The following is a 352,451-nucleotide window of genomic DNA, read 5'->3' as shown; positions in this document are numbered from 1 at the left end:
TCGACACACCCCACCCAACGCCACACCACCGGTCCGGGACACGCCCGGACCGGTCACATCATACGAATCAACGACCCGCGAAGTCCGGGCCTAGACGACACGGGTCGCTCCCGCGAAAGGCATTTCGCTGACCGGGGCGATACGGACCGGGGCTCCCGGGCGCGGAGCGTGGATCATCTGGCCGCCGCCGATGTAGAGCCCGACGTGGGTGACCCCGGGGTAGAAGAACACCAGGTCGCCCGGGGCGAGTTCGGAACGGGACACGCGTCGGCCCGCGTTGATCTGGGTGTACGTCGTGCGGGGAAGGGACACGCCGGCGTCCCGCCAGGCGGCCTGGGTGAGGCCGGAGCAGTCGAAGGAGGAGGGGCCGGTGGCGCCCCAGACGTACGGCTTGCCGAGTGCCCCGTACGCGAAGGCGACGGCCTGTGCCGCGCGGGCGTTGGGGGCGGCCACGGAGCCGCGGGGGACGCCCCGGCCGGCCCGGACGGCACTGCCGCCGTGCGCGGCGTCGGCCGAGCGCTCGTAGGCGGCCCGCTGGTCGGCGGTGAGGGTGGCCAGGAGTTTCCTGGCGTCGGCGAGCTTGGCGCGGACCGCGTCCTTGTGCTCCTTCAGCTCGGCCCGGCGGGAGGTGAGGACCGCGAGCTCGTCCTGGGCCCGGGCGCGCAGCTGGGCGATGCCGCTGATCTGCCGGCGTACGCCGTTGACCGCGCCGGCCTGGCGGTCACCGGCCCGGTCCTCGTAGGAGGCGCGCTCCAGATACTCGTCGGGGTCGGAGGAGAGGGCCAGCCGGACGGCGGGGTCGATGCCCGCGCTGCGGTACTGGGCGGTGGCGTACGAGCCGAGGGCGTCGCGGGCGGTGTTGAGGCGCTCGGTCCTGCGGGCGGCCTCGTCGCGCAGGGTGTCGAGGGACTTCTCGGAGGCGGCCGCCTTCTCCTTCGCGCCGTTGTACTTCTCGGTCGCCACCTCGGCATCGTGGTACAGCCGGTCGACCTTGGCCTCGACCTGGGCCGGGGTGAGCTGGGGGTCGGCCTGGGCGGCGCCTTCGAGGGCGGTCGCGGTCGCCGCCCCCGCCAGGGCGAGGGTGGCTGCGGTGCGGGCAGCAGGCCCGTTGAACAGGCGCTGCTTGGGCTTGCGGTGAGCGGCTTTCCGATCGGCGGCCACGGGGGTGGTGCGTCCTTCCGTTCGACTGCCCGCCGGGGGGTGCCGGCCGGCCCGCCGAGGTCCGCCGGCGGGCTGTCACAGGGGGAGCGGCCCGCCGCCGGAATCCTGGCGGGGCGACCGGGGCACCGCCCGGTACGGGGGCGGTGGTGCAGAGCCGGTCACCTGGGAGGACGCTAAACCCGGCACACGCGGAAGAGGTGTAATGACAGTTATTGCCCTCATGTGCTGTTTCGTTTCCCTTGAATGACCGGAAAAATCAACCGGAGTCCGACAATTCACTCAGGCCCGTGGTGCACTCATCCGTAAGTCGTACCTGGCCGGGGAGTGGTGGTACGGCCGTGGTTAGGCTGCGGCCATGGACGTACTCATCAATGTCTTCGTGGCCCTGCACATCATCGGGATCGCCTGCCTGCTGGGCGGCTTCCTGACCCAGATGAAGGCCATGGGGGCGGGCACGGCACGGTTCGTCCCGGCCATGCTGCACGGTGCGCTGACCATGCTCGTCACGGGTGTCGCGCTGGTCGGGCTCAACCAGGCCGACGACCAGAGCGTGAACAACGTCAAGATCGGCATCAAGCTGCTGGTCCTGATCGTGATCCTGGCGCTCGTCTATGTGAAGCGGGACGAGGAGAAGGCGGGCAAGGGTGCGTTCGCCGCGGTCGGCGGGCTGACGGTCGCCAACATCTTCATCGCCACGCTCTGGACCTGAGCGGGCGGGTGCGACGAGCAGGGGGGCGGCCCGTCGGCCGCCCCCTTCTTCGCGTCCTGGGTCAGGCCGGGCGCACGCTGCCGTAGATCGGCATGTAGTAGATCGACTCCTCGCGGACGTTCGCACCCGGCTTCGGCGCGTGGATCATCATGCCGTCGCCCTTGTAGATGCCGACGTGGCTGATGTCGTCGTAGAAGAAGACCAGGTCCCCCGGCTGCAGATCCGCCGTGGCCACCCGGGTGCCGACCTCGACCTGGTCCCAGGTGGTACGCGGCAGATCGACGCCCGCGTCCTTCCAGGCGGCCTGGGTGAGCCCGGAGCAGTCGTACGAGGACGGCCCCGTCGCGCCCCAGACGTAGGGCTTGCCGATCTGGGCGGCGGCGAAGGCCAGGACCTTCTCGGCCTTCGTGGCATAGCCGCTGTCGGAGCCCGTGCCACCGGTCTCGGTGCCCGTGCCGGGCTCCTCCCGCGCGGCCTCGTCCTTGGCGGCCTGCTCGGCCTCCTCCTTCGCGGCGGCCTGTTGCCGGGCCAGTTCCTCGGCCTTGCGCTCGGCCTCGGCCTCCTTCTTGCGCTCCAGCTCCGCGAGCCGCGCCTTCTCCTCGGCGGTCAGCTTCGACAGCAGTGAGCGTGCCTCGGTGAGCTTCGTCTGCACCTGCTGCTTGCTGGTGCGCAGCGTGGCCTGCGACTCGGTGAGCGTCTCCAGGCTCTTCGTCGCCTCGACGCGCTTCGCCGCAGCTTCCTTCTGCTGCGTACGGAAGTCCGCGACCGCCTTCTGCTGCCGGCTGGTCATCCGGGCCATCAGCTGGTCCTGGTCGAAGTACGACTGCGGGTCGTCCGCGAGGAAGAACGTCGCGGTCGGGGCGATCGAGCCGCTGCGGTACTGCGCGGCCGCGTAGTTGCCCAGCTCCCGGCGCGTCTCGTTGAGCTTGTCGGCCCGCTTCGCCGCGGCCTCCAGCAGGCCGTCGACCTCGGAGCGCTGCTCGGCCGACGCGGTCTTCGCCTCGTTGTACTGCTGTGTCGCGGTGCCGGCCTGCCGGTAGAGGTCGTCGACCTTCTTCTGCACTTCCTCGATGCTGGGCTTGGGCTCGGCGGGGGCGGCCGTCGCGCTCTGCGTGGAGAGCAGGGTGACGGAGGCGAGCGCCGCCGTCGTCAGTCCGACGGCGGGGGTGGTACGCACCCGGGTGCGGGGTTTGCGATGCGACGCCAAGGCCAACATCTCCTTCCGTGGACCGCCTGCCCGGTTAGCGATGGGGGTCCCCCCAGGCCGTTCAGGCACTGGGGGAGGGTTCGGGCGGAACGGAAGGCTGCCCTACGGTCCGGTGGAGACGGACCGATTCACCCCGGTGCTGCGTGTGGGTCCCCGGCTCCGGGCCCCTTCGAGGGATACGGATTCGGCGGGGGTGCCCGTGCGGCGCGGTTCGCCTCAAGGGGGTACGGGGCACCCGTCGGAGCACGCTAGCCAACTCGTGGTGCCCCTGTGAAGGTTGATGTTCGATATGCCCGATACATTTTCGTGACCTTTTCCGGGCGGCGGTCCGCGCGACCCGAACGGCACCCGGATTCTCACGCACCGTGGGGGATCAGTCTCGTTACGCGCACGGTCCCGGATCCTTGTCGCCGATGCGGCCCGGGCTGTCGGTGCGGCCGCCTAGACTCGTCAAGCGATGAGCAGCCTCTTTGACGACAGTTTCCTGACCGGCCTCCAGCAAGCGGAGGAAGGCCCCCCGCCGCCCCCTGAGGAGCACGCACCCGACGCGGTGCCGGAGGGTCTCTTCGAGGACGTCTTCGACGTGCCTCCGCCGCCGCGTGACGCCTATTACCGCGACGGTGCCCCGCGCCCCGTCATCGACTCCGCCGCGCTGCTCGACGGGCTGAACACCGAGCAGCGCGCCGCCGTCGTGCACGCCGGGTCCCCGCTGCTCATCGTCGCCGGGGCCGGCTCGGGCAAGACCAGGGTGCTCACCCACCGGATCGCCCATCTCCTGGCCGAGCGCGGAGTGCACCCGGGGCAGATCCTCGCGATCACGTTCACCAACAAGGCCGCGGGCGAGATGAAGGAGCGCGTCGAGGACCTCGTCGGCCCGCGCGCCAACGCCATGTGGGTCATGACGTTCCACAGCGCCTGCGTGCGGATCCTGCGCCGCGAGTCGAAGCGCCTGGGGTTCACCTCGTCGTTCTCGATCTACGACGCCGCCGACTCCAAGCGGCTGATGGCCCTGGTCTGCCGCGATCTGGATCTCGACCCGAAGCGCTACCCGCCGAAGTCGTTCACGGCGAAGGTCTCGAACCTGAAGAACGAGCTGATCGACGAGGAGACGTTCGCGGGCCAGGCCGCCGACGGATTCGAGAAGACGCTGGCCCAGGCCTACGCGCTCTACCAGGCACGGCTCCGTCAGGCCAACGCGCTGGACTTCGACGACATCATCATGACGACGGTCCACCTGCTCCAGGCGTTCCCCGACGTCGCCGAGCACTACCGCCGCCGCTTCCGGCACGTCATGGTCGACGAGTACCAGGACACCAACCACGCGCAGTACACCCTCGTGCGCGAGCTGGTGGGTCCGTCCGGCGAGGCCGACGCCCCGGGCGAGCTGTGCGTCGTCGGTGACGCGGACCAGTCGATCTACGCCTTCCGTGGCGCGACCATCCGCAACATCCTCCAGTTCGAGGAGGACTATCCGGACGCGACCACGATCATGCTGGAGCAGAACTACCGTTCCACGCAGACGATCCTCTCCGCGGCCAACGCCGTCATCGAGCGCAACGCGAGCCGTCGCCCCAAGAACCTCTGGACGAACGCGGGCGCCGGCGCCCGGATCGCGGGCTATGTCGCGGACACCGAGCACGACGAGGCGCAGTTCGTCGCCGACGAGATCGACCGGCTGACGGACGCAGGGGACGCGAAGGCCGGCGATGTCGCCGTCTTCTACCGCACGAACGCCCAGTCCCGTGTCTTCGAAGAGATCTTCATCCGCGTCGGACTGCCCTACAAGGTCGTCGGCGGAGTGCGCTTCTATGAGCGTAAGGAGGTCAGGGACGTCCTGGCCTACCTCCGGGTCCTCTCCAACCCCGAGGACACCGTCCCGCTGCGCCGCATCCTCAACGTGCCCAAGCGGGGCATCGGTGACCGGGCCGAGGCGATGATCGACGCCCTGTCGATGCGCGAGAAGATCTCCTTCCCGCAGGCGCTGCGCCGTGTCGACGAGGCGTACGGCATGGCGGCACGCTCGGCCAACGCGGTGAAGCGCTTCAACACGCTCATGGAGGAGCTCCGCACGATCGTGGAGTCCGGTGCGGGACCGGCCGTCGTGCTGGAGGCGGTCATGGAGCGGACCGGCTACCTCGCCGAGCTCCAGGCCTCCACCGACCCGCAGGACGAGACCCGTATCGAGAACCTCCAGGAGCTCGCCGCCGTGGCGCTCGAATTCGAGCAGGAGCGCGCGGAGGAGGAGGGCTCGGGGACGCTCGCCGAGTTCCTGGAGAAGGTCGCGCTCGTCGCCGACGCCGACCAGATCCCCGACGAGGACGAGGACGGCTCCGGTGTCGTCACGCTGATGACGCTGCACACCGCCAAGGGCCTCGAATTCCCGGTGGTGTTCCTGACGGGCATGGAGGACGGCGTCTTCCCGCACATGCGCGCGCTGGGACAGGTCAAGGAGCTGGAGGAGGAGCGCCGGCTCGCCTATGTGGGCATCACGCGTGCTCGCGAGCGCCTGTATCTGACCCGGGCGGCGATGCGGAGTGCGTGGGGCCAGCCCTCGTACAACCCGCCGTCGCGGTTCCTGGAGGAGATCCCGGACCAGCACCTGGACTGGAAGCGCAAGGGGCCGATGGCCGCTCCGGCGGGACCGACGTCCGGCATCACGTCGTCGCTGTCCTCGGCGCGCTCGAAGTCGGGTCCTTCGGGATTCGCGACCCGGCGCACCTCGGAGAAGCCGGTGGTCACCCTGGTGGCCGGGGACCGTGTCACGCACGACCAGTTCGGGCTGGGCACGGTGACGGCGGTCGAGGGGTTCGGCGACCAGGCGAAGGCGACGGTCGACTTCGGCGACGAGCGGCCCAAGAAGCTGCTGCTGCGCTACGCGCCGGTCGAGAAGCTCTGACCCGGTCCGACCGGCACATGGGCGGCGGCGACGCCGTCCCCCCTGTGCCGGTCGGTGCCGGCCGGTCTCAGTTCGGGCTGACGCCGTGGCTGCGGAGCCATGGCGTGGGGTCGATCGCCGAGCCGCCACCGGGCCGTACCTCGAAGTGCAGGTGCGGGCCGGTGGAGTTGCCGGAGTTCCCCGAGTAGGCGATGACGTCGCCGGCCTTGACCGAACCGGAGCGGATCTTGGTCGTGCTGAGGTGGCAGTACCACGTCTCGGTGCCGTCGGCCGCGGTGACGATGGCCATGTTCCCGTAGGCGCTGTTCCACTGGGTGCGGACGGTGCCGTCCGTCGCCGCCATCACGGGGGTGCCGTAGGCCACGGGGAAGTCGATGCCCGTGTGCATGGACATCCAGTTCACACCGGCCTGGCCGTAGGAGGCGCTGAGTCCGTGCTGTGCCACGGGCAGGACGAACTTGGGACGCTCGGCCTCGATGCGCGCGGCCTCCGCGTCGCGCCTCCTCTTGTCGGCGGCCTGACGCTCCTTCAGGTCGATGCGCTCCTGGGTACGGCTGGCGCGGTCGGCGAAGTTCTCGGCGTCGGCGCTGAGGTTGGCGAGCTGGGTGTCCAGCTTGTTGTTCGCCACGGCGGGCTTGACCGTCTCGGCCGCCGCCATGGACGTGGTGTCGTCCTTAGTCTCCTCGCCTCCGCCGACGCCGCTCACCGAGGCGGCGGCGATGCCCGCGACGCTCATGACGCAGGCGGAGGGGACGGCGACGGTGAGGAGAGCGGAACGCTTCGCGGGGGTGCGGCGCCGGCCCCGGCCGCCGCCGCGCGGGGCGGCGGAACGGCTCGCCGGGCGCGGCACGGAGGCGGATTCCGCGGGGGTGTCGGCGACGTCCCGCAGCGGCTCGGCTTCGTCGGCCTCGGGGAACTCGTCGTGCACGGCTGCGTACGTGTCCGTCGGCGTGTGCTCCGACGCGGCGGTTCCGGGGTCTTCAGCGGTTCCGGCGTGGTCGTGGTAGCCGGGGGAGTCGTGGAGGTCGTGGGAGCCGATGCCGTCGTGGGACGCGAACTCGGCTGTTTCGTACGCCTCGTAGGCCGCCGGCTGGTGTTCGTACGCGGCATGCGAAGTCTGTTCGGGTGCGTACGCGGCGTTCTCGGGCGTGGCGCCGGAGTTCCAGGCGGTGGCGTCGTACGTGCCGGTGTCGGCGGCTGCGTAGCCTTCGTGGCCCATGGACCCGAAGGCGGGAGCGGCGTAGGCGCCGGTCGTGTAGGCCGTGGTGTCGAACGTGGTGGTGGGGAAGGCGCCGGTGTCGCCCGTCGCCCACTGGTCGGCCTGGCCGGTGTGGTTCCACCCCGCGGTGTCCCACTGACCCGTCGCGTCCGGGGCCGGGGCGGCGGCCTGGGCCGGGATTCCGGACTCGGGAATCCAGGTGGCGGCCGTGTCGTAGCCCTGGGAAACCTGCGGATGGGCCTGGGCGGCGCCATAGGCGTCGTACGGGACCTGCTGATGTGCGCCGGTGTCCCACTGGCCGCTGTCGTAGCCGCCGTAGCCGCCGTCGTAGGCCGGGGCGTAACCGCCGCCGTACGTCGTCTCGGGGCTGCTGTGGTCCTGACCGGGCAGGGAACCGAAGAGCGGGTCGGTGTCGAAGCTGCCGGTGGGGTTGTCGTATCCGGCATACCCGGCGTGGGGGTGCTGGTCGTTCACCAACTTCTCTCTCGCCTCGGCAGCAGAACCTGTTCCGGGGTCCGGTGGGGGGATCCCAGGGTGAGCAGTGGCCGCGACTGTACCCGGCAGTAGACGAGGACGACAATCTTCGGCGGCCTTCAGCCCTTCAGGAAACGGGCAATCGGCCGCCTTTCGGTGGACCGAGGAGGCAGGCTTGGCTCTATGTTCGAAATGCGTTCTATTTGAGAGGGGGTGTGCGGTGACGCGGAGGCGATTCCGAGGCCGGAATCGGGTCGGCGATCAGGCGACCGAGGCGGATCCCTGCATGCTGATGGACGCGCCGTCGGACTCGAGCGCCTGACGGATCGCGGACGCGACCGCGGGGTGCACCGGAAGGGCGAGGTGGCCGATACCGGTGACGCGCACATTCACCGCGTCCAGGTCGGGGTGGTCGACACAGGCCGTCTCGACCGGGACCATCACCCGGTCCAGCTCGCTCCAGAAGCTGATGAACCGTGTCCGGCAGCCCGGAGCGGGGCGGCGCAGCTCCTCGATCGGACCGGATCCGCTGCGCATCTGGCGGACGATCGGGTGGGCGCCTGCCAGCGGGGCGGCGGCGGTGCCGCCGTGCGGCGTGCCGAGGGTGATGAGGGTGCGCACCCGGCGGTCCCCGCCGAGCCGCTGCACGTAGTACCGCGCGATCAGGCCGCCGAGGCTGTGGCCGACGATGTCGATCTCACGGTGCCCGGTGCGGGCGCAGATCTCCTCCACGTGGCGGTCGAGCAGCTCGGCCGCCGTGCGGATGTCGCACGTCAGGGGCGAGTAGTTGAGCGACTCCAGATGGTGCCAGCCGTGCCGGGCCAAGGAGCGGCGGAGCAGGACGAAGACGGAGCGGTTGTCGATGAAGCCGTGCAGGAGGACGACGGGCCGGCGGTCGTCCGCCGTGCTCGGCAGTGCGGCGGTCGTCTCCGCCGAAGGGGTGATCCGGCCGGGGCCTGCGTCGGGGCGGGTGCCGGTGTCGGTGCCGGGCGGGGGCGCGGGGTCGCGGCGCTCCGGGGTGAGGCCGGACGGGTAGATGAGTACGTGCCCGACGAGGATCACCAGCTCCAGCGCGGTGGCTCTGATCAGCGTGGACGACAGCCAGGCGGGGCGCGGGCAGGATATGCGCGGCAGTAGGGGTAGGAAAGGCGGGATTCTCATGACCGACCTCCTGCACCGGCATGCGGGGGAGGCGGCTCCCTGCCCCGTACGCCCTCACGGGGGTCGCTGCAGAGGCGATACCGGCAGCCCTGACGCGGCCGGGGGCCGTACCACCGTGCCGTGCGGCTGACGGCGCGGTGACACGGCGACCTCGTTGCGGCTCCCTGGCGGCGTTCCCCGCGCGGCCGGTGGCCGCCCGGTGCTGGGAACGACGCCGGCGAACATGTCCCATGTGTGATTTCCCCCTCCCGGTCCACCGTGAAACGACGCCGTACGGGATGCTGTGGATAACGTTCGTTCACATCACCGGCCCTCCGGGCACGGGAGACGCATGTGGAGGCATTCATGGGTGTGACCGGTCCGATCCGTGTGGTGGTGGCCAAGCCGGGCCTCGACGGCCATGACCGTGGGGCCAAGGTGATCGCGCGGGCGCTGCGCGACGCGGGCATGGAGGTCATCTACACGGGGCTCCATCAGACTCCTGAGCAGATCGTGGACACGGCGATCCAGGAGGACGCCGACGCCATCGGTCTCTCGATCCTCTCCGGTGCGCACAACACGCTCTTCGCCAAGGTCATAGAGCTGTTGAAGGAGCGCGACGCGCAGGACATCAAGGTGTTCGGCGGCGGCATCATCCCCGAGGCGGACATCGCTCCGCTGAAGGAGCGGGGCGTAGCGGAGATCTTCACCCCGGGTGCGACGACGGCCTCGATCGTCGACTGGGTGAACGCGCACGTCCGCCAGGCTGCGGAGGCCTGAACCCGCCCGGGTCCTGAGCCCGCCCCCGGTCCTGGTCCCACCCGGGTCCTGGTCCCGCCCCGGTCCTGGGCCCTGCCTCCTCCTCCGGTCGGTCCGGCACGGTCCGGGGCGCATCCCTGGGCCGGCCCTGGGTCAGCCCGGGGGCATTCCGGGGCGGCCCGTGCGGTCCGTGCCGTCCTCGGCCAGCTCCGCGTCCATGGCCGCGCGCAGACGCAGGGTGGAGACAAGGCGCTGGAACGCCTCCGACCAGTAGCCACCCGCACCCGGTGAAGCGCCTTCCGGCTCGTCCGGTGTGGTGGTGAGCACGGCGAGCCGGTCCGCCTCGGCGGGGTTCAGGCAGCGCTCGGCGAGGCCCATCACCCCGCTGAAACTCCAGGGGTAGCTCCCCGCGTCCCGGGCGATGTCCAGCGCGTCGACCACCGACCGGCCGAGCGGCCCGTCCCAGGGCACGGAGCAGACGCCGAGCAGCTGGAAGGCCTCGGACAGGCCGTGCGCGGCTATGAAGTCGGCGACCCAGAGCGCCCGTTCGGCGGGAGGCAGGGTGCCGAGGAGCTTCGACCGCTCCGCCAGCGACGCCGTCCCGGGGCCGTTCGCCGGCGGCGTGGAGGGCGCGCCGAGCAGTGCCCGCGCCCAGTCGGGATCCCGCTGCCGCACCGCGGCCCGGCACCAGGAGGCGTGCAGCTCCCCGGCCCAGCCGTCGGCGACCGGCAGCGTCACGAGCTCCTGGGCCGTCCGTCCGCCGAACCTCTCCCGCCAGGCGCCGAGTGGCGTCGCCTCCACCAACTGGCCGAGCCACCACGACCGTTCACCGCGCCCCGAGGGCGGTGACGGCACCACACCGTCGCGCTGCATCGCGGCGTCGCACTCGTGCGGCGCCTCCACGGCGATGGATACGGCACCCCCCGTACGGTCGGGGTTCACGCAGGACGTGGCACGGGCCGCCATCCGCCGGGCGAGCGCCGAACCGGGCAGCGCCGACAGCAGTTCGGCGGCCGTGGAGCGGACGTTGCGGCTCCGGTCCGCCAGGGCCTCCTCCAGGAACGCCTCGTCGGCCCCGGAGAGGCCGGACCGCAGGGAATCGAGGAACATCAGCCGGTCCTCGGCCCGCTCCGTGGACCACGTGGTGGCCAGCAGTGTCCGGGCCGCGTCGGGATCCTGTCCCCGCACGGCCCCGAGCAGTGCGACCCGCTCGGCGAAGAGGCCCTCCTCCCAGAGCCGGCGCACGGCCTTCGGATCCGCTGTTTCCGGCCGCTGGGCGCCGCGTGTGGAGGTGCGCAGCGCGAACCTCCACTCAGGATTCAGCGAGGCCAGCCAGAGCCCGCGCGGCCCGGCGAAGGCCAGTACGTGCGGACGCAGGTCCGTACGCGCTCTCGCCGCGTCCAGCAGTGCGGGCAGCAGCTCCGCCGGGGCCCGGTAGCCGTGGGCGCCGGCGGAGGACAGCCACTGGGGAAGGAGCTCGGTGAGATCGGGAGCCGCCCCCCGGCGGCCGCCGCTGGGAGGTGCCGAGCGGTCGGCGAGCAACTGCGCGAGCCGGCGACGGGCGGCGGCCGGCAGCGGCGGCCGGGGATCGGCGGGCGCGGGCTCGGGCAGGCCGGTCCCGGTGGCAGGCCGCAGAGCCGCCCGGCGCCGGACCGTGTGCACCGCCGCCATGTCGAGCAGTGCCGCAGGGCCGACTGCGACGCCGCCTTCCGCCCGGAGCGGGCGCCGGTCGGTGCCGAGCAGCGCCGAGGTGACGAGGTCGCCCCACGGGGCGCTCACGGGTGCGCCGGGGGTCGTGGCGGTGGTGGGCATCAGGTCCCTTCCGTTGGTCCGGGAAACGCGGGCCGGAAATGCGGTGGGCCGGGAACGAGGTGGGCCGGGAAGGCGATGGGTCGAGGACGCGGTGGGCCGAGAGGGCGCGGTCGAGCGGGACGGTCAAGGGTTTCAGACGAGCGCCACGGCTGTGCTCGCCCCGACGCCGTCGGGGGCTTCGGGGCACCAGGCCGCGAGCGGGTCGAAACCCCGGTGCCCGCACTCGCCGAACACCGTCAGGGGGCCGCCGCCGGAGAGCGCGACGAGCTTCCACAGGCCTGGCCTGGACAGCGCCGAGGGTGCGACCGGCAGGGCGGAGCCGTCCGCCGCGCCGACCACACACCAGCCGTCCCCGGACGGCGCGGGTATGACATCGCGCAGCGTGACCGGCCAGGCGTCGAGCCAGGGGTCGTCCCGCAGCGCGTGGCCGTACGCGGCGAGGGCGTCGGCCGTCGTACCGCCGGGCGGGGGTGCGGTCGTGACGGCAGGCTCGCCGAACCGCGCTCCCAGCTCGGCCCGCAGTCTCCCGCCGCCCGGATACGTCGTCACTTCGGCGTCGAGCACCGTGCCCACCGGCAGCGCCCGGGCGGGGGCCCGTCCAGGGGCCCCGTAGGACAGCAGCAGCGCGATGCGCCCCGACGCCCTGCCGTGCAGCCAGATGCGGCGGGTGACGATCCGGCCCTCCGGTATGTCGTACTGGGCGAGGACCGACCAGTGGTCGCGGACGGCCGGCCCCTCGGCGGTACCCGTCAGCCCCACCCTCGTACGAACGGTCGCCGCCAGTGGTCCGGGCAGCCGGTCGAGTCCGAGCCAGGCCGAGTCCAGCAGATGCAGAAGCGCGCACTCCTCGAGCAGCCGGGCCGGCCAGCCGGACCCCGATGCCGGAACCGACTCCAATTCCCGCACCCGACCCGCGAGTCCTGGTGCCTGCGCGTCGACCATGCGGGCCGCGGTCTCTTCCCACAGGCCGTAATCCGGCCGGTCCGTCGCCGCGAGCCCGCCCCGCAGCAGATCCGTGAGCCGCTGGTCCAGCTCCTGCGCGCCACCCGTGATGCGAGCGGCCCTCCGATCGGCGCGACGGGCCGCCGCACGTGACGGACCGTCAGGAACAGGCTCACGCACCTGCTCCGTCGTCCGGCGCTCCACCGGGCCGGTCGAGCGCCAGGGTTCTCCCCCGTGAGATAGCACCATGGAACCGACGGTAGAGCGCGCCACTGACAATCAGCTCCGACCTGCTCTTCCGCATGCTCCGCAGCGCCTCGACCACTCGGCTTCCGCGCGCTCCTCGTACGAAGTCACCGGCCCGGGCGCGGCGTCGACGCGATCCGGTTCCACGGCGGTGCGGACGCCTGCACCCTCACCCACAAGGGCGAGGTCGCCGCGGAGGTGAAGGGAGAGGCGCTCCTCACGAGTGGAGGACGCGTCGCGGTCCCGCCCGGCACGGGCTGATCCCGCGCCCGCTCCAAGACCGGTCCCGGCCGTGTGCCGGGACCGGTTGTCAGTGGCATGGTGCACGGTGGAAACCGCATCGGATCGACCGATCCGGAGGGGGATCCATGACCGTGTCCGTACAGACCGACGCAGCCGGCGGCGAAGCTCTGAGGCCGCACGCCGAGCATGCTTTCGCCGACGAGCTCAAGGCGCTCGCCGCCGCCGACGACCGTCCCAGGCCCGCCCGTTGGAAGCTCTCGCCGTGGGCCGTATCCACCTATCTGCTCGGCGGGACACTCCCGGACGGCACGCTGATCACACCGAAGTACGTCGGCCCGCGCCGTCTCGTCGAAGTCGCCGTGACCACGCTGGCCACCGACCGGGCCCTGCTGCTCCTCGGCGTTCCGGGGACGGCCAAGACCTGGGTGTCCGAGCATCTCGCCGCGGCCGTCAGCGGGGACTCGACCCTGCTCGTCCAGGGCACCGCGGGCACCCCTGAGGAAGCCGTCCGCTACGGGTGGAACTACGCACAGCTGCTGGCCCACGGACCGAGCCGTGAGGCGCTGGTGCCGAGCCCTGTCATGCGGGCCATGGCCGAGGGCATGACCGCCCGGGTCGAGGAGCTCACCCGCATACCCGCCGATGTGCAGGACGCGCTCATCACGATCCTGTCGGAGAAGACGCTGCCCGTCCCCGAGCTGGGACAAGAGGTCCAGGCCGTCCGGGGGTTCAACCTCGTCGCCACGGCGAACGACCGCGACCGCGGGGTCAACGAGCTCTCCAGCGCCCTGCGCCGCCGGTTCAACACCGTCGTGCTGCCGCTGCCCGCGACACCCGAGGCCGAGGTGGACATCGTGTCCCGGCGCGTGGCCCAGATCGGACGCTCGCTCGACCTGCCCCCGGCGCCCGACGGCATGGCCGAGATCCGGCGTGTCGTCACGGTCTTCCGCGAACTGCGCGACGGCGTCACCACGGACGGCCGTACCAAGCTCAAGTCGCCGTCCGGGACGCTCTCCACGGCCGAGGCCATCTCCGTCGTCACCGGAGGCCTCGCGCTCGCGGCCCACTTCGGGGACGGGGTCCTGCGCCCGGGGGACGTGGCGGCCGGCATCCTCGGGGCCGTCGTCCGCGATCCCACGGCCGACCGCGTGGTCTGGCAGGAATACGTGGAGACCGTCGTCCGGGAGCGGGACGGCTGGAAGGACTTCTACCGCGCCTCCCGCGAGGCCGCCGAATGAGACCCCACGCCGGGGGGACCGCCCCAGCCCCCGGGGCGCCGCTGCTGCTGGGGGTGCGCCACCACGGCCCGGGTTCCGCGCGCGCGGTCCTGGCCGCCCTGGATTCCGCCCGGCCGAGTGCCGTGCTCGTCGAAGGACCGCCCGAGGGCGACGCCCTGCTGCCGCTCGCCGCGCACCGCCGGATGCGTCCGCCGGTCGCGCTCCTCGCCCACGCCGTGGACGATCCGGGGCGCGCCGCGTTCTGGCCGCTGGCGGACTTCTCGCCCGAGTGGGTGGCGATCCGCTGGGCGGCGAGGCACGGAATTCCCGTGCGCTTCGTGGACCTGCCCGCCGCGCACTCCCTGGCCCTGGCGGAACAGCGGGAGGGCGAACCGGAGGAGGCGAGCCCCGGCATCGACCCGATCGGCGTCCTCGCCGGGGCCGCCGGTTACGACGACCCCGAGCGCTGGTGGGAGGACGTCGTCGAGCACCGCTCCGCGGACGGGCGGCCCGCCGACCCGCAGGCCCCGTTCGCCGCGCTCGCCGAGGCGATGACGGCGCTCCGTGAGGTGTACGGGGACGGGGGACACCCGCTGGACGCCGTCCGGGAGGCCTGCATGCGCCTCCAGCTGCGCGCCGCCCGCAAGGAGTTCGGCGACGGCGTCGCCGTGGTCTGCGGTGCGTGGCACGTGCCCGCGCTCACCGCGAGGACGACGGTCGCCGCCGACCGGGCGCTCCTCAAGGGAATGCCCAAGGTCAAGGCGGAGCTGACCTGGGTCCCCTGGACCCACCGCCGGCTCGCCCGGCACAGCGGATACGGCGCGGGGATCGAGTCGCCCGGCTGGTACGGGCATCTCTTCGGCGCCCCCGACCGGCCCGTCGAGCGCTGGATGACGAAGGTCGCCGGACTGCTGCGCGACACGGACAGGGCGGTGTCCTCCGCGGACGTCATCGAGACCGTCCGGCTCGCCGGGACACTGGCAGCCCTGCGCGGCCGCCCGGCCGTCGGCCTCGCCGAAGCCACCGACGCGGTCAGAGCCGTCATGTGCGAGGGCTCCGATGTGCCGCTCGCCCTCGTGCGGGACCGGCTCGTCGTCGGCCAGGTCCTCGGCGAGGTCCCTGACACCGCCCCCGCCGTCCCGCTCCAGCGCGACCTGGACAGACAGCAGCGCACGCTGAGGCTGAGGCCCGAGGCGGAGCAGCGCGAGCTGGAGCTCGATCTGCGCAAGGACACCGACGCGGCCCGCAGCAGACTGCTGCACCGGCTGCGGCTCCTCGGAGTGGACTGGGGTGAACCCGCCGCCGGCCGGGGCAGCACGGGGACGTTCCGGGAGAGCTGGCGGCTGCACTGGGAGCCCGAACTCTTCGTCCGGATCGCCGAGGCCGGCGTGTGGGGCACCACCGTGCTCGGCGCCGCGACCGCCAAGGCCGAGTCGGACGCGGTATCGGCGTCGTCGCTCGCCGGGGTCACCGCGCTCGCCGAGCAGTGTCTGCTGGCCGGACTGCCCGAGGCCCTGCCCGTCGTGATGAGGGCCCTCGCCGACCGGGCCGCCCTCGACGCGGACGTCGGCCACCTCGCCGACGCCTTGCCCGCCCTGGCCCGCTCCCTGCGGTACGGGGACGTACGGTCCACCGGCACAGCGGCCCTGGGGGAGGTGGCCGTGGGCCTCGCCGAGCGTGTCTGTGTGGGCCTGCCGCCCGCCTGTACCGGCCTCGACGCGGCCGCGGCCGCGGAGGCGCACCGCCGGGTGGACGGCGTGCACAGCGTGATCGGGCTGCTCGCCGACGCCGTAGGAGCGGTCGGTCTGCCGGAGCGCTGGGCCGGCGTCCTGCGCAAGCTGTCCGCCAGGGACGCGGTCGCCGGTGTGATCCGGGGCCGCGCCACGCGCCTCCTCCTGGACGACGGGCGGCTGACCGGAGGCGACGCCGCGCGCCTGATGGGACTGGCCCTCTCGCCCGGCACCGCTCCGGCCGAAGCGGCGGCCTGGATCGAGGGCTTCGTCGGCGGAGCGGCGGGCGGAGGACTGCTCCTCGTCCACGACGACCGGCTCCTCGGGCTCGTCGACACCTGGCTGACGGGCATACCGGCCGGCACGTTCACCGCCGTACTGCCGCTGCTGCGCCGCACGTTCTCGGCTTATGAGCCGGGCGTTCGGCGCACCTTGGGCGAGCTCGTCCGCCGCGGACCGGACGTCGGCGGGGAGGACGGCGGGGGCGTGCCCGCCGTGCCGGGCTTCGGCGAAGGACTCGACGAGGAGCGCGCGGAGGCGGTGGTGCCGGTGCTTCGGCTGCTGCTAGGCGTCGACGTCCCGGCAGAGGCGAGCAGATGAGCACGGGCCGGGCGGACACGGAGAAGGAGGAAGCGGCGATGGACTCGACTCCTGCCGGGGACGAGCGGCTGCGGCGCTGGCGCATGGTGCTCGGTGCGGACAGCGCCGAGAGCACGGGACACGCGCTCGCCGGACGCGACACGGCGATGGACGGAGCGCTGACCGCGCTGTACGGCGGCCCGAAGAAGCCGGGCGGGCGGGGCGGAGCCGAGCGTTCCGCGGGGCTCGGGGCGTCCGCCCCGTCCGTAGCCCGCTGGCTCGGCGACATCCGGACGTACTTCCCGGCCTCCGTCGTCCAGGTCATGCAGCGCGACGCGATCGACCGCCTCGGGCTCTCCGCCCTGCTGATGGAGCCGGAGATGCTGGAGGCCGTCGAACCCGACGTCCACCTGGTCGGCACCCTGCTCTCGCTCGGCAAGGCCATGCCGGAGACGACGAAGGAGACGGCCCGTGCCGTCGTACGCAAGGTCGTCGAGGACCTGGAGCGCCGACTGGCCACCCGTACCAGGGCCACGCTCACCGGCGCCCTGGACCGCTCGGCCAGGACCGGCCGGCCGCGCCATGGCGACATCGACTGGGACCGCACGATCCGGGCCAACCTGAAGAACTACGTGCCCCTTCCCGGGCCGGACGGCGCGGGCACGGTGATCCCCGAGCGCCTCATCGGTTACGGGCGCACCGACCGGTCGGTGAAGAAGGACGTCATCCTCTGCGTCGACCAGTCGGGCTCCATGGCCGCCTCCGTCGTCCACGCCTCGGTCTTCGGTGCGGTGCTCGCCTCGATGCGGACCCTGGCGACCCGGCTCGTGGTGTTCGACACGGCTGTCGTCGACCTCACCGATCAGCTCGACGACCCGGTCGACGTCCTGTTCGGCACGCAGCTCGGCGGCGGCACGGACATCAATCGCGCGCTCGCCTACTGCCAGTCGAGGATCACCCGTCCGGCGGACACCGTCGTCGTGCTCATCAGCGATCTCCACGAGGGGGGGATCCGCGACGAGATGGTCGAGCGGGCGGCCGCGATGAAGGCGTCCGGTGTGCAGTTCGTCACTCTGCTGGCCCTCTCCGACGAGGGCACACCCTCCTACGACCGGGAGCACGCGGCCGCGCTGGGAGCACTCGGCTCCCCGGCCTTCGCCTGCACTCCGGACCTGTTCCCCGAGATCATGGCGGCGGCGATCGAGAAGAGGCCCCTGCCGATACCGGATGCCGACCGGTGACCGGAGGGGCCCTCGCCGGGCCCCGAGGCCGTCCGGCCTGCCCCTCGGAGGTGCCGTTATGTCCTGCGTACCCCGGCTACCAGCACGATCTGTGACCGGTATCACCGCCCTGGTGTGATCTGTGATTTAGGGTCCTGTGCGGCGCGGGGATAACCTGCCGGATGGACATGCCGCGTACCCGGTCACCGTGTGCGCCTCCCTAGTGACCGCGCAGTCACGTTGCCCTCGCGGCACGCCCACGCAGAAAACCAACCGCGAGACCACTAAAAGGGACGGACGCGCGTGGACCTGTTCGAGTACCAGGCGAGGGACCTCTTCGCCAAGCACGGTGTACCGGTGCTGGCCGGTGAAGTCATTGACACGCCTGAGGCAGCCCGCGAGGCGACCGAGCGGCTGGGCGGCAAGTCCGTCGTCAAGGCGCAGGTGAAGGTCGGTGGCCGAGGCAAGGCCGGCGGCGTGAAGCTGGCGGCGACCCCGGACGAGGCCGTCGCTCGCGCGACGGACATCCTCGGGATGGACATCAAGGGCCACACGGTCCACAAGGTGATGATCGCCGAGCTGTCTCCGGAGATCGAGGCGGAGTACTACGTCTCGTACCTCCTCGACCGCACCAACCGCACCTTCCTGGCCATGGCCTCGGTGCAGGGCGGCATGGACATCGAGGAGGTCGCGGAGAAGACTCCCGAGGCCCTCGCGAAGGTCCCGGTCAACGCCGTCGACGGCGTTGACATCGAGAAGGCCCGCGAGATCGTGGCCCAGGCGAAGTTCCCGGCCGAGGTGGCCGAGGGTGTCGCCGAGGCCATGGTGACCCTGTGGGACACCTTCGTCGCCGAGGACGCGCTCCTCGTCGAGGTCAACCCGCTGGTGAAGACCAAGGACGGCCGCATCCTGGCCCTGGACGGCAAGGTCTCGCTCGACGAGAACGCCGACTTCCGCCAGCCCGGCCACGAGGCCCTCGAGGACAAGGCCGCGGCCAACCCGCTCGAGGCTGCCGCGAAGGCCAAGAACCTCAACTACGTCAAGCTCGAGGGCGAGGTCGGCATCATCGGTAACGGTGCCGGTCTGGTCATGTCGACCCTGGACGTCGTCGCGTACGCCGGTGAGAACCACGGCAACGTGAAGCCCGCCAACTTCCTCGACATCGGTGGCGGCGCCTCCGCAGAGGTCATGGCGAACGGCCTCGAGATCATCCTCGGCGACTCGGACGTCAAGTCCGTCTTCGTCAACGTCTTCGGTGGCATCACCGCCTGCGACGAGGTAGCCAACGGCATCGTGCAGGCTCTGGCGCTGCTCGAGTCCAAGGGCGAGAAGGTCGAGAAGCCGCTGGTCGTGCGCCTCGACGGCAACAACGCGGAGCTGGGTCGCAAGATCCTCTCCGATGCCAACCACCCGCTCGTGCAGCGTGTGGACACCATGGACGGCGCGGCCGACAAGGCCGCCGAGCTCGCCGCGGCTGCGAAGTAAGGGACGAGGGACTCCAACACCATGGCTATCTTCCTCACCAAGGACAGCAAGGTCATCGTCCAGGGGATGACCGGCGCCACGGGCATGAAGCACACCAAGCTCATGCTGGCTGACGGCACCGACATCGTCGGCGGCGTGAACCCGCGCAAGGCCGGCACGTCCGTCGACTTCGACGGCACCGAGGTTCCGGTCTTCGGTTCCGTCAAGGAAGCGATGGAGAAGACGGGCGCCGACGTGTCCGTTCTCTTCGTGCCGCCGGCCTTCGCGAAGGCCGCCGTCGTCGAGGCGATCGACGCCGAGATCCCGCTGGCCGTCGTGATCACCGAGGGCATCGCCGTCCACGACTCCGCCGCCTTCTGGGCGTACGCCGGATCGAAGGGCAACAAGACCCGGATCATCGGCCCGAACTGCCCGGGTCTGATCACCCCCGGCCAGTCCAACGCCGGCATCATCCCGGGCGACATCACCAAGCCCGGCCGCATCGGTCTCGTGTCCAAGTCCGGCACGCTGACCTACCAGATGATGTACGAGCTCCGTGACATCGGCTTCTCGTCCGCCGTCGGCATCGGTGGCGACCCGGTCATCGGTACGACGCACATCGACGCCCTCGCGGCGTTCGAGGCGGACCCGGAGACGGACCTCATCGTGATGATCGGCGAGATCGGTGGCGACGCCGAGGAGCGTGCCGCCGACTACATCGCGAAGAACGTCACGAAGCCGGTCGTCGGCTACGTCGCGGGCTTCACGGCCCCGGAGGGCAAGACCATGGGCCACGCCGGCGCCATCGTCTCCGGTTCCTCCGGCACCGCCGCGGCCAAGAAGGAGGCCCTCGAGGCCGCAGGCGTGAAGGTCGGCAAGACGCCGACCGAGACCGCCAAGCTGGCGCGCGAGATCCTCGGCGGCTGACCGCCTGCCGCATCTCCGCCTCACTGCGGAAACGGCGCGGGCCCGCACCCCTTCGGCGAGGGGGTGCGGGCCCGCGCCGTTTCCGTCCCGGCCGGGAACGCGTCAGGGAATGCGGGGAACCAGGCGCTCCGGGCCGTGCATGAGCTCGCCCCGCAGGGACTTCTGCAGATTCAGGTCCTGCGGCGTCAGCCTTTCCGGCCCGCCCCGTGAAGGGACGCCGTCGACGCGTTCGGGGGGCGCCAGCGGCTGCTCGTACTGGGTGGGCGCCGTGTGCAGCGTGAAGGCGGTCGTGCCGATGAGCAGCGCCCCGAAGCAGAGCGCCGCCTTGGTCCAGAGTTCCGCGAGGCGCTCGCCGCCCGCGCGGACGGCGGGGGCGGGTGGCGGTGCGGGCACCTCTTCCAGGAGGGCGAGTTCGCTGAGCCGCTCGTGGAGCAGCGCGGGCCGGCCGTCGGGTTCCACGGGCTCGGGCAGCCGCTCGGCGACGGCGGCTCGCGCGTTCAGCAGCCTGCTCGCCGCGGCCGGAGTGCTCGCTTCCGTCTCGGCGGCGGTCTCCGGCAGCCCCAGCCCCACACCGTCGTGGAGCAGCAGCGTGCGACGGTACGAGGGCGGAAGGCCGAGCAGCGCCTCGAGCAGCGCTCCCCGCGCCGGGTCCTTCGGCGGCGCGTCGGCCCGGCGGTGGGAGCGGCGCAGCCGGTGCCAGGGCGACATCGCGTACTCGTACGAGACCGCCCGCACCCAGCCTGCCGGGTCGCGGTCCCTGGCCACTTCGGGCCAGCGCTGCCAGGCGGTCCGGAAGGCGTGTTCGACGGCTTCCAGGGCGAACTTCCGGCGGCCTGTCAGCAGGTACATCTGACGGGTGAGGCCAGGAGCGGTGCGGCCGTACAGGACGTCGTAGGCCTCCTCGGCCGTGAGGTACACCCGGGGCTGCGGGACGACGACGGGCTCGGCAGGGGCGGGCTCGGCCGGTGGCGCCTCCTCGGCCGGTGCGTACGGGGCCGGCGCGTCCCCGCCCGGCGCCGGAGCGTCCGGAGCGGGGGCGTCAGGGGCGGGGGCGTCCTGGGCACGCGCTTCAGGCGCGGGGTGCTGCTCGGCGCAGCCGATCAGCCTGGCGTAGGCCGCGCGGCGGCGGCCCCGCGGGCTGGTGCGCCCTGTCTCCCACGCGCGGACGGTGGCGGGTGTGACGCCCACGGCCGTCGCGACCTGTTCCTCACTCAGTGCCCTGGCCTCGCGCAGCCTGCGGCGCTCCTTGGGGGAAGGCAACGAGGCGGCGGGTGCCGGGCCGGTGCTGTTCCGCGTCATGCCGGACCCCCGTTCCCGAGGGCAAGGGCACTGCACTGGGTGAAAAAGTACATAAACGTATATTGGGCGACACAGCGGCCGTTCGCCCGTTACACGGAATAGGCGCGTGTCGTTGGCAGCATGGCCGCGTGACCCAAGTGACGGAACGCAGCCCGATGTTGCCGGCCGAGCGGAGCAGGTCCACCGCCCTGGCCTCCGCCTTCGTGCGCGGGGCGCTCGCTGCGGGCCTCGGGCTCGGCTCCCTGGCGGTCCTGGTCATGCTGTTGTGGATCAGTTCTCCGTACCCCGACAGCGGGCCCGGCGGGGCCCTCCACGTGGCGACCGGGCTCTGGCTGCTCGCCCACGGCGCCGAGCTCGTCAGAGCCGACACCGTCGGAGGGCATCCCGCGCCCGTGGCGACGGTCCCGCTGTTGCTCGTCGTGCTGCCGGTGTGGCTGGTGCACCGGTCCGCCCGGTCCTCGGCGGAGACCGACGGGAAGGGATCGGACGGACACTCGGCGATCGGTGCCTTCTGTGCGGTGAGCGCCGGATACCTGCTGGTGGTGCTGGCCGCGGCGGCGTACGCGCGCGACGGCGGGCTGTCCGTCGACCGGGCCTCGATCGCCTTCCCCGTCACCGTCGTGGTGACCGCCGCGGCCGCCGCGGGAGTGTGGGCGGCACGTGGGCGCCCGCTGACTCCGCTGCTGGTCCGGGCGCCGCTGAGGCTGCAGGAAGCGGCCGCCCGCTCGGGGTTCCGGTCCGGGGCCGGTGTGGCCCTGAGGTCGGCCGCCGCCGGTGTGCTCATGCTGATCGGCGGCGGTGCGCTGCTGGTCGCGGTGGCGCTGGTGTGGCATGCGGGGGCGGCCAGGGAGTCGTTCCTGGGTCTGTCGGGCGACTGGGCCGGCCGGATCTCCGTGCTCCTGCTGGCGACAGCGCTCGTGCCGAACGCGGCGATGTGGGGTGCCGCCTACGGCCTCGGACCGGGCTTCGCCGTCGGTACGGCGTCCCTGGCCACCCCGTTGGCCTTCACCGGGCCTCCCGCACTGCCGGACTTCCCCCTGCTGGCCGCGGTGCCGTCCCACGGCCCAGGAACGGCGGCGAACTGGGCGGCGGTCGCGGTGCCGGTCGCGGCCGGCCTGGCCGTCGCCCGGTTCGTCGCGCGGGGGGCTGCCCCGGTGCGTGGCGAGCGCGGGGAGGCGTGGGGGCAGGGTCGGACGGCGCTGGTGGCAGGGCTGGCGGCCATGGGCTGCGGTGCCGGCGCGGCGGTACTGGCGGCGGCGTCGGGAGGCCCGCTGGGGACCGGGGCGCTGGCGGAGTTCGGCCCCGTGTGGTGGCTGGTGGGCCCGGCCGCTCTCGCGTGGACGACGGTGATCGGCGTACCGGTGGCGTTGCTGCTCAGGGCGTGGCGGCTGAGGGAACACCGGTGGGGGTGGCGGTGGGACGCGCTGAAGGCGGAACCGGTGAAGGCGGAACCGGGACAACAGCCGGACCGGGGAACGGACGAGGAGCCCGGGGGAGCGGGCGAGGACGCGGAGCCGTACGACTTCCTGTCGGCCGGGACGTGGCACGAGGACGGGGCGAGGGAGGCGCGGTGGGCCGCGCTCAAGAAGAACTCGGGCGGGCTGATGGCGGACTTCCCGGCGGAAGCGCCGGCCCTGGCCTTGACGTCGGCGGAAGCCCCGGCCCCGGCCCCGGCGGAGGCACCCCCGGTACCGGACCCGGCCCCCGCGCCGCCCCCCGCGCCTACGTCGCCGCCCGCATCGGCCCCCGCCGCCGATGCCCCCGCCCCCGCAGATGCCCCCGCGCCCGGGACCGATACGCCGGCCGGCCGGGTTCCGGGCGCCCAGGGGCACCCGGAACCCGGCCGGGAGGATGCTTCGTAACGAGCGTTCCGGTGCGGGTGGGCGGTGCTCGGTGCTACTTCTTCACGCCGAAGAAGGGCTCCAGCGGGTCGGGCAGCTTGGCATTGCAGGAGAGGGCGCCGGTCTTGGTCAGCGCGTCGTTCACACAGGTGTAGTAGTCGCGGTAGACCAGCTGGACCGTGTAGCCGGTGGCCACGATCGCCAGGGCCAGCAACGCCGTCACCAGGCCGCTGACGGCCGCCGTGGTCTGCTGCCGGCTGCTGCTCCGTGCGGCGCCGGGGACGACTCCGGGCGCGGCGCCCGGCAGCGGGGGTGTGGCAGGCCGGTCCGCACCGCCCGTGCCGGGTGCCGCGGCCGACCCGGTGCCCGCGGCACCGGCCGCCTGGGGCTTCCGCGGCCCACCGCGCAGGGCGCTGATCGACCAGTACACGGCGAGGGCGCCGAGCAGCATCGCGATCTCGGGGAAGTCGAAGAGGGCGAAGAAGAACGCCCACATGCCGCCCAGCACCGCGTAGCGTGCGCGCCGCTGCGTGGGGTCGGTCGGATCCCAGCGCGGCCCGCCGGGATTGCCCTCGGGCCCACCGCCCTGGCCGCTCGGCCCCCCGGGGCGGCCGCCGAATCCGCCGCCTTGGCGGCCCGGCTGCTTGTCGCTCCACTGGCTGCCCCAGACCGGACGGTTGTCGGAGGGGCCTTCGCCGCTGTCACCGTTCCCGCCGTTGCCGTGGTTCCCGGGCGCGTGGGAGGGGTGGCGGGGCTGCCAGGGCTGGTCGGGCCGGTCCTCGGGCGGTGCCGCGAACGGATTGTCGTCGGACGACCCGGACGACCCGGAGGAGGAGCCCGACGAGGACCCGGAGGGCCCCGGTCCCGACGGGGATCCCGAGCCCGCCGAGGAGTCCGGCGATGAGGACTGGCGTTCCCGCATCAGCGTGGATGCCCGCTCGGGCAGCGGGTGGCCAAGGGCGGTGCGGAGGCGGTCCGGCATGTGGTGAACGTCTTCCCCATCTCGTCATTTCCGCCCGGGGGCGGTTCCCTGTCCCCTGACGCTACCTCCCGGTCACGCCCCCGTCCCGTGGGGGCCGCCGGGTGTGCCGGTATCGTTGCTGACGGTCGGACCGTTCGTAGAGTTCCCCGTATCGCGGGACGAGCTTCTTTCGTACGACCATACAAACGCACCTCCTGCACATCGCGTACCGCTGCACCACGCGAGAAAGGGCCCTGCCGTGGCCTCCCCGCCCCCCTCCGCCGCTCCGGCCCGTGTGGTCGTGCTCGTCTCCGGCTCAGGCACGAACCTCCAGGCGCTCCTCGACGCGATCGGTGACGACCCGGAGGGCTACGGCGCCCGGATCGTCGCGGTCGGCGCGGACCGCTACGGCACCGTCGGCCTCGAGCGTGCCGAGCGCGCCGGGCTTCCCACCTTCGTGTGCAAGCTCGGCGAGTACGCGGACCGTGACGCGTGGGACACGGCCCTGACCGCGGCCGTGGCGGAACACCGCCCGGACCTCGTCGTGTCCGCGGGATTCATGAAGATCGTGGGCAAGGGCTTCCTGGCCGAGTACGGCGGCCGGGTCGTCAACACCCACCCCGCCCTGCTCCCCAGCTTTCCCGGTGCCCACGGCGTCCGCGACGCGCTCGCGTACGGCGTCAAGGTCACCGGGTGCACCGTCCACTTCGTCGACGACGGCGTCGACACCGGTCCGATCATCGCGCAGGGCGTGGTCGAGGTGACCGAAGAGGAAACGGTGGAGGGCGAAGCCGCCCTCCACGAACGCATCAAGGAAGTCGAGCGCAAGCTGCTCGTCGAGGCCGTGGGGCGGCTCGCCCGTGACGGCTATCGCATTGAGGGACGAAAGGTTCATCTCGGTCATGTCGGTGAATAAGCCCATCCGCCGCGCCCTGGTCAGTGTCTACGACAAGACGGGGCTCGAAGACCTCGCCCGCGGTCTGCACGAGGCGGGTGTCGAGCTGGTGTCCACCGGCTCCACCGCCGGGAAGATCGCAGCCGCCGGCGTACCGGTCACCAAGGTCGAGGAGCTCACCGGCTTCCCCGAGTGCCTCGACGGCCGCGTCAAGACGCTGCACCCCCGCGTGCACGCCGGCATCCTCGCGGACCTGCGCCTGGACGCCCACCGCGAGCAGCTCGCCGAGCTCGGCGTGGAGCCGTTCGACCTCGTGGTCGTCAACCTGTACCCGTTCACGGAGACCGTCGAGTCCGGCGCGTCCGACGACGAGTGCGTGGAGCAGATCGACATCGGCGGGCCGTCGATGGTCCGCGCCGCTGCCAAGAACCACCCCTCCGTGGCGGTCGTGACCAGCCCGGAGCGCTACGCCGACGTCCTCGCGGCGGTCACGGCGGGCGGCTTCGACCTGACCGCCCGCAAGCGGCTCGCCGCCGAGGCCTTCCGGCACACCGCCGCCTACGACGTGGCCGTCGCCTCCTGGTTCGCGGCCGACTACGCGGCCTCCGGCGACTCGGGCCTCCCCGAGTTCCTCGGGGACACCTTCACGCGCAAGAACGTCCTGCGCTACGGCGAGAACCCGCACCAGTCCGCCGCGCTCTACACCGACGGCGCGGGCGGCCTCGCCGAGGCCGAGCAGCTGCACGGCAAGGAGATGTCCTACAACAACTACACGGACACCGACGCCGCCCGCCGCGCCGCCTACGACCACGCCGAGCCGTGCGTCGCGATCATCAAGCACGCCAACCCGTGCGGCATCGCGATCGCCGACGACGTCGCGACGGCGCACCGCAACGCCCACGCCTGTGACCCGCTGTCCGCGTTCGGCGGCGTCATCGCCGTCAACCGGCCGGTGACCGTCGAGATGGCCGAACAGGTCGCCGAGATCTTCACCGAGGTCATCGTCGCCCCGGCGTACGAGGACGGCGCCGTCGAGGTGCTCGCCCGTAAGAAGAACATCCGGGTGCTGCGCTGCCCCGACGCCCCGGCCTCCGCGTTCGAGGTCAAGCCGATCGACGGCGGTGCGCTCCTCCAGGTCACCGACCGGCTCCAGGCCGAGGGCGACGACCCGGCCAACTGGACCCTGGCCACCGGCGAGGCGCTCTCCGCCGACGAGCTCAGGGAGCTCGCCTTCGCGTGGAAGGCCTGCCGGGCCGTCAAGTCCAACGCGATCCTGCTCGCCAAGGACGGCGCCTCGGTCGGCGTCGGCATGGGACAGGTCAACCGTGTCGACTCCGCGAAGCTCGCGGTCGAGCGGGCGGGCGAGGAGCGGGCCCGCGTCGCGTACGCCGCGTCCGACGCCTTCTTCCCCTTCCCCGACGGCCTGGAGATCCTGACCGCCGCCGGCATCAAGGCCGTCGCCCAGCCGGGCGGCTCGGTCCGTGACGAGCTCGTCGTCGAGGCCGCGAAGAAGGCGGGTGTGACCATGTACTTCACGGGCACGCGCCACTTCTTCCACTGACGACGCCCGCAGTGACACGCCGCAGGCCGTACCCCTCCCGGGTGCGGCCTGCGCTGCGTCCCGGCGTACGGAGATCAGTCGTCCCTCTGTTCTAATGAATGGCCTTGTCGGGCCGTGTCGGGTGGGTCCGGTGCGACCGGCAACGACCAGTGAGGGACTCCGTTGCGGGGGCATCGTGCTTGACCTGAACCAGAGCGGGACCGACGTGCCCGGGGAGCAGGCCCCGGAGGCCGTCGCGCGTGCGCCGCACCCGGCGCCGCTGCGGCCGTACCTGATCGCCGCCGTGGTCCTGTGCGCGCTCTACTTCCTCTACGGGTACCTGCGGTACAGACACTTCCAGTCGCCCTCCTGGGACCTGGGCATCTTCGAGCAGGAGGTGCGCGCGTACGCCGGGTTCGACGCCCCCGTCGTCGACATCAAGGGGCCGGGTTATCTGATACTCGGCGACCACTTCAGTCCCGTGGTGGCTCTCCTCGCCCCGCTCTACTGGATCTGGCCGTCGGCCCTCGCCCTGCTGTTCGCCCAGGCCGCCCTGTTCGCCGCCTCCGCGGTCGTCGTCGGGCGCACCGCCCAGCAGATCCTGGGCGGCCGCACCGGCCTCTGCGTCACCGTCGCGTACGGGCTGTCCTGGGGGCTCCAGGAAGCGGTGAAGGCCGACTTCCACGAGATTGCCCTCGCCGTCCCGCTGCTGGCCCTGGTCTGCCGGGCCCTGCTCATGGAGCGGTGGCGGGCCGCCGTCCTGTGGTCGCTGCCGCTGGTCCTGGTCAAGGAGGACCTCGGCGTCACCGTCGCCGTCGTCGGCGTGCTCCTGGCCCTGTACGGGCGGCGGCTCCAGGGCTTCCTGCTGGCGGCCTTCGGCGTGGCCGCGTTCGCGCTGACCGTACTGGTGCTCATACCGGCGGCCAGCAGCGCGGGGACGTACGACTACTGGAAGAAGATCGAGGAGAACGGCGGGCAGCAGGTCTCCCTGCTCGACTCCGTCCTCGGCGTGTTCGACTCCTCCGTCAAGCTGGAGATGCTGGTCTTCCTGGTCGGCATCACCGCCTTCATGGCGCTCCGCTCGCCCCTGATCCTGCTCGTCCTGCCGACGATCGGCTGGCGTCTGCTCTCCCAGGACTCCAACCACTGGGGCATGGTCTGGCACTACAGCGCCATCCTGATGCCGGTGGTCTTCCTGGCCATGGCCGACGGCATCCGCCGCAGCCGGGACTCGGAACGGCCCTGGCTCGTCTCGTACGCGAACGTCGCCGTCCCCGTGGCCGCGGCGATCGCCGTCGCCCTCACCCAGCACCTTCCGCTTCGCGAACTGCTGCGCCCGGAGACGTATCGCGCCGACGCCCGCACCCACGCGGCCGAAGCGGCACTGGAGGCCATTCCCGTGGGGGCGCGGGTCGAGACGGACATCACGCTGATGGCGCACCTGACCGCGGACCGCACGGTCTACTGGGTCGGCGGGGCGCCCGGCACCGCCCCCGACGTGGTCGCGATCAACCTGGACTTCGGCTGGTCACGGCCGATCGACGACCCGGTGAAGTACGCCGAACAGCTCCACCCGGAGGCGCGCTACCGGATCACCCGGGAGGCCGGCTCCTTCGTCGTCATGCAGCGGACCACACCGGCACCCGGAAACGGCTGAAGGCCGTACACCCGCCGGTGAGCGGGTGTCACGGCCTTCACGCCCGCGTACGCGGGGACATTCAGTGCTGCTGGCGGTTGAACCAGGCGCCGCCGTCGGACTTCGCCACGAAGACGACGACCAGGATGGCGAGGACCGTGTGGACGAGGCCCATCACGACGAAGGGGTAGATGCCGAGGATCGCGGTGATCACGCCGAACACGATGGCGGTGACGCGGATTCCGCTGCCCCCCTTGCCGAACTTGGCACCGAGGACGACGGCGAGGACGCCCCACAGCACGGCGAAGACGGCGATGCCCCACAGCGCGTTGCCCGAGTAGTCGGCGAGCTGCTGGAACTGCACGTCCTCCTGCAGCGTCGCGTCGTTCTTGGCCGCGTTCACGGCTGCGGCGGCGAGGGCGACGAAGATCGTGCCGATGACCTGGAGGCCGGCGATCACGAAGAGCATGACGCGCGCGGCCTTCACACCGCCGGGCATCTCGGTCGGCCCGCCGGGGAAGCCGTAACCGCCCTGGACCGGGGGTGCCTGCGGGTAGCCGTAGCCCTGCTGGGGAACACCCTGGGGGGCCTGCTGCGGGTAGCCGTAGCCCGGCTGCCCGCCCGGCTGCCCACCCTGCTGCTGGCCGTAGGGGTTGTTGGGGTCGCCGAAGCTCATCGCTGAATTCCTCCGTTGGGAAGTGCTGGGGACGACGCGGCCCAGGCGGAGGAAACATGTGCAATCTGAACGGTGGTCCCCCCGACACTGTCCGCGGTTATGCGGGCTTTATCGTCGTCGTGACATCCGCTTTTTGTCCAGCCGAATACAGAATGTGTTGTGCAAGTGCAATCTCGTGTCCACGTGGCGGGCCCGGATTGGTATGCGGGCGGGGTCATCCGGGAGGATGGGTGTCATGACTGCCCAGATTCTCGATGGCAAGGCCACCGCAGCTGCGATCAAGTCCGATCTGACCGTCCGCGTGGCGGCCCTCAAGGCACAGGGCGTCACACCCGGCCTGGGAACCCTGCTCGTCGGCGACGACCCGGGCAGCCGGTGGTACGTGAACGGCAAGCACCGTGACTGTGCCCAGGTCGGCATGGGCTCCATCCAGCGCGAACTCCCCGACACCGCCACCCAGGAGGAGATCGAGGAGGTCGTACGGGAGCTCAACGCCAACCCGGAGTGCACGGGTTACATCGTGCAGCTCCCCCTCCCCAAGGGGATCGACACCAACCGCATCCTGGAGCTGATGGACCCGGCGAAGGACGCGGACGGGCTGCACCCGATGAACCTGGGCAAGCTCGTGCTGAACGAGAGCGGCCCGCTGCCCTGCACCCCGCAGGGCGTCGTCACCCTGCTCCGCCGCCACGGCGTGGAGATCAACGGCGCCCATGTGGTCGTCGTCGGGCGGGGCGTCACCATCGGCCGCCCCCTCCCGCTGCTGCTGACGCGCAGGTCCGAGAACGCGACCGTCACCCAGTGCCACACCGGCACGCGTGACCTCTCGGCGCACCTCAGGCAGGCCGACATCATCGTCGCCGCCGCCGGTGTGCCCCACCTGATCAAGCCCGAGGACGTGAAGCCGGGCGCGGCCGTGCTGGACGTCGGCGTCAGCCGGGACGAGAACGGCAAGATCGTCGGCGACGTCCACCCGGGTGTGGCCGAGGTGGCCGCGTGGGTCGCCCCGAACCCGGGCGGTGTCGGCCCCATGACCAGGGCCCAGCTGCTCGTCAACGTGGTCGAGGCGGCCGAGCGCGCTGCCGCCGAGGCCTCCGCCGTATCCGCCGGCTGACCCGGACCGACCGGAGGAACGTCATGGGCGCTGGTACGAGTCCGGCTGACGGCACGCACACGGACCGTCGGCACGAGGACGGTACGCACGCGAAGGGGCCGGCCGAGGAGGCAGGGACGCCCGAGGAAGCCGGGGCACCCGTCACCGTCAGGACGGACGGGGCGGACGAGGTGGACGGAGCGGCCGAGGCGGCCGGGGGCAGTGGCTCGACCGGGGAGCCCTCGCGTCGCTTCTCGCTGACCCGTGACACCGCGCGTCCTGAGGGAGGCGGCCGGGCGGCCCCGGGGGACGCGCCCGCCCCCGCCCGGCAGTGGCCGCTGCTCACGGTGCTCTGCACGGCCGGACTCGGCCTGCTGATCGTGGGCACCGATCCCTTCGACCAGGCGTTCAGGATCGGCGTGATGCTGATGGGCATCGCGCTGCTCGCCGGGGCGGTGCTGCGCTGGGTGGTCCCCTCCGTCGGCATGCTGGCCGTGCGGTCGCGGTTCACCGATCTGGTCACGTACGCCCTGATGGGCGCGCTGATCGTGCTGCTCGCCATGATGGCGCAGCCCTCACCCTGGCTGAACGTGCCCTTCCTGCAGGACGTGATCCGCTTCACCGTCCGTTGAGAGGTGTCCGTCCCCTCCCCCGAGAAGGGACGGACACCGGACAGGGCGCCGGTGCAAGAAGCGCCGGAATGCGGTGACTTGAGCGGCCCTGCCCTGTCCCGGAACAAGCGTCGTGGACGTGGGGTGCCGGGTTCAAGGGGCGCCTGGTGCCCGTGGCACGGAGGTGACCCTTCCGCCATCGTGTGATCGTCACGCAACGGCGCGGTACGCGCTACGGCGCGCAACGGAGCACCCGCTCATACCGAATGCACCCGTGCGCCCCTTTGTCCGGAACTGGCATCCTGGATCCGTGCATCCTTCTGGGTAGTTCGGAGCGCGGACCAACCGCTCCGACAGCAGGGTGAAGGACCCGGCGCCGGGGGACGGGGGCGCGCCGGGAACGTTCGGGGGAATCGATCGGGGGAAGCAATGCCTCGTTGGAAGGCGTTACCGGAAGAACTCGACCCGGAATTGCGGGAGTTCGCGGGCCAACTGCGCAGACTGGTGGACCGCAGCGGGCTGAGCCTGGCCGCGGTCGCCGACCGCACGGGCTACAGCAAGACGTCGTGGGAGCGTTATCTCAACGGCAGGCTGCTCGCGCCCAAGGGCGCGATCGTCGCGCTGGCCGAGGCGACGGGCACTCAGCAGCACCATCTGACGACCATGTGGGAACTGGCCGAACGGGCCTGGAGCCGCTCCGAGATGCGCCACGACATGACGATGGAGGCCATCAGGATCTCCCAGGCGCGTGCGGCGCTCGGCGAGGCGGGTGTGGCCGCGGCCCCCGTGACGAGCAGGCGTGCGGGGCACCCGGGCGGCGGCACGGGAGTCTCCACCGCTGCGGGGCCGGAGGGAGAAGGGCGCGACGTCGGCCGTCCGCTGTCCGTACCCGCCCAGCGCGGCACGGCCCCTCCCATCCCGCGGCAGCCGCAACCGGGGGCAGCGCCGGACTCCGGCGGAGACGGACACCGCACGGGCGGCGGCGGTCGTGGAGGGCGTCCGGAGGGCGGCCGCCGCAGGGCGACGCTGTTCCTCGCGGGTCTCGTGGGGGCGCTCCTGCTGATGGCCGGGGCCGTGCTGCTCACCGATCCGGGCGGGGACGACGGCGCCGCTGTCGTGGCGACACCGTCCGCCGAGCCCGGCACCAGCGCGCCCCGGTTGCCCGCCGGCGTCGGATGCAGCGGCGCGGACTGCACCGGGGAGGACCCGGAAGCCATGGGCTGCGGCGGGCAGTTCGCCGGCACGGTCGCCCGGGCGACCGTCGGCGTCGGCCTCGTCGAGGTCCGTTACAGCGAGACCTGCGGAGCCGCCTGGGCCCGTATCACCCAGGCGTCCTCGGGGGACACCGTGCGGATCACCGCCGGCTCCTCGGCGCAGGCCGGCACGGTGGAAGCTGATGCCGACGCGTACACCCCGATGGTCGCCGTGAAGAAGGCCTCCGACGCCGAGGCCTGCGCGACCCTCGCCTCCGGGGCCACCGGGTGCACCACGCCGGAGTGACGTGAGGGGCCGCTGCGCTGCGTGACCGGCTGTGTGCGGCCCCACAGGGGGGCGGGCGGCCCCGGCGGCGAGGGTCGGATAGCCTGACCGCTGGATATCTCTTCACGTCAAGATTCAGAGATGTCCAGCACCAGGGGCAGGGACCCCTCACCGCCAGCTGTCTAACGGAGATCGCCATGACCCGCACTCCCGTGAATGTCACCGTGACCGGCGCAGCCGGCCAGATCGGCTACGCGCTGCTCTTCCGCATCGCCTCCGGCCACCTGCTCGGCCCGGATGTGCCGGTCAACCTGCGACTCCTCGAGATCCCGCAGGGCCTGAAGGCCGCCGAGGGCACCGCCATGGAGCTCGACGACTGCGCCTTCCCGCTGCTGCGCGGCATCGAGATCACGGACGACGCCAACGTCGGCTTCGCCGGCGCGAACGTCGCCCTCCTGGTCGGCGCCCGCCCGCGTACGAAGGGCATGGAGCGCGGCGACCTGCTGGCCGCCAACGGCGGCATCTTCAAGCCGCAGGGCAAGGCCATCAACGACAACGCCGCGGACGACATCAAGGTCCTCGTCGTCGGCAACCCGGCCAACACCAACGCCCTCATCGCGCAGGCCGCCGCCCCGGACGTACCGGCCGAGCGCTTCACCGCGATGACCCGTCTGGACCACAACCGCGCGATCTCGCAGCTGGCCGCCAAGACCGGTGCCGCCGTCTCCGACATCAAGCGGCTGACGATCTGGGGCAACCACTCGGCGACCCAGTACCCGGACATCTTCCACGCGGAGATCGCCGGCAAGAACGCCGCCGAGGTCGTCAACGACGAGGCATGGCTGGCCGACACCTTCATCCCGACCGTCGCCAAGCGCGGCGCCGCGATCATCGAGGCCCGTGGCGCGTCCTCGGCCGCCTCGGCCGCCAACGCCGCCATCGACCACGTGCACACCTGGGTCAACGGCACCGCCGCGGGCGACTGGACCTCGATGGGCATCCCGTCGGACGGCTCCTACGGCGTCCCCGAGGGCATCATCTCCTCCTTCCCGGTCACCACGAAGGACGGAAAGTACGAGATCGTCCAGGGCCTGGACATCAACGAGTTCTCCCGTGCGCGCATCGACGCGTCGGTGCGGGAGCTCTCCGAGGAGCGCGACGCGGTCCGCGAGCTCGGCCTGATCTGACCGGAGTCCGGCCACGGCCGGACCCGGAACCGTATGAGGGCGCCCCCGGCAGCAGCAGCCGGGGGCGCCCTCATGCGTGCGTTCAGCGGCCGCGCAGCCGGTCGGCGAGCTCGCGCACGGCGTCCGCCGCCCTGCGTTGCAGCTGGGGGCCGAAGGTGATCCGCGTCGCGCCCAGCTCGCCGAGCCGGCGGGTGGTGGACGGGCCGTCGGGCGCCCCGACGGCGTTAAGCGGGACCGGGACCGCGGCGGCCAGACGGGGGAGGACATCCTCCGGGGCCATGATCGGATAGACGCAGTCCGCACCGGCTTCGGCGTAGAGCCGGGCGCGGGCGATCGTGTCCCCGACCACGTCCGTGGCGGCCGGGTCCCCGTGGATGTACGTGTCGACGCGGGCATTGACGAAGAGGTGCCCGCCTGCCGCGGCGCGCACCTCCGCGAGCCGGTCGGCCTGCCGCCGGGGGTCGACGAGGGCACCCTCGGCGGAGTCCTCCAGGTTGCAGCCGACCGCTCCGGCTTCCAGGAGGCGGTCGACGAGCTCGCGGGGAGCCAGACCGTAGCCGCCCTCGATGTCCGCCGACACGGGAACGGACACCGCTCGGGCGATCCGGTTCACTGCCGCGAACATCTCGGCGGCGGGCGTCCGTCCGTCGGCGTGACCGAGCGAGGCGGCGACACCGGCACTCGGTGTGGCCAGGGCGGGGAATCCGGCCTCCTCGAACACCCGGGCGCTGGCGGCGTCCCACGGGCCGGGCAGGACCAGGGGATCGCCCGGAGTGCGGCCGTGGTGCAGGGCGCGGAAGACGGAGGCGTGCTCGTTCATCAAGGCTCCGGGGCGGGAGGGGAGTGTGTGGGGCGGGGCAGGCGGTCCGGCAGGCGGCGGGCGAGGGGCCCCCTCGCCCCGGCCGCGCGGACCCGGCGGATCAGTGCGTGATGTCGCCGGGTGTGTAGTGCCCCGGGGGCAGCCGGAAGGTCACACCGAAGCGGTTCCAGGCGTTGATCGTCGTGATCGCGGCGACCAGATGGGCCAGCTCGGCCTCCTCGAAGTGCTCAGCGGCCTCCGCGTAGACCTCGTCCGGCACGAAACCGTCGGTCAGGACCGTCACCGCCTCCGTCAGCCGGATCGCCGCCAGCTCCTTCTCCGTGTAGAAGTGCTGCGACTCCTCCCAGGCGCTGAGCTGCACGATCCGCTCGACGGACTCGCCCGCCGCCAGGGCGTCCTTCGCGTGCATGTCCAGGCAGAAGGCGCAGTGGTTGAGCTGCGAGGCGCGGATCTTCACCAGTTCGAGCAGCGTCGGGTCGAGCCCCTTACGGGCCGCGACGTCCAGCCGGACCATGGCCTTGTAGACGTCGGGAGCGAGCTGGGCCCACTGCAGGCGGGCCGGGTGCTCAGGGGCGTTGTCGGTGGTCACGGGGTGATGTGTGTGCGTGGTCATGGATACGAAGCTACTGGCCGGATGGCGCACCGGTATGGTCCATTTCCATGACGGATCCCTGGGCCGCTTTCGGTGCCGACCTGCACATCGAACCGGTCGGCGCGGGCCTGCGCAGCGGGCTGATGAACGCCCTGCGGGAGGCCGTGCGCACCGGCCGGCTGGCGGCCGGCACCCGGCTGCCCTCCTCCCGGACCCTCGCCGCGGACCTCGGGATCGCCCGTAACACCGTCGCCGACGCCTATGCCGAGCTCGTGGCGGAGGGCTGGCTCACCGCACGGCAGGGATCGGGGACCAGGGTCGCGCAGCGGGCCACCGTGCCGGTACCGGCCGTCCGGGGGGCCAGGGGCCGGCAGGTGCGCCGGCGGCCCGCCCACAATCTGATGCCCGGGTCACCGGACCTCTCGTCCTTCCCGCGCGCCGAATGGCTCAAGGCCGCCAGGCGCGCCCTCACCGCCGCTCCCGACGTGGCCTTCGGCTACGACGATCCGCGGGGCCGCGTCGAGCTGCGGACGGTCCTGGCGGACTACCTGGCGCGGGCACGCGGGGTGTACGCGGACCCGGAACGCATCGTGATCTGCTCCGGGTTCGTCCACGGGCTCAGGCTGATGGGGAAAGTGCTGCGGCGCCACGGGGTGCGGGGGGCGGCCGTCGAGTCGTACGGCCTGGACATCCACTGGAATCTCCTGGCCGAGGCGGGACTGCGCACGCCGTGCCTCCCGGTGGACGGGCTCGGAGCCAGGACCGGGGAGCTGGGCGCGACACCGGGTGTGGGCGCGGTGCTGCTGACTCCCGCCCATCAGTTCCCCACGGGCGTCCCGCTCCATCCCGACCGGAGGGCCGCGGCGGTCGACTGGGCGCGGTCCTCGGGCGGACTGATCCTGGAGGACGACTACGACGGCGAATTCCGCTACGACCGCCAGCCGGTGGGGGCGCTCCAGGGGCTCGATCCGGACCGGGTCGCCTATGTGGGCACGGCCAGCAAGTCGCTGGCACCCGGGCTGCGACTGGCCTGGATGGTGCTGCCGGAAGGCCTGGTGGAGGAGGTGTGCGAGGCGAAGGGCGGCTTCGACTGGATGTCCGGGGTGCTGGACCAGCTGACCCTCGCGGAGTTCATCGCGTCAGGGGCGTACGACCGGCACGTGCGGGCCATGCGGCTGCGCTACCGGCGCCGCCGCGACCAGCTGGTCGAGGTGCTCGCCGGGCGGGCGCCGGACTTCCGGGTGAGCGGCATCGCGGCGGGCCTGCACGCCGTGCTCGAACTCCCCGAGGGGACCGAGCAGTCGGTCGTCCAGGCGGCCACCTGGCAGGGGCTCGCTCTGGAGCGGCTCTCTCGCTTCCGGCACCAGGACGCGGAGCCGGGCCGCGACGGGCTGGTCATCGGCTACGGCACGCCGTCGGAGAGCGGCTGGGCCGGGGCGCTGGACGCGCTGTGCCGGGTGCTTCCGTAGCGGGGGATGCCGGGATATGCGGAACAGCCAGGAGGTACCGGGTTTCAGCCAAGGGTGCCGTGCATCTAATCTGACTGGCAGTTGGCGGGTGGGCGGACACCGGCCGTGGGTACGACGGGGGAGAACAGAACATGGTCAGGCGCAAGCTGAGGTCGAGCACCGTGGTGCTCGGCGGCATGGGATTGCTCGCGGCCACGCTCACCGCGTGCGGTTCGGAACCGGACGAGCGGTGCGTCGATCCGGTGACCCAGGAGATCCTGCCGGAGTACGAGTGCGAAGACGGCACCGGCGCCGGGAAGTTCTACTACGGCGGCAGCAAGCACAACAACCGGGTCTCCGGCGGCAGTTTCGACAAGTCCGCGGTCGAGAGCGGCGGCTTCGGCTCCTCCGGCTCCAGCGGCGGCTGAGACCTCCATGGAACGCCGCACCACGGAACCGCGTCCCGGCTGGCAGGAGACCGTCGAGGAACAGGGGCTGATCTACCCCCTGACCCGCCACCCGGACGGTTCCCTGCGCCCGTACTGGGACGAGAGCGCCTACTACGTCTTCTCGCTGCCCGAGGTCGAGGCGCTGGAAGAGGTCGTGGAGGAGCTCCACACGATGTGCCTGGCCGCCGCCGCGCACATCGTCGAACGCGACCGCTTCGCCGATCTCGGCATCACCGACCCCCGGCTGGCGCGCCTGATCGCCGAGTCCTGGCGGCGCCGTGCCGAACTTCCGTCCCTGTACGGCAGGTTCGACCTGCGGTACGACGGGACCGGTCCGGCCAAGATGCTGGAGTACAACGCGGACACCCCCACCTCGCTGGTGGAGGCGGCCAGTCCTCAGTGGTTCTGGATGGAGGAGCGCTTCCCCGGGGCCGACCAGTGGAACTCCCTGCACGAGCGACTCGTCGACGCGTGGAAGCGGCAGGCCCCGCTGCTGCCGCCGGGCCCCCTGCACTTCGCCCACTCCGACGGCGACGAGCTGGGCGAGGACCTGATGACGGTGGCGTATCTGCGGGAGACCGCCCAGCAGGCCGGCATCGACACCGAGGCGCTCTCCGTCGAACGGATCGGCTGGGACCATCTGTCCCGCCGCTTCGTCGACGAGCGGCTCCGCTTCATCCGCAGCTGCTTCAAGCTGTACCCGTGGGAATGGCTGGCGACGGACCGCTTCGGCCCGTATGTGCTGGACACCCTCGACAACGGCGGAGGCACCGGCAGCACCTGCTGGATCGAACCCGCCTGGAAGATGCTCCTCTCCAACAAGGCGCTGCTGGCCATCCTCTGGGAGCTCTTTCCCGGCCACCCCAACCTCCTCCCCGCCTATCTCGACGGCCCCCGCGAGCTGGCCGGGCCCGACGGAGCGGGTTACGTCGCCAAGCCGCTGCTCGGCCGTGAGGGCGCCGGGGTCACCGTCCACGAACCGGGCAGCGCACCGGTGCGGCGGGACGAGCCGTGCTGCTACCAGGAGCTGGCCCTCCTGCCCGACTTCGCGGGCAACCGTGTGGTGCTCGGCGCCTGGGTGGTCGGAGACGAGTCCGCCGGGCTCGGCATCAGGGAATCGGCGGGGCTGATCACGGACGAGTACGCCCGCTTCCTGCCCCACGTCATCCTCTGAGCCGGTGACCGGCGCCTCCCGCTGAACCGGGTCTCAGCGGGCCAGTACGCCGCGGAGCTGGTCCAGGCCCCAGTCCAGGTCCTCCTTGCTGATCACCAGGGGCGGGGCGATCCGGATCGTGGAGCCATGGGTGTCCTTGACCAGCACCCCGCGCTCCATCAGTTTCTCCGAGATCTCCCGGCCCGTGCCGAGAGCCGGGGAGATGTCGACGCCGGCCCACAGACCCCGGCCCCGCACGGCCTGCACCGCTCCGCCGCCCGTCAGCAGCCCCAGCTCGTGGTGGAGATGGTCGCCCAGCTCCGCGGCGCGCTGCTGGAACTCACCGGTCCGCAGCATCGCGATCACCTCCAGGGCGACCGCGCAGGCCAGCGGGTTCCCGCCGAACGTGGATCCGTGCTCGCCCGGCCTGTAGACCCCGAGGACCGCGGCCGAGGACACGACGGCCGAGACGGGCACGACCCCACCGCCCAGCGCCTTGCCCAGCACATACATGTCGGGCACGACGCCCTCGTGCTCACACGCGAAGGTCCGGCCCGTCCGGCCCAGACCCGACTGGATCTCGTCCGCGATGAACAGCACGTTCCGTTCCCGGGTCATCTCCCGCACCCCGGCGAGGTAGCCCGGCGGCGGAACCAGCACCCCGGCCTCGCCCTGGATCGGCTCCATCAGCACCGCGACGGTGTTCTCCGTCATCGCCGCGGCGAGCGCGGTGAGATCCCCGTACGGCACGATCTCGAACCCCGGCGTGTACGGACCGAAGTCGGCCCGTGCCTCATGGTCCGTGGAGAAGCTGACGATCGTGGTCGTCCTGCCGTGGAAGTTGTCGGCGGCGACGATGATCTTCGCCATGCCGTCGGGGACGCCCTTGACGCGGTAGCCCCACTTGCGGGCCGTCTTCACCGCCGTCTCCACGGCCTCCGCCCCGGTGTTCATGGGGAGGACCATCTCCATGCCGCAGAGCTCGGCGAGCCGCGTACAGAACTCGGCGAACCGGTCGTGGTGGAAGGCGCGCGAGGTCAGGGTCACCCGGTCGAGCTGAGCCTTGGCCGCGTCGATCAGACGCCGGTTGCCGTGTCCGAAGTTGAGCGCCGAGTAACCGGCGAGCATGTCGAGGTAACGGCGTCCCTCGACATCGGTCATCCAGGCGCCGTCCGCCGAGGCGATGACGACCGGCAGCGGGTGGTAGGTGTGCGCGCTGTGCGCCTCGGCGGAGGCGATGGCGGTTTCCGTGGTCGACACGGGGTCTCCGTTCGTCGTGCGGCGTGGGCGGGGGTGGTGCCCACTGTCTATCGTCGGTCGGATCCCGGACGGGGAAACCTCCCCCGCGCGGCGCGCCTGACGCCGGACACCGCTGACCCGTCCCGCGCCCTGGCATCTTTCCCGCACCGGTTGCCGGAGATCGGTTCGGCACCTGAGACAATGTGTTCATGGCCTCTGACCGACCCCGCGTGCTCTCCGGAATCCAGCCCACCGCAGGCTCGTTCCACCTCGGCAACTACCTCGGCGCGGTCCGCCAGTGGGTGGCGCTGCAGGAGTCCCACGACGCCTTCTACATGGTGGTGGACCTGCACGCGATCACCGTGCCGCAGGACCCGAAGGAGCTCCGGGCCAACACCCGGCTCGCGGTCGCCCAGTTGCTGGCGGCCGGGCTCGACCCGGAGCGGTGCACACTCTTCGTCCAGAGTCATGTCCCCGAGCACGCCCAGCTCGGCTGGGTCATGAACTGCCTCACCGGTTTCGGCGAGGCGTCCCGCATGACGCAGTTCAAGGACAAGTCCGCGAGGCAGGGTGCGGACCGGGCGACCGTGGGTCTCTTCACGTACCCGGTCCTCCAGGTCGCCGACATCCTGCTGTACCAGGCCGACCAGGTTCCGGTCGGTGAGGACCAGCGCCAGCACATCGAGCTGACCCGGGACCTCGCCGAGCGGTTCAACGGCCGCTTCGGCCGGACGTTCACCATGCCGGCGCCGTACATCCTCAAGGAGACGGGGAAGATCTTCGACCTGCAGGATCCGGCGATCAAGATGAGCAAGTCGGCGTCGACGCCGAAGGGCCTCATCAATCTCCTCGACGACCCGAAGGTCACCGCCAAGAAGGTCAGGAGCGCGGTGACCGACACGGACACCGTGATCCGCTACGACGTGGAGAAGAAGCCCGGCGTCAGCAACCTGCTGAGCATCTACTCCACCCTCACCGGCACCACCGTCCAGGATCTTGAGCAGAAGTTCGAGGGCAAGGGGTACGGCGCGCTCAAGACCGAGCTCGCCGAGGTCATGGTGGAGTTCGTCACTCCGTTCCGGACCCGGACCCAGGAATACCTGGACGACCCCGAGACCCTGGACGCCCTGCTGGCCAAGGGAGCGGAGAAGGCCAGGGGCGTCGCGGCCGAGACGCTCGCACAGACGTACGATCGAATGGGTCTGCTGCCGGCGAAGCACTGAGTCCAAGGACCCTGGCGAGATCACGGCCGGAAGGGCCACACTGGCGTCGGTACGACCGAAGAGCGACCTTCGACGATTTTCGACGATTGAGGAGAACGATGTGGGGACCGTAACGCTTGGCGTTTCGATCGCGGTCCCGGAGCCGTACGGCAGCCTGCTCCAGGAGCGGCGCGCGAGCTTCGGGGACCCTGCCGCGTACGGCATCCCCACCCACGTCACCCTTCTTCCGCCGACGGAGGCCGAGGCGGCCGACCTGCCGGCGATCGAGGCCCACCTCGCCCAGATCGCCACGGCCGGGCGTCCCTTCCCCATGCGGCTGTCGGGTACGGGCACCTTCCGCCCGCTGTCGCCGGTCGTGTTCGTCCAGGTCGTCGAGGGGGCCTCGGCCTGCTCCTGGCTCCAGAAGCGGGTCCGGGAGGCCTCCGGGCCCCTGGTGCGCGAGCTGCTGTTCCCGTACCACCCGCATGTGACCGTGGCGCACGGCATCGCGGAGGAGGCCATGGACCGCGCGTACGAGGAGCTCTCGTCGTACGAGGCGGCCTGGACCTGCGGTTCCTTCGCACTGTACGAACAGGGCACGGACGGCGTCTGGCGCAAGATCAACGAGTTCCCGTTCGGAGCCGGCGGCGCCGGGCCCGTCGTACCGGCCCAGGGCGGCAGCTCCATGGGCCAGCCGTCCCTGCGTCCCTGAGCCCCACGCCGGGCCGGGAGCGGGCCGCTACCGCACCGGCAGCCGCCGGAACAGCGGACGCGGCACGTGCCGCAGGGCCGACATCACCACCCGCAGCGCCCCGGGCACCCACACCGTTTCCGAGCGCCGCCGCAGCCCCGCCACGATCGCGTCCGCGACCGCCCCCGGGGTGGTGGCGAGCGGTGCCTCCTCGCGTCCTGCCGTCATCCGTGACCGTACGAAGCCGGGGCGTACGACCATCACGTGCACCCCGGTCCCCTGCAGGGCGTCGCCGAGCCCCTGTGCGAAGACGTCCAGGCCCGCCTTGCTGGAGCCGTAGATGAAGTCGGCGCGCCGGGCACGTTCGCCGGCGACCGAGGAGAGCACCACCAGCGAACCGTGGCCCTGCGCCTGGAGCGCGCCGGCGCACACCAGCCCCGCGGAGACCGCTCCCGTGTAGTTGGTCTGCGCGACCCGGACCGCGGCGAGCGGCTCCTCCTCGTCCCGCGCCTGGTCGCCCAGGACGCCGAAGGCCAGCAGCACCATGTCGATGTCCCCCTCGGTGAAGAGCTTCCCGAGCACCTCCGCGTGGGAGGCGGAGTCGAGCGCGTCGAAGGCGACGGTGCGGACATCGGCGCCCAGCTCGCGCAGGCCGGCCGCGGCGTGCTCCAGGGCGGAGGAGGGCCGTCCGGCCAGCAGGACGGTCCGGGTGCGGCGGGCGATCAGCCGCCGCGCGGTGGCCAGGCCGATCTCCGAGGTGCCGCCGAGGACGAGCAGGGACTGCGGGGCACCGAAGGCGTCCTTCACGGGATAACTCCTAGCGGGGATGGCCGACAGACAGGGTCGTGACCGTATCGCCCGAGAAAACCCAATTGCGGGATTTGTTACAGGACTCACCGAAATGGGTGATTGGTGGCGTGGGAGGCCCCAGGCACCGGTTTTCTGCGCCCGGAAGGGTACGCGTACGTCATGGACTGGCTGAAGAAACTTCCCGTCATCGGGCCGCTCGCCGCACGACTGATGGAGACCCACGCCTGGCGCACCTACGAGACGCTGGACCGGGTCCACTGGACCAGGCTCGCCGCGGCGATCACCTTCCTCAGCTTCCTGGCGCTCTTCCCGCTGATCGCGGTCGGCGCGGCGATCAGCGCCGCGCTGCTCTCCCCCCAGCAAGTCGACACGATCAAGGAGAAGCTCGCCGACCAGGTTCCCGGCATCTCGGACCAGCTCGGCATCGACAACCTCGTGGCCCACGCGGGCACGGTGGGAGTCGTGGCCGGTGCGCTGCTGCTCTTCACCGGCATCGGCTGGATCGGCTCGATGCGGGACTGTCTGCGCGCCGTGTGGGAGAAGGACGACGTGGACGAGGGGAACCCGGTCGTCCGCAAGCTCAAGGACGCCGGTCTGCTGTTCGGCCTCGGCGGAGCGGTGCTGGTGACGCTCGCCGTGTCCACCGTCGCCTCCACGGCCATCGGCTGGACGGTCGACCGCCTGGGCATCCCCGAGAACGGCGTGGGAGGGGTGCTGCTCCAGGTGGCCGCCGTGGTCGTGGCGGTCTTCGCCGACTTCCTGATCCTGCTCTACCTGCTGACCCTGCTGCCCGGGGTGGAGCCGCCGCGCCGGCGGCTGATGGTGGCCGGTCTGGTCGGCGCGGTCGGCTTCGAACTGCTCAAGCTGCTGCTCGGCAGCTATATGCGGGACGTCGCGTCGAAGAGCATGTACGGCGCCTTCGGGGTGCCCATCGCGCTCCTCCTCTGGATCAACTTCAGCGCGAAGCTGCTGCTGGTCTGCGCCGCCTGGACCGCGACGCCGAGCAGGAAGAACGTGACGGGCCCAGCGGACGGGGAGGGCGAGGACGTCAGCGACGGGGAGGGCGAGGACGTCAGCGACGGGGGAGACGACGCACCAGGTCGGGCAGCGGCAAGCGCCGGTTGACCAGGAACACCCCGGCCGCCAGGACCAGCAGCACCCCGCCGACGACCGACAGCGCGGTCCAGACCCCGGTGGAGCCGGCCGGGGCGGCGGTGGCCGCCGCGGCCGCGTGCTTCTTCTTCTCGGCCTTGTCCGCGCCCGCCGCGGGTTCGGTGCCCTTCGCGGTCACGGCGGACTTCGGCGGTACCAGCTCGCCGACCGGGGTCACCTTGCCACTGGCGGAGAAACCCCAGTCGAGCAGGTGGGCGGCCTCCTTGTAGACGGCGTGGCTCTCCTCGGACGAGGGGTTCATGACCGTCACCAGCAGCACCTTCCCGTCGCGTTCGGCGATTCCGGTGAAGGTGTTGCCCGCGTGGGTGGTGTAGCCGTTCTTGACGCCGGCGATGCCCTGGTACGGATCCACCCCGATGTCCCCGGTGATCAGTCGGTTGGTGTTCCGGATCTCGAAGCTCTCCCGCTTCTTGCCCTTCTTCTGCTCGCCGGGGAACGTCGCCGTGGCCGTCGCCGCGTACTCGCGGAAGTCGGCCTTCTGCATCCCGCTCCGGGCGAACAGCGTCAGGTCGTACGCGCTGGAGACCTGCTTCGGGGAGTCGTAGCCGTCGGGTGAGACGACCGTCGTGTCCAGGGCCTGGAGCTCCTCGGCGTGACGCTGCATCGCCGCGACCGTCGCGGGCACGCCGCCGTACATCTCGGACAGCACATGCACCGCGTCGTTGCCGGACTGCAGGAACACACCGAGCCACAGGTCGTGGACCGTGTAGATGTGGTCCTCCTTGACGCCCACCAGGCTGCTGCCCTCACCGACGCCGGAGAGTTCCTCCTCGGTCACCCGATGGGTCAGGGTCTTCGGCTGCAGGGCGGGAAGCACCGTGTCGGCGAAGAGCATCTTCAGGGTGGAGGCGGGTGCCAGCCGCCAGTGCGCGTTGTGGGACGCGAGCACCTGGCCGTTCTCCGCGTCGGCGACGATCCACGACCGTGCGCTGAGTTCCTTCGGCAGGACCGGGGCGCCCGGCCCCAGGGCGACCTGGGTGCCCACCACGCCCAGCCGCTCGCCGCCCACGGTCGACATCGGACCGGTCGGCTTCGGCTGATTGTCGTCGGTCTTGTCCTTGTCGGCCGCCCCCGCGGGACTGACGACACATACGGACAGCAACGCAGCAGAGAGGACCGTCATCACGGTCTTTTTCAAGGCAGGCACGATCGGAAACGTACAGGGAGTTGCCGAGGATGGGGACCCGGATGGGCTGACCCGCCGGGCATACCGCCGGGACAGCCCACCCCGGGCGTTCGCGCGGGAGCGCGACGGCGATACTGAACCCATGAAGCTCAGCCGCCCCGTTTCCTGGTTCCTGCTCGTCTTCGGAGCGTGGAGCTGGGTCATCTGGGTCACCTTTGTCAAGAATCTCTGGAAGGACGGCAGCGGGCTCGCGTTCGACGACGCGGGCGACCCGACTGCGTACTTCTGGGTCCATCTGCTGCTCGCCATCACCTCGTTTCTTCTGGGGACGGCTGTAGGGGTGATCGGGTTCCGTGGTGTCAGGGCTTTGCGTCGCGAAGGAAGATGACGTGCCGGGCGCGGGTCGCCGTCCGGACAGGATCGTTTCAGCGGGGGAGCGTACGTGGTTGTGGTCTTCGTACTCGTGGCGGTCGCGGTTTTCGCGCTGCTGGCAGGAGTACACCGATATGTGTGGCGCCGGCTGATCGGTGACACGACGGAGAAGGGCAGCCTCGCGCGCCGCGTGGGCACCGTCGCGGCCTTCGTGCTGCCGCTGCTGTCCGTCGGGGCCTTCATGTCCAGCCGGGCCGGGTTCCCCTTCTGGCTGCAGCAGGTGCTGGCCTGGCCGGGCTACATGTGGCTGGCCGCCCTGCTCTACCTGACGCTCGCTCTGCTGGTGGGAGAGGCCGTACGCCCCCTGCTGCGCCGGCTGCTCGCCCGCCGGGCCCGGGTGGACGGGCGCGCGCCCGCGGACCAGGCCGCCGTCACCACCGTGGCGGCCGCCGAGCCCGACTCCGTGCCGGACGGCGGCGGCAGCACCCGTACGGACGTCGCGCCGCGCACCGAGACCCCCGCCCCGTCCGTCGCCGACCCCTCGCGGCGGCTGTTCGTCGCCCGCACCGTCGGCGGAGCCGCCGCCCTCGCCGGGCTCGGCACCGTCGGCTACGGCACCTACGGGGTGCTGCGCGGCCCCCGGACCAAGCGGATCACCGTCCCGCTCGCCGGACTGCCGCGCTCCGCCCACGGCTTCCGGATCGCGGTGGTCAGCGACATCCACCTCGGCCCCATCCTGGGCCGCGCCCACACCCGGCGGATCGTCGACGCGATCAACGCCACCAACTCCGACCTGGTCGCCGTCGTCGGGGACCTCGTCGACGGATCCGTCGCCGATCTCGGGTCCGCGGCCGAGCCGCTCGCCGGGCTCGAGGCCCGCCACGGCAGCTACTTCGTCACCGGTAACCACGAGTACTTCTCCGGCGCCGCCGAGTGGGTCGACCACGTACGGGAGCTGGGTCTGCACCCGCTGGAGAACGCCCGCGTCGAGATCGCCGGCTTCGACCTCGCCGGAGTCAACGACGTCGCGGGTGAGAGCGAGGGCCAGGGCCCCGACTTCGCCCGCGCGCTCGGCGACCGGGACCGCAGCCGCGCCTCCGTCCTCCTCGCGCACCAGCCCGTCGTCATCGACGAGGCCGTCGAGTACGGCGTCGGCCTCCAGCTCTCCGGTCACACGCACGGGGGCCAGCTCTGGCCCGGGAACCTGCTGGCGGAGCTGGCCAACCCGACCGTCGCCGGATACGAACGCTACGGCGACACCCAGCTGTACGTCTCGCGGGGTGCGGGAGCCTGGGGGCCGCCCGTGCGCGTCGGCGCGCCCTCCGACATCACGGTGGTGGAGCTCGCTTCCCCGCAGGCCTGACCCCGCAGCCTGTGAGCGCCTGACCTGGTCTTCCGTAGGTGGATACGGCACGCTCCGCACGGACGACCAGGTCGACGGCTCGGGCCCGTACCCCCTGAAGTCGTCCGTGTGTCCGGCGGCTGTGGGAACTCAGCTGGCTCCGACGTCCCGCGCACCCCGCGCGGGCGCCCCGGGCATGAACTCCACCAGCACGTCGTGGACCTGCCGCACGAGGGGGCGCAGTACCCGGAAGCGGGAGAGCGCGATCGCCCGGGCGGCGATCGGCGCGGTGCGCTCGACGAGCCGACGGCTGCGTTCCGTGCCATCGGACCGGTCGTAGACCCAGAACAGCACGAGGCCCATCTGCATCAGCCACATCAACTGCGGCAGCAGTACGGCCAGTTCAGGGTCGGCCTTGGCCGAGGAGCCGGACAGGCAGCGTTCGTGCACCGAGATGACCGCCTCGCGGGCCGCGGCCGAATCCTGGGAGAAGGGGGAGAGCGGGCTGTCCGGGTCCGCGGCGTTCTTGAAGAACTGCGCGGCGAAGCGGTGGTACGGCCCGGCCACGTCCAGCCAGCTGAGCAGCACGCCCCGGATGCGTACGGTCAGATCCCGGTCCCCGGCCAGGACGGGCTGCACCGCCACCTCGTGCTCCGCGGCGAGCCGGTCGTAGAAGCCCTGGACCAGGTGTTCCTTCGACGAGAAGTAGTAGTAGGCGTTCCCGACGGAGACACCTGCCTCCTGGGCGACGGCCCGCATCGTCGTCCGGTCGTAACCGCGCTCCTCGAAGAGGCGGAGCGCGGTCTCCAGGATCAGGGTGCGGGTCTGCTCGCTCTTCGGCGCCTTGGGCTCTTTCTCCTGCTTCACCACGGTCCCCAGGCTAACCGGGAGATCACTCTCCGCCGGATCCGGGCGGCCGGCCCGGTCTCAGGCGCTCAGCGAACGCGCGGTGTTGACCTGGGACATGACCCACTGGAAGGTCTCGGGCCCCGTCGCCGGAATCATCGTCGCGTGGTGCCGTCCACCGCTGGTGACCGTGATCTGCACGAAGCCGGTCGTGCGCTTCTCCTTCATCAGGAGGAAGAGCAGGCCGATGAGGCAGAACAGCGCGAAGACGATCGCCAGCACGATGCCCACGGTGGGGATCTTCTCCTCCGTGCGCGACATGTCGGTCGCCGTCCACACCGCGCCCTTGAGCGGGAGGGTGCCGGACGGGGTCACGATGCCGTCGTTCATCACCGTGATGTCACCGAGCGAGAGCATCGGCACTCCGCCGCCGCCCTGCTGCACCGGCAGGTTGAAGCCGGGCTCCGTCGGCTGTCCGGGGCTCGGATAGCCGTACCCGGGGCCGGGCTGCGCAGCGGACTCGGGGAGCGGCTGCGGATAGCCGTACGCGGGAGTGGCGCCCGGCGCCGGGTAACCGTAGCCCTGGCCGTCCGGCATCGTGGGCGGGTTGCCCGGCGGCTGGGGCGGGCCCCACTTGTATGAGTCGTCCGCGTACGGATTCGGATCGCTCATGACGTTCCCCGTTCTCCATCAAGCCATCTGCTCCCGTGCTGTGCTGCTCCGGGAGAGGTGAGCCGGTCACCGGCTCCGCACGACCGTACCGTCCCGGCCCGTGCGATGCACCAAGAGGCCCCGCTTCCCGCACGGTTCGTGTGCGGAACGGGGCCTCTTGGCAACGCGTGGGTCAGAAGCGGCGGGTGATGAGCGCGCGCTTCACTTCCTGGATCGCCTTGGTGACCTCGATGCCACGCGGGCAGGCGTCCGTGCAGTTGAACGTCGTGCGGCAACGCCACACACCGTCACGGTCGTTGAGGATCTCCAGCCGCTGCTCGCCGGCGTCGTCACGCGAGTCGAAGATGAAGCGGTGCGCGTTGACGATGGCCGCCGGGCCGAAGTACTGGCCGTCGTTCCAGAACACCGGGCACGAGGACGTGCACGCGGCGCACAGGATGCACTTGGTGGTGTCGTCGAAGCGCTCACGGTCCTCGGGGGACTGCAGGCGCTCGCGGGTCGGCTCGTTCCCCTTGGTGATGAGGAAGGGCATGACGTCGCGGTAGGCCTGGAAGAACGGGTCCATGTCGACCACGAGGTCCTTGAGGACCGTGAGGCCCTTGATGGCCTCGACCGTGATCGGCTTCTCCGGGTTGATGTCCTTGATCAGCGTCTTGCAGGCGAGCCTGTTCTTGCCGTTGATCCGCATCGCGTCGGAGCCGCAGATGCCGTGCGCGCAGGAACGGCGGAAGGTCAGAGTGCCGTCCTGCTCCCACTTGATCTTGTGAAGGGCGTCGAGTACACGCTCCTTCGGGTCGATCGAGATCTGGAAGTCCTGCCACTGGACCTCGTCGGACACCTCCGGGTTGAAGCGGCGGATCCGGAACGTGGCCGTGATGTACGGGGTGTCGGCGAAGCCGGCCTCGGCCTTGTCGGTCTTTTCCAGGGTCGGGGTAGCCATCAGTACTTACGCTCCATCGGCTGGTAGCGGGTCGTCACGACCGGCTTGTAGTCGAGCCGGATCGACTCGGTGCCGTCGTCCGCGACCTCGCGGTACGCCATGGTGTGGCGCATGAAATTGACGTCGTCGCGGTTCGGGAAGTCCTCGCGGTAGTGACCACCGCGGGACTCCTTGCGGGCCAGCGCGGAGGTCGCCATGACCTCGGCCAGGTCGAGCAGGTTGCCCAGCTCGACGGCCTCCAGCAGGTCGGTGTTGAACCGCTTGCCCTTGTCCTGGATGGACACGTCGAGGTACCGCTTGCGCAGCTCGGCGATCTTGTCGACGGCCGTCTTGATCGTCTGCTCGGTGCGGAACACCATCACGTTGGCGTCCATGCACTCCTGCAGCTCCAGGCGCAGCTCGGAGACGCGCTCGGTGCCGGTGGAGTTACGCAGCCGCTCGACCTGGTCGACGACCAGCTGGGCCGGGTTCTCCGGAAGCTCGACGAAGTCGTTCTTCGTGGAGTACTCGGCGGCGGCGATGCCGGAGCGGCGTCCGAAGACGTTGATGTCGAGCAGCGAGTTGGTGCCCAGGCGGTTGGCGCCGTGCACGGAGACACAGGCGACCTCGCCGGCGGCGTACAGGCCCGGGACGACGGTGGTGTTGTCGGCCAGCACCTCGCCCTCGACGTTGGTCGGGATGCCGCCCATGGCGTAGTGCGCGGTCGGCTGGATCGGGATCGGGTCCGTGTAGGGCTCGATGCCGAGGTACGTACGCGCGAACTCGGTGATGTCCGGCAGCTTGGCGTCCAGCTGCTCCGGCGGGAGGTGCGTGAGGTCGAGGTAGACGTGGTCGCCCTCGGGGCCGCAGCCGCGGCCCTCACGGATCTCGGTGTAGATGGAGCGGGACACGACGTCACGGGACGCGAGGTCCTTCATGACCGGCGCGTACTTCTCCATGAAGCGCTCACCGTCCTTGTTGCGGAGGATGCCGCCCTCACCACGGGCGCCCTCCGTCAGCAGGATGCCCATGCGCCAGATGCCCGTCGGGTGGAACTGGAAGAACTCCATGTCCTCCAGCGGCAGACCCCGGCGGTAGCAGGCGGCCTGGCCGTCACCGGTCAGGGTGTGCGCGTTCGACGTCACCTTGAAGAACTTGCCGGTGCCGCCCGAGGCGTAGATGACCGACTTCGCCTGGAAGACGTGGATCTCGCCGGTGGCCAGCTCGTAGGCGACGACGCCGGCGGACTTCTTGACGCCGTCCTCCTCGACGACCAGCTGGTCCAGGACGTAGAACTCGTTGAAGAACTCCACGCCCTCCTTGACGCAGTTCTGGTAGAGCGTCTGGAGGATCATGTGGCCGGTGCGGTCGCCCGAGTAGCAGGCGCGACGGACCGGGGCCTCACCGTGGCCACGGGTGTGACCGCCGAAGCGGCGCTGGTCGATCTTGCCCTCGGGCGTACGGCCGAACGGCAGGCCCATCTTCTCGAGGTCGAGGACCGCGTCGATGGCCTCCTTCGCCAGGATCTCGGCGGCGTCCTGGTCGACCAGGTAGTCGCCGCCCTTGATCGTGTCGAAGGTGTGCCACTCCCAGTTGTCCTCCTCCACGTTGGCGAGCGCGGCGGCCATGCCGCCCTGCGCGGCGCCCGTGTGGGAGCGGGTGGGGTAGAGCTTCGTCAGCACGGCGGTGCGGCTGCGCTTCGTCGACTCGATGGCCGCGCGCATACCGGCGCCGCCGGCGCCGACGATGACGGTGTCGTACTTGTGGATCTGCATGGTTTTCCTCTGGTCCCTCTGTCCCGGCGCCTAGCGGATGTTCGGGTCGAAGGTGAAGATCACCAGCGTGCCCAGCAGGACGGTGAACACCGTGGCGGTGTACAGGAGCATCTTCAGCCAGAAGCGGGTGTTGTCCCGTTCGGCGTAGTCGTTGATGACCGTACGGAGGCCGTTGGCGCCGTGGAGCATGGCGAGCCACAGCATCGTCAGGTCCCAGACCTGCCAGAACGGCGAGGCCCAGCGGCCGGCCACGAACGCGAAGCCGATCTTGGACACGCCGCCGTCCAGCACCAGCTGGATCAGCAGGTGGCCGAGGACGAGGACGACCAGCACGATGCCCGACAGGCGCATGAAGAGCCAGGCGTACATCTCGAAGTTGGTGCGCGAACCCTTGGGGGTGTTGCCCGTGCGCTTGCGCGGGGGCTCGATCACCGGGGCCGGGTTGTCGACGTCGAACAGGCTTACGCCCTCGACGTCACCGATCGCGGAAGAAGGTGTCTCGGTGGACATCGGCCTCAGCTCCCGAAGACTTCACGTACGGCGTGTCCGAGGACGGGGTACAGGGCCCCGACCATCAGCACGATCCAGATACCCAGAACGGTCCAGAGCATCTGCTTCTGGTAGCGCGGGCCCTTGGCCCAGAAGTCCACGGCGACGATCCGGAGACCGTTCAGCGCGTGGAAGAGGATTGCGGCCACCAGGCCGTACTCGAGCAGTGCGACGAGCGGGGTCTTGTAGGTGGCCACGACATCGTCGTACGCCTCAGGGGAGACACGCACGAGGGCGGTGTCCAGGACGTGTACGAACAGGAAGAAGAAAATGAGGACACCGGTGACTCGATGAGCCACCCAGGACCACATGCCTTCCCGGCCGCGGTACAGCGTTCCAGCCGGCACGGAAGAACCCTCCGGGAGCGGGGATTGGGGTCGGCCGGCTTGACTGTCGGTCTGACCCGGCCGGGTACGGTCCACCGGCCCTGGCCATCGTAGCGACGCTTTGTCGGTTCCATGGCGGCGGGGCCTCCGGTGTGATCAAAGCGGCAGCCAAACAGGCACGGACGGGCTACCGGGGGTCATATGCCACCGGGGGGAGCGGGCCGGGGGCCAGGCTCGCCTCCGTCACCAGCTCGATGATGCGGCCCCGGGCGAGTCGCCGCATCTCCTCCGCGGTCAGGGAGCGCTCCTCGTCCGGTTCGTGAGCCAGCCGGGTACGGATGGCGGCCAGCACCTGGTCGACGTGCTGGGAGGGGCGCAGGCCGTCGAGGCAGATCACGAAGGCGTGGCCGAACCGGCTCTCGTACGCGGCGTGCGCGGCGCGTAGCGCCAGATGGGCGGCCCGGGGCGCGTCGTGGTGCAGGCAGGGGGCGCTCTCCGAGGCGAGCGCCTCGGAGAGATCGGCGGGCGCGAGGTCGTACCCCGCCTCGTCGGAGGCGGCGAGCAGCGTGTCCAGGTCCGGATAGGGGCGGTGGGCGGCCATCCGCTGCGCCCAGCGGCTGCTGCCGCAGCACTCCAGCAGGGCCGCTTCCGCCAGGTCCCGGGGCCAGGCGTTGAAGCGGGCGAGCCCGCTCGAGTGGGCATGTCGGCGGGTACTCACGGACACTGGTTCCGGTACGGGGGCCTCCACCGGGGCCTCCCGAAGGGCCGGGGCGGAACCCCGGTTCTGGACGGGAACGGCCGTCCGCCCCGCCTGCTGCGGTGGTTTCGGCAGGTCGGCATGGGACTCGCTGGACCTGGACAGCGGGACTCCTCGAATGAATGACTTCTGTGACCCTGGAGAGGGGTCGGAGAGCGACGAGGTTGCGCGGGGTGGGAGTGAAGACTGTTTCCTGTACCCGTCACGCTAGCGATGCTGAGCGTCACGCAACCCAAGGGCGTGAGAAATTCACCTGGACGGGAGAGTTTCGGAACGCTTGATGGACGAAATAGCGGGGGAAATGCCCGACTTTCTCACTCTCTTTGCATGGTTTATCCCCCGATCCGGAGGTTTCTGACCGATGTCGCCTTCACGTGCACCCCTGGTGGCCGGAGCCGCTGTCGCGGTGGCAGCAGCCGTCACCCTGACCGTCGTCGTCTGGCCCGAGGGCTCCGGCCCCGGCGCCGGGAACGGCGCGTCCGCGTCGTCCCGCACCTCCGCCGCACCGTCGCCCACCCGGAGCTACCCGCTCTCCACGACGCCGCGGACGATACCCGCGGTCCGGGAGCACACCGCCGCGCGCGGGCCTGGCTGGAAGCCGGCCAAGGACAGTGCGGTCGTCGCGGCCGACCCAGAGCTCGCCGACGAGGCGAAGCTGCTCGCCGAGGAGCTGAAGATCGGCTACCGGGGCGAGAAGTCCGCCCGTTCCGGCGACGTCGAGCTGGCGCTCACGGCCTCGGGCAAGGGCGGCCCGGAGTCGTACACCCTGAAGACCGAGGACAACCGGGTCACGATCAGCGGTCCCGGGGAGGCGGGCGTCTTCTACGGCACCCGCACCCTCAAGCAGTCGCTGAACACCGACAGCACCGTGCCCGAGGGCGTGGTGCGCGACACCCCCGACCGGCCGCAGCGCGGGCTCAACCTCGACATCGCGCGCAAGCACTACTCCGCGGACTGGATCGAGGCCCGGCTGCGCGAGATGGCCGACCTCAAGCTCAACCAGCTCGGCCTCCACTTCTCCGACGACCAGGCCTTCCGGATCGAGTCCGATTCGCACCCCGAGGTGGTCGCCGAGGAGCACCTCACCAAGGCGGAGGTCCGCCGGATCGTGAACCTCGCCCGGAGCCTCCACATCACGGTCGTCGGCGAGATCGACTCGCCCGGACACCTCGGGGCGGTTCTGAAGGCGCACCCCGATCTGCAACTGCGCAACACCCAGGGCACCGCCCGCCAGGGGGCCATCGACATCTCAAAGGCCGAATCGGCCGAGATCGTCGACGACCTGCTCCGCGAGTACGCCGAGCTCTTCCCCGGCCGCTGGTTCCACGTCGGCGCCGACGAGTACCAGGCGCTGACGGTCAGCGACCCGGCCGCCTCCTACCCGCAGCTCGCCGCCGCCGCCCGCGAGAAGCACGGCGACGGTGCCACCGTCCAGGACCTCACGGAGGGCTGGCTGAACGACCGGGCGGCGGTGCTCCGCGAGGCGGAGAAGATCCCCAAGGCCTGGAACGACGGCTTCTTCAGCGGCGGCACGGTCACCGCGGCCGAGGACATCGAGGTCGAGTACTGGACCGGCAAGGAGATCGGCGCCCGGCCGCCCCAGGAGTACCTCGCCGAGGGCCGCAAGGTGATCAACCTCAACGACGAGTTCCTCTACTACGTGCTCGGCGAGCCCAACGACTTCACGTATCCGACGGGCGAGCGGATCTACGAGCAGTGGACCCCGCTGGTCCTGCGCGGTACCGAGCCGGTGGCCGCGCGCTACTCGAAGCAGATCCTGGGCGGCCGGTTCGCGGTCTGGGGCGACTTCCCGAACGCGCAGACGCAGGCGCAGGTGGCGGAAGGGATCCGGATGCCGCTGAACGCGGTCTCCCAGAAGCTGTGGGACCCGCAGGAGCCGAAGCTGACCTGGGCGCAGTTCGAAGAACTCGCGGACGAGGTCCGCTGAGGTCCGGGCACTCCCCGGGCTCCATGTGCCGCGCGCCCTGGGGAGGGGCGCGCGGCACATGCGCTTCGTTGACCCGTTTTCGCGCTTCCCCGTGGTGCCGGGCGGGAAGAATGACAGCCGGGTGCCACGGGGGGAGCATGAGGTGGGTTTCTGGGGCTGCTATCTGGTGGGCCGCAGCGGTGAGCCGCTCATCGGCCACCCGGCGTTGCGGGACGCGCGCGACCGGCTGACGCTGCGGGAGTACCGCGCGGACGGCTGGCAGGTCTGGTCCCATCCCACGGAGCCCTCGCTGGGCAGCATGACCGCGCTGGCCGACGCCGCGCGGGCGCCGGTCCTTCTCGGCTTCGTCATGGACGGTGCCTGCGTGGCCGTCGAGGCCTCGGCGCCGTACAGCGGATCCTGGTACGCCTGCCTCGGCAGGACACCGATGGCCGCGCTTCTCGACCGGGACGGCACCGCGCTCGAGGACCTTTTCCTGCCACCCGAGGACGCGGCGGCCCGGGCGGTCGAGTGGGCGGCCGAATCCGGCCGGGGAGTCCTCGAAGGGCCCCTGCTCGAACTGCTGCGTATCGAGCGGCCCGAGCAGTCCGCGGAGGTGCTTTTCTTCGCTTTTCTGGACCGTCTGGGCGTCGAGAGCCTGTCGGACTGACGCTTTGCTGTGATGCCCCGTGTCGGACGAGTGACGCTTTTCAGCCATCTGGCGCAGTACGCGGTGACGGGAGTGGTGTGCTCCCGGGGACCGAGGGCCGGACGGGCCGATGGGGGCGATGTCGATGAGTCTGCTGGAGCTGATCGCCGGTGCCGACGAGCGGGGTCTGGCGGCGAGCGGGGTCGCCTGTCTGGACCGCTGCCTTCCGTCGCCGGCGGACGGGAGCGAGCCGGAGCCGCTGCGCTCGCTCTGGGCGGGCTGTGAGAGCGGCGCGGAATGGGCCGCCCGGCTCGACGCCGTACACGCGGCGCTGGAAGGCCCCGCAGCGGGCGACGCCACGGCGGCGCGCGTCCGGGTGCTGTTCGGCGAGGCCCCCCGGGACTTCGCCGTCGGACCGCTGCGCGCGTGGGCGGACGCCTGCTCGCTCCTCGCGCTGGAGATCCACCGGGAGTTCGACTTCCCCGCCGGTGACGGCACGGTGGCGTCCCTGCGCCATCTGGCCGACGGCGCCGGCGGTGCCACCGGCAGTGGTCCGCTCGTCACGGGAGAACTCCGCCGCCAGGCCGAGATCCTGGAGAGCCTCGCCGAGACCGCCGGACCGGCGGGCGGCGGTACGGGCCTGCGCCGGATCCTGGATCTGTCGACCGAGGGCCGTCGGGTACTGCGCGCGGTGATGTCCCGCCGCGCTCGCGGCCGTGGCCGGCCCGGTGACGCGTCCCCGGAGTGAGGTCCGAAGGTGCGCCGCGAGGGGGAGGGGACAACGACCGGGGCCGCCACCACCTGGGTGTTCCCGCCTGTTCCTGGCCGCTGTCGGTCATGCGCGGTCACGTGTCCGACCGCTGAGGAGAAGACCGACGGGCCTTGATCCCGACCACGCCCTCGTCGGCGCCGCCGACCTCGAGCGCGCCCCGCCGGCCACGCGCTGGTCATCCGAGGGGCCCGGTGCCCGCGTTCTGCCTGGGCGGACGGGGAAAGGGGACGACGGCCGGGGCCGCCACCCCCCACAGGAGAGGCCCCGGCCGTCTTCCACAGGGCCGCAGAGCGACCCCGTACTCATCTCAGCGCCACGGGTGCGTTTTCTGTCACACCGCCCTGGGTCAGGAGACAGTTGCGGGTTGTACAAGTCATGGACGGGACACCGTCCGACCACGTAGCGTGCTGAGTCGCGCAGGGTGGCGCAGTAGTGGTGACCAGCTACGATTCGAATCAGCAGGGCGGGTTGAGGAAGTGCTGGGGGACGACGCGGAGCTGACCGCCGCGGTGCTCGCGGCACAGGACGGGGACGAAGACGCCTTCCGGACTGTGTACCGCGCCGTGCACCCACGGCTGTTGGGCTACATACGGACGCTGGTCGGCGACTCGGACGCCGAGGACGTGGCGTCCGAGTCCTGGCTGCAGATAGCGCGTGACCTCGGCCGGTTCAGCGGCGACGCCGACCGGTTCCGCGGCTGGGCCGCGCGGATAGCGCGCAACCGCTCGCTCGATCACATACGGATGCGGGGAAGGCGCCCCGCTGTCGGCGGTGACGAGAGTGAACTGGCGAGCGAGGCCGCCGAGTCCGACACCGCGAGCGAGGCGCTGGAGTCGCTGGCCACCGGACGCGCCATGTCCCTCATCGCGCAGCTGCCGCAGGACCAGGCCGAGGCGGTCGTGCTCCGCGTGGTGATGGGTCTCGACGCGAAGAGCGCGGCCCGGACGCTGGGCAAGCGGCCCGGCGCGGTGCGCACCGCCGCGCACCGCGGACTGAAGCGGCTGGCGGAGCTGGTCGGCGCGGACCCCGGCTCGGAGGACGAAATTCCGGCGGCGGGCGCGGAACTCGGCGCCGTACCCTCGCAACGCCCTGGCCGTCAGGGTGCGGTGGCGCCCGCCGGTGTGACGCATTCGCGTCCGTGGACGCAGAAGGACATGTGATGGCCGACGAGCAGCAGGAGTGGCTTGACGCGGACGCGGCGGAGAAGTTGCTCCGTGGCGAGTCCGTCGAGCCCGTCGACGATCACGCGAGAACCGAGGCCCGGCAGCTGGAGGCCGCGGTGCTCGCCCTGCGGACCCCGGGCCCGGCCGATGGCGAACTGCCCGGCGAGGCCGCCGTGCTGGCCGCCTTCCGCGAGGCGTCCCTGGCCGGGAAACGGGCCGGCGCTGTGCGTCCCGCCGGGCTCGCGGGGCAGCAGGACGCGCTGCGCACCGTACGGATGGGGAAGGCGCCCAAGGCCACGCTCCGGCGTCCGCGCTGGACCCGTCCGGTGCGCTACGGCCTTGCCGTCTCGCTCGCCGGGTGCGCGCTCGGCGGGGTGGCGGTCGCCGGGGGCACGGGCATGCTTCCCGCACCGTTCGGCGGCCAGGGCTCGCCGGTTCCGGCGACGTCCGTCTCCGCGGCCGCGTCGCCCGAGGAACTGGGCGTCGAGGTGCCCGATGGCAGTGAACCCTCGCCCCTGCCCCCCGCCGTGCCCGGTGAGCCCAGCCCGCCGGCGGCCGCGGACGAGCCGGACGCCGGGACGGCCGGGAGCGACGGGCGGACCGGGCAGGACGGCGGCGCGACGGAGCGCGAGGACGAGGCCCCGGACAGCGTCACCGGTGGCACCGACGCCACCGGTGACGCCGAGAACGGTTCGGACGGACGCGAGGTGCCCGGACGGCCCCCGGCCGAGGTGTACAAGAAGTCGGTCAAGGCCTGCCGCGACTACCGTGCGGACGCCCTGAGCCGGCCGGACGAGCGACGGCTCCTCGAACTGGCGGACGGGGAAGCCAATCTGGACCGCTTCTGTGACCAGCTCCTGGGTACGGACGACCGTGACGGCGGTGGCGCGGAGGACGGCAAGAGCGGCGACAGCGACAAGGACACGGGCGGGAGCGGCGGCGCGGAAAGCGGTGCGGACAACGACGGGGACGGCGAGAGCTCTCTCCCCGCGGTCTCCTTGCGTACGCCTTCCGCTCTCCCCTCGGCAACGCGCTGACCTGCTGGAACACGTCAGCTGTAACGTTCTCCGGCACTCCGACGCAGTAGTGAGTGCCGACTGGTCATCGGCCGCGCGAAAGAGCCGGGGTTCCCCCCGTACCTTCGGCTCAGCGCATCCGGCGCGGGCGGGACACGTTCCCCCGGTCCCGCCCGCGCCCCTGACCCGCTCGCACGTCTACCAGTGGACGACGACCTTGTCGCCGTTCCGCACCTGGGCGTAGAGCGACGCGATCTTCCCCTCGTCCCGTACGTTCACACAGCCGTGCGAGGCGCCGTTGTAGCCGCGGGCCGCGAAGTCCGAGGAGTAGTGCACCGCTTGGCCGCCGCTGAAGAACATGGCGTACGGCATGGGGGAGTCGTAGAGCGTAGAGACGTGGTGGCGGGACTTCCAGTACACCGAGAAGACGCCGTCACGGGTGGGCGTGTACTGCGAGCCGAACCGCACGTCCATCGACGAGACGACCTTGCCGTCGATCATCCAGGACAGCGAGCGGCTGTTCTTGCTGATGCACAGGACCCGGCCCGTCATGCAGCGGGCGTCGGGTTTCGCGGCCGTCGGCTCGGCGGCCGGCGGGTCGAGTTCCTTCGCCGTCGGCTGCCGCGTCATCGCGAGCAGCCGCTCCCAGGTCACCGTGTCGGTCCTCCCCGTGCGGGAGAGGCCCCGCTTGCCCTGGAAGGACTGGACGGACGCGACGGTCGTGGTGCCGTAGTAGCCGGTGGGGCTGCGGCCGAAGTGGCCGATCTGGCGCAGCCTGGCCTGGAGCTCCCGTACCCGCTTGCCGCGGTCGCCGACGGACATCAGGGTGCTGGGCTCCGGAGAGGGCCGTGCGCTCGGCGTCCGTGGGGGAGTGGCCGAGGGGCTCGGCGATCCGCTGCCCGGCTTGGCGTCGTCCGTGGGGCGCGGGGATATGGGGCGTGGCGACGCGGGGGGCGGGGAGGTCTTCGCGGGGAGTGCGGAGGCTTCCGCCGCCCCCACCTTCTCGACCTCGCAGCCCGCCGTCAGCGTGGCCAGCGCGAGTACGCCGACGGCTGCCACGGCCGCCGTGCGTACTCTGCGCGCGTACCTGTTCGTCCGTGTGCGTCTCATGCTCTTCCCTCCGGCTCGCCCGTCGCGGGCCGTGCCCGGCCCGTTGTGCGTGACCCGTGGCGCGGCGCGGATGTCTCATGAGACGAATTCCCGTCCCGCACGGTTGCCGAATCCTGCGCGTGAGGGGAAGTGTGCGTCCGGACCTCGTGGTAGTGCTGTGAGGAAGGTCCCGGCACAGGGCTCCCGCAGGCCGTGGCGCCGCCGCCGGAGTCCGTCGCGAGGCGTGTTACCGATGAATGGCTTGAGCGGGAGGCACAGCAGATGACGCGTGAGTCCGAGTCGGGACTGCCCATCGAGCCGGTGTACGGGCCGGAGGCGCTCGACGGCTGGCGGGCCGAGGAGAAGCTGGGCGCCCCGGGTGCCTTCCCCTTCACACGCGGTGTCTACCCCACCATGTACACGGGCCGGCCGTGGACGATGCGCCAGTACGCGGGATTCGGCACGGCCACCGAGTCCAACGCCCGCTACAAGCAGCTGATCGCCAACGGCACGACGGGCCTGTCCGTCGCGTTCGACCTGCCCACCCAGATGGGATACGACTCGGACGCCCCGATCGCCTCCGGTGAGGTCGGCAAGGTCGGCGTGGCGATCGACTCGATCGACGACATGCGCGTCCTCTTCAGCGGGATCCCGCTGGACGAGGTCTCCACCTCGATGACGATCAACGCCCCTGCGGCGCTCCTCCTCCTTCTCTACCAACTGGTCGCCGAGGAGCAGGGAGTACCGGCCGGCCGGCTGACGGGCACGATCCAGAACGACGTGCTCAAGGAGTACATCGCCCGGGGCACGTACATCTTCCCGCCGAAGCCCTCGCTGCGGCTGACCGCCGACATCTTCGAGTACTGCAAGGCCGAGATCCCGAAGTGGAACACGATCTCGATCTCCGGCTACCACATGGCGGAGGCGGGTGCCTCGCCCGCGCAGGAGATCGCCTTCACCCTCGCGGACGGCATCGAGTACGTCCGCACCGCCGTCGCGGCCGGCATGGAGGTGGACGACTTCGCGCCGCGGCTCTCCTTCTTCTTCGTCGCCCGTACGACGATCCTCGAGGAGGTCGCCAAATTCCGTGCCGCGCGCCGCATCTGGGCGCGGGTGATGCGGGAGGAGTTCGGAGCGAAGAACCCCAAGTCCCTGATGCTGCGCTTCCACACCCAGACCGCCGGCGTGCAGCTCACGGCCCAGCAGCCCGAGGTCAACCTGGTCCGGGTCGCCGTGCAGGGCCTGGGCGCGGTCCTCGGCGGCACGCAGTCGCTGCACACCAACTCCTACGACGAGGCCATCGCCCTGCCGACGGACAAGTCCGCCCGCCTCGCCCTGCGCACCCAGCAGGTCCTCGCGTACGAGACCGATGTGACGGCGACGGTGGACCCCTTCGCCGGGTCGTACGTCATGGAGAAGATGACCGACGACGTCGAAGCGGCGGCGCTGGAACTGATGCTCAAGGTCGAGGAGATGGGCGGCGCGGTCGACGCCATCGAACGCGGCTTCCAGAAGAGCGAGATCGAGCGCAGCGCCTACCGCGTCGCGCAGGAGACGGACAGCGGTGAGCGCGTCGTCGTCGGCGTCAACCGCTACCGCCTCGACGAGGAGGAGCCGTACGAGCCGCTGCGCGTCGACCCGGCGATCGAGGCCCAGCAGGCGGCCCGCCTGGCGAAGCTCCGCGCCGAACGTGACCAGGGAGCGGTGGACGCGGCGCTGGCCGAGCTGAAGAGGGCGGCGGGGAGTGACGCGGGCACAGCCAACGTGCTCCACCCGATGAAGGACGCGCTCAGGGCGCGGGCCACGGTGGGTGAGGTCTGCGACGCGCTGCGGGAGGTCTGGGGCGCGTACGTCCCGACCGACGCGTTCTGAGGGGCCGCCCCCCCAGGGGTGATGTCCAGCCGGCCGTGGGCCGTCTGCTGGACGGCGACGAGGACTGATCCGCGGCGAGGACCGCCCGTGACCAGGACTGATCCGCCGCATTCCGGAACGACCGGACGGAGTGTCGCACCCGCGTGCGACACTCCGTTCATGCTGGGTGTGACCGATCTTCCGACCTATCTCGCCGGCCTGGTGCTGATCATTCTGCTGCCGGGGCCGAACTCGCTGTACGTGCTCTCCGTCGCCGCCAGACGCGGGGTGCGCACCGGCTATGTGGCCGCCGCCGGGGTGTGGACGGGGGACACGATCCTGATGACGCTGTCCGCGCTGGGCGCGGCCTCCCTGTTGCAGACGACGCCCCTGCTCTTCAGCGTCGTCAAGTTCGCCGGCGCGGGATATCTGACCTGGATGGCGATCGGGATGATGCGGACGGCCCTGTCGATGTGGCGCGAGCGGCACCAGCGGATGGCCGGTCTGGCGGACGAGGGCGGGGCGCCCGCGACAGAGGCGGAGCGGCCCTACCGTCGTGCGCTCGTGGTCAGCCTGCTCAATCCCAAGCTGATCCTGTTCCTCATCTCCTTCTTCGTGCAGTTCGTCGATCCGGGTTATGCCTATCCGGGGCTCTCCTTCCTGCTGCTGGGCACGCTGCTGCAGATCGGCAGCTTCCTGTACCTCTCGGCGCTGATATTCGGCGGCACCCGCCTGGCCGCCGCCTTCCGCCGCCGTAAGCGGCTGTCGGCGGGGGCCACGTCGGCGGCGGGTGTGCTGTTCCTCGGGTTCGCGGCGAAGCTGTCGTTCAGCAGCGTGTGAGCGTGGCGGTGGTCAGTGGTGCCAGGCCTTGCCGCCCACGTTGTGGATCATCCGCTGGAGGACCTTGAGTGCGGCGACGAACTCCTCGTCGGGGATCCCGGCGTGGATCTCCGCGCTCGCCCTGCTGACCCGTTCGAAGGCCTTGGCACGCAGCGCGTGTCCTTCGGCGGTGAGTCGCAGGCGCGTGGTGGGGTCCTCCGTGACCAGGCCCTGGGCGATCAGGGTGTCGATCTCGGGCTCCAGTGAGTCGCCGACGTTCAGATAACCCCGGAGCATCGCGACCACTTCGGCGCGCGGACGGCCCCGTTCGTCCGCTTCGGTGAGCTGGTTGAGGACCCACCAGGGGGGCTGGGTGAGTCCGTGTTCGGCCAGTGCGGCCCGGATGTGGGTCACGGTCGCCTCGTGGGCGGCCCAGCTCCAGTAGCCGATGGGCTGCCGTGCCAGTCCCGCGTCGTCATGTGAGTAGTCCATGCCCTGGACCGTAGGACCTCAGTCAAGGTTGAGGTCAAGGCCTGTCTGTGGTGTCCATGGGGCGGCTCCCCGGCGGAGGTCACCCCGGCGACGCCCAGAGTTCACCGTTCGTCGGGCCGGTGGACACCCGCTCCTTCACCCGTGTCACTAGCGTGTGCGGACCATGATCGAAGGTGAGGGCCCGCGTGCCGAAACTGTCCGTTGTCGTTCCGTTCCACAATGTCGGCGCCTTCGCCGACACGACGCTGGGCAGTCTTGCCCGTAACGCGGGCCCGGACATCGAGTTCCTGCTGATCGACGACTGCTCCACGGACGACACCCCGGCCGTCATCGACCGCTGGGCGGACAGACTCCCGCACGCCGAGGTCATCCGGCACGAGAAGAACGTGGGCATCGCGTCCGCCCGCAACAGCGGCATCGACGCGGCCCGCGGCGACTTCGTCACCTTCCTCGACGGCGACGACTGGTACGCCCCGGGCCACCTGGGCCGGCTGCTGCACGCCGCCGCCGAGCTGGACTGCGACTTCGCCCGCACCGACCATGTCCAGGCCACGGGCACCAGCCGCGTCGTACGCCGCGCGCCCGCCCGGCTCCGTGACACCGTGCTGGACCCGCGCGAGGGCATCGCGGCCCCCGAATGGGAGACGATGGTCGACTACCCCTTCGTATGGGCGGGCGTCTATCACCGGCGGCTCTTCGAGGACGGCGGCCACCGCTTCAACGAGCGGCTGCGCACCGCCGAGGACCGGCTGTGGATCTGGCAGCTGCACCTGCGGGCCCGCAGCTACGCGGCGCTGAACCTGTACGGCATCTTCTACCGGCGCGGTGTCACCACGTCCCTGACGCAGATCAAGGACTCCCGCCAGCTGGACTTCTTCCCCGCCTACGACACGCTGCTCGACGAGATCCGCGAGGACCCGGACGCGGAGCTCCTCCTCCCCAAGGCGGTCCGCACCTACTGCGCGATGATCGCCTTCCACAACGAGAAGGCGGACGCGTACGAACCCGCCACGTTCCGGCGTCTGCGCCACGAGTCGGCCGCCGCGCTGCACCGCATGCCGCAGCAGGTCCTCGACCACACCCTGACGATGATGGACACCAGGCGCAGCACTGTGCTCAACCGCCTGCGTGACAAGCAGAAGGCCGCCTGACCCATGCCCACGCGCACCCAGATCTTCCAGGTCTCGACCCTGTACGGGGCGGCCACGCTCGCGGCGGCGCTGGACGCCGGCCAGTTCGGGCCCGGGCAGGACAGCCATCGCGTCCTGCTCGTCTCCAACAACGCGGCGATCCCCGAAACCGCCCTCCGGCTGGAGGAGATGCGTGGCTACGGTGACATCGCCGCCCGCTTCGACTCCGTCGTCGACTGGAACGACGCCATCAGCCCGCACCACCCGAGCGGCTGGGGCCCGCGCGCCGAGGAGACCGAGCTCTGGCAGCGCGCCTTCCGCCTCGCCTGGGGCATCGCTCCCGACGCGCCCGTCGACCTCGCCGTCGAATCCATCCAGGTCAACCCGGCCCGCGCGCTGGCCGCGATCTTCTCCGAGAGCGCCGTGCACGTCTACGCGGACGGCCTGATGAGCTACGGCCCGACCCGCAACAAGGTGCCGCGTTCCATCGCCTGCCGCGTCCAGCGGGTGCTCCACCTGGATCTCGTACCGGGACTGCGCCCGCTCCTCCTCGCCGAGTCCGGCGTCGAGCCCGAGCTCGTCCCGAACGACGCCTTCCGCAAGGTCCTCGGCGAGATCGCCGCAGCGGCGGAAGGCGACCGCCGGCTCACGGAGGCCGAGGCCGAGGCGCCCACCGCCGTGCTTCTGGGCCAGTACCTCGCGGCCCTGAACATCCTCACGGCCGAGGAGGAGGAGGACCTGCACCTGCGCATGCTGCGCGGCGCGGCACGGGCCGGCCACACCTCCATCCTCTTCAAGCCCCACCCCACCGCTCCGGCCCGCTACTCCAGGGCGCTCGACGACGCGGCCGCCGCACTGGGGGTGCGGCTGACCACGCTGGACAGCCCGCTGCTCGCCGAGACCCTCTACGAGCGGTGCGCGCCCACGCTCGTCGTCGGCTGCTTCTCGACCGCGATGTTCACGGCCGCCGCGTACTACGGCATTCCCGTCGCCCGCGTCGGCACCCGTCTCGTCCTCGACCGCATCACCCCGTACGAGAACAGCAACCGCATCCCGCTGACGATCGTCGACCACCTCGTGCCCGACCTCGACGAGCAGGCCGGCGAGCCCGTGCCCGAACTCCCGTCCGTGGCACCGGAATCCCTCGCGCCGCTGGTCCGGACGGTCGGCTACTGCATGCAGTCCGGGCTCCACCCGACGCTCCGTGCCGAGGCCGAGTCCTGGCTGCGGGTCCATCTCGACACCAGTACGCAGTACTACTTCAAGCGGCGTCGCCTGCAGAAGCTCACCCTGCCCGGCGGCGGGCCGCGCGGAGCGGCGATCCGGCTGCGCCGCACGGTACGGCGTACCCGCAGCAGCCTGGGCCTCTGATCCCGGGCCGGGGCGTGTCCCCCGGCCCGGCCACTGATGACAGAACGGCGGAACGAGCATGGGCCAGACCTTCACGGGGCTGCTCAAGGCGGTACGGGCGAGAACCGGGCAGGGCGGTACGGCGCGGCCGGAGCCCGCGGCCGCCCTGCGCCTGTGCGGCGACTACCTCGCGGGCCTCGCCGCGGGCGGTCCCATGAACGACGCCCGGCAGACCCGGCTGGTCTCCGCCATCGGTGGCCTCACCGCCGCCTGCGGTACCGACGGGGACGACCTGTTCGACGCCCTGCTCCGCACCGGGCAGCGCGCCCTGGAGGCCGACGGCGAGGCGGAGACCCGCCTCGCCCTGGACATCGCCGTCGAGGCCACCGGACTGCGGGCCAGGTCCAAGGGCGCGTGGCGGCTGCGCGGCAGCGCGTCGGACGCGCTGGGCCGCCGCGACGAGGCGGTGGACGCGTACGAACGGCATCTGGCGCTCCAGCAGAACCCGGCGTCGGCCGAGGACGTCGTGCGCCGGATCGCCACCCTGAAGGACCTCCGCGCCTGTCTGGACGAGGCCGCCGGAATGCTCCCCGGCGACGACGGCGCCGCCCTGCGGGCGCTGCACGACGCGCCCGCAGGGCAGGCGCGTACCGCCTTCGCCGACGTGGTACGCCGGCGGACCGCCGAGGGCGGCGGCACGGCCGACCCGGCCGTCCGCCGGCTCACCGCCCTGTACGCCGCCTACCGCCGGCTGCTGGACCGGGACAGGATGGCCGACCCCCTGCTCGGCGGCGTTGAGCCGCTCGGGGTCACCGGACTGCGCCGCCTGGTCGCCGGCCGCTCCGTCTGCCTGGTCGCCGGCGCGGCCCGGATCGCCGACGAGGAGAAGATCCCCGGCAGCCCGCTCGGCAAGCTGATCGACGGATACGACCTGGTGGTGCGCTGCGACACCCTTCCGGCCGCCGCCCGGCGCACCGACCTGCACGCGGTCACCCTGCGGGGGGACACCCCGTGGACGGGCCCGGCCTGGGACCGCCGGGCGGGCACCCGGCTGGTCTTCGGCGACCCGCTCCCGCAGTGGCGCCGCTCGCTGCGCGCCCGCCTGGTCGCCGGCGCGCAGGACCACATCGGGGACGCCACGCTGCGGCGTCCCCTGGACGATCCCGCGCTGCTCGGCGAGGGCGACTGGGGCCCTCGGACCGGCACCGCGTTCACCGTGCTCCGGCTCCTGGACTTCCTGGACGCGGCCGACCGCCTGGACCTCATCGGCTTCGGACTCCCCGGGCAGCTGCCGCCGCGCGAGCGGGAGTGGGTCACGGCCCGCGCGACACACCAGGACGAGACCGAGATGAGGACCGCGCTGCGATGAACAGCCCCGCCGAGCCCACCGACGGCAGACGCGCCGAGCCCGCCGCGCCCGGACCGTCCGCCGCGCCCGACCGGCCCGACGCCGACGACCGGCGCGCCGTCACCGGCAAGCGCCGGATCGCCTTCGCCGCGTACGCCGACGAGGACCGGATGCCCGGACTCCTGGTGCTGCTGCGCAGCCTCGCGCTGGCGGACCCGGCCGTCTGCGAGGACTTCCTCCTCCTGCACCCCGGGCTGCCCGACTCCGCGTTCGACGCCGCCCGCCGGCTGCACCCGCGCATCGTCCCGCGTGCCGCGGGGAGCCGTCTCGACGTCTTCCGGGCGGCCGGCTACGACACCGTGATCGCCCTCGGTCCCGGCATGGTCGTGCTCGGCTCCCTCCTGCCGCTGCTGACCCTCCGCACCGGAGTGGCCGCCGTGCCGCAGCCGGGCCCCGGCGGCGAACGGACCGTGCGGGACGACGGGCTGCTGGTGATCCAGCGCCAGGACGTGACGGACGCCGTGCTGGACGCGCTGGCCGAAGGCGGTGAGGACACGGTGGACCGCGCGCTGACGGCGGCCGGACTCCTCGAACCCCTCGGCTCCCGCTACGACTTCCCGGCCGACCGGCTGTACGACGACACCGCCGTGCCCGAGAGCACCGTCGTCCTGCACTTCGGCGAGGACCGCACGCCCTCCGCCCCGGCGCGCGCGGCGCGTGAGCGCTACGAACTGGACGACGAGGCGTTCCGCGCCGCCTATCGCGTCCTGCCGGGCCCCAAGCACCCCGAACTGCTCCTGCACTGCGCCCTGCCGTTCCCCGAAGGGGGGCGTGCGCCGGTGGACCTGGTCCGCCAGGTCGCCGAGGTGCACCGGCAGCAGGGCCGCTACGAGGAGGCCGTCGCCCTGCTGAGCGCAGCCGTGGCCGACCGGCCCGACCTGCCGCGCTGCCACGAGACGCTGGGCATCAGTCTGATGGCCCTGTCCCGCTACGAGGAGGCCGAGGCGCACCTCCTCCTGGCCACCGTGTCCCCGGACTTCGCCGCCCGCGCCTACGGCCAGCTCGCACGGCTCGCCTGGCTGCTGGGCCGGAACGAAGACGCGCACGCCTATGCCCGAGAAGGGCTCGACGCCGACCCGGCCGACGGCAACTGCCATGCCTGGTACGTCCGTACGCGCCCCGCCGCAGTCACCGCCCGGGACGCCGGCCCGGCGTCGGCGGCCGAACAGCTCGCCCACGTCGCCCTGTTCGCCGACGGCCAGGAGAACGCGGGCGACAAGGTGCTCCCCGAAGCCGTGCGGATGTGCTTCGGCCCCGACACCGGGCCCGGCCGCTGGCACGAGCGGTCCGTGCACCTGCTGGTCGACGAGCCCGCCCTGGAGGAGCTGAACGCCCGGCGCGGCATCGTCGTCGGTGGTGGCGGGCTCTTCCTCCCGGACACCGCGCCCAACAGCAACAGCGGCTGGCAGTGGAACATCCCCGACGACGTCCTGGACCGGATCACCGCGCCGCTCGCCGTCTTCGCGGTCGGCTACAACGTCTTCGACGGCCAGCGCTACCGCCGGGAGCGCTTCGCGGCGAGTCTGCGCGCCCTGGTCGGGAAGTCGGCCTTCTTCGGGCTGCGCAACCAGGGTTCCGTGGACCGGGTCAGGGAACTCCTGCCGGAGGAGCTGCGGGACCGGGTGCGCTACCAGCCCTGCCCCACGACCGTGGCCCGCCATCTCGACCCCGGACCGGACGACGGTGCGGGCCGGGACGACACCGTGCTGGTCAACTGCGCGTACGACCGCGCCGGTCTGCGCTTCGGCCACGACTACGGCCACTTCCTGGCCGAGACGGCAACCGCCGTACGTGCCATCGGCGAGCGCGCGGAGGTCCGTTACGCGGCCCACATGCCGGCCGACGAGAAGTTCGTCCACGACCTGCGCAGGGAACACGGCATCGCCCTCCCGGTGGAACCGCTGTACCTGTTCTCCAACGACCGCATCCGCGAGCTCTACCGGCGCACGCGCCTGGTGATCGGCATGCGCGGCCACGCGGGAATGATCCCCTTCGGCTGCGGCACACCGATCATCAGCCTGGTCTCGCACCCCAAGCTCGCCTACTTCCTCTCCGACCTGGACCGCCCCGACTGGGGAGTGTCCGTCCACGACCGGTCGCTGGGCGCCCGCCTCGCCGAGCGGGCGGCGGCCGTGCTGGACGACCACGGGGCAGCCGTGGCCGACGTACACGGCCGGCAGGAGCACCTGTGGTCGGTCACCCGCGCCAACCTCGCCGAGCTCCGGGACCTCTTCGGGCTGCCGGACCCGTTCCCCGAGGGCCCGCGTGTCCCCGGCCCCCGTGCCGCCGAGCCGGCACGGAGCCTTCACCTGCCGGACACCCGGACGAAGTGACTGTTCACCTGGGCGGAGTTCACCCGGAGCCCGCGCGTTCATAGCCTTCGTTGACCATGCCTTCCTCTGTCTCCCCGGCCGGCGCACCTGTCACCGCGCAGTCCCCGCAGCCCGCCCCCGAAGCCCGCCCGCGCCGCGAACACCGGTACGACATCGATCTGATCCGGCTGCTCTGCTCCGTCGGCGTGATCCTCTGCCACACGGGCTCCGCGTTCGTGAACACGGCGGGCCGCGAGGCCGCGAACGGTCCCGGCACCTACTGGGCGGGCCTGGTGGCGGACTCGGCAGGCCGCTTCGCCGTACCGCTGTTCTTCGCGATCGCCGGATGGGTCGTCCTCGTCGGCGCCCCGGTCCGGGACGGCCGGCAGCTGTGGCAGCGGATCGTACGGATCCTGGTGCCGCTCGCCGTGTGGACCCTGCTCTACGTGGCCTGGGGCCGGCTGCGCGACACCAACGACGCCCCGGCCACCGAGCTGGCGTTCGACGCGCTGTTCGCCTCGGTGCGCCCTGCCTACCACCTCTGGTACCTGTACGCCTACATCCCCGTGATCATGCTCCTGGCCTTCGCCGCCCTGGTGAAGTCGGGCAAGCGTCCGTGGGGCCTCGGTGTCGCCCTGCTCGCCCTGGGGGCCGCTCCGTCCCTGTTCGGCGATCTCGCCCGGGTCACGGACCTGGAACTGCCGCGCTTCGGCTGGGGCTTCGGTCCGTACCAGCTGATCTACGCGGTCCTCGGCGCCCTCGTCCTCGCGCTGCCCGCCGGTACGTTCGGCGGGCGGAGCCTGTGGTGGCTGCTCCCGGCGGGCGCGTTCCTGGCCGCGATCATCGCGTACCAGCACGAGGTGCACTACGCGATCCCGTACGCGAGCGTCCTGGTGGCCCTGTTCAGTGCCGGTGTGCTGCTCTCCCTGCACCGGCTGCGCGTCCCGGAGCGCCTGCGCCCGGCCCTGACCCGCCTGGCGGGCGCGTCGTTCGGCGCGTACATGATCCATGTGCTGGTGCTGGGCGTCCTCACAGACGTACTGGTCGACGCCGACCTCACCCTGCCGGTGGCGGCGGTCCTGGCCCTCGCCGTCACCGCCGCCACGACAGCCCTCTCCTTCGGGGCGGCCATGCTGTGGACCCGCCTCGGCCTGACGCGACTGCTGGGCTGAGCCCGGGGCCCGGCCCTCGGGCCCGGCCCCGGCGGTCAGCGGCGCTTGAGGGCGCGGGCGCGGCGTGCGATCCGGCGCAGGGTGGCGTTGCGGCGGACGAAGGCGAGGCGCGCGGGGACCACGCCGGGGAGGGCCAGTGAGCCCAGGCGGCGGCGCTTGAAGTAGCGCCAGGTCCGGGTGTTCAGGTGCGCGGAGAGATAGCGCTCGGCGGCCGGGCGGAAGTCCGGCCGGACGCGCGGCTGCATCGCGAAGGCGACGGCGGGCAACAGTCCGTCGAGGGCCTCCGCCACGGTGGCCTCGGTCAACGGGGACTGATCCGACACGGCGGCGGGTTCGGCCAGGTCGGGCAGCAGGGCGTCGACGATCGTGGCCGGGATCCTCGCCGGGTTCTCGTACGGGGTGAGGCGCTCCAGGAGGGTTCCGGTCCCGGTCCTGGCCACCGGCAGGCCGTAGTACGCGGCGGCGGTGAGCAGCGCCGTCGAGGAGCAGCCGACGACGAGCGCGGGGCGCAGCCGTTCGTAGAGGACCTCGGCCGGGACCGGGGCGCCGGACAGGCCGGAGTGCGGCAGCGTCAGTTCGACGCCGAGGCGTGCGGCCTCCGCCCGCAGGGCCGGGGTGACGGGCGCGGGCCCGTCGGGGTGGGGCTGGAGCACCAGGTGGGTGTGACCGAGGGCGGCCGTGCCGCGGACCATCCGCAGGTGGAGCTCCGCCTCCTCGGCGGCGGGCAGCGTGCCCGCCTCGGGGAGAAGCAGGAGCGCGGCCCCCTCGGGTACGTCGAACTCCGGTGAGGCGTCCGCCAGTTCGGCGTAGACCTTCAGCAGGGCCGGGGTGGGCAGCGGGTGGGGTACGGCGTCGAACTCACCCAGCAGCAGCGGCTTCAGGCCGGGGAGCAGGTCCGGGTGGAGCAGCCGCCGTACCCGGGTGCCGATCAGGGGCGGGATCTTGCCGCCGGTCGGGCCGTAGCCGGTCAGGCCCACCGTGTACACGGTCACCGGTCCGCCGGTGAAGATCTGGACCACCGCCTGGGCGGGGGCGGCGTGCGGGGACTCCAGCGCCAGCTCGACCTCCTCGTCCCCCAGGTCCCACGCGCGCCGCAGGTGGCGTTCCCACAGGGGCACGTCGTCGGCGCGGGGAGTCCAGGCGCTCGGGTGCAGGGGGAAGACGGCGTCGTTCCACGAGCGCACCTCGTCGAAGCGGGTGCGCAGCCGTCCGAAACCGGGCATCGCGTCGATCGGGACCGTGGCCTCGGGGATCGCCGTGTCGTCGCTGAGCAGCAGGATGCGGCGGGCGGGTCCCTCCGCGCGGCCGGAGCCCTCGAAGCAGCCGGCGTCGAGTGCCGCCGCGAGCACGGCCGTGCCGTGGAGGCTGGAGGCGACGAAGATCTGGGTGGTCACGCGGCAGCCGCTCCCTCGGTGGTGGCGGACCGGCGGCGCAGCTTGCGCAGCAGGGTCGCCCGTTCGGTGTCCATGGAGTCCAGGACGTCGTCGAGTACACGCCGGGGCATGTTTCCGAGAGCCGTCGCAGCGAGTGCTTTCAGGGTGCGGGCCACGTCCGGTTCGAATTTCCCGATCGCTCCGACGTGATGGGAGATGACGGCGCAGTAGGTCCGTACCGCTTTCGGCATCAGTGTGTCCGCGTCGCGGTCCGCCGCGGTCTCGGACAGCACCTGGTCGTAAGCCCGGATGAAATCCAGCTGGCGTTCGTCGCCGATCTGGGTGAGGGAGGACGCGACACCCCTCCGGTAGAAATGCCCCAGCGTTCCCAGGACCGCGAAGGATTCCGCCTCCCGGTGCAGCCGCCAGATCCACGGCCGGTCCTCGGCGGTGCGCAGCCCGTCGGTGAAATGCAGCAGACCCCGGTCCAGCAGGCTGCGGTGGTAGAGCCCCGCCCAGGCGAACGCGTAGTCGACGGACGTCGTCCGGTCGGCGGGCAGGATCGCGTCCCGGGGGTCGCTCACCACCCCGCGCAGGCCGTGCGGGACGCGGCGCACCGTACGGGAGGTGCCGGTGACCTGGACATGGTCCGTGCGCACGAACGCGCAGCTCAGGGCCTCGGTCCGGGCCAGCAGACGGGCGTAGTGGCCGGGGGCGAGCCAGTCGTCTCCGTCCAGGAAGGCGATGTACTCGCCGCGGGCCGCGTCCAGACCGGTGTTGCGGGCCGTGGCCAGACCGGAGTTGCGTTCGTGTCTGCGCACGACCACCCCCTCGATGCCGTCCTCGGCCCGGCGCAGGAGATCCGGTGTCCCGTCGGTCGAACAGTCGTCGACGAGGATGAACTCGAAGTCCTCGCGGGTATTGGCCCGCAGGCTTCTGAGCGTGTCGGGGGCGTATGCCTGGACGTTGTAGAACGGCACGATGACGGAGAGCTTAACCACCCGCATCACGCTAGGGGTGGCCCCGGCCTTTGCTTTGACCCCTGTCCGTACGGAAAGTGAACGACACGCGGCAGGAAAGTGAACCGGGCCGTTTTCCGGGCTGTTTCATCTGTTCGGCGGCCCGAATCCCCAACCGTCGACCGGCTGTTAACCATCTGTTGCCACCACGTTGGGCCACGGATCGAAATGGCTTCCTAGCTTTTACGACGTGCCCCCCCGTACCGATGACACGGCCGCTCAGGCCGATACCCCAGCAGCCGACCGCGCGGCCCTCCGCATAGCCGTGCTCGCCGACTCCGACACCCGCTGGAAATGGGGTGCGCTCACCGCGCGCCGCCTCTCCACGGCCCCGGAGGCCGGCGCGACGGAGCGCCCCGTCGAGATCAGCGGACTGCTGCTACGCGGCCGGGCCACCCCGACGCCCCGCCAGCTCGCCGAGGTCGGCGAGGTCGGGATCGACGCCGGCCGGGTGCGCGAGGTGACGGCCGTCGAGTTCCTGCACACGGTGCGGGACGAGGCGTACGACGTCGTGGTCCTCGCCCTCGTCGGCGGCGCGGTCCAGGCGATGCTGCACGGCCTGGCCGCACTGGACCTGCCCCGCAGGCCCGTCGTCGTCACGGGCTATGTCGGCGTCGTCTACGAGAAGCTCGCCGACGGGCTCCTGCTGCGCCACGGCGCGGACATCGTCCTCGCCAACTCCCGCCACGACGGGGAGCGCTTCCGCGCGGTGTACGAAGGGGTCGGCGCCGACGCGTCGTCCGTCACGGAGGCCGCCCTGCCGTTCCTCGGCGGGGAGCCGCACCGGGAGCAGGAAGGCCGCGACACCGTCGTGTTCGCCGCCCAGCCCTCCGTACCGGCATCCCGCGCCGACCGCACGTACCTGCTGCGCCGGCTCGTCGAGCACGCCCGGCTGCACCCCGGCCGCGAGGTGCTGCTGAAGCTGCGCTCCAAGCCGGGTGAGCACACCACACACATCGAGGAGCTGCCCTACCAGCGGCTCGCCGAGCGGATCCCCGGCGGCCTGCCGCCCAACTTCAGCCTCGTGTACGGGCACATGGGTGAGGTCCTGGACCGCACCGACCTGCTGGTCACCGTGTCCTCGACCGCCGCGCTGGAGTCCCTGCACCGGCGGATCCCGACCGCGATCCTCTCCGACCTCGGCGTGCGCGAGGCCCTCGGCAACCACCACTTCATCGGATCGGGACTGATCACGTCCTGGGACCACCTCGACGGCGGCCTCCGCCCCGAGCCCGACGAGGAATGGCTCGCGGGCCAGGGCGTCGCCGCCGACGGCACCTACGGGGCGGCCTACGACACCGCCCGCGCCCGGGTCGCGGCCCTGCTCGACGCCGGGCCGCTCCCCGGCCTCGCCCCCTACTACACCCCCGCCACCGCGCCCGGATACCTCCCCGGCATCCTCGCCCGCTACCACCTGGGCCCCGACGGCCACCCCCTGCCGGGCGCCGTCACGCCCAAGGAGACGGGCCGGGTCCGGGGCGTGGTCCGCGAAACCGTACGCAACGCGGCACGCGGTGCCTACCGCCACGGCGTCCAGCGGGTCGCCCCCGTGATCCGGCGGATGGGCGAGCTGTGACCACCGATTCAGGAGCAACCATGACCCCGCCCCCCACCGTCCTCGCAGTGATCCCCGCCCGCGGCGGATCCAAGGGCGTGCCCGCGAAGAACCTCGCCCGCGTCGGCGGCGTACCGCTGGTCGCCCGAGCCGTCCGCGCCTGCCTCTCCTCGCCCGAGGTCACGGACGTCGTCGTCACCACCGACGACCCGGCCATCTCCGCCGCGGCCAGGGCCGCGGCGGAGGCACTGGGGGAGGAGGCCAGGCTGCACTGCGTGCAGCGTCCCGCCGCCATCGCCGGTGACACGGCGACCAGCGAGGACGCGGTCCTGCACGCCCTGCACACCTACGAGACGACCTCGCACGGCCGCAAGGCCGACGTGGTGCTCCTGGTCCAGTGCACGAGCCCCTTCATCACCCGCGAGGACATCGACGGCGTCGCCGCCGCGGTCACCCGCGAAGGCGCCGACACCGCGGTCACGGTGGCCCCCTTCCACGGCTTCGTGTGGCGTGACGGCAGCCCGGTCGAGGACGACACCTACGGCGTCAACCACGACAAGGCCGTACGCCCCCGCCGCCAGGACCGGCCCCAGGACTACCTGGAGACCGGCGCCGCGTACGCCATGGACGTCGAGGGCTTCCGCACCCACCGCCACCGCTTCTTCGGCCACACCGCGCTCGTCCCCACCGACCCCGCCCGGGTGCTGGAGATCGACGACCCGCACGACCTGGCCCGCGCCCGTGCGCTCGCGCCGCTCCTGGACCCCTCGCCGCTGCCCACCCTGGCGGACATCGACGCCGTGGTCCTCGACTTCGACGGCACGCAGACCGACGACCGCGTCCTCATCGACTCCGACGGCCGCGAGATCGTCTCCGTGCACCGCGGGGACGGCCTCGGTATCGCCGCCCTGCGCCGGGCCGGCGTACCGCTCCTGATCCTCTCCACGGAACAGAACCCGGTCGTCGCCGCCCGCGCCCGCAAGCTCCAGGTCCCGGTCCTGCACGGCATCGACCGCAAGGACCTGGCACTCAAGCAGTGGTGCGAGGAGCACTCCGTCGCTCCCGACCGCGTGCTCTACGTCGGCAACGACGTCAACGACCTGGCCTGCTTCGGCCTGGCGGGCTGGCCCGTCGCCGTGGCGAGCGCCCACGACTCGGTGCGCGCCGCCGCGCGCGCCGTGACCGCACAGCCCGGCGGCTCCGGCGCCATCCGCGAGATCGCGACCTGGCTCCTGGGCCCCACCCTCTCCACCGAAACCACCAGCACCCCCACCAAGTAACGTCCCCACCACGTAAGGAAGCACCACCATGAGCACCTCCCGTCTGCGCACGTTCGGCACCCGCACCGCCGGCCCCGGCCACCCCGTCTACATCACCGGTGAGATCGGCATCAACCACAACGGTGACCTCGACAACGCCCTCGCCCTGATCGACGCGGCCGCCGAAGCCGGCTGCGACGCGGTCAAGTTCCAGAAGCGCACCCCGGAGATCTGCACCCCGCGCGACCAGTGGGACATCGAGCGCGACACCCCCTGGGGCCGGATGACGTACATCGACTACCGCCACCGCGTCGAGTTCGGCGAGGCCGAGTACACCGCCATCTCGGAGCACTGCGCCAAGCGCGGCATCGACTGGTTCGCCTCCCCGTGGGACACCGAGGCCGTCGCCTTCCTCGAGAAGTTCGACGTCCCCGCGCACAAGGTCGCCTCCGCCTCCCTCACCGACGACGAGCTGCTCCGCTCGCTGCGCGCCACCGGCCGCACCGTCATCCTCTCCACCGGCATGTCGACGCCGAAGCAGATCCGGCACGCGGTCGAGGTCCTCGGCAGCGACAACATCCTGCTCTGCCACGCCACCTCGACGTACCCGGCGAAGGCCGAGGAGCTCAACCTGCGGGTCATCAACACCCTGCAGCAGGAGTACCCGAACGTCCCGATCGGCTACAGCGGCCACGAGACCGGCCTGCAGACGACCCTCGCCGCCGTCGCGCTGGGCGCCGCGTTCGTCGAGCGCCACATCACCCTGGACCGCGCCATGTGGGGCTCCGACCAGGCCGCCTCCGTCGAGCCGCAGGGCCTCACGCGCCTCGTCCGTGACATCCGCACCATCGAGGAGTCCCTCGGTGACGGCGTCAAGAAGGTGTACGAGTCGGAGCTCGGCCCGATGAAGAAGCTCCGCCGGGTCGCGGGCGTCGTCGCCGAGACCGAGAACGCGCCGGCCGCCGAGCCGGTCACGGTCTGACGGGCCGACCGGTGAACCTCGCCTTCGTCGAGAGCCCGGTCCAGCTCCTGAACGTCCTGGAGTGGACCCACACCCGGGGAGGACCCGACACCACGGTCGTCATCCTCCCCCCGGTCGACCCGATGTCGCGCGGACAGCTGCGCAGGATGGCGGAGCTGGCCCGCGACGAGGGCATCACCGTCCGCTGGCAGGAGGCGCGCGGGGACACCGGCGCGCCTCTGAAGGCCTTGCGGGCGCTGACCGGCCTGATCCGCAAGGCCGACCGCATCGTCATCGGGGACCCGTTCTCCCGGTACGTGCAACTGCTCCTCAGCCTGGTCCGCGCCCGCCGGATCACGGTGGTCGACGACGGCACCGCCACCATGGAGTTCGTCGCCCAGCTGGCCCGGGGTGAGCGCCTGGTGCGCTGGCACCGCCGGGGGAGCGGGGGCCCGCGCGAGCTGCTCCTGGCTCCGGTCAGCTCCGCGGCCCGCCGCAGCTTCACCCCGTCGGCGACCCGCACGGTCGAGGTGTTCACCGCCATGCCGGTGGAGGCCCCCGAGGGCGTCGACGTCACGGCGAACACCTTCGCCTGGACCCGGGAGCGCTTCGGCCCGCCCCTGATCACCAAGGGGGCCGACCTGGTCGGCACCTCCCTGGTGGAGACGGGCGTGGTCGACCCGGTCCCGTACGAGGAGGCGGTCACCACCCTGGCCCGCGCCCACGGCGCGACCCGCTACTTCGCCCACCGCCGCGAGTCCGCGGACAAGCTCCACGCCCTGGAATCCGCCACCGGCCTGGAGATCGTTCGCCCCGACCTTCCCCTGGAACTCATCGCCCGCAGGGGCCCCATCGGCCACACGGTCCTGAGCTTCCCGTCCACGGTGGTCCACACCCTCCCGCTGGCCCTGGTGGGCACGGGCGTGAAGGTCGCCGTGTGCGACATAGCGCCGGAGTGGCTCCGCGACACGGCCTCCCCGCGCGCCCAGGGCTTCCTGAGCGGAGTCACGGAGACGGCCAAGGACGTGCAGCGGCTGGCCCCGTGGCGGGCCACGGCGGTCGCGGAGGGCTGAGCCGACGGGCGTCGGGGCCCTCACACGGGGTCGGCGCCCCGGCCGTCCGGCACGGCCTGCTGCGGGTGGCCGCCGTCCAGCAGCAGATCGCGCAACGTCAGCGCCGCCGCCAACGGGGCGGCGGGCAGCGCGATGTGCAGGGCCCGGCGCAGCGCGGGGTCGGTGAGCCGGACGAGCACGAGTCCGTCCGGCACCGCCCAGGCGGCCAGCGAGGGGATCAGCGCGACCCCGAGCCCTGCCGCCACGTACCCGAACTTCCCCGTCCACTCCCCGATCCGGACGACCTTCCTGGGGGCGAAGCCCGCCCGCGCGCAGGCGTCGGCGAGCATCGTGGGGCGGTCCCCGTACGCGTCCTGCAACCAGGCCTCGTCGCGCAGTTCGCACAGATCGATCACGTCGGCACGGGCCAGACGGTGATCGCGTGGGAGGGCGACCAGCAGTTCGTCCTCGCAGAGCGGCGTCGTGGTGACCCCGTCGGCGGAGGGCAGTCCGGACGGGTAGTCGCTGACCACGGCCAGGTCCAGCGCCCCGTCAGCCAGCCGTGTCGTCAGCATGGCGCTGCGGCCCTCGACCGCGATGACCTCGACATCGGGCCTGGCCTTCCGGAACTTCCGCAGGGCGGCGGGCATCAGCGAGACGTTGGCGGTGGAGAACGCCCCTACGCGCAGCAGCCCACCGTGTCCCGTGTGCAGCACGGTCAGTTCCTGCTCGGCACGTGCCAGGCGGTCGAGGACGTCCACGGCGTGGCGGTACAGGGCGCGGCCCGCCGGGTTCAGCCGTACGCCTCTCGGAAGCCTCTCGAAGAGCGGCCCGCCCGCCTCCTGCTCCAGCGACGCGATGCGCCGGGAGACCGCCGACTGCGTGTAGTTGAGGCCGGCCGCCGCCTTGGTGAAGGACCCTGTCCCGGCCACCGCCACCAGCAGCCGCAGCGCATCGATCTCGAACACAAGCCACACCTCTCCTTCGTCCGACCCATTCTCCTGACGCATGGTTTCCATGCAATCCAGTCGCTGGTGGAATGTATCGCCTCGCCCTAGCGTCGTCGTCGGGGCGGCCGTGCACGGGCCGCCCCGACCACTCCGGGGGGCTGATCCCCCATGCCGTACGAGGGGGAAGTGCGATGCTACGAAGTCGAGTTGCGGCGATCCGGGCAGGCGGCCGGGTCACGAGGAGCCTGCGGTGAGCCGGCCCGGACGCGTCCGCGCCCTGTGGTCCGTGGTCGCCGCCGCAGTGCTGCTCACGGGCTGTACGGGAGCCGGCTCCGAGGCGGCCCCGCCCGACGCCACGCAGGCCACGCAACCAACCCGGACGCCGACCCCGACCTCGACTTCGACCCCGACCCCGACCGTCTCGCCCACACCGAGCACGGCCGCCGAGATCGCCGAGGCCGTCGACCACTGGTACGAGTACGGCGGCGGTACGGCGATGACCAGTCTGATCGGCGAGACCGTGAGGGCCGAGGCCCGTCGTCCCACCGAAGACCTGAGCATCGTGACCGTGGACTTCGAGGACCTCCTCGAAGCCGTGCGCACCGCCCGCGTGTTCGGCTCCATCCCCGATCCCAAAACCCAGAAAGCCTGGTCGGCAGCGCTCGACCACCTGGAGAGGGGGGCCGGCGACGTACTCGGTTCGGTCCCCGAGAACTCCATGATCCAGTCGCCCCAGGAGGCCGGGCAGGCGGCGTACGGGTGGAACATGTTCGACAAGGGCGTCAAGAGCCTCAAGACGGCCGAGGCGCGACTCGACGACGCCTTCGGCCTGAAGCCGGAGTCGGACCCGTGGCTAGGACGGCAGGGAGAAGCCCTCAGGCGGTGAGCCCTCGACGAACAGCATCCCCACCCGAGCCTTGCCCTCGCGTATCTCCCGGGCGCGCCGGTACTCGGGGGAGTCGTACCACTCCCGGATCCGGTCCATGCCGGGAAACATGATGACCATGAACCGGGAGGAGTCCCAGGTGCCTTCGACCGGCTGGGGCGTGGAGCCTGCTACCAGGTACTGGCCGCCGTGGCTGAGGACGGACTTCTGGGCCACGGCCGCGTAGGCCAGGCCGGCCTCCTCGTCGAGCACATCGACATTGACGATGACGTACGCGGGCATGAGACTCCTCGGTTCTCGGCCAGGGCGGCCAGGGCGGACACAGTGTCTGCCATACGGACATCTTGCCGCCGGACACCTCGCCGCGCACGAACTCCCCCACTCCGCTTCGTCCTTGGACCGAATGCGAGCCCTCTCCCGACCAGCGTGCCCACCTCTCAGCGACCGGCCGCGCCGCGCCTGGTGGGGTCGATGCGGACGCGCTCCGTGGCCGGCGCGGCCTCGATGTCGTGGAGCTGTGCGGTGATCGTGCCGCGCAGCTCGTCGTAGTCCTCGAAGCGGTAGTCGTTGTACAGGGTGTAGCCCGTCCACATCAGGTTGGCGCACACCCGCGCCGGCACCCGGCCGGTACGCGCGCCCATGCCGACCAGCGCCACCGACTCGATGCTCCCCGGCGCCTTCCTGTTCTGCTGATGGATCGCCTGGAAGGCGGCGGCGCAGGCCAGGGCCACGTTCAGGGTCTCGCTGACGTTCTGCGAGGACCCCTCCATGGTCGGGGTCGGTATGAGGAACTTCGGGTTGACCGCTCCGGACGGGACGCACACCGCGCTGCCCACGGGGAGGTTCCCCGCGAACCCGTCGCGGATCGCCCGCTGCACGCGCAGCTGGATGCCGGCGCCGAGGTGTCGCTTGATGGCGGCGTCGGCGCCACCGTCCATCCGGCCGCGTGAGTTGGTCGGGTTGACCCAGGCGTCGACCTTCTCGTCGAGGATCGACCCCTGGCGGATCTCGATCTCCGGGGTGTCGGCGAACGCGGCCCGCCAGGCCTCCACGACATCGGCGTTGAGGTCGGCCAGAACCACCCGGACAGGTGGCGACTGCATGCGGTTCGCGGACATCGTTCGCTCCGATCAAGAGGTGTTCTCCCACTGATCAGGACGCTACAACCCGCCACTGACAGCGCACCCACGACCGGAAGCCGGGCACACCTCCGCTGTCAGTAGCGACGGCTATAACTCCTCGTATGCGGGACCACGGTGCGTACGGCGCCGGACCGCGCCGACGACTTCGAACCCAGCCCGGACCGACCCCGCGGAGCGCCTCCACCATGAGCGATGTCACCACCCCGTCCCAGCCCGACCCGAACGACCCGCTGGCCCTCGCCGACCTGTTCGACGGCGGCGGCGAACCGTGGCTCCCCCTGCTGAAGCCGGTCATCGAATCGCACGCGGATGCCGCCGAGTTCATCGGCCCGGGCCGGGGGCCGGGAGTCGTACCGGTGCGTGAGCTGACCTTCCAGGCGCTCAAGCCGAATCCCCCGCACAAGTGGAAGGTCGTCGTCTTCGGCCAGAACCCTTACCCGAGGCCGGAGAGCGCCACCGGCATCGCGATGTTCGACAACACCTTCCACGACTGGAAGGACAGCCAGTTCGGCCGGGTCGTCAGCATCCGCTGCATCATCAAGGCAGCGGCGATGTGGAAGTACGGCATACCGAAGAAGACCCCGATCGCCGATGTACGCGCGCTGTTGAAGGAGAAGGACGCCGTCCAGCCGCCGGAGTGGTTCCAGGCGATGCTCACGCAGGGGGTACTGCTGCTGAACGCGGCACTCACCGCCAGCAGCGACGGTGCGATGGCCACCGACCAGCACACCAGGTTCTGGCGCCCGGCCGTCGAGCGGATCGTCGAGGAGATCCTCAAGGCCAAACAGAACGCCGAGCCGGAGGACCGCTACGTCGTCTTCGCCTGGTGGGGCGCTCACGCACGCAGTCTGAAGAACGTCGTCCTCCGGCTCCAGAAGAAGTATCCGGACGTCGAGGTCCGGCACATCGACCACCCCAACCCCGCCGCGCAGGGCGACATCTTCTGCGAGGGCGAGCACTTCGGGACGGTCAACGCCGCACTCGACTCGCTGGGCGCCGACGAGATCGACTGGCTGCCGAGCAAGGGGTGGAACGCGGTCGGGGAGGGGCCGGACGGGGCGGGCGACGGTGTCGCGGAACGCATGGGGGCGTTCATCGCGTCGACCATGGAGCTGCATCAGCTGTATCTGGACCGGCTCGCGGGCGTCAAGGACGAAGGGCTCGTCCTGCCCGCGATCACCGGTGTCTTCGACACCCCGCTCCTGGACTTCCCGGAGGCCGTCGGTCCGGTCGCATCCTTGCTGGCCGGCATCGACCGGCACGTCCAGCAGTCGCACGAATTCGGGAAGAGGCGTGCCGACGAGGCAGCCGGCGAGCTGTCCGCCGACGCGATTGCCGCCCTCTACCTCTACACCTGCGAGTCCGCGTTCTACCGGGAGATCAACGCCGTCCTGCGCTCCCCGGACCGCGCGAAGGTCGTCCCGTACCTCCCCTACCTACGACTGTTGTTCTCGGCGGTCTCACAGCTCCCCGCGCACACGCGGCCGTTGTGGCGCGGAGTGTCACTGGACCTGCGTGCGCAGTACCCACTCGGCCGGACGGTGACCTGGTGGGGGGTGTCCTCCTGCACGTCCGAGGTCGGCGTGGCGCGGTCCTTCCTCGGCAGCCGTGGCAAGCGGACACTCTTCGAGGTGACCCCCGCCAGGGCGGTGGGCATCCGACGTTTCTCCGCCTTCACGGGCGAGGAGGAGTTCATCCTCACGCCGGGCACGCAGCTGAAGGTGACGGCGGTGAAGGCCGAACGCGGCGGCCTGTGCACCGTGAAGCTGACGGAGTTGGAGGAGCAGAGCCTGGTGTCCTGAACAGCGCCGACGGGTAATCCCCTCGCCTGGACAGGCCGACGAGCCGGCTTGCCGATGTCCGGCATCGCTGACGGCGGCACGCACGCCGTCAGCCGAGGCTCATGCCACGCATGTGCGTGGCGTACACCGCCCCACGCCCATTCTCTCGGGACACTGCCCATGGTCGGTCGCCGAGCTTGCGCGGCGAGGTTCGTGCGGTCGGTCGGCCCGGGCCTCGCCCGGCAGAAGGACAGGGCATGGTCACACGCAGAGGATTCATCGACGGAATGTCGGCGGCCGGTGCCGCGACGCTCTTCGGTATCACCCCACCGGCCGCCGCCACGTCGATTGCGGGGGCGACGGCGGCGGACGCCGAGCTGAAGGCCCGCGACGCGATGCGCGCCGCCAACGTCGGTATGCGGTCGAGCTATGCCGCACTCAAGTCCGCACTGATCAGCCGCTTGAGTCCCGTGATCGTCGTCCAGAACGATGCCACGGGCGGCAGGTTCACCCTGATCCATCAGGGCGGCGAACGGGAATCCGTCAGCCCGGTGCCCGAGCTGTTCGAGCTGGCGAAGTCGATCAGTCATGTACCTCAGGGGATCTTCTCGATCATCGCCGCCTACGTGGGCGACACGGTGCCCAATGTTCCCAACGCCGACCGCATCGACCCCCACGACCTGGACATGGTCGCGTTCGAGGGGCCCCGGGCGGAGGGCTGGATCAGCCCACTCCGGAGCTACGCTGCCACGCTCAGGACTGCGCGTCGGCAGCTCGGAAAAGCCGATCTGCCGCAGGAGTTGGAAGCCTCCTGCGGAAAGATCCTCGACGAAGCGCTCACGTTCATCGGTGATTCCGTGATGAACGGGATGTTCGACATGGCGTCGTTCCAGGAGTTCTCGGGCAGGACGTACCCCAGCATCCGCGTGAACATGAAGTTCGCGGCTGCGGCGCAGATCTCCGGTGTGGAAGGTCTCATGCGCGAGTGGCGGGTCAAGATCGGCGAGGAGGCGTGGAAGGACCTGTATGCGGTCGTGCTCTCGATCTGGACGACGTCCGAGCTCAATCAGGCGTCGATCATCATCAGACGATGCATGAATCCGGCGAAGGCCGCCACGCACCTGATCGACCTGCCGACCGTCGAAGTGCCTCGGGACCCGGTCTTCGTCGCTCTGGACAACCTCGCCCGCATCGTTCAGGACAATGTCTCAGCAGAGATGGTCTTCCCCACCGATCCGGTGGTCGCGGACGCCTTCAAGGGCAAGGAGGACTTGCTCTCCGTCGAAATTCTGCATCAGACCGGGTCCGGCTGTCCGGTTCGGGAGGGGAAGGTCTGAAGCTGACCGTCCGAGGCTATCGCCCGGCATACGCGTACACCTCGGCGACAGCCGCACGTGCCGGTCCCGAGTCCCGGCCCCCGGCCCCGAGTCCCGGCCCCCGAGTCTCGATATCCGAGCGCCGGGACCGGGCGGTTCACTCGTCCGGGGGTACGTGGACGGGCGCGAGCCCGACGCTTGAGCTTCGGGATCCGGGGGTCGGGATTCGAGGGCCGGGACCCGAGACGTGTAGTCGTCCGGTAGGGAAAAGAAGGGTGGAAAGAGAACCTCCCCACCCTCCCGGACCCGTCACGGCCAGCAAGTATGACTAATCGTGACCAGCTTGCGGCGCAACGTCACGAATGCTTACGGTGCCCACAACTGAACGACCCCGACGTGGTGTTGGTAGCACCGTGCCGGGGTCTCACCCCAAGATCGAACGGACCCGATCTCGTGGCTATCCAGCACATTAACTCCGCCCTGCGCGCCCCCGCACCCCCCTCCCGCCCGTACGCGAAGGCCAACCCGGGCTACGGCAAGCGCTCCGCGCCGGACCAACGCCCGCCCCGGGCCGATGACTTCGCCCTGCTGCCGGAGCGCGAGCGGTACGTCGCCGGATACGTCGACCACCTGCCCGACGGTGCGGCCATGGACATCAAGTCCCTGGCCAAGTCCCTGCCGCTGTACGGGCAGATGGCCGTGGGCAGCGCGCTGAGGGCCCTGGGCGTGGCCGGACACCTGCGCCACGTGCGGTGCCCCGCAGACGCCGGGGGCGGCCAGATCCGCTGGATCACCCGCACCTACTGGTCCCGTACCGCCCGCGACAACGAGTGGTGGGCCACGTTCCTCGGCGCCGCCCCCGCGGCCCCGTCCGGCCCCGCGGCCACGTCCGCCCCCGCCGCCACGTCCGCCCCCGCCGTACCGCAGCAGCGGACCCACGAGCCCGAACCGGCACCCGCGCCGGAGCCGACGCCGCAGGAGGCCCCTGGCGACGCACCCTCGCCCGCCTACCTCGCCCTCGCCCAGCTCGGCCGGACCGACGCCCGCCTCGCGCTCTCCGCCGCCGACTGTTCTGCGCTGGAGGAGGCTGCTGCTGCCTGGCTCGCGCGGGGGGTGAATGCCGAGTACCTGGTCCAGGCACTCACTGCGGGGCTCCCGCCGGCCGTCGACTCGCCGGTCGGGTTCCTCAGGCGTCGGCTCCGCGACAAGCTCCCACCCCTGCTGCCCGAGGCCCCCGCCCCGGCCGCGCCGGGGGCGCCCGAGCGCCGCCCCATGGTCGAGTGCACGGAGTGCGGCGCACCCGGCCGCCCCGAGGCGCTCCCCGACGGCCTCTGCCGCTCCTGCCGCACCGTCGCCCCGGCCGACACCACGACCGCTCCCGAGCCGCCCGCCGAGCGGGACGTGGCGGCGTACGTCGGAGGCCTGCGTGAGCTGCTGAGGCAGCCATGACTGCCGGGACGCGGAGGCGCACCCATGCCAGACTTGACCGCATGACCGCGGCACACGATTACGAGCACCTGCACCACTTGATGGACCGGCTCAGCCCTCGACAGGTGAAGCGTCTGCGATTGATCATCACGCAGGATGACGAGCTCTCCGAGGTCGATCAGCAAATTCCGTCAGCTGCTGGTGAGGGTGGTGCTGAGACGAAGGGCGAGATGGCGGGGGACGTGCTTCCGGACGGCCTCCGAGCGCTGTTCGGCAGCATCAGCGCTCCCGCTGACTACGCGGAGCGTCACGATGACTACATCCGTGCGCGCATGGAGCGAGACGAGGGCACCGCCGAGTGACCGCGACGGTTCTCGATACCGGGCCGTTGCTGGCTGCGTTCAATTCCAACGACAAGCACCACGAGCGGTGCGTCGAATTCCTCACCGGGCTGCGGGGGCGGAAGCTGCTGCCCAGCACGGTCCTTGCCGAGGTGAGCCGGAGTCTTGAGCGCTGGCCACGTGTCGAGGCGGCCTTCATCGAGCAGGTGGTCCAGGGCACGTTCGAGCTGGTGCAGCTCACGAACGATGACTTGCGCCGCATGAGTGCGCTGATCATCCAGTACGCGGACTTCCCGCTCGGAGCTGTCGACGCCTCGGTCATCGCCGTTGCGGAGCGTTTTCGTACCGACAGGGTCGCAACGATCGACCGACGGCACTTCACCGACGTGAAGCCGCATCACGCAGGTGCACTGCACGTGCTGCCCTGAGCCGGGCGCGGTGCCCATCGAGCTTCCTTGAGTACGGCGGCGGAGCATACCCATCTCAACCCCTCCCCACACGCCGCAACACCGACTTTGGTTCCCCTGAGCGGCTGAACTTTTGTCGATCAGTGGTTAGTTGTGGGTATCAGGGGCCTACCCTTGACTAGGTGAACCAGTTGAAGTCCCGTGCGCCCCACGCCGAGGCCGTCCTGCCCGGCGCCCTGCCCGACGACCTGCGTGCCGAGCTCATCGCGTTCCGCCGTGATCTGCACATGCACCCTGAGCTCGGCAACCAGGAGTTCCGCACCACCGCGGCGATCAAGGCCAGGCTCGAGAAGGCCGGCCTGGAGCCGCAGGTGCTGCCCGGCGGCACGGGCCTCGTCTGTGACGTGGGGGAGTGGGACGGCGTGACGCCGATGCTGGCGTTCCGGGGCGACATCGACGCGCTGCCGATCCCGGACACCAAGGCGGGGGTCTCCTACCGGTCCACCGTGCCCGACCGCGCGCACGCCTGCGGGCACGACGTCCACACGAGCTGCGTCCTGGGAGCCGGCCTCGTGCTCAGCGAGCTCGACCGGCAGGGGCTGCTGCCGCGCCCGGTGCGGCTGCTGTTCCAGCCCGCCGAGGAGGTGCTGCCCGGCGGCGCCACCGACGTGGTCGCGGCCGGTGTGCTGGCAGGGGTGGGGCGGATCATCGGGGTGCACTGCGACCCCAAGGTGGACGTGGGCAGGATCGGGCTCCGGATCGGGCCGATCACCTCGGCCTGCGACCGCGTGGAGATCTCGCTCGACGGCCCCGGCGGGCACACCGCCAGGCCGCACCTCACCACCGATCTGGTCACCGCCGCGGCCCGGGTGGCCACCGACGTACCCGCGCTGCTCGCCCGGCGCGTCGACGCGCGGGCCGGCCTCGCGCTCACCTGGGGACGGCTGCAGACCGGGCACGCGCCGAACGTCATCCCGCAGCACGCCGAGCTGTCCGGGACGGTTCGCTGCCTCGATCTGGAGAGCTGGCGGCAGGCACCGGACCTGGTGCACGCGGCGATCGACGAGGTGGCCGGAATGCACCGGGCCAAGACGGTGGTCGACTACATCCGTGGCGTGCCGCCCGTGGTGAACGAGGCCGAGACGATCGGTCTGCTCGACGCCGCGATGACCATTCGCCGCGGATCGTATGCGATCGAGGACACCGAACAGAGTCTGGGCGGCGAGGACTTCTCCTGGTACCTGGAGAAGATCCCCGGTGCCATGGCGAGGCTCGGGGTGCGGACACCGGGCGACACGCGTGGCCTGGACCTGCACCGGGGCAACTTCGACGTGGACGAGGAGGCGATCACCGTGGGGGTGGAGCTGTTCACCGCCGCCGCGTTGCTGGACGCCTGACGTGGGATGTCAGCGGTGCGGACCCCTCCGGATGGCATCGTGTTCCCTGCTGGTAACGGCTTGTAACCGGACAGGACACCTCCTGTTCGCGACGATCCGATAACGGCTTCCGTACAGGTCCTTACCTGACATCTACGCGCGTTACGATCGCGGCGAAACCAGCGCCGGAAGAGGCGCTTCGGTCAGGTTTGAAGGAGCCTTCCCTTGCGCCGGATCACCAGGATTGCCACCGTGGGCGTCATGTCCGCGGCACTCGCGCTGAGCGTCACGGCGTGTGGCGAGTCGTCCTCCTCGTCGAGCAGTAGTTCCGACTCCAAGGCCGAGAAGTCGGCCATCGCCTACGACATCGGTGGCCGCGGCGACCAGTCGTTCAACGACGCCGCCTACGCGGGTCTGGCCCGGGCCGAGAAGGACCTCGGCGTCAAGGGCACCGAGGCCGAGCCGTCGGACGGCGAGGCGGACGCCGACAAGGTGCAGCGCCTCACCGCGCTGGCCCGCGCCGGCAACAACCCGGTGATCGGCGTCGGCTTCGCCTACGCCCCCGCCATCGAGAAGGTCGCGCCGAAGTTCCCGAAGGTCACCTTCGGCATCATCGACGACGCCTCCGTGACCGGCGAGAACATCGCCAACATCGTCTTCAACGAGGAGCAGGGCTCCTACCTCGCGGGTGTCGCCGCGGCCAAGGTCACCAAGACCAAGACGGTCGGCTTCATCGGTGGTGTCGAGACCCCGCTGATCAAGAAGTTCCAGGCGGGCTTCGAGCAGGGCGTCAAGGAGACCGACCCCTCGGTCAAGGTCGTGCCCCAGTACCTGACGCAGCCGCCGAACTTCGACGGCTTCTCCAAGCCCGACCTCGGCAAGGCCGCCGCCCAGGGGCAGCTCGACAAGGGTGCCGACGTGGTCTACTCGGCGGCCGGTCTCGCCGGTTCGGGCGCGATCGAGGCCGTCTCCAAGGCCGGCAAGTGGAACATCGGCGTCGACTCCGACCAGTACAAGCAGGAGGGCCTCGCCGCCTACAAGGCGTCGATCCTGACCTCGGTCACCAAGGACGTCGAGGACTCCGTCTTCAACCTGATCAAGTCCGTCCAGGACGGCAAGCCGCAGTCCGGTGAGGTGCGCTACGGCCTCGACAAGGACGGCGTCGGCCTGTCCTCGTCCAACCCGGCCTTCACCGAGATGACCGAGGTCATCGCCGCCGTGGACAAGGCGAAGAAGGAAATCATCGACGGCAAGATCACCGTCAAGTCCGCCCCGTAACGATCCCGGTCGTCACGCTGGTTTCCCGTGGGCCCGGAGCGCGCGCAGTCGCCGCTCCGGGCCCGTGGGGTGCCCGTCGAGGAAGTTGTGCCCTTCGCAGTGCCCTGCTCGCACAGGCCCGGAACCCCGCGTCCGGACCGTGCCGTGCGCCTACGCTTCACGATTCGGCAGCACTACGCGTGTAGACAGCCCTCAGGCGCGATAACTTCACCCCGCCCCCTGCCCCTGTGCCCCCGCTCCTGTCCGGCCAAGGAGAGTGCGTCATCAACGCGTCCAGCAGTCCCCCTGCCGTAGAACTGCACGGCATCACCAAGCGTTTCCCCGGAGTCGTGGCCAACCACGACATCGGCATCACCGTACGCAAGGGAACGGTCCACGCCCTCGTCGGTGAGAACGGCGCCGGGAAGTCCACCCTGATGAAGATCCTCTACGGCATGCAGAAGCCGGACGAGGGCACCATCGCCGTGGACGGCGAGCAGGTCTCGTTCGGCAACCCCGGTGACGCCATCGCGCGCGGAATCGGCATGGTCCACCAGCACTTCATGCTCGCCGACAACTTCACCGTCCTGGAGAACGTCGTCCTCGGCGGCGAGAAGCTGCACGGCATCGGCTCCGCGGCGCGCAAGAAGATCAGGGAGATCTCCGACGCCTACGGTCTGGGGGTCAGGCCCGACGCACTCGTCGAGGACCTCGGCGTCGCCGACCGTCAGCGCGTGGAGATCCTCAAGGTCCTCTACCGCGGCGCCCGCATCCTCATCCTGGACGAGCCGACCGCCGTACTGGTCCCGCAGGAGGTCGACGCGCTCTTCGCGAACCTCCGCGAGCTCAAGGCCGAGGGCCTCACCGTCATCTTCATCTCGCACAAGCTCGGCGAAGTCCTCTCCGTCGCCGACGAGATCACGGTGATCCGGCGCGGGACCACGGTGGGCACCGCCGACCCCGCGCAGACCACCACCAAGCAGCTCGCCGAGCTGATGGTCGGCAGCGAACTCCCCTCGCCGGAGACGCGCGAGTCGACGGTGACCGACGTGCCCATGCTGCGCGTCGAAGGGCTCAGCCTCAGCGTGACGGACCCGGACGGGGCCGTGCGCGACGTCCTGTCCGACGTGGACTTCACGATCCACAAGGGTGAGGTCCTGGGCATCGCGGGCGTCGAGGGGAACGGGCAGACCGAGCTGATCGAGACGCTCGTCGGCATGCGGAACCCGGACGGCGGAGTCATCACGCTGGACGCCGACGACATCACGCGCACCCCCACGCGCAAGAGGCGTGAGGGCGGCATCGGCTACATCCCCGAGGACCGCCACCGCCACGGGGTGCTGCTGGACTCCCCGCTCTGGGAGAACCGCATCCTCGGCCACGTCACGGAGAAGCCCAACAGCAAGGGCTGGCTGCTCGACCCGAAGGCCGCGCGCGCCGACACCGAGCGGATCGTGCGTGAGTACGACGTGCGCACCCCGGGCATCGAGGTCACCGCGGCCTCCCTCTCCGGCGGCAACCAGCAGAAGCTGATCGTCGGCCGCGAGATGAGCCACCACCCGAAGCTCCTGATCGCCGCCCACCCCACCCGAGGTGTGGACGTCGGCGCGCAGGCGCAGATCTGGGACCAGATCCGGGAGGCACGCCGCGAAGGGCTGGCCGTCCTGCTGATCTCCGCGGACCTGGACGAGCTCATCGGGCTCTCCGACACCCTGCGCGTCATGTTCCGCGGGCAGCTGGTCGCCGACGCCGACCCCGCCACCATCACACCCGAGGAACTGGGCTCGGCCATGACCGGTGCCGCCGCCGGTCACCTCGAAGCAGCCCCGGAGGACGAGGCCTGATGAGGAAATTCGACAAGGACCGGCTGATCCTGGGCTTCGCCGGCCCGGTGCTCGCCCTGGTCGTGGCCTTCGTGCTCAGCACCCTGGTGCTGCTCGTCTCCGACCGCGACCCCTTCGAGCTGTACCGCCTGCTGTTCGAGCAGGTGTCGTACAGCGACGTACAGGTCCTGATCATCAACCAGGCCGGGACGTACTACCTCGCCGCCCTCGCGGTCGCGGTCGGCTTCCGTATGAACCTCTTCAACATCGGCGTCGACGGGCAGTACCGCCTCGCGGCGATGATGGCCGCCCTCGTCGGCGCCAGCGTCAGCCTCCCCGGGCCGCTCCAGATCGCACTGATCGTCATCGTGGCCATGCTCGTCGGCGCCTTCTGGGCGGGCATCGCCGGCATCCTCAAGACCACGCGGGGCGTGAGCGAGGTCGTCTCGACGATCATGCTCAACTCCATCTCGACCTCGCTGATCGCCTGGCTGATCCTGCCGAAGAACTTCGGTGAGCAGGCGGCGGGTTCCAACAACCTGACGACGGGCGACATCCCGGAGGCAGGCTGGTTCCCCGGGCTGCCCCTGAGCCCCGAAGCCGGTGAGATCTACGGCTTCACCTTCGTCGCCGTCGGCTGCGGCCTCGTCTACTGGCTCGTGCTGAACCGCACCCGGTTCGGTTTCGACCTGCGCGCCACCGGCGCCAGCGAGAGCGCCGCCCAGGCGTCCGGTGTGGACGCCAAGAAGATGATCCTGACGTCGATGCTGATCTCCGGCGCGGTCGCCGGTCTCGTCGGGATGCCGACGCTGCTGGGAGACACCCACACCTACAGCCTCGACTTCCCCGTCGGTCTCGGCTTCACCGGCATCACCATCGCCCTGCTCGGCCGCAACCACCCGGTGGGCATCGCGCTCAGCGCCCTGCTGATCGCGTTCCTGGACAAGGCGTCGTCGCCCCTCGACCAGTTCGGCTTCGAGAAGGAGATCGCCACGATCATGCAGGGCCTGATCGTGATCTCGGTCGTCGTCAGCTACGAGCTCGTCCGGCGCTACGGGACCCGCCGCCAGCAGCAGAAGGTCGGCGAGGAACTCGCCGCCGGCCACGCCCTCACCACCGAGAAGGAGGCGGCCCTGTGAGCACCAGCAAAGTCTCCGCCGCACGCGTAGCCGCCCCGAAGGGCGGCGGACGGCGCAAGCTGTCCCTGCCCGTCGTCCTCCTGATCATCGCCGGTGCGCTCGCCCTCGTCTCGCTGGTGCGCCTCATCAGCGGTGCGGACGACGTGACCTCCGTGGGCCAGGTGAGCGGCGCCCTCGAACTCGCCGTCCCGATCGGTCTGGCGGGCCTCGGCGGACTCTGGGCCGAGCGGGCCGGCGTCGTCAACATCGGCCTCGAAGGCATGATGATCCTCGGCACGTGGTTCGGTGCCTGGGCCGGTTTCCAGTGGGGCCCGTGGATGGGCGTCCTCTTCGGCATCATCGGCGGCGCGCTCGGCGGACTGCTCCACGCCGTCATCACCGTCACCTTCGGCGTGAACCACATCGTCTCCGGTGTGGCCATCAACATCCTCGCCGTCGGCGTCACCCGCTACCTCTCCAACTTCACCTTCGCCGACGAGCCCGGCGGCTCCTCCAAGCAGTCCCCGCGCCTCGACGAGATCGACAAGATCACCGTGCCGGGTCTTTCGGACTGGATGCAGGACCTGCAACAACACCACTGGTTCTTCGTCTCCGACCTCGCCGGCATCGTCGGAGGCCTGGTCACAGGGCTGTCGCTGCTCACGGTCGTCGCCCTGCTGCTCATCCCCGTCACCTGGTTCGTGCTGTGGCGCACGGCCTTCGGCCTGCGGCTCCGCTCCTGCGGTGAGAGCCCGGTGGCGGCCGAGACCCTCGGCGTGAACGTCTACAAGTACAAGTACATCGCCGTGACGATCTCGGGCGGTCTGGCAGGACTCGGCGGTGCCTTCCTCGCCATCGTCGCCACCAGCATCTACCAGGAGGGCCAGACCGGCGGTCGCGGCTACATCGGCCTCGCCGCGATGATCTTCGGCAACTGGATGCCGGGCGGCATGGCACTCGGCGCCGGGCTCTTCGGCTTCACCGACAGCCTCAAGCTCCGCGGCGGTGCCGAGAACGTCCACGCCATGCTGCTGCTCCTGGCGATCCTCCTGGTGATCGTCGTGTTCTGGCAGCTGTACCGGAAGAAGTACGTGAGCGCGGTGATCTCGGCGGTCATCTCCGGTGTGCTGTTCACCTGGTACGGCCTCACGGACCAGGTGCCGAGCCAGTTCGTGGACGCCGCGCCGTACGTCACGACGCTGCTGGTCCTCGCCCTGTCCGCCCAGCGGTTGCGCATGCCCAAGGCGGACGGCGTGCCGTACCGCAAGGGTGAGGGCAAGTGACGACCCCACAGCCCGTCGACTGGGACGTGCTGCGCGAGGCCGCCCGGGACGCGATGTCCCGGGCGTACGCCCCGTATTCGGGCTACCCGGTCGGTGTGGCGGCCCTCGTCGACGACGGCCGCATGATCACCGGATGCAACGTCGAGAACGCCTCCTACGGCATCGGCCTGTGCGCCGAGTGCGGGCTGGTCTCGCAACTGGCCGCCACGGGCGGCGGCCGGCTGACCCACTTCACCTGTGTGGACGGCACGGGCGCGGTGCTCGTGCCGTGCGGGCGGTGCCGTCAGCTGCTTTACGAGTTCGGCGGTCCCGGCCTCGTCCTGGAGACGCCGGACGGCTTCCGTACGCTCGACGAGATGCTGCCGCAGGCCTTCGGGCCGCAGCACCTGGGGTAGCCCTTCCGCCGCGCCGTCCCCTCCGGAGGGGACGGCGCGGCGGAACGTTCACCCTCTATGCGCGTAGAGTCAACGGGACTCTCGCCTACCCATCCGGCCGGAAGGACTCCCCGCCCATGGACGCCATCTCCGTCATCCGCACCAAGCGGGACCGGGGCGAGCTCAGCCCCGAGCAGATCGACTGGGTCATCGACGCGTACACCCGCGGCGAGGTCGCCGACGAGCAGATGTCCGCGCTGGCCATGGCTATCCTGCTGAACGGCATGAACCGCACCGAGATCGCCCGCTGGACCGCCGCGATGATCGCCTCCGGCGAGCGGATGGACTTCGGGGCGCTCTCCCGCCCCACCACCGACAAGCACTCCACCGGCGGCGTCGGCGACAAGATCACCCTGCCGCTCGCCCCGCTGGTCGCCGCCTGCGGCGCGGCTGTGCCGCAGCTCAGCGGCCGGGGGCTCGGCCACACCGGCGGGACCCTCGACAAGCTGGAGTCGATCCCCGGCTGGCGCGCCCACCTCTCCAACGCCGAGATGCTGGACGTCCTGGACACCACCGGCGCGGTGATCTGCGCGGCCGGCGACGGGCTCGCCCCCGCCGACAAGAAGCTGTACGCGCTGCGCGACGTCACCGGCACCGTCGAGGCCATCCCGCTGATCGCCAGCTCGATCATGTCCAAGAAGATCGCCGAGGGCACCGGGGCGCTCGTCCTGGACGTCAAGGTCGGCACCGGCGCCTTCATGAAGACGATCGAGGACGCCCGCGAACTGGCCTCCACCATGGTCGCGCTGGGCACCGACAGCGGCGTACGCACCGTCGCGCTGCTCACCGACATGGCGACCCCGCTGGGCCTGACGGCGGGCAACGCCCTGGAGGTACGCGAGTCCGTCGAGGTCCTCGCAGGCGGCGGCCCCCGCGACGTGATCGACCTGACCCTCGCCCTCGCCCGCGAGATGCTCGACGCCGCCGGGCTCAAGGACGCCGACCCGGAGAAGGCCCTGGCCGACGGCTCCGCCATGGACGTCTGGCGCCGCATGATCTCCGCCCAAGGAGGCGACCCGGATGCCGAGCTCCCCGTCGCCCGCGAGCAGCACGTGATCAGCGCCCCGTCCTCGGGCGTGCTGACCCGTCTCGACGCCTACGACGTCGGCGTCGCCGCCTGGCGCCTCGGCGCGGGCCGCGCGCGCAAGGAGGACCCGGTGCAGGCCGGCGCGGGCGTCGAGCTGCACGCCAAGCCGGGCGACACGGTCACCGAGGGCCAGCCGTTGCTGACCCTGCACACGGACACCCCCGAGAAGTTCGCGTACGCGCTGAAGGCCCTGCCCGGCTCGTACGACATCGCGCCGGCCGGTACGCCCTTCACCGCCACGCCGGTGGTGCGGGAACGTATCGCCTGACCTGTGGCTTTCCCTTTCGGGTGAACGGGACTGGTGGACCGCCACTGGTCCCGTTCGGCATGCTGTTATCGGTGACGCACCGATAAGAGGAGACCGCCATGAGCGCACTCACTGTCGATCCCGGGCCGGGCCACGGTCAGGACTGGGACGACCTCGTCCGGATCTGGGAGGAGACGGACGCACCCGAGGGCTGCAAGGTGGAGATCATCGAGGGGATCGTCACCGTGTCGCCACCGCCGTCCAAGGACCACAACACAACCGCAGCCTTGCTCCAGCGCAGGTTGTACACCGTCATCCCGGAGGACTGGGAGATCTACCAGACCCTGGGCGTCTCCGTGCCCGGGCGGGCCGGACTGTACATCCCCGATCTTGTCGTCCTGGCGCGCGCGGTGGCATCCGGCCCCGGGAACCGTGTCCCCGCTGAGGAGGTCCGCCTCGTCGTCGAGATCACCTCACCGGCCAACGCCAACCACGACCGCATCGGCAAGGCGCACGGCTACGCGAAGGCCGGCGTCGAGCTGTTCCTGCTGCTCGATCCCTGGCACACCGGTCGCCCGACCGCGACCCTGTACGGAGAGCCGAGCGACGGCACCTACCGCGTCCTGGAAGCGGTCGAGTACGGCGAGACACTGACGCTGCCGAAGCCCTTCGGGCTGGATCTGGACACGGGGATCTTCCCGGTCAGCTGAGCCCGCCTCGCCGGGCAGCGATGAGTTCCGGGCATCCCGCCGGTCTCTGTGGTGTGGATGCCATGACACCGAACGCCCTCGTCGTCACCGGCCGGATCACCCGCGCCGAGGTGCCGGCACTCTGCGCCGAGCTGGAGGCGCTGCTCAGCGGCCCCTCGGCGGCCGTGGTGGACTGCGACATGGGCGGTGTCGTGCACCCGGACCTGGCCCTGGTCGAGGCGGTCGCCCGGCTGGGGCTCGTCGCACGCCGGGCCGGAGGCGTCGAGCTGCGACTGCGCAACGTCCCGCCCGGATTCGGGGAGCTGCTCGACCTGGTCGGGCTGGCCGATGTGCCGGCTCACGTCCGGTGGGGTCCGGAGTGAGCCACGCTCAGCGGGCCGTCCCACCCTCATGACACGGCGTCGTCGTCCAAGTGGTCGGGGAGCCCGAACAGCGGGAACCAGCGCGGGGTGTCCAGGAAGCAGTGCATCCCGGTGATGACCCCGTCCGAGATGTCGATGACCTGCACCGCCCATGGCACGAAGCCCGGCCCGTCCGGATTCGGCTTGTAGTGGGCGAAGGCCGGGGTGCCGTTGGCCTCCGTCGCCACCAGGCGGGAACCGGCGCAGCTCGCCCCGATGCTGAGCATGAAGCCGGTGATGTCGTCGTGTCCCCGCAGCCAGAGGTCGAACGGCGGCATGGTCATCACGGCGTCCTCGTGGAGCAGCGCCGTCAGCGCCGCCATGTCGTACCCCTCGAACGCCGCCACATAGCGGTCCAGCAGCTTGCGCTGCTCCTCGTCGAGCGGATTCGCGGTGTCCGGTGCCGCGTTGTCCGTGTCCGACAGTGTGGCCCGGGCCCGCTGGAGGGCGCTGTTGACCGAGGCGACCGACGTGTCGAGCAGCTCGGCGACCTCGCTCGCCTTCCACGCCAGGACTTCGCGCAGGATCAGCACCGCACGCTGTTTCGGCGGCAGGTGCTGGAGCGCGGCGACGAACGCGAGGCGCACCGACTCCTTGGCCACGGCGGCCTCCGCCGGGTCGGCCACCGAGGGCAGGATGCGTCCGTCGGGCATCGGCTCCAGCCAGGTGTTCTCCGGGAGGGGGTTCAGCGCGGCCTGGGCCAGCGGTGTCGGGCCGGTGAGGTCCACCGGCCTGGCGCGCTTGTTGCCCGCGTTCAGCATGTCGAGGCAGACGTTCGTCGCGATGCGGTACAGCCAGGAGCGCAGGGAGGAACGGCCCTCGAACTTGTCGAAGTTGCGCCAGGCGCGCACCAGCGTGTCCTGGACCGCGTCCTCCGCCTCGAAGGCGGAGCCGAGCATCCGGTAGCAGTAACCGGTCAGTTCGACCCGGTGTCCCTCCAACCGGCTGTCGATCTCCGCTGTCGCCGCCTGATCACTCATCGCTTCACCCCTGTTGCACTGTGACACCGCTCACTCGGCACTCCGGAAGCTACCGCAGGGCACTGACAACAGGGGCCGGAAGCGCGGAAGCCGCTGCTCAGGTGCCGGGCTTGCGTCCGTACACGAAGACGTCGTCGCCGTTCTTCAACAGATTCCAGTATGACTTCGCGTCCGCCGGGCGCATGTTGACGCAGCCCGCCGATCCCGGGTTGTTGTACATGGACTTGGTGACCGAGTGGAACGCCTGCCCGCCGTCGAAGAACTGGGCATACGGCATGCGCACGTCGTACAGCGTCGACCAGTGGTCGATGTTGCGCCAGTAGATCTTCGTGGCGCCGGTCCGCGTCTCGTCGCCGTTGCGGCCCGTACGCACGGGCACCGGGCCGAACTTCAGCTTGGTGCCGTCCTGGATCCAGCTCAGCTGCCTGGTCAGGTCCACGCAGGCGATGCGGCCCTTGTTCGTGGGGCACTTCTTCGCCTTGTTCGGGGTCTTCCCGGCCGCCTTCTGGGCGGTGATCGTCTTCATCGTGCGCCAGGTGACCGGCCCCGCGTACCCGATGTTCGGCGTGATGCCCTTCGCGGTCTGGAAGGAGCGGATCGCCTTGCAGTCGGCCGCCGACTGCTTCCCGTCGGCCGTCCGCTTCAGCCACTTCTCGACCTGCTTCTGGTACGGCCCCTTCGAAGCCGTGCAGGACGCCGCCTCGGCCGCCGTCCCGGTGCCCAGGACCAGGGCCGGAGCGGCCACCAGACCGGCGACGGACAGGACGGCTCCGCGCCGCACTCCCGCGCCGCGTATCTTCCCCATGGTTCTCATGTACGCCTGCTCCCCTTCGCGTTCGCCCGCGGTATGACTCCGCTTGTTGGACACGCGTCGGGGAGCAGCGGTTGTGCGGTGGCGGGTCTCAGTTGTGCACGGCTGCCGGGGACGCGGCGCGGAGCCGCTCGGTCCGGGCCGCCCGGGTCCCGAACAGGGTGATCGACAGGACGCCGAGGACCGCCAGGACGCCCAGCGCGACCGTGCCGGACCAGCCGCCGGCGTGGAAGGCGACGGCGCCGAGCGTGCCGCCGACGCTGGAGCCCAGGTAGTACGCGGTCTGGTAGAGCGCCGACGCCTGGGCGCGGCCCGTGGTGGCCGTACGGCTCACCGAGGACGAGGCGACCGCGTGTCCGGCGAAGAAGCCGGCCGTGATGAGGACGAGGCCGCCCAGGACGGCTGCCAGCTGGTCCGCCAGGGAGAGCAGCAGACCGGCGGCCGTCGTGGACACGGCGAGGTAGAGCGCACCCCGGCGGCCCAGCCTTCCGACCAGTCGGCCCGCGGCGGCCGAGGAGAGCGTGCCGACGAGGTAGACCAGGAAGACCGAGCCGACGATGCCCTGGGGGAGGCTGAAGGGCTCCTCGACGAGCCGGTAGCCGATCACGGTGTAGACCGCGCCGAACACCGTCATGAACAGGGCGCCGATCGCGTACAGCCTGCGCAGCAGCGGGTTGGAGAGGTGACCGGTGACGGTCTTCGCCAGGGCCTTCGGGTTGAGCGAGGCGGGGCTGAAGTGCCGTGCCTTGGGGATCATGAAGTGGAAGACCACCGCGCAGGCCACGGCGAGCAGCCCGATCGCGCCGAGCGCCATCCGCCAGCCCCAGAGCTGGGCGACCCAGCCGGCCAGGATGCGGCCGCTCATGCCGCCGATGCTGTTGCCCGCCACGAACAGTCCGATCGCGGCCACCAGGGCCTTGGGCCGCACCTCCTCGGCCAGGTAGGCCATCGCGGAGGCGGGCAGTCCGGCCAGTGCCGCGCCCTGGATCGCGCGCAGCGCGATCAGCCAGCCGAGCGACGGGGCGAAGGGGATGAGCAGCCCGATCACCACGGCGACCGACAGGGATGCCGTCATCATCTGGCGCCGCCCGAAGCGCTCCGAGAGCGCGCTCAGCGGCAGGACGCACAACGCCAGTGCACCGGTCGCCGCGGAGACCGTCCAGCTCGCCTGCCCGGCCGTCGCGCCGAAGGACGCGGAGACGGCGGGCAGCAGGGCCTGGGTGGAGTAGAGGAGGGCGAAGGTCGCGATCCCCGCCGCGAAGAGCGCGAAACTCATCCGGCGGTAGCCGGGACCACCAGGGGTGAGGCGGTCCGGGACGGTCGGGGAGGCGACGGCGGCGGATGACGGAGCGGCGGCGTCCAGCACGATGGTGGACGCCCCGGTACTGGCAGGAGGCATACGGCGAACGTAGACCGCCCGGTTTCATGCGTCCAATGCATGAAACAGCGATAATCGTTCCCATGGTGCATCAATACAGCTCACAGTCCCGGCTGTCACCGAGCAGTTACGAAGAAGACATCCGAGCCGTACTCGCGCCACGCCTCGCGTACTTCGAGGCGGTCGCCCGCCACGAGCACGTCACCCGTGCCGCGCACGAGCTCGGCGTCCCGCAGTCGACGCTGTCGCGGGCCATGGTGAGGCTGGAACAGGACCTGGGTGTCGCCCTGTTCGCCCGCCGGGGCCGGACCGTCTCGCTCACCCCCGCGGGCCGCACCTTCCTCGGCTCGGCCGAACGCGCGCTGGCGGAGGTGGAGAAGGCCGCCGACTCGGTACGCGCCGACGCCGACCCCACGGCGGGCAAGGTCGCCTTCGGCTTCCTGCACACCATGGGTTCCGAGACCGTACCCGCCCTGATCCGCGCCTTCCGGGTCGACCACCCCCGGGTCCGCTTCCAGCTCGTCCAGAACTACGGCGAGGCGATGATCGAGCGCCTGCGGGCGGGCGGCCTCGACCTCTGCCTCACCTCGCCCGTCCCCGACGCCCCGGATCTCGTCGCCACGCGCCTGGACGAGCAGCGGCTGCGCCTGGTCGTCCCCGACGACCACCGGCTGGCGGGGCGCCGGCGCATCCGGCTCGCCGAGGCCGCCGACGAAACGTTCGTCACCCTCGAACCCGGTTACGGGCTGCGGCGGATCACGGACGACCTGTGTGCCGAGGCGGGCTTCACCCCGCGGGTCGCCTTCGAGGGCGAGGAGGCGGAGACGCTGCGCGGCCTGGTCGCTGCCGGGCTCGGGGTGGCGCTGCTGCCGCCGCCCGCCGTCGCCCGGCCCGGCGTGGTCGAGCTTTCGGTGACGGCGCCGCGCGCGGCCCGCGAGATCGGGGTCGCCTGGCTGGACGGTCACCCCGACACGCCGCCGGTGGCCGCGTTCAAACGCTTCCTGCTGTCGCGCCGGGGGAGCCTGCTGCCGGACTGAGGCCGGCACGCGGCCCTCAGTGCCTCAGCGACCGCCCGAACCCCGCCGCGAGCGGCATCCGCAGCCCCAGCGGCGGGGGCGCGGCGAACGCGTCGGCGACCGGGCGCGCGTACGACCGGGCGAACAGCGAACCCCGTATGAAGTCCGAGGCCAGCGCCACCACTTCGGACCGGTGCTCGCGCAGTGCGTGCCCGTCCGAGTGGACCTCGAAACGGCAGGTGTCCCGGTTGGCCTTCTTGGCCCGCTCGGCCAGCCGGTAGGAGAGCTCCGGGTCGGTCCGCGCGTCGTTCGTGCCGTGCACGATCAGGACCCGGCGCCCCGCCAGGTGTTTCACCGGTTCGGGTTCCGGCTCCGCGCCCTCGGGGAGCCAGGGCGCCATCGCCAGTACGGAGTTGACGGCGGCGTGCCCGGCGCCGCGCAGGGCCGCCCGGCCGCCCATGCCGTGCCCGACGAGGCACACGGGGATGTCGCCGTAGCGGCGTTGGACCTCGTCGGCCGCCCAGTGGGCGTCGTCCGCCGGATCCGCGCCGGCGTTCCAGCCCCGGGTCCGGTAGCGCACGACGTGCACCGCGAGCCCCTCACCCTGGCCCGCGCGGGCCAGGGTCCGGGCGAACGGCAGCTGCGCCGCGTACGAAAAAGCGGAAGGACGGCGTCGGGAATCGGTCTCGCCGTCCGGGAGCAGCAGGACCACGCCGCTGACCTCGGGTGCTGCTCCGGCCGTGAGGACGGCCCGTCCCAGCCTCGCGGCAGGCAGGGGAAGTGCGCGCTGTGCCATGACAGAACAGTGTCAGAAGGGGAGGTGTATTCCACCTGGCTTCGCGGTCACTGTTACGCATCGGCGCCAGCGCTCTACGCGCGTAGGCGTTAGAGTGCCCGAATGACGAGCCAGACCCTCGATGTCCCCGGTCCCGACCAGATCCGCCGTGCGCCCAAGGTGCTGCTCCACGATCACCTCGACGGCGGGCTGCGCCCCGGCACGATCGTCGATCTGGCGCGCGCGCAGGGCTCCCACGGCCCCGGGGGCATGGGAGGCGCTCTCATCGACGCCTTGCCGGAGACCGAGCCCGACAAGCTCGGCATCTGGTTCCGTGAGGCGGCCGACTCCGGTTCGCTGGAGCGCTACCTGGAGACGTTCGCCCACACCTGCGCCGTCATGCAGACCCGTGAGGCGCTGGTCCGGGTGGCCGCGGAGTGCGCCGAGGACCTGGCCGAGGACGGTGTCGTCTACGCGGAGGTGCGGTACGCGCCCGAGCAGCACCTCACCGGCGGTCTGTCCCTCGAAGAGGTCGTCGAGGCGGTCAACGAGGGTTTCCGTGAGGGTGAGCGCCGGGCCCGCGCGAACGGCCACCGCATCCGCGTCGGTGCCCTCCTCACCGCGATGCGGCACGCCGCCCGCGCACTGGAGATCGCCGAGCTTGCCAACCGCTACCGCGATATGGGCGTGGTGGGCTTCGACATCGCGGGCGCGGAGGCGGGCTACCCGCCCACCCGCCATCTGGACGCGTTCGAGTACCTCAAGCGCGAGAACAACCACTTCACCATCCACGCGGGCGAGGCCTTCGGCCTGCCGTCGATCTGGCAGGCCCTGCAGTGGTGCGGCGCGGACCGGCTCGGCCACGGCGTCCGCATCATCGACGACATCGAGGTCGCCGAGGACGGCACTGTGACGCTGGGGCGTCTCGCCTCCTACGTGCGCGACAAGCGGATCCCGTTGGAGCTCTGCCCGACCTCCAACCTCCAGACCGGCGCCGCGGCCTCGTACGCCGAGCACCCCATCGGGCTGCTGCGGAGGCTTCATTTCCGCGCCACGGTGAATACGGACAACCGCCTGATGGGCGGGACGAGCATGAGTCAGGAATTCGAGCGACTGACCGAGACATTCGGATACACGCTCGACGACATGCAGTGGTTCACAGTCAATGCGATGAAATCAGCGTTCATTCCTTTCGATGAACGACTGGCCATGATCAACGACGTGGTGAAGCCCGGGTACGCGGAACTGAAGTCGGAATGGCTCTTCCGTCAGACGGCCGTGACCAGTGGTTCTTCCTCCCCGGCAGGCTGATCGTACGTAGTGATGAACGGCCGGGAGCACTGTTTCCCGGCCGTTTTTCGTGTCCCGGCGTGTTTGCGGGAGGGGTGCGGGGCTGGCTACGTTTCAGAGCCGCTCACATTCCCTTCCCCAAGGATGAATTTCACATGAAGCAGTCTGCTGTCAGGATCCTCGGTGTCGCCGCTCTCGGCGCCGCTTTCGCCGCCGCCGGCGCGGGCAGTGCCTCCGCCGTCTCCGTGCCCGTCGACGCCCTGGCCGGCACCCTGCCCGCCGGTGTCGCGCTCGACTCCGCCGTCGACGCGCTGCCCGCCGCGCAGAAGGCGGCCGGCGGAGTGCTCGACCAGCAGCAGCGCGGCGGCAGCGACCTCTCGGCGCCCGGCACCAACCTGCTCGGCGGCATGCCCGCCGGCGGCCTGACCGGCTCCCTGCCGCTCGCCGGCTGAATCACCGCACACGCATGTGGTCCTGATGGTCACCAGGCCGTCGCGGCCGGGCTCTTCTCCGACGGCAGCAGCATCCACAGCGCCAGGTAGAGCAGGAACTGAGGGCCGGGGAGCAGACACGACACGAGGAAGATGACGCGCATCGTGCCTGCGGAGGTGCCGAAGCGCCGTGCCAGCGCTGCGCACACCCCACCGATCATGCGTCCCTCACGGGGGCGGACAAGTGCGGCCATGGTGGGCTCCTTCGCGAACCGTTGCGGGAAGCAGCTCCGTCGTGCTCCCGGTACCTCCATAGTGGCTCCGCGAAGGGGTACAAAGCATCGCTCTACGGTGCGATACCGACCCTGGTAATCGTCGGGGTCGACCCCTGAGAGGCCGGGTAGGCCTCGCCCCGGGCCAGGCGGACCCCGTTCCCGATCCGGGACAGGTCACCGGCCCCCGCCCGGTTGCCCCGGCGCAGCCGGGACCGTGACAGCGGGACGACCAGCAGATGGGCCAGCGCCACGCCCGAGGTGTTCAGCAGCAGCGAGTCGACGTCGACGACCTGGCCCGGCACCCCCGTCTGCGCCAGCTCGATGGCCATCGAGATCAGCGCCCCGGCCGCGACCGTACGGGCCAGCGAGGCCCAGGGGGAGACCAGCAGCCTGCCGCCGGCCATCGGCATCAGTATGCCCAGGGGTGCCAGGAGCAGCAGGCCCGCACCGATACGGCGCACCGCCTCGGCCGGGCCCAGGGCCAGATCCGCCCTGATCCCGGCGAACGGCTGGAAGTTCGCGGCCGTCACCCAGGGCACGTCCAGCGGGCGCAGCGTCAGCCAGCCGACGAACAGAAGATGCGCGAGCAGGAGGACTACCCCCGCCGCGCGGAAGCGGATGACGGCCTGGCCGTCCGAACTGTGACGCACGTGCACCAAGACGCCACGACCGGCAGGATCGGTTCCGCCTGGTGCGGGGAAGGCCCTGTGACGAGCGGCACGGGCCCGGGGACCGGCCCCTCAGGACAGCTCGACCGCGCCCAGTGTGGGCACCTCGCCGGGCCGGCTCTTCGTCTCCGTCGTACACAGATAGCCCCGCGGGGCGTAATTCCCCGGCCCGCCGAGCAGCACCGAAGCCCCGGAGCCGATCGACTCGCTCTCCGCGTACGAGCACACCACCTGCGCGAGCGCCTCCGCCGGCAGGTCGTCCGGCTGCTCGCTGAGGCGCAGCGTGCCCTCCGGGTCGCCCTTCCGGGCGTCGGCGACCCTCAGCGCCACCGGTACGTCGGTGGAGATGCCGGCGCGCCGCTCGTCGGCGTCAGGTTCCCGCTGCAGCTCGTTCAGGAGTGCCTGCGCGGTCCGGAGGGCGTCGAACCGCGACTCGTCGACCTCGACCGTGCGTTCCACCGTCACCAGCTGCGAGGCGCAGACCAGATAGATCCGCACGGAGACGCTCTCCGCCGGCGCGGTCGCCCCGGCCGACGCGGTCCGGCACGGCATCCGCGACGGCGCCGCCCCGGCGTCGACCGGCACCGAGGTGCTGCGGATGCCGCAGCCCGACGCCAGCGCCGCACAGGCCGCCACTGCGGCCAGCACGGCGACGGCCCGGCCGGGGCGCCGCAGCCGGAGCCCGCACCCGTACGCCCGCTCGCTGCGCTTCACTTCGCGTCGCCCTTCTCGTTCCGGTCCGGGTCGTCGTCGTCCGGGGCGCCGGTCAGTGCCTCCGCGTCGCGCGGGAGCCGCAGCACGAACACCGCGCCCTCGCCGTCCGGGAGGTTCGAGGCCGTGATGTCGCCGCCGTGGATGTGCGCGTTCTCCACCGCGATGGACAGGCCGAGTCCGCTGCCTTCGGAGCGCGGGCGGGAGGCACTCGCCTTGTAGAAGCGGTCGAACACATGGGGCAGAACCTCTTCGGGGATGCCCGGACCGTGGTCGCGCACCTCGATGACCAACTCGTCCTCGTCGGTCCGTACGGACACCCGCACCGGTGATCCGCCGTGCTTGAGGGCGTTGCCGATGAGATTCGCCAGGATCACGTCGAGCCGGCGCGGATCCAGTCGCACCATGATGCCGCGCTCCGCGTCCAGGTCGACCGCGTCCAGCCAGGCACGGGCGTCGATGCAGGCGGTCACCTGGTCGGCGACATCGACCGTGTCCAGGACGAGGCGGGCCGTACCGGCGTCGAAGCGGGTGACTTCCATGAGGTTCTCGACCAGGTCGTTCAGCCGCCGGGTCTCGCTCACCACCAGGTGCACGGCCGGGGCGATCATCGGGTCCAGGTTGTCCGCCTCGTCCTCCAGCACCTCGGCGACCGCCGTGATCGCGGTCAGCGGGGTGCGCAGTTCGTGCGACATGTCGGCGACGAACCGGCGGCTGGACTCCTCCCGCGCGCTCATGTCCGCGACCTTCTTCTCCAAGGAGATCGCGGCCTTGTTGAACGTGCGGGAGAGATCGGCGAGTTCATCGGTGCCGGAGACCACGAGACGGGTGTCGAGCTTGCCCTCGCCGAGCTTGCGGGCCGCGTCGCCGAGCCGCTGCACCGGGCGCAGCACGGTCGTCGCCGCGGCCTGGGCGAGGAGGGCCGAACCCACGAGGGCCAGCGCGGTGGCGATCCCCAGGGACCACGCCAGCGAATTGAGGTCCTCGCGCTCCTGGTCGAGCGACTGCAGCATGTATCCGGCGGGCCCACCACCGATGATCTTCGTCCCGGCCACCAGGTGGGGGGTGTTGCCCCGGGTCGTCCGCTGCCAGAACAGGTGGTACTCAAAGGTGTTGGTCGACGTCAGCGGCTGCTTCTTGTTCACCTGCTTCTGCAGCGAGGCGGGCACGTCGGCCTTGGTGAAGGAGTCGAGGTCGGAGGAACCGGTGACCGGTTTGCCATCCTTGGTCCCGATCAGCAGCACGTGATAGCCGGGGCCGCTGCTGGCCATCTGCTCGGCGGCGTCCCGCAGTTCGTCCGCCGTCGGCTGCAACGGCAACGAGGCCGCCCGGTTCTGCATCTGGCGGCGGAAGTCGCCGAGCGCCGTGTCCTGCGTACGCGTCAGGACGGCCTCACGGTTGAGCCAGTACGCGATGCCCGACGCGGACACCGCCGCCGTCAGGGCCACCAGCGCGAACACGATCAGAAGCCGCAGTCGCAGGCTGGTCCAGCGAAGACCCGCGAGTATGGAGCGCTTCGCGGAATCGCTCACTGAGGCGTGTCCAGTCTGTAGCCCACACCACGCACGGTACGGATCAGGGTCGGCGAGGACGGCACGTCCTCCACCTTCGCCCGGAGCCGCTGCACGCAGGCGTCCACCAGCCGTGAGTCACCGAGGTAGTCGTGCTCCCAGACGAGGCGCAGCAACTGCTGCCGGGACAGGGCCTGTCCCGGCCGGCGGCTCAGTTCGAGCAGGAGCCGCAGCTCGGTCGGCGTGAGCTGCAGGTCCTCCCCGTTCTTCGTGACGGTCATCGCCGAACGGTCGATGACGACACTCCCGAACGTCGCCGAGTCGGTGGACTCCCTCTCCCCGCGGCGCAGGACCGCGCGGATACGGGCGTCGAGCACCCGGCCCTGTACGGGTTTCACGACGTAGTCGTCCGCGCCGGACTCCAGTCCCACCACGACGTCGATGTCGTCGCTGCGCGCGGTCAGCAGAATGATCGGCAGCTGGTCGGTGCGGCGGATGCGGCGGCAGACCTCGAAACCGTCGATCCCGGGCAGCATCACATCCAGCACGACCAGGTCAGGCCGCTGCTCCCTCAGCAGCTCCAGGCCGTCCTCTCCCGTCGCCGCGGTGGCCACACGGTGGCCCTGGCGTGACAGGGAGAGTTCGAGGGCCGTGCGGATGGCGTCATCGTCCTCGATCAGCAACAGGAAAGGCACGGGGGCCATTCTGGCCCATGGTTGTGCCACGTTTCGACAAACCCCCCGACTTGATCCGCCGACTTGGTCCCCGACATGCACTGTGACAGGCCTGTGACAGTCGAGGGACAGGGTCATGAAACTGCCCCGGCAAGCTCGTTGTCACACGGAACGACCGGACTCCACCGATGGGGGGCGCCAGATGAACGCACTGCACAGCACCACCTCAAGCGCAGTTGTCACGCGCCTTCACGACGTCGGGCGGAGTCAGGAGAAGTCCGGCGCCGGGGTACGGGGGTGCGTTCGTGGCGCCGGGCGTCAGCACGCGTCGCACCTGACGATGGTTGACGCGTCCACGGGGGAAAACGGGGGAAGCGCGTACGGGGAGGCCTCGGGGGAGCGGAAGCCCCTGGAGCGGGCGGAGGACGCCGAAGCGGTGTTCACCGCCTACGTCAAGGAGCGCCGTGCCTCCCTGTACGCAACCGCCTATCACCTGACCGGCGACCGGTTCGAGGCCGAGGACCTGCTGCAGAGTGCCCTCTTCTCGACGTACCGGGCGTGGGACAGGATCAGCGACAAGGCGGCGGTCGGCGGATACCTCCGCCGCACCATGACCAACCTGCACATCAGCGCGTGGCGCAGGCGCAAGCTCAACGAATACCCGACCGAGGAGCTGCCGGAGACGGTGGGCGACACGGACGCGATGCGGGGCACGGAACTGCGGGCGGTGCTCTGGCAGGCGCTCGCGCGGCTGCCGGAACTCCAGCGCACGATGCTGGTGCTCCGCTACTACGAGGGCCGCACGGACCCCGAGATCGCGTCCATCCTCGACATCAGTGTCGGCACGGTGAAGTCGAGCATCTGGCGGTCCCTCCGCCGGCTGCGCGAGGACGAGGTCCTCAGCTTCGGCCGTGACGAGGAGGAGTCCTTCGGCGAGCTGGTGGCCTGAGGGGCGGGCCCTCCGTCTCGGGGGAGACGGGGGCCACGGGGGAAGTACCGGGGGCACGGGGGAGCGGTAGAAGACGGGGGCCGAGGGGACTCGGGGGAACAACGGGGGAGAACGGCCCGTCGCTTCGGGGGAGGCGCGGGTTCACGGGGGAGAACACAGCGGGGTCGTGCGGGCCGGGGGGTCCTGCACGGCCCCGCTGCCCGTGTGCCCGGGGGCGACACATCAGGCCTTGCTAGCCTGGGCTTCTCACTCGGAGTGCGGGTGACGAAGCCCCCGTCTCGGGACGCATACTTCGCTCCCTTCATGGAGGCCGCCGCCAAGACCTTCGGCTGCGACACGGTCACAAGCTGAGGGTGTGTTCGGCTATTTCACCGACGAGAGTGCCGTCCCCGGACTCGGGCTCCAGGGCCCGCCGCCGTCCCCCATCCGGCGCTGGATGACCGCTATGGCAGGGAGATGACCTGCGCCGGTCTGGGTTCGGCGGTGGAGGCCGTCACTGCGGAAAAGGTTCCGGGAGAGCATTCTCCGGGGCAGGCGCAGGCGATGAAGGACGTGCTCCTCGCGGTGGCAGCCAGTCTCGACGAAACCGAAGGCGAGCTGGATGCCGGACTGAGGCTGCCCCTGGCGGAGGCGCTCGCGGAGTACGGAGCCGACCTGCGGCAGAGCATGGGACTGACGCCTGTCGCATACGTGAGGTATGGACTGCCGTCCCAGCCGACGTGGGATCCCGCCGGCTACGCCGCGATTCGGGACGCGATGACGCGGCAGGCAGCCGAGGGGCTCGCGGCGATCGAACCGGACAGCACCGGGGAGATGCTGAGCTCGTTCCCCGCACACAGTGCGTGGACCCTGGGCAACCTCGACGGTGTGGCCGTCCGGGCGCTGAGAGGTTTCCGGGAAGGTGACGGCCGCTGCCAAGGCCTTCGGCTGCGTGGCCCCCACCGGCTGAGCGGAGCGGGTGCCCGGTCCTACTCCGTGACCGGGGCCCCCACGCTCGCCCGGCGGCAGCGTCCCGCCGCCGCGGCGGCCAGGCGGCCCAGGGCCTCCTGTTTGGCGCAGGGGTACGCGCCCAGCGCCGTCTGGCGGGCCACGATGCGCCGTTCGGCGCGCATCAGGCGCCAGCCGCGCCGGAGCAGGAACGGCACCGACTTCCGGCCCTCCCGCAGGTCCCGCACCAGGCGCCGGCGGAACGTCGTCGACGGCCGGCCGCGCAGGCACAGCGCGTCCGCGAGCAGGCCCAGCTCCTGGCAGCGCTCCACGATGTCCGCCGCGAAGATGCCCTCGGCGACGAAGAGGGGCGTGCGTTCGATGTCGAGCGTCTCGCGGCCCGACCGCGAGCTCGTGGATATGTCGTACAAGGGAACGGACGTACGCCCGGTGCGGCACAGCTCCGCTACGGCCGCGACCGCGCCGTCCGCGTCCCAGGACAGCGCCGAGTCCCAGTCGATGTCCGCGCTGCCGGTGACCCGCGGCAGGGTCGGATCGTTTCCCTCTTTGTAGAAGTCGTCCAGGCGTAGCACCGGGAGGCCGCTGCGGGCCGCGAGGGACGACTTGCCGGAGCCGGACGGACCGGCGAGGAGCACGACGCGCGTGGGGATCGGTTGGGAACTCACAGAACAGAAGTGTGAGGCATTGACCCGCGTAGGGGACCCCCCGGAGGTCCTGTTGGTATCGAGCATCACACCTCAACTACTCTGCGCACACGGACGATTACCCGACACATCCCGATCAGGTGGGAAAAAATGGCACGTCATGCACTGTCCAAGCCCCGGAAACGCGCTCTGCTGCGTGCCGGTCTGACTCTCACCGCGCTGGGCGCGGCGCTCGGTGCGGGAGGTGCGGCCGCCCAGGCCGCGCCGCTGCCCGTCCCGCCCGCGACCGGCGCGGACAGCACCCTGGGGGCGGTCGGCGACGCGGCGGCGCCCGCGCTGACCAGCGCGCTCGGTTACGGCCTCGTGGGGGCCGTCAAGCCCGCCACGGACCTCCAGCTCGACCCGCTGGCCGGGACGGGCGTGGACCCGCTGGACAACGCGGTGGGCACCCAGGTCGCCGACTTCAAGCCCGTGACCACGGCGCTGGTCACCGACCCGCTGACCAGCGGCGCGGCGCTCGGCGACCTGCCCGTGGCCGGTGAGGCGACCGGCCTCGTCACCGGCTGACCGTCGTACGCGCGCGGGTGGGGCCGCCCGGAAGGCGGCCCCACCCGGTGTGCCGGAGGTCAGTACGAGGAGCCGGAGGCCCCCAGCGCACCCGTGGGGTGCCAGACCGTCTTGGTCTCCAGGAAGGCCGTCAGGCGGTGCGTGCCGGGATCGGCCGGCCAGTCCACGTCGTCCACAGCCTGTGGGCGGAGGACCCGCTTCAGGTTGTCCGCCGCCGCGATCTCCAGTTCCTTGGCCAGAGCGGCGTCGGCTCCCGTGAGGTCGATGGCGTTGACGTCCTGGTGGGACGCCAGCGGGGCGGCGAGCTCCGCCGTCTTCCCCGACAGGATGTTCACCACACCGCCGGGCAGGTCGGAGGTCGCCAGGACCTCGCCCAGTGAGAGCGCGGGGAGCGGCGCGTCGGCCGAGGCGATGACGACCGCCGTGTTGCCCGTGGCGATCACCGGGGCGACCACCGAGACGAGGCCCAGGAACGACGACTCCTGAGGAGCCAGAACCGCGACCACACCGGTCGGTTCCGGGGTGGACAGGTTGAAGAACGGGCCCGCGACCGGATTCGCCCCGCCCACGACCTGGCCGATCTTGTCCGTCCAGCCCGCGTACCAGACCCAGCGGTCGACCGCCGCGTCGACGACGGCGGCCGCCTTGGACTTCGACAGCCCCTCGGCGTCCGCCACCTCGCGGACGAACTGCTCCCTGCGGCCCTCCAGCATCTCGGCGGCGCGGTAGAGGACCTGCCCGCGGTTGTACGCCGTCGCCCCCGACCAGCCGCCGAACGCCTTGCGCGCGGCCACGACCGCGTCCCGCGCGTCCTTGCGGGAGGACTGCGGGGCGTTCGCCAGCCACCTGCCCTTGCCCGCCGCGGCAGTGGCTGATTTCTTCGCCGTCACCTCGTACACCCGGCCGCTCTCGGAGCGGGGGAACTTGCCCCCGACGTACAGCTTGTAGGTCTTGAAGACGCTCAGTCGCCCGTCAGACATCGAGGTAGGCCTCCAGACCGTGACGGCCGCCCTCGCGGCCGTGGCCCGACTCCTTGTATCCGCCGAACGGCGAGGTCGGGTCGAACTTGTTGAACGTGTTGGCCCACACCACGCCGGCGCGGAGCTTGTTCGCCACCGCGAGGATGCGGGAGCCCTTCTCCGTCCAGATGCCCGCCGAGAGGCCGTACTGGCTGTTGTTGGCCTTCGCGACCGCCTCGTCCGGCGTACGGAAGGTCAGCACCGACAGCACCGGACCGAAGATCTCGTCGCGGGCGACGGTGTGCGCCTGGGTGACACCGGTGAAGAGCGTCGGCGCGAACCAGTAACCGGCGGAGGGCAGTTCGCAGGGCGCCGACCAGCGCTCGGCGCCCTCGGCCTCGCCCGTCCCGACGAGCGCGCTGATCCGGGAGAGCTGCTCCGCGGAGTTGATCGCGCCGATGTCGGTGTTCTTGTCCAGCGGATCGCCGAGCCGGAGCGTGGACAGCCGGCGCTTGAGGGCGTGCAGCACCTCGTCGTGCACGGACTCCTGTACGAGGAGCCGCGAGCCCGCGCAGCAGACCTGGCCCTGGTTGAAGAAGATGCCGGTGACGATGCCCTCGACGGCCTGGTCGACGGGGGCGTCGTCGAAGACGATGTTGGCGCCCTTGCCGCCCAGTTCGAGCGTGGCCTTCTTGTCCGTACCGGCGATCTGCCGGGCGATGGCCTTGCCGACGGCGGTGGAGCCGGTGAAGGCGACCTTGTTCACGTCCGGGTGCTCGACCAGGGCCGAGCCCGCGTCGCCGTACCCCGTGAGGATGTTGACGACGCCCTTGGGGAGCCCGGCCTGGCGGCAGATGTCGGCGAAGAACAGCGCGGACAGCGGAGTGGTCTCGGCCGGCTTCAGCACGACCGTGTTGCCGGTGGCGAGCGCCGGGGCGATCTTCCAGGCCAGCATCAGCAGCGGGAAGTTCCACGGGATGATCTGACCGGCCACGCCCAGCGGACGCGGGTTCGCCCCGTAGCCCGCGTGGTCGAGCTTGTCGGCCCAGCCCGCGTAGTAGAAGAAGTGCGCGGCGACCAGGGGGAGGTCCGCGTCGCGGGTCTCCCGGATCGGCTTGCCGTTGTCCAGGGTCTCCAGGACGGCCAGCTCGCGCGAGCGCTCCTGGATGATCCGGGCGATACGGAACAGGTACGTGGCGCGCTCGGAGCCGGGCAGCGCCGACCACTTCTCGAAGGCCCTGCGAGCCGCCTTCACGGCGCGGTCCACGTCCTCGGCGCCCGCGCGCGCGACCTCGGAGAGCACCTCCTCGGTGGACGGGCTGACCGTCTTGAAGACCTTGCCGTCGGCCGCCTCGGCGAACTCGCCGTCGATGAACAGGCCGTACGAGGGGGCGATGTCGACGACGGAGCGGGACTCCGGAGCCGGTGCGTAGTCGAATGCGGATGCCATGGCGTATCAGTCCACCGTCACGTAATCGGGGCCGGAGTAACGGCCGGTGCTGAGCTTCTGGCGCTGCATCAGCAGGTCGTTCAGCAGGCTGGAGGCGCCGAAGCGGAACCAGTGGTTGTCCAGCCAGTCCTCGCCTGCGGTCTCGTTCACCAGGACGAGGAACTTGATCGCGTCCTTGGTCGTGCGGATGCCGCCCGCGGGCTTCACGCCGACCTGTACACCCGTCTGCTCACGGAAGTCGCGCACGGCCTCCAGCATCAGCAGGGTGTTCGCCGGGGTGGCGTTGGTGGCGACCTTGCCCGTCGAGGTCTTGATGAAGTCCGCGCCCGCCAGCATCCCGAGCCAGGAGGCCCGCCGGATGTTGTCGTACGTGGACAGCTCGCCGGTCTCGAAGATCACCTTGAGCCGTGCGGAGCCGCACTCGGCCTTCACGGCGGTGATCTCCTCGTAGACCTTGAGGTAGTGGCCGGAGAGGAAGGCGCCGCGGTCGATCACCATGTCGATCTCGTCGGCCCCGGCCGCCACGGCGTCGCGGACGTCCGCGAGCTTGACGTCCAGCGCGGCACGTCCGGCGGGGAAGGCCGTCGCGACGGACGCGACCTTCACCTCGGAGCCGGCCAGCGCGGCGACGGCGGTCGCCGCCATGTCGGGGTAGACGCAGACGGCCGCGGTGCGCGGGGTCGTGCGGTCGGTGGGGTCGGGGTGGACCGCCTTGGCGGCGAGAGCCCGGACCTTGCCCGGGGTGTCCGCGCCTTCCAGCGTCGTCAGGTCGATCATCGAGATGGCGAGATCGATGGCGTACGCCTTGGCGGTCGTCTTGATCGAACGGGTACCGAGGGAGGCGGCGCGCGCTTCGAGGCCGACGGTGTCGACGCCGGGCAGCCCGTGCAGGAAGCGGCGCAGCGCACTGTCGGACGCCGTCGCGTCGGAGAATGCGGGAGCAGAGGTGGGCATGGTCACCACATGAGCATATCTACGCGCGTAGCGACCTGTACAGGGCCCCTCTCCGTCCCGGGTCTTCCACGGGCCGGGCGAGGGGGGCCCTCGTCCCGGGCGCCGCTTCAGGCAGAATCGAGACATGACGAGCCCCACACCCCCCGCCGAGCCCGCCCACGCCGACCGGACCTTCCGGTCGGGCGCCGGGCTGGTCGGCGGCGTTCTGCTGATCCTGCTGGTCGGCTGGATCGGCGGCGACGCGGTGGTCCGGGGCGCCGGCTGGGTGCCGTGGCTGGCGCTGGCCTCGCTGCTGACGGTGATCCCGCTGATCGTGGCGTTCACGCTGCGGCCGGCCGTGTTCGCCGACGAGGAACGCATCCGGATCCGCAACCCGTTCCGCACGGTCGTGCTGCCCTGGACGGACGTCTCCACCGTGCGCGCCGCGTACTCGAGCGAGATCTTCACCCACAGCGGTGCGAAGTACCAGCTGTGGGCGGTCCCCGTCTCGCTGCGCGAGCGCAAGCGCGCGGCCAGGAAGGCCACCCGGCAGGCCACCGACGACCCGTACGGCCGGACCTCCGCGAGCGCCGACGTCCGCGACACCCAGGCCCGCGCGGCTGCCGCCGACCGGACGGTGGAGGACCTGCGGGAGCTCGCCGAGCGTGCCGGTCACCGCGAGGAACAGGGCACGACCACCGCGTCGGTGCGCTGGGCCTACGAGGTGATCGCCCCTGCCGTGGTCGGTGCGGTGCTGCTCGTGGTGCTGCTGGCGATCGGCTGAGTCTCCGGATCCGCTGTTCCGCCATGGCGTCGGGGCGGGTGACGGAAACGCGCGGTTGTGCGGGGGCGCGCTCAGCCGGTGCGCGGCGTCGTCAGATTCCCGCGGCCTCCGCCAGGTCCCGCTTGATGCCCGCCAGCAGTTCCGCGCCCTTCGCACGCGCCTCGGGGAGCCCGGCCGCGTCGGCTACCGGGACCACGACCTCCAGGTAGCACTTCAGCTTGGGCTCGGTGCCGCTCGGGCGGACGATCACCCGGGCGCCCGTCAGGTGGTAGCGCAGGCCGTCGGTGGGCGGCAGGGAGTCCGTGCCCTGGGACAGGTCCTCGGCCGAGGTGACGGGGAGGCCCGCCAGGGCGGTCGGGGGGGTCTCGCGCAGGCGCCGCATGGCGTCCGCGATGACCGTCAGGTCCTCGACCCGGACCGACAGCTGGTCCGTGGCGTGCAGGCCGTGTTCGAGCGCGAGGTCGTCGAGCAGGTCGAGGAGGGTGCGGCCCTTCTCCTTAAGTACGGAGGCGAGTTCGGCGATCAGCAGCGCGGCCGTGATGCCGTCCTTGTCGCGCACCCCTTCCGGGTCCACGCAGTAGCCCAGCGCCTCCTCGTACCCGTAGCGCAGGCCGTCGACGCGGGCGATCCACTTGAAGCCCGTCAGCGTCTCCTCGTAGCCGAGGCCCGCCTTGCCCGCGATCCGGCCCAGCAGGGACGACGACACGATCGACTCGGCGAACACGCCGCTGACGCCCCGGTTCACCAGGTGCGCGGCGAGCAGCGCGCCGACCTCGTCGCCGCGCAGCATCCGCCAGCCGCCCTCGGCCGAGGGGTCCGGCACCGCGACGGCGCAGCGGTCGGCGTCCGGGTCGTTGGCGATGACGATGTCCGGGCGGGCCCGGCGCGCGGTCGCGAACGCGAGATCCATGGCGCCGGGCTCTTCCGGGTTGGGGAAGGCGACGGTGGGGAACGCGGGGTCGGGGTCCGCCTGTTCGGTCACCAGCACGGGCTCGGGGAAGCCGGCCCGGGCGAAGGCGGCCGTCAGGACGGAGGTGCCGACGCCGTGCATCGCGGTGTAGACGGTCCGGGCGGTGCGCGGCGAACCGGCGCCGAGGACGGCGTCCGTACGCGCGAGATAGGAGGCCAGGACCTCGTCGCCGAGGGTCTCCCAGCCCGACTCCGGGCGCGGTACGCCGTCGAGCGGGCCGACCGCCGCGATCGCCGCGGCGATCTGCGCGTCGGCCGGGGGCACGATCTGCGAGCCGTCGCCGAGGTAGACCTTGTAGCCGTTGTCGCGCGGCGGGTTGTGGCTGGCCGTGACCTCCACGCCGGCGACGGCCCCCAGGTGCCGTATGGCGTACGCGAGGACGGGGGTCGGCAGCGGGCGGGGGAGCACGGCCGCGCGCAGGCCCGCTCCGGTCATCACGGCCGCGGTGTCGCGGGCGAAGTCGGCGGACCTGTAGCGGGCGTCGTAGCCGATGACGACGAGGCCGCCGCTCTGCCCCTCCGCCTTCAGGTACGCCGCGAGTCCGGCGGCGGCGCGGATGACGACGGAGCGGTTCATCCGCATCGGTCCGGCGCCGATCTCCCCGCGCAGGCCCGCCGTGCCGAACTGGAGCGTGCCCGCGAAGCGGTCGGCGAGCGCGGCGAGGTCACCGGCGTCGATGAGTCCGGCGAGCTCCGCGCGGGTCTCGGGGTCCGGGTCCTCGGCGAGCCAGGCCCTGGCCTGCGTGATGAGGTCCTGCTGCACGGTGTCCGCCTTTCTGCGGGTGCGGGTGCGGGTGCGGGTGCGGGTGCGGGTGGGGGCCGGGACGGGGCCGCTGTGCGGGGCTGCCGGGGGCTCTGCCCCCGGACCCCCGGCGCCTCGAACGCCGGCGGGGCTTGATGTGGCCGGTCAGTGCCTCAAGGACCGGCCAGGCTGATCACGCCGGGCCGGTGCCGCTCAGATCCGGTCCAGGACCCGCGCCAGCAGCGCGCCCATCCGGGTCGCCGAGTCGCGGCCGGCCTGGAGGACCTCCTCGTGGTTGAGGGGTTCGCCGCTCAGTCCCGCCGCGAGGTTCGTGACCAGGGAGATGCCCAGCACCTCCGCGCCCGCCTCCCGTGCCGCGATGGCCTCCAGGACGGTGGACATGCCGACCAGGTCACCGCCCATGACGCGGACCATGTTGATCTCGGCCGGGGTCTCGTAGTGCGGGCCCGGGAACTGCACGTACACGCCCTCTTCGAGCGTCCCGTCGATCTCCTTGCAGAGCGCGCGCAGGCGGGGCGAGTACAGGTCGGTCAGGTCGATGAAGTTCGCGCCCACGATCGGCGACGTCGCCGTGAGGTTGATGTGGTCGCTGATGAGGACCGGCTGGCCGGGGCGCATGCCCTCGCGCAGACCTCCGCAGCCGTTCGTCAGGATGACGGTCCCGCAGCCCGCCGCGACGGCCGTACGGACGCCGTGCGCGACGGCGGCGACGCCGCGGCCCTCGTAGTGGTGCGTGCGGCCCAGGAAGACCAGGGCGCGCTTCTCGCCGATCCGGTACGAGCGAACCGTGCCGCCGTGGCCCTCCACGGCCGGGGCCGGGAATCCGGGCAGTGCGGTGACCGGGAACTCGGCTTCCGGGACGCCGAGCGCATCGCCGGCGGGGGCCCACCCGGAGCCCATCACGAGAGCGACGTCGTGGGTCTCGGCGCCGGTCAGCTCGCGCAGGCGGGCGGCGGCGTCGGCGGCGGCGGCGTGCGGGTCGCCCTGGATCTGGTCCGGAATAACAGATGCGTTCACGCGGATGAGGGTAACCGCTGAATCCCTACGCGCGTAGATGTGACCCCGGAGAGTCTGGCCGGTCGTGTTCGTACCTTCATACAAAAGGGGCCCCGGGGCCCCTTGCTCAGCAAGGGTGCTTGCGGAGGTTCATCACGTAGTCGTGCGGCGCGCCCGCGGACTCGGCGGCGTCCGCCACCTCGCCCAGGTAGCGGGCCGAGGGCAGCCCGCCCTCGTAGCCGTTGAGGACGTACATCCAGGCCGGTTCCTCGCCGTCCAGCGTGTGCACCCGCACCCGCATGCGCCGGTAGATGTCGAGGCCGACACCCTCCCAGCGGTCCATGGAGTCCTCGTCCATCGGCGCCAGGTCGTACAGCGCGACGAACACCTGCGAACGGGGCGCCTCCACCACCGTGGCCAGCGCGCCCTCCCAGCCCATCTGCTCCCCGCCGAACGTCAGCCGCCAGCCGTTGAGCCAGCCCGTGCTGCGCAGCGGGGAGTGCGGTGCGCGGCGCGTCATCAGCCGCGCGTCGAGGTTGCCGGCGTACGCGGCGTAGAGCGACATGGGGTCGAGGGTACGGGAGGCGGCGGGGAGCGTGGCGGTTCCGGCGAGGAAAGACCCCGGTCGAGGGGGGTGCGCGGAGGGGTGGAGGTCCCGCCCCGGCCAGGGGCGTTCCCGTATGGAGGGCCCCGGGGCGAAGCAGCTTGGCGCGTGCGGGACAATGAATTACGTACTGCATACGCCGGGGCGATCCCCCGGACCCCCGGCCGGGGCGGCAGACGGCCGTGGGATGACACCACGCGAGGCGGACATTTCGTGACCCGGATCGTGATCATCGGCGGCGGCCCCGGCGGCTACGAGGCGGCACTGGTCGGCGCCCAGCTCGGCGCGGAGGTGACCGTCGTCGACTGCGACGGCCTCGGCGGCGCGTCGGTCCTCACCGACTGCGTGCCCTCCAAGACCTTGATCGCGACGGCCGAGGTGATGACCACCTTCGACTCCTCCTACGAGGAACTCGGCATCATCGTCGCCGACGACACCCCGCACGTGGAGCAGGCCGCCAGGGTGGTCGGGGTCGATCTCGGCAAGGTCAACCGACGGGTCAAGCGCCTCGCGCTCGCCCAGTCCCACGACATCACCGCCTCCGTCACCCGCGCGGGTGCCAGGGTCATGCGCGGCCGTGGCCGGCTGGACGGCCTCCAGGCCGCCGACGGGTCCCGCCAGGTCGTGGTGACCGCTGCCGACGGCACCGAGGAGCGGCTCACCGCCGACGCGGTGCTGATCGCGACCGGCGGCCACCCCCGGGAGATCCCGGACGCGCAGCCCGACGGTGAGCGCATCCTCAACTGGACCCAGGTCTACGACCTGGACGAGCTCCCCGAGGAGCTCATCGTGGTCGGCTCCGGCGTCACCGGCGCCGAGTTCGCCGGCGCCTACCAGGCGCTCGGCTCGCGCGTGACCCTCGTCTCCTCCCGTGACCGGGTGCTCCCTGGCGAGGACCCGGACGCCGCCGCCGTCCTGGAGGACGTCTTCCGGCGCCGCGGCATGAACGTCATGGCCCGTTCCCGGGCCCAGTCCGCCAAGCGCGTCGGCGACCGTGTCGAGGTCACGCTGGCCGACGGCCGCGTCATCTCCGGCACGCACTGTCTGATGGCGGTCGGCGCGATCCCCAACACCGCGGGCATGGGCCTGGAGGAGTCCGGGGTGCAGCTCAAGGACTCCGGGCACATCCGGACCGACCGGGTCTCCCGCACCAGCGCCCCCGGCGTGTACGCGGCCGGTGACGTCACCGGGATCTTCGCCCTGGCCTCGGTCGCGGCGATGCAGGGCCGGATCGCCATGTACCACTTCCTCGGCGACGCGGTGGCTCCGCTGAACCTGAAGACGGTCTCCGCGAACGTCTTCACCGACCCCGAGATCGCCACCGTGGGTTACAGCCAGGCCGACGTCGACTCCGGCAAGATCGACGCCCGTGTCGTGAAGCTGCCGTTGCTGCGCAACCCGCGCGCCAAGATGCAGGGCATCCGGGACGGCTTCGTCAAGATCCTCTGCCGGCCCGGTACGGGCATCGTGGTCGGCGGCTGTGTCGTCGCGCCGCGGGCCAGCGAGCTGATCCACCCGATCTCGCTCGCCGTCGACAACAACCTGACGGTGGAGCAGATCGCCAAGGCGTTCACCGTGTACCCGTCGCTGTCCGGCTCGATCGCCGAAGTGGCCCGGCAGTTGCACACCCGTAAGAGCGCGGGCGAGGCGTAGTACCGACGGTTCGTCACGACGGCGGGGCCCCTATATCACCAAGGGGCCCCGCCTGTGTACAACTTCTGCTATTCGGCGCAAACTGCTGAAAAGCAACCTACGGTCAGGTTACTGTCAGTTTCGTGTTCGCTGCAGAACGTCGTCAATTGATCCTCGAAATGGTGCGCGCCAACGGGGCGGTATCGCTCCGTGAGCTCGCCCGCGTCGTCCAGACCTCCGAAGTGACCGTACGGCGGGACGTGCGGGCCCTGGAGGCAGAAGGACTCCTCGACCGTCGGCACGGCGGTGCGGTCTTGCCGGGCGGTTTTACGCGGGAGTCCGGCTTTCCGCAGAAATCCCATCGCTCCACCGCGGAGAAAACGGCCATCGCCGATCTGGCGGCCGGTCTGGTCGGTGAGGGCGAGGCCATCGTGGTCGGCGCCGGAACGACCACGCAGGAGCTGGCCCGCCGGCTCGCGCGGGTGCCGGGCCTGACCGTGGTCACCAACTCGCTGCTGGTCGCCCAGGCGTTGGCCCATGCCAACCGCGTGGAAGTGGTGATGACGGGCGGCACCCTGCGCGGGAGTAACTACGCGCTGGTCGGCAGCGGTGCCGAGCAGTCCCTCCAGGGGCTGCGGGTGAGCCGGGCCTTCCTCTCCGGCAGCGGGCTGACCGCGGAGCGCGGTCTGTCCACGTCCAACATGCTCTCGGCGAGCGTGGACCGCGCACTGGTGCAGGCCGCGGCCGAGGTGGTGGTCCTGGCGGACCACACGAAGCTCGGCTCCGACACCATGTTCCAGACGGTGCCGACGGAGTTGATCACCCGTCTGGTGACGGACGTTCCGCCGGCCCACGACGAGCGTGCCGCCACGGAGCTGCAGGCCCTGGCCGACCAGGGCGTGGAGATCACGGTGGCGGGGCCCGATGCGGACTCCGCGGCCGGTGACGGCCTGCCGCCCGGGCGGCAGGCCCGGCAGGAGTTGCCGCTGCCGGGCCAACGCCGTACCCAGGGCGGCCACGGCGGGCCGGGAGGACTCGGCCCGCAGCTGCGGAGCGCCGCCGCGCTGGCGGAGGGGCCGGTGGGACGGGTCGCGGATCTACGTCGCCGGTAAGGGGGCCCGGCGGCGGCCGCCGGGCGGGGTCAGGAAAGGCGCCCTCAGCCGGCGGAAGGGCCCGACGGCGTATGGCCGGCCGGGTCGGCCTTCAGGCCGCGGAGTGTCAGTCGCAGCAGGCGGTCGGCCAGGGCGGGGTCGGCCGGGGTCTGCTCCGCGGCCAGCGCGATCGCGTTCGTCAGCTGCAGCAGGTCGTCGATCGACACATCCGCCCGCACCGAGCCGCTCGACTGCGCGCGCGTCAGTAGCCGCGCCCCGGCCTGACGCAGCGGCACATGGCAGGACGTCAGTGCCGAAGTCTCGTCCCCCGAAGCCGACATGAGTGCTTGTGCCAGACCGCGGTACTCACCCGCATGAGTGACGATCGCACCCAGCCACTCCACCAGCGCGCTGCACGGCTGGTCGTCCTGCGCCAGTTCGCGGGAGCGGGCGAGCAGGGCGGTCAGGGCTTCCTGGAACACCGCGTTCATCAGGGCCTGGCGGTTCGGGAAGTGCCGGTAGAGCGTGCCGATGCCGACGCCCGCCCGCCGGGCGATGTCCTCCAGAGAGGCGTCCGTGCCCTGCGCGGCGAAGGACGTACGGGCCTCGCTCAGCAGCCGGTCGTAGTTGCGGCGCGCGTCGGCGCGCATCGGCCGGGCCGGTGTCGGTGCCGTGCTCATCGCCATCGCCCTGTCCTCCTGGTGTCCGCTCCGCGTCCCAAGGATGCCACTGGGGGCCCGGCAGGTGCCGGGCCCCCAGTGCGGGAAGAACGCGGACTCAGTCCTTGATCTCGCAGATCGCGGCGCCGGACGACACCGAGGTGCCGACCTCCGCGGCCAGGCCCTTGACGGTGCCGGAGCGGTGGGCGTTGAGCGGCTGTTCCATCTTCATGGCTTCGAGGACGACGACGAGGTCGCCTTCCTTGACCTCCTGGCCCTCCTCGACCGCGATCTTGACGATCGTGCCCTGCATGGGGGAGGCGAGGGTGTCGCCGGAGGCGGCGGAGCCGGTCTTCTTCACCGCGCGGCGCTTGGGCTTCGCACCGGCCGCCAGGCCCGTACGCGCCAGGCTCATGCCGAGCGAGGAGGGCAGCGAGACCTCCAGGCGCTTGCCGCCGACCTCGACGACGACGGTCTCGCGGCCGGACTCCTCGTCCGCCTCCGCGTCCGCGGGCGCGGCGAACGGCTTGATCTCGTTGACGAACTCCGTCTCGATCCACCGGGTGTGGACCCGGAACGGGTCCGCGGTGAACGCCGGGTCGGCCACGACCGCACGGTGGAACGGGATGGCGGTCGCCATGCCCTCCACCTGGAACTCCGCCAGCGCGCGCCCGGCGCGCTGCAGCGCCTGCTCACGGGTCGCACCGGTCACGATCAGCTTGGCCAGCAGCGAGTCCCACGCCGGACCGATGACACTGCCGGACTCGACACCCGCGTCCAGACGGACGCCGGGGCCGGTCGGCGGGGCGAACAGGGTGACGGTGCCGGGGGCGGGCAGGAAGCCACGGCCCGGGTCCTCACCGTTGATCCGGAACTCGAAGGAGTGCCCGCGCACGGCAGGGTCGCCGTAGCCGAGCTCCTCGCCGTCGGCGATGCGGAACATCTCGCGGACGAGGTCGATACCGGTGACCTCCTCGGTGACCGGGTGCTCGACCTGGAGACGGGTGTTGACCTCCAGGAAGGAGATCGTGCCGTCCACACCGACGAGGAACTCGACCGTGCCGGCGCCGACGTAGCCGGCTTCCTTCAGGATCGCCTTCGACGCGGCGTACAGCTCCGCGTTCTGCGCCTCGGACAGGAAGGGGGCCGGAGCCTCCTCGACCAGCTTCTGATGGCGGCGCTGGAGCGAGCAGTCACGGGTGGACACGACCACGACGTTGCCGTGGGAGTCGGCCAGGCACTGGGTCTCCACGTGCCGCGGCTTGTCCAGGTAGCGCTCCACGAAGCACTCGCCCCGGCCGAACGCCGCCACGGCCTCACGGACCGCCGAGTCGTACAGCTCGGGGATCTCCTCCAGCGTGCGGGCCACCTTGAGTCCGCGCCCGCCACCGCCGAAGGCCGCCTTGATCGCGATCGGCAGGCCGTTCTTCTCGGCGAACTCCACGACCTCGGCCGACCCCGACACCGGGTCCGGTGTGCCGGCCACCAGCGGGGCACCCGCGCGCTGCGCGATGTGCCGGGCCGCGACCTTGTCGCCGAGGTCCCGGATCGCCTGCGGCGGCGGCCCGATCCACGTCAGACCCGCGTCGAGCACGGCCTGGGCGAACTCCGCGTTCTCCGACAGGAAGCCGTAACCGGGGTGGATCGCGTCCGCTCCCGAATCCTTCGCGGCCTGGAGCACCTTGGCCATGTCCAGATAACTGGCGGCCGGAGTGTCACCGCCCAGAGCGAACGCCTCGTCGGCCGCGCGCACATGCAGGGCATCCCGGTCCGGATCGGCGTAGACGGCTACGCTCCCGATTCCGGCATCCCGGCAAGCCCGAGCAACACGGACAGCGATTTCGCCACGGTTGGCGATGAGCACCTTGCGCACGATGACTCCCTCCTTGAGAACAAGCTGAGTTTAGGGACTACCGACACGGCCGTACGACCCGTCCCCAATAGTGAACTTGCCCACACGGAGTGTGATCCGAGGCTTACTCGAGTCGCGAAATCCCTTGTCGCACCACGGTACGCCGGGATCCTCCACCGCACAGTAGCCACGAAGTGTGGCCCAAGTCTCTGTTCGGACGGTCAACGCCGCGCGGCGTTTCTTTGTGGAGTCCCTACGAACGGCCGAGGGAATCTTTGCCGCGCCGCGCGTAACGGATCCGTTCGTACGCCACCCCTTGTCCGAACCATTACTGGTTAGTAGGGTCCGCGCTACTCGCACGTACTACAGGTAACAGGGGGTGGCGCCGTGGTGCGCAGACCAGTGGCCTTCGTGACCGCGATCGTTCTGTTCGTGGAGGCCGTGGGCATCGTCATCGTCAACGGTGTCCTCGCGACCGTCGCCGGAAACCAGAGCATGTCCCTGGCCGGGATGGATCCGGACGCCATGGTCACCGGTACCTGGGTGATGGGCGGGGTCTCCGGTGTCCTGCTGGTGCTCTGCGGGCTGATCCCGCTGCTGGCCGGGATACGCGACCGGGCCCCGGGCCGCTTCGCCAGGATCGCCCTCATCGCGTGCGCGGTCGTCCACGGGGTGCTGGGCGCGTTCGCGGTGGGGCTGATCGGCTGGGCGGCCTTCGCGTTCCTGATGGTCGTCCTGGCCCTGATCGTGCTGACCCTGGTGGCGTACGACCGGCGTGAACCGGAAGCGGGGAAGGCCGGCGCCGAGCAGGCTCCGGCGCCGGTGTGACGGCGCCGCTCAGACCCACAAGTCGGTGACGGAGACGCCCAGTTCGCCGAGCAGCCGGCGCAGCAGCGGCAGTGAGAGCCCGATGACGTTGCCGTGACTGCCCTCGATCGACTCGACGAACGGCGCCGAGCGGCCGTCCAGGGTGAACGCCCCGGCGACGTGCAGCGGCTCACCCGAGGCGACGTAGGCCGCCACCTCGGCGTCCGTCGGCTCGCCGAACGTGACGACGGTGGACGCGGTCGCCGACGCCGTGCGGCCGGTGGCCGTGTCGATGACGCTGTGCCCCGTCTGCAGGACGCCCGACCGTCCGCGCATGGACTTCCAGCGGGAGGTGGCCTCCTCGCTGTCGGCGGGCTTGCCGAGCGCCTCGCCGTCCAGTTCCAGCACCGAGTCGCAGCCGATGACGAGCGCGCCCGCGGCCTCGGGGCGGGCGGCCACCGCGGCGGCCTTCGCCTCGGCCAGGACGAGCGCCAGCTCACCCGGGGTCGGAGCGGTGAGCGCGTCCTCGTCCACACCGCTGACGATCACCTCGGGGGCGAAACCCGCCTGGCGCAGGAGACCGAGGCGGGCGGGGGAGGCGGAGGCGAGCACGAGGCGGCGCTGAGCAGTCATACCGCCCATCGTAGGGCGGGGCGGGACGCGGAAACCCTCAGCGGGTGCCCAGCACGAACATCGCCACGACCATGGCCAGCGCGAGCAGCAGCCCCGCGCGACGCATCATGTCCTGGGCGTCGCGCAGTTCCTTCGGCGGCTTGTTCTCGGGGTCGGACCACAGCATGGTTCCGATGGTGCTCCGGCCACGGCCGCGGCGCCTGAGTACGCGTACTCAAGCGCCGCTCGACGGGTCCTCAGGAGGGCCAGTACGTCCGCGCCCACGATCGGGGCCCCGGCCGCAGCGCGCCCCGGCGGGCGATCCTGCCCGGGTCCGACCACTCCTCGCGCGGCAGCGGAGCACCGGACGGCACGGTGGCCACCGCCGCCGCGCGCGCCCGGACCACCGCGAGGGCGGCGGCCAGCTCCTCCGGGGTCGGATTGCCCCGTACGACCTTGATCATGGTGACTCCCGGTGGTTAGAGGGGGATGTTGCCGTGCTTCTTCGGCGGCAGAGACTCGCGCTTCGTACGGAGCTGGCGCAGGCCCTTCACGAGGTGGGCCCGGGTGTCGGCCGGCATGATCACCGCGTCGACGTAGCCGCGCTCGGCCGCGACGTACGGGTTGAGGAGGGCGTCCTCGTAGTCGGCCATCAGCTCGGCGCGGATGGCGTCCTGGTCCTCCGCGGCGGCGATCGTGCGGCGGTGCAGGATGTTGACCGCGCCCTGCGCGCCCATCACCGCGATCTGCGCGGTCGGCCAGGCCAGATTCAGGTCGGCGCCCAGGTGCTTGGACCCCATGACGTCGTACGCGCCGCCGAACGCCTTGCGGGTGATGACCGTGATCAGCGGGACGGTCGCCTCCGCGTACGCGTAGATCAGCTTGGCACCGCGCCGGATGATGCCGCCGTACTCCTGGTCGACGCCCGGCAGGAAGCCGGGGACGTCGACGAAGGTGAGGACCGGCACGTTGAACGCGTCGCACGTGCGGACGAAGCGCGCGGCCTTCTCGCTCGCGTTGATGTCCAGACAGCCGGCGAACTGCATCGGCTGGTTGGCGACGATGCCGACCGGGTAGCCCTCGACGCGTCCGAAGCCGGTGAGGATGTTCGGCGCGAACAGCGCCTGCGTCTCCAGGAACTCACCGTCGTCGAGCACGTGCTCGATCGCGGTGTGCATGTCGTACGGCTGGTTCGCCGAGTCCGGGATGAGGGTGTCGAGCTCGCGGTCCTCGTCCGTGGTCTCCAGGTCCGCCTCCTCCGGGAAGGCCGGCGCCTCCGAGAGGTTGTTCGACGGGAGGTAGGACAGCAGGGACTTGACGTACTCGATGGCGTCCTTCTCGTCACCCGCCATGTGGTGGGCCACGCCGGACGTGGTGTTGTGCGTGCGGGCGCCGCCCAGTTCCTCGAAGCCGACGTCCTCACCGGTGACCGTCTTGATGACGTCCGGGCCGGTGATGAACATGTGCGAGGTCTGGTCGACCATGACCGTGAAGTCGGTGATCGCGGGGGAGTAGACCGCGCCGCCCGCGCACGGTCCGACGATCAGGGAGATCTGCGGGACGACACCCGAGGCGTGCACGTTGCGGCGGAAGATCTCGGCGAACAGCCCGAGGGCGGCCACCCCCTCCTGGATGCGCGCGCCGCCGCCGTCGTTGATGCCGATCACCGGGCAGCCGGTCTTCATCGCGAAGTCCATGACCTTGACGATCTTCTCGCCGTAGACCTCGCCGAGCGAGCCGCCGAAGATCGTGAAGTCCTGCGAGTACACGCAGACGGGACGGCCGTCGACCGTGCCGTAACCGGTGACGACGCCGTCCCCGTAGGGGCGGTTCTTCTCGATCCCGAAATTGGTGGACCGGTGCCGTGCGAACTCGTCGAGCTCCACGAAAGAACCTTCGTCGAGCAGGAGACCGACCCGCTCCCGGGCGGTCAGCTTGCCCTTCGCGTGCTGCTTCTCGACGGCACGTGCGGAACCTGCGTGTGTGGCCTCTTCGATACGGCGCTGCAGGTCCGCGATCTTGCCCGCGGTGGTGTGGATATCGCTCTGCGGCTCGGACATCGGGTGGCGGCTCCCTGCCTGATCACGGGGATGGCTGGTGTGTCCAGCAGAAGTGCTGGACCCTGCGTGCTCGACGGCTACCTGCTCGTCGGCCTGGAGGTCGCGCGGTCCGCGCGACCTCTTGGCTACTGACCCGTAGCGTATCGGCGCGGATACGGTTCGGCAGTGCGTCGTTTGCCACACCTAATGTGGGTTGCATGACACCTCCTGATGCGCCGCACAACCGCTGGTCGGACCTCGACAGACCGCCCCTGAACGTCGCGGCGCTCCGCCGCGGGCTGCTGAAGCCCGACGGGCTGTGGACCTCGTTCGACGTCGTCGAGGCGACCGGCTCCACCAATTCCGACCTCGCGGCACAGGCCGCCGCCGGCGGTCTGGCCGAAGGCGCGGTGCTGGTCGCCGAGGAGCAGACCGCCGGCCGGGGACGCCTCGACCGGACCTGGACGGCGCCGCCCCGCTCGGGCCTCTTCCTCTCGGTGTACCTGGTCCCCGGCGACGTACCCGTCGAACGCTGGGGCTGGCTGCCGCTGCTGACCGGTGTCGCGGCCGCGACGGGCCTCGCGCAGTCGGCGGGCGTCGACATGGCACTGAAATGGCCCAACGACCTCCTGGTGACGATCGGCGGCACGGAGCGCAAGACCGGCGGGATCCTCGCCGAGCGGGCCGGGGACGGCGTCGTCATCGGTATCGGCCTCAACGTGTCGTTGCGCGCGGCCGAGCTGCCCGCACCGCACGCGGGTTCGCTGTCGCTCGCCGGAGCGGTCTCCACCGACCGCGAGACCTTGCTCCGGGCCGTCCTGCGTTCACTGGAGCAGTGGTACACGCAATGGCGCGACGCGAACGGTGACGCCGCCGACAGTGGGCTCCAGGCGGCCTACGCGGCGGGCTGCGCCACACTCGACCGGACGGTGCGGGCCGAGCTGCCGGGCGACCGGTCCGTCGTCGGCGAGGCCGTCGCGATCGACGGCGACGGACGGCTCGTGCTGGCCACGGGCGACGGGCTCCAGGAGCCCGTCTCGGCCGGGGACATCGTCCACCTGCGCGGGGAGGAAGGCGGCCTCGTCTGATCCCGGCGGCCCCGCACCTACGGGTGATGTCACGTACGCGCGGGACGCCGGATCAGGAGAGAACCACGCCACCAGGACGTGAGCCAGGGCACACCTGCCGTATCGTTGAGGCGATCCAGCGACAGATCGGCAGGGCAGTGCGCAGGGAACGGGCAGGAGGCGGCCGGTGACCGTCGACGACACGAACTCCGACGACGGCGCGGAGCCCTCGTCGGGACCGTCCGTCCACTCGACACCGCATCACGAGGTCGACCACACGGCCGAACCGACGGACGACCCGCTCGCCATCCGGCTGGAGGCCCTGATCCTGGGGGCCGACCGCCGCTACACGCCGTTCCAGGCGGCCAGGACGGCCGGGGTCTCCATGGACCTGGCGTCCCGTTTCTGGCGGGCGATGGGCTTCGCCGACATCGGGCAGGCCAAGGCGCTCACCGAGGCCGACGTGCTGGCGCTGCGCCGGCTCGCCGGTCTGGTGGAGGCCGGACTGCTCAGCGAGCCGATGGCGATCCAGGTGGCCCGGTCGACCGGGCAGACCACCGCCCGGCTGGCGGAGTGGCAGATCGACTCCTTCCTGGAGGGCCTGACCGAGCCTCCCGAGCCGGGCATGACCCGGACCGAGGTCACCTATCCGCTGGTCGAGCTGCTCCTTCCCGAGCTGCAGGAATTCCTGGTCTACGTGTGGCGGCGCCAGCTCGCCGCCGCCACGGGCCGGGTCGTGCAGACCGGGGACGACGAGGAGATGGTCGACCGTCGCCTGGCCGTGGGCTTCGCCGACCTCGTCGGCTTCACCCGGCTGACCCGCCGGCTGGAGGAGGAGAAGCTCGGCGAGCTGGTCGAGGCCTTCGAGACGACCTCGGCCGACCTGGTCGCCGCGCACGGCGGACGGCTCATCAAGACCCTGGGCGACGAGGTCCTCTTCGCCGCGGACGACGCGGGTACGGCGGGCGAGATAGCGCTCCGGCTGGTCGAGGCGATGGCCCAGGACACGACGATGCCCGCGCTGCGGGTCGGCATCGCGTTCGGCACGGTCACCACGCGCATGGGTGACGTGTTCGGTACGACGGTGAATCTGGCCAGTCGGCTCACGTCGATAGCGCCCAAGGACGCGGTGCTGGTCGACGGCGCGTTCGCCGCGGAGCTGATCAGGAACGGCGACGCCCCCGCCTCCGAGGCCGAGGAGACCGCTGCGGCGGCCGAGCGGGCCCGGCTGGCGGAGAAGGAGGGCCACCGCCCGGACGCGGAGCCACCGCGGCCGACGTACCGCTTCGGGCTGCAGCCGATGTGGCAGCGGCCGGTGCGGGGGCTGGGCGTGGTGGAACCGTGGCTGCTGGCCCGGCGCGGCAAGGCGTCGACCTGACACGTGCGGGGAGGCCGGGCAGGCGTCGTCGAGCCCGCCCGGCGACCCCTGGGCGGGCGCCCGGAGCAGGCCCGCGAAACCGCCCGGTACAACCCTCCGCTCCGGGCGAGGGCGCGTGCTAGATGATGATCGGGTTCGCCTGCACGACGCACCCTGATCCGATCACCACGAGCGTCTCCACCGGTACGGTGTCGAGGATCTTGCCGAAAACGGCGACCGAGTCGGTGCAGTACAGCTGGGTCCGAGCGGTTTCGCCGGCCCGGAGCACGACCGGGCCGTCATGGGGGTAGGAGTGGACGTCGGAGTACGGGTCGGTCCGCACCGCCTTGTCGCAGCCGATGCCGAGGCCGGTGGGAAGCGCCCCCAGCCCTAACCGGGCCGCCAGTTCCTCGATCCTTTCGACGGGATAGCCGAGCGGGGGGTTCTTGAGATCGACCGTGCCCAGCGAGCAGGCCCGTGCCGGGGTGTTCCCAGGGGCGGCCTGGGCCGGTGAGGCCAAGGCGACGGTGGCCAGGACGACGGAGGCGAGAGCGAGAGTCCTCTTCATGTTCCAGATGGTCGCCCCGCACGCGGCCGACAGGTGCGGTCTTCAATCCTTGAGCGCGAAACCTCCGCATTTTCCCGGCGGGGAGGGGAACAGGCCCCGCCGGGCGGGCCTCCGCCTAGGATCCCGGTAACGCTCGTTAACCGGAGGGGTGCAGTCATGGGTGTCACGTCGGAGCAGAGGTTCGGGGATTTCGTCGTCGTACGGCGGCACGAGGGTCAGGATCACGTCGCCGAGCTGGTGCTCGACCGGCCCGAGGCCATGAACGCCGTGAGCACCGCGATGGCGCGCGCCATCGCGGAGGCCTGTGCCGCGCTCGGCGCCGATCAGGGGGTGCGGGCGACCGTGCTCACCTCCAGTCATGAGCGGGCCTTCTGCGTGGGCGCGGACCTCAAGGAGCGGAACTCCTTCACCGACGCCGAGCTCGTACGGCAGCGGCCCACGGCGAGGGCCGCGTACACCGGCGTGCTGGAGCTGCCGATGCCGGTCGTCGCCGCCGTGCACGGCTACGCCCTCGGTGGCGGCTTCGAGCTCGCCCTGGCCTGTGACGTGATCGTGGCCGACCGCACCGCCGTGGTCGGCCTTCCCGAGGTGTCCGTCGGCGTCATCCCGGGCGGCGGCGGTACGCAGCTGCTGCCCCGCCGGGTCGGCGCGGCGCGCGCCGCCGAGCTGGTCTTCAGCGCACGGCGGGTGGAGGCGGCCGAGGCGCGCGAGCTGGGCCTGGTCGACGAGCTGGTCGAGGCGGGCCGGGACCGTGCGGAGGCGCTGGCCCTCGGTGCCCGGATCGCGGCGAACTCGCCGGTGGGGCTCCGGGCCGCCAAGCGGGCGCTGCGGCTGGGGCAGGGGCTGGACCTGCGGGCCGGGCTCGAGGTGGAGGACGCCGCCTGGCGGTCCGTGGCCTTCTCCGGGGACCGGGCCGAGGGCGTCGCCGCGTTCAACGAGAAGCGGAAGCCCAGCTGGCCCGGCGAGTAGGGCCGGCCCGGCCACCCGAAGATCATCAGCGCCGCCAACTGATCACATCGCCGTAAACCTCCCTAAACTGGGGTGATGGGCGGTGATGATGCACGGCTGCGCGCTGTGGTGGGACTGGCACAGACGATGGCGGCGGCCTACACGCCGCGAGAGTCCTGGCGCGCCGCGGCGGTGGGTGCGTGCGAGGCGCTGGGAGGCAGCTTCGCCGCCCTCTCCGTGTGGGAGCGGGAGCAGGGCAGGCTCCGTGTGCTGGTGAACGCGGGGGAGCGGGCCGAAGGGGAGGAGGAGTTCCCCGAGGCCGAGGCCTATCCCGTGCACCAGTTCCCGGAGATCACCGAGTTCCTGCACGAGCGCTGGGCGGGCGGCGGTGAGCCCGATGCCTGGGTGGAGACCGCCGACGGCGCACCGGCCGCCGGTGCGCCGGCCCGGGGCGCCCGTCCGTACTGTCACCAGCGGGTCGCGGCGCTGCGCAGGCGTGGGCGGGGCTGCTGTGTGGTGGCGCCGATCGTGCTGCACGGGCGGGCCTGGGGGGAGCTGTATGTGGCCCGTCCGGCGGGTGCTCCGGTGTTCGACCGGGACGACGCGGACTTCGCGACCGTGCTGGCGGCCGTCGTCGCGGCGGGTATCGCGCAGACCGAGCGCCTGGAGGAGGTCCGCAAGCTGGCCTTCACCGATCCGCTGACCGGCCTCGCGAACCGCAGGGCCGTCGACCTGCGCCTCGACGAGGCGCTGGACCGGCACCGCGCGGAGGGTGCCGTGGTCAGCCTGGTCGTCTGCGACGTGAACGGGCTCAAGGTGGTCAACGACACGCATGGCCACGCGGTCGGCGATCGCCTGCTGGAACGTTTCGGCTCCGTGCTCTCGCTCTGCGGCGCGATGCTCCCCGGCGCGCTGTCCGCACGCCTGGGCGGGGACGAGTTCTGTCTGCTCGCCGTGGGTCCCCCGGCGGACGACGTGGTCCGGGTGTCCGAGGAGCTCTGCGCGCGGGCCGTCGCCCTGGAGCTCGGCGACGGGGTCGCCTGCGGGGTCGCGTCCACGGGTGACGACATCGGCCCGGTCCCGTCCGCCCGTCGGCTCTTCCGGCTGGCGGACGCCGCCCAGTACCAGGCGAAGGCCGCCCACTCCAGGAGGCCGGTGGTCGCCGGGCGCGACGGTGAGGTGATCCGGCTCGCGGACTCCCCGCCCAAGTCCCCCCACGACCGCCGCAGGCTGCGCGGCAATCAGCCCGGGTGAGGGCGTAAGGGGTCCACCGCGCGACCACTCGTGACACGAGGGCTTTCAGTCCGTACGCTTCTGAATATGGATATGCATACAGTCGTGGTGGGGACGTCCGGGACCACCGCCGAGGACGTCGTCGCCGTGGCCCGCCAGGGCGCCCGGGTCGAGCTCTCCGCAGCCGCCGTCGAGGCGCTCGCCGCCGCCCGGGAGATCGTCGACGCCCTCGCCGCCAAGCCCGAGCCGGTCTACGGCGTCTCCACCGGCTTCGGTGCTCTCGCCAGCCGGCACATCAGCCCGGATCTCAGGGCGCAGCTGCAGCGCAACATCGTCCGCTCGCACGCGGCGGGCATGGGCCCCCACGTCGAACGCGAGGTCGTCCGCGCGCTGATGTTCCTCCGGCTGAAGACGCTCGCCTCCGGCCACACCGGCGTACGCCCGGAAGTCGCGCAGACCATGGCCGACGTGCTCAACGCGGGCATCACCCCCGTCGTCCACGAATACGGCTCGCTCGGCTGCTCCGGCGACCTCGCCCCGCTCTCGCACTGCGCCCTGACCCTGATGGGCGAGGGCGAGGCGGAGGGCCCCGACGGCACCGTGCGGCCGGCCGGTGAGCTCCTCGCGGCGCACGGCATCACCCCCGTCGAACTGCGCGAGAAGGAGGGCCTCGCCCTCCTCAACGGCACCGACGGCATGCTCGGGATGCTCGTCATGGCCCTGGCGGACCTGAAGAACCTCTACACCAGCGCGGACATCACGGCGGCGCTCTCCCTGGAGGCGCTCCTCGGCACGGACCGGGTCCTCGCCCCGGAGCTGCACGCCATCCGCCCGCACCCCGGCCAGGGCATCTCCGCCGACAACATGCTGCGGGTGCTCGCCGGGTCGGGTCTCACGGGCCACCATCAGGACGACGCGCCACGGGTCCAGGACGCCTACTCCGTACGCTGCGCACCGCAGGTCAACGGCGCCGGACGCGACACCCTCGCGCACGGGCGGCTCGTCGCGGACCGCGAGCTGGCCTCGGCCGTCGACAACCCGGTCGTGCTTCCGGACGGCAGGGTCGAGTCCAACGGCAACTTCCACGGTGCCCCCGTGGCGTACGTCCTGGACTTCCTGGCGATCGTCGCCGCCGACCTCGGCTCGATCACCGAGCGCCGCACGGACCGGCTGCTGGACAAGAACCGCTCGCACGGGCTGCCGCCGTTCCTCGCCGACGACGCCGGGGTCGACTCGGGGCTGATGATCGCCCAGTACACGCAGGCCGCCCTGGTCAGCGAGCTGAAGCGGCTCGCGGTCCCGGCGTCCGTCGACTCGATCCCGTCCTCCGCGATGCAGGAGGACCACGTCTCCATGGGCTGGTCGGCCGCGCGGAAGCTGCGCACCGCCGTCACCGGCCTCGCGCGGATCGTGGCCGTCGAGCTGTACGCCGCCACGCGTGCCGTCGAGCTGCGTGCCGCCGAGGGGCTGACCCCCGCGCCCGCCTCGCAGGCCGTCATCGGGGCGCTGCGGGCCGCTGGTGTCGAAGGGCCCGGCCCCGACCGCTACCTCTCCCCGGACCTGGCCGCCGCCGACGCCTTCGTGCGGGAGGGGAAGCTGGTCGCGGCCGTGGAGGCGGTGACCGGCCCGCTGGCCTGAGCCCGTACGCGAAGGGCTGCCGCACCCGTACGGGTGCGGCAGCCCTTCACCTGCCTCAGATGCCGGTGACCGGCATCCCGCCCCGGCGCACCGAGTACACGACGAACCCCGCGCCGACGCACAGCGAGACCGCGCCGCCGATCAGGTACGGAGTCGTGTCGAGGCCCGCCCCTGTGTCGGCGAGCGTGTCGTCGGAGGTGAACTCCCCCGTGACGGAGGCCTGTCGGGCCTCGGTGGAGGAACCGGCGGACGAGCCGGTGGAACCACTCTGCGGGCCTGTTCCGTCGGTCGCTTTCGCGGAGGGAACGAACCAGAGAGCGCAGAGCAGGGTGCCTGCCGCTGTGGTGGTCAGCAGCGTGCGACGAGCGATGGACACAGAATCGATCCCCTTGCGACAGCCATCAGTTAGCCCCGTGGGCCGATGCTAAGCAAAGCAGCGGGTCGGAGGAAACTCGCACCTCCTCAGGGCCTTACGCTCCGGCGTATGAGCACTTCGCAGACACCCTCATTTGTTCGGCTTCGCGTGGAGATGGTGCTGGAGATCAGCGACGCGGACGCCCTGACCGGAACGGCGCTGGAGAGCATCGCCGCCGACTTCACCGCCGGCGGAGTCTCCGCCGATGGGTCCGCCGAGGAACGTACGCATGCCGAGGAGACGGTCAGGGAAGACGCAGCGGAGGCCCTCGCCTCGCTGATCGACCCTTTCGATCTGGTCAGCCAGGTGCCCGGGGTCGAGCTCGCCCAGGCCTCCTGGAGCAGCGAGTCGATCGACTACGACCCGGACGCCGAGGACTGGGCCGCCGGAGAGGACGGGGACGAGGCGTACTACGGGATCGAGGACAATGAGACGGACGACGAGGAAGGCGGCGCGCACACGGAACGCTGACGCCCACGGGGCACTCCTCACAGGTGGCGGGAACCGCCGTGGTCAGGGGTGCGTCGATGAGTGGTGTTCCCCACATCTTCGGTGGATGTGGAACGGAAGACCCGGTCACGGTGTTCTTGGAACATTGACGGGGGATCGCCGTCGGGCGACCCTGTCCGGGGATCTTGGGGAATCGGCAACGATGGAGAAGCGTGTGATGACGGACAGCAAGCGGCGCAGGGGCCTCATGACCGCGTCCGCACTGCTCGGCGGCGTACTGGTGCTTTCCGCCTGTAGCGACGACGGCGGATCGGGCAGCGCGAGTTCCGACAGCTCGAAGACGTCACAGGCGCAGGTGGACGAAGCGGCCGCCAAGGATGCCTCCGAGGCGCAGATAACGATCGCGCCGAAGAACGGCGCGACCGACGCGAGCATCAACAACGCGGCGATGGTCACCGTCGCCAAGGGCAAGCTGACCGAGGTCACCATGACCACCGCGGGGGGTGACGCCGTCGAGGGCGCCCTCGCGGGCGACGGCTCCAGCTGGAAGCCGAGCGGGCAGCTCGAGCGTTCGACGACGTACAAGATCAGTGCGACCGCGACGGACTCCAAGGACCGTGAGGCGCACGCCAACAGCTCCTTCACGACCGTCTCGCCGGAGAACAGCTTCATCGGCAACTTCACCCCCGAGGACGGTTCCACCGTCGGCGTGGGCATGCCGGTCTCGATCAACTTCAACAAGGAGATCACGAACCGGAAGGTCGTCCAGGACGGCATCACGGTGACGTCGAGCAGCGGTCAGGAAGTCGTCGGCCACTGGTTCAACAGCAAGCGCCTGGACCTGCGCCCCGAGGACTACTGGCAGGGCGGCTCCACCGTCACGCTGAAGCTGGCGCTGGACGGCGTCGAGGGCGCCGACGGCGTCGTGGGCGTGCAGCAGAAGACGGTCACCTTCAAGGTCGGCCGTAACCAGGTCTCCACCGTGGACGCCAAGGCGCACACCATGACCGTCACCCAGGACGGCAAGACGATCAAGACCATCCCGATCTCCGCCGGTTCGTCGGACAACCCGACGTACAACGGCCAGATGGTGATCTCCGAGAAGTTCAAGGAGACCCGCATGGACGGTTCGACGGTCGGCTTCACGGACGACGACGGCAAGGGTGAGTACGACATCAAGGACGTGCCGCACGCCATGCGGCTGTCCACGTCGGGCACCTTCATCCACGGCAACTACTGGGGTGCCAAGTCGATCTTCGGCAGCGCCAACACCAGCCACGGCTGCGTCGGCCTGTCCGACACCAAGGGCGCCGACGACCCGGGTACGGCCGGTGCCTGGTTCTACAACAACTCCATGCTCGGCGACGTGGTCATCGTCAAGAACTCCCCGGACAAGACCATCGCGGCGGACAACGGCCTCAACGGCTGGAACATGAACTGGTCGGAGTGGACGGCGGGCTCCGCCGCCTGACACCCTGACCTCGCTCTTTCCCCTCCGAAGGCGGCGGCATCCGGATTCTTCCGGGCGCCGCCGCCTTCGGCGTAGGGCCGCCGGCAGCGTTCTCATCCCGCCCTCATCGGAGACTTGACTCCTCATCACGCCCGCTCCATGTCTTCGCGCCATGTTCTTCCATGGCGTAGGCGGCGTCGACGACCGCGCTCGTCCCCTCAGGCCTCGGTGCGAAGACCCGCCCGCGAACGCGCGGCGGAAGCCCTGGAGCAGCGCGTCGCGATCGCCCGGGCGCTGGTGAAGCGGCCGAAGGTGCTGCTCGCCGACGAACCGACCGGCACCCTCGACGGCGCGAGCCTCACAGCCGCCCTCCTCCGGCTGTGAGGTTCGCCACCCGCGCGGCCCCGCGACGTGGGCGTCGCGCGGCCCGCCGTCCTGGCCGGAGCGGGTGTAAGGGGATGGAAGCCCTCATACCGGGCGAGCAATTGTGCTCGCTCCGTGGATGTCGCCCGGGCCGGGCCGGGCAGCGCTGCGAGACTTGCCGGGTGCAACGGCCCCCACGGGCCGGTGGCGCCTCCGGGGACAGGGAGCGCCGACGCGCACGATCCCACCCACGGAAGGTCTTGATCAGATGCCGGTCAGCTCCGACTCCCTCACCCCGCGCACCGCCGAGAACCGCGTCATCGAGCCGCTCTACGCGGAGATCCTGCGGCGCAACCAGGGCGAGGGCGAGTTCCACCAGGCGGTGCGCGAGGTCCTCGAAACCCTGGGCCCCGTGCTGGCGCAGCGCCCGGAGTTCGTCGACGCCCGCATCATCGAGCGCATCTGCGAGCCCGAGCGCCAGCTCATCTTCCGCGTGCCGTGGTCGGACGACGCCGGTGACATCCACGTCAACCGTGGCTTCCGCGTCGAATTCTCCAGCTCGCTCGGCCCGTACAAGGGCGGACTGCGCTTCCACCCCTCGGTCAACCTCGGCATCGTGAAGTTCCTCGGCTTCGAGCAGATCTTCAAGAACGCCCTCACCGGCATGCCGATCGGCGGCGGCAAGGGCGGGGCGGACTTCGACCCCAAGGGCCGCTCGGACGCCGAAGTCATGCGCTTCTGCCAGTCGTTCATGACCGAACTCCACCGCCACCTGGGTGAGTACACCGATGTCCCCGCCGGTGACATCGGCGTCGGCGGCCGGGAGATCGGCTACCTCTTCGGCCAGTACAAGCGGATCACCAACCGCTACGAGTCCGGTGTCCTCACCGGAAAGGGCCTCGGCTGGGGAGGCGCCCAGGCGCGCACCGAGGCGACCGGCTACGGGTGCGTCCTGTTCACCGCCGAAATGCTGCGCGTGCGCGGCGAGTCCCTCGACGGCCAGCGCGTCGCGGTGTCCGGCTCCGGCAACGTGGCCATCTACGCCATCGAGAAGGCCCAGCAGCTCGGCGCGACCGTCGTGACCTGTTCCGACTCGGGCGGCTACGTCGTGGACGAGAAGGGCATCGACCTCGAACTGCTCAAGGAGATCAAGGAGACGGGCCGCGGCCGGATCTCCGAGTACGCCGAGCGGCGCGGCGAGACGGTGCGGTACGTCGAAGGAACGGGCGTCTGGAACGTCCCCGTCGACGTGGCACTGCCCTGCGCCACCCAGAACGAACTCCACGAGACCGACGCCCTCGCCCTCGTACGCAACGGGGTGAAGGCGGTCGCCGAGGGCGCCAACATGCCCACCACCCCCGACGCCGTCCAGATCCTCCAGAAGGCGGGCGTCGCCTTCGCCCCCGGCAAGGCGGCCAACGCGGGCGGAGTGGCCACCAGCGCCCTGGAGATGCAGCAGAACGCCTCGCGCGACTCCTGGACCTTCGCCCACACGGAGGAGCGGCTGGCGCAGATCATGCGTCACATCCACGACTCCTGCCACACCACGGCCGAGAAGTACGGCAGCCCCGGCAACTACGTGGTGGGCGCGAACATCGCGGGCTTCGAGCTGGTCGCGGACGCGATGCTGGCGCAGGGCCTGATCTGACCGTGAGGCTCGGGGCGGGAGCCCCGGGGGCTTCGTCGGGCGTCCACTACCGCTGCACGCTCGACCCGGCGGCGGACGTCCCTGCGCGCTGCTGGCGCAGTACGCCGGCCCGCAGGGCAACATCGGCGGCTGACGGCCCCTCGCGGCAACGCCGTTCTGCCGTCAGCAGATCCGCCCGGCGCGGAAGGCTTTCCCCTCCCGCGCCGGGCACACCGCTCCTAGGCTGGGACGATGAGCAGCCACGCGCCGAACCGTGCCCGCGTCATCCCCCTGCGCCCCGCTCCTCCCGCCAAGGAGCCCCTCTGGCGGGACGTCGTCGGGGACGTCCTGCGCCGCGAGCGCCTCGCCCAGGAGCGGACGCTCAAGGACGTGGCCGAGGACGCCCGGATCTCCGTGCCGTACCTCTCCGAGGTCGAACGTGGCCGCAAGGAGGCCTCGTCCGAGGTCCTCGCCGCGGCGGCCCGCTCGCTCGGTCTCGGGCTGGCCGACGTGCTGTCCCTGGCCCAGCGGGACCTCGCCAGGCACAGCAGCCGGACCGCACCCGCCCGGCCCTCCATGGGCGAGGTGCGGCTGGCCGCCTGAGCCGCCGGGACAGCTCTCAGGCCCCGGCCCAGTACGCGGCCCGCACCTCCCCCTCCGCGAAGTCACGGCGCGGCAGACTCAGCCCGAGGGACTCCTCCAAGGCGTGGAAGTACAGCTCGAACGTGTTGGTCAGTTCGGGGTGGTCCAGCTCGGCACGGCGCAGGGCCCGGTTGACGAAGTCCAGCTCGCCGCCCCGGAGGAAGGGGGCGCGGCCGCGTTCGTACCAGATCAGCTCCACCGCGTTCATGTCGTCGGCGACGGGGCGGCCGTCCCGCATGTAGTCGAAGGTGTAGATGGCCTTCGCGGAGGTGGCGGTCAGCCACACGTTCTCCTTGATCCCGAGCGCCGCGTACGCCTCCTTGTCGGCGAAGGCCCCCGGAGGCGTGTCATGGTGCAGCAGGTAGGTCCACCCGCCCGCCTCACCGAAGCAGCAGCTCTTCCACTGCCGGTCCCGGTGGGCCCGGCCGTTGTCCACGGCCTCCAGGTCCTTCAGACGGGTACCGGCGGCGACCTGCGCGGGATCGGCCCCGTAGAGCAGGGCCAGCCGCTCGGCGTCGATGGTCCGCCCGGGCGCCGCGCGGTAGAAGGAAAGCGTCGTGTACGGGGCCTGGTCACGCCAGGACCCGGCTATCCAGGCGAGCCCCTCCAGCGGATCGCGCCCGCACGCCTCGACCGTCGAGGACGGCACGGTGCACGGCCGGCACGGTCCCTACCGTGAAGTCTTCGCCACCCGCGACCTCGAACGGGTGCTGTACCTGGTCGCCGAGGCCGCGATGCGGGAGCACGGAGGCAGCCTCGGGGAGGTCGCCGACATGCTGGGCCGGATCGATCCGGCGTGGGGCCGGCGGTTCAGCGGGGGCGGCCTGGACGACCCGGGGCCGAGCAGCAGGAACAGGCCGCCGTCCCCCGTCTCCTCGGCGCGCCAGACCCACTCCTCCAGCTCGTCCTCCGAGAGCGTCACGGGCGGCAGCCCGACCCCGTCGAGCAGGGCATGCCGCGCGGCCGTCCGCAGCCAGGCGTCCGCGAGGATCTGCTGGGTGATCTCCATGGCGCCAATATAGAAGCGGGCTCTGACAACAGGCCGCCGACCGGTCAACCCAACTGGGCCGGTTCGTCCGGATCGCTTCCGCCGGCCGAGGTTGTGGTCGATGATGTCTGTGTGACTCACCGCATAAGCGCTCTGATCTCGGCCTTCGGCGTCGTTGCCGGCGTGGTGCTGCTCGTTCTTGCCGTTCGTGAGTACCGCTCGGGGGCGTCGGTCCTCTGGTTCGTGGCTGGAGTCGTGATCTTCCTCAGCGCTGCCTACACGCTTTTTTTGCGGGACGCGCGGCGGCTCCGCACCGGGCCTTCCACCTGAGAGCGGGCCGTTCCAACCGGTACCTCTCAGTCGATGCAGAATTCGTCGGCCTCGATGTCCAGCATCGGGATGCACGAATCATTGCCGTCGTACGACGTTCGTACGTGTACTGCGCCGAGCGGGACCAGTCGTGCGCATTCGGCTTCAAGTGCGGCGAGTCGTTCTTCACCCACGAGTCCGGTGCCGACCCGCACGTCACGATGCAGCCGGTTCTCGGCGGCCTTTCGCGCAGTCGAAGGTGACCTGGAACTTCCTGATCGACGACATCGGTCCACCGTAGTGGCGCGTGCTGCTCACCGAGGTCCGTTGCGGGCCCCGGTGCGGCAGGCGACAACGAACGAGCCCACGCCCCGAAGGGCGCGAGCTCGTCGGACGGTTACTCCGCCGTGGTCGGTGCCGGGGCGATGCCCGTCGGGCAGGCGCGGCCCCAGTTCGTCTCCGAGGGGGACTCCAGCGTGGCGCCCGTGCCGCCGATGCCGCAGTAGCCGTCGGGGTTCTTGTCGAGGTACTGCTGGTGGTATCCCTCGGCGGGCCAGAAGGTGCGGCCCTCCGCCGGGAGGATCTCCGTGGTGATCGTGCCGAAACCGGCCCCCGTCAGGACCTGCTGGTACGCCGCGCGGGACGCCTCCGCGGCCTCCGCCTGCTCAGGGGAGTGGGGGTAGAGCGCCGAGCGGTACTGCGTACCCACGTCGTTGCCCTGGCGGAATCCCTGGGTCGGGTTGTGGGACTCCCAGAAGAGCTTCAGGAGATCCGCGTAGCTCACGACCGCCGGGTCGAAGACGACGCGGACCGCCTCCGTGTGGCCGGTCAGGCCCGAGCAGGCCTCCTCGTACGACGGGTTCTCGGTGTAGCCGCCCTGGTAGCCGACGAGCGTCGTCCAGACGCCCTCCGTCTGCCAGAACTTGCGCTCGGCGCCCCAGAAGCAGCCCAGCGCGAAGTCGGCGACCTCCAGGCCCTGCGGGTACGGGCCGGTCAGCGGGTTGCCGAGGACCGTGTGGCGGGACGGCACCGTGAACTCGGGGGTGGGGCGACCGCGCAGGGCCTCCTCCGGGGTGGGGAGCTGCGGGGTGCGGTGGGTCAGGAACATGCGGGGGCTCCTCCGGGGGTCGGGGTTCGCTCCGTACAACGCCGCGGGGGCGCCGTGGATTCCGGGGTCTCAGGCTGCGGGCGCCGGGGGATCGCGACGCTCGTCCCCGTCACGGTCCCCGCAGGCCGGGTGCTCGTAGGAGGCCATGTACGCGGCGGTCTTCCTGCGCGCCCGCAGCCAGAACCAGACGGCGAGGGCTATCAGGATCAGCGGGATCAGTCGTGCCATGGGGTGTGCCGGTCCAATCCGGAAGGGGGCGGGCGTGCCGGGTCAGTGGAGCAGCGTCGCGGGGCTGCCGCCGTTCGCCTCGTATCCCGCGACGGCCAGCGCCCGGTACACCGTGTACTCGGCGGCCGGGTCCGGGTTCTGGGTCCAGGGCAGCGCGCCCACGTGGCCGTCGATGTGGACGAGCTGCCGCATCGCCTCCGACCAGCGCTCCGTACGGACGAGGAAGAGGATCAGCAGGTGCCGGACGTGGGCGAGCATCGGGTCGTCCGCGCGTGCCGCGTGCACCGCGAACATCGCGCCCTCGACCGCCTTCGTCACGACGACGCCCTGGTAGAAGCCCTGCACCAGATTGACCTCGGGCAGATGCTCGTACACCGCGAACAACGGCAGTGCGGCGAGCAGCGAGCCCTGCGGGGCGCGGGCGGCGGCCGTCGTCGCGAAGCGTTCGGCCTCCTCGCGGGAGCCGTGCCACTTCTCGCACCAGAAGTGCAGGGCCGCGATGTGCGCGCCCATGTGCGCGGGGGCACGGTCGATGATCTTCGCCCAGAGCTGGTCGAACTCCTCGTGGGAGTAACCCAGTCCACGGGCGACGGCCAGCTCCACGATGTACGGGACGGGGTCGCCCGGAGCCAGCAGGGCCGCCTCGCCGCAGACCGTACGGGCCTCCTCCAGGATGATCCGGAAGTCGTCGGTGCCCACGGTTCCGGTGCGCCACGCCTGCTGCACCAGGAACTCCGCGTGCACCGCCGCCGCGCCCGCGTCCTTCGAGGCCTCGGCCCGCCACTCCCTCAGCCACGCCCCGCCGGCACCGGGCCGCTGGGCCAGCTCCAGGGACGCCGCACCGGCGAACGCCTGCACCCGCTGCCAGCGGAGCTCGCTCTCCTTCGGCGTACCCGCGAGCAGCTGGGACGCGGCCCGCCAGCTCTGGGTGCCCTGGACGACATCGAGGACGTCGAGGAGGTCCTGGTCGGGTCCGGGCATCCTGACATCCAGCTCTTCCTGGCGCGCGAAGCCGTAGGTGTCCGGGTCGGCGGCGTCGGGCGAACCGGGCGCGACCTGGCGGATACCGCCACGGCGCCGCAGCATGATCGGGCCGACGACGGCGACGAGCATGCACAGGGCGAGCAGGAACCACAGAATCTCCATGCGGTCCATTGTCCCCGGACGGACAACCGGGCGGCGAGTGGCCCGTAACTTCCCTTCCGACGAACTACGCTCGGGCCCCATGAACGACCAGCACAGCTTCGAGACCCTTGCGATCCACGCCGGCAACACGGCGGATCCCCTCACCGGCGCCGTGGTCCCGCCGATCTACCAGGTGTCCACCTACAAGCAGGACGGTGTCGGCGGACTACGCGGCGGCTACGAGTACAGCCGCAGCGCCAACCCCACCCGCACCGCACTGGAGGAGAACCTGGCGGCACTGGAGGGCGGCCGCCGCGGGCTCGCCTTCGCGTCGGGCCTCGCCGCCGAGGACTGCCTCCTGCGTACGCTGCTGACGCCCGGGGACCACGTGGTCATCCCGAACGACGCCTACGGCGGCACGTTCCGGCTGTTCGCGAAGGTCGCCTCGCGCTGGGGCGTGGAGTTCTCGGTCGCCGACACCTCGGACGTGAGCGCGGTGCGCGCCGCGCTCACCCCGCGCACCAAGGCGATCTGGGTGGAGACGCCGTCGAACCCGCTCCTCGGCATCACCGACCTCGCGGCCGTCGCAGGAGTGGCCCGTCAGGCGGGCGTGCGGCTCGTCGTCGACAACACCTTCGCCAGCCCTTATCTGCAGCAGCCGCTCTCGCTCGGCGCCGACGTCGTGGTCCACTCGACCACCAAGTACATGGGCGGCCACTCGGACGTCGTCGGCGGCGCACTCGTCGTCAGCGACCCGGAGCTGGCCGAGGAACTGGCGTACCACCAGAACGCGATGGGCGCGGTGGCCGGGCCGTTCGACGCGTGGCTGGTGCTGCGTGGCATCAAGACCCTCGCGGTCCGCATGGACCGCCACGACGAGAACGCCACGAAGGTCGCCGACCTGCTGACCCGGCACCCCAAGGTGACCAAGGTCCTCTACCCGGGGCTGCCGGACCACCCGGGCCACGAGGTCGCCGCCAAGCAGATGAAGGCGTTCGGCGGGATGGTGTCGTTCCGGGTCGCCGGCGGTGAGGAGGCGGCGGTCGAGGTCTGCAACCGCGCGAAGCTCTTCACACTCGGGGAATCGCTCGGCGGCGTCGAGTCGCTCCTGGAGCACCCGGGCCGTATGACGCACGCCTCCGCGGCGGGCTCCCCGCTGGAGGTACCGGCCGACCTCGTCCGACTGTCCGTCGGCATCGAGAACGCCGACGACCTGCTGGCCGACCTGACGCAGGCGCTCGGCTGACAGCCGGGACCGGAACCGTCCGGCGGCCGGGGACGATCCCGGCCGCCGGACGGCGCGTACCAAGGGTCAGACGGCGGCCTTCTCGTCCTCCAGTGAGGCCCGGACCTGCTCGCGCAGTTCCGGACTGTCCGTGTGCTCATGCACCGAGACGGCGTGCTCGGTGGCGGCGCGGACGACTTCCTCCTCCTCACCGGAAATGGTGAGCGAGCAGTTCGAGACACTCGGATACTTACGGCAGTCGGCGATTTTCCGTGCCATGACAGCCTCCTCGACTCGAGGGTGCATGCCCTTCCAGGGTAGGTCCGGCCGACCGGATCCACCCGGCGGGAAGCCCGGTCAGTCCTCCTGCGCCGGCTGGTTCGCCACCTGCCGGGCGGCCAGCGAGCCGTTGAACCGCGTCAGCAGGGCGCAGAACGTGTCGCGCTCCTCCTCGGTCCACCCGTCGGTCACCTGGGACATCAGCTCACGCCGGGAGGCGCGGACCTCCTCCAGGCGGGCCTGGCCGCGCGGTGACAGCTGCAGGACGACGGCGCGCCCGTCCTCCGGGTGCGAGGTGCGCTTGACGAGGCCGGTGTCGACGAGCGGCGCGACCTGCCTGGTCACGGTCGAGGAGTCGATCCCCATGCCCGCGGCCAGCGCCTTGACGCCCATGGGGCCTTCCACGTCGAGCCGGTTGAGCAGCAGATAGGCCGCCCGGTCCATCGAGTTGCGGACCTGACCGACCCCGCCGAGGCGGGTCTGCTCGGCACGGCGGGCGAAGACGGCCACCTGGTGCTGGAGAGAGTCGAGCAAGTGGTCCGTTCCCGGATGTCCGGGGGCCGCGCCCCCGGAAGGAGACGCAGCAGTCGTCATGTCCTGAGGGGGCATGGCCGGGGGCTCTCTTCGTGCGGTGTCGGATGGGTGGGGGCCAGAGTACGCGGCCACGGGGCACCGTGTACCAGCGCTGAACAAACCTGTGGACACCACCGCGGGCCGCCATGAGACGCGACGGCCCCGACCGCTCCGAGCTGCAAGACTTGCTGTCATGACCCTCAGTACGTCAGGCCCCTTTCCTCCGCTGATCCTCGACGACGTCCGAGGAGCGCAGAAGATGCTGTCCGGGGTCGCCAGAACCACCGGGATGGAGGGCAGCCGGCATCTCGGTTCCCTCGTCGGTGCGCCGGTCCATTTCAAGTGCGAGAACCTCCAGCGCACCGGGTCGTTCAAACTGCGCGGCGCGTACGTGCGGATCGCCGGCCTCAGCCCCGTCGAACGGGCGGCCGGAGTGGTGGCCGCGAGTGCCGGAAACCATGCGCAGGGTGTCGCACTCGCCTCTTCGCTGCTCGGCGTACGTTCCACGGTCTTCATGCCGGTCGGCGCGCCCCTGCCGAAGGTCGCCGCGACCCGGGAGTACGGGGCCGAGGTCCGGCTGCACGGCCATGTGGTGGACGAGACGCTCGCCGCCGCCCAGGAGTACGCCGAGGAGACCGGCGCCGTCTTCATCCACCCCTTCGACCACCCGGACATCATCGCGGGCCAGGGCACCGTGGGGCTGGAGATCCTCGAACAGTGCCCGGAGGTCCGCACGATCGTCGTCGGCATCGGCGGGGGCGGTCTCGCCGCGGGGATCGCGGTGGCGGTGAAAGCGCTGCGCCCCGACGTCAGGATCGTCGGCGTCCAGGCGGCGGGCGCGGCCGCCTTCCCGCCCTCGTTGGCCGCGGGGCACCCCGTGGCGCTCGACTCCGTGCAGACCATGGCCGACGGGATCAAGGTCGGCCGACCCGGCGATCTCACGTTCTCGCTGGTCCAGGAACTGGTGGACGAGGTCCGTACGGTCTCCGAGGACGAGCTCTCCAGCGCGCTGCTGCTGTGCCTGGAGCGGGCCAAGATGGTCGTCGAGCCGGCCGGGGCGAGCCCGGTCGCGGCGCTGCTGAGCGATCCGAAGTCGTTCCGTGGGCCCGTTGTCGCCGTGCTGTCCGGCGGCAATGTGGACCCTCTGCTGATGCAGCGCATCCTGACGCACGGCATGGTCGCGGCGGGCCGCTACCTGAGCCTGCGGCTGCGGCTCACCGACCGGCCGGGAGCGCTGGCCGCGCTGCTCGCCACGCTGACCGTCGCCGACGCCAACGTGCTCGACATCAGCCACGTACGGACCGATCCGCGGCTCGGACTCACCGAGGCCGAAGTGGAACTCCACCTGGAGACCAAGGGGCCGGAGCACTGCGAGGACGTCGCCACGGCCCTGCGGGACGCGGGCTACCTGGTGCGCCTCTGAGCGTCGGCATCCCCTGGTAATCCTGTTGCCGATCGCGATGTATCGCGTTACCTTGCAGCGCCGAACAGCCCGGCGTTACCGGCGTCCGGGGGGTGGGAACCCTACGATCCGCTCAGGAATCCACGCGAAAGCAACTGGGGGAGTTCCGTATGCCGGGCGCCATTTACGCCGAAGGTCTGGTGAAGACCTTCGGCGACGTACGAGCACTGGACGGCGTCGATCTCGACGTGCCCGAAGGCACCGTCCTCGGTCTGCTGGGGCCCAACGGCGCCGGCAAGACGACAGCCGTACGGGTTCTGACCACCCTGCTGCGGCCCGACAGCGGGCGGGCCGTCGTGGCGGGCATCGACGTGCTGAAGCATCCCGACGAGGTACGCCGCTCGATCGGCCTCTCCGGCCAGTTCGCGGCCGTCGACGAATACCTCACGGGCCGCGAGAACCTCCAGATGGTCGGGCAGCTCTACCAGATGAGCTCACGTGACGCGAAGAAGCGGGCGGGCGAGCTCCTGGAGAGGTTCAACCTCGCCGACGCGGCCGACCGCACCGCGAAGACCTACTCCGGGGGCATGCGCCGCCGCCTCGACCTGGCGGCCGCGCTCGTCGTCTCCCCGCCGGTGATGTTCATGGACGAGCCCACCACGGGGCTCGACCCGCGCAACCGGCAGCAGCTGTGGGAGGTCATCCAGGACCTCGTCGCGGGCGGTACGACGCTGCTGCTGACCACGCAGTACCTGGAGGAGGCCGACCACCTCGCCCACGACATCTGCGTCATCGACCACGGCAAGGTCATCGCCCGCGGCACCTCCGACCAGCTCAAGGCCCGTACCGGCGGCGAACGCGTCGAGGTCGTCGTCCACCAGCCCGACCAGATCGACCCCGCCCGCTCGGTGCTCGCCACGTACGGCAAGGGGGAGATCTCCGTCGCCCGACACACCCGCAAGCTGACCGTCCCGGTCACCGGCGGGGCCAAGCTGCTCGCCGAGGTCATCCGCGACCTCGACACCCACGGCGTGGAGATCGACGACATCGGCCTGCGCCGCCCCACCCTCGACGACGTCTTCATCTCGCTCACCGGACATGCGGCCGAGCGGGCGAACGGCGAGGGCAACGGACCGACCGAGGCCGCAGAGGGCCGGAAGGAGGACGGAAAGTGACCGCCACCACGGACACCCCGCAGCTCGTCCCGATCAGGCGGCGGAGCGGTATCGCCCAGTCCGTCACCGACTCGCTGATCGTCGCCAAGCGCAACCTGATCCGTATGGCCCGGATCCCGGAGATGGTCATCTTCGGTCTGGTCCAGCCGATCATGTTCGTCGTGCTGTTCACCTACGTCTTCGGCGGCTCCATCAAGGTCGGCGGCTCCATCTCGCCGCAGGCCTACCGCGAGTTCCTCATGGCGGGCATCTTCGCGCAGACCGTCACCTTCGCTACCGCGGGCGCCGGCGCGGGCATCGCCGACGACATGCACAAGGGGCTCATCGACCGGTTCAGGTCGCTCCCCATGGCCCGGGGCGCCGTCCTCACCGGACGTACGCTCGCCGACCTCGTACAGACCGCGCTCACGCTCGTCGTACTCGCGGTCGTCGCGCTCCTCGTCGGCTGGCGGGTCCACGAGAACATCGGAAAGGTGCTGCTCGGCTTCCTGCTGCTCCTCCTGCTCGGGTACGCCTTCTCCTGGATCGGCGCCCTGATCGGACTCGTCGTGCGCACGCCCGAAGCGGCCACGTCCGGCGGGCTGATCTGGCTCTTCCCGCTGACGTTCATCTCGAACGCCTTCGTGGACGCCAACCAGATGCCGACGTTCCTGCGCCACATCGCGGAGTGGAACCCGTTCAGCGCCACCGTGCAGGCCTGCCGTGAGCTGTTCGGCAACCTGCCGCCGGGCTTCGTGACCCCGGACGCCTGGCCGATGCGGCACCCGATCCTGGCCTCGGTGATCTGGTCGGTGCTGATCCTCGTCGTCTTCCGCACGCTGGCGGTCCGCAAGTACCGCCAGGCGGCGGGGTGAGGGCGGCCTCCGCTGACGGTGACTCATGACCGCCGAGCCCCCGACAGGCTTGTCCTGAAGGGGGCTTGTGCGTTTCCTGAAGGCTTACTCTGACTGAGAGAGGTGGTGTCGCATGTCCGACGAACTCGCAGACAATCTACGGAAATACCGCCGCGCTGCGGGGCTGAGTCAGGAGCAGCTCGCGCATCGCGGCGGCATGTCGGTCGGGCCGATCCGGAAGATCGAGCAGGGCCATGGTGGCGTCCGGATGGAGACCCTCCATACGCTCGCGCGCGTCCTCGAAGTGAAGACCTCGGACCTCATGGCGGCCGGCCCTCCGCAGCCGGTCAAGCACGACGACCCGAACAGGCAGAACCTGCGTGAGCTGCGCATCGCGCTCACGCCCGCGCTCACCCTCGGCCCTGCTACCGCCCCGGCAGGCGACGAACCGGACCTGCGCCGCCTGAGCCGCATGACGTACGACAACTCCGTCCTGTATTTCGGCGACACCTACCAGAGCATCGCTGCGGATCTACCTGCGCTCATCAACGCGGCGAACGATGCCGTGGCCTACTACGACTCTGGCGACGAGCGCGTGAACGCCCTGGTGGAACGCTCGCGGGCCTTGAACCTGGTCGGGCGGTACCTGACGCAGATCCGCCAGTTCGACCTCGCCCACGTGGCCGCCAGGGGTGCCATCGAGGACGCCAAAGCGGCCGGCAACAACCTCGTGGCAGCCTCCGGGGTCGGCGGGATGTGCTGGCTGCTCGTACGGACCGAGCGGTTCGACGAGGCCGAGGACATCGCGGTCGCGACGATGGACATCGTCGAGCCGAAGATCATGGGCGCCACCCCGGACGAGTACTCCACATGGGGTGGCCTGGCGATGGAAGGGGCGGCTGCGGCAGCACGGAACAACCGCCCGAAGGAAGCCAAGGCCTTGCGTAAGGCGGCCGGTACCGCCGCGAAGGCAGTGGGCAAGACGCACAAGAACCTGCTGCGCCACTGGTCGATGTTCGGTCCCGTCACGGCTGCCATGAAGGAGCTCGAGGACTACATGATCGAGGGCGACGCGCGGTCAGTGATCCGGAAGTCCAGGCAGGAGCCCACCCTTCAAGAGGAGCACTGGAAGCAGCTCGGCGGACCGAGCACCAACGACGGCAACCGCTACCGTCTCGACCTCGCTCGCGCCTTTGTGCGGACCGGCGACGCCACGGCTGCGATGGAGGAGCTGTCACACCTCGACGACATCGCGCCCCAGTGGTTCCGGCATCAGTCGTCCGCCGCGATCACCTTCGAGGAGATCACCAAGAAGCGCCGGACCCTCACGACAGAGATGCGTGAGGTAGGCGCCCACCTGGGCGTATTCACCTAAGTACACACTGGCGATGCACTTCTGACGAGTAGTCATCAGAAGTGCATCGTTGCGTGTGTGGCTCACCGCGATCACTCCCCGTAGCTTCGTGGTCATGGCGAGCAACCATCAAGCAGATCCCCGCATCAAGATCGGCTCGGTCATACGGGACACGGAGTCGGGACAGATCGGCATCGTGCGGCGCGCTCCCGACGGGACGTTCCGCCTGCACGCAATCTCCGGTGACAAGCGCTGGGAGGTCGACCCTGTCTCCCTGGTGGAGCTGACCTCGGTGGAGGCGCTCAGCGCTCGCGTGGCGGTCGCCAACTTCTGGTCCAGGAACCGGGTGTGACGCCCGTCCGTGCCGTCGTCCGGCACATCTCATGGACCCTCGCCCCGGACCGGGAGCCGGACGCCGAGCCGGTGACGTACACACTCCGGTGCGTCGTCTGCTCCGAGGAGTCGGAACGCTTCGAGGACTGGGGGAAGCCGCAGGAGTGGGCGCTCACGCACTCGGGACAGAACCCCTCCCACCACACCTACCGCGAGAACATCACCCGCCCCTGGCGTACGTGGATGAACGCCGAGCCGACGGCCCGCTCGTGACGGGGTTCTCCGAAGGCCCGTCGGCCCCGCTCACCCCGCGCCCGCGCAGGCCTCCGCCTCCGCCAGGTAGCGCGCCACCGGGCCCAGGGTCAGCATTCCGCTCGCGGCGCCCGCGTGTTCCGTGCGGGCATCGCGCAGGGCGGCAGCGGCGCGTGCGGCGATCGCGGGTTCGCCGAGGCGTGCGGCGGCGCGGGCGGTCAGGGACCACAGTGCCTCCTGCATGTGGTCGGGCGGTGGTCCGGGCACGGTGGCGAGGGCGGCGCGGGCCTCCTCGGCCCGGTCCTGGGCCAGCAGGACGAGAGGGCGCGTCCACGGGCGGTACGGGCCCCAGTCGAGGTGTGGGTCGGTGGGCGCGGGCCGATCGTGCAGCAGGCGCAGCCCCAGGAGGGCGAGGGGGAAGAGGCCTCGGTGCAGCCCCGGCATTCCGGCCGTCCGGAGGGCGTCCTCGGCCGTGCGGTAGTGCGCGGCGGCCGTGGCGGCGGTCGGCCCGCCGGGCTCGGTGCTGCGGGCGGCCGCGACCCGGGCCCGGAACCAACCGGTGAGGACGAGGACGAGAGGCGCTTCGGTGGTGGCGGCGAGCTGCTCGGCCGCCTCCGCGTGTGCGGCTGCGGCGTCGAGGTCGCCGAGTGCGGAGGCGGACTGCAGGCGGACGAGGCGGCCCAGTACGGCGAAGTTCGGCAGCCCGTGCCGGGTGGCCAGACCGAGGATCTCGGCGCCGATCCCGTCCCGTACCGTCGCGAGCCCGGGGCGGGCGAAGGACTGAAGGAACACCCCGTCGAGGGCGAACGCCAGCAGGGCGGGATCGCCCAGGTCCCGTGCCAGCGCCTCGGCCTGCCGTGCCGCCTGCCGGGCGCGGGCCAGCTCGGTTCCGGACACATCGGCGCTGCGGCTCTCGACGGCGACCGTGGCCAGGAGACGGGCCATCAGGTCGGCCGGAACGTCGGGGCCAAGCGCGGTGAGCGTGCGCTCGGCGGTCGCGACGACGGCGCGGGACTGCTCGGGGTCGTCGGCCCGGCTCCAGAGGGCGGGCACGTCGTAGGCGCCGATGATCCGGGCGGTCAGGGAGAGGTCTCCGGTGCGTTCCGCCGCCCGGACGGCGGCGAGGCGGTCGCGCCGCGAGTGGACGAGGGCGTCGCCGCCCGCCAGAGCGAGAGTGCGGGCCAGGTCCACGGTGGTGCGCGGGCCGAGCCGGACGCCAGGACCGGTCCACGCGGTACGTGTTCCCTCGGCGGGCACGTGTCCGTTGAGGATGTCCGTCTCCAGGCGCCGGAGGCCGGCACCGGGATCGAGCCCCAGTTGGTCGACGAGCATCGCGCGGGCGCGGCGGAGGGTGGCCAGCGCGTCGGCTCGGCGGCCCGCGCGGTGGAGCGCGCGGGCGAGCAGTCCCCAGGCCGGCTCGCGCCACGGGTGCTCGGTGACGTGGGCGCCCAGCTCGGCGACGAGGCCGGCCCCTTCGCCGGAGTCGAGGAGGATACGGGCGCGCAGTTCCACCCCCTCAAGCCGCAGCTCCTCCAGCCGGGTCCGCTCGCGCCGCGCCCATGCGGAGCCGGTCACATCGGCGTACGCGGGGCCGCGCCAGGAGGCGAGTTCCGTGCCGAGGCCGGTCACCGCGTCGGGGTGGTGCCGGGCGCGGGCCAGGGTGTCCTGGAACCGGTGGACGTCCACGTCCTCGCGCGGCAGGCGCAGCGCGTAGCCGGGGCCTTCGGTGACGAGTACACGTGGCGGATCGCGGGGCGGCCGGTCGGGTTCGAGGGCGCGGCGCAGCGCGGCGACGAACGTGCGCAGAGCGCCCACGGCGCGGCCCGGCGGATCGGTCCACAGGTCGTCGACGAGGGTGTCGGTGGTGACCATCCGTCCCTCGGCGGCCACGAGCCGGGCGAGTACCTCGCGATGCCGGGGCCCGCCCAGGCCGACCGGGCCTCCGTCGTCGTGGAAGGCCCGCACGGCGCCGAGTACGTCGATTCGCATGCCTCCATCCTCCGTGCCGGGGGACGGCCGAGCCGCACCGTACTGATCGGCTGCTGATCGACGTCGCCCAGGCTGACCGGGTCAGCCCCCCGACCCGCCCCCGACCCGCAAGGACGGCCCCTCATGACGCTCACCCTCCCCGGTTTCGATCACCTCCGGCTGCCCGGTGCGGACGGTGTGGAGCTGGCTGCCGCCGTCGGCGGCAGCGGCAGCCCGGTGGTGCTGCTGCACGGCTTCCCCCAGACCCACCTGATGTGGCGGCACGTCGCCGAGCGGCTCGCCGGCGCGCACACGGTGATCTGCCCCGACCTGCGGGGCTACGGCGCCAGCGACAGGCCGGCCGCCACCGGGCCCGAGGTCTACGCCAAGCGCACCATGGCCGCCGACGTCGTCGCCCTGGCGGCGGCGCTCGGCCACGAGCGTTTCGCCCTCGTCGGCCACGACCGGGGCGCCCTGGTCGCCTTCCGCGCCGGGCTTGACCACCCCGAGACCCTCACGCACCTGGGCATCCTCGACGTCGTGCCGACGCTCGACATGTGGAACGTCCTGCACGGCGTCCCGGCGGCGGTCGGCTACCACCTGTTCCTCATGGCGCAGCCGCCGGGTCTGCCGGAGGAGATGATCGCCCACAGCGCGGACGCGTTCTTCGGCTCGTTCCTCGACGCCTGGGCCGCCGACCCGGCCGCCATGCCGCAGGAGGTGCGTGCCGAGTACCTGCGGGCGAGCGCCGCGGCGGTGACGTCGATCGTCGCGGACTACCGGGCCTCGGCGGGCATCGACGTCACGCACGACCAGGCGGATCTGGACGCCGGTTCGCAGCTTGCCATGCCCGTGACGGTCGTCCAGCAGGACTGGGGCGCGCGACTGGGCTACGACGCCGCCGGGGTGTGGAAGGCGTGGGCGCCGGACCTGGACCACCGGCTGACCCGGGCGGGGCACTTCATGGCCGAGGAGGCTCCCGACGAGATCACGTCGGCGATCCAGGACCTGCTGGCCCGCTGAGCCGTCCACCGCCGGGCACGACGGAGCCCCGGCCGCGCGGGCGGCCGGGGCTCCGTGAGGTGTGGGGGAGGGTCAGCCCTGGTAGGGCTTCGCCGAGACGATCTTCACCGTGGCCTTCTTGCCGTTCGGCAGCTCGTACTCCGCGTCCTCGCCCATCCGCTTGCCGTTCACGCCCGTGCCGAGCGGGGACTGCGGGGAGTAGGTCTCGATGTCGGTGCTCGCGTACTCGCGGGAGGCGAGCAGGAAGGTGACCGTGTCGTCCGGGTCGCCGTCGAAGGCGATCGTCACGACCATGCCGGGCTCGACCACGCCGTCGTCGGCGGGGGCTTCGCCGACCTTCGCGTGCTCCAGGAGCTGGGTCAGCTGACGGACCCGGAGCTCCATCTTGCCCTGCTCCTCCTTGGCCGCGTGGTACCCGCCGTTCTCGCGGAGGTCACCCTCCTCGCGGGCCGCCGCGATCTTGACGGAGATCTCCGTGCGCGCGGGACCAGACAGGTACTCCAGCTCTGCCTTCAGCTGGTTGTACGCCTCCGGCGTGAGCCAGGTGACGTTATCGCTGGTCTGGGTCACAGGGTGCTCCTCGTCGGTGCTGGGAATACAAAGCAACGCCCTACCCCAAGCATGCGCTGCCACGGGTGGGCGAAACAACGAGCCTAACAATTTCACGCGAAAAGGGGGAGAAGGTAAAAGAACACATGCGTATCCGCGCAGGTCAGCCCGGGAACGTGGGCATCAGGGGGGCGCGCGCCCTCCGGAGCGGTCAGCTTCCCGCGGTGCACCCCTTGAGCTCCACCGCCGTCGCCCTGGCGGTGGTGCGCAGGGAGACGACCTCGTCGATCCGGTCGGAGCGCTCGTCGAAGCGGAAGTCCGCCCGCCCGACCTCTCCGCCGTCCTCGCTCAGGGCGCGGAGCGTGCAGTGCCCGGCGACGTCCCGGTCCTTGCGGACCTCGAGGTGGGCCTCGGCGCGGCTGTCCGACACGATCTTGGACTTGATGAGCTCGGCGCTGACGTCCTGGCCGGCCACGTAGTCGTAACCGAACCAGCCGATCATGGCGAGGAAGGCCACGCCCAGCACGGAGCCGGTGATCTTCAGCTTGCGGTCCGCACGCTGATCCTGCGACCGGCCGTAGCGCCCTTCGGGCAAGGCCTCGCGAACCGCTGCCATGATCGTTCCTCCCGTACCGGGGATCGCGGAATTTTCCACCCCCCGGTTCAGTCACTATAGAAGCCGACCACTGCGACGAATCACTGAGGACCGAGTCTTGACCGAGCAGCTGCGACTGATGGCCGTTCACGCCCACCCCGACGACGAGTCGAGCAAGGGCGCGGCCACCATGGCCAAGTACGTGTCCGAGGGGGTGGACGTCCTGGTCGTCACCTGCACGGGGGGCGAGCGGGGATCCATCCTCAATCCGAAGCTCCAGGGGGACGCGTACATCGAGGCGAACATCCACGAGGTGCGCAAGAAGGAGATGGACGAGGCCCGGGAGATCCTGGGCGTCAAGCAGGAGTGGCTCGGCTTCGTCGACTCGGGTCTGCCCGAGGGTGACCCGCTGCCTCCGCTGCCCGAGGGCTGCTTCGCGCTGGAGGACGACGGGACGGCGGCGGGGCGCCTCGTCGCGAAGATCCGCGCGTTCCGGCCGCAGGTGATCACCACGTACGACGAGAACGGCGGATACCCGCACCCCGACCACATCAAGACCCACACGATCTCGATGATCGCGTTCGAGGGCGCGGCGGACACCGAGAGGTTCCCCGAGGCGGAGTTCGGCCCGGCCTGGCAGCCGCAGAAGCTCTACTACAACCAGGGCTTCAACAAGCCGCGCACGGTCGCCCTGCACGAGGCGCTCCTCGCCCGTGGGCTGGAGTCCCCGTACGGCGACTGGCTGGAGCGCTGGAAGGAGTTCGAGCGCGCCGAGCGCACGCTGACCACGCACATCCCGTGCGACGACTTCTTCGAGATCCGTGACAAGGCGCTGATCGCGCACGCCACGCAGATCGATCCGGACGGCGGCTGGTTCCGCGTGCCGATGGACGTCCAGCGGGAGGTCTGGCCGACCGAGGAGTACGAGCTCGCCAAGTCGCTGGTCGCCACATCCCTCCCCGAGAGCGACCTCTTCGCGGGCATCCGCGACAATGCCTGATATGTACGCGACCCAGGCACTGACGCAGCTCGTTCCGCTCGCCGCCGACGAGCTCGACAAGAACAAGGTGACCCCCGGCGTTCTCGGCTTCCTCGTCTTCGCGGCGCTCGCCGTCGGGGTGTGGTTCCTGATGAAGTCGATGAACCGCCACATGGGCAAGGTCGACTTCGAGGAGGCCCCCGATCCGGCCGCGGAGCCCGCGGGCACCGACGGGAAGGCGGCGGCGGCCACCTCCGGTACGGGGACGAAGGCGACCGCCTCGGGCAAGGGCTGACGACGGCGGGGCAGGGCAGCCGGCCCGCCCCGCCACGGCCCCGCTCAGGGCCGTACGCCCACCGGCACCCCCATCACCTCGCGGGCGTGCCGGGACGGCGTCAGGCCGAGGCGCCAGGCCTGCCAGCCGTCGTCCAGGTCCACGCCACGGTTCAGGGCGACCCGGAACGCCTCCGCGCAGTCCTCCAGCTTGGCGTCCCGCAGCGGGTGCGCGGCCTCCAGCAGGTCCGCGATCTCCTGCTGGGCCACCGCCGTGCCCACCTCGCTGCCGCCCGGTGAGGCGTACGGCAGCAGCGTGCACCGCAGGAACGCCGCCCAGTCGCCGCCCCGGACGTCGCCGTACGAGGCGAACAGGGTGACGGCCTCGCCGCAGAGCTCCAGCGCCTGCGCCGCGCGGTTGTTCCCGCCGTCGATCAGGGCCAGCTCCAGGCAGGTCCATGCCTCGCCGTGGGCCACCCCGATCCGCCGGAAGTCGGCCCGGGCGTCCACCAGGAGCTGCCGGGCGAAACCGGAGTTGCGCAGGTTGCCCGTCTGCGCGGCCCGCTGGTCGCGGGTGACGCGCCCCGAGTGGTGGCGGGCGCAGGCCAGGCCGTACACGTCCCGCATCCGGGAGAACATCGTGCGGGACCGCTCCAGTTCCCGTACGGCCTGGTCGGTGTCGCCGTCCTCCTCCAGCGCCTGCCCCAGGTAGTACCGGGTCCAGGCCTCGCCCCGGGCGTCCTCGTTGGCCCGGTGCCGGGCGAGGGCGCCGCGCAGGTCCTCCACCGCAGGAGAGGGATCCCCGTCCATCAGCCGGGCGCGGGCCAGCTGGGTCAGGGCCCAGGCTTCCCCGCGCTCGTCCCGGGTGCGGCCGTACAGCTCCAGTGCGGTGGACAGCTCCTCCTCGGCCCGGGCGACCTCGCCGAGGCGCAGGCAGACCTGGCCGAGCTGGAAGTGGGACCAGGCCTCGCCGTGCAGGGACTCGCCCTCGCGGTGCAGGGCCAGCGCGGTGTCCAGCAGGGTCAGGGCCTCGGACAGATTGGCCCGGTCGCGTTCGACGGCGGCCAGGGCGTGCAGGGACCAGGCCCGGTCCTCGGCCTGCTCCGGCGAGGCCTGCAGGGCGATCGCCTCCCGCAGACGGGCCGAGGCCTCGGTCAGGTTGCCCTGGTGGTGCAGGGTGATGCCGAGTGAGCAGAGCGCGAGGGCGGCGCCCGCGTCGTTCTGCGCCTCGCGGTAGAGGCCGACGACCGAGGACAGCGTGGTGCGGGCCTTGTCGAGCTCGCCGAGCTGCCGGGCCGCGATGCCCGTGCGCCACTGGACCGACCGCTCCAGGAGCCCCTGGTCGACGGCCTGGGTCAGCTCGCTGATCTCACCGAGCCGGTAGAGGTCGCCGCGCAGCAGGCAGTAGTCGCACAGGGCGCCCAGCAGATGGAGCACCGCCCCCTGGTCGACGCCCTCCGCGTGCCGCAGCGCCGAGGTGATGAAGCTCGACTCGTCGTCCAGCCAGCGCAGGGCGGCGTCCAGCGAGCTGAAGCCGTGCGAGCCGAACTGCCCGGCGCGGGTGGACATCTTGCCGTCCACCATGCGGATCACCGCGTCGGCGAGCTCCGCGTAGTTCTGGATGAGGCGTTCCTGCGCGGCCGTACGGTCCGCCGCCGGTTCCTCGTCGAGCAGCCGGGCCAGCGCGAAGTCCCGTACGAGGTCGTGCAGCCGGTAGCGCGCGCCCCGCACGTGCACGAGGAGCCCGGCCCGGGCCAGGGACTCCAGCAGGCGGTCGGCCTCCTGCTCGTCGGAGGACAGCAGCGACGCCGCCGCGGCCGCCCCGAGGCTGGCGCGGCCGGCCAGGGCGAGCCGCCGCAGCAGCCGCCTGGCCGGTTCGGACTGGTCGGTGTAGCGCAGCCACAGGGCCCGCTCGACGGGTGCGACCGGACCGTACGCCCCGAGGGCCTCCGCGAGTTCCGCCCGGGTGCGGGCACCGAGGGCGGAGCCGACGACGCGCAGGGCGAGCGGCAGTCCGCCGCACAGCTCGATGACGGAGTCGGTCGACGGGTAGTCGTACGGGCCGGCCTCCAGGGGGGCCTCTCCCGCTCGCGCGGAGTCGAGAGCGTGCGGCACCTGCGCCGCCTCGCGCAGCAGCTCCTCGGCGCCCGCCGCGTCCAGGCCGCCGACGGGCAGGTGGTGCACCCGCGCGGGGAGGTCGGCGGGCAGTTCGAGGGGCTCGCGGGAGGTGACGAGGACCAGGCTGTCGGAGCGCTCGGGCAGGAGGGTGCGGATCTGGGCGGCGTCGGTGGCGTCGTCCAGGACGATCGTGACGGGGGTGCCCGTGAGGTGCTGGTGGTAGACCTCGCTCAGGCGCCGTACATGCTGCTCGGCGGAGGACCTCTCGCGGAAGAGCAGCTGGTCGCGCGGTGCGCCCAGCCGGTTGAGGAGGTGCAGCAGGGCGTCCCGGGTCGGCAGCGGGGTCTCGCCGGAGACATCGCCCCGCAGATCGACCACGCATGCCCCGCGGAACTGGTCCTTGAGCGCGTGCGCGGCCCGGACGGCGAGTGTGGTGCGCCCGGAGCCCGGGGCGCCGTGCAGGACGACGACGGTCGGCCTGGTCTCGGTCGCGGCGCGGGCGGCGTGCACCCACTGGGCGATCTGCGCCAGTTCGGCGCGACGGCCCGCGAACGGGCCCTCCACGGCGGGCAGATGGCCGAAGGACTGATCGAGGACCGATCGGGTGCGGGCGGCCGCGCTGCGGTCACCGCCGCGCAGCTGCGCCACCACGGACGTGCTCGCCTTCTTCGGCGGCCGGGCGGATGCCGTCAGCATCCGCTGCTGGTCGAGGAACGGGCGGATGCCCCGTACCTCCAGCGCCGTCAGCCACTCCAGCCGCAGTTGTTCGGGGCCGCCGGGCTGGTTCCGTTCGCCCGCCCTGCGATGCGCGGCGGGCCAGTGCGAAGCGGTCACCCTGGCCACCGTCGCGGTCGTCCCCGCGACGGCGACGACCGCGCCCGCCCCCAGGGCGAGACCGGTCGCGGTGCCGAGGGCCAGATCCGCGCCGAAGGCCGCGGCGGCGGCAACTCCCGTCACCAGCAGAGGTGTTCCGAGTGTCGCTCTGCTGAACCGCGCCGACAGCGGCTGCTGACCGGCCCCGGCGGCGTCCAACGCCTGCGTGTAGGCGGCGTATTCGTCGGCCGCGCCGGCCGCCATGGAGTCGAGGGCGCCCCGCGCACGCGCCAGCAGTGTGCCGGAGTCCGTCCGGCCTCCCGTTCGCCGTGCCTCTTCCTCCACGGCACGTACCAACAGCCGTTCGGCTTCCGTCCGATGGCTGTCCCGCATCCCCATGCGTCCCCCTCGTTCCCGGCCCGGACCGGGTGGTGCCCGGATCCGCGGTGTGGACCGTCCAGTGTCCTTGGTCCGGCGTCCCGGCGACAGGGAGTCTGCGAGACTGCCCGCCGACAGGACGCACGGATGCGGAGCACTGACCATGACCGATCGCGGTAACGAGGGCTGGACGCGCGGGGACGGAGCTCCGGGCCGGCACCGGTCGACCGGTGCCGGGGACGAGCGGACCGACGCGCTGCTGACGGCCGCGATACGCGACTACGGCGACGGCGGGGCGATCGCCGAGCTCCACCGCCGTCACGCGCCCGCGGCGCTGTTGTACGCCCGGACCTGCTGCCGCGACCCGCACACCGCCGAGGACCTCGCCTCGGAGGCGTTCGCCCGCACGGTGCGGGCGGTGCGTGACGGCAAGGGGCCGGTCGACGGATGGCGGCCCCATCTGCTGGCCGTCGTGCGCCACACCGCCGCGGACTGGGCCGACCGCTCCCGCCGGGTCGATCTCGCTCCCGGGTTCGGTGCCTGGCTGGACGCCGCCGCGCGGCGCGAGCAGGCCGGTCCGACGAGCGGCGAGCAGCAGGTGCTCCGCGAGGAGGAGGGCGGCACCGTGGCGGAGGCCTTCCGGTCGCTGCCCGAGCGGTGGCGTGCCGTCCTGTGGCACGCGGTGGTCGAGGAGGAACCCGAGGCGGAGGTGGGGGTCCTGCTGGGCCTCACGGCCGGCGGAGTGGCCTCGCTGACCGCCCGCGCCCGGGAAGGGCTCAAGGAGGCCTATCTCGCCGCCCACGCGGGCCAGGGCACCGCCGACGAGGAGTGCCGTCGGTGCAGCGGCCGGCTCGCGGCAGCGGTACGGCGGTCCCGTCCGCGCCCGGACGCCGGTCTGCACCGGCATCTGGAGCGGTGCGGCCGGTGCCGCAGGGCGGTCCGGGAGCTGACCGATCTCAACCAGCGACCGCGTACGGTGCTCCCCGTGCCGGTGCTGTTGTTCGGGGGCCCGGCCTATCTGGAGGCCCGCGCGGCGGCGGCCGGCGTGACGGCGGCGAACCGACGTCCGGGGAGGCCGTGGGCGGCGTGGGTGGGGTGGCGGGCACGGTCGAGGTGAAGGACGGTGCGCCGGACACCGGCGCGGGCTGCGGCGCCGTCCCGTCCGTCCGCCCGTTCTCCTCGTGGCAGACGGACGGGACTTGATGGGATGCGCAAGGATTGGGTCATGGCCAACCGACTTGCGCAGACCACCTCCCCGTACCTTCTCCAGCACGCCGACAATCCCGTCGACTGGTGGCCGTGGTCGCCCGAGGCGTTCGAGGAGGCCCGCTGGCGCGGCGTTCCGGTGCTGCTCAGCGTCGGGTACGCCAGCTGCCACTGGTGCCATGTGATGGCCCACGAATCCTTCGAGGACGCGACCGTCGCCGGCTACCTCAACGCGCACTTCGTGCCCGTGAAGGTCGACCGCGAGGAGCGCCCCGACGTCGACGCCGTGTACATGGAGGCCGTCCAGGCCGCGACCGGCCAGGGCGGCTGGCCGATGACCGTCTTCCTCACCGCCGACGCCGAGCCGTTCTACTTCGGCACCTACTTCCCGCCCGAGGCCCGCCACGGCATGCCCTCCTTCCAGCAGGTCCTCGAAGGGGTCGTCGCCGCCTGGAACGACCGGCGCGAGGAGGTCGCCGAGGTGGCCGAACGCATCGTCCGTGACCTCGCGAGCCGCTCCCTGGCCACCGGGGAGGGGGGCCTGCCGGGCGAGCCGGAGCTGGCGCAGGCCCTGCTGCGGCTGACCCGCGACTACGACGAGAAGCACGGCGGTTTCGGCGGCGCGCCCAAGTTCCCGCCGTCCATGGTCGTCGAGTTCCTGCTGCGCCACCACGCCCGTACGGGTGCCGAGGGCGCCCTGCAGATGGCCGCCGACAGCTGCGCCGCCATGGCGCGCGGCGGGATCTACGACCAGCTCGGCGGTGGCTTCGCCCGCTACTCGGTCGACCGCGAGTGGGTCGTCCCGCACTTCGAGAAGATGCTCTACGACAACGCGCTGCTGTGCCGCGTGTACGCCCACCTGTGGCGGGCCACCGGCTCGGACCTGGCCCGCCGGGTGGCCCTGGAGACGGCCGACTTCATGGTGCGCGAGCTGCGGACCGCCGAGGGCGGTTTCGCCTCCGCCCTGGACGCCGACAGCGAGGACGCGGAGGGGCGCCACGTCGAGGGCGCGTTCTACGTGTGGACGCCCGCGCAGCTGCGCGAGGTGCTGGGCGAGGAGGACGCCGCCTTCGCCGCCGGGTACTTCGGGGTGACCGAGGAGGGCACCTTCGAGGAGGGCTCCTCCGTGCTGCGGCTCGTACGGACCGGGGAGACGGACGACGCCGACGCGGCGCGGGTCGCGGATGTACGCGCCCGGCTGCTCGCGGCCCGCGAGCTGCGGGCGCGCCCCGAGCGCGACGACAAGATCGTGGCCGCCTGGAACGGCCTGGCGATCGCCGCGCTCGCCGAGACCGGGGCGTACTTCGGCCGCCCGGACCTCGTCGAGCGGGCGACCGAGGCCGCCGACCTGCTGGTACGGGTGCACATGGGCGACGTCGCCAGGCTGTGCCGCACGTCGAAGGACGGCCGCGCCGGGGACAACGCCGGGGTCCTGGAGGACTACGGCGATGTCGCCGAGGGCTTCCTCGCGCTCGCCTCGGTCACCGGCGAGGGCACCTGGCTGGAATTCGCGGGCTTCCTGTTGGACATCGTGCTGGAGCACTTCACCGGCGAGGGCGGGCAGCTGTACGACACGGCCGACGACGCGGAGCAGCTGATCCGCCGCCCCCAGGACCCCACCGACAGCGCCACCCCGGCGGGCTGGACGGCAGCCGCGGGCGCGCTGCTCTCCTACGCCGCGCACACCGGCTCCGAGGCGCACCGTACGGCGGCCGAGGGCGCCCTGGGGATCGTCGGGGCGCTCGGCCCGAAGGCGCCCCGGTTCATCGGCTGGGGGCTGGCGGTCGCCGAGGCGCTGCTGGACGGCCCGCGCGAGGTCGCGGTGGCCGGGCCGGTCGGCGGGGAGCTGCACCGGACGGCGCTGCTGGGGCGGGCGCCCGGCGCGGTCGTCGCGGCGGGCGAGGGGCCGGACGCGGGCACCGAGTTCCCGCTGCTGGTGGACCGGCCGCCGGTGGGCGGCGAGCCGGCCGCGTACGTCTGCCGGCACTTCGTGTGCGACGCGCCGACGACGGACACGGGGGAGCTGGCGGCGAAGCTGGGCGGCTGACCCGGGGAAACGGGCCCGGTCGTGGTGGCCGGGCCCGTTCACTCACCACCTGTCGGTGTGCTCACTGCTGGTAGGCCACCAGGGAGATGCCGATGTAGTGCGCGATGAACGCCGCCAGGGTCAGTGAGTGGAAGACCTCGTGGAAGCCGAACCAGCGCGGCGACGGGTCGGGACGCTTGAGGCCGTAGATGACGCCTCCCGCGCTGTAGAGCAGCCCGCCGACGACGACGAGGACCAGCACCGCGATGCCGCCGGTGCGCATGAAGTCCGGCAGGAAGAACACCGCCGCCCAGCCCATGGCGATGTAGCACGGGGTGTAGAGCCAGCGCGGGGCGCCGACCCAGAAGACGCGGAAGGCGATACCGGCCGCCGCGGCACCCCAGATCGCCCACAGGAGTGGACGGCTCGTGGACTCGGGCAGCAGCAGAAGGGCCAGCGGCGTGTAGGTGCCCGCGATGATCAGGAAGATGTTCGCGTGGTCCAGCCTGCGCAGCACCGCCTCGCCGCGCGGGCCCCACGTACCGCGGTGGTACACCGCGCTCACACCGAACAGCAGACAGGCGCTGAGGATGTAGACGGCGCAGGCGACCCGGGCGCGCGTGCTGTCGGCCAGGGCTATCAGGGTGATGCCGGCGATGACCACCGCGGGGAACATTCCGGCGTGCAGCCAGCCACGCATCCGTGGTTTGACCGGGACGGGGTCGGTGAGTTCGACGGGTCCGGACGCGGCGGCGGCAGAAGTCATGTCCGCATGCTACCTACGCTTCCGTAGGTAACCGATCCGAGTGGCGATGCTCACGTGTGCGGTCCTCTGGACATATGGGCGCGATGGTCGGATGATCAAATGAGTGCGGTCGGCACCGGATGAGCGCCAGGGGATTTCGAAGGGGTCAGCATCCGGGTCGCAGCCCCCACGGGGCCTGACAACACACCCTCTCTCCAAGGAGCGATCGTGGCGCGAGACATCGCGGCTCCCCTCACTGTTCCCACTCGGCACCAGGAGCTCGTCTCCTGGGTGGACGAGATCGCCGCCCTCACCCAGCCGGACCGGGTGGTCTGGTGCGACGGCTCCGAGGCCGAGTACGAGCGCCTGTGCGAGGAGCTCGTCGCCAAGGGCACCTTCACGAAACTCGACCCGGTCAAGCGCCCGAACTCGTACTACGCCGCGTCCGACCCGAGCGATGTCGCGCGCGTCGAGACCCGGACGTTCATCTGCTCCGGGAAGGAGGAGGACGCCGGTCCGACGAACCACTGGAAGGACCCCGCCGAGATGCGGGAGGTCTTCGTGGGGGAGCGGGGTGTCTTCCGCGGCTCCATGCGCGGCCGCACGATGTACGTCGTCCCCTTCTGCATGGGCCCCGTCGGCTCACCGCTCTCCGCGATCGGCGTCGAGATCACCGACTCCGCGTACGTCGCCGTCTCGATGCGCACGATGACGCGCATGGGCAAGGAGGTCCTGGACGAGCTCGGCACCGACGGCTTCTTCGTCAAGGCCGTCCACACCCTCGGCGCGCCCCTGGCCGAAGGTGAGCAGGACGTCCCCTGGCCGTGCAACTCCACCAAGTACATCTCGCACTTCCCCGAGGACCGCGAGATCTGGTCCTACGGCTCCGGATACGGCGGCAACGCCCTGCTCGGCAAGAAGTGCTACGCGCTGCGCATCGCCTCCGTCATGGCCCGCGACGAGGGCTGGCTCGCCGAGCACATGCTGATCCTGAAGCTCACGCCGCCGCGCGGGGAGGCGGAGGCCCCCACCTACATCGCCGCCGCGTTCCCCAGCGCCTGCGGCAAGACCAACCTCGCCATGCTGGAGCCCACGATCCCCGGCTGGACCGTCGAGACCATCGGTGACGACATCGCCTGGATGCGGTTCGGCGAGGACGGCCGGCTGTACGCGATCAACCCCGAGGCCGGCTTCTTCGGCGTCGCGCCCGGCACCGGCGAGCACACCAACGCCAACGCCATGAAGACCATGTGGGGCAACTCCGTCTTCACCAACGTCGCGCTCACCGACGACGGCGACGTGTGGTGGGAGGGCATGACCGAGGAGCCCCCCGCGCACCTCACGGACTGGAAGGGCAACGACTGGACCCCCGAGTCCGGCACGCCCGCCGCCCACCCCAACGCCCGCTTCACCGTCCCGGCCGGCCAGTGCCCGATCATCGCGCCCGAGTGGGAGGACCCGAAGGGCGTGCCGATCTCGGCCATCCTCTTCGGCGGCCGCCGCGCCTCCGCGGTCCCGCTGGTCACCGAGTCGTTCACCTGGCAGCACGGCGTCTTCCTCGGGGCCAACGTGGCCTCCGAGAAGACCGCCGCCGCCGAGGGCAAGGTCGGCGAGCTGCGCCGCGACCCGTTCGCCATGCTGCCGTTCTGCGGCTACAACATGGGCGACTACATGAAGCACTGGGTCACGGTGGGCAACGACAAGCCCGACGCGTCCAAGCTGCCGAAGATCTACTACGTGAACTGGTTCCGCAAGAACGACGCGGGCAGGTTCGTGTGGCCCGGCTTCGGTGAGAACAGCCGCGTCCTCAAGTGGATCGTCGAGCGGCTGGAGGGCCGGGCCGAGGGTGTCGAGACCCCGATCGGCATCCTGCCGGCCAAGGGCTCCCTGGACACCGAGGGGCTGGATCTCTCCGAGTCCGACCTCGACTTCCTGCTCGACGTCGACAAGGAGATCTGGCGCGAGGAGGCCTCGCTGATCCCCGAGCACCTCAACACCTTCGGTGACCACACACCGAAGGAACTGTGGGACGAGTACCACGCGCTGGTCCGGCGTCTGGGCTGACCCGTTCTCGATCCCCGCGGCCGGGTCCCTCGGCATCTGTCCTGACCTGTGGAGTCGGCGGCCCGCCGCGGCACGGCACCCGGAGCCCCCTCACGGCTCCGGGTGCCGCCCCGTTCCGGGGGCGCGGGACTCCACGGCCATCGACGGGAACGCCGGGACGGGCAGCTCGGCCACGTCGTCCGCGTGGGCCGCCGGCGCCGCGAGCACGGTCGGGCGCGGGCGATCCGGCAGGTGTGTGGCACCCGGTCCACGCGTCTTCGCGACCCGTGGACCGGGGCCGTCAGGGGGCGCCGACCAGCGCGGTCCGCGCGGTGGCGTCCGACAGGGCCGCGGCGTGCGCGTCCATGGCCTCGGCCGCGAGGATCGCCACGGCGGTGTCGGCGCGGGACGCGGCCACCACGAGGGCCCGGCCCGCGAGGGCGTGGGCGCGGCGGCGCAGCGCGGCCGGGGACGCCTCGCTCCGTCCGGCGTGCCGGGCGGGCGGCGCGGTGCGGAGCCGGGCGATCTGCCCGGCGATGCGGTCACCGTCCGAGGCCAGCCCCAGCTCGTCGGTGACGGCGAGGAGGGCGGCGAGGTGCCCGGCGAGCTGGATGTCCAGCTCCTCCTCGCGGGTGCGGTGCGGGAAGTCGGCGTCGCCGGCCGGTGTGTGGACCGATTTCGTGCGGATCGGCTCGTACATGGGTGGCCTCCTGGTGTCGCAGTAAGACCATCTTATCTTGGATTCAGTCTAAAGTTGTGCGGGGTCCGGGAGCCCTTGGCGCGCCCGGGCCGGCTGCGCCCGCTCAGGGCTGGCTGTAGCCGTCCAGGAAGTTCCCGATGCGCGTCACCGCGTCGGTCAGATCCTTGGCGGGCGGCAGCGTGACCACCCGGAAGTGATCGGGCTCCGGCCAGTTGAAGCCCGTGCCGTGCACCACCATGATCTTCTCGGCCCGCAGCAGGTCGAGGACCATCTGCCGGTCGTCCTTGATCTTGAAGACCTTGGGGTCCAGCCGTGGGAAGAGATACAGCGCCCCCTTCGGCTTCACGCAGGTCACCCCGGGGATCTGCGTCAGCAGGTCGTACGCCACGTCCCGCTGCTCCAGGATCCGGCCGCCCGGCAGCACCAGATCGTTGATCGACTGCCGCCCGCCGAGCGCGGTGGCCACCGCGTGCTGCGCGGGCATGTTGGCGCACAGACGCATGTTGGCCAGGATCGTCAGGCCCTCGATGTACGAGGAGGCGTGCGCCTTCGGGCCGCAGACCGCCATCCAGCCGGAGCGGTATCCCGCGATCCGGTAGTTCTTGGAGAGCCCGTTGAAGGTGAGCACCATCAGATCCGGGGCGACGGCGGCGGTGGGCGTGTGCGTCGCGCCGTCGTAGAGGATCCGGTCGTAGATCTCGTCGGAGCAGACGACCAGGTTGTGGCGCCGGGCGATCTCCGTCAGCCCGCGCAGCATCTCGTCGTCGTAGACCGCGCCGGTCGGGTTGTTCGGGTTGATGATCACCATCGCCTTGGTGCGGTCGGTGATCTTCCGCTCGATGTCGGCGAGGTCGGGCATCCAGTCGGCCTGCTCGTCGCACCGGTAGTGCACGGCCGTACCGCCGGCCAGCGAGACCGAGGCCGTCCACAGCGGATAGTCAGGAGCCGGGACGAGCACCTCGTCACCGTCGTCGAGCAGCGCCTGCATCGACATCTGGATCAGCTCGGACACGCCGTTGCCCAGGTAGACGTCCTCGACGTCGAGGTCGACGCCCTTGGTCTGGTAGTGCTGCATCACCGCCCGGCGCGCGGACAGCAGGCCCTTCGCGTCGCCGTAGCCGTGCGCGCCCGAGAGGTTGCGCAGGATGTCCTCGAGGATCTCCGGCGGGCACTCGAACCCGAACGCCGCGGGGTTGCCCGTGTTGAGCTTGAGGATGCGGTGACCTGCGGCTTCGAGCCGCATCGCTTCCTCCAGCACGGGGCCGCGGATTTCGTAACAGACGCCGGAGAGCTTCGTGGACTGGATGACCTGCATGTCTGCGAGCTTACGACCGTGTTTCGAGCGGTGCTCCCGGATTCCGGCCCGGTTACTCCCTGTGGGGGTGTGCGCCGGGGCGCCGGGTCTTCCATCGGCATGCCGCCCCGGCCGCCGGACCGTGGGAACGGCCGGTCGGGGCCGCGTCACGGCTTGGAATGCGGGCGTGCGGCCCGGGGCCGGGTGAGATGCGCCACGCGGGGCCGGCGGCCCCCGGGCGCACCCCGTGCCCCCTCCGGCCTCAGCCGGGCAGAACGGTCCCCTCGGGCAGCCGTACGCCGAAGTCCTCGGCCAGCACCCGCAGCACCTCGGCGGGGCCGCTCAGCTCCCGCTCCTGGACCGTGCCGTCGTCGGCGGTCTCCACCAGCGTCCGCCCGGACAGGGCCCGGTGCAGGCCCGGCAGGGTGCGCTGGGCGTACAGCGCCTGCCGGAACGGCGAGCGGGGGTTCGTCGCGATGTGCCAGTTGATGACGTCGTAGTCCGGGGCCTCGAACGGCTCCAGGGTGAATTCGTACTGCGGCTCCCAGTAGCCGCCCTTGTCCGTCTGCAGCTCCCACATCTCCAGCGGCCCGTCGTGCGGGGCGTGCACCAGCCGGTGGCGGCGCGGGGTGTCGAGCAGTTCGGTGTCCACCACGAGCGGGATCGGCTCCAGCAGTGCCCCGTGCGCGCCGAAGCCGACGTCCGCCAGCCAGGAGACGGGCTCCCCCTCCCCGGCACCCGCTGCGGCACCCTCGACGTGTACCTGCATGAGCATGTGCGTACGGGGCCGGATGTCACCGGGGGCGGCTCCCAGGACCACCCGCGCGGTCAGCAGCGTCACCCGGAAGCCCAGCTGGGTCAGGGCGGCCGCGAGGAGGGTGTTGTGCTCGTAGCAGTACCCGCCGCGCTCACCACGGACGAGCTTTCTCTCCAGGTCCGGGAGCGCGAGGGACGGGGCGCTGCCGAGGAGGGGCTCCAGATTCTCGAACGGAATACCCAGCATGTGGGCGCGGTGCACGGACCGCAGCACCTCCACGGTGGGGCGGCGGTCCGTGCTCCCCGCCCATCCGATGCGGGCGAAGTAGGCGTCGAGATCGAGTGTCATACACCGACACTACGCAGACACCTCGGAGGTTTCTCAAGTCCGGTGACGGCACAGGAGATACGGGGAACGCGGCCCTCGTGTGTCATGCGGCCGGCCCGCGTGTCACGCGGCGAGCGCCGCCCCCCGCTCCGCCGACACGACCGAGCCGCCCTGGACGACGCCCACCACATGGGCGGGGTCCGCCAGGAAGCCGATGTCCGTCAGCGGGTCGCCCCGCAGCACCACCAGGTCGGCGCGCGCGCCCGGCTCCAGGGTTCCGATCTCGCCCCGCATGCCGAGGAGTTCGGCGGCGGTGGAGGTGGCCGCGCGGATCACGTCGATCGGCTGCTGCACCTCGGCGCGGATACGGAACTCCTCGTTCTGGTGGCGGTGCATCCCGCCCAGGAGGTCGCTCCCGTACACGGTCCTGACTCCTCCCCGTACGGCCCTCTCCAGCGCCGCGAGGCCCTGTCCCAGCACCTCGTCCACCTTGCGGTGGCTGTCGGCGGGCAGCCCGAATTCGGGCCCCTCCTTCTTCAGCGCCCAGTAGGTCACCAGCGTCGGCACGAGGAACGCGTCGTACTCGGCGAACAGCCGTACGCTCTCGTCGTCCAGCAGGTTCCCGTGCTCGATCGAGCGGATACCGGCCCGCAGGGCCCGGTTGACCGCCCGCGCGGTGTAGGCGTGCGCGGCGACGTAACGGTTCGCGGCCTCGGCCTCCTCGACCACGGCGCGCAGCTCGTCCATGGAGTACTGGGTGGAGTCGATGCGGTCGGTGGGCGAGGCCACGCCCCCGGAGGCCATCACCTTGAGGTGGTGGGCGCCCTTGCGGAGCTCGTCGCGCGCCGCCGCCCGCACCGCGTCCACGCCGTCGGCCACCCTGCCGAGCCCCGCGCAGCAGGGGTGGTCGTCGCTGACCCGCGTGCCGCGGCCACGGCTGTCCCCGTGCCCGCCGGTCTGGCTGAGGGCGCGGCCGCAGAACATCAGCCGGGGCCCGCGCAGCAGCCCTTCCTCCTGGGCGTCGCACAGGCCGTAGTCGGCGCCGGAGGCGTCCCGCACGGTGGTGAATCCGCGGTCGAGCATCCCGCTCATGATCCGGGCGCTGTGGGCGGCGACGTAGCTGGGCGAGGAGGACGGCAGCGCGCCCAGATCGGCCGTGGAGGCCGTCACGTGGACATGGGCGTCTATCAGGCCCGGCAGGACGTGGGCGCCGGCCAGGTCGACGGTCCTGACGTCGTCGGGGGCGCTCAGCGCGGTGCCGGTCTCGACGATGCGCCCCTCGGCGCACCGAAGGTCGGCCTCCTGGTAGTCGCCGGTGGCCACGTCGAGCAGTCGGGCGTTGCGCAGCAGCAGGGACAAGGGGGGTCTCCTCGGTGAATCAGGTGGACGGGGGTGCGGGCGCGGGCACCGGCGTCAGTGGCCGGTGCTGTCCGCCCGCGCGGTGAAGGCGCGCAGGTCCGGCACCGCCCGGGACGCGAGGGCGCTCAGGGCCCGGACGGAGCCCTCGTCGTAACTGCCTTCGGTGTCCAGGACGTTGAGCATGCCCAGCGTGCGGCCGTCGTCCACGACGGGGACGTTGACCACCGCGCCGCAGCCGAGGTCGTCGATGGTCCGGTGGTCGGCGAAGACCTCGCGTACGGCGGCGCGGTCGGCTCCCAGGTAGGGCAGCTGCCGCGTGACGCACTGCTCCAGCCAGCCGCCGGACACCTCGACGGACTTCTCACCGCCGACCGGGTACGGGCCGGGGTGGCTGCTGTGGACGCGGTGCAGGACGCGGCGCTCGGGCAGCCAGGCGAGGACGGTGAAGAGGCGGACGCCCACCGTCGTGCGGATCTCCTGCTCCAGCGCGGGGAGCAGGCCGGTCGTGGACGTGTCGCTCATCGGGAGGTCACCTCGGTCGTGGTGGATGCGGAAGGGGGGCCGGACCGCGCCGGTGCGGGTTCGGTGAGCTCCTCCAGGGAGCGTCCGGCCGTGCGCACGCCGAACAGCACCGTGCAGATCACTCCGACCGCGAGCACGGCCGTGGTCAGACCGAACACACCGGCGAAGCCGAAGCTGGCGGAGGACACCCCGATGATCACCGGGGCGAGGATGGAGCCGACGCGGCCGAAGGCGCTGGACAGGCCCGTCCCGCTGGCCCTGATCCAGGTCGGGAAGACCTCGGGGGTGTAGGAGTAGACGCCCGCGTAGGTGCCGTTGAGGAAGAAGGAGAGCACCGCCCCCGCCAGGGTGATCGACACGGGGGTCGTGGTCTGGCTGAGCCAGAAGGCGCTGAGGGCCGAGCCGGTGAGATAGAGGGCGATCACGTTCTTGCGGTCGAGCCGCTCCGACAGCCAGGCCGCCGAGAAGTACCCGGGGATCTGCGCCAGATAGATGATGATCGAGAACTCGAAGCTCTTGGTGACGGTGATGCCGCGCTGGATCAGCAGGGTCGGGATCCAGGAGAAGAAGCCGTAGTACGAGAACGTGATCACGAACCAGATCAGCCAGGTGATCGCGGTGCGGCGGGCCATCCGGCCGGTCCAGAGGTACTTCAGCGCGGCGAACAGGCCGAGCGCCGGCCGGGACGGCGCGATCGCGGCCGCCGCCGTCGCGGGGTCCTGCGCCGGGACGGGAGGCAGCGGCTCACCGATGGCCTTCTCGACCTTGCGTTCGAGGTCGGAGACGACCCGTTCAGCAGCCGCGAGGTCTCCCCGGGCGATCAGATAGCGCGGTGATTCGGGCAGGGAACGCCGCCACCAGAGCAGCATCACCACGGGCAGGGCGGTGATCACCTGGGCGACCCGCCAGCCCTCGGGGACGGTCGGGACGACGAAGCGGCCGATGAGCGCGGCGGCGACGAAACCGAAGGAGAAGAACCCGGCGAGCGCCCCGACGAACCAGCCCCGGCGCGCGGCCGGCACGAACTCCGAGAGGAACGGGGCGATGATGGCGCTCTCCGCACCGGCCCCCGCCCCGGCCAGGATCCGGGCGCCGAGGAAGAGTTCGTAGGTGGGCGCGAAGGCGGCCACCAGGGAGAAGAAGGCGTAGAAGGCGAGCGCCCACATCATCACCTTGCGGCGGCCGATGCGGTCCCCCAGCAGTCCGGCGGCCACGGCCCCGAAGAGGAAGCCGAACGGCGAGGCGGAGCCGATGAGCCCGAGCGCGCCGTTGCTGAGGTCCCAGGCCTCCTGCGCGCTGGGCATCAGGAAGGCGACGACGGCCGAGTCCATCCCGTCGAACGTGTAGCCGAGGCCACCGATCAGGAGCAAGGCGTAATGGGGTTTGCTCAACGGCAACCGGTCGAGTCGGGCCAACAGCGTCATGCCGCACCTCCAAGTCTTCGAGTTGGAGGCAACGTAGTATGCAGAATCAAAAACCTGCAATGGTTGTTGCAGATTTTTCTGATCGTTACACCGGTAGCCTGGGCCGGAAACACGTCGGAGACCCGCCTCGCGGGGGCCGTGGCAACAGAGGGAGACCCCAGTGGCGGCAGCAGGACCCGACGCCGACATGGATGCCGAAGGCAACCACGGCCCCGAAGGTGAGCGGCTCGCCCACGACGCCGGTGACAGCTTCGAGGAGTGGCTGCGCGGCCGGCTCCCCGCCCGCGGCCTGCGCAGCAAGGGCACCGCCGTTCTGGACGTCCTCCTCACCCAGCCGCGACGCGCCTCGTTCGCCTCGACCGCCGAGCTGGCGTCCCTGGCCGGGGTGAACATCGCCACCGTCACGCGCACCGCCCAGGCTCTCGGCTTCGCCGGCTGGCCCGCACTTCAGCAGGGGCTGAGGGCACGCTACCTGTCCGCCCTCAGCGCCCCCGACGTCGCCGCCGAGCACCATGCGACGGACGGCGTGGCGGACGCGTCGCTGCGCCGCGACCTCGACAGTGTCGCCCTGCTCACCCGGCGCCTCGACGGCGGCGCCATACGCCGGGTCGCCGAAGCGGTGGCGGCCGCCCGGCACACGGTCGTGGTCGCCGACGGCAGTTACGCGGCGACCGGGATCGCCTTCGCGCACAACGCCCGGCTGGCCGGCTACCGCGTCACCGCGATCACCGGGGGTGACGCCCAACTCGCCAACGTCATCTCCGACATGACGGACGAGGACGCGCTCGTCGCCATCAGTTTCTGGCGGCTCTACGCGAGCACGGTCCTGGCGGCCGGGGAGGCGCACCACCGGGGCGCCAAGGTCTTCGCCCTCACGGACGCGGCGAGCCCGGCGCTCACCGAGGCGGCGGACGAGGTCGTTCTCGTGCCGGCCGAAGGCGTGTCCTTCTTCCCCTCGCTCACGGCCGGCACCGCGGTGGTGCAGGCCGTCGTCGCGGAGCTCGCCGCCATCGATCCCGAGCGGACCCGCCGTGCCATCGAGGCCGCCGAGGCCCAGTGGGACCGCTTCGGTCTGCTGCACCGCCGCCCCCGGCCGCGCAACGGGGCCCCGGAGCGTTAGGCGCGCGCCGGCCGGGCGGTCGGCGGCGTCTCGGCTTGATTTCGCCCCTTGTGGGGCCTCTCTTCGTACGCAAGCATGCACATGTCAAAAACCGGAGGAACTCCGGTCGCAGACGTATACGGAGGGGACCCCCCACATGAAGAAGCCTCTCATCGGCGCCCTTTTCGCCGCCCTGTTCCTCGGCGCGGGCATCGCGCCCGCGACCGCGGCCACCGGCCAGGACACCGCCGAGGTCCGGGTGAAGGCGGTCGGCCTCGCCGGGACGGTCGCGCTCAGCAACTGTTCCGGCTCCGTCGTCAGGGCGCCGTCCTCGCTGCCCGGCGACCCGGCCCTCGTGCTGTCCAACGGGCACTGCCTGGAAGCGGGTTTCCCCGATCCGGGTGAGGTCGTGCTCGACCGGGCCTCGACCCGGAGCTTCACCCTGCTGAACGCCGCGGGCAGCGGTGTCGGCACCCTGCGCGCCGAGAAGGTCGCGTACGGGACCATGACGGACACGGACGTCTCGCTCTACCAGCTCACCAGCACGTACGCCCAGATCGAGGGCGGCTACGGCATCGAGGCGCTGGAACTCGACGCCGGACGCCCGGCGCAGGGCACCGCGATCACGGTCGCCTCGGGCTACTGGAAGCGCACCTACAGCTGTGACATCGACGGGTTCGCCTACCGGCTGAAGGAAGGCGCCTGGACGTGGAAGGACTCGGTCCGTTACACCTCCGCGTGCCGGACCGTCGGCGGCACGTCCGGGTCCCCCGTGATCGACGACGCGACCGGCAAGGTGGTCGCCGTCAACAACACCGGTAACGAGGACGGGCAGCGGTGCACGGACAACAACCCGTGCGAGGTCGACGAGAACGGCACCGTCACCGTCCGCGCGGGCATCAACTACGCCCAGCAGACCTACGGCATCGTGCCGTGCATCGGCAGCGGCAACCGGATCGACCTCGACCGGGCCGGCTGCGCGCTGCCCAAACCGTGACCCGGGACGCCGCCCCCGAGCCCTGCAGGATCCTGCCCGGCGGTCGGCAGGATCCTGCCTCGCGCAGCCGCCCCTCGCCCGTGTCCCGGCTGAGTGTCAGGCCCCGCAGCCGTGGCGATTCCCCTGCGCCGAGGGCCGTGACCGGAACCATGACGGCCCCGCCGGTCTGTGCCGTCGAGGTCTCCTCCGGTCTGCGGGCCGCCGCCGCACGGGCGTCTTCCGGTGCGGCCCCGGCAGGATCCGGCCGTCCTCAGCCCCCGGCGGCGCGGCCCGTGCCCCGTACCGCCCGGCCCGCCAGGACGGAGGTCCGCGTGCCGTCCTCGATGACGAAGCGGCCGTCGATCAGGACGTGCGGGACGCCCACCGGGAGGGTGCGTGGCTCGTCGAAGGTCGAGCCGGCCGCCACGGTGGCCGGGTCGAAGAGGACCAGGTCGGCGCGGTAGCCCTCGCGGACGTATCCACGGTCGGGCAGGCGCAGACGGGCGGCCGGACGGGAGGTGAGGTGGGCGACGCACTCCTCCAGCGAGAGGATGCCCAGCTCCCGGACGTACCGGCCGAGGTACTGGGGGAACGTGCCGTACGCGCGGGGGTGGGGCTTGTCGCCCTGGAGGATGCCGTCGCTGCCGCCGGTGTGCACCCGGTGGCGCATGATCTGCCGCACGTTCTCCTCGTGGCCGACGTGCTGGAGGATCGTGGTGCCCAGCCGGTCCTCGGTGAGCAGCCGACGGGCCGTCACCCAGGGCTCCTCGCCGCGCAGCCGGGCGGACTCGGCCACCGTACGGCCGACGTAGCCGGACAGGTCCGGGGAGCCGACGCCGGAGATCTCGATGGTGCCCCACTCGATCGGGACGCCGTGGCAGCCGTCGGAGCCCAGGACCTCCAGGTGGTGGCGGATCCGCTCCGACGTCGCCTCGTCCGCGAGCCGGGTCAGGATCGACTCGGGTCCGCCCTCGCTCGACCAGCTGGGCAGCATCGCGACGAGGGTCGTGCAGCCGGGGGTGTACGGATAGGTGTCGAGCGAGATGTCCGCGCCGGCCGCGAGGGCGTCGTCCAGGAGGGCGAGGAGGTCGGGGGCCTTGCCCTTGTTCACGCCGAAGTTCATGGTGGCGTGCGCGAGATGGAGGGCGCAGCCGGCGTCGCGGGTGAGCTGGACCATCTCCTCGTAGGCGTCGAGTGCCCCCGCGCCGTACGAGCGGTGATGCGGGCAGTAGTAGCCGTCGTGCGCCGCCACCACCCGGCACAGTTCGGTGAGTTCGGCGTCCTTCGCGTACATCCCGGGGGTGTACGTCAGGCCGGAGGACATCCCGACGGCGCCCTCGGCCATGCCCTGGGCGACGAGCTCCTTCATGCGGTCCAGCTCGGTGTCGGTGGCGGGGCGGTCGTCCCAGCCGACGGCGAGCATCCGGACCGTGCCCTGCGGGATGAGGTAGGCGGCGTTGACGGCGATGCCCTGGCCGCCGAAGTTGCGGTCGAGGCGGTCCAGGTAGCCGCCGACGGTGCGCCAGTCGAAGTCGATGTCGCTGCCGTCGCCGTTCCAGCCGGCGATGGACCGGCGGACCTCGGCGAGGGTGCGGTCGTCGGCGGGGGCGTACGACAGGCCGTCCTGGCCGAGGACTTCCAGGGTGACGCCCTGGGCGGCCTTCGCGCTGTGGTCGGGATCGCGCAGCAGCGCGAGGTCGCTGTGCGCGTGCATGTCGATGAAGCCCGGTGAGAGCGCGAGGCCGTCGGCGTCCAGGGTGCGGGCGGCGTCGGGGCGGGGGCCGTCGCCCTCCGTGCGGATCTCGGTGATCCGGCCGTCCGTGATGCCTACGTCGGCGCGGTAGGAGGGGGCGCCGGTGCCGTCGACGACGGATGCGTTGCGAATGACCAGGTCCATGTGTGGCTCGCCTTTCAGGGGCGGGGAACGGAGCCCGTAGGGATCAGAAGAAGGTGCGGAGGTAGTCGGTGACGGTGCCGTCCGCCTCCACGAGCGGGATCAGCTGCCACTTGTCGAAGGAGGTGCAGGGGTGCGAGAGCCCCATGCCGATCCAGTCGCCGACCTCCAGCTCGGCGCCCGCTTCCGTACGTACCCAGCCGTGCTGGTCGGACAGCCCGCTGACGGTGATGCCGGTGGCCGGACGCACCGAGCCGTCGCGCGCGGAGCGGACGACCTGCGCCTCGGGGAGGTCCAGGTCGTAGGCGGCGTCGCGCTTCCCGGCGTTGACGAAGGCCTGCTCGGGGGTGGGGCGGGAGACGACCTGGGCCCAGAGACGGAAGGCCGGCTGCAGCGCGCCCTCCTCGGGGATCCGGTTGAAGGGGGTGAGGTGGCGGTAGTGGCCGTCGTCGTGGCTGACGTACGCGCCGGAGCGCAGCAGCTTGAGGACCGGCCGGCTCAGCGCGGGGATCTCGGCGAAGACATCGGCGACCGCGTCGAACCACGCGCTGCCGCCCGCGCTGACCAGGATCTCCTCGTCGTCGGCCAGCGCCGTGAAGCGGCCGGCCGCGTCGAGGTCCGTGGCCAGCGCGACGAGCCGGCGCAGCCACTCCCGGACCCGCGCGGGGGAGGCGTCCGGCACCTCGCCCTCGTAACCGGCGACGCCCACCAGACGCAGGGTGGACGCGGCGGCCACGGCGTCGGCGACCGCCGCGCAGTCGGCCTCGGTGCGGGCGCCGGTGCGGGCGCCCGCACCGGCGCCCAGCTCCACCACGACGTCGACGGGGCGCACGGCACCCGCCGCCCGCAGGGCCTCGTCCATCAGCTCGACGCCGCGCACGGAGTCCACGTAACAGGCGAACGTGAAGTCCGGGTCGGCGTCCAGCTCGCCGGCCAGCCAGCGCAGCGCCACCGCGTCGACCAGCTCGTTGGCCAGGAAGATCCGCCGGATGCCGTAGGCGCGGTACACCCGGGCCTGGTGGGGGACGGCCGCGGTGATGCCCCAGGCGCCGTACTCCAGCTGACGGGCGAAGAGCTGCGGGGACATCGACGTCTTGCCGTGCGGTGCGAACGCCAGGCCGTGCCGCTCCGCGTACGTCTCCAGCAGAGCGAGGTTCACCTCGACCGACTCGGCGGACAGGGCCAGCACCGGGGTGGTGAAGCCGCCCGTGAAGAGGTTGCGGCGCTCGGCCGCCAGCGCGCCCACGGTCAGCCCCTCCGCGTCGGGTGGTAGCGCCTTGAAGCGGTGGTCGACCCGCTCGCCGGCGAGTGCCGTCACGGACTGTTCGGGGGACTGCTCGGCGGCCAAGGGGGTCTCCTCGGAGTACGTAGTCGTTGCATTCTCTGCAACAGGCGTTGCGTATATCGCTCAAGGCTGTCTAACATCCGAGCCGATGCCGGGTCAATGGTGAGCACCGGCGCCCACGGCCGACCATGAGGAGCCCAGAGTGTCCGGATCCGCAGCCAGGACAGCCACCGCGGACGTCGTCTGCCTCGGCGAGTCCATGGTGACGTTCCTGCCCTCGCAGCCGGGCCGCCTCGCCGACGTCCCCTCCTTCGGCCGCGGCATCGGCGGCGCCGAGTCCAACGTCGCCTGCGCGCTCGCCGCCGCGGGCCACCGTGCGAAATGGGTCGGGCGGGTCGGCGCCGACGGCTTCGGCGACCACCTCGTCGACGCGATCGCGGCGTACGGGGTCGACACCTCCGCCGTACGCCGCGACCCGGCCCGCCCCACCGGCATCTACTTCCGCACGGCGGCGGACCGGGCCACCGACACCCACGAGGTGGCGTACTACCGGGCCGGATCCGCGGCATCCGCGATGTCTCCGCGCAACGTCCCGTACGAGGACCTCCTCGCCTCCCGTGTCCTGCACCTCTCCGGCATCACCGCCGCGCTCTCCGCCGACTGCCTGGCACTCCTCCACGACCTCACCGCCCCCCGCGACGGCCGCCCGCTGATCTCCTTCGACGTCAACCACCGCCCCGGCCTGTGGCGCGACGCCGAGGCCGGCCCGGAGGTCCTGCTCGCCCTCGCCCGTCGCTGCGACCTCGTCTTCGTCGGCGAGGACGAGGCGGAGGAGGCCTGGGGCGTCCACGGCGCCGAAGCGATCCGCGCGGCCCTGCCGGAGCCGGACGTCCTGGTCGTCAAGCGGGGCGCGGAAGGCGTCACGGTCTTCTCGCGCACCGGTGGCGCGGCGGAGGACACCGTCACCACCGTCCCCTCCCTCCACGTCGATGTCGTCGCCGCCGTCGGAGCGGGTGACGCCTTCGCCGCCGGCTTCCTCTCCGCCACCCTGCGCGACCTGCCCGTACGCGACCGCGTCCGGCACGGCCACCTCATGGCCGCCGCCGTCCTCACCGTCCCCGGCGACCTCACCGGCCCCCCGTCCCGCGCCCACGCCGACCGGCTGGCCGCCCTGGACGACGACGCCTGGGGCACACTTCGTCTCGGCCCCGGCTGGACAGCCGCCACCGGGGCGAACGAGGAGGTACGCGTCACATGAGCCAGACCGTCGACCGCGCGCTGAGCATCCTGCCGCTGCTCGCCCGGGGCCCCGCCGACCTCGGCCAGGTCGCCGAACGGCTCGGTGTCCACAAGTCCACGGCGCTGCGCCTGCTCCGTACCCTCCACGAGCACGGGCTCGTCTACCGCCAGGACGACCAGCGCTACCGCCTCGGCGCCCGGCTCTTCGCGCTCGCGCAGGAAGCCGTCGAGAACCTCGACGTGCGCGAGATCGCCCACAGCCACCTCGTCGCGCTCAACGAGCAGTGCGGGCACACCGTCCACCTCGCGGTGTACGAGGAGAACGAGGTCCTCTACATCGACAAGGTCGAGAGCCGCTACCCCGTCCGGATGTACTCACGGATCGGCAAACCCGTCGCGATCACCGTCGCCGCGGTCGCCAAGCTGCTCCTCGCCGACCTCACCGAGCCCGAGCGGCGCGCGATCGCCGAACGGCTCGACTACCCCATGTACACGTCCCGTTCGACCCCGAACGCCGGCGCCTTCCTCAAGGAACTCGCCGGCGTACGCGAACAGGGCTGGGCCACCGACCTCGGCGGCCACGAGGAGTCCATCAACTGTGTCGGCGCACCCATCCGGGGCGCGGACGGCCGGGTCGTCGCCGCCATGTCGGTGTCCGCGCCGAACGTGGTCGTCACGGCCGAGGAACTCCTCACCCTGCTCCCGCTGGTGCGCCGCACCGCGGACACCATCAGCCGGGAGTACTCCGGCACCGCCCCCACCAAGAAAGCCTGAACCGTCATGACCGAGAAGACCGCTCTCACCCCCAGCACCCACACCGTGCCGCCCGCCAAGTTCTCGCACGGCGTGAGGAAGGGGAACATCCTCCAGGTCGCCGGTCAGGTCGGCTTCCTGCCCGCCGTGGAGGGCCAGGCCCCCACCCCGGCCGGCCCGACGCTGCGCGAGCAGACCCTGCAGACCTTCGCCAACGTCAAGGCGATCCTGGAGGAGGGCGGCGCGAGCTGGGACGACGTGATGATGACGCGCGTCTACCTCACGGACGTCGACCACTTCGCCGAGATGAACGCGATCTACAACGAGTACTTCGAGGAGCAGGGCCTCACGGCCCCCGCCTCCGCCCGTACGACGGTGTACGTCGGCCTGCCCGAGGGACTGCTCATCGAGATCGACGCCCTCGCGGTCCTCGGCTGATCCCTCAGCCTCTCGCACCCCCCACAGCAGGCACGGCGCCCCACCCCTTCCCTCGAGGGGCGCCGTGCCGCGCTTCCCCCTGCCCGAAGGGCCCCGTCACCAACGGAGTTGACCGCTCATGCTGCTCGCCGCCACCCCCGCCGTCGAGGCGCCACCCCACACCGGGGGGCTGCTCCTCCTGATCGGCGGGACCCCCGGTCTGCTGACCGTCGCCGTCCTCGGGATCGCGCTCCTGCTCTTCCTGATCATCAAGGTCAGGCTGCAGCCGTTCGTCGCACTGCTCGCCGTGTCCATAGCCGTCGGCCTGGGTGCCGGTCTCTCCGTCACCGAACTCTTCGGCACGGTCCAGAAGTCGGCCGCCGTCTCCGTCATCGAATCCGGCATGGGCGGCATCCTCGGACACGTCGCGATCATCATCGGCCTCGGCACGATGCTCGGCGCGATCCTGGAGGTGTCCGGCGGCGCGGAGGTGCTGAGCGCCCGCCTGCTGAATCTCTTCGGCGAGAAGCGCGCCCCGCTCGCCATGGGCCTCACCGGCCTCATCTTCGGTATCCCGGTCTTCTTCGACGTCGGCATCTTCGTCCTCGCGCCGATCGTGTACGCCGCGGCCAAACGTTCCGGCAAGTCGGTCGTCCTCTACGCGATGCCCCTGCTGGCCGGCCTCTCCATGACCCACGCGTTCCTGCCGCCGCACCCCGGACCGGTCGCCGCCGCGGGCCTGTTCAACGTCTCCCTCGGCTGGGTCATCCTGATGGGCGCCGTCGTCGGCATCCCGTCCGTCCTCGCCGCCTGGGGCTACGCCGCCTGGATCGGCAAGCGCGTCTTCGTCGACGTACCGCAGGACATGGTCGAGGCGGCAGCGGAGTCCAAGGCCGCGGTCGCCGCCGAACAGCGCGCCGCCGGCGTCACCCCGCACGAGCGGCCCGTCGCGCTCGGCACCGTACTCGCGATCATCGGCACCCCGCTCATCCTCATCCTGGCAGCGACGTTCTCCTCCATCGCGCTGGACCCGTCGACCCTGCGCTCCGTCGTCGAGTTCTTCGGCAACCCCTTCGTCGCGCTGACGATCGCCCTGCTCCTCGCCTACTACCTGCTGGGCATCCGGCGCGGCTGGTCCCGCAAGTCCCTCGAGTCGGTCTCCACGGCCTCGCTGAAGCCGGTCGGCAACATCCTGCTGGTCGTCGGCGCGGGCGGGATCTTCGGAGCCGTGCTGAAGGGCAGCGGCATCGCCGACGCGCTCGCCGACACCTTCAACGACGTCGGCCTGCCGGTCATCCTGCTCGCCTGGCTGATCTCCGTCGTCCTGCGGGTCGCGCAGGGCTCGGCGACGGTCGCGATCGTCACCACCGCCGGCATCGTCGTGCCGCTGGTCGAGGGCCAGGGCATGTCGCAGCCGCACCTGGCGCTGATCATCATGGCGATCTCGGCGGGCTCCATCTTCGCCTCGCACGTCAACGACGGCGGATTCTGGATGGTCTCGAAGTACTTCGGCATCTCCGAGCGCGACACCCTCAAGACCTGGACGGTCCTGGAGACGGTCCTCTCGGTGGCCGGCTTCGTGGTCGCCGCCGCGCTGAGCCTGGTGATCTAGACCGATCCAGACCGGCGCCTGCCCGATCAGGCCGGGTACGTCCGGCCTGGTCGGGACGCCTCACGCGGCGCGGAGCAAGGCAATATGACGCGCCCCCTTGTGCGATCCGGTGCGATGCGCTTCGTTGATCGACATGGCGGAGACAAGCAAGATCACAGGGGTGGCGGAGCCCGGCTCCCAGCCGCGTAAATCCAGTTGGCGTTACATCGGGCCCGGCATCGTCGTCGCGGCCACCGGCGTCGGAGCGGGCGACCTGGTCGCCACGCTCATCGCGGGCAGCAAATTCGGCTACACCCTCATGTGGGCCGCCGTGATCGGCTGCCTGGTCAAGATCTCCCTCGCGGAGGCCGTGGGCCGCTGGCACCTGGCGACGGGCCGCACCCTCTTCGACGGCTGGCGCACCCTCGGCGGGTGGACCACGGGCTACTTCGCCGTGTACGTCGTCATCTGGGGCTTCGTGTACGGCGCGACGGCCATGTCCTCCAGCGCCCTGCCCATCGTGGCGCTCTTCCCCGACGGGCCCGGCCTGAAGACCTGGGCGATCATCACCGGGCTGATCGGCCTGGTCTTCGTCTGGTTCAACCAGTACGCCGTCTTCGAGAAGGTCATGACGGTCCTCATCGGCGTCATGTTCGTCGTGGTGGTCTACGTCGCGATCCGGGTGTCGCCGGACATCGGCGCCTCCTTCGCGGGGCTGCTCCCCGTCCTCCCGGACGGCTCGCTGGTCTACACCCTCGGGCTGATCGGCGGGGTCGGCGGCACGATCACCATGGCGGCGTACGGGTACTGGGTCAACGCCAAGGGGTGGTCCGACAGCTCCTGGATGAAGGTGATGCGGATCGACAACCGGGTCGCCTACATCACGACCGGCATCTTCGTCGTCGCGATGCTCATCGTCGGCGCGGAGCTGCTGCACTCCTCGCAGATCGCGCTGACGAAGGGTGATCAGGGGCTGATCGACCTCGGCACGATCCTGGAGGAACGCTTCGGGACGGGCACGGCGAAGCTGTTCCTGGTCGGCTTCTTCGCGGCGTCGTTCTCCTCGCTCATCGGTGTGTGGCACGGCGTGAGCCTGATGTTCGCCGACTTCGTGGAGCGGATCCGGGCTGCTCGCGGTGCCACGGGCGAGGAGAAGGCGACCAGCGAGACGGTCGGCCGGCAGGAGCGGTCCGTGCCCTTCCGGGCGTATCTGCTCTGGCTGACCTTCCCGCCGATGACGCTGCTGTGGCTGGACGAACCCTTCGGTCTGGTCATCGGCTACGGCGTCCTGGGCGCGTTCTTCATGCCGTTCCTGGCTCTGACCCTGCTGTGGCTGCTCAACTCGTCCCGCACGCCGAGGGAATGGCGCAACGGCTGGCTGAGCAACGGGATGCTGGGCGCCGCGGGACTGCTGTTCATCGTGCTGTGCGTCAAGCAGGTGATCGACCTGCCCTGGTGATGGCGGCGTACGCGGCAGCGCCGCCGGGGGAGCGGCGGCGCTGCCGGAACTCCGGCCCCGATGGGGTGACGGGGCCTACGGGAGCCCGTGGACGTGCGGGCCCACCGCGTTCGACCAGGCGTTGCCGGCCGTGGCGTCCCAGTTCGTGGACCAGGTCATCGCGCCGCGCAGGTCCGGGTAGGTCCTGGAGGGCTTGAACGAGCCGCAGTTCGTGCCCTTGGCCAGGCAGTCCAGGGCCGCGTTCACGACGGACGGGGCGACGTAGCCGCTGCCCGCGCCGCGGGTGGAGGCGGGGACGCCGAGGCCGACCTGGGACGGGGCGAGGCCGCCCTCCAGCTGGATGCAGGCGAGCGCGGTGAGGAAGTCCACCGAGCCCTGCGAGTAGACCTTGCCGTCGCAGCCCAGCATCGAGCCGCTGTTGTAGTACTGCATGTTGACGACGGTCAGGATGTCCTTGATGTTGAGCGCCGTCTTGAAGTACTCACCGGAGGTCGACTGCATGTCGATCGTCTGCGGCGCCATCGTGATGACGAGCCCGGGGACCGCCTTCGACGACAGGGAACGCAGCGCCTTCGTCATGTAGGTGGAGTCGAGGCCGTTCTCGAGGTCGATGTCGACGCCGTTGAAGCCGTACTCCTGGATGAGCGCGTACACCGAGTCGGCGAAGGCGGTGGCGGAGGCGTCGCTGTTGACGGCGACTGCACCCTTCTCGCCGCCCACGGAGATGATGACGTTCTTGCCGGCGGCCTGCTTGGCCTTGATGTCGGCCTTGAACTGGTCGACGGTGTAGCCGTTCAGCCCCGCCGAGTCCAGGTTGAAGGTGACGGCTCCGGGCGTGGCCGTGGCGTCCGCGAAGGAGACGGCGATGATGTCGTAGTTCGCGGGGACGTCGCTGAGCTTCTGGACGGCGGCGCCGTTGTCGAAGTTCTGCCAGTACCCGGTCACCGCGTGCTTCGGCACCGAGGTCTCCGGGCCGGGGCCCGGGTCGGTGGCCTTCGCCGTACGGCCGCTGACGGTGGCGGACCTGACGGACTCCCCGGCGGCGTTGGTCGCGCTGACGGAGAACTGGTACGCGGTGTCCGCGGCCAGCCCGGTCACCGTCGCGGAGGTGCCGGTGGAGGTGGTCGCCTTCGCGCCGTCCCGGTAGACGGTGTAGCCGGTCGCGCCGGAGACCGCGTTCCAGGTGAGGGGGACGGAGGAGGCGGTCGCCGTACCGACGGCCAGCCCGGCGGGGGCCCCGGGGATCGCGGGCTCCGGATCCGTGCCACCGCCGCCGTCGGGCCCGGTGACCTGCACGTCGTCCGCGACGTAGGCGGCCTGGCCGTACCAGCCGTGGGTGTAGACGGTCACCGAGGTGGTGGAGGGGCCGGTGGTGAAGCCGGTCCTGAGCTGGGTCCAGCCGCTGGATCCGGGGGACCAGGTGGAGACGTCCGTCGTCCCGGTACCGCTCGCCCCGAGATAGGCGTAACCGCCCTGCACCCAGGAGCTGAGCGTGTAGGTGGAGCCGGGCTTCACGGCCACGGTCTGCGTGCACCTGGCGTTGTCCTGCCCGGCCGGGGTGGCCTTGAGCGCGGAGGTGCCGCCGTGCACGGGGGAGGAGACGGTGGTGCCACTGCCGCCGGAACAGGTCCAGTCGGCGAGCCCGGACTCGAATCCGGCGTTCCTGGCCACATTGACGTCGGCCGCCTGTGCGGTGCTGACGAGCCCGGTGACGCCCAGCGCCCCCGCCGCGACGACGGCGACCGCCCCGCCGAGGACAGTCCGGACCCGGCGCCTTCTGTGCCTGCTGGTGCCTGCGGAGCGTTCCACTTGCTGCCTCCGGTGGGGGAGTTGGGGGGTGCTGGCGGAAACGGTGGCCACCGTTGGCCGATAAGCTGGTCCAGACCAATCGAGTTGTCAAGACCTCTGGTGAGGCGGATGCGTACCGCGAGGCGAGCCCGGGGCGTGAGCCGGGCCGACCGTTCACCTTCGGGTGATCGCTCCCGGGCTCTCGAGCGAGCGCACCCGGACGGGTGACTCGGTCGCGATACTCCGGACGTGACCGAGTGGATATCCACGGGGGTCCGTAAATGCGGCCGATGCTCGTCCTGACGTGGGCAGTTGAATTCACGCGGATTTCAAACCAGGTCCGCCGAAGTAACTCTGTGCAGTCGTACAGGAGTTAACGACCAGTCCTTTCGTCCGATTTCGTACGGAGGCGATGTGCCCGTGTGTGCCCCATGTCTTCGTACTGGGTTCCGATATCTGTTCTCTGCCTGGTATGACGTGGCTAAAGTGCTGGGGAAGAAGCATGGAGCAGGAGCGATTGCGGCCGGAGTCACCCCAGACGACGGCCGGAGCCGAACGGGGAAGAGCGTGCCCACCGCAATAGCAGTGACCAGTGCTGATCTGGTGCTACCGCCGACCGATCAGCAGACGCCCACGGCGGCCCTGCTGCAGGCGCCCGAAGCCCAGCCGCTGGACCTTGCGATCGGTGACATGCACCTGCTTCTGGAGCAGCACGGTCATGTGATCGCGGTCTGTCCCACGGGTATCAGCCCCGCCCATGAACGCAGACTGCACGCCATCCGTTCGGTCCTGGAGAGCGACCGCATCGCCCTGCTCAAGGTGGACCTTCCTCCACTGGGCGTGGCGGTGCTCGTACGGCAGCTGAGACAGCTGTCCATCTGCGATTTCAGCCCCGGAGTGGTGGCCTCGGCGGCCAGGCTGCTCACCCACTACATCCACGCCGGAGCCCTGCTGAACTCGGTGGCGAGGTTCGACCGGGTCCCTGTCAGCCTCAGGACGCATGCGAAGTCCTGGGTCCCCGGCTCCATGTTCGCCGTACTCGCCGGCCCCAGCCCGCAGCTCGTCGAGGTCGGTCCGGCCGTCGAACCTCCGGCCGGACCGTCGTACGCCTCGAACCTGTTGATCGCCAAGGGACAGCTGACATCCCAGTGGGTCCAGCAGACCCTCGCCCCGGCATGGGGCGTACAGGCCGTGCAGGAGTGCGCGCTGCCATCCGGTTCGCCGCGTTGGTGGGGGACGGGGAAGCTCGTCGAATTCGCCTCCTTCCTCCCGGACATCTCCGTGATCTATCAACTCGTTTCCTCCGTACGACGGGAAAAGTGCCACTGGTGCGGAATGGAGCTCATCGGCGACCGTTGCGGGTTCTGCTCCTCCCCCCTGGCACCGCCGGAGAACCGAATGCACCCCGCGGGTGTCCTGAGCCAGGGAGCGCCCGCGCCGCCGAGCTCCTAGCGCACGCAGGGCTCTGCGGACACCCCGCGCATCCCCTCTCTGTCCGCTGCTCCACGCATCCGATTCGAACGAGGTTGTCCGGCCCATGAACTCCCGCCAGCGCCGCGGCGTGATACTCCTGCTCCTGTCGGTCCTGTGTGCCTTCGGCGCCTTCGCCGGGGTGCTCTCGGTGATCAGTGACGTCAACTCGAAGGTCGGACCCGAGGTCGACGCCTACCGGCTCAGGACGGACGTGGCCCCGTACACGGCGTTGTCCGCCGGTCAGTTCGAGAAGGTCGCCATGCCCGAACGCTGGCTGTCGGACAACGCCGTCACGGAGATCGACGAGATCGACGGCAAGATCGCCGTCACCGAACTGCAGAAGGGGTCCCTGATGCAGTCCGACATGATGGTGAAGAGCCCGGAACTCAGGCCCGGTGAGCAGGAGATCGCCATCATGATCGACGCCGCGACGGGGGTGGCGGGCAAGATCCGGCCGAACGACAAGGTGAACATCTACGCCACCTTCGCGGGCGAGCAGGACGGCGAGGTGTCCCAGTCCAAGGTCATCGTCTCCAACGCCAAGGTCCTCGACGTCGGTGAACTGACCGCACTGGAACCGAGGAAGGACGACCGGAACCAGGCCTCCGAGGCCGTGCCGATCACCTTCGCGCTCAACACCCTCGACACCCAGCGCGTGGCCTACGCCGAGTCCTTCGCCCAGCACGTACGCCTCGCACTGATCGCTCCCGGCAGCGACGGCACCATCCGCCCGGGCGACCGGACCTACACGCTCGACAACGACAAGTGAGGATGGGATGACCACCAGAATCCTCCCCGCAGTCGGTGATGCCGACGCGGCCAGGTCCGTGACCACCCTGCTCAGCCAGCTCCCCGACGCCGAACCGGCAGCTCCGGTCGGTGACTCGACGCAGCTCATCGACACGCTCGCCCGCCTTGCCGGGGAGTCCGTCGAGGAGCTGCCCGAGGTCGTCCTCGTGCACGAACGGATCGGACCGGTGCCCGCACTGGAACTGATCCGGGAGGTTTCCCTTCGCTTCCCCGCCGTGGGAGTCGTGCTGATCACCGCCGACGCGAGCCCCGGACTCTTCGCCGCGTCGATGGACGCGGGAGCACGGGGCCTGGCCCCCCTCCCCCTGAGTTACGAGGAACTCGCCAACCGGGTACAGGCCGCCGCGCAGTGGTCCACGGGCGTACGGCGCCACCTCGGTTCGGGGGCCGACGTGTTCACCGGTCCCGGGGGAACGGTGATCACGGTCACCGGAGCCAAGGGCGGAGTCGGGGCGACCGTCACCGCCGTACAGCTGGCCCTGGCCGCGCAGGCCTCCGGGCACACGGCCGCGCTCGTCGACCTGGACCTCCAGACCGGCGACATCGCCGCCTATCTCGACGTGCAGTTCCGGCGGTCCGTCGTCGACCTGGCGGCGATCGCCGACATTTCCCCGCGGGTCCTCTCCGACGCCGTCTTCTCGCACGAGACGGGCCTGGCGTTGCTGCTGGCGCCCGGGGAGGGCGAACGCGGGGAAGAGGTCAGCGACCGCGCCGCCCGCCAGATCGTCAGCGCCCTGCGCTCGCGCTACGAGGTCGTCGTCATCGACTGCGGAAGCCAGATGAACGGCGCCAACGCCGCGGCGATCGAGATGGCCGACACCGCTGTGCTGGTGACGACACCGGACGTCATCGCCGTGCGTGGCGCCAAGCGCATCGTCCGGATGTGGGACCGGCTCCAGATCCGTAAGGCCGAGGACACGGTCACCCTCGTCAACCGCTTCAACCGCAACACGGAGATCCAGCCCGCCCTGATCCAGCGGATCACCGGGACCCGGATGGCGGGCACGGCGGTACCGGCGAACTTCAAGGATCTCCAGGGGGCGGTGGATTCGGGGCGCATGCATGAGCTGGACCCGCGCTCCTCCGTGAAACAGGCCCTCTGGGCCCTGGCGGGAGAGCTCGGACTCGTGAAGCCTTCTCCGGTGACGGAGTCGCGCGGCGGCATGCTGCGCGGCGACAGGGGCTCGATCGGGGGCCGTCGGCACAAGGGCGGCACGACCGGCGGGGGAGGCCGGCAATGACGAGGGACGCGGGAGAGCCAGGCCGGATACGGACATGGCTGAGACGCGACGGCGGACAGCTGAGCGTCGAGTTCACCGGGATGGTGCCCATCATCCTGGTGACCCTGGTGCTGCTCTGGCAGGCGGTGCTGGTGGGGTACACGTTCACCCTGGCGAGCGGCGCGGCCGACGAGGGCGTGCGCAAGGCCGTCGCCTCGGGCGCCTGGGACCGCCGGACCGGCTGCGAGGCCGCCGTGTACGAACGGCTCCCCGGTGCTTGGGAGGGCTCCGCGCGGATCGACTGCGGTACCGAGGGAGCCGACATGGTCAAGGTCACCATCAGGCTGGAGGCCCCCGTCCTCTTCCCGGGCTTCGCCGACCTCCCCATCCCCGTCACGGCAACGGCCGGCGCCGCCGCGGAAGGGAAGTGACCCGTCATGGCACCCCCACGCATCCCCCGTGCGGCCGGCCGACAGGGCAACGGCCGGGACCGCGGCTCGACCGCCATCGAGTACCTGGGCTTCCTTCCCCTCCTCATCCTGATCGCCCTCGCCGGCATTCAGCTCGGTCTGATCGCCTACACCGCGCAGCAGGCGGGCACCGCGGCGAGGGCCGCCGCGCGTACCGCTGCGCAGGAGGACGTGGCCGGGTCCTACGAACGGGTCGGAAGGGCGTCCATGACCGGCTGGGTCGCCGAGCGGGCCCAGATCTCGCCGCCGGCCCGAGGCGACGCGGTCACGGTGAAGGTCACGGTCGACATCCCGGACGTCCTGCTCGGTCTGCTCGGTGACCGGACCGTCGAGAAGTCCGCCACCATGCCCCGCGACTGAGCGCACCCATCCGATCCGAGGAGTACCACCCATGAGTCTGCGGGCACGCATCACCGCCCCCGAGGAGCGCGGAGGGGGGCGGGAGGACGGCCATCTGGTCGCCACCTACCGCGCGAAGCTCCTCGAGGAGATCGACCTCGCGGAGATGTCCTCGCTGGCCGCAGCCGACCGCCGGGCCCGGCTGGAACGCGTGCTGGGCCACATCATCAGCCGCGAGGGCCCGGTCCTCTCCACCGTCGAACGCTCCCAGCTCATCCGCCGGGTCGTCGACGAGGCACTCGGGCTCGGCGTCCTCGAACCACTGCTGGAGGACGCCTCCATCACCGAGATCATGGTCAACGGGCCCGACCAGATCTTCGTCGAACGGGCGGGCAGGGTCGAGCAGCTGCCGATGCGCTTCGCCAGCCACGAGCAGCTCATGCAGACGATCGAACGCATCGTCTCCACGGTCAACCGCCGGGTGGACGAGGCCAACCCGATGGTCGACGCCCGCCTGCCCAGCGGTGAGCGCGTCAACGTCATCATTCCGCCGCTCTCGCTCACGGGCGCGACGCTCACGATCCGGCGCTTCCCCAGGTCCTTCTCCCTCCAGGAGATGATCGGCTTCGGTTCGCTGGACCAGCAGATGCTGTTGCTGCTCGCCGGCCTCGTCCAGGCCAAGTTCAACGTGATCGTCTCCGGTGCCACGGGTACGGGGAAGACCACCCTGCTCAACGCGCTCTCCGGACTTATCCCCGAAGCCGAACGCATCGTCACCATCGAGGACTCCGCCGAGCTCCAGCTCCAGCAGGGCCATGTGATCAGGCTCGAGAGCCGCCCCGCGAACGTGGAGGGAAAGGGCCAGGTCACCATCCGCGACCTGGTGCGCAACTCCCTGCGTATGCGCCCCGACCGCATCGTCGTCGGTGAGGTCCGGGGCGGGGAATCTCTCGACATGCTCCAGGCGATGTCGACCGGGCACGACGGTTCGCTGGCCACCGTCCACGCCAACAGCGCGGAGGACGCGCTGATGCGTCTCCAGACCCTCGCGTCGATGTCCGAGATCAAGATCCCCTTCGAAGCTCTGCACGACCAGATCAACAGCGCCGTGGACGTGATCGTCCAGCTGACCCGGCACGCCGACGGCACCAGGAAAGTCACCGAGATCGCGGTGCTGGACTCGCACGGGCGTGATCCCTACCGGATCGTCACCGTGGCGCGGTTCAACGCCCGGCCGATGGGCACCGACGGTGTGATCCACGGTGAGTTCCAGGCCCTCCCGCTCCCGCGTCGTATCGCCGACCGGCTCCACATGGCCGGACAGCCGATCCCCCAGGCCTTCGGGGTCGCTCCGTCAGACGAATACCTCGCCACCCGAGAGGCCAGATAGGTACCCCGACATGGACAACCTCGCACCGCTCACCATCGGTGTCTCGCTGCTGTGCTGCGTACTCGGCGTCCTGGGCCTGCACGCGTACACCTCGGGCAAGGCCCAGCGCGAAGCGCTCGTCGACCGGCTCTCCTCGACCGGGCAGATCGAGAGGGGCCCGCAGCGCCGTTTCCGGAGCCTCGACCGCCGGCTGCGCCGCACGAAACCGGGCAGGAGGATCGAGCTGAAGCTCACGGCCACCGGTCTCGACGTCACCCCGGGCGAATACCTCGTCTACGTCGTGGCCTCGGTAGCGGCCCTGTGGCTGATCGCCGCCTCCGTCCTGGCCTCGTTCTTCGGCCCGCTCGCCGGTCTCGCCGGGATCTGGGGCGCCAACACCTTCCTGAACTGGCACCGCACCAAGCGCACCGAGGCCTTCATCAGTCAGCTGCCGGAGATCTCCAGGGTTCTGGCCAACGCCACCCAGGCCGGGCTCTCCCTGCGTACGTCCATCGCCATGGCCGCCGATGAACTCGAAGCGCCCGCAGGCGACGAACTCCGCATCGTCGCGGACCAGCTGGGAGTGGGCCGCACGCTCGACGACGCACTGGACGAGCTCGCCACCCGTCTGCCGTCCCGCGAACTGGTCGTACTCGTCGCCACTCTGATCCTCTCCAACCGGGCCGGCGGCCAGGTGGTGTCCTCGCTGCGCAACCTCACCATCACCCTGGAGGAGCGCAAGGAGACCAGGCGCGAGGTCCGCACCCAGCTCTCGCAGATCAACGCCACCGCGTACGCCGTCCCGGCCATCGGTGTCGGTGCCATGCTCCTCGTCAACGCGATCCTCCCCGGTGCGCTCGACCGGATGACGGGATCGGTCGTCGGCCAGATCGTCGTCATCGTCTCGCTCGGGCTCTACGCCGTCGGGTTCGTTGCCATCCGCCGCATTTCCAAGATCGATATCTGAGGAGGGGACCGACCGATATGGAACTGCTGCTCGCCCTCGTGGTCGGCCTCAGTGTGTTCGGCGTCTTCAAGGGCGTACGGATGTACCGGGCCGAGGCCACCCTCCCCGGCGACCTCGCCCTCGCCCTGGAAGTGGGCTCGACCCGCACCACCGCGGTGGGCTCCGGCCTCGACCGGCTCGGCATGCGCTGGGCGCCACTCGTGCTCCGCCTGATGGGAACGAAGAAGGTCAACGAGAAGCGCCGCAAGATCGACATGGCGGGCAACCCCGGCGGACTCACCATCGACCGCTACGCCGCCCGCCGGGCCGTCTACAGCGCCCTCGGGGGGCTCACCGCCTTCGTGATGCTCACCAGCGGCCAGTTCTTCATGGCGCTCCTCATGATCGCCTTCGGCCTCTACTGGGGCGAGGTCGGCATCTGGGCCGCAGTCCGCAAACGCAGGGACGACATCGACCGCACGCTTCCCGACTTCCTGGACGTCCTCGCCGTCGTCGTCTCCGCCGGACTCGGCTTCCGGCAGGCACTGGACCGGGTGTCGGAGAAGTACAAGGGCCCGTGGGCCGACGAACTGCGCATCACCCTGCGCCAGATGGACATGGGCATCAGCCGCCGCCAGGCCTTCGACGAGCTGCGCAAACGCAACGACTCCGAACAGGTCGCCATGTTCGTCACCGCACTTCAGCAGGGTGAGGAGCTCGGGGCGCCGATCGTGGACACCCTCATCGCCATCGCGAACGACATGCGCCGCACCGACGCGCAGAACGCCCGGCGCAAGGCGGCCAAGGCGGTCCCCAAGGCCACCCTGATGGTGACCACGTTCATGATCCCGGCGACCGTGCTCCTCGTGGGCGCCGCCATGCTGCTCGGGTCCGGTACCGACTTCGGATCCCTGACGGGGGAGTGAGCGGCCGGCCGATGACCATCTCCCTGCAGCCGGGACCGGAACCCACGGACTCCCGTCACACCCTGTCCACCCCGGTGGGCCCCGCACCTACGGTGTCCATCCAGGTCAACGCCCTCCAGGCGTTGGCCCGGCAGGTGTTCCTCTTCCGGCTCGCCATGATCGCCATCGGCACCCCGCAGGCGCTCGGCAACAGCGCTCCCGGACTCGCCGGCTGGCTGGTGGGATCGGCCGTCCTGGTGACGTTCGTCGGCTCGTACGCCCTCTACCGCGACTGGGAACGCTTCGGGCCGCTCCTCGTGCGCTACCCGCTGCTGCTGGGCGTGGACACGGTCTTCGGCGCGCTGCTCCTGTTCACCGCGACCCCCGAGTCGACCCTCGGCTACGCGGTCGTCTGCACCCCGCTCCTGGCCGGACTGCTCTACGGCTGGCGGGTCGCCGGCATCTTCGCCGCCGTGCAGAGCCTGATCCTTGCCGTGGCCTACGGCGTCGACAACCACGCCCGGTCGAGTCTGGCCGACGTACTCCTCCTCCCCGGCTTCTGCGTCCTCGCGGGAGCCGTCGGAGTCGCCCTGCGCAATCTGATGCTCCGCGTCGGTGCGGCCAGCCAGGCCTTGACCGAGACCCGGGCCCGCCTCGCCGTCAGCGTGGCCGTCGAGGACGAACGCGCCCGGCTGGCCCGAGAAATGCACGACTCCGTCGCCAAGACCCTGCACGGCCTGGCCCTGGCAGCCGACGGTCTGGCCCGCTCCTCGGACCGGATGGACCCGCTCACCGTCAGACACCAGGCAGAACTGGTAGCCAGGTCCGCTCGCCGGGCCGCCGCCGAATCCCGCGAACTCCTCTCCGACCTGCGCCGCGAGTCCGGTCTGGACGGCGGTGTGGACCTGATGGCCGAACTCCGCGCCAGAGCGGAGGACTTCACCCGGCGCCACGGCATGAACACCGTGTTCCGGACCCTCGGTGAGACGCCCGTGCCCCTGGTCCCCCAGGTCGTCGCCAGGCAGCTGCTCACCGTCGCCTCCGAAGCGATGGAGAACGCCAACCGGCACGCCCACCCCACGTACCTCGTCGTCCTCGCGGGCATCAAGGGCGATGTCCTGCGCGTCAGCGTCTACGACGACGGACAGGGCCTTCCCACGGGCACCACGCTCGACGACCTGAAGCGCGCCGGCCACTTCGGACTCGTCGGCATGGTCGAACGCGCGGCCTCCATCGGCGCCCGCATCCGTATCGGCAAGGGACAGGCGGCCAAGGGCACCGAGGTCCGCGTGGACCTGCCGACCGCCGCACTCACCCCGGCCCGGACAGGGGCCACGGATCCGTGACCGCGATCCGTCCACAGGCTGAACCGCTCGCACCACCACCGCTCCCGCTCCCGCACTTTCGTCCCCACGACACATGAGAGGAGGTCGCAGAATGCCGGACGACGTACCCCGCGCGTCGGGCCAGGACCGGCAGGCACAGAACCACGCCTCCCCGCACACGTCCTCGCACGGCACCCCGCTCAGCACGGAAGTCAGCAACCCCGCATTCCCGGCCACCCGGTCACCTTCGGCAGCCGAAGCGTCCGCGACATCCGTCCCCTCGGCGCCGGCGCCCCGGCCGATGATGCCCGCGTTCCCCGCCGCCCCTGACAGGCCGGCCCCCGGGCCCCTGCGGGTGGTCGTCGCTGATGACAACCCCGTCGTACGGGCGGGGCTCGGCGTCCTGCTCAGCGGCCGGGCCGACATCGAGGTCGTGGCGGAGGCGGCGGACGGGCGTGAGGCGTACGAGGCCGCGGTACGCCACCGGCCGGACGTCATCCTGCTCGACGTGCGGATGCCCGGGGTGGACGGCCTCTCCGCCTTGCCGCACCTGGTGCAGGTTGCACCCGTGATGATGCTGACGTACAGCCGCGAGAGCGACATCGTGCACGAGGCGCTGCGCCTGGGCGCGGGTGGCTATCTGGTGCATGGCGAGTTCACGGCCGACGAACTCGTGCAGTCCGTACGCGATACGAAGAGCGGCCGGGCCCCCTTCACCGCCACGGCGGCCGGTGCCCTCCTCGCCCATATGCGCCAAGGGGCGGACCAGCGACCGAGGCAGCTCCCGGAAGGACTCGGAGCGGCGCTGACGACAGGCGTTCCCTGTGACGGACCCGGCTCTGCGGAGCAGTCCCCGGGCTACGACGCCTACGCCGCGCAGGCCCCCGTGCGGCAGCCGGTGCAACCGGCCGGACATCCGGAAGGCCTTTCGCAACTGCAACCTGCTGTGGCACAGTCTTCGTCTGACAGAGGGCTCGGCGCGCAACAGGGCCCCAACAGGCGTCAGTACGACCTGAGTTCGAGGGAGGCGGAGGTCATGGAGCTCATCTCTTCAGGCATGAGCAACCAACAGATCGCCGCCACCTGCTTCATCAGCGAGAAGACCGTCAAGAACCACATCAACAGGATCTTCACCAAACTGCACAGCACCAGCCGCAGTGAGGCGATAGCCCAGTGGCTCGGCACGGCGCCGGGGTCGGGACCTGGAGCGAGGGGGGCGGGCAGCCATGGCTGAGCGGGGGAGGAGCCCCGGCACGGGGACACGTGCACGACGAGGGCGATGGGCCCAACATCCGTTTTGGGCCCGGGTTTGGGTCCTGGGACCCTCCTCCGAACGGGCCGTCACGTCGTACATTTCTCATGTCGCCGAAGGAACCGGCCTGGAGGAAGCCGGTCCCCGAAGCGGCACCGCAGAGACATACGCGTCGGCCGGCCATCGGCCGGCAGGACCCGGAGGGGAACACCATGAGCAACCTGATGCTGAAGGCGTCCGTCAACGCCAAGGTCTGGGCGAACACCTCGGTGGAGCGCATGAAGGCCCGGGCCCAGGCAGACCGGGGGCAGGGCGCGGTGGAGTACCTGGGCATCATCGTGGTCGTCGTGGCGCTCATCGCGGCTCTCATGCTGACGAACATCGGCACGACGATCGGTGGAGCCATCACCGCGCAGATCAACAAGATCACGGGTGGCGGGAAGTAGCCAGACGGACGAACGAGGCAGGGCAGGCTTTCCCCATCTACATCGTGGTGGTGGCGGGCCTGCTCTTTCTTGCGTTCGCGTACTTTGCCGTCGGCCAGGCATCGATGAAGAAGAACGAAGCTCAGACGGCTGCGGACGCCGCCGCGCTCGCGGCGGCCACGGACGCACGTGACGAGTGGACATGGCCCAGCGTGTTCGACCGCAAGGAGTGGGACGACCTTCTGAGCGGCCAGGACATCGGAACAGGATCATGCTCCGCCGGGGAGTGGCTTGCGTCGCAGAATGCTGCTGACCAGGTCTCCTGCGACCCGGAATTCTGGCCCGAGGCCTCCTACACGGTCACCGTCGAGACGAACGAAGCGGTCGGTAGTTCGGTCATCGCCGGCACCGACTCGAAGAAGGCCGTGGCCACCGCCAGAGCGGTGATCGAGCCACGCTGCCGTATCGAGCAGGACATGCGTCCCACGCCGGGCCCCCCGGAGGACGACGACGGCGACACGGACGAAGCCGAGGAGCAGAAGGCGTACAAAGTCATCTGCGATGAAGAAGACTTCGACATCGATCCGAAGCACATCGATCTCCTGCCGGACCTGGCAGACCTTTTCTCCGTCCACCTGGCCGACAAGTAGATGAATGACACCGAGAGGACCACGCCGATGCGTGCAGCCATGACCCGGATTCGCTTCAAGGGGGCTGCTGTGGCGGCTGCCTCTGTAGCCATGGCTGTCGTGCTGACGGCATGTGGCGGCGACGGGGGATCGGAGGACTCGGAGGGAAAGACCAACGAGCCGTCCACGTCTTCCGACAGTCGGGAGAGTGAGGCGCCGGGGCCCGAAGCGGAGGACGAGAACCAGGTGCTCTCCACGATCAAAGGCAAGGACGGAGTGGAGGTCATTGTCAGCTCGGCCGAGCGGGAGTCCGGTGGGTTCGTCACAGTCAAGGGGCGGGTGAAGAACGGATCGGAGCAGATCTGGGCTGCTGCCGGATGGCAGGGGCTTGAGCAGGAGCTCGTGAACAACGGCGCATCCATGGCGGGCGCGACCTTGGTGGACCAGGCAGGTAAGAAGCGTTACCTGATTCTGCGTGACACCGACGGCCGGTGCCTGTGCACCAAGTTCGAGGCGGTCCAGCCGGATGGCGAGGCACCGTTCTTCGCCCAGTTCCCCGCTCCGCCGCAGGCGACGACGGAGGTCGACTTCCAGATCCCGACCATGCCCACCGCGACGATCAAGATCTCCGGGTGATGACGACCATGCAGCCACCCAGCCCAACCTCACACACACCACGGCGTGCGCTGCGCCGCCGCGTCGGGCTCTGTGCCGCCGCTACCGTGGTCCTCGGTACGTCGACGCTGTGGGGAACCGCCTCCGCGACGGCGGACGACAACCCCACGGCCGTCCCCAGCGCCTCGCCGCCCGTCGAGATCGACGCGAACTCACCCGGGCTGATGCTCGGCGACGGTGCGACCCTCGGCGACGTTCGCGTGCTCGACATCAAGTCCGTCGTCGAGGATCTGGGGGGTGAGGAACGCCGCGAGGACACCAACGTCGACATCACCTTCGCCCTCCAGGCCGAGGTCCTCTTCGGCAAGGACAGCGCGAAACTGAGTGGTGAGGCCAACGCCCGCATCACCGCGATCGCCGAGGAGATCAGGAACCAGAACGCCACCAAGGTCCGCGTCTTCGGCTTCACCGACGACCTCGGTTCCTCGGCACACGGTGACGTCCTCTCCAAGGAGCGGGCCAACGCGGTGCAGGGAGTCCTCTCCCCGGGCCTCCCGAACGTCACCTTCGAGATCCGTGGCTACGGGGAGCAGTATCCGATCGCGAGCAATGAGACCGAAGAGGGCCGCAAGAAGAACCGCCGCGTGGAGGTCACCTTCCAGCGCACCAGCGGCTCGTAGAGGGAGCGGATCATGGCGAGGGCCGGAAGCGCTGCGGCCGTCGTGGCGGCGGCAGCGCTCTGCTTGCTGCTGCCGGACACCGCGGCGGCCCACGCGCGCGCGGACGACGCTCCGGGGAGCGCCGCCTCCTACCGGCCTGCGCACGGCTCCGTGCCCGTCACCGGCACGGAGTCGAGCGCGGACGGGCCCCTGCTGGAGCGGGCGAAGATCTACTCGGACACCATCGGCCCTGGCCAGAAGAAGTACTACCGGGTTCGGCTGGACGAGACGTCCAACGCGTTCGTCTCCACCGTGCTCGCCCCGCCTCCCGGGACGAAGAGCGGCATCCTCGACGGCATGCAGGTCTCCTTGACCTCAGCCGACGGCACAGCGTGCAGTTCCAACACGACCAGCTACTTCGGGGGCGACACCACACGTCCGATCGCGGACTACGCGTCGCGTCGTATCCAGGGCGACGGCAGTCCCTGTCAGCAGGCCGGGGAGTACCTCTACACCGTGGCCTGGGCAGGTCCGCAGACCAGTGGTGCCACCACGTGGCCCATCGAGCTGACCTACATGGCCGAGCCCGGTCTCGAGCCCGGTGCCGCCGAGCCCCAGGCGCCGACGACCTGGAGCTCGAAAGCACCGTCCCTGAGCAAGGGCTCTCCGCAGAAGGTGAGCGGCGGTACGGGGTTCAACGACGCGGCAGCTGTCGGCGACGGCGTCTGGCGGGACGACCTCCGGCCCGGCGAAAGCCGGTTCTACAAGGTGCCGGTCGCCTGGGGTCAGCAGCTCTTCCTGCGGGCACAGCTGGCCAACGCCGCGTCGGACGGCTCGTTCTTCGCCGTCAACGGGCTGCGCCTCGCGCTGTACAACACAGCTCGTGGCCTCGTCTCCGACAAGAGCACCGGCTACCGGGGCGTCCCCGCCGGAGTCGATCTCGGCACGGCCCCGGCTGCCTACGCGAACCGGTTCGCGGGAGACCCGGCCGCGGAGTCGGCGATGCGGTTCCAAGGCTGGTACTACGTCCAGGTGACCCTTGACCCGAAGGTGCCCCGCAGCGTCCCCATGACGCTGAACGTCGGTCTCCAGGGAACGGCCCAGCCGGGCCCACCGTACGACGGCGACGCGGAAGCGGCCGGCTTCGGCCTCGGTGACGCGGGCCCGGACAGTGACGAGGCCCTCACGATGCGAGCGATCGGGTACACGGGGATCGGCGCCGGAACCGTGCTGGTCCTGGGCCTGGGCGCCTGGCAGCTCCTGGGCCGTCGCAGGCGCCCGGCCGGTGGGGATACGGCTGCCGTCTACAGCAGGTGATCGGCCTTGCCGGCCTTGATGTCCCGGATCATCTGCTGAAGGGCCTCGCGGCTGTCGGTGAGGTAACGATCCTCCGCCCCCACGAGGGCGATGTAGCCGTTCCCTTGCGGGTCCGTCCCTATCCGGAAGCAGGAGTTTCCTTCACCGCAGAACGGTTCTTCCCACTGGACTTCTGGCATCGGTCTTCTCCTCAGAGTTGGTGTGCGATGGCGTGGATGAAGTCTCGTGATTCGCCAGGCGGCAGGGCGATCCGCTCCATCCAGTCCAGATGGGCCCGGTACTTGGCCAACTGGGATTCCGTGTGGACGAAGACGGGACCGTGCGAGTTGTCGATCTGCACGGTGTCCAGTTGTGTGGCCGCGCCGTCCGCGTACAGCACGGTCTGCCCGGCACCAGGAAAGGCGCCGGCGACGAAGGGGATGACCAAGAGCCTCACGTTGGACCGCTCGGACTTCTCGATCAGGTTTCCAAGCTGAGCACGCGCCACGGAGCGACCGCCGAACTGCATGCGCAGGGCCGCCTCGTGGACGATGGCGGTATAGGGAGGAGCCGCATCGCCGTCGAGCACGGCTTGGCGCTCCACGCGGTGGGCCAGCCGCAGAGCGATCTCCCGCTCCGGCAGATGCGGAATGACTACTCGGAACAGGGCCAGGGCGTGGTCGGTCGTCTGGAGCAGGCCGGGCATGTGCATCGCGTAGGCCGCTCGCATGCGCAGAGCGTGGGCCTCCAACTCGGCGATGTCGAGGAGCCCCTGGGGCAGCGCGCCCCGGTATTTCTCCCACCAGCCCCGGCTCCGGGGCTGCGCCATCTCGACGAGCGCGTCAACGTATGTGTCGTCGGTGCAGTCGCAGTTGAAGGCCAAGGTGCGCAATCGATCCGGGCTGATGGGCCGCGCACCCGACTCGATGTTCGAGATCTTGCCGCGATCGACGCCGAGGAGCCCGGCCGCGAACTCGGCCGAGACGTCTGCTGACGTGCGCATTCTCCGCAGCTCTGCCCCAAGTCGCTTCTGGCGTTCGGTAGGGGACGTCCTCGCTGCCATACCGTTCCTCTCCGCGTGCGGTCACCGGCAGTCTGCCGTCTGCGCGCGTGACGCATCCACGAAAGGGTTCACTTCTCCTCGCGAGAGGGTATTTTTGCCCCTCTGTGGCTACATTGAGTATCGCATCGCGCACGCTGCGCCAAGTCGAAGTGCATCACGCGGCCCTGCCCGCACCTCCTGCCCTGGGAGGGGCAGGTCCGCGTCAGGGAGACAGGCCACAGCTCACCCGCAGCGGCGAAAACCGTCAACTCGGTATCCACGCAAGGGAGTCAGTCATGCAGCCGTACGCGCCCCCACTCCGACGTGCCGCCCTCTGTCCTGCGGGGGCTCTCCTCCCCGCCCCCGGGGCCGCCCCGTACCTCCGGTCGAAATCCCGCCCCCACCGAGGGCTCGTCCTCAGCCTCACGCTGCCGGGTGACCCCCGCAGCGCGGCGGTCGGGCGGCGAGCGGTGGCGGCGGCCCTGCCCGCCTGCGGGCTGCGCTCCCTTGCGTGGCCTGCCGTGCTCGCCGTCTCCGAACTCATCGCCGTCAACGCGGCGTTTACGCCAGGCCGCGAGCTCTACCTCTCGCTGCGCCACGGGGACGGCGCCCTCCGCCTCGTCCTCTGGGACCAGCACCCCCGCCACGCCGACCCGGACACCCTCGCCCTCTGCGAGGTCCGACGCCGACGGGCCCTCTGGCTGCTGTCGGCCGTCGTCGACGACTGGGGCGGCGACTGGGGTGTCAGCGAGGGGCGGCCACCTCACCAGGGCATCAAAACCTGGACCAACCTTCCGCATTGAGTTCTTCCCTGCGCTGTCCTCTTCGCCTCCCCCTCACCCGTGGTGTCCTGGCGGTGCCGGACGAGGGCGCCGTCCCGTCGGCGGAGCAGCAGGGATGCGTGTGCCGACGACCTTCCGGGTCGCCTGGCAGTCGACCTCGACGAGGCCGGCCGTGTCGGCCGGGGTGAAGCCGGCCGTCTGGATGTCCAGGTCGCAGTGCTCGAACTGGCACAGCATCGTCCAGTTCGTCGCCGTCGGCCTCGGCGTCGGTATCGCGCCCTGCAGCGTCACGACGTTGCTCCCCGCAGGCGTCAGGAGACTCGAACTCGAAGAGAGCGCCGGAGCGGGATGTGTCCTACGCCACAGTCGCTCCCGTGCGCACACGCGTCCAGTCCGTCCGGCGAGGGGATTACGCCTGCTCACAGATGCCACGAAGCGACCTGTGCCGGCTGTGAATCACGCACGTGGTGGCTGAACGAGCACTTCCGGTAATTTTTTCTGACTGCGAATGAGTCCTGTGGGCCCGGATTCGCTTGAGTGGGGACCAGAACCCAACCGGGCCGCAGGCACCGGGAGTCGGTGCCCCTCAACGAAGAGGAATCCCGTGAAGAGTGCTGTGCCCACCAGAGCGCCGCGTGCCGGAGGTCCCCATGCGCGATGACCACGTCCGCGAGAGCGGGAGAACCGCGGACAGCAGCAGCCACGATGTGGACGAACCGCTCGCGCTGCCGCTGGACTTCGAGGCGTTCGTCCTCAGTCACCAGCAGTTCTTCCACGCGTACGCCGAGATCCACTGCGGCACGAGGCTCGCAGCCGAAAGCATCGTCCACGAGGTCTTTCTGGAGATCCACGCCGTCTGGGACGGGCTGCTCCAGGAGGACGAGCTGGAGCGACGCACACTCGCGGTGCTGCACCGCCACGTCACCCGGCGTCTGGCGCGGGAGGGCCGGGATCCGGCCTACATCATCAACGGGCAGATCGAACGGGACCTGCGGGTGCTGCGGGGTGAACTCGAACTCGTCGAGAGCCGCATCGGTCTGTACGAAGCGATTTCGGAACTGCCGGTCCGGCAGTACACGGTGGTCGTTCTGCGCTACCTCCTGGGCTACCCGACCAACCGGATCGCACGCTTCATGAGCCTGGACGACCGCACCGTGAACTACCACTGCCGCAGGGCGAAGGAGCGCCTGGGGAGAAATCTGGGCCTGCCCGTACGCACCCGGGCCAAGCAGGGAGACGAGGGAAGACAGTGACCGCAGCGACCAGTGCCACGATTGACGGTGCCCTGGAACGGGCACGCGTCACCGTCACAGACCCCGCGGGATTCGACGTAGGTGCCGCGCTGCGCCGGCTGGCCGCCGACGTGGGCCGGTCCGCGCCGGCGACCGACACCGCCAGGGCCGCGCAGGCGGGCCACCGGCTGAGCACGGTCTGCCGGTGGATGATCAACGCGCCCGGCGCGGCGGGGCACATCGACAAGCTCGCCGTTCCGCTGCCGGAGACCACGTTCGACGTCGAAGGCGCCGCCGTCTTCGCCTGTCTCCTGCGTCTGACGGGACACCCGCAGAGCGCCCAGTTCTGGTGGCAGCTCTCGGCCGGAGCCGGGCACCGGGTCTCCGCGTACTGCCTGCACCTGCATCACCTCTCCCTCGGGGAGAGCCGTGAGGCCGCGCACTGGCGGCACGAGGTCACCGACTCCCGCCCCGATGCCGAAAGCATCGACGACCTCCTCCTGGAGTGCCTGGAGACGGTCGCCACCTATGTACGGAAGAACGGCTCGGACGCCAGCACGCCCCCAACCGGGCTGCTGGAGATGGAGGTGGACCGGCTCGCGGGGGAGGGCAGCAGCCCGATACTGAGCCGCCCGGACCGCCGACTGGCCGATCACCTGCGCGACTTCACGAGCCGCTGACCCCCGCACCAGACCGAAGGGAGCCCCCCGGGCGCCGACTCGCCCCGGAGGGCTCCCTTCTTCATGCCCGGAGGACCGACATGCACCGCGTGACCACGCCCATGCCCACGACCCCGCCCACGACCCCGCTCACGGCCATACCCACGCACCGGCCGCCCCGTACCCGGACAGGCCGCATACGGGGATGGGTCCACTCCCAGCGCCGGGCGGCGGCAGGCCACTTCGTACGCGGCCTGTGCTACGGCGCGGGGCTTCTCACCGCGAGCCTCGCCGGGCTCTGGTTCCAGCAGTACCTCTGAAGCGGGCCCCAGCACGTCCATGAACGAGGCTCCGGAGCGGGTTACCTGACGGTGATGGACCCGACGAACGCGTCGAGGTCCGCCGGACTCAGCGCGCCCTTCACCGCGTTGATCCGGATGGCGAACGGTACGTCCTTCGAGTCGACACCGGCCACCACGACGCCCGTCATCCGCGTTCCCTCCGCCGGGGTCGACTCCTCGCCCGTCGACGTGAACTCATAGTCGATCCTGCGTGCCTCCCGGGCGCTCGCCTCACCAGCGAGGAGCACGTCCTGGGTGTCCTTGCGGGTGGTTCCGAGCCCGATCCCGGCGCCCGCCGCGGCGGCGGCCTCACCGGCGTCGCCGACACCGGTGGCGAAGTCCAGCTGGACGGACACCATGCCGGTGCGCAGCCCCTTCTCCTCCTTGAGCGCGACCGCCGCGTTGGCCTTGCCGCGCTCGGCGGCCGGCTGCGGGGTGTACCCCTCGTCCTCGGGGTAGCCGACCGACACGCTCTTCGTGTCGAGCGTGCCCCAGCCGTCCGGGACCGTGGCGGCGTCCGTGCCACCGCAGCCGCTGAGCGCGGTCAGCCCGAGGAAGGCGGCGACGGCCGCGCCGAGCGCTCTGGACTTCGTCAACGTCATCGTCTCTTCCCTGTGTGTGTTCACCGCGCGCAGTAGCTGTACGGGAGGTACGTGCGGCTGTCACCCCGCGGAGCTCCGAGGAACTGCGCGTCCGTCAGTGTCTCCTCCTTGTGCTCGTCGGAGACCGAGAAGCCGAGGCTCATACCCAGCGAGACCTCGAAGCCGAACTCCAGGGCGTCGCTCTCGCCGTGGTACCGCATCGTGCTGGACAGGCCGTCCTGGAACATCAACTGCTCGAAGGGGTCGGTTCCGGCGGGCTTTTTCTGCAGCGAATGGTCGCCGAACATGTACGCGAACGGGGCCGTGTTGTCGCCGGAGCCGTCGAGCCACTCCTCGGCGAGGGAGCGCTTGGACTCGGTGATCTTGTCGGTCTCCTTGCCGAAGACGATCGAGTTCGTCCGCACCTCGACGCCGGTGTCCCCGGAGGAGTCGGTGATGCCGCCCTTGCCGCCGCGCTTGTCCTTGCCCTTCTTGCCGTTGTCGCCGCCGGCCTCGCCCTTGTCGGACGTCGAGGTCTTCTCCACCGTCTGCGTCATGTCGATCCGGACGATCTTCCCGGTCTTCTGGTCGCGGGTGACGGTGAGGGCCCCGGTGCGGCTGTCCTTGGCGCCGGCGGTGCCGCCCAGCGGTCCGGCGGTGCCGCTCACCTTGCCCTCGATCTCCAGCTTGGCGGTGTAGGTGTACGACTCGTTGCCGTTGACGTCGTCCTTGGTGATCGTCACGTCCGGCGAGAACTTGGCCTTGCCGCCCAGCTTGGCGCCCAACCTGGTCTCGTCGTCCGCTTTGACGGAGAGGCCGCCGTCCGCGTACGGATTGAGGCCGATGGTCGAGTAGGAGATCTTCTTGTCGCCGATCTTCTTCTCGACGTCCTCCTTCTTGTCGGCCCACTTCATGCCGGAGTACCAGCCGCCGCCGTAGCCGCCGCTGTGCTTCATCGAGGTTTCCCACATCTTCATCTCCTCGATGTCGTCCCGCATCTTCCGGGCGTCGGCCTCGCTCCTGAAGACCCAGGTGTCACCGTTGGTGATCTTGATGCCGCCGCCGATGTCGACGTCCGCCTTGCCCAGACTGCCGAGCTTGGCGCCGGGGGTGCTGGCGTTGACGCCCGCGGAGGCGGCGTCGGTGAACGTCATGTGGACGAGCGTGTCGTTCTCGTCGACCTTGCCGTCCTCGTTCACATCGGTGTCGGCCTGGGAGACCTTCTGCTGGAAGCCGTACTCCTCGCCCCATTCGAACCAGCCGATCTTGACCTTGCCGCCGGCGGTGTCGGAGACGCGGGAGATCTGGCAGAGCTTGGGCTCGTAGTCGGCGTCGGTCTTCGGTTCCGCCGTGCCGTCCCCACCTGCCCTGCAGCCGCCGCCGTCCCCGGTGAGCGTGCTGACGGCGCAGCGGAGACGCTCGCCGATCCGGCCTCCGACACCGGCCAGGGCGAGCGCGCCGACGAGCGCGACCACCAGGACGACGACGCCGAGGTACTCGGTCGCCGTGGCGCCGCCCTCACGCCAGTCGTACGAGCGGGTGTACCTCGGCAGGGGCGCGGGAGCCGTGCCACGGCCCTCGAAGAGGCGGTCCAGGGCCAGCCCGACGGCGGCGCCGGTGACCATGACGACGGCCGGCATGAGGAGGCCCTCGGTACCCACGACGTCCCACGCCACGGCATAGCCGTACGCCAGCCCGGCGACGGGGACCGCGAGCGCGCCGAGGAGGTACAGGAGACGGGAGTCCCGGTGCCGGCCCGGGAGGGTGCGGGTGGCCGCCAGGACCGTCAGCACGGTCACGAGGACGCCGGGCAGATGCAGCAGGGCCAGTCGCCAGCCGAACAGATCGAGCCGTTCCTCGGTGGCGAGGGTCTCGACGAGCGCCCGCGTCATGAGGAACCCGGCGACGACGTAGACGAGGGCGCCGGCCGCCCAACTACGGCTCAGGGGAAGGAGCCGGCCGCCCCCGCCGCCCGGCGGTATGTGGCCCGGGACTCCGCCTCCCCAGTCGCTGCCACCGCTCACGGTCCACCCTCTCGCCTGCACCCGCCCGGTTGTCTCCGGGCTGAAATGTACGGCTGGGAATCGTGTGTGGCCTGGGCCCCCGGCCCCAAAGACGGGCCCAACTGCGGTCCTTCGCACGCCGGTCGGGACGGAGGGCCCGGCCCGGCGGACCCGGCCCGGCGGCAGGGCGCCCGGCTCACCGCCCGTGCGTCGGCTCCGTGGCGTCAGCCGGTGCGGAAGCGGACCGGCGGCGGAGCCGGCCGTTGAGCAGGACGTGCGCGGCGACCCCGAACACCAGGCCCCAGAACGCCGAACCGATGCCGAACAGGGTCACCCCGGAGGCCGTGGCCAGGAAGGTGATGAGCGCGGCCTCCCGGTCCTTCTCCTCCCGCACGGCGCCCGTCAGCCCGCCGGACAGCGCGCCGAGGAGGGCGACGCCGGCCAGGGCCGCGACCAGCTCCTTCGGCAGGCCCGCGAAGAACGCCACGAGGGTCGAGCCGAACGCGCCGACCACCAGGTACACCGCGCCGCACGCCACCCCGGCGACGTAACGGCGCCGGGGGTCGCGGTGGGCCTCGGGGCCCGTGCAGATCGCGGCGGTGATGGCCGCGAGGTTCACCGCGTGCGAGCCGAAGGGGGCGAGCGCGGCCGAGACCAGGCCGGTGGAGCCGACGAGGAGGCGGTCGTCGGGGCGGTAGCCGGACGCGGAGAGCACGCCGACCCCGGGTGCGTTCTGGGAGGCGAGCGTCGCCAGGGTCAGCGGGACCGCGATGCCGATCAGTGACGCCACGGAGAAGGCGGGTGTGGTGAACACCGGCTGCACCAGGCCGACATGGCCCAGCCTGACGTGCAGTTCCGAGCTCGCGGCGCTGCACGCCACACCGGCGACCAGGGCCAGGAGGACGGCGTAGCGGGGGAGCCACCGCTTGCCCAGCAGGTAGGCCAGGAGCACCGATCCGGCGATGACCGGGGTGTGCTCCAGCGACGTGAACACATCGGCGCCGAACGAGAAGAGGATGCCCGCGAGCATGGCGGAGACGACCGCGCCGGGCACGAGCCGCATCAGCCGCCCGAAGATCCCGGTCACCCCGATCAGGGCGATCACGAGGCCGGACACCACGAAGGCGCCGATGACCTCGCCGTACGCGTACGAGCCGATGCTGGTGACCAGGAGCGCGGCGCCGGGGGTGGACCAGGCCGTGATGACCGGCATGCGGGTGCGCAGGCTGAGGGCGATGCAGGTCAGCCCGCTGCCGATCGAGATCGCCCAGATCCACGAACCGGTCTGCCCGGCGTCCAGGTGCCCGGCGCGGGCGGCGGCGAGCACGATGACCAGCGGCCCGGAGTAGGAGACGACGACCGCGACGACGCCGGCGAGTACGGCGGACAGCGAGAGGTCGCGGACCAGCCGTGGCCGGGGCGAGGGCGCGCCCGACGGAGGCTGCTCCGTGTGTTCCTCCGCCGTCGGTACCGATGAACCGGCCGTCATCCGCTGTCGCCCTTCTTCCGAACTGTCACGGGCCCGCCCGTACGGGGCGCGTCGTCCGTACGGGTCGTACGGACGCTCGAAACCCTCGCACGACGTGCCGCGCACCCTGCGCCGGGTCCGGCACGCGAGACGGTGCGGGGCGCGGGCGTCTCACCGGGTCGGGTTCGGCGGCCGACGAACGTGGCTGGTGGTGGTACCGCCGCTCGGTGAAGCTGTCCTGGGACGACTGATCATGTCCGGTCTTTGGGCCCCTGGGCCCATGACGGGCAGCCGCCAGGCCCATAGCGTCACCGGTGCAGGTGATCGACGCCCGTCCCGGCGCACCCCCCACGGTGCCGGGCCGGGTGTCACGGCAGGCCCGGTCCGGTGACCCGCGCGGCGCCGGGCCCATAATCGGCCGTATGCCCGACCAACAGACCCGCTCCCGCCCGGTGCGGCCCGAATCCCGCAGCACCCGGCACCGCACCCTGGCCCTGCTCACCGCCGCCGCCCCCGCGCTGGGCGCCTACGCGGCGGTCAGGGCCGTCGGACTCCTCGTCTTCTGGGTGTCGGCGTCGGTCGCGGGGAAGGACGCCCTGCATCTGCTCGGCGGGCGCTGGGACTCCGTCTGGTACCAGCGGATCGCCGAGAACGGCTACGGCCACACCGTCACCCTGCCCGACGGCGGCGCCCACCCCGACCTGGCCTTCTTCCCGCTGCTGCCGGCCCTGGAGCGCGGCCTCGCCACGGTCACCCCGTTCACCGTGCAGGGCGCCGGAATCGCCGTCGCCTGGTCGGCGGGGCTCCTCGCGGCCTGGGGCATCTTCGCCGTCGGCGCGCGGCTGTACGGGCGGCGGGCCGGGGTGGTGCTGGCCGCGCTGTGGGGCGCGTACCCGACGGCGTTCGTGCAGTCGATGGCGTACACCGAGACCCTCTTCACCGCGTTCGCCGCCTGGTCCCTGTACGCCGTGCTGCGCGGCCGCTGGATCGCCGCCGGCGCGCTGTGCGTGCTCGCCGGGCTGACACGGCCCTCGGCCGCCGCCCTCGTCGCCGCGCTCGCGCTCACCGCCGCCGTCGTCCTCGTACGGGAGTGGCGGGCGGGCCGCCGGCGCGGCCTGCTGCGCCGGAACGCGCGGATGCTGCTGGGGGTCTGCCTGGCGCCGCTGGGGTGGCTGGCCTACGTGGTGTTCGTCGCCGTACGGGAGGGCAGCCCGTTCGCGTACTTCGACGTCCAGGCGCAGTGGGGCAACAGCATCGACGGGGGCCGGGCGCTGGCCGCGTTCATCGCCGGACTCCCGCTTCCCGCCGCGCTCGGGCTCTGCGCCGCGCTGGGACTGCTGGGGTGGCTGGTGTTCCTGTGTGTACGGCAGCGGCAGCCTCCGCCCGTGCTGGTGTACGGCATCGCGGTCGTCGTCATCTCGCTCATCGGCTCCGGCTACTTCGGCTCCCGGCCGCGCCTGATGATGCCCGCCTTCCCCCTGCTACTGCCCCCGGCCGTCGCGCTGGCGGGGTGGCGTACGACGGTGCGCACGGGGGCGGTCGTCGCCGCGCTCGCCCTGGGCTCCGCCGCGTACGGGGCGTGGACGCTGCTGGGACCGGGGCCGCCGTGAGCCGGGCCCCCGGGCCCACGCGCCGGGGCAGCCCGGTTGTCAGCGTGCGGAGCCGGTGCTGACGGGCAGCCTGGAGAGGGCCCGTCACGGCGCAGGCGGCGAAACGTCCCTGACGACGGGTACGGACACCCGCACCCGCGTCCCGGGCCGCAGGCCCCACCCCTCCATCGCCCCGGCCTCCGACTCCACCACATGACGGGCACGGAACCTGGGCAGGCCGAGCCGGCCGGGCTTCATGGTGCGGACCGCCAGCACACGGAACCCCCGGTCCAGATACGCCACATCGATGGCGAACCGCATCCGGAAGGTGTGCACACTCCCGCAGGGGGTGATCAGCAGCGCGCCCTCGACGCCGTCCACACCGAGCAGCCCACGCGCCCGCGCCCGGTACGAGGCGGCGATGCGCAGCGGCACCTCCCGCACCTCGGAGCCCGTCCCGAGCGTCAGTGTGCCGTTGCCATCACGCCATGTCCCCATGGGCAGCGACGGTAGCTTCCCGGGACGGCGTGTGGGTCCGGAACGGCGACCGGTGGGCCCCAGGGCCCAAGACCCCGCAGCGCGCGCCCGATTAGGGTCAAAGCCGTGGACGCCACACTGATTGCGGTCGCCGCGCTCTGGGGCGCCGCCGCCGGACTGCTGCTCCCGCGTGCCGCGTACCGCTTCGCCGTCGAGCCCGAGGAGCCCTGGCGGGACGCGTGCCCGGCCGGGCACGCGCTCACCGGGCCCGCCCGGGGCTGGCTCGGCTCGACCCGGTGCGCGCCATGCGCCGTGGCGGTCCCCTCCCTCCCGGGAGGCACGGCACCCCGGGCCACGGCACCGGCCCGGCAGGGCCGCTACGCCCCCGCCGTCGTCGCCCCGGTCGTCACGGTGCTCGCCTGCGCGGCCCTCGCCGCCGGCACCGGGGCCCGGCCCGAGGCCGCCGTCTGGCTGCTGCTGGCGCCCTTCGCCGTGCTGCTCGCCGTCATCGACCGCCGCGTCCACCGGCTCCCCGACACGCTGACGCTGCCCCTTGCCGGCGCGGCCGCCGTGCTCCTGGGCGGTGCGGCCCTGCTGCCCGAGCACGGCGGGTCCTGGACCTCGGCCCTGCTCGGTGGAGTGGCGCTCGGCGGCTTCTACTTCCTGCTCTTCCTGATCAACCCGAACGGCATGGGCTTCGGTGACGTGAAGCTCGCCCTCTCGCTGGGCGTGGCGCTCGGCTGGTACGGCTGGGCGGTCGTCTTCGCGGGCGGCTTCGCCGGGTTCCTGCTGGGCGCGCTGTACGGGACGGGACTGATGCTGACGCGGCGGGCCGGGCGCAAGACGGGCATCCCGTTCGGCCCGTTCATGATCGCGGGAGCGCTGGTCGGTCTGCTGTTCGGAGGCCTCGCCGCTTGAATCCCACCCGGCGCACCTACGTACGGAATATCGGCTCGCACCAGGTCGTGGCGGACCGGCACCCTCTCCGTATGACCGAATCCTCCGCGCCCTTCGTCCCCGCCGCCTCCGACGCGCGCTTCGACACCCTCGTCGCGGAGGCCGACGCCGTCTCCGTCGACGGCTGGGACTTCTCGTGGCTCGACGGACGGGCCACCGAGCAGCGCCCCTCGTGGGGGTACGCGACCGCCATGGCGGACCGGCTGGCCAGGGCCCGGGCCGCGCTCGACATCCAGACCGGGGGAGGGGAGGTCCTCGCCTCCGCCTCCGTGCTGCCGCCGCTCACCGTGGCCACGGAGTCCTGGCCGCCGAACGTCGCCCGCGCGACCGCCCTGCTCCATCCGCGCGGCGCCGTCGTCGTCGCGGACTCCGACGAGCCGCCGCTGCCCTTCGGCGACGAGGCCTTCGACCTGGTCGTCAGCCGGCACCCGGTGACGACGTGGTGGGACGAGATCGCCCGGGTGCTGGCTCCCGGGGGCACGTACTTCTCCCAGCAGGTCGGCCCGGAGAGCGTGTTCGAGCTCATCGAGCACTTCCTCGGTCCGCTGTCCTCCGAGGCGCGCGGCGCCCGGGATCCGCAGCGCACGCGGCGCGACGCGGAGGCTGCCGGGCTGGAGGTGACGGACCTGCGTACCGAGCGGCTGCGTATCGCGTTCCTCGACATCGGCGCCGTCGTCTACTTCCTGCGCAAGGTCATCTGGATGGTGCCGGGGTTCACCGTCGCCGCCTACCTGCCACAACTACGCTCGCTGCACCGGAGGATCGAGGAGGAAGGGCCGTTCGTCGCGCACAGCGCCCGCTTCCTGATCGAGGCGCGGAAGCCGCAACGTGCCCCGCACCCTCTACTCTGACGGCGCCTCACCGACCTGGATGCAACGAGATCACCCGTCCCTCCGTCCTACCCGGAGTAGTGCGACCCTGGTGGTTGAGCGCACAACGAAGGAGCAGGTCATGTCGGTGGGAAGGGAATTGCCGGGCGGGGAGATCAGCGCACCTACCGGCCGGCCGCGCCACGGGAAGGCCGACTGGCTCACGGGCGCGCGGATCACCTCTGTCCAGGGCTTGTTCTACCGGCCCGAGGGCCGCGCGGGGGAGCCCGAAGCCGTCGAGTTCGTCCTGGAGGACGGGCAGTCGGTCCTGCTGACCTGCGCCTCCGACCAGACACTGAGCATCACCTCCGGAGCCTGGCCCGGCCTCCCCGACTGGTGCGTACCCGCGGGCCAGTGGCAGTTCGAGCACCTGAGCCGGCTGCCGCCCGCTCCGTACGGCGGTGCCTGGACGGTCACCGGCACGCAGGAGCGGCGCGACGAGCACGGCGAGGTGCGCGAGGCGGTGATCCGCTGCGAGAACGGTGACTTCGTCATCGCCGGCGGGGACACGGTCGCCATCCGCTTCGTCCTCCGCTGATCCCCGCTACGCGTGACCGCCCACGGTCACCTTTCCCACCGTCAGCTCCGGGGTGCCCTCCAGCACCCCGCCCAGCTTTTCCACCTGCTCCTCCAGCGCCCGCGTCCGCCCGGCGTCCAGCGGGCTCAGCGGTTCCACCGTCACCGCGATCCGCTTCCCCGAGCGGCGCTGGTGCCACACCCCGGCAACCGTTCCGTCCACCAGCAGCACCGGGAAGTTGCCCGCCTGGCCCCCGGCCAGCGCGCGCTCGTACGCGGCGCCGGGGAAGAGCCGCTCGCGCGGCCGGGAGGCGATGGCGAACGCGTCGAAGTAGGGGAGCAGCCGCACCCCACGCGGCGCCTCCGACGGGAACAGGGTGTCGCCCGCCGCCACCCACGCGGTCCCGCAGTCCTCGAGCGTCACCTCCTCGATCGCGCCGGCCCCGGCCAGGTCCTCGAAGAGCTGCCCGGCCCAGCCGCGCGGCGCCGCGAGCCACTGGGCGAAGTGGACCGGCGTGGCGGGACCGTACGCCCGCAGATAGCGCCGCACGAGCGCGGCCGTCGCTTCCCCGCCGGGCATCGGGACGGTCCCGGGGTTGGTGTACGTGGCCTTCCGGCCCCGGTTCGGCGCGTAGCACAGGGCACCCCGGTGGCCCGCCAGATGCAGCACCTGGCGCCAGCGGGGCCACATCCCCTGGAACGCGGGCATCACCGGATCGCCCGCCCAGGGGCCGGTGCGGGCGATCACCTCGTCGGAGAGTTCGTCGATCGTGAGCTCGGCACCCGTCAGGGCGCCGGCCACCGCGGCCACCACCGCCTCGACCTGGTCCGGGGTCATCCGGGCGTCCTTGGTGAAAGGGCTGCTGCCCCTCGGCACGGCGGACAGGGCCCCGGTCCACATCGGCAGTTCCCCGGCCGGCAGCAGATGCACGGTGCCGCGCGGGCCGAACGTCTTGACGAGGGTCCGGTCCGTCCACAGAGCCGTCCGCACATCGGTCCGCGTCACCCCCGGCGCGCGGAGGCCGGCCGAGAGCTCGGCGGCGGACAGCACCTGCGCGTGCGCCCCGAGCATCGCGGCGACGGCGCCGGTGACGTCATGGGCCGAGCGACCGGCTGACGAGGTGTTCTCGGACAGGGACTGCCGCTCAAGGCGCCGGGCGTTCGCCCGGGACCAGCTGACGGTCATGCTGCGGGCTCGTGTCGTCATGGCCCGAATCTAGGACCCCAACAGGACAGTTCCTGTCCTGTTAGAGCCTCCGCGGGTGCCGGGGGTGTGCCCGCAGCGCAGTCCGCCGAACTCGGAGAGTGATATTTCGTGGCGCGGCACGCAGCATCACTTACGAAGGGTTATGGTGGAAACCCCCCCTCGGGCCGGTCCGTAACCCCCCCCACGGACCGGCCCGTTTTTTTGTGCCCGGAGCGTGCTCCGGATGCGCGGCCCGCGCGCCGGGCGGACGGCGGCTGTGTGTCAGCGCCGGTTGGCCCAGATGTTGGTGCTCGCGGTGTCCACGGCGAAGGTGTCGATCTCCGTCAGCTCGGCGGCGGTCAGCGCCGGGGCGGCCAGCGCGGCCACGTTCTCCTCCAGCTGCTTCACGCTCGACGCGCCGATCAGGGCCGAGGTCATCCGGCTGTCGCGCAGGACCCAGTTGAGCGCCAGCTGCGCGAGGGACTGCCCGCGGCCCCGCGCGATGTCGTTCAGCCCGCGCAGCCTGCGCAGCATCTCGTCGGACAGCAGGTCCGGGTCCAGGGACTTGCCCTGGCTGGCGCGTGAGCCCTCGGGGATGCCCGTCAGGTACTTGTCGGTGAGCAGCCCCTGGGCGAGCGGCGCGAAGGAGATGCAGCCCATGCCGGCCGTCTCCAGCGTGTCGAGCAGCCCGTCCGCCTCCGTCCAGCGGTTGACCATCGAATAGGACGGCTGGTGGATCAGGGCGGGCACGCCCATCCCGCCGAGGATCCGCGCGGCCTCGGCGGTCTGTGCCGCGTTGTAGGAGGACACGCCCGCGTACAGGGCCTTGCCCCGGGTCACGGCGGAGGCGAGCGCACCCATCGTCTCCTCGAGCGGGGTGGCGGGGTCGAAGCGGTGGGAGTAGAAGATGTCGACGTGGTCGAGGCCCATCCGCTGCAGGGAGGCGTCGAGCGAGGACAGCAGGTACTTCCGCGACCCCCACTCACCGTACGGGCCGGGGTGCATCCGGTAACCGGCCTTGGTGGATATGACGAGCTCGTCCCTGTACGGGGCGAAGTCCTGGCGGAAGAGCTTGCCGAAGTTCAGCTCGGCGGAGCCGGGCGGCGGGCCGTAGTTGTTGGCCAGGTCGAAGTGGGTCACACCCAGGTCGAAGGCGCGGCGCAGGATCGCCCGCTGGGAACCCAGGCCCCGGTCGTCGCCGAAGTTGTGCCAGAGGCCGAGCGAGACGGCGGGCAGCTTGAGCCCGCTGCGGCCGGTGCGGCGGTATTCCATGGAGTCGTAGCGAGAGGTGTCGGCGAGGTAGGAGAGGGAATCAGTCACGTTTCACTCCTTATCACGGACTTGTGACACACCGGGTTGGGCCCCTGTGGCCCGTCCGCAGTAATGTGGCCGCTTCGGGACATGCCGGTCCGCGGCGCGGAAGCGCGGTGCGCGGGCCGTGCGGCGGTCCCCTCGGGGGGCGGCCCCGGACCCCCGGTGAGGGGGAGGGCGGGCCTCGGGCCCGTACAGAACCGAGAGGGTGAACTCAGTGAACTTGCGCGACCTGGTGTACGGGCTCTACGCACGCCGGGTGGAAGGCCGCCTGGACCACGACCAGGTGCCCAAGCACATCGGAGTCATCCTCGACGGCAACCGGCGCTGGGCGAAGGCGTCCGGCGGCTCGGCGGTGCAGGGACACCAGGCCGGGGCGGACAAGATCTCGGAGCTGCTCGGCTGGTGCAGCGAGACCGACGTCGAGGTCGTCACCCTCTGGCTGCTCTCCACGGACAACTTCGACCGGCCGGAGGCGGAGCTCATCCCGCTGCTCGGCATCATCGAGAACACCGTGCGCCAGCTCGCGTCCGACGGCCGGTGGCGCGTCCACCACGTCGGCACGCTCGACCTGCTGCCGTCCCGGACCCAGACCGTCCTCAAGGAGGCGGAGGAGGCCACGGCGGGCATCGACGGAATAATCGTCAACGTCGCCGTCGGCTACGGCGGGCGCCAGGAGATCGCGGACGCGGTCCGCTCCCTCCTCCTGGAGCACTCCGCCAAGGGCACGACCTTCGAGGAGCTCGCCGAGGTCGTCTCCACGGACCTGATCTCCGAGCACCTCTACACCCGCGGACAGCCCGACCCGGACCTCGTGATCCGTACCAGCGGGGAACAGCGGCTGTCGGGCTTCATGCTCTGGCAGAGCGCCCATTCGGAGTACTACTTCTGCGAGGTCTTCTGGCCGGCCTTCCGCAAGGTCGACTTCCTGCGCGCCCTGCGCGACTACGCGGCGCGTCACCGGCGTTACGGGGCCTGAACACCGCGCGGCCCGGAAGAGAACCGAAGGTGCTTGTCGCAGGCGGGGGCATGGCTTCGCGTGTTCGAGGGAATACAGCTCTCAGGTCGACGTCCGGTCAGTAACCAGGCGGACGTCGCAGCCAAGTGAGCGGCACCAGCCCGCTCGCCCGGGAGGCCCTTTGCACACGAAGGACCGCACACCGTGCGGCCGACGCGGAGGGCCGGAGTTCGGCCCGCGCACGGGGTCCGGACCCGGCCCGATCTCTCCCTTTGGGAAGTTCCGCGACGTCCGTCGCACTCCCCGACCTCGTCCGAGGGGGTACGTCCTTCCGTGGTGACCAGCACTAAGCGCCGCATGCCCGACAGGCGCACCTATGTTCTCGACACCAGCGTCCTGCTGGCCGACCCCAACGCCATGGCCCGGTTCGACGAGCACGAGGTCGTGCTCCCGATCGTCGTGGTCACGGAGCTGGAGGCCAAAAGGCACCACCCCGAGCTCGGATACTTCGCCCGGCAGGCCCTGCGCCTGCTGGACGACTTCCGGGTCCGGTACGGCCGCCTGGACGCCCCGATCCCGCTCGGGGATCTGGGCGGGACGCTCCGTGTCGAACTCAACCACTCCGACCCCGGCGTCCTGCCCGCCGGCTACCGGTTGGGGGACAACGACTCACGGATTCTCGCGGTAGCACGCAATCTGCAGGCCGAGGGGTACGACGTCACCGTCGTCTCCAAGGACCTGCCGCTCCGGATCAAGGCGTCCTCGGTCGGCCTCCTCGCCGAGGAGTACCGCGCCGAACTCGCCATCACCGACTCCGGCTGGACCGGGATGGCGGAGCTGTCCCTCGCCGCGGAACAGGTCGACCTGCTGTTCAGCGAGGAGAGCCTGTACGTCCCCGAGGCCGCCGAGTACCCCGTGCACACGGGGCTGGTCCTCCAGTCCGACCGCGGCAAGGCGCTCGGCAGGGTCACCGCCGAAGGCAACGTACGTCTCGTACGCGGCGACCGGGAGGCCTTCGGGATCCACGGCCGCAGCGCCGAGCAGCGCATCGCGCTCGACCTGCTCCTCGACCAGGACGTCGGCATCGTCTCCATGGGCGGCCGGGCGGGCACCGGCAAGTCGGCCCTGGCGCTCTGCGCGGGCCTGGAGGCCGTGCTGGAGCGTCGGCAGCACCAGAAGGTGATGGTCTTCCGGCCGTTGTACGCGGTCGGCGGGCAGGAGCTCGGCTATCTCCCCGGCAGCGAGGCCGAGAAGATGAGCCCCTGGGCGCAGGCCGTCTTCGACACGCTGTCGGCGGTCGCCGGGCGTGAGGTCATCGAAGAGGTGCTGGGGCGCGGGATGCTGGAGATCCTTCCGCTCACCCACATCCGGGGCCGTTCACTCCACGACGCGTTCGTGATCGTGGACGAGGCGCAGTCCCTCGAACGAAACGTCCTGCTGACCGTGTTGTCCCGTATCGGGGCCAACTCGCGGGTCGTGCTCACCCACGACGTGGCCCAGCGGGACAACCTCAGGGTCGGCCGGTACGACGGAGTCGTCGCCGTGGTCGAGAAGCTGAAGGGGCATCCGCTCTTCGCGCACGTCACACTCACCCGGTCCGAGCGCTCGCAGATCGCCGCACTGGTGACCGAAATGCTGGAGGACGGCCACATCTGACCTGCTACACCCCATAGATGCCGCCCGGCGAGCGAAGGAGCTTAGCCGGGCGGCATTGTGCTGCGCCGTCATTTCCGAAAAAGTCGTGCGCCGTACGGGGTGTGACCTTTCACACGCAACACAGAATTGCAACGCGCCGTGTCCTTCCGGCAGAGTCTTGCTTCCGTCAGGCCCCGCATACGGCACTCAGGCGCCTCCGAAGGCGCCACGCACCACACAACTCAACAAACGCCGTCCGTATGCCGCCCGCGAGAACCACGCGGCGCTTCCGCGAGGAAGCCGCCCACCGGGCCCGTGCCTCCCGTGACCCAAGCAGTAGGGAGGCCAGTGTCAGGGGCACGATTGCGTCCGCGAGGTCACCTAAGCGGGCGATGCTGGAAGGACACCGTGTGAGCCGGATCTCGGTCCGGGGGTTCGCCGTGGCATCTGCCACCGCGGTCACCACCGTTGGCGCCGTCGTAGGCGTTGCGTCGGGCAGCACTCCCGCTGCCGACGACAACAACTTCGAGGCGGCCGCAGCCGACACCACGCTGCTCGCAGACATCCCCGCGGGCCAGCAGGCCCAGGTTCAGACCGCTTCGCTGACGCAGCAGGCCGACGCGCAGGCGTCGGCAGCCGATGCGGCGGCCAAGAAGTCCGCCGAGGAAACGGCCCGCATCCAGGCCGCCAAGGACGCCAAGTCGAAGAAGCAGGCGGCCGAGGACAAGCTGGAAGCGGAGCGCGAAGCCAAGGAGAAGGAGAAGAGGGACGCCGAGCGCGCGAGCCGCGACTCCGTCCGTGACGCCTCCTCCTTCTCGGCGCAGGGCTCCTACAGCGTGGCCGACGTCCAGGCGATGGCCCGCCAGATGGTCCCCGCCGACCAGTTCCAGTGCTTCAGCAACATCGTGAACCACGAGTCGACCTGGAACTACCGGGCGAGCAACCCGTCCTCGGGCGCGTACGGCCTCGTGCAGGCGCTTCCCGGCTCCAAGATGTCGTCCGCCGGCGCCGACTGGCAGACCAACCCGGCCACCCAGATCAAGTGGGGCCTCAGCTACATGGACGGCCGCTACGGCAGCCCCTGTGGCGCCTGGTCCTTCTGGCAGGCCAACCACTGGTACTAGGAACTCACGAGGTTCCTCGCTCAACTCCGCGGAGCCCCGCACCGTCCTACGGTGCGGGGCTCCGCGCGTGTACGGTCGACCCGGACAGCTCCGGGGGCGTGCGTGGAGCGGATGGGGGAAAGGGAAAATCCATGTCGAGACTTCCGGGGTGGCTCGGTCGGCTGGGCGCCGAACTCACCGAGATCGGGGCGCGCCTGGAAGAACGCCGCGCCGAGGACGAGCGCCGCGCCGAAGAGGACGCCGTGAGCGTCTCCTCCTCGACGCTCTCCACGGTCGTCGCCGAACAGGTGCCGCGCCCACCCGCGTACGCCCCCTCCGTCGCCGCCAGACCCGACCCCGTGGCCGCGATCCCCTGGGGGATGCGTGTCGCGGCCGAGGCGGGCTGGCGGCTGCTGGTCCTGGCCGGCACGCTCTGGGTTCTCATGCGGGTCATCAGCGCCGTCCAGCTGGTCGTCCTGGCCTTCGTCGCCGCCCTGCTGGTGACCGCGATGCTCCAGCCGACCGTCGTACGCCTCAGGCGGTTCGGGCTGCCTCGTGGTCTGGCCACCGCCGTGACGGCGGTGCTCGGCTTCGTTGTCATGGGCCTGGTCGGCTGGTTCGTCGTCTGGCAGGTGATGGACAATCTGGACACCCTCTCGGACCGGGTCCGTGACGGCATCGACGAGCTGAAGCGCTGGCTGCTGGACAGCCCGTTCCATGTCACCGAGTCGCAGATCAACGACATCGCGAAGAACCTCAGCGACACCATCGGCACCAACACCGAGGAGATCACCTCCGCCGGGCTCCAGGGCGTCACGGTGATGGTGGAGTTCCTCACGGGGCTGCTGCTGGCGATGTTCTCGACGCTCTTCCTGCTCTACGACGGCAAGCGCATCTGGCAGTGGGTGCTCAAGCTGGTGCCCTCCCAGGCCCGCCCAGGCGTCGCGGGCGCCGGACCCCGCGCCTGGCGGACGCTGACCGCCTATGTGCGGGGCACGGTGATCGTGGCCCTGATCGACGCGATCTTCATCGGGCTCGGCATCTACTTCCTCGATGTGCCGATGGCGGTCCCGCTCGCCGTCTTCATCTTCCTCTTCGCCTTCATCCCGCTGGTCGGCGCCGTGGTCTCCGGAGCCCTCGCCGTGGTCGTCGCGCTCGTCACCCAGGGCGTGTTCACCGCCCTGATGGTGCTGGTCGTGGTGCTCGCCGTGCAGCAGATCGAAGGCCACATCCTGCAGCCCTTCATCCTGGGCCGCGCCGTACGCGTCCATCCGCTGGCCGTGGTGCTCTCGGTCGCGGCGGGCGGCATGATCGCCGGCATCGGCGGCGCGGTCGTCGCCGTACCGCTGGTCGCGGTGACCAACACGGTGGTCGGCTACCTCCGCTCGTACGGGCAGGACCCGGACGTGCTCCAGGGACCCCGGCCGCACGGCGCCACCGCGCTCTCGGCCGTACCTCCGACGGAGCCGCCGCTCCCGGCGGACGGACCCGGTCCTGCCGCCACGGACGACCACGGCGACAGGCGCGGGAACGGGGCCGGTTCGCCGGACGATCAGAAGCGTTAGGCCGGGTGGGATGACACCGCGACACCGATCCTCGCCTGCCCGAGCCCCGAACGGACGCGGGACTTCTACGCGGCGATGCTCGGCGAAGGGCCTGGCCCTCGCCCACGGCCAGGAGGCGCGCAGGGAACATGACCGCGACGGGCGGCCGTGTCTCCGGCTCCGCAGTCCGGAGGGGCTGCTCTTCCACGTCAGGCCGCGCGCCCGTGCCACTGCCACCGGACGCACATGAAAGAAGGGCCCCGGGGACGGTCGGTCGTCCTCGGGGCCCTTCTCGTACAAAGGTACTGCGGGTTCCTACTCGGCGAGAACGGCCTCGGCTTCGAGGGTCACGCCGACCGCCTGGATCACCGAGGCGATCTTGACGGCTTCCTGAATGGTCTCACGGTCGACGCCGGCCTTGCGCAGCACCTGCTCGTGGGAGTCCAGGCACTGGCCGCAGCCGTTGATCGCGGAGACGGCGAGCGACCACAGCTCGAAGTCGACCTTCTCCACGCCCGGCTTGCCGATGACGTTCATCCGCAGACCCGCACGGAGGTTTCCGTACTCGGGGTCCGACAGCAGGTGCCGGGTGCGGTAGAAGACGTTGTTCATCGCCATGATGGCGGCGGCCGACTTCGCCGCGGTGTACGCCTCGGCGGAGAGGTTGGCCTTGGCCTCCGGCTCCAGCTCGCGCAGCACCCTCGGCGAGCGCGAGGCGATCGCGCAGGCCAGGACGGTGCCCCACAGCTGCTGCTGGGGGAGCTCGCTGTTGCCGATGACCGAGCCGAGGTTCAGCTTCAGGTCCTTGGCGAAGTCCGGTACGGCCGACTTCAGTTCATCGAGTGCCATGAGGTATCAGCTCACTCGCCCGAGAGGAGCGCGACCGGGTCGAGGGTGTTCTCGCCCTTGGTCCAGTTGCAGGGGCAGAGCTCGTCGGTCTGCAGGGCGTCGAGGACCCGCAGGACCTCCTTGGGGTTACGGCCCACGGAACCGGCGGTCACCATCGTGAACTGGATCTCGTTGTTCTGGTCGACGATGAAGACGGCGCGCTGGGCGAAGCCGTCCTCGCCCTCGATGCCGAGGTCACGCATGAGCTCGTGCTTCGAGTCGGCCAGCATCGGGAAGGGCAGGTCGGTCAGGTCCGGGTGGTCCTTGCGCCAGGCGTGGTGCACGAACTCGGAGTCGCCGGAGAAGCCGAGGACCTGCGCGTCACGGTCGGCGAACTCGTCGTTCAGCTTGCCGAAGGCGGCGATCTCGGTGGGGCACACGAAGGTGAAGTCCTTCGGCCACGCGAACACGATCTTCCACTGACCCTCGTAGGTCTTGTGGTTGATCTGCTCGAACTCCTTGCCGCTCTCCAGCGACACGCAAGCGGTCAGGTCGAACTCGGGGAACTTGTCACCGACAGTGAGCACGCGCACTCCTTGTTGCGTAGGAAATCCCTTTTTGGGGGCGTTCCTGGGGGTTGGACGATCATCACTTTGGCACAGAGTGCATTGATCGCGGAAATAGCTACACTCGGTCGGGGTGATCGGAGGTGCCTATCAGTGGCGTACGTACATCAGACTATGAGGTCCAAGCAGCCCAGCCTCTCGCAGCTGCGCGCATTCGCGGCCGTGGCGGAGCATCTGCACTTCCGTGACGCGGCGGCATCGATCGGGATGAGTCAGCCCGCGCTCTCCGGAGCCGTGTCGGCGCTGGAGATGACACTCGGTGTCCAGCTCATCGAGCGTACGACGCGCAAGGTGCTGCTCTCGTCGGCGGGGGAGCGGCTCGCGGTGCGGACCAGGGCGGTGCTGGAGGCGGTCGGCGAGCTGATGGAGGAGGCCGAGGCCGTACAGGCGCCGTTCACCGGGGTGCTCAGGCTCGGGGTGATCCCGACCGTCGCTCCGTATCTGCTGCCGACCGTGCTCAGGCTGGTCCACGAGCGCTATCCGGAGCTGGACCTCCAGGTCCATGAGGAGCAGACCTCCTCGCTGCTGGAGGGGCTGTCGGCCGGGCGGCTGGACCTGCTGTTGCTCGCCGTGCCGCTCGGCGTGCCGGGAGTCGCCGAACTTCCCCTGTTCGACGAGGACTTCGTCCTGGTCATGGAGCAGGAGCACCGGCTGGGCGGGCGCACCGACATCCCGCGCGAGGCCCTGCGGGACCTGCCTCTGCTGCTGCTCGACGAGGGGCACTGCCTGCGCGACCAGGCCCTGGACATCTGCCGGGAGGCGGGGCGCACCCAGGGGGCGCCGGTGACCACCACCGCGGCCGGTCTCTCCACCCTGGTGCAGCTCGTCGCTGGCGGCCTCGGGGTGACGCTGCTGCCGCGTACGGCGGTGACGGTGGAGACCGGGCGGAACGAGGCGCTGTCCACCGGGTACTTCACGGACCCGGCGCCCGCACGACAAGTGGCGCTGGCCGTGCGGACCGGTTCGGCGCGGCACGCGGAGTTCGAGGAGCTCGCGGCGGCGCTGCGGGGGGCGATGGCGACCCTCCCGGTACGGGTGCACGCGGAGGGGTGAGCGCGTCCTGGGGGCTGCGGTGGGCTCCGCCCCCGAACCCCCGCGCCTCGATCGACGGCGGGGTTTCGGGGGCGGGGCCTCACTCCTCCGCTTCGGGAGGCGCCTTCGGGGGCCGGCCCCGGCGGGGGATCGGCGCCGCGCTCCCCGGGAGGCGGCCCGCCTCCGCCAGCGCCCGCCGCAACAGGAACTCGATCTGCGCGTTCGCGCTGCGCAGCTCGTCGGAGGCCCACCGGGCCAGCGCGTCATGGACCGCGGGGTCCAGTCGCAGCAGCATCTGCTTGCGCGCGGGCCCGCGCCGGGCCGCCGGCCGGCCCTCGGGAGGCGTGGCGTCGTCCGTCACTGGTAGAGCGTGCCCGTGTTCAGGACCGGCTGCGCCGCGCGGTCACCGCACAGCACCACCATCAGGTTGCTCACCATCGCCGCCTTGCGCTCGGAGTCGAGCTCGACGATGTCCTGCTCCGCGATCCGGGTCAGCGCCATCTCGACCATGCCCACCGCGCCCTCGACGATCTGCTGGCGGGCCGCCACGACCGCTCCCGCCTGCTGTCGCTGCAGCATCGCCGAGGCGATCTCGGGGGCGTACGCGAGGTGGCTGAAGCGGGACTCGATGATCCGTACGCCCGCCGCCTGCACTCGCGCGGTGAGCTCGACCGCGAGCTTCTCGGTGATCTCCTCGGCGTTGCCCCGGAGCGAGAGGCCGCCCTCCTCGTGGGCGTCGTACGGGTACTCGATCGCGATGTGCCGGACGGCCGCCTCGGTCTGTGTGGCGACGAACTCCAGGAAGTCGTCGACCTCGAAGAGCGCCTGCGCGGTGTCCTCGACCTTCCAGACGACGATCGCCGCGAGCTCGATCGGGTTGCCGTAGGCGTCGTTGACCTTCAGGACGGCCGTCTCGTGGTTGCGGACCCGGGTGGAGATCTTGCGGCTGGACGTCAGCGGGTTGATCCAGCGCAGGCCGTCCGCGCGGATCGTGCCGACGTAGCGGCCGAAGAGCTGGATGACCCGGGCCTCGCCCGGAGCGACCATTTTCACACCGCTCATGCAGAAGAACGAGGCGATGGTCAGGAGCAGGCCCAGGATGAGGAGCGGGACGCCTATGCCCTTGTGTCCGTCGGAGCCGAGGACGCCGCCGACGATGGCCAGGGCCACGCCGAGGAACACCCCGAAGACCGTCAGCAGCAGACCCAGGCCGCCGGGGATGGAGTGGGCGGTCGTCTCCCTGACCTGGGGTGCGGGCATCTCGGGCGCGTCCGGCGTCAGGTCGGCGCCGGGGCCGGTGGTGCCGGGACGGTCGTGTGCTGCGGACATGGGTCCCCCGTTTCGTACGGCATAGCGCCGCGCTAGCAATGTGATTACACATTAACCGTTCTCGCAACCTTGTGCACCCCTCGGGAGTCGGTTCCATAGGGTGCGGGTGCTGATTCTCACGTCCGGAAAAGACCGGATCGCTCGCCATTTGTCCGAGCTTTCGGTGTTAGCTGGCAGGTCTGACCGGAGCGGTACGAGCCGAAGAACAGGAGCACCACAGCGATGGGTCGAGCGGATGAGCGGCGGGCTGCCAGGAGCGGTGGCATACGCCGGCTCTTCACGTGGCGGAAGATCCTGGGCACCCTCTTCGGGTTCTGCCTGCTCATGATGGGCGCCTTCGTGGCGCTGTACGTGTACGTCGACGTGCCGGCGGCCAACGCACAGGCCCAGAAGCAGAGCAACGTCTACAAGTACAGCGACGGCAGCCTCCTGGCCCGGAGCAACTCCGAGGTCAACCGGGAGATAGTCGACCTGGGCGTCGTGCCCGAGCCGGTCCAGCACGCCTTCGTCGCCGCCGAGAACAAGTCCTTCTACCGGGACCAGGGCGTCGACCTCAAGGGCACCACCCGTGGCCTGATCAACACGCTCACCGGCAAGGGCAAGCAGGGTGGTTCCACGATCACCCAGCAGTACGTGAAGAACTACTACCTCACGCAGGACCAGACGGTCACCCGCAAGCTCAAGGAGCTGGTGATCTCGCTCAAGGTCGACCGGAGCACGAAGAAGGACGACATCCTCGCCGGGTACCTCAACACCGTGTACTACGGGCGCGGTGCGAGCGGTATCCAGGCGGCGGCACAGGCCTACTACGGCGTCGACGCCAAGGATCTCGACACCGCCCAGGGTGCCTACCTCGCCGCCCTGCTCCAGGCCCCCAGCCAGTACGACTGGGCGAACGCCACGCCCACCGGCAAGAAGCTCGTCAAGGAGCGCTGGGCGTACACGCTGAACAACATGGTGGACGAGGGCTGGCTCGACCAGGCCGAGCGGGACAAGCTGACCTTCCCCGTGCCCACCGCGCCCAAGGCCGCCCCCGGCATGGAGGGCCAGACCGGCTACCTCGTCGAGGCCGCGAACGACGAGATGAAGCGGCAGGGCATCACCGACGAGATGCTGGACTCCGGCGGCTGGACGATCACCCTCAACATCGACAAGAAGAAGCAGAAGCAGCTCGAGAAATCGGTCGACCGTCAGCTGGAGAACCAGCTCGACCGGGAGAACAACCCGGTCGACGCGACCGTCCAGGCCGGCGCCACCTCGGTGGACCCGAAGACGGGCAGGGTACTCGCGCTGTACGGCGGTGTCGGCGCCACCCAGCACTACATCTCCAACGCCACCCGCCAGGACTACCAGCCGGCCTCCACCTTCAAGCCGCTGGTGCTCGCCTCCGCGCTGGAGAACGAGTCCACCACCCAGGGCGGTGACCGGATCGGCCTGGACACGGTCTACGACGGCACCAGCAAGCGCCCCGTGGTCGGCAGCGACACCCCGTTCGCCCCGCAGAACGAGGACGACATCAGCTACGACAGTCCCACCGTGCAGACGGCGATGGACAAGTCGATCAACTCGGTCTTCGCGCAGATGGTCGTCGACGTGACCCCGAGCGCCGTGAAGAAGACCGCGCTCGACCTGGGCGTACCGGACAAGAACTTCCCCGAGCGTCCCGCGATCACGCTCGGCACCATGAACGCCTCGACGTGGGACATGGCCGGGGTGTACGCCACGCTCGCCAACCACGGCAAGAAGGTCACCCCGACCATCGTCAAGTCCGCCGAGCACCGGGACCGCACCATGGAGCCCGTCGACGGCGTGGGCGGCCAGGCGATCAGCAGGGCGTCCGCCGACACCGTGACGAAGGCGCTGACCGAGGTCGTCGACATCGGCTCCGGCCGGGAGGCCAACACCTCCGCCTACGATGCCGCGGGCAAGACGGGTACCTCCGAGGACAACAAGGCGGCCTGGTTCACGGCCTACACCCCGGAGCTCACCACGGCCGTGGCCCTCTTCGGCGAGTCCACGAAGGAGGGCGGCGGCCAGGTCAGCCTCACCGGTACGGCCAACTCCGGCCGTGCCAACGGTGGCGGGTTCCCCGCCAGGATCTGGGCGGACTACACCCTCGGCGCGCTCGGCGGCGGCTCGGACGCCACCTTCGACCTGCAGGGAGTCGAACGCGGTGAGACGCCGGTGACGGAGGCCCCCTCGGCCACCCCGTCCGAGACCCAGGAGCCTTCGAAGACGCCGTCCGAGGAGCCTTCGGAGACGCCCTCCGAGTCGCCGAGCGAGACGCCCGGCGAGGAGTCACCACCGGTCGAGACACCGAGCGAGTCCCCCTCCGAGACACCGAGCGAAACGCCCAGCGAGACGAAGGACCCCGAGGACGGGAACGGGCCGCCGGGCGAGCGGCCGGGCAACGGCACCATCCTGGGGCAGTAGCGACGCACGAGGGGCGGGTGCCGTCCGGCACCCGCCCCTCACACGTGTCCGGCGCCGTCGGCCTACGGCGTGGCCATCTCGAACCACACCACCTTGCCGGTCGAGAGCCGCGTCGCCCCCCACCGCCTGGCCAGCCGGTTGACCAGGAACAGCCCGCGGCCGCCCTCGTCGGTCTCCCGGGCGCGCCGCTGACGGGGCAGCTGCGGGGAGTCGTCGCCGACCTCGCAGCGCAGGATGTCCGTACGCAGGAGCCGCAGGGTCACCGGCCGCTCCGCGTAGCGCACGGCATTGGTCACCACCTCGCTGACGAGCAGCTCCACCTCGTCCGAGAGGTCGTCCAGACCCCACCGGCTCAGCGCCCTGCGGGCCAGCCTGCGGGCCCGGCCGGGCGCCGCGTCCTCCGGTTCCAGGAACCAGTACGCGACGTCGCTCGGCGCGATCCCGTCGAACCGGGCGGCCAGCAGGGCGATGTCGTCGTCCCGGTCACCGGGGCCGAGCATGTCCAGCACGTCGTCGCAGAGCGCTTCCAGCGGCGGCGAATGGTCCGGCCCGGTCAGCTGGGCGGTGGCGGCGAGCCGCTCCCGCAGGATCTCGATGCCCGTCCAGACGTCCCGTATCCGGGACTCCACCAGGCCGTCCGTGTAGAGCAGCAGCGTGGCCCCGGCCGGCGCGTCCAGTTCGACGGCCTCGAAGTCGACACCACCGACGCCGATCGGCGCGCCCGGCGGCACCCGCAGCACCTCGGCCCGGCCGCCCAGGTGGAGCAGCACCGGCGGCGGGTGCCCGGCGTTGGCGATGGTGATGCGGTGGGCGACGGGGTCGTACACCGCGTACAGGCAGGTCGCCATGCGGTCGCTGCCGAGCCGCTGTGCCTGCTCGTCCAGGTGGTGCAGGACCTCCTGCGGAGGCAGGTCGAGACCGGCGAGGGTCTGTGCCGTGGTGCGCAGCTGGCCCATGATGGCGGCGGACGTCATGGAGTGCCCCATCACGTCGCCGACGACCAGGGCGACCCTGCTGCCGGGCAGCGGGATCGCGTCGTACCAGTCCCCGCCGACCCGGGCCGTCTCGGCGGCCGGCAAGTAGCGCGAGGCCAGACGTACGCCCGTGGGCTGGGGCAACGAGTCGGGCAGCATGGTGCGCTGCAGCTCGTCGGCGATGTACGCCTCGCGGCCGTACAGCACGGCCTTGTCGATGCCGAGCGCGGTGTGCGTGGCCAGCTGGGCCGCGACCAGGAGGTCGTTGGCCTCGAACGGCGGGCGGTCCGTGCCGCGCAGGAAGACGGCGGCACCGATCACCCGGCGACGGCCGCGCAGCGGAGCCAGGATCGCGCGGTGCCCGGTCGGCACGGTGCGGCCGGCCCCCAGCAGCTCGGGCAGGGCGACACGGGCCGCGGCGGAGTCCCCGAAGACGGGACGCACCCCGCGCAGCACCTCGGCGAGCGCGCCGCCCGTCCTGATCTCGCACAGGTCGGCGGCCGGCAGCAGCCCGGCCTGCGCGTCGGTGAAGGACAGCCGCAGCCGCTCGCCCTCCTGCCCGCCCTCGCTCTCCTCGTCGGCCAGCCGCAGCCTGTCGGTGCGCCGCAGCCGCAGCACGAACGGGTTGACGGGCCGTTCGTCGCCCACCGGGAGCGGGTCACGGAGGTAGACGAGTATGGCGTCGGAGAACGTGGGCACGCTCGCCCGGCACAGGCCCAGCACGATCTCGTCCAGGTCGATGCCCCGCGCGATCCGGCGGGTCGCCGCGCCGACGAAACGCAGCCGGTCCCCCTCGCGGCGGGTGACCGTCTGGGTGTCGGCGACGGGTGCGGCGGCATCCGCGGCCGCACCGGGCGCCGGATTCGGTACGGCGTTGGGCACCGGGCCCCTCGCCGTGCCGGGCACCGGAGAGGGCCCGGGGATCGCGGCGGCGGCAGCGCCCGGTGGGGCCTCCTGCTGCCGGGGCCGGGCGCGTTCCTGCGGCCGGGCGGCGAGGGGCTGCCGGCCTTCGTGGGAGGTGGGATGCTCCGTCACGCGTGGGATTCCGTCCGTCCGGGCCGGTTGTATGAGGCGATCACAGTCACCTCGGGGGGTCGCGCCACTGTGCCCCGCCAAGAGGTCCGAGAACAACGGCTGTCACCGGATGCCCTCGGAAACGGGGCCCAAACCCTACGGCCACCAGGGCGGCCGGTATGAGGTCTTCCGGCGGCCGGGCAGTGGACAGCGAGCATGTCTCCACCCCCTCGTAGTGGTTCATGCGACCGCACGGCCGCCCGGCGGTGTGTGCCGGGTGGCTCATGCGCTGCGTTCGGTGACTGGTGGTCAGCCCCTGGGCCGGTCACGCCGGTTGTGGTGGCCTTCCGGCGGAACGGTTCGCGGAGGGCCGATCCTGCGTCTGCCCTCCTGGGGTGCGTCAAGGGTCTCACGACGTGGTGGGGGTGGGGGTGCGGTCCCAGTCATCGGGTAGCGGGGGTACCTGCCACCCGGGGTCGGGCCGCCAGTGCTCCCAGCCGTCGCTGAACGGCGCCCCCCAGCGCCGGATCACCTCGACGGCCGCCAGCCCCGCCTCGCGCACCCGCCGGGCGGTGGCCTCGTCCATCAGCCCGACCCGCTGCGCCTGCGCGAACTCGTCCTCGTCGAGCCATTCCCAGCTGTGGTCGGGACGCACCGAGATGTCGAGGAAGTGGTCCTGCGAATCGACCCCGCCCGCCCAGCGTGAGCGGGGCTCCTCGAGGTTGACGTACCAGTTGCGGAACAGCCAGCCACGGTCCCAGAACAGCCAGACCGACCAGGGGTCCCCCGGCCGGGCGAGCTTCAGCACACCCGAGCCGAACCACCGGGAGCGCACCGTCGTGCGGGGGCGCGTGTAGCGGGTGGCGAGGGGCTCGGCGTGCACCTGGGTGCCGTCGGCGAGGACCGGCCTCACACACTCGGTGCCGGACGCCATCCACACCGCCAGCAGGTCGTCGGTGTCCTGGACGACGGTGACCGGACGGCAGATGTGAACCGCGTAGCCGCCACTGTCGTCACCGGGCCTCTCGTTGGCCCGGTAGCGCCAGAGGATCCGGTCCCCCGGCGACCAGCGCACGTCGTTCTCCGCACCCGCCCCGGTGCCTGCACCCGTACCCGCGTCCGTCGCTGTCATGAAGTGATCTTAGGGACGCATCCGACGGGTGCGGCGCGTTACGGCCGGGTCATCCGCAACACGTCCAGGGCCTCGTCCAGTTGTTCCAGGGTCAGGTCGCCGCGCTCGACGTACCCTCCGGCCAGCACGGTCTCCCTGATCGTCGTGCCGTCGGCCAGTGACTTCTTGGCGACCTTCGCCGCCTCCTCGTAGCCGATGTACTTGTTCAGCGGGGTCACGACCGACGGCGAGGACTCGGCGTACTGCCGTGCCCGCTCCACATGGGCCGTGATGCCGTCGACCGTGCGGTCGGCGAGCAGCCGGGAGGCGTTGGTGAGCAGTCGTACCGACTCCAGCAGGTTCTTCGCGATCACCGGAAGCATCACGTTGAGCTCGAAGTTGCCGGCCGCTCCGGCGGCGGCGACCGTGGCGTCGTTGCCCGTCACCTGGGCCGCGACCATCAGTACGGCCTCCGGGATGACCGGATTGACCTTGCCCGGCATGATCGACGACCCGGGCTGCAGGTCGGGCAGGCTGATCTCGGCGAGTCCGGTGCGGGGGCCGGAAGCCATCCAGCGCAGGTCGTTGGAGATCTTGGTGAGGGAAACGGCGACCGTACGGAGCTGGCCCGAGGTCTCGACGAGCCCGTCCCGGGCGCCCTGCGCCTCGAAGTGGTTCCGGGCCTCGGTGAGCGGCAGGCCGGTGGTGCGGGCGACCTCCGCGATGACCGCGGCGGAGAAGCCGGGCGGCGTGTTGATCCCGGTGCCCACCGCCGTGCCGCCCAGGGGGAGTTCGGCGAGGCGGGGGAGCGAGGCGTGCAGCCGCTCGACGCCGTGACGGATCTGCGCCGCGTAGCCGCCGAACTCCTGGCCCAGGGTGACGGGGGTGGCGTCCATCAGATGCGTACGGCCCGACTTCACGACTTCCGAGAATTCGGCTGATTTCCGCTCCAGGGACGCGGCCAGGTGTTCGAGGGCCGGGATCAGATCGGCGGTGACGGCCGCGGTCGCGGCGATGTGGATGGACGACGGGAAGACGTCGTTCGACGACTGCGAGGCGTTGACGTGGTCGTTGGGGTGGACCTCGCGCCCGAGCCGCTCGGTGGCGAGCGTGGCCACGACCTCGTTGGTGTTCATGTTGGACGACGTGCCGGAACCCGTCTGGAACACGTCGACGGGGAAGTGCTCGTCCCAGCGTCCCGCCACCACCTCGGCGGCGGCCTCCTGGATCGCGTCCGCGATGTCCGGATCCAGCACCCCCAGCCCGGCGTTGACCTTGGCAGCCGCGGCCTTGATCCGGGCCAGGGCCTCGATGTGGGCCCGCTCCAGCCGTTGCCCCGAGATGGGGAAGTTCTCCACCGCCCGCTGCGTCTGGGCACGCCACTTGGCGTGCGCGGGCACCTTCACCTCGCCCATCGAGTCGTGCTCGACGCGGTACTGCGTGTCCTCGGCCGGTTCGCCCATGGTGTTCCTACCTCCTGCTGGAGCGAGCACGGTCCGCGCCCGCCGTATTCCCCGCTCATCCTGCCCGCCGGACATGCCGAAGGGGCGCACCGCCGGCCGGTGCGCCCCTTCGGCGGGTGTGCGGTCAGCCGAGGCCGGGGCCGCGGACCGGGATACTGGTGAAGGTGGGGGCCGGGGCGGGCTCGGTGAAGAAGTCGTTGCCCTTGTCGTCGACCACGACGAACGCGGGGAAGTCCTCGACCTCGATCCGCCAGACCGCCTCCATGCCGAGCTCCTCGTACTCGACGACCTCGACCTTCTTGATGCAGTCCTGCGCGAGGCGCGCGGCGGGGCCGCCGATCGAGCCGAGGTAGAAGCCGCCGTGCGCGTCGCACGCGTCCGTGACCTGCCGGGACCGGTTGCCCTTGGCGAGCATCACCTTGGAGCCGCCCGCCGCCTGGAACTGCGCGACGTAGCTGTCCATGCGGCCGGCCGTCGTCGGGCCGAAGGAGCCGGAGGCGTAACCCTCGGGGGTCTTCGCCGGGCCCGCGTAGTACACCGGGTGGTCCTTGAGGTACTGCGGCATCTCCTCGCCCGCGTCGAGCCGCTCCTTGATCTTGGCGTGCGCGATGTCGCGCGCCACGACCAGCGGTCCGGTCAGCGAGAGCCGGGTCTTGACCGGGTACTTGGTCAGCTCGGCGAGGATGTCGTCCATCGGCTGGTTCAGGTCGATCTTCACCACGTCACCGGACTCGTCCAGGTGCTCGTCGGTGGTGTCCGGGAGGAAGCGCGCAGGGTCCTTCTCCAACTGCTCCAGGAACACGCCCTCGGCGGTGATCTTCGCGGTCGCCTGGCGGTCGGCCGAGCAGGACACGGCGATCGCGACGGGCAGCGAGGCGCCGTGCCGGGGGAGGCGGACGACCCGGACGTCGTGGCAGAAGTACTTGCCGCCGAACTGGGCGCCGATGCCGATCTTCTGCGTCAGCTCGAAGACCTTCTGCTCCAGGTCCTGGTCCCGGAAGCCGTGGCCGGTCGGGGACCCCTCGGCGGGCAGCTCGTCCAGGTAGTGCGCGGAGGCGTACTTCGCGGTCTTCAGCGCGAACTCGGCCGACGTACCGCCGACGACGATCGCCAGGTGGTAGGGCGGGCAGGCCGCCGTACCCAGCGAACGGATCTTCTCCTCCAGGAACTTCATCATGGAGCCCTCGTTGAGGACCGCCTTGGTCTCCTGGTAGAGGAAGGACTTGTTGGCCGAGCCGCCGCCCTTCGCCATGAAGAGGAACTTGTAGGCGCCGCCGTCGGTCGCGTACAGCTCGATCTGGGCCGGCAGGTTCGAGCCGGTGTTCTTCTCGTCCCACATGGTCAGCGGGGCCATCTGCGAGTAGCGCAGATTGAGCTCGGTGTACGCGTCGAAGATGCCGTGCGACAGGGCCTCCTCGTCACCGCCCTCGGTGAGCACGTTCTGGCCGCGCTTGCCCATGACGATCGCCGTACCGGTGTCCTGGCACATGGGCAGGACACCCGCGGCGGCGATGTTCGCGTTCTTCAGGAGGTCCAGCGCGACGAACTTGTCGTTGGACGAGGCCTCGGGGTCGTCCACGATGCGGCGCAGCTGGGCGAGGTGGGCGGGCCGCAGATAGTGCGAGATGTCGTGCATGGCCTCGGCCGCGAGGGTGCGCAGGGCCTCCGGAGCCACCTTGAGGAACGTACGGCCGTCGGCCTCGATGGTCGAGACGCCCTCGGCGGTCACCAGCCGGTACGGCGTGGTGTCCTCTCCCAGCGGGAGCAGATCGGAGTACGCAAACTCTGGCATTACGGCCATTCCTCACTCGGTGACAGTGGCTGGCCACCCTTGGACAGCGCATCAACCAGGGTAGAACCCTGTGGGCGGGCCGGACCTGTGAGGTAGGGCTCACCCGTACGGCTTGCGGCGGGACCGGATTCCGAGGAAGGCCGGTGAGGCACTGGTCGCGATCTATCGCGTTTCGGTACGCTGGTCCGGTGGACCTCGAGAAGCAGCCTCAGCAGCCCGTCGCTCCGGCCGGTCCCGGGCCTGCCGGAATCCGAGCCTCCGACGCCGACCGCGACCGGATCGCGGACATCCTGCGGGAGGCCATGGCCGAAGGCCGGCTGACCGCCGAGGAGCATGCCGAGCGCGTCGACCTGGTCTACCGGGCCAAGACCGTCGGCGAACTCGAACCGCTGGTCCAGGACCTTCCGGCCACGGGCGGCACCGCCTCGCAGGCCGCCTCGCCCTACGGGTACGGCCGCGAGGGCGCGGCCGGGCCCGCCGAGAACCTGGTGGCGGTCTTCAGCGGCTCGACCCGCAGGGGCCGTTGGCGCGTCGGCGGCCGTACGAACGCGTTCGCGCTCTTCGGCAGCGTCGAGCTCGACCTGACCGAGGCGTTGTTCGGCCAGCGGCTGACGGTCGTCAACGCGACGTCCATCTTCGGCAGTGTCGAGATCAGGGTTCCCGAGAACATTTCACTGCGCGGCAGCGGAACGGGCATCTTCGGCAATTTCGAGGTCGACACACTGGAATCCGCCGACCCGGAAGCACCGGTGGTCGTCGTGAACGGCTACTCCGTGTTCGGGAGTGTCGAGGCAAAGCCCAAGCGTGGCAAGCTCATCGCCAACCTGCACCGGCAGTTGCGCAAGCACCTCGGCAACTGAGGCCGGACGGCCGGGGCACCGCGTATTCAGGCCATTCGGGGGCGCGTTGCCACCCGCTGTGGGCCGGAAGGTGACGCCACTCAGTGCATAGGCGTGCGTACAGCGGGTAGGGAGAGCTGCATCGCCTCTCGCTCACGAAGCCCGAAGCCGTCGTCAGGAGTGGACCGTGCTGCACATGCCGCATCAGCCCCTGCAGGTCGCCGCCCTACCTTCCCCGCGCACACCCGCGCGGGAGGATCAGGCGGGGCCCTGGCACTCGGAGGCGGTGTGCCGCCGGGATGAAGCCGGGCTGTTCTTCGCCCCGTCGAAGGAGCCGACTGCTGCCCGGCTGTCCCGTGAAGAGGCCGCGAAGCAGGTCTGCGCGCGCTGTCCGGTGATGGTGGAGTGCCAGGAGCACGCGCTCGTACAGCCCGAGCCCTACGGGGTGTGGGGCGGACTCACCGCCGCGGAACGCCGTGTGGTGCTCGCCCGGCGCCGCAGGCGCGACGTGGAGCTCAAGGCGGCGTCCTCGGCGGGGCGCATAGCCGCAGCGGGCTGAACCGCTCCCGGATGTGGCTGTGGGGGCCGCCCGGACCGGGCGGCCCCCACAGCCGTGGTGCCGGGCCTACTTGCCCCGGTCGAAGTCGATCGCGCTGTAGGCGCGCAGCTTCGAGAGCCGGTGCGTCGAGTCGATCCTGCGGATCGTGCCCGACTTGGAGCGCATCACCAGGGACTCCGTGCTGGCCGTCTCCGCGCGGTACCGCACACCGCGCAGCAGTTCGCCGTCGGTGATCCCGGTGGCGACGAAGAACACGTTGTCCCCGCTGACGAGGTCGTCCGTCGACAGGACCCGGTCCAGGTCGTGACCGGCGTCCAGCGCGCGCTGCCGCTCGGCCTCGTCCTTGGGCCAGAGCTTGCCCTGGATGACGCCGCCGAGGCACTTTATGGCGCAGGCGGAGATGATGCCCTCGGGGGTGCCGCCGATGCCCATGAGCAGGTCGACTCCGGTGCCCTCGCGGGCCGCCATGATCGACCCGGCGACATCGCCGTCGGAGATGAACTTGATCCGGGCGCCGGTCTCCCGGATCTCCCTGACGACGCTCTCGTGCCGAGGCCGGTCCAGGATGACGACGGTGACGTCCTCGGGGGCCGAGCTCTTGGCCTTCGCGACGCGCCGGATGTTCACGGAGACGGGCGCGTTGATGTCGACGAAGTCGGCGGCCTCGGGCCCGGTGACCAGCTTGTCCATGTAGAAGACGGCGGACGGGTCGAACATCGCGCCGCGGTCCGCGGCGGCCAGTACGGCGATCGCGTTGGGCATGCCCTTGGCGTTGAGCGTGGTGCCGTCGATCGGGTCGACGGCGATGTCGACCTCGGCTCCGGTGCCGTCGCCGACGCGCTCGCCGTTGAACAGCATGGGGGCTTCGTCCTTCTCGCCCTCACCGATGACGACGATGCCGTTCATCGACACCGTGGAGACGAGCGTGCGCATGGCTTTCACGGCGGCGCCGTCGGCGCCGATCTTGTCGCCGCGGCCGACCCAGCGCCCGGCGGCCATGGCGGCGGCCTCGGTGACCCGTACCAGCTCCAGGGCGAGGTTGCGGTCGGGGGCCTCCGGAGAGACCTCGAGCTGGGACGGCAGATGATGCTCGGACATCGGAGCGCACCTTTCTGTACGACGACGACCGGAAAAGAGGGTGCTGTGACTCTATCGGTAGGTCGATAAAATGAGCAGGGCGGGTCACGTATGAGCGGGCGGGCCCGTCGGCCGGTCTCCCGATGGCCGGTCGCCCGGAGGCCCGTGCCACCATTGAGTCCGTGGCAAGCAAGCGAGGCAAGCAGACCGTCCGGGACATGATCCTGTCGATGCTCGTGATCACCGCAGTGGCGGGCGTCGTCTACCTCTTCATCCCGCACGACGACAAGGCCGACCCGATCAAGGCGGTCGACTACCGGGTCGAGCTCGCGACGGCCCGCCGGGCCGCGCCGTACCCGGTGGCGGCCCCGGCCGGGCTGTCGAAGGAGTGGAAGCCGACCTCCGTCTCGTACGCGGGACAGGACGGTGCCGGCTGGCACCTGGGCTTCCTCGACCCGGACGGCAGGTACGTCGCGGTGGAGCAGTCCACGAACCCCGCGAGGAAGTACGTCCCCGAGGTGAGCCAGCAGGCCGAGGACACCGGGCGCACCTATGAGGTGGCGGGCCAGGCGTGGCAGCGCTGGGAGGGCCCGAAGTACGACGCCCTCGTGCTGCAGGCCGAGGGCGTGACGACGGTGGTCACCGGCTCGGCCCCGACGGAGCGGCTGGCGGAGATGGCCGCCGCGCTGAAGACGGCCCCTGCCGCGACGGCTTCTCCCTCTGCCTCCGCTTCCTCCGCTGCCTCCGCTTCCTGAACCAGGCGGCCGTCAGGACCGCGAAGAGCCCCGCGACGCCGAGCGAGCGTCGCGGGGCTCTTCCGCTGGTTCCGGGAGGGGAATCAGACGGTGGTGACGACCTCGTCGTAGGAGAGGCGGGGGAGACGCGGGAACCAGGCGTCCTCGCCCGGCTTGCCGATGTTGACGGCCATGAGCAGCTTGTGGTCGCCGTCCAGGAACTCCTTCTCGATGCCCGCGGCGTCGTAGCCGGTCATCGGGCCGGCGGCCAGGCCGGCGGCGCGGACGCCGATGATGAAGTAGGCGGCCTGCAGGGTGGCGTTCAGCGCTGCGGACTGCTCGCGGACCGGGCGCTCGGAGAAGAACGCGTCCTTGGCCTGCGGGAAGTGGGGGAGGAGCGCAGGGAGTTCCTCGTGGAACTCGTGGTCCGCTACCAGGAGCGCGACCAGCGGGGCGGTGGAGGTCTTCGGCTGGTTGCCCTCGGCCATGTGCTTCACGAGACGCTCGCGGCCCTCGGGCGTGCGGACCAGGACGACGCGCAGCGGCGACTGGTTGAACGCCGTGGGGCCGTACTTGACCAGGTCGTAGATCGCCTGGACCTGCTCGTCGGTCACCGGCTCGTCGGTGAACGTGTTGGCAGTGCGGGCCTCACGGAAGAGGAGGTCCTGGGCGGCGGGGTCAAGAACGAGGGACATCTGGAGCGTTACCTTCCGGACGGTACGGATCAAGCGGTGGCATCACCGTAACCGAGGGATAGATTAAGTTTCAACTAAAACGATCCCGGGGTGATCGACCGCACAAACGCATCGACCACACAAACGAACCGACCGCACAGACGCACCGACCGCACAGACGCACCGACCGCACAGACGCACCGACCGCACAGACGCAGCACCCGAAGCGCTCGCGCGTACTCCTCAGTCCGTGCCGCCGGCCTCGGAAGGCTCCTCGGGGCGCGCGAGCGCCGCGTCCAGTCGGGCCCGCGCGCCCTCCAGCCAGTGCCGGCACACCTTCGCCAGCTCCTCACCGCGCTCCCAGAGGGCCAGCGACTCCTCCAGCGTCGTGCCGCCCGCCTCCAGGCGGCGTACGACCTCGATCAGCTCGTCCCGCGCCTGCTCGTACCCGAGCGTGCCCGCCGCGGCAGCCGCCGTCGTCCCGTCGTCCGTCATGCCGACCACCCTATCGATCCGACCCGCCACGGAGAGCGGACTCCCGACGCCCCGCGACTCCGCCTCGGACCCGAAGCCGCATGACGCCGCTCGCTGATCCACTCCCTGTCGCGGGTGAGGTCGTAGGCCCGGGGTCCGGCAGACCTGGCCCGTGGGGTCCGGCAGACCCGGCCCCTCACTCCGCGACCCGTACGGTGAACTCGCCCTCGGAGACCCGCGCCCGCAGCTCCTCGCCCGGCGCCCCGGCATCCGCGGGGGAGCGCACCACATGGCCGTCCGGCCGCTGCAGCACCGCGTATCCCCGCTCCAGCGTCGCCGCGGGCGACAGCGCCACGACCCGGGCCCTGGTGTGCGCGAGCTCCGAGTCGGCGCGGTCCAGCAGATGCCCGAGCACCCTGCGGCTCCGCCCCACCAGCGCGTCGATCTCCGCTTCCCGCTCGTCCACCATCCGCTGCGGCCGCTCCATGGAGGACCTTCTCAGCGCCTGGGCCAGACCGCGCTCCTCCCGGTCGATCAGCCCTCGCACGGTCCGCAGCGCCCGGTCCCTGAGCTGCTGGACGCGGTCGAGCTCCTCACCCACGTCCGGCACGACCTTCTTCGCCGCGTCCGTCGGTGTCGACGCCCGCAGATCGGCCACCAGGTCGAGCAGGGGCGAGTCCGGCTCGTGCCCGATGGCGGAGACCACCGGCGTACGGCACGCGGCCACCGCGCGGATCAGTGCCTCGTCGGAGAACGGCAGCAGGTCCTCCACACTCCCGCCGCCACGGGCCACGACGATCACATCCACCTCCGGCAGCCCGTCCAGCTCCTGGACCGCCTGGACCACCTGATTCACCGCGTGCACGCCCTGCACCGCGGTGTTACGCACCTCGAAGCGCACCGCGGGCCAGCGCCGCCGCGCGTTCTCCAGCACATCGCGCTCCGCCGCCGACGCCCGCCCGGAGACCAGCCCGATCAGCTGCGGCAGGAAGGGCAGCGGCTTCTTCCGGTCCAGCGCGAAAAGGCCCTCGGCGGCCAGCGACTTCTTCAGCTGCTCCAGGCGCACCAGCAGCTCGCCGATGCCCACCGGCCGTATCTCCGTGGCCCGCAGCGACAGCTGCCCGCGCGGGGCGTACCACTCCGGCTTGGCGAGGACCACGACCCGCGCGCCCTCCGTCACCACATCGGCGATCCGGTCGAAGACCTGCCGGAAGCAGGTCACACTCACCGAGATGTCGTGGGACGGGTCGCGCAGCGTCAGGAACACCACCCCGGCACCGGGCCGACGCGACAGCTGGGTGATCTGCCCCTCGACCCAGACCGCGCCGAGCCGGTCGATCCACCCGCCGATCAGCCGCGACACGTCGCCGACGGGCAGCGGGGCTTCCGGGGACGTAGTGAGAGCCATACGGGCGAGCGTATCGGCCGGGACCGACCATCAGGCGGCCCGCCGCCCCCACTGCACCGCGAACACCACCAGCCCGACGCCCAGCCAGCACAGCCCCACCAACTGCGCGCTCGTCGTCGCCTCCAGGATCACCGCGACCAGGACGGCCGCGCCCACCACCGGCATCAGCACATGACGCCACCAGCTCGGCGGCCCCTCCATGCGGCGTACGGCGAACCAGCCCACCACCGACGCGTGCAACAGTACGAACGCGGTGAGCGCGCCGACGTTCACGACCGACACCAGATGATCGAGGCCGTCGTCGCGCCTGGCCGCCCACACCGCCGCCACCAACGTCACGACCGCCGCGCACGCGATCGCGACGCGCGGCACCCCGGACCGGGGGTCGACCCGGGACAGGAACGACGGCAGCCGCCCCTCCCGACCCATCGCGAACACCAGCCTCCCGGCCGCCGCCTGCCCGGCCAGCGCTGCGAAGGCCGCACCGATCGCCTTGCTGGCGGCCACCAGGTCGTGCAGCCAGGATCCGACCGAGGCATCCACCGCGTCGTAGAACGCGGACCCCTGCTTCACCGGATCCGCGGCCAGCTCCGCCGAGCTCACCGGTTCCAGCAGTGCCGCCAGATACGACTGGACCACGAACAGCGCCCCGGCCAGCACCAGGCAGAACAGCACCGCCCGCGCCACCTTCGCCGAACCGCCCGTCACCTCCTCGGCGAAAGAGGCGATCGCGTCGAAGCCGAGATACGACAGCACCGCGATGGACACCGCTCCCACGACCGCGGTCATCGAGAATCCGGAGTCGCCGGTGAGCGGTGTCAGCCAGCCGCGCTGCGCCCCGTCCCTGGCCAGCACCACCACCGCCGACACCACGAACACCAGCAGCACCACGATCTCCATGGCGAGCACCGCGAAGCCCACCCGGGCCGCCGCCCGTACGCCCCAGAGGTTGAGCGCGGTCGTCACGACGACGGCGATCGCCGTCCACACCCACCGGGACACCTCGGGAACCAGCGCGTTCATCGCGATCCCGGAGAAGAGATACGCGACCGCCGGGATGAGCAGGTAGTCGAGCATCGCCATCCAGCCGGCGATGAACCCGGGCCCCTCCCCGAGCCCCTTGCGGGCGTACGCGAAGACCGATCCGGCGAGCGGGGCGACATGCACCATCTGCGCGTAACTGAACGCCGTGAAGGCCATCACCACGGTCGCCACCAGATACACCAGCGCCACGGCCCCGTCGGACTTGGCGTCCAGGGTGCCGAACACGCCGACCGGGGCCATGGGCGCGATGAACAGCAGTCCGTAGACCACCAGGTCCCGGAAGCCGAGTGTGCGCCGCAGTTTTCCCTCTTCGACGCTGCTGCCCGCCATGAGACCTCCGCCGCTGGGTGACGCTGGATTGCGTACGCCTCAGTCTCCCGACCCCGCCGATCCGGCGCCTGTTCGATACGGCCTTACGATGGTGCGCATGACTGCAACTCCTGCCCGCCGTGTCCTGCTCGCCGCACCCCGTGGCTACTGCGCGGGTGTGGACCGCGCCGTGATCGCCGTCGAGAAGGCCCTGGAGCAGTACGGGGCCCCCGTCTACGTCCGCCACGAGATCGTGCACAACAAATACGTCGTGCAGACGCTCGAGAAGAAGGGCGCGATCTTCGTCGACGTGACCGCGGAGGTGCCCGAGGGCTCCATCGTGATGTTCTCCGCGCACGGCGTCGCACCGACCGTCCACGCCGAGGCCGCCGAGCGCAAGCTCGCCACGATCGACGCGACCTGCCCGTTGGTCACCAAGGTCCACAAGGAAGCCGTCCGCTACGCCAAGGAGGACTACGACATCCTCCTGATCGGCCACGAGGGCCACGAGGAGGTCATCGGCACGAGCGGTGAGGCGCCCGACCACATCACGCTGGTCGACGGCCCCGAGGACGTCGCGAACGTCGAGGTCCGCGACGAGTCGAAGGTCGTCTGGCTCTCCCAGACCACGCTCTCCGTCGACGAGACGATGGAGACCGTCGGCGCACTCAAGCAGAAGTTCCCCAACCTCCTCTCCCCGCCGAGCGACGACATCTGCTACGCCACGCAGAACCGCCAGGTCGCGGTGAAGAAGCTGGCGGAGGACGCCGAACTGGTCATCGTCGTCGGCTCGAAGAACTCCTCCAACTCGATCCGCATGGTCGAGGTCGCCCTGGACGCCGGCGCGCCCGCCGCCCACCTGGTGGACTTCGCCGACGAGATCGACGAGGCATGGCTGGAAGGCGTCACCACGGTCGGCCTCACCTCGGGCGCCTCGGTGCCCGACGTCCTGGTGGACGGCGTGCTGGAGTGGCTGGGTGAGCGGGGTTACGCGGACGTGGAGACGGTGAAGACCGCGGACGAGTCGATCACCTTCTCGCTGCCCAAGGAGCTCCGGCGCGACCTGCGCGCCGAAGCCGCCGCACTCTCCGCCGAGTAATCCGGGGCGTGCGCGGGTTACCCGCCCCTCCGGGGAGTGATCCGCGCCACCTGCCCGTACCGTGGATCACATGGAGATCTTCGGTGTGGATATCGGCGGTTCAGGGATCAAGGGTGCGCCCGTGGACCTGGACCGCGGAGAGCTGGCGCAGGAGCGCCACAAAGTACTGACACCTCACCCGGCCACGCCCGAGAGCGTGGCCGGCGGTGTGGTCGAGGTGGTCGGTCACTTCGGCTGGCAGGGGCCGGTCGGCATCACGTTCCCCGGAGTCGTCACCGGCGGCATCACCAGGACCGCGGCCAATGTGGACAAGGGCTGGATCGACACGGACGCCCGGGCGCTGCTCAGCGACCGCATCGGGCAGCCCGTCACGATCCTCAACGACGCCGACGCGGCCGGTATCGCCGAGATGACCTTCGGGGCGGGCCGCGGCCGCAAGGGCACGGTGATCATGCTGACCCTCGGTACGGGCATCGGCAGCGCGGTCTTCACCGACGGGCGGCTGGTCCCCAACACCGAGCTCGGCCACCTGGAGCTGCACGGTCACGACGCGGAGAAGCGCGCCTCCACGAAGGCGAAGGAGGACGAGGACCTGAGCTGGCAGCACTGGGCGCACCGGGTGCAGAAATACCTGGTCCACGTGGAGATGCTGTTCTCGCCCGAGCTCTTCATCATCGGCGGGGGTGTCAGCCGCAAGGCGGAGAAGTTTTTGCCGCTCATCGAGAACGTACGGGCCGAGATGGTCCCGGCGGAGCTGCAGAACAACGCGGGCATCGTCGGCGCGGCCATGGCGGCCGCCGCCGAGTAGCTCCTACGCGCGGGGGCGGCGGGCAGCCCTTCCGGTCCGTTCCGCTCGCTCGGTCCGTTCTGCTCGTTCGGTCCGTTCGGTCCGTTCGGTCCGTTCGGCTCGTTCCGCTCGTTCAGCTTTGAGCACGTGCCGCTGCCGCTCCCGCATCTGCCTGATCTTCCGTACGGTGGCGATGAGCCCCGCGATGAGCGTGCCCCCGTACAGCCAGCCGGCCTGGACGGCCAGCGCGGTCACGACAGCCATCGCCTGCCCACCGAAGCCGCCCGTGCCCCCGGCGACGGGGATCACGCCGACCGCGAAGGCGATGGGCACGATGATCGGCGCGGTCACCAGGTCGGCGGGCCGCACCCAGAGCGCGGTCAGGGCGCTGACGGGCAGGAACAGCAGCCCGTAGACGATCTCCGAACCGTCGAAGAGCAGCTGGTCCACACAGGCCAGCAGGAACATGGTCAGGGCCGCGAAGAGGCCGGCTCCGATGCCGGTCAGCCGGGGGTCGGGAAATCTGCGCAGCGCCATGACCACCGGGGGCACGCCTCCGGGCCGCGTCCCCGGCCGTGCCCCCGGGCCCTTCGCCGGTGTCACCGCCACCGTCACCGGATAGGCGCCCGCGGCCGTGACCTCGCCGAGGCCGCCGGGCGGGGCGGGCTGAGCCTGCGAGGGCTGCCTGCGCTGCGGGGTACGTGTCCTGTGCTGCTCCACCCCGACAACCTAGGGCGCCGTGTGCACTCTTTCGGGCGTTGGACACGCGCTTTGGACGACCTTGGCGTTGCGTTCGATCCCACACGGCCGAAACCAGGACCGTTCGGCCCCCACCGGCCTCCGTCCCCGCACCCGTGACCGGTCGCCCGGCCCCGCCCGTAAACTGGAGAATCGGTCCACACCCGGCCCGCCCGCACAGCCCCTCTCCTCCACTTCAGGAAGTCGCCAAAGTGTCGCTCACGATCGGAATCGTCGGCCTGCCGAATGTCGGCAAGTCGACCCTGTTCAACGCCCTGACCAAGAACGACGTGCTGGCGGCCAACTACCCGTTCGCCACCATCGAGCCGAACGTCGGCGTCGTGGGCGTCCCCGACCCCCGACTGAACAAGCTCGCCGAGATCTTCACCTCGCAGAAGCTGCTCCCCGCCACCGTCGACTTCGTCGACATCGCGGGCATTGTGCGAGGCGCGAGCGAGGGCGAGGGCCTGGGCAACAAGTTCCTCGCGAACATCCGCGAGTCCGACGCGATCTGCCAGGTCATCCGCGCCTTCAAGGACGAGAACGTCGTCCACGTCGACGGCAAGGTCTCGCCCAAGGACGACATCGAGACGATCAACACCGAGCTGATCCTGGCCGACCTCCAGTCCGTCGAGAAGGCCGTCCCGCGCCTGACGAAGGAGGCCCGCCTCCAGAAGGACAAGGTCGCGGTCCTCGCCGCCGTCGAGGAGGCCCAGAAGATCCTCGAGGCGGGCGACACGCTCTTCTCCCAGGGCATCACGGCCGGCACCGAGAAGGGCCGCCTCCTCCACGAGCTGCACCTGCTCACGACGAAGCCCTTCCTCTACGTCTTCAACGTCGACGAGGACGAGCTGGTCGACGAGGACTTCAAGAACGAGCAGCGCGCCCTGGTCGCCCCGGCGGAGGCCATCTTCCTCAACGCCAAGATCGAGTCCGAGCTGATCGAACTCGACGACGAGGAGGCCCTCGAGCTCCTCCAGTCCATGGGCCAGGACGAGCCCGGCCTGGCCACCCTGGGCCGCGTCGGCTTCGACACCCTCGGCCTGCAGACCTACCTCACGGCAGGCCCGAAGGAAGCCCGCGCCTGGACGATCAAGAAGGGCGCCACGGCCCCGGAGGCGGCCGGTGTGATCCACACCGACTTCCAGAAGGGCTTCATCAAGGCGGAGATCATCTCCTTCGACGACCTGGTCGAGACCGGTTCGGTCGCCGAGGCCCGCGCCAAGGGCAAGGCGCGCATGGAGGGCAAGGACTACGTGATGCAGGACGGCGACGTGGTGGAGTTCCGCTTCAACGTCTGACGAACAGTCAAGAGATGTGCCCGGCCCGCTTGTTGGTGGGTCGGGCGCAGGTGTACGTCCGCGTGGAGTCCTTGTGCCGCGAAGCGCTGAGGTGTTGATGACGGGTCTGGTTGGTGCGACTGCGGTCGGCGTTCAGGCTTTGACGACCTCTACGGCGGGGCCGCACAGGAGCGTCAGGTCCTCGGGATCGGAGGTCAGGACGGTGACTGGCTGGGGTGCGGTGCGGGCGATGACGGCGAAGGCGGCGTCGATGGCGTACTTGTGGCCGTGGAGGCGGTGGCTGCGCAGGAGGGCTGCGGCCTGATCGGTGATCTCCTTGGTGACGTCGTGAACGTCGACGCGGGAGAGGACCCACTTGATACGGGCGGGGTGAATGCGCTCGTAGTCGGCCTCGAGGGTGGTCATGGCGCTTGTCGCCACGCGGATGCCTTCCTCCGATGCCGCTTGGACCAGGGTCATGACGGCGCGGTCCTTGCGGTAGAGCTTGGAGAGGCCTTCGCTGTCGAGCAGTAGGGTGCCGGGCATCAGGCTGCGGCCCCGCCTACCTGTCGGTGGTCATGGCGCAGCAGCGTGCGGGCGGCTTCGACCTCCTCGCGGGTGAGCTCGTCATTGTCGGTCGCGAAGTCGGCGACGATCTCCCGGAGTTTGTCCATGGCGACCCGTTGTTCGAGGGCTTCGGCAACGTAGGAGGAGAAACCGCCGGGCCCGACGTGGGCGCGTGCGGCTTCGGCGAGGTCCTCGGGCAGGCTGATCGAGTACTTCTTGCTACTACTCATGGTGCCCATGCTACCGGTGGTCGTAAATCTCTGGGTGCGAATGGTCGTGGCCGCGCAGACTGTGCGGACGGGTATCCGTCCGGTCCGCAGAGAGTCCGCAGGACGCCCGTAAGCGCCCGTCGCAGGCCAACGCGAGCCAACGGAGAATTGGCTGGTCAGGGCCCTGGAGGGGGCTCCGTCGCAGGTCAGGATCAGACCGCAGGCGTTCCGCTTCAACGTGTAGCGGCTGACATATCACCACGTCGCCGATCTGGCAAATATGCAGGTCAGGAAGGGTCCGGCTCTTCGGAGTCGGGCCCTTAGTTCTTGCCCGTGCTGGGATGGTGCTGGGATGAGATGCGAACGCCCGTGCTGGGACGCGGGCCGGCGCTGGCTCAGTACGAGCGGGGCCCGTACGGACTCCAGCCGTGGAGGAAGGGTGCACGCTCGGCGGCGCCGGGTTTGGGTGGTGTGGGGAGCTTTGGCGCCGAGGCGGTCTCGGAGAGACGTTGGAGGTGCGTGGTGGCGAACGCGAGCCATTCCTCGGTCCCCGCCTTCTCCTCGCCGGGCGGGAGCGCTGCGGCCTGACTGCGCACGTCGCCCCTGCCCGTTGTTTCCGAGGGAGAGAACATCTGACGGACCAGACAGCGGCAGACTTTTTCGGTTGCCTGGTCCAGGAGGGCTGATTCGTCAGCAGGATGTGCCCATGGATGAGCGGCAAGGGCGGCCGGCGCCGTTCGGGGGATGCTCGGGCAGGGCTGCCGCAGGTCGGGGGGCCTCAGTGCGCTCGAGGGAAAAGCTGCTCGACAGCGGTCACCACTGCGGCGCGGCGGGCGGCGGTGGTGGGGTCCACGGCGTGTGCGGCGGCGGCCTCGCTGAGTTCGGGTTGTGATGCCCAGGTCATGGCGATCTGGTTGACCAGGGCGAGGACGTCGGCCGGGTCCCAGGCGGGGTCGAGCTGTCCGGCCTGTTGCACCTGGCGGAGCTGGTCGATTTTGCGGGCGATCATTGCCTGTTCGGGATCGTCGGTAACGGCTGTGGTGCCCGGCAGTTCGAGGCGGCCCCAGGTGATCAGTCGGTGGTGGTCCGGACGGGCGACAAAGTAGTCGAACAGGCGGCCCGCGTAGCCGGGGAGGTCGGACGGGTCTATCTGGGTGGCCTCGGCGATGACGACGTACTCCCGTGCGGCGACGGCGGCATAGAGCGCGTCTTTGCCGCGGAAGTAGGCGTAGACGCGTTCTTTGCTGGTCTTGGCGAGTCTGGCGATGCGGTCCACACGGGCGCCGGCGATGCCGTGGCGGGCGAACTCCTCCATGGCAGCGGTAAGGATGCGCTCGCGCGTGGTGTCGCCGGCGGCGGCTGCGGGCGCTGCGGTCTGGCCGGAGTCGCGGGACTGGGACATGGTCCCAGGATAGAGCACCAAACCGTTTGGTTTGGCATTCGGGTGATCGGCGCGTAGAGTCAAACGGAACAGTTCGGTTTGACCTCTGCGGGTGAAGCCGGCGAACTACTCAGGGAGTGAACTCATGCAGCACCGCAATCTGGGCTCTCAGGGTCTGCGCGTCTCGGCGCTCGGCCTGGGGACCATGGGCATGTCCATGGCCTACGGTGCGTCGAACGACGACGAGGGCATCGCGACCATCCGCCGCGCCCACGAACTCGGGATCGACTTCTTCGACACCGCCGAGCTGTACGGCGCCGGTACCGGCAGCAACGAGATGCTCCTGGGCGAGGCAGTCAAGGACTTCCGCGAGGAGGTGGTCCTCGCCACCAAGTTCGGCTTCGACATGACCGCCCCGGCGATCAGCCCCGCCTTCGACAGCCGCCCGGAAAACATCCGCAAGGTCGCCGAGAACAGTCTGCGCTACCTGCGGAGCGACCACATCGACCTCTTCTACCAGCACATCTCCGACCCCGACATTCCGGTCGAGGAGGTCGCCGGCGTGGTCGGCGAACTGATCACCGAAGGCAAGGTGAAGTACTTCGGCCTGAGCAACGTCGGCCCCCAGTACATCCGCCGCGCCCACGCCGTCACCCCGGTCTCCGTGCTCCAGTACGAGTACTCGCTCTTCGAGCGGGAGGTCGAGGAGGAGATCCTTCCCGTTCTACGGGAACTCGGCATCGGCCTGGTGCCCTACTCCCCGCTCGGCCGCGGCTTCCTCACCGGCCAGGTCAAGCCCGCCGGCGAGTACGCCGCGGACGACATGCGCAGCTGGGACGAACGTTGGCAGGGCGAGAACTACACCTACAACCTGCACGCCACCGAACAGCTCAAGAACCTGGCCGACACCAAAGGCATCACCACCGCCCAACTCGCGCTGGCCTGGCTGCTCGCCCAGGGCGAGGACATCGCGCCCATTCCCGGCACCCGCAGCACCAAGCGCATCGAGGAGAACGCCGGCGCCACCGACGTCCAGCTCTCCGCCACCGATCTGGCCCGCATCACGGAGATCCTTCCCCACGGCTCGGCAGGCAGCCGCCTCCCGGCCGCGGTGCTGTCCAGCTTCACCACAGACTGACCGTGCCGGCACCCGCGCGTGCGAGGCTGGGCCCGTCGGCCAAAGGCGGCACGCGGGGGCTCGGGACCGTCAACCAGGGGGAGGAGGGGGGAGGATCGTGGTCTCGTCGGCCGGGAAGGCGGCCGGGGTGAGACCGGTGCGGTCGCGGAAGAAGCGGCCGAAGTTCGCGGGGTCGGTGAAGCCGAGGTGGTCGGCCACGGACCGGGCATCCCATCGGGCGCTTCCCAACAGGCGCCGGGCTTCGAGCAGACGCCGCTCGTCGATGAGCTCACGCACTCCCTTGCCAGCGGTTTCCCGGGCGGCGCGGCTGAGGGTGCGGACCGAGCAGCCGAGCAACTCGGCGTAGTCCGCGGCCCGGTGCAGTTCGCGGAAGTGCAGCTCCAGGGCGTCCGCGAACCGTCCGTAGGCGTCACCACGGCTGCCGCCGGCACTCGTCTCGGCGGGGGTGATCCCAGGGGCGCCTGCGAGGCGCAGCAGCAGCGATTCGAGCAGGCTGCGCCGCAGGGCGTGGTGGACGTCGAGGGGACCGCGTCCGAGTGCGCGGTGTTCGTCCAGAAGCTGGAGTGCCGTCTGCTGGAGCCAGGCGGCGTCGTCGGGGTGCGGGCTCAGCACGGCAGGAGCCTCGTGTGCGGTGAGAGGGGCCAGCAGGCGGGCGATGCCGGGCCGCAGTACATCCGGTTCGAACAGGATGAACGGGCCGCGGGCCGCGCCTGGCGGGTGCCAGCACTGCGCGTGCCCCGGGCGCACCCACAGCCACTGGCCGGGGGCGACGGTCCGCGTGATGTGGTCGACGTCGTGCCGCAACTCTCCCTCGGTGACGGCGATGAGGTAGTGGAAGGTGGCGCGAAGGGTGATGAGTCGTCGTGCGATCCGCGCATTCGATGCCGCGCGGTCCGGAGGGCCGTTCTCGGGTCGCGAGCCGTCTTCGTTGGAAGGGGTGAATCCCGAGGTCAGACGTCCTTGATCTGTACGCGGTCGCCGCACAATTTCGCCCAGTCGTCGCGGTCCGAGGTCAGCACAAGCACGGGCGCCGGGGAGCGGAGCGCCATCGCGGCGACAAGGGCGTCGACGGCGTACTTGTGGCCGTGCAGGCCACCGGCGTCGCTCAGTAGCTGCACGGCGGTGAGGCTGTCCGCCTGGGTGACGTCCTGGACCTGAAGGCGGGAGAGCAGCCAGTGCAGCCGGGCGGTGTCCGTCTTCCCGTAGACGGCCTCCACCACCGTCAGGGCCGACACGAGGACGGGCACCCCTATGCGCCGAGCGGCCTCGATCCGGGTGACCATCTGGCGGTCGTTGCGCAGGAGGAGCGACAGCGCCTGGGAGTCCAGAACCATGGACCTGGCAGCGGGCTCCTTCATGCGGCGCTGTCGTTCGACGCGTACGGCGCCGGTGCGTCACCGAACAAATCGCGCTGCGTGGCCTGGATCTCGGCCTCGCTCAACGGTTCGTGCTCGGCTTCGTAGGCGGCCACGATCTCGGCGAGGCCGTCCATCGCCAGCTGATGCCGGACCGCCGCTGTCACGTACGCGGACACGCCGCGCTTGCCGGTGCGCGTACGCAGAGCGCCGAGGAGTTCCGAGGGCATCGAGACGGAGATGTTCTCCGTGCCGCCGGGGCGGGGTGATTTCATGGCTACAAGTCTAGTACAGAAACTATTACACCGCCGGAGTGCTGTGCAGCCTGCCTCGCTGACGCATAGTCTTTGCGTCCCGGATCTTCTTGTGCTTTGTCGCGGCTCCCGTGCTGGGATGGTGCTGGATAGCTGACCCCTCGTCACCTGTCATCACCCCTGCTCATCCCTACCGTGCTGGGATCTTGCTGGGATGGGATGACGGTGCCCATGCTGGGATGTGCGCTGTTCAGTGCCGTAGCGGGGAGTTCCAGAGCAAAATCCCCTTCACGTTTCTTTACGACATAGGGACCGATCGAGGAACCAAAGCGGTACCCGTGCGGAGCGGTCGGTCTCCCGGCAGTGGAGGGGAAGGTGTCGGGACTGAAGCTGTTCCGCACGACGAAGAGCGGCGTGACTGAGGTCATGCCGCGTCGGGGTGGAACGGTGCGTCTGTGATCGTGAGGTGCAAGCGCGGTGCGTGCCGTTCTCGTCGAGAACGAAGGTGTTCAGGTTGTAGCCCATGACAGCGAAGTCACCGCTGTCGCTGACGTGCACCTGCGGGTTGAGGTACTGGCTGCGCACGATGTGCGGGTTGGAGTAGATGGAGTCGATCCAGCGATGACCTTGTCCCGGCCGACCAGGACGTTCTTGAGGATCGGGTCGAAATAGCTGACCTCTTCGGCGAACCCGTCGAGACAGCCGCGGTTGTCGCCCGCGCTCCACCGCTCGTTGTGGGACTTCTCCAGCTCGATGATGGTCTTGCTGATTTCTTCCTTGTTGACGCCCATGACGGTTCCTTTCGAGCAAGCTGTGGCTTTGTACGCCCCGAAGGGGCGCCATGCTTCGCCGGGGCGAGGTGGTCGCCGCGGCACCTCTCGATCATCTAGCGAAATCCGACGAATCGGGCAGTTGGCTGCGGACAGCCAGTAGTCAATGAAGGACACAGCGGTGGGAGGAGTGGCCCGGTCGGGCCAGGCCAGGGTGATCCCGGGGAGTCACGCCGTGCGGCAGACCCGCTCGATCAGGGTCTGCCAGCTGTCGCCCAGTGGGCGGGTGCGGTGCTGGAAGGCGGCGTCGGCCTCGGCGTCCCCGTCGGGGCCGTTCCCCGGCAGCGCGAGGAAGATCATGAAGGGGCCTTCCAGTGCGCTGGTGAGCTGCACCGTGAGGCTGTCCAGATCGGCGACACCGGTGCCCGCCCGGCCGAGCAGCATGCGGATGTGGGCCTGGCTGAAGCTACTGCCGCCCTCGGCGGGGGCGGCCCGGTGCCGGTCCATTGAGGAGCGGACGATCGTGACGTGGTCGGCGAGGTAGGCGACGCGGGCTCGACCGTAGGCGACCAGCCGGTCGAGGGGCTCGGCACCCGGGCCGAGTGGGGGCGGGCCGGCCAGGACCTGGTGCTGAAAGGCGTGCTCGTCGTCTTCGAGCAGGGCGTGGAAGATGCCGGCGCGGGTGCGGAAACGGCGGTAGACGGTGCCCTTGCCCAGGCCGGCGCGTTCGGCGAGGCCGTCCATGGTGACCTTGTCCGCCCCCAGCTCGGCGGCCATCTCGCGCGCCACCGTCAGCAACTGCTCTCGGTTGCGGGCGGCGTCGGCGCGCTCGGCGCGGGGCCGCCCGAAGGGCAGCGGCGATCGTTCCATGCGGCAAATCTATCCCCACCCGGAGGTCGGGAATTTAAGCGGGGTGAAGTCCGCTTAGGATGTACGAGGCTCGGCCAGCCGCTCGTCAGGCCCGGCCCCACGTCCCCCTCACGTCGAAATGAAATGGACCCGACATGAACGTCTTCCTCTGGATCCTGCAGTCCCTGCTGGCCGCCGGAATGCTTGCCGCCGGCGGCGGCAAGCTCGCCCAGCCCTACGAGAAGACCGCCGAGTCCATGGCCTGGGCGAAGAGCTTCACGTCCGGTCAGGTGAAGACCATCGGCGCGGTGGAGGTGCTGGCCGCGCTCGGCCTGATCCTCCCGGCCGTCACCGGCATCGCCACCGTGCTCACGCCGCTCGCAGCCGTCGGCGTCGCACTGATCATGATCGGCGCGGTGGTCACCCACGCCCGGCGCGGCGAGTGGCCGAACGTTGGTGTCAACGTCGTCCTGCTCGCCATCGCGGTCGTGATCGCCTGGGGCCGCTTTGGCCCGTACGCCTGGTAAGCCCGCCCGAGGGCATCTCTTCGCCACCCCCTCCACACGCAGTTCCTCCTCCGAAACGGAGTCCGCCATGTCCGCCGTCACGCCCGACGTCCTCTTCGGCCTCGACACCTTCGGCGACGTCCCCCAGGACGACCAAGGCCGTCCCGTCTCGTACGCCGGCGCGATCCGGCAGGTCGTGGACGAGGCCGTACTCGCCGACTCCATCGGGGTCGACGCCCTCGCGCTCGGCGAGCACCATCGCCCCGAGTACGCCGTCTCCACGCCCGAAACCGTGCTGGCGGGCATCGCCACCCGCACCGAGCGGATCCGGCTCGCCTCCGGCGTCACCGTGCTCAGCTCGGACGACCCGGTGCGCGTCTTCCAGCGGTTCGCCACCCTCGACGCGCTCTCCGATGGCCGTGCCGAGGTCATCCTGGGCCGGGGCTCGTTCACCGAGTCCTTCCCTCTGTTCGGCTACGACCTGGCCGACTACGACGTGCTCTTCGAGGAGAAGCTGGACCTGTTCGTCCGGCTGCTGGAGGAGAAGCCGGTCACTTGGGAGGGCACCCAGCGGGCCGCCCTGACGGACGCCGACGTCTTCCCCAAGACCGAGTCCGGGCGCCTGCCCACCTGGGTCGGGGTCGGCGGTTCCCCGCAGTCGGTGATTCGCACCGCCCACTACGGGCTGCCACTGATGCTCGCGATCATCGGCGGAGACCCGGCCCGCTTCAGCCGCTACATCGACCTCTACCAGCGCGCCGCCGAGCAGTTCGGGACCACGGCGCACCCGGTCGGCATGCACTCCCCGGGGTTCGTCGCCGACACCGACGAGGAGGCCCGTGCCCTGCACTGGCCGCACTTCAAGGCCATACGCGACACGATCGGGGCGCTGCGCGGCTGGCCGCCGGTCACCAAGGGTGAGTACGAGTCCGAGATCGAGCACGGCTCGATGTACGTCGGTTCCCCCGAGACCGTCGCCCGCAAGATGGCCGCCGCCATCAAGCAACTCGGTGTCGGCCGGTTCGACCTTGTCTACACCGCTGGCACCCAGCCGGTCAGTGCCCGGCTGCGGGCGGTCGAGCTGTACGGCACGAAGGTCGTCCCGATGGCCCGTGAACTGCTGGCCGACTGAACGCAGTTGACCACAGCAAAGGAGTACGTGATGACCACTCAGCCACTTCCGGTGATCGGCATCCTGGGCGCGGGCAAGGCCGGCACGGTGCTGGCTCGCCTGGCCGTCGCCGCCGGCCACCGGGTCCTGATCGCGGGTTCGGGTGATCCGGAGCGCATCGCCCTCACCGTGGAGGTCCTCGCCCCGGGCGCCGAGCCCGTCACCGCCGAACAGGCCGCCGCCGAGGCGGACCTTGTCGTCGCCAGTGGGACCAGTGCAGGACATGGGCGACCGGGGGAAGGAGGCGTGCGGTGAGCTGGGCGGTCAGGCGGCGGATCTCGGGCAGGCTCAGCGGGACGAGGTGCTGGTCACCGGGTTGTGATCCCCTTTTTTGAGCTCCTGTGAGCGGATCGTGGTCAGGTAGGCGTGGGCCGCCATGGCGAGGGTGATGTGCCGGTACCAGGCCTGGTATTTACGGACCTGGTAGTGGTCGAGGCCGCATTCGTTCTTCGCGGTCTGGAAGCACTCCTCGATCGTCCACCGGCGGCCGGCCACGGCAAGGAGGGTGTTCAGGGTGGTGTCTTCGGGTGCGAAGCACACGTAGTAGGCGATCTCGGTGGGATCGATGATGCTGCGGCGGGCCAGGACCCAGTGCTCGACGCCCTCCTCGCGCCAGGGGCGGATCGGGGCCCGGGCCCAGTCGTAGACACGCTCGCCGTGGGCTCCCCGCCCGCACGAACGGCGCTTCCACGCCTGCCGGGGCAGAGCGGTGACCAGCTCGTCCACGGGGTGGTCCATGCGTGAGGCGGTGACGACGGTGTCGGTGCGGCGCGTCGCCAGCACATGGAACACCCCGCGCTGTTCGAGCCAGTACCGCAAGCCCTTGACCTGCCCGTATGCCTCATCAGCGGTCAGCCACGCGAACGGCACCCGCGCGGCGAGAGCCCGCTCGATCATCGCCTTGGCGTGCTCGTTCTTCGTGGCGAAGGCGACCTCGTCGGGGACCGCGGCAGTGCGGCAGCGGTCCCGGTCCTCGGTCCAGGACGCGGGCAGGTACAGCTCCCGGTCGATCAACGTGTGACCGGCATCGGTGGCGTAGGCCAGGAAGGTGCCGACCTGGCTGTTCTCGACCCGGCCCGCCGTGCCGGTGTACTGACGTTGGACCCCGGCCGAGCGGATGCCCTTCTTCAGGAACCCGGTGTCGTCCACGACGAGCACCGCCTGACGGTCACCGAGGTGCTCGATCACGAACTCCCTGACGTCGTCACGGACTTCGTCAGCGTCCCAGTCACACGTGTTGAGCAGGCGCTGCAAGCGGTCCGTGCCACTGCGGTGGTCGTCCGCGACAGCGACGTCCTCCTGGTCGATGCGCGGGGGCAGAAGATCAGGTCGTGGAAGGTGCCGCTGAGTCACTTGCGGACTCTCCCGTTTCGTCAGCGATGGCCCATACTCCGTCGACCAGACACAGCGACTGGCAGGCGCCTTTGCGGTTTTCCAGCTTTTGCAGCAGTGCGTACCCGAGGCAGAGAATTACTTCGTGCCCGTCATAGGATTCCAGGTTGAGCACCGCCGCCTCGACCTGGCCGATCTCTGTGATGAGTACGGGAACGGTGCCCCCACCTCGGGTAAAGGTCAAGCCGATGCGCGCATAGAGGGACGCGATGAGAGCAGACCCGCCGGCTTGCGTGACCCGTTCCTGATCGACGTCCTCCCGGGTCAACTTGGCTATCTGTGTCCGCGCATGCCGCAGAACCTCGATAAGGTCTTTTGCCTCATTGATATTGATCGGTACCGCTAAGGGCGGTGGTTCGTCCGCCCGGACTGTCTTATCACGGCGAAATCTTCGCATTCCTGTGCTCCGGAGTGGCCCGTGACTTCATTGTTCGCTCGCATGGAGCGGGGCGGCGTGACGTGAGGTCGCCACACCGCCCCGCCCTTCCTGATGCCGCGTGAGTACTATGCTAAACCCACGTCTTGCCTGCGGCATTGGACTTCAGTTTGTGCTTCTTGACCGCGTCCTTGCATAGGCGGCAAGCGGTCTTTTTCGCATTCCCGTACGTCCAGGCTGTGATCTTGCCGCCCTTACTTCGTCCGATTTTGTTGTTGTACTGGTCGGCTTTGGAATCTCGCTTGGCCGCCTTGGAAGTGCCTGCCTTTTTCTCATGGGCGTTGCCAAGAGCCTTGGCCAAGTAGGAACCGACTGACCAGGTCAGCATGGCCTGCCAGATGCAGTGACGGTAAGCGTTCTGCTTCGCCTTGTTCGCGTATCTCTTCTTGGCTTCGCCGAGGGCCCAGTGCGTGATGTAGATCATGTCCGCGCACCACAACAGGAACAGGGCGCAGATCGCAGCCTCGGGAATCAGCCCGTTGACGCTGTAGTTCCCGCTGATGTCGTAGCAGTTCACCGGATCGGCGAAGCAATAGTCGTAGGAACTCGCGTTTCCTCCGACGATGCGGTCGACAGAGAGGAAACGTCCCGTGCGTGCGTCGTAGAGGCGGACACCCATGAGCGTGACCGCGCTCGGCGTCTCCGAGGAACGCTGCTCCCCACCGAGCCAGCCGTAGCGGACTTCGTCCGTGCCGGGGAGGAGGTTGCCGTACTCGTCGTAGGAATTGACTACCGGAGTCGTGGCGTCCACCAGGGGGATCTGGGTGGCTACGTCGCCGTGGATGTTGGTGAGCTGGAGGACCACGTCTCCGGCGGCACCGGTGGTGGCGATCAGGCCGCCGGTGAGATCCGACAGGTTCCGGGAGATCCTGCCATCGCCCTCGTCGGTCCACGTGGGGTTGTCTCCGTCAGCCCCGTAGTGGTTGCGAACACTGGCCGAGTTGGCCCAGGTGCCGCTGTCGTCCTGGTTCTCAGTTGTGTACGAGCCGATCCGGCCGGCCGCGTCGAGGTTCCAGGTGGTGCGCTTGCCGCGTGCCGTGATCTGGCGGACCAGGTCGTTGGCGTAGTAGGCGTTCCGGGCGCCGTCGGCCTGGGAGGTGGTCCGGCCGAAGGCGTCGTAGACGGTTCCGGTAGAGATCAGCCGGTCGGCGCTGTCGTAGGACGAGTTGACCGTCGTGGTGGTGGGGTCGCCGCCGTCCACGTCGTCGATCGTGGTCGCCAGAGAGGTGCGGTTGGTGTTGTCGTCGAACCCGTAGGCGCGGTGGGTGGTGACGCCGGTCTGGGTGTCGTCGGCCTTGGTGAGCCGGCCGGCCGCGTCATAGGTGTACGCCTGGTAGGCGCCGCCGCCGGTGTAGGTGGTGCGGGAGACGACCTGGCCGTGGATGTTCTCGCTGATCGACTCGCCCTGCACGGTCCAGCCGGACTCCCAGTGCCAGTAGCGCGACGTCTCGCTGCCCGTGGGGTCCAGGTTGAACTCGACATCCATGTTCCACGGCAGCTTCTGCTGGTAGAGGCGGCCGTCGGAGTCGTAGGAGCCGGTGACATCGCCGATGGTGCCCATGACGGAGTCGTGTACCCGGGTCGGCAGACCGGTGAGGCTCTCGTAGTCGTAGGTGATCTCCGAGGGGGCCGAGTCGGACCGCTTGGTGACCCGGTCACGGATGTCGTACTCGGTGCGTGTCACATTGCCCGCGCCGTCGTCGTACGAGATCTCGCGGCCGAGCTTGTCGGCGACGTAGCGAACCGTCGTGGTTCCGTCGGACATGGTGGCTACCTGTCCGTTCGACGCGTCGAACGTGAGTGTCTGCGTCGGTACCGCGGTGCCGATTCCGCCGCTCACCTGGACCTGCTTGCCGCGGCCGGCCGCGTCGTAGGTGGTGACGGTGGTGCGCGTCACGCCGTTGGCGGTTTCGGCGGTCTTGGTGATGTTGCCCCAGCGGTCGTACTCGAGGGTTTTCGTGGGCAGCTCGTCGGGATTCGCCCCACCGCCGGTGATCTTTCCTGCCGGGCCGCTGGAACAGAGCAGGTCTGCCCACTCCGGACGTCCCGAGCAGGTCCCGGTGCCCGTGGCGGACCAGTACCGGGACACCACCGTTCCGGCGTCCGCCCCGTCCGACTTCGGCTGGGCGTTTCTGGTGATGCGCCCCTGCGCGTCGTAGGCGGAGGTGCGGGTCAGTTTCAGCCCGTCCGGGGCCGTGACGGTCTTGGTGGGGAGCCCCTTGACCCAGTCGTAGGCGGTGGAGGTGGTACGAGTGTCACCGTCGGTCGGGTATCCCTCAACGAACGCACCGGTCGTACTGGTGGTCGCCTGGTCGGAGACCTGGGCGGTGCCGTCGGTCGGGCGACCCTCGTCATACCGGGTGACGGTGCGTTCCCGCGCCGGCACCTGAGTGCCGGCCGGTATGTCAGGGCTGTCGGCATCGCCCTGCAGTTGCCTGGTCAGGGTGACCAGGTGCAGCGGTTCCTGCTCCTCCAGCATCCGTCGCCCGTCGGCGGAGTACTGCGCGACCGTGGCCAGCTTGTACGCGCGTTCGGCCGGTGAGTCGGAAAGGATGCCGAGCTCGCTCTGCGTGTTGAGCTGGTAGTCCTCACTGCTGAGCGCGAGTTCCCGGTTGGTGGCTCCCAGCTCGAAGACGACGTTGCCGTACGTGTCGTACTGCGTGGTCGTCAGGTGACGACCGGGCAGGCCGGTGTTGACCTGGAGCCCGGACGCGTTGGTGTAGGTGGTGGTCGCCTTGTCGTAGTCACCCGCAGCGAGGTCGCTACCGGTGTGAGAGGCGGGCACCTGGCCGGCGGGGAAGAGGGCAGTGGCGTCCGTGGGCACGTCTGTCTGTCCCCACGTCCTGGCGTCGGCAGCGGCCACCTGGTTGGGCGCCGTGGTGCCGGACAGCGGAACATCGTAGACGAGGGAGACCGTCGCCTTGCCGCCGTCGGTCTCGTCCGCGCTACCCGGCTTCAGTGCGGGCCGAGAGGCGGACAGCAGCATGCCGTCGCCGGCCACCGAGCCTGCGCCCGCCTTGCCGTACTTGAAGGTCCACGGCAGCTCACCCGGCGGGGTCTGAGTGAGCACACGACCCGCGCTGTCATAGGTGTAGGCCGTCTTCAACGCCGGGGAGACCCGCGGGTCCCACTGCTCGCGCAGCCGGCCCGAAGCGTCGTAGGCGTACGTGGAGACCACCGTGGCCGTAGCGTTGGTCGCGCCGGGATCGGTGGACCACACGCGGATACCCGAGACCTGCCCCGCGTAGTCGCCCAGCGCGCTGCCGGTCGCCGTGGTGGCGGTGGCGTACTGGTACTCCATGATCCTGCAGCCCTTGGCGGAAGGGGTGTTCGCGCAGGTGTCGTTACCGACCGCCGAGGTGGGGGCGATGGCGTACTTCGGGCGGGACAGCACCTTGCCGCCCACGGTGACCTTCTCCGCAACCAGCGACGTGGTCGAGTTGTCCGTGGAGAGCGAGGTCTGCGTGAGCTGCCAGGTCGTCGCCGATGCGTCGATCTTGGCGAACTGCGAAGTCGTCCCTTCGGTGTCCTGCAGGGTGAAGGCGGTCGCCAGGGTGCCGGTCAGGGTCAGTGCCTCGGCGCCCTCTTCGGGCTTCCAACCACCGCCGCTGATCGCGGTGAATCCGGTCTCCTCGCCCTCGATGTCCACCAGCGCGACGGACGTGCTCGATGTCTGGCGTATATAGAGCGACTCGGAGTCGGAGAGTTCCGCGGCGGTGCCCGCGGTCCACTGAGGCCCGAAGATGGCGACCTGTCCCTCTTGCTGTGCTCCGTCTGCGGGGCGGCGGGACGAGGCGGTGCGGCTCGCCGTCAGACCGAAAGCCGAGCTGTCGGTCGCGGACAGCACGTAGTCGCCGGTCAGCATGTTCACGTCTCCCGGACCGGCGGCCTGGGTCGGCGCGGCGCCCGCGTTGCGGTCGACCGTGAGGGAGGTGGCCGGGGAGGCATCGGTGCTGGAGCCGTCGGTGAAGACCGCGCGGAGTTCTATCGCGCCGTCCTCGCTGAGGGTGTCGGTGATGTTCCACACCAGTGCCTGCGGGAGACCGCCGGTGACCGGCGCCGGCCAGGCGGTGAGAGCCGTGTCGTCCGACTTCCGGCGCACGTCGGCGACCGGGACGTCCTTCCAGGTGTCCGTCTCGCCGCGCCGGTACTGGTAGCGCACTCCCGTGTCAGCGGTCTTGCCCTGGCCGGTCAGTAGGGTCCGCCGCGCCGGGCGATCACCCTGGGCCGGCGTGAGCAGCGCCGCGCCCGAGCCCGCATAGAAGGTGAAGGCGGTGGCGCCGGAGGTGTTGCCCGCGGCATCCTTCGTGCGGGCGGTCAGGGTGTGCTTGCCTGCGCGGAAGACGGGCTCGGCCGTCACTGCCGCACCGGTGGTGGCGATCGACTGCCACGCCCCGCCGTCCAGCTGCCACTGGACTTCCTTGACGTCGGCCGACGGCGGGGTGAGAGTGAAGCCACCGCTGAAGTCGCCGCTGTCGTCGGGGCTGCCGGACCACTGGCCCGCCGGGTAGTCGTCGGAGGCAACCGTGGTCACTGCGGGGGCAGTGGTGTCCACCGTCAGGGTGCGGAATGCCGTCCACGCGCTGGTGGCGGAGCCGTCACCGGCCCGTACGCGCCATTTGTAGGAGCCGGCCGCGAGGGCAGTGGGCGTCCAGTTGGCCTGGGCCCCGGAAGCGACCGCGGCGCTGCTGCCGGTGCGCAGCGCGGACGTGCCGGTGGAGGCCCACACCTCGTAGTCGAGGGTGACTTGCGAGCCGTCACCGTCCAGGGCCTTGGCCGACAGCGTCGGAGTGGTGTCGTTGGTGGCCGCGGCGCTGAGTGGGGCGATGAGCGTGGGTACGCCGGGTACGGAGTTGTACGTAACCGACAGATAGGGGGTGTTGCTGGACGCGTTGCCTGAATAGAAGCGCTTCCAGCCGTAGGGGTCGGACTCGTCCGTAGCGCGCAGGCCCAGGTGGTTCGTGCCGTTGCCGTTGGCCGCCCACGACTTGGCCAGGCTGGTCACGTCGGCGCTGACCCAGCCGTCGTTGCAAGCGCTGGAGTATCCCTTGGTCTGGGTGCTGGTGGCGAACTGCGTCCCCCAGGCCGGCTGGTCCGTCCAGCGGGAGGAGGCGCTCGCGGCGCCGGTGGACCAGACATCCCAGCTCTTGGCGGTGCAGGACCACGAGTGGTAGGCGAACAGGTTCAGCTTGGCCGCGGTGACCTGCTTGCCCGTGATGTTCTTCATCGGGAAGGACAGGAACGAGCGTGCGATCTGTGAGGAGCCGTTGTTGCCGAGCTTGAGGTCCGTCGAGGCGGACTGGTCGGTGGTGTACCCCTGCTGGACGAAGGTGTCGAAACTGGTCCCCACGTTGACCGCCGGGTCGATCGTCACCGGGTACTTCGTCGAGGCGTCGGCCAGGAACTTCGCGTCGGGCGTCAGAGTGAGAGTGACGGTGTCGCCGTCCTGGGCCACCTTCACGTTCACCTGGGCGGTGCGCTCGTGCTCACCGGACCTGGCGTCCACGTGCGCGTCCCACATGACCGGCGCGGGCAGAACCCCCACGGACTTGCCCTTGGCGTCGTTGAAGGAGACGGAACCGTCCTTGTTCGCCTTGGCCTTCAAGCTCTTGGCCGTCAGGCTGTATGCGATCGCTCCGCTCGCGTCGACGGCGCCGCGGTCCTTCAGCTCGAGGAACTGCTCGTAGCCGGTGCGGGTCGACTCGATCAGGAGGTCTGCCGAGGGCAGTGCGTCGCGATAGCGGGCGACGTTGTTCTCCTCGCCCTCGATCTGCGGTGCGGGGAGGGCTCCGTACCATCCCAGTTGCATGTGCTGCCCGGTCCGGCCCTCCAGTGTCACCAGGGGGACGCCGGCGGAGCCGGTTGTCTCGCCGACGTTCTTCAGCCCCTCGGGGGCTTCGGACTTACCGGCCAGGCGCAGTCCTTGCGGGTGTTGCCGGGCACCGACCGAGCCGTCCGACAGCTTCCGCAGGGAGACGTCGACGTCCTGCCAGCGGCCCTGATCATCTTTGAAGCGGATCGGACCGGCGTACGCCTGCTCGGTTACCGAGCCGTCCGGGTTCACGTAGACCGTGGATGTCTCGGTCCGGACGTCCAGAGCCTCGATCCGGCGGTTCTGTATCTTCGACTTCAGCCGGGCGGCGGCAACCGAAGCCGCCGTCGCCGCTCCGAGGTCTTTCGCCTGCTTCACTTGGTCAGCAGCCGGGGCTTCGCGGCCCACGGCCGCCGCCATGTTGGTGCCTCCAGCGATCGTGACGGCCTCGAAGGCCATCGCCAGGGCTATCGCTGTCGCCACCGAGCGCAGGGGTCTTCGCTGAGGTGCGGGGAGAAAGGGCTGGACGGACGGGCTGTCCGGTCTGCGCCCCGGTCTAAGGAACGTGGCTATCAAGCTCACTCCTTGCAACGGTGCGGGTTCATCCCGCGAACACCGCTGATCTTCACATAGTGCTTACAACTGGTCAGTCGTTGCGAGCAGGAGTGATCACTTACCGGTCAAAAATTGACGGATACCGGTAGTTGTTGTTTCGAAGCGCAGGAAGCTCAGACATCATGCCCGGGGTGAATCGCCCCGGGCGTGATGGAGACACCGAAGACCCGGAAGGGTTTCCGTCATGGCTGCGCCCCGGAGATACCGCGGCGAACTGCGTGGGCGTGCGACACGGCTGACCGTCGGGGCCCGCAGGGCTCACGTCGGCCGGGCGGGCACGGTGAAGCGTCTTGCCGAACAGCTCGACATCCGCCTCGGGGCCCTGCGGACCTGCGTCAGGCGCGCCGAGGCCGACGGCGGCCTGCGCGAGGGCCCCACCGGTGCGGAGGCCGCCCGGATCACCGAGCCGAGCGGGAAGTGGCCCGCCGTGTTCGAAGCCCGCCACACCCCGACGACCACCCCGGAACCCGCCCTGAAAACCAGCTGACCCGCCCTCCGACGATCCCGGGGCTCGACAGGGTGCGGCCGGCGCGACCAGCGACATGCCCTGGAGCACCTCGCCGGAGATGGTGTGTTGCGGGCGGTCACGTGTCGGGGCTGCCGCCGTGCATGGTGATCCCCGTACGGCGGGTGGCTCTCAGTCCTGACAGCTGATCGCGGATCCGTCGGCCGAGGAGGTGATGGACACTCGGTAACCGACTCCGGTGCTGAACTCGGGGCCGGCCTTGCTCTCTTCCGCGTCGAGGATCTCTTTGGTCAAGAAGTAGACATCCAGCATTGCGGCGTTGCCCGTTTCGCCACGGGTGAAGCACAGGTTCGTGGCTTGCTTCTCCAGTGATCGCCGGGTGGCCGGAGAGGGCGTCCAGCCGCCTTGCTCCGCTGCGGCTCGATAGTGTCGTGTCACATCGGCTTCGGCACCAGGGAAGACGTAGGTGCGTTCAGCGTACAACTGGGCATCACCGCTGTCCTCCCAGCAGCCTGCGTCCAGGCTTTCGAAGCCTTGGGGTTCAACCGTCCCCTCGGGTCGGGAGTCGAGGACGGCATAGGACTTCAGCTTGTCGACCCGGCTCTCGGTACCCTCACACTCCGAGGCGGAGATGGCGCCGGCCGAGGTCTGACATCCGGTGAGTGCTCCCGTTGCCCATACGGTCAACACCAGGGCGACGACATGCCGTCCGGCTCCCTCGCGAGGTGTCAAGTCGACTCCTGTGGTTGACCGTGGGCAGTAGTTGGCTCAGCATTCGAAACTCGATATGTGCAATTGACGACACTATCACCAGATCGGTCGTGGTACGGCTCCAACTCGGGTGTGGCTAGCTGTACTTGTGACTCGCGATACGTCAGGTTCTGATTCCGCTCAGGCGCAGACGCAGGGTGTTTGAGGAGTCGCGAGGTAGGTGATTCGTCTGCGCCCTGGACCGCGCCATCGGCCACTTCCTCCGAGAACGCCAGACCCCGGCCCCGGCCTCCGGGCGGAAGGTCATCGCCGTCGACGGCAATACGCTCCGTGGTACCCGCACCGCGAAACAGCCGGCCATCGCCCTGATCGCCACGATGACCCACATCCGAAGCCGCCGCCCCGTCCAGCGATGAGGGCATCCTGGCGAGGAGCAGGGCCGGCCCGATGAGTGCGGCCAGGCCCGCCGCCGCCAGAAACCCCGTCGTGATGTCCACAGTGGTCTTGACCGACTTGTGGCCGGGCCGGCGCGAGACCTCGTGAATCGGTACACACATGCGTCAGGATGGGTTCGACTCTTCGGAGTCGGGCCCTGCTCTGATTTCACATCCGTCCGCTGCGTCGTGAGGGCGGATACGGATCTGCTCTCTGGGAAGCGACTCGGGCGGTACGCCCTCGGGGGCTGGGTGAGGCGTTCGAGCTGGAAGCTCAACGCTCCGGCTGGTGATCTGTCTCCGACGCCGTGCTCCGGCCCCTGATCGAGGCGCGACGGTCATTCCCCTTCCCGGGCGGGCGTACGGTCCGATCCCGCTCCGTGGTGCCTACGTTAGAACTTGACGTCGACGTGAAGTGCAAGTCGACGGGCGGCGAGCGACAGCACGAGCAGAGGGAGTTGCGATGCGCGAATCCTGCCCGGCCACACTCGACCCGGACCTGAGCGGGCGCGGCAGGACAGGGCGCCTGCCGGAGGAGCCGGCAGCCCACCCCCCGTACGCCGGACGGCGCGTCACGAGGGCGAACGGTGCCTGAGGCCGGCGCTCACCATGGTCGAGCGGTGGTTCGCCGGCCTCGTGGGAGCTCATTCCATCAGGGCGCTCCGTGCGCGCACCGCCGCCTCTACCAGCGCGTCCACGTGCTCTTCACCCGTGGTGTAGTTGTTCACGGCAACGCGCAGATACGCGGTGCCGTCGGGGCGGCAGACGGTGACGTGGAAGTCGCCCGACTGCGTCAGCGTCCGGTGCACCGCCGCAGTGAGCGTGTCGCTGTCGCCGGCTCCGTCGGGCACGACGCGGAAGCAGCACACCGGTACCACCGGGTCGGCCAGTAGTTCCAGGCCACCGGTGGCGCGCACCCGTTCGGCCAGGTGCCGCGCCGTAGCGAGGTTCCGCGACAACAGGTCGGCGTAACCTCTGCGGCCGAGCTGGCGGAACGCGAGCCACAGGCCGAGCGACTTCCAGGGCCTGGCGCCCTCGGGCCCCATGAAGACGAAGTCGTCGCGGGCGTCGTGGTTCCAGTAGTGCGCGCCGTCGGCGAAGCTCGTGGACAGGTGTCCCGGGTCCCGCAGGAGCAGGCAGCCGAGGCCGTAGGACAGGAACATCCACTTGTGCGGGTCCAGCGTGACCGAGTCCGCCGCGGCCAGTCCGTCGAAGGAGGCCCTGGTTTCGGGGAGGTCGGCGAACACGGCCGCGGCCGCTCCGTCCACATGGAACCAAGCTCCGTGCTCGGCGGCGATGTCGGCCAGCTGTGCCAGTGGGTCTACGGCACCGGTGGCCGTAGCGCCTGCGAGCCCGACGACGGCGACGGGGCGAAGACCGTCCCGTACGTCCCTCGCCATCTGCTCGCGGAGCCGGTCGACGACGATGCGCCCGGTGGCGTCGGAAGGGATGGTGCGCATCGAGCGCCGCCCCATGCCGAGGATGTCGAGCGCGCGAGGGATCGAGTAGTGCGACTCGCTGGACGCGTAGACCACGCCAGTGGTCAGGGCCGAACCGCCGCGTTCCTGTGCGTCGGGACCCAGCACGTGATCACGTGCGACCTTCAGCGCGGACAGGTTGGCCACGCTTCCGCCGGAGGTGAAGATGCCCTGCGGCGACGCGGCGCCCGTGGACGGCCGGTACCCGATGAAATCCGCCACCCAGGCCAGCGTCTCGATCTCCATGCTGGTCGCCCCGGCGCCCATGCGCCACGCGGCAGGACTCTGGTTCAGCAGCGAGGCGACCGCGTCCCCGAGCACCGCGACGGGCAGCGGGCGTGGGTGGAAGTAGCCGAAGTACTGCGGATGCGCACCGTTGCAGTAGCCGCGTTCCAGCACCGTCTCCAGGAGTTCGGTCAGCAGCCCGGGGAGGGGCTCGCCGGTTTCCGGAGTGCGGTCAGGCTGACGGCTCCCGGTGAAGAACGCTTCGTCGTCGGAGGTCACCGGCCGGGTCGACGGTTCGCGCTGGGTGTCGAGGAGGGTCGCCAGGTGCGGCGCGGCCGCCTGCACCAAAGCGTCCCAGTCCGTGTGCTGCCGGACCTCGTCGTTGCTCATCGCGGGCATCGGTCTCCCCTGGAGTCGGTGGTCAGGACGGCGGACGAGAGGGTCTCGTCGGCGTGTCCGGTGAGTTCGGACCGAACCTCCCACAACCGTGGGTAGAGGCGTCGGCCGGTGAGTTCGGCGAGCACGTTGATCGGCGTCCCCGCGACACCGACCGCGTCGACACCGACGAGGCGTTCGATGACCTTGAGGTGACGCAGCCGCCACAGCATGCACTCGGTGTCGAAAGCCACGAGTGCTTCGGCGAACTGGAACAGGGGCTCGAACTCCAGGTGCCGCAGGTACACGTCACGTAGTTCGACGGCCTCGTCATCGAGGACGTCGAAGAACTCGTCGCCGAGCGGCCGGGCCAGTCCGCGTACGCGCTGCCACCCCGGGGAGGAGAACCCCGAGCCGTCCTCCAGCTGCGTTCTTATCTTCTGGTACGACCACGGCGTGATGTTGTCGAGGGCGTCGAGTTGCCGCGTCAGACCCGTCATCGAGGAACGTGCTCTGCTCAGGAGGCGGACGGCTGTCAGAAGAGCACGCTTACGAGTCGCGTCCAGCGCGTGGTCCATGTCGTGGGCGATGAGCTTCAGCCACAGCTCCGACGACTGCTGGACGATGATGAACGTCATCTCGTCGGGGTCGACCAGCCCTTCCGCGTCCCGCTGCAGGTTCAGCAGTACGCCGGTCTTCAAGTAGCGCTCGTAGGCGGTGGAGTGAGTGCTTTTCTCAGCTGTCATGTGCGTCCTCGGGGGAATGTCGGCGGGATCGTCGGCCCGCACGTCGATCCGACCGTCTGCAACCGTCCGAGCGCTACTGGATCTTGTGAATGAATCATGAATTCACTCACAGCGTTGTTACGGATACGGAGCGAACGACGAGCCCGGTTCCGGATACGGAGCGAACGACGAGCCCGGTGAGGGCGGTGGCAGGATGTGCGGAGGGCGGGGTGGAGAGGGGCAGGAACGGCGTGGGGCGTGACGAGCGGGACACGGTTGCGGGGGGAGCGCGCCTGTACGAGGCGGCGCAGGCGGTGGTGGGGGACCACGACAGGGCGGTCGAGGCGGTACGGGCGGCCTTGAAGCCGATCCACGACGCAGCGGTGAAGCGGGAACTCGACGCCATCCCCGTCGCCCGGCTGCAGGACGTCACCGAAGGGCGGCTCCGGCTGGGGAGCGTCGAGAAGAGCGGACTGCGCACCTTGGGCAGTGTTCTCGACGCGGGCCCCTATCGGCTGCGCCAGATTCCCGGTGTCGGGCAGCGCACCGTCGACCAGATGCTCGCCGCCGCCCGCAGGCTCTCCGAAGCGGTGCAGGAGACCGTGGCCGTCCACATCGATGTGGACCGCCCGGAACCGAGCACCACCGCGCTCGTCACGGCCCTGCACGTCCTGGTCGAGGCGGGCCCGGACACCCGTCGCGCGCTCGACAGGGCCGCCACCCTGTCCGGACGGCTCGGTCCGCTGCTCACCGACGCCAAGCCCGCAGCCGGACGGTTCCGGATGCTTCTGTCGGGCCGCGAGAAGAAGGCGCGCGCGTCGGCGGCGGTCACCGAGCTCCGGTCGCTGGTGGACGCGGGGGAGCGGTCCGGCCTGTCCGAGCTGTTCGCGCAGGCGTCGGTGGACCTGCTCCGAGGACAGTCGTCCGACATCGCGGCCTGGGTCGATTTCGAACTCCGTTCCGCCGAGTACTACAGCCTGCTCGCCGAGATCTCGGGCCGGTCGCCGGACGCGGCCGCCGTCGAGGGCTTCCTTCCGGACGAGGTCGCCGAGCGGGTACGGACCCAGCAGCTCGACGACGCGCACCGCCGGGTCTCCCTGCGCGGCTACCAGGCCTTCGGCGCGAGGTTCGCGCTCGCGCAGCGCAAGGTGATACTCGGCGACGAGATGGGTCTGGGAAAGACCATCCAGGCGATCGCCGTGCTGGCCCACCTGGCCGCGGAGGGGCAGAACCACTTCATGGTCGTCTGCCCGGCGAGCGTCCTCGTGAACTGGACACGCGAGGTCGAGGCCCGGAGCGCCCTGCGTGTCGTGGTGCTCCACGGCCCCGACCGCCACGAGGCGTACGCCGACTGGAAGGAGCGGGGCGGGGTCGCGTTGACCACGTTCGACGGCCTGCGCGGTCTTCCCGCTCCCGGCGCCGGGCAGGTCGGGCTGCTCGTGGTCGACGAAGCGCACTCGGTGAAGAACCCGAAGGCCAAGCGCTCCCAGGCGGTCGCCCTGTGGACGGAACGCAGCGGGCGCGCCCTCTTCATGACCGGAACGCCGATGGAGAACAGGGTCGTCGAGTTCCGCAACCTGGTCCGGATGCTCGACGGCGGCGTCGCCGATCTCCTCGGCGAACGGGACGCGTTGGCCGGATCGGTGGCCTTCCGCAAGGCCGTGGCCCCGGTCTATCTGCGGCGCAACCAGGAAGACGTGCTGACGGAGCTCCCCAGTCTCCAGCAGACCGACGAATGGGAGGAGTTGAGCGCATCGGACGAGGAGGCGTACGGCGCAGCCGTGCGTGCGGGCAACTTCATGGCGATGCGCAGGGCCGCGTACATGAACCCGGAGAAGTCGGCCAAGCTGGAGCGGCTCCGGGAGATCGTTCAGGAAGCCGGCGAGAACGGGCAGAAGACGGTGATCTTCTCCAACTTCAAGGACGTACTGAGGGTGGTGCGGGAAGCCGTCACGGCCGGAACCACCGACGGCACCCCGGTGTTCGGTCCGCTCACCGGAAGCGTTCCGGCCGGTCGGCGGCAGCAGGTCGTCGACGACTTCGCGGGTGTCCAGGGCCCGGCGGTGCTCCTGGCACAGATCCAGGCAGCGGGTGTCGGCCTCAACATGCAGGCCGCCTCCGTCGTCGTCATCTGCGAACCCCAGATCAAGCCGACCATCGAACACCAGGCGGTGGCCCGGGCCCACCGCATGGGCCAGGTCAGGCCGGTCCGCGTGCACCGCCTCCTCGCGACCGGCGGTGTGGACGAACGCATGGTGAAGATGCTGGAGGCCAAGACCCGCCTGTTCGACGCCTATCCCCGCCGCAGCGCCGTGGCCGAAGCCACCCCGGACGCGGTGGACGTGTCGGACACCGAGCTGGCCCGGCGGATCGTCGAAGAGGAACAGGCGCGGCTGGGAATGGCGGACGAGGTTCTCACGGCCGATCGGACCCCGGCCTGAGGCGTACTGCGGGGAGGCGGGACCGAGCTGCGGCGCAGCCCGCCTTTCGCCGGCTGACGCCATGAGGAGGGACGCGCCCGAAGCCTGTCGGCTCAGGTGCGGAGTGCGTGCCCGGTCGTCGCGTCCACGTGGTCCGGGATCTCGTCGTGACGATCGCCCACGGTCGGTGTCCCGGCGGGCTCGAACATGAGGATTGCGGCGCCGGACGGAGCGTACGGCCTGTGCTCCGTGCCTCGGGGGACGGTGAAGACCGCACCCTGCGGGAGCAGGACCGTGCGTTCCCCAGCGGGCTCGCGCAAGGAGATGTGCAGCTCTCCTTCAAGTACCAGGAAGAACTCGTCGGTGTCGTCGTGGACGTGCCAGATGTGTTCGCCCTCGACCTTGGCGATGCGGACGTCGTAGTCGTTGACGCGCGTGACGATGCGGGGGCTCCACAGGGCGTCGAAGGAGGCCAGGGCCTTGCTGAGGGAGATGGGTTCGTCGCTCATGGGCTCATCCTGAGCCGTTTCGCCCGGCCGGCGTGAGTGCTAGGAATTGCACATGACGAAAGAATCCTCGCACGCGGTTCGCGCGGCGGGCGTACACCGGGTCGTCGTGATCGTCGACGAGAACTCGAACCCCTTCGAGCTCGGCTGCGCGACCGAGGTCTTCGGTCTGCGCAGACCGGAGATCGGGCGTGATCTCTACGACTTCAGGCTCTGCTCCCCCGAATCCCGCACCCTGATGCGCGACGGATTCTTCACGCTCACGGGAGTCGCCGATCTGGAAGCGGCCGACACGGCGGACACCTTGATCGTCCCCAACCGCCCGGACATCGAGGTGCCCCGCCGTCCCGCCGTGCTCGATGCCGTCCGACGGGCGCACGCTCGCGGCGCGCGGCTGGTCGGCTTCTGCAGCGGCGCCTTCACACTGGCCGAGGCCGGAGTCCTCGACGGGCGCAGGGCCACCGCGCACTGGCAGTGGGCGGATTCCTTCCGGGCCCGCTTCCCCGCCGTCCGGCTCGAATCGGACGTGCTGTTCGTGGATGACGGTGACATCCTCACCGCTGCGGGAAGCGCGGCCGCGCTCGATCTCGGGTTGCATGTGGTCCGCCGCGACCACGGCGCTGAGGTGGCCAACTCCGTGAGCCGGCGACTGGTCTTCGCGGCGCACCGGGACGGTGGGCAGCGGCAGTTCGTGGAGCGCCCCGTGCCCGACCTGCCGGACGAGTCCCTGGCGCCTGTCCTGGCCTGGGCCCAGGAACGGCTGGACTCACCGCTGACGGTGTCCGACCTCGCCGCGCGTGCGGCGGTCAGTCCGGCGACGCTGCACCGCCGCTTCCAGGCGCAACTGGGCACGACGCCGCTGACGTGGCTCACGGGGGAACGTGTGGCCCTGGCATGCCGGTTGATCGAGCGAGGTGAGTCCCGCTTCGAGGCGGTCGCACGCCGCAGCGGGCTCGGCACCGCCGCCCATATGCGCACGCTGATGCGCCGCGAGACCGGCATCACCCCGTCGGCGTACAAGCGCCGGTTCGGACCGACGGTGAACTGACGGCGGACCGGCGGGCGGACGGCGGGCACCCCCTTCCGGCGGATCACCAGCGCGCACGTCTCGCCGCCGGCGGCATCGCCGCGTGGCTCCGCGCGTTGACTGCTCAGCCCGGGAGAACGGACCGGCCGTCCGGCCGAGGCGGATTCAGCAGCGCGGTGGATCCGTCGGTGGAGATGCCTGACGGTACCGGGGGTGCCTTCGTGGAAGGGGCGCCGGGCGCGCCCGCAGGCAGGGACGGGATCGCCGGGGGCGTGACCGGCGGTGACAGTTCCGGCAGTGCGACGGATCCGACCGGTATCTCCACCGGTGCCGCGTCCAGCGGGTCATAGGGCCTCGGCGCATTCCGCGCGTTCACCCCTGCGGGGTCCTGGTCCGCACCGTCGGCGCGCTGCGGGGCGGGGGAAGGTGACGGCGCGTGCGGATGCTCCGGCGTCGCGCGGACCGCGGAGAACTCCAAGGCCGGAGCGGGCCGCAGGGCGTCGGCGGCGGCCCTCGGAGGGCGGTCGTCCGGCCGGTCGAGGGAGGCGGCGGGCAGGGACAGCCCCACCGCGGCGACCGTCGCCGCCGCCGAGGTCGCCACTGCCGACTGGGCGACGCCCGTGTGCGGGAATCTGCGTACGAACATCCAGGCGGTCATGGCCAGGGAGAGACTCGCGGCCAGGACGGTACGCAGCGACCGTTTGGCCCTGGCGAGCAGCGACTCGGTCGCCCGGTAGCTCAGCCCCATGACGCGGGCGACCTGCCCGACGTCGAGGTCCTCGGACTGGAGCCGCAGTGCCTCTGCCTGGCGGGCGGGCAGCAGTTCCGTGCTGCGGTCGGCCAGCCACCTGGCCTCTGCCCGGTCGCATGCCGCTTCCTCGACCGGAAAGGGCTCGGCCGGAGCGACGTAGAGGCTTGTGATCAACTGCGAGTCGCGGGCGACCTGGCGGTGGCGTTCGGTGCACGCGCGCACGGTCGCGTGCCTGAGCCACGAGCGCACCCGGCCGTACGGGACGCCCTGGTCCTCCACCGCGCGGAGCATCGCTTCCTGGACGGCGTCCTCGGCCTCTTCCGCGCTCGACGAACGGCGGCGCGCGATCTCCAGCAGCTCCTCCCGGTGGCTCCAGATGAGCTCCCACCGGTTGCCCGGGCCGGGCGGACGACGAGCCGTGCGTGGGCAGTCCCTCACGTTCGAAAGCCTTCTGGTCCGTGGGTTCGGAGTCCGGTGTGCGTTGCTCATGGTGCCCCACGACCCCTATGCCCCGCGACCTGGATGGCATCGGGGCACAGGGGCTCAGCGTCGGATCAGGCCGAGAGCGTGGAGGTGGTGCCGAGCCCGGCGACACCCAGCCCGTCGACGCCTGCAGCGCCCGAGAGGCCCGCGGAGAGGGAGGAGAGCGGGGTGTCGAGGGAGACGTCGCCGGCCAGGCCGGCGAAGACGCCACCGGACACGTTGTCCAGGTCCGCGTCGGAGATTTCCTGGGTCTGGATCTGGGGGGCGGAGCTCATGAGGTGAATTCCTTTCACGTTAAGTCCGTACGGCAGGGGTCAACTCCGTCAGGAATGGAGGCCCTTTGCCGTTCTCACGGTTGCGGCGGCTTCCGCGATGTGAAGGATGAAAGCACGTCAGCGGGTGACGGGGCCACCCACCCGGCAATGCCTCGCAACGCTTTTCCACATCGAAAAGTCGGTGCGGTCACAACGGTTCATGGACCGGTACGTTTTCTTCACTCGACCGGGCGACGGACTTTCCGTGAGCCGAATCTTTAATACGCCCCGAACGGGACATTCAGTGCGATGGGTATGAGGGGCCGGCGCCGTGCGTGGAGGGTCGCCGGAGGCCACGGACCGCCTGCGTGCACCGTGTGGAGATCCGCCGCAGACAGCCCGGGCTCGGGCCCGGCATCCTTCCGGGAGCTCCGGATCGAACAGGTGGTGCCGGGGCTGATGTCGTACGCCTTCTGTGCCGCGCCGGTGGGCGAGGGGTGACCGGCGCCGACGTGAGCGCGTCGCGAGACCGGGTTCGCGCGCGGCGGTGGCACCGCCCCGGTCGCCGGCCGTCGGTCGATGCCGAGGCGAAGAGAATGGAGCGGCGAGGCGGCGCCCCGTCGTGAGACCGACCGGGCCGCGCGGCAGGGCAACCTTGGCGTGCGGGTACCGGAGGCGATGCCGCAGTCCGCCGCCGTCTGCGCCTGCGCTTCGTGGACAGTTCCAGGAAGGCGGTGGCCGCAGGCGGCGAAGGGGGGCGTGGCCTCCTGAGTCGTCACGATGCCGGGGTCAGGAGTCGTCCCGGCTCCTGGCGGCCCGTCAGTTGCAGTTGATTCGCGCCCCGGTGGCCATGCTGTAGTTCGCCCACACCATCGCGCTCCGCGTATTGCGACCGTAATCGCCGTCCGCCGTCACGCCCACCTTCTTCTGCACGGCGACGAGCGCGTCCTCGGTGAGGCCTCCGAAGTCCCCGTCCGTTTCCAGCTTGTATCCGTAGCAGGAATTGAGGTTCTTCTGCAGGGCCGTGACTGCCGAGTTGCTCATCCCACGGTCCAGCCAGCAATTGCTCGTATTGGCGGAGGCGTAGGGCACATACTTGTACGAGGTGGGATTCGTGACCTTGTTGGGGATGCTGACCCCCCGGCTGCACGCGGGGTCAGCCGCGGCGACCGCGGACGGCGCCCCGGCGGCGGCGCCGCCGACGAGGCCTGCCAGCAGGGCCCCCACGGCCATGGCTGACCTGACGCGTACATTTCGGTTTCTGTTCACGCTTCTCTACCTTCCCACGTCCGGGCGGGCTGCCCGAGTCACTGATATCCGGAAGTGCGCATGCGGCTGGTGCGGGGTGGGCCCACAGGGTTCCGTCCTCGGTCCGAGCCGACGTGATGCGGGCGGAGGACGGCCTGGACAAGGCTCGTGATGCGGGTGAGTGGCGCCCCTGACCCTGGCCTTGCCCTGGACCTTAGGGGCATCGTGGGCTTCGGGCTTTGCCATCCGTGCAGGGAACGTTGTCAGTGGTGCACGGCTTCACGTGGGTGCCGCATCGGGCGAGGGCCGTGCGTGTGCCCGCCGAAGCCGTTGCACAGCGAGCGAGGTCGCGCGCTTGAAGCTCCTGCGCGAGGCCGCGGGGCTCACGCAGGCGGAGCTCGGCGCGAGCGTCGGATACGGCGAGGCCCATATCGCTTCGGTGGAACAGGGGCGCCGTATCCCCAAGCCGGAGATGGTGGACGCGGTGGACCGGGTCCTGGGCGGGCGCGGGGTGCTGGTGGCCATGAAGGAGGAGGTGGAGCGGGCGCGGTATCCGTCGTTCTTCCGGCAGTACGCGCGACTGGAGGCGGAGGCCTCCCAACTGCACGCGTACGACAGCCACGTCGTCAAAGGGCTCCTTCAGACGGAGGGATACGCGCGGGCGGTATTCGAGATGTGGCGTCCTCTGTTGGACGCGGACACGGTGGAACGGCGGGTCGGAGCACGTATGGAGCGGCAAAAGCTCTTTGCCCGGCGTCCGACCCCATTGCTGAGCTTTGTCATCGAGGAGACCGTCCTCCGACGCCCGCTCGGTGGAGAGGCCGTCCTGCGCGGGCAGCTGGAACAGCTACTGATCTACGGGCACCAGCGCAACATCGAAATCCAGGTGATGCCTACCTGTCTCGGCGAACACGCAGGACTGGCCGGTGCGTTCACGTTGCTCGATATCGGAGATCGTCGCAGGATGGCCTACGCAGAGGTGCAGGACGAGAGCGCACTGCACTCGGAACCGAAGAAGGTCGGTGCGTATGAATCGACCTACGGCGTGCTCCGGGCCCAGGCCCTCACTCCGAGGGAGTCGCTGGCCTTCATCGAGAGACTGTTGGGAGAGCGATGAACACAGAGGTACCAGTCCCGCGTGCAGGCGTCCCGACGTGGTTCAAGAGCAGCTACAGCGCAGGCAACGGCGGGGACTGCGTCGAGGTGGCGGCCACGCCCGCGTCCGTGTACGTGCGTGACTCCAAGCGGGCCGAAGGGCCGGTCCTGCACGTAGGGGCCGACCAGTGGACGACGTTCGTGCGGATGGCCGCGCGCGGCTGACGTACGACGGCACGCACGGGATGCGGGTGGAGCCGCACGACGGCTCCACCCGCACGCCCGGCGCTCGGCCCTCGAACCGAGGTGGACCGGGCAGGGCCGGCCGGATTCGCACCGCCGTCCTCGCAGGTGTGGGGACCGGCGCGACGACCTCTGCGCTACGGCTCCGCCCTGCCGGGATGCCGGCCCGCGCACGGCCGGTCCGGCGATCGCCTATTCAGCTGCGGTGGCGGTCAGTTGGGTCACCCCCGCCGGCTTCTCCGCGTCGGTCGAGCGGACGGTGAGCCTGACCTGGCGGGCCGTGGCGCCCGGTTCGTACGGGCGCCAGGTGCGGCCGTCCAGGGAGGTCTCCAGGGTGTGGGAGGCGGGTGCGACGTCCGTCCAGGTGGGAGTGAGTGAGGCGATCCGGGTCGCCTCGCGCAGCGCCACCGTCAGCGTGCCCGTCGCTCCGTCCGGCGACCAGGAGGTCGACGGGCTGCCGTCCACCGCCGCCTCGGCGTACAGGCCGGGCGCCTCGGAGGTGGCTGTCGCCGGGCGGCAGCGGGCCGCGTCGGGCGTCGGGGTGAGGTCGGGGCGGCGGGTGGGGAGGGTGAGGGTGCCGGAGAGCAGGCGTGGGCCCGCCGGGGTGTGGACGGTGAAGGGCGCGCCGTCCGTGAGCCGTACCGTGGTCGTCCGGGGGCCGACGGCGACGTCGTACGTACGGCCCCGGTAGTGCAGCCCCGTCAGTTCCACGCCCTCACGGAGCTGCGGAGGCAGGAGCGGATCGAGGCGTACGCCGTCCTCACGCAGCCTGAGCCCCGTCAGACCGTGCGTGAAGACCTGGAGGAGTCCGCCCTTCCCGGTGAGGAAGTCCTCGGCGGGGAAGCCCGAGAGCGGGTCCGAGGCGCCGGACTTCTCGCCCCGCGCCTCGGAGAAGAGGTTGTACGGGCCTCGGACGAACGGGCGTACCGCGCGCTGGAGGTACGTGTACGTGGCGCAGCCCGGCTCCCCGATCGCGGCGGCGTCGATCGCGTGCACCGAGTCGGTCATCGCGGGGCCGTCCGGGTCGGTGCGGGCGGCGTAGTAGTCGAGGGTCGCGGCGGCGGCGCCCTCCTCCATCGGCCACTCCAGCGGGTAGATGAGCAGGACCGTGTCGGCCTGCTTGATGGTCGAGCCGTTGTAACCGGCGTACTGGAGGAACAGCTTCCGCTCGGAGTCGTAGGGGATGCGCAGTCCGTCGGCGACGCGGGTCCAGCCGGCGGGTGCCTGGTGGCCGAGGAGCTCGGCGGCGCGGGTGGCGTTGCGCAGGGCGGTGGCCGCGACCGCGTTGGTGAAGACGCCGTCGGTGACCCCGTTGCTGTACTCGTCGGGGCCCGCGACGTTCTTCACCGAGTAGCTGCCGTCGGAGTTCGGCGTCGCCCGCGACTGCCAGAAGTCGGCGATGCCCTTCAGCAGCGGCCAGCCCCGGTCGGCGAGCCAGGCGCGGTCACCGGTGGCGAGGTAGTACTGCCAGACGGCGAGCGCGATGTCACCCTGGAGGTGGTTCTGGGTGAGGCAGTGCGGCGGGTCCCAGCTCTGGCACTCGGAGTCCAGGCGCCCCTTGCTCGCGCTCGTCCAGGGGTAGAACAGCCCTTCGTAACCCAGCTTCTCGGCGTTCGCGCGGGCGGCGTCCCGGGTGCGGTAGCGGTACTCCACGACGGAGCGGGCCAGTTCGGGGCGGGTGGCGAGCAGCCCCGGGTACATCCAGGTCTCCGCGTCCCAGAACACCATGCCCGCGTAGTTGTCACTGGTCAGTCCGGCCGGGGCGATGCTGTCCGACGCATCGGGCCGGGTGTTGGCGAGCAGCCCGTACTGCGCGGCTCGTAGCCAGGCCTGCAGATCCGGGCTGCCCGGTGCCCTGACGTCGGACGCCCAGGCCTGACGCCACGCCCTCGCGTTACCGGCGAGGACCCCGGACCAGCCGCGCCGGGCCGCACGCTCCGCCGCGGCCTCCGCCGAGGCCGACGGGGTGCGGGAGGTGAGGGCGGTGTCGACGCCGACGTACTTCTCGAAGGTGTACGAGTGGCCCGCCCTGACCCGGGTGGTGCGGGCGCCGTCGGTTCCCCGCTGGGCGATCGCCCCCTTCGTGCCCGTGCCGAGCGTGCGGAACGTGCCGTCGTCGGCGACCGTGAGCCGCCGTGCCCCGCGCTCGTCCAGCCGGCCCGTGACCGTCACGGTGCCGCTCCAGCGCGGGGTCATCCGCAGACGCACGGCGCCGGTGTGCACGTCGGAGCGGTCGGTCAGCACCTCATAGGTCAGGTCGGTCGCGTGGCCGTCGGCCGTGGTCCACCGCAGGGAGGTGACCACGACGCCGCAGCGCAGACGGAGGGTCTGGCGGTAGTGCGAGATGCGGCCCGCGGGGGTGGCGGAGCCGTAGGTCTCGGAACCGACGCGCACGTCGAGCGTGGTCCAGGACGGCAGCGCGGCGATCACCTCGCGGCCCTCGGCGAGGTCCTTGTCGCGGGCGTAGAGCCCCGAGACGAAGGCACCGTCGTACCGTGGGGTGTAGAGGGGCCAGCCGGTCTTCTCGCCGGTTGCGGCGTATCCGGCGCCGGTGGGGGGCACCCGGTGGCCCAGATAGCCGTTGCCGACATAGGGGTCGTATCCCCCGGCCTCGCCGAAGGTGGTGGACGTCGGTGCCCACGAGGGGTCGGAGGGGGAGTCCGCCGTGCCGCACACGGGGTCCGGGGCGGGCCCGGCGGCGTACGAGAGCGGCGGCAGGGGGAGGGTCAACGCGCCCGCGATCAGGGGCGCGAGCACGGAGATGCGCTTGAGGGTCACCGTACGAAGGTAGGGAAGACCACGCCGCCGGTGCGGTACCGGCGCGCGGGACGAGCGGACCGGTCCAGGACCGGGGCAGGGAGAGCGGCATGTCGTATCCGGAACCCGTCTACACGGACGGCGCGGGCGAGATCAGCGCACAGTACCGGCCGGCGGACACCGCCCCGGAGCTGCTGACGCGCAGCGGAGGCAGCACCCACTACCTGGCCACGACGGAGTCGACGCACGGCGAGTTCGGGCTGTACCGGATCACCATGGGCCCGAAGGCGGGCGGCCCGGCCGAGCACTTCCACCGGTCGATCTCGGAGTCGTTCTTCGTCCTCGACGGGACGGTGCGGATCTACAACGGCGAGCGATGGACCGACGCCACGGCGGGCGACTTCCTGTACGTGCCCCAGGGGGGACTGCACGCCTTCCGCAACGACTCCGAGGAACCCGCGTCGATGCTGCTGCTCTTCACACCGGGGGCGCCACGCGAAGAGTACTTCGAGAAGGTGGGGAAGGTCTCCGACTGGCCTGAGAAGGAGCGGGCTGAGTTCTTCATCGAGCACGACACGTACTGGACGGACTGACGGCGCCGATGTCATGGGCCCTCACGGCGCGAGGCAGAAGAAGCCACGGGCGGCCAGGTCCTGCTGCGCCGCGCGGATCTGATCCTCCGTCACCGTCAGGAAGGTGCCGCCCGACTCCCGGACGGGGGCGAGGATCTGCCGGGCGCGCGGCGGCCGGGGGATGGCGATCCCCTCGGCCAGGGTGGGCCGCGCCCGGTCCGGGGCACCGGACAGCCGGTCGGCCCCGGCCCGGAAGGCTGCGGCCGGCGGGGACACCGCCTCGGCCTGGACGGCGATCAGGGCCGGACGGCGGTCAGCAGTTCCTGTGCGTGGTCCGGAAGGGCAGCTGGAGCCGTGCTGGACAGGAAGTTTTTGGTCTGGACCAAAAAGGGTCAGGTGTGCGCCTGGCGCCTGCCTGGGGCGAGTATGCGCTGGTGGGCGCGGAATCATCACTTCGAGTGAAACCCTGGCCTGCGCTTGCGATACCGAACCCACGGTTGCGACGCTGTTGCTGTCTGTCAACCTGTTGGGAGTGGCCCGTGGCTTTCGGTGAGCAGCCCGCCTATTTGCGCGTGGCGAGCGATCTCAGGGAGAAGATCGTCAACGGCGCGCTGCCGCCTCATGCTCGCCTGCCGTCGCAAGCGCGCATCCGCGAGGAGTACGGGGTCTCGGACACCGTCGCGCTGGAGGCGCGCAAGGTGCTGATGGCGGAGGGGCTCGTCGAGGGGCGGTCGGGCTCGGGCACCTATGTGCGGGCGCGTCCGGTCCCGCGCCGGATCGAGCGCTCCGGCTACCGGCCGGGAGGCGTGGCCGGCCCGTTCCGCCAGGAGCAGGCGGCGGAGGGGATGCGGGGGACCTGGGAGTCCCGGAGCGAGCAGGAGGGGGCCGGCCCGGAGATCGCCGAGCGGCTCGGCATCGAGCCGGGCGACCGGGTGATGCGTACGAGGTACGTCTTCCGGGAGGCGGGCGAGCCGATCATGCTGTCCACGTCGTGGGAACCCCTGGCTGTCACGGGGCGCACGCCGGTGATGCTGCCGGAGGAGGGCCCGCTGGGCGGCTGCGGCGTCGTCGACCGCATGGCCGCGATCGACGTCGTCGTGGACAACGTGGCGGAGGAGGTCGGTGCGCGCCCGGGGCTGGCGGAGGAGCTCCTGACGCTCGGCGGCGTGCCCGGCCATGTGGTGATCGTGATCGGGCGGACGTACTACGCCTCGGGGCTGGCGGTGGAGACGGCCGACGTGGTCGTCCCCGCCGACCGCTACCGGATTGCCTACCATCTGCCCGTCAAGTGACCGGCCGGACGGCCGTGTCGGCCGCCGGGGGGCGGACGTGGCGACAGTCGGGGGAGCCTCGGCGCCGGCGGGGGCGGCCGGGGTGACCGCTGGGAGCGACAGCCTGTCCGGCGCCCGTGACGCGGAGTTAACGATCCCGTGCCGCACGTAACCGGCGGGTAATCCTCCACCGTGAGCCTTGTCATGTCCAAGTCCTAACTTCCCGTTCGTCACCGCACACCGGACCGACGGACGGGGAGCCACCGATGACGGACACCGCAACGCCCACGACAGGCGAGGCGCCGCGACAGGAGCCACAGGAAGGCCCCCGGGCGCCCCGGCGCAGCTACGCCGTCCTCGCGGCCGACGAGAGCCGCGAGGACTATTCCCTCCGCTATGCGCCGCACTCCTTCCGGCGCTGGTCACCCTCGATGGTCGCGGGGACGGCGCTCGGCGGCATCGCGTATCTGGCCGACTTCGCGATCGGTGCGTCGATCGTCTTCACCTACGGATTCACCAGCGGGCTCGCCTCGATCCTGGCAGCGGCGGCGATCATCTTCCTCACCGGCATCCCCATCGCCCGGGCCTGCGCGAAGTACGGACTGGACATGGACCTGGTCACCCGCGGGGCGGGCTTCGGGTACTTCGGTTCGACGCTGACCTCGCTGATCTACGCGTCCTTCACCTTCATCTTCTTCGCGCTCGAAGGCTCGATCATGGCGCAGGCCATGCACCAGGCGATCGGACTCCCCGTCGAGGCGGGCTATCTGGTCACCACGCTGATCGTCATCCCGATCGTCTTCCGGGGTATGGGCGCACTGGCCAAGGTGCAGGCCTGGACCCAGCCGGTCTGGATCATCGGCATGGTGCTTCCCTTCGTGGTGCTCGCCGTCGAATCCCCTGACTCCTGGGGTGCGTTCAGCTCCTTCACGGGCACCGAGGGGGCGGAGCCGGGCTTCTCGTGGATCGCCTTCGGGCTCGGCACGGGCGTCGCGCTCTCGCTCATCGCCCAGATCGGCGAACAGGCCGACTACCTGCGCTTCATGCCCGCCAAGACCGAGGTCAACAAGCGGCGATGGAATCTGGCCGTCCTGGCCGCGGGCCCCGGCTGGGTCGTCATCGGGGCCGCGAAGCAGCTCGGGGGCGCCTTCCTCGCCTTCGTCGCGCTGGAGGCGGTCGGCACGACGCACGCGCTGGAGCCGATCGCACCGCAGATCGAGGCCCTGAAGCCGTGGCTCGGCTCGTTCGCGCTTCCGGCGGCGGCCGTCTTCGTGATCGTGTCCCAGATCAAGATCAATGTGACCAATGCCTACAGCGGTTCGCTGTCCTGGTCGAACTTCTTCTCCCGGATCACGCACAAGCACCCGGGCCGGGTCTGGTACATCTTCCTCAACCTCGCCATCGCTCTGACGCTGATGGAGATGAACATGTTCGCGGCCCTCAACAAGCTGCTGGGCTTCTACTCCAACGTGGGCATCGCCTGGATCGCGGCCGTCGCCGCCGACCTGGTCATCAACAAGAGGATCGGACTGAGTCCCCGTTACATCGAGTTCAAGCGCGCCTACCTCTACGCCGTCAACCCGGCCGGCTTCGGCGCGATGGTGATCGCGTCGACCGTCTCGATCCTCGCCTTCTTCGGGCTGTTCGGCAGGTACGCCGAGGCCTTCTCCACCTTCATCGCGGCCGGACTGTCCCTGATCCTCTGCCCCTTGATCGCCTGGCTGACGAAGGGGAAGTACTACCTGGCCCGGCCGAACCCGGTGAACGGCCCGGACGTCGAGATCGCCGACATCACCGCCACGCACACCTGCGCGGTCTGCGAAACCGCCTACGAGCTGCCGGACATCGCGGACTGCCCCGTGCTGTCAGGACCGATCTGTTCCCTGTGCTGCTCGCTGGACGCGGAATGCGGCGACGTCTGCCGGAAGGAACCCGCGGCCGGCCCGGTGCTGATGCCGGTGCCGGTCGTGCGGACACCGGCAGGCTGACCTGAGGGCGTCGTCCGCCGAGGGGAAGGGGGGCGCATTCGGGGAGTGCGCCCCCCTTGGTATGGCCGGATGCGTATCTCTTTGTGTAAACACGCATCCGCTGAGTGAAGGTCAGGCGTACGCTCGGGCATATGCGTACTGCGGTTTCCTGTGGATCCTTAGAGACGTGCACGCCGGTGGGGAGAGGGGCGGGATGCTGGAGAGGAACATCATGACGGACAGCAGCGCCGTGCTCCCCTGGCTGGTGATCAGGCAGGACGACAACGGCAACAGGTACCGCGTCGGGCGCTACGCGACGCAGGACGAGGCGCAGAAGATCGCGGACGACCTGGACCGTCATGGACACAAGCAGCTCTACTGGGTGGAGCGAACGAGCCGGAGCGCGCGCCCGTAAGCGGCCCTGCCCGTAGGGAGGCCCCGGCCGGGGAGGGGTCACCGGCTACGCTCCGGCACATGAGTGATTCCGTGGTGGTGGCCGGGGCCGTCTGCGACGGCGGGCGGCTCCTGGCGGCCCGCCGCAGCGCCCCGCCGGAGCTGGCCGGGCGCTGGGAGCTGCCGGGCGGCAAGCTGGAGCCGGGCGAGAGCGGCGAGCAGGCGCTCGTACGGGAGCTCCGGGAGGAGCTCGGTGTGGAGGCGGAGCCTCTGGAGCGCATCCCGGGGGAGTGGCCGCTGAAACCCGGCTATGTGCTCAGGGTGTGGACGGTCCGGCTGCTGTCCGGTGAGCCCAGCCCGCTCGAGGACCACGACGAGCTGCGCTGGCTCGCCCCGGAGGAGACGGGCACCGTCGACTGGCTGGACCAGGACCGCCCCGCTGTGGCCGAAGTGGTGCGCCGTCTGCGGGAGGCCTCGCGGGCGTGAGCGGCACCGTGTGCCGCCGGGCTCGGCAGGAAGACGTACACCCGTACGCCCCATAGGTCACAGGCAGCGGTAATGTGCGCCGAATATCGGGTATGTGCCGTTCATACCCTTTGAACAGGGTGCGCCCCCGCTGCCGGCCCTGGGAAGTGATCGGCGTGACCGATACCGAAGGCGATTGTGCCGAGTGGAGCTTTCCGGCGGTGCCGGGCTCCGTGCGCAGCGCCAGGCATGCGGTCCGTGACGCACTGCACCAGGAGGGGCTCGACGCGGCGGTGGGCGATGTCGCCGTCCTGCTCGTCAGCGAGCTGGTCACCAATTCCCTGCGTTACGCCTCGGGCCCCATCGGCGTCCGGCTGAGGTGGCCGCCGTCGAACGGGGAAGGGCCGGACGAGGGGCCCGAGGGGCGGGGTCTGCTGGTGGAAGTCTCCGATCCGGTTCCGGATCCGCCCACCGAACGCACTGCCGGACCCGAGGACGAGGGCGGCCGTGGACTGCAGCTCGTGGCCTGTTCCGCGCGCCGCTGGGGAACCCGGCGCGGAAAGAGCGGCAAGACCGTGTGGTTCGAGCTCGCTCTGCCTGGTTAGGAGTGGGAGGGGACGCACAGCGATCACCGGAGGTCGGGCAGGATCTGGCTGAAAGGGACTGAGACCGTGCTGTGATCGTGAACGCCGTGCCGGTGAGGCCCGTAGTGCTGAATACTGCGGGCAGGACCGGTCCGGTGTGTGAGCTGGAGGGGACGGTCGCGTGAGCGAAATACCTGGGACGGCGGGCGACGTCATGTGGCAGAGCAGCCCGCCTGGCTCGATCTATGACTACATCAAGGTCGCCTCGTTCTCGATCGGGACCGACGGGCTGATCGAGCAGTGGAGCCGGCGGGCCGCCGGTCTCTTCGGCATGACCTCCGACGAGGTGGTGGGCAGGGACCCGGTCGAGGCGTTCATGCCCGCCGAGGTGCGGCCCGACGCACGGCGGAGGATCGGCGAGATCCTGGACGGCAAGGAGTGGACGGGCTTCGTCCCGTTCCGGATCCCGGGTGAGAACGCGGTCCGTGGGCTCGCCGAGATCTATGTCATGCCGAGCGAGACGGAGACCGGCGAACGCGCCGCGCTCTGCATCGTCGTCGACGTCCGGGCGCTCCGGCGCATCGAGACGGACATCGCTGCCGCGCAGGCGATTTTCGGCCAATCTCCCTTCGGTTTCGTGCTCTTCGGTACCGACTTCGCCGTCGTACGGGCCAACGATCGGTTCGCCACCGTCTTCGGGGGCGTGGCCGACGACCACCGCGGCCGCACGGTCGACGACTACCTGGTCCGCGCCGAGGCCGAGCGGCTCTCCGCCACGCTCAAGCGTGTCCTGGAGACCGGCGACGCCGTCACCGATCTCCAGCTCGTCGGCACCCCGCCCGGCACCACGGGCCGACGCCACTGGTCCATGAACCTCTACCGGGTGCACAGCGGCTCCGGGCGTCCCGTCGGCATCGCCGGACTCGCCACCGACGTCACACAACGGCACATCGCCGCCCGCGAGGCGGCCAGCGCCCGCCGTAATCTCGCCCTGCTCAACGAGGCCAGCGCGCGCATCGGCAACTCCCTCGACCTGGAGACCACCGCCCGGGAACTGCTCGACGTCGCCGTGCCCGGCTTCTGCGACCTGGCCTCCGTCGATCTCTACCAAGGACTGCTCACCGGCGAGGAGGCCTCGCCCGGCAGCTGGGGCAGGCACCACCAGGAGTCCGGCACCGGCTCGGCGGAGCTGCGCCGGGTCGCCCACGCCAGCGCCGTGTCCGACGCGCTCCCGGGAGTCCTCGCCGGTGCCGGCGAGACCGCCGGGGACGCGGGTGCGCCCGCGCTCGGCTCGGTCCACCGCTACCCGTTCCACGCACCCTGTGCCGTCGCCCTGCGCACCGGCCGCCTCGCGGACATCCCCGGCGACGGAAGCGGCTTCGTCCACTCCACGCTCGCCGTGCCGATGGTCGCGCACGACGTCGTCGTCGGCCTCGTCCAGTTCTCCCGGACCAAGGGCAGCGAGCCCTTCGGCGAGCGGGACCGGGCCCTGGCCACCGAGCTCGCGGCCCGCGCCGCAGTCTGCATCGACAACGCCCGCCTCTACCGCCGCGAGCACGAACGGGCGCTCATCCTCCAGCGCAGCCTGCTCCCGCCGGGCGACCCCGAGGCGGCGGGCCTGGACATCGCCTGTCGTTACCTTCCGGGCAACACGGCCACCGAGGTCGGCGGCGACTGGTTCGACGTGATCGAACTCCCCGGTCACCGCACGGCCCTGGTCGTCGGCGACGTGATGGGCCGTGGACTGCGGGCCGCCGTCGCCATGGGCGAACTGCGCACCGCGGTCCGCACGCTGGCGCTCCTGGACCTGGAACCCGCCGAGGTGCTCTCCGCCCTGGACGAGGTCGCCCGTGGCCTCGGCACCCCGGGCGGCGGCGGGCGGAGCGAAGGCTTCGGCGCGGGTGGCGGCGCTCAGTGGCCCTCGCGGGCCGCCAACAAGTCACGTGAGGCCGACCTCGCCGAGGTGTACCTGGCGACCTGCGTGTACGCGGTGTACGACCCGGTCACCCGGCGGTGCACCTTCGCCAACGCCGGCCATCTCCCCCCTGTGGTCGCCGAGCCGGGCGAGGCCGCCCTGCTGCTCGACGTACCGCCGGGCATGCCGCTCGGCGTCGGCGGCGAACCCTTCGAGGAGGTCGAGGTCGAGCTCAAGGAGGGTGCGCTCCTCGCCCTCTACACCGACGGGCTCGTCGAGTCCCGCGACCATCCGCTCGACGAGGGCCTCGACGCCTTCCGGCAGGCCCTCAGCGATCCGTCACACCCCCTCGAAGACGTCTGCGACCACGTGCTGACCACCCTCGACACCCGGCACGGCGAGGACGACATCGCCCTGCTGATGGCCCGTATCCAGGGTCTCGCCCCGGACGCGGTGAGAGACTGGCCGCTCCCGCGGGAGCTCCGCTCGGTCGCGCGGGCCCGTGAGCTGGCCCGCGACCAGCTCACCGCCTGGGGCCTGGACGACCTGGTGGACACCACCGAACTGCTGGTCAGCGAGCTGGTCACCAACGCCCTGCGCTACGGCGAGGGCGAGATCCGGCTCAGGCTGCTGCGCGACCGCACGCTCGTCTGCGAGGTGTGGGACGCGGGGCTCGTCCAGCCGCGGCGCCGGCGGGCACGCGACACCGACGAGGGCGGCCGCGGGCTGCAACTGGTCGGGCTGCTCAGCGCGGCCTGGGGATCGCGGCGCACCCCGCGCGGCAAGACGGTGTGGTTCGAGCTGGCGCTGCCGGACGGAGCGCCCGCCGCCGAACTCTCCGTGGAGCAACTGCTGAGCATGTACTGACGAGCCGCACGCCTGTCCTGAGGCCGCCTTCGGTCACGGAGCGGACTTCAGGGCGGCGAGCCGGGCCTCGATCTCCGCGCTGTCCCCGAGGCTGTCCAACTGCTCGAACTGGGCGTCCAGGGACGACGCGGCGAGTTCCTGCTGGCCCACCGCCCTCGCCTCCTCGCGCCGCACCTTGTCCTCGAAGCGGCCGAGCTCGCTCGTCGGGTCCATGACGTCGATGCTCTTCACGGCGTCCGTCATCCGGTTCTGCGCCTGCGCGGACGCCGCGCGCGCGACCAGTTCGTCGCGCTCGGACTTCAGCTGGGTCAGCTTGTTCTTCATCTGGTCCAGACCCGACTTCAGCCTGTCCACCACCACCGTCTGCGAGGCGATCGTCGGCTCGGCCGTCTTCGCCTCCTGCTCCGACCGGAGCTGCCGCCCCAGTGCCACCTTGGCGAGGTTGTCGAACGTGTCTGCTTCCACACCCGAGCTCGCGGCCCGCAGCTCGTCTGCCTTCCTGCTGGCGGCGAGTGCCTTCTGGCCCCACTCCCGGGCCGCGTCGACATCCTCCCGGTGGTCCTCCTCCAGCAGCCTCAGGTTGCCGATGGTGGTGGCCACCGCCTGTTCGGCCTCCGCGATGTTGGCGGTGTAGTCGCGGATCAGCTGGTCCAGCATCTTCTGCGGGTCCTCCGCCTGGTCGATCAGGGCGTTGATGTTGGCCCGGGCCAGCTGAGTGACGCGGCCGAGGACGGTCTGCTTGGTCATGGCACCTCTCCTTGTGCGAGAACTCGTGACATCCGTCGTACGAAAGGGGGCGTCCTGCGTGGCACACCCGCGCAGCGCGTCAGAAGCGGCCTCCACCGCCCCGCCGGCCACGGGTCCCCCCGCCGCCGAAGCTGCCCGGACCACCACCGAACCCGCCCCCGGATCCACCGAGCCCGCCCCCGAATCCGCCGCCGAAGCCTCCGCCCAGCCCTCCGCCCCGCCCGCCGCCGAGCAGCCCGCCGAGGATGATGCCGCCCAGCACGGCGCCGCCCGTCCCGCCACCGCCGCGCGGGCCGCCGAAGCCGTCCCGGCCGCGATAGCCGTGTACGTCCTGCTCGGCCAGGCTCAGGGCCTGCGTGGCCAGCGCGTCCGCCTGCCGCGCCTCGGCCAGCGCGCCCTGGGGGTCGTTCGCCGAGGACAGCTCCCCGGCCCTCTCCCCATGCCGCTGGGCCTCCGCGAGCCGGGTGCGTGCCTGACTGCCCACCGCGCCCCGGTTGGTGGTGATGAAGTCCTCGGCGGCGCCGATCGCCGCCCGTGCGGTGAGCATCGCCTGGTCGAGCAGCGAGCGCGCCCGCCGGCTGCCTTGCTCCTGCTCACGGGCGCCCGCCAGCGCCTCGTCCAGCGCCGCGTCGGCCTCCTCCACCCTGCGCAGCGCGTCGACGGGGTCGTACGGGCCGGAACCGAGCTCCTCCCGCACATCGCTCACCACCGCCTCCGCGCGGGCCACCCTGCCCTGCAGATCGGCGGTCGGCACACCCTCCGGGGTTCCGTCGAGCAGGCCTCTGGCGTCGGCGAGGTCCGTCTCCGTCTCGGTGAGCGCCCCCGGCAGCTTGCCCGCCGCCTCGGCCAGTTCCCCGGCCCGCCGGTCGACCGCGTCCACCAAGGTGGACACCTGCCTGATCGCCCCTTCGGCGGCGCGGAGGTACACCGCGGCCCGGGCGTTGTCACCGCTGTCCACGGCCTGACGCGCCTGGTCGAGGGCGGAGGTGGTGAAGGCCAGCCGGTCCTCGGCCTGTTCGATGCCCTCGGCAGCGGGGGCGGACGCCGACTCGGCGTAACCGTCCCGCATCGCGCCGAGTGCCGACTCCGAGGCGGAGACGCGTGCGACCAGCTCGCGGAAGGTGGTCTCGGCGGTGGCCACGGCCTGCGGGGCGGTCTGTTCGAGGGCGCGCAGCCGGTCGAAGTCCTCGGACATGGCGTCCAGGCGTCCGTTGGCGTCCGCACAGCGGCTGATGATCTCGTCGAGCATGCGGCGCCGCGTCGCGTCGTCCTCGGGAAGGGCGTCGTCCAGTTGCTGCCGCAGCCGGAAGGCCGCAGTCAGTTCCGTCTTGGCGTGCTGGACCGCCCCGGCGAACGGAGCTGCCGACTCCTCGCCGAACTGGGCCGTGGCGAAGCCGAGTTCCTCCTCACTGGTGCGCACGGCGTCGTCCGTGTCGACCAGATCCTCCTTCGCCCGCGCGTCGAGTTCCGGCAGCGGAACCGGCGGCTCGGCCGCCCCTCCGGCCTCAGCGCCCCATCCGCCCGCCGCCGGCGTCGTCCGGGTCCTCGCGCGCCGCCTGCGGCGCGCGAAGGCGAAGGCGGCGACCGCCCCCGCGACGACGACCAGGGCGAGGGGCACGATGAGGTCGGCCGACGCTCCGCCGTCGGAGCCGCCCCCGGGATCCGTGGCGCCCGGGGTGAGGGCGGGGGCCGGGACGGGGTCACCGGCGAGCACCGCGGCGTAGCCGTTCGCGGCGCCGATCGCGGCTCCCGCCCAGTCGTTCTGCCGGAGAGCCGGCTCGATGGCGGTGTTCGCCACGTCCTGGAGCTGGGCGTCGGTGAGGCGCGCCCCCTGGTCGACGGAGTAGGCGTACTGCCGGTCGTGCGTGGCCACGGCCAGCAGCACGTCCTCCTGGCCCAGGCCGTTGCGGTTCGCGGTCCCGTCGGCCCAGGTCTGGGTGTCGCGGCCGGAGAAGTCACGGACGTACACCACGAACAGCTGGACGCGGCGCTCCTCGAAGAGCCGGTCGAGAGCGTCCTCCACCTGACCGGTCCGGCTGCCCAGAGCGCCGGCCCGGTCGGTGATCTGCCCCTGCCGGGACAGGTCGACGGGGTCGTCGGCGCGGGCGCTCACCGAGGCGGGCAGCGCGAGCCAGCACCCGGCGGCCAGCGCGGCGAGCAGGCAGGAGAGCAGGACCCTGCCCGAAACGGAGGTCCGGCCGGCGGGTGCGAGGAGTGTCACTTTTGCGATGATATGTAGACGTTTCCGGTCCAGCGACTCGGTCGTCCGCAGGCCGGACGGGTCGGCCCGCCCGTTCGCGCATGCGCCGTTCGCGCGAAAGAACACGGCGGCTCGCGCCTCCGCGACCGGATGAAGAGGACTTCGCCCGCGCGTGGGCCACTGTGGTGAACAGGTATGGGCCCAAGGACCTCGGAGGTGCCGCATGACCGACCTTCAGCTGTCGGTCGTCGTGCCCTGCTTCAACGAAGCCGAGGTCATCGGGTCCTTCCACACGGCTCTGCTCACCGTCCTGGAGCGGCTCGGGGAGAGCTTCGAGATCTGCTACGTGGACGACGGCAGCCGCGACCGCACGCGGCTGCTGCTCAACGCCTTCGCCGCACAGGACGAGCGGACCCGCTACACGGCGTTCAGCCGGAACTTCGGCAAGGAGGCCGCCATGCTCGCCGGTCTCCGCATGGCGAGGGGCGGCGCCGTGGTGATCATGGATGCCGACCTCCAGCACCCGCCCGAGCTCATCCCCCGGATGCTCGAACTGCACCGGCACGGCTACGACCAGGTCATCCCGCGTCGCGACCGCTCGGGCGAGGGCGTGGTCCGCAGGGTCCTCAGCCACACCTACTACGCGGTGGTGCGCCGCTGCATGGAGGTGGAACTCATCGACGGATCAGGAGATTTCCGCCTGCTGTCCAGGCGGGCGGTGGAAAGCGTCCTGTCCCTGCCGGAGAGCAACCGGTTCTCGAAAGGGATCTTCTCCTGGGTCGGCTTCGACACGGTCAGTTTCCGCTACCGCAACAGCGAGCGTGCGGCCGGCCGTTCCAAGTGGGGGAGCAGGCGGCTGCTGAACTACGGCATCGACGGGCTCCTGTCCTTCAACAACCGTCCGCTCCGCCTGGCGATCTACGCCGGCTTCTGGGTCTTCATGTCGGCGCTGGCCTACGCGGTGTGGACCGTCGTGACCGTGGTGCTGCACGGCGCGAAGACGCCGGGTTACGCCACGCTGCTCACCGCCGTGGTGGCGCTCAGCGGAATCCAGCTGGTGACGCTCGGGGTCATCGGCGAATACGTGGGGCGCATCTATCACGAGGCGAAACGCCGTCCGCCCTACGTGGTGCGGGAGACCGACGAGAACTGCCCGGAGCCGACGGACCGTCCGCTGCCCCGGGTCGTCGCCGGGCCGGTCGAACCCGCCTCCACCCGGACCCGTACCGCCCGCCAGTTCGGCAGCTTCCTGCTGGTCGGATGCGTGAACACAGCCGTCTACCTCGCGGTCTACGCCTCCCTGAACCCGTGGATCCCCTATCTGGTCGCGCATGTCATCGGGTACGCGATCAGCATCGTGTGCTCGTTCCTGCTCAACTCCTACGTCACCTGCCGGACGAAGCCCACATGGCACGCGTTCCTGCGCTATCCCGTGTCGAGCCTCGTCAATCTCGTGGCCTCGGGCGTGCTGCTCCACGGTGCGGTCAGCACGCTCGGCATGGACAAGAACCTGGCCGCCCTGGCCGCCGGTGTCCTCGTCACGCCGCTCTCCTTCCTGCTGGCCAGGTGGGCGATCATGTCGGGGCGCTCCGTCCCCCCGCCACCGGGAGGGGCGGTCCGGCTGCCGGAACGGCCGGGGGCCGAGCCCCGCCCCGAACGCCCCGTCCACTCCTCCGAGGAGCGGTGACCGCGGATGTCCGACAGCACACCGGATACAGAGGTTCCGGACCGGCCGGGCGATGAGCGGGGTCCGTCCGTCCCGCCGAAGGCAGGGCGGGAGCACGGCTCCCGGAAGCCGTCGCGTACCTCCGTGTGGCTGACCGCTCTCTCCCTCCCGCCCCTCGCCCTGCTCGCCGCCGCCGCGTGGTTCGGACGGTGGGTCCGTCCCGGCGCGGACGACTGGTGCTTCCTGCCCCTGGTGCGGGACCACGGCGTCACCGGCCTCATCGGCGAGTTCTACCTCGACGACAACGGACGGGTCACCAACGCGTTGCTGGTCGGTGCCTATGCGACGTTCCAGGTGCCGGGCCACCAGTGGTACGCCCTGGTCAGCGGCGTGCTGACGCTCGGGGTGCTCTGGGCGGCGACGGTCCTCGCCCTGCGCCGTGCCCGGCTCACCGTGCCGCGCGGGCTGCCGCTCCTGGTCGCCGCGACGGCGACCGCCCTCTTCCTGTTCGTCACGGCCAACACGTACAAGACGTTCTACTGGCCCGCCGCGTCCGTCTCGCACACCATGCCGCCGGTGCTGGCCTGCGCCGCGCTGCTTCCGTACCTCGCGGCCCGCTCGCGCCGTGGCAGGGGGGTGGCGCTCGGCGTCGCCCTGCTCGCGGGCGCCGCCATCGGCACACTGTCCGAGGAGACCGCGATCGTCACGGTGGTGCTGCTGGTCACGGCCCTACTCCTCGGTGGCCGTGCCGCCGGGACCGGCCGGACCTTCCTGCGCCGCTGGTGCGTGGCGGGCATCGTCGGCGTCGGGGCCGGAGCCCTCGTTCTGATCACCTCACCCGGCTCGCAGTCCCGGCGGGAACGGTTCGGGGCGCGTACGACGTCCATGCTCGCGCCGGAGTCGCTCACCGCCTCGCTGCGCGGGTTCGCCGAGATCACCGTCACGGTGGCCACCACCTGGCAGTACGTCGGAGCCGTCGCGGTGGGGACGCTCGTGGGCCTGTCGTGCCGGCGCCCGGACGGGAGTCCGCCCGGCCGGCCGGCCCGCCTGCCGCTGACGGCCTGCGCCTGGGTGACCGCGCTCCTCGTGTCCGGCTACCTCTGCACCGTCATCAGCTACCCGGTGTTCCAGGACCGGGTGAGCGACCCCAGTGCCAACCGGCTGTGGAACGACTACCTCCTGGTGTACGTCGCCCTGCTCGTCGGCGCCGGTGCGCTGCTGGGCGGGGCGGTCCGGCGGCGTGCGCGCCGGACCGGCGTCCTCAAAGCCGCCTGCGCGGTGCTCTGCGTCACGGTCTGCTTCGGCCCGGCCGTCGCACTGGTCGCCCTCGACGCGGACATGCGCGCGCGGGCCGGGAAGTGGGACGCCCAGGACCGACGGTTGCGCGAGGGGGCCGCGGCCGGGGCACGTGTCCTTCCGTACGAGCGGCTCGTGATCAGCCAGATGCTGGAGCCGTTCAGCCGGCAGGGACGCTCGTACTGGCCCGGGGGGTGCGTGGCCGACCACTACCGGATCGACCGCGTCACCGACGGCAGCCGCAATCCCTGAGCGGATTCCGGGCGGGGGCCGCCGGGGTGGGAGAGCCGTGGTCACCGGCATGGACGCCGACGCCCCACCGCGACAGCCTCGAGAAGATCTTCCCGAGGCTCGGTGAGACCGGCACCACCACCATCGCCGCCGTCGGACTCCTGGGCTGACCGCCGCCGACCGGTGACGGACCGGGGCCGCACGGGTGACTTCCACGGCCCCACCGGCCGCGCCTTCCTCCCCCCGCGCGTGCGGGTGCCTTCAGTGGATCAGCGAATCAGTCTGATCAACTGCAAATGCCACCAGAACGCAACATCCGGTCCATTCCGGTACGGGGTGGGTCGGGCCGGCCCCGGAGGTATCAGCCATGGCCCACGTCGGCGTCCCACGCGGGACGGCCCGAAAGCGCCGCTCGGTCGCGCTCCTGGCGACGGGTGTGCTCACGATCCCGGTACTGGCGGGCTGCACCTCGGACAGCGAGGACCCCACCTCCGTGGCCGTCCCGCAGGACATCGCCCCGGCCTCGCGGCACCGGGTGACCGAGGGTTCCACCCTCACCTGGGCGATCGACGCGGTCCCCGCCACCCTCAACGCCTTCCAGGCCGACGCCGACAGCGCGACCACCCGGATCACCGGCGCCGTGCTGCCCACGCTCTTCCCCATGGACGCGCGGGGAGAGCCCCGGCTCAACCCGGACTACCTGGAGTCGGCGAAGGTCATCGAGCAGGAGCCCAGGCAGGTCGTCCTCTACAAGCTCAACCAGCAGGCGGTGTGGAGCGACGGCCGGGAGATCGGCGCCCCCGACTTCGTCGCCCAGTGGCGCGCGCTGAGCGGCAGGGACTCGGCCTTCTGGACCGCGCGCAACGCGGGGTACGAGCGGATCGAGAAGATCGAACGGGGCAAGGACGACCTGCAGGTCCGGGTCACGTTCTCGAAGCCGTACGCCGACTGGCGTTCGCTCTTCTCGCCGCTGTACCCGAAGGAGGTGACCGGGTCTCCCGGCACCTTCAACGACGGCGCCAGGACAGCCCTCAAGAAGACCGCCGGACCGTTCCGGCTGCGCAGCGTGAACAAGAGCAAGGGGACGGTCGTGCTCGACCGGGATCCGCGCTGGTGGGGCAACGAGGCCAAGCTCAAGTCCCTGGTCTTCCGCGCCGTCGAACCCGGGGACCGCGCCGAGGCGCTGACCGAGGGCACGGTGGACGTCGCCGACATCGACGCGGCGACGGCGGACGGCATCACCCGCGCCGCCCGCTACAGCAGCGGGAACGGTCAGCCGCCCGCCCACGGCCCCGGGGCCGGCATCACCCCGGCTGCCGCCCTGCGGTCCTGGGCGCTCGCCCACGGCTCGGACGAGGAGGCCGCCGAGACGGCGCAGGCCGCCCGTAAGAAGAACCGGGAGGCCGTCGCGGCATACGCAGCCGAGCAGAAGTCGCTGCGCGGGTTCGCCGTACGCAAGTCCCTGGAGCCCGCCTACACCCAGCTCGCGCTGAACGGCGAGTCCGGGCCCCTGTCCGACGACCGGGTACGCCGCGCCATCGCCCGCACGCTGGACCGGCAGGAACTCGCCGACACCGTACTGAAGCCGCTCGGTCTGCCCGCGAAGCCGCCCGGCAGTCACCTGGCCCTGGCCGGGCAGCCCGGATACAAGGACGGCAGCGGGGCGCTCGGCGAACAGGACACCAAGGAGGCACGGGCCCTCCTGGCCGACGCGGGCTGGACTCCGGGCGGCGCCACCCGTAAGACCGAGGACACCAAGGCGGGCAGCGAGGCCGAGAGGAAGGCCGCCGAGAAGAAGGCCGGTGAGAAGAAGGCGGCCGAAGAAGAAGCCGAGAAGGCGGAGAAGGACGACAAGGCCTCGCGCGACGAGGGGACGTACATCGTCGGCGACGACAAGCCGGGTGACGCCGAGGTCAGCGCCCAGGACAAGCAGCCCGGCGCCTACGCCCCCGCGGGAACCGCCGCACCGGCCCCCGGCTCGGTCAACGACCGCCTCGGCAAGGGCGGCGAGCCGCTGACCCTCCGCTTCGTCCTGCCCTCGGGCCCCGGATCGCAGGCGCTGCGCGCCGTGGGGAAGAAGATCGTCGGGATGCTGGACTCGATCGGCGTCAGCACGCAGATCACCAAGGTCGACGACGACAGCTACTTCAAGGACCACATCGCCTCCGGCGACTACGACATGGCGCTGTACTCCTGGCCCGCCACCGCCTACCCGGCGACCGACGGCCGTCCGATCTTCGCCAAGCCGGAGCCCGCCACCGACGGCTCGCTGCTCGTCGAGCAGAACTACACGCGGGTCGGTTCGGACCATGTCGACCAGCTCTTCGACCGGGCGGTCTCCGAGCTCGACGCCACAGCGTCGAGGGACCTGCTGAAGCAGGCCGACGCACGGATCTGGGCCGCCGCGGGATCGATTCCGCTGTATCAGAGGCCACAGCTGGTCGCTGTCGACAAGAAGCTGGCGAACGTCGGTGCCTTCGGCTTCGCCGCACCCCGCTACGAGGACATCGGATTCACTGCGCGAGAAGCGGCAGGCTCCCCCGCGAATCGGAAGAAGTAGCAGGTCAAAGCCCTGTTCAAAGCTCAGATACCGCTCAATTCCCTTGCCCGCCGGAGCCCCCGGCGGGCAAGGTGGTGTCTGCCCTGACCCGGGCTGCTCGTCTTCTCCCACCCCTCGCCGTCCGGCCGCCCAGCGGCTGGACGATGGCGTAATACGAGCTGAATATCGGCTGAATTATGGCTTTAGCCGTGTCCTGTGGATCGGGCCGGGAAGCCCCGGACCCATCGGGCCCGTACCATTGGACTAGCCGTGGCGTGCCGCCCGGCGGGCGTACGAGGACTCGAGACCGACTGAGACGCCTGATCCCACGATCCGAGAGAAGCGCAAGCCACCCATGCCCACGCGCCACGACATCCGTAACGTAGCCATCGTCGCCCACGTCGACCACGGCAAGACCACGCTGGTCGACGCCATGCTCAAGCAGGCGGGCGCCTTCGCCGCGCACGCCGCCGAGAACCTCGACGAACGCATGATGGACTCGAACGACCTGGAGCGTGAGAAGGGCATCACGATCCTCGCCAAGAACACGGCGGTGAAGTATCACCCCAAGGACGGCGGGGACCCGATCACGATCAACATCATCGACACCCCCGGCCACGCCGACTTCGGCGGCGAGGTCGAGCGCGGTCTGTCGATGGTGGACGCGGTCGTCCTGCTGGTCGACGCCTCCGAGGGGCCGCTGCCCCAGACGCGCTTCGTCCTGCGCAAGGCGCTCGACGCCAAGCTGCCGGTCATCCTCTGCATCAACAAGACGGACCGGCCGGACTCCCGGATCTCCGAGGTCATCGACGAGACCTACGACCTCTTCCTGGACCTGGACGCCGACGAGGACCAGATCGAGTTCCCGATCGTCTACGCCTGCGCCCGTGACGGCGTCGCCTCGCTGACCAAGCCCGAGGACGGCACCGTCCCGCCGGACAGCGACAGCCTTGAGCCCTTCTTCACGACCATCCTCTCCACGGTCCCCGCGCCGGAGTACGACGAGGCCGCCCCGCTGCAGGCCCACGTCACCAACCTGGACGCCGACAACTTCCTCGGCCGTATCGCGCTGTGCCGCGTCGAGCAGGGCGAGCTGCGCAAGGGCCAGACGGTCGCCTGGATCAAGCGCGACGGCACGATCGCCAACGTGCGCATCACCGAGCTCCTGATGACCGAGGCGCTCACCCGTCTGCCGGCCGAGAAGGCGGGCCCGGGCGACATCTGCGCCGTCGCCGGTTTCCCGGACATCATGATCGGCGAGACCCTGGCCGACCCCGAGAACCCGATCGCGCTCCCGCTCATCACGGTCGACGAGCCGGCCATCTCGATGACCATCGGTACGAACACCTCGCCGCTGGTCGGCAAGGGCGGCAAGGGCCACAAGGTCACCGCCCGCCAGGTGAAGGACCGTCTGGACCGCGAGCTCATCGGTAACGTCTCGCTCCGTGTCCTGGACACCGAGCGCCCGGACGCCTGGGAGGTCCAGGGCCGTGGTGAGCTCGCGCTCGCCATCCTGGTCGAGCAGATGCGCCGTGAGGGCTTCGAGCTGACGGTCGGCAAGCCGGAGGTCGTCACCAAGCAGGTCGACGGCAAGACGCACGAGCCGATCGAGCGCATGACCATCGACTCGCCCGAGGAGCACCTCGGCGCCATCACGCAGCTGATGGCGACCCGTAAGGGCCGCATGGAGACGATGACGAACCACGGCTCCGGCTGGGTCCGCATGGAGTGGATCGTGCCCTCCCGCGGCCTCATCGGCTTCCGTACGGAGTTCCTGACCCAGACCCGCGGCACGGGCATCGCGCACTCCATCTTCGAGGGCCACGAGCCCTGGTTCGGTGACCTGCGCACCCGCCACAACGGCTCGCTCGTCGCCGACCGCTCGGGCTCGGTGACGCCGTTCGCGATGGTCAACCTGCAGGAGCGCGGTGTCATCTTCACCGAGGCCGGCACCGAGGTCTACGAGGGCATGATCGTCGGCGAGAACTCCCGCGCCGACGACATGGACGTGAACATCACCAAGGAGAAGAAGCTCACCAACATGCGTGCGGCGTCCGCGGACACCACGGAGAACGTGGTTCCCGCCCGCAAGCTCTCCCTGGAGCAGTCCCTGGAGTTCTGCCGCGAGGACGAGTGCATCGAGGTGACCCCGGAGACCGTGCGCATCCGCAAGGTCGTCCTGGACCAGAAGCAGCGTGGCCGCACGGCCTCGCGCGCGAAGAACGGCTGACCTGACCCGAATCGTCCCGCTCCGGCGGACGAACCGTCAGAACGAGCCATTGACATGAGGCCCGGACCCCCGCAGACACTGTGGGGGTCCGGGCCTTTCGTCAACTTGTTTTGTGGTCGAGGTGTCCGCATATCGTGCGTCGCTCTCCGGAACATGTGTTAACGGTCCGTTTCGGGGGTGTCTGTCTGGGATCGCTTTGTCCGGATTTCGGGCAACCACCCCTTCTCGATGTTGTCAAACCGAGACCCTTTAAGTGTGGTTTACCGCCCGGTGTTACTTAATAGTTGGCTCCATTGAGCTCGGGTCAATGGGTCGTCGCACTGTGGGGAGTGCGGACTCACGAGCACACTCGGGGCACTGAAAACGATCACCGTCAGGGGTGTCGGTCGATCTCTCCAGTGCCCCTCTTGTAGTCAAAAGTGGACTCATGAGGAGGAAACCCATGCGCGGTGCCAAGAGCGCCAAGTGGGTCGCGGGAGCGGCAATCATCGCCCTGGCCGCGACCGCCTGTGGCGGCGGCGACGACAGCAGCGACTCGGCTTCGAAGGAGAAGGGCAAGCCCGCGGGCTACGTCTCCATCGACGTCGGCGAGCCGCAGAAGCCGCTGATCCCGGCGGACACGAACGAGTCGCTCGGCAGCTACGTGATCCAGTCGCTGTTCACCCAGCTCCTGGACTTCGACGCCAAGGGCAACATCGTCTACACGAACGCCGAGTCCGTGAAGTCGACGGACAACAAGACGTGGACGGTGAAGCTCAAGCCCGGCTGGAAGTTCCACGACGGCACCCCGGTCACGTCCGAGTCCTACATCAAGGCGTGGAACTGGTACGCGAACGTCAAGAACGCCCAGCAGAACGCGTTCTGGTTCGAGGACATCAAGGGCTACGAGGACGTCCACCCCGAGAAGGGTGACCCGAAGGGCACGGAGATGTCCGGCCTGAAGGCCGTCGACGACACGACCTTCACGATCGAGCTCAACAACGCCGTGCCGTACTACGAGTACAAGCTCGGCTACACCACCTTCGCCCCGCTGCCGGAGGTGTTCTACAAGGACACCAAGGCCTTCGGCCAGGCGCCGGTCGGCAACGGTCCCTACGTCTTCGAGAAGTGGGACCACAAGAAGCTCATCCAGGTCAAGGCCAACGCTGACTACCAGGGCCCGAACAAGGCCAAGAACAAGGGCGTCCTCTTCAAGAACTACGCGACCGTCGAGGCCGCGTACCAGGACCTGCTCTCCGGCAACCTGGACATGATCCGCCAGGTCGGCCCGAAGGACCTCCCGAAGTACAAGTCGGACCTCGGCGACCGCGCGATCGACGAGCCGTACGCGGCCATCCAGTCGATCGTCCCGACGTTCTACTCGAAGACCTTCAAGGACATCGACCCGAAGGTCCTCCAAGGTCTGTCGATGGGCATCGACCGCGACACGATCACCAAGACCGTGCTCAACGGCACCCGCAAGCCCGCCACCAGCTTCACGCCTCCGGGCGTCGCCGGTAACCAGGACCTGGGCACCGACGTGTTCAAGTTCGACCCGGCCAAGGCGAAGCAGCTCGTCACCGAGGGCGGCGGCGTTCCGGACAACAAGATCTGGATCCAGTACAACGCCGACGGCGGCCACAAGGAGTGGGTGACCGCGGTCTGCGAGTCCATCCGCAACTCGACCGGGGTCGACTGCGTCCCGGACGCCAAGCCGGACTTCCAGACCGACCTGGAAGCGCGTGACAACGACCAGGTCAAGTCGATGTACCGCGGTGGCTGGGTCGCCGACTACCCGCTGAACGTCAACTTCATGCGGGAGCTGTACGGCACCACGGCCGAGGCCAACAACGGCCGGTTCTCCGACAAGGAGGTCGACGCGGCCTTCAAGAAGGGCGACAACGCCAAGAGCCTGGAGGAGTCGATCAAGGCTTACCAGGACGCGGAGAAGCTCGTCCTCGAGAAGATGCCGGCGATCCCGCTCTGGGAGTACAAGACCAACGGCGGCTACTCGAAGTCGGTCGACAACGTGACGATCGACTTCCACGGTGACTACAACGTCACCGAAGTCACCGTCGCCAAGTAACACACGCCTGAGGGCCCCCACTCGGCCATCAGCCGCCCACACCAGGCAGTAGGTCCCGGGGGGCCGCTCTCCGTATCCGGAGGGCGGCCCCTGGGCTGCTTTATCCCTTTCGGAGGCAAACATGGGGCGTTATGTCGCGCGGCGACTGCTCCAGATGATCCCGGTCTTCCTCGGGTCAACCTTGCTGGTCTTCTCGATGATGTACGCGCTGCCCGGCGACCCCGTGCGCGCACTCGCGGGGGAACAGGCCGTCGACCCCACGCAGATCGCGGAAATGAAGAAGGAGCTCGGGCTCGACCTGCCGCTCTGGCATCAGTACTGGAACTACCTCGTGAATCTGTTCCAGGGTGACTTCGGCACGCAGATCGCCAGCGGCCGGCCGGTCGCGGACATCATCTCGGAAGCGTTCCCGATCACGGTCCGGCTGGCCCTGTTTGCCTTCATCTTCACGGTCGTCATCGGTATCTCCATGGGCGTCTTCGCGGGTCTGAAGGCCGACACCCTTCGTGACCGCGGTCTGCTCATCCTGACGCTCCTGCTCATCTCGGTCCCCTCGTTCGTGCTCGGTTTCCTCGGCCAGTACTTCTTCGCCTTCCAGCTCGGCTGGGTCGACCCCAACGTGAGCATGGAAGCGAACTCGAGCGAGCTGATCCTGCCCGCGGTCGTGCTCGGGTCCCTGTCACTCGCCTATGTCGCGCGGCTGACCCGCACCTCGGTCGCGGAGAACCTGCGCTCCGACTACATGCGCACCGCCGTGGCCAAGGGACTGCCGCGCCGTCGGATCATCGGGGTCCACCTGATGCGCAACTCGATGATCCCCGTCGTCACCTTCCTCGGTACCGACCTCGGTGCCCTGCTCGGTGGCGCCGTCGTCACCGAGGGCATCTTCAACGTCAAGGGTGTCGGCTCCGCCGTCTTCGACGCGCTCCGGCACCGTGAAGGCGCCACCGTCGTCGGCATCGTGACGCTGATCGTCATCGTCTATCTCGTCGCCAGCCTGGTCGTCGACCTGCTCTACGCGGTCCTGGACCCGAGGATCCGTTATGCCTGAGACGCTCAAGGAAACCACCGCGGACAAGCCCGAGGCCGTGGCCGCACCCGCTGCCGCCGCTCCCGTGGGCAAGCCCCGCAGCCTCTGGTCGGACGCCTGGCACGATCTGCGGCGCAGCCCGCTGTTCGTCGTCTCGGCCGTCCTGATCTTCTTCCTGCTGGTGATGGCGGTATTCCCCGGCCTGTTCACCGGCGCCGACCCGCGCTACGCGGACCTGGCCCACCACTACCTGCAGAAGCCCAAGTGGGGGAACTTCTTCCAGGAGGACTGGTTCGGGTACGACATCCAGGGGCGCTCGATCTACGCGCGTGTCGTCTACGGCGCCCGGGCCTCGATCATGGTCGCCGTCGTCGTCACCGCCCTCGTCACGATCCTGGGCACCGTGGTCGGCATGCTCGCCGGCTACTTCGGCGGCTGGATCGACACGCTCCTGTCCCGGGTCACCGACATCTTCTTCGGCGTGCCCTTCATCCTCGGCGCGATGGTCGTCCTGACCTCGTTCGAGGAGCGCAAGATCTGGGTCGTCATCCTGGCTCTGGCCTTCCTCGGCTGGACCCAGATCGCCCGTGTCGCACGGGGCTCCGTCCTGACGATCAAGCAGGCCGACTACGTGATGGCGGCCAAGGCGCTCGGCGCCTCGACCTCCCGCATCCTGCTGCGTCACATCCTGCCCAACGCGATCGCCCCGGTGATCGTCGTCGCGACCATCGCGCTCGGCGGCTACATCTCGGCCGAGGCCACGCTGTCCTTCCTGGGCATCGGCCTCGCCGAGCCGACCGTGTCGTGGGGTGTCGACATCTCCTCCGGCCAGGAGCAGCTGCGTAACGCCGCGTTCGTCCTGATCATCCCGTCGGTCATGGTGTCGATCACCGTCCTGGCGTTCATCATGCTCGGCGATGCGGTACGCAACGCCCTCGACCCCAAGCTGCGCTGAGGGAGGCGTACATGACCATCATCGACAAGACGGCGGATGTTCCTGCTCCGCGTGGTTCGAACGACGAGAGCGGCCCGCTGCTCGAAGTCCGCGATCTGCACGTGGAATTCCACACCCGGGACGGCATCGCCAAGGCCGTCAACGGAGTCAACTACAGCGTCAGCGCGGGCGAGACCCTCGCCGTGCTCGGCGAGTCCGGTTCCGGCAAGTCCGTGACCGCCCAGGCGATCATGGGCATCCTGGACATGCCCCCCGGCCGCATCCCGAAGGGGGAGATCCTCTTCCGCGGCCAGGACATGCTCAAGATGTCCGGCGAGGAGCGCCGGCAGATCCGCGGCCAGAAGATCGCGATGATCTTCCAGGACGCGCTCTCCTCGCTGAACCCGGTGCTCTCCGTGGGCTACCAGCTCGGCGAGATGTTCCGCGTGCACCAGGGCCTCTCCAAGAAGGACGCCAAGGCCAAGGCCATCGGGCTGATGGACCGCGTGCGCATCCCGGCGGCGAAGGAGCGGGTCAACGACTACCCGCACATGTTCTCCGGCGGTATGCGCCAGCGCATCATGATCGCGATGGCGCTGGCTCTGGAGCCCGACCTGATCATCGCGGACGAGCCCACCACGGCGCTCGACGTGACCGTCCAGGCGCAGGTCATGGACCTGCTCGCGGAGCTCCAGCGCGACTTCAACATGGGCCTGATCCTGATCACGCACGACCTCGGCGTGGTCGCCGACGTCGCCGACAAGATCGCCGTGATGTACGCGGGCCGGATCGTCGAGACCGCTCCGGTCCACGAGATCTACAAGCGCCCCGCGCACCCGTACACCAAGGGCCTGCTGGAGTCGATCCCGCGCCTGGACCAGAAGGGCCAGGAGCTCTACGCGATCAAGGGCCTGCCGCCCAACCTGCTGCACGTGCCGTCAGGCTGCGCCTTCAACCCGCGCTGCACGATGGCGCAGGACATCTGCCGTACGGACATCCCGGCGCTGCGCCCGGTGACCGAGCAGGACGGCGCCGAGCTGGTCGGTCGCGGCAGCGCCTGCCACTTCTGGAAGGAGACGATCCATGGCTGACATCAAGAAGGAGTCCGTGGACGCCACCCCGAACGTCACCGAAGTGGCGACGGTCAACGCGAGCACCGAGACCGAGGCCGTCGCGGCCATCGAGGCGCCGGTGTCGCAGGGGGAGCCGATCCTCCAGGTGCGCAACCTGGTCAAGCACTTCCCGCTGACCCAGGGCATCCTGTTCAAGAAGCAGGTCGGCGCGGTCAAGGCCGTGGACGGGATCTCGTTCGATCTCTACCAGGGTGAGACGCTCGGCATCGTGGGCGAGTCCGGCTGTGGCAAGTCCACGGTCGCCAAGCTCCTGATGACGCTGGAGCGGGCCACCGCCGGTGAGGTCTTCTACAAGGGCCAGGACATCACCAAGCTGTCCGGCCGGGCGCTGAAGGCCGTACGCCGCAACATCCAGATGGTGTTCCAGGACCCGTACACCTCGCTGAACCCGAGGATGACGGTCGGCGACATCATCGGGGAGACCTTCGAGATCCACCCCGAGGTGGCTCCCAAGGGCGAGCGGCGCCGCAAGGTGCAGGACCTGCTCGACGTCGTCGGTCTGAACCCGGAGTACATCAACCGGTACCCGCACCAGTTCTCCGGCGGCCAGCGCCAGCGCATCGGGATCGCCCGCGGCCTCGCGCTCAACCCGGAGATCATCATCTGCGACGAGCCGGTCTCCGCGCTCGACGTGTCGGTGCAGGCGCAGGTCATCAACCTGATGGAGAAGCTCCAGGACGAGTTCAACCTCTCCTACCTCTTCATCGCGCACGACCTGTCGATCGTCCGGCACATCTCGGACCGGGTCGGCGTCATGTACCTCGGCAAGATGGCCGAGATCGGTACGGACACGCAGATCTACGACCACCCGACGCACCCCTACACCCAGGCGCTGCTGTCGGCGGTCCCGGTCCCGGACCCGGACGCCCGTGACGGACGCGAGCGGATCATCCTCTCCGGTGACGTCCCGTCGCCGGCCAACCCGCCGTCGGGCTGCCGCTTCCGTACGCGGTGCTGGAAGGCCCAGGACAAGTGCGCCACCGAGGTGCCGTTGCTGGCGATCCCCGAGCGCTTCAAGGCCTCGGACACGCCGGCGGCGCACGAGTCGGCGTGCCACTTCGCCGAGGAGAAGGACGTCGTGCACGCGGCGTAGCGCCTGATCCGACCGACAAGGACGCCCGGCCCCCGAGGGGCCGGGCGTCCTTGCGTTCCGGCAGCCACGTACGGAGGACGTGAACATGCGACGGAGTGTCAAATGGGGTGATATAAGGCATTGAGCTACATAAGGGAATCCTAGGAGGCACACCATGCGCGGAGCCACACAGGCCAGGTGGGCCGCATGCGCCGTCGCCGTCGCCCTGGCGGCCACGGCCTGCGGCGGCGGGGGAGGCGACGGCGGCGGTGGCGCCGACGGGATCGTGAGCTCATCCTGGGGCGACCCGCAGAACCCTCTGGAGCCGGCGAACACCAACGAGGTCCAGGGCGGCAAGGTCCTCGACATGGTCTTCCGGGGGCTCGTGCGCTACGACCCCAAGACGGGCGAGGCGAAGAACGAGATCGCCGAGAAGATCGACTCGAAGGATTCCCAGAACTTCACCGTCACGATCAAGGGCAACTGGACCTTCAGCAACGGTGAGAAGATCACCGCGAAGTCCTTCGTGGACGCCTGGAACTACGGCGCCGCCCTGAAGAACAACCAGAAGAACGCCTACTTCTTCCAGTACATCGACGGCTACGACAAGGTGCACCCCGAGTCCGGCAAGGCCTCCGCCGACACCCTCTCCGGCCTCAAGGTGGTCAACGACACGACCTTCACGGCCAAGCTGTCGCAGAAGTTCTCGCTCTGGCCCGACACCCTCGGCTACGCCGCCTTCGTGCCGCTGCCCAAGGTCTTCTACACGGACCACGAAGCCTGGCTCTCCAAGCCGGTCGGCAACGGTCCGTACACCATCGACCAGTACGCCAAGGGCTCGTCGATGAACCTGCGCAAGTGGGACGGCTACCCCGGCGCGGACAAGGCGCAGAACGGCGGCATCGACCTCAAGGTCTACACCGACAACAACACCGCCTACACCGACCTGACCGCGGGCAACCTCGACCTCGTCGACGACGTACCCGCCTCCCAGCTCAAGAACGTCGGGGCGGACCTGGGCGACCGGTACATCAACACCCCGGCCGGCATCATCCAGACGCTCGCCTTCCCGTTCTACGAGAAGGTGTGGGACACCCCAGGCGCGATCAAGGTCCGTCAGGGTCTGTCGATGGCGATCAACCGCGACCAGATCACCAGCCAGATCTTCCAGAAGACCCGTACCCCCGCCTCCGACTGGACCTCACCGGTCCTCGGTGAGGAGGGCGGCTTCAAGAAGGGCCTGTGCGGCTCCGCGTGCGCGTACGACAAGGCGCAGGCCAAGAAGCTGATCGAGGAGGGCGGCGGCATCCCCGGCGGCCAGCTCAAGATCTCGTACAACGCCGACACCGGCTCCCACAAGGAGTGGGTCGACGCGGTCTGCAACAGCATCAACAACGTCATGGGGAACAACAAGGCGTGCGTCGGCGGACCCGTCGGCACCTTCGCCGACTTCCGCAGCCAGGTCTCCACCCAGAAGCTGACCAGCGCCTGGCGGGCCGGCTGGCAGATGGACTACCCGCTGATCCAGAACTTCCTCCAGCCGCTCTACTACACCAACGCCCCGTCCAACGACGGCAAGTGGAGCGACCGGAAGTTCGACGACCTGGTCGACAAGGCCAACGCGGAGAGCGACAAGGCCAAGGCCGTCAGCACCTTCCAGGACGCGGAGAAGGTCCTGGTCGAGCAGATGCCCGTCATCCCGCTCTGGTACCAGAACGGCAGCGCGGGCTACTCGGACAGGGTGGAGAACGTCTCGCTGAACCCCTTCAGCGTCCCGGTGTACGACCAGATCAAGGTCAAGTGACCCCCTGAAGCCGGTGGCCGGTGCGGCATACCGCACCGGCCACCGGCTTTCCGGGCCTCCCGCCCGTTCGCCCCGACCCCCGGAGCCCCTCATGGGACGTTATGTGATCCGGCGGCTGCTGCAGATGATCCCGGTCTTCTTCGGCACCACGCTGCTGATCTTCCTCATGGTGAACGTGATGGGCGACCCCATCGCGGGACTCTGCGGCGACCGCCAGTGCGACCCCGCGACCGCCGCCCAGCTGCGCACCGAATTCGGCCTCGACAAGCCGGTCTGGCAGCAATACCTGACCTACATGGGCAACATCTTCACCGGTGACTTCGGCACGGCCTTCAACGGGCAGAAGGTCACGGAACTGATGGGAACCGCCTTCCCCATCACCATCCGGCTCACCATCGTCGCGATCGTGTTCGAGATCGTCATCGGCATCAGCCTCGGCGTCGTCACCGGGCTGCGCCGCGGGCGGCCCGTCGACACCGTGGTGCTGATCCTGACCCTGGTCGTCATCGCCGTACCGACGTTCGTCACCGGCCTGCTGCTCCAGCTCCTGCTCGGGGTGGAGTGGGGCATCATCAAGCCGTCCGTCTCCTCCGAGGCGCCGGTCGACGAACTCATCGTGCCCGGGCTCGTCCTGGCGTCCGTCTCGCTGGCCTACGTCACCCGGCTCACCCGGACCTCGATCGCCGAGAACTCCCGCGCCGACTACGTCCGCACCGCCGTGGCCAAGGGCCTCCCCAGGCGCCGGGTGGTCGTGCGGCATCTGCTGCGCAACTCCCTCATCCCCGTCGTCACCTTCATCGGTACGGACGTGGGGGCCCTGATGGGCGGGGCGATCGTCACCGAGCGCATCTTCAACATCCACGGAGTCGGCTACCAGCTCTACCAGGGCATCCTCCGCCAGAACTCCCAGACCGTCGTCGGGTTCGTCACCGTCCTGGTCCTCGTCTTCCTGGCGGCGAACCTGATCGTCGACCTCCTGTACGCCGTACTCGACCCGAGGATCCGCTATGCCTGAGCAGAAGCCGTGGGACGACGCGACGGGCGGCGGAGCGATCTCGGGGGCCGGTGCGGGCGGGGCGATGGACCTCGCGATGGACGAGGGCACCACGCTGGAGAAGACGCCGGGCGGCCCCGAAGGCACCGGGCCCACGGGCAAGCCGCGCAGCCTCTGGTCCGACGCCTGGCGCGACCTGCGCCGCAACCCGGTCTTCATCATCTCCGGGCTGGTCATCCTGTTCCTGGTGATCATCTCGATCTGGCCGTCGCTGATCGCGGGCCAGGACCCCCTCGACTGCGACCTCGCCAAGGCACAGGAGGGCTCGCAGCCCGGGCATCCCTTCGGCTTCGACGGCCAGGGCTGCGACGTCTACACCCGTACCGTTTACGGCGCCCGCACCTCGGTGACCGTCGGCGTCCTGTCCACCCTCGGCGTCTCGCTGCTCGGCGGCGTGCTGGGCGGCCTCGCGGGCTTCTTCGGCGGGGCGTGGGACGCCGTCCTCTCCCGCATCACGGACGTCTTCTTCGGCATCCCGGTGGTCCTCGGCGGACTGGTCTTCCTGTCCGTCGTCACCAGCTCCACCGTCTGGCCCGTGATCGGCTTCATCGTGCTGCTGGGCTGGCCCCAGATCGCCCGCATCGCACGCGGGTCCGTCATCACCGCCAAACAGAACGACTACGTCCAGGCGGCCCGGGCGCTGGGCGCCTCCAACTCGCGGATGCTGCTGCGCCACATCATGCCCAACGCCATCGCCCCCGTCATCGTCGTCGCGACGATCGCCCTGGGGACGTACATCTCACTGGAGGCGACCCTGTCGTACCTCGGTGTCGGACTGAAACCTCCGGCCGTCTCCTGGGGCATCGACATCTCCGCCGCCTCCCAGTACGTCCGCAACGCACCGCACATGCTGCTCTGGCCCGCAGGGGCGCTGGCGGTCACCGTGCTCGCGTTCATCATGCTCGGCGACGCGGTGCGCGACGCCCTCGACCCCAAGCTGCGCTGAGGAGTCCGCTGCCATGTTGCTCGAAGTGCGCGATCTGCACGTGGAGTTCCACACCCGGGACGGTGTGGCCAAGGCCGTCAACGGGGTCGACTACTCGGTGGCCGAGGGCGAGACGCTGGCCGTCCTCGGCGAGTCCGGCTCGGGCAAGTCGGTCACCGCTCAGGCGATCATGGGCATCCTGGACATGCCGCCGGGGAGGATCAGCGGGGGAGAGATCTTCTTCAAGGACCACGACCTCCTGAAGCTCAAGGGGGAGGAGCGGCGAAGGATCCGAGGCCAGGAGATGGCCATGATCTTCCAGGACGCGCTGTCCTCCCTGAACCCCGTGCTGAGCGTCGGGCAGCAGCTCGGCGAGATGTTCGTCGTGCACCGCGGGATGTCCCGCGGGGACGCCAAGGCCAAGGCCATCGAGCTGATGGACCGGGTGCGCATCCCCGCCGCCCGGCAGCGGGTCGGCGACTTCCCGCACCAGTTCTCCGGCGGCATGCGCCAGCGCATCATGATCGCCATGGCGATGGCGCTGGAACCCTCGCTGATCATCGCCGACGAACCCACCACCGCCCTCGACGTGACCGTCCAGGCGCAGGTGATGGACCTGCTCGCGGAGCTCCAGCGCGAGCTCAACATGGGCCTGATCCTGATCACGCACGACCTCGGCGTGGTGGCCGACGTCGCCGACAGGATCGCCGTGATGTACGCGGGCCGGATCGTCGAGACGTCCCCCGTCCACGAGATCTACAAGGCGCCCGCGCACCCGTACACCAAGGGCCTGTTGAGGTCGATCCCACGCCTGGACCAGAAGGGCCATGAGCTCTACGCGATCAAGGGGCTGCCGCCCAACCTGCTGCACATCCCGCCCGGCTGCGCCTTCCACCCGCGCTGCCCCATGGCCCAGGCCGTGTGCCGTACGGACGTGCCGCCGCTCTACACCGTGGACGAGGAACGCCGGAGCGCCTGCCACTTCTGGAAGGAGACGCTCGATGCACGCTGAGGACACCGGCCGAGGGGGCGGCGGTTCCACGCTCCAGGCCGTGGAGCGGGAGGCCGGCGAGGGCCGCCCGTACACGGAGGGCGACCCGATCCTGGAGGTGCGCGGCCTGGTCAAGCACTACCCGCTGACCCAGGGCGTCCTCTTCAAGAAGCAGATCGGCGCGGTCAAGGCCGTGGACGGAGTGGACTTCGACCTGGCGGCGGGCGAGACGCTCGGCATCGTGGGGGAGTCCGGCTGCGGGAAGTCGACCGTCGCCAAGATGCTGGTGCACCTGGAGCCGCCGACCGGGGGCGCGATCCGCTACAAGGGCGAGGACGTCACCAAGCTGTCCGGCCGTGCGCTGAAGGCCGTGCGGCGCAACATCCAGATGGTGTTCCAGGACCCGTACACGTCGCTGAACCCGAGGATGACGGTCGGCGACATCATCGGGGAGCCGTACGAGATCCACCCCGAGGTGGCGCCCAAGGGGAGCCGTCGGCAGAAGGTGCAGGACCTGCTCGACGTCGTCGGTCTGAACCCGGAGTACATCAACCGCTATCCGCACCAGTTCTCCGGCGGCCAGCGCCAGCGCATCGGCATCGCCCGCGGTCTCGCGCTCAACCCGGAGATCATCGTCGCCGACGAGCCGGTCTCCGCGCTCGACGTGTCGGTCCAGGCCCAGGTCGTCAACCTGCTGGACCGGCTGCAGGCCGAATTCGACCTGAGCTTCCTCTTCATCGCGCACGACCTGTCGATCGTCCGGCACATCTCGGACCGGGTCGGCGTCATGTACCTGGGCCGGATCGTCGAGATCGGCACGGACGAGGAGATCTACGAACACCCCACGCACCCGTACACCCAGGCGCTGCTGTCCGCCGTCCCGGTGCCCGACCCGACGGCCCGTGAGCACCGCGAGCGGATCATCCTGCACGGTGACGTGCCCTCCCCGGCGAACATCCCGTCCGGCTGCCGCTTCCGTACCCGGTGCTGGAAGGCGCAGGAGCGGTGCGAGCTGGAGGTGCCGCTGCTGGCGGTGCCGGCCGTCTTCCGGGAGGTGGGGACACCCGCCCGGCACGACTCGGCGTGCCACTTCGCCGAGGAGAAGCAGGTGGTGCCGCAGGAGGATCTGAGCGAGACGCCCGGGGGCGACGAGTACGACCGGGGCGACGGGTATGACCGGTATGACAAAGAATGACAAATGAGCCTCAGATCCGTTAACACAGAGGCAACTTGACCGTCGTCGCACCGATATACGGACCTCGCACCATAGAGAGCGTACGGCCGTGCGGGTGCCGTGAACCGGCCGGGGCGTTCATCACGTCGCCCCGGCCGGTTACCCGTGTCCGCCCCTCCCGGCTACGGCTACCCGCAGAACGGCCCACCCGGCTACGGCTACCCGGGCGGCGGCGGAGCCGGCAGTCAGCCTCCGCCCGCCTCCCCGCCGCCCGGCTGGTCACTGCCGCGACTACGCCCGGGGCAGCCCCAGCGACCTCCTGAGGAAGTCCACCTGGAGCAGCAGCAGATTCTCGGCGACCTGCTCCTGCGGGGTCATGTGCGTCACCCCGCTCAGCGGCAGCACCTCGTGCGGACGGCCGGCGGACAGCAGTGCGGAGGAGAGCCGCAGCGCGTGGGCGACCACCACGTTGTCGTCGGCCAGACCGTGGACGATCATCATCGGCCGCACCACGTCGGCCGGCTCGGAGAGGCCCTCGTCGGTCACCAGGGAGTTGCGGGCGTACACCTCGGGCTGCTTCGCGGGGTCGCCGAGATAGCGCTCGGTGTAGTGGGTGTCGTACAGCCGCCAGTCCGTCACCGGTGCGCCGACGACGGCCGCGTGGAAGACGTCGGGGCGCCGCAGCACCGCGAGCGCCGAGAGATAGCCGCCGTACGACCAGCCGCGCATGGCCACCTTCGACAGGTCCAGCGGGAAGCGCCCGGCCAGGGCGTGCAGCGCCTCGACCTGGTCGTCGAGGGTGAGAGTGAGATCGTCCCGCACCGCCTTCTCCCAGCCGGGTGAGCGGCCCGGCGCGCCCCGGCCGTCCGCGACGATCACGGCGAACCCGTGGTCCGCGAACCACTGGGACGTGAGGTGCGGATTGTGGGCGGCGACCACCCGGCGGCCGTGCGGGCCGCCGTAGGGATCCATCAGAACCGGAAGCGGACCGTCCGATTCCTTATATCCGGTGGGGAGCAACACGGCGCACGGGATTCGCCGTGCGCCCCCCTCCGTCAGCTGGACCCTGGCGGTCAGGACCGGCTCCTGGGCGAGGTTCGCCACGGCGGCGATCCGCTTGCCGTCACGCTGTACCTGCACGGCTGTTCCCGGGCGATCCGGGGAAGCCGACACCAGCACCGTCACACCGCCCCCGCGCACCGCGGAGTGCACCCCGACGCCCTCGCTGACGCGCTCCACGCCCAGCTCGTTGACCCGGTACACGTGGCTCTGCCCCGTTTCCGGGTCCGCCGCGTCCTCGCCCGCGGTCGCCTGCACCAGGATGTCCGACTCGCCGATGTCCAGCACCGCCTGGATGTGCAACTGGCCGCCGGTCAGCGGCCGGTCCCCGACCGAGAGCACCCGTGCGCCCCCTTCGTCGGCGACCCGCACGAGCCGCCCGTCGGGCGCCCAGGCGGGCACCCCGGCGAAAAGATCAAGCCAGATTCCGTCCTCGTCGACATGCACCGTACGGGTCGCGCCGCTCTCCGTGTCCACGGCCAGATGCAGCTGACTGCGCTGGTCGCGGGCCTGCACCAGGAGCAGCGGGGCGCCGTGCGAGGACCAGTGCACCCGTGCCAGGTAGGGAAAGCGGGACCGGTCCCAGGCAACCTCGGTGCGGGTCCCGTCCAGTCCCCTCACGAAGAGCCGGACCTCCGCGTTGGCGGTGCCCGCCGCCGGATAGCCCACCTCGGCGGGCTTGCTCCCGGGGTGTGCCGGATCGGCGATCCACCACCGCTGTACGGCGCTGTCGTCGACCCGGGCGACCAGCAGGCGGTCCGACTCCGGAGACCACCAGAAACCGCGGTAGCGGCTCATCTCCTCGGCCGCGACGAACTCCGCCAGACCGTACGAGGTGTGCGCGTCCTCCGGCTCGGCGATCGGCCGGTCCCCGTCGCCCTCCGCCCCCACGACGCGCAGCGCGCCCCGCGCCACGTAGGCGATGTGCCGGCCGTCGGGGGAGGGGCGAGGGTCGATCACCGGGCCCGGCACCGGCAGGGCGCGTGCCGTGCCCGCCCTCAACTCGGCGACGTACGCCTTGCCGGAGAGCGCGAAGGCCGCCAACTCGGCCGCGTCGTCCACCGCGTACCCCACGATGCCCGCCGACCCCTCCCTGGTCCGCTCACGCCGCGCCCTCTCCTGTGGCGAGAGCTTCTCGGCCGAACCGCCCAGCAGGGCATCGGGATCGGCCGCGACCCGCTCCTCACCCGTCGCGGTGTCCAGCACCAGGAGACGGTTCGTCCGGTCGGTCCCGGAGGACGACCGGAGGAAGAGCACCCGCGTCCCATCCGGTGAGACGGTGAAGGCCCGGGGTGCGCCGAGAGTGAACCGCTGGGTCCGCGCGTGCTGGAGGGGAAAAGACAGCTTCTTCGAGGTCATGGCACCGAACCTAGTCCGCTGCGGCCGGTCCGTGCGCCCCTCGTGCTGCCGTGCCCCGACCAATGCGTCGGAACCGATAGTTATGATCCGTAGCGCTCGGTGGGTAAGAACCTGCTGGCTCCATGTGTGCTGCCTGTCCCGACCGTACTGATGGAGGTGAACCGCCGTGGCACTCTCGATTTCGGCGGTGGTGCTGCTGGCGATCGTCGTCTTCCTGCTGATCCGGAAATCCGGACTGAAGGGCGGACACGCGGTGGTCTGCATGTTGCTCGGCTTCTACATGGCGAGCTCGTCGATCGCCCCGACCATCTCGGAGGTGACGTCGAACGTGGCAGGCATGATCGGGGGAATCAAGTTCTGACGGGTGCGCCGCCGGGCGCCCCGGACACCGTGGGGCGTTCGGCCCGGAGGGCGGCCTGCTCGTAGGGTGGTCCCATGAAGGACCTTCCTGCCCGCCGTCTGCTGCTGGTGCACGCGCACCCCGACGACGAGTCGATCAACAACGGCGCCACCATGGCCAGGTACGCGGCCGAGGGCGCCCACGTCGCCCTGGTGACGTGCACCCTCGGCGAGGAGGGGGAGGTCATCCCCCCGGACCTCGCGCATCTCGCCGCGGACCGGGAGGGCGGCCTGGGCGACCACCGCATCGGCGAACTCGCCGCCGCGATGCGGGAGCTCGGGGTCACCGACCACCGGTTCCTGGGCGGCCCCGGCCGGTTCCGCGACTCCGGGATGATGGGCACCGAGCAGAACCACCGGCCCGGTGCCTTCTGGGCCGCCGACCTCGACGAGGCCGCCGGCCACCTCGTCCGGGTGATCCGCTCCCTGCGCCCCCAGGTCCTGGTCACCTACGACCCCGACGGCGGCTACGGCCACCCCGACCACATCCAGGCGCACCGCGTCGCGATGCGCGCGGCGCAGCTGGCCGCAGATCCCGCGTACGACGCCGGGGCGGAGGCCCCGCACACCGTCGCCAAGATCTACTGGAACAGGGTGCCCCGCTCCGTGGCCGAGGAGGCCTTCGCGCGGCTGCGCGACACCGCCCCTGACGCCTTCCCGGGTATCGCCGCGATCGACGACGTACCCGGTGTGGTGGACGACGCGGAGATCACGACGGAGATCGACGGTACGGCGTACGCCGCGGCGAAGACCGCCGCGATGCGGGCGCACGCCACCCAGATCGCCGTGGACGGGCCGTTCTTCGCTCTTTCGAACGACCTGGGGCAGCCCGTTCTCACCACCGAGTACTACGAGTTGGTGCGCGGCCTGCCGGGCGGCGGGCACGGTGTCCGGGAGTACGACCTCTTCGCGGGCGTGCCGGACGCGGCCCCCGCACCAGGAGCACAGACATGAGCAGCAGGCAGAGGCAGCGCGCCTCGTCGCGCGCACCGCGTACCAACGCCCCGCCGAGGAGCCCCGCACCCACCGGTCTCGCCGCGCCCTTCAACCCCGCGCGGATCCCCCTGTACGTGGGCCTCGCGGTGCTGGGCGCGGCCGTCGGGCTGGCGGGCACCCTCCTGCAGGCGGCCCTGTTCCCGGGCGGGCTGCTCCTCGCGCTCGCCGCGTCGGCGGGCGTGTTCTACGGCGGCCGGGTGGTGACCGGAACCCAGCTCGGCGCGCTGGCACCGGCGGTGGGCTGGTTCGTCGCCGTCATCGTCCTTCTCGGAGGGCGGCCGGAAGGGGACTACGTCTTCGGCGAGGAGCTCGGCCTGGCACTCTTCATGCTCGGAGGGATGGCTGTCGCTGTGATGTGTGCCACGATGTCGCGGCTGCCTTATCCGGCCAACGATCCCGGCCGATCCGGCACGTGATGTGGTATGTCCGCTCCCCGGTTGCCCTTCCGCGTGATGGTGGGTGCATCCTTGTTCCCCCCGGGCGCGGAGAGTCTTACGGCGGCGGCCAGTATGGTGGTGCGCGCGCCGAGCCGTCCCCTGGCCTGCGGCACGGGGGAAGTACGGGCGGCGGAGCCGATCGGGAGAACCTGCTTTGAGTCGTGAAACTGACAGTTCGTCCTCCGGGCCCCAGGGGCGCGGCGGAGCCGCGTACCCCTCGGGTACGCCGCCGTACGGATCACGCCAGTATCCGTCGCTGCACCCGTCCGACCAGGGGCCGGAGGGGACTTCGGAGCCTGCGGACCCTCCTCGGCCCGAGGAGCCCAGAACAGAGACGACGCTGACGACGCGTATCCGGATCAACATCCCGGGCTCGCGTCCGATCCCGCCTGTCGTCATGCGTACGCCGATGAGCGACACGGACCCGTCCGGCGGCCGTCCGGACGCCGAGCGCACCGGCAGCACCCTGAGGCCCGGCGTACCCGCGCCGTCGTCCGGCGGGGCACTTGGCAGCGGCCCGGACACGCGTGACGGGGGACCGGCCGCCGAGGCCCCGGCCGAGAAGCCGGCCAGGGAGAAGAGCGGCAGCGACTGGTTCGCCCCGCGCAAGACCGCGCCCCCCGTGCCCGGTGCGGGCGCGGCCCCTGCCGCCTCGGCCTCGGGAGCACCCGGTCAGGGCCCCGGCTCCGGTCCCGGTGGTGCTTCCTCCGGCGGTCCTGCCGGCGCGGGGCGTGGCCCCGGCCCGACACCGCCCCGTACGGACCCGCCGCCCTTCCCCGGCGGCCCGCAGCAGCCCGACGGCCGCGGTGACGCCCCCCGTTCCGGCCGCAGCGCCCTGGACAGCCTCGACGACCTCGACGCCGGTCCGCGCTACACGCCGAACCCCGGCGTGCGGCCTCCGGCCGGCCCGGGCCCCTCGGGGCCCACCACCGGCCCGGCGACCGGCAGTTCGTCGCTGACACCGAACCTCGGCCGTCCTCCCGGCGCGGCCGGCCCGGCGGCTCCGGGTGGCCCCGGCGGCGTACCTCCGCGCATGTCGGACGACACCGCGATCCTGACGCCCCAGGCTCCCGCGCCGGGCCCCGGTTCCGGCGGCCATGTCTCCGGTGACACGCTCACCAGCGGCATCCCGGTCATCTCCGCGGAGCCCCGCTCGGCGTTCCCGGGCGGACCCGGCGGCATCCGGCCGCCCGAGGGGCCTCTCGGCGGCGGACCGGGGGACACGGGTGCCCGGGCGTCCGCCCCCGCCCCGAAGGCCGGACCGCCCGCCAAGAAGGGCCGCTCCAAGCTGGTCCTCCTGGGCGTGGCTGTCGTCGTGCTGGCCGGCGTGGCCTACGGTGCCGGTCTGCTGATGAACCACTCCGAGGTCCCCAAGGGAACCACCGTGCTCGGCGTCGACATCGGCGGCGGCACGAAGGCGGAAGCGGTCGCCAAGCTGGAGGCCGCCCTCGGCAAGCGGGCCCAGTCCCCTCTCCGGCTGTCCGTGGACGGCAAGGAGGAGAAGCTCAGTCCTGAGAAGGCCGGTCTCACCCTGGACAGCCAGGAGACCGTCCGTGGCGCCGCGGGCAGCGACTACAACCCCGTCTCGGTGATCGGCTCCCTGTTCGGCGGGGCGCGCCCCGCCGACCCGGTGATCCCGGTCGACGAGGAGAAGCTCGGGGTCGCGCTGACCGACCTGGCGGGCGTCTCCGGTTCCGCCAACGACGGCACGATCACGTTCGAGCCGAACAAGGCCGTGGCCGTCCCCGGCAAGTCGGGGAAGTCGCTGGACGTCAACCGGTCGGTGATCTCCGTACGCGATGCCTACCGTGCGCAGGTCCAGACCGGTGAGCCGGCCGTCGTCGAACTGCCGGTGTCCGCCACCGAGCCCACCATCACCAAGGCCGAACTGGACCGGGCCATGAAGGAGTTCGCCGAGCCGGCGATGTCCGGGCTGGTCACCGTCAAGGCAGGGCCCAAGCAGATCGACTTCGGTCCCGCCAGGTCCCTGCCGCAGATCCTGTCCATGAAGCCGGTCGACGGCAAGCTGGTCCCCGTCTACAACAGGGAAGCGATCGACACCTTGCTGGACGGTGTCTTCGACGGCATCATGATCACCAAGGGTGACGGGAAGCAGCACCAGGTCAGCGCCACCGACGTGGCCCAGGCCATGCAGGGCGCGCTGCTCGGCAAGACCCCCGCCGAGCGCACCGTCGCGATCGACCTGACCGGCGCCGGCTGACCGGCCCCGCCACATCCGTACGACGTCGCCCCCGACCGGAGTTCCGGGCGGGGGCGACGTCGTACCGCCCCATCGGAGAAGGGACGGATCCGTGTCCACCAAGTGGAGCCTGACGATCGACTGCGCGCAACCGAGGGCACTGGCGGCCTTCTGGGCGCAGGCGCTCGGTTACGTGCCGAAGCCGCCGCCCGCCGGGTTCGGCAGCTGGGAGGAGTGGTTCACCCACCACGACGTCCCGGAGGAGGAGTGGGACGACGGTGCCTATCTGTCCGACCCGGACGGCGCGGGCCCGAGCCTGTCCTTCCTGAAGGTCCCGGAGCCGAAGACGGCGAAGAACCGGCTGCACCTCGATGTGCAGGCGGGCGGCGGCCGGGAGACCCCCTGGGAGGTCCGGTGGCCCCGGGTGGCCGAGGCGGTGGAGCGGCTGACGGCCGCCGGTGGCACGGTGATCCAGCGGCACGAGCTGCAGGGGCGGCCCGACCACGTGGTGATGGCCGACCCGGAGGGCCATGAGTTCTGCGTGGTCTGAACGGGACAGGGCCCGGCCGCGATCACGGCCGGGCCCTGCCTCTCCCGGTCTACGGGAAGGACACCACCTGTGACGGGATGGTGGTGTCACCGGATGTGGGGGATCCGGTGTCGTTGATGACGTGTTCGTACTGTCCCTTGCCGCCGAGGGACACGACGAGCAGGTCGTGGAACTTGACCCCGGGTTTCACCGGTGCCTGGAAGCCGTGCTGCTGACGGATGGTCGGGTCGACGTTGTAGAAGCAGTAACTGCCCATGCCCCAGCCCTCGTGGGTGGTGACGGAGTCGTCGACCTTGTATCCGGCGTAGCCCTTGATGTCACCGTTCTGGATCGCGGCCTGGTCGGGGGCGTCGTACGCCTTCTCGTTCTGGAAGAAGATCGTCTTCCCGTTCTCGCCGGACCACTGGACGTCGTACTTGTTGAAGTGCTCGACGAACAGGCCCGTCGCCAGCACGTCGTCGCCCTTGACGTGGACGCCGTAGTCGGCCCGGTTGGTCTCCCAGCCGACCCCGTCACCGTGGTCGGCGCGCCAGACCCATGTGTGGTCGATGATCGTGTCGTTGCTGTTGACCACGATGCTGGTGGTCGCCTTCCCGGGGCCCGCTCCACCGATACGCACGAACACGTCCTGCAGGGAGGTCGGGTTGGCCGAGTGGTCGCCCGACGCGCCGTCGGGGCCCACCTCGATGAGCGTCTCGGAGTTCTGCGTGCCCGCGTCGACCAGGAGTCCGGCGAGCTTGACGCCGTCGACGTCGCCGACCTTGATCGCGGTCACCCCGTTGTCCGGGATGATCGTCGCCAGTCCCAGGCCGAGGGCGACGGTGTCCGCGCGATCGATCTCGATCGTCTCGTCGATGTGGTAGACGCCCGGGGTGAACAGCAGGTGCAGCCCCTGGTCCACGGCCGCGTTGATGGTCTGCGCGGTCGCGCCCGGCTTCACCACGTAGAACTGGTCGAGGGGGACGGACTCGCCCTCCGTGCTGCCGTCGGCCCAGGTCGTGCCGCGTGCGTCGGTGCGCTTCGCGGGGACGAAGACCTTGTAGTCGTCGCCGTCGAGGTAGAGGAAGGGCTTCTCCCGGGAGACCGGGGTGGTGTCCAGGGTGGTGTACGGGGGCTCGGGGAAGCTCTGGGCGGGCGCGCCCTCGACACCGGAGAACGTCTTGTTCCAGACCCCGTTGCCCCAGCTGCCGATGGAGCTGTCGCGGGTGTACCACTGCTGCTGGGAGTAGGGGTCGACCTGACCGTCGATCTTGCTGTCGGCGATGTAGCCGCCGCTGGCCCAGCCGTAGCCGTCGGGAGCGAGGTTGAGGCCGCCCTTGACGTGCATGCGACGGAAGGGAGCGGCCTGGGAGACCGCCCAGCGGTTGGTGCCGCTGACGGGTTTGAGGGCCAGGTTCTCGGCCGAACGCCAGAAGTTCTGGGTGGCGTTGCCGTCGAACCAGCCGGCGTCGACGGTGACATCACCGTTGAAGGTGGTGTCGTCGGGGTTCAGCCCGAGTCCGGCGATGGAGGTGTAGAAGCCGATCTGGGCGTTGATGTTGTCGTACGTCCCCGGCTTGAACATCAGCGCGTAGCGGTCGCTGCCGAACTGCGCGGACTCCTGCTTCTTGAAGATCTCGTCGACCTTGCCCTGGATGTCAGGGGTCGAGGGGTCGAAGACCAGCACGTTGGGGCCGAGGTCACCCCCGCCGGGCACCTCCTGGGCCTCGTCGCCGAACGCCGCCTGGGCTGTGGGGAAGGCCATGAGCAGCGAAACGGCGAGCGCGGCGAAACCGAGCGCCTTGGACCGGCGGTGCCGGCGGGGGGTGGTGGGGGGTGCGTAGTTCGTGGGGGGAACTTGCATGGATGACGTCTCCTGGGTCGTGGTACGGAGGCACGACGGAACCTTGAGAGCGATGAGAGAGCGCTCTCTCTTGTGGCCGATGTAACCGGTGTCGCCCTGGACACGTCAAGAGGTGTGCGCCAGGAGCATCCATCGATTGCCGTGCGGGCAACACATGACGCCAACCATGCGGCAATTGAGATGCTCTGCGCCCAGATTGCACCACCGGCGAGTTCACAGGATGACGGCTCGGCCTCCGCTCCTGGCTCGGGGCAGCACCTAGTTCAGCAGCGCCCTGGCGGCCTGGGCGCGGTGGCGGATGGCCTCGGCCGCCGTCGGCTCGATCCCGTCGACGATCTCCGCGTACTCGTCCATCTCCGCCGCCCCGCGCAGGAACTCCCCGCGCTGCACGAGGAGCTGGGCCCGCTCGTAGCGGAGCCTGGCCGGGTGCGAGGGCAGCAGCAGGGAGAGTTCGAGCGCCCACAGCGCGACGTCCGTACGCTCGGGGCGCGCCGCCGCCCAGGCCCGGATGTTGTTCAGGATCCGCAGCACCGTCTCCAGCGGCCTGGCGGGCACCGGCGTCATCGCCGACGGCGGTGCGCCGGTCGCCCCCGTCACGATCAGCTCCGCGTCCTCGCCGCTCAGCGGTGCGCCACCGGCGAAGGGGTCGGCCAGCACCCGCTCGGCCGGGTCACCGAAACCGACCACGTAGTGACCCGGCAGAGCCACCCCGTACACGGGGGCCCCGGCCCGCCGGGCGACTTCGATCCAGACCACGGACAGCAGGATGGGCAGTCCTCTGCGGCGCCGCAGCACCTGCTGGAGAACCGAGGAGTCGAGCCGATGGTAGTCCTGGGGCGAACCCGCGAAACCACAGCGCTCACCGAGCAGTTCGGCGAGCGCGGACGCCCACACGCGGGCGCCGCGGGCTCCGTACGGGAGGAGGCCGGCCAGTCGGTCCAGCTCGATCTGCGCCGCGTCGACGCCGTACGGATCGGCGTCCCCGGGCGAGGGCGGGGACGCCTCCGCGCCCAGCAGCAGGCAGAGGAGCGCGAGGTCGGGCCGTTCGGCCCGCGCCTCCTCGGCGAACCGCTGCCGTCGTCCGGCCGTGCCGGGATGCTCAGCGCTCATGTACCCGTATCCCTGCTGCTGTCACCGCTGCGCGTACCGGAAGTGGTGGTAGCGGTGGTGGGTGGCGAAGCCCATGCCGTCGTACAGCGCACGGGCACCTTCATTGTCCGCCTCCACCTGGAGCCACGCGGCCGAGGCGCCCTCGTCCAGCGCCGTGCGGGCCAGCGCCGTCATCACGGCCGTGGCGAGACCGCGGCGGCGGTACTCCGGGCCCACCTCGACGGCCATGAACCCCGCCCAGCGGCCGTCCACCACACAGCGTCCGATCGCGGCCGGGACCCCCGCCGGATCGTCCCCCGGAACGGAGGCGAACCACACCGAGGGGCCACTGCCCAGCACCTTCAGCACGTCGGGCCCCGGGGTCGTCGAGCGCTGGTACCGGGAGAGCCACAGGTCGTCCGTCTCCCGCGCGGTCCGTACGGCGGAGACGTCCGCGTCCAGGTCGCCGACGGGTGCCAGCGCCGCGATCCGCACCTCGGCCGTCACCTCGCGCCGCCACCCGTGCTCCTCCAGGTCCGCGCAGAGCCGTTCCTGCGTGCCCTCGGCGCCCGTGGCCGTCTGGATGTAGGCGGGCAGGCCCCGTTCCCCGTACCAGTGCCGGACGTGCCCGAGGGCCTCGCCGAGCGGGAGGCCTGGATCGCCGAGCGGCAGCACGGAGTTGGCGCGGCGGGTGAATCCGCCGGCCGCGCGCAGTCGCCAGTCGCCCAGCGGTTCACTTTCCACGGGCTGCCAGGCACGCGCGGTGGCCAGGGCGAGCTCCTCGAATGAGGCGGCGGGCCCACGCCGGCGTGCCGGGGCAGGGGGCACCACCTTGCCCGCCACCAGCGTGGACTCCGCGATGCGGATACTTTCGCCGGTCCTCGTCGTGACCGACAGTACTTCGTCGTCCCACGATGTGAGAACCCCGACCGTGTCGGTGAACTTCGCACCCTCGCCAGGGGCATCGACGACTCGCCGCACGGATACCCGTTTGCCCACGTCAGCACGGACCAAGCGAACCTCGAGTTGTCCGCCGATGGTGAATTCCACAGCTCTGTTTGCCCCTCCTGTTCGGATCATGCCCCGGAACGGAGATACTAGGGGTGGGCATCGACGACGCCGCGCTCCCGCGCGAGAGCCAACGCCCTACCGAGGAGGAACGACAGCGTGACCTACGTCATCGCGCAGCCTTGTGTCGACGTGAAGGACAAGGCCTGCATCGAAGAGTGCCCCGTCGACTGTATCTACGAGGGCTCCCGATCCTTGTACATCCATCCGGACGAGTGCGTCGACTGCGGAGCCTGTGAGCCGGTCTGCCCGGTCGAGGCCATCTTCTACGAGGACGACACCCCGGAGGAGTGGAAGGACTACTACAAGGCGAACGTCGAGTTCTTCGACGACCTCGGCTCACCGGGTGGCGCCTCCAAGCTGGGGCTCATCGAGCGCGACCACGCGTTCATCGCCGCGCTGCCGCCGCAGAACCAGTAACGACCACACCCGCGGCAGGGGGCCCGCTCGCTGTCGCGGGCGAGGTCGTGAGCGGCCGCACGAGCGCCGCCCGGTCCCGTACGGCTCGTCACCGTGCGGGACCGAGGTGTTTCCCGGGCGCCACGCCCCCGTACGAGAAAGCAGAGTTCCGTGTCCGCAGCAGTTCCCGTCTCCTCCCGTCTCCCGGTCTTCCCCTGGGACAAGCTCGCGCCCTACAAGGCGACGGCCGTGGCCCATCAGGGCGGCATCGTGGACCTGTCGGTCGGCACGCCCGTCGACCCGGTTCCCGAACTGATCCAGCAGGCGCTGATCGCCGCCGCGGACAGCCCCGGCTATCCGACGGTGTGGGGGACCGAGGCGCTGCGGGACGCCCTGACCGGCTGGGCGGAGCGCAGGCTCGGCGCGGTCGGTGTGACGCACGAGAACGTGCTGCCGGTCGTCGGCTCGAAGGAACTGGTCGCCTGGCTGCCGACCCAGCTCGGTCTCGGCGCGGGCGACAAGGTCGCCTACCCGCGGCTCGCCTACCCGACGTACGAGGTCGGCGCGCGGCTCTGCGGTGCCGAGCCCGTCGTCTACGACGACCCGACGGAGCTGGACCCGGCGGGCCTGAAGCTGCTCTGGCTCAACTCCCCGTCCAACCCGACGGGCCGCGTCCTGCCGAAGGACGAGCTGACCCGGATCGTGGCCTGGGCCCGCGAGCACGGTGTGCTGGTCTTCAGCGACGAGTGCTACCTGGAGCTCGGCTGGGAGGCCGAGCCCGTCTCCGTGCTCCACGCGGACGTCTGCGGCGGTACGTACGAGGGCATCGTCGCCGTCCACTCGCTCTCCAAGCGCTCCAACCTCGCGGGTTACCGCGCGGCCTTCGTCGCGGGTGACGCGTCCGTGCTCGGTGAGCTGCTCCAGATCCGCAAGCACGGCGGGATGATGACCCCGGCCCCGGTCCAGGCGGCGACGGTCGCGGCGCTGGGTGACGACACGCACGTGGCGGAGCAGCGGGCGCGCTACGCCCGGCGGCGCACGGTGCTGCGGGCGGCTCTGGAGGCCCACGGCTTCCGGATCGAGCACAGCGAGGCGAGTCTCTACCTCTGGGCCACGCGCGACGAGCCGTGCTGGGAGACCGTGGCGCATCTGGCGGAGCTCGGCGTCCTCGTGGCACCGGGCGACTTCTACGGGCCCGCCGGGGACCGCTTCGTGCGGGTGGCGCTGACGGCCTCGGACGAGCGCGTGGACGCGGCGGTCGAGCGGCTGTCGTAGGCGCTGTCCCCGGGGCTTCGCGAAGAGGATCCCCGTATGTGCCGAAGGGGCCTCGGGAGTGCGCACTCCCGAGGCCCCTTCGCGCGTGGCGCGTTTCCGGCTGATCAGCCGATCGGCAGGCCCTTGGTGGGCAGGCCCTTGGTGGGCAGGCTCTTGGTCGGGAGGGTGTTCTCCGACAACTCGCCCTTCGCGACGGAGCCGGCCGTCTCGAGGGTCTTGCCCGTGGCGGGAAGGGTCGTGCCGACCACCTTGCCGCCGGTCTCGTTCGCCACCTTGGAACCCTGCTTCGAGGCGGAGTCCAGCGTGCTGCTGAGTCCGGCACCGTCGAGCGAGGTGAGGCCGCCGAGTGCGGGGGTCTGCGGGAGCCCCGCGGCACCCGCGGCGCCGGCCGCACCGACCACGGGGGCCGCGCCAGCGGCGATCAGCAGCGCGGCACGGGCGATCCTGCGGGTCAGGGGGAGGGACATGATGCTCCTTCGACGGGACGTCACGGTTTCACGGCGGATGTGGAATCCGCCTGTCCGGTGATCGGACGCACTGAACAACCGGTCCGGGGGCGGGGAAGGTTGCGGGGCACCGAGGTAAAGACTGGGTCATGCATCGGATAATCCACAACGGGGGAGCCTGGACGTCCGGCGCGTCCGGCCATCACCTGATGAACCGTCACTTCGCCCTGTGGGCAGGGAGATCCGCGTGGGCCGTGGGGGTGCGGAAGTGGTGGTGGGGGCGGGTGCGGGCCGACGCCCGACGACCCGTGTGGAGGACGGGTCGCACTAGTGAGCGAGTCGCATTCGGACCGTAGTGCTGCCCGATTCCTTACGTTCTGTCCGCCAGCCCGTGTCCGTGGTCCAGACCTGGCCGGCGTACGAGACCTCTTCGATCCGCAGGGTGCCGGCCCGCGCGACCGCCCAGTGGGCGAGCTCCCAGCCGCGCCGGGACGCGGCCTCGTCCTCGGCCCGTACGGGTACCGACACCGTGCCCGCCGCGGAGGCGCCGGCGGACCCGGCGGAGGGCAGGACGTCCTTGCCGAAGGCGCGCACCAGGTCGGACCGCACCTCGGCCGCGTCCCCGGGGGCCCCGGCGGCCGCCGTCGACAGCGAGCAGGTCAGGGAGGCGGGGGCGCGTCCGGTCAGTGCGGCGGACAGCAGGGTGGCATCCGGCTCGTGCTTGGCGTACGCCTGCGGGAAGCCGCTCTTCTGTACGCGCTGGGCGGCGACCGTCAGCGGCAGCCGTGAATAGCCCGGGACCTCGGCGAGGTGCTCGTAGAACTCTTCGGACGAGTAGACCGGATCCATGATCTGCGCGGGCGTCCCCCACCCCTGCGAGGGCCGCTGCTGGAAGAGCCCGAGTGAGTCCCGGTCGCCGTGGTCGATGTTGCGCAGCGCGGACTCCTGCAGCGCGGTCGCCAGCGCGATGGTCACCGCGCGTTCCGGCAGCCCGCGCGCGGTGCCCACGGCGGAGATCGTGGCGGCGTTGGCGGCCTGGTCGGGGCTCAGCTCGTACGTACGCCCCGCGCCCCCCTCGGCGGAGGTGACGGTGCAGCGGGGCGCGCCCTTGCTGCCGGAGAGGTACTGCACGGCCACGTAACCGGCCAGCGCCACGAGTACGGCGAGGGCGGCCGTGACACGGAAGAGACGGCTGCGGCGGGGAGGGGAGCTGGTCCGGGGCACGGAGCCCACGGTACTGGAGGGTAGGACCGGGGCCGCGACCGAAGTCCCTTAGGGTCGTCACCATGGATGGACACACGCTTGACCTCGCCCTGGACGGTCCGGAGCTCACCGCCCGGCTGGTCGACTTCCCGTCGGTCAGCGGGCAGGAGAAGGACCTCGCCGACGCCATCGAGGCGGCCCTGCGCCCGCTGCCGCACCTGACCGTCGACCGCCACGGCAACAACATCGTGGCCAGGACGCGGCTGGGCCGTGCCGAGCGCGTCGTGCTGGCGGGGCACATCGACACCGTCCCGATCGCGGACAACGTGCCGTCCAGGCTCGACGACGACGGTGTGCTGTGGGGCTGCGGGACCTCCGACATGAAGTCGGGTGTCGCCGTCCAGCTGCGGATCGCGGCGACGGTGCCGGAGCCCAATCGCGACCTCACGTTCATCTTCTACGACAACGAGGAGGTGGCCGCCCACCTCAACGGCCTCGGACACGTGGCGGACGCGCACCCGGAGTGGCTCGAAGCGGACTTCGCGGTCCTCCTGGAGGGCTCCGACGCCGAGGTCGAGGGGGGCTGCCAGGGGACGCTTCGGGTCCATCTGCGCTTCGAGGGTGAGCGGGCCCACTCCGCACGCGGCTGGATGGGGTCCAACGCGATCCACGCCGCCGCCCCGGCGCTGGCACGGCTCGCCGCGTACGAACCGCGCCGGCCGGTCATCGACGGCCTGGAGTACCGCGAGGGGCTGAACGCCGTCCGCGTCGAGGGCGGCGTGGCCAACAACGTCATCCCCGACGCCTGCACCGTGGTCGTCAACTACCGGTACGCGCCCGACCTCACGGCCGAGCAGGCCGTGGCGCACGTCCAGGAGGTCTTCGCGGACTGCGGCGTCGCCGAGTTCGTCGTCGACGACCACTCCGGAGCGGCGATGCCCGGCCTCTCGCACCCGGCGGCCAAGGCGTTCATGGACGCGGTGGGCGGCACGGCCCTGCCCAAGTTCGGCTGGACCGACGTGTCCCGCTTCGGCTCCCTGGGCATCCCCGCGGTGAACTACGGCCCGGGGGACCCCCTGTTCGCACACAAGCGGGACGAGCACGTGCGGATCGAAAGGATCACGCACTGCGAGGAGCGTCTCCGCTCCTGGCTCACCAGCTGACTCATGGCATTCCCCCGCACGTAACCTCCGTCGATCTACGCTGAGGCGACACGCACATCGCAGGTCGGCGGAGGGAGCAGGTCATGGGCAACCCGGAGGACGCACGGATCCCCGAGGGCGCGCAGATTCCCGAGGGCGCGGTGAAGCCCGAGGAACAGCGACTGGGTCCGGTACTGCGCCGCAGGGACCAGGTCCAGCCGGGCACGACCGATCAGCGGCTGCTGGATTCCGAGGGTGACTCCGAGTGGGTCCACACCGACCCCTGGCGGGTCATGCGGATCCAGTCGGAGTTCGTCGAGGGCTTCGGCGCGCTGGCGGAACTGCCCAGTGCCATCAGCGTCTTCGGCTCCGCCCGCACCCCGGCCGGCGGGCCGGACTACGAGGCGGGCGTACAGATCGGCAAGGCGCTCGTGGAGGCGGGATTCGCCGTCATCACCGGTGGCGGCCCAGGGGCGATGGAGGCGGCGAACAAGGGCGCCCGGGAAGCGAAGGGCGTCTCCGTGGGACTCGGCATCGAGCTGCCGTTCGAGTCCGGCCTGAATCCACATGTCGACATCGGCGTCAACTTCCGCTACTTCTTCGTCCGCAAGACGATGTTCGTGAAGTACGCGCAGGGCTTCGTCGTCCTGCCCGGCGGTCTGGGCACCCTGGACGAGCTCTTCGAGGCGCTGACCCTGGTGCAGACGGGCAAGGTGACGCGCTTCCCGATCGTCCTGTTCGGCACGGCGTACTGGGGTGGCCTGGTGGACTGGCTGCGGGACACGGTGGTCGCCGGCGGCAAGGCGTCCGAGCGGGACCTGGCGCTGTTCCACGTCACGGACGACGTGGAGGAGGCAGTCCGGCTGGTGACGAAGGAGGTCGGCCGCTGAGGCCTCCCGTTCGGATCATGCCGGCCCGGGCGGCCTGCGGGCCGCCCGGCGCGGGGAGGGACGGTGGGCCTACGCCAGGCCCCGGCGCGCGACCGCGGGTGGGCGGTGGCCCGCGATGGACGCCACCATGTCCAGGACCTGCCGGGTCTCGGCCACCTCGTGCACCCGGTACACCTGTGCCCCCAGCCACGCCGACACGGCTGTCGTCGCGAGCGTACCGATCACGCGTTCCTTGACCGGCTGGTCGAGCGTCTCCCCGACGAAGTCCTTGTTGGAGAGGGAGACCAGCACCGGCCAGCCCGTGGCCGTCATCTCGCCCAGCCGGCGGGTCGCCTCCAGCGAGTGCCGGGTGTTCTTCCCGAAGTCGTGACCCGGGTCGATCATGATTCCGTCCGGCCTGACCCCGAGCTCCACGGCCCGTTCGGCGAGACCCAGGGTCACCCGCAGGATGTCCGCCATCACGTCGTCGTACACGGTCCGGTGCGGCCGCGTACGGGGCTCCGCGCCGCCCGCGTGCGTGCACACGAGCCCCGCGCCGTACCGCGCGGCCACCTCCGCCAGCTTCGGGTCCACGCCTCCCCACGCGTCGTTCAGCAGGTCCGCCCCGGCCTCGCAGACGGCCTCGCCCACGTCGTGCCGCCAGGTGTCCACGCTGATCACGACGTCCGGGTGGCGGCGGCGTACCTCGGCGACGAAGCCGACCGTGCGGCGCGCCTCCTCCTGGGCCGTCACCTCCTCGCCGGGGCCGGCCTTCACCCCGCCGATGTCGATGATCGCGGCGCCTTCCGCTACGGCCTGCTCGACCCGGGAGAGCGCGGGTTCGTCCTGGAACGTCGCTCCCTGGTCGTAGAAGGAATCGGGCGTCCGGTTCACGATCGCCATGATCACCGGCTCGCGCGGCCCGAACTCCCGCCGCCCCAGCCTGAGCGCCCCGCTTCGCATTCCTGGTTCCTCCCTGTAGCTCGCCTGCGACCCTAACTGTCGGCGCCCCATGGCACGATCTGACCTGGACAGGTATTCCGCTCCCGGGGAGATGCACGTGTTCTGGTTCTTGCTGCTCACGATGGCCGTGGTCGTGGCCGCGGTCACCCTGGCGGTGGTCGGTGGAGGCGGAAGCGCGGTCCTGCAGGACGCCGAGCCCGAGCGGCTCACCGACCCGCTGCCCGCGAACCGCCCCGTCGGCCGTGCCGATGTCGAGGCCATGCGGCTTCCGATGGCCGTGCGCGGCTACCGCATGACGGATGTGGACGAGGCCCTCGGCAGGCTGGGAGCCGAGCTCGCCGAGCGGGACGCCCACATTGCCGAGCTGGAGTCGGCGCTCGCCGGGGCCCAGGCGACCGCGGTGAACGGCCCCGACCTGTTCAAGCGGCCGGGCGAACCGCCGGCCGCCCAGGACGGCCCGCAGGACGAGGAGGGCGGGCGATGAGCGGCGCCGAGGCGGCGGCGGACGGGCGTCCGCGCTGCCCGTGGGGCCTGTCCACGGAGGACTACCTCGCCTATCACGACACCGAGTGGGGCCGCCCCGTCCACGGCGACGACGCCCTCTTCGAACGGCTCTGCCTGGAGGCGTTCCAGTCGGGGCTTTCGTGGCTGACGATCCTGCGCCGCCGGGAGGGCTTCCGCAGCGCGTTCGCCGGATTCAGGATCCCCGCGGTGGCGGAGTTCACCGACGACGACAAGGAGCGGCTCCTCGCCGACGCCGGAATCATCCGCAACCGGGCGAAGATCGACGCCACGCTCGCCAACGCCAAGGTGCTGGCCGGCTGGGGCGAGGGCGAGCTGGACGCGCTCATCTGGTCGTACGCACCCGATCCGGCCGCGCGGCCGGCCCCCCGCACCCTCGGTGACGTCCCGGCGATCACCCCGGAGTCCACCGCGCTGGCCAAGGACCTGAAGAAGCGCTCCATCCGCTTCGTCGGCCCCACCACCGCGTATGCCCTGATGCAGGCCTGTGGCCTGGTGGACGACCATCTGGCCGACTGCGTGGCCCGGGACGGCGGCCGGTAGCCCTACCTGCCGAGATACTTCGGCGGCTGCTTCGCGAGGAACGCCTCGACCGCGATCGTGTGGTCCTGCGACGCGCCCGCCCTCGTCTGGAGTTCGTCCTCCTTCTCGAGCGTCTCGGCGAGCGTGTGCCCGGCGCCGTACGCCACGGAGGCCTTCAGGGCCGCGTACGCCACCGTCGGACCGTCCGCGAGGGCACGGGCCACCGCGTGCGCCTCCTTCGCCAGGTCGGCCGCGGGCACCACTCTGTTCGCGATGCCCAGCTCATAGGCGTCCTGGGCGGAGATGGAGCGAGGGAAGAGCAGCAGGTCGGCGGCGCGGCTCGCGCCGATCAGCCGGGGCAGGGTCCAGGACATGCCCGAGTCGGCGGTCAGCGCGACGCCCGCGAAGGACGTGTTGAAGGTGGCCGTGTCGGCGACCACGCGGTAGTCCGCGGCGAGCGCGAATCCGAAGCCCGCCCCCGCAGCGACCCCGTTGACGCCCGCGACCACGGGCTTCTCCATCTCGGTGAGGACGCGCACGATGGGGTTGTAGTGCTCCCGCACCGTGCTCAGCGCGTTGCCGCCGTCCGACTCGCGGGCCTCGGAGAGCTTGGCGACGTGCTCCTTGAGGTCCTGGCCGACGCAGAAGGCGCGCCCGGTGGCGGTGAGGAGAACCGCCCGCACTGCGGGGTCGTCCGCGACTGCCCGAAGAGCGTCGCGGAGCGCGACCTTGGCGGCGGTGTTCATGGCGTTCATCGCGTCGGGGCGGTTGATCGTGATCGTCGCGAGCCCGTCGCTCACGTCGGTGAGCACCGTGGCAGCCGTGGTGTCGGCCATGTCGGCCATTGCGGGGTCTCCTTACGGGGCCGGCTTCGTGCTTGTCGAGGCAAGCATGGCGGACTTCCGGCGACCCGCACATGTGACCTGCGTCTAACGATTGGACCTCGGCTGGGGGCCGACGGCGGCGCAGTATCGCAGCCGGATCGCCGAATTGAGTGGTTTTGAGAGAGCGCGTTGCGTAAGCGATGCCGACCGATGTTGGTCATCGGGGTCTCCGATGCGGGATAATGCGGAGGAAGCATTGTGTTCGACGCCGGTGAGGCAGCGCCTGTCATGGGGCCGCCGGCTGCGATGAGCTGGTTTCAGGAAGGGGAACGAGCATGGCGGCCATGAAGCCGCGGACGGGCGACGGCCCGCTCGAGGTGACAAAGGAGGGGCGGGGCATCGTCATGCGCGTTCCGCTCGAAGGCGGCGGTCGGCTTGTCGTCGAGCTGACTCCGGACGAGGCCGATGCACTCGGTGACGCGCTGAAGAAGGTCGTCGGCTGAGGCGGAGGCGCCCACACTTCACCACTGCCCCGGCACGGATTCCGTGCCGGGGCAGTGGTGCGTCCGGGGCGTGGCCCCGGCGGACGCGTCAGGGGGTCGTGCGGTCGCCGCGCCGCACCGCGCACAGCAGCCCGTCGCCCACCGGGAGCAGCGTGGCCATGAGCTCCTGGCTCTCGCGCACGGCCCGCAGCAGTTCGCGCAGACGCAGTACCTCGGCCGGCTGTGCGGCCGAGTCGATCGTGCGGCCGTCCGCGAAGACGCCCTCGAAACAGACCAGCCCGCCCGGCCGGAGCAGCCGCAGTGATTCAGCGAGGCAGTCCAGGCTCTCGAGCCGGTCGCCGTCGCAGAAGACGAGGTCGTACCCGCCGTCCGCGAGCCGTGGAAGGACGTCGAGGGCGCGCCCGGGGATGAAGCGGGCCCGGTTCGTGGCGAAGCCCGCCGCGCGGAACGCCTCACGGGCGAACTGCTGGCGCTCGGGCTCCGGGTCGACGGTGGTCAGTACGCCGTCCGGGCGCATGCCCTGCAGCAGATAGATGCCGGACACGCCGGTCCCGGTGCCGATCTCGGCCACCGCTTTGGCGTCCGCGGTGGCAGCGAGCAGGCGCAATGCCGCGCCGGTGCCTGACGACACCGGGCGGAGCCCCGTCTCATGGGCCCGGTCCCGGGCCCACAGCAGAGCTTCCTCCTCGGCGACAAAGGCGTCGGCGAATGCCCAGCTCGTCTGCCGGTTGGCGGTAATGACGCTCTCCTGTCCCCGTAGTTGGCGCAACGGTGACTGTATCCGCTGGACCCGGGAACCCGCAGATGGGACCGGGCGTTGGAAGAGGGCAGAGGGGAACACGCGGACCGGCCCCAGCGGCCGGGTCCGGAATGTGCCTCTTGCTCCCGGGGACACGGGGGCGCCAGCAGGTAAAAGGCTTATCCGGAGCTAACGGGCGAGGTGGCTATGGTAGGGGCTCCACTGGACACCACCAGAGCCGATAGGGGAGGTGCGGCTGCGCCTGTGGATCGGAGAGGTGCGCTGCGGCGGCTTCTCAGGTCGGCGGGTGAGCCGAAATCCGTGACCAACATCGCTGACCGTTCTTCCAACGATTCCGCACCGACCGCGACCTTCGCCTCCGATGCGGATTCCCAGGCGTGGACCCCGCCCTCATGGGAAGAGATCGTCAGCACGCACAGCGCCCGGGTGTACCGACTCGCCTACCGGCTGACGGGTAACCAGCACGACGCCGAGGACCTCACCCAGGAAGTCTTCGTCCGCGTCTTCCGGTCGCTGTCGACCTACACGCCCGGCACTTTCGAGGGCTGGCTGCACAGGATCACGACGAATCTCTTCCTGGACATGGTCCGCCGCAAGCAGCGGATCCGTTTCGACTCCCTCGGCGACGACGCTGCCGAGCGGCTCCCGAGCCGTGAGCCGTCCCCGCAGCAGGTCTTCAACGACACACACTTCGACGCGGACGTCCAGCAGGCGCTGGACACCCTCGCACCCGAGTTCCGTGCCGCGGTCGTGCTCTGTGACATCGAGGGACTCTCGTACGAGGAGATCGCCGCCACGCTCGGCGTCAAGCTCGGTACGGTGCGCAGCCGCATCCACCGCGGCCGCTCGCACCTGCGTAAGGCGCTCCAGCACCGTTCGCCCGAGGCCCGCGCCGAGCAGCGTTCGCTCGCGGACGCGGTCCTTGCGGGGGAGGGCGGAACGGCGTGAGCGCTACAGGTCCGACCCCCGCGGAGCAGCATCTGGGGGACCGGCTCGCCGCGCTTGTCGACGGCGAGCTCAAACACGATGCCCGGGAGCGGGTCCTGGCCCACCTGGCGACCTGCTCCAGGTGCAAGGCCGAGGCCGACTCCCAGCGGCGGCTGAAGAGCGCTTTCGCGACATCCGCCGCCCCCTCGCCCTCGGAGGGGTTCCTCGCCCGTCTGCAGGGCCTCCCAGGGGGGCCCAGCGGCGGTGACGACGGCCGGGGCGACGGCATGAACGGCAGCCGGCGCTTCGGGGACGGCGTCTTCCCCGTGCTGCAGCCCGGCGGACCCGCGGAGCCGGGGCGCTCGCCGCTGGACGACTTCGGATACCTCCCCACCGCTCACGGTTCGACCGCCGTACTGCCGGGCGGCGCCTCCGGTTCCGGCTTCCGGATCCATGACGTGGGCCGCGACGCCGACCGTTCGCCCTGGCGGGCCCGGCGCTTCGCGTTCGTCGCGGCCAGCGCGGTCTCGCTCGCGGCCATCGCGCTGGGCGGAACCCTCCCGCTCGACTACGGCCCCGAGGCGCCGGTCAGCGCCGAGGGCGCGGGCAGCAACGCGACTCCGCTCGAGGCCGAGGAGCGGACCGGAGGTGTCGGCGTCGCCGCCAGCCGCGGTGGTGGCGGGGCCCTCGCCGTGGAAGCCGCTCAGGCCACCCGGCCGGGCACCGCCGCGCCGTCCTCGTCCGCCCGGCCCGTGCTCGCCTCCGCGCCCTCGCTGCTGAGCACCTCGACGCTCACCGGCGGCGGCACGTTCGCCTACCCGGTACTGAACGTCACCGTGCCGCCGCTGATACGCCCGACGGACGCCGGCCCGCTGTACTCGGCCGCGCTCGACGACCGAATCGGCGGCGGAGCCGACCCGCAGCCGTCCGCACCGCCCGCGACGGCTTCCGCCCCACCGCTGTACGACGACTCGGTGTCGCTTTCGCCGCTGCGCTGACGGGGACCCTGCGCGCGGATTCGCAAACCTGGTTGAATTCCGGGAGGGACGCCCCTGTGGGGCGTGCAAGGGCCAGTTGCGGGGAGAGCATGGACGACGGGAAGCCCAGCGGGCCGAAGACGAAGTGGTGGAGCCGTCCCTCTACGGAACGGAACCGTCCGGACGGGCCTGAGGACGCGGTGGCCGTCACGGACACGGACGCGGGTGCGCCGGCGGCGGCGCCCACGGAGGCGGCTGCGGCCGGCGAGCAGCCCGGCCCCGAGACCCCGGACGGCGATTTCCGCCCCGCGCCCCCGGTGGCACCCCCGCCCCCGGCCGCCGAGCCGCACCCGCCCGCCCCGGCGGCACCCGCGCCGCCCGCCGCCGAGCCGCCCGCGCACCATACGCAGCCGCTGCACGCACCCGACGAGTACAGCACCCCGCCTTACGGAGGCCCGGGGCCGTGGGCACCCGCGCCGCCCGTGCAGCGCCCGGTGGCGACTCCGGCCCACGGGACCTCTGTACCGCCCATACCGGCCGTAGCGCCGCCGTACGCGGGGACCAACGGCCACGGCATGGCCGCGCCCCTCCCTGCCCCCGTACCCGCCCCTGCCGCGGTACCGGGCGGCCGGGGGCACGCCGAGGCATGGGAGCCCCCGCCCGCGCCGCACACCGTGCCGCAGCAGCACGCCACGGCCCCTCAGCCCTCCCAGCCGGCCGTACCGGCCCAGCAGCCCTCGCAGTGGCTGCGGTACGACCCGTGGGGCGCGCCCCAGCAGCCGCTGAGCCACCCGGGCCCCGGCCAGGGCCCGGACACCCGGCCGCGCAAGGGCCGTCGGGGCTCGGTCCTCGTCGGAGCCGCGCTGCTCGCCCTCGTGGCCGGTGGCATCGGCGGCGGAATCGGTGCCTACGTCGAGCGCAACGGCGGCCTGACCACGGTGGAACTGCCCCAGTCCGGCCGGGACGACGGCGGCCGGGCCCCCGACAGCGTCGCCGGTATCGCCGCCAGCGCGCTGCCCAGCGTGGTCACCCTGCATGTCAACGGCTCCGCCGAGTCCGGCACCGGCACCGGCTTCGTCCTCGACGGCAAGGGCCACATCCTCACCAACAACCATGTGGTCGCCCCCGCGGGTTCCACCGGCGACATCACCGTGACGTTCAGCGGCGGGGAGAGCGCGTCGGCCGAGATCGTCGGCAAGGACAGCGGCTACGACCTGGCCGTCGTCAAGGTGACCGGCGTCTCCGGCCTCAAGCCGCTGCCGCTCGGGAACTCCGACAACGTGCAGGTGGGTGACCCCGTCGTGGCCATCGGCGCGCCCTTCGACCTGTCCAACACGGTCACCTCCGGCATCATCAGCGCCAAGCAGCGGCCCATCACCGCGGGCGGTGAGAAGGGCGACGGCACCGACGTCAGCTACGTCGACGCCCTGCAGACCGACGCCCCGATCAACCCGGGCAACTCCGGCGGTCCCCTGGTCGATGCCGAGGCCCGGGTCATCGGCATCAACAGCGCCATCCGGGCCGCCGACAGCGGATCCGCTCTCGACGGTGGCCAGTCCGGCTCCATCGGCCTCGGCTTCGCGATACCGATCAACCAGGGCAAGCGCGTCGCCGAGGAGCTGATCAGCACCGGCAAGGCCACCCACCCGGTGATCGGCGTCACGCTGGACATGGAGTTCACCGGTGACGGGGCCAAGGTCGGGGGCAAGGCGGCCGACGGCGGAGCGGCGGTCACCGACGGGGGCCCGGCGGACGAAGCGGGCATCCGGCAGGGTGACGTCATCACCGAGGTGGAGGGCCAGCGTGTGCACAGCGGCGAGGAACTCATCGTCAAGATCCGTGCCCACCGGCCCGGTGACCGGCTCGGTCTCGTCCTGAACCGTGGTGGCGAAGACCTGTCCATGACTTTGACGCTGGGTTCGGCGAGCGGTACCTGACGGCCACCGGCAGGTACCGCACGGACAGCTTCGCCGGGTACCGTGGAGCGGTCCGGGCCCCTGATGACCTGGCGGCGGTGAACACGCGGAGACCACGCAGAGAACACGAGGAGCAGCAAGGTGTTCAATGACATAGGCGCACTCGAGCTGCTGACGCTCGTGGTTCTCGCCGTGCTCGTATTCGGCCCGGAGAAGCTGCCGAAGGTCATCCAGGACGTCACGCGCACCATCCGCAAGATCCGGGAGTTCTCGGACAGCGCCAAGGAAGACATCCGCTCGGAGCTCGGACCGCAGTTCAAGGACTTCGAGTTCGAGGACCTCAACCCCAAGACGTTCGTCCGCAAGCAGCTCATGGACGGCAACGACGACCTGGGGCTCAAGGAGATCCGCGAGAGCTTCGACCTGCGCAAGGAGATGGCCGAGGTCACCGACGTGGTGAACGGCCGCGAGAGCGACTCGTCCACCGGCACCGTCGCGGCGGCGTCCGGCGCCGCCACACCCGACCTCCTCAAGAAGCCCGCGCAGCCGGCCAAGGACGAGCGCCCGCCCTTCGACGCAGACGCCACCTGAGACCCGCCAATCCCGACTCGTCCGGACGGTATGGCTATTCTCCATCTGTCCGGTTGCGAGGTTGCCCATGCCCACGGGGGGAGGGCCGCGCCGGATCAGTGAATGATCGAGGAGGCGGCCGGGCAGATGGAGACGACGAGTCGGGCAGGGGCGGACGGGGCGCCCAGCGCAGTCACCGCAGAGGGGGTGCCGGCGACCCGGCGTACTGTCGACGGCTATCTCAAGGCGCCGTTCCCCTGGTACGGGCTGGACGAGGCCTTCGCAGGCCCACGCTGGCTGATGCATGTCACGGCCGCGGCGGACGACACCGTGCAGCACGGTTCCACCGGGCACGGTGAGGAGCCCGTCGTACGGGCCGACGCGGGGGCGGAGAAGGCGCGTTTCGCGGTGGTCGTGACCGTGGGCAGCAGCCCCGTACGGCACAGCGACGACGGTACGGGGGTGCTGGACGCCACGACGGTCTCGTCGGCGGCCTGGCTGGCCGGCTCCGGCCTGCTGGACTGCACCTGGCCCCCGCAGATGGACCACACCCTGCGTGGCGAATGGCTGAAGCAGCAGACCGAAACCGCGTTCGAGCTCGCGGACGATCTGGGCGGGGAGCCCTGGTCGGCCCTGTCCCTTCCGGTGGACGGTGTGCCGGTGGACTTCCACTACCGCGAGTCGGAGTTCGGCTGGGTGCTCGCGGGCTCGGCCCCCGAGGGGGTGCACATCGGTGCCTACGGGCGCGGCATGAGCGCCTACGGCCTGGGGTTCTCGGTGATCGGCGACATCGCCTCGTACGAGAACTGAGCGACGTACGGGTGGGGGCGGCCTCTCCAGGAGGCCGCCCCCACCCGTACGACGGTCAGAACTTGTTGCGCGGGGTGAGACCCAACGACATGCCGGACAGGCCGCGCTGACGGCCGCTCAGCTTGTCCGCGATGGAGCGCAGCGCGGAACCCGCGGGGGAGTCCGGGTCGGACAGGACGACCGGCTTGCCCTCGTCCCCACCCTCACGCAGCCGTACGTCGATGGGGATGGACCCGAGCACCGGTACCTCGGCGCCGACCGTCTTCGTCAGCCCCTCGGCGACCCGCTGCCCGCCACCCGAACCGAACACGTCGACCATCTCGTCGCAGTGCGGGCACGGCATGCCCGACATGTTCTCGACGACGCCGACGATCTTCTGGTGGGTCTGTACGGCGATGGAGCCGGCCCGCTCGGCCACCTCGGCAGCGGCCTGCTGCGGGGTCGTGACGACCAGGATCTCGGCGTTGGGCACGAGCTGGGCCACGGAGATCGCGATGTCACCGGTGCCCGGCGGCAGGTCGAGCAGCAGGACGTCCAGGTCGCCCCAGTACACATCGGCGAGGAACTGCTGCAGCGCGCGGTGCAGCATGGGACCGCGCCACACCACCGGGGCGTTGCCCGGGGTGAACATGCCGATGGAGATCACCTTCACGCCGTGCGCGGACGGCGGCATGATCATGTTCTCGACCTGGGTGGGCTTGCCGTCCGCGCCGAGCATCCGGGGCACGCTGTGCCCGTAGATGTCCGCGTCGACCACACCGACCTTGAGCCCGTCGGCAGCCATCGCCGCCGCGAGGTTCACGGTCACCGAGGACTTGCCGACGCCGCCCTTGCCGGACGCGACCGCGTAGACCCGGGTCAGTGAGCCGGGCTTGGCGAACGGCACCTCGCGCTCCGCCGTGCCGCCGCGCAGCGACGAGGCGAGCTCCTTGCGCTGCTCGTCGCTCATCACGTCGAGCGTGACCTCGACCCGTGACACGCCCTCGACGCGGGCCACCGCGTCGGTCACGTTCTTGGTGATCGTCTCGCGCATGGGGCAGCCGGAAACCGTGAGATACACGGTGACAGCGACTACACCGTCAGGATCGATCTCGACCGACTTCACCATGCCCAGCTCGGTGATCGGTCGGTGGATCTCCGGGTCGTTCACTGTCGCCAGCGCTTCGCGCACCGCGTCTTCCGTAGCCATACCCCGATAGTACGGTGCGCGCGCAGCGCTCCTTGGAAGGGTGGTGGCGGGCGACGGGAGGGAGGTACGGCGCCGGGGGTGCGCGTGGGTAGCCCCTCAGCGGTCGCCTTCGTCACTATCGACCTGAGAGAGGATCCGGCGCTCCTCCATGTCCTTCACCATGGCCTCCAGCTCGGAGCGGATCCAGTCCCGGGTGGCGACCTCCCCGAGGCCCATCCGGAGCGCGGCGATCTCCCGGCTGAGGTATTCGGTGTCCGCGATCGAGCGCTCGTTCTGCTTGCGGTCCTGTTCGTGGGTGACCCGGTCACGGTCGTCCTGGCGGTTCTGCGCGAGCAGGATCAGCGGGGCGGCGTAGGAGGCCTGGAGGGACAGCATCAGCGTCAGGAAGATGAACGGGTACTGGTCGAAACGCAGTTCCTCCGGCGCGAAGATGTTCCACACCACCCACAGGATGATGATCAGCGTCATCCAGACGATGAACCGTCCGGTGCCCAGGAAGCGGGCGATGCGCTCGGAGAACCGGCCGAACGCCTCGGGGTCGTACTCGGGCAGCAGCCGGGGCCGCGGTGCCTTCGGCTGGTCGAGCCGGGGCCGCGGCGGGCGGACGATGCCCGAGGCACCCGTCGGCACGGCCCTCGCGCGGTCCTCAGCGGCCACCGGCGATCCCCTCCTCGCCCTGGAAGTCGGTCTCGCGCCAGTCCTCGGGGAGCAGGTGGTCCAGCACGTCGTCGACGGTCACCGCGCCCAGCAGCGATCCGCTCTCGTCCACCACGGGAACCGAGACCATGTTGTACGCGGCCAGATAGCTGGTCACGGCCGGCAGCGGGGTGTCCGGCGTCAGGGGGACGAGATCACTGTCGACGATCGAGCTCACCAGGGTGAACGGCGGATCCCGCAGCAGCCGCTGGAAATGCACGGTGCCCAGGTATTTGCCGGTGGGGGTCTCGTCCGGCGACCGGCAGACGTACACCTGGGCGGCCAGGGCGGGGGACAGGTCCTGCTGGCGGACCCTGGCCAGCGCGTCCGCGACCGTCGCGTCGGGACGCAGGATGATCGGCTCGGTCGTCATCAGCCCGCCCGCGGTCCGCTCCTCGTACGCCAGCAGACGCCGTACGTCGGCGGCGTCGTCCGGCCGCATCAGGGCCAGCAGCCGTTCCTTGTCCGCCTCCGGCAGTTCCGAGAGCAGGTCGGCCGCGTCGTCCGGGTCCATCGCCTCCAGGACGTCCGCGGCACGGTCCTCCTCCAGCTTGCCCAGGATCTCCACCTGGTCGTCCCCGGGGAGCTCCTCCAGGACGTCGGCGAGCCGGTCGTCGTCCAGGGCCGCGGCGACCTCGGCCCGGCGCTTGGGCGTCAGATGGTGCAGGGCGTTGGCGACATCGGTGGGGCGCAGGCGTTCGAAGGTCGCCACCAGGCTCTCGGCGCCCTGCCCGTGCTCCTCCAGGGAGAAGCCGCTGATGGCCGACCACTCCACGGTCAGCGTCTCGCCCTTGCGGCGCAGGGCCCCGCCCCGCCCCTTGCGTACGAAGAACTTGTCGATCTCCCAGTCGCGGCGGGCCGGGAGCTGCTGGATGGCGACGTCGAGGACGGTCACCTCCTCGTCCGTCTCCACGAGCCGCACCCGCCGGTCAAGGAATTCGCCGAGGACGAGTCGCTCGGTCGGGCGCTGCTCGAAGCGCCGCATGTTGACCACACCGGTGGTGATGACCTGGCCCGACTCGACCCCCGTCACCCGGGTGATCGGCAGGAAGATGCGCCGCCTGCTCACGACCTCGACGACCATGCCGAGCAGACGCGGGGGCCTGCCGCCGACCCGGAGCATCGCCACCAGATCCCGGACCCGGCCGACCTGATCGCCATTCGGGTCGAACACCGGTACGCCGGAGAGGTGTGAGACGAAAACTCTGGGAGTGCCTGCTGCCATCCTGTGCGTCTCCCTCCGTCCCTCACATCCTCCTTTGCCGTGATCAGGCTAGCCCGTACCGGTCCGTGACGCCTTGGCGGACCGTCCGTCCGGCGCTCTGCCGAACGGCGTACGCGGCACGGGTACGCTGCCGTCTGCCATCCCCCGACACACAGATGAGAGGCAGTGCGCCAGTGACCTCTTCCGTCCCTGCCGTCCGGGCCCGTCGCCGGACCGTTTCCGCCGTGATGCTCTGCGTGGGACTGACCACCGCGCTCACGGCCTGCGCGGGAGAGGACCCGGACAAGGGGACCAACGGCGTCGGCAAGCTGACCGCCGCGCAGATCGACAAGAAGGCACGGGCCGCCGCCGACGCGGCGGACGCGGTGCGGCTCACGGGCAAACTGGTCAGCAAGGGCGGGACGTACACCCTGAACATGCAGCTCAGCAGCAAGGGCGGCATGGGATCGGTGATCTCGGAGCGGAACACCTTCGATCTGCTGCGCATCGGTGACGAGCTCTACCTCAAGGCCGACGCGGGCTTCTGGAAGGACGACGAGGCCGACGACGGGAGCGACCAGGCGGCCGACAAGCTCCAGAACAAGTACGTCAAGGTCCCCGAGGACGACCCCACCTACCAGCAGATGCGCGGCTTCACGGAGAAGGAGACGCTCCTCGACGGGGTGCTCGCACTGCACGGAAAGATCAACAAGGGCGACCGGGACACGATCGGCGGGGTGCGCACCGTGCAGATCATGGGCGGAAAAGGTGAGGGGGGCGCACTGGACGTCTCCCTGGAAAGCACTCCGTATCCCCTCAGGGTGGCCCGCGGCGGCGGCGGTGGCACCGTCACCCTCGCCGACTGGGGCACGGCCTTCCCACTGGAGGAGCCGGCCGAGGACGACACGGTCGACTACGGCGGCGAGCTGCCCAGGACCTCCGGCTGACGGAGCCTGCGGGCCGCGCGGGCCCGCAGGCCGGTCAGCGCTTCCCGCGGCGCTTCAGCAGCAGCCGGGGGAGCGCGGCGGGCGCCGTGCGCCGCGTGGTCGCCCCGGTGGGCAGCGGCGGTGCGGCCAGCGAGCTGTCCGGAAGACCGGTGCGGGTGGCGCCGGGCGTCAGCCGTACGACCCGGCATTCACGCGCCCAGCGTTCCGTCAGCTGTTCGGCGTCCGGGGCGTTCAGCCGCTTGCCCTTGAGCTCGCCGACCGCCGCCTCCCACTCCTCGGAGCGCGGCTCCAGCACCGTGACGGCGGCGGTCCAGGCAACGAGCCTGCCGCCCTTGTCCTTGCTGCGTACGGTCACCTCGGCGGCACCACCGGCGTCCAGCCCGACGGGGAGCGGCTGCTCCCCGGGGCCGTCCCCGACGAGCACGGCCGCACCCTCGTGCCAGACGTGCCACAGCGCCCGGGAGGGGCCGGTGCCCCGCACCCAGATGAGGCCGGACTTCTTGGTGGCCTCCTCGACGAGAGCCCGGGCAAGCAACACGTCAGCAGCAGTCATGCCCGAACTCTATTCGAGACCCCGTCAGAGCCAGCCGTTGCGCTTGAGGGTGCGGTGGATGGAGAAGCAGACGACGCCGATGAGCGCGAGCACCATCGGATAGCCGTACGTCCAGCGCAGTTCGGGCATGTGCGTGAAGTTCATGCCGTAGACGCCGCAGATCATCGTCGGTACGGCGATGATGGCCGCCCAGGACGTGATCTTGCGCATGTCCTCGTTCTGCGTGACGGTTGCCTGCGCCAGATTGGCCTGGAGGATCGAGTTGAGCAGCTCGTCGAAGCCGATGACCTCCTCGTGCACCCGTGCCAGGTGGTCGGCCACATCGCGGAAGTACTTCTGGATGTCGGGGTCGATCAGCCGCATCGGGCGTTCGCTCAGCAGTTGCATCGGCCGCAGCAGCGGCGACACGGCACGCTTGAACTCCAGCACCTCGCGCTTCAGCTGGTAGATACGGCCCGCGTCCGATCCGCGCGCGCTCCCCTTGGCGGGAGTGGAGAACACATCGATCTCCACCTCGTCGATGTCGTCCTGCACCGAGGCCGCCACCGCGATGTAGCCGTCGACGACGTGGTCGGAGATGGAGTGCAGCACGGAGGAGGGGCCCTTGGCGAGCAGCTCGGGGTCCTCCTGGAGGCGGTGGCGCAGGGCGCGCAGCGAACCCTGTCCGCCGTGCCGGACGGTGATCACGAAGTCCCGCCCGGTGAAGCACATCACCTCACCGGTCTCGACGACCTCGCTGGTGGCGGTCAGTTCGGCGTGCTCGACGTAGTGGATCGTCTTGAAGACGGTGAAGAGCGTGTCGTCGTAACGCTCCAGCTTGGGCCGCTGGTGGGCGTGGACCGCGTCCTCGACGGCGAGCGGGTGCAGGCCGAACTCCCGGGCGATACCGGCGAATTCCTCCTCGGTCGGCTCGTGGAGGCCGATCCAGGCGAAGCCGCCCTCCTCCCGCACCCGCAGCATCGCCTCACGCGGGGTCTGGCAGGGGGCCTCGGTGACCCTGCGTCCGTCCCGGTAGACCGCGCAGTCGACGACGGCGCTGGAGGCGGACGGGTCACGGGTGGCGTCGTAGCTGTTGTACGGGGTGTTGCTCTTGCGCTGGGACGGGCGCACGGCGGCGCGCAGGTCACGGATCATCGACATGGCTGGCTCCTCTTCACGGAGGGCCGTCGGCGGGCACGTGGAACAGCCCGGAATGGGGACGTGCGCTCACGTCCGCAAAGCGGGCGGCACCGCGCGGGCACGATGACGGCGTTCGCTACAGACAGGCAAAAACGAGGGGCTCTTCCGGTGCGCGAACTGCCGTGGTGACGTCCGGGAGGGGAGTCAGATCACAGAAGGAAGGCGTTGTGCGGAAGGGCGGTTGGTACTGCACGGTCGACTTGGATCCACCGCAGCCCCACCTCCTCCGGCCGGTCCCCCGTAGGGGATCACGTGTTGTCAGGACTGAGAGCGACGCTTCTGCGTGCTGTCCCGACCGACGCCTCAGGCTACCAGCCAGGTGAGGAGCCAATCCCTTCCTTTGCCCGTTCGCTACGCGTTCTATGCTCGCGGCATGGGAGAAATTCTTGATCTGGTCGAGGCCCGGCTCCGTACGGCGCTGGGGGAGCCGGACGCACGCGCCGATGTGACGTTCCTCGGCACGGACCGCATCGAGGTGCTCCGCTTCGTCGACGGAGATGTGGTGCGCTACGCCACGCTCGGTATGTCCGCCCAGCCGATGGCCGACCCGACGTCCCCCCTCGCCGACCCCGTGAAGGGCCCGCGCGCCGAACTGGTCCTGTCCGTACGGGTGGGGCTCGCCGACACCGACCAGGTGCTGCGGCCCCTCGCGGTCCTCGCGGCCTCGCCGCAGGTCGAGGGGCTGATCGTGACTCCCGGGGCGTCGCTGGACCTCGGGCAGCCGCTGTGGACCGGGGCTTCCTTCAGCTCCGTCCTGGTCGCCGAGCCGGGCGGCCTGGTCGAGGATCTGGAGCTGGACGCCCCGATGGACCCGGTGCGCTTTCTGCCGCTGCTGCCGATGACGCACAACGAGGCCGCCTGGAAGCGGGTCAAGGGCGCGCAGGAGCTCCAGGAGCGCTGGCTCTCGCACGGGACGGACCTGCGGGATCCGCTGCGCGCGTCCGTACCGCTGGACTGACCCACCGGACAGGGGGGAAGCCCCGCCGCGCGGCCAGGAGGGGGAGACCGCGGGCGGGGCCGGAACGGGAGACCGTCAGGTCTCAGTCGGCGAAGACGGTGACGCCGTCCTCCGTGGCGTGGCGCGGCATGAGTTCCTCCGCCTCGTGGGTCAGTGCCGCACGCCGGATCCGGACGACCACCGCGCCGGCCAGGGCGGCGACGGCGGCGACGACGAACGGCATGTGGATGTCGCTCCACTCCTCGATCTTCGGGGCGAGGTAGGGCGCGGCGGCGGCGGCGAACCAGCGGACGAAGTTGTATCCGGCGCTCGCCACCGGGCGCGGCGCGTCCGACACCCCGAGGGCGAGTTCGGTGTAGACGGTGTTGTTCATGCCGATGAACGCGCCCGAGACGATGGTGCAGACGATGGCTGTCGTGTGGTTGCCGTATCCGAGGACCACCAGGTCCGCGGCGAGCAGCACCAGGGAGCCGCCGACCACCTTCAGCGAGCCGAAGCGCCGTTGCAGGCGCGGTGCGACGAGCACCGAGAAGACGGCGAGCAGCAGGCCCCAGGCGAAGAACACCGCACCCGACCTGTACGGCGACATGTTCAGGACGAACGGCGTGAAGGCCAGGATCGTGAAGAACGCGTAGTTGTAGAAGAACGCCGAGGTGGCGACCGAGGCCAGCCCGCCGTGTCCGAGTGCCCTGACCGGGTCGAGCAGCGAGGTCTTCCGGGCCGGCCTGGGCTGCTCCTTGAGGAACGCGGTGATGCAGAGGAACCCGATGGCCATCAGTGCGGCGGTGCCGAAGAACGGGTAGCGCCAGCTGGCGTCACCGAGCAGGGCGCCGACCAGCGGTCCGCACGCCATGCCGAGGCCGAGCGCCGACTCGTACAGCAGGATCGCCGCCGAGCTGCCGCCGGCGGCGGCGCCGACGATCACCGCGAGGGCGGTGGACACGAACAGGGCGTTGCCCAGGCCCCAGCCCGCCCGGTAGCCCACCAGCTCGGCCACGGAGGAGGACGTGCCGGAGAGCGCGGCGAAGACGACGACCAGCGCGAGGCCGGCCAGCAGGGTCTTGCGTCCGCCGATACGGCTGGAGACGAAACCGGTCACGAGCATCGCGACGGCGGTGATCAGGAAGTACGAGGTGAACAGGAGGGACACCTGACTGGGCGTGGCCTCGAGTCCCTCGGCGATGGACGGCAGGATCGGGTCCACCAGACCGATCCCCATGAAGGCCACGACCGAGGCGCCCGCCGTGGCCCATACGGCCTTCGGCTGACGCAGGATGCTGGTCGTCCCTTCGTCGAACGGATCCTCTCCCCGCATGGTTCTTCTCGCTCTCCACTAGATCGTTGCGTTATACACAGGATAAGTTAGGCACACTAATAAGTGCAAACTACATCTATCTTCGCCGGTCAGAGCCGCACGGCGGACGGGTGATCGTCCTTGACGCGGCGACGGCCGGAGAGGACCGTTGGGCGTTATGAGGGGCGAACCCAGTTGCCCGAAGTGCGGTGGCCGGGTCAGGGCGCCCGGCCTCTTCGCCGATGCCTGGCAGTGCTCCACGCACGGTCAGGTGAGCCCGATGCAGCCGGTGGTCCCGCCCGGTGTCGAGGCGCTGGGCGTGGTGGTGAGCCGGGCTCAGGTGCCGGTGTGGATGCCCTGGCCGCTCCCCGTGGGCTGGCTGTTCACGGGCGCGGCGTACGCGGGCGACGACCGCAGCGGTGGCCGTGCCACCGCCGTCGCGTGTTCGGGCCCCGGTCCGCTCGGAGGCATGGGTGAACTCCTGCTCGTCGCCGAGGAGCTCGGCGTCGGGCTCGGCGCGCGCTACGCCGGCATCGACGGCCCCGACCCCGGCTCCGCCCTGCGGGTCGACGCGGCACCGGACGCCAAGGTGCTCGCGGCGGGACGCCCCACCGCGCTCTGGCACGTCAGGGACGCCCCCGCCGACCGGGCGGTCTTCGTGGGTGAGGCGCGGGGCCTGTGGCTCTGGGCGATCGTCTGGCCCGAGCAGTCAGGGCTCCTGATGTACGACGAACTCGTGCTGACCGATCTCCGCGACGCCGGCGGGGAAGTGGACCTGCTGCCGTGCGGTGCGCTCACCCCCCGGCTGCTCACGCGGCCCTGACCCCGTCCGGCTCCCGGACGGAGGGCCGGACGGGTGACGCCCGGCGGTTATCCTGGAGCGTCCCCTGTCCGTCGGCCCGCAATGGAGTACGCGTCGTGCGCATCGACCTGCACACCCACTCCACGGCTTCGGACGGCACGGACACCCCCGCCGAGCTGGTGGCCAACGCCGCAGCTGCGGGCCTCGACGTCGTCGCCCTGACGGACCACGACACGGTCGGGGGCCACGCGGAGGCGGCGGCGGCCCTCCCCGAGGGCCTCACGCTCGTCACCGGAGCCGAGCTCTCCTGCCGCGTCGACGGCATCGGCCTGCACATGCTGGCCTACCTCTTCGACCCCGCCGAGCCCGAACTGGCCCGTGAGCGTGAGCTCGTCCGGGACGACCGGGTGCCGCGGGCGCGGGCCATGGTGCGCAAGCTCCAGGAGCTGGGTGTCCCGATCACCTGGGAGCAGGTCGCGCGGATCACGGGGAACGGCTCGGTCGGCCGCCCGCACGTCGCCACCGCTCTCGTGGAGCTCGGCGTCGTCGACTCGGTCTCCGACGCCTTCACCTCCGCCTGGCTCGGCAACGGTGGGCGCGCGTACGCCGACAAGCACGAACTCGACCCGTTCGACGCGGTCCGGCTGGTCAAGGCCGCCGGCGGCGTCACCGTCTTCGCGCACCCGCTCGCGGTCAAGCGCGGCGAGGTCGTCCCCGAAGCCGTGATCGCGCGGCTGGCGGACGCGGGGCTCGACGGCATCGAGGTCGACCACATGGACCACGACGAGCCCACCAGGGCCCGGCTGCGGGGGCTCGCGGCCGAGCTGGGGCTGCTGCCCACCGGGTCCAGCGACTACCACGGCACCCGCAAGACCGTCCGGCTCGGGGAGTACACCACCCACCCCGAGATCTACGGCGAGATCACCCGGCGCGCCACGGGAGCGTTCCCCGTGCCGGGCGCCGGTGGACCGCTCCCCGCGTAACGGGACCCTTTCTCTTCTTCCGCTCCGTCGCGTTCCCGTGCGCCCCGGCGTCCTCATGACGTGCCGGTGCGCGTGTCCCCCTGTTCGGCTCGCTCTTCTCTCGCAAGGCTCACCGTGTTCGACATCGCTGTCTTCGGATCCCTCTTTCTCACCCTTTTTGTGATTATGGATCCGCCCGGAATCACCCCGATCTTCCTGGCCCTCACCGCGGGCCGCCCCGCCAAGGTGCAGCGCAGGATGGCCTTCCAGGCCGTCACCGTCGCCTTCGGCGTGATCGCCGTCTTCGGCCTGCTCGGTCAGCAGATCCTCGACTATCTGCACGTCTCCGTACCCGCCCTGATGATCGCGGGCGGGCTCCTCCTGCTGCTCATCGCGCTGGACCTGCTCACCGGCAAGACGGACGAGCCGACCCAGACCAAGGACGTCAACGTCGCCCTGGTGCCGCTGGGTATGCCGCTGCTGGCCGGACCCGGCGCGATCGTCTCGGTGATCCTCGCGGTGCAGGACGCCGACGGCGTCGGCGGGCAGATCTCCGTCTGGTCGGCGATCGTCGCGATGCACCTCGTGCTCTGGCTGGCGATGCGGTACTCGCTGCTGATCATCCGTGTGATCAAGGACGGCGGGGTGGTCCTGGTGACCCGGCTCGCCGGAATGATGCTCTCGGCCATCGCCGTACAGCAGATCATCAACGGCGTCACCCAGGTCATCCAGAACTCCTGAGGCCACGGGCGCGGAAACCACAGCACCCCCGCACAGGCCTTCCGTGCGGGGGTGCTTCGTCTTCAGCTCGTCATGCGCTCGTGTTCAGCGACGCGAAGCAAGGCAAGGTGTCATGAAGCCGAGGTGTCGGCCGGCCGGATGTAGATGCGCTGGCCCATGGCTGCGGCCTGCTGCACGATCCGGTTGACGGAGGCGGCGTCCACGACGGTGCTGTCCACGGCGGTACCGTCGACATCGTCGAGTCGCATGATCTCGAAGCGCATATGGCTTCCCTTCGTCTGATCCTCCTGCTGGAGAACTACTGGGGGGACGGGCTGGCCGTCCGCAAGGATGGGGAGCGCAGGCGTCTGCGTCTCGCGCTCCTCAAAGGGGTACAACGGCTTGCCTACGGCAAACATTCCCTACGCTAAGGAAATTTTTTGGATGTCTAAGTACCCTTCGGTAATCAGCCATGCGCGGACAATGAGGTCCGTATGAATCACGCGGACGCGCGGACGGACGAAGGGCCGGGGATCCACGAGCAGCTGGACCGCACCAACGCGCTGCTCCTGCGCGTACTCGCCGAGGTGTCGAAGACCCCCTCCACCCACGCGATCTTCGTGGACGCGGGATACGTCTACGCGGCAGCCGGGCTGCTCGTCACCGGCACCGAGGACCGCCGTTCCTTCGACCTGGACGCGGAAGGGCTGATCGAGGCCTTCATCGACAAGGCCCGCACGATCTTCGCGGACAGCCGGCTGCTGCGCGTGTACTGGTACGACGGGGCCAGGCGCCGGATCCACACCGTCGAGCAGCAGTCGATCGCCGAACTCCCCGACGTCAAGGTCAGGCTCGGCAACCTCAACGCCAACAACCAGCAGAAGGGCGTCGACTCACTCATCCGCACGGACCTGGAGTCGCTCGCCCGGCACCGCGCCATCAGTGACGCGGCACTGGTCGGCGGTGACGAGGACCTGGTCTCGGCCGTCGAGGCCGCCCAGGGCTACGGCGCCCGCGTCCACCTCTGGGGCATCGAGGCGGGCGAAGGCCGCAACCAGGCCGAGCCGCTGCTCTGGGAGGTCGACAGCCAGCGCACCTTCGACCTCGACTTCTGCCGCCCCTACGTGACCCGGCGCTCCGTCACGATGTACGAGGACGACAGCCCGGCACCCGCGCGCGAGGACGTCCGCTTCGTCGGCGCGCAGATCGCCGCCGGCTGGCTCTCCTCGCGCGGCCGTGACGCCCTCGCCGACCTGCTTCCCGGGCACCCCTATCTGCCGGGCTCGGTCGACCAGGACCTGCTCGTCGAGGCCGAACGGCTCCTCCAGCACTCGTTGCGCGGCCACGCCCCTCTGCGCCGGGCACTGCGCGACGGCTTCTGGCAGCACCTGCAGGCGCAGTACTGACCCGAGGCGGGGGTCAGGGGCGGACGCCGTTCCAGAACGCGACGAGGGCCGCCGCGGTCTCCGCCGGCCGGGCTGTGTTGGGGGAGTGCTCGGCGCCCTCGATCACGGTGCGCCGGGCGCCCAGCCGCTCGGCCATCCGGTCGAGCAGCGGCACCGGCCAGACGTCGTCGCGCTCGCCCGAGACGACGTGCACGGGCAGGGGCAGCGCGGCGAGCTCGGCCACCCGGTCCGGCTCGGACGACAGCTGCGCGCCGGTGGCGATCAGCTGTGCCGGGTCGTGCCGCATCCAGCGGCGGCGCAGGTCCTCGCCGTCGCCCGTGTCCGCGTCCTCGGGCGGGTCCATCGCGCGCATCATCTGCCAGACCTCGGCCATGCTCCAGCGGGTGAGTGCGTCGCTGAGCAGCCGCGCCTTCTTCTGCTGGGCAGGGTCGATCTCGGCGGGTCCGGACGACATCAGGGTCAGTGAACGGAAGGGCGTGGCGTCCAGCAGCACCGCCGCGCGGGCGATCTGGCCGCCCAGCGAGTGTCCGAGCAGATGGATGCCGCCGGACGCCGCGACGCCGTCGACGGCAGCGGCCTGCGCGAGCACGTCATTGGCCAACTCCGCCTGGGAGTAGGGGTCTTGACGGTCCGTCCGCTCAGTCTCGTACTGCCCTCGGCCGTCGACGGACAGCACGCGGAAGCCGGCATCGGCGAGGGGTTCGAGCAGTGCGACGAAGTCCTCCTTGCTGCCGGTGTACCCGGGCAGCAGGAGTGCGGTGGAGTGCGCGCCGGAGGGCGGTGCGGCGTCCAGCACGGCGAAGTCCCCGCGCGCGGTACGCAGTACACGGGCGCGGGCACAGGGGGGCGGGGTGAAGGTGGGCGGCCGGCTCATGGGGCCGAGGGTATCGCCGCAGGTCCGACGGCGCCCAGGCAGCCGTACGGCCCCGGTCCCCGCAGTGCGGGGACCGGGGCCGTACGAAGGTGACCGCAGCCGGGAATCAGCCCTCGGTCGTCTCGGCGGCGGCGGCCGTCGCGCGGGAACGGCGCCTGCGCGGCTTCGCGGGTGCTGCCTCGCCGTCCGTCGCGGCCTCGGTCACCGCGGCGGTCTCCGCCTTCTCCGTGGCTGCGGCGCGCGGCCGACGGCGGCGCGGCTTGGTCTCCGCGGCGTCCTCGGACGTGGCCGTGGTGGCCACCGCCTCGGTCTTCGGCTTGGCGGCGGCACGGGTGCGGCGGCGCGGCTTGTCGCTCACGGGCTCGGAGGCCGGAGCGATCTGGAAGTCGACCTCGTCGGCCGGCTTCACGACCCGGGTGCGGCGGCGCGGCTTGGTGGCCACGGGCTCCGCCACCGGTGCGGCGACGGCCACGGTCTGGAAGTCGACCACGGGCTCGGCGACGGGAGCCGCCGTGACAGCGGGCTTCGTGACAGCGGGCTTCGTGGCCGTGGCACGCGTACGGCGACGGCGCGGCTGCGCCTCCACGGCCGGTTCGGCCTCGGGGACGGACGCGGGCTCGACGACCGGGGCCTCGACCGCCGGCGTCTCGACGACGGGTGTCTCGGCCACGGCCACCGCGGCTTCAGCCGCAACGGCCTCGGACACGACGGCGCGGGTACGGCGCCGGCGGCGCGGGGTGCGCGGCTCGGACGTGTCGTCACCGGCCGTCTCCGCGGCGGGAGCCGGCACGGTGACGGCGCCCTCGTCGGGGGTGCTGCCGCCCCGCGTACGACGACGCTGACGCGGCGTGCGCGGCGGGCGCTCCTCGCGAGGAGCCGGGGCGGAGGCGGCGGGCGCCGACCTGCGGCCACGGCCGCCGGTCTCGCCGAGGTCCTCGAGCTCCTCCGCCCGCAGACCGGCACGGGTCCGCTCGGTGCGCGGCAGGACACCCTTGGTGCCGGCCGGGATGCTGAGCTCCTCGTACAGGTGCGGGGACGTGGAGTACGTCTCGGGCGGGTCCGGGAACTTCAGGTCCAGGGCCTTGTTGATGAGCTGCCAGCGCGGGATGTCGTCCCAGTCGACCAGCGTGATCGCGATGCCCTTGGCGCCCGCGCGGCCGGTACGGCCGATGCGGTGGAGGTACGTCTTCTCGTCCTCCGGCGACTGGTAGTTGATGACATGGGTCACACCCTCGACGTCGATGCCGCGCGCGGCGACATCGGTGCAGACGAGGACGTCCACCTTGCCGTTGCGGAACGCGCGCAGCGCCTGCTCACGGGCTCCCTGGCCGAGGTCTCCGTGGACCGCGCCGGACGCGAAACCGCGCTTCTCCAGCTGCTCCGCGATGTCGGCGGCCGTCCGCTTGGTACGGCAGAAGATCATCGCCAGCCCACGGCCCTCGGCCTGCAGGATGCGGGAGACCATCTCGGGCTTGTCCATGTTGTGCGCGCGGTAGACGTGCTGCGCGGTGTTCTTGACGGTCGTGCCCTCGTCGTCGGGCGACGTGGCGTTGATGTGCGTCGGCTGCGACATGTAGCGGCGCGCGAGGCTGATGACGGCGCCGGGCATGGTGGCCGAGAACAGCATCGTCTGGCGCTTCGGCGGCAGCATGGTGATGATGCGCTCGACGTCGGGCAGGAAGCCCAGGTCGAGCATCTCGTCGGCCTCGTCGAGGACGAGGACACGGATGTGCGAGAGATCGAGCTTGCGCTGGCCCGCCAGGTCGAGCAGCCGTCCCGGGGTGCCGACGACCACGTCGACGCCCTTCTTGAGGGCTTCGACCTGGGGCTCGTAGGCCCGGCCGCCGTAGATCGCGAGAACGCGGACGTTACGCACCTTGCCGGCGGTCAGCAGGTCGTTGGTGACCTGCTGGCACAGCTCACGGGTGGGGACGACGATCAGGGCCTGCGGCGCGTCCGTCAGCTTGTCGGGCGCGGCGCGGCCCGCCTCGACGTCTGCGGGGACGGTCACACGCTCCAGGAGCGGAAGGCCGAAGCCGAGCGTCTTGCCGGTGCCGGTCTTGGCCTGGCCGATGACGTCGGATCCGGAGAGCGCTACGGGGAGCGTCATCTCCTGGATCGGGAAGGGGGACATGATGCCGACCGCCTCGAGGGCTTCGGCCGTCTCGGTAAGGATGCCGAGGTCGCGGAACGTAGTCAGGGTGCTGCCTCTTCTGTGAGACGCGGCCCGAGGCGAACGCTGGGGGTCGTACCGTGCCGGGGTTGGTCATCCGGCCGTGGATGGGCCGGGTGGCGCGGGACCACTGCCGTCGCTCGAGCGCTCGTGCCGCTGAGGGGGCCCCTCATCTGCGGTCGTACGTGGTGTACGCCCCGCGTGGAGGGCTGTCGGGTCGGAGCCGATCGGGCCACCGACCGGGCATCCTCATTCAAGGTCGCGCTCCTGGCACAACAAAATGCTCAGTAAGCGCAATACCACTGTACCCCGGATTCGCGCATGTGTGTCGGGCGAATTCATCGGAACGGTGTGATGTCACCTGCTGACCAGGCCCTTCCGCCCCCGGCGGGGCGGGCTATTCTGCGCTTCATGGAGACGCCTGACAACGCCACTGAAGCATCCGACGAAGCGCCCGCCCCGACCGGAATCGCCGCCCAGGACTGGGGCACCGCCTCGGCCGACCCGCAGTACCGCGCCGCGGTCGTGGATCTGCTCGGCGCGCTCGCCTACGGGGAACTCGCGGCCTTCGAGCGGCTCGCCGAGGATGCCAAACTCGCGCCGACACTCGGCGACAAAGCGGCACTGGCAAAGATGGCGTCCGCCGAATTCCATCATTTCGAGCAGCTGACCGACCGGCTCACGGCCGTCGAGGAGTCGCCGACCGCGGCCATGGAACCGTTCGCGAAGGCGCTGGACGACTTCCACCGCCAGACGGCCCCCTCGGACTGGCTGGAAGGCCTGGTCAAGGCGTACGTCGGCGATTCGATCGCCAGTGACTTCTACCGGGAGATCGCGGCCCGCCTCGACAAGGACACCCGCGCCCTCGTCCTCTCCGTGCTCGACGACACGGGGCACGGGAACTTCGCGGTCGAGAAGGTCCGGGCCGCCATCGAGGCGGAGCCCCGGGTCGGCGGCAGGCTCGCCCTGTGGGCGCGCAGGCTGATGGGCGAGGCCCTCTCGCAGGCGCAGCGGGTGGTCGCTGACCGCGACGCCCTGTCCACGATGCTCGTGGGCGGCGTGGCGGACGGCTTCGACCTGGCCGAGGTCGGCCGGATGTTCTCCCGGATCACCGAGGCGCACACCAAGCGGATGGCCGCGCTCGGTCTCGCCGCCTGACGGGGTCGCTACTGGGCCGTGGCCGATCGCACCGGCCTGCTGCCGCGCGGGCGGATCAGCAGGGACAGGGTCACCGCCGCGACCAGCACGGCGCCGGTGGGCGTCGCCAGGACATGGCCGGAGCCCAGGGTCGAATGCGTCAGATACGCGCCGAACAGGGCGCCCAGTCCACCCGTGACGAACACCACGCGGGAGGCCGGGAGCCGGCCGGGCAGGGAGCGGAGAGCGACCCAGGACAGGGCGATTCCGAGCACGACGGAGCTGATGGGTTCCCAGAGCACAGAGGGGTCACCTCGCTTGATCTGCGCGACGGTCGGTCGGTCGTAGGCGGTCCTACCCGGGGCCCGTGGAATACAACCCTTCTCGGCTCCTGTGAACCCCACCGAGGGAAGAACCCGGAGTGGGTCCGGAGGAGAAAAGGTGGAGGCCCGGCGGACGATTCCGCCGGGCCTCCACCTCTGCTGCCGCGTCGCGCGGGCTACAGCGCCCCGAATCCCACCCGCCGGGTGCTGGGCTCGCCGATCTCCACGTACGCGATCCTGTCGGCCGGCACCAGGACCTTGCGGCCCTTGTCGTCCGTGAGGCTGAGCAGCTGCGCCTTGCCGTTGAGCGCCTCGCCGACCGCGCTCTCGACCTCTTCGGCGGAAAGTCCGCTCTCCAGAACGATCTCGCGGGGCGTGTGCTGTACCCCGATCTTGACCTCCACGGCTATGTCCCTCCGACGGTCCGTCTCTGCGCGGTGAACCGCGCCGTACGCAGCACACATTAGCCCGGTCAAGGGACGGACCACGGGTCGACCGGCAACGCCCGCAGCGAACAGACGCCCGTACTAGTGCTGATCGACGCCGTGCAGGGGGAATCCCGCGATGCCCCGCCAGGCGAGCGACGTGAGCAGCTGTACGGCGGTGTCCCGCGGAATGCCGGAGGGGCTGGACAGCCAGTAGCGCGCCACGACCTGGGAGACGCCGCCGAGGCCGACGGCGAGCAGCATCGATTCGTCCTTGGAGAGGCCCGTGTCACCGGCGATGACGTCGGAGATGGCCTCCGCGCACTGCAGCGAGACCCGGTCGACCCGCTCGCGGACCGCCGGCTCGTTGGTCAGGTCGGACTCGAAGACGAGACGGAAGGCGCCGCCCTCGTCCTCCACGTAGGCGAAGTAGGCGTCCATCGTCGCCTCGACGCGCAGCTTGTTGTCCGTGGTCGAGGCGAGTGCCGTACGGACCGCCTGCAGCAGTGACTCGCAGTGCTGGTCGAGTAGGGCGAGGTAGAGCTCCAGCTTGCCGGGGAAGTGCTGGTACAGCACCGGCTTGCTGACGCCGGCCCGCTCGGCGATGTCGTCCATGGCCGCGGCGTGGTAACCCTGGGCGACGAAGACCTCCTGCGCGGCGCCCAGCAGCTGGTTGCGTCGGGCACGGCGGGGAAGCCGGGTGCCCCGCGGGCGCGCCGCCTCTGTCTGCTCGATGGCTGTCACGCCGCCTCCCAAATTTCGTGGTCGAACACAGTCGTACGTGCACGCTGCGCCGTGGGGCCATCGTACTTTTGGGTAACCCGGGTGTGCGCGGCGCGGACGCAGAATTTCACGGACCGGACGACTGCGGTAGCCACAGGTACGCCGACCCATCCGCAAAGCGGTGCGTTCTACCGGTAATCATCCTCATCCTGGGTGACGACACGGGCCTGCTCCGCCGCATCCGCCTCGTTCGCGGTTTCGCGGTCGATGCCGGTGAGCGGTTCGTCGCGCTCCGGCCGGACGGCGGCCCGCTGTTCGGCGGTGTCGGCTTCGGGGGCCTCCGGGTCCGGTTCGTCCGGCTGCGGATCCTCGAAGGTTTCCGGGTCGCTCGGGTCGACCGTCATGGTGGCTCCCTTCCCTCCCTTGAAGCCTAGGAGCAACCTTCCGGGCGCGCTATGCGGCCTGTGACCGCGAACACACGAACCACCGCGTGATCGTCTCGTAACATTGGCGCATGTCTTCGACCGAGCTGCCCGGTATCCACGTCGCCGCTGCCGCGGTGGCACCCACGGTCGGTGCCGTCCGGGTCGCGGAGGGGGAGGAGCTCCGCTCCGTCGCCCTGCCCGGGCTCTCGCTGACCGTCCGCTCCCGCCCGGCGGAGGAGACTTCATCCGCTCCCGCCCTCTTCGTGCACGGCCTGGGCGGGTCCTCCCAGAACTGGTCGGCCCTGATGGCGCTGCTGGCGGAGCCGCTCGACAGCGAGGCGGTCGATCTGCCCGGCTTCGGGGACTCCCCGCCGCCGGACGACGGCAACTACTCCGTCACCGGACACGCGCGGGCGGTGATCCGGCTGCTGGACGCGGGCGGGCGTGGGCCCGTTCACCTTTTCGGTAACTCTTTGGGTGGCGCGGTTGCCACCCGGGTCGCGGCGGTCCGGCCCGACCTGGTGCGCACTCTGACGCTGATCTCCCCTGCCCTGCCCGAGATCCGGGTCCAGCGGCCCGCCGTGCCGACCGCCCTGCTCGCACTCCCGGGCGTCGCATCCCTGTTCGTCCGGCTCACCCGGGACTGGACCGCGGAACAGCGAACCCGTGGCGCCATGGCACTCTGTTACGGCGATCCGGCACGGATCTCCGACGAAGCCTTCCGCCACGCGGTGGCCGAGATGGAGCGCCGGCTGGAACTGCCGTACTTCTGGGACGCCATGACGCGCTCGGCACGGGGCATCGTCGACGCCTACACGCTGGGAGGGCAGCACGGGCTGTGGCGCCAGGCCGAGAGGGTGCTCGCACCGACCCTGCTGGTGTACGGCGGACGGGACCAGCTGGTCTCCTACCGGATGGCACGCAGGGCGTCCGCGGCCTTCCGCGACTCGCGCCTGCTGACACTGCCCGACGCAGGGCACGTGGCGATGATGGAGTATCCGGAGGCGGTCGCCCAGGCCTTCCGGGAACTGCTCGACGAACGCGGCGGGAGCTGATCCGGGGCGTGGGACGACACAGTCGAAAGGGCCCCGAGGCCACCCGGCGTGAAACCGGAACCTCCGCCGGTGCCGAGCGCGGCACCGGCCGGCGCGGGCGCGACCCCGCCACACCTCCGCCGCGGGACGGCCACGGCCCGTTCCGCGACGCTCCGCAGGTGCGCGGCGGACACCCCGAACAGCGGGAGCCGGGCGGCGGCTGGGGAACCGCGCCGCAGCCGCAGTTCGACCCCCGGCAGGATCCGGCGGCGCCGGGCGGCCAGGACGTCTTCCTCGCCAGGCAGGCCGCCATGGCGCGGCAGCAGGCCGCGCAGCAGGCCGCCGGGAGGCGCACGGCCGGGCCGCAGACCGGCAGTTCCGCGCTGATACCGGGCCCGCGCAGGGAGTTCCTGGAGGCGTTCGACACCACGCCTTCGCGTCCCGCACCGCCGGTTCCGTCCGAGGGCACGTCCCGGATCCCCACAGGGCCCGGCGGGCCCGGCGGACCTGATGGCGTCGATGACGGCGCGGACGGCCGGGGGGCGAAGGGCGGCAAGGGCCGTACGTTCACGGGGATCGCGGCTGCCGCCGTGACCACGGTGCTCGCGGTCGTGGTGGCCGGGCAGGTGGCGCAGGACCCCGGGAGCGTGGCGGACGGAACGCAGACGGCGGGTGCCGACCGGCAGGACTCCGCGGAGGCATCCGGCGCGGTGGACCAGCCGGCCCCCGAGGTGCACCGGCAGGAGGCCGAGCCCCTGACGTACGCGCAGAAGATGGCCACCGCCTTTCCGCTGGCGCCGGACCTGAAGGCGTCCGGGGCGTTCGAGGCGGTGGCGGGGCTGGCGAAGGCTCCGGGCAAGGGGACCAAGTACCGGTACAGGATCGACGTCGAGAAGGGCCTGGGTCTGGATGCCGGGCTGTTCGCCGACGCCGTGCAGAGGACGCTCAACGACGACCGCAGCTGGGCGCACAACGGCGCCATGACCTTCGAGCGGATCTCCTCCGGGGAACCCAGTTTCGTGATCACCCTCGCGAGTCCGGGCACCACGGCGGACTGGTGCGAGAAGTCGGGTCTGGACACCACCGAGGACAACGTCTCCTGCGACTCCGCCGCCACCGACCGCGTGATGATCAACGCCTACCGATGGGCACAGGGGGCCTCGACCTTCGGACCGGACAAGCTCCTGGCCTACCGTCAGATGCTGATCAACCACGAGGTCGGCCACCGGCTGGGGCACAACCATGTGAGCTGCCGCACCCCCGGCACCCTGGCGCCCGTGATGCAGCAGCAGACGAAGACCCTGGATCTGGACGGCATCAAGTGCCTCCCCAACCCCTGGGTGTATCCGGGAAGTTGAGCCGCCCGGATAGGCTGGTGTCCGCATGATGGGACAGGTGTCTCATCACGCGTTGACATCAGGCCACGGGGTCGTCCATATTTCTCCGCATGTCACGCAGCCCCGCATTCTCCGAGCGCGCCGCCCTTGAGCTGGCGCTCCTCGGCGTGGCCGGGCACTGCGTAGCCGACATTCTCTGTAGCTGACGCCTGCCCGAGCGCGCGTCGGCCCCGTGGTGAGCCCCTTCCAGGCTCCTGCCGTCCTTCATGAATGCCGCGCCCGGGCGTATTCCGTCCGCAGGCGCGGCATGTCGTCATCCGGTCCCCTTCCGCTCACGGAAACGGGTCTCGCTGTGCCTGCACGGGCGTTTCCGCTCCTCCCCGCCGCAGTACACCGAGAGGTCATCTTCCGATGAGTCAGCCGTCCCTCATATCGCGCCGTGTGGCAACCACAGCCGCCGTCAGCCTCGCCCTGGTCGCGGGTCTGGCGGCCTGCGCAGGGCCCCAGAACAACGACGACGCGGGGAGCGGTGACGGCTCCGGCCCCGGGGGCAAGCCGCAGAAGGGCGGCACCCTCACGGTCCTCAACAGCAATCCGCAGGAGGACTTCGACCCGGCACGGCTCTACACCTCCGGCGGGGGCAACGTGCCCTCCCTGGTCTTCCGTACGCTCACCACCCGCAACCGCGAGAACGGTGCGGCGGGTGCCGAGGTCGTCCCCGACCTGGCCACCGACCTGGGTACGCCCAGCAAGAACGCCACCGTCTGGACGTACACCCTCAAGGACGGGCTGAAGTACGAGGACGGCACCGCGATCACCAGCGCGGACATCAAGTACGGCATCGAGCGGTCCTTCGCCGCCGAACTCTCCGGCGGCGCGCCCTACCTGCGCGACTGGCTGATCGGCGGGGCCGACTACCAGGGCCCGTACAAGGACAAGAAGGGCCTCGACTCGATCGAGGTGCCGGACGGGAAGACCATCGTCTTCCATCTGAACAAGCCCGAGGGCGAGTTCCCGTTCCTCGCCACCCAGACCCAGACGACCCCGGTTCCGCAGGCCAAGGACACGGGCACCAAGTACGAGGAGCACCCCGTCTCCTCGGGGCCGTACAAGGTCGTCTCCAACGAGAACGACGGTGAGCGGCTCGTCCTGGAGCGCAACCCCCACTGGTCGGCGGCCACCGACGAGGAGCGCAAGGCCTACCCGGACAAGATCGACGTACGCTCCGGCCTCGACTCCGCCGTCATCAACCAGCGGCTCTCCGCCTCGCAGGGCGCCGACGCCGCCGCCGTCACCACCGACACCAACCTCGGGCCGGCCGAACTCGCCAAGGTCTCCGGCGACAAGAAGCTCGCCGCCCGCGTCGGGACCGGCCACTTCGGCTACACGAACTACATCGCCTTCAACCCGAAGGTGAAGCCGTTCGACGACCCGAAGGTGCGCCAGGCGATCGCCTACGCCGTCGACCGTTCCTCCGTGATCAACGCGGCCGGCGGCTCCTCGCTCGCCGAGCCCGCCACCACCTATCTGCCGAACCAGAAGTCCTTCGGCCACACCCCGTACGACCACTTCCCGGCGGGCGAGACCGGCAACGCCGCGAAGGCCAAGGAACTGCTGAAGGAGGCCGGTCACCCCAAGGGCCTGACCGTCACCCTCACGCACTCCAACGACAAGGACTTCGAGACCAGCCCGGAGATCGCCACGGCGCTCCAGGCCGCGCTGAAGAAGGCCGGCATCACCGTCGAGCTCAAGGGCCTGGAGAGCAACGACTACTCCGACACCATCCACAGCGCCTCCAAGGAGCCGGGCTTCTTCCTCGCCCACTGGGGTGCCGACTGGCCCTCCGGCGGCCCGTTCCTCGCGCCGATCTTCGACGGCCGCCAGATCGTGAAGGACGGAGCCAACTTCAACACCGGCTTCCTGAACGACGCGTCGGTCAACAAGGAGATCGACGAGATCAACAAGCTCACCGACCTGGACGCCGCCGCCCAGCGCTGGGGCGCGCTCGACAAGAAGATCGGCGAGCGGGCGCTGACCGTGCCGCTCTTCCACCCGGTCTACAAGCGGCTCTTCGGCCAGGACGTCAAGAACGTGGTCATCAGTGACTGGACCGGTGTTCTCGACATCTCGCAGACCGCGGTCAAGTAACCATGTCGGAAGCACTTCTGGTCCAGGAGGCGGGAGCGGCGCCGGTCGCCGCCCCCGCCTCCGGGGCCCGGCAGTTCTGGCGGCGGCTGCGCGCACAGCGCGCGGCCACCGCCGCGGCGGCCGTGGTCCTCCTGCTCTTCCTGACCGCGCTCGCCGCGCCGCTGCTCGCCGCGCTCGCGGGCCAGGACCCCGACACCTACCACCCCGCCCTCGTCGACTCGGCGGCCGGCGGGGTGCCCATCGGCTCCTTCGGCGGCATCAGCGCGGACCACTGGTTCGGCGTCGAACCGCAGACCGGCCGCGACCTCTTCGCCCGCGTCGTGTACGGGGCCCGGGTCTCGCTCGGCGTGGCCGTCGCGGCCACCGTCCTCCAGGTCACCATCGGTGTGATCGTGGGGCTGGCGGCGGCCCTCGGCAACCGCTGGGTCGACCAGGTCCTCAGCCGGATCACCGACATCAACGTCGCCCTGCCGCTCATGGTCATCGCCCTGGGCCTGCTCGCGATCGTGCCGGCGTCCTTCCCCCGGCCCGTCCTGATCGCGCTGGTCATCGGCGGCATCAACTGGGCGGGCACGTCGAAGATCGTGCGGGCCCAGGCACTCGCCCTGAAGTCCCTCGACTTCGTCTCCGCGGCCCGGCTCAGCGGACGCGGGCGGTGGAGCATCGCCCGGCGCGAACTGCTGCCCTCGCTCGCCGCGCCCGTCATCACGTACGCCGCGCTGCTCTTCCCCGTCAACATCACCGTCGAGGCGGCCCTGTCCTTCCTCGGCGTCGGCATCAAACCGCCCACACCGTCCTGGGGACAGATGCTCACCGAGGCCGACACCTGGTACCAGTCGGCCCCCACCTATCTCCTGCTGCCCGCAGGCCTGCTCTTCGCCACCGTGCTCGCCCTGACCGTCCTCGGCGAGGGCGTCCGTACGGCACTGGACCCACGGGCCGCCTCCCGGCTGCGGATCGGCACCGGACGCAAGGAGCGCGAGGAACGTACGAAGGAGCAGGCGTCGTGACCGGATTTCTGCTGCGGCGGCTCGGCGGCGCCGTCTTCGTGCTCCTCTCCCTGACCGTCGTCCTGTACGCGGTCTTCTACGTCGCCCCCGGTGACGTCGCCCAGATCGCCTGCGGGCCGCGCTGCTCACCCGCCCAGGTCGCCCAGGTGACCGAGCAGCTCAGGCTCGACGACCCCGTGTACACGCAGTACTGGCACTTCCTCCAGGGCATCGTCGCCGGACGGGACTTCTCCACCGGAACGGGCGTGGAGCACTGCTCCGCACCCTGCCTCGGGGTCTCGTACCAGAGCGATCAGCAGGTCATGCGGCTGATCCTGACCAAGCTGCCGGTCACCGGCTCGCTCGTCATCGGCGCCTTCGCCCTCTGGATCCTGCTCGGCGTCGGCACGGGAGTGCTGTCCGCCTGGCGGCGGGGCACAATCACCGAGCGGGTCCTGACCTGGCTGACCCTGGCCGGGACGGCGACGCCGGTCTTCATCATCGGACTGCTGCTCATCATCATCTTCTGCTCCACGCTGCAGTGGCTGCCGTCGCCGGCCTATGTGCCCTTCACCGAGAACCCCGAGCAGTGGGCCTGGGGGCTCCTGCTTCCCTGGGTGTCGCTGGCACTCATCGAGTCCGCCAAGTACGCGCGGCTGACCCGGAGTTCCATGCTGGAGACGCTCGCCGAGGACCATGTACGCACCTTCCGTGCCTATGGCGTCAGCGAGCGCGCCGTCATCGGGCGGCACGCGCTGCGAGGTGCGCTCGCCCCCGTGATCGCGCTCAGCGCGCTCGACTTCGGCAGCATGTTCGGCGGCGCGGTCCTGACCGAGTCGCTCTTCGGGATCCCGGGCATCGGGCGCGAACTGGTCCACGCCGTCAAGGTCGTCGACCTGCCCGTGGTCGTCGGCATGGTGCTGGTGACCGGCTTCTTCGTGGTGCTCGCCAATGCCGTCGCGGACATGCTGTACGCGCTGGCCGACCGACGGGTGGTCCTGTCATGACAACACCGCTGGTCCAGGTCGAGGACCTCACCGTCGACTTCGGTACCGTCCGCGCCGTGGACGGGCTCTCCTTCACCCTGGAGGCGGGCGCCGCCCTCGGCGTCGTCGGCGAATCCGGCTCCGGCAAGAGCGCGACCGCCTCCGCGCTGCTCGGGCTGCACCGGGGGACGGGGGCCCGGGTCACCGGGACCGTCCGGGTCGACGGTACGGACGTCGGCGCGGCGGACGAGGCGCAACTGCGCGCGCTACGGGGCGCGAAGGCCGCGATGGTCTTCCAGGACCCGCTCTCCTCGCTCGACCCGTACTACGCGGTCGGCGACCAGATCGCCGAGGTGTACCGGGTGCACAACTCCGTCTCCCGGCGGGCGGCACGGGCCCGGGCCGTCGAGGTCCTGGACCGGGTCGGAATCCCGGACGCGGCCCGCCGCGCCAGGTCCAGGCCCCACGAGTTCTCCGGAGGGATGCGGCAGCGGGCCCTCATCGCGATGGCCCTGGCCTGCGAACCCCGGCTGATCGTCGCGGACGAGCCGACCACCGCCCTCGACGTCACCGTGCAGGCCCAGATCCTGGACCTGCTGCACGACCTGCGCCGCGAGACGGGCACGGGGCTGCTGCTGGTCACCCACGACGTGGGCGTCGCCGCGGAGAGCGTGGACGACATCCTGGTGATGCGGCACGGCCGTGCGGTGGAGCGCGGTCCGGCCGCCGAGGTGCTGGGCGCGCCCCGGCAGCCGTACACCCGGGAGCTCCTGGCGTCGGTGCCCCGGATCGACGGGAAGCGGGTCGGTGTCCCCGGCCCGAGGACCGCGGCCGAGGACGCCGGACCGCTACTCGAAGCCGTCGGCCTCCGGCGTGAGTTCGGCAGGGGTGCGGGCCGTGTCACCGCTGTGGACGGCGTCTCGCTCACCGTCCACGCCGGCGAGACCCTCGGCATCGTGGGGGAGAGCGGCAGCGGCAAGACGACGCTCGGGCGCATGCTCGTGCGGCTGACCGATCCGACGTCGGGCCGGATCCGGTACGCGGGCAAGGAGATCGGCTCGCTGCCGGAGAAAGATCTCCGTCCGTTCCGCCGTGAGCTCCAGATGGTCTTCCAGGACCCCGTCGCCTCACTCAACCCGCGGCGATCGATCGGCGAGTCCGTGGCCGATCCGCTCCGCGCCGCGGGGGAGACCGACGAGACCCGGATCAGGGACCGCGTACGCGAACTGCTGGAGAGGGTCGGTCTCGACGCCGGCCGGTACGGCCGCTATCCGCACGAATTCAGCGGTGGGCAGCGCCAGCGGATCGGCATCGCGCGCGTGCTCGCGGCGGAGCCGAAGCTGATCGTGTGCGACGAGCCCGTCTCCGCGCTCGACGTCACCACCCAGGCCCAGGTGATCGCACTCCTCGCGGAGCTCCAGCACGAGCTCGGCATCGGACTCGTCTTCATCGCCCACGACCTGGCGGTCGTACGGCAGGTCAGCGACCGTGTGGCGGTGATGCGGCAGGGCAGGATCGTCGAACAGGGCGTCGTCGACGAGGTCTACGGATCACCGCAGGACCCGTACACGAAACAGCTCCTGGCAGCGGTTCCCGCACTCGACCCGGCACATGCCGCGGCACGCCGTGCACTCCGCTCGGAGTTGGCCGCAGCCTGACCCTGCGTCACCGAACTCCCGCTTATCGCAACGGAACGCGACTGGGGCGGGAAAGTTACGCCGGTTCACCCCTTTCGGTGGTGGGGCGGGCCCCCCGCCCGCGCCCCACCACTCGGTGCGCGAACGGTCGGCCCCCCGCGCGGGGGCGGGCCACCGCGGCGGCCCACACGCGCGGTGGGGGGGGGGGGCGGGG

Annotated in this window: 328 protein-coding genes and 6 pseudogenes; 192 read left to right on the top strand and 142 right to left on the bottom strand. The window is 70.8% G+C overall.

Annotated features, from left to right (window positions below; all coding sequences use genetic code 11):
* Positions 1–90 precede the first annotated feature (90 nt).
* Positions 91–1,161, bottom strand: a complete 1,071-nt coding sequence (locus ACFYQ5_RS14545; RefSeq protein ID WP_389197466.1) for an NlpC/P60 family protein — start codon at positions 1,159–1,161, stop codon at positions 91–93.
* A 355-nt stretch (positions 1,162–1,516) separates the two neighbouring features.
* On the opposite strand from ACFYQ5_RS14545, the gene ACFYQ5_RS14540 reads away from it, so the two are divergent.
* Positions 1,517–1,870, top strand: coding sequence for a hypothetical protein (locus ACFYQ5_RS14540; RefSeq protein ID WP_389197464.1), 354 nt, complete (start codon positions 1,517–1,519; stop codon positions 1,868–1,870).
* 61 nt (positions 1,871–1,931) lie between these two features.
* Here the strand turns inward: ACFYQ5_RS14540 and ACFYQ5_RS14535 are convergent, their stop codons facing one another.
* Positions 1,932–3,086: an NlpC/P60 family protein gene (locus tag ACFYQ5_RS14535; protein ID WP_389197462.1), complete on the bottom strand. Its 1,155-nt coding sequence runs from the start codon at positions 3,084–3,086 to the stop codon at positions 1,932–1,934.
* A 448-nt stretch (positions 3,087–3,534) separates the two neighbouring features.
* Between ACFYQ5_RS14535 and pcrA the strand changes: the two genes are divergently transcribed.
* On the top strand, positions 3,535–5,973 hold the full coding sequence (gene pcrA, locus ACFYQ5_RS14530) for a DNA helicase PcrA (protein ID WP_389197460.1): 2,439 nt from the start codon (positions 3,535–3,537) through the stop codon (positions 5,971–5,973).
* Between the two features lie 67 nt (positions 5,974–6,040).
* Here pcrA and ACFYQ5_RS14525 read toward each other — a convergent pair whose 3' ends face one another.
* Positions 6,041–7,666: a M23 family metallopeptidase gene (locus tag ACFYQ5_RS14525; RefSeq protein ID WP_389197458.1), complete on the bottom strand. Its 1,626-nt coding sequence runs from the start codon at positions 7,664–7,666 to the stop codon at positions 6,041–6,043.
* Between the two features lie 261 nt (positions 7,667–7,927).
* Entirely contained in the window at positions 7,928–8,827 is a 900-nt protein-coding gene (locus ACFYQ5_RS14520; protein WP_389197456.1) for an esterase/lipase family protein, read from the bottom strand.
* A gap of 345 nt (positions 8,828–9,172) precedes the next feature.
* On the opposite strand from ACFYQ5_RS14520, the gene ACFYQ5_RS14515 reads away from it, so the two are divergent.
* Complete coding sequence (locus ACFYQ5_RS14515) at positions 9,173–9,586, top strand: cobalamin B12-binding domain-containing protein (RefSeq protein ID WP_389197454.1); 414 nt, start codon at positions 9,173–9,175, stop codon at positions 9,584–9,586.
* 132 nt (positions 9,587–9,718) lie between these two features.
* On the opposite strand, the gene ACFYQ5_RS14510 is transcribed toward ACFYQ5_RS14515, so the two are convergent.
* Positions 9,719–11,377 (bottom strand): DUF5691 domain-containing protein, encoded by a 1,659-nt coding sequence (locus ACFYQ5_RS14510; RefSeq protein ID WP_389197453.1) that lies wholly within the window; start codon positions 11,375–11,377, stop codon positions 9,719–9,721.
* 132 nt (positions 11,378–11,509) lie between these two features.
* Positions 11,510–12,568, bottom strand: coding sequence for a hypothetical protein (locus ACFYQ5_RS14505; protein ID WP_389197451.1), 1,059 nt, complete (start codon positions 12,566–12,568; stop codon positions 11,510–11,512).
* A gap of 365 nt (positions 12,569–12,933) precedes the next feature.
* On the opposite strand from ACFYQ5_RS14505, the gene ACFYQ5_RS14500 reads away from it, so the two are divergent.
* The 5 genes from ACFYQ5_RS14500 (at position 12,934) to sucD (ending at position 19,945) form a co-directional block, all read left to right on the top strand.
* Positions 12,934–14,046: an AAA family ATPase gene (locus ACFYQ5_RS14500; protein WP_389197449.1), complete on the top strand. Its 1,113-nt coding sequence runs from the start codon at positions 12,934–12,936 to the stop codon at positions 14,044–14,046.
* Positions 14,043–16,355, top strand: a complete 2,313-nt coding sequence (locus ACFYQ5_RS14495) for a DUF5682 family protein (protein ID WP_389197447.1) — start codon at positions 14,043–14,045, stop codon at positions 16,353–16,355. The genes ACFYQ5_RS14500 and ACFYQ5_RS14495 overlap by 4 nt, the downstream gene beginning before the upstream one ends.
* Entirely contained in the window at positions 16,352–17,575 is a 1,224-nt protein-coding gene (locus ACFYQ5_RS14490) for a VWA domain-containing protein (protein WP_389197445.1), read from the top strand. The genes ACFYQ5_RS14495 and ACFYQ5_RS14490 overlap by 4 nt, the downstream gene beginning before the upstream one ends.
* 282 nt (positions 17,576–17,857) lie before the next feature.
* The gene (gene sucC, locus ACFYQ5_RS14485) at positions 17,858–19,039 is read left to right on the top strand and encodes an ADP-forming succinate--CoA ligase subunit beta (protein ID WP_389197443.1); all 1,182 of its coding nucleotides are present in this window, start codon (positions 17,858–17,860) and stop codon (positions 19,037–19,039) included.
* Between the two features lie 21 nt (positions 19,040–19,060).
* Positions 19,061–19,945 carry a succinate--CoA ligase subunit alpha gene (gene sucD, locus ACFYQ5_RS14480; RefSeq protein ID WP_389197441.1) on the top strand — a complete coding sequence of 295 codons (885 nt, stop codon included), beginning with the start codon at positions 19,061–19,063 and terminating at the stop codon, positions 19,943–19,945.
* 102 nt (positions 19,946–20,047) lie between these two features.
* On the opposite strand, the gene ACFYQ5_RS14475 is transcribed toward sucD, so the two are convergent.
* A complete protein-coding gene (locus ACFYQ5_RS14475; RefSeq protein ID WP_389197439.1) occupies positions 20,048–21,244 on the bottom strand; it encodes a sigma factor-like helix-turn-helix DNA-binding protein in 1,197 nt (398 codons plus the stop codon).
* A gap of 155 nt (positions 21,245–21,399) precedes the next feature.
* On the opposite strand from ACFYQ5_RS14475, the gene ACFYQ5_RS14470 reads away from it, so the two are divergent.
* Positions 21,400–23,106: a DUF6350 family protein gene (locus tag ACFYQ5_RS14470; protein ID WP_389197491.1), complete on the top strand. Its 1,707-nt coding sequence runs from the start codon at positions 21,400–21,402 to the stop codon at positions 23,104–23,106.
* Between the two features lie 34 nt (positions 23,107–23,140).
* Here ACFYQ5_RS14470 and ACFYQ5_RS14465 read toward each other — a convergent pair whose 3' ends face one another.
* Positions 23,141–24,067, bottom strand: a complete 927-nt coding sequence (locus ACFYQ5_RS14465) for a hypothetical protein (protein ID WP_389197438.1) — start codon at positions 24,065–24,067, stop codon at positions 23,141–23,143.
* 238 nt (positions 24,068–24,305) lie between these two features.
* On the opposite strand from ACFYQ5_RS14465, the gene purN reads away from it, so the two are divergent.
* The 3 genes from purN to ACFYQ5_RS14450 all read left to right on the top strand — a co-directional run bounded on the left by purN (position 24,306) and on the right by ACFYQ5_RS14450 (position 28,138).
* Positions 24,306–24,962 carry a phosphoribosylglycinamide formyltransferase gene (purN, locus tag ACFYQ5_RS14460; RefSeq protein ID WP_389197436.1) on the top strand — a complete coding sequence of 219 codons (657 nt, stop codon included), beginning with the start codon at positions 24,306–24,308 and terminating at the stop codon, positions 24,960–24,962.
* Positions 24,949–26,502, top strand: a complete 1,554-nt coding sequence (gene purH, locus ACFYQ5_RS14455) for a bifunctional phosphoribosylaminoimidazolecarboxamide formyltransferase/IMP cyclohydrolase (RefSeq protein WP_389197434.1) — start codon at positions 24,949–24,951, stop codon at positions 26,500–26,502. Before purN ends, purH begins: the two co-directional genes overlap by 14 nt.
* 175 nt (positions 26,503–26,677) lie before the next feature.
* Entirely contained in the window at positions 26,678–28,138 is a 1,461-nt protein-coding gene (locus ACFYQ5_RS14450; RefSeq protein ID WP_389197432.1) for a DUF2079 domain-containing protein, read from the top strand.
* A gap of 61 nt (positions 28,139–28,199) precedes the next feature.
* Here ACFYQ5_RS14450 and ACFYQ5_RS14445 read toward each other — a convergent pair whose 3' ends face one another.
* On the bottom strand, positions 28,200–28,793 hold the full coding sequence (locus tag ACFYQ5_RS14445; RefSeq protein ID WP_389197431.1) for a hypothetical protein: 594 nt from the start codon (positions 28,791–28,793) through the stop codon (positions 28,200–28,202).
* Positions 28,794–29,028: 235 nt separating this feature from the next.
* Here ACFYQ5_RS14445 and ACFYQ5_RS14440 point away from each other — a divergent pair, with 235 nt between their 5' ends.
* The 4 genes from ACFYQ5_RS14440 (at position 29,029) to ACFYQ5_RS14425 (ending at position 33,163) form a co-directional block, all read left to right on the top strand.
* Entirely contained in the window at positions 29,029–29,907 is an 879-nt protein-coding gene (locus tag ACFYQ5_RS14440; protein ID WP_389197430.1) for a bifunctional methylenetetrahydrofolate dehydrogenase/methenyltetrahydrofolate cyclohydrolase, read from the top strand.
* A 23-nt stretch (positions 29,908–29,930) separates the two neighbouring features.
* On the top strand, positions 29,931–30,518 hold the full coding sequence (locus tag ACFYQ5_RS14435; RefSeq protein WP_389197428.1) for a DUF3017 domain-containing protein: 588 nt from the start codon (positions 29,931–29,933) through the stop codon (positions 30,516–30,518).
* A 408-nt stretch (positions 30,519–30,926) separates the two neighbouring features.
* Positions 30,927–31,997, top strand: a complete 1,071-nt coding sequence (locus tag ACFYQ5_RS14430; RefSeq protein ID WP_389197426.1) for a DUF2690 domain-containing protein — start codon at positions 30,927–30,929, stop codon at positions 31,995–31,997.
* A gap of 176 nt (positions 31,998–32,173) precedes the next feature.
* Positions 32,174–33,163: a malate dehydrogenase gene (locus ACFYQ5_RS14425; RefSeq protein ID WP_389197424.1), complete on the top strand. Its 990-nt coding sequence runs from the start codon at positions 32,174–32,176 to the stop codon at positions 33,161–33,163.
* An 82-nt stretch (positions 33,164–33,245) separates the two neighbouring features.
* On the opposite strand, the gene ACFYQ5_RS14420 is transcribed toward ACFYQ5_RS14425, so the two are convergent.
* Positions 33,246–33,983 (bottom strand): isocitrate lyase/phosphoenolpyruvate mutase family protein, encoded by a 738-nt coding sequence (locus tag ACFYQ5_RS14420; protein ID WP_389197422.1) that lies wholly within the window; start codon positions 33,981–33,983, stop codon positions 33,246–33,248.
* A gap of 100 nt (positions 33,984–34,083) precedes the next feature.
* Positions 34,084–34,596: a carboxymuconolactone decarboxylase family protein gene (locus ACFYQ5_RS14415; RefSeq protein ID WP_389197421.1), complete on the bottom strand. Its 513-nt coding sequence runs from the start codon at positions 34,594–34,596 to the stop codon at positions 34,084–34,086.
* Positions 34,597–34,643: 47 nt separating this feature from the next.
* On the opposite strand from ACFYQ5_RS14415, the gene ACFYQ5_RS14410 reads away from it, so the two are divergent.
* The 3 genes from ACFYQ5_RS14410 (at position 34,644) to ACFYQ5_RS14400 (ending at position 37,646) form a co-directional block, all read left to right on the top strand.
* The gene (locus ACFYQ5_RS14410; RefSeq protein WP_389197419.1) at positions 34,644–36,044 is read left to right on the top strand and encodes a PLP-dependent aminotransferase family protein; all 1,401 of its coding nucleotides are present in this window, start codon (positions 34,644–34,646) and stop codon (positions 36,042–36,044) included.
* A gap of 131 nt (positions 36,045–36,175) precedes the next feature.
* The gene (locus tag ACFYQ5_RS14405; protein WP_351285484.1) at positions 36,176–36,451 is read left to right on the top strand and encodes a hypothetical protein; all 276 of its coding nucleotides are present in this window, start codon (positions 36,176–36,178) and stop codon (positions 36,449–36,451) included.
* 7 nt (positions 36,452–36,458) lie between these two features.
* Positions 36,459–37,646, top strand: a complete 1,188-nt coding sequence (locus ACFYQ5_RS14400) for a glutathionylspermidine synthase family protein (protein ID WP_389197417.1) — start codon at positions 36,459–36,461, stop codon at positions 37,644–37,646.
* Positions 37,647–37,679: 33 nt separating this feature from the next.
* Here ACFYQ5_RS14400 and rocD read toward each other — a convergent pair whose 3' ends face one another.
* A complete protein-coding gene (gene rocD, locus ACFYQ5_RS14395; protein WP_389197415.1) occupies positions 37,680–38,885 on the bottom strand; it encodes an ornithine--oxo-acid transaminase in 1,206 nt (401 codons plus the stop codon).
* Between the two features lie 188 nt (positions 38,886–39,073).
* On the opposite strand from rocD, the gene trpS reads away from it, so the two are divergent.
* Both trpS and ACFYQ5_RS14385 read left to right on the top strand, forming a co-directional pair.
* Positions 39,074–40,087 (top strand): tryptophan--tRNA ligase, encoded by a 1,014-nt coding sequence (trpS, locus tag ACFYQ5_RS14390; RefSeq protein WP_389197414.1) that lies wholly within the window; start codon positions 39,074–39,076, stop codon positions 40,085–40,087.
* 100 nt (positions 40,088–40,187) lie between these two features.
* Positions 40,188–40,778, top strand: coding sequence for a 2'-5' RNA ligase family protein (locus tag ACFYQ5_RS14385; RefSeq protein ID WP_389197412.1), 591 nt, complete (start codon positions 40,188–40,190; stop codon positions 40,776–40,778).
* A 27-nt stretch (positions 40,779–40,805) separates the two neighbouring features.
* Here ACFYQ5_RS14385 and ACFYQ5_RS14380 read toward each other — a convergent pair whose 3' ends face one another.
* On the bottom strand, positions 40,806–41,564 hold the full coding sequence (locus ACFYQ5_RS14380; protein ID WP_389197410.1) for a decaprenylphospho-beta-D-erythro-pentofuranosid-2-ulose 2-reductase: 759 nt from the start codon (positions 41,562–41,564) through the stop codon (positions 40,806–40,808).
* 162 nt (positions 41,565–41,726) lie between these two features.
* On the opposite strand from ACFYQ5_RS14380, the gene ACFYQ5_RS14375 reads away from it, so the two are divergent.
* Entirely contained in the window at positions 41,727–42,692 is a 966-nt protein-coding gene (locus ACFYQ5_RS14375; RefSeq protein ID WP_389197408.1) for a YihY/virulence factor BrkB family protein, read from the top strand.
* Here the strand turns inward: ACFYQ5_RS14375 and ACFYQ5_RS14370 are convergent.
* Positions 42,640–43,887 (bottom strand): D-alanyl-D-alanine carboxypeptidase family protein, encoded by a 1,248-nt coding sequence (locus tag ACFYQ5_RS14370; protein WP_389197406.1) that lies wholly within the window; start codon positions 43,885–43,887, stop codon positions 42,640–42,642. The two genes, ACFYQ5_RS14375 and ACFYQ5_RS14370, sit on opposite strands and share 53 nt — an antisense overlap.
* 121 nt (positions 43,888–44,008) lie before the next feature.
* Here ACFYQ5_RS14370 and ACFYQ5_RS14365 point away from each other — a divergent pair, with 121 nt between their 5' ends.
* Together ACFYQ5_RS14365 and ACFYQ5_RS14360 are read left to right on the top strand one after the other, a co-directional pair.
* Positions 44,009–44,254: an SCO4848 family membrane protein gene (locus ACFYQ5_RS14365; RefSeq protein ID WP_261988630.1), complete on the top strand. Its 246-nt coding sequence runs from the start codon at positions 44,009–44,011 to the stop codon at positions 44,252–44,254.
* A 54-nt stretch (positions 44,255–44,308) separates the two neighbouring features.
* Positions 44,309–45,601 (top strand): metallophosphoesterase, encoded by a 1,293-nt coding sequence (locus ACFYQ5_RS14360; protein WP_389197404.1) that lies wholly within the window; start codon positions 44,309–44,311, stop codon positions 45,599–45,601.
* A 129-nt stretch (positions 45,602–45,730) separates the two neighbouring features.
* Here the strand turns inward: ACFYQ5_RS14360 and ACFYQ5_RS14355 are convergent, their stop codons facing one another.
* The 7 genes from ACFYQ5_RS14355 to ACFYQ5_RS14325 all read right to left on the bottom strand — a co-directional run bounded on the left by ACFYQ5_RS14355 (position 45,731) and on the right by ACFYQ5_RS14325 (position 51,415).
* Positions 45,731–46,450 carry a TetR family transcriptional regulator gene (locus tag ACFYQ5_RS14355; RefSeq protein WP_389197402.1) on the bottom strand — a complete coding sequence of 240 codons (720 nt, stop codon included), beginning with the start codon at positions 46,448–46,450 and terminating at the stop codon, positions 45,731–45,733.
* Positions 46,451–46,507: 57 nt separating this feature from the next.
* Complete coding sequence (locus ACFYQ5_RS14350) at positions 46,508–47,098, bottom strand: hypothetical protein (protein WP_389197400.1); 591 nt, start codon at positions 47,096–47,098, stop codon at positions 46,508–46,510.
* Between the two features lie 172 nt (positions 47,099–47,270).
* Entirely contained in the window at positions 47,271–48,038 is a 768-nt protein-coding gene (locus ACFYQ5_RS14345) for a succinate dehydrogenase iron-sulfur subunit (RefSeq protein ID WP_389197398.1), read from the bottom strand.
* Positions 48,038–49,792, bottom strand: coding sequence for a succinate dehydrogenase flavoprotein subunit (gene sdhA / locus ACFYQ5_RS14340; RefSeq protein ID WP_389197396.1), 1,755 nt, complete (start codon positions 49,790–49,792; stop codon positions 48,038–48,040). Before sdhA ends, ACFYQ5_RS14345 begins: the two co-directional genes overlap by 1 nt.
* A gap of 30 nt (positions 49,793–49,822) precedes the next feature.
* Entirely contained in the window at positions 49,823–50,302 is a 480-nt protein-coding gene (locus ACFYQ5_RS14335) for a succinate dehydrogenase hydrophobic membrane anchor subunit (RefSeq protein WP_389197394.1), read from the bottom strand.
* A 5-nt stretch (positions 50,303–50,307) separates the two neighbouring features.
* On the bottom strand, positions 50,308–50,688 hold the full coding sequence (gene sdhC / locus ACFYQ5_RS14330; protein ID WP_014154475.1) for a succinate dehydrogenase, cytochrome b556 subunit: 381 nt from the start codon (positions 50,686–50,688) through the stop codon (positions 50,308–50,310).
* A gap of 166 nt (positions 50,689–50,854) precedes the next feature.
* Positions 50,855–51,415 carry a 2-oxo-4-hydroxy-4-carboxy-5-ureidoimidazoline decarboxylase gene (locus ACFYQ5_RS14325; protein ID WP_389197392.1) on the bottom strand — a complete coding sequence of 187 codons (561 nt, stop codon included), beginning with the start codon at positions 51,413–51,415 and terminating at the stop codon, positions 50,855–50,857.
* 370 nt (positions 51,416–51,785) lie between these two features.
* On the opposite strand from ACFYQ5_RS14325, the gene ACFYQ5_RS14320 reads away from it, so the two are divergent.
* From ACFYQ5_RS14320 to ACFYQ5_RS14300, 5 genes are all read left to right on the top strand, one after another.
* Positions 51,786–53,372 carry a family 20 glycosylhydrolase gene (locus tag ACFYQ5_RS14320; protein ID WP_389197390.1) on the top strand — a complete coding sequence of 529 codons (1,587 nt, stop codon included), beginning with the start codon at positions 51,786–51,788 and terminating at the stop codon, positions 53,370–53,372.
* 142 nt (positions 53,373–53,514) lie between these two features.
* Entirely contained in the window at positions 53,515–54,021 is a 507-nt protein-coding gene (locus tag ACFYQ5_RS14315) for a hypothetical protein (protein ID WP_389197388.1), read from the top strand.
* Positions 54,022–54,145: 124 nt separating this feature from the next.
* Positions 54,146–54,748: a hypothetical protein gene (locus ACFYQ5_RS14310; RefSeq protein ID WP_389197489.1), complete on the top strand. Its 603-nt coding sequence runs from the start codon at positions 54,146–54,148 to the stop codon at positions 54,746–54,748.
* 500 nt (positions 54,749–55,248) lie between these two features.
* Positions 55,249–55,932 carry an RNA polymerase sigma factor gene (locus tag ACFYQ5_RS14305; protein WP_389197386.1) on the top strand — a complete coding sequence of 228 codons (684 nt, stop codon included), beginning with the start codon at positions 55,249–55,251 and terminating at the stop codon, positions 55,930–55,932.
* The gene (locus ACFYQ5_RS14300; RefSeq protein WP_389197384.1) at positions 55,932–56,972 is read left to right on the top strand and encodes a hypothetical protein; all 1,041 of its coding nucleotides are present in this window, start codon (positions 55,932–55,934) and stop codon (positions 56,970–56,972) included. Before ACFYQ5_RS14305 ends, ACFYQ5_RS14300 begins: the two co-directional genes overlap by 1 nt.
* A gap of 177 nt (positions 56,973–57,149) precedes the next feature.
* On the opposite strand, the gene ACFYQ5_RS14295 is transcribed toward ACFYQ5_RS14300, so the two are convergent.
* Positions 57,150–58,061: a L,D-transpeptidase family protein gene (locus ACFYQ5_RS14295; RefSeq protein ID WP_389197382.1), complete on the bottom strand. Its 912-nt coding sequence runs from the start codon at positions 58,059–58,061 to the stop codon at positions 57,150–57,152.
* A gap of 261 nt (positions 58,062–58,322) precedes the next feature.
* Between ACFYQ5_RS14295 and ACFYQ5_RS14290 the strand changes: the two genes are divergently transcribed.
* Complete coding sequence (locus ACFYQ5_RS14290; protein ID WP_389197380.1) at positions 58,323–59,912, top strand: methylmalonyl-CoA mutase; 1,590 nt, start codon at positions 58,323–58,325, stop codon at positions 59,910–59,912.
* Between the two features lie 159 nt (positions 59,913–60,071).
* Positions 60,072–60,731, top strand: coding sequence for a leucine efflux protein LeuE (gene leuE / locus ACFYQ5_RS14285; RefSeq protein WP_389197378.1), 660 nt, complete (start codon positions 60,072–60,074; stop codon positions 60,729–60,731).
* Between the two features lie 12 nt (positions 60,732–60,743).
* Here leuE and ACFYQ5_RS14280 read toward each other — a convergent pair whose 3' ends face one another.
* Positions 60,744–61,202 carry a MarR family winged helix-turn-helix transcriptional regulator gene (locus ACFYQ5_RS14280; RefSeq protein ID WP_389197376.1) on the bottom strand — a complete coding sequence of 153 codons (459 nt, stop codon included), beginning with the start codon at positions 61,200–61,202 and terminating at the stop codon, positions 60,744–60,746.
* A gap of 185 nt (positions 61,203–61,387) precedes the next feature.
* Here ACFYQ5_RS14280 and ACFYQ5_RS14275 point away from each other — a divergent pair, with 185 nt between their 5' ends.
* From ACFYQ5_RS14275 to ACFYQ5_RS14255, 5 genes are read left to right on the top strand one after another with little or no spacing between them, the layout of a single operon-like run.
* Positions 61,388–62,353: a glycosyltransferase family 2 protein gene (locus ACFYQ5_RS14275; RefSeq protein ID WP_389197375.1), complete on the top strand. Its 966-nt coding sequence runs from the start codon at positions 61,388–61,390 to the stop codon at positions 62,351–62,353.
* A gap of 3 nt (positions 62,354–62,356) precedes the next feature.
* Positions 62,357–63,703, top strand: coding sequence for a polysialyltransferase family glycosyltransferase (locus tag ACFYQ5_RS14270; protein ID WP_389197374.1), 1,347 nt, complete (start codon positions 62,357–62,359; stop codon positions 63,701–63,703).
* 58 nt (positions 63,704–63,761) lie between these two features.
* A complete protein-coding gene (locus tag ACFYQ5_RS14265; protein WP_389197372.1) occupies positions 63,762–65,051 on the top strand; it encodes a hypothetical protein in 1,290 nt (429 codons plus the stop codon).
* On the top strand, positions 65,048–67,423 hold the full coding sequence (locus tag ACFYQ5_RS14260; protein ID WP_389197370.1) for a polysaccharide pyruvyl transferase family protein: 2,376 nt from the start codon (positions 65,048–65,050) through the stop codon (positions 67,421–67,423). Before ACFYQ5_RS14265 ends, ACFYQ5_RS14260 begins: the two co-directional genes overlap by 4 nt.
* 56 nt (positions 67,424–67,479) lie before the next feature.
* Entirely contained in the window at positions 67,480–68,574 is a 1,095-nt protein-coding gene (locus ACFYQ5_RS14255) for an acyltransferase (RefSeq protein ID WP_389197369.1), read from the top strand.
* A gap of 35 nt (positions 68,575–68,609) precedes the next feature.
* Here the strand turns inward: ACFYQ5_RS14255 and ACFYQ5_RS14250 are convergent, their stop codons facing one another.
* Together ACFYQ5_RS14250 and ACFYQ5_RS14245 are read right to left on the bottom strand one after the other, a co-directional pair.
* Positions 68,610–69,968, bottom strand: coding sequence for a polysialyltransferase family glycosyltransferase (locus tag ACFYQ5_RS14250; protein ID WP_389197367.1), 1,359 nt, complete (start codon positions 69,966–69,968; stop codon positions 68,610–68,612).
* The gene (locus tag ACFYQ5_RS14245; protein WP_389197365.1) at positions 69,965–70,948 is read right to left on the bottom strand and encodes a glycosyltransferase family 2 protein; all 984 of its coding nucleotides are present in this window, start codon (positions 70,946–70,948) and stop codon (positions 69,965–69,967) included. The genes ACFYQ5_RS14250 and ACFYQ5_RS14245 overlap by 4 nt, the downstream gene beginning before the upstream one ends.
* Before the next feature lie 208 nt (positions 70,949–71,156).
* Here ACFYQ5_RS14245 and ACFYQ5_RS14240 point away from each other — a divergent pair, with 208 nt between their 5' ends.
* Genes ACFYQ5_RS14240 through ACFYQ5_RS14225 form a run of 4 tightly spaced genes read left to right on the top strand, consistent with a single transcriptional unit; the run spans position 71,157 to position 75,814 of the window.
* Complete coding sequence (locus ACFYQ5_RS14240; RefSeq protein ID WP_389197363.1) at positions 71,157–72,542, top strand: DUF6716 putative glycosyltransferase; 1,386 nt, start codon at positions 71,157–71,159, stop codon at positions 72,540–72,542.
* 20 nt (positions 72,543–72,562) lie between these two features.
* The gene (locus ACFYQ5_RS14235; RefSeq protein ID WP_389197362.1) at positions 72,563–73,801 is read left to right on the top strand and encodes a cytidylyltransferase domain-containing protein; all 1,239 of its coding nucleotides are present in this window, start codon (positions 72,563–72,565) and stop codon (positions 73,799–73,801) included.
* 28 nt (positions 73,802–73,829) lie between these two features.
* Positions 73,830–74,762, top strand: a complete 933-nt coding sequence (locus ACFYQ5_RS14230; RefSeq protein ID WP_389197360.1) for an N-acetylneuraminate synthase family protein — start codon at positions 73,830–73,832, stop codon at positions 74,760–74,762.
* 11 nt (positions 74,763–74,773) lie between these two features.
* Positions 74,774–75,814 (top strand): hypothetical protein, encoded by a 1,041-nt coding sequence (locus tag ACFYQ5_RS14225; RefSeq protein WP_389197358.1) that lies wholly within the window; start codon positions 74,774–74,776, stop codon positions 75,812–75,814.
* Positions 75,815–75,834: 20 nt separating this feature from the next.
* Here the strand turns inward: ACFYQ5_RS14225 and ACFYQ5_RS14220 are convergent, their stop codons facing one another.
* Positions 75,835–76,761, bottom strand: coding sequence for a LysR family transcriptional regulator (locus ACFYQ5_RS14220; protein WP_389197356.1), 927 nt, complete (start codon positions 76,759–76,761; stop codon positions 75,835–75,837).
* 232 nt (positions 76,762–76,993) lie between these two features.
* Between ACFYQ5_RS14220 and ACFYQ5_RS14215 the strand changes: the two genes are divergently transcribed.
* Positions 76,994–77,629: a hypothetical protein gene (locus ACFYQ5_RS14215; protein ID WP_389197354.1), complete on the top strand. Its 636-nt coding sequence runs from the start codon at positions 76,994–76,996 to the stop codon at positions 77,627–77,629.
* Here ACFYQ5_RS14215 and ACFYQ5_RS14210 read toward each other — a convergent pair.
* Together ACFYQ5_RS14210 and ACFYQ5_RS14205 are read right to left on the bottom strand one after the other, a co-directional pair.
* Positions 77,597–77,911, bottom strand: a complete 315-nt coding sequence (locus ACFYQ5_RS14210) for a DUF1330 domain-containing protein (protein WP_389197353.1) — start codon at positions 77,909–77,911, stop codon at positions 77,597–77,599. The genes ACFYQ5_RS14215 and ACFYQ5_RS14210 overlap by 33 nt on opposite strands.
* 155 nt (positions 77,912–78,066) lie before the next feature.
* The gene (locus ACFYQ5_RS14205) at positions 78,067–78,732 is read right to left on the bottom strand and encodes a macro domain-containing protein (protein ID WP_389197351.1); all 666 of its coding nucleotides are present in this window, start codon (positions 78,730–78,732) and stop codon (positions 78,067–78,069) included.
* A 224-nt stretch (positions 78,733–78,956) separates the two neighbouring features.
* On the opposite strand from ACFYQ5_RS14205, the gene ACFYQ5_RS14200 reads away from it, so the two are divergent.
* From ACFYQ5_RS14200 to ACFYQ5_RS14135, 14 genes are all read left to right on the top strand, one after another.
* Positions 78,957–80,573, top strand: coding sequence for an ADP-ribosyltransferase domain-containing protein (locus tag ACFYQ5_RS14200; RefSeq protein ID WP_389197349.1), 1,617 nt, complete (start codon positions 78,957–78,959; stop codon positions 80,571–80,573).
* 116 nt (positions 80,574–80,689) lie between these two features.
* On the top strand, positions 80,690–81,889 hold the full coding sequence (locus ACFYQ5_RS14195) for a hypothetical protein (RefSeq protein ID WP_389197347.1): 1,200 nt from the start codon (positions 80,690–80,692) through the stop codon (positions 81,887–81,889).
* Positions 81,890–82,321: 432 nt separating this feature from the next.
* Entirely contained in the window at positions 82,322–83,317 is a 996-nt protein-coding gene (locus tag ACFYQ5_RS14190) for a MarR family transcriptional regulator (protein ID WP_389197346.1), read from the top strand.
* Between the two features lie 41 nt (positions 83,318–83,358).
* A complete protein-coding gene (locus tag ACFYQ5_RS14185) occupies positions 83,359–83,658 on the top strand; it encodes a hypothetical protein (RefSeq protein ID WP_389197344.1) in 300 nt (99 codons plus the stop codon).
* A complete protein-coding gene (locus ACFYQ5_RS14180; RefSeq protein ID WP_389197342.1) occupies positions 83,655–84,065 on the top strand; it encodes a type II toxin-antitoxin system VapC family toxin in 411 nt (136 codons plus the stop codon). Before ACFYQ5_RS14185 ends, ACFYQ5_RS14180 begins: the two co-directional genes overlap by 4 nt.
* A gap of 161 nt (positions 84,066–84,226) precedes the next feature.
* Positions 84,227–85,441 (top strand): amidohydrolase, encoded by a 1,215-nt coding sequence (locus ACFYQ5_RS14175; protein WP_389197340.1) that lies wholly within the window; start codon positions 84,227–84,229, stop codon positions 85,439–85,441.
* Positions 85,442–85,645: 204 nt separating this feature from the next.
* Positions 85,646–86,698, top strand: a complete 1,053-nt coding sequence (locus ACFYQ5_RS14170; protein ID WP_351282010.1) for a BMP family ABC transporter substrate-binding protein — start codon at positions 85,646–85,648, stop codon at positions 86,696–86,698.
* A gap of 239 nt (positions 86,699–86,937) precedes the next feature.
* Positions 86,938–88,521, top strand: a complete 1,584-nt coding sequence (locus ACFYQ5_RS14165) for an ABC transporter ATP-binding protein (protein WP_389197487.1) — start codon at positions 86,938–86,940, stop codon at positions 88,519–88,521.
* A complete protein-coding gene (locus ACFYQ5_RS14160; protein ID WP_389197338.1) occupies positions 88,521–89,639 on the top strand; it encodes an ABC transporter permease in 1,119 nt (372 codons plus the stop codon). The genes ACFYQ5_RS14165 and ACFYQ5_RS14160 overlap by 1 nt, the downstream gene beginning before the upstream one ends.
* Positions 89,636–90,901, top strand: coding sequence for an ABC transporter permease (locus ACFYQ5_RS14155; protein ID WP_389197336.1), 1,266 nt, complete (start codon positions 89,636–89,638; stop codon positions 90,899–90,901). The genes ACFYQ5_RS14160 and ACFYQ5_RS14155 overlap by 4 nt, the downstream gene beginning before the upstream one ends.
* Positions 90,898–91,296, top strand: a complete 399-nt coding sequence (locus ACFYQ5_RS14150; RefSeq protein ID WP_389197334.1) for a cytidine deaminase — start codon at positions 90,898–90,900, stop codon at positions 91,294–91,296. Before ACFYQ5_RS14155 ends, ACFYQ5_RS14150 begins: the two co-directional genes overlap by 4 nt.
* Positions 91,297–91,412: 116 nt before the next feature.
* Complete coding sequence (locus ACFYQ5_RS14145) at positions 91,413–92,690, top strand: thymidine phosphorylase (RefSeq protein ID WP_389197333.1); 1,278 nt, start codon at positions 91,413–91,415, stop codon at positions 92,688–92,690.
* Between the two features lie 98 nt (positions 92,691–92,788).
* Complete coding sequence (locus tag ACFYQ5_RS14140) at positions 92,789–93,379, top strand: Uma2 family endonuclease (protein ID WP_389197331.1); 591 nt, start codon at positions 92,789–92,791, stop codon at positions 93,377–93,379.
* A 62-nt stretch (positions 93,380–93,441) separates the two neighbouring features.
* Entirely contained in the window at positions 93,442–93,741 is a 300-nt protein-coding gene (locus ACFYQ5_RS14135; RefSeq protein WP_389197329.1) for an STAS domain-containing protein, read from the top strand.
* A gap of 26 nt (positions 93,742–93,767) precedes the next feature.
* Here ACFYQ5_RS14135 and ACFYQ5_RS14130 read toward each other — a convergent pair whose 3' ends face one another.
* The 3 genes from ACFYQ5_RS14130 to ACFYQ5_RS14120 form a co-directional block, all read right to left on the bottom strand.
* Positions 93,768–94,760 carry a sigma-70 family RNA polymerase sigma factor gene (locus ACFYQ5_RS14130; protein WP_389197327.1) on the bottom strand — a complete coding sequence of 331 codons (993 nt, stop codon included), beginning with the start codon at positions 94,758–94,760 and terminating at the stop codon, positions 93,768–93,770.
* A gap of 97 nt (positions 94,761–94,857) precedes the next feature.
* Complete coding sequence (locus ACFYQ5_RS14125) at positions 94,858–95,574, bottom strand: L,D-transpeptidase family protein (RefSeq protein ID WP_389197325.1); 717 nt, start codon at positions 95,572–95,574, stop codon at positions 94,858–94,860.
* 88 nt (positions 95,575–95,662) lie between these two features.
* Positions 95,663–96,970, bottom strand: coding sequence for an MFS transporter (locus ACFYQ5_RS14120; protein WP_389197323.1), 1,308 nt, complete (start codon positions 96,968–96,970; stop codon positions 95,663–95,665).
* Between the two features lie 62 nt (positions 96,971–97,032).
* Here ACFYQ5_RS14120 and ACFYQ5_RS14115 point away from each other — a divergent pair, with 62 nt between their 5' ends.
* Positions 97,033–97,986 carry a LysR family transcriptional regulator gene (locus ACFYQ5_RS14115; RefSeq protein ID WP_389197321.1) on the top strand — a complete coding sequence of 318 codons (954 nt, stop codon included), beginning with the start codon at positions 97,033–97,035 and terminating at the stop codon, positions 97,984–97,986.
* A gap of 16 nt (positions 97,987–98,002) precedes the next feature.
* Here the strand turns inward: ACFYQ5_RS14115 and ACFYQ5_RS14110 are convergent, their stop codons facing one another.
* Entirely contained in the window at positions 98,003–98,761 is a 759-nt protein-coding gene (locus ACFYQ5_RS14110; protein ID WP_389197319.1) for an alpha/beta hydrolase, read from the bottom strand.
* A 102-nt stretch (positions 98,762–98,863) separates the two neighbouring features.
* Here ACFYQ5_RS14110 and ACFYQ5_RS14105 point away from each other — a divergent pair, with 102 nt between their 5' ends.
* Together ACFYQ5_RS14105 and ACFYQ5_RS14100 are read left to right on the top strand one after the other, a co-directional pair.
* Positions 98,864–100,051 (top strand): adenosine deaminase, encoded by a 1,188-nt coding sequence (locus ACFYQ5_RS14105; RefSeq protein ID WP_389197317.1) that lies wholly within the window; start codon positions 98,864–98,866, stop codon positions 100,049–100,051.
* A 134-nt stretch (positions 100,052–100,185) separates the two neighbouring features.
* Positions 100,186–100,482 carry a hypothetical protein gene (locus tag ACFYQ5_RS14100; RefSeq protein WP_389197315.1) on the top strand — a complete coding sequence of 99 codons (297 nt, stop codon included), beginning with the start codon at positions 100,186–100,188 and terminating at the stop codon, positions 100,480–100,482.
* A 29-nt stretch (positions 100,483–100,511) separates the two neighbouring features.
* Here ACFYQ5_RS14100 and ACFYQ5_RS14095 read toward each other — a convergent pair whose 3' ends face one another.
* From ACFYQ5_RS14095 to afsQ1, 5 genes are all read right to left on the bottom strand, one after another.
* The gene (locus ACFYQ5_RS14095) at positions 100,512–100,715 is read right to left on the bottom strand and encodes a PspC domain-containing protein (RefSeq protein ID WP_359467139.1); all 204 of its coding nucleotides are present in this window, start codon (positions 100,713–100,715) and stop codon (positions 100,512–100,514) included.
* A gap of 92 nt (positions 100,716–100,807) precedes the next feature.
* Positions 100,808–101,392, bottom strand: a complete 585-nt coding sequence (locus ACFYQ5_RS14090) for a VanZ family protein (protein ID WP_389197485.1) — start codon at positions 101,390–101,392, stop codon at positions 100,808–100,810.
* A gap of 84 nt (positions 101,393–101,476) precedes the next feature.
* Entirely contained in the window at positions 101,477–102,118 is a 642-nt protein-coding gene (locus tag ACFYQ5_RS14085; protein WP_389197313.1) for a hypothetical protein, read from the bottom strand.
* Positions 102,115–103,647, bottom strand: coding sequence for an ATP-binding protein (locus ACFYQ5_RS14080; protein WP_389197311.1), 1,533 nt, complete (start codon positions 103,645–103,647; stop codon positions 102,115–102,117). The genes ACFYQ5_RS14085 and ACFYQ5_RS14080 overlap by 4 nt, the downstream gene beginning before the upstream one ends.
* Positions 103,644–104,321: a two-component system response regulator AfsQ1 gene (gene afsQ1 / locus ACFYQ5_RS14075; protein ID WP_176724363.1), complete on the bottom strand. Its 678-nt coding sequence runs from the start codon at positions 104,319–104,321 to the stop codon at positions 103,644–103,646. The genes ACFYQ5_RS14080 and afsQ1 overlap by 4 nt, the downstream gene beginning before the upstream one ends.
* A 181-nt stretch (positions 104,322–104,502) precedes the next feature.
* Here afsQ1 and ACFYQ5_RS14070 point away from each other — a divergent pair, with 181 nt between their 5' ends.
* Positions 104,503–105,249, top strand: a complete 747-nt coding sequence (locus tag ACFYQ5_RS14070; protein WP_389197309.1) for a SigE family RNA polymerase sigma factor — start codon at positions 104,503–104,505, stop codon at positions 105,247–105,249.
* A gap of 968 nt (positions 105,250–106,217) precedes the next feature.
* Here ACFYQ5_RS14070 and ACFYQ5_RS14065 read toward each other — a convergent pair.
* Positions 106,218–106,928, bottom strand: coding sequence for a uridine kinase (locus ACFYQ5_RS14065; RefSeq protein WP_389197307.1), 711 nt, complete (start codon positions 106,926–106,928; stop codon positions 106,218–106,220).
* Positions 106,929–106,991: 63 nt separating this feature from the next.
* On the opposite strand from ACFYQ5_RS14065, the gene ACFYQ5_RS14060 reads away from it, so the two are divergent.
* Positions 106,992–107,408, top strand: a complete 417-nt coding sequence (locus tag ACFYQ5_RS14060) for a hypothetical protein (RefSeq protein ID WP_389197305.1) — start codon at positions 106,992–106,994, stop codon at positions 107,406–107,408.
* A 59-nt stretch (positions 107,409–107,467) separates the two neighbouring features.
* On the opposite strand, the gene ACFYQ5_RS14055 is transcribed toward ACFYQ5_RS14060, so the two are convergent.
* Genes ACFYQ5_RS14055 through deoC form a run of 3 tightly spaced genes read right to left on the bottom strand, consistent with a single transcriptional unit; the run spans position 107,468 to position 110,771 of the window.
* A complete protein-coding gene (locus ACFYQ5_RS14055; protein WP_389197303.1) occupies positions 107,468–108,388 on the bottom strand; it encodes an aldehyde dehydrogenase family protein in 921 nt (306 codons plus the stop codon).
* Complete coding sequence (locus ACFYQ5_RS14050; protein ID WP_389197301.1) at positions 108,381–109,817, bottom strand: aldehyde dehydrogenase family protein; 1,437 nt, start codon at positions 109,815–109,817, stop codon at positions 108,381–108,383. Before ACFYQ5_RS14050 ends, ACFYQ5_RS14055 begins: the two co-directional genes overlap by 8 nt.
* A gap of 6 nt (positions 109,818–109,823) precedes the next feature.
* Entirely contained in the window at positions 109,824–110,771 is a 948-nt protein-coding gene (deoC, locus tag ACFYQ5_RS14045) for a deoxyribose-phosphate aldolase (protein ID WP_389197484.1), read from the bottom strand.
* A gap of 124 nt (positions 110,772–110,895) precedes the next feature.
* On the opposite strand from deoC, the gene ACFYQ5_RS14040 reads away from it, so the two are divergent.
* Positions 110,896–111,534, top strand: coding sequence for a PH domain-containing protein (locus ACFYQ5_RS14040; protein ID WP_389197299.1), 639 nt, complete (start codon positions 110,896–110,898; stop codon positions 111,532–111,534).
* Positions 111,535–111,625: 91 nt separating this feature from the next.
* Here ACFYQ5_RS14040 and ACFYQ5_RS14035 read toward each other — a convergent pair whose 3' ends face one another.
* The 3 genes from ACFYQ5_RS14035 to ACFYQ5_RS14025 form a co-directional block, all read right to left on the bottom strand.
* The gene (locus tag ACFYQ5_RS14035; RefSeq protein ID WP_389197297.1) at positions 111,626–113,266 is read right to left on the bottom strand and encodes a phospho-sugar mutase; all 1,641 of its coding nucleotides are present in this window, start codon (positions 113,264–113,266) and stop codon (positions 111,626–111,628) included.
* A 192-nt stretch (positions 113,267–113,458) separates the two neighbouring features.
* Positions 113,459–114,283, bottom strand: coding sequence for a purine-nucleoside phosphorylase (locus tag ACFYQ5_RS14030; protein WP_389197295.1), 825 nt, complete (start codon positions 114,281–114,283; stop codon positions 113,459–113,461).
* Between the two features lie 106 nt (positions 114,284–114,389).
* Positions 114,390–114,827: a gamma-glutamylcyclotransferase gene (locus tag ACFYQ5_RS14025; protein ID WP_031096722.1), complete on the bottom strand. Its 438-nt coding sequence runs from the start codon at positions 114,825–114,827 to the stop codon at positions 114,390–114,392.
* A 252-nt stretch (positions 114,828–115,079) separates the two neighbouring features.
* Here ACFYQ5_RS14025 and ACFYQ5_RS14020 point away from each other — a divergent pair, with 252 nt between their 5' ends.
* A complete protein-coding gene (locus ACFYQ5_RS14020; RefSeq protein WP_389197293.1) occupies positions 115,080–116,519 on the top strand; it encodes an NAD(P)H-quinone dehydrogenase in 1,440 nt (479 codons plus the stop codon).
* 122 nt (positions 116,520–116,641) lie between these two features.
* Complete coding sequence (locus tag ACFYQ5_RS14015; RefSeq protein WP_389197291.1) at positions 116,642–117,610, top strand: DeoR/GlpR family DNA-binding transcription regulator; 969 nt, start codon at positions 116,642–116,644, stop codon at positions 117,608–117,610.
* A 44-nt stretch (positions 117,611–117,654) separates the two neighbouring features.
* Here the strand turns inward: ACFYQ5_RS14015 and ACFYQ5_RS14010 are convergent, their stop codons facing one another.
* Both ACFYQ5_RS14010 and ACFYQ5_RS14005 read right to left on the bottom strand, forming a co-directional pair.
* Positions 117,655–118,275 carry a TetR/AcrR family transcriptional regulator gene (locus tag ACFYQ5_RS14010; protein WP_389197289.1) on the bottom strand — a complete coding sequence of 207 codons (621 nt, stop codon included), beginning with the start codon at positions 118,273–118,275 and terminating at the stop codon, positions 117,655–117,657.
* 91 nt (positions 118,276–118,366) lie between these two features.
* Positions 118,367–120,121 (bottom strand): acetyl/propionyl/methylcrotonyl-CoA carboxylase subunit alpha, encoded by a 1,755-nt coding sequence (locus ACFYQ5_RS14005; RefSeq protein ID WP_389197287.1) that lies wholly within the window; start codon positions 120,119–120,121, stop codon positions 118,367–118,369.
* Positions 120,122–120,487: 366 nt separating this feature from the next.
* Here ACFYQ5_RS14005 and ACFYQ5_RS14000 point away from each other — a divergent pair, with 366 nt between their 5' ends.
* Complete coding sequence (locus tag ACFYQ5_RS14000; protein WP_389197286.1) at positions 120,488–120,928, top strand: hypothetical protein; 441 nt, start codon at positions 120,488–120,490, stop codon at positions 120,926–120,928.
* 9 nt (positions 120,929–120,937) lie between these two features.
* Here ACFYQ5_RS14000 and ACFYQ5_RS13995 read toward each other — a convergent pair whose 3' ends face one another.
* From ACFYQ5_RS13995 to ACFYQ5_RS13980, 4 genes are all read right to left on the bottom strand, one after another.
* Positions 120,938–121,549 carry a nucleoside triphosphate pyrophosphatase gene (locus ACFYQ5_RS13995; protein ID WP_389197284.1) on the bottom strand — a complete coding sequence of 204 codons (612 nt, stop codon included), beginning with the start codon at positions 121,547–121,549 and terminating at the stop codon, positions 120,938–120,940.
* A gap of 28 nt (positions 121,550–121,577) precedes the next feature.
* The gene (gene mmpB / locus ACFYQ5_RS13990) at positions 121,578–121,706 is read right to left on the bottom strand and encodes a morphogenic membrane protein MmpB (RefSeq protein WP_099174806.1); all 129 of its coding nucleotides are present in this window, start codon (positions 121,704–121,706) and stop codon (positions 121,578–121,580) included.
* A 70-nt stretch (positions 121,707–121,776) separates the two neighbouring features.
* Positions 121,777–121,983 (bottom strand): acyl-CoA carboxylase epsilon subunit, encoded by a 207-nt coding sequence (locus tag ACFYQ5_RS13985; protein ID WP_389197282.1) that lies wholly within the window; start codon positions 121,981–121,983, stop codon positions 121,777–121,779.
* A gap of 15 nt (positions 121,984–121,998) precedes the next feature.
* Positions 121,999–123,579 (bottom strand): acyl-CoA carboxylase subunit beta, encoded by a 1,581-nt coding sequence (locus tag ACFYQ5_RS13980; RefSeq protein WP_389197280.1) that lies wholly within the window; start codon positions 123,577–123,579, stop codon positions 121,999–122,001.
* A 197-nt stretch (positions 123,580–123,776) separates the two neighbouring features.
* Here ACFYQ5_RS13980 and ACFYQ5_RS13975 point away from each other — a divergent pair, with 197 nt between their 5' ends.
* Both ACFYQ5_RS13975 and ACFYQ5_RS13970 read left to right on the top strand, forming a co-directional pair.
* Complete coding sequence (locus ACFYQ5_RS13975; RefSeq protein WP_389197278.1) at positions 123,777–124,646, top strand: biotin--[acetyl-CoA-carboxylase] ligase; 870 nt, start codon at positions 123,777–123,779, stop codon at positions 124,644–124,646.
* Positions 124,647–124,812: 166 nt separating this feature from the next.
* Complete coding sequence (locus tag ACFYQ5_RS13970; RefSeq protein ID WP_389197276.1) at positions 124,813–126,003, top strand: adenylate/guanylate cyclase domain-containing protein; 1,191 nt, start codon at positions 124,813–124,815, stop codon at positions 126,001–126,003.
* Positions 126,004–126,121: 118 nt separating this feature from the next.
* Here ACFYQ5_RS13970 and ACFYQ5_RS13965 read toward each other — a convergent pair whose 3' ends face one another.
* A complete protein-coding gene (locus ACFYQ5_RS13965) occupies positions 126,122–126,550 on the bottom strand; it encodes a hypothetical protein (protein ID WP_389197274.1) in 429 nt (142 codons plus the stop codon).
* Between the two features lie 156 nt (positions 126,551–126,706).
* Here ACFYQ5_RS13965 and ACFYQ5_RS13960 point away from each other — a divergent pair, with 156 nt between their 5' ends.
* From ACFYQ5_RS13960 to hutH, 3 genes are all read left to right on the top strand, one after another.
* Positions 126,707–127,519, top strand: a complete 813-nt coding sequence (locus ACFYQ5_RS13960; RefSeq protein WP_389197272.1) for an enoyl-CoA hydratase/isomerase family protein — start codon at positions 126,707–126,709, stop codon at positions 127,517–127,519.
* Between the two features lie 75 nt (positions 127,520–127,594).
* A complete protein-coding gene (locus ACFYQ5_RS13955; RefSeq protein ID WP_389197270.1) occupies positions 127,595–128,752 on the top strand; it encodes a diguanylate cyclase domain-containing protein in 1,158 nt (385 codons plus the stop codon).
* A gap of 66 nt (positions 128,753–128,818) precedes the next feature.
* Positions 128,819–130,369 carry a histidine ammonia-lyase gene (gene hutH, locus ACFYQ5_RS13950; protein ID WP_389197269.1) on the top strand — a complete coding sequence of 517 codons (1,551 nt, stop codon included), beginning with the start codon at positions 128,819–128,821 and terminating at the stop codon, positions 130,367–130,369.
* Between the two features lie 55 nt (positions 130,370–130,424).
* Here the strand turns inward: hutH and ACFYQ5_RS13945 are convergent, their stop codons facing one another.
* Positions 130,425–130,745: a hypothetical protein gene (locus ACFYQ5_RS13945; RefSeq protein WP_389197267.1), complete on the bottom strand. Its 321-nt coding sequence runs from the start codon at positions 130,743–130,745 to the stop codon at positions 130,425–130,427.
* Between the two features lie 108 nt (positions 130,746–130,853).
* On the opposite strand from ACFYQ5_RS13945, the gene ACFYQ5_RS13940 reads away from it, so the two are divergent.
* From ACFYQ5_RS13940 to ACFYQ5_RS13920, 5 genes and pseudogenes are all read left to right on the top strand, one after another.
* A complete protein-coding gene (locus ACFYQ5_RS13940; RefSeq protein ID WP_389197265.1) occupies positions 130,854–131,255 on the top strand; it encodes a hypothetical protein in 402 nt (133 codons plus the stop codon).
* Between the two features lie 181 nt (positions 131,256–131,436).
* Positions 131,437–132,705 (top strand): Ig-like domain-containing protein, encoded by a 1,269-nt coding sequence (locus ACFYQ5_RS13935; protein WP_389197263.1) that lies wholly within the window; start codon positions 131,437–131,439, stop codon positions 132,703–132,705.
* A 182-nt stretch (positions 132,706–132,887) separates the two neighbouring features.
* A pseudogene (locus ACFYQ5_RS13930) lies at positions 132,888–133,032 on the top strand (ATP-binding cassette domain-containing protein); the annotation flags it as partial.
* 283 nt (positions 133,033–133,315) lie between these two features.
* Positions 133,316–134,695 (top strand): NADP-specific glutamate dehydrogenase, encoded by a 1,380-nt coding sequence (gene gdhA, locus ACFYQ5_RS13925; protein ID WP_389197262.1) that lies wholly within the window; start codon positions 133,316–133,318, stop codon positions 134,693–134,695.
* A gap of 231 nt (positions 134,696–134,926) precedes the next feature.
* Positions 134,927–135,277 (top strand): helix-turn-helix domain-containing protein, encoded by a 351-nt coding sequence (locus ACFYQ5_RS13920; protein ID WP_389197260.1) that lies wholly within the window; start codon positions 134,927–134,929, stop codon positions 135,275–135,277.
* A gap of 16 nt (positions 135,278–135,293) precedes the next feature.
* Here ACFYQ5_RS13920 and ACFYQ5_RS13915 read toward each other — a convergent pair whose 3' ends face one another.
* Positions 135,294–135,965 (bottom strand): hypothetical protein, encoded by a 672-nt coding sequence (locus tag ACFYQ5_RS13915; RefSeq protein ID WP_389197259.1) that lies wholly within the window; start codon positions 135,963–135,965, stop codon positions 135,294–135,296.
* A 21-nt stretch (positions 135,966–135,986) separates the two neighbouring features.
* Complete coding sequence (locus ACFYQ5_RS13910; RefSeq protein ID WP_389197257.1) at positions 135,987–136,325, bottom strand: hypothetical protein; 339 nt, start codon at positions 136,323–136,325, stop codon at positions 135,987–135,989.
* 111 nt (positions 136,326–136,436) lie between these two features.
* Here ACFYQ5_RS13910 and ACFYQ5_RS13905 point away from each other — a divergent pair, with 111 nt between their 5' ends.
* A complete protein-coding gene (locus tag ACFYQ5_RS13905) occupies positions 136,437–136,634 on the top strand; it encodes a hypothetical protein (RefSeq protein ID WP_389197255.1) in 198 nt (65 codons plus the stop codon).
* A gap of 26 nt (positions 136,635–136,660) precedes the next feature.
* Here ACFYQ5_RS13905 and ACFYQ5_RS13900 read toward each other — a convergent pair.
* The 4 genes and pseudogenes from ACFYQ5_RS13900 to ACFYQ5_RS13885 all read right to left on the bottom strand — a co-directional run.
* Positions 136,661–136,858: pseudogene (locus tag ACFYQ5_RS13900) on the bottom strand (VOC family protein); the annotation flags it as partial.
* A 152-nt stretch (positions 136,859–137,010) separates the two neighbouring features.
* Positions 137,011–137,721 carry a peptide-methionine (S)-S-oxide reductase MsrA gene (gene msrA / locus ACFYQ5_RS13895; protein ID WP_389197254.1) on the bottom strand — a complete coding sequence of 237 codons (711 nt, stop codon included), beginning with the start codon at positions 137,719–137,721 and terminating at the stop codon, positions 137,011–137,013.
* Positions 137,722–137,790: 69 nt separating this feature from the next.
* The gene (locus tag ACFYQ5_RS13890; protein ID WP_389197252.1) at positions 137,791–137,949 is read right to left on the bottom strand and encodes a hypothetical protein; all 159 of its coding nucleotides are present in this window, start codon (positions 137,947–137,949) and stop codon (positions 137,791–137,793) included.
* 42 nt (positions 137,950–137,991) lie between these two features.
* Positions 137,992–139,095 (bottom strand): hypothetical protein, encoded by a 1,104-nt coding sequence (locus ACFYQ5_RS13885; protein WP_389197250.1) that lies wholly within the window; start codon positions 139,093–139,095, stop codon positions 137,992–137,994.
* Positions 139,096–139,174: 79 nt separating this feature from the next.
* Here ACFYQ5_RS13885 and ACFYQ5_RS13880 point away from each other — a divergent pair, with 79 nt between their 5' ends.
* The gene (locus ACFYQ5_RS13880; protein WP_389197249.1) at positions 139,175–140,320 is read left to right on the top strand and encodes a cystathionine gamma-synthase; all 1,146 of its coding nucleotides are present in this window, start codon (positions 139,175–139,177) and stop codon (positions 140,318–140,320) included.
* Between the two features lie 66 nt (positions 140,321–140,386).
* Here the strand turns inward: ACFYQ5_RS13880 and ACFYQ5_RS13875 are convergent, their stop codons facing one another.
* Positions 140,387–140,578: a DUF1059 domain-containing protein gene (locus tag ACFYQ5_RS13875; protein WP_389197247.1), complete on the bottom strand. Its 192-nt coding sequence runs from the start codon at positions 140,576–140,578 to the stop codon at positions 140,387–140,389.
* 78 nt (positions 140,579–140,656) lie between these two features.
* Entirely contained in the window at positions 140,657–141,187 is a 531-nt protein-coding gene (locus tag ACFYQ5_RS13870) for a MarR family winged helix-turn-helix transcriptional regulator (RefSeq protein WP_389197245.1), read from the bottom strand.
* 157 nt (positions 141,188–141,344) lie between these two features.
* On the opposite strand from ACFYQ5_RS13870, the gene ilvA reads away from it, so the two are divergent.
* The 6 genes from ilvA (at position 141,345) to ACFYQ5_RS13840 (ending at position 146,521) form a co-directional block, all read left to right on the top strand.
* Positions 141,345–142,574 carry a threonine ammonia-lyase gene (gene ilvA / locus ACFYQ5_RS13865; RefSeq protein WP_389197243.1) on the top strand — a complete coding sequence of 410 codons (1,230 nt, stop codon included), beginning with the start codon at positions 141,345–141,347 and terminating at the stop codon, positions 142,572–142,574.
* Between the two features lie 149 nt (positions 142,575–142,723).
* Positions 142,724–143,728, top strand: coding sequence for an ATP-binding cassette domain-containing protein (locus tag ACFYQ5_RS13860; protein ID WP_389197241.1), 1,005 nt, complete (start codon positions 142,724–142,726; stop codon positions 143,726–143,728).
* A complete protein-coding gene (locus ACFYQ5_RS13855) occupies positions 143,725–144,582 on the top strand; it encodes an ABC transporter permease (RefSeq protein ID WP_389197240.1) in 858 nt (285 codons plus the stop codon). The genes ACFYQ5_RS13860 and ACFYQ5_RS13855 overlap by 4 nt, the downstream gene beginning before the upstream one ends.
* A 112-nt stretch (positions 144,583–144,694) precedes the next feature.
* Positions 144,695–145,936, top strand: coding sequence for a helix-turn-helix domain-containing protein (locus ACFYQ5_RS13850; RefSeq protein ID WP_389197238.1), 1,242 nt, complete (start codon positions 144,695–144,697; stop codon positions 145,934–145,936).
* A gap of 94 nt (positions 145,937–146,030) precedes the next feature.
* Positions 146,031–146,267: a hypothetical protein gene (locus tag ACFYQ5_RS13845; protein WP_389197236.1), complete on the top strand. Its 237-nt coding sequence runs from the start codon at positions 146,031–146,033 to the stop codon at positions 146,265–146,267.
* The gene (locus tag ACFYQ5_RS13840; protein WP_389197235.1) at positions 146,264–146,521 is read left to right on the top strand and encodes a hypothetical protein; all 258 of its coding nucleotides are present in this window, start codon (positions 146,264–146,266) and stop codon (positions 146,519–146,521) included. Before ACFYQ5_RS13845 ends, ACFYQ5_RS13840 begins: the two co-directional genes overlap by 4 nt.
* Before the next feature lie 30 nt (positions 146,522–146,551).
* On the opposite strand, the gene ACFYQ5_RS13835 is transcribed toward ACFYQ5_RS13840, so the two are convergent.
* Positions 146,552–148,489 carry a BTAD domain-containing putative transcriptional regulator gene (locus ACFYQ5_RS13835; RefSeq protein ID WP_389197233.1) on the bottom strand — a complete coding sequence of 646 codons (1,938 nt, stop codon included), beginning with the start codon at positions 148,487–148,489 and terminating at the stop codon, positions 146,552–146,554.
* 123 nt (positions 148,490–148,612) lie between these two features.
* Here ACFYQ5_RS13835 and ACFYQ5_RS13830 point away from each other — a divergent pair, with 123 nt between their 5' ends.
* On the top strand, positions 148,613–149,491 hold the full coding sequence (locus ACFYQ5_RS13830) for an alpha/beta fold hydrolase (RefSeq protein ID WP_389197231.1): 879 nt from the start codon (positions 148,613–148,615) through the stop codon (positions 149,489–149,491).
* Between the two features lie 72 nt (positions 149,492–149,563).
* Here the strand turns inward: ACFYQ5_RS13830 and greA are convergent, their stop codons facing one another.
* Both greA and ACFYQ5_RS13820 read right to left on the bottom strand, forming a co-directional pair.
* Entirely contained in the window at positions 149,564–150,061 is a 498-nt protein-coding gene (greA, locus tag ACFYQ5_RS13825; RefSeq protein WP_205018541.1) for a transcription elongation factor GreA, read from the bottom strand.
* Between the two features lie 190 nt (positions 150,062–150,251).
* On the bottom strand, positions 150,252–150,656 hold the full coding sequence (locus tag ACFYQ5_RS13820) for a DUF4307 domain-containing protein (protein ID WP_389197229.1): 405 nt from the start codon (positions 150,654–150,656) through the stop codon (positions 150,252–150,254).
* A gap of 97 nt (positions 150,657–150,753) precedes the next feature.
* Between ACFYQ5_RS13820 and mca the strand changes: the two genes are divergently transcribed.
* Entirely contained in the window at positions 150,754–151,635 is an 882-nt protein-coding gene (mca, locus tag ACFYQ5_RS13815) for a mycothiol conjugate amidase Mca (RefSeq protein ID WP_389197228.1), read from the top strand.
* A gap of 1 nt (position 151,636) precedes the next feature.
* Positions 151,637–151,909 carry a hypothetical protein gene (locus ACFYQ5_RS13810; protein ID WP_389197226.1) on the top strand — a complete coding sequence of 91 codons (273 nt, stop codon included), beginning with the start codon at positions 151,637–151,639 and terminating at the stop codon, positions 151,907–151,909.
* Positions 151,910–151,953: 44 nt separating this feature from the next.
* Here ACFYQ5_RS13810 and ACFYQ5_RS13805 read toward each other — a convergent pair whose 3' ends face one another.
* Positions 151,954–155,211 (bottom strand): tetratricopeptide repeat protein, encoded by a 3,258-nt coding sequence (locus tag ACFYQ5_RS13805; protein ID WP_389197224.1) that lies wholly within the window; start codon positions 155,209–155,211, stop codon positions 151,954–151,956.
* 148 nt (positions 155,212–155,359) lie between these two features.
* On the opposite strand from ACFYQ5_RS13805, the gene ACFYQ5_RS13800 reads away from it, so the two are divergent.
* A complete protein-coding gene (locus ACFYQ5_RS13800) occupies positions 155,360–156,313 on the top strand; it encodes an RNA polymerase sigma factor (protein ID WP_389197222.1) in 954 nt (317 codons plus the stop codon).
* Between the two features lie 108 nt (positions 156,314–156,421).
* Positions 156,422–158,449, top strand: a complete 2,028-nt coding sequence (locus ACFYQ5_RS13795; RefSeq protein WP_389197220.1) for a thioredoxin domain-containing protein — start codon at positions 156,422–156,424, stop codon at positions 158,447–158,449.
* 61 nt (positions 158,450–158,510) lie between these two features.
* Here the strand turns inward: ACFYQ5_RS13795 and ACFYQ5_RS13790 are convergent, their stop codons facing one another.
* Positions 158,511–159,194, bottom strand: coding sequence for a hemolysin III family protein (locus ACFYQ5_RS13790; RefSeq protein ID WP_389197218.1), 684 nt, complete (start codon positions 159,192–159,194; stop codon positions 158,511–158,513).
* A 207-nt stretch (positions 159,195–159,401) separates the two neighbouring features.
* Between ACFYQ5_RS13790 and ACFYQ5_RS13785 the strand changes: the two genes are divergently transcribed.
* Complete coding sequence (locus ACFYQ5_RS13785; protein WP_389197216.1) at positions 159,402–161,237, top strand: phosphoenolpyruvate carboxykinase (GTP); 1,836 nt, start codon at positions 159,402–159,404, stop codon at positions 161,235–161,237.
* 280 nt (positions 161,238–161,517) lie between these two features.
* On the opposite strand, the gene ACFYQ5_RS13780 is transcribed toward ACFYQ5_RS13785, so the two are convergent.
* The 6 genes from ACFYQ5_RS13780 to ACFYQ5_RS13755 all read right to left on the bottom strand — a co-directional run bounded on the left by ACFYQ5_RS13780 (position 161,518) and on the right by ACFYQ5_RS13755 (position 167,599).
* The gene (locus ACFYQ5_RS13780; protein ID WP_389197214.1) at positions 161,518–161,916 is read right to left on the bottom strand and encodes a hypothetical protein; all 399 of its coding nucleotides are present in this window, start codon (positions 161,914–161,916) and stop codon (positions 161,518–161,520) included.
* Positions 161,917–162,019: 103 nt separating this feature from the next.
* Positions 162,020–163,231, bottom strand: coding sequence for a pyridoxal phosphate-dependent aminotransferase (locus tag ACFYQ5_RS13775; protein WP_389197212.1), 1,212 nt, complete (start codon positions 163,229–163,231; stop codon positions 162,020–162,022).
* A 241-nt stretch (positions 163,232–163,472) separates the two neighbouring features.
* The gene (locus ACFYQ5_RS13770) at positions 163,473–164,315 is read right to left on the bottom strand and encodes an arylamine N-acetyltransferase (RefSeq protein ID WP_389197211.1); all 843 of its coding nucleotides are present in this window, start codon (positions 164,313–164,315) and stop codon (positions 163,473–163,475) included.
* 102 nt (positions 164,316–164,417) lie between these two features.
* On the bottom strand, positions 164,418–165,653 hold the full coding sequence (locus tag ACFYQ5_RS13765; protein WP_389197209.1) for an amidohydrolase family protein: 1,236 nt from the start codon (positions 165,651–165,653) through the stop codon (positions 164,418–164,420).
* A gap of 54 nt (positions 165,654–165,707) precedes the next feature.
* Complete coding sequence (locus tag ACFYQ5_RS13760) at positions 165,708–166,175, bottom strand: GAF domain-containing protein (RefSeq protein ID WP_389197207.1); 468 nt, start codon at positions 166,173–166,175, stop codon at positions 165,708–165,710.
* A complete protein-coding gene (locus tag ACFYQ5_RS13755; protein WP_389197205.1) occupies positions 166,172–167,599 on the bottom strand; it encodes an MFS transporter in 1,428 nt (475 codons plus the stop codon). Before ACFYQ5_RS13755 ends, ACFYQ5_RS13760 begins: the two co-directional genes overlap by 4 nt.
* A gap of 160 nt (positions 167,600–167,759) precedes the next feature.
* On the opposite strand from ACFYQ5_RS13755, the gene ACFYQ5_RS13750 reads away from it, so the two are divergent.
* Together ACFYQ5_RS13750 and ACFYQ5_RS13745 are read left to right on the top strand one after the other, a co-directional pair.
* Positions 167,760–168,719, top strand: a complete 960-nt coding sequence (locus ACFYQ5_RS13750) for a MurR/RpiR family transcriptional regulator (protein WP_389197203.1) — start codon at positions 167,760–167,762, stop codon at positions 168,717–168,719.
* 136 nt (positions 168,720–168,855) lie between these two features.
* Entirely contained in the window at positions 168,856–169,695 is an 840-nt protein-coding gene (locus tag ACFYQ5_RS13745) for a serine protease (RefSeq protein ID WP_389197201.1), read from the top strand.
* Between the two features lie 250 nt (positions 169,696–169,945).
* Here ACFYQ5_RS13745 and ACFYQ5_RS13740 read toward each other — a convergent pair whose 3' ends face one another.
* Both ACFYQ5_RS13740 and ACFYQ5_RS13735 read right to left on the bottom strand, forming a co-directional pair.
* Positions 169,946–171,571, bottom strand: coding sequence for an amidohydrolase family protein (locus ACFYQ5_RS13740; RefSeq protein ID WP_389197199.1), 1,626 nt, complete (start codon positions 171,569–171,571; stop codon positions 169,946–169,948).
* Positions 171,572–171,614: 43 nt separating this feature from the next.
* Positions 171,615–172,916: an alanine racemase gene (locus ACFYQ5_RS13735; RefSeq protein WP_389197197.1), complete on the bottom strand. Its 1,302-nt coding sequence runs from the start codon at positions 172,914–172,916 to the stop codon at positions 171,615–171,617.
* Positions 172,917–173,055: 139 nt separating this feature from the next.
* Here ACFYQ5_RS13735 and ACFYQ5_RS13730 point away from each other — a divergent pair, with 139 nt between their 5' ends.
* From ACFYQ5_RS13730 to ACFYQ5_RS13710, 5 genes are all read left to right on the top strand, one after another.
* Positions 173,056–174,111, top strand: a complete 1,056-nt coding sequence (locus ACFYQ5_RS13730) for a sugar kinase (protein WP_389197195.1) — start codon at positions 173,056–173,058, stop codon at positions 174,109–174,111.
* On the top strand, positions 174,108–174,866 hold the full coding sequence (locus ACFYQ5_RS13725; protein WP_389197193.1) for an IclR family transcriptional regulator: 759 nt from the start codon (positions 174,108–174,110) through the stop codon (positions 174,864–174,866). Before ACFYQ5_RS13730 ends, ACFYQ5_RS13725 begins: the two co-directional genes overlap by 4 nt.
* Before the next feature lie 6 nt (positions 174,867–174,872).
* Positions 174,873–175,283, top strand: a complete 411-nt coding sequence (locus ACFYQ5_RS13720; RefSeq protein WP_389197191.1) for a RidA family protein — start codon at positions 174,873–174,875, stop codon at positions 175,281–175,283.
* A gap of 118 nt (positions 175,284–175,401) precedes the next feature.
* Entirely contained in the window at positions 175,402–176,874 is a 1,473-nt protein-coding gene (locus tag ACFYQ5_RS13715) for a GntP family permease (protein WP_389197189.1), read from the top strand.
* A gap of 133 nt (positions 176,875–177,007) precedes the next feature.
* Positions 177,008–178,312 (top strand): Nramp family divalent metal transporter, encoded by a 1,305-nt coding sequence (locus ACFYQ5_RS13710; protein ID WP_389197187.1) that lies wholly within the window; start codon positions 177,008–177,010, stop codon positions 178,310–178,312.
* A gap of 75 nt (positions 178,313–178,387) precedes the next feature.
* Here ACFYQ5_RS13710 and ACFYQ5_RS13705 read toward each other — a convergent pair whose 3' ends face one another.
* A complete protein-coding gene (locus ACFYQ5_RS13705; protein ID WP_389197185.1) occupies positions 178,388–180,121 on the bottom strand; it encodes a chitinase in 1,734 nt (577 codons plus the stop codon).
* A 546-nt stretch (positions 180,122–180,667) separates the two neighbouring features.
* On the opposite strand from ACFYQ5_RS13705, the gene ACFYQ5_RS13700 reads away from it, so the two are divergent.
* The 15 genes and pseudogenes from ACFYQ5_RS13700 (at position 180,668) to ACFYQ5_RS13630 (ending at position 193,854) form a co-directional block, all read left to right on the top strand.
* Positions 180,668–181,552, top strand: a complete 885-nt coding sequence (locus ACFYQ5_RS13700; protein ID WP_389197183.1) for a hypothetical protein — start codon at positions 180,668–180,670, stop codon at positions 181,550–181,552.
* Between the two features lie 85 nt (positions 181,553–181,637).
* Positions 181,638–182,342 (top strand): Flp pilus assembly protein CpaB, encoded by a 705-nt coding sequence (gene cpaB / locus ACFYQ5_RS13695; RefSeq protein ID WP_389197181.1) that lies wholly within the window; start codon positions 181,638–181,640, stop codon positions 182,340–182,342.
* Positions 182,343–182,349: 7 nt separating this feature from the next.
* Positions 182,350–183,624, top strand: a complete 1,275-nt coding sequence (locus tag ACFYQ5_RS13690) for a CpaE family protein (RefSeq protein WP_389197179.1) — start codon at positions 182,350–182,352, stop codon at positions 183,622–183,624.
* Positions 183,621–184,034: a TadE family protein gene (locus ACFYQ5_RS13685; RefSeq protein ID WP_389197178.1), complete on the top strand. Its 414-nt coding sequence runs from the start codon at positions 183,621–183,623 to the stop codon at positions 184,032–184,034. Before ACFYQ5_RS13690 ends, ACFYQ5_RS13685 begins: the two co-directional genes overlap by 4 nt.
* A 6-nt stretch (positions 184,035–184,040) precedes the next feature.
* The gene (locus ACFYQ5_RS13680; protein WP_389197176.1) at positions 184,041–184,433 is read left to right on the top strand and encodes a TadE/TadG family type IV pilus assembly protein; all 393 of its coding nucleotides are present in this window, start codon (positions 184,041–184,043) and stop codon (positions 184,431–184,433) included.
* Between the two features lie 31 nt (positions 184,434–184,464).
* Positions 184,465–185,802, top strand: a complete 1,338-nt coding sequence (locus ACFYQ5_RS13675; protein ID WP_389197174.1) for a CpaF family protein — start codon at positions 184,465–184,467, stop codon at positions 185,800–185,802.
* A gap of 10 nt (positions 185,803–185,812) precedes the next feature.
* Positions 185,813–186,748 carry a type II secretion system F family protein gene (locus tag ACFYQ5_RS13670; protein WP_389197173.1) on the top strand — a complete coding sequence of 312 codons (936 nt, stop codon included), beginning with the start codon at positions 185,813–185,815 and terminating at the stop codon, positions 186,746–186,748.
* A gap of 17 nt (positions 186,749–186,765) precedes the next feature.
* Positions 186,766–187,653, top strand: coding sequence for a DUF5936 domain-containing protein (locus ACFYQ5_RS13665; RefSeq protein ID WP_389197171.1), 888 nt, complete (start codon positions 186,766–186,768; stop codon positions 187,651–187,653).
* Positions 187,654–187,664: 11 nt separating this feature from the next.
* The gene (locus ACFYQ5_RS13660; RefSeq protein WP_389197169.1) at positions 187,665–188,978 is read left to right on the top strand and encodes a sensor histidine kinase; all 1,314 of its coding nucleotides are present in this window, start codon (positions 187,665–187,667) and stop codon (positions 188,976–188,978) included.
* 91 nt (positions 188,979–189,069) lie between these two features.
* Positions 189,070–190,191, top strand: coding sequence for a response regulator (locus ACFYQ5_RS13655; protein WP_389197167.1), 1,122 nt, complete (start codon positions 189,070–189,072; stop codon positions 190,189–190,191).
* A gap of 230 nt (positions 190,192–190,421) precedes the next feature.
* The gene (locus tag ACFYQ5_RS13650) at positions 190,422–190,655 is read left to right on the top strand and encodes a hypothetical protein (protein ID WP_389197165.1); all 234 of its coding nucleotides are present in this window, start codon (positions 190,422–190,424) and stop codon (positions 190,653–190,655) included.
* A 32-nt stretch (positions 190,656–190,687) separates the two neighbouring features.
* Positions 190,688–191,284 (top strand): annotated as a pseudogene (locus ACFYQ5_RS13645) (pilus assembly protein TadG-related protein); the annotation flags it as partial.
* A gap of 27 nt (positions 191,285–191,311) precedes the next feature.
* Positions 191,312–191,899 carry a hypothetical protein gene (locus ACFYQ5_RS13640; RefSeq protein WP_389197163.1) on the top strand — a complete coding sequence of 196 codons (588 nt, stop codon included), beginning with the start codon at positions 191,312–191,314 and terminating at the stop codon, positions 191,897–191,899.
* A gap of 8 nt (positions 191,900–191,907) precedes the next feature.
* Positions 191,908–192,558 carry an OmpA family protein gene (locus ACFYQ5_RS13635; RefSeq protein ID WP_389197482.1) on the top strand — a complete coding sequence of 217 codons (651 nt, stop codon included), beginning with the start codon at positions 191,908–191,910 and terminating at the stop codon, positions 192,556–192,558.
* A 12-nt stretch (positions 192,559–192,570) separates the two neighbouring features.
* Entirely contained in the window at positions 192,571–193,854 is a 1,284-nt protein-coding gene (locus ACFYQ5_RS13630; protein ID WP_389197161.1) for a hypothetical protein, read from the top strand.
* Here the strand turns inward: ACFYQ5_RS13630 and ACFYQ5_RS13625 are convergent.
* Together ACFYQ5_RS13625 and ACFYQ5_RS13620 are read right to left on the bottom strand one after the other, a co-directional pair.
* The gene (locus ACFYQ5_RS13625; RefSeq protein ID WP_389197159.1) at positions 193,842–194,033 is read right to left on the bottom strand and encodes a hypothetical protein; all 192 of its coding nucleotides are present in this window, start codon (positions 194,031–194,033) and stop codon (positions 193,842–193,844) included. The genes ACFYQ5_RS13630 and ACFYQ5_RS13625 overlap by 13 nt on opposite strands.
* Positions 194,034–194,044: 11 nt before the next feature.
* On the bottom strand, positions 194,045–194,896 hold the full coding sequence (locus ACFYQ5_RS13620; protein WP_389197157.1) for a helix-turn-helix domain-containing protein: 852 nt from the start codon (positions 194,894–194,896) through the stop codon (positions 194,045–194,047).
* Positions 194,897–195,171: 275 nt separating this feature from the next.
* Between ACFYQ5_RS13620 and ACFYQ5_RS13615 the strand changes: the two genes are divergently transcribed.
* Positions 195,172–195,678, top strand: coding sequence for an ATP-binding protein (locus tag ACFYQ5_RS13615; protein WP_389197155.1), 507 nt, complete (start codon positions 195,172–195,174; stop codon positions 195,676–195,678).
* Between the two features lie 33 nt (positions 195,679–195,711).
* Here ACFYQ5_RS13615 and ACFYQ5_RS13610 read toward each other — a convergent pair whose 3' ends face one another.
* Entirely contained in the window at positions 195,712–195,948 is a 237-nt protein-coding gene (locus ACFYQ5_RS13610; protein ID WP_389197154.1) for a hypothetical protein, read from the bottom strand.
* A gap of 359 nt (positions 195,949–196,307) precedes the next feature.
* Between ACFYQ5_RS13610 and ACFYQ5_RS13605 the strand changes: the two genes are divergently transcribed.
* The 3 genes from ACFYQ5_RS13605 to ACFYQ5_RS13595 all read left to right on the top strand — a co-directional run bounded on the left by ACFYQ5_RS13605 (position 196,308) and on the right by ACFYQ5_RS13595 (position 197,868).
* Complete coding sequence (locus ACFYQ5_RS13605; protein WP_389197152.1) at positions 196,308–196,910, top strand: sigma-70 family RNA polymerase sigma factor; 603 nt, start codon at positions 196,308–196,310, stop codon at positions 196,908–196,910.
* The gene (locus tag ACFYQ5_RS13600; protein ID WP_389197150.1) at positions 196,907–197,569 is read left to right on the top strand and encodes a hypothetical protein; all 663 of its coding nucleotides are present in this window, start codon (positions 196,907–196,909) and stop codon (positions 197,567–197,569) included. Before ACFYQ5_RS13605 ends, ACFYQ5_RS13600 begins: the two co-directional genes overlap by 4 nt.
* Positions 197,570–197,658: 89 nt before the next feature.
* Complete coding sequence (locus ACFYQ5_RS13595; protein ID WP_389197149.1) at positions 197,659–197,868, top strand: hypothetical protein; 210 nt, start codon at positions 197,659–197,661, stop codon at positions 197,866–197,868.
* A 41-nt stretch (positions 197,869–197,909) separates the two neighbouring features.
* On the opposite strand, the gene ACFYQ5_RS13590 is transcribed toward ACFYQ5_RS13595, so the two are convergent.
* The 3 genes from ACFYQ5_RS13590 to ACFYQ5_RS13580 all read right to left on the bottom strand — a co-directional run bounded on the left by ACFYQ5_RS13590 (position 197,910) and on the right by ACFYQ5_RS13580 (position 201,962).
* Complete coding sequence (locus ACFYQ5_RS13590) at positions 197,910–198,491, bottom strand: hypothetical protein (RefSeq protein WP_389197147.1); 582 nt, start codon at positions 198,489–198,491, stop codon at positions 197,910–197,912.
* A gap of 20 nt (positions 198,492–198,511) precedes the next feature.
* Entirely contained in the window at positions 198,512–200,494 is a 1,983-nt protein-coding gene (locus ACFYQ5_RS13585) for a hypothetical protein (RefSeq protein ID WP_389197145.1), read from the bottom strand.
* 175 nt (positions 200,495–200,669) lie between these two features.
* On the bottom strand, positions 200,670–201,962 hold the full coding sequence (locus ACFYQ5_RS13580) for a benzoate/H(+) symporter BenE family transporter (protein WP_389197143.1): 1,293 nt from the start codon (positions 201,960–201,962) through the stop codon (positions 200,670–200,672).
* A gap of 401 nt (positions 201,963–202,363) precedes the next feature.
* Between ACFYQ5_RS13580 and ACFYQ5_RS13575 the strand changes: the two genes are divergently transcribed.
* A complete protein-coding gene (locus ACFYQ5_RS13575) occupies positions 202,364–203,551 on the top strand; it encodes a hypothetical protein (RefSeq protein WP_389197141.1) in 1,188 nt (395 codons plus the stop codon).
* An 84-nt stretch (positions 203,552–203,635) separates the two neighbouring features.
* Here the strand turns inward: ACFYQ5_RS13575 and ACFYQ5_RS13570 are convergent, their stop codons facing one another.
* Positions 203,636–204,028, bottom strand: a complete 393-nt coding sequence (locus ACFYQ5_RS13570; protein ID WP_389197139.1) for a DUF192 domain-containing protein — start codon at positions 204,026–204,028, stop codon at positions 203,636–203,638.
* 105 nt (positions 204,029–204,133) lie between these two features.
* On the opposite strand from ACFYQ5_RS13570, the gene ACFYQ5_RS13565 reads away from it, so the two are divergent.
* The 3 genes from ACFYQ5_RS13565 to ACFYQ5_RS13555 all read left to right on the top strand — a co-directional run bounded on the left by ACFYQ5_RS13565 (position 204,134) and on the right by ACFYQ5_RS13555 (position 206,371).
* Positions 204,134–204,925: a prepilin peptidase gene (locus ACFYQ5_RS13565; protein ID WP_389197137.1), complete on the top strand. Its 792-nt coding sequence runs from the start codon at positions 204,134–204,136 to the stop codon at positions 204,923–204,925.
* A gap of 71 nt (positions 204,926–204,996) precedes the next feature.
* Positions 204,997–205,815 (top strand): class I SAM-dependent methyltransferase, encoded by an 819-nt coding sequence (locus tag ACFYQ5_RS13560; protein WP_389197135.1) that lies wholly within the window; start codon positions 204,997–204,999, stop codon positions 205,813–205,815.
* Positions 205,816–205,915: 100 nt separating this feature from the next.
* Positions 205,916–206,371, top strand: a complete 456-nt coding sequence (locus tag ACFYQ5_RS13555; RefSeq protein WP_389197133.1) for a hypothetical protein — start codon at positions 205,916–205,918, stop codon at positions 206,369–206,371.
* Between the two features lie 6 nt (positions 206,372–206,377).
* Here ACFYQ5_RS13555 and ACFYQ5_RS13550 read toward each other — a convergent pair whose 3' ends face one another.
* Both ACFYQ5_RS13550 and mgrA read right to left on the bottom strand, forming a co-directional pair.
* Positions 206,378–207,556, bottom strand: a complete 1,179-nt coding sequence (locus ACFYQ5_RS13550; RefSeq protein ID WP_389197131.1) for a winged helix DNA-binding domain-containing protein — start codon at positions 207,554–207,556, stop codon at positions 206,378–206,380.
* A gap of 261 nt (positions 207,557–207,817) precedes the next feature.
* The gene (mgrA, locus tag ACFYQ5_RS13545) at positions 207,818–208,855 is read right to left on the bottom strand and encodes an L-glyceraldehyde 3-phosphate reductase (protein WP_389197129.1); all 1,038 of its coding nucleotides are present in this window, start codon (positions 208,853–208,855) and stop codon (positions 207,818–207,820) included.
* 208 nt (positions 208,856–209,063) lie between these two features.
* On the opposite strand from mgrA, the gene ACFYQ5_RS13540 reads away from it, so the two are divergent.
* The 4 genes from ACFYQ5_RS13540 (at position 209,064) to ACFYQ5_RS13525 (ending at position 214,107) form a co-directional block, all read left to right on the top strand.
* The gene (locus ACFYQ5_RS13540; protein ID WP_389197127.1) at positions 209,064–209,825 is read left to right on the top strand and encodes an isoprenyl transferase; all 762 of its coding nucleotides are present in this window, start codon (positions 209,064–209,066) and stop codon (positions 209,823–209,825) included.
* A gap of 312 nt (positions 209,826–210,137) precedes the next feature.
* Entirely contained in the window at positions 210,138–211,460 is a 1,323-nt protein-coding gene (locus ACFYQ5_RS13535) for a PhoH family protein (protein ID WP_389197125.1), read from the top strand.
* Positions 211,461–211,849: 389 nt separating this feature from the next.
* Positions 211,850–212,563, top strand: a complete 714-nt coding sequence (locus ACFYQ5_RS13530) for a lytic transglycosylase domain-containing protein (RefSeq protein ID WP_389197123.1) — start codon at positions 211,850–211,852, stop codon at positions 212,561–212,563.
* Between the two features lie 131 nt (positions 212,564–212,694).
* Positions 212,695–214,107: an AI-2E family transporter gene (locus ACFYQ5_RS13525; RefSeq protein ID WP_389197121.1), complete on the top strand. Its 1,413-nt coding sequence runs from the start codon at positions 212,695–212,697 to the stop codon at positions 214,105–214,107.
* A gap of 294 nt (positions 214,108–214,401) precedes the next feature.
* Here the strand turns inward: ACFYQ5_RS13525 and ACFYQ5_RS13520 are convergent, their stop codons facing one another.
* Both ACFYQ5_RS13520 and ACFYQ5_RS13515 read right to left on the bottom strand, forming a co-directional pair.
* Positions 214,402–214,935: an alkyl hydroperoxide reductase gene (locus ACFYQ5_RS13520; protein WP_351274019.1), complete on the bottom strand. Its 534-nt coding sequence runs from the start codon at positions 214,933–214,935 to the stop codon at positions 214,402–214,404.
* An 11-nt stretch (positions 214,936–214,946) separates the two neighbouring features.
* The gene (locus ACFYQ5_RS13515) at positions 214,947–215,501 is read right to left on the bottom strand and encodes a peroxiredoxin (RefSeq protein WP_014154322.1); all 555 of its coding nucleotides are present in this window, start codon (positions 215,499–215,501) and stop codon (positions 214,947–214,949) included.
* Positions 215,502–215,654: 153 nt separating this feature from the next.
* On the opposite strand from ACFYQ5_RS13515, the gene ACFYQ5_RS13510 reads away from it, so the two are divergent.
* The gene (locus ACFYQ5_RS13510) at positions 215,655–216,593 is read left to right on the top strand and encodes a hydrogen peroxide-inducible genes activator (protein WP_389197119.1); all 939 of its coding nucleotides are present in this window, start codon (positions 215,655–215,657) and stop codon (positions 216,591–216,593) included.
* Positions 216,594–216,672: 79 nt separating this feature from the next.
* On the opposite strand, the gene ACFYQ5_RS13505 is transcribed toward ACFYQ5_RS13510, so the two are convergent.
* Positions 216,673–216,933, bottom strand: coding sequence for a hypothetical protein (locus tag ACFYQ5_RS13505; RefSeq protein WP_389197118.1), 261 nt, complete (start codon positions 216,931–216,933; stop codon positions 216,673–216,675).
* Positions 216,930–217,901 (bottom strand): SPFH domain-containing protein, encoded by a 972-nt coding sequence (locus tag ACFYQ5_RS13500; protein ID WP_389197116.1) that lies wholly within the window; start codon positions 217,899–217,901, stop codon positions 216,930–216,932. Before ACFYQ5_RS13500 ends, ACFYQ5_RS13505 begins: the two co-directional genes overlap by 4 nt.
* 222 nt (positions 217,902–218,123) lie before the next feature.
* Here ACFYQ5_RS13500 and ACFYQ5_RS13495 point away from each other — a divergent pair, with 222 nt between their 5' ends.
* Positions 218,124–220,334, top strand: a complete 2,211-nt coding sequence (locus ACFYQ5_RS13495) for a transglycosylase domain-containing protein (protein WP_389197115.1) — start codon at positions 218,124–218,126, stop codon at positions 220,332–220,334.
* A 62-nt stretch (positions 220,335–220,396) separates the two neighbouring features.
* Here ACFYQ5_RS13495 and ACFYQ5_RS13490 read toward each other — a convergent pair whose 3' ends face one another.
* The 4 genes from ACFYQ5_RS13490 to ACFYQ5_RS13475 form a co-directional block, all read right to left on the bottom strand.
* Complete coding sequence (locus tag ACFYQ5_RS13490) at positions 220,397–222,343, bottom strand: SpoIIE family protein phosphatase (protein WP_389197113.1); 1,947 nt, start codon at positions 222,341–222,343, stop codon at positions 220,397–220,399.
* Between the two features lie 388 nt (positions 222,344–222,731).
* The gene (locus ACFYQ5_RS13485; protein ID WP_389197112.1) at positions 222,732–223,454 is read right to left on the bottom strand and encodes a DUF402 domain-containing protein; all 723 of its coding nucleotides are present in this window, start codon (positions 223,452–223,454) and stop codon (positions 222,732–222,734) included.
* A gap of 38 nt (positions 223,455–223,492) precedes the next feature.
* Positions 223,493–224,896, bottom strand: a complete 1,404-nt coding sequence (locus ACFYQ5_RS13480) for a class II fumarate hydratase (protein ID WP_389197110.1) — start codon at positions 224,894–224,896, stop codon at positions 223,493–223,495.
* 124 nt (positions 224,897–225,020) lie between these two features.
* The gene (locus ACFYQ5_RS13475) at positions 225,021–226,688 is read right to left on the bottom strand and encodes a fumarate hydratase (RefSeq protein ID WP_389197108.1); all 1,668 of its coding nucleotides are present in this window, start codon (positions 226,686–226,688) and stop codon (positions 225,021–225,023) included.
* A gap of 188 nt (positions 226,689–226,876) precedes the next feature.
* Between ACFYQ5_RS13475 and ACFYQ5_RS13470 the strand changes: the two genes are divergently transcribed.
* Together ACFYQ5_RS13470 and ACFYQ5_RS13465 are read left to right on the top strand one after the other, a co-directional pair.
* Positions 226,877–227,548, top strand: coding sequence for a DUF1707 domain-containing protein (locus tag ACFYQ5_RS13470; protein ID WP_389197106.1), 672 nt, complete (start codon positions 226,877–226,879; stop codon positions 227,546–227,548).
* A gap of 166 nt (positions 227,549–227,714) precedes the next feature.
* A complete protein-coding gene (locus ACFYQ5_RS13465) occupies positions 227,715–228,086 on the top strand; it encodes a WhiB family transcriptional regulator (RefSeq protein ID WP_389197104.1) in 372 nt (123 codons plus the stop codon).
* Positions 228,087–228,152: 66 nt separating this feature from the next.
* On the opposite strand, the gene glpX is transcribed toward ACFYQ5_RS13465, so the two are convergent.
* The gene (glpX, locus tag ACFYQ5_RS13460) at positions 228,153–229,184 is read right to left on the bottom strand and encodes a class II fructose-bisphosphatase (RefSeq protein ID WP_389197103.1); all 1,032 of its coding nucleotides are present in this window, start codon (positions 229,182–229,184) and stop codon (positions 228,153–228,155) included.
* Between the two features lie 161 nt (positions 229,185–229,345).
* Here glpX and ACFYQ5_RS13455 point away from each other — a divergent pair, with 161 nt between their 5' ends.
* On the top strand, positions 229,346–229,918 hold the full coding sequence (locus tag ACFYQ5_RS13455; protein WP_389197101.1) for a DUF4245 domain-containing protein: 573 nt from the start codon (positions 229,346–229,348) through the stop codon (positions 229,916–229,918).
* Between the two features lie 83 nt (positions 229,919–230,001).
* Here the strand turns inward: ACFYQ5_RS13455 and ACFYQ5_RS13450 are convergent, their stop codons facing one another.
* From ACFYQ5_RS13450 to ACFYQ5_RS13435, 4 genes are all read right to left on the bottom strand, one after another.
* Positions 230,002–230,592 carry a malonic semialdehyde reductase gene (locus ACFYQ5_RS13450; protein WP_389197099.1) on the bottom strand — a complete coding sequence of 197 codons (591 nt, stop codon included), beginning with the start codon at positions 230,590–230,592 and terminating at the stop codon, positions 230,002–230,004.
* Positions 230,593–230,814: 222 nt separating this feature from the next.
* Entirely contained in the window at positions 230,815–231,066 is a 252-nt protein-coding gene (locus tag ACFYQ5_RS13445; protein WP_389197097.1) for an exodeoxyribonuclease VII small subunit, read from the bottom strand.
* 175 nt (positions 231,067–231,241) lie between these two features.
* Positions 231,242–232,453 carry an exodeoxyribonuclease VII large subunit gene (xseA, locus tag ACFYQ5_RS13440; RefSeq protein ID WP_389197095.1) on the bottom strand — a complete coding sequence of 404 codons (1,212 nt, stop codon included), beginning with the start codon at positions 232,451–232,453 and terminating at the stop codon, positions 231,242–231,244.
* 30 nt (positions 232,454–232,483) lie between these two features.
* Entirely contained in the window at positions 232,484–233,827 is a 1,344-nt protein-coding gene (locus tag ACFYQ5_RS13435; protein ID WP_389197094.1) for an APC family permease, read from the bottom strand.
* A gap of 88 nt (positions 233,828–233,915) precedes the next feature.
* Here ACFYQ5_RS13435 and ACFYQ5_RS13430 point away from each other — a divergent pair, with 88 nt between their 5' ends.
* The gene (locus tag ACFYQ5_RS13430; RefSeq protein ID WP_389197092.1) at positions 233,916–234,905 is read left to right on the top strand and encodes a 4-hydroxy-3-methylbut-2-enyl diphosphate reductase; all 990 of its coding nucleotides are present in this window, start codon (positions 233,916–233,918) and stop codon (positions 234,903–234,905) included.
* A 70-nt stretch (positions 234,906–234,975) separates the two neighbouring features.
* On the top strand, positions 234,976–235,713 hold the full coding sequence (ppgK, locus tag ACFYQ5_RS13425) for a polyphosphate--glucose phosphotransferase (protein ID WP_389197090.1): 738 nt from the start codon (positions 234,976–234,978) through the stop codon (positions 235,711–235,713).
* Positions 235,714–235,716: 3 nt separating this feature from the next.
* On the opposite strand, the gene ACFYQ5_RS13420 is transcribed toward ppgK, so the two are convergent.
* The gene (locus ACFYQ5_RS13420) at positions 235,717–236,229 is read right to left on the bottom strand and encodes a DUF6542 domain-containing protein (RefSeq protein ID WP_389197480.1); all 513 of its coding nucleotides are present in this window, start codon (positions 236,227–236,229) and stop codon (positions 235,717–235,719) included.
* 413 nt (positions 236,230–236,642) lie between these two features.
* On the opposite strand from ACFYQ5_RS13420, the gene ychF reads away from it, so the two are divergent.
* On the top strand, positions 236,643–237,731 hold the full coding sequence (gene ychF / locus ACFYQ5_RS13415; RefSeq protein ID WP_389197088.1) for a redox-regulated ATPase YchF: 1,089 nt from the start codon (positions 236,643–236,645) through the stop codon (positions 237,729–237,731).
* A gap of 132 nt (positions 237,732–237,863) precedes the next feature.
* Here the strand turns inward: ychF and ACFYQ5_RS13410 are convergent, their stop codons facing one another.
* The 4 genes from ACFYQ5_RS13410 to ACFYQ5_RS13395 form a co-directional block, all read right to left on the bottom strand.
* On the bottom strand, positions 237,864–238,256 hold the full coding sequence (locus tag ACFYQ5_RS13410) for a DNA-binding protein (RefSeq protein ID WP_389197086.1): 393 nt from the start codon (positions 238,254–238,256) through the stop codon (positions 237,864–237,866).
* Positions 238,256–238,507: a hypothetical protein gene (locus ACFYQ5_RS13405; RefSeq protein WP_205018628.1), complete on the bottom strand. Its 252-nt coding sequence runs from the start codon at positions 238,505–238,507 to the stop codon at positions 238,256–238,258. Before ACFYQ5_RS13405 ends, ACFYQ5_RS13410 begins: the two co-directional genes overlap by 1 nt.
* A 374-nt stretch (positions 238,508–238,881) precedes the next feature.
* Positions 238,882–239,118: a hypothetical protein gene (locus ACFYQ5_RS13400; RefSeq protein ID WP_389197084.1), complete on the bottom strand. Its 237-nt coding sequence runs from the start codon at positions 239,116–239,118 to the stop codon at positions 238,882–238,884.
* A gap of 146 nt (positions 239,119–239,264) precedes the next feature.
* On the bottom strand, positions 239,265–239,888 hold the full coding sequence (locus ACFYQ5_RS13395) for a TetR family transcriptional regulator (protein WP_389197082.1): 624 nt from the start codon (positions 239,886–239,888) through the stop codon (positions 239,265–239,267).
* A gap of 124 nt (positions 239,889–240,012) precedes the next feature.
* On the opposite strand from ACFYQ5_RS13395, the gene ACFYQ5_RS13390 reads away from it, so the two are divergent.
* Positions 240,013–241,005, top strand: coding sequence for an aldo/keto reductase (locus ACFYQ5_RS13390; RefSeq protein ID WP_389197080.1), 993 nt, complete (start codon positions 240,013–240,015; stop codon positions 241,003–241,005).
* Positions 241,006–241,074: 69 nt separating this feature from the next.
* Here ACFYQ5_RS13390 and ACFYQ5_RS13385 read toward each other — a convergent pair.
* The 5 genes and pseudogenes from ACFYQ5_RS13385 to ACFYQ5_RS13365 form a co-directional block, all read right to left on the bottom strand.
* Positions 241,075–241,851 (bottom strand): annotated as a pseudogene (locus tag ACFYQ5_RS13385) (helix-turn-helix domain-containing protein); the annotation flags it as partial.
* A gap of 104 nt (positions 241,852–241,955) precedes the next feature.
* Complete coding sequence (locus ACFYQ5_RS13380) at positions 241,956–242,363, bottom strand: type II toxin-antitoxin system VapC family toxin (RefSeq protein WP_389197079.1); 408 nt, start codon at positions 242,361–242,363, stop codon at positions 241,956–241,958.
* Complete coding sequence (locus ACFYQ5_RS13375) at positions 242,360–242,635, bottom strand: hypothetical protein (protein ID WP_389197077.1); 276 nt, start codon at positions 242,633–242,635, stop codon at positions 242,360–242,362. The genes ACFYQ5_RS13380 and ACFYQ5_RS13375 overlap by 4 nt, the downstream gene beginning before the upstream one ends.
* Positions 242,636–243,123: 488 nt before the next feature.
* Positions 243,124–243,405: a hypothetical protein gene (locus tag ACFYQ5_RS13370; RefSeq protein ID WP_389197076.1), complete on the bottom strand. Its 282-nt coding sequence runs from the start codon at positions 243,403–243,405 to the stop codon at positions 243,124–243,126.
* A 207-nt stretch (positions 243,406–243,612) separates the two neighbouring features.
* Complete coding sequence (locus ACFYQ5_RS13365; protein ID WP_389197074.1) at positions 243,613–244,254, bottom strand: TetR/AcrR family transcriptional regulator; 642 nt, start codon at positions 244,252–244,254, stop codon at positions 243,613–243,615.
* A 134-nt stretch (positions 244,255–244,388) separates the two neighbouring features.
* On the opposite strand from ACFYQ5_RS13365, the gene ACFYQ5_RS13360 reads away from it, so the two are divergent.
* The 3 genes from ACFYQ5_RS13360 to ACFYQ5_RS13350 all read left to right on the top strand — a co-directional run bounded on the left by ACFYQ5_RS13360 (position 244,389) and on the right by ACFYQ5_RS13350 (position 246,165).
* Positions 244,389–244,760, top strand: a complete 372-nt coding sequence (locus ACFYQ5_RS13360; RefSeq protein ID WP_389197072.1) for a DoxX family protein — start codon at positions 244,389–244,391, stop codon at positions 244,758–244,760.
* A gap of 67 nt (positions 244,761–244,827) precedes the next feature.
* Positions 244,828–245,871 carry an LLM class flavin-dependent oxidoreductase gene (locus ACFYQ5_RS13355; RefSeq protein ID WP_389197070.1) on the top strand — a complete coding sequence of 348 codons (1,044 nt, stop codon included), beginning with the start codon at positions 244,828–244,830 and terminating at the stop codon, positions 245,869–245,871.
* A gap of 30 nt (positions 245,872–245,901) precedes the next feature.
* On the top strand, positions 245,902–246,165 hold the full coding sequence (locus ACFYQ5_RS13350; protein ID WP_389197068.1) for an NAD(P)-binding domain-containing protein: 264 nt from the start codon (positions 245,902–245,904) through the stop codon (positions 246,163–246,165).
* Between the two features lie 33 nt (positions 246,166–246,198).
* On the opposite strand, the pseudogene ACFYQ5_RS13345 reads toward ACFYQ5_RS13350, so the two are convergent.
* The 3 genes and pseudogenes from ACFYQ5_RS13345 to ACFYQ5_RS13335 form a co-directional block, all read right to left on the bottom strand.
* A pseudogene (locus ACFYQ5_RS13345) lies at positions 246,199–247,233 on the bottom strand (IS701 family transposase); the annotation flags it as partial.
* Between the two features lies 1 nt (position 247,234).
* Positions 247,235–247,699, bottom strand: a complete 465-nt coding sequence (locus ACFYQ5_RS13340; protein WP_389197066.1) for a hypothetical protein — start codon at positions 247,697–247,699, stop codon at positions 247,235–247,237.
* Between the two features lie 112 nt (positions 247,700–247,811).
* Positions 247,812–254,033 (bottom strand): DNRLRE domain-containing protein, encoded by a 6,222-nt coding sequence (locus tag ACFYQ5_RS13335; RefSeq protein WP_389197064.1) that lies wholly within the window; start codon positions 254,031–254,033, stop codon positions 247,812–247,814.
* A 316-nt stretch (positions 254,034–254,349) separates the two neighbouring features.
* Here ACFYQ5_RS13335 and ACFYQ5_RS13330 point away from each other — a divergent pair, with 316 nt between their 5' ends.
* Entirely contained in the window at positions 254,350–254,652 is a 303-nt protein-coding gene (locus ACFYQ5_RS13330) for a hypothetical protein (RefSeq protein WP_389197063.1), read from the top strand.
* 150 nt (positions 254,653–254,802) lie between these two features.
* Here the strand turns inward: ACFYQ5_RS13330 and ACFYQ5_RS13325 are convergent, their stop codons facing one another.
* From ACFYQ5_RS13325 to ACFYQ5_RS13315, 3 genes are all read right to left on the bottom strand, one after another.
* Positions 254,803–255,363, bottom strand: coding sequence for a hypothetical protein (locus ACFYQ5_RS13325; RefSeq protein ID WP_389197061.1), 561 nt, complete (start codon positions 255,361–255,363; stop codon positions 254,803–254,805).
* Positions 255,364–256,420: 1,057 nt separating this feature from the next.
* Positions 256,421–257,869 (bottom strand): pyridoxal phosphate-dependent decarboxylase family protein, encoded by a 1,449-nt coding sequence (locus tag ACFYQ5_RS13320; protein WP_389197060.1) that lies wholly within the window; start codon positions 257,867–257,869, stop codon positions 256,421–256,423.
* Complete coding sequence (locus ACFYQ5_RS13315; protein ID WP_389197058.1) at positions 257,866–258,600, bottom strand: tryptophan 2,3-dioxygenase family protein; 735 nt, start codon at positions 258,598–258,600, stop codon at positions 257,866–257,868. Before ACFYQ5_RS13315 ends, ACFYQ5_RS13320 begins: the two co-directional genes overlap by 4 nt.
* A gap of 230 nt (positions 258,601–258,830) precedes the next feature.
* Here ACFYQ5_RS13315 and ACFYQ5_RS13310 point away from each other — a divergent pair, with 230 nt between their 5' ends.
* Complete coding sequence (locus ACFYQ5_RS13310) at positions 258,831–261,020, top strand: DEAD/DEAH box helicase (protein WP_389197478.1); 2,190 nt, start codon at positions 258,831–258,833, stop codon at positions 261,018–261,020.
* A gap of 92 nt (positions 261,021–261,112) precedes the next feature.
* Here the strand turns inward: ACFYQ5_RS13310 and ACFYQ5_RS13305 are convergent, their stop codons facing one another.
* Positions 261,113–261,508, bottom strand: a complete 396-nt coding sequence (locus ACFYQ5_RS13305; RefSeq protein ID WP_389197056.1) for a cupin domain-containing protein — start codon at positions 261,506–261,508, stop codon at positions 261,113–261,115.
* Between the two features lie 52 nt (positions 261,509–261,560).
* On the opposite strand from ACFYQ5_RS13305, the gene ACFYQ5_RS13300 reads away from it, so the two are divergent.
* The gene (locus tag ACFYQ5_RS13300; protein WP_389197054.1) at positions 261,561–262,553 is read left to right on the top strand and encodes a GlxA family transcriptional regulator; all 993 of its coding nucleotides are present in this window, start codon (positions 261,561–261,563) and stop codon (positions 262,551–262,553) included.
* Between the two features lie 103 nt (positions 262,554–262,656).
* Here the strand turns inward: ACFYQ5_RS13300 and ACFYQ5_RS13295 are convergent, their stop codons facing one another.
* The 3 genes from ACFYQ5_RS13295 to ACFYQ5_RS13285 all read right to left on the bottom strand — a co-directional run bounded on the left by ACFYQ5_RS13295 (position 262,657) and on the right by ACFYQ5_RS13285 (position 265,289).
* Positions 262,657–263,721: a sigma-70 family RNA polymerase sigma factor gene (locus tag ACFYQ5_RS13295; RefSeq protein ID WP_389197052.1), complete on the bottom strand. Its 1,065-nt coding sequence runs from the start codon at positions 263,719–263,721 to the stop codon at positions 262,657–262,659.
* Positions 263,722–263,837: 116 nt separating this feature from the next.
* Positions 263,838–264,041 (bottom strand): hypothetical protein, encoded by a 204-nt coding sequence (locus ACFYQ5_RS13290; RefSeq protein ID WP_389197050.1) that lies wholly within the window; start codon positions 264,039–264,041, stop codon positions 263,838–263,840.
* Between the two features lie 798 nt (positions 264,042–264,839).
* Complete coding sequence (locus ACFYQ5_RS13285) at positions 264,840–265,289, bottom strand: peptidoglycan-binding protein (RefSeq protein WP_389197048.1); 450 nt, start codon at positions 265,287–265,289, stop codon at positions 264,840–264,842.
* A 223-nt stretch (positions 265,290–265,512) separates the two neighbouring features.
* Between ACFYQ5_RS13285 and ACFYQ5_RS13280 the strand changes: the two genes are divergently transcribed.
* Entirely contained in the window at positions 265,513–266,385 is an 873-nt protein-coding gene (locus ACFYQ5_RS13280) for a helix-turn-helix transcriptional regulator (RefSeq protein ID WP_389197476.1), read from the top strand.
* A complete protein-coding gene (locus tag ACFYQ5_RS13275; RefSeq protein ID WP_389197046.1) occupies positions 266,382–266,588 on the top strand; it encodes a DUF397 domain-containing protein in 207 nt (68 codons plus the stop codon). Before ACFYQ5_RS13280 ends, ACFYQ5_RS13275 begins: the two co-directional genes overlap by 4 nt.
* Positions 266,589–266,798: 210 nt before the next feature.
* Here the strand turns inward: ACFYQ5_RS13275 and ACFYQ5_RS13270 are convergent, their stop codons facing one another.
* Positions 266,799–269,384, bottom strand: a complete 2,586-nt coding sequence (locus ACFYQ5_RS13270; RefSeq protein WP_389197044.1) for a glycosyl hydrolase family 65 protein — start codon at positions 269,382–269,384, stop codon at positions 266,799–266,801.
* An 89-nt stretch (positions 269,385–269,473) separates the two neighbouring features.
* Between ACFYQ5_RS13270 and ACFYQ5_RS13265 the strand changes: the two genes are divergently transcribed.
* Positions 269,474–269,956 (top strand): cupin domain-containing protein, encoded by a 483-nt coding sequence (locus ACFYQ5_RS13265; RefSeq protein ID WP_389197042.1) that lies wholly within the window; start codon positions 269,474–269,476, stop codon positions 269,954–269,956.
* Between the two features lie 36 nt (positions 269,957–269,992).
* Here ACFYQ5_RS13265 and ACFYQ5_RS13260 read toward each other — a convergent pair.
* Positions 269,993–270,259, bottom strand: a pseudogene (locus ACFYQ5_RS13260) (threonine synthase); the annotation flags it as partial.
* Between the two features lie 215 nt (positions 270,260–270,474).
* Here ACFYQ5_RS13260 and ACFYQ5_RS13255 point away from each other — a divergent pair.
* From ACFYQ5_RS13255 to ACFYQ5_RS13230, 6 genes are all read left to right on the top strand, one after another.
* Complete coding sequence (locus ACFYQ5_RS13255; protein ID WP_389197040.1) at positions 270,475–271,227, top strand: GntR family transcriptional regulator; 753 nt, start codon at positions 270,475–270,477, stop codon at positions 271,225–271,227.
* Positions 271,228–271,472: 245 nt separating this feature from the next.
* The gene (locus ACFYQ5_RS13250; RefSeq protein WP_389197038.1) at positions 271,473–273,194 is read left to right on the top strand and encodes a purine-cytosine permease family protein; all 1,722 of its coding nucleotides are present in this window, start codon (positions 271,473–271,475) and stop codon (positions 273,192–273,194) included.
* A 211-nt stretch (positions 273,195–273,405) separates the two neighbouring features.
* A complete protein-coding gene (locus ACFYQ5_RS13245; RefSeq protein ID WP_389197037.1) occupies positions 273,406–273,588 on the top strand; it encodes an SPOR domain-containing protein in 183 nt (60 codons plus the stop codon).
* Positions 273,589–273,647: 59 nt separating this feature from the next.
* Positions 273,648–274,052, top strand: coding sequence for a (deoxy)nucleoside triphosphate pyrophosphohydrolase (locus ACFYQ5_RS13240; RefSeq protein WP_389197035.1), 405 nt, complete (start codon positions 273,648–273,650; stop codon positions 274,050–274,052).
* A gap of 146 nt (positions 274,053–274,198) precedes the next feature.
* Positions 274,199–274,636 carry an ATP-binding protein gene (locus tag ACFYQ5_RS13235; RefSeq protein ID WP_389197474.1) on the top strand — a complete coding sequence of 146 codons (438 nt, stop codon included), beginning with the start codon at positions 274,199–274,201 and terminating at the stop codon, positions 274,634–274,636.
* A gap of 193 nt (positions 274,637–274,829) precedes the next feature.
* Positions 274,830–277,397, top strand: coding sequence for a SpoIIE family protein phosphatase (locus tag ACFYQ5_RS13230; RefSeq protein WP_389197472.1), 2,568 nt, complete (start codon positions 274,830–274,832; stop codon positions 277,395–277,397).
* 33 nt (positions 277,398–277,430) lie between these two features.
* Here the strand turns inward: ACFYQ5_RS13230 and ACFYQ5_RS13225 are convergent, their stop codons facing one another.
* Both ACFYQ5_RS13225 and ACFYQ5_RS13220 read right to left on the bottom strand, forming a co-directional pair.
* Positions 277,431–278,144: a PspA/IM30 family protein gene (locus ACFYQ5_RS13225; protein WP_389197033.1), complete on the bottom strand. Its 714-nt coding sequence runs from the start codon at positions 278,142–278,144 to the stop codon at positions 277,431–277,433.
* Positions 278,145–278,223: 79 nt separating this feature from the next.
* On the bottom strand, positions 278,224–280,365 hold the full coding sequence (locus ACFYQ5_RS13220; protein WP_389197031.1) for a TPM domain-containing protein: 2,142 nt from the start codon (positions 280,363–280,365) through the stop codon (positions 278,224–278,226).
* Between the two features lie 202 nt (positions 280,366–280,567).
* Between ACFYQ5_RS13220 and ACFYQ5_RS13215 the strand changes: the two genes are divergently transcribed.
* The 15 genes from ACFYQ5_RS13215 to ACFYQ5_RS13145 all read left to right on the top strand — a co-directional run bounded on the left by ACFYQ5_RS13215 (position 280,568) and on the right by ACFYQ5_RS13145 (position 300,509).
* Positions 280,568–282,031 (top strand): glycosyltransferase, encoded by a 1,464-nt coding sequence (locus ACFYQ5_RS13215; protein WP_389197029.1) that lies wholly within the window; start codon positions 280,568–280,570, stop codon positions 282,029–282,031.
* Between the two features lie 6 nt (positions 282,032–282,037).
* The gene (locus tag ACFYQ5_RS13210) at positions 282,038–283,558 is read left to right on the top strand and encodes a DUF6056 family protein (RefSeq protein ID WP_389197027.1); all 1,521 of its coding nucleotides are present in this window, start codon (positions 282,038–282,040) and stop codon (positions 283,556–283,558) included.
* Positions 283,559–283,584: 26 nt separating this feature from the next.
* Positions 283,585–283,707, top strand: a complete 123-nt coding sequence (locus ACFYQ5_RS13205) for a hypothetical protein (RefSeq protein WP_389197025.1) — start codon at positions 283,585–283,587, stop codon at positions 283,705–283,707.
* Between the two features lie 197 nt (positions 283,708–283,904).
* A complete protein-coding gene (locus tag ACFYQ5_RS13200) occupies positions 283,905–286,097 on the top strand; it encodes an ABC transporter family substrate-binding protein (RefSeq protein WP_389197023.1) in 2,193 nt (730 codons plus the stop codon).
* Positions 286,098–286,431: 334 nt separating this feature from the next.
* On the top strand, positions 286,432–288,306 hold the full coding sequence (typA, locus tag ACFYQ5_RS13195; protein ID WP_389197021.1) for a translational GTPase TypA: 1,875 nt from the start codon (positions 286,432–286,434) through the stop codon (positions 288,304–288,306).
* Positions 288,307–288,748: 442 nt separating this feature from the next.
* Entirely contained in the window at positions 288,749–290,371 is a 1,623-nt protein-coding gene (locus ACFYQ5_RS13190; protein WP_389197019.1) for an ABC transporter substrate-binding protein, read from the top strand.
* Positions 290,372–290,492: 121 nt separating this feature from the next.
* Positions 290,493–291,422 carry an ABC transporter permease gene (locus tag ACFYQ5_RS13185; protein ID WP_389197017.1) on the top strand — a complete coding sequence of 310 codons (930 nt, stop codon included), beginning with the start codon at positions 290,493–290,495 and terminating at the stop codon, positions 291,420–291,422.
* Entirely contained in the window at positions 291,415–292,356 is a 942-nt protein-coding gene (locus tag ACFYQ5_RS13180; RefSeq protein ID WP_389197015.1) for an ABC transporter permease, read from the top strand. The genes ACFYQ5_RS13185 and ACFYQ5_RS13180 overlap by 8 nt, the downstream gene beginning before the upstream one ends.
* A gap of 11 nt (positions 292,357–292,367) precedes the next feature.
* Positions 292,368–293,426, top strand: a complete 1,059-nt coding sequence (locus tag ACFYQ5_RS13175; protein WP_389197013.1) for an ABC transporter ATP-binding protein — start codon at positions 292,368–292,370, stop codon at positions 293,424–293,426.
* Positions 293,419–294,561 carry an ABC transporter ATP-binding protein gene (locus tag ACFYQ5_RS13170; RefSeq protein WP_389197011.1) on the top strand — a complete coding sequence of 381 codons (1,143 nt, stop codon included), beginning with the start codon at positions 293,419–293,421 and terminating at the stop codon, positions 294,559–294,561. The genes ACFYQ5_RS13175 and ACFYQ5_RS13170 overlap by 8 nt, the downstream gene beginning before the upstream one ends.
* Before the next feature lie 154 nt (positions 294,562–294,715).
* Positions 294,716–296,344: an ABC transporter substrate-binding protein gene (locus tag ACFYQ5_RS13165; protein ID WP_389197009.1), complete on the top strand. Its 1,629-nt coding sequence runs from the start codon at positions 294,716–294,718 to the stop codon at positions 296,342–296,344.
* Between the two features lie 91 nt (positions 296,345–296,435).
* Complete coding sequence (locus ACFYQ5_RS13160; protein ID WP_389197007.1) at positions 296,436–297,359, top strand: ABC transporter permease; 924 nt, start codon at positions 296,436–296,438, stop codon at positions 297,357–297,359.
* Positions 297,352–298,344, top strand: a complete 993-nt coding sequence (locus ACFYQ5_RS13155) for an ABC transporter permease (protein WP_389197005.1) — start codon at positions 297,352–297,354, stop codon at positions 298,342–298,344. Before ACFYQ5_RS13160 ends, ACFYQ5_RS13155 begins: the two co-directional genes overlap by 8 nt.
* A gap of 13 nt (positions 298,345–298,357) precedes the next feature.
* Positions 298,358–299,335, top strand: coding sequence for an ABC transporter ATP-binding protein (locus ACFYQ5_RS13150; protein WP_389197003.1), 978 nt, complete (start codon positions 298,358–298,360; stop codon positions 299,333–299,335).
* On the top strand, positions 299,325–300,509 hold the full coding sequence (locus ACFYQ5_RS13145; RefSeq protein WP_389197001.1) for an ABC transporter ATP-binding protein: 1,185 nt from the start codon (positions 299,325–299,327) through the stop codon (positions 300,507–300,509). Before ACFYQ5_RS13150 ends, ACFYQ5_RS13145 begins: the two co-directional genes overlap by 11 nt.
* A gap of 270 nt (positions 300,510–300,779) precedes the next feature.
* Here the strand turns inward: ACFYQ5_RS13145 and ACFYQ5_RS13140 are convergent, their stop codons facing one another.
* Positions 300,780–302,906 (bottom strand): alpha/beta fold hydrolase, encoded by a 2,127-nt coding sequence (locus ACFYQ5_RS13140; protein WP_389196999.1) that lies wholly within the window; start codon positions 302,904–302,906, stop codon positions 300,780–300,782.
* Positions 302,907–303,072: 166 nt separating this feature from the next.
* Here ACFYQ5_RS13140 and ACFYQ5_RS13135 point away from each other — a divergent pair, with 166 nt between their 5' ends.
* From ACFYQ5_RS13135 to ACFYQ5_RS13115, 5 genes are all read left to right on the top strand, one after another.
* Entirely contained in the window at positions 303,073–303,267 is a 195-nt protein-coding gene (locus ACFYQ5_RS13135) for a DUF2304 family protein (RefSeq protein ID WP_056793925.1), read from the top strand.
* Between the two features lie 74 nt (positions 303,268–303,341).
* Entirely contained in the window at positions 303,342–304,259 is a 918-nt protein-coding gene (gene mshB, locus ACFYQ5_RS13130) for an N-acetyl-1-D-myo-inositol-2-amino-2-deoxy-alpha-D-glucopyranoside deacetylase (protein WP_389196997.1), read from the top strand.
* A complete protein-coding gene (locus tag ACFYQ5_RS13125) occupies positions 304,256–304,717 on the top strand; it encodes a DUF6113 family protein (RefSeq protein WP_389196995.1) in 462 nt (153 codons plus the stop codon). The genes mshB and ACFYQ5_RS13125 overlap by 4 nt, the downstream gene beginning before the upstream one ends.
* Before the next feature lie 430 nt (positions 304,718–305,147).
* Positions 305,148–306,959, top strand: coding sequence for a hypothetical protein (locus ACFYQ5_RS13120; protein WP_389196993.1), 1,812 nt, complete (start codon positions 305,148–305,150; stop codon positions 306,957–306,959).
* Positions 306,960–307,050: 91 nt separating this feature from the next.
* On the top strand, positions 307,051–307,488 hold the full coding sequence (locus ACFYQ5_RS13115; RefSeq protein ID WP_389196991.1) for a VOC family protein: 438 nt from the start codon (positions 307,051–307,053) through the stop codon (positions 307,486–307,488).
* A 49-nt stretch (positions 307,489–307,537) separates the two neighbouring features.
* Here the strand turns inward: ACFYQ5_RS13115 and ACFYQ5_RS13110 are convergent, their stop codons facing one another.
* From ACFYQ5_RS13110 to ACFYQ5_RS13100, 3 genes are all read right to left on the bottom strand, one after another.
* Entirely contained in the window at positions 307,538–309,331 is a 1,794-nt protein-coding gene (locus ACFYQ5_RS13110; RefSeq protein ID WP_389196989.1) for a coagulation factor 5/8 type domain-containing protein, read from the bottom strand.
* A 258-nt stretch (positions 309,332–309,589) separates the two neighbouring features.
* Entirely contained in the window at positions 309,590–310,441 is an 852-nt protein-coding gene (locus ACFYQ5_RS13105; protein ID WP_389196987.1) for a transglutaminase-like domain-containing protein, read from the bottom strand.
* A gap of 21 nt (positions 310,442–310,462) precedes the next feature.
* The gene (locus ACFYQ5_RS13100) at positions 310,463–311,470 is read right to left on the bottom strand and encodes a GNAT family N-acetyltransferase (RefSeq protein WP_389196986.1); all 1,008 of its coding nucleotides are present in this window, start codon (positions 311,468–311,470) and stop codon (positions 310,463–310,465) included.
* 117 nt (positions 311,471–311,587) lie between these two features.
* Between ACFYQ5_RS13100 and fdxA the strand changes: the two genes are divergently transcribed.
* Both fdxA and dapC read left to right on the top strand, forming a co-directional pair.
* Positions 311,588–311,908, top strand: a complete 321-nt coding sequence (gene fdxA, locus ACFYQ5_RS13095) for a ferredoxin (RefSeq protein ID WP_014154250.1) — start codon at positions 311,588–311,590, stop codon at positions 311,906–311,908.
* A gap of 150 nt (positions 311,909–312,058) precedes the next feature.
* A complete protein-coding gene (dapC, locus tag ACFYQ5_RS13090; protein ID WP_389196984.1) occupies positions 312,059–313,162 on the top strand; it encodes a succinyldiaminopimelate transaminase in 1,104 nt (367 codons plus the stop codon).
* Positions 313,163–313,266: 104 nt separating this feature from the next.
* Here the strand turns inward: dapC and ACFYQ5_RS13085 are convergent, their stop codons facing one another.
* A complete protein-coding gene (locus ACFYQ5_RS13085; RefSeq protein ID WP_389196982.1) occupies positions 313,267–313,629 on the bottom strand; it encodes an ATP-binding protein in 363 nt (120 codons plus the stop codon).
* Between the two features lie 306 nt (positions 313,630–313,935).
* Positions 313,936–314,832 carry a hypothetical protein gene (locus ACFYQ5_RS13080; protein ID WP_389196980.1) on the bottom strand — a complete coding sequence of 299 codons (897 nt, stop codon included), beginning with the start codon at positions 314,830–314,832 and terminating at the stop codon, positions 313,936–313,938.
* Positions 314,833–314,894: 62 nt separating this feature from the next.
* On the opposite strand from ACFYQ5_RS13080, the gene dapE reads away from it, so the two are divergent.
* Positions 314,895–315,974, top strand: coding sequence for a succinyl-diaminopimelate desuccinylase (gene dapE / locus ACFYQ5_RS13075; RefSeq protein ID WP_389196979.1), 1,080 nt, complete (start codon positions 314,895–314,897; stop codon positions 315,972–315,974).
* A gap of 83 nt (positions 315,975–316,057) precedes the next feature.
* Positions 316,058–316,843, top strand: coding sequence for a TIGR00730 family Rossman fold protein (locus tag ACFYQ5_RS13070; RefSeq protein WP_389196977.1), 786 nt, complete (start codon positions 316,058–316,060; stop codon positions 316,841–316,843).
* A gap of 69 nt (positions 316,844–316,912) precedes the next feature.
* Here the strand turns inward: ACFYQ5_RS13070 and folP are convergent, their stop codons facing one another.
* Entirely contained in the window at positions 316,913–317,785 is an 873-nt protein-coding gene (gene folP, locus ACFYQ5_RS13065; RefSeq protein WP_389196975.1) for a dihydropteroate synthase, read from the bottom strand.
* 91 nt (positions 317,786–317,876) lie between these two features.
* Between folP and ACFYQ5_RS13060 the strand changes: the two genes are divergently transcribed.
* Both ACFYQ5_RS13060 and ACFYQ5_RS13055 read left to right on the top strand, forming a co-directional pair.
* Positions 317,877–318,269: a DivIVA domain-containing protein gene (locus tag ACFYQ5_RS13060; protein WP_389197470.1), complete on the top strand. Its 393-nt coding sequence runs from the start codon at positions 317,877–317,879 to the stop codon at positions 318,267–318,269.
* Entirely contained in the window at positions 318,266–318,850 is a 585-nt protein-coding gene (locus ACFYQ5_RS13055) for a DNA-3-methyladenine glycosylase I (protein WP_389196973.1), read from the top strand. The genes ACFYQ5_RS13060 and ACFYQ5_RS13055 overlap by 4 nt, the downstream gene beginning before the upstream one ends.
* A gap of 2 nt (positions 318,851–318,852) precedes the next feature.
* On the opposite strand, the gene ACFYQ5_RS13050 is transcribed toward ACFYQ5_RS13055, so the two are convergent.
* On the bottom strand, positions 318,853–319,665 hold the full coding sequence (locus tag ACFYQ5_RS13050) for an enoyl-CoA hydratase/isomerase family protein (protein WP_389197468.1): 813 nt from the start codon (positions 319,663–319,665) through the stop codon (positions 318,853–318,855).
* 323 nt (positions 319,666–319,988) lie between these two features.
* Between ACFYQ5_RS13050 and ACFYQ5_RS13045 the strand changes: the two genes are divergently transcribed.
* A complete protein-coding gene (locus ACFYQ5_RS13045; protein ID WP_003966491.1) occupies positions 319,989–320,156 on the top strand; it encodes a DUF3117 domain-containing protein in 168 nt (55 codons plus the stop codon).
* Positions 320,157–320,244: 88 nt separating this feature from the next.
* Here the strand turns inward: ACFYQ5_RS13045 and ACFYQ5_RS13040 are convergent, their stop codons facing one another.
* A complete protein-coding gene (locus tag ACFYQ5_RS13040) occupies positions 320,245–320,925 on the bottom strand; it encodes an O-methyltransferase (RefSeq protein WP_389196970.1) in 681 nt (226 codons plus the stop codon).
* A gap of 177 nt (positions 320,926–321,102) precedes the next feature.
* Between ACFYQ5_RS13040 and sigE the strand changes: the two genes are divergently transcribed.
* The 5 genes from sigE to ACFYQ5_RS13015 all read left to right on the top strand — a co-directional run bounded on the left by sigE (position 321,103) and on the right by ACFYQ5_RS13015 (position 326,116).
* Positions 321,103–321,864: an RNA polymerase sigma factor SigE gene (sigE, locus tag ACFYQ5_RS13035; protein ID WP_389196969.1), complete on the top strand. Its 762-nt coding sequence runs from the start codon at positions 321,103–321,105 to the stop codon at positions 321,862–321,864.
* Positions 321,861–322,841, top strand: coding sequence for an anti-sigma factor family protein (locus tag ACFYQ5_RS13030; protein ID WP_389196967.1), 981 nt, complete (start codon positions 321,861–321,863; stop codon positions 322,839–322,841). Before sigE ends, ACFYQ5_RS13030 begins: the two co-directional genes overlap by 4 nt.
* Before the next feature lie 89 nt (positions 322,842–322,930).
* Positions 322,931–324,757: a trypsin-like peptidase domain-containing protein gene (locus ACFYQ5_RS13025; RefSeq protein ID WP_389196965.1), complete on the top strand. Its 1,827-nt coding sequence runs from the start codon at positions 322,931–322,933 to the stop codon at positions 324,755–324,757.
* 120 nt (positions 324,758–324,877) lie between these two features.
* The gene (locus ACFYQ5_RS13020; protein WP_389196963.1) at positions 324,878–325,327 is read left to right on the top strand and encodes a sec-independent translocase; all 450 of its coding nucleotides are present in this window, start codon (positions 324,878–324,880) and stop codon (positions 325,325–325,327) included.
* A gap of 126 nt (positions 325,328–325,453) precedes the next feature.
* Positions 325,454–326,116 (top strand): hypothetical protein, encoded by a 663-nt coding sequence (locus tag ACFYQ5_RS13015; protein WP_389196961.1) that lies wholly within the window; start codon positions 325,454–325,456, stop codon positions 326,114–326,116.
* Between the two features lie 55 nt (positions 326,117–326,171).
* Here the strand turns inward: ACFYQ5_RS13015 and ACFYQ5_RS13010 are convergent, their stop codons facing one another.
* The 3 genes from ACFYQ5_RS13010 to ACFYQ5_RS13000 all read right to left on the bottom strand — a co-directional run bounded on the left by ACFYQ5_RS13010 (position 326,172) and on the right by ACFYQ5_RS13000 (position 329,226).
* Entirely contained in the window at positions 326,172–327,305 is a 1,134-nt protein-coding gene (locus ACFYQ5_RS13010) for an Mrp/NBP35 family ATP-binding protein (protein WP_389196959.1), read from the bottom strand.
* 96 nt (positions 327,306–327,401) lie between these two features.
* Positions 327,402–327,962, bottom strand: coding sequence for a DUF1003 domain-containing protein (locus tag ACFYQ5_RS13005; protein WP_389196957.1), 561 nt, complete (start codon positions 327,960–327,962; stop codon positions 327,402–327,404).
* Complete coding sequence (locus tag ACFYQ5_RS13000; protein WP_389196955.1) at positions 327,952–329,226, bottom strand: magnesium transporter MgtE N-terminal domain-containing protein; 1,275 nt, start codon at positions 329,224–329,226, stop codon at positions 327,952–327,954. The genes ACFYQ5_RS13005 and ACFYQ5_RS13000 overlap by 11 nt, the downstream gene beginning before the upstream one ends.
* Positions 329,227–329,399: 173 nt before the next feature.
* Here ACFYQ5_RS13000 and ACFYQ5_RS12995 point away from each other — a divergent pair, with 173 nt between their 5' ends.
* Positions 329,400–330,152, top strand: coding sequence for a hypothetical protein (locus ACFYQ5_RS12995; RefSeq protein ID WP_389196953.1), 753 nt, complete (start codon positions 329,400–329,402; stop codon positions 330,150–330,152).
* A 34-nt stretch (positions 330,153–330,186) separates the two neighbouring features.
* On the opposite strand, the gene ACFYQ5_RS12990 is transcribed toward ACFYQ5_RS12995, so the two are convergent.
* Both ACFYQ5_RS12990 and ACFYQ5_RS12985 read right to left on the bottom strand, forming a co-directional pair.
* A complete protein-coding gene (locus ACFYQ5_RS12990) occupies positions 330,187–330,705 on the bottom strand; it encodes a hypothetical protein (RefSeq protein ID WP_389196951.1) in 519 nt (172 codons plus the stop codon).
* A 24-nt stretch (positions 330,706–330,729) separates the two neighbouring features.
* The gene (locus tag ACFYQ5_RS12985) at positions 330,730–331,845 is read right to left on the bottom strand and encodes a magnesium and cobalt transport protein CorA (RefSeq protein WP_389196950.1); all 1,116 of its coding nucleotides are present in this window, start codon (positions 331,843–331,845) and stop codon (positions 330,730–330,732) included.
* Positions 331,846–332,257: 412 nt separating this feature from the next.
* Here ACFYQ5_RS12985 and ACFYQ5_RS12980 point away from each other — a divergent pair, with 412 nt between their 5' ends.
* Positions 332,258–332,842, top strand: coding sequence for a suppressor of fused domain protein (locus tag ACFYQ5_RS12980; RefSeq protein ID WP_389196948.1), 585 nt, complete (start codon positions 332,258–332,260; stop codon positions 332,840–332,842).
* An 82-nt stretch (positions 332,843–332,924) separates the two neighbouring features.
* On the opposite strand, the gene ACFYQ5_RS12975 is transcribed toward ACFYQ5_RS12980, so the two are convergent.
* Positions 332,925–334,157 (bottom strand): MFS transporter, encoded by a 1,233-nt coding sequence (locus ACFYQ5_RS12975; RefSeq protein ID WP_389196947.1) that lies wholly within the window; start codon positions 334,155–334,157, stop codon positions 332,925–332,927.
* A gap of 157 nt (positions 334,158–334,314) precedes the next feature.
* Between ACFYQ5_RS12975 and ACFYQ5_RS12970 the strand changes: the two genes are divergently transcribed.
* From ACFYQ5_RS12970 to ACFYQ5_RS12960, 3 genes are all read left to right on the top strand, one after another.
* The gene (locus ACFYQ5_RS12970; protein WP_389196945.1) at positions 334,315–334,959 is read left to right on the top strand and encodes a DUF6758 family protein; all 645 of its coding nucleotides are present in this window, start codon (positions 334,315–334,317) and stop codon (positions 334,957–334,959) included.
* A 95-nt stretch (positions 334,960–335,054) separates the two neighbouring features.
* Positions 335,055–335,921, top strand: a complete 867-nt coding sequence (locus tag ACFYQ5_RS12965; RefSeq protein WP_389196943.1) for a PHP domain-containing protein — start codon at positions 335,055–335,057, stop codon at positions 335,919–335,921.
* A gap of 114 nt (positions 335,922–336,035) precedes the next feature.
* Positions 336,036–336,641, top strand: a complete 606-nt coding sequence (locus ACFYQ5_RS12960) for a MarC family protein (protein WP_389196941.1) — start codon at positions 336,036–336,038, stop codon at positions 336,639–336,641.
* A 110-nt stretch (positions 336,642–336,751) separates the two neighbouring features.
* Here ACFYQ5_RS12960 and ACFYQ5_RS12955 read toward each other — a convergent pair whose 3' ends face one another.
* Positions 336,752–336,904: a hypothetical protein gene (locus ACFYQ5_RS12955; RefSeq protein ID WP_014154223.1), complete on the bottom strand. Its 153-nt coding sequence runs from the start codon at positions 336,902–336,904 to the stop codon at positions 336,752–336,754.
* A 210-nt stretch (positions 336,905–337,114) separates the two neighbouring features.
* Here ACFYQ5_RS12955 and ACFYQ5_RS12950 point away from each other — a divergent pair, with 210 nt between their 5' ends.
* Positions 337,115–338,026: an NYN domain-containing protein gene (locus tag ACFYQ5_RS12950; RefSeq protein WP_389196940.1), complete on the top strand. Its 912-nt coding sequence runs from the start codon at positions 337,115–337,117 to the stop codon at positions 338,024–338,026.
* A gap of 13 nt (positions 338,027–338,039) precedes the next feature.
* Here the strand turns inward: ACFYQ5_RS12950 and ACFYQ5_RS12945 are convergent, their stop codons facing one another.
* On the bottom strand, positions 338,040–338,900 hold the full coding sequence (locus ACFYQ5_RS12945) for an alpha/beta fold hydrolase (RefSeq protein ID WP_389196938.1): 861 nt from the start codon (positions 338,898–338,900) through the stop codon (positions 338,040–338,042).
* Positions 338,901–339,006: 106 nt separating this feature from the next.
* Positions 339,007–341,034 carry a DEAD/DEAH box helicase gene (locus tag ACFYQ5_RS12940; protein WP_389196937.1) on the bottom strand — a complete coding sequence of 676 codons (2,028 nt, stop codon included), beginning with the start codon at positions 341,032–341,034 and terminating at the stop codon, positions 339,007–339,009.
* Between the two features lie 450 nt (positions 341,035–341,484).
* On the opposite strand from ACFYQ5_RS12940, the gene ACFYQ5_RS12935 reads away from it, so the two are divergent.
* Positions 341,485–342,231 carry a ferritin-like fold-containing protein gene (locus ACFYQ5_RS12935; RefSeq protein WP_389196935.1) on the top strand — a complete coding sequence of 249 codons (747 nt, stop codon included), beginning with the start codon at positions 341,485–341,487 and terminating at the stop codon, positions 342,229–342,231.
* 8 nt (positions 342,232–342,239) lie between these two features.
* Here ACFYQ5_RS12935 and ACFYQ5_RS12930 read toward each other — a convergent pair whose 3' ends face one another.
* The 4 genes from ACFYQ5_RS12930 to ACFYQ5_RS12915 form a co-directional block, all read right to left on the bottom strand.
* On the bottom strand, positions 342,240–342,512 hold the full coding sequence (locus tag ACFYQ5_RS12930; protein ID WP_389196934.1) for a hypothetical protein: 273 nt from the start codon (positions 342,510–342,512) through the stop codon (positions 342,240–342,242).
* A gap of 197 nt (positions 342,513–342,709) precedes the next feature.
* Positions 342,710–342,937, bottom strand: a complete 228-nt coding sequence (locus ACFYQ5_RS12925; protein WP_167526138.1) for a DUF3107 domain-containing protein — start codon at positions 342,935–342,937, stop codon at positions 342,710–342,712.
* A gap of 123 nt (positions 342,938–343,060) precedes the next feature.
* Positions 343,061–343,702: a TetR/AcrR family transcriptional regulator gene (locus ACFYQ5_RS12920; RefSeq protein ID WP_073744957.1), complete on the bottom strand. Its 642-nt coding sequence runs from the start codon at positions 343,700–343,702 to the stop codon at positions 343,061–343,063.
* 167 nt (positions 343,703–343,869) lie between these two features.
* Positions 343,870–344,085 (bottom strand): hypothetical protein, encoded by a 216-nt coding sequence (locus ACFYQ5_RS12915; RefSeq protein ID WP_389196932.1) that lies wholly within the window; start codon positions 344,083–344,085, stop codon positions 343,870–343,872.
* Between the two features lie 110 nt (positions 344,086–344,195).
* Here ACFYQ5_RS12915 and ACFYQ5_RS12910 point away from each other — a divergent pair, with 110 nt between their 5' ends.
* The 7 genes from ACFYQ5_RS12910 (at position 344,196) to ACFYQ5_RS12880 (ending at position 352,258) form a co-directional block, all read left to right on the top strand.
* A complete protein-coding gene (locus tag ACFYQ5_RS12910) occupies positions 344,196–345,161 on the top strand; it encodes an alpha/beta fold hydrolase (RefSeq protein ID WP_389196930.1) in 966 nt (321 codons plus the stop codon).
* A gap of 8 nt (positions 345,162–345,169) precedes the next feature.
* Positions 345,170–346,498 (top strand): DUF3152 domain-containing protein, encoded by a 1,329-nt coding sequence (locus ACFYQ5_RS12905; protein WP_389196928.1) that lies wholly within the window; start codon positions 345,170–345,172, stop codon positions 346,496–346,498.
* An 89-nt stretch (positions 346,499–346,587) separates the two neighbouring features.
* A complete protein-coding gene (locus ACFYQ5_RS12900) occupies positions 346,588–346,683 on the top strand; it encodes an Ms4533A family Cys-rich leader peptide (protein ID WP_389196926.1) in 96 nt (31 codons plus the stop codon).
* 205 nt (positions 346,684–346,888) lie between these two features.
* Positions 346,889–348,625: an ABC transporter substrate-binding protein gene (locus ACFYQ5_RS12895; protein ID WP_389196924.1), complete on the top strand. Its 1,737-nt coding sequence runs from the start codon at positions 346,889–346,891 to the stop codon at positions 348,623–348,625.
* A gap of 2 nt (positions 348,626–348,627) precedes the next feature.
* Entirely contained in the window at positions 348,628–349,635 is a 1,008-nt protein-coding gene (locus tag ACFYQ5_RS12890; RefSeq protein ID WP_389196922.1) for an ABC transporter permease, read from the top strand.
* Positions 349,632–350,621, top strand: a complete 990-nt coding sequence (locus ACFYQ5_RS12885; protein WP_389196920.1) for an ABC transporter permease — start codon at positions 349,632–349,634, stop codon at positions 350,619–350,621. The genes ACFYQ5_RS12890 and ACFYQ5_RS12885 overlap by 4 nt, the downstream gene beginning before the upstream one ends.
* The gene (locus ACFYQ5_RS12880; RefSeq protein ID WP_389196918.1) at positions 350,618–352,258 is read left to right on the top strand and encodes an ABC transporter ATP-binding protein; all 1,641 of its coding nucleotides are present in this window, start codon (positions 350,618–350,620) and stop codon (positions 352,256–352,258) included. The genes ACFYQ5_RS12885 and ACFYQ5_RS12880 overlap by 4 nt, the downstream gene beginning before the upstream one ends.
* The last annotated feature ends 193 nt before the right edge of the window (positions 352,259–352,451 follow it).

This window comes from Streptomyces sp. NPDC005794, from assembly GCF_042871445.1.
In the GTDB taxonomy this organism is placed as follows: domain Bacteria; phylum Actinomycetota; class Actinomycetes; order Streptomycetales; family Streptomycetaceae; genus Streptomyces.
The sequence above is the reverse complement of the archived record's forward strand: the minus strand, read 5'-3'. Positions and strand labels throughout refer to the sequence as shown.

What these genes read in the sequence shown, in the direction of transcription:
- ACFYQ5_RS13060 (WP_389197470.1), top strand. Translation starts at nt 317,877, where the DNA reads ATGCACGTGTTCTGGTTCTTGCTGCTCACGATGGCCGTGGTCGTGGCC.
- ACFYQ5_RS12955 (WP_014154223.1), bottom strand. Translation starts at nt 336,904, where the DNA reads ATGCGCTTCGAGATCATGCGACTCGACGATGTCGACGGTACCGCCGTG.
- ACFYQ5_RS13315 (WP_389197058.1), bottom strand. Translation starts at nt 258,600, where the DNA reads ATGACAGCTGAGAAAAGCACTCACTCCACCGCCTACGAGCGCTACTTG.
- ACFYQ5_RS14430 (WP_389197426.1), top strand. Translation starts at nt 30,927, where the DNA reads ATGCCTCGTTGGAAGGCGTTACCGGAAGAACTCGACCCGGAATTGCGG.
- ACFYQ5_RS13375 (WP_389197077.1), bottom strand. Translation starts at nt 242,635, where the DNA reads ATGAAATCACCCCGCCCCGGCGGCACGGAGAACATCTCCGTCTCGATG.
- ACFYQ5_RS13715 (WP_389197189.1), top strand. Translation starts at nt 175,402, where the DNA reads ATGCTGCTCGCCGCCACCCCCGCCGTCGAGGCGCCACCCCACACCGGG.
- ACFYQ5_RS13850 (WP_389197238.1), top strand. Translation starts at nt 144,695, where the DNA reads ATGTCCGACGAACTCGCAGACAATCTACGGAAATACCGCCGCGCTGCG.
- ppgK (WP_389197090.1), top strand. Translation starts at nt 234,976, where the DNA reads ATGGAGATCTTCGGTGTGGATATCGGCGGTTCAGGGATCAAGGGTGCG.
- ACFYQ5_RS12985 (WP_389196950.1), bottom strand. Translation starts at nt 331,845, where the DNA reads ATGTCGATGATCCGTGACCTGCGCGCCGCCGTGCGCCCGTCCCAGCGC.
- ACFYQ5_RS13190 (WP_389197019.1), top strand. Translation starts at nt 288,749, where the DNA reads ATGCGCGGTGCCAAGAGCGCCAAGTGGGTCGCGGGAGCGGCAATCATC.
- ACFYQ5_RS14160 (WP_389197338.1), top strand. Translation starts at nt 88,521, where the DNA reads ATGAGGAAATTCGACAAGGACCGGCTGATCCTGGGCTTCGCCGGCCCG.
- ACFYQ5_RS13955 (WP_389197270.1), top strand. Translation starts at nt 127,595, where the DNA reads ATGGGCGGTGATGATGCACGGCTGCGCGCTGTGGTGGGACTGGCACAG.
- ACFYQ5_RS12975 (WP_389196947.1), bottom strand. Translation starts at nt 334,157, where the DNA reads ATGCGGGGAGAGGATCCGTTCGACGAAGGGACGACCAGCATCCTGCGT.
- ACFYQ5_RS13185 (WP_389197017.1), top strand. Translation starts at nt 290,493, where the DNA reads ATGGGGCGTTATGTCGCGCGGCGACTGCTCCAGATGATCCCGGTCTTC.
- deoC (WP_389197484.1), bottom strand. Translation starts at nt 110,771, where the DNA reads ATGCCCACCTCTGCTCCCGCATTCTCCGACGCGACGGCGTCCGACAGT.
- ACFYQ5_RS14100 (WP_389197315.1), top strand. Translation starts at nt 100,186, where the DNA reads ATGAAGCAGTCTGCTGTCAGGATCCTCGGTGTCGCCGCTCTCGGCGCC.
- ACFYQ5_RS13630 (WP_389197161.1), top strand. Translation starts at nt 192,571, where the DNA reads ATGGCGAGGGCCGGAAGCGCTGCGGCCGTCGTGGCGGCGGCAGCGCTC.
- ACFYQ5_RS13110 (WP_389196989.1), bottom strand. Translation starts at nt 309,331, where the DNA reads ATGCAAGTTCCCCCCACGAACTACGCACCCCCCACCACCCCCCGCCGG.
- ACFYQ5_RS14010 (WP_389197289.1), bottom strand. Translation starts at nt 118,275, where the DNA reads ATGGCGATGAGCACGGCACCGACACCGGCCCGGCCGATGCGCGCCGAC.
- leuE (WP_389197378.1), top strand. Translation starts at nt 60,072, where the DNA reads ATGCTGGGTGTGACCGATCTTCCGACCTATCTCGCCGGCCTGGTGCTG.
- ACFYQ5_RS12935 (WP_389196935.1), top strand. Translation starts at nt 341,485, where the DNA reads ATGGAGACGCCTGACAACGCCACTGAAGCATCCGACGAAGCGCCCGCC.
- ACFYQ5_RS14125 (WP_389197325.1), bottom strand. Translation starts at nt 95,574, where the DNA reads ATGAGAACCATGGGGAAGATACGCGGCGCGGGAGTGCGGCGCGGAGCC.
- ACFYQ5_RS13000 (WP_389196955.1), bottom strand. Translation starts at nt 329,226, where the DNA reads ATGGCAGCAGGCACTCCCAGAGTTTTCGTCTCACACCTCTCCGGCGTA.
- ACFYQ5_RS14295 (WP_389197382.1), bottom strand. Translation starts at nt 58,061, where the DNA reads ATGAGACGCACACGGACGAACAGGTACGCGCGCAGAGTACGCACGGCG.
- ACFYQ5_RS14120 (WP_389197323.1), bottom strand. Translation starts at nt 96,970, where the DNA reads ATGCCTCCTGCCAGTACCGGGGCGTCCACCATCGTGCTGGACGCCGCC.
- ACFYQ5_RS13140 (WP_389196999.1), bottom strand. Translation starts at nt 302,906, where the DNA reads ATGACCTCGAAGAAGCTGTCTTTTCCCCTCCAGCACGCGCGGACCCAG.
- ACFYQ5_RS12910 (WP_389196930.1), top strand. Translation starts at nt 344,196, where the DNA reads ATGTCTTCGACCGAGCTGCCCGGTATCCACGTCGCCGCTGCCGCGGTG.
- ACFYQ5_RS13010 (WP_389196959.1), bottom strand. Translation starts at nt 327,305, where the DNA reads ATGGCTACGGAAGACGCGGTGCGCGAAGCGCTGGCGACAGTGAACGAC.
- ACFYQ5_RS13830 (WP_389197231.1), top strand. Translation starts at nt 148,613, where the DNA reads ATGACGCTCACCCTCCCCGGTTTCGATCACCTCCGGCTGCCCGGTGCG.
- ACFYQ5_RS13430 (WP_389197092.1), top strand. Translation starts at nt 233,916, where the DNA reads ATGGTGCGCATGACTGCAACTCCTGCCCGCCGTGTCCTGCTCGCCGCA.
- ACFYQ5_RS13175 (WP_389197013.1), top strand. Translation starts at nt 292,368, where the DNA reads ATGACCATCATCGACAAGACGGCGGATGTTCCTGCTCCGCGTGGTTCG.
- ACFYQ5_RS12980 (WP_389196948.1), top strand. Translation starts at nt 332,258, where the DNA reads ATGGGAGAAATTCTTGATCTGGTCGAGGCCCGGCTCCGTACGGCGCTG.
- ACFYQ5_RS14210 (WP_389197353.1), bottom strand. Translation starts at nt 77,911, where the DNA reads ATGCCCGCGTACGTCATCGTCAATGTCGATGTGCTCGACGAGGAGGCC.
- ACFYQ5_RS13665 (WP_389197171.1), top strand. Translation starts at nt 186,766, where the DNA reads ATGGAACTGCTGCTCGCCCTCGTGGTCGGCCTCAGTGTGTTCGGCGTC.
- ACFYQ5_RS13860 (WP_389197241.1), top strand. Translation starts at nt 142,724, where the DNA reads ATGCCGGGCGCCATTTACGCCGAAGGTCTGGTGAAGACCTTCGGCGAC.
- ACFYQ5_RS14205 (WP_389197351.1), bottom strand. Translation starts at nt 78,732, where the DNA reads ATGCAGTCGCCACCTGTCCGGGTGGTTCTGGCCGACCTCAACGCCGAT.
- ACFYQ5_RS13975 (WP_389197278.1), top strand. Translation starts at nt 123,777, where the DNA reads ATGACACCTCCTGATGCGCCGCACAACCGCTGGTCGGACCTCGACAGA.
- ACFYQ5_RS13360 (WP_389197072.1), top strand. Translation starts at nt 244,389, where the DNA reads ATGAACGTCTTCCTCTGGATCCTGCAGTCCCTGCTGGCCGCCGGAATG.
- ACFYQ5_RS14335 (WP_389197394.1), bottom strand. Translation starts at nt 50,302, where the DNA reads ATGTCCACCGAGACACCTTCTTCCGCGATCGGTGACGTCGAGGGCGTA.
- mmpB (WP_099174806.1), bottom strand. Translation starts at nt 121,706, where the DNA reads ATGCTGTGGTCCGACCCCGAGAACAAGCCGCCGAAGGAACTGCGCGAC.
- ACFYQ5_RS14350 (WP_389197400.1), bottom strand. Translation starts at nt 47,098, where the DNA reads ATGAGCGATCCGAATCCGTACGCGGACGACTCATACAAGTGGGGCCCG.
- ACFYQ5_RS13590 (WP_389197147.1), bottom strand. Translation starts at nt 198,491, where the DNA reads ATGACGTTGACGAAGTCCAGAGCGCTCGGCGCGGCCGTCGCCGCCTTC.
- ACFYQ5_RS13330 (WP_389197063.1), top strand. Translation starts at nt 254,350, where the DNA reads ATGGCTGCGCCCCGGAGATACCGCGGCGAACTGCGTGGGCGTGCGACA.
- ACFYQ5_RS14345 (WP_389197398.1), bottom strand. Translation starts at nt 48,038, where the DNA reads ATGGCTACCCCGACCCTGGAAAAGACCGACAAGGCCGAGGCCGGCTTC.
- ilvA (WP_389197243.1), top strand. Translation starts at nt 141,345, where the DNA reads ATGACCCTCAGTACGTCAGGCCCCTTTCCTCCGCTGATCCTCGACGAC.
- ACFYQ5_RS13105 (WP_389196987.1), bottom strand. Translation starts at nt 310,441, where the DNA reads ATGAGCGCTGAGCATCCCGGCACGGCCGGACGACGGCAGCGGTTCGCC.
- ACFYQ5_RS13770 (WP_389197211.1), bottom strand. Translation starts at nt 164,315, where the DNA reads ATGACACTCGATCTCGACGCCTACTTCGCCCGCATCGGATGGGCGGGG.
- ACFYQ5_RS13240 (WP_389197035.1), top strand. Translation starts at nt 273,648, where the DNA reads ATGAGTGATTCCGTGGTGGTGGCCGGGGCCGTCTGCGACGGCGGGCGG.
- ACFYQ5_RS13365 (WP_389197074.1), bottom strand. Translation starts at nt 244,254, where the DNA reads ATGGAACGATCGCCGCTGCCCTTCGGGCGGCCCCGCGCCGAGCGCGCC.
- ACFYQ5_RS13520 (WP_351274019.1), bottom strand. Translation starts at nt 214,935, where the DNA reads ATGGCACTCGATGAACTGAAGTCGGCCGTACCGGACTTCGCCAAGGAC.
- ACFYQ5_RS13550 (WP_389197131.1), bottom strand. Translation starts at nt 207,556, where the DNA reads ATGACGACACGAGCCCGCAGCATGACCGTCAGCTGGTCCCGGGCGAAC.
- ACFYQ5_RS14025 (WP_031096722.1), bottom strand. Translation starts at nt 114,827, where the DNA reads ATGTCGCTCTACGCCGCGTACGCCGGCAACCTCGACGCGCGGCTGATG.
- sdhA (WP_389197396.1), bottom strand. Translation starts at nt 49,792, where the DNA reads ATGCAGATCCACAAGTACGACACCGTCATCGTCGGCGCCGGCGGCGCC.
- ACFYQ5_RS13885 (WP_389197250.1), bottom strand. Translation starts at nt 139,095, where the DNA reads ATGGAGATTCTGTGGTTCCTGCTCGCCCTGTGCATGCTCGTCGCCGTC.
- ACFYQ5_RS13580 (WP_389197143.1), bottom strand. Translation starts at nt 201,962, where the DNA reads ATGACGGCCGGTTCATCGGTACCGACGGCGGAGGAACACACGGAGCAG.
- ACFYQ5_RS13435 (WP_389197094.1), bottom strand. Translation starts at nt 233,827, where the DNA reads ATGGCGGGCAGCAGCGTCGAAGAGGGAAAACTGCGGCGCACACTCGGC.
- ACFYQ5_RS14420 (WP_389197422.1), bottom strand. Translation starts at nt 33,983, where the DNA reads ATGAACGAGCACGCCTCCGTCTTCCGCGCCCTGCACCACGGCCGCACT.
- ACFYQ5_RS14400 (WP_389197417.1), top strand. Translation starts at nt 36,459, where the DNA reads ATGGAACGCCGCACCACGGAACCGCGTCCCGGCTGGCAGGAGACCGTC.
- ACFYQ5_RS13875 (WP_389197247.1), bottom strand. Translation starts at nt 140,578, where the DNA reads ATGGCACGGAAAATCGCCGACTGCCGTAAGTATCCGAGTGTCTCGAAC.
- ACFYQ5_RS13265 (WP_389197042.1), top strand. Translation starts at nt 269,474, where the DNA reads ATGTCGTATCCGGAACCCGTCTACACGGACGGCGCGGGCGAGATCAGC.
- ACFYQ5_RS13615 (WP_389197155.1), top strand. Translation starts at nt 195,172, where the DNA reads ATGCAGCCGTACGCGCCCCCACTCCGACGTGCCGCCCTCTGTCCTGCG.
- sigE (WP_389196969.1), top strand. Translation starts at nt 321,103, where the DNA reads ATGGTAGGGGCTCCACTGGACACCACCAGAGCCGATAGGGGAGGTGCG.
- ACFYQ5_RS13655 (WP_389197167.1), top strand. Translation starts at nt 189,070, where the DNA reads ATGCCGGACGACGTACCCCGCGCGTCGGGCCAGGACCGGCAGGCACAG.
- ACFYQ5_RS13420 (WP_389197480.1), bottom strand. Translation starts at nt 236,229, where the DNA reads ATGGCGCTGCGCAGATTTCCCGACCCCCGGCTGACCGGCATCGGAGCC.
- cpaB (WP_389197181.1), top strand. Translation starts at nt 181,638, where the DNA reads ATGAACTCCCGCCAGCGCCGCGGCGTGATACTCCTGCTCCTGTCGGTC.
- ACFYQ5_RS13050 (WP_389197468.1), bottom strand. Translation starts at nt 319,665, where the DNA reads ATGGCCGACACCACGGCTGCCACGGTGCTCACCGACGTGAGCGACGGG.
- ACFYQ5_RS14065 (WP_389197307.1), bottom strand. Translation starts at nt 106,928, where the DNA reads ATGCTCGATACCAACAGGACCTCCGGGGGGTCCCCTACGCGGGTCAAT.
- ACFYQ5_RS13085 (WP_389196982.1), bottom strand. Translation starts at nt 313,629, where the DNA reads ATGTCCCTCCCCCTGACCCGCAGGATCGCCCGTGCCGCGCTGCTGATC.
- ACFYQ5_RS12950 (WP_389196940.1), top strand. Translation starts at nt 337,115, where the DNA reads ATGAATCACGCGGACGCGCGGACGGACGAAGGGCCGGGGATCCACGAG.
- ACFYQ5_RS14050 (WP_389197301.1), bottom strand. Translation starts at nt 109,817, where the DNA reads ATGGCATCCGCATTCGACTACGCACCGGCTCCGGAGTCCCGCTCCGTC.
- ACFYQ5_RS13845 (WP_389197236.1), top strand. Translation starts at nt 146,031, where the DNA reads ATGGCGAGCAACCATCAAGCAGATCCCCGCATCAAGATCGGCTCGGTC.
- ACFYQ5_RS13640 (WP_389197163.1), top strand. Translation starts at nt 191,312, where the DNA reads ATGCGTGCAGCCATGACCCGGATTCGCTTCAAGGGGGCTGCTGTGGCG.
- pcrA (WP_389197460.1), top strand. Translation starts at nt 3,535, where the DNA reads ATGAGCAGCCTCTTTGACGACAGTTTCCTGACCGGCCTCCAGCAAGCG.
- ACFYQ5_RS13635 (WP_389197482.1), top strand. Translation starts at nt 191,908, where the DNA reads ATGCAGCCACCCAGCCCAACCTCACACACACCACGGCGTGCGCTGCGC.
- glpX (WP_389197103.1), bottom strand. Translation starts at nt 229,184, where the DNA reads ATGTCCGAGCATCATCTGCCGTCCCAGCTCGAGGTCTCTCCGGAGGCC.
- ACFYQ5_RS13620 (WP_389197157.1), bottom strand. Translation starts at nt 194,896, where the DNA reads ATGGCAGCGAGGACGTCCCCTACCGAACGCCAGAAGCGACTTGGGGCA.
- ACFYQ5_RS13650 (WP_389197165.1), top strand. Translation starts at nt 190,422, where the DNA reads ATGAGCAACCTGATGCTGAAGGCGTCCGTCAACGCCAAGGTCTGGGCG.
- ACFYQ5_RS13355 (WP_389197070.1), top strand. Translation starts at nt 244,828, where the DNA reads ATGTCCGCCGTCACGCCCGACGTCCTCTTCGGCCTCGACACCTTCGGC.
- ACFYQ5_RS14425 (WP_389197424.1), top strand. Translation starts at nt 32,174, where the DNA reads ATGACCCGCACTCCCGTGAATGTCACCGTGACCGGCGCAGCCGGCCAG.
- ACFYQ5_RS14260 (WP_389197370.1), top strand. Translation starts at nt 65,048, where the DNA reads ATGAACAGCCCCGCCGAGCCCACCGACGGCAGACGCGCCGAGCCCGCC.
- msrA (WP_389197254.1), bottom strand. Translation starts at nt 137,721, where the DNA reads ATGTTCCTGACCCACCGCACCCCGCAGCTCCCCACCCCGGAGGAGGCC.
- ACFYQ5_RS14410 (WP_389197419.1), top strand. Translation starts at nt 34,644, where the DNA reads ATGACGGATCCCTGGGCCGCTTTCGGTGCCGACCTGCACATCGAACCG.
- ACFYQ5_RS13940 (WP_389197265.1), top strand. Translation starts at nt 130,854, where the DNA reads ATGAGCACTTCGCAGACACCCTCATTTGTTCGGCTTCGCGTGGAGATG.
- ACFYQ5_RS13125 (WP_389196995.1), top strand. Translation starts at nt 304,256, where the DNA reads ATGAGCAGCAGGCAGAGGCAGCGCGCCTCGTCGCGCGCACCGCGTACC.
- ACFYQ5_RS13890 (WP_389197252.1), bottom strand. Translation starts at nt 137,949, where the DNA reads ATGGCACGACTGATCCCGCTGATCCTGATAGCCCTCGCCGTCTGGTTC.
- ACFYQ5_RS12895 (WP_389196924.1), top strand. Translation starts at nt 346,889, where the DNA reads ATGAGTCAGCCGTCCCTCATATCGCGCCGTGTGGCAACCACAGCCGCC.
- ACFYQ5_RS14095 (WP_359467139.1), bottom strand. Translation starts at nt 100,715, where the DNA reads ATGGCCGCACTTGTCCGCCCCCGTGAGGGACGCATGATCGGTGGGGTG.
- ACFYQ5_RS13045 (WP_003966491.1), top strand. Translation starts at nt 319,989, where the DNA reads ATGGCGGCCATGAAGCCGCGGACGGGCGACGGCCCGCTCGAGGTGACA.
- ACFYQ5_RS14135 (WP_389197329.1), top strand. Translation starts at nt 93,442, where the DNA reads ATGACACCGAACGCCCTCGTCGTCACCGGCCGGATCACCCGCGCCGAG.
- ACFYQ5_RS13965 (WP_389197274.1), bottom strand. Translation starts at nt 126,550, where the DNA reads ATGAAGAGGACTCTCGCTCTCGCCTCCGTCGTCCTGGCCACCGTCGCC.
- ACFYQ5_RS14110 (WP_389197319.1), bottom strand. Translation starts at nt 98,761, where the DNA reads ATGGCACAGCGCGCACTTCCCCTGCCTGCCGCGAGGCTGGGACGGGCC.
- ACFYQ5_RS13015 (WP_389196961.1), top strand. Translation starts at nt 325,454, where the DNA reads ATGGAGACGACGAGTCGGGCAGGGGCGGACGGGGCGCCCAGCGCAGTC.
- ACFYQ5_RS13810 (WP_389197226.1), top strand. Translation starts at nt 151,637, where the DNA reads ATGTACGCGACCCAGGCACTGACGCAGCTCGTTCCGCTCGCCGCCGAC.
- ACFYQ5_RS13960 (WP_389197272.1), top strand. Translation starts at nt 126,707, where the DNA reads ATGGGTGTCACGTCGGAGCAGAGGTTCGGGGATTTCGTCGTCGTACGG.
- ACFYQ5_RS13575 (WP_389197141.1), top strand. Translation starts at nt 202,364, where the DNA reads ATGCCCGACCAACAGACCCGCTCCCGCCCGGTGCGGCCCGAATCCCGC.
- ACFYQ5_RS14265 (WP_389197372.1), top strand. Translation starts at nt 63,762, where the DNA reads ATGGGCCAGACCTTCACGGGGCTGCTCAAGGCGGTACGGGCGAGAACC.
- ACFYQ5_RS13780 (WP_389197214.1), bottom strand. Translation starts at nt 161,916, where the DNA reads ATGTACGAGCCGATCCGCACGAAATCGGTCCACACACCGGCCGGCGAC.
- gdhA (WP_389197262.1), top strand. Translation starts at nt 133,316, where the DNA reads ATGCCGGTCAGCTCCGACTCCCTCACCCCGCGCACCGCCGAGAACCGC.
- ACFYQ5_RS13485 (WP_389197112.1), bottom strand. Translation starts at nt 223,454, where the DNA reads ATGACAGCGACGGACGCGGGTACGGGTGCAGGCACCGGGGCGGGTGCG.
- ACFYQ5_RS13445 (WP_389197097.1), bottom strand. Translation starts at nt 231,066, where the DNA reads ATGACGGACGACGGGACGACGGCGGCTGCCGCGGCGGGCACGCTCGGG.
- ACFYQ5_RS13555 (WP_389197133.1), top strand. Translation starts at nt 205,916, where the DNA reads ATGTCGGTGGGAAGGGAATTGCCGGGCGGGGAGATCAGCGCACCTACC.
- ACFYQ5_RS13120 (WP_389196993.1), top strand. Translation starts at nt 305,148, where the DNA reads ATGAGCGACACGGACCCGTCCGGCGGCCGTCCGGACGCCGAGCGCACC.
- ACFYQ5_RS13200 (WP_389197023.1), top strand. Translation starts at nt 283,905, where the DNA reads ATGGCCCACGTCGGCGTCCCACGCGGGACGGCCCGAAAGCGCCGCTCG.
- ACFYQ5_RS13160 (WP_389197007.1), top strand. Translation starts at nt 296,436, where the DNA reads ATGGGACGTTATGTGATCCGGCGGCTGCTGCAGATGATCCCGGTCTTC.
- ACFYQ5_RS14475 (WP_389197439.1), bottom strand. Translation starts at nt 21,244, where the DNA reads ATGACGCGGAACAGCACCGGCCCGGCACCCGCCGCCTCGTTGCCTTCC.
- ACFYQ5_RS13775 (WP_389197212.1), bottom strand. Translation starts at nt 163,231, where the DNA reads ATGCAGGTCATCCAGTCCACGAAGCTCTCCGGCGTCTGTTACGAAATC.
- ACFYQ5_RS13995 (WP_389197284.1), bottom strand. Translation starts at nt 121,549, where the DNA reads ATGGGCGGTATGACTGCTCAGCGCCGCCTCGTGCTCGCCTCCGCCTCC.
- ACFYQ5_RS13740 (WP_389197199.1), bottom strand. Translation starts at nt 171,571, where the DNA reads ATGGACCTGGTCATTCGCAACGCATCCGTCGTCGACGGCACCGGCGCC.
- ACFYQ5_RS13400 (WP_389197084.1), bottom strand. Translation starts at nt 239,118, where the DNA reads ATGTTCTCTCCCTCGGAAACAACGGGCAGGGGCGACGTGCGCAGTCAG.
- xseA (WP_389197095.1), bottom strand. Translation starts at nt 232,453, where the DNA reads ATGGCTCTCACTACGTCCCCGGAAGCCCCGCTGCCCGTCGGCGACGTG.
- ACFYQ5_RS12990 (WP_389196951.1), bottom strand. Translation starts at nt 330,705, where the DNA reads ATGACTGCTGCTGACGTGTTGCTTGCCCGGGCTCTCGTCGAGGAGGCC.
- ACFYQ5_RS13870 (WP_389197245.1), bottom strand. Translation starts at nt 141,187, where the DNA reads ATGCCCCCTCAGGACATGACGACTGCTGCGTCTCCTTCCGGGGGCGCG.
- ACFYQ5_RS13155 (WP_389197005.1), top strand. Translation starts at nt 297,352, where the DNA reads ATGCCTGAGCAGAAGCCGTGGGACGACGCGACGGGCGGCGGAGCGATC.
- ACFYQ5_RS13570 (WP_389197139.1), bottom strand. Translation starts at nt 204,028, where the DNA reads ATGGGGACATGGCGTGATGGCAACGGCACACTGACGCTCGGGACGGGC.
- ACFYQ5_RS13920 (WP_389197260.1), top strand. Translation starts at nt 134,927, where the DNA reads ATGAGCAGCCACGCGCCGAACCGTGCCCGCGTCATCCCCCTGCGCCCC.
- ACFYQ5_RS13230 (WP_389197472.1), top strand. Translation starts at nt 274,830, where the DNA reads ATGTGGCAGAGCAGCCCGCCTGGCTCGATCTATGACTACATCAAGGTC.
- ACFYQ5_RS13495 (WP_389197115.1), top strand. Translation starts at nt 218,124, where the DNA reads ATGGGTCGAGCGGATGAGCGGCGGGCTGCCAGGAGCGGTGGCATACGC.
- ACFYQ5_RS13720 (WP_389197191.1), top strand. Translation starts at nt 174,873, where the DNA reads ATGACCGAGAAGACCGCTCTCACCCCCAGCACCCACACCGTGCCGCCC.
- ACFYQ5_RS12940 (WP_389196937.1), bottom strand. Translation starts at nt 341,034, where the DNA reads ATGTCCCCCTTCCCGATCCAGGAGATGACGCTCCCCGTAGCGCTCTCC.
- ACFYQ5_RS13405 (WP_205018628.1), bottom strand. Translation starts at nt 238,507, where the DNA reads ATGAGTAGTAGCAAGAAGTACTCGATCAGCCTGCCCGAGGACCTCGCC.
- ACFYQ5_RS14070 (WP_389197309.1), top strand. Translation starts at nt 104,503, where the DNA reads ATGAACGCACTGCACAGCACCACCTCAAGCGCAGTTGTCACGCGCCTT.
- ACFYQ5_RS13245 (WP_389197037.1), top strand. Translation starts at nt 273,406, where the DNA reads ATGACGGACAGCAGCGCCGTGCTCCCCTGGCTGGTGATCAGGCAGGAC.
- ACFYQ5_RS13835 (WP_389197233.1), bottom strand. Translation starts at nt 148,489, where the DNA reads ATGCGAATCGACGTACTCGGCGCCGTGCGGGCCTTCCACGACGACGGA.
- ACFYQ5_RS14505 (WP_389197451.1), bottom strand. Translation starts at nt 12,568, where the DNA reads ATGGTGCTATCTCACGGGGGAGAACCCTGGCGCTCGACCGGCCCGGTG.
- ACFYQ5_RS13725 (WP_389197193.1), top strand. Translation starts at nt 174,108, where the DNA reads ATGAGCCAGACCGTCGACCGCGCGCTGAGCATCCTGCCGCTGCTCGCC.
- ACFYQ5_RS13350 (WP_389197068.1), top strand. Translation starts at nt 245,902, where the DNA reads ATGACCACTCAGCCACTTCCGGTGATCGGCATCCTGGGCGCGGGCAAG.
- ACFYQ5_RS14440 (WP_389197430.1), top strand. Translation starts at nt 29,029, where the DNA reads ATGACTGCCCAGATTCTCGATGGCAAGGCCACCGCAGCTGCGATCAAG.
- ACFYQ5_RS13910 (WP_389197257.1), bottom strand. Translation starts at nt 136,325, where the DNA reads ATGGAGATCACCCAGCAGATCCTCGCGGACGCCTGGCTGCGGACGGCC.
- ACFYQ5_RS14375 (WP_389197408.1), top strand. Translation starts at nt 41,727, where the DNA reads ATGGACTGGCTGAAGAAACTTCCCGTCATCGGGCCGCTCGCCGCACGA.
- ACFYQ5_RS14500 (WP_389197449.1), top strand. Translation starts at nt 12,934, where the DNA reads ATGACCGTGTCCGTACAGACCGACGCAGCCGGCGGCGAAGCTCTGAGG.
- purH (WP_389197434.1), top strand. Translation starts at nt 24,949, where the DNA reads ATGTCGGTGAATAAGCCCATCCGCCGCGCCCTGGTCAGTGTCTACGAC.
- ACFYQ5_RS13210 (WP_389197027.1), top strand. Translation starts at nt 282,038, where the DNA reads ATGTCCGACAGCACACCGGATACAGAGGTTCCGGACCGGCCGGGCGAT.
- ACFYQ5_RS14040 (WP_389197299.1), top strand. Translation starts at nt 110,896, where the DNA reads ATGACGAGCCCCACACCCCCCGCCGAGCCCGCCCACGCCGACCGGACC.
- ACFYQ5_RS13150 (WP_389197003.1), top strand. Translation starts at nt 298,358, where the DNA reads ATGTTGCTCGAAGTGCGCGATCTGCACGTGGAGTTCCACACCCGGGAC.
- ACFYQ5_RS13525 (WP_389197121.1), top strand. Translation starts at nt 212,695, where the DNA reads ATGTCGAGACTTCCGGGGTGGCTCGGTCGGCTGGGCGCCGAACTCACC.
- ACFYQ5_RS13625 (WP_389197159.1), bottom strand. Translation starts at nt 194,033, where the DNA reads ATGCCAGAAGTCCAGTGGGAAGAACCGTTCTGCGGTGAAGGAAACTCC.
- ACFYQ5_RS13805 (WP_389197224.1), bottom strand. Translation starts at nt 155,211, where the DNA reads ATGCGGGACAGCCATCGGACGGAAGCCGAACGGCTGTTGGTACGTGCC.
- ACFYQ5_RS14130 (WP_389197327.1), bottom strand. Translation starts at nt 94,760, where the DNA reads ATGAGTGATCAGGCGGCGACAGCGGAGATCGACAGCCGGTTGGAGGGA.
- ACFYQ5_RS13055 (WP_389196973.1), top strand. Translation starts at nt 318,266, where the DNA reads ATGAGCGGCGCCGAGGCGGCGGCGGACGGGCGTCCGCGCTGCCCGTGG.
- ACFYQ5_RS13225 (WP_389197033.1), bottom strand. Translation starts at nt 278,144, where the DNA reads ATGACCAAGCAGACCGTCCTCGGCCGCGTCACTCAGCTGGCCCGGGCC.
- ACFYQ5_RS14540 (WP_389197464.1), top strand. Translation starts at nt 1,517, where the DNA reads ATGGACGTACTCATCAATGTCTTCGTGGCCCTGCACATCATCGGGATC.
- ACFYQ5_RS14515 (WP_389197454.1), top strand. Translation starts at nt 9,173, where the DNA reads ATGGGTGTGACCGGTCCGATCCGTGTGGTGGTGGCCAAGCCGGGCCTC.
- ACFYQ5_RS14510 (WP_389197453.1), bottom strand. Translation starts at nt 11,377, where the DNA reads ATGCCCACCACCGCCACGACCCCCGGCGCACCCGTGAGCGCCCCGTGG.
- ACFYQ5_RS12915 (WP_389196932.1), bottom strand. Translation starts at nt 344,085, where the DNA reads ATGACGGTCGACCCGAGCGACCCGGAAACCTTCGAGGATCCGCAGCCG.
- ACFYQ5_RS13795 (WP_389197220.1), top strand. Translation starts at nt 156,422, where the DNA reads ATGGCCAACCGACTTGCGCAGACCACCTCCCCGTACCTTCTCCAGCAC.
- ACFYQ5_RS14140 (WP_389197331.1), top strand. Translation starts at nt 92,789, where the DNA reads ATGAGCGCACTCACTGTCGATCCCGGGCCGGGCCACGGTCAGGACTGG.
- ACFYQ5_RS14235 (WP_389197362.1), top strand. Translation starts at nt 72,563, where the DNA reads ATGACCCCGCCCCCCACCGTCCTCGCAGTGATCCCCGCCCGCGGCGGA.
- ACFYQ5_RS13985 (WP_389197282.1), bottom strand. Translation starts at nt 121,983, where the DNA reads ATGATCAAGGTCGTACGGGGCAATCCGACCCCGGAGGAGCTGGCCGCC.
- ACFYQ5_RS14320 (WP_389197390.1), top strand. Translation starts at nt 51,786, where the DNA reads ATGTCGCCTTCACGTGCACCCCTGGTGGCCGGAGCCGCTGTCGCGGTG.
- ACFYQ5_RS12945 (WP_389196938.1), bottom strand. Translation starts at nt 338,900, where the DNA reads ATGAGCCGGCCGCCCACCTTCACCCCGCCCCCCTGTGCCCGCGCCCGT.
- ACFYQ5_RS12890 (WP_389196922.1), top strand. Translation starts at nt 348,628, where the DNA reads ATGTCGGAAGCACTTCTGGTCCAGGAGGCGGGAGCGGCGCCGGTCGCC.
- sucD (WP_389197441.1), top strand. Translation starts at nt 19,061, where the DNA reads ATGGCTATCTTCCTCACCAAGGACAGCAAGGTCATCGTCCAGGGGATG.
- ACFYQ5_RS14255 (WP_389197369.1), top strand. Translation starts at nt 67,480, where the DNA reads ATGCCTTCCTCTGTCTCCCCGGCCGGCGCACCTGTCACCGCGCAGTCC.
- ACFYQ5_RS14200 (WP_389197349.1), top strand. Translation starts at nt 78,957, where the DNA reads ATGAGCGATGTCACCACCCCGTCCCAGCCCGACCCGAACGACCCGCTG.
- ACFYQ5_RS13800 (WP_389197222.1), top strand. Translation starts at nt 155,360, where the DNA reads ATGACCGATCGCGGTAACGAGGGCTGGACGCGCGGGGACGGAGCTCCG.
- folP (WP_389196975.1), bottom strand. Translation starts at nt 317,785, where the DNA reads ATGCGAAGCGGGGCGCTCAGGCTGGGGCGGCGGGAGTTCGGGCCGCGC.
- ACFYQ5_RS13880 (WP_389197249.1), top strand. Translation starts at nt 139,175, where the DNA reads ATGAACGACCAGCACAGCTTCGAGACCCTTGCGATCCACGCCGGCAAC.
- ACFYQ5_RS13675 (WP_389197174.1), top strand. Translation starts at nt 184,465, where the DNA reads ATGAGTCTGCGGGCACGCATCACCGCCCCCGAGGAGCGCGGAGGGGGG.
- ACFYQ5_RS14230 (WP_389197360.1), top strand. Translation starts at nt 73,830, where the DNA reads ATGAGCACCTCCCGTCTGCGCACGTTCGGCACCCGCACCGCCGGCCCC.
- ACFYQ5_RS13745 (WP_389197201.1), top strand. Translation starts at nt 168,856, where the DNA reads ATGAAGAAGCCTCTCATCGGCGCCCTTTTCGCCGCCCTGTTCCTCGGC.
- ACFYQ5_RS13755 (WP_389197205.1), bottom strand. Translation starts at nt 167,599, where the DNA reads ATGACGCTGTTGGCCCGACTCGACCGGTTGCCGTTGAGCAAACCCCAT.
- ACFYQ5_RS14055 (WP_389197303.1), bottom strand. Translation starts at nt 108,388, where the DNA reads ATGTCTGACGGGCGACTGAGCGTCTTCAAGACCTACAAGCTGTACGTC.
- ACFYQ5_RS13935 (WP_389197263.1), top strand. Translation starts at nt 131,437, where the DNA reads ATGGAGAAGCGTGTGATGACGGACAGCAAGCGGCGCAGGGGCCTCATG.
- ACFYQ5_RS13660 (WP_389197169.1), top strand. Translation starts at nt 187,665, where the DNA reads ATGACCATCTCCCTGCAGCCGGGACCGGAACCCACGGACTCCCGTCAC.
- ACFYQ5_RS14060 (WP_389197305.1), top strand. Translation starts at nt 106,992, where the DNA reads ATGGCACGTCATGCACTGTCCAAGCCCCGGAAACGCGCTCTGCTGCGT.
- ACFYQ5_RS13145 (WP_389197001.1), top strand. Translation starts at nt 299,325, where the DNA reads ATGCACGCTGAGGACACCGGCCGAGGGGGCGGCGGTTCCACGCTCCAG.
- ACFYQ5_RS14405 (WP_351285484.1), top strand. Translation starts at nt 36,176, where the DNA reads ATGGTCAGGCGCAAGCTGAGGTCGAGCACCGTGGTGCTCGGCGGCATG.
- ACFYQ5_RS13300 (WP_389197054.1), top strand. Translation starts at nt 261,561, where the DNA reads ATGACGAAAGAATCCTCGCACGCGGTTCGCGCGGCGGGCGTACACCGG.
- ACFYQ5_RS13560 (WP_389197135.1), top strand. Translation starts at nt 204,997, where the DNA reads ATGACCGAATCCTCCGCGCCCTTCGTCCCCGCCGCCTCCGACGCGCGC.
- ACFYQ5_RS13450 (WP_389197099.1), bottom strand. Translation starts at nt 230,592, where the DNA reads ATGTCCCTCGTTCTTGACCCCGCCGCCCAGGACCTCCTCTTCCGTGAG.
- ACFYQ5_RS13390 (WP_389197080.1), top strand. Translation starts at nt 240,013, where the DNA reads ATGCAGCACCGCAATCTGGGCTCTCAGGGTCTGCGCGTCTCGGCGCTC.
- ACFYQ5_RS14535 (WP_389197462.1), bottom strand. Translation starts at nt 3,086, where the DNA reads ATGTTGGCCTTGGCGTCGCATCGCAAACCCCGCACCCGGGTGCGTACC.
- ACFYQ5_RS13215 (WP_389197029.1), top strand. Translation starts at nt 280,568, where the DNA reads ATGACCGACCTTCAGCTGTCGGTCGTCGTGCCCTGCTTCAACGAAGCC.
- ACFYQ5_RS14495 (WP_389197447.1), top strand. Translation starts at nt 14,043, where the DNA reads ATGAGACCCCACGCCGGGGGGACCGCCCCAGCCCCCGGGGCGCCGCTG.
- hutH (WP_389197269.1), top strand. Translation starts at nt 128,819, where the DNA reads ATGGATATGCATACAGTCGTGGTGGGGACGTCCGGGACCACCGCCGAG.
- ACFYQ5_RS13605 (WP_389197152.1), top strand. Translation starts at nt 196,308, where the DNA reads ATGCGCGATGACCACGTCCGCGAGAGCGGGAGAACCGCGGACAGCAGC.
- ACFYQ5_RS14520 (WP_389197456.1), bottom strand. Translation starts at nt 8,827, where the DNA reads ATGAGAATCCCGCCTTTCCTACCCCTACTGCCGCGCATATCCTGCCCG.
- ACFYQ5_RS13685 (WP_389197178.1), top strand. Translation starts at nt 183,621, where the DNA reads ATGACGAGGGACGCGGGAGAGCCAGGCCGGATACGGACATGGCTGAGA.
- ACFYQ5_RS13760 (WP_389197207.1), bottom strand. Translation starts at nt 166,175, where the DNA reads ATGAGCGACACGTCCACGACCGGCCTGCTCCCCGCGCTGGAGCAGGAG.
- ACFYQ5_RS13820 (WP_389197229.1), bottom strand. Translation starts at nt 150,656, where the DNA reads ATGGCAGCGGTTCGCGAGGCCTTGCCCGAAGGGCGCTACGGCCGGTCG.
- ACFYQ5_RS13340 (WP_389197066.1), bottom strand. Translation starts at nt 247,699, where the DNA reads ATGCGAAGATTTCGCCGTGATAAGACAGTCCGGGCGGACGAACCACCG.
- ACFYQ5_RS14415 (WP_389197421.1), bottom strand. Translation starts at nt 34,596, where the DNA reads ATGACCACGCACACACATCACCCCGTGACCACCGACAACGCCCCTGAG.
- ACFYQ5_RS13290 (WP_389197050.1), bottom strand. Translation starts at nt 264,041, where the DNA reads ATGAGCTCCGCCCCCCAGATCCAGACCCAGGAAATCTCCGACGCGGAC.
- ACFYQ5_RS14470 (WP_389197491.1), top strand. Translation starts at nt 21,400, where the DNA reads ATGTTGCCGGCCGAGCGGAGCAGGTCCACCGCCCTGGCCTCCGCCTTC.
- ACFYQ5_RS14490 (WP_389197445.1), top strand. Translation starts at nt 16,352, where the DNA reads ATGAGCACGGGCCGGGCGGACACGGAGAAGGAGGAAGCGGCGATGGAC.
- ACFYQ5_RS14300 (WP_389197384.1), top strand. Translation starts at nt 55,932, where the DNA reads ATGGCCGACGAGCAGCAGGAGTGGCTTGACGCGGACGCGGCGGAGAAG.
- ACFYQ5_RS14445 (WP_389197431.1), bottom strand. Translation starts at nt 28,793, where the DNA reads ATGAGCTTCGGCGACCCCAACAACCCCTACGGCCAGCAGCAGGGTGGG.
- ACFYQ5_RS13500 (WP_389197116.1), bottom strand. Translation starts at nt 217,901, where the DNA reads ATGTCCGCAGCACACGACCGTCCCGGCACCACCGGCCCCGGCGCCGAC.
- ACFYQ5_RS13980 (WP_389197280.1), bottom strand. Translation starts at nt 123,579, where the DNA reads ATGTCCGAGCCGCAGAGCGATATCCACACCACCGCGGGCAAGATCGCG.
- ACFYQ5_RS14105 (WP_389197317.1), top strand. Translation starts at nt 98,864, where the DNA reads ATGACGAGCCAGACCCTCGATGTCCCCGGTCCCGACCAGATCCGCCGT.
- ACFYQ5_RS13395 (WP_389197082.1), bottom strand. Translation starts at nt 239,888, where the DNA reads ATGTCCCAGTCCCGCGACTCCGGCCAGACCGCAGCGCCCGCAGCCGCC.
- ACFYQ5_RS12900 (WP_389196926.1), top strand. Translation starts at nt 346,588, where the DNA reads ATGTCACGCAGCCCCGCATTCTCCGAGCGCGCCGCCCTTGAGCTGGCG.
- ACFYQ5_RS13275 (WP_389197046.1), top strand. Translation starts at nt 266,382, where the DNA reads ATGAACACAGAGGTACCAGTCCCGCGTGCAGGCGTCCCGACGTGGTTC.
- ACFYQ5_RS14115 (WP_389197321.1), top strand. Translation starts at nt 97,033, where the DNA reads ATGGTGCATCAATACAGCTCACAGTCCCGGCTGTCACCGAGCAGTTAC.
- ACFYQ5_RS13790 (WP_389197218.1), bottom strand. Translation starts at nt 159,194, where the DNA reads ATGACTTCTGCCGCCGCCGCGTCCGGACCCGTCGAACTCACCGACCCC.
- ACFYQ5_RS13070 (WP_389196977.1), top strand. Translation starts at nt 316,058, where the DNA reads ATGGGCAACCCGGAGGACGCACGGATCCCCGAGGGCGCGCAGATTCCC.
- ACFYQ5_RS12880 (WP_389196918.1), top strand. Translation starts at nt 350,618, where the DNA reads ATGACAACACCGCTGGTCCAGGTCGAGGACCTCACCGTCGACTTCGGT.
- ACFYQ5_RS13165 (WP_389197009.1), top strand. Translation starts at nt 294,716, where the DNA reads ATGCGCGGAGCCACACAGGCCAGGTGGGCCGCATGCGCCGTCGCCGTC.
- ACFYQ5_RS13180 (WP_389197015.1), top strand. Translation starts at nt 291,415, where the DNA reads ATGCCTGAGACGCTCAAGGAAACCACCGCGGACAAGCCCGAGGCCGTG.
- ACFYQ5_RS13170 (WP_389197011.1), top strand. Translation starts at nt 293,419, where the DNA reads ATGGCTGACATCAAGAAGGAGTCCGTGGACGCCACCCCGAACGTCACC.
- ACFYQ5_RS14185 (WP_389197344.1), top strand. Translation starts at nt 83,359, where the DNA reads ATGACCGCGGCACACGATTACGAGCACCTGCACCACTTGATGGACCGG.
- ACFYQ5_RS14365 (WP_261988630.1), top strand. Translation starts at nt 44,009, where the DNA reads ATGAAGCTCAGCCGCCCCGTTTCCTGGTTCCTGCTCGTCTTCGGAGCG.
- mshB (WP_389196997.1), top strand. Translation starts at nt 303,342, where the DNA reads ATGAAGGACCTTCCTGCCCGCCGTCTGCTGCTGGTGCACGCGCACCCC.
- trpS (WP_389197414.1), top strand. Translation starts at nt 39,074, where the DNA reads ATGGCCTCTGACCGACCCCGCGTGCTCTCCGGAATCCAGCCCACCGCA.
- ACFYQ5_RS13380 (WP_389197079.1), bottom strand. Translation starts at nt 242,363, where the DNA reads ATGAAGGAGCCCGCTGCCAGGTCCATGGTTCTGGACTCCCAGGCGCTG.
- ACFYQ5_RS13480 (WP_389197110.1), bottom strand. Translation starts at nt 224,896, where the DNA reads ATGGGCGAACCGGCCGAGGACACGCAGTACCGCGTCGAGCACGACTCG.
- typA (WP_389197021.1), top strand. Translation starts at nt 286,432, where the DNA reads ATGCCCACGCGCCACGACATCCGTAACGTAGCCATCGTCGCCCACGTC.
- ACFYQ5_RS13305 (WP_389197056.1), bottom strand. Translation starts at nt 261,508, where the DNA reads ATGAGCGACGAACCCATCTCCCTCAGCAAGGCCCTGGCCTCCTTCGAC.
- ACFYQ5_RS14465 (WP_389197438.1), bottom strand. Translation starts at nt 24,067, where the DNA reads ATGCCGGACCGCCTCCGCACCGCCCTTGGCCACCCGCTGCCCGAGCGG.
- ACFYQ5_RS13250 (WP_389197038.1), top strand. Translation starts at nt 271,473, where the DNA reads ATGACGGACACCGCAACGCCCACGACAGGCGAGGCGCCGCGACAGGAG.
- ACFYQ5_RS13670 (WP_389197173.1), top strand. Translation starts at nt 185,813, where the DNA reads ATGGACAACCTCGCACCGCTCACCATCGGTGTCTCGCTGCTGTGCTGC.
- ACFYQ5_RS13710 (WP_389197187.1), top strand. Translation starts at nt 177,008, where the DNA reads ATGGCGGAGACAAGCAAGATCACAGGGGTGGCGGAGCCCGGCTCCCAG.
- ACFYQ5_RS14145 (WP_389197333.1), top strand. Translation starts at nt 91,413, where the DNA reads ATGGACGCCATCTCCGTCATCCGCACCAAGCGGGACCGGGGCGAGCTC.
- ACFYQ5_RS13410 (WP_389197086.1), bottom strand. Translation starts at nt 238,256, where the DNA reads ATGCCCGGCACCCTACTGCTCGACAGCGAAGGCCTCTCCAAGCTCTAC.
- ACFYQ5_RS13475 (WP_389197108.1), bottom strand. Translation starts at nt 226,688, where the DNA reads ATGCCAGAGTTTGCGTACTCCGATCTGCTCCCGCTGGGAGAGGACACC.
- ACFYQ5_RS14435 (WP_389197428.1), top strand. Translation starts at nt 29,931, where the DNA reads ATGGGCGCTGGTACGAGTCCGGCTGACGGCACGCACACGGACCGTCGG.
- ACFYQ5_RS13370 (WP_389197076.1), bottom strand. Translation starts at nt 243,405, where the DNA reads ATGGGCGTCAACAAGGAAGAAATCAGCAAGACCATCATCGAGCTGGAG.
- ACFYQ5_RS14280 (WP_389197376.1), bottom strand. Translation starts at nt 61,202, where the DNA reads ATGGACTACTCACATGACGACGCGGGACTGGCACGGCAGCCCATCGGC.
- ACFYQ5_RS14270 (WP_389197374.1), top strand. Translation starts at nt 62,357, where the DNA reads ATGCCCACGCGCACCCAGATCTTCCAGGTCTCGACCCTGTACGGGGCG.
- ACFYQ5_RS14310 (WP_389197489.1), top strand. Translation starts at nt 54,146, where the DNA reads ATGAGTCTGCTGGAGCTGATCGCCGGTGCCGACGAGCGGGGTCTGGCG.
- ACFYQ5_RS13025 (WP_389196965.1), top strand. Translation starts at nt 322,931, where the DNA reads ATGGACGACGGGAAGCCCAGCGGGCCGAAGACGAAGTGGTGGAGCCGT.
- ACFYQ5_RS13320 (WP_389197060.1), bottom strand. Translation starts at nt 257,869, where the DNA reads ATGAGCAACGACGAGGTCCGGCAGCACACGGACTGGGACGCTTTGGTG.
- ACFYQ5_RS13680 (WP_389197176.1), top strand. Translation starts at nt 184,041, where the DNA reads ATGGCACCCCCACGCATCCCCCGTGCGGCCGGCCGACAGGGCAACGGC.
- ACFYQ5_RS14290 (WP_389197380.1), top strand. Translation starts at nt 58,323, where the DNA reads ATGACGCGTGAGTCCGAGTCGGGACTGCCCATCGAGCCGGTGTACGGG.
- ACFYQ5_RS13510 (WP_389197119.1), top strand. Translation starts at nt 215,655, where the DNA reads ATGAGGTCCAAGCAGCCCAGCCTCTCGCAGCTGCGCGCATTCGCGGCC.
- ACFYQ5_RS13690 (WP_389197179.1), top strand. Translation starts at nt 182,350, where the DNA reads ATGACCACCAGAATCCTCCCCGCAGTCGGTGATGCCGACGCGGCCAGG.
- dapE (WP_389196979.1), top strand. Translation starts at nt 314,895, where the DNA reads ATGGATGGACACACGCTTGACCTCGCCCTGGACGGTCCGGAGCTCACC.
- ACFYQ5_RS12970 (WP_389196945.1), top strand. Translation starts at nt 334,315, where the DNA reads ATGAGGGGCGAACCCAGTTGCCCGAAGTGCGGTGGCCGGGTCAGGGCG.